The following is a 447,915-nucleotide window of genomic DNA, read 5'->3' as shown; positions in this document are numbered from 1 at the left end:
TGCCGGAGATCGGCTGCCGCCCGCGCGGTTTCCCGCCGCCAATGCCGACCATCGCGACGCATGGATGCTGGAGACCCGGCCCGGCCTGACCCTGCTGATCCCGGAACGCGCCACCTGGAACGAAACCGAACCTCTCACCGCCATCCGCGTTGCCTGCCGCCTGCGCATGACAGGCACGAACCGACGGCCTAGGCGCTTTGCAGATCGACGTCTTCCGGGCTCATCAGCACCGCGCGATCCGTCTGGCCCAGAAGTTGCGACGTGACCATGCCCGCCGTCATCGCGCCGCTGACATTCAGCGCCGTGCGGCCCATGTCGATCAGCGGCTCGACCGAGATCAGCAGCGCGACCAGCTCGATCGGCAGGCCCATCGCGGGCAGCACGATCAGCGCGGCCAGCGTGGCCCCGCCTCCGACGCCGGCAACGCCTGCGGAACTGATGGTGACGATGGCGATCAGCGTCGCGATCCAGCCCGGATCCAGCGGATTGATCCCCACCGTCGGCGCCACCATCACCGCCAGCATCGCCGGATAGAGACCCGCGCAACCGTTCTGGCCGATGGTCGCCCCAAAGGATGCCGAGAATGACGCGATGGTCGCGGGCACGCCCAGACGGCGGGTCTGGGTCTCGACATTCAGCGGGATCGACGCCGCGCTGGAACGGCTGGAGAAGGCAAAGCTCAGCACGGGCAGCGACTTTTTGAAGAATACCAGCGGATTGGTCCCGGTCAGCGTCAGGAAACCCGCATGAACCCCGAACATGATCGCCAGCCCGATATAGGAGGCGATGACGAATTTCCCCAGATTGAGGATATCCGCCGCGTTCGAGGTCGCCGCCATCTTCGTCATCAGCGCCATGACGCCATAAGGTGTCAGCGCGATGACCAGCCGCACAAGCTGCATGATCCAGCCTTGCAGCATGTCGATCAGCGACAGCAGGTTTTCGCCCTGTTCGGGCTTGCGCCGCATCAGCCGGATGGCCGCGATGCCAAGGAAGACGGCAAAGATCACCACCGAGATGATCGAGGTCGGATTGGCCCCGGTCAGATCGGCAAAGGGGTTGCGCGGGATGAAGGACAGGATCAGCTGCGGCACCGACAGATCGGCCACGCGCGGGGCATAGGTCGTCTCGATCGCGCTCATCCGGGCGGTTTCGGCGCTGCCCTGGATCAGCCCCTCGGCGGTCAGGCCAAAGGACAGCGCCATGACCACGCCGACCAGCCCCGCAATGGCGGTCAGCAGCAGCAGTGTTCCCAGCGTCAGCACCGATATGCGGCCAAGCGACGAGGCATCATGCAGTTTCGACACCGCCGCAAGGATCGCCACGAAGACCAGCGGCATGACGATCATCTGCAACAGCCGGACATAGCCCGAGCCGACGATGTCCAGCCAGTTCACCGTTGTCTGGACGGTTTCCGATCCGGTGCCATAGACCAGTTGCAGCCCGATGCCGAAAAGGGTGCCGAGGATCAGGCCGATGAACACCCGCACCGACAGCGAAAGAGAGCCGCTCTGAAGCCTGAACAATGCGAACAGAAGCGCCACGAATATGACAAGATTGACGATCACCGGTGTCATTGCGCGTCTCCTTCAAGGGTAACGGCGGGCCGGTTCACGCCACGCCGCCTGACGAATTGATATCAGGCGCAGACTGATCCTTTCACAGGCGAATGTCACGGCAAAGTGACGGGCATGCGCCAATCGTCGCGCAGGAATCATCCCCCGGTCCGTCCTGTTTCGCCGAACCCGCTTGTCGTCACGGCCCGGACAGGTGAAGGTTCCGCAATATGGGCATAACGGATCGGAGCCGGTCATGGATCTCGTGGCGCAACTCACTGCCGTCGTCGGCGGGACGATAGCCGCGCTGCGGCGCCTGACGGTGCCCCGGGTGCAGGCGGTGGGCGCGACGCCAGAGATCCCCGCGGCAAGGAGGCAGGGGATCATGACCCTGAAAATGCCCTCGGCTGTGGGCTGGCGCGTTGGGCAGCGTCCCGAAACCGCGCCGGGGCTGGCGGTCAATGCTCTTGCCTCCGGCCTCGATCATCCGCGCTGGATCGAGGTTCTGCCCAATGGCGATGTGCTGGTCGCCGAGGCGAAAGAGCAGCCATCCCGACCCAAGACCCTGCTGGATCGGGCCACGCAGGCCACGATGCGCCGCGCCCATGCCATCGGCGACAGCGCCAATCGCATCACCCTGTGGCGCGATGCCGACCGTGATGGCGTGGCCGAGATCCGCGAGGTGTTTCTGGACGGGCAGAACCAGCCCTTCGGCATGGCGCTGGTGGACGGCACCTTCTATGTCGGCAATACCGATGGCATCAGTGCGTTCGCTTATCAGGACGGTGCGACGCGGCTGACCGGGCCGGGCCGCAAGCTGGTCGATTTCTAGCCGGGCGGGCACTGGACCCGCAGCCTGATCGTCTCGCCCGACCGGTCCAGATCTGCGCCGGTGGTCGGTCTCGCTCAGCAATATCGGCGATCACGGAATGGAGGCCGAAGAGGGCCGGGCCGCGATCTGGGAGCTGGACCTTGCCAGCGGCGCGGCGCGCGTCTTTGCCTCGGGCCTGCGCAACCCCGTCGGCATGGCGTGGCAGCCGGAGACGGGCAGCCTGTGGACGGTGGTCAACGAACGCGATGGGCTGGGTGATGAGACGCCGCCGGATTACCTGACCTCGGTCAGCGAGGGCGGGTTTTACGGCTGGCCCTATTGCTATTGGGACCGGATCGTCGATGATCGCGTCCCTCGGGATCCCGGGATGGTGGCACGGGCGATCACGCCGGATTACGCGCTTGGCGGTCACACGGCGTCACTGGGATTGTGCTGGATGCCGCAGGGCACATTGCCCGGATTTCCCGACGGCATGGTGATCGGGCAGCACGGTTCATGGAACCGCTCGATCCTCAGCGGATACAGGCTGACCTTCGTGCCTTTCGAAAACGGCCGCCCGGCCGGCCCGCCACGCGATATCCTGTGGGGTTTCCTGTCCGATGACGAGCGGTTCGCCTTTGGCCGACCCGTTGGTGTCACCATCGGTCCCGACAAGGCGTCGCTGCTGATGGCGGATGATGTCGGAAACACCATCTGGCGGATAACCGGCGCGTAAGACGAGCCTGAGCCTTGCGTCACAAGCGCCCCTTCATGCACGAGGGGGCAGTCATGCATGATGCAAGCCCGCATGACCCGGCGCTGGCTGCCGCGACGTTCCGGTGCGTGGAGAGATTGTCCAGGATGACACCAGTGCCGGGGATCGGTTCCAGCGCCAGAACCTTTTCGACGCGGGCGGTGAAAGCAGGTCCGTCCATCGCCCCATGATGATCCGGCGGTCCGGATATCACGCCCGAAGTCGGATCGACGCAAGGATGCCCTCGCAGGTTCTCTTGAACCGGTGGCGTTCACCTGCTCGACCTCAAGGCCTTCGGCGAACGCATCGCATCACACGATCCGGACCGTCAAACAGCCGAAGCCCAGATCCGCATCGCGATTATGAAACGCTTCAATGCACTCGACCCCGCCGGGATCGAGGGCGTAGCCTGCACCAAAAGGGGAAAGGGGCACGCATGGCGCCGCGCTCTAGCATGGCCTTGTTCGCATCGTAGTCGGATCGGCGGCGCTCCATGATCAACGCATCTGCTTCTTCCGGCGTGCCCGGCAGATCGCGAAAACGGCCGTCGGGGTCATTGACCTTCAGCGCGCCGATTTTGTGCGACATGCACGGACTGAAGATAGGCGGTGCCGTCCATGACACCATCTGACGTCCCTCCGCGCATGTGATAGGCATAGAGCGCGTCGGCAGCCTCGATGACCATTTTCAACAACCCGCTTCCCGAAATCGTCATCTTTCGGAAACAGCGCCTGCCCGTGATCCTCTATTTTCCTACACACTTTTATTGACGCGCTGAATTAAGGTGTGTGTGCAGTTCCCATGGAACTGGACTGGGACGAACAGAAGCGCGAACGCACCCTGCAAGAGCGGGGCATGGACCTTGCCAGCGTAGCAGAGGCCGATTGGGACGAAGCTCTGACGGTCGAGGACAGCCGCACCGACTATGGCGAAGCGCGCTTTGTCGGTCTGGTTCCGATCAATGAGCGGCTTTGCGTCGTGGCGTGGTGCGTTCGGGGCGACAAGCTCCGGGTCATCAGCCTGCGCAAGGCCAATGACGGGAAAGGAAGCGCTATGACGAAAGCTAAGCCCTGCATCGGTGAAGATGGCGAGGTCGGGGAACTGGAGGATCATTTCTTTGACCATGCCCGCCGGGGTCGCCCGCCGATGCCGAGCGGCACGAAGAAAATCCGCCAGAACTTCATGATCGAGCCGGATATTGCGGCGCAGTTGGAAGGCATCGAGAACAAGAGCGCCTTTGTCAACGAGGCGCTGCGCAAGGCCCTGGGCGCGGCCTGACCGTCACCCCCTTAGCCGCAGCACGTGCCCGTTCGAGACTGTCCGATATTTTGTGTTCTGACGCTATTTGTCAGGCCATTGGGCAACGTTCTTCGAAGATGTTGGCGATCTGGCTTCTGACAGCATGCCATTCGCGCACCGATCTCTTCCACTCGGTCGATGTCGCATTGGGCGCCAGCCAGATCAATTTCGCCGCTGCGTCGTCGCTTGGGAAGCGGCCCCGGGCTCTGACGGCGCGGCGGATTTTCAAGTTCAAGGCCTCAATGGAATTCGTGGTGCAGATCACCGGTCCGAACTGATGGCTGAGGCTCCTGCGTCTCGCGCGGGTAGGCCCGGACAAACAGCATCCGGCTGTGGCAGAGGCGCGAAGATCAGCGGCACATAGGCGACGGCCGAAGCCTCCTGTTCCTCCTTGGACCACGAGGCCGCGTAGCGCCGGACAGCATCGTGGCCACCGTCATGGCCGAGGGACCGGAGTTCCTCGAAGATCCTGATCAGGGTCAGGCGCTCGCGCTTCGGTTTCCGGGCGTTTGCCGCCAGCATCTCGTCGAGCTTGTTTTTCCAGGGGCCGATCTTCGGCAACGGCTGGATTGTCCGTTCATAGGTCAGTTCCGTTACACCGGATCGGATCACCTTCCGCACCGTGTTCCGAGAAACCCGCAACTCCCCGCAGATCTGCTTGATCGTCTTCTGCTCCTGGAAATACGCCCGACGGATCTTCGCAATCGTCTCCACAACCAGCATTCCGCACCGCGCCTCCAATGACCTCAGGGGCATCATGAACATCAGTGTAAGGGGGGCAGTTTTGGAAGTCGATCACCCCGTTACAGGGTCAGTTGTCCATGCCGGTTCACAGCGTGGACAGCAACTTGCCGAGGCGTCGCGCCAATTCGCTTTTGCCAATGCCGGGCGGGCCGGTGAGCTGGAGTGGCGGGATCGTGAGACCCGGATCCCCTCGCGCCACGAGCGGCGCATGGCGTGCCAAACCACCTCGGTGGCGGGGGCCATCCAGGGCATGTCCCCGTGCAAGGCCGCGGCCAGTTCGTCGGCATGATGCTCATTCCGGATGGAGATCAGCCGCGCACCACCCTTCAGCACCTCAAGCCGCTCACGGTCATCGCGCTTGAGATGTTCAAGGCCGGAGGCCGCCTTGCGACATTCCAGGATCCGCTTGACCCGACGCTTGATGCGGGCCTCGTCGTCATCGCTGAACCTGATGATACCCATCAGATCCGCGTCCGAGATTTCGCCTGGCGCATCGACCTCGTCCGGCGAGGCCGGAAGGTCCGGGCGGGTCCTCCTTCTGCGCAACCTGTGCAGATGCCGCGCGAGGCGGGCTTCGAGTTCGAGACGGCCCTCAATGAAGGGGATGGTGGACATGGGAATACTCCGGGCATGAGGGGGCTATCGGCCGGAGAAGATCAGGCCGCGCAGCAGCAGTTCGGCCTCACCGTCCTCGGGCACCTCGTCGGGATAGCCGAGCGAGACGTTGATGACCGGCGCGCCGCGGATGCGTGCCGAGAGCGGCCGGTGGGTATGGCCGAAGAACCAGCAGTCGGGCCGGTGCGCCTCGATCCAGCCCTCCAGATCGGACGCGAAGGCCGGGCTGAGCTGGGACAAGGGGCCGGAGACCGCTGCGCTCGGAGCGTGATGGGTGACGATCACGGTTTGGCCGGGCCAAGGCCGGGCAATTTCCCGCGTCAGCCAGTCGAGGTGATCGCGGTGGATCTCGACGGTATCCTCGGGACTGATCAGGTCACCGCCCGCCCGGAAGATCCGGTCGTAATCCGGCATTGCCAATGCCGCCCGTTCCATCGCAATGGCCGGATCCCCAAGCAGGGCGAAATCCGTCCAGAGCGTGCAGCACAGCAGTCGGCATCTGCCGAAGGTCAGAACCAGCTTCTGGGCAAGGCTCACCCCGGCGGCTTTGGCAAGCTCATCGAGCGGTCCATCATCGAGCGTGGCGCCATAATAATCATGGTTACCCGGGATCACCCAGACCCGGGCGGGTGAGACCAGCCGCACGATCCGGGTCAGCGCCCAGGGCCAGTTCCGCTGCGGATCATTCGCCAGGTCGCCCGCGATGATCAGCGCATCAAGGTCGCGCAACACCGGCAGGGTGCCTGCGAACGGATCGCGCCCGGCATGCGCCCAGAGGTCGAGATGCAGGTCGGCTGTGATCAGGATGGTCATTGGATGTGCTCCTCTGCGGCGGGAGTGAGTTCGATCCGGCCCTCGTTGGGATCGAAGAGGCGGGTCTCGAAAAATGGGACACGGGACATGAGGGGTTCCTTTTGGCAAAGCGGCGCCAGCAGCCGGAAACCGGCCGGGCCGTTACAACGGAGGTGGGACGGGGCAGGGGCCGTCGTTCGCCTCAGCGGGGATGGGCGGGCATCCGGGCCGGGCAGGGCGATGATTGCGCCCGGGCGTCTTGCACCGGATATTCGCTCTTTGCGGCGCCGGCATCGCCCCGGTTGGTTTCATATCGCGACATCGTGTCGACCTTTGAGGCATGGCTCCGCCGTTCGGAAAGGCGGCGCTTTCCGGCGGAAAGGTGGTGGTCAGGAGGTTCCGGAGATCTGGCGACGCTCAGGCCGTTCCATCGCTCCGGATCGGATTGAGGCGACCTTGCCGGGCCGCATCCCGACGGTCAACGGGTCAGGCTCAAAGCCCGATGACGGAGCACGGGCTCGGACGTCATCCGGAGAGATTCCATCAACTGATTGAAATCAAAGAGTTTCAATCATGGACAACTACGGCAATGGCCAGCAATTGGTTGTATAATGGTCAAAAAGGGGCCCGAATGGCCATTATTTCGGTTGTTCGACACTTTCAACCGCGAGGCATAAAACATGCCGATAATCCGTATTATGTAAATTTAATATCGTCTTTCGTAGCCGGACATTCGTCCCGAAATATCAGCCACGCGCCGCGATGGAAATCGCCTCAGCTTGGCTACAGGTGCAACGATCAGGAAGCGATATCAGCCCGGACGGGTAAGCGTTGAAGGTCGTGATGCTTATCTGCATAATCCCGACCAGATGCGGAGCAATGTTTCGCTGCCGGGACAAGGAGAAATCATGGCCGTCACACCCCCTGTCTGCGATTTTGGTGCAGAAGCGCCTGATTTTTCCCTGCCGGATCCCGACGGCCGCATTCACCATCTGAATGACATAAAGGGAAAGAACGGTACTCTGGTGATGTTCATCTGCAATCACTGTCCCTATGTTCAGGCCGTGATCGACCGTATTCTGCGCGACGCTCAGGACATGGCAAAGGCCGGGATCGGGGTGGTTGCGATTTCGTCCAACGATGTCGCGGAACATCCGCAAGACGGCCCCGAACAGATGCGCGAGGAAGCGCGGAAACACGGCTTCACCTTTCCTTATCTTTATGATGAAAGCCAGTCTGTGGCAAAGGCTTACGGCGCGGAATGCACACCGGATTTCTTTGGCTACAATGCCGATGGCAAGCTGCAATATCGCGGCCGGCTGGATGCCTCGGGCCGCCAGCCCGGTCCGCCCGATGCACGCCGTGAATTGTTCGAGGCGATGCTGATGATCGCCGAAACCGGGCAAGGCCCGCAAGATCAGGTGCCCTCGATGGGCTGTTCAATCAAATGGAAACGCCAGTGACTGTCTGCTACGCCCCCTGCCCGATTGTTTTCGACCTTGACGGCACGCTGATCGACAGCGCGCCCGATATACAGGATTGCGTGAACAAAACCCTTGCGACCCAATCGGTTGAGCCGCTTTCCCTGCAAACCGTGCGCAGTTTCGTCGGCGGTGGCGTCGATGTGCTGTGGCAGAAAATCATCGCGGCGACCGGGCTGCCGCCGGCGCGCCACGCCGATCTGGTTGGCGATTTCATGAGATCTTATCATACGGCGACCTCGCTGACCGTGATGCTTCCGGGCGTGGCCGAGGCGCTTGAGGTGCTGGCCGCGCGGGGTCACCCTCTGGCGATCTGCACGAACAAGCCGCTTGGCCCGACCAGGGCGGTCATCGAACACCTTGGACTTTCAGGATATTTCCAGTTCATCATCGGCGGCGATCTGATGGCCGAGAAAAAGCCCGATCCCGCGCCGCTGCGCGCGGCCTTTACCGGGATTGGCGCCGATCCGCAAAAGCCCGTGGGCATCTACGTCGGCGACAGCGAATATGACGCGACCTGTGCGGCGCGCGTTCCGGTGCCCTTTCTGCTTTATACGCAGGGCTATCGGCAAGCGGGGCTAGAGCAGTTGCCGCATCTGGCGGCCTTTGACAACTGGGCCGATCTGCCGGGTCTGGTGGCGGCATCCGTGGAATGACCGGCGGCCTGCGATTTCTTGATCGGGTCGCCTGCATCGACCCTTGACAGCGGCATCACAAGCGCCGACCAGTATCGGCCAGTCAACAGAGGGAACCCAGATGGATCTGCGCCAGCTTACCCCCGATATCGCCGTATCCGCCCAGATCACAGCCGAGGATGTTGAGGCCCTTGCCAAGGCCGGTTTCAAGGTGCTGATCAACAACCGCCCCGACGCCGAGGTCGAGCCGGGGCTGGACAGCAGATCCATCGGCATGCTGGCCCAGGACGCCGGTCTGGAATACCGCTATATCCCTTTACCCCCGGCGAAATCACCCCGCAGATGATTTCGGCCTTTACCGAGGCGATGAGCCTGCCCGGCCCCAAGGCGGCCTATTGCCGTTCGGGCAACCGCTCGACCGTGCTCTGGGCGCTGTCGCAGGCCCATCTGCGCCCCGCCGATGAGCTGAGCGAAACCGCCGCGCGGGCCGGATATGATCTTTCGGGGGTTCGTCCCCTGCTGGAATCGCTGGCACGCTGAACCGCCACATGGCCCCACGCCACGGAACCTGAAACGGATATCCGGCGTTCTGTGATCATGGCGGAACCCAAGCGGTTTCCGTGCCTTAACGACAGGGGGAATATATGCATTCGATCATCTACATCGTCGGCTTGGTTGTCGTCGTCCTGTTCATTCTGGGACTGCTTGGCCTGCGCTAGCGAACGGCCGGTTCGTTTCTGCTGGTCATTCCGGCGTCTCTGGGTTACGGGGGCGCCAAGATCTGAAAGGCCAGAAACTGATGGACATTCGCAATATCGCGATCATCGCGCACGTCGACCACGGCAAGACGACCATGGTCGACCAGCTACTGAAACAATCCGGCTCGTTTCGCGAGAACCAGGCCGTGGCCGAGCGGGTCATGGACAGCAACGATATCGAGCGGGAACGCGGTATCACCATCCTTGCCAAGGCGACCTCGGTCGAGTGGAAAGGCACCCGTATCAATATCGTCGACACGCCCGGCCACGCCGATTTCGGCGGTGAGGTCGAACGCATCCTGTCGATGGTCGACGGCGTCTGCCTGCTAGTCGATGCCGCCGAAGGGCCAATGCCGCAGACGAAATTCGTGACCTCGAAGGCGCTGGCGCTCGGGCTGCGCCCGATCGTCGTGCTGAACAAGGTCGACAAGCCCGCAGCCGACCCCGATCGCGCGCTGGACGAGGTGTTCGATCTGTTCGCAAATCTTGGCGCAAGTGACGAACAGCTTGATTTTCCGCATCTTTATGCCTCTGGCATCGGTGGCTGGGCGGATGAGGCGCTGGACGGCCCGCGTCAGGATCTGTCGGCCATGTTCGACCTGATCACCCGCCACGTTCCCGCCCCGAAACAGCTTGAACGCATCGACCAGCCCTTTCAGATGCTGGCGACGACGCTTGGCGCCGATCCCTTTATCGGTCGCATCCTGACTGGCCGCGTCGAAGCGGGCCGGGCCAAGGCAGGCGACACGATCAAGGCGCTGTCGCGTAATGGCGAACGGATCGAGCAGTTCCGGATTTCCAAGGTTCTGGCCTTCCGCGGCCTGACCCAACAGCCCATTGATGAGGCCGTGGCCGGTGATATCGTCACCATCGCGGGCATGGCCAAGGCGACCGTGGCCGACACCCTGGCCGCGCTGGAGGTCGAAACCGCCCTGCCCGCCCAGCCCATCGACCCGCCGACCATCAGCGTCACCTTTGGCATCAACGACAGCCCGCTGGCCGGCCGCGATGGCAACAAGGTCCAGTCGCGCGTCATCCGCGAACGCCTGATGCGTGAAGCCGAGGTCAATGTCGCGATCAAGGTCGAGGATACGCCGGGCGGCGACGCCTTTGTCGTTTCCGGCCGGGGCGAATTGCAGATGGGCGTGCTGATCGAAAACATGCGCCGCGAAGGCTTTGAACTGTCGATTTCGCGTCCCCGCGTGATTTTCCAGGACATCGACGGCGTGCGCCACGAACCCATCGAGGAAGCCATCATCGACGTCGATGACGAATATACCGGCGCGGTGATCGACAAGCTGACCGGCGCGCGCAAGGGCGATCTGGTCGAGATGAAGCCCGCAGGCCATGGCAAGACCCGCATCGTCGCGCATGTGCCGTCCCGTGGCCTGATCGGCTATCAGGGCGAATTCATGACCGACACGCGCGGCAATGGCGTTCTGAACCGCATCTTTCATAGCTGGGCCCCCTATAAGGGGCCGATACAGGGCCGCCGTCAGGGCGTGTTGATTTCTATGGAGGATGGCGTTTCCGTCGCCTATGCGCTGTGGAACCTGGAAGAGCGTGGCAAGATGTTCATCGGCGCGCAGGAACAGGTCTATCAGGGCATGATCATCGGCGAACATTCCCGCGACAACGATCTAGAAGTGAACCCGCTGAAAGGCAAAAAGCTGACCAACGTCCGTGCCTCGGGCACGGATGAGGCGGTGCGCCTGACGCCCCCGGTCCGCATGTCGCTGGAAGAGGCCATCGCCTATATCGACGACGACGAACTGGTCGAGGTCACGCCCAAGAACATCCGCCTGCGCAAGCGCTATCTGGACCCGCACGAACGCAAGCGGCAATCGCGCGAAGCTTCGTGACAAATCCCCTTTACGCCACGTCAAAACGGACTTTTGTTGGCCCGCAAACCTGTTAAGGTTGAAACACCAACAGGGATTCCTACGATGTCGGGTAAGGGAAACAATTACCAGCAGATCATTCTGATCGCGGTGCAACTGCTCGAAAAAACCGGAGAGTTTCCGACATCCCTCGGCGCGCTCTCCGGTGAGATATCTGGCCTGTCGGCGAAAGAAGTGGCCGGCGATTTCCAAAACATCGAGGCCCTGCATACCGCGGTCCTGGATCACGCCACCGTCCTGCTGGCCGATGCAATGGGACATGCCATGGCCACGGCGGATGCCGATGATCCCCGCGCCCAGCTTCTGGCACTGGGCACGGCGTTTTTCGATTGGGGCTTTGCCAATCGGACCCTGTTTTCGCTGCTGGCCAAGGCGCTTTTCGACCCGCGCGCTTCTGAAGGCGAAGTGCTGGCGAGGCATCGCCATGCCATCCGCGATCTGGTGGAACGCAAACTGCACGAAAGCCAGACGCGCGGGCTGATCAGCGATGAATTGCCGGTGCCGATCCTGCTGACCAATACGCAAAGCCTCATTCTGGGCATCAGTTCGATGCTGGTGCAGGACCGCCTTGATCCCTGGTATAAGGGCGACAAGATCGATCTGCACACGCTGTGCCACAGGATGGTAGAGTTGCAGATCGACCTGATGTTTCACAACCGCGACTGACACCGCGCTGTAGCACGACAATCCCTGCCCGCATCGCGGGCAAGGCCATTCCGGTGGTGGCCTGTCAGATATGGGCCTGTCAGATCTGGCGTTCAGGCAGGTTCACCACCAGACCGTCCAGTTCCTCGGTGACCTTGAGCTGGCAGGTCAGGCGCGACAGCACGGGATCGGGCTGCCAGGCGAAATCCAGCATGTCTTCTTCCATCGGGTCCTTGGCGGGCAGGCGGTCAACCCATTCTGCCGCGACATAGACATGGCAGGTCGAACAGGCGCAGGCGCCGCCGCAATCCGCCTCGATCCCGGGGATGCCATTGTCGCGCGCGCCCTCCATCACGGTCATGCCGGGCTGGACGTCGACTTCATGTGCGGTGCCGTTGTGCTCGATATAGGTAATCTTCGCCATGGGTGCCTTCCTTCGCTATCCTTGGGCAGATAGGCCAAGACGGAGGCCAAGGAAAGACCCGCCCCCATCCGCGCCCGTCAGGCCCGGCGGCTCAGACCTTGCGCAGGGCCAGAACCGCGTTCAGCCCGCCAAAGGCAAAGGCATTCGACAGGACCGCATCGACCTGCGCGTCACGCGCGACATTCGGCACCACGTCCAGCGCGCATTCGGGGTCGGGTTCCTCATAGCCGATGGTGGGCGCGATCACGCCCTCGCGCAGCGCCATGAGACAGGCCAGCAGTTCCACCGCGCCGGTGCCCCCGATCAGATGGCCATGCATGGATTTGGTCGACGAAATCATCAGCCGGTCGGCATGGTGGCCGAAGGCATGGGCGACGGCGGCGCATTCGGTCTTGTCATTGGCGGCCGTGCCGGTGCCATGGGCGTTGATATAGCCGACTTCTTCAGGACGCATGCCGGCATCCAGCATCGCCCCGCTGATCGCCCGTTGCGCCCCGATGGCCGAAGGCATGACGATATCCTGCGCGTCCGAGGACATGGAAAAGCCCACGACCTCGGCCAGAATATCGGCGCCGCGCGCCACCGCATGATCCCAATCCTCGAAAACGAAGATCCCGGCGCCCTCGCCCTGAACCATGCCGTTGCGGGTTGCCGAAAACGGGCGGCAGGCGTCCTTGGACATGACCCGCAGACCTTCCCATGCCTTGACCCCGCCAAAGCACAGCATCGATTCCGAACCGCCGGTCAGAACGACCTTGGCCGAACCCGAGCGGATCATGTTGAAGGCCAGCCCCATCGCATGGTTCGAACTGGCGCAGGCCGTCGCCACCGTGAAACTGGGGCCAAGCAGGCCATATTCCATGCTGACATGGCTGGCTGCGGCATTGTTCATCAGCTTCGGGACGACAAAGGGGTGGACGCGGTTTTTCCCTTCTTCGTAGACCGTGCGGTAGTTTTCATCCCAGGTGTTGACCCCGCCCGCGGCGGTTCCAAGGATCACCCCCGACATCAGCCCCAGATCGCCGTCAAAGATCAGGCCGGACTGTTCCACCGCCTCGCGCGCGGCCAGCAGGGTGAACTGGGTGAACTTGTCATACAGGACGATCTGCTGGCGGTTGAAATGGTCTTCGGCCTTCCAGCCCTGAACCTGCCCGCCGATCCGGATGGTCAGCCGTTCGACATCGCGGAAATCCAGCTGACCGATGCCGCAGCGCCCCTCGCGCATCGCCTCATAGGTCTGGGCGGTGTTCAGGCCAAGCGCGTTGACCGTCCCTGCCCCGGTGATCGCGACCCGGGACAGGCCAGAGTTGGCCTTGCCCATGATCGCGCGGCCGATCATCACACGCGCGAACTTGGTGGCTTTCTTGACCTTGCCCGGCTTGCGCTGCTTTGCGACCTTGATCTTCTTGGCGTTCATGCTTTGTCGGCCACCAGCTTTTCGACGGCCGCGATGATCGAGCCCATGGTCGAAATGTCGAAATCCGACTTTTCCGGCTCATTGGCGTTGAAGGGAACCGAGATGTCGAATTCCTCCTCGATGGCAAAGATCGATCTGACCAGCCCCAGACTGTCGATGCCGACATCCTCGGGCGTCATGTCCAGCTTGACCTGTTCGGGTTCCAGCATCGCCTGATCGGCAATGATACGGATGATGCGCGCGCGCACGTTGTCTGTCATCTCGGCCTCCAATCAACCCCGGCGCCTTGTCCTGCCGGGTCGGCCCTTATCGAGCATCTTCTTAACAGTTTCCTGAAGCTGCGCCACCTGCGCATAGAGTCGCGGCAGACGGCGGATCCCCTTCTGGATTTCGACATGGGTTTCCATCTTGACCGCCGGGCTGCCCAGAATGACGCGGCCTGCGGGGACGTTGGTATAGATTTCCGTGCCGCCGCCCGCGATCACATCGTCGCCGACAAAGATATTGTCGGACACGCCGACCTTGCCGCCCAAAACGACGCGATTGCCGATCCGGGTCGAGCCCGCGACCCCGGCCTGCCCGCAAAGCATGCAATCCTCGCCCAGGATGACGTTGTGGCCGATCTGGACCTGATTGTCGATCTTGGTGCCGCGGCCGATCCGGGTGGCACGAATCGTGCCCCGGTCGATGCCCGCCAGCGCGCCGACCTCGACATCGTCACCGATCTCGACCCCGCCAAGCGAATGGATGCGGGTCCAGTGCTGGGCCTTGATATCGCCGCGCAGGCCAAGGCTCTGCGCGGATTTCCTCGACCCCCGAAGGTTCGGGCGTGACAAAGGAAAACCCGTCCGCCTGATCGAGGCATTGGGATGCAGGATGAAACGGTCGCCGATGATCACATCATGGGCGATGCGCGCGCCCGCATGGATCAGCGCATCATCCCCGATCACGCTGCGGTCGCCGATGCTGACATGGGATGCGATGCGCGCACGCGCGCCGATCCGAACCCTCGCGCCGATGGTGACAAAGGGGCCAATGGCCGCGCCCTCGCCGATCACGGCACTGTCGTCGATGACCGTCATCGGATGGATGCCCGGCGCAGGCTCTGGCGCGGGGTCCAGCCTGCGGGTCAGCCCCGCCAGCGCCAGCCGGGGCCGCTTGAGCAGGATGGCCGCCAGCAGGCCGTGGGTTTCCGGGTTCATCCCCTCGGCCAGCAGGGCGATGCCGCCGGGGCGCAGCTTTTCGGCGTATTTCGCGGCCGTCGCGATGGCGATGTGATCCGCTCCCGCCTCGTCCGGCTCTGCCGCGCCGGCCACGACCAGCGACCCGTCGCCCCAAAGCGTGCCGCCAAGCGCCTTGGCCAGTTCCGCCACGGTGAATGTCATGGTCATCCCCTTTGCCATTCCTTGCCCCTGGCTGAGGACTTACTCTGCCGGGGCGATTTTTGCCAGTGCCGCGCGCTCGAATGCCGCAAGCAGCAAGGGGTCACGGTCATAGATGTCGGGATAGCGCCGGATCGTGCCGCTGTCGTCGGGAAAGGCCGTGAAATAGACCAGATGCACCGGCACCGGTTTTTTCAGGTTCAGATAGGTTTCCCGACCGCTGTCGATGGCGCGTTGGAATGCCGCCTCGGGGTTGTCGAAATTGCCGCGCATCAGCTCATGCGCCAGATCAAAGGGGCGCGCGATGCGGATGCAGCCGTTCGAGGCCGCCCGCGCGCTGTTGTTGAACAGCCCCTTGCTGGGCGTGTCGTGCAGATAGATATTCCAGGGGTTCGGGAACATGAATTTCACCAGCCCCAGGGCATTGTCGTCACTGGGTTTCTGGCGCAACCGGAAGGGGAAATTGCGGGCGTTGTAATTGTTGAAATTGATCCTGTCGCGCGACACGACATTGCCGTTGCCGTCCACCACATCCAGATGCGACACCGCATGGCGGTTGGCCTGCAGCTAGGGCAGGTAGTCGCGCACGGTCATCGAGCGCGGCACGTTCCAGCGCGGATTGGCGACCAGATATTCGATCTCGTCGGAAAATTCGGGTGTGCGGTAATCCGCCCCCGGCTTGCCGACGACGACGCGGGTGTCAAATACCTCGGCGCCGTTGTCGCGGATCTGGGCGGTGTAGCTGGTCAGGTTCACCCAGACATGGCGGGCGTTCAGGTCATGCCCCGCCAGCCAGCGCATCCGTTCCAGCGATATCGCGATATCGGGATTGCCGCTGTCGCTGAGACGGTTGATCATCGCCACCGTGCGCGGCCCGGCCACGCCATCCGCGCCCAGACCGGCCCGTTGCTGATAATCGCGCACCGCATCGGTCAGCGCCGTGTCATAGACCAGCGTAGCCGGGCCGGTGTCGATGCCGATGGCCGACAGCCGGGCGCGCAGGGCCAGCACATGCGGCCCCTCGGTCCCGGGTTTCCACAGCCCTTCCGGGACCAGCGGCAGGGTCGCAGGGGCGATCAGTTCGGATCTGGCGCCAAGCGCGCGCTGAAGCACCTTGTAACGCGGATCCTGCGGCTCGACTGCGGCCAGAACCGCGGCGGGGTCGTCGTCGGTGACGAAGTCCCGCAGGATATCGGCCGCGGGGCGGCGCAGCACCTCGCGCTTGATCGTCGGCTCGACCTTGCGCGGGTCGACCAGACCGCCGCCGACATCATGGGTCCAGCGCGCAAAGACGCGGGCAAAGGCCAGTTCGTCACGCGGAGGATCCAACCCGCGCGCATCCAGACTGCGCAGCCGGTCGATGTCATAGCGATGCGGCGGCAGGCCATGTTCCCCCGCCCGCCCGACGGCAGCGATCAGGGCCTGACGCAGGGGCGCGGCCTCGGGGCCGGAAAACACCGTCTGCAGCCCGTTGCTGCCGTAGAAATCCGCCAGCTCGGGCGAATTCGCCACCGCGCGGGCCAGGGCCATTTCTGCCTCGCTGAAGGTCAGGCGTGGCGCGGGGGCCGCAACCATCGGGCCCGTGCCCAACCCCTGCCCCATCGTTCCGACGGGCCAGATCGCGATGGGCCAGATCGCGGTCGAGGATACAACCAATACACGAATCAACCTGTTCAACATTTTTCGCTGCAGCCTCGATTTCTTTTCAATCGACTATACCGCAAACCGGGGAAAACTTGCCACGGCGCCCGGTTTCACCCCAATGAACAGGGGCATTTTTGCAAAAAGCATGGTGCAAATTCGCCACGCACGACCAACAATCAATAGGTTGCGCAAGGGTTGAACCGGGGGTTCGGCAGAAATTCGCCGAAAATTTCCGCATAACAACGCAAATGGAACTATATGGTTCCGCGCGACGCGGCGTGGTGACATATTGTTAGCAAGTTCGGGGTATAGCCGGACTGCCACCGTCGATGAGTGGCAATCGCAAAACGAAGCAGGACAGGCGATCAACATGACGTTTGACAGCATTTCCCGGCGCGGAATTCTGGGTGTTTTCGCGGCGACGACCGTTGTTGCCGCCCCGGTGATGGCCAATGCGTTTGGCATTCTGCGCGGAGCTGGCGACATTCGCCGGATCCGCATGTATTCCGGCCGAACGGGCGAAAGCATCGACACGGTCTATTGGGTCGAAGGCAAATATATCCGCGACGCCCTGAACGAAATCAACGTGTTCATGCGTGACTGGCGCACCGGACAGGCCATCGGCATCGATCCCCGCACGATCGACATCGCCGCCGCCTCGCACCGCCTGCTGCAGACGGATGAACCTTACATGATGTTGTCGGGCTACCGCTCGCCCCAGACCAACGCCATGTTGCGGTCGCGGTCGTCGGGCGTTGCGCGCAACTCGCTGCACATGACCGGCAAGGCCGCCGATCTGCGGCTGAAATCGCGTTCGGTCAGCCAGGTGTCGCGCGCGGCGATTTCCTGCCGTGCGGGCGGTGTCGGTCGCTATTCGCGTTCGAACTTTGTCCATATGGATTGCGGCCCGATCCGCAACTGGGGCGCCTGATCTGATCCACCGGGCGCGTGCTGGGTTTTCCTGGCCCGGCCCCGCCTGACAGGCAGATGCTTTAGATGACCGGAATGACTTGAGGGCGCGCTATGCGCCTTTTTGTCGTTCGGGCCCTGCCTGTCCTGTTACCCTGACGGCGCCCGGTCCGCATTCGCCCGGATCGGCAAACCGGCACGGACAGCCATCAAGGTGCAGATCATCCCCGAAAGCCATGTCTGAAAGCCATGAAGAAGCGCGCCGCAACGGGCGCGCTGATTGCCTATAGGACCCTGCCGCCGCGACATGCGTCACGGCAGCAGAGGCGTTGCAGCTCAGCTTACCTTGACTTGCTGAACCGCTTCGTTCAGGCGACGACCGCGCAGTTCCTCGGCCACAAGGAAGGCCAGCTCCAGCGACTGGCTGGCATTCAGGCGCGGGTCGCAGGCGGTGTGGTAGCGCGAGGACAGATCCTCATCCGTCACGGCGCGGACGCCGCCGGTGCATTCGGTCACGTCCTGGCCCGTCATCTCGAAATGCACGCCACCTGGGATCGTCCCTTCGGCCGCGTGAACGTCAAAGAATTCGCGGACCTCGCGCAGCACGGAATCGAAGGGCCGGGTCTTGTAGCCCGAGGCCGCCTTGATCGTGTTGCCATGCATCGGGTCGCAGGACCAGACGACGCTGGCGCCCTCTTCCTGCACGGCCTTGATCAGGCGCGGCAGGTGGTCGCCGACGGTGCCCGCGCCGAAACGCGCGATCAGGGTCAGGCGGCCCGGCTCATTTTCCGGGTTCAGCCGCGACATCAGCAGCTTGAGATCGTCGGCCGTGGTCGAGGGGCCGCATTTCAACCCGATCGGGTTCTGGACGCCGCGACAGAATTCGACATGCGCGCCATCGGGCTGGCGGGTGCGGTCGCCGATCCAGATCATGTGACCCGACCTCGCGACCGGCAGGCCGGTGGTCGAATCGATGCGCGACAGCGCCTCTTCATATTCCAGAAGCAGGGCCTCGTGGCTGGTATAGAATTCGACCTGCGCCAGCTCATGCGCGGTTTCGCCGGTGACGCCCGCCGCCGCCATGAAGGCCATGGCATCGCTGATGCGGTCGGCGATATCGCGGTAGCGCGCCGCTTCCTCGCCGCCGGTGAAATCGGAAATCCAGCTTTGCACGCGATGGATATCGGCATAGCCGCCGGTCGAAAAGGCGCGCAGCAGGTTCAGCGAGGCGGCAGCCTGCGTATAGGCGGCCAGCATGCGCTGCGGATCGGGCACGCGCGCCTCGGCGGTGAAGTCGAAGCCGTTGATGATATCGCCGCGATAGCTGGGCAGTTCGACGCCGCCGACGACCTCGGTCGCGGCGCTGCGTGGCTTGGCGAATTGACCGGCCATGCGGCCGACCTTGACGACCGGCAGTTGCGCGCCCCAGGTCAGGACGACCGCCATCTGCAGCATCACCTTGAAGGTGTCGCGGATGTTGTCGGCGGAAAACTCGCTGAAGCTTTCGGCGCAATCGCCACCCTGCAGCAGGAACGCTCGGCCCTGCGCGACATCGGCCAGATGGGCGCGCAACCGGCGTGCCTCGCCGGCAAAGACCAGCGGCGGATATTTCGCAAGCTGCGCCTCGACCGCCGCCGCGGACGCGGCATCGGGATAGTCGGGCATCTGCACACGCGGCCGGTCGCGCCAGCCACGCTTGTCCCATGCCTGCGTTGCGGCTGCGGGGGTGCGGGGGGTCTGTGCCATGATCGGGTCCTTAGCTCTTTCCGCGCCTGATATAGTGACCAAACCGCAAAAGGGAAAGCCTTGCGCGACAGGCGAATGACTGCTGTGGTGAAACATAGTCAAACGCGCGAACGCCATGTCACACACAGCACCCCTCGCCCCGCTCGGCGCCGAGCGACCACGGCGCTACATCTTTCTGCTTCTGGACCGGTTCACGATGGTCGCCTTCGCTGCCGCCATCGAGCCTCTGCGTCTGGCCAATCAGATCTCGGGAAAACAACTATATAGCTGGGTTCTGGTGGGCGAAAACGGCCGCGAGGCGGTCTGTTCCAACGGCGCCCGGCTGGTCCTGAATGCCGGTCTGGACGAATTCCGCCGCGACGACACGATCCTGATTTGCGGCGGGGTCGAGATCGCGCGGACCGCGACTCGGCCGGTTCTGGGATGGTTGCGACGCGAGGCGCGACGCGGTGCGCGGCTTGGTGCGCTGTGCACCGGGGCCTGGGTGCTGGCTGAAACCGGTCTTCTGGATGGAAGACGTGCGACAATTCACTGGGAATACCAAGACGGCTTTGCCGAGGATTTCCCCGAGGTCGAACTGATCCGCAGCGTCTTTGTCGAGGATGGGCCCTTTCTGACCGCGGCGGGCGGGACGGCGGCCATTGACCTGATCCTGCGCCAGATCGCCCGCGATCAGGGGCCGGAACTGACCGCCAGGGTTGCCGATCAGATGATCCACACCGCGATCCGCAACGAAGACGACCAGCAGCGCCTGTCGATCCCGACCCGGATCGGCGTGCGCCACCCGCGTCTCGCCTCGATCGTCGCCCGGATGGAGGCGAATCTCGAAGACCTGGTCAGCCCCGCCCGGCTGGCCGCCGATGCGGGCATGTCGCCGCGCCAGCTGGAGCGGCTGTTCGCGCGCTATCTGGGGCGCTCGCCGAAACGCTACTATATGGAAATCCGGCTGGAGCGGGCGCGCAACCTGCTGATGCAGACCGATATGAGCGTCATGGAAATCGCGCTGGCCTGCGGCTTTGCCAGCGCGGCGCATTTTTCGAAATGCTACCGCAGCGCCTATGACACGACCCCCTATCGCCAGCGCGGCACCCGTTCGGCCGATGCGGTCGGGGCGGTTTTCCCGGACGAATTCGCCCCGGAACCAGGTGCGGATCCGGGCATGGATCCGGGCCTGGATCTGGGCGACGAACAGCCCTTTGACGACCCGTCCGGCACGGCCGGCACGGCCGGCACGGACGCCCTGCCCCGGTGGCGTCACGGCTGAGCCGAAATGCCTTAACGTTCCGGCCCCGATCACCCGCGACGGGGCCGGATGCGGCGCCTAGACGCTTTTCTTTTAATCAAACCGCTTATAGCCTTGAGTGCAGGACAACGATCCACTCAGGGGGAAAAGATGAAGAAGTTCCTTATGGCTACGGCCGCCAGCGCAATTCTGGCCGGTGCCGCCTCGGCCGAGGACATCAAGCTGGGCATTTCGATGGGCTTTACCGGCCCGCTGGAATCCATGTCGCCGAATATGGCAGCATCGGTCGAGCTTGCCGTGAAGGAAGCCAACGACAGCGGCAAGCTGCTTGACGGTTCGACCGTCAGCACCGTGCGCGCCGACAATACCTGCACCGACGCTGCCGCCGCCGTCGCTGCGGTCGAACGCATCGTCACCGGCGACCGCATCAACGGTCTGGTCGGCGGCATGTGTTCGGGGGAAACCATCGCCACGCTGGAACGCGTCGGCATTCCGAACGGGCTGGTCATGATCTCGCCCTCGGCGACCTCGCCCGCGCTGACCGATATCGAGGATCAGGGCCTGTTCTTCCGCACCTCGCCCTCGGACGCGCGTCAGGGCGAAGTCATGGCCGATCTCACCCTGGAAAAGGGCGTCCAGTCGGTCGCCGTGACCTATACCAACAACGATTACGGCAAGGGTCTGGCCGACAGTTTCGCCCAGTTCTACAAGGAAAAAGGCGGCACCGTGACCGTCGTTTCCGCCCATGACGACGGCAAGGCCGATTATTCGGCCGAGGTCGCCGCACTGGCCGCGGCGGGCGGCGATGCGCTGGTCGTGGCGGGCTATGTCGATCAGGGCGGTTCGGGCATCGTGCGCGGCGCGCTGGATTCGGGCGCGTTTTCGACCTTTGTCTTTCCGGACGGGATGATCGGTCAGGCGCTGGTCGACCGGTTCGGCGCTGAACTGGAAACCTCCTTCGGGCAGAACCCCTCGTCCGAGGGCGAAGGCCGTGACAAGTTCAACGCGCTGACCGAAGCCGCCGGTTTCGATGGCAACTCGGCCTTTGCGGGGGAATCCTATGATGCCGCCGCGCTGCTGATGCTGGCGATGGCCGCGGCCAATTCCTCTGACCCCAAGGTCTATAAGGACAAGGTCATGGATGTCGCCAACGAACCGGGCGAAAAAATCTATCCGGGCGAACTGGCCAAGGGGATCGAGCTGCTCTCGCAGGGTCAGGACGTGGACTATGTCGGCGCCACCTCGGTCGAGCTGATCGGACCGGGTGAATCGGCCGGCGTCTATCGCGTGCTGGACTTCGCCGGCGGCACGATGAATGTCATCGGCTTTCGCTGAGATCAAACTGGAAAGGACCCGGTCACTCGGGTCCTTTCCGTATAATCAATAAGTTAACAAGATAACTTCGCGCAAAAGCGAAGACTGGGGAGAGACATGATTCAGGTCCATGACCTGCATATGCACTTCGGCGGCTTTCGTGCTGTCGATGGTGCAAGTCTGACGATCGAAACGGGTTCGATCACCGGGCTGATCGGCCCGAATGGCGCAGGAAAGTCAACGCTTTTCAATGTGATCGCCGGAGTTCTTGAACCGACTTCGGGCCGCGTCACGATGGCGGGCGAAGATATCACCGGACTGCCGCCGCATGAGTTGTTTCACAAGGGCCTGTTGCGCACCTTTCAGCTTGCCCATGAGTTTTCCTCGATGACGGTGCGCGAAAACCTGATGATGGTTCCCGCAGGGCAAACCGGTGAAACGCTGGTCAGCACATGGCTGCACCGCGCCCGCATCCGGGACGAAGAACGCGCGCTTCGCCAGAAGGCCGATGAGGTGCTTGATTTCCTGACGATTTCCCATGTCGCCGATGAAAAGGCGGGCAACCTGTCGGGTGGTCAGAAAAAGCTGCTGGAACTGGGCCGCACGATGATGGTCGATGCAAAGATCGTCTTTCTGGACGAGGTCGGGGCCGGCGTGAACCGCACCCTTCTGGGCACCATCGGCGATGCGATTGTCCGGCTGAACAGGGAACGCGGCTATACCTTCTGCGTCATCGAACATGACATGGATTTCATCGGCCGCCTGTGCGACCCGGTGATCGTCATGGCGGCGGGCAAGGTGCTGGCGCAGGGTTCGGCCGATCACATCATGCAAAATGAATCCGTGATCGAGGCCTATTTGGGCACCGGCCTGAAAAACAAGGTGCTTCAGGAACAGGGGGCCGGCGCATGACCCAGCCCTATCTTTCCGCGACCCATATGCGCGGCGGCTATGGCAAGGCCGATATCCTGAACGATTGCACGATCACCGTCGATCGCGGCCAGATCGCCGTCATCGTCGGCCCCAATGGCGCCGGAAAATCCACCGCGATGAAGGCGGTTTTCGGGATGCTGAACCTGCGCGAAGGCACCGTCCTGCTGAACGGCGAGGACATCACCCGCCTGACCCCGCAGGAACGCGTCCACAAGGGCATGGGCTTTGTCCCCCAGACCCATAACATTTTCCCCACCATGACGGTCGAGGAAAACCTTGAAATGGGCGCCTTCACCCGGGGCGAGGATTTCAGCGACACGCTGGCGCAGGTCTATGACCTGTTCCCCGCCGTCGCGATGAAGCGGCGCCAGCGCGCGGGCGAATTGTCGGGCGGCCAGCGCCAGCAGGTCGCGGTGGGGCGCGCGCTGATGACGAAACCCTCGCTCTTGATGCTGGACGAACCCACGGCGGGCGTCAGTCCCATCGTCATGGATGAGCTGTTCGACCGCATCATCGAAATCGCCCGCACAGGCATTTCGATCCTGATGGTGGAACAGAATGCCCGGCAAGCTCTTGAAATCGCGGATATCGGCTATGTCCTTGTCCAGGGCGCGAACCGTTTCACCGACAGCGGCAAGGCCCTGATGGCCGACCCCGAGGTCCGCCGCACCTTCCTGGGGGGTTAGGGCATGGATATCCTGAACGCCCTTGTGGCAATCCTGAATTTCGTCGTCATCCCTGCCGCCGCCTATGGCGCGCAACTGGCGCTTGGCGCGCTTGGCGTGACGCTGATCTATGGCATCCTGCGTTTTTCGAACTTCGCGCATGGCGACACCATGGCCTTTGGCGCGGCGGCCTGCATCATCGTATTCTGGGGGCTGCAGGCGCTTGGCATCAGCTTGCATCCGCTGCCCACTGCCCTGCTGGCGCTGCCGGTCGCGATTGCCGTCACCGCGCTGTTGATGATCGCAACCGACCGTGTCGTCTACCGCTATTACCGCGCGAAACGGGTCGATCCGATCATCATGGTCATGGCCTCGGTGGGGGTGATGTTCGTGATGAACGGGCTGACCCGTATCATCATCGGCGTCGATGAAATCCGCTTTGACGACGGCGCGCGCTTTGTCATCAATGTCGCCGATTTCCGCGCCTGGACGGGGCTGTCCGAAGGTCTGGCCCTGCGTCAAAGCCAGGTGGTCACGCTGGTCGTCACCGCGCTGGCCTGCTGGGCGCTGTTCTGGTTCCTGAATCGCACCCGTTCGGGCAAGGCGATGCGCGCCTATTCCGACAACGAGGATCTGGCGCTGCTGTCGGGCATCGACCCCGACCGTATCGTGCGCATGACCTGGATCATCGCGGCGGCGCTGGCGACGACGGCGGGGGTGCTGTATGGTCTGGACAAAAGCTTCAAGGCTTTCAACTATTTCCAGATCCTTCTGCCGATTTTCGCGGCGGCCATCGTCGGCGGTCTGGGCAATCCGGTCGGCGCGGTGGCGGGCGGGTTCATCGTCGCCTTTTCCGAGGTCGCGATCACCTATCCCTGGCGCAAGGTCGCGGGCTATCTGTTCCCCGGCTGGCAACCCGAAGGCCTGCTGCAACTGCTGTCGACCGAATATAAGTTCGCCGTCAGCTTCGTCATCCTGATCGTCGTCCTGCTGTTCCGGCCCACCGGCCTGTTCCGCGGAAAATCCGTCTGAGAAAGGGGCAGATCATGTCAAACACACGTCAACATGACGCCTCATCCGCCTGGCGCGCGCCGGTTCTGATCGTCGTCCTGATCGCGCTTTTCGTGCTGGAGGGCACGACCCGGAACGCCATGTTTTCAGGCAGTTGGAACACATCCCTTGCAATCCTGAACATGGGGCTGATTTCAGCCGTCATGGCGCTTGGGGTGAATATGCAATGGGGCTATGCGGGGCTGTTCAACGCGGGCGTCGTGGGCTTTGTCGCGATTGGCGGGCTGGCGCCGGTGCTGATTTCGACTGGGCCGGTCGCCGGGGCGTGGGGTGCGGGCGGGCCGCGCCTGCTGCTGGCGCTGGCCGTCGGGCTGGGCGCGATTGCCCTTGCCGCCGTGCTGTGGCGGCGGCTGATGCGCCCGCTGAACGGGGTCGCCGTTCTGGTCGTGATCATCGCCGGTTTCGTCATTTACCGCGCGCTGTTCGACGTTGCCGTGACGGGGATCGAGGCGAATAATTCCGCCGCCGCCGGCAATATCGGCGGGCTTGGCCTGCCGGTCCTGCTGAGCTGGCCGGTCGGCGCGCTGTTCGCCGCCGGTGCCGCGTGGTGCATCGGCAAGGTCGCGCTTGGGCTGCGCTCCGACTATCTGGCCATCGCGACGCTTGGCATCGGTGAAATCATCGTCGCCGTCCTGCGCAACGAGGAATGGCTGGCGCGCGGCGTCAAGAACGTCACCGGCATCCCCCGCCCCGTGCCCTATGAAATCGACCTGCAACGCGATGCCGGTTTCGTCGCAAAGGCCGCCGATTTCGGGCTGGACCCGGCGACGGCATCCGGCATCTGGGTCAAGCTGTGCTATGCGGGCCTGTTCACGCTGGTTCTGGTCGCGCTGCTGGTTCTGGCGCAGCTTGCGCTGAATTCGCCCTGGGGCCGGATGATGCGCGCGATCCGCGACAATGAAACCGCAGCCGAGGCGATGGGCAAGAATGTCACCCGCCGCCATTTGCAGATCTTCGTCATCGGCTCGGCCGTGATCGGGCTGGGCGGCGCGATGATGATCACCATGGACGGGCTGATGTCACCGAACAGCTACAACCCGTTGCGCTATACCTTCGTGATCTGGGTGATGGTGATCGTCGGCGGATCCGGCAACAATCTGGGTTCGATCCTTGGCGCAATCCTGATCTGGTTCATCTGGATCAAGGCAGAGGTCTGGGGCCCGGAATTCATGGGCTTTGTCACCTCCTTCATGTCGGATGGCGCGCTGAAAAGCCATCTGATCGGATCGGCACCGCATATGCGCTTTGTCGCGATGGGGCTGGTTTTGCTGCTGGTCCTGCGCTTTTCGCCACGGGGCTTGCTGCCCGAGAAATAGCAAAAGGGGCCAGCCGGCCCCTTTTTCATTCCGCGATCAGAACGGGCGTCCGGTCGCCCGACGCAAAGCGGCGCAGCACCTGCGGATACAGGCGATGTTCCTGCACCAGCACCCGCGCGGCCAACCTGTCGGCATCATCGCCCGGCAGGACCGGCACCCGCGCCTGCCCCAGAATCGGCCCGGCATCCAGTTCCGGCGTGACCAGATGGACCGTCGCCCCGGCCTGCGCGTCGCCTGCATCCAGCGCGCGCTGATGCGTGTGCAGCCCCGGATATTTCGGCAAAAGCGAGGGGTGGATATTCAGCATCCGGTCCTGAAAGCGGCTGACGAATTCCGGCGTCAGGATGCGCATGAACCCGGCAAGGCACAGGATGTCAGGCTCGGCCCGGTCCAGATGCTCCAGCAGCGCGGATTCGAACGCGGGGCGGTCGCCCCTGTAGGCGCGGTGATCGACGGCAAAGGTCGCGACCCCGGCGGCTTCGGCCTTGGCCAGCCCGGCGGCAGCGGGATCGTTCGAGCCGACCAGAACCGCCCGCGCGGGATGGTCGTCCGTCATCGATTCCAGCAGGCGGACCATATTCGACCCGCCCCCCGAAATCAGAATGGCGACGCGTTTCACCGCAGGCTGCCGCTGTAGCGCACGCCCGCACCCGGCACGACATGGCCAAGGCGCAGGACGGTTTCGCCCGATTGCGCCAGCAGCGCGGCGAGTTCCTCGGCCCGGTCGGCTGCTACGGCCAAAATCATGCCCACGCCCGAGTTGAAGGTTTTCAGCATTTCGGATCCCGCGATCCCGCCCGCTTCGGCCAGCCAGTCAAAGACCGGGGGCAGCGTCCAGGCGTTCAGATCGACCTCGGCCCCCAGCCCTTTGGGCAGGACGCGCGGCAGGTTTTCGGTGATGCCGCCGCCGGTGATATGGGCCGCCGCATGGACGCCCCCCGCGCGGATCGCCTGCAGGACCGGGCGCACATAGAGCCGCGTCGGCACCAGCAATTCCTGCCCAAGCGTGCGCGTGGCAAAGGGCGCCGCGTCATTCCAGCCCAGCCCGGCATGTTCGGCAACCCGGCGCACCAGCGAAAAGCCGTTGGAATGCACCCCGTCCGAGCTCAGGCCCAGCAAGACATCGCCATCCGCAACATCGCGCGGAAGTGCGGTTCCGCGCTGCATGGCACCCACGGCAAAGCCCGCAAGGTCGAAGTCGCCGCCATGATACATGCCCGGCATTTCAGCGGTTTCGCCGCCGATCAGGGCGCATCCGGCGCGGTGGCAGCCCTCGGCGATACCTGCGATGACGCGCGCGGCCTCATCGACGGACAGCTTGCCGGTCGCGAAATAGTCCAGGAAAAACAGCGGCTCGGCACCCTGACAGACCAGATCGTTGACGCACATGGCGACCAGGTCGATGCCGACCTCATCGACATGGCCGGTATCGATGGCGATGCGCAGCTTGGTGCCGACACCATCGGTCGCCGCGACCAGAACCGGGTCGTCATAGCCCGCCGCCCTGGGGTCGAACAGCGCGCCAAAGCCGCCAAGCGCATCCATCACGCCCGAGCGCGCAGTCCGCGCCGCCGCAGGTTTGATCCGGTCGACCAGCGCATTGCCCGCGTCGATATCGACCCCTGCCTCGGCATAGGACAGGCCATTCTTGCGCTCGGTCATCTTTTCAAAACCCCTTTGCTGGACTGCTTTACTGGATTGCGCCTGCGATAGCGCAACCCATCCCGACAGGCAATCGGGTCATGGCTCAGCCGGGCCCGACGCGCTGCTTTTCCTTGAGCTTGGCCGCCTGTGTCACGCCCATGCCAGGGCCGGGACGGCAGGTCAGCAGGAAAAGCAGCCCCATGCCACGCCGGGGGCCGCCAGAATCATCCCTCGATCAGGACCACACGGACCAGCACGACCGGCCAGAAAACCCGCCTGTCGGCCGCCCCCTTCAGCCGGTATTCGCAGTTTGCCCCGTCTTGCAAGCCCGGGCACCCTGCTGCAGGCTTGACCTGATCCGCGCGGCTGACTAGTCAAAGCATGACCTTGCGGCGGGCCTGTAGCTCAATGGTCAGAGCAGGGCGCTCATAACGCCTTGGTTGGGGGTTCGAGTCCCTCCGGGCCTACCAATATCCTAATTTTATCCATCAATATCAACACGCTGAACGCAAAGTGCCCCCAGACCAGACGGCATTGGGGGCACTTGCCGTTTTCACACACCCGGATTGCCCCCAAGAAACGAAAAAAGGCGCCCCCGACCGGGGCGACCGGGCGGGGGCATTGCGCAATTCTGCCGATTCGGCCAGAATCACGATATGATCAAGCGACACATCTGCATCGCCCTGCTGTTCGCGGGCCTGACGGCACCGGCCACGGCGCAACAGTTCCGCACCGGCAATGACCTCTGGCCGCAGTGCATCGGGGATCGCGCCGCCGTGAACCGCTATGCCGCGGGCGCGTTCGATGCGATCATCTTCGCCCAGACCAATTTAGGCGAAGGTCAGAAATCCCGCCTGTGCGTTCCCAACGGGATCGTCGTCACGCAGGTTTCAGACATGCTCTGCAACCACCTTCGCGACACCCCAGAGGAACGGCACTATTCGGCGGCCGCGACGCTCTGGGTTGTGATGCGCGATGAGTGGGAGTGCCCGGCCGAATAGCCGGGCATCTGGTCATTCCCCGATCAGGCTTTCCAGCGCCTCGATGGTGGCGTCATAGGCCCCCATCGCCTTCGGAAACTTCTCGCGCTGACCGCGATACCATTCCAGCATGGCGGGTAGATCCGCCATCGGGAACGTCCCTGACCAATACCGCCCCCGCAGGGTGAACGTGTCGCCGTCGCGCTCTGCCTTCATCGCGCGCTTTTTTCGGATCGGTATCGATTCTGCAACCCGGTGGGGCGCCGTCATGGCGCCCCCTCGAACGGCGTGCCGTCCAGCCTGTTGACCTGATCCCCGTCGAACAGGACGTGGAACGACGGCAGGGACCGCCACAGCGTCCGGTCGGGATAGAACCGGCTGGCCCGCGTTTCGCTCGGAAACAGCGTGGTGCGATGTGCGGACTGGTTATAGGTCAGCCCGCCCGATGGCACGCCATAGGCCAGCACGTCTTGCCGCTGCATGGCGAACCGGAACCACGTTGCCGATGCGCTGGCCAGCGTGACGACGACCGTGTTGCCGTCCAGATCGGGGACCGCCGACACGATGCCGCCGTCCGCCTCGAACCCGAAGTTCGGGGCCGTGACGGCCGCCCCGCCGTGATCGTCGTAAAAATCCGACCGGTTGACCAGCGTTTCGCCGGGCCGCAGGTCGAACGATACGGTCACGGTCGCGCCGGACTTGGTGATGCTGGCCCAAGGGGTCCATTTGCGCGCTGCGTCCCGCTCCTCGCGGCACCAGTCAATGACCTCGCCAATCATCACCGACACATCAATGTCGGTGTGGATATTGTTGTCGTTGATGGTCCAAATCCGCTGGCTGGTCGCAATCTCGCCGCCGCGGTCGCGGACAGCATCATACTGCGCCATGGTCACGTCGTAGGGATCGGGCGCGGTGTTGCAGTCGCCGCCCGTCTGGCCCGCGATGATGCCGGGGCGCTGGCCCCATGTCGTCTCGCACCAATCCTGCTGCTGATCCCAAACCAGATTGATATTGCCGAGCGCGACGGCATAGGATTCGCTTTTGCTCGACGTGCCGATGTAATGGATGATCTCGCCACAGGTGACGTCAAGGTCTTGATCGACCGCCAGCCGTGCGACCTCACCCAACATGTAATAGTAATTATCTCCCTGCAACTGGCCGATCAGCATCTTGTCGAGATTCAGACCGCCGACCCCGGCATCCATCACCAGCGCGCCCTGATCCGGGTTGGCGCCAATCGTGCGGTGCAGGTAGCAGGACTGCGCCGACAGCAGGATGCCGCCTCGACCGCCAAGCGCTGGGGCGATATCGGTGATGCCGGTCGCCGGGATCGCCATATTCAGCGGCTGGTCGCCCGGCCCCCACGGCGCGACGACAGCCCCGCCCTCGGTGCGCAGGCCCGCCAGATAGGTCATCTGCCCCGCCAGCCCGTCGATCATCGCCGTTCCCATCCCGGTCCGCGCTCCACCCTCGGACTGCCGATTGTGGAGGGAAATGCGCAGGCCGGTCAGGGAAAAGGGGGCGTGATCCCCGCGCCGTATTCGTTCAGCGCATCCTCGAACGACACGGGCCATGCCGCCCCGCTACCGCACGTGATGACGTTGGCGCGCGTGACGGCGCCGGTCAGGCTGTTGCCGATGTCGATCTGCCCGAAAGACAAGCCCGTCAAGGTCTGGCCTGTGACGGTGACGATTTTTTCGCCATCCCAATACCGGACCGTCTCCGCAACCGGATCCACCTCGATTGCCGCGATGGGCAGCGCCGGGGCCGTGACGCCGTTCCAGTTTACGTTTCCGCTGCCGAAATTGCAGTTGTATTGCAGGCGGTTCGCGCTGCCGTCCCACCTCATATTGAGGGTGATGCCAGTTGCCAGCGCCAGCGGGGTGTCTGTTGCGGACGCCTCATCAACCTCAAACTCGACCAGCGCGATAAACCCGTCCGCGATGCTGGCCGTGTTGCCGGTGTTTCGGGCGTATTTGCCCGATGCAAACAGCGGCCCGCGCGCCGGATCCATCCCGACCTCCGCGCCGGTCCCGACGATGGTAAACGCACGCGCGCCAGTGCCCTCTGCCGTAAACCCGGTGATCGCCGCCGACGTGCCGGTGAAGGGCAGCGCGCCGTCCAGATGCAGGTAGCTGACGGCTTCCAGATCGACACCGGGCGTCGGCGCATCCTCGACCTCGATCACGGCAGGCGTTGCAACCGTGCTGTCATGCGCATTGCTCCACGACACCGCCAGCGTCAGGGTGCCCGCCGCCGTGGTCTCATAGGCCAGCGGATCGCCAATCGCCTGCGCGGTCACGTCAGTCGATCCAAGCATCAGCGTCCACGTCGGCGGTCCATCTGCGCCCGTCGCCGCGCCCAGGTTGATCGTCACGCTGTCCCCCACCGTCGCGCTGGCCGGGCTGATGCTGGGCTGCTGCGTAATGATGGGGGCTGTGCCGGGAACTGGGGCCGATACCGGGACGGTGATCGCGATAACGCCGGTCGCCGGGTCGTAGCTGCCCCCCGGTTCAGACCCGATCTGCACCTGCACGCTCAAGCCATTGATTTTGGTCAGCGCCTGTCCCGCCGCCGTCTCGGCCGCGCTGGACGCAAGGGCCGCCTCTTGTGATTGGGCGCGGGCGGCAGCGACCGACGTCGCCATGCTCGTGACCTCGCGGCGCAGGTTGCCAGATTCGACGTTGAAATCCGCCACGACAATCCGGAAGGCAAGCAGTTCGGACGCCAGAGCGGCCAGTTGCTCGGGCGAAACGGGTTGGCGGGATGCCTGATCGATCGACCGGATGATCCTATACATCTGGACCAAGGCCGCAATGATATCGGCACTGATCCCCGCGGCGCGAAGCCCTTGGGCCTGCGCCTCAAACGTGGTGACGTCCATATTTACGGACCCCCTAGAGAATGAAAAAGGGGGCCGATGGCCCCCTGCTTGCTTGGTGATTAAGTCGGCACGCTCTCGGCCATCACGGCCCTGATGCTGGCGCGCTCTGCCGGGGTCGGGATGCGGTCATAGACCACGAGTTCCGCGACGTCAGTCGCCACCGGATCGCCCGCACCGATGACGGGATGCAGCCATAGCGTTGTGGTCTCTGCCAGTGTTGCGCCCACGGCGTATGGGGCGGCTGTATCGCCGTAGTCGGTGTTGTCGTGGATCACGCGGACAGTCGTGCCGACCGCATCCCAGAAGAACTCGACAACATGCCAGTCACCTTGGACATAGCTTCCCTCGGGCGCTCGGTTGACGGTCGGTGCCGGACCTGACTGGAAGTAGTTGGCCTCGAAACGTGACCCTTGGTTCGGGCTGGATGCAGCGGTCTTGTTCGGGTTGTCGGTCCAAGGATCATTTGTGCGGTTGTTGGCGGTCATCAGATCCGTGTTGCCGGTCCCGGTCGGGCGAACAGCCATGCAGAGATACATCTCCGTGGCCGTCAGAGCCACTCGCGGAGCGTCATCGACAGCGGCGTAGCGGGCAAACCGCAGCACCCCATCAACAGCGGTCGGAGCGGTGCCGGTCAGCGCCGGGCCGTCATGATCCGTCGCTGTCATATGCAGGACGTGATCCGAGGGTAGCGCCGCAACCGTGTCGTCGACAACAGGATCGGTGGGCAGCGAGTGCACCGTGGTGGGGCCGACGCTGTTGGTCGCGGTCGCCGAATAGCGCAACACCAGCCCCACATGCTCCAGCAGCAGGGTGATCGTGGTGCCGGTCTCGGTGGTCGGCGTCCATGTCACGCCGTCCGGTGACGTGGACCACAGGCCGGATGTGGACGTCGGCGCGGGATATCCGAGCCAGTTCGGCGGGGTTGCGGTCAGCGTCTCGCCCAGCAACGTATCACCGGAGATAACCGGCAGGCCGTCAGCCTCTGGCGCGCCGGTGACGACATCGGTGCCGTCGAAGGTCCAGTCCGGCAACCAGTCGGGGGTGATGAGCGGGTCATATTCGATCTCGCCGCCCTCGGTGCCGCCCCATCCGGCAGGCTCATACTCCTGTGCGACCCGCAGGGCCAGCGCCCAGTAATATTCGGCCTGTTGCCTGGTCATGCCCGCAGGGATGCGGACGCCCCCGTGCAGCGCGTCATAGGCGGCGATATCGAGTTGATACAGGCAGGTCAGGACAAAGCAATGCAGGCCGTATTCGGATGCTGGCGTGGGATGGATGCCATCGGTAAATGCGTCGGCAATCGTCGTGTATCCCGGCGCGATCTCGGCGGCGATATCGTCATACAGGTGCCGCATCCACAGGTGACCGGGGATGATCCAGATCCGCCAGTCCTCGGGCAGTCCCGGATAAAGCTGGCGCATTTTCCAAGCCGCATAGTCGGTCATGTGCCGGAAAATCTCGCCGTATTTGACCAGCGCATCGCGGAAATTGGGGTAGTTCGTGCGCCACCAGTTGTAGTCCGACGATGGGTCACTGGCCCAGACCTGCGCATCCGGCCAGATCGACCAGAATACGACCTCCGTACCGAAATCAGGCTTGCCGTTTTCGATGGCATTGGCCGAAAATCGGCACAGGTAGTCGAGTTGCCGCAGCCAGATATCGCGCGAGGCGGTGTTTTCGATGGGCACTGGCGGCCCGGCCTCGGTGATCATCAGGGTATCAAACCCATAGATGTCGGTGCGACCATTTCCGAAATATCCACCCTCTGGCCACGTCACGTCGAAACCGTGCCCCCACCGCGCTGCCATGGACGATCCCGGCATGGTCGCAATCGCGAATTTTGCACCGTGCGGATCGGTGATGCCGAGCGTCTGCATGGTGTCGCGGACAGACGTGTGCCACGCCGCATAGGCGTCGGTCAGGCTGTGGCCCGAGTTGATCGTGGTCGAGGCATCGGTGGAGGCCGCGCGCAGTTGGCCCGGCAGGCCCAGCACCTCGACCGGCCCCGACATGGCGGTATTGAGCACATGCCATGTGCCCGCCGCCGTGCCGCTGATGGTCTGCGGCAGGGCCGTGCGCTGGACAAAGCGGATGGTGTCTCCGGTCAGGTCGGCGTCGGTGACGATGATGCGATTTGCCATGTCATTCCTCGATTGTGATTTCGCCCTCGCCGCCCGTGCCGATCAGGGCAGGCACGGCGGGCATGGCTGTGATGATGATTTCGCCCGCGCCGCCGGTCAGGGTCCATTCGGCGGGCGGCTCGGGCGCGTCTGCGATGATGGTTCCTTCCAGTGTCACAGCCGCAGGGTCTCCGACGCCGTTGGCCCAGGTGACCGTAACCGTCCAGGCGGTGTCGGCGCTGACCTCGGGCCAGACGATCAGCCCGCCCCCTGTGCCGGTCTGATCCGGCCAGCCGTCGATCTGTGCCACCCATGTGGCTTCCGGGGCCGGGCTGCCGGTCGCCGCGCCAATGTCCAGCGTGGATGTGCCGCCGGTCGCTGGCGCAGGGCTGATCGCAGGATCATCGGTGACGACCGGGCTGGTGAGCGCGGCTGTGATCGTCGCGCTGGCCGTGCTGACCGCCGGGGCCCCGTAGCCGTTTGACGCCGTCCAGGTCACCACCAATTCGCCCGGCCCGGTCCCGACGAAGCTGTCTCCGACGAGAGCGACGGGCTGGCCGTCAAATGTGGCGCTGCGGGTCACGGTCGGGGTGGGCGTGCCCGAAAAAACCGGGGCCGTCAGGTCAAAGACGGTCCCGAACGGGCCGGTCACCGGGCTGATCACACCGGCCGTCACCAGCGACGGCGCCACGCCCGGCTGCGGCGTCTCGCCACCCTCCAGCGCCTCGATCCGCGCCAGCGCCGCTGCCAGCGCGGTTTCCAGATCGGCGATCCGGGCCAGCGTTTCGGGGGCAACGGGACCGCTGCCGGTCGATCCGGCGACTGCGACGCGCAGGCGATGAACTTCGGCAGAAATCCGGGCAAGATCCTCCATCGTCGCAGGCTTGAGTGTGTTGCGCAGCGCGGAAAATGCAGCGTTGACCGCATCGAATGCGGCAATGACCGTCGGGTCGACCCCGGCTGCGGCCATATCGTCAGTTGGAATCGTCATCGGCCAGCACCATCCAGATACGCGAAAAGGGCCGCCCCCGTTTTGCTCGGGGGCGGCCTATTGTGTTCGGTGAGTTAAGCCCCTGCCCGTTTCAGGGCTTCGGTCAGCTTATCGACGGCCCCACCGGCCAGATCGCGCGCCTTCTCGGTCACGGCCTGTTCAAGGTTCGCCTTAGCAAGATCGACCAGCACATCGGGGTCAGGATTCAGGTTGTTGATGGCATCGGGCACGGACTGGCGCACATAGTGCAGGATGATGTCCAGCGCCTTCTGGCCGGTCAGCTCATGGGCCAGCGCCAACCGCGCGCCGGTCATCAGCGCCGATTGCAGCGCCTGGCGGTGCCGGGCCTCGATGTCGATGCCCCATTTCTCGCGGGCCTTGGCCGAAGCCCATGCAATGATGCCGGTCAGCAGGACGCCGAGGATTTCGACAAGGCCGGGGGTGATCGCGGTCACGATGTCGCGCATTTCTCTATCCTTTCAGGAGGGCGGCCCATGTGGCCGCGTTGATGATGCCGGTCGCGGGGATGCCACGCGCGGTTTGGAAGCTGATGACGGCGGTGCGGGTGCGCGCGCCGAAATTGCCATCGACGCCCTTGGGGTCGTGGCCCTTGGCAAGCAGCAGCGCCTGCGCCTTGCTGACCAACGTGCTGATATCGCCGCGTTGCAGGGTCGGATGCTCGGCGGTGCGGATGGTATCCGCCGACCCCATTGCGGCGGCGATGCGTTCGCGCAGCATGTCACCCACCATCACCGGATCTCCGGGGCCGCCCATGCCGGGCAACCACGCGATGTCCCATTTTCCGCGCTGAGCGATGCCCAGCGAGGGCTGAACTTCGGCATGGGAAAGGACGGTCTTGCGCGTGACCGGGATCCCGTAGCGGCGGCACAGATCGGCGCAAAGCCGGACCAGCGCGGAAACCTGCGCCTCGGTGATCGGCGCGCGGCCGGGTGAAAATGGACGCTCGACGGCGCCCGCCATAGCGGCCAGCGCAACCCCGATGCTGTCGGTATTGGCGTTCAGGGTGTGCGCGGCATATGCGCCGGATCGCAGAAACCCAGTATTTGCTTCGGGCCGGTGCGCGCCTTCGTGGACCGCCCCGCCACCGTCGATGATGAAATGGTAATGCTGACGGTCCAGCGCGGACACGGCATGGCCGCCCGCAGACCAGTGCAGGATGATGCGTTTCATGATTTTCCCATGGGAAAGCCCGCGCGCGGGTGGTGCCCGCGGCGGGCGTGAATCGGTGTTTCAGCCAGCTATTGCCGGGTGAAAGGGTGGTGTCAGAGGTGGTGGAAATCGGTCAGGGCAATATCAAAGAAATTGATATTGCTCAGCGCCAAGGCAGCAGCCTGATCCGCGTCGGATGCAGCCAAGCCCGCCAGACCGGCCAGTAAGGCCGCTCAATTTCGGGAATCATCATCTGGCGGCATTTCAGGGCGCAGTAGAACGCGGCCATCTTCATCAAACTGAAAACGATGTTGATGTAGCGGCCGATGTTCTCGGTTTGCCATGCAGCCGCACCGGGGAGCCACATCCGCATCAAAGGCATACCGACATCCCAATACAGCCCCCGGAAGATGATCGCCCCCGCCAGTACGGCGAATCCGACCGCAAACCACCAGGTTGCGGTGCTGAACTCGCGGAAAGATCCGCGAAAGGCCCAGATCACGGCCAGATATCCGGCGGCATTGACCAAGGCCATGAGTGCGATAGTCAGTGCCATGCTGTCGTATCCTTTCCAATTTCAGCGACAAGGCGCTCCAACACGAGCCGTTGCGCCTTGACCTCTTTCTCGCCCTTTTTCAGATCCTGACGCAGGCACTCGGCCAGCCGGTCGCCTTCCGCCTCGCGGCGGCTTTTCCCGATGATTTGCCGGATGATGCTGATCATTTACGCGCCCTCATCTCTCGGACAGCCTCGCGAAGAGGTTCCGCAAGGGTGCCCATGGCCAGATTGGTCTGTTCAAGAAGGGCGCGGGTCTCTCTGCCCATCTCGCGCACTTCCTCGATCCGCTTTTCCTGGACCGAAACAAGGCGTCGGAACAGAACCGCGATCACTATGCCCATCGCCACAATCACCACGGCGGCAAGACCGCCGCCAATCTCTCGGATAATGTTCTCGGGGTTCATGTCGCGGCCTCCGTAGTTTCCTGCGGCACGTCCGGGTTCTCAATATGCAGGCTGGTAATGAATCCTTCGCGGGACAGCGAATGCGTCACGGTCTTGATCCGGTAAGTCCCGTCGACGCCCTGACGCAGACCGGACAGGACGCAGGCCCCGCCGGGGATCGCGTCAGGCTCGCCCTCGATCACGACGATACCCCCACCGGCGCTGGCCTTGATGGCCGCCGCGCGCGCATCTGCCTGCCGCTGCGCATCGTCCTTGTCACTGCCGGGCGGCGTGACTTTGAAAACCGCATCGCTGGTCAGGCCGGTCGAAACCTCGACCTTGTCCCATTTTCCGCCCTTCTGGTCGTAGAACTCGCACACGACCTTACCGAAGATTCCCCGACCGAGGATCGGGGCCACGTCCTAGGACTGCACATTGCGGCCCCATGCGGCGGTGATCGAGGGCGCGTAGGCCGCCCCCTTGCGCGACATGACGGCGGCATCACCCTGAATCGCGAATTGGCCGCCGATCCGCTGTGCGAGGCGCTGGCCCATCGCCAGAAAACTGTCGTCGGTCATCGCCCAATATTTCAGGGTGATCTTCGCCAGTTCGGGATCGACCTTGACGGTGGCAATCTTCGCATCGCCGCCAGCGTCCTGCAGGATGGTCTGGACGGTCGCGTTGTCCCAATGGCGGCGCTTGCCTGATTTTGCCCCGCCCCGGCTGTCAAAGCCCCTGGCGCTGACGTTGAGCATCATGCCGCTATGGCGGCTGCAGCTGGACCGCACGTCGTCAATCGTGCCTTTGAAAACGTCCCGCATTCCGCGATCTGCCCACCCCAACGAAACGGTCATCACCTCGCCGACACTCGGGAACGCGATCTGCGCGTTCGTGTCGTCCAGAGATATCGACACGGTGTCGCCCTCGTCACCCGCGTTCAGCGTGACGCTCAGGTTCTGCAGGATGCTATTGAGGCGGGTGGTGACGTCGCGGTCGCCGACCGTGATCTTGAAAATGGATCGCTTCGACATTCTTGCATCACCACAGTTCGATTTTCGATGCCGGCGCGGCGTCCTCGACGGCGGCGGGGATCGGCATGTTGACCACCGTCCCGACCGGCAGGAACATCCCGAGGTCTGCAAGGCCGGGATTTGCCGCCCAGACCCGCTCTGCAAGACCGGGCATGTGCTCGCGGAACCGACGCCAGATCAGCAGCGGGACGGTGATCCCGTCACCTGCCACCCGGATCTGTTCGATATGCTCAGACATTGAACAGCCCCCCGACCGCGCCGCCCATCGCTTGGAAATAGCCGGTTGCCGATGGGCGACCGCTGCGTTTCAAGCCGATCTCGACGTCGATCATGCGACCGACGCCGGCGCCGTTAAGATATGAGCTGCTTTCGGTCACCGCCTCGACCACAACCCAGCCCATCAGCAGGCCGTCGCCCCGCATCATATATTGCGGGGCGCCAGCGAGGCGCATCAGGTTCAGGATGGTCAGGCTCGACATGCCCCCGAATTTCTCCGGGAACAGCTTCGCGCTGATCGACCACGCCTGACCGCCGTCGCCAACAAATTCGAGCGGAGGCCGCGCCCCGAGAACGGCCTTTTCCGCAAAACCCGCCGTTGCCGTGCTGGTGATGGCGGTTGCGTTGAAAGGCGCGACCTCGAATTTCAGCGGGCCGATAAGCATAAGCATGAGGGTGATCCCTTCTCAGATATCGGCCAGCGCGGCGCGCATGGACGCGCCAAGTTCGCGGTCAAGGATTGCCTTCACGCGGCGGGCCAAGGATTCTGCGCTCTCGCCCGGCACCGCGTTGATGGTGATCGGGGCGCTGACGGTGATCGGCGCCCCGCCCGGCCCCTTGCCGGTGGGGTGGACGTAGCCGGACCGGGTGGGGGTGATGATCTCGGGGCCATCCTCACCAACCTGATAGGTGCCGCCCGCCGAAACCGGGCCGCCGGAACGGCGGGCGCCGTCAACGCGCGGATCGCGCATCGTCGGGTTGCTGTTCATGTAGGAGGATGCGGCTTCATCCTGCGTCGTGAACACGATGTCCCCAACCGCATCCTTGATGCGGCCCGGAATGGCGCGAACCCACTCCATCAGATCCTCGAACTTCTGGACCATGCCGTCCCAGAGCTTCTGGATGATTTCGAGACCGGCGTTGAACATCTCGGCGCCCGCCGCGATGATCCCAGCGGGGATGGCCTTGATCCGGTCGATGACGCGCTTCGCAACATCGCGGGCGCGTTCCTCAAGTTCCGCGGATTCCTCGGGCGTCAGGACCTCGCGCGAGAACAGGCCGGAAAGGCCGCCCATGACGAAATCCACCACGCTTTGCATGGCGTCCTTGACCCGATCCCACGCCGCGCTGAAACCGTCGAGGATCGGCGTGAGAGGCGACAGCCATTCCCCGACCGCCTCGATTGCAGGCCGCAAAGCCTCGCCAACCGCGCGGGCAACACCCCGAACAATCGCGCTGATCCGATCCCAGTATTTCCACGCCGCGCCGACCGCGACGATGGCCGCCGCGATCCCGGCCCAGACAGGCGCGCTGATCGCGCCCAGGGCGGCGGTGACCGCCCCGATCGCAGGCCCGACCAGGCGCAGGCCCGGCGTCGCCCCGATGATGCCCCGCAGGCCAGCACCGATCTTGGCGAGGTTGCCAAGGCGAACGCCCGACATCGCGGCCAGGGCGGTCTGCAACGCCATGGACGCCCGCGCCGCGCCGACAAGGCGGGCGGCGGTGCCGCCGATGCCGTGCAAGCCCATCGCGGCAAGGTTCAGCACGCCAGACTTGCCCAGCAGGCCCGCGAACCGCAGGGCGGCGATGGCGCCCCGGAAAGCGATAACCCCGGCCGTCGCCATCAGCAGCCCCCGGATCAGTTCGGGATCTGCGCGGGCGAAATCCGTGATCGCCGCCACGACCGGCGTCAGCCGCTCGATCAGTTCGTTGATGGCCGGAATCAGCGCCTCCCCTATCACGACCTTGAGCGCGTGCATCCGGTTGTTGAAGGTGATGACCGCGTTGTCGAAGGTCGCGGCGCGCACCTCGAATTCCTTGAACGCCGATCCGGCATATTCGGATTCCTTGGCCACAAGTCCGACGCTTTCACGGATCAGGTTCAGGTTCGTCAGCAGCGGGCCAAGCGCCCGCGCCTCGTCACCGAACAGATCGGACGACACAGAGGCCCGCATTTCGGCGGGAAGCTGGCTCATGCGCTCCATCACGTCGATGGTCGTGCCGACCGCATCCTCCTGCATCCGGCGTGCAACGTCCTCGGCATCGAGGCCGAGTTTCTGGAATGCCGCGCTTTGGCGCTTGGTCGCGCTGGCGCCGCGCGTCAGGGCGCGGCCCATGTTCATGAAGCTGGTCGCGGCCACCTCGGTCTGCGCGCCCGACGCGACCATGGCCGAACCGAAGGCGGCGGTTTCCTCAGCGGTAAAACCGTATTGCTTGCCCATCGCGCCGACGCGACGGACGATGTCCAGAACCTCGGCCGCCGTCGCCGCCTGGTTGTTCGACAGGTGGTTCATGGCGTCTGAAAGGCGGATCACCTCGTCCAGTGTCAGGCCCAGGCCGGTCTGCAGTTTGGCCATCGCCAGACCGGCATCACCCGCCGAGATATCGAATGCCACCCCGATCTTGGCCGCCGCCTCGGTGAAGGCGACCAGATCCTCGGCGGCAACGCCGTTCTGACCAGCCGCCGCCGCAATCTCGGCCAGACCGTTGACGGTGACCGGGATGCGGGTCGAAAGCTCCATCAGGTCTTTCTGGAACTGCTGCAGCCCGTCGGGCGTCGGGAAATCGACGACCTTCTTGACGTCGGCCATCGCGCTTTCGAACTCGCGCGCGGCCTGCACAGGGCCGCCGATGGCGCCCTTGAGCATATACCACGACCCGACCGCATCCACGATGCCCCCACGGGCGCGGGAAAGCGCCTCGTCGGTGCGGGCGATGGACGCATCGAGGCGGCGGGATGCCTCGGGAAATCCGCCGCCCCATGCGCGCTGGTTTAGCCCCTCAAGCGATCGGGCGACCGCACGCGCCGGTGCCGTAACCCGATCAACCAGAGAGACGATCAGGCTGCTGGTTTGCGTTGCCATGATGATGACCTCAGCGGTTCATGGCCCGCGACAAGCTGACGGCCTCGTTGTGGTATTCGACCAGATCGACCCAATCCATCGCCTCAAGGGCGGGGATCGGGGTGCGCAAAATGGCCGCCACGGTGGCGATCATTCGGCGGGCTGATCCGGCGATTTGCCCTTGGGAAAAAAATCGACGGCCTGCTCCGAAATCTCGATCAGATCCTCGGCGTCCATGTCCGACGCCTCATCGAAGGTCAGGCCGGTGACCGCCGCGACGGTCGCAACGACCATCGCGAACCCGGCATCTGCGCCGCTCTCGCCCCGGTGCTTGTCAAAGATCAGCATGTCGCGCCCCTTGGGGCGACGCAGGCGAACCTCTTGCAGGCTGACCTTCGCGCCATCGACATTGACCTCGACCGGCTCGCGCAGGGCGATGGTGTTCTCTTTTGCCACGTGCGATCCCCCGTCAGATCAGGCGCAGAATGCGCTTTTCCTGTGCATTTTCGTCACGACCGTTGATGCGATAGTCGGACGAGAAGAAATCCCAATAGAACTTCTCCCGGCCCTGCCAATACAGTTCGTAATGCAGGATTCCGTTGATGGCGTAGTCGTGCGACTGGAACTCGCCACGAGTGAACGCCTCGCCCTCGATCTTGCCGAGACGACCGGCCATCACCGCCTTGACCTCGATCAAGCCGCCGGTGCGCTTGTTGCGCACAACGCCGTAGCTGGTGAAGTTCTTCGTGCCGACACGGCCAAGACCAAACTCGTTGAGCATATCGGGGTCCCATCCGCCCAGCTTGAAGGTGCTGGACAGCTTGGAAACACCGACGTTGACCTCGATCCCGACCAGCGATCCGCCGGGGTGGTGGTCTTGGTAGTTTTCTTCCAGCACCGGCAGCGCGATTTCGGTCAGCGTCAGGTGCTTGGATTTGCTCGGATCGTCATCGCCGCAAAACAAGTTGGCGGCTTCCATGACAAAAATTCGCGGCCATATCGAAACCTCATGCGCTCGCGTGAATGTGGATGCCGCGCGCCGTCAGGGGCGCGCGGTCGCGGTTCGATCAGCCGGCGGCGGATGCCAGTTCCTCGATCATGCCCTCAAGGGCCGAACGATAGCGGCCCGATTTGATGTTGATCCGGCGCAGGACCGGCGCCTCCTCCGCCAAGAACGAAACGGTCAGGTGGCCGTTGCGCAGATCCTCGGGGCTGTTTTCGTCGGGGAAGAAATCGACCTTGAAGTCGATGATGTCTCCCGCCGCCTTGAGTTCGTTCAGGGCGCTGCGCAGCGTATTCAGGATCGCCTGAATCGTCTGACCCGTGATGTTGAACCGGCCCAGATAGGTCCGCAGGGTCTTGAGGCACATCAGATGGATGTAATCCCGCCCTCGCGTCACATTGTAGAAGCGCCACAGGTCATCGCTGCCCGCCGTGTCGGTGCCGATGAAGACGAACCCGCCATCTGCGATGCCGCCATCGACGCCAAGCTCCCCCCGCGTGAGGATGCCGACATTCGCCGCCAGCAGCATCTGGCCCTCGGTCGTGTCGTCGGTCATCGAGAACTTGACCGGGCGCGACGGGCCGACGATGCCCTGAACCGCCTGGTTTGCCCATGAATGGAACGGGCGCCCCTCGAACTCTGCGTCACGGCGAACCGCGATCCCCAGAACAGCGGGCGAGAGCGGAGCGGTGTAAGGCTCGCCGTCCGCGTCGATCAGGCGAACGCCGGGTTCAACCGGGATGATGCGCTGGCTGCTGATGGCTTCTCGCCACGCCTGCGCGGCGGCAAAGGTGGTGCCGGGGCCATCGACCACGGCATGGGCCAGCAGGCGCGGGCAGATGCCCGCCAGAGCGCCGACCACGGCGTTGCCTCCGCCGCCCTCGGCCAGTTGCGAGGTAAAGCCCGGCGCGGCCAGCAGGCGCGGCGTGTAGCCCAATTCCTCGGGCGCGCGCAGGAAGGCCGAAACGCCGGTCAGGGCGCCGTCGCCGACAATGTTGGCGATGGTGGCCGCCGTGTCGACGCCAGCGGCAACCCGGACGACGACGGCCAGCGCCGAAGCCTTGAGTTCCCCAGCTGCGAGTTGACCATCTTGACCGCATCGGCCAGCGTGCCGGCCGCACCAAGGGCGGTGATCATGGCCGCGTCAGAGGTGCGGACCAAGACGGGTTCGTCATAGGGAAAAACGTCGGGATCGGCATCCGGCGCCACGCCGATGATGCCGAGAATCGAAAGGTCACCCCAGGTAGCGGGGCGCGGTTCGCCGTCGATCATGCTGATCGTAAGGCCGAAAGTGGGCATGACTGCCTCCTTTATGTGAGGTTTTAGCGGAAGATGATTCCGGAGCCGGAGACGCTGTTGGTTGCTTGAGATGCGCCGCCAATCGCGCCCGAGGCAAAGACAATGCCCCCCTCTGCAACAACGATGTCGGTCGCGGAGGGCGAAGTGCCGGCCTGGGTGTTGGCGGAAATGGCGCTGACCTGCGCCCCGCGCGTGGCGCGGATGCCGCCTTGGACAGATCCCGCACAGTTAGCCAAGACGGCGTTGACCACCGCGCCGTGCGTTGCAAACAGCCCCCTGTCAGCAGCCCCGGACAGATCGGCACCGTGCACGGTGCCCGACACACCACCCGCAAAGTGCGCGCCGTGACTGCCTGCGCCAGAGAAAATGGAATTCATGGCAAAAATTTCGCCGGAATGGGTCACCAGAATTCCCTCTGCTCCGGCGTTCTTCACCCCGGCCCCCGCCGAAACGCTCGCGAAGCCACCACCCCAAACCATAACCCCGGCCCGATTGGCGGCAGCACCCGTTGCCATCATGGAAAAAAGCGCGGAAATTCGGGGAAGCACACCACCCATCATTGCGGCGAATGCGGGGTATCGCTCACCAGCCATTTCCGTCAGATAGGCCCGGTCAATCAGAACTTCCGGTTCATCGGAAACGATCTCAATCCAACCGAGACTGACCCCGGAAACTATGACCTGCTCACGCATTACATACCCCGACAGAAGGCGGATCGTTGCGGTGAACCCACCCGAGCGGAATGCGGGGCGGCGGCGCGACAATTCGGCCAGCGCCTCGTTGATCGACGCATACTGACCACCGGCCCCGACCGTCACCTCGACGTCAGCGACCTGACGCAGGTCATCGACGGCGGCTTTCAGGTAGGATGTGCGGTTGGCGAGTTCTTGAATCGGCCAGTTCAACAGGCCCTCATCCGCGGCCGGATTTACCGGGCCACCGGACGGAATCCACCCGTTTTGAAGCGCGGGAATGGTGGGTGCCCACACACCGGTCTCGGCAATGGGCGGAACGCTAGGAACATCGACCATGGTCCTTAATCCTCTTCGTAGATGTAGATATTGCCGATGGCGACATCGTCGCCGATCAGCCAAAGGCCATCGCCGATGGTGTAGAACTCACCAGCTAGGGTGATCGTCCGCAGGCGGCATCGCGCGGGGGCGACCTCGCGCAGGCGCTCGCGCAGGCGAGTGGCGGACCAGCGCGGAACTGGCTGCATCAGATCAATCCAGTAATCCGCCCAACCATAGCCATCGGGGCCGATAACCCACGATCCGGACGGAATCCGGGCGCCGCCCACGAGGATATCGCTGTCACCGATCTTTGGGACCGACCCCATCTCGGTAATAACCGCATCGCCGTAGCCCTCAAACCGCAGCATCTCGCGGACCGCCCAGACGGTGCCCTTCCGGGCATGCCGCAGGACAGACTGCGCGATGGCCTCGCGTTTCTTCGGGACCAGCCAATCGGGGTTCCACTCATCGACCGACAGGTGCCATGCCAGCCACGGCAGCACGGCGGCCGGGGCGGTGGACGCCGACATCAGGTGGCGGATCGGGATGTCGATATCGAACGCCCTGATCACGCCCTCGGCCAATGCGATTTCCGCCCGCCCGCTGTGGGGCGGCAGGATATCCTCTGCACGATCCATCGGGCGCTACCTCTCAAACCGCAGCGTCAGGCCGGACGCCACCGGGAACCGGATCGGCGTGGTCTGGAAATCCTCGGTCGGGCGGATCAGGTCGACTCGACTGACCCCGTGGCGATGTAGCGCGGCCATCAGCGCGGACAGCGCAACCCGCGCGCCCGGCTGTCGGACCTGCGCGAAATACGCATCCAGCGCGGCCCGCGCTTCCGCCTCAACCACGTCGGCATCAGGCCCCTTCTCGATGTGGACCGTAGCCTCGACATGGACGCCCTGCGCGGACGATCCGAACACCGTCACATTGTCGCACAAGGGGCGCACCTCGTCGGCGTTCAGCGCGGCGGTGACCGCGTCCAGCACCTCGGACGGCGGCGCATCGTTACCCTCGCGGGCCATCACATAGACCCAGACGTTGCCGCTCGGCACGCCCAGACCGGGCGTGTCCGGGCCCCCCACAAAGACGCCGCCGATATCCTCGTGCGCGGACAGCGCGTGAAACTCATATGCGCCGCGCGACCCCGCGCTGGTGTATCCCTCGGGCGCAAGCTGGACCCGGCGCCGAAACTCGTCATCGCCTTCATAGGTCATAACGCCGGTGGCCAGATCCAGCGCGATGACGCGCCGCTCGATGCCAAACAGCGCGCCAAGGTGATCAAGATCGGTGCCGGTCGCATAGGCCAACATCACCGATTTCGCGGCGTCGTTGACCCGCGCCCGCGTCAGCAGCACATAGGCGGCGCAGGTTTCGAGGATCTTGACCGCCGTCTCGCTCGACCGATAGCACGGGCGCGAGTTCGGGCATGTTCAGCGCGACGACCTCTTTCATCTCAGCGAGGATCGCCTCGAAACTCAATTCCTCGATCACCTTCGGCGCGGGCAGACCCGACAGATCGACTTGGGTGTAGGCCATGCAGGGTCACCTCACAGTAAGATTTTCATCGGCCCCAAGGCTGATGGACAGATCGCGGCGCGACCGCACGCTGACATCGCCAAGCAGGGCGCGGGGCCGATAATGGCCCCTGATGATCAGGGACAGTTCGCCGGACCCGGAATCGCCGCCGTCAATCGCCACCTCGATCACCTCAAAGCGCGGCTCCCAAAGGTCGATGGCTGATGTGATCGACGCAAAGACCGGCAGCATCTCGCCCCGCGTGATGTTGCGCCCCAGCGCGTCCGGCAGGAACGTCCCATACCATTCCCGCATGAGGCGCGCGCCGAAACGGGTCATCAGCATGTCTCGGATGCAGCTGCAAACATGCTCCCATCCGGTCAGGGCGCGGCCGGTGTGCGGGTCGATGCCAAAGCTAGGATCTTGCGCCATGGGTCGCGCCCCTCAGGTTATCGGGTGGTCAGTCGTTCGACGCCGGTTTTTCGGCGGCGGGCTTGCGCGCGGGCTGTTTGGCCTGCTTGTCGGCCTCGGGTTCGACGGCGGCGGGCGCAACGGTCGACTGCCCCTCGGGCACGATGGCCCCGTCACGCAGAGGCTGCTCGGCCTGCTTGTCGGTCAGGGTCAGGACCGACCCCGCGCCGGGGTTTTTGCGGCCAGCAACATGCGTTCCGGCCTTGATGGTGATCTTGTAGCGTTTCGCCATGAGACGATCTCCTGTGTTTGAAGGGTTATTCAGGCGGGTCGGTGGCGCTGGATCCTCGATCCACCCCGCCGTGGCGGTGCGTATCACCGATATCGGTGCCGTTATGGGTGACCCGGCCGCCCGTGATCGCGACGCCGGATCCGGAAATGACCATGGTCACGCCGCCGACGGTGATCGTGGCGGCATCGGATGAAAGGTCGATCCTGACCGCGCCGAAGGTGATGGTGTTGGAATCGCCCGCCGATGACGGCGCAGCGTTCCCGCCGCCGAAAGATGTCGGGATCGCAAGGCCCTGTTCCATCTCGCCGCTCGGCGCGGTCAGCGTCATAAGCTGGCCGGCCGTCGGCGGGGTATGGACCTTGAGCGCCCCCGCGAACTGCGCATATGGGATGGCGGGTGACAGCATCCCGTCACCCAGATCAAGCCGCACCAGTGCCGGCGGCGGCGTCAACCTCGGCCACAACGCCCCGCCGCGACGAAGCCGCGTTCTGGCGTTCGACCTCGGCAAGGCGGGCCGCAAGGTCACGGACCGTCTGGATCAGGCCATTCGCCAATTTCGACTCCCTCCCCACCAACCAGCGGCACAGGATCAGGCGCGGTCCCGCGCGGGCCGATCCCGATCCCGTCTGCTACGTCAAGGTTGATGCCCAAGCGGGCCGCCTCTCGGCGCCAGTCGGTCAGGGCGTCACCCTCGATCACCGCGCGGATGGCTGACATGATGCGCTCTGCACCAGTGGTTGGCGCGCTCGATATTGACCTCGTGCCAAAGCATCAAGAGCCCTCGCCCACGCTGTGCCATCCTCGAGCGGCGCGCCGGGCGGCGGATCAATCAGCAGTTCACAGGTCAGGACAAGCTGACGTGCGGCATAGCGCGTTGTCTGGTCCTCGGACGCGCCGCGCCGGGACGAAACAGCAACGATGCGCGGCACGAACGCTTTCCAGAGCGCAGGAAACTCGTCGTGCGAGGCTGTCAGCCGCCGGATGACCTGCGCCTCGATCAGATCTAGGGTCAGTTCCAGACCGGCGTCTGTTTCGGGCGTGACAACCGTCTCGCCGTCGCCATCTGGCATGGCAACTAGGCCAGCCGCCGATATCTCGATCACCAACTCCTGGGTGCCTTCCTCGAGCGCGTCTCCGCGCCCGGTCGGCTGACCCGCCCTGTCGTCGGTGTAAACGACGATCACCGGCGCGCTGTCGGTCGTGACCCTGTGGTCGAGCGCGGTCAGCGAGGAGTCCTCGACCATCGTCCCGGCCGGGCGGTGCCCGCGCAGCGCCTCGACGGTGACCATGCGCAGCAAGGCGCGCGTGATGCTCATAGTTTTGTCTCCGTCAGGACGAGTTCAAGGTCGCCCAGGTCGGTCGGCTGAACCCGCGCCACCCGATAGGCGTTCGGCGTCGCGGCGAACGGGAAGGAAACCCGGTCGCCAACCGCAACCGCGAACGGTGCGTCGTGGACGTCGATCGCTTTGATCCAGAGGGTCGAAACCTGCCCCTGAACCTCGGTCGCGCCGCCGAAATCGCTGCCGCGCGCCTTGCCTTGCAGCGCCGCCTTGCTAGGGCCGGAGGAATGGACGCCGCGGATATCCCACGGCGCAACGTCGGGGTCCGGGGCGGGGTTGGCCAGACCGGAGCGCGCGGGGGCCATCTTCTGGATGCGCGCGACAACGGCAAAACCACGGTTGACCGCATCGCTGACGATCCGGTCCAGACGGTCGAAGGGATTGGAAAGGTCCATGACCATGGCGGCCCCTGAACGCAAAAAACGATGCCCGGCCCATTGCGGGGCCGGGCGTTGATCAGGCGAATTCGCCGCGACGCAGGGCACCGGGGCGCGAGCAATACCGCAGCGCGTTCATCTGCACCTCGAACTCGCGGCGCTTGCCGTTCGCAGAATCCCACTGCTTGTTGTAGAGGCGCTGGCCCAGCGTGTTGACCGTCTCGATGTAATCAGCGGGCGCGTAGACCGTGCGGAAAAGACCCGGCACGCCGACCGGGAAGAACGCAGCTTCCTGATCGGGGATGCCGAAGTCGGTGCCGGTCAGACCGCGATAGTTTTCCCAGACGATCCCGCCGAATTCGAATACGCCCCGAGTCCCGCCGCCGGGGTTGTGCAGCACGCGCTGAGCGCGCAGCCACTCGGCCTGCGACGTGTTCTTGTAGCTTTCCCGGACCTCAGGCGATTTCAGAAGGTTGTCGAAGAACTCATCCCCGACGAAGGCGTGGATGTGGTCGTATCCGATCCCGCCCAAGCTGTCACCGATCGCGCGGGTCAGAGTGCTGCACGACTGGATCAGATCGCCGTCTTCGGCCGCCGAGGTGAAATCCCACTCGACCGCCGCAGGCTCGGTGATCCCGAAGGTCTGGAACAGGTCCAGCGGGGCCTGCGCCTCGTTGCCGTCGTCGTCATCCGCATAGACAACCAGACCGCGAACCGCGCCCAGACGGGCATATTCTTCGGTCAGGGCCATGCTTTGCGCGTGCTGGCGCTGACGCTGCGCAACGCGATTGATGACGGTTTCAAGGGTGGACTCGGTGCCGAAGGCGCGCACGCCCTGAACTTCGTCGGCGTTGATCGCGTCGTTGATTTCGAAGTGCGGGACGATCAGCGGCACCAGATCGCGCTTGCCCTTCTCAACCGTCCGGCCGGGGCCGCCGCGCGGGGTCGGGGCCACGATCTTGAGCATATCGCCTTGGCGCTCGACCGCGACGATGGTGGTATCGACCCGATCCGCTTCAAACAGGCCCATCTGTTCGATGCGGCCCGGACGGTATTCGATGTTGTTGATCGCCTGCGTGAGGCGGAACACCGAGAACGCGTCATTGTCAAAAATATTCAGCATGTGCTGTCTCCCATCCCGGTGTCCGGGTGTTTCAGAGGCGCGCCATCAGCGCGCGATGATGCCTTGCGTCGCCAGCTTGGCGATCAGGCCGGTGCGCACCTCGGCGGTGACGGCGGTCGCAAAAACCAGCGTGTGGACGTTGACCTCGGCATCGCGGACCAGCGCGGCGATGCGAACATCCTCATCGGTCGCATCGGCGGCATAGAGCGCGATAGCCAAGGTGGTGTTGGCCCCTGCGGCTGCGGCGGCAGGGGCATAGCCGCCCTCACCCGACACCAGCACCGTATTGGGGGCCACGATGCCGCTTTCCTCGGCCACGACGATGTTTTCGCGCGACCGCTTGCCGCTGGCCTCGCTCAGGATGCAGGCCGTCGCGCGGCCGCCTTCTTCAAGAATGGCCATGGAGGCCTCCTGTTCTCATTGAGTTTCGTTCTGGCGGGCCGGATCAGGCCTTGCCGCTGACCTTGGCCAGTGCCTTGCCCCAAGCCGCATCAACCTGCGCGGACTCAGCGGCGGCGGCATCAGCGCCGGGCTGCGGCGCCCCGTTGTCGGCCCCGAAGCCGTTGGCCGCATTCAGGGCCGCGCGCTGGTCGAAGGATTGCGACGCCGTGGCCTCTGCGGGCAGCGATGCGAGGAAGGTGGCGGCGGCCTCGGCCGTCATGTCCGTTGTCAGGGCAACCTGACGCGCCGCGACCGGGCGGGCCTTCGCTTCCGCGCCGTCCATGATGGAGGCGATGCGGGTCCGTTCGGCTTTGGCACCCTCGGCACGGGCCGCGCTGACGGCGGCGGCGTGGGCTTCCGGGGTAATTTCGGTATTGGTTTCCACGCTCATGCGAGGGTTCCTTCTGTTTGCGCCGGGCGCGGAACGGCCCGGCTGTTGCACTTCGGCAAGCACGCTTTCGAACGTGCCGATCCGGTCGGCCAGACCGGCATCAATCGCCGCCTGCCCCCTGAAGACGCGCGCCTCGGTGGCGCGCGCCGAATCTGCTGAAAGCCGATTGCCCCGCCCGGCAGCGACCGCCGTGACGAACTGGCCGTAAAGCGCGTCGACCGACGCCTGAATGTCGGCGCGGACATCGGACGGCAGCGGCCCGAGGCTGTGACCATCGACCTTATGCGCCCCGGCATGGATGAACGTCGCATCCAGCCCCTTTTGTTGGAGTTCGCCCGCGCGGTTGACGTGCAGGACCAGCACGCCGATGGACCCCACGATGCTGGTTTCCGAGACGACGATTTCGCTTGCCTGACTGGCCATCCAGTAGCCGCCAGACGCAGCCGTGTCGTTGACCAGCGCGATCACGCGCTTGGTCTTGGACAGTTCGCGGATCGCATTACCAACGCTCGTGATGCCGCCCGCCTCGCCGCCCGCCGTGTCCAGATCGAGGATCACGGTATGGACGGACTGATCGGCCGCCGCATCCTTGAGCTGGGCGCCGATGCCCTCATAGCTGACCAGACCAGAGTTCGCCCCGATCCAGCCGCCGCGATTGACCAGTGTCCCGGCGATGGTGATCACCGCAACCCCGCCCCCGGCCTTGACCAAAGACGTGCTGCCGTCATCGCGCCGATGCGAACCCCAGAACCGATTGGCCTCGGGCTTGAGCGCGGACAGATCCGGGGCTGAAACCTTGATCCGACCGGCCAGCACATCAAGGATGATTGAGGCCTTGTCCGGGTGGATGATCAGGGGCCGATTCAGCGCCCGATCCGCAATTTGAAAAAGCGACGGGCCAGCCGTCACTTGTGGTTCTTCTGTCATTTTCCCTGATCCCTACCAGATGCCGCCGGTGGCAAGACCGAACCGTCGCGCCCGGCGCCCGCCGTTCATGGCGTCGCAAAGGCCCTGATAATGGTCGATCAGCTTCTGCAGCCGGGACGCATCGCCCTTGGCGAAGCTGACGCGGCGCTCGACCCCGTTCGGCCCGGCGCGAAACATGATTTCGCCCTCTTGGGTGCCCGCAACCATGTTCGCATAGGCCTGCCGAAGATCAGCCGCAGCTTGGCAAGGGTTGGCTTCGTCAATCGTTATCATCACGCCCTTCATCGTCAGCGTCGTCTTGATCTTCTGGTGACAGGGCCGCGCCCTGCCCGCCCGCGTTGCCGTGGACCGGCTCGGGCAGGCTGTATTGCTTGCGCAGGTCCTGCTCTTGCTGGCGCGCGGAATAAACGTCCTCGATGTCGTAACCGAACGCCTCGCTGATATGCGCGGCGGGCACGACGCCCAGCTTGTCCAAGACCTCGAAGGCCTTGGCCGATTTCAGGATGTCAGCCAGCGGTTTCGGATCACCGATCCAGACCGATCGGGCCGCCGCCGCGCGGTTGGCGACGAAACCGTCGTGACCGCCGGGGAACGGCACAAGCCCCGACCAGATGGCTTCCTCAAGCCACAGTTCGTAGACCCAGGCGCACCAAGGGGACAGCATGTTCGCCCGGCGCCGCTTGGTGATGTTGTAGATTTCCGCCGAGCCATACCCGAGCGAGTAATAGGTCGCGCCCTTGTAATCGCCCGTCAGGCTTTCATAGGCCACACCCAGCGCCCGCGCGATTTCACGTTTCAAATCTGCCGCATAGGCCTCGTAATCGGATCCGGGTGACTGCACGCCCGCAAGGTTCAGCTTGTCGCCCGGCATCAGATGACCGATCCGGCCGTTCAGGTTCAGGTCAAGGCGCGCCCCCTCGTAATACCCGGCAGACATGTCCATCAGATATTCGAGGCCGGACGGCGGCGCCCCACCGCGCCGGGCGGCAGGCTTTTTCCTCTGCCGTGACCAGCCCCTGCCAGGACATCCATCGTCGGCATTTCGCTTTCGATGGTGGCCGCCCGAAGCGTCTTGACGATCTGTCCGGCAAGCGTGGCGTCCGAAAGCTGGTCGAACTGCCAAAGCACCTGCAGGACCGGCACCAATGGGCCGATCCCGCGCACCGCCCCAAGCGGCCGTCGAAGAAATGACCCACAAGGCGCCGACCAAGTTGGTCGCGCGCCGCAACCGTGTGGTCGTGCTGGACGCCCATCCGATCCCGACGATAGGTCAGGTAACCGACCGGCAAGCCGTCGACGTCCTGAAAGACGCCGGTGTTCAGACCGCGCATCGGATCGCTGTCGCGCTGGAGCCGCATCGGCGGCAGGGCGCGGATCTTGGTGCGCTCCCTGATGCCGGGCCGGACGCGCCACGCCACCTCACTCAGCATTTCGCCCGTCGCAAGGCTGGACCGGAAAACTGCATCCTGCATCTGGCCGAAGCTGCGGCGGCCCTCGATGTCGAAGACGGCGGGGTTGCTGGCCCAGATGCCGAAATGCCGCTCGACCATCGTTCCCCATTCCTGCGCGGCCTTGTCCGACATGCCGAACAGGCTGTTTTCAGGAATCGCCTTGAGGCGCATACCGACGCCGACCGTGTTGGCCGCCGCCTGTTCGATGGCACCGGACAGCCAGCCCGAGTTGATGATCGCATCGGCAGACCGGGCGGCGGCGATTTCCCATGCCGCGGCAACCTGATCATCTGCCTCGGCCAGAGACGGACGCCAGCGGTTCGGCGCAATGCTGCGACCGCCCCGCATATAGCCCGATGTCTGCGCCGATCCGTTGGAACGATGCGCGCCGGCACGGGGCGCTGAGACACCCCGACGCCACCGAAAAGCCGTTTAGAAACGACATGGTCACCCCATTTTCTGGGTTTACCGGCCCTCAAAGGCCGGACCGGCGTCATAGGTTTCGGCGCATCGCGCGCTGCATCATCCGCTCCCGAACCGATGACCCCGACCGACCCCGACCCGCAGGCGCGGCAGGGCGCTCATGATCCGGCGCATCGTCGCGCTGACGAACCGCGACCGCGACGGGCCGCACCTCGTCGTCATCGGCATCATCGTCATGGCCGCCCATGCCCGGCAGATGCTGGACGTTCAGAGACCAAGCCATCGCCTCGCAGATCGCCTCGGCATCCAGATAGTGGTTGTCCTTGTATCGCTGGACCCACTTCGGCTTGCCATCGACCACCGTCCGCACCTCGGAAACGAGCTGCTTGCAGTAATCCTCGGGCGGGTTCTCGTGGACGTAGAACGCGCCATTCGCGCCTATCGGCGTCCGGATCTTCGAATAGACCAGAGACTTGAAGAAATCCGACGACAGCCAGGCAAGGCCGATCGAATATTTGACCTTCTGCCCGTCCGGCTTGACCTCGATCTTCGACACCCGGTACGGCGTCGGCGCCACATCCTTGCCCTTGCAGGGGATGCAAAGCCAGTCATACCGGCGACAGAACTCATAGACCTTGTGCTCATTGGCGCCGTCGACTTTGTTCGGGCGAAACCCTGAGTCGATGCCGACGCGCTGGATCATCATCCCGGCAATCGGGGTCAGGATGATATCCGACAGGTCGTCCCAGATCGCTTCCTGATCCGTCGATCCGTAAAGCTGCCCGGCCCGGACAAGCCAGCTTGTCCCGCGCGCGCCATAGGCCCGGATCGTGTAGAGCATCGAGAACTTCTGCACGTCCACGCCCATGATCAGGCGCACCGCCTCGGCCGGAACGTCACCGGCCTGATAGGGCAGCGCCCGCGCGCGGATGTCGGATTCGTCCGATTTCTCGCTGTCCTGAACGATCGAATAGCACTCGCCAAAGCGAGAGTTCAGGATCGTCTGGATCTTCGACGGGTCGCCCGTCGCCAGCGCGCCAAGATAATCTGCGGCCCGATCACCCCGAGTCTTGAACGGGCTGCACAGGCCAGATGACCAGCACGACCACGTTTCATTGTCAGGTTCATTGCGATCAGCCTTTGCATCCTCGATACTTTGGCCGGGCGCGACCCGGACGCCGGCGGCGACCATCGCCTTCTTGGTTTCCCCATTCGGCCCCTCATCAATCAGCACGCCGCAGGCCGGGCAGCACAGGCGGGCCTCGCGCCGGGCTTGCGCCGGCGTCGAGTCCTTCGGCCACCACAGATGTTTGAACATCGGCACGAAATACTCGCCGCAGTCAGGGCACGGCCATGCGAAATGGTGCCGCGTGCCCTGCTGCCAAAGCCGCCAGATCGGGCTTTGGATAACCTCCTGGTCACCCACCGCCCACATTTCGAGGCCGTTGACCTCGTCAATTTCGGTCTGGACCAGCCCCTGAGACGGCGTGGAAATGGCGGCCAGCACGAAATCGGCATAGGTTTCGCCGCGGGCCTCAAGCAGCCCGATCGGATCGCCCTGACCCCGGATGTTGGCCATGAGTTCGTCAACCTCGTCCGCGATCCCGATGGCCGCGCTGTCGGATTTCAGGCTCGAGGATGACGACGCCGACCCGAGCCGGATCTTCACGCCCGCCACCCACTTGACGGTTTTTTTCATCCGCGATCCCGGCGCGATCTTGGCGGCCAGCGTTTCGGACTGCTCGAACAGGTCGACCAAGCGCGGCTCGGACTGGTCGGACACGAAATCGAATGACGGGCCGACATAGATGATCGGCGCCGGACGCTGGTCGAGGCGCGATCCGATCACGTCAAGCAGGGTGTCCGTCTTGCCGGTCTGCGCACAGGTCACCGCGACCACGCGCTTGTGCGCGCGGGCGTGGATTTTCCGCCCGAACGGCACCATGAAATTCGTCAGGCAGGGGTTGCGCGGGCCGGGGATACCGGCCGTCTCGGGATACGCCCGGTTCCGCGCCGCCCATTCGTCAGGCGTCTCAACCGGCGCCGGGCGGATCAGTTCGACCCGTGCGCGCAGCATCGCCCGCTTTGCCGAGGGCGTCGGCAATCCGTGTTTTTGCGCCATCGCAAAGCTTCTCAGTGCGGCGGCGATCCGCCATGTCCCGCGTGAAGGCCGCAGGAAGGCCGTCCAACTCGCGGCGCACCGCCGCAATCAGGATGTCGTATTCTGCAATCGCATCATCGAGCGGGATCAACAGCCGCTCTCGCATCGCGATCCGCTGTTCGATTTCGCGTGTCCGCGCATCCGTGACACGGCTGGCCGCCGCGACCGAACTGCTCGCCTCACGGGATGCCTCGTAATGCCTGACCACCGCGACGCCGACGTCGCCAAGCCGATACCGGCCACGGCCAACGCGCTCGAGGTGGCCGTTCTTCACCAAATCAAGGACCCATTGCTTCGTTCGACCGAAAACCGAGGCAACCTCTGTGGGGCCAACGGTCTGGTCGGCCAAGGTGGGGGCGGCTTTTTCGCTAGACGACATCGAAATTTGCCTCTCGAAGGAAAGTAAAACCCGTTTTGAAATCGTCCAAAACCATGCAGATATCGGGGGCGGCGATGCCCGCGCTAGATCGGCCCCCTGATACGGTCCCTAGAGGGGAGGTGTTGCACATCAGCCACACCACCACCCGAGCGCCCGCCCTCACCCATAGGTCACCCCCTGCGCCCCGGCCTCGCCCACCCCTCGAGGATGACGCGGATCTCATGGGCGGCACGGTCGGCCAGCCCGTCGGTGCTGCGCATGAAGGTCTGCAGGCTCTCATCCTTCAGCATCTCCTCGGGGACCGATGGACCGAACAGCGGACGGATGGCGTTCTTTCGTCCTGACCTCGGGTTCAGTTCTCTGGTGTTGATGAAGACATTGCCGTCGAGCGACTTCACGATGAATGCGTGATTGAAACGCTGCGACCTGTTCCACGGTCGGGCACGCACGCCGTATTTGAACTGACGCGCGCCGAACTTCCTCAACCACTCTTTTCGCCCGGTTGCCCGGATTGTGGATTGAAGGCGGTTGGTGGTGGCCTGGCCATATTTGACGGCGTTGTTCACGTCATAGGCTTTTAGGCCTGTCTGCTTTCGAAGAACCCGCTTGATCGCCGTGAACGCTTTTCGGCCCTCATGGTTCAGGGCTCGAGAAAAGGCGCGCTTTGCATCGGCTTTACCGATGCGGGTAATTGCCGCCTCGTAATCGACTAAAAGGCTGTCACCGGCCTTTAATTCGATCATGCCGCGAACGGTTTTAAAGTCGCCCGCCTTACCGCGATCTCTTTTAGGCGCCATTGGTGCGGTCTTTCTCTTTTCGGCTCGGCACGATTGAGAAAGGGGAAGGCGTTTGATCGCCTTCCCCCTTGGGCAGTCTCGTTTCTGTGATTATGGGCGCGAATCCGCGAACCAGTCTCGATCACGCGTTTCGTGATCTGCTGGGTTCCTCTCTCTAGAGAACATTGCAATGTCTTAGGTAACGACGGTGCCGAGTGGGTAAAGGGGCTGGAGGATCGTCGTAAACGACGACCTCCCCCCTGCCCCCTCAGTCCTAGCGTCCGAGGCGCAATTCTGGCTGAGTGATTTTTCGTCGCCCGAGATTCGGCGCTTTGTCCATACACGTTTTCGTGTTCGCCCGATCACGAAGCTCGTGAGATTGCACAGAATACCCTTGTTTTGCTGGCGATACGCGTTTTTTATCGCCGCCATCACAAACACGTCATTGGAAATAACCACGGCACATGCTACGGCACATATCTGCCGAACAACTGTATGCGTTTTGTCGCGGAGACTATTCTTGCCCTCGAACGAACATAACCCCGAAAACGAAACCGAATACGCCTCTGAGATCAGTAGGTGCATTCGCAGAGCGAAATCTGAATCTCTCAGATTGATGCACAGACTTGCTGTTATCAACGGTTATGACACACATATGGGCACATACAAATATCTTGGCCCTGTGCAAAAAAGGATCATGAAGGGATTTTTGCAGTCCACCATCAACGAAATGTGTTTATGCATCTATAGGCTGCTCGACTACGACGATGCACGCCTACCCAAGGAGCCTCAATTAGGTGACCTTACCGCGGCTCGTGCTGCGAAGCTTTTTCTAAAGGCAACGGAATATTACCCGGACTTTCATGCAAATTATCTTGTGGCATTTAGAGCGGAGTGCACTGGCAAGTTCCCCATGATAGATGCTTGCCACAATATCATTTCGCTAACGGAAAGCGGTATTTACCGTGGGATTTGTTGTTATCGAAACGAATATGTCGCGCACAGTTCCGAGGTGTCACGGTATCGTTCGGCGCAAGCTAAACTTGGAAACACTGAAATACCCGATCTAACTGTAAGCCAAGTGGTTGACTACAGTTGCGTTTTAATAGACGCGGTGAAGGATCTCACTGAGGCTTGGAGTCCTTGCTAGGTACTAGGATCCCAAGCCGTAGCCGGGGCTTACGGTAGAGAGTTTGAAAAGTTTTGGGAAGAACAGAGGCTCGTTTGGGGTGACCTGCGCGTTACTCCTTAAGGCCAATGCGTCTCCTGCCCCAATTCACCCTCGTTCAAAAAATCCCGGATGCGGCTGGTTGACGCCATATGTGATGGTGCCCGCGCCGAAACGCTGATTTATGAAATCGGCGGCGCGGGCGGCGCGCTCGCCATTGGTGCGTTCGCCCGGCCTGACCGGCAATAAAAGATCGCCAGTCCTCGCGTCCAGAAGATCGACATCCCCCAAATGGATACCTATCCCGGCCAGCTTTGCGCGCCTTATCACCGGCCACGCGCTGCGCCAAAGCGCGCGGTTGATCCGCAAGAATTCAAGGGTGTCTTGCGTTGGGGCGCAGCGCATCGAGGCCGCCCATGTCGTGCGCCCCATGGGTGACAGTTGCAGGCCAAAGCTGGCGGCAACACGGCCGTCGCGGCGCAGGCGGGCAGCCGCCTTTTCGACCAGCCAGCGCGAGACCAGATAGGCCTCTGGCGGTGCCCGGAACGCGGGCGCCAGGACCTTGCTGTTGCCGTATCCGCCGCGTTTTGTCTTGACCAATGGGATGGCCTCGCCCTGCAAGGCGCGGACAAACCTTTCGCCCTCGACCGATCGCCAGATGGCGCGGGCGTGTCGTGGGTCGAGACGGCAAAGGGTGGGCACGTCATGGATGCCTGCGTTTTGGAGCCGGGCCGACATGGCGCGCGATATGCCGGGCAGATCGTCAAGCGCCAGATGGGCCAGCCGGTTGGGCATGTTGTCCGGGCCAAGGTGCTGGCAACCGTCGGGCTTTTCTAGCTTACCCGCAATCTTGGCCAGCAGATGGTTGGGGCCAATCCCGGCTGAAAACCGCAGGCACTCCCCGACCTCGGCCGTCAGAAGGGGGGCAAGATCCTCACCGGATCCGGCCCGATCCGCCGCGTCGATCAGCAGGTGGGCCATTTCACGGGCCTCATCCGGCGTCATCTCGCCCATCGCGTCGATGTTGTCGTCGTCGTCCGTCAAAAACAGGACAACGGCCCGGACCATCCCCATCGGTGAGCTAATCTCGAACGCATCCACGCTGACGCCGCTGGACGTCGAAATCACATCGTCCATCACACCAGCCCCCGCGCCTGATCGGCAGAAATCACGGGGCGAGGCAAACTCCCCTGCGGATTCGTGCGGGCCGACATGAACGAAACGCCGTCGCCACAAAGGATTTCGTGGTCATCGGTGTAGATTTCGACAAGGGTGATCCTGGACCAATCCACGGATCGGATGATCCCCCTGCTGCCCGCCGCATGGACGTCTCGGGCGCGGCAAAGCTGACCATCAGGACCGGTGGGCAGAAACAGCAGCGTATCGCCGTGCAGGAAGATGGATCCGCCATCCTCGGTTGCAAAAAGGAACGTCTCCATGTCGCGATTGGCCTTGATTGCCTCCGGCCCAAGGTCCAGCCGGACGATGCCGGTGATCGGCTTCGGGCCGTGATCCATGGTCAGCACCTCCTGACCGACAACCAGTTCCTCGACCGGGACCTTGTGCCCACCCGCGACGGTGATCCACGTCCCCGCCTCGACATACCCACGATTGTAATCACGCATTGCCTGCGTCCCTCTGCTTTCGATGGTCTCGGGATGGCCGCCCGTCAGGCGGGCGGCGCACCGGATGCCACCGTTTCAGGGCCAGCCGCATTTCCCCGGCCCGGTGCCACGATCCGCCTCAAACCAGCGCATGAAGCGACCGATCGGCGACAAGGTGACCTCTGCGGCAAAGGCGGCGACGATGAGGGCGACGGCGATCATCAGCGCACCCTGCGGGCGTTGGGGTATTTGACGGCGCAGGCAGCTTTCGCTTCCGGCGTTTTGGGTTCGACCTGCGCGTTCGCGCCGACCATGATGCAGGACGTGAAAGCGCCGGGGGTCACCGAAACCGTGACCTCGCGGGTGGCGGAAATCACTTGGCTGGGGCTGACCTGGACGGCCCGCAGGGTCGTGGTGACGGTGTAGGTCTGCGTCGAGCGCGATGGAGTCTTTATCAGGCCCGCGGCCAGCAGGGCGCGGTGCGCATTGGGGTCCATCGAAGCGAGATAGGCCAGCGCCGCCCGCTCGCCGCCGATGGCGTAGATCGCGCAGACATTGGACGCTTTCATGCTGCCCGCGCTGGCACCGAACAGCAGGCCCTGCATGGCTGCGCTGAACGAACCAGAGGGGTTGGTGTCGCCCCAGCAGTTGCCCGCGCCGTAACCGCCCAGACCGGGCGCGATGGCCGTGTTCGCGGACTGGCGAATGCGGGTGCTGGCGTCGATATTGTTGACGTTCGAGGCTTGGTTGCGGTTGCTGCTGTTGCCCGAGCCGCGCACCGTCGAATTGCCCGACCCCGTGACGCCAGACACCGACCGGCTGTTTCCCGATCCGGTGACGCTGGACTTGCTGCCCGACGTCACGCTACCGACGCTGGCCGTGCCGCCCGTCGCGTTGCCCCCGGTGGCGTTTCCGCCCTGCCCGCCTGCGCCCCCATGCCCGCCTGCACCGCCGAACCCGGTCGCAATCGAGGACCCGCCCTGACCGCCATGCGCCGTGGCGTTGCCGCCGGTCGCATTAGAGCGAGACCCGGAAATCGCGCCGGCAACAGCACCGGACGTCGAGGACGATCCGTTATCGACGTTGTAGACGGGCGCCGGTTGAGGATCGGGCTGCGGGGCGGGCTTGGCCTCGCATTTGGACCCGTTCCAGACGGTGTTCGGCGCGCAGTCATTCGCGGACGCGGCACCCGCGCCCAGAGAAAGCGCGGCAATGGCGCTGGCAGAAAGCAAAAATCTCTTGATTGCGATCTTCATGGCAGCATATTCCTTTTGATGATGATGAGAGTCGTCTGGGGCGGGGGCCAATCCCGCCCCTTTTCTTTTCGGAGCGTGTCCCGTTCAGGACCGACAGCGCGGAAATCTCGGGCGGATCAGAGGATCGACCATTCACGCGGGTTCACCCCGCCGAGGAAGGCGATCAGTTCGTCCTTGGTGAAAAAATGGGCCTCTTTGGTCACATGGCTGACGGCCAGATAGGTCTTGGCGTCGTCGGGCGCGGACTGGCGCGGGCGAAACGGGATGATATTGCCAGACATGAGCGTCAAAGCCCCACACGCTGAGCGAGGCTGTCCTCGAATGTCTGACAGGAGGTAGGCGCGACGACGCACCGTGCCGGGATATGGCTGGCCGTCGCCGTCCAGAACCACAGCATCAGGACAAAGATCACGCCGAGAAAAACGCCCGCGATGGAGAGATTCACAAGGGCGGATCCCTTGGCGGCACTGTCCGCAAGCCGCCGATGAATATCGGACTCGGTTGCGCGGAAATCATGCGCTTCCTCGAAGGTCACGCCCTGCCCCAGGATGGGGCGTAGCTGACGGGGTGCGCGACCGGCCGCAGACGACGCGACCAGCCACGCAAGGCGGCGCTGGCTCTCGGACGCGGCCCGGGCGGCATCGGGATCGCTGATGATCCGGCGCGCATCCGTCAAGGCGACGGGGGCCGCGACCGATCTTCTGGTTTTCTGGTTCATCTGAAAATTCCTTTCAGACATCGGGTTGGTGTGAGGTTGGGTGGCTTCTCGGACGCCCGACGCTCTGGGCCGCGTGCGCGGCGAGGTTTGAAGTTCCTTGGTCATGTCTGTCTTTCTGTTGGTCGCGGGTTGGTTTGTTTCGCGATAAGTTGGATATAATGCCACTACCCAACCAAATGCAACAGTTAAGTTGGCTTTAATCCAACATTACCCATGAACGCGACGTCATTTAATGACGACACCCAACAAAAAACCGCTTCCCTAACGTCCCCCCGCCCCTATCGTGAGACCCATAACCACATGGAAAAACGACAGGAATTCTCCCGTGGCGAAACGACGTATCAGGCTGAAAGAATGGGCTACGGGATCGCGGTGGTTCGGAAGGCATATCGCCCGCCATCTGGTGGGCTGACGGGCTGGCCTGTCTATTGTGCTGACAGCCGGGCGCTTTGCTCGACCGCGTGTCCGCCCCATTGCGCGGCGGCGGCTGCCATCATGCCGGGATAGGACCGGCTGCGCAGGCGCGCGCGTTCCGGGCCGGGCGACATCCGGTGGACGCGGTTCCAGCGTTTCCATTCATCCGATCCGCGCGCCGGCTCAGGCAGCGTGTCCGTCGCGACCAGCTGCGGCAGGCCGCGCAGATACCAGCCCGTAGCTTTGTATTCGGGGTGGCCAAACCAATAGGGCTGGACCATCTGCGGTGCGGGCAGATCGGCCGGCATGCGGTCGCGAGCAAGGTCGTTCATTTCGGGATTTTCGATGGCAACTAGATCAATGGGCGCCTGCCAGCAGGCCGTGAAGATCGACACGCCTTCCTCGAACTCGGCACGCATATCGGACCATGTGCGGCCCTTAGGCAGTTTCTTGGGTGGGGTCCATTTTCCTGGTCCGCTCATCCATTGGCGACCAGACCTGCACAGCCGGGTGCAGGGCGGGTGCATCACGGCCAGCAGGTCCCAACCGTCATGCAGGATGCCGTCGCGGATGTCGCAGCGGATATGGCGGTTTGATCCATCCTCTGCGGCCTCGGTATCGCATGACCAGACATCATGGCCGAGCGCGGCAAATGCCCGGCGCCCGATGCCAGAGGTTTCGCAGCCGATCAGGACGCGCATTTCTCGCCCCTCCGCAGAAAACGGATCACCGGATCGCCCTCGAAACCGTGCAGGAAAACGAACCACGCATAGTCCTTCGTCCCGCCACCTGGCTTTTCGCCCGATTGGATCATGTGGCCGGGGAGACATGAGGGGCGCGGGCTGACCAGATAGACGCGATACAGCGGCAGGGCGGCCAGCCAGTCCTGGCGGGCCGCGCCGTTCATCCACGACGCATGCAGGAAAACCGCCACCTTGCGCCGGGTGCGCTGCAACGCCAGTTCGACAAACTGTTCCTCAAGCCGGGGCCGTTCGCCCGGCTGGTCGTTGCGGCCATAGGGCGGATTGCTGATGATATTGTCGCAGGGCCACATGCCGGGAAGCTGGTGGGGCGCGAAGAAATCCCGCCCTGCAGCGACGGCGCGGTTGCCCCGGTCCCGAAGGTCATAGCCCTCGATCTGGACACCAGCAGCAGCGGCACCGATGACGGTGTGGCCCATGCCCGCGCAGGGATCGACCGTGCGGCCGGGGAACCCCTCAGCGCGACACAGCGCCGCCGTCACGTCGGCAGGCTCGACATACCAGTTATCAGCCTCGCGTGCGAAGGTGTGCGCGGCCTTGGTGCGTGGTTCGGTCATGCGGCCACCCTGATCGTCGCGACGGTCGTATTGATGTTGGTGCCGCTCTCGGTGAACGATCCGACCGGCAGGTCGTCCCAATGCGGGCGCAGATCATCCAATTCGCCATGGTCGTAACGGGCCGATGCGGGCAGGATCGCGGTGAGCGTCCCGCCGGGCTTGAGGAAGCGCAGCGCGTGGCGGACGTGCTTGGCATAGTGCCGCCCATAGAACGGCGGATTCATCACCACGCGGTCAAAGTCGGCGGTCGGAACTGTTTCTAGGAAGTTGGTGCGCATGACGCGGTGCCCCTTGGCCTCGCACATCGCCGCCCGGACAGGGTCAACCTCGATCCCGACCACATCGGCGCCAGCCGCCCGCATCGCGTCCAGGAACCGCCCGCAGCCGCAGGACGGCTCCAGCACTCGCTTGCCCTTGATGCCGTAAAGCATGTCAGCCAGCACGCGCTCGACCACCGCGACCGGCGTCGGGTAGTATTGCAGATCCTTGCTGACCGCCGTGCTGGCTCGCTGCTTGGTCGGACGATCCTCGGGGCAGTCCGGCAGCACATCGCCGTAGTATTCGGCCAGCGCCGCGTTGATGTCGCGCAGGGCGTCCGGACCGAAAAACAGGTGGCCGTTGCCGTTCTGAAACCGCTTGAGCCAGACATCGCGGTCGGCTTTCAGGGCCTCGCCGTCGTCCAAAATCGCGGACAGATCGGCATACTCGACCAGGCGCAGACCCTGATAGGATGCGAGCGCGTTGAGGATGTCGCGCAGCCGGTCCCGGCCATAGCTGCCATAACCTCCGACGCTCGACAGGACGACGCGCTTGGGCAGGCCCTTGACGCCGATCTTCATCTTCTCGTGCGACTTGAACGCCGGGTCCAGCTGGCAGAAAACCTCTGCCATGCCGCGAAGGATCGCGGCGCGCGGGTCGCGGTATTTCTCGAAAGCCTTCCACAGGTTCTCAGCCGTGAAAGCCGGAGGCGCGGCGAAAATCTGCCCGAAACGGCGCTTGTCGTCGGCGCTGGCGATCCTCTCGAACCCGCCGACCTCATAGACGTGCCGCCACGACGATTGCAGCAGCGCCTGTTCCAGCGTCGACTGATAGGGCGCGCGAGGGTCGATGGTGACATTGCCCTGTGTTCCGCGCAGTGTGGCGGCCGATTTGAGTGCGGTCGTCGCAGCATCGAATGCAGCCAGGGCATCGGGCAGCGCCGCGCGCTTGGCGTCATATTCCGACACCAGCTCAGCGACATTCAGGCTGGCGCGCTTCTGGGCGATTTCGGTGCCGGTGAAAATGTGCGCTGTCATGCCGCCGCCCCCGAAACCACGGTGACGCGCTCGGACGCTCTGGTCAGCGCGGTATAGAGCCAGCGCCGGGCATCATCGCGGAAGATGCCGCTCTCGTCGTAGATCACCACATCGGGCCACTGACTGCCTTGTGCCTTGTGGCAGGTCAGCGCATAGCCGAAATCGAATTGCTGCGTTCCCTTGAGTTCCTTCCAGTCCAGATCCTCGGGCGCAGGGCCGAACAGATCGCGGTGAACCTTGACCTTGATCGACGGGCGGCCGGGGAAATCGTCGGACGCGACCACCATGTCGAAGGTTTTGCCGCGACGGCCTTGGGCATCATCCATGGCCGTGAACAGACCGCCGTTGAAGATGCCTGCCTGATTGTCGTTGCGCAGGCAGACCAGACGGTCGTCACGCTCGGGCAGGCTGCTGTTGCGCCCCAGAAGGCGGCGGATCTTGGCGTTGAATCCGCGGCGGGTGGCGTTCTTGCCGACCAGCACCTGACTGGCGGAAAGGACTTCCTCATCCTCAAGCGTGCCACGCGAGACAACTCGGCTATCGCCATACGATCCGATGCCCAAAGCCTCGCCCTGACGGGCGGCGGTGGCGAGGCGGATAATGGGGTTTTCCTCGGCCTGACGGTGGATTTCGGTCAACATCACGTCGGGCTGGGCCTCGGTGAAGAACCCTGCCCCGCTCACGGGCGGTAGCTGCGCGGGATCGCCCAGAACAAGGATAGGGGCGCCGAAGGACATCAGGTCGCGGCCGATTTGCTCATCAACCATCGAACATTCGTCAATGACGATCAGGGCGGCGCCATTTGCCGCGCTGTCCGGGTCTTTCAGAAAGGTGACGCGCCCGTCCGGCAGTTCGACCACCTGATAGATCAGGCCGTGGATCGTGCTGGCGTCGTGGCATCCGTTGCGCGCCATCATCAGCGCCGCTTTGCCGGTAAAGGCGGCATAGCAGGTGTGACCGCTGATGCCCTCGGCAAAGGATCGGGCCAGCGTCGTGTTGTGCGTGACGATGAAGTCGTCGGTCAGGTAAAGTCTGTCGGACGAAGATACCTTTATGCATACCTGATCTTCTTCACCATCCGGTTCGATCGACCAGATACACCGCGAAGGCGGGTTCTTGCGCGACGCCGACCAACCGCTGGCCTTTTCTCGACAATGGAAAGGGCAAAACTCGGCAAGTTTTACATTGACACCCCACTCTGATGCGCCGCGTCGATCCTGCCTTGAAATTATTGCGGTTCCGCCCAGAGAGCGGGTGAGATACGCCACGGCCTCTGCCAACTTCTTCGATGACGAAGAAAAACCAATGCGGTTTCCGCGCGAGGTCCCGTCGGTGTCCATGAGCCCGCGCAGCAGATCGAGGCGCTGGTTAACAGATGCGTGCAGATAAACGTCTGGGACGAACCGGTCCGGCGATCGCACAAGCAGACCGAGGTCTCGGAGCGCTCGGCGAAGAGGATTGGGCGTTCCGCAACCACCGTGGCACAAGATAGCTTGGGGGCATGGCGGAGCGCTGTTGATGCTCGCACTGTATCCCGACCCAAGTTCGGCCATGACACGATCCAGGACATCTTCCTTGTGCTTCGGAACCGATAGCGCAACGATTGAGCCAGACAGGTAGCCGTCACCAATGAGCGCCCCCAAAACGTAGGGCGGAACAGGAAGGTCAGCTTCCGGGAACTCTACAGGTCGGCATAGGGGGATGCGGAACTTGTGAGGCCCCGATTCAAACCGAAGCCCTGAGGCAAGAATCTCCTTTGTAGACATGACACGATCTACACCTTTGTGCGTCGTGACTGACCATAAATGGTCCGGGCAACAGCGCGTCGTCGCCCCGTCGCGGAATGTAATCCGCCATACCGGTTTTACCCCTTGGGGGAACACGCCCTCGACCGTGCATGGCCTTCCGTCGCGCCCGAAAACCTGATCGCCGACCTTAAGGTCGCCAATCCTACGCGGTCCATGGGGCGTATAGACGATCTGACTGATCGGCTGGGCCTTGCCCGTCCCTGCATATCCGAAAACACGCATCACGGGGGCAGACAGTCTTTTTCCCGCCCGTCGCTCGGCCTCGCATTCCTTGTGCCATGCCGAAACCGTCTCCAGCGCGGCAACCTGCTGTGGTGACCATTTTACCATTTTCCCGGCCCTCCGTTGACCAGTTCCCTAAGGACAAAAAGTTGTGTTTTCCCAAGTCGGTAAGCGATATCGAGGACCGAAAACCCCGCCGCATACATGTTGATGATCGCGGTTCGGCAGCGGATGTTTGGGTCGATGACGGCGGCCTCGCGCCCCTTGCGGCTGGTGACCTTGCGCCGCACCATGCCGCCGCCGGAAATATAGAGTTGTTCCCGCATGCTCATTGGCCGGACCTCTGCTTTTTCTGCTTGGCGGATTCGGCCTTGACGAATTGGTCAGCCTTGAAGAGCGACATGACCCGCAGAGTTTTCGAGATTGTGGTCAGGTCATCTATGTGCTGCTGGCACAGCCAGACCATCGCATCGCCGGATCGGGCATCGCCCGCGCGCCGAATGATGTATTCGATCAGCTCGGCCTGATTGAGCAGCGTCATCGGCTTGGGCTTTGGCATCTCGGCCGAGGTGTTAACCCCGCTCATAGCGCACCCCGTCCTTGGTCAGGCCCTGGGCGATCAGCGACAAGCCACGGTCGCGCAACCGATAGGCATGCGTGCGGCTGACACCCGCGCGCTTGATCGCCGCGTTGAACCCGCCGTTGCCCCTCCCGCCGCTGTGGGCCATCCAGCGGCTGACCATCAGGCCAGAGCCGCGATGGTTGGCGTTGATCAGATAGACCGCGACCCAAGACAGCGACCGCATCAGGTAATCGGCGCGCTCGGGCGTGACCGGCAGTTCGATCTTGCGATCATCGTCCTCGTCATCGCCCGCGACCTCGGGCAGGCCCCATCCTTCTTCAAGGTGATCCTCAAGGGTCGGAATATAGGCGGGCATCGAGCCGCGAATACCGGACGGACCAACCGGGCCGGTGCTGCGCCGGACCCATTTCACGGCCTCGGCAAGGACCTCTTTGACGCGCTTCGGCGTCCAGACATCATCGGGTATCTCTCTCTGCATCATCCTATGAAATCCTCGGGGTCAAATGGCAGGCCCGTGGCCTGATCAATCATTGCGTCTTGCTGGACGTCGGGTGGTGGGGACGCTCTGGGGCCAGTTCCTGGCCCCGATCTTCGCCTTCGGGTCATCGCGGCATCGCCAAGCCCCGGAGCCTCCGGGAAGCCCTTCACAGGCTTGCCTGTCAGCCAGATCCACCTGTCACCGGCCTTGATGACGCCCTTCTCGAACAGGTAGCTGCGGGAGTGCTTCACGCGCTTGCGCACGTCCTCGATGCGTCTGGCGCGGGCATCTTCTTCGGTCTCGCCCTTTTTCAGGTCTATGGGGTCGCCGTGATCCACCATCACCGAAAGAGCACGCTCCCAAAGCACGTCGCGCGTCACGGCCATAGCGCCGCGCGAGAGGCCCAGAGACGACGGCGCCAGTTCGCCGTGCTCTTTCACCGCGTCATAGATCAGCCGCAGAACCGCGCCGTGGCCGCCGCCAATCGTGATCGCGCCGCGCTCCTGAATGCCGTCATCGTCGGCGCCAGTGTTGGGGGGCGCGACGGTGCATGATGTGATGGGATCGCCATCGGAATCCTGACCGATGATCAGGGACGGCAGGACGAATTTCGCCCCGATCCCGTCTTCGCCGTCCTTCTGTTTGGACAGCACCCATTCGCGGACCTGACGGTTATCGGCATCGGTCTTGTCGGGGATCTTGCGGACGGTGACGACGTTATCGACGTTCCCGAAAAGGCTGGTGTGGCCCCTCATCTTCGTGCCGTCGGCGTTCATGTGATGGACCAGCATCACATGCGCCCCGGTGGCGCGCCGGACGCGCTCGCAGCGCGCGAGAACCGACCCCATATCCTTGCCGTCGTTCTCGTTGGCGCCGGGCGTGGCCTTGTTAAAGGTGTCGATGATGATCAGTTCGAGGGGGTCGCGAAATTTCTTCTTCCAGTGCAGGCATTCCTCGATAAATGCGTCCACATCGTCGTCGCTGTTGTAAAAATCGACCGGGCGCTCAAGCAGCACGACGGACAGAGGATCAGCGCCGCAGTCGTATTTCTGGCGATATGCGGGAAAGCGGCGGCGTCTGACGCCCGCTGCGCTCTCACCCGCCTGATAGATCACCCCGCCCCTTCTAACCTTGTGGCCGAACCACTCGACCCCGCGCGCGACGGCCATGGCCATGTCGATCGCTATGAAGGATTTCCCCGACTGGCTGGCTCCGGCCAAAAACGACAGTTCGGACCGCGTCAGGACGCCCTTGATCAGGTATTCGTATTTTGGTCCGGGCGCGTCGAAGTTCTGCCATTCGACCGCGCCGAACCGGCTTTCAAATGGGGCTGCCTCGAACGTGCGCGCATCACTGTCGACCAGATCATAAAGCTGTTCGACATCACCGCCGGCGGGAAACCAATCATCGACGCCACCCTTCGGCGGCAGGCCGGGCAGGTCCAAGACGCGGATTCGCGATGCGACCCCGTCCAGCTTGCGGCCGATTAGATTGGCGTGGTCCCGGCCCGGGTCGTCATTGTCGGGCAGGATGATGACGTCGGCGCCCTTGAAGTGCGCGATCAGTTCCTCGGGAAACTTCCCTGCCCCGCCATGGTTGCAGGTTGCGGGCACGCCCTGGGCGCGCAGAAGATCGACCTTCTTCTCGCCCTCAACGATGAAAATGGGGCGACCATCGGCCAGATCCTCGATCAGTTCCGGCAGGCGATAAGGGACCGGCGTGATCCGGTCCTTGACCTTGTAGCTGAACCCGTCCCGCTTGCTGCTGTCTGGAACGCGCTGCGTGAATGTCTTGTCGTGGCCTTTGGGGTTGATGCTGGGGTCGACGTCCCAATCAAACCGCACGACCTGATAGGCCAGCTTGCCGCGCGCATCGAGATAATCATGGGTCGCGGTCAGGCGACCATTGTCCGGGACGCGCTGCGGCAACCAGTTGCCATTCGGATCAACCCGGCTGCCCACGCCCTGCGGTGCCGAGCCGCCATTCGCCGCGCGCTGCTGGGGCCTATGAAAGCCGTCGTCCTCGACATAATAGCCGTGGTCGCGCAGCCACTGGACCGCCTTGCCGCCCGCAACGGTCTGGCCGGTTTGCTTCTCGATAAACCACAGGACACCGCCGCCCTGGTTCTCGGAATGATCAAAAAACGCGCCCCGTTGCAGGTCAACGCTCACCGATCCCTGCTTGCCAAACCTCAATTCCCGGTTCGGCGTCGATAGCTGTTTGTTTTCCTCGCCCAGCAATTCGCGGGCGACCGCAGCGGCGTGCTGCGAAAACTTGTTCTGGTCAGACATGTTCGCCCGGATGGGGATGATTTGATGCGCGACGCGCGGGGCCGGGCCGCCTATCCGGCGGCCCTCGGCTCGATCATTTGCGGCGCGTGGCCGCTTTTCGGGGTTTTGTTGTATGGTCCGACAGCAGGGCGCTGGCGTAGAAATAGAGCGCCAGCGCGTCGGCCTCGTTGTCGTCAGCGGGATCAAAGCCGCGCGCCCGCATCTCGGCCATGACGGCGGCCTTGGGATTTTCGGGGCGACCCGTGCCAAGCACCTCCTTACGGATGGTCGCGGCGCTGGCTTGATAGACCGGAACATTGTGCAGGTAGCAAACGGCCTCGACCGCTTTGCACATGCCAACGAGGCGGGCCATCGTCTTGAAGTTGGTGCGGCCCGCCATGCCAGGGCCGACCGGGGCCTCGAAAACAACCATGCCGAAATCCGTGGACGTGATGTAATCGCCAAGCCACTGCATCAGCTTGCCGATCACCTCGCCATCATCGGCGCCGGTCTTGCCGAACCGAACCTTGTGGCTGACCGGGCGCTCGCCCGGAACACCGGATGCCCAGCCCGTCGTCGTGGCAAGGTCAAGGCACAGGATCGGGCGGGCGTTCATGCTGCGAACTCGCGCGGGTCGTGGATGGTGTTGCCGTCGCCGTCCAGCAGCACGCACATCAGCGGCGCGATCTGCAAAACAAGCTCGCGTGACAGCGCAACCTCGGCGCTCGACATGACGCGCCGGATAGCCGGTTCCTCGCCCGCCGCATAGGCCTCGGGCGCGGTCCAGTAGCGGCGGCCGAGGATGAAACCATCCTCGTGCATGGTCGCCATCAAATCGGCCAGATCATCGTCATCATGGGCAAAGGTGAAAATCGCCTCACCCTTTCGCCCGCCGGCATGGGTGCGTATCGTGATCTGGTAGAAGGTTCTCGACATCGGGATCCTGTCCTTCTGAAAATTTCGGGGGGTCTCATAAAAAGGGGGAGAGGCTGCCCACCTTCTCCCCTTGCGGACGCGATCACGAAGACCGGCGCCCTATCCGCCTGCGATCCACGCGCGCCGTCGGTGAAAGGAGGGCCGAAGGCGCGGGATCTAGCGGGCGAAATCAATGCGCGACTTCTGCGTGGTCCTCGATGGGCGCGGGTTTCAGGAATGTGCCCTTGCCGGGCTTGCCGTCATCGACGGCATCGACCACCTGACGCATGATCTTGATGTGATCGTCGAACAGGTCGGACTGGTCGAAGGCGCCCATCGCATAGGCGTAGAGCACGAAGGCACCGACGGTCGCGCGGACCTCGTCAGGATCCTTTTTCAGGACCGACGTGATCATGCCTGCGGCCTTCTTGTTCAGCCCGTGATCCTCGATCAGGGCCTTGACGGCGGCACCGGATCTGCCGGTCGCGGTCGAGGCTTTCTCGCGCGCCGCCATGATCTTCTCGATGGCGGCTTTGGTCTTCTTGGGGTCAAACCCATTGTCCAGCTTCGCGCTGGAAAGATTCTCAGCCATGTCTGGCCTCCGATCTGTTGCGGTGTTTTGCGAGGCGCTCGGCAACCGCTTCGAGGTCGCCGGCGTAGACGGATAGAGGCGCGGGCCGGGGGATATCCGACGGCCATGCGATGTCGTCAGGCCACATCCCGGACAGCTTCGCGGCCACCTTGTCGTAGGTCGCCACCGTGAAATTCCGGGTCCTGTAGTCGCGGGTCCACGCGGTATCGTTGCGCACGACGACGCTCACGAAAGTTCGCGATAGCCCATGCGTTTCAAGGACATGCAGAAGCCGGTCCATCCGCTCGACCATGGTGTCCTGGTAGGTTGGGGAGAAATCTGCGTTGCTCATGCAGTTGGTTTAAGTTGGATAGCGGCCAGTTGTCCAGCAGAATTTGAGCGGCGCCGCGCCTACTATCCAATCAAACGGTTGGATATGCACCAGCTTTGATGTTACATTCTGCGCACGAAGCCAGTAATTGCTGGCTCTTTCTCTGCACGAAGCGACAGCAAGAACGACACAGGATTTTTTTCTGATGAAACGACCGAAGAGCGCGGAGGCCGCCGCTCGCCTCGAAATGATGCGCGAACGCATCGCCAAACGCCTTGATCAGCTTGGTAAAGATCAGTTCGCAGCCGCCGAGGAAGCGGGCTTTGATCGCGGATATTTTTATGAGCTTTTATCGGGCCTTAAAGGCGCACCGCGCAAAAGCAATATGAGCCGCATCGCCACTGTCCTCGACTGCGATCCCAGGTATTTGCTGGGCCTGATCGACCAGCCCCGACCAGACGACGACGATGCGGACGCCCGGCAACCGGCCTCCCTGCCCCTTTCCGGGACGATCGAGGCAGCCGTGTGGTCGCCGCCGTCACGGGGCGGCGACATTGGCATCCAAGTGCCGGCCGACATCCGCCACCTGGGGCGCAACCAGACGGCGCGCATCGTCAGGGGCAACACCTGGCGTGACCTCGGCATCACCGACGGCATGATTGTGATCAGCACCGCCGATGTCCCAAGCCGCGACGGCGACCTCGTCGTCGCGCAACGACGCCGCGAGGGTGATTCGGGGACCGAAGTTGTGACGACGATTGCCGAGATCAAGCGCGGTGATCTGGTGTTTTTCGAGCCAGATCAGGCCCGAATCGCCGGAGTAAAATCCGACGTGATCGGGATCGTCGTCATGGTGGTGAAAGTTTTCTGACGCAGCATCATCTAGCGGATAGGTTGGTGCTAGGACGGTCGTAAGCGATGCCAGTGAAGTGGGGGCGGGTATGAACCCGCCCCCTTCTCACAACCTGCGCCAGCTTCATTTCGCGCCATATATAGAAATTATATATAACTTCCGCGCGCGGGATCATTATCACCGCGTGCGCGCGTAGTATTTCCGTGCGCGCGCAGGAAAGGTTTCGACCTTCTACGCAACCCGGGGCCGACCACAAACCAACTTGATCCAGATCAATTTTGGCGTTCGTTGGGTTTTATCCATTGCCAAGTTGGCTAGTGTTGGTTTATGACCAATCTATACCGGTGGGCGCGGCCCCCGGCAGAATGACTGAGGAACAGCCAGCATGACCGACTGCCCCGACAGAACCGCCGCCGATTTCACGCTTGCCGACAGACGGATTGCCGTCCGTGAAGCCCCCCACCATGTCCGTGAGGCGGTTCATGCCCTCCTTGTCGGCCAGATGGCCGGTGATCTGATCCTGCACCGCGCCGACCTCTCGAACACCGTCGATTGCCGTGACGTGCTGGTCGAGGCTGGTTACGGGACCGACAGCATCAACAACCTGCTGACGCGCGCCATCCAGGCGGCGCGATCAGCCTGACGGAATGCCGCCTTCGGGCGGCGGGTGGCGGGCCATCACAGAGGAGAGAACCGTCAGCTCCGAGCCCCCACCCAACAATCCCAATCCCCGAAAGGGGCAGCGGGGCGTGCCGTGTTCGCCTAGCAAACCGGAACCACGCAGCACCCCCGCAAATTTTCAACCGAAGGAATGACAGAATGACCCGTCTTGCAGTTTCACAGACCGACAGACAACTTGCGGTCCGCAGCCTTCACGAACTCGCCAAGGAGGCGCTTGACCGCGCCGGTGGCGACCTGAGAACGGCCACCGACAGCCTGAACGCCGCGCTGCGCGATGACGAACACCTGCGCCTCGCGCTGATCGAACCCGCGCTTGAGGAAATGGCCGCTGCCCGCGCCTACAAGTTGGTCAGGGCCAATCGGACGGACATTCTGGAGGCCTCGCGCAAACCCCTGCCCAACCGCGCCAAGGTTAGCCCTTTCGCCATCGTGCCGTCGATCCGCGCGACCCTTCTGGACTTCCCCATCGCAGGCGGCATGAAGCTGCGCGATGCCTGCCTCGAGGATGTGCAGAAACAGTCCTCGATTTACCTGACCCAAGGAACCGAAATGATGCGTCGCGGGCGCTGGATGGCGATGATCGCCGCCGCCCTGCCCGACGCCGATACGCCGGTCGGCGATGTGCTGGCCGCCGAGGATCTGGACCGTCTGGAAAAGGACGCGGCAGATGCTTGACCAACAGAATTTCACGGATGCGGCCTCGGCCGCGCGGGCGTGCCGGGTGACGATAGTAAACCGGAAAAGTACAGCACCCCGCAGATACCCCCCCCGCCGATCAGCCCGAGGATCTGCGCTTTGCCGATCCGCTGGTCGCGGAAATCGTCGCGATGCACCGCCAGCGCCGCCGCTGGATGAAAGCGAAGAACGCCCTTGTCCTGCAAGGCAAGGCCGCGTGCGCGCGATGACGGACGGTGACAAGGACGCAGCGAACAAGCTGTATGACAAGGCCGCCAAAGGCGAGATCGACTGGTGGCCCCGGAAATGGCCGTCCTGCTGCCGTTCCTCGCGACCGCCGAAATCTTCGGTAACCTCGTCACGTCGGCGAAGCGCATTGAAAAGCTGGCGAAACAGCTTCCCATCGCTCCGTGGGTCGCGTCCGTTCGCGGCTTGGGCTGGGGATCGGTTGCGGCCATCGTCGGGGAAGCGGGCGACCTGTCGCAATACCCGTCTGTCGCGGGCGTCTGGAAGCGCCTCGGGCTGGCCGTTTTCGACGGCAGCAGGCAGCGCAAATGCGCCGACGCCGAACTGGCCCTGATGCACGGCTACAACCCGGAACGCCGGTCGGTCGTGTGGAACATGGCCGACAGCCTCGCGCAAGCAGCAACGGACCTGGTGGGACGACAAAGACGCCGGGACGGTGAAGAAAGCCGCCGATCATTATGGCGAATATCTGGAAGCCGAGAAGGCCCGCCAGATCGAAAAAGGATGCACGCCGATGGCCGCCGAAAATCGCGCCAAGCGGCACATGAGCAAACGAATCCTCCGCGACATGACTGTCGAATGGAGGCGTGCGGTCAGCCAGATAGATGAAGAAGCCCACGGTATCTTAGCTGACCGCGCAACCTATATGATGGCGGCGGAATGACCATGCGCCCCGCAATCGGGTACCGTCACCCCCAGGACCGGCGCGCATGGTTGCGCGCCCGCCAGCAAGTTGTGACTGCCTCGGTTGTCGGGGCGCTGTTCGGCGTCCACTTCCTCACCGAGGCCGAGGTCACAGGGGCTGAAATCGGGTGTCCTGAAAGAGGACCCGACCCGAAGCCTTGAAGCGCGGGCGACTGCTCGAACCCGTCGCGGTCCAGCTGATCCGCGAACAAAACCCGGCGTGGGATGTGACCCACAACGCCGCCAACGAATACTGGCGCGATCCTGAGGCGCGCATCGGCGCGACGCCTGACACCATCGTCAGGTGCCCCGAGCGCGGCCTTGGGACCGTCCAGATCAAGAGCGTCGAACAGTCGGCCTATCGCCGCAACTGGCTCGATGCCGAAGGAAACCCCGAGCCGCCGCTCTGGATCCAGCATCAAGCGACCCTGGAGGCCCACATGATCGGCGCGCAATGGCCGCCGTCGCCCTTGTGGTGGGTCACGGTATAGAATGCCCCCTGCTGGGGGTGGACCTGATGCCCGAGGTTGTCACCGCGATCCGTGATCGCGTGGCGGCCTTCTGGAACAAGGTCGAAACCGGCGACATGCCGCTCGATTATGACCGCGACGGCGGCCTGATCGACCGGCTGCATGCCATCGGTGATCCGGGCGATGAGATCGACCTGTCGTCGGACAACCGGATCCCATTCCTGCTCTCCGAGGTAGCGGACTCACAGGCTGCAATGGCAGCGAGTCGCAGGCGAAGGACGCAGCAGAGGCCGAGATAAAGGCCAGGATGGGGTCGGCGGTTGTTGCCCATATCGGGCGCGGCAGGCGCATCACCTGGAAATCCCGAAGGCGCCCCGCAACCCAGATTCCGGCCACGTCCTACCGGGTTCTGACCCTCCCACCGCCCGAGAACTGATCGGGCAAGGAAATCCCCCTCAAAGGAGGCATCAAAAATTAACATGACCAGTAAACCGGACACCGCTGCGGCGGCCCGGGTGGGCGTTGTTGACCAAATTTTCGGCCACAACAAAGCCCCCCTGCCCGATGTTCTCGCGGCTGACTTCGCCGATCTGCGCGCCGAAATCGAGGCGCTGATCGAGGAAGGGCGCGGGCTCTACAAGCCCGTGACCAGCGATGATGCGCAGCTTGCACTTGGCCGCTGGATCGTCCGCGCCAGGGCCCTCGCCAAGAAAGCCGACGGCATCCGCACCGACGAAGGGCGACCGATCCTCGAGGCGCAGCGCGGCATCAACGGCTTTTTCAAGGATCTGCTCGAACCGCTCGGAAAGGCGGAATCCTCGCTCCAAAAGCTGGCCGACGACTTTGCCCGCCAGAAGGCGGCCGAGGAACGGGCGAAAGCCGAGGCCGAGGCGAAGGCCGCGCGCGAAAAGGCCGAGGCCGAACGGATCAAGGCCGAACAGATGAAAACGTCCGACGCCGCCGCGCGCGCCGAGGGGCGGGCCGAGTTGCTGGACGCCAAGGCCGACGCCGCCGAGGAACGCGCGCTTTCCAGCGATGCCGATCTGACGCGGATGCGGTCCGAGGGCGTGACCGCCAGCGCCCGCCAGTCCTGGGACTTCTCGATTGATGACGAGGATGCGCTTTACGCCAGCCTCGGCGCCCTCGGTCCCTTCATCGCCGCCGCCGATGTTCGCAAGGCCGTCGGCGCCATGGTTCGCGCCCACAAGGGCAGAACGCAACTGCCGGGTGTTCGGGTGTTCCCGAAGACGACGGCCAATTTCAGGGGGTAATCATGTCTTTTCTCATCATCGACACCGAAACCACCGGGATCTTCGATTTCAAGATCCCTGCCGACTCGCCCGGCCAGCCACGCATGGCGTCCTTCGCGGGTCTTGCCGTCAATGACCCCGACGACGAACCCGAAGTTTTCGAGCGGTATATCCGCCCGGACGGCTGGCAAATGGACCCCAAGGCGGGTGCGGTCAATGGCCTGACCGACGAGTTCCTTGAGGCAAATGGCGTCCCGGTTACTGAGGTGCTGGACGAATATGTCCGTCGCGTCGAGGCGGGCTATGTGATCGTAGCCTACAACGCGCAGTTCGACCTCAAGATGATGCGGGCGGAACTGCGCCGCGCCGGTCGTGATGACATGTTCGAGCGGACCCCGAACATCTGCGTCATGCGGCCCCTGACGAACGTGCTGCAACTGCCCGGCAGGTATGGGTTCAAGTGGCCGAATCTGGCCGAAGCCTGCGCCCATTACGGCATCACCAACGCCAAGGCCCACGATGCTGTCGGTGATGCACAGGCGGCGCTCGAGGTCATGCGCAACCTGCGGCGCGACGGGCTGCTGCCCGAGGCCAAGGTCCATTACTCGAAAGGGGGGAAAGCCTGATGGCACAGATTTCCATCTCCGCGCTACGCGACCTCAAGGATCGCCTTGGCGCTGGCTTCGACATCAACAGGTTTATCGACGTGGCCGAATGGGGCGCTCAGCTAGCGGCTGAGCCTATCGTCGCCCCGATGCCCTTCCACCCCGACCCGGACGATTTCCCTGATCCGGATCCTGATTTCGAGAACGATTTCGTGCTGGTCGATCCTGACACCATGGCCGAGGATCTGCACCGCGCGCTGGCGCCGATCGGTCGGGCCGGGCAGGCCTTGCGCCGGCAAAGCGGTTCCACGGCACCGACGACGATTTCGTGCGCGAGGCTGACGGTTCGGTCGATGTGGGTGAGGAGATCCCTGACCCCGCCCCGGTCGAAGCGGTTGCCCCGGAACCTGACCCCGAACCCGAGCCGGAACCGACGCAGCCCCCTGCGCCCGCCCCGGCGCCGAAACAGGCCACCCCGAGCGATCCGAGCGCGTGGACCGAGGATGAGGATCGCAAGATCCTCACGGGGCTGTTCCGCGATGGCCTGTCGCAACTGGCATGCGCGAAGCTGGTGAATCGCTCCGACAACGCCACAAAATTCAGGCTGCGTGTCCTGCAGGGTCTGGTCGATAAGCGGCAGGCGCCGCCCTATGCCGCCCAGATCATCGCGGAACTGACGGGCGGGGCGGCGCCGGCAAAGGCCCCCGATCCGAAGCCCGAACCGGCCAAGGTCGAACCTTCTGCCGCGCCAGCCCCGGCAGCGCCAAAGCCCTCAGAACCCGCATCGTGGACCAGCCTGACCCTCGCGCAGCGCGCGCTGGTCAAGCACCTCGAGCGGCTGAACGACGATTTTGCGCCGCAGGACGATCTGGACATCGCGACCGGCCTGTTCGACGGGCGCAAGGCCCCGACCATCGGGGCCGATCTTGGCGTCACCCCCGAGGAAGTCGTCGCCCGGTTCAAGCTGATGAAGCACCGCGACATCCTCGATCCGAAGGGTCACCTGACGATTGACGGGCAGCGCGATCTGATCGTGGCCTTGAGATACCGAGTTTCGGCCTATGAGGCCGCGCTGGCGGAGGTGGTGAAATGAGCATCACCGATGAACACCGCGAACAGCGCGCCCTGCTTTTCGATGCAATCGAGGAAACGCGGACCGCGATCAAAGCCATAAACGGGCCTTATTCGCTGACGATGGTTGCCCTGCGCGCCATCGATGAACTGAGCGAAATCGCGATCGACGCCGAGTTTCTGGGGCGGTGCCTCGACTGCAGCTCCCCGATTTGGGGTGACGACCAAGACGGCGCGGTTGCCACCAAGGACGGCGAACTCATTTGCGAAGATTGCGCCACCCTGCGCGCCGCGACCGGCGATCTTTACGCCGAAGATGACGACGGCGACCTCGATGACGAGGACGCCGACGAAAACCCCGAACCACAGGAGAACCCCGCATGAACAACCTTGTTCAGTCCCAGAACTATGACCCGATGACCGGCGAGGTTGGCGACGCGCTGAACCTCGACAGCGGCACAACGGTCGCGGTCCAGATGGCCCAGGCCGAATTGAACCAGGCCATCGTCACCGCCCGCGCCTATCCCCGCAATGTCCGGCGCGTGGTGCAAAACGTCGTCAACCTGACGATGCTGGACGAAGAAAGCGCCAGCGAATGCGTCTACGCCTTGCCCCGCGGCGGCAAGCCCATCAAGGGCCCGTCTGTCAGATTCGCGGAAATCGTGGCGTCGATGTATGGCAACTGCCATGTCGCCAGCCGCGTGGTGGCGGTGGACAAGATCGACAAGGTGGTGATCGCCGAGGGCGTTTTCATCGACTATGAAACCGGCCTGAAACGCACCGCGCAGGTTCGCCGCCGCATCACCGACAAGAACGGCCGCATGTTCAACGAGGATATGATCGTCGTCACCGGCAACGCGGCATCATCCATCGCCATGCGCGAAGCGGTCCTGAAAGGCATTCCGAAAGCGATCTGGCGCAAAGCCTATGAATCCGCGGAACAGGTCATTTCTGGCGATGTCAAGACGTTGGTCGAGCGGCGCGACGGCGCGGTCAAGGCCTTCGCGACCTTCGGCGTCACGCCGGAACTGATCTGTGCGGCGCTCGAAATCGAAAGTGTCGAGGAAATCGACCTCGACGGATCGGGACGCTGACGTCGATGTTCAAGGCCATCAAGTCTGAGCGGAAATGCCGGTCGAGGAATATTTCCCGACCATCGGCAAGAAGGACGCCACTCCGGTCGCAGGCAAGAAGCCGCAGAACCTGCAGCAGATTGCCGACGACAAGAAGGCAGAGGCGGCCCAGATCGAGGATAAGAAGCCCGACACCCCCGCAGAGGCCACCAGCGCCCCGCAGGAAGCCGCAGACGACGAACCGGACGCTCACACCGGGGAACCCGCCACTGACAGCCCTGACGCGGCACAGGGCGCCGCAGACGACGCCCCGGCCCCCGATGATGCCCAGATCGACGCCGCATACCAGCGCGGCAAACGCGCCGGCGCACGCGGCACGCGCGAGGATGCCATCCCGCCCGATGTGAAGGGCGTGCCGGTTCTGGCCGATGCGTGGCTGGACGGCTGGCGCGAAGGCGCGGCCAAGGCGGAATGATCGAAGGCCGGGCGGCCCGAACCGCCCGGCGCCACTGCATTGAAAGGCGAATAAAATGGCGCGTCCTAGATCGGTTTCAACGACTGACATTGCGCGAGTTCTTGACGCTCTTTCCAAGGCGGGCGTCCCGCTTTCCGGCATCGAAATCGTCATGGAACCGGGCAAGGTCACGATCTGGCCTAAAAACGATGTGGCCCCCGAAGTCACGTATGATACTCTCAAACCCAAAGAGTGGCCCCGTGAGTAATGAAATGAAGGTGACCTTTCCGGGTCTTTATTCCGAGAAGCGCGGTGCAAAAACGCGGTATGTCGTCCGAAAAGAGGGCGATAAAACCAAAAAGATCACCCTCGCCATTGATCCATCTCATCCGAAATTCGCCGAGCATTACCATGCAGCGCGTTCGGGTATCCGGCTGGACCCAGAGCCTGTCGCGGCGCAGATGGTTATCCGGGGCTCAATCGGCTGGTTGGTGGATCTATATATTGCTGAAATGGAGCGCGCCGTCGCCAGCGGCCAGATGCACAAGTCTACCTGCCAGCAACGATCGGTATTTCTGACTTGGATGCGCGCAGAGGTCGGGGAATACGGCGTTGGTATTCCCCAAACCCAACTTATTCTGTTGCGCGACATGAAGGCATCGACGCCTGGCGCGGCCGACAACTTCATCAAGGCGGTGCGGGCAATGTTTACTTGGGCCGTGGATCGGAATCTCGCCAAAGCCAACCCTGCGACCGGCATCAAGAAAATCAACGAGGGAACGGGCGCTCGGGCGTGGACAGTGGCTGACCTCGAAGCATACCGAAAGCGCCATCCCTTTGGCTCAATGGCGCACCTCGCCTTGACGCTATTCATGTTCACAGCCTGCCGGATCGGCGATGTGGTGACCCTCGGACGTCAGCACGAGGTCAAGCGCGCGAACGGCTCTGTTTGGCTTGGATGGCAGCCAGAAAAGCGCGGATCGAAAAAGGTTGTCATACCTATCTTGCCGCCCCTTCTGAAAGCCGTTCGCGCGCAATCAGTAATCGGCCGGACCTATCTGCTGCGGGAAGACGGCAAACCATTCGCGTCTAAAAACAGCTTCGGCAACAAGTTCTCGACATGGATGGATCAAGCCGGTCTTGTCGGTCTATCGGCTCACGGCATCCGCAAGGCGGCTGGTGAGCTTCTCGCGCTGCACGGTGCGAGCCAGTACCACATCATGGCCGTTCACGGTCACGCCAGCGCCAAGACCAGCGAGATTTATACCGAGGGCGCCGACCGGGCGCGCCTTGCCGAACAGGCAATGCAGATGCTTTCAGCCATGGATTGGTGATGGCTTTTTCTGGGGGCACAGAGAACATAACTGATTGATTCACAACCAGAGTGAATTCTGCCAATTGGTGGCACCCGCCGTTGAAAACAAACGAGAAAACGACTTTATTGGCGTCCCTCCGGGCCTACCAGACCCATCCCCTGACATCAGGATGTTGCTTCCGCTTGTGCCGGTTCGACGTCGGCAATGGGTCGGTTGATGGCGGGGCGGCGGGATATTGGAATGGGTCTTCAGACGAAGCGGGCGGAGATATCCCCGCCCGGTTGCCTTATGCCATGACGGCCCTGCGCCTGCACTCTCGTCGTTCGCCCATCAGACCCTTGACCAGCGCCCAGCAGGCGCCAAGCAGCACCAGCGTAAAGGGCAGACCCGTCGATACGGCCATCGCCTGCAGCGCGACCAGCCCGCCGCCCAGCAACAGGGCGATGGCGACCAGCCCCTCGAACAGGCACCAGAAGATGCGCTGCGGCACCGGCGCGTCGACCTTGCCCCCCGCGGCAATCGTGTCGATCACCAGCGAGCCGGAATCGGATGAGGTGATGAAGAAGATCGCCACAAGCAGGATCCCCAGCAGGCTGCTGATCGCGGTCAGCGGCAGTTGCGACAGCATCTGGAACAGTTGCAGTTCCAGCGCGGCGTCGCGGATACCGGAAAAGCCCGACAGCGTCGCCGTGATCGCCGTGCCGCCCATCGCGGTCATCCACAGCACCGAAATCAGCACCGGCACGACCAGCACCGCGATCAGGAATTGCCGCACCGTCCGCCCGCGTGACACCCGTGCGATGAACATGCCGACAAAGGGCGACCAGCTGATCCACCACGCCCAGTAGAACGCGGTCCAGCCCTGACGAAAGTTGTCATCGTCGCGGCCGATCGGGTTCGACAGCGGCAGAAGCTCTTTGGCATAGGCGCCGAGGTTCAGGAAAAAGCCCGACAGGATGGCCCAGGTCGGCCCGGCGATGATGACGAACAGCAGCAAAAGCATCGCCATCACCATATTGACTTCTGACAGGACCTTGACGCCCTTTTCGACCCCCAGCAGGACCGAGGTGGTCGCGACGGCGGTAATCGCCACGATCAGCACGACCTTGGACATGTTCGAGGCGGGCAGACCGAACAGGAAACTCATCCCCGCCGAGATCTGTTCGGCCCCCAGCCCAAGCGAGGTGGCCAGCCCGAACAGCGTCGCCAGCACCGCCAGAATGTCGATGACATGGCCCGGCCAGCCCCAGACACGTTCGCCGAAGATCGGGTAGAACACCGCCCTCAGGGTCAGGGGCAGCCCCTTGTTGAAGGAAAACAGCGCCAGCGACAGCGCGACCACCGCATAGATCGACCAGGGATGCAGCCCCCAGTGAAAGATCGTCGCGGCCATCGCCAGCCGTCTGGCCGCAGCCTCGTCGCCCGCGGCACCGTTCAGCGGCGCCCAGTCCGTGCGGATGCCGTTTTCCATGACCGGCCCGGCCAGCGCCGCGTCGAAATGGCCAAGCGGCTCGCTGACCCCGTAAAACATCAGGCCAATGCCCATCCCGGCGGCAAACAGCATCGCAAACCAGCCGGTCAGGGTGAAATCCGGCGTCGCCTTGGGGCCGCCGAGGCGGATCGACCCAAGCGGCGACAGGATCAGGCCGATGCACAGCAGCAGAAAGATATTGCCCGACAGCAGAAAAAACCAGTCGAGGTTCGTGATGATCGCCTGCCGCATTCCGGTAAAGACCGGCTCCAGCCGGGTCGGAAACAGCATGGTCACCAGCGTAAAGCCCGCGACGGCCGCCGCCGAAATGGCAAAGACCGGGTTGTGGATGTCAAAGGCAATGGGTTTGCGGCCTTCGACATTGTCCTGACCGATCTCGTAGCTGGTCTGGATGAGTTCGGTCACGCCTTCGGGGTTGCGCTGCGATTCCGCACCCGACGCGTCGTCGTCAGGATAGCGCCCGTCAAGCGCGTCGCGTTCCCGCCGGATGTCTCCGGGGTGGCCTTCGTGCGTGATGCCTTTGGGTCTGGTTGAGCGAGGATCTGACATGCGTCCCTTTCCAAGATGAATTGCGACGGGGCGTCCGGGCAGATGCTGCGACAACTCGCGGCAACCCGGACGGGCGGTTCTGGGATCTGGATGGTCACGTTTCTGTCAGAATGGCGGTCAAATCGTCGCAGGGGTACCCCTGTTGCGACAGATAACGTGCCTTTAGCGACCAAAACTGTCGCGACGGGGTATGAAAATGGCATAATCTGTCACAGCCCCTGGTCTGGGGCTGCGGCGATCCTGTCATGTGGATGGCTGTCGCCCCCCTGCCCTAGCCTGCCCCGGTTCGCCCCCGGCGGTCACTGCGCAGGTTGGAATACAGGACATGGTTGCGCCAGCGCCCGTTGATCTGCAGATAGCTTTGCGCGACGCCTTCGTATTTGAAGCCGCTTTTTTCCAGAACCCCGCGCGAGGCGGCGTTTTCGGGCAGGCAGGCAGCCTCGATCCGGCTGAGATCCAGCACCGCGAAGGCGTGATGAACCAGCGTCTGGATCGCTTCGCGCATATAGCCCTGACGGGCATAGGGTTCGCCGATCCAGTAGCCGATCGTCCCCGATTGCGCCGGGCCACGGCGGATATTGTCCAGCGTGATCGCCCCCACCAGCACACCGTCGCGGCGCAGCAGAAACAGCGGCAGCGCCGTGCCGTTGCGGCTGGCGCGCTGCGCCCAATAGACGCGGTTGGTGAAGCTTTTGCGCGACAGGTGATCGACCGCCCAGGACGGCTCCCACGGGGTCAGGAAGGCGCGGCTTTCGACACGCAGCGCCGTCCATGCGTTGTAATCCCCGTGCTGGGGCAGACGCAGCACCAGCCGCTCGGCCTCGAGGCGCAGAGGACGGCGGCGGATGAACATCAGGCGGCCAGCCTTTTGGCCAGCTCCTCGCGGTCGGGGGCCTTGCCCACCGGACCATAAAGCGCAAGCGCCGGGCGCGCGTCCGAGATCAGCCGTGCCGCGTGGTCGCGCACATCGCGCATGCTGACGGCGTCGATGCGCCCGGCCATTTCCGTGGCATCGGGAATGCGGCCCCAGATCGCCAGCGACCGCGCCATGCGTTCGGCCTGCCCCGAGGGGCTTTCCAGCCCCATCAGCAGCCCGGCCTTCATCTGGGCCTTGGCGCGCGACACCTCGGCCTCGGTCAGGGTGTCGATGCTGCGGCGGATTTCGTCGATGGTGATGGACGCCAGATCGCCGATCTGTTCGGACGAGGTGCCCGCGTAGATCGTGACCATGCCGGTGTCGTCATGAAACCCCGATTGCGCAAAGATCGTATAGCACAGCCCGCGTTCCTCGCGCACCTTCTGGAACAGCCGCGACGACATGCCCCCGCCAAGCGCCGAGGTCCAGATCTGGGTCGCGAAATAATCGGCGTCCTTGTAGCCCGGACCTTCCAGAGCCAGCGCGAAATGCGCCTGTTCCAGATCCTTGACGCGCCGCATTTCGGCACCGCGCCAGTGCGCGGGCTGGCGGTCCAGCTTGGCCAGCGGTTTCCTGTCGCCGAAAATCTCGGTCGCCTGCGCCACGATCAGGTCGTGATCGACCGCCCCCGCCGCCGCAACGATCATCTGGCCGGGACCGTAATGTTCGCTGACGAAACCCGACAGATCGCCCCGCCCGAAATGCGACACACGTTCGGACGGGCCCAAGATGGTGCGGCCCATCGGCTGGTCGGGATAGGCCGCCTCTTGCAGCCAGTCGAAAATCACATCGTCGGGCGTATCCAGCGACTGCCCGATTTCCTGCAGGATCACGCCGCGTTCGACCTCGATCTCGCGCGGGTCGAACACCGGGTTCAGCACGATGTCGGAAATCACGTCCAGCGCCAGCGTCACATCGCCCGCCAGCACCCGCGCGTAATAGGCCGTCACATCGCGCGAGGTATAGGCGTTGATATAGCCGCCGACATCCTCGATCGTTTCAGCGATCTGCAGGGCCGACCGCCGCGCCGTGCCCTTGAATGCCATATGTTCCAGAAAATGGGCGATGCCGTTCTGTTCCAGCCGTTCGTCGCGGCCGCCGGCATTCACCCAGACCCCGACCGTCGCGGAATGCAGCCCGTCCATGCGGTTGGTGACAATGCGCAGCCCGTTGGGCAGGGTCGTGATATTGATATCGCTCAAGCTGATCTCCGTTCAAGGATCAGGGACTTAATCGCTTCCGCGTCGTTTTCAACCTGTGTCACACGCTCGGGTCGGTCGAACAGATCGGCCATATGCGGCGGCAGGTCAGGGCGAATGCCAAGCGCGGCCTGAACCGCATCGGGGAATTTGGCGGGATGAGCGGTGGACAGCGACACCATCGGCACGCCGGGGCGCAGGTGTTGGCGCGCGACATGGATCGCGACGGCGGTATGGGGGCAGATCACCTCGCCCGTTTCGGCGCGGATGGTTTCGATCATCGCGCTGGTTGCGCCCTCGGACACCCGGCCCGAGGCATAGACCTCGCGCAGATGCTGCAAGGCACCCTGACTGATGGTAAAACCGCCCGATTTCAGCTCATCCATCAGCTGACGGATCGCGCCCGCATCACCCGCGTAAGCCAGATAGAGCGCGCGTTCAAAATTCGAACTGACCTGAATATCCATCGAGGGGCTGATCGAAGGTTCGACCGTGCCGACCCGGTATTCGCCCGTGGTCAGCGCACGGTGCAAAATGTCGTTCTGGTTCGTCGCGACAACCAGTTGCCCGATGGGCAGGCCCATGGCCTTGGCGATGGAACCGGCAAAGATATCGCCGAAATTGCCGGTCGGAACGGTAAAGTCGATCTGACGTGCAGGCGCACCAAGGCTGACGGCTGCGCTGAAATAATAGACGATCTGCGCCAGCACCCGCGCCCAGTTGATCGAATTGACCCCTGCCAGCCCGACGCCGTCGCGGAAATCATGGTCGTTGAACAGGTCCTTCAGCCGCGCCTGACAATCGTCGAAATGCCCGTCCAGCGCCAGCGCATGGACATTGCTTTCCGATGGCGTCGTCATCTGGCGGCGTTGCACCTCGGACACGCGGCCATGCGGGTAAAGGATGAACACATCGACATTGGCCAGACCGCGAAACGCCTCGATCGCCGCCGATCCGGTATCGCCAGAGGTCGCGCCGACGATGGTGATACGCTGCCCGCTGCGCGCCAGCGCGATCTGGAACAGCTGGCCGATCAGCTGCATCGCGAAATCCTTGAAGGCCAGCGTGGGGCCGTGGAACAGTTCCAGCAGGTGATGGCCGGGGGCAAGCTGGACCAACGGTGCGCGCGCGACATGGCCAAAGCCCGCATAGGCGGTGGCAATCGCCTGACGCAATTCGGTTTCGGAAAAGCTGTCGCCGGTAAAGGGCGAAATCACGCGCCAGGCCACTTCCTCATAGGACAGCCCTTCGAATGCGGCGATCTGTTCGGCGGTCAGGGTCGGAATGCTGTCCGGCAGATACAACCCGCCGTCGCGGGCAAGGCCGGTCATCATCGCCTGGTCGAAACTCAGGGCCGGGGCCTGACCCCGCGTCGATACATATTGCATGGCTTTTCCTAGAATTTGCGCTGCCTGATACGCCAGATCAGCGCCACTGTCATCCCCGCCCAGATCACCGCCAGCATGAACCATGTCGCGGCATATTCGAGATGCCGGTTCGGCACCCCCTGGATCGAGATCGGGATCGGCATCACCCCCTGATCGTCCCCCTGCACCTCGCGGGCGACGACCAGCATGTCCTCGGTTCCAAGCTGGCTGGCCATGCGCGGCACCTCGCGCGCGAACCAGATGCCTTCGGTCAGGTTCGGTTCTGGGGTCGAGCCGCTTTTTTCCTCGGGCCAGTGCAGGTTGCCGGTGATCCGCAGATCGGTCGCGGGACGCGGTTTGTGGCGGTCGTCCTGCTGGATGAAACCGCGATCCACCATGATCCGGCGGCCGTCATCGGTTTCAAACCCCGAAATCACCTGATAGCCGCCGCCCAGATCGCGGGTGCCGGACAGGACCAGAATTTCCTGTCCCGTGGTGCGGCCCGCAATCTCGACCGGCTGATATTTCATCTGGGGCTGATAGCTGGCGGGCAGCGTGATCGCAGCGCCGTCGATCCTGGCCTGAATTTCGGCCAGCATGTTTTCCTTCCAGCCAAGGCGCTGCACCTGCCAGACCCCCAGGCTCAGCAGAATGGCGCAGCCAAGAATGCCGGTGATGATGGGGAACAGATAGCGTTGCATGTGCGGGCTCGGTGAAAGGATCGGGATACGGGCAGACCCCGCCCCATCCCTATAGGCGGGATTGGCGCAGGGGCAAGCCCGACGCGCGGATTTCGCAATCGGGACGGATGGCAAAAGGCGCGCAAAGGCAGATCCCTTGCGCGCCTTGTTCGTGTCAGCCACGGGGCCGGTCAGCGACCTCGCTGTCTGCGCCCGCCCGATCAGCGGCCCCAGACATAGATCGAGACGAAGAGGAACAGCCAGACCACGTCGACGAAGTGCCAATACCAGGCGGCGGCTTCGAACCCGACATGAGCCTTGGGCGTCATCTGGCCCTTCATCAAGCGGAACATGCAGATGGCCAGAAAGATCGTGCCGATCAGAACGTGAAAGCCGTGGAAGCCGGTCGCCATGTAAAAGACGCCGCCGTAAACGGTATCGGCCAGACCGAATGCCGCGTGGCTGTATTCATAGGCCTGCAGGATGCTGAAGCAGATGCCCAGGAACACGCCGACGGCCAGGCCACGGATCGCCACCTTGCGGTCGCCTTCGTGGACAAAGGCGTGGTGCGCCCAGGTCACGGCAACGCCCGACAACAGCAGGATCAGCGTGTTGATCAGCGGCAGGTGCCAGGGGTCGAAGGTCACGATCCCCTCGGGCGGCCAGACGCCGTCCTTCAGCGGGCTGTCCGGCCCCATCGGATACATGGCGTTCTTGAAAAATGCCCAGAACCACGCGACGAAGAACATCACTTCGGAAATGATGAACAGGATATAGCCATATTGCAGGCCGATGCGCACGACCGGGGTATGGTCGCCCGCCTCGCCTTCGCGAATGACGTCGGCCCACCAGCCCCACATGACGTAAAGCACGCCGACAAGGCCGATCAGGAACATCCACGGACCTTCGACCGGAAGACCCAGGATCGTGATGCCCCTCATCCATGCCACGCCACCGACAAGCATGACGAAAGCGGCAATCGCGGCGATGAAAGGCCAGATTGACGGGGGCAGAATGTGGTAGTCGTGGTTCTTAGCGTGCGCCATTGTCTGATCCTGGCTATTGGTTCGTCTTGATTTGGCTCAGTTTACGTTCGTGTTCCGCCCTGCGTCCAGAGCAGCCTGCGCGGGGCGCGCAGGCTTGTCCGTCCTGTGAAAGGTATAGGACAGGGTGATGTCGCGGATGCGACCTGCATCACGGTCATTGACCAGTTCGGGGTCGACAAAGAAGCTGACCGGCATTTCGACACGTTCGCCCGGCTGCAGCGTCTGTTCGGTAAAGCAGAAACATTCGATCTTGCTGAAATAGTAACCGGCAAGATCGGGGGCGACATTATAGCTGGCCGTGCCGGTGATCGGCTCGTCGGTGTTGTTCACGGCCTCGTAGAAGGCCAGACCGTTTTCGCCGATGTTCAGCATGACCTCGCGCTGCATCGGACGGAAGGTCCAGCCCATGTCGGGATCGACATTGGCGTCGAAGCGCACGCGGATCTTTTCATCCAGCACGACATCGGGCGCGGTTTCGGCTGTCATGGTCGTGCCGCCATAGCCGGTGACCTTGCAAAACCACGAATAAAAGGGAACCGCAGCCCAGGACAGGGCCCCCATCACGACGACGACACCCAGAAGCTGCAGCAGCGTGCGGTTGTTGCGGTTCATTGATCCTCTCCGGTAATGGGCGTGGCCGGGGCGGTGGTGGCCGCATCGGTCGCGGGGGGCGCCGGGGTTTCCTCGCGCGGCAGGACAGAGGTGCGCGGCTGGTGGTCGAAACCTTCCATCATGTCGCCATTGCCGATCTTGGCGATGGTCAGGCCGAACACCAGCGCGGCAAAGGCGACCAGCACGGCCAGCAGGCCCATGTTGCGGCCACGGCGACGGTGGTGCAGCTCGTGTTCAGGACGCAGCGCCATCACCAGCCCCCCATCGCATGCTGGACCAGCAGCGCTAGGAAATGCAGGAAGGTGTAATACAGCGAAAAGCGGAAATAGCGTTTTTCGACGCGGTATCCGTCACCTTCGGCCGCCGTTTCATCCCGGCGCATGATCTGCCAGCCGCCCCAGATGAACATGGCGTTCAGCACCACCGACACCGCCAGATACAGCGGCCCGCCGACCGAGGTCACGCCCAGCCACAGCGCAAAGGGCGCCAGCACCAGCGTATAGGCAAAGATGTGACGCCGGGCCGAGCGGCGGCCATGGGTCACGGTCAGCATCGGCACGCCCGCCTTGGTGTAGTCGTTGTTCATGAACAGCGCCAATGCCCAGAAATGCGGCGGAGTCCAGAAAAACACCAGCGCGAACATCAGCAGCGATTCAAGGCTGATCGACCCGGTCGAACAGGCCCAGCCCACCATCGCCGGGAACGCGCCCGCCGCGCCGCCGATGACGATATTCTGCGGGGTCGAGCGTTTCAGCCAGATCGTATAGACGACGGCATAGAAGAAGATGGTAAAGGCCAGAAAACCGGCCGCGAACCAGTTCGCCGTCAGCCCCAGCATCATCACCGACAGGATCGACAGGGCGATGCCCAGGCCAAGCGCCTCTTGCGGGGTGACCCGGCCCGCGGGGACCGGGCGGCTTTGGGTGCGGCGCATCACCGCGTCGATATCGGCGTCATACCACATGTTCAGCGCGCCCGAGGCGCCGCCGCCGATGGCGATGAACAGGACCGAACAGAATGCGATGAAGGGATCGGGATGCCCCGGCGCGATCCACAGCCCGACAAAGGCCGTGAACACCACCAGCGACATCACCCGGGGCTTCAGCAGGGCGACGTAATCGCCGAACTGTGCCTCTTCCGGGCCGACATATGCGCGCGTTTCAACCACGTCGGAACCTTAGTTGGCCGAAGCGAACTGCAGGGGTTTCGCGGGCAGGTAGTCCGAGGCGTCGGCGGCGAATTCTTCCTTGGCGCCTTCCAGCCATGCGTCGTATTTCTCCTGGCTGACCGCCTTGACGACGATCGGCATATAGGCGTGGTTGATCCCGCACAGTTCCGAACACTGGCCGAAATACACGCCCTCTTCGTCGACCGAGAACCAGGCCTGCGCGATACGGCCGGGAACGGCGTCCTGCTTGATCGGCAAAGGCGGGGATCGGTCCAGCTGTGGATCACGTCGGACGCGGTGACCTGCATCAGCACGGTCTTGCCGACCGGCACGACCACGGCATTGTCGGTCGCCAGCAGGTATTCGGTTTCACTGTAGCCGGCGTCGGCCAGTTCGTCCTTTTGCAGCAGCAGCGCGTCGAAGGCGATGGCGTCGTTCGGGATATTCATAGGACCAGTACCACTGGTGGCCGATGGCCTTGATGACCAGGTCCGGGTCGTTCGGCATTTCCTGGCTGCGGAACAGCGATCGGCAGCGAAAAGGCGCCGATGGCCACCAGGATCAGCGACCGGGACCAGCGTCCAGATCACCTCGCAGCGGCGTGTTGTGGGTGAAGCGCGCCGGGACGGGGTTCACGCGGCTGTTGAAGCGGACGATGCAGATCAGCAGCAGCAGGCAGACCAACGATCGGTCACCGCGGCGATGATGATCAGAGCACGAAATGATCCAGCCACTGCTGGTCATGCGCCAGCGGCTCGACGCGGGCTGGAAGCCCATGCCGCCGTTGACGCGGCTTGCCGGATCACGGGCAGGTCGCCCAGCACGTCCTGCGCCATGCGCCGGCATCGGCCGTCAGCGCCTGCCAGACACCCAGTGCCGTCAGCCAGCCGTTGCCACTGTCGCCCCGCGCGCGCATCGTCAGCAATCGCCATCTTCCCATCCCGTTGCCTACAGTCATGCCAGCCCGGCCGCGAGCCATCACCCGGGCCGACTGGTATTCGGTGTCCTTCACAACCATATCTTACACTGACGGGCAAGCCATACCTATCGACTTACGACCAAAAAGCCCCTAGTCGAGGCTCACCTGCCAGAAGAGGATGACCATGCCGGACGCAGCCGTTTTCCCCGTTTGAAACCCATCTCGACCAGGATCACGCCGCTGCGTGTCCTGCAATCGGCACTGGCAGGCGGCGGACGACGGCAGAGCTGTATCTGGAACGCGCCCGCTCCGAGGCGTCTGGTCTTTGACGATGGCCGGCTGCGCAACGCGGGCTACAGCGCCGATCAGGGTTTCGGCCTGCGTGCGGTGCGCGGCGACGTGACCGGCTATGCCCATTCTTCGGAAATCAACGACCGCGCGCTTGGCGCTGCCGCCGAAACCGTGCGGCTGGCCGTCGGCAATGGCGGCGGCACGCTGGCGCCCGCACCGACCGGCGCGACGCCCGGGCTGTATGCGCCCATCGACCCGGCCGAACATGTCGGCTTCGGCCTGCGGGTCGAGACCCTGCGTGAAATCGACGCATATGCCCGCAGCCTTGACCCTCGGGTGGTTCAGGTCAGCGCCTCGATTTCCAGTTCCGTGCAGGAAATCGCCATTCTGCGCCCCGAGGGCGGGCTTTCGACCGATATCCGCCCCATGGCACGGATCAATGTCAGCGTCACGGTCAGACCGAACTCGCGCCGCAGATCGGGAAATGCCGGTGGCGGCGGGCGGATCGCGCTGGACGGTCTGGTCGCGCGCGAACACTGGCAGGGGCTTGCCGATGAGGCACTGCGGATCGCGCTGGTCAACCTGCGTTCGGTGCCTGCGCCTGCGGGCGTCATGGATGTCGTCCTTGGCCCCGGCTGGCCCGGCATCCTGCTGCACGAGGCCGTGGGCCACGGTCTGGAAGGCGATTTCAACCGCAAGGGTCATTCGGCCTTTTCCGGCCTGATGGGCCAGCGCGTCGCCGCCCCCGGCGTCACCGTGGTCGATGACGGCACGATCCCCGACCGGCGCGGCTCGATCACCGTCGATGACGAAGGCACGCCGCCCGCGCGCAATGTGCTGATCGAGGACGGCATTCTGACCGGCTATATGCAGGATCGCCAGAATGCGCGCCTGATGGGTGTGCCCGCGACCGGAAACGGCCGTCGACAGGGCTATGCCCATACGCCGATGCCGCGCATGACCAACACCTTCATGCTGGCCGGTGACAGCGACCCGGCGGCCATTCTGGCCGATCTGAAGGACGGCATCTATGCCGTCGGTTTCGGCGGCGGCCAGGTCGATATCACCAATGGAAAGTTCGTCTTTTCCTGCACCGAGGCTTATCGCGTGAAAAACGGCATCGTCGGCGATCCGATTCGGGGGGCGACGCTGATCGGCGACGGCGCGACCGCCTTGCAGCAGATCCGCGCCATCGGCAACGATCTGGCGCTGGATCCGGGTATCGGCAATTGCGGCAAACAGGGCCAATGGGTGCCGGTGGGCGTCGGTCTGCCGACGCTGATGATCGGCGGGCTGACGATCGGCGGCTCGTCTGTTCGACCCCGCCTGAAAACCGTGCCTGACAGAACCGTTTTGTCCGCAAAATGGTTTCGGCTGGTAACCTTATATTAACCAATGAGGTGCAAACCTGTCCCTGCGGATGAGGCGAGGACAGGGAATTGCATATCAGGTCGTTTTCCTTCGATCCCCACCACACACCACCACCGGAGACCGGCGACCCGTTCGATGTCCTGCGTCTCATCCGTTCCCGGCGCGTCGGGCCATCGACCTTTCATCGGCTGATCGCCGAACACGGCTCGGCGGCGGCGGCGCTGGTCGAACTGCCCGCGATTGCACGCGCGGCCGGTGTCAGCGATTAGGCGCCCTGCCCGACCGGCGTGATCTCGGCCGAGCTTGCCGCCGGTCGTCGCGCGGGTGCGCGGCTGGTGACATGGGGGGCGCCTGATTATCCCGCCGCTCCTGTATGATGTCGCGGATGCCCCGCCCGCGCTCTGGCTGCGCGGCAATCTGTCGGTGCTGGCGCAGCCGCCGGTCGCGGTGATCGGGGCACGCAACGCATCCTCGCTTGGCCTGCGCATGGCGCGCGGTCTGGCGCGTGGTCTGGGCGAGGCCGGGGTGGCCGTCGTCGCCGGGCTGGCGCGTGGCATTGATACGATGGCGCATGAACAGGCGCTGGAAACCGGCACGATTGCGGTCATGGCGGGGGGGATCGACGTGATCTACCCTTCTGAAAACGCGGCGCTGGCCGCCTCGATCTGCGAAACCGGGCTGCTTGTCACCGAACAGGCGCCCGGAATCGAACCCATCGCGCGCCATTTCCCGGCCCGCAACCGCATCATCTCGGGCCTCAGCCGTGGCGTCGTCGTGGTCGAGGCCGCGCATCGGTCCGGCAGCCTGATCACCGCCCGCAACGCACTGGATCAGGGGCGAGAGGTCATGGCCGTGCCCGGACATCCGATGGATGCACGGGCGGGCGGCTGCAATGCGCTGATCCGCGATGGCGCGACGCTGGTGCGCAATGCGGCCGATGTTTTGCAGCAGCTTGGCCTTGAGGTCGTGACCGGGGCCGGGGACGTGACGAAGGCCATGACCGGGACCGAAACCATCCCCGCGAAAACCGCGGCGCCCCGTCCCGTCGCGGCAATCGCGCCGGATCAGATCGCGCAGCGGATTCCGGCCTGCCTTGGCCCCTCGCCAATCGACGAAAACAGTCTGATCCGCGATCTGGGCGCCAGCCCTGCGGCGGTGGCGCCGGTCATTCTGGCGCTGGAACTGGATGGCAAGGTCCAGCGCGTTGCGGGTGGCGGTCTGGCACTGGCCTGAAACGCTCCGACCCGACCCGACCTGACCCGAACGGCGGTTTCGGTCGGCTTTCGCCTATCACGCAGCTGTCAGATGCGGTCGGGGAACCTTGGGTCCGGCCCATGGCTTACTGCCCCAGAGACTGACTGCTCCGAAACCGGGCCGTTTGCCTGAAAGGATATCATATGCGTCGCATATTCCATGCCACGACCGCAATTGTCGCAAGCCTGTCGCTGCTTGCCCCCGATCTTGTCGCCGCCCAACAGCCCGGCGGAAACGGTGAAGCCGAGGCAGGGGCCGAGGTCGCACCGAAAAAGCCGCGCAAACCCGGCGCTGCGAGATCAAGCTGCGGATCAAGGGGTCGCCCAACAGCAGGGGAATGGCAACGGCGGCGCAGCCAGCCGACAACGCCCTGCGCAACCCGAACCCGAAAACGCCGGGGCGGGCGACGCGGCGGAACAGCCCCGTGCCGAACGTCGCCAACGCGCCGAACCGGCGGCAGAGGATGCGGCCGCCGCCCCCCGCGCCCGCAACCGCGCGGCGGATGCCGAACCCGCGCCAACGCCCGAGGAATCGCGCCCCGCGACCGAACCTCAGGCTGCGGAACAGGACACCCCGGCGCCCAAACCCCGTGCCGTGCGCGAAGCCACGCCCGAACGCCCCGCGCCCGTGCAGCGTCAGGTTGACGACACCGCACCTGACGCCGCCCCCCGCGAGGGCCGTCAGGGCGTTCGCGCCCCTCAGGCCGCGCCCGATGCCGCGGCGCTGCGTGAACGGCTGCAGGAAGACAGCGATGGCGCCCCGGATCCGCAGGCCGGGAATACGCGGGCGGGTGGTGACGGTGCCGCGTCCGGGAATGCCGAACCCCAGGCAGAGACCCCTCGGCCACGCCCGCGCATGCGGAATGCCGATCAGCCCGCAGCCGACGGTCAGGCTCCAGATGCTCAGGCCGCAGACGGGCAGACGCCCCCTGCGCCGAACCGCGCCCGGCCCAATCGCGGGGCGGCACAGGATCAGGCTGGCAATGCCGATGACGCGCCGGTCGGCAATGACCCCGACGCCCTGCGCCGCGCGCTTGGCGATCAGGATCAGCGCCCCGAAAATCCGGGCCGGGCAAATCCGGGCCGGGCGGCGGATCGCCAGAACCCCAATCCGAACCGCGCCCGCCGTGCTGCGGATGACGCGCCCGAGGTGGGGGCCGTCGAAACCGATGCCGCCCGCGAAGCCGCAGATCCCAAGCCCCCTGCCCCGAGCGAGGCCTTGCGCGCCTTGACCGATGACGACGGTGATGCCGACACCCCGCGCGGTCAGGTCAGCGACTTCACCGTCGGCGCGGATGATGCCCGCCGCTCGGATCAGGATTTCGAAACCTCGGTCGGGCGCAGCTCGGACGAAGACCAGATCCGCGAATTGCGGGCAGAGGCGCAGCGCGACGATGACGACGACGACCGTGGCCGCGACATCGCCCGCCTCGCGCTGGCGGGTCTGGCAGGCTATGCGATGGGTTCGTGGATGTCGAACGACCGTCAGGTCGCGCTGAACACCGGCGACCGGGTCGTTGTCACCATGCCCGACGGCTCGCAGCAACTGATCAAGAATGACGACGCCCTGCTGTTCCAGCCGGGTTCCAACGTGCAGACCGAACGCTATGATGACGGTTCGTCCATCACCACGGTCCTGCGCGAGGATGGCAGCCGCGTCGTGACCATCCGCGATGCGAACATGAACATCCTGCGGCGTTCGGTCGTCTGGCCGGACGGGCGTTCGACCATGCTGATCGACGATACCGCCGATGTGACGCCGGTCCGCGTGGCCGAGCTGCCGCCGCCGGCGCGGCCTGTCGATTACACCGATCAGATGAGCGAAGAGGCGCTGCGCGATGCGCTGATGCGCGAAAGCAGCATCGACCGGCGCTTTACCCTGGGCCAGATCCGCAACATCGCGCAGGTCCGCGCGCTGGTCGCGCCGCTGGATATCCAGTCGATCACCTTTGACACGGGTTCCGCCGCGATCACGCCCAATCAGGCCGAACAGCTGAGCGCCCTTGGCCGCGTCATCGCCCAGAGCGTGCGCGACAACCCCGGCGAGCTTTACCTGATCGAGGGCTATACCGATGCGGTCGGTTCGGATGCGTCGAACTCGGCGCTGTCGGACCGGCGCGCGGAATCGGTGGCGCTGGCGCTGACGGAATATTTCGACGTGCCGCCGGAAAACATGGTCGTTCAGGGCTATGGCGAACAGTTCCTGCGCGTCCAGACGCAGGACGCCGAACGCACGAACCGCCGCGTCGCGGTGCGCCGGATCACCGATCTGATCGAACAGAACTGACCCGGTCCCCAAAGAAACAGAAAAAGCCGCGAGAGGTCGCCCTCTCGCGGTTCTTTCAGCCGGTGCCGGAAGGATCAGCCCAGGGCATAGCCTGCGCCGCGCACCGTGCGCACCGGATTGTCGCCGCCATTGATCATCAGCGCCTTGCGCAGGCGGCCGACATGAACGTCGATGGTGCGGGTGTCGACATAGACATCGCGGCCCCAGACCCGGTCCAGCAATTGTTCGCGCGTCCAGACCCGGCCGGGTTTTTCCATCAGCGTCGACAGCAGGCGGAATTCGGTCGGCCCCAGATGCAGCGACTGGCCCGCGCGAAAGACGCGATGTTCGGCGCTGTCCAGAATGATGTCCGAAAAGCTCATCCGTTCGCCCATCGAGGACGGGCGCGTGCGGCGCAGCTGCGTCCGCAGCCGGGCCATCAGCTCGACCACGGAATAGGGTTTCACCATGTAGTCATCGGCCCCGGTTTCCAGCCTCCGCACCCGGTCCACTTCCTCGGACCGGGCGGAAAGCATGATGATCGGGATCTGGCGCTTGCCGGGATCGGCCTTGATCCGGCGGCAGATTTCCAGACCGCTGACATTGGGCAGCATCCAGTCCAACAGGACCAGATCGGGCTGCTCTTCCTCGAACAACAACAGCGCCTCGTCACCGTTTTCGGCCAGCACCACGTCAAAGCCTTCGGCTTCGAGGTTATACTTCAGGACCTCGCGCTGCGCGCTTTCGTCCTCGACCACCAGAACACAGGGTTGATGCTGCGAAGCCATGGATCAGTCCTCGCCCTCGTTCAGGTTGACGCGGGTGACGCTTTCGCTTTTCGGGCGCGCGTCGTCGGGCAATTCGCCGGTGGTCAGGTAGATGACCTGTTCGGCGATGCCGGTGGCATGGTCGCCCATGCGCTCGATGTTCTTGGCGATGAAATGCAGATGCATGCAGGCCGTGATGTTGCGCGGGTCTTCCATCATATAGGTCAGGAATTCGCGAAACAGCGCGTTATACATCTGATCCACCTCGATGTCGCGCTGGCGGACATCGGCGGCAAGGGCGGCGTCGCGCTGGATATAGCTGTCCAGCGCGTCCGTTCATCATCGTCTCGACCGTGGCCGACATGCGGCGCAGCGCGATCCCCGCACCGGCAATCGCCGGCATATGGGTCACGGCATGGCTGCGCTTGGCGATGTTTTTCGCATAATCGCCGACGCGCTCCAGACTGGCCGAGATCTTGATCACGGTCAGCGCGGTGCGCAGGTCCGATGCGATGGGCGCGCGCAGCGCGATCAGCCGTGCGGCCTCTTCGTTGATCTGGGCTTCCAGCGCGTCGATGGCCTTGTCGCGCTGGCAGCGACCTCCATGGCCAGTTCCTCGTCGCGGGTTTCAAGCGCGCGGCTTGCGTCCTGGATCGCGCTTTCGACCATGCCGCCCATCTTGACGACCAGCGCCTGAACGGTTTCCAGATCGCGGTCAAACGCCGACGCGATGTGTTCTTCGGTATTCATGCTCATGTCTTTCCCCGATCAGCCGATCTTGCCCGAGATATAGCTTTCCGTGCGCAGATCCTGCGGCTTGGTAAAGATGTCGTCGGTGTCGTCCGTCCTCCACCAGGTTGCCGAGGTGGAACAAGGCGGTGCGCTGGCTGACGCGCGGGCCGCCTGCTGCATCGAGTGCGGTGACGATCACCGATCGAGAAATTGGAGCGCAGCTCGTCGATCAGTTCCTCGACCTTGGCTGGTCGCGATCGGGTCCAGCGCCGAGCAGGGCTCGTCCATCAGCATGACTTCCGGGCTGGACGGCGACCGGCGCGTGGCGATGCACAGGCGCTGCTGCTGGCCGCCGCGACAGGCCGGTCCCCGGCTTCGTGCAGGCGGTCCTTGACCTTCGTTCCACAGGCCGGCGCTGCTGCAGGCTCTGCTCGACAATCGGCGTCCATGTTCGGCCTTCGCCTGTGGCGAGGCCGTGGATGCGCGGACCATAGGCCACGTTCTCGTAGATCGACTTAGGAAACGGGTTCGGCTTCTGGAACACCATGCCGACGCTGGGCGCGCAGTTCCACCGACGTCGATGCGTCGGATCGTAGATATCGTCGCTGTCGAGCGTGATCTGGCCGGTCGACGCGGCAGATGTCGATCGTGTCGTTCATGCGGTTGATGCAGCGCAGGAATGTCGACTTGCCGCAGCCCGAAGGGCCGATGAAGCGCGGTGACGGTGTTTTCGCGGACGTTGAGATTCACGTCGTAGATGGGCGCGCTTCGTCGCCGTAATAGACCGGAAACGTCCTTGCCGATCATCTTGTAGGAAATGTCGTTCGTTTGTCCGTCCATGGCTTTCTCGACTGCTGCTTCGACATCATGTTCATATGACCGGTCCTTCCTACCAGCGTCGCTCGAAACGGCGGCGCAGGAGAATGGCACCGACATTCATGAGGATGAGGAAGACAAGCGAGCACGATGATGGCTCCAGACGGCGCGTTCCACGAAGGCGCGTTCGGCCTCGTTCGCTCCACATGTAGATCTGCACCGGAAGAGCCGTTGCCGGGATCCATCGGCGTTGCCGGGACGTCGGCGACGAAAGCGACCATGCCGATGAGGAGCAGCGGCGCGGTTTCGCCGAGCGCATGGGCAAGGCCGATGATCGTGCCGGTCAGGATGCCCGGCAGGGCCAGCGGCAGGACGTGGTGGAACACGGTCTGCATCCGCGACGCACCGACCCCAAGCGCCGCGTCGCGGATCGAGGGCGGAACCGCCTTGAGCGCCGCGCGGGTCGAGATGATGATCGTCGGCAGCGTCATCGGCGTCAGCACAAGGCCGCCGACGATGGGCGCCGATTGCGGCAATCCGGCAAAGTTGATGAAAGCGGCCAGGCTCGAGGATACCAAGAGACGATGGACGGCACGGCAGCGAGGTTCGATGATGTTCGACCTCGATGATATCGGTCCATTTGTTCTTGGGCGCGAATTCTTCGAGATAGATGGACGCGGCGACGCCGATCGGCACCGACAGCAGCAGCACGACCAGCATCATGTACAGCGAGCCGAGGATCGCGATGCCGACACCCGCCGCTTCGGGGCGCTGGTCGGATGCGTCGGGCTGGTCAGAAAGCTCCAGTTCCACAGGGTTTTCAGCTCGCCGCGTTCGCGCAGCGTATCGGCCAGCGTCGGCTGCGCGGGCGAGGTGTTCGAGATCCTGTGCGCGGCGCCGTCCAGCGTGACGCTGGCCCTTGTAATGGCCATCGACGCGGCCATTGGTCCAGGACAGGGCCTCGATGGTCTGGCCGAGCAATTCGGGATTGGCCAGCACCATGTTGCGGATCTGGGCCGGGGCCTCCTTGGAAATCAGGTCGTTGACGTCCTTGTCCGTCAGCCCGTCGATCTGGATGTTTTCATTCGCGATGACATCCGCCAGCGACTGGCTGAGCAGCCTGCCATAGGTCAGGTCAGCACCTTTCTGCATCGCTCTCGACATCGCCGGTCCCCGAGGGGTCAAGCTGTTCGGCATTCAGCGTGACCGGGATGGTCAGATATGGTCTGGCGAAAGGCGCCCGTGCCATTCGACAGGATGGTGGCCAGCAGGATCACCAGCGCGATGATCGCAGCGGCGATGGCCGCGATCCCATAGCTGGCGAAAGCGGCGCTCGGCGGCATTGCGTTTCTTGGTGCGCTGCCCGGGACATGCAGCGACCCGGCGCTGGGCGCGGCAGCAGCTGGCGCCCGATGCGGTAAGATCGGTCATTGCCTGACTGCTCCCGGTATTTGCGCACGACATACAGCGCGGTGACGTTGAGCCCCAGGGTGATGACGAACAGCGACAGGCCAAGGGCAAGGCGACCAGCGTTCCAGGGGCCGAAGAATCGGTGTCGCCGGTTAGCTGGCTGGCGATCTTGACGGTGATCGTCGTCATCGCCTCGAACGGGTTGAGGTCCATTCTGGCGGCGGCGCCGGCCTCCATGACCACGATCATGGTTTCCCCGATGGCGCGCGAGGCGGCCAGCAGCATCGCACCGACGATGCCCGGCAGCGCGGCCGGCAGCGACGACCTGTTTCACGGTTTCGGACCGGGTCGAACCCGAGACCAAGCGCACCGTCGCGCAGGGATTGGGGACCGCGTTGATGATGTCATCCGACAGCGAGCTGACGAAGGGGATCAGCATGATGCCCATGACCAGACCCGCGGTCATCACCGACGACCCCGAGGTGCCAAGGCCAAGCGGCTGCGCGAAATAGTCGCGCAGCATCGGGCCGACCGTGATCAGCGCGAACAGACCGTAGACGATGGTCGGGATCCCGGCCAGCACCTCGATCATCGGCTTGACGACCGAGCGCACTCGGCCAGAGGCATATTCCGACATGTAGATCGCGGCGAACAGACCGATCGGAACCGACACGATCAGCGCGATGAATGAAATATACAGCGTGCCCCACAGCAGCGGCATGATGCCAAGCTGCGATCCGCCACCAAAGCGCGGCGACCAGGTGCTGCCAAAGAAGAAATCGGTCCAAGGATACTGGCGGAAGAAGTTGCCGGTTTCAAAGACCATCGACAGGACGATGCCTGCGGTCGTCAGGATGGCGATGCTGGAACACAGGATCAGCACGCCCTTGACGAAGCTTTCGACCGTGTTGCGGGCGCGATAGTCCGGACCGGTCTGCTTCATCGCATAGGCAAAGCTGGCGGCGGCCAGCAGCAGCACGGCGATGGTCATGACCAGATTGCCGGTCGCGGCCTTCTGGCGGTAATCGGCGGCCAGCGCGAACATGTCGGCATTGGCGGTGCCGGGGGTGCGGATGCCCGCCCCGTCCAGCTTGGATTTCACGGTTTCCGACAGGGCGGCGGCGTCATTCGCCTCGGCGCGGGTCAGCACGCCCTGGGCGATGCCATCGCTCAGCGCATAAGAGGTGCGGCGCACGTCCTGCACCACGATCGAGGTGTTCACCCCCGACGAGGTCAGGCTTTCGGGCAGCGCGCTGGCTGCGGAATTGTTCAGCACAAGCGGTTGTGCGATCAGCCACAGGGCCATCAGGACCAGGGCGGGAACGGTCGAGAACAGTGCTACATACCAGCCGTAGTAGCCTGACCGGGAATGCGGGCGGCGGCTGTCGCCACCCGCCAGTGCCAGCGTGCGACGGGTGCCAAGCACATAGCCGGTGACGGCCGAGTGCAAGCAAGATCAGCACGATCCAGAGAACGGGCATGAGGGCCTCGGTTTTGCGGGGATTTCAGGGGAGATGAAAGGCAGGGATGGGCAAAGGACGCGGGCGGGACCTGGGTCCCGCCCGCATTTTCGAATTTATTGCATGGTCTCTTCGGCAGCCACGGCGGCCTGCACGGTGGCCAGTTCCGGGTCAGCCACCAGACCGTATTGGGCCAGCGGGCCGCCGGCACCGGCGATTTCGTCCGAAACGAAGAATTCGGCGAATTCCTTCAGGCCGGGGATCGTGCCGATATGGGCTTTCTTGACGTAGAAGAACAGCGGGCGCGACACCGGATATTCACGCGAAGCGATCGATTCGGTCGACGGAACGATGCCCGAGATGGTGCCGACCTTCAGCTTGTCGGTGTTGTTTTCGTAGAAGGCCAGGCCAAAGACGCCGATGCCGTTCTTGGCCGACTGGATGCGGGCCAGGGTCTCGGTATAGTCGCCGTCGATATCGACCGATTTGCCGTCGGTGCGCAGCGCCATGCAGGCGGCGTCGCCGTCGTCTTCGCCTTTTTCAGCGACCAGAACGGCATGAGCGCCCGATTCTTCGCAACCGGCATGGATGACTTTTTCCTCGAACACTTCGCGGGTGCCGTGCTTGGTGCCCGGAACGAAGGCCAGGATTTCCTGATCCGGCAGATCGGCGCGGATTTCATTCCATTTGTTATGAGGGTTCGCGACGACCTTGCCGTCGACGACGACCTCGGCGGCCAGCGCGTTGAACCAGTCGGCCGGGGTGAAGGCGAAATCATTGCCCGCGATGTCGCCTGGCAAAGACGATCCCGTCATAGCCGATGCGGACTTCCATGATGTCGGTCACGCCGGCGGCGCTGCAGGCTTCGCGTTCGCTGTCCTTGATCGGACGCGAGGAGTTCGCGATGTCGATGGTGTTCTCGCCCACGCCTTCGCAGAATTTCTTCAGGCCCGCCGAAGAGCCGCCCGATCTGACCACCGGGGTCGGGAAATCGGAATTTTCGCTGAAGGCTTCTGCCGCAATCGTCGAATAGGGCAGCACCGTCGACGAACCTGCAACCTGGATCTGGTCGCGCGCGCTGGCCATCGTGGCGGTTGCTGCGATGACGGCAAGAGCCGAAACGGTGTATTTGACGCAAGTCATGGATCACTCCTGAATGTCTTGAGGTCTTGATCGACCCTGTCAGTCACCTACGGGCCGGATGTGTCGCTAATCCGAAATTTTTGTGACAGTGACATGACAATCGCGGCCCGGATGGGGGAAGGGACAGGGGTGAACCTGTCAACGCATTGAAATTATGCTAAAATACCTCAGGTTGAAGAATACACGGCTGCTACCCCCTATCGGAAAGGACAGGCCGCCACGGTCGCAGGGAACGGGTTTTTGACGCGGGATCGGGGGATTCGCGCCGGGATTACTTCCGGGGAATGTCACATTGGATCGTGGCACGCGCGGCTGCATGCGGCGGCGCGCGGGACGACAATGGGCGCGGCCATCACCAGCCCGCGCCCCTTCGATCACTGCGGCGTCGGTTTGCGCCGATCAGCCGCCGATCCGTCCCCGGATGCCGCCGGTCTGGGCGCGATCCATCAGCAGATGGTCCAGCACCACGCAGGCGGCCATCGCCTCGGCGATGGGGACGGCGCGGATGCCGACGCAAGGATCGTGGCGGCCCTTGGTGATCAGTTCGATTTCCTCGCCCTGCGCATTGATCGAGCGGCGCGGCGTCAGGATCGAACTGGTCGGCTTGACGGCAAAGCGGACCAGAATGTCCTGCCCGGTCGAAATCCCGCCCAGAATGCCCCCGGCATGGTTCGACAGGAACACCGGCCCGTCATTGCCCATGCGGATCTCATCGGCGTTTTCGGTGCCGGTCAGGGCGGCGGCGGCCATGCCCTCGCCGATCTCGACGCCCTTGACGGCATTGATCGACATCATCGCGGCGGCCAGATCGGTGTCCAGCTTGGCATAGACCGGCGCGCCCAGACCCGGCGGGCAACCTTCGATCAGAACCTCGATGGCGGCGCCGACGCTGTCCTGCGCCTTGCGGATGCCTGACAGGTAATCCTCCCACGCGGGGACGGCCGAGGCGTCGGGCAGAAAGAACGGGTTTTGCAGGATCTGCTGGCTGTCGAAATTCGCGCGGTCCAGATGCAGGCTGCCCATCTGGACCATATAGCCGGTGATGCGCAGATCCGGCACCAGATCGCGCAGCACCGCCTGCGCGACACCGCCCGCCGCGACCCGCGCCGCCGTTTCGCGCGCGCTGGACCGCCCGCCGCCGCGATAATCGCGGATTCCGTATTTCATCTGATAGGCGATATCGGCATGGCCGGGGCGATAGGCCTGCGCGATGTCGCCGTAATCCTTGGACCGCTGATCGGTGTTTTCGATCATCAGCTGGATCGGCGTGCCGGTGGTTTGCCCCTCGAACACGCCCGAGAGGATGCGCACCGCGTCCGCTTCCTGCCGCTGCGTCGTGTGTTTCGAAGTGCCGGGGCGGCGGCGGTCCAGAAACTGCTGGATAAAGGCCTCGTCCAGCGCGACCCCCGGCGGGCAGCCATCCACCGTCGCGCCAAGCGCAGGCCCATGGCTTTCCCCCAGGTGGTAAAGCGAAAGGCGCGGCCAAAGGTGTTGAAGCTCATGGATATGCCCTTATCTCTCGCGGATTTTCCCTGCGATAGCGGCAGGGGGCGGGCTTGACAATGCCTGCCTGCCCAATGCCCGCCCTGAAAGCCGCCCGCGCCTAGCGGGCGAAGCGGGCCGGGTCCAGCGCGCGCGCCAGATGCGGATCGACCCCGCGCCCGCCCAGCAGGTCGCCCAGAAACCGGGCCGAACCAAGCGAGGACTGAAAGCCATAGCCGCCCTGCCCCGCGAACCAGATGAAACCGGGCTGCGCCGCATCGCGGCCATAGAGCGGCACGCCATCGGGGGCAAAGCTGCGCAACCCCGCCCATGTCGCCAGCAGGCGCTGGACGGGCACGCGCACCATCGCCGCGTAGCGCGCCAGCCCCTCGGCGATGGTCATGTCTTCGGCCCGGGCATCATAGGGTTCGACCGGGTCGGCATCGGCGGGCGAGACGATCATCGCGCCGGCATCGGGCTTGGCATACCAGCTTTCGCCCAGACCCAGCATCATCGGCCAATGCCTCATGTCATGTTCGCCGGGAATCGCAATCCGCGCCATCGAACGGCGCCGCGCCACGATCCCCAAAGGCGCGATTCCGGCCATGGTCGCGATACGGTCGGCCCAGGGACCGGCGGCATTGACCAGGACCGGGGCCGCGATATCGCCTCTGGGCATCGTCACCTGCCACGCGCCCGCCACGCGACGGATCGCACTGGCCGGGGCACTGGTCAGGATATCGGCGCCCCGGCTGCGCGCGGCGCGAGCCAGCGACTGGATCAGCAGATCGGTGTCGATATCCTGCGCATGGCCGCCGAATGCCACGCGCCCAAGCGCCGCAGGCTCCAGGATCGGCACGGTCGCCACGGCCTGCCCGATGTCGATTTCCTGCAACCGCATCGATTCGGCTTCGGTGGCAAAGCCCCGATCCTCGCCCGCAGGGGCCAGCAGCATCACCCCGCGCGGCGACAGCACGCCCGCTTCCGCCAGCCCCGGCCCCGAGGCAAGGCTGAGTTCGACCACCGGCGCGGGTCCGTAAAAGGGTTCGCACAGCGCCGCCGACCGCCCCGAGGCGTGACAGGCCAGCGCGCTTTCCGCTTCGATCAACGTGACCTTGGCCTGATGCGACAGCTCGGCTGCGGCCGCGACCCCGGCGATGCCGCCGCCGATGATGATGATATCCGACATGTTCATGCGCGCCGTTCTGGCACGGCGGCTGGCCAAGGAAAAGACCGGGGCGAGGAAAGACGGGGAAAGGGTTAAAGACTGGGCGGGGCTGTCCGAACAATCCGGGCCAGATCGGGAAACCACGCCGGGCGATCCGTGGCCCCTTGATCGCCGCGCCGTCCATCCTTGACGGCTGCAAGCCCCTCTGCGCGGCCTGCGCGCTTGCCCCAGAGAGCGGACCGGCCTAGGCTTTCACCCAGAATTGCCGGGCGTGGCAGGGATGGATGCGCCGTCCCGCGCCCTTGGCACAGCGCCGCAACCCACCGGATGATCGCAACAGGATGACGCATTCCGCCCTTTCGCCCAATCCGGCCGCCCGCAAGCGGCCCGCCGTGGCCGTCGATGTCGATGCGGCGGCGAGGCGAGGCCTGCGCCGGATCTGGCCGGGCCGGATCTCGCTCGGGGCGCTGGCCCTGATCGGGTCGTCGCTGACCGGGCTGGTGATCGGCGCCATCGTGGCCTGCATTCTGGTCCTGCACGCCCGCAATGCCGTGCGCGAGGAAACCGACAGCGCCTTTCATCTGGCCAGCGCCATCGCCACGGTCCGCCTGCCCACCGCCTTCATGCGCGAGGACATGCTGTATCGTGCCACCGAACTTGCCAATGAAATCGACGGGTTGCGCCATGTTTCAGCACGGCTGGTCGATGCGCGCGGGCAGGTCCTTGCGGGCAGCGACGGGCAAAGGCGCGGGGCAAACCGCGCACCGGAATTCCTGTATCACCTGCTGACGCCCACGCCGCGCAGCTTCATCTTTCCGATCCGGCAATATCCGAATGTCGTCGGCCTGCTGTATCTGGAAACCGACCCTCCGATGAAATCGCCAAGACCTCGGCGCAATCTTCCGGGTCATCCTGCCGCTGCTGGCGCTGGCCGTCGCGGCGATGATCGCGGTGTCGGTGTCGGTCGCGCTGGTCGTCCAGCGCCGCCTGCGCACCTTTGGCCGCGTGCTCGAACGCATGCATGGCCAGGACCTGACGCAGCGCGCGCCCGACAGCAGCCTGACGGAACTGTCCGCGCTTGGCGGCGGCGTCAACGCGCTGGCCGCCCATCTGGATCACGAACGCGCCGAGAACCGCCGGTTGCAGGGCCGCATCGTCACCCTGACCGAAAACGAACGCGCCCGCATCGCCAGCGACCTGCGTGACGACATGGGCCCCCAGCTCTTCGCGCTGCGTGCCGCCGTCGAACAGGCCCGCGCCGCCGGCGGGCGCGAGGACGAGGCCCAGCATGGCCAGATGCAGGACGCGCTGGACGCCATCGGCCGCCACGCCGCCGAGATCCAGAAATCCGCCCGCTCGGCCATCGAAAGCCTGCGCCCGATCGGCATGGACGACGCCAGCCTTGGCGATCTGCTGCATGAACTGGCGGTCGAGTTTTCCGAAATCGCGCCGGGGACCGAAATCCGGCTCAGCGCCGATCCGGCGGCGGCGGCCAGCGATGCGGCGGAAATCTCGATCTACCGTTTCGTGCGCGAAAGCGTGCTGAATGCCATGCGCCACGCCGCACCCGGCCTGATCCTGATCGAATTGCGCCGCGAACCCGGCGGGTTGCGCGCGCGGGTGACGGACAATGGCAGCGGGGCGGGGCTGGACCGCCCGCCCGGCACTGGGGCAAAGCGGCATCACCGAACGCGCCGCCGCCGTCGGCGCCACCTATCTGCCGCCCCGGCGCGACGGAACATCGACGATCACCGAGCTTTGGACACCGACATGAACGCCGCCTCTCCCAGCACGCAAACGGATATGGAACCGGCCACCGTCGCGGCAAAGCCTTTGCCCCGCGTCCTGATCCTGGACGACCATCCCGTCGTGGCCGAAGGCTGGAACCGCATCATCCGCGACACCATGCCCTGCGATGTGGTGATCGCCACAACCCCGTCGCAGGCATGGAAGATCTGGCGCGAGACCCAGCCCGATGTGATGGTCGTGGACCTGACCATCGGCGATTCCAAGCTGGCGGGCGTGCGGCTGGTCACGCGGCTGCGCCGCGCCGGGGCCGGTCTGCCCATCCCGGCCTTTACCATGCACCGCAGCCCGCTGATCGCGCGCCGCGCGCTGCAGGCGGGATGCAATGGCATCATCAACAAGGATTCACCCGCCGCGGAAATCTGCCATGCCTTTGTCGAGGTTGCTGCGGGGCGGGGCTATGTCTCGCCCGACATGGCGCGCAAGATCGCGCTGATGAACCAGCCCGGCATGGACCCCTCAGGTCCCCGCCTGACCCCTCGGGAAGAAGACATCCTGCGCGGCATCGCCGAAGGCCTGTCCTATCGCGAAATCGCCGAACGCGCGCAGATCAGCTACAAGACGGTGACCAATGTCAGCATGACGCTGAAGGACAAGATGCGCGCCACCGGCTTTGCCGATCTGGTCGCCAAGGCGATCCGGCATTTCGACATCAGCTAGCGGGCGCGGCCGGCCATCCGGCAAATCGCCCCGCATCCTGCGGCCACACCGCCGGAACCGGCAGCGGTGCGGTCAGGTTTCAGACCGTTCAGGCCCGCACACCGCCATCGGCGCGCATCCTCACCGCTTCCAGCCGGTCGATCGCGGCCTGTTCCCCGCGCGAGGTGTAGCCGGCCTTGAGCAGGCGGACCAGTTGCGCGACGAACAGCGGCGAGATCTGATTCAGCTCGGCCAGCTGGCTGTCCGATTTCAACTGCACATATTCCAGCGCGACATCGTCGCTGTCGGTCCAATGCGCCTTTTCCAGCCGGTCGAAGATGCGGCCAAGACGGTCGGTGTTGTTGCCAAGCTGGTGGCAGAACTGGGCCAGTCCCTTTTCGTCCATATTGACGGTGACGCCCCAGCCCCCGGTGCGGAACTTGTTGACGATGAATTCCGCGTCATAATCCTTGTAGAGTTCAAAGCGGTGGACCAGCGGGTTCAGGCCATGCGCGAATTTATAGCCCACTTTCGAACTGCTGAAATCCATCGTCCCGTCCAGAAAGGACACGCCGTCAAAGGTAAAGGCGTTGTTGGTGCGGCGCAGCCCGGCGGGCCAGCCCTGCGCGGGCGAACCGTAGCTGACCACCTCCAGCCCGGCAATCGCACCCAGACCACGGGCCAGCGCCACCCCGGTCAGCGCGTTCGAGGTGATCAGGTTGCCCTGGCTATGGGCATGGATCGGCAGTCCCAGCAATCCGCCGGGCTGCGCCAGCAGCAGCGCATAAAGCGATTTGGTCGCCGGATTGCTGCCCAGCAGGGTATAGACGTAATCATCCTTGGACAGGGCCGGCGCCTTGGCCTTTTCCGCCTGATAGGCCAGTTCGACAAAGCCGGCCCAGGTCTGGAAATCGCCGCCGAATTTCGGGATCCTTGCGATGACGGTCTGGTCGGCCGCTTGCCCCGATGCGAATTTGAACTTGTCGGTGATGCATTGCCACAGGTCGGTCAGCCCGCCGCGCGTCGCGTTGTAGACGCCATAGACCCTGGATCCCAGCATCTCGGACAGGAACAGCGCGCCGCCGCGATGGCCGTCGCCGTCGTTCAGCATGCCGTTGACAAAGATCACGGGGCGCGCGGGATTATACCGGGGTTTGCCGATGATCGCCTCTGCGACATAGCAGGAAACCGTTCCGTCCACCTGTGGGACGCCGTCTGTCCTGATCTGGGGCAACTGCATCACAAATCTCCGATCCTGTGCGATTGTCTGGGCGCATTAAGCATCCGAAGCGGAGGGATGCCAACCTCTATTCGTCTGCGATTTCGAGAACGCCGGGGATGGCACGCAACGCTTGTCGCGTCGGGGTTGTCAGCGGGGCATCGCCCGCAATCTCGACGTCGACCAGATCGTCACCGTCACGAAAACGTAACAGAATCGGGCCTCTGGCGCGCGGGGGTGCCTTGACCTCGGCGCGGATACGCTCCAGCGCGGAGGCGATTTCGGGGATGGGCTGGGGCCCGGTGATATGGACCGCCAGCCGGTCGGCACCTGCGTCCAGAACATAATCCTCCAGCCGGGTGACGCCGCGTGCCAGCAGCTTGACCTGATCGCCCGATGGTTCGACCTGCACCTGCAAGACGACGTTTTCGCCCGGTTCCAGATGCTGACGATGGGCATCCAGCGTGTCGGAAAACACCGTCACCTCGTACAGGCCGGTCGGGTCAGACAGGCTGACAAAAGCATAGCGCGTGCCCTTGGCCGATTTCTTTTCCTGACGCGACGACACCGTGCCCGCAAGCGAGGCGACCATCGCCCCGTCCATCGCGGCCAGCGTGATTTCGGCCAGCGTGCTGACATTCTTGCGCCGCAGCGCGGGCTGGTAATCGTCCAGGGGATGGCCCGACAGGTAAAAGCCGATGGCGGCATGTTCCTGCGCCAGCTTTTCGGTGGGCAGCCACAGGGGCGCGGTGACCGGGCGCGGCGGCGGCAGATCCTCGCCCCCGCCGAACAGGGACGACTGGTTCGACCCGGCGGCCTCTTGCACCGCAGCCGACCACGCGACCAGCCCGTCCAGCGATTTCAGCACGCGCGAACGGTTGGGTTCCAGCAGGTCAAAGGCCCCTGCCCGCGCCAGCATTTCCAGCGGGCGCTTGCCGACCCGGCGCATGTCAACGCGGCGGGCAAAGTCGGTCATGTCGCGAAACGGCTGGTCGCCGCGCGCGCCGACGATCAGCCGCATCGCCTCGACCCCCACGCCCTTCAGCGCGCCAAGCGCATAGACGACACGGCCCTGATCGACGGTGAATGTCGCGTCCGAGCGGTTGACGCAGGGCGGCACGACCTCGATGCCCATGCGGTCGACCTCGCGCTTATAGACCGCCAGCTTTTCCGTCAGGTGGATATCGCAGTTCATCACGGCGGCCATGAATTCCACCGGGTGATTCGCCTTCAGCCATGCGGTCTGGTAGCTGACCACGGCATAGGCCGCCGCGTGGGATTTGTTGAAACCGTAATTCGCGAATTTTTCCAGCAGGTCGAACACCTCGCCCGCCTTTTTCGCGTCGATCCCCTGCGCCTTGCAGCCATCGACGAATTTCGGCCGTTCCTTGGCCATTTCCTCGGCGATCTTTTTACCCATGGCGCGGCGCAACAGGTCGGCGCCGCCAAGCGAATAGCCCGCCATGACCTGCGCGATCTGCATCACCTGTTCCTGATAGACGATGATGCCCTGGGTTTCGGCCAGAATCGGGTCGATGGTCGGATGCAGCGATTCCAGCGGCCTTTCGCCGTTCTTGACCTCGCAATAGGTCGGGATGTTTTCCATCGGGCCGGGGCGATACAGCGCGACCAGCGCGACGATATCCTCGATGCAGGTCGGTTTCATGCGCCGCAGCGCATCCATCATCCCCGAGCTTTCGACCTCGAACACGGCAACCGTGCGGGCGCTGGAAAACAGGTCATAGGTCGGGCCGTCATCCAATGGGATGGCGTTGATTTCATCGACCGCGCCCTGCGGCGGGGTGTAAAGCTGGCGGCCGTCGGGGCCGATATGCAGATGCCGCCCGCCGCCCCGGATCAGGTCCACGGCGTTCTGGATGACGGTCAGGGTCTTCAACCCCAGAAAGTCGAATTTGACCAGCCCGGCCTGTTCGACCCATTTCATGTTATACTGCGTCGCGGGCATGTCGGAGGCCGGATCGCGATAGATCGGCACCAGACGGTCCAGCGGCTCGGGCGAGATCACCACCCCCGCCGCATGGGTCGAGGCGTTGCGATAAAGCCCTTCCAGCTTGGCGGCGTAATCCAGCAGGCGCTTGACCACCTCCTCCTTGGCGGCTTCGCGCAGGCGCGGCTCATCTGCCAGGGCCTTGGTGACGCTGACGGGTTTCACGCCTTCGACCGGGATCATCTTGGACAGCCGGTCCACCTGACCGAATGGCAGTTGCAGCACCCGGCCCACGTCGCGCACGGCGGCCTTGGACAGCAGCGCGCCAAAGGTGATGATCTGCCCCACCTTGTCGCGGCCATATTTGCCCTGCACATAATGGATCACCTCCTCGCGGCGATCCATGCAAAAGTCGATGTCAAAGTCCGGCATCGACACCCGTTCGAGGTTCAGGAACCGTTCGAACAGCAGGCTGTAGCGCAGGGGATCAAGGTCGGTGATGGTCAGCGCATAGGCGACCAGCGACCCCGCGCCCGAGCCCCGGCCCGGCCCGACCGGAATACCGTGATCCTTGGCCCATTTGATGAAATCGGCAACGATCAGGAAGTAGCCGGGAAAGCCCATCTGTTCGATGATGCCCAGTTCGAAATCCAGCCGATCATTATATTCCTGAACCGTGACGGCATGGGGTATGACCTTCAACCGCGCCTCAAGACCCTCGCGGGCCTGACGGCGCAGTTCGACCACCTCGTCATCGGCGAAACGTGGCAGGATCGGCGCGTGGCGGGCGACGGCAAAGGCGCAGCGGCGGGCGATTTCGACGGTGTTCTCGATCGCCTCGGGCAGGTCGGCGAACAGCGCGGCCATTTCCTCGGGCGATTTGAAATAATGCGCGGGGGTCAGGCGGCGGCGGGGCTGGGACTGGTCGACATAGGCGCGTTCCGCGATGCAGATCAGCGCATCATGCGCGGCATACAGGTCTGGTTTCGGGAAATAGACGTCATTCGTCGCGACCAGCGGCAGGTCCAGCGCATAGGCAAGGTCGATCATGCCGCCTTCGGATGCCGCCTCGGCGACCATCAGCGCGCCGGATTCGTCGTGGTGGCGCTGCAATTCGACATAAAGCCGGTCGGGCCATATCCGGGCCATGCGTTCCAGCAGCAGCCGGGCATCCGCCGCCTGACCATTGGCGACCAACTGGCCAAGCGGGCCGGTCGCGCCGCCGGTCAGGCAGATCAGCCCCTCGGCACGTTCGGCCAGTTCGTCCAGCAGCACATGGGGCAAGGCGCCGCCTTCGCGCAGATAGAGGCAGGAAGACAGGCTCATCAGGTTCAGCCAGCCCGCCTTGTTCTGGGCCAGCAGAACGATGGGGCCACTGGCCTTTTCGGTGGTCAGGGCGATCTGGCAGCCGATGATGGGCTGCACGCCTTCGCCCTGCGCCTTGACCGAAAATTCCAGCCCCGCGAACAGCGCATTGGTGTCGGTCAGCGCGACCGCAGGCATACCCATGGCCGCCGCCAGCTTGGGCAGCTTGGCCGCGTGGATCGCACCTTCCAGCAGCGAATGTTCGGAATGGGTGCGCAGGTGGATGAATCGGGGGGAAGCATTGGCCATGGCGGCAATCCAGGCGCTGCCCCCCGCAGCCTCAACGGGGTTTATTCCAGATGGCTTTCGACGAACCACAGATCCTTGTCCAGATCGCGCGAGACGCCGGTAAAGATATCGGCGGTATCGGCGTCGCCCGCATCATCGGTCACGTCGATGGCATTGCGGATCTTTTCGCCATGCGCGCGCAACAGCCCGGCGATTTCGCGCAGGTGGTCGGCGGATTTGGTCAGGTCGGTCGGATAGGCCGGCAGGGAACTGGCCTTGGCGATTTCATCCGCCGTGCCGATGGCCACGCCGTCCAGCTGCTGCACACGCTCGGCCATCGTGTCGTTCTGAAGATCGACACGGGCGCGGATCTGGTCGAACAGCTCGTGAACCGCGATGAAGTTCGGCCCCTTGACGTTCCAATGGGCCTGTTTGATCGCCAGCGCCAATGCGATGCCGTCGGCCAGCCTTGCGTTCAATTCCTCGACCGAGGCCTTGCGCGCATTGTCCTTGATCCCCTTGAGCGAGACACCCATGACATGTTCCTTCCGTGTTCAGGTTCGTGATAAAACGTTCGAAACCTGCCGAAGGTTGCGCAAAGCCGCTTTGCCGCCGGTGCAACCCGAAAGGTGGGCAAAAGAAAAGCGGCGCCTGCCCTGCTTGGGGAAAGCGCCGCCGGATCGTCCAGTAGAACGGGTCGTCTCAGACCGCGCCCTGGATGAAGTTCACGGCATCGCCGAAGGTCTGGATGGTTTCGGCTGCGTCATCGGGGATTTCGATGCCGAATTCTTCTTCGAAGGCCATGACCAGTTCGACGGTGTCCAGCGAATCCGCACCCAGATCATCGATGAAGGAAGCGGCTTCCGTCACTTTGTCTTCGTCCACACCAAGGTGCTCGACAACGATCTTCTTCACGCGATCAGCGATATCGCTCATATCAATTCCTCATTTTCGCGGGCATCCGCCCCTGAATTTGCCAGCGGTTGCCAGCGACAGCCGAGGGCGGTTCCCCCTGCAGCTTGTTCGCGGGATATAGCACGGGATCGTGATCTTGCAACCGCATAAACCACAATCACACCATCGCCATGCCGCCATTCACATGCAGCGTCGTGCCGGTCACATAGCCCGACTCGGAGCTGGACAGATACAGGGCGGCAGCGGCGATTTCATCGGCGGTCCCCATGCGGCCCGCCGGGATCTGGGTCAGGATGCGGCCCTTCTGTTCGTCGTTCAGCTTGTCCGTCATCGCGGTTTCGATAAAGCCCGGCGCGATGCAGTTCACCGTGATGCCACGGCTAGCGACTTCATATGCAAGGCTTTTCGACATGCCGACCAGCCCCGCCTTGGCGGCGGCATAATTGCCCTGACCGGGGTTGCCCGTCGTCCCCACGACCGAGGTGATGTTGACGATCCGGCCCCAACGCGCCTTCATCATGCCGCGCAGGACAGCCCGGCACAGCCGGAAGCTGGACGTCAGGTTGACGTCGATGACCTGCGTCCATTCTTCGTCCGACATGCGCATGAACAGGTTGTCACGGGTGATGCCCGCGTTGTTCACAAGAATATCAAGACCGCCCATCGCCTCGGCGGCGGTCTTGGGCAGGGCCTCGACCGCGGCGGAATCAGCCAGATTCGCGGTCGCGACATGGGCGCGTTCGCCCAGTTCGGCGGCCAGCGCAGCCAGCGGTTCCGCGCGCGTGCCCGAAAGCGTGACGGTGGCGCCCGCCGCGTGCAGCGCGCGCGCGATGCCGCCGCCGATGCCGCCGGATGCGCCGGTGATCAGCGCCTTTTTTCCTGTCAGATCAAACATGTCTTTTCCAATCCCTATGGGCTTCAGCCCTTCAGCGCGGCGATATCGGCAGGGGTGCCGATGTTGCGGGTGGTGGCGTCCTTGTCGATGCGCTTGATCATGCCCGACAGCGCCTTGCCCGCACCGATTTCCCAATATTCCGCGACGCCCGCGCCCGACAGCATCTGAATCGATCTGCGCCAGCGCACCGCGCCGGTGACCTGTTCGACCAGCAAACGCCGGATCGCGCCGGATTCCAGCACGGGTTCGGCACGGACATTGGCGACCAGCGGCACCTCGGGGTTCTGGATGTCGACACCGGCCAGCGCCTCGGCCATCGCGGCGGCGGCGGGCTGCATCAGCGCCGAATGGAAAGGCGCCGAGACCGGCAGCATCAGCGCGCGTTTCGCGCCGCGTTCCTTGGCGATGACGGCGGCGCGTTCGACCGCGTCCTTGTGACCCGAGATCACGACCTGCGCCGGGTCATTGTCATTGGCGGCCTGACAGACCTCTCCATCCGCGGCATCGCGCGCGATCTGATCGACGGTCGCGAAATCAAGGCCAGGGATCGCGGCCATCGCCCCCTGCCCGACCGGCACGGCTTCCTGCATGGCCTGACCGCGCAGGCGCAGCAGCCGCGCCGTATCGGCCAGCGTCAGCGCGCCCGCAGCACATAGCGCCGAATATTCGCCAAGCGAATGGCCCGCGACGAAATCGGCGTCCTTGATGCCGAAGCCCTCGGCCTCCAGCGCGCGGAACGCCGCCAGCGAGGTCGCCATCAGCGCGGGTTGCGCATTCTGGGTCAGCGTCAGGGTTTCGATGTCACCGTTCCAGATCAGATCCGACAGCTTTTCGCCAAGCGCCTCGTCGACCTCGTCAAACACGGCCTGCGCGGCCGGATAGGCCAGGGCCAGTTCGCGCCCCATGCCGATGACCTGAGCGCCCTGCCCTGGAAAAACGAATGCCCGCATCCGGGTCCCCTTCCCTTTTACCGTTTCTTTCCTGTTCGTTCCGGCTTATCGCGCCGCGCAGATCGCCGCAACCGCGCGATGCGCCTAGCGCGGCAGCACGATTTCGGCGCGCAGGCCCCCTAGCCTGCTGCCTTCGGTCAGGCGCAACTGCCCGCCATGGGCGCGGGTGATATCGACGGCGATCGACAGGCCCAGCCCCACCCCTTCGCCCATGTTCTGATTGCGCGCGGCATCCAGCCGGGTAAAGGGCCGCAGCGCCTCGTCCCGGCGCTCGGGGGCGATGCCCGGTCCGTCATCCTCGACCGAGATGCGGAAATAGCCGGGACCAAGCGCGGCATCTACCTCGGCCTTTGTCCCGTAATGCACGGCATTGCCGATCAGGTTTTCGACGGCGCGGCGCAATGTGTCGGCGCGGATCGTGACCAGCGCGTTTTCGTCGCCCTCGACCCGATGCAGGGTCACGTCCTGCCCGCCGCGACGGGCGTCGGCAACGATGCCCGTGACAAAATCCAGCGCCCGCAGCCGCGTCGGCGGCGCGTCCTGCGCCATGCTGCGGGCATGGGCCAGAAAGGCATCGACCATGCGGCTCATGGCATCGACATCGCTGACCAGCCCGTCGACCTCCTCACGCTCGGGCGGGAAATCGGGACCCAGCATCGACAGGCCAAGCCGCAGCCGCGTCAAAGGGGTGCGCAGGTCGTGGCTGATCGCAGACAGCATCAGCCCGCGCTGTTCATTCTGGCGTTCCAGCCGGTTGCGCATGTCCAGAAAGGCCTGCCCCGCCTGCCGCACCTCAGTCGCGCCAGAGGGGCGATAGGGCAACACCTGACCGCGCCCGTAAGCCTCGGCCACCTTGGCCAGCCTGCGAATCGGGCGCATCTGGTTGCGCAGGAAAACCGTCGCGATCGCGGTCATCAGCAGCGATGTCCCGATCAGCAAGACCAGCAGTTGGTGCGGATTGGCGGCCGACACCAGCCTGCGCGAAAACTCCAGCCGATAGGGGCCGTGGCGGCTGTCCATGACCAGAATCACGTCGCGCAGATTGCCCAGATCGACGGCATCGACCTCGGGGACCAGATCCTGCAGCGTGGTGATGACGATACGGCCGGACAGGTCGTAAAAGACCCGCCGATCCTCTGCCCGCCGTGCGGCGGGCATGGTCAGCACCATGTCCAGCTCGCCGGCGATGTCACCGGCACTCAGCCGCGCCCCGTCCAGATCCGGGGCATCGTCGATGCGGTCGGCGATCAGCGCGATCTCTCGCGACAGGGCGGTGGTCATCTGCCGCGTCACATCCTCGAAATGGCGCTGGACGAAAACCACGGTGACGACGATGGTGACGACGGCAACCGGCAGGAAAAGGATCAGCGCCGCCCGCGCATACAGCCCGCGCGGCATCACCTGTTTCAGCCATTCGAAATTCATGGAAAACCCCTGCCCGATGGGGGTAGCTTAACCGGATGACCAAGACCGAGAAAACCCCAAGGGTCATTCTGGCCCCGAACCCCTCGCCCCTGACCGGGCCCGGCACGAATACCTTTCTGCTCGGCGAAAGAGAGATCGCCGTCATCGACCCCGGCCCCGACATCGCCGGGCATCTGTCGGCGATCATGGCGGCGGCGGGCAAGGGCCGGATCACCCATATCTTCGTGACCCATGCCCATCTGGACCATTCCGCCGGCGCCCGCGCCCTGGCCGATGCGGTCGGTGCCCCGATCCTGGCCTATGGTCCGGCGGCGACCGCGGGCCGTTCGCCCGTCATGCAGCGGCTGGCCGATCAGGGCTATCTGGGCGGCGGCGAAGGGCTGGATGCCGGTTTCACCCCCGATATCGCCCTGCGCGACGGCGATGAGGTCGCGTGCGATGAATGGAGCCTGCGCGCCCTGCACACCCCCGGCCATTTCGGCGGTCACCTGGCCTTTGCCCAGGGGGATGCCGTCTATTGCGGCGATCTGGTGATGGGCTGGTCCTCGACCCTGATCTCGCCCCCCGACGGCGACCTGACCGATTACATGCGGTCGCTGGCGCGGCTTGATGCGCTGTCGGCGGCGCGTCTGCTGCCCGCCCATGGCGATGCCATCGACGCCCCCGCCGCGCGCCTGGCCGAGCTTGCCACCCATCGCAGGCAACGCACCGCCCAGATCATGACCGCCCTGTCCGAAGGTCCCGCCGATGCCGAAACCCTCGCCCGCCGAATCTATGACGTGGCCCCCCGGCTGATGCCCGCCGCAACCCGCAACGTCCTGGCCCATCTGATCGCCCTTTCCGAAACCGGAGCGGTCTCCGCACCGCCCCGGATCACCGCAGATGCCGTATTTTCAGGGGTTTGAGGGTCATGCGAAAAAAATGCGACAACCCTCTGGACGCCCCCGAAAGCCGCAGCTATATACCCCTCGTGTTCCGGCGTAGCTCAGCGGTAGAGCAGTTGACTGTTAATCAATTGGTCGTAGGTTCGATCCCTACCGCCGGAGCCAAAAATCCCTGAAAATCCAGAGATTTATGAGCAAGCCCCTACAAGGGGCTTTTCTCGTTTCCGCTCGGGGTAACATCTGGGGTAACATTCGGCACACCAGATCTTGTGCCCATGTCCGCCTTGGTCAGGCGTTCATGCGCTGGCGCAGCGCGTCAAGGATTGAGAAAGGGCGCGGCCAAGACCGCGCCCCTTGATGCTGCGTTGGAATGGTTCAGCGCGCCCGCGCCGCCTCGATGGCGCGCGTCAGCAGGTTGTTGATGCTGTCGGTTCCGTAACCGACCCCGACCAGCACGTCGCGGCAGGCGGCTTCGTCGGCCGAGTCGGCGCGGTCCTGGATCAGCGATGCAGCCATCTGGCCGACGATGATTGTCTTGACGGCATCGGCGACATGGGGCGGCGCTTTGCGAAAGATGACGCCGTTACGCACCACGTCGGAAGGGTCGGCGGCGGGTTTGGTTTTGCTGCGGATCGCCATTATGCTGCCATCCCGAGGGCATGGCGCGTCTCGGCCCAGAGATCATGATTCTTTGCGAGATCCGCATCGTCGGCATTGACCCCAAAGGCGGCAAGGGCGGCCCATTTCGCCACCACATCGCGCGGGCAGGTCACAGGCATGCCGACGATCTGGTCGGCAAGCCCCTTCATGGTCAGCCAGACGTCAAGCGCGGCCTCGGGGGGCAGCGCAGCGCGGTCGATCCGTTCAAGGGCAAGCCACGCCCGCATGATGATCATGACCGGGCCGCCGGCATCGTCGTCGGCCATCAGCTCCGCGCGGGCCTCGGCGAAAAGCTGATCCGTGTCGATTGTATTGTAGCGGTTCCCGAACGGATCGTCCCCGTTGCTGGTGGTAAGGACAATCTTCGCCAGACCGTCGAGGGGACCGGACGCGGGCAGCAAGCCGATTTCGTTCTCGATGCGCCACATCTCGTCTGCGGTGATATCATTCACTTCATTCGAGATGCCGTGAATCGGCGATTCATGCAGGTAAAACCATGCGGCGAACAGGGTCTGGATGTCGTGGTCGGGGGTGGTCGCATTGGACGGCGCGCAGCCGGGCATGCTAGGGTCTGGACTCATTGAGTTTCAAAGCCAGTAGATGACGAGGGCAGCAAGTGCGATTGCTGACAAGAATACCTTGGGGCAACGGTCGTACCGGGTCGCCACACGCCTCCAATCCTTGAGCCTGCCGAACATGATCTCGATCCGGTTGCGCCGTTTGTACCGGCGCTTGTCGTACTTGACGGTTTTCTTCCGCTGCTTCCGGCCTGGGATGCAGGCGCGTATCCCTTTGTCTTTCAACGCTTCTCTGAACCAGTCGGCGTCATAGCCGCGATCCCCGAGCAGCCAATCGACATCCGGCAGGCTGCTCAGCAATGCCCGCGCGCCGATGTAATCGCTGACCTGTCCGGCAGTGACGAACAGGTTGAGGGGGCGCCCTGGCTGTCGCAGATGGCGTGCAACTTGGTGTTCATGCCGCCCTTGGTGCGACCAATCAGGCGCCCACGCCCCCTTTTCACGCCCATGCTGGTCGCGGTGCGGTGGGCCTTCAGGTAAGTGGCGTCGATCATCACGGTCTTCTTCTTCGCCGTGCCCGGCCGCCAGACCCGCCATCATTTGGGCAAAGATGCCCTTGTCGCTCCACCGCTTCCAACGGTTGTATAGTGTCTTGTGCGGGCCATAGGCTGCCGGGGCATCGCGCCACCGTAAGCCATTGCGATTGATGAAGATAATCCCGCTTAACACGCGTCGATCATCGACGCGAGGCTTGCCGTGGGACTTGGGGAAGAAAGGCTCAAGACGCGCCATCTGCGCGTCCGTCAACCAAAAAAGATCAGACATGGTCACCGCTCGCTTTTCGAACCGTGAATCACGCCGCCAGTCGGAAATCAATGGGTCCTGAGCCTAGTTTGTTTGCAAAGCTTTTTTCGTCTGTCAGATCAGATTCAAGCACCTTCTTGATGAACGCCTTGTTGCGGATATCATTCTCAAGGCCGAATGCTGTTAGTGCAACCTTCAACATGCGATAGTCCGAGATCAAATCATCTGCCGAGTTCACATTTTCCGCGCCTGCAGTGAAATAATCGCGTGAAATCTGCATCTGAGGCTCGTTAGTGAGGGCCTGGCGCTGCGCATCAGCGGTGCGCTCAAGAAGCTTCCAACCCGCATATCCACCATTGCCTACCATCACCGCATAGGTCATGCTACCGTCCTTCCCAACAGGCGTGCTTCGAGCTCCAACAAACGGCGCAAGCGCCGAAGACCAGGATAGGCACGATCGGCGACAAACTCTGCGCGTGCCTCGATAAGCGCATCTTGGCTCTCTGCATTGCGGAAAACATCGCTCAGCTGATCCAATCCTATCAGGATTTGTTCGCGCGCTTCAGTTGGATCGGCATCGCCGGACAGGATCAGTTGGGCTATATAACAGATCCGGGCGACCGGAGTGGTTGCGTCCTCCGGATGGATCGCATCCTTCAGCCGCAGTATGTTGGCATTGGCTGTGCGAATGGTGATCCGACTGCGGCGATCGCCGTTTTCAATGACCGCGCCATTCACGAGAACCCGTTCAAAAGGTGCCAGTTTGAGGACGAGCCCAGTCATAGGATCACATCCCCTCGCAACCCCTTCATGATCCGCTGGTTGATATCAATCAACGGATCGACCTCAGCTTCTCCGATCAGGACACGATGTCCATGCCGCAATGAAAAAATCGCCAAAGAAAGCAGTCCGGCACGCAGTTCATCAGGCATACGGTTCCCGGACAGAGCCAGATCATTGGCGAGAATGGTCCAAAGCTGGTTGTTTCGATCAACAGCCAGGATTTCAGCCTGCCGCCCCTCGGCTGCCTGTGCCTGGTGAAGCATATGCGTGACGCGCGAAAATGCTTCATATTCATTGTCGCGATCGGTGCGAACAATATCAGAGCCAAATCCGGCGATTGTCGTTCTGAACGGTGCGGGATTCAATATGATAACCTGTCAAAGTTGTTTGAATGGGCGCGCGGGGCGCCCAATGGACGCCCCGCTCAGGATATTAGCGGAACAGCGACAGGATCGACGACGGAGCCTGGTTCGCGATGGACAGCGACTGGATGCCCAGTTGCTGCTGCGTCTGCAGCGCCTGCAGGCGGGCGGACGCCTCCTCCATATCGGCATCGACAAGCGCGCCGACGCCGACTTTCAGCGAGTCGGACAGTTTGCCGACAAAGGTCGACTGGTCGCTGATACGCTTGGCGGTCGCGCCGAGCGTCGCTGCGCCGGTCAATACCGCATCCAGTGCAGTATCAACAAGTGCGAGCGAAGCTGCTGCAGTCGCGGTGTCCGTGATGGTCAGCGCGATCGCCGGTGCGAGAGTGCCGGTCAGATCAATACCCGTGATCGAGATATAGTGATCGGCGGCGACAGCAACGCCAGCGTTGGCAGAGGCAAGGAATTGACGCGCTGTGTTGTTGCTCAGCAAGTTCACGCCGTTCATCTGGGTCGTATTGACGATCGACGTCATCTGTTCAAACTTGCGAGTGATTTCCGCCTGAGTTTTGGTGCGCGCGGGCGCATCCATCAGGTCGCTGGTCGCACCGGCAACCAACTCCTTTACCTCTTTCAGCAGTTCGGCGACACTTTCCGCACCGGCCTGACCGGTCGCGACGACCGAGCCGGCAGCGTTCAGGTTGCTCTGGATGGTTTTGAAGGTCGTCTGTTCGCCTTCCATCACCTTGGAGATCGCCCAGATTGCGGCATTGTCCTTGGCCGTAGCGATGGATTTGCCGGTCGAGATCTCGTCCTGGGTCTTTGCCAGGTTGTTGTTGATGCTTTTCAGCGTTTGCAAGGCAACGATGGCGCTGTTGTTGGTCAGAATGCTGGACATATAGTCCTCCTGTCAAATGGCTTTAGCCATGTTTCTGAAATATTGGCCTTCTGACCAGCGGAAGATGTTTGAACTTCCGTGCTTCCTGCATTCGCCCGGTTTCGGGCTGATATCTTGAAATCATGGAACTGGCGCAATCTCAAGAAAATACCAGATCAATTTTTATTCAATACTTCCACACCAGTTCACCCCCGACCTCAGGGCTGATTTTTTCTCCCAGCTTGTCGTAGACATCAATTCGACCAGCTTCCGAAATTATTTTTTTCATCTGCTTGCGCGCCGCACCGATGCCGTCATGTGTCGATTGCGCGAGCGCCAGAATATCATCAAGCGCCCGCTGAATCTCAGAGTGGTCGGATTTGTCGATTTCACCATCTCTCAACTCACTTTCAAGTTGGTCGAACAGATATATCGCTCGATTCAGATCCAGATCGGAAATGGCAGTCCGGATTTCGGAAATATGTTCCATCAAATTCATCTGTGATTCCTTCAGATAGTTACCAGATCTATTTTCCTTGCTACGACCTCCGCGTAAGCGTCAATCAGAAAGCTGGCGAACTGCTCCTCTGCGTTGCCGCCCGAGAAACTTCCGCCTGATGTAAGCGGCCCCATCAATTTTAACGATTCGGAAAGGAATAGCTTATTCATGCCGGCCGCCGCATCGGATTTTTGCATTTGGACCCGTGTTTCCGTCACTGTCCTCAGGTCGATCATCTTAACTCCCTGTCAAGGATTGGCTCATTCCTTCTCATAACCGGAAGCAGTAAATATTTGGTAACCTTCGCCTGATAATCATCACTCAGAATTTGGAGCATCGCATGCAAATGGACCGCACCCTCGCCCTCCCCGCTGCCCAACCTCTCCATGAGCGAAGGCTGCCTTCAGAAAGCCGTCAAGAGTCTGTATCGGCAGAGGAATTTTCCACCGCTTTGTCCCGGAATTCGACGAATGACGTCGCCAAGTCTGCAAGCAGATCTACTTCGATCAATGAAGAAGAGAGGACAACCGGCAAGCGCGAAGATCATGTGACCGATGATCAGGATCGAGACGATTCCGTCGAGGAGGAAACCTGTCCACCAGAACAGATGCTTGAACAGAATCGACATGTCATTTCTTCGCCGCAACCAGCGAACCCTGCAGGTTCGGAAAGCATGGTTCGCGCGAACGGAAGCTCTGCCGAAGATGAATCTGATGCAGATGTTGTGCCGCTCCCCAGCCTTTCAACAGTCGCCGTCGGCGGACAAAGCAATAAAGACCTAACGTCGCATCAGCCTGCAGATCGTGATGGTGAGATCATCTCGCGATCGGGTGTTGATGAAATCAGGGCATCTCGAAGTGATTCGATCACGGCTGTCGGCTCTGATGCCAATGGTCATATTCTGGAATATTCTGCCGCCGAGGACCTCACGAAAGGTTTCAGCAATCAGAACGGCGAAGGCGATCAACAAAGCCTGGCCGATGACGGCGCGACACAGGGCGGAGGTCATCAGGATTTCGACGTCCTGATGACGGTTGAAACAGCGCAAAGGTCCTCGATGCCCTTCGCCGACATGTCTGCGACGGCCGCAAGCAGGTTCAGAAACCTTGCCAATCGAATCATCGTTCAGGTCGGAAAATCTGAAAACGGGGATCTGGATGTCCACATGTCACCAGACGAACTTGGCGCCTTGCGGATATCCTTTTCAAATGGCGACAGAACCACGTTGGTCATCTATGCAGAGCGCCCCGAGACGCTGGATCTGCTGCGCAGAAACGCTGACAGCCTTCACAGAGAACTGAGGGATGCAGGATTGTCCGATTTCAATCTGGATTTTCGCTGGAACGACAGTCAGCCGGGTCAGAACGATCAACGTCCGGCAATTCTTTTAAACAGTATCAGGCATGAAAGCCACGACGAGATCGATGCTGCCGGACCTCGGCATATAGCACTCTTTTACCCACTCCAAGGCGGCACCGCCAATTCTGAAAATATCGACATAAGGCTTTGACATGACTAGCATCAGCCAGGTTAACAACTTGCAGAATCAACAACGAACCAATTCGACCGCGACCGGCAGCGTTCTGTCCAATGGTGATTTCCAGACGTTTCTGACCATGCTGACGGCGCAGATCAAGAATCAGGATCCCCTCAATCCAATGGAAGGGACCGATTTTGCCGTGCAGCTTGCGACATTTTCGGGGGTAGAGCAGCAGGTTAAAACCAATACATTGCTGACAGCGCTGGCTGAAAGCTCGATTCTTGGTGATCTGTCGAAATACAGTGACTGGATCGGCCGCGAAGTCGCATCCAGCGCCCCGGCAAGCTTTGACGGCACGCCTCTGGCCATCAGCGTGGCGCCGCCCGCCTCGGCGGATACCAGCTTTCTTGTGGTCAAGAATACCTCTGGCATTGAAGTGGCCCGGCTGCCGGCCTCGACGACAGCCACCGAAATCACATGGTCCGGCGAGACGGCCTCTGGCGGCACGCTTGAACCCGGCACCTACAGTTTCACGGTCGAATCCTTCAAGGACGGCAGCCTTGCCTCGACGTCCCAAGGTTACACCACGGCTCAAGTCACGGGTGCCGAACTCAAATCGGATGGCGTCGTTCTGACGTTGGCAGGCGGCTCATATGCCTATGCGCACGAGATCATTTCGATTCGATAGGGCGTCCGATGGAACGCGCGCGACAACCATATTTGTCAGTGGCTTTTTGTCAGGCGGCAGGCAACCAGATGGTGAACGTGCTTCCCTGCCCCGGCGCGCTCTCGGCGCGGATCTGACCTTCATGGCGGTTGACCAGCGTCTGGCAGATGGACAGCCCGAGCTCGGTGCCCCGGCGGCCTCTGGTGGTGTAGAATGGATCGAATATCTGCGCGACGGTTTCGGGCGCCATCCCCTCTCCATTATCGCGCAGGGTCAGGGCGATGCCCGGGCGCTCGCCGAGGGTTTGATCCTTGCAGCCCAGGATCAGCGTCCCGCCATTCGGCATCGCCTGAATCGCATTCGTGGCAAGATTGACCAGAATCTGCTGCAGCTCATGAACATTCATGGCAATCAACCCGGTCGAGTGCAGATCCGTCCGATAGTCGATCCCGCTCAGGAGATGCTGGATCAGCGGGCGCAGATCGGCCGCGACCTGCGACGGATCGTTCAGAACCGTTGCGCCGGCGAATTCTTCGGGGCGGGCGAATTGCAGAAGCTGACTGACCAGCGCGCCGATCCGGTGAACCTGCTCATCAATCAGCGCAAGCTCGGCCGGCGTCTCGCAGCCCTGTTCGTCAAGGATCAGGCGCAGCACGTCGACATTGCCCTGAATCACCGCAAGCGGGTTGTTGATTTCATGCGCGACGCCCGCCGTAACCTCGCCGATGGTGGCGAGTTTTTCCGACAGGACCAACTGCCGCGTCGCCTCGGCCAGGGCCCGATTGGCCTGTGTCAATTCGGCAGTGCGTTCCTCGACCCTTTGGTTCAGTCCCGCGTTCAGCGCGCGCAGATCGTGATCGCGCTGCTGCACAAGATCCAGCAAACGGTCCAGATGTCGGGCGAGACGCAGGATTTCATCCGCCCCCCTGCGCTGTTCCACCACCGCGCCGGATATGGTGCGCGCCCCCATATCGCCGTTTTCGACCCGCGAAATCGTGCGCCCCATCGCTTCGAGCGGGCGGAATATGCCCCGCGCCCAGGACAGGAACAGCGGCAGAAACAGCAGCAAGGCGATGAGAAAGGCGCCACTGCTGATCGCCCAGGTCACCCGCCGCGCATCGCGATAGGGCGCCTTGGGGATCCCCGCGTAAAGCATCCCGACCCTTGCGCCGGAAACATCCGTCAAAGCCTCATAGGCCGAGATATAGGGCGCGTTCACGACCATCGCCGTGTCGTGCCAGCTGCCGCCCTGATCCAGCACCCGCGCGCTGACCGGCGCCGACGCACGGGTGCCCAGGGCGCGCGCGCCGCCTTCGGGTCGCAGCGTCGTTGCGATGCGGATATCGTCCAGAAACAGCGTGGTGACACCCAGATCGAAGCCGCGCGCGATATCGCCTCGTGCCCCATTCGCCGATGCCGGATAGACCAGTTCGTTGATCCGGTCGACAAAACCGGTGTTGTTGTTCAGCAAGATCCCCCCGACCAGCCGCAGGCGTTGCCCATCCGGCAGGATGACGGGGGCCGAGGCGTGGATGACCATGCCGCGCGCCTCGGTCCGGGCTGGCTGCCGGGGATCGGCCAGCAGAACCAATGCGCGGCGCGGAAGATCGGGGGAAAGTTGGCTCAGGGTCTGGGCTTCCAGCACGACAATGCCGGTTTCTTCGGGCAGCGCCGGGGTTCCGTTGCGGTGTCGGGGCTGGTAGGCATCAGCCAGCAACAGCAGGTAATCCAGCCCCAGCCTGTCCCGGTTTTCGGCCAGAAACCCGGCAAGGTCGCTTTCGATCCGCTCACGAAACGCCACCGAACCCGCCAGCGCAGCAAGCTGGTCATCGGTGCTGGCGATCAGATGCATCAGATATTGCTGGGCCACGGTGAGGTCGCTGGCCACCCGCGCGGCAAGGATCTGGTCCGTGCGCCAGATCCAGCGCTGCATGGTGATGCCGATCAGCAGCGGCATCAGGATCAGCATGGGCAGCAGGGCAATCATCAGCAGCCGCGCCCGAACCGAACGGCGGGGCGTGGATTCAGTCCCGGTCAAGCGGAGGCTCTGCGGGGGGCGGGATTTCGGGCAGGATTTCGGGCGGGAAGCGGCCAAGGATCAGGGCGCGTTCGATCAGATTGCGCAATTCGCGGACATTGCCGGGCCAGGTCATGGCCTGCAGCGCGGATTGGACCTCGGGCGGGATCGGGATCTGCGGCAGGCCCAGATCGCGCGACTGGCGCTGCATGAAAAGCCGGGCCAGTTCGATCACGTCACCGCCACGCTCGCGCAACGGCGGCATCCGCAGTTGCACGATATTGATGCGGTAATACAGATCAGCGCGGAAACGCCCTTGCGCCACCCGCGCCTCCAGGTCGGTGTTGGTGGCAAAGACCAGCCGCAGATCGGTCGGCAATTCGCGTTCCGCGCCTAGGGGACGGATCCTGCGATCCTCGATCACGCGCAGCAGCTTGGCCTGCGTGGCCAGCGGCAATTCGGCGATTTCGTCCAGAAACAAGGTGCCGCCCTGCGCATGCAGAAACAGCCCCTCGCGATGGGTGGTGGCGCCGGGAAAGGCGCCCTGAAGATGGCCGAACAGTTCGGAATCGACCATTTCCTCGGGCATGGTTGCGCAGTTCACGGGGATAAAGGGACGCTCGCGGCGGGGGGACAGATCATGGATCAGCCGGGCAACGACCTCTTTGCCGGTGCCCGACTCTCCGGTCAGCAACACGCTGGAGGGCAAGGGGGCGACGCGGTCCACGGTGGCGCGGATCTCCTCGATCGCGGGCGAGGTGCCGATCAGGCGGTCAAGGCGCAGGCTGGCATCGGCACCGCGCCGCAATTCCTGTCGCAGGGCCTGATTTTCGGAACGCAGCCAGCTTTGTTCGACCAGACGCGCCACCGCCGACAAAAGCTGGTTCGACCGAAAGGGCTTGAGGATCAGATCCGCCGCCCCCGCCTGCATCGCCTGAATGGCGGTTTCCAGATCGGCAAAGGCCGAAATCAGCACGACCGGCGGCACGAAACCCTTCTCGCGCTGCAGCCGCAGCCAGTCCAGCCCGCGATCATTGCCCAGAATATTGTCGAGAACGATCACGTCGAAATGTTCGACGGCCAGCCAGTCGGCCGCCTCGCCGACGGTGGCGGCAAGCTCGATCCGGCGGCATTGCGGGCCAAGGATCCGGGCCATGAAATTGCGCATGCCGGGTTCGTCGTCGACAACCAGCACAGAGGCCTGCGCCAACTGCCTGCCAAATGCGGCATTGGCCCTTGGGGCGGCCGTGATCGTGCTGGCAGCGGACATCATCCCTCCTGTCCCCGAAACGGGCATCTGGGGCAAAGCCCGTATAGGCCGCATTTTGCCCTCTGAGGGCCAAGGGGGTCAAGGCGTCCCCTGCCCCGCAACGCCATCCCCAAGCGCGGCAATGCAATCGGCCAGCGCATTGACCATCGGCGACGGCGGGTCGCGCTGCGGCAGCAGGACGGCATGGGCCAGTCGCAAGCCGCCGCCCGCGATTTCGCGCAGGATGATGTCATCGTCCGGGGCCAGCAGCGCCGCGAAACATTCGGGCACCAGCGCGCACCATTGACCCAAACGCAGATGCGCCAGCACACCGTCCAGCGTCGCGCAGGCAATGGATGCGGCGACCTGCCTTGCGTCGAGATGCGCGGCAATCGCGCCGTCGACGCTGCACAGGGGCTGGGTGATCGCCTCGCGCCAGGTGATCGTCGGATCATCGGCAAAGGGGTGACCCGACGGGCAGGCGAAAATCAGTTTCTGCGGTCCAAGCGGCAGGGCGCGCAAGCCCGGCACGGGACGGCCATCGGTTTCGCTGACTGCGCCGTCAATGTCGAAACGGCCGATCGCCCCGGCAATCTCCGGGGCGGGCAGCAGGCTGATCGCGATCCGGGCCAGCGGGTTGCGTGTTTCGAACAGGGCCGAGATCTGCGGCACCAGCGGCATGGCGGAAGCCACAACCCCAAGCCGCAGCCGCCCGGTCAGGCCGCCCTTGCGCCGCCCCATCAGATCATCGCGCAGATGCCCGTAATCCGCCAGGATCTGGCGTCCCCATTGCAGGACCTTCTGCCCTTCGGCCGTCAGCCCCATGAAACGCTGGCCGCGCAGGATCAGGGTCGTGCCCAGATCCTCCTCGAGCTTGCGGATCGCCAGCGACAGCGCGGGCTGGCTGACACCGCACAGGGCCGCCGCGCGACCGAAATGCTGCTCATCGGCCAATGTGACAAAGAAATCCAGATGGCGGATCAGCATGATGCGCTGCCGTTCTGACAGGCTAGGCGGAGGCTTTCGTTATGTATATATAAACATAACGAACAGGGGGCGAATCGCCCTGCCCGTCTGGTTCCCAAGGCTGGTAACGCCATCGCCGCGCGCCCTTTTGCTGTCGTGGGGCCGGTCAGCGGCCTTCACAGTTTCATGATATGCGTTGCATATTGCACGATAATTTCAGTTAATCAAAAAATAAACTCGTTGCACCGCAATGGATTGCCAATTCATTGTAAAATGGTCGGATTTTCTGTGGCGGCGCTGTGCTGCCATTTGTCGCTGCACTGCAACAAAACCGTCCAAACCCCGTCTTGCCCGAAGCATCGGCCTGCGACTACTGCCGGAATGGCGCGGTGTGCGATGGCACACAATTGCCGCGCGTCAGACGTCCGACACAGGGAGGCAGGCACCATGAATGGCACCGGAATGAAAATGGGCAGGCGGCGGTTTTTGCAGATCCTTGGGGTCGGCGCGGCCTCGCTGTCGGCGACGGCCATGGGCCTGTCCACCGCCGAGGCGCAGGTTTCGGCAGGCGTGCGCCCGTTCAAGCTGCTGCGCGCCAAGGAAATCCGCAACAACTGCACCTATTGTTCGGTCGGTTGCGGCATTCTGATGTATTCGATGGGCGACGGGTCGAAAAACGCCGGGCCCCGCATCTTCCATATCGAGGGCGACCCCGATCACCCGGTCAGCCGTGGATCACTGTGCCCCAAGGGTGCGGGGCTGATCGACATGATCCATTCCAAGGGCCGCCTGACGCAGCCGGAATATCGCGCGCCCGGCTCCAGCGAATGGGTGCAGATCAGTTGGGATGACGCGACCAAACGCATCGCCCGCCTGCTGAAGGACGACCGCGACGCCAATTTCATCGCCCGCAACGAACAGGGGCAGTTGGTGAACCGCTGGCTGACTTCGGGGATGCTGGCCTCGTCGGCCGCCTCGAATGAAACCGGCGTGCTGGATTTCAAATTCGCCCGCGCGCTTGGCATGCTGGGTCTGGATTGTCAGGCGCGGCTGTGCCACGCGCCCACCGTTTCCGCGCTGGCCCCCAGCTTTGGGCGCGGCGCGATGACCAACCACTGGGTCGATATCAAGAACGCCAATGTCGTCATCGTCATGGGCGGCAACCCCGCCGAGGCCCATCCGGTCGGCTTCAAATGGGTGATCGAAGCCAAGACCAAGAACAAGGCCAAGGTCATCGTCGTCGATCCGCGTTTCAACCGCACGGCGGCGGTCGCCGATATCTTTTCGCCGATCCGGGCGGGGTCGGATGCGGCCTTCCTGATGGGCGTCGTGCGTTATCTGCTGGAGACAGACCAGATCCAGCACGACTATGTCCGCGACTACACCAATGCCGCGCTGATCGTGCGCGACGATTTCAGCTTTCACGACGGCGTCTTTTCCGGTTTCGACGCGGAAACCAACAGCTACGACAAATCAAGCTGGACCTATGAACGCGGTGCCGACGGGATGGCCCTGCGCGATCCCTCGATGACGCATCCGCGTTCGGTGCTGCAACTGCTGAAACGGCATGTCGACCGCTACACCCCCGAAATGGTCGAGGAAATCACCGGCGTCAAACAGGCCGATTTCCTGCAGATCGCGGATATCATCGGTTCCTGTTCGGCGCGCGACAAGACCATGACCTGGCTTTACGCGCTTGGCTGGACCCATCATACCGGCGGCGCCCAGATTATTCGCGGCGCGGCCATGATCCAGTTGTTGCTGGGCAATATCGGCATGGCGGGCGGCGGCGTGAACGCGTTGCGCGGCCATTCCAACATTCAGGGCTATACCGATCTTGGCCTGCTGTCGCTGCGCGTTCCGGGCTATATGAATCTGCCGTCCGACAGGCAGCAAAGCCTTGCGCAATATCTGGACGAGGTGACGCCCAAAGACATCCTGCCCGGTCAGGTCAACTACTGGAAGAACACGCCGAAATTCTTCATTTCGATGCTGAAGAACCTTTATGGCAAACATGCCACGGCGGCGAATGACTTTGCCTTCGACCTGCTGCCGAAATGGGATCGCAGCTATGACATGCTGGCCTATTTCGACATGATGTATGACGGTCAGGTCAACGGCTATATCGCACAGGGGTTCAACCCGCTGGCGGCGATGCCGGACAAGAACAAGACATCCAAGGCGCTGGCCAACCTGAAATTTCTGGTCGTGATCGACCCCTTGGTCACCGAAACATCGAATTTCTGGCGCAATGAGGGGCGGTTCAACGATGTCCCCACCAGCGAGATCATGACCGAGGTCTTCCGCCTGCCCTCGAACTGCTTTGCCGAGGAAGACGGGGCCATCGTCAATTCGGGCCGCTGGCTGCAATGGCACTTTGCCGGTCAGCAGCCCCCCGGTCAGGCCCGTCACGACCCCGAAATTCTGGGCCGCATCATGATGGAGCTGCGCCACCTTTACGAAACAGAAGGCGGCGCCTGCCCCGAACAGGTCCTGCACATGACCTGGGACCATGACACCTATCACGACCCCTATTTCCCCCACCCCGAGGAAATGGCCAAGGAAGCCAATGGCTACGCGGTCGAGGATGTCTTTGACGAAAACGGCGTCCAGATCCTGCGTAAGGGCCAGTTGCTGGACAGCTTTGCCCAGTTGCGCGACGACGGCACGACACAAAGCTTCTGCTGGGTCTTTACCGGGTCCTGGACGGAACGCGGCAACCAGATGAACAACCGCGACAATACCGATGTGGGTCTGGGCAATACGCCGGGCTGGGCCTTTTCCTGGCCCGCGAACCGCCGCATCCTGTATAACCGCGCCAGCATGGATATGGACGGCAACCCCTGGGACCCGAACCGCCAGATCCTGCATTGGGATGGCGAAAAATGGACCGGCGCCGATATCCCCGATTTCCCCGCGACCACGCCGCCGGGCAGCCCTGCGGCGCCCTTCATGATGCTGCCCGAAGGGATGGCGCGGCTGTTTTCGGCGCAGGGCATGAACGACGGCCCCTTTCCCGAACATTACGAGCCGGTGGAAAGCCCGATCGCGAAAAACCCGCTGCATGAAAAGGTCACCCACAACCCGACCGCGCGGATTTTCCAGAACGATGCCGAACGCATGGGCAACCGCCACGACTATCCCTATGTCGCGACGACCTATTCGGTGACGGAACTGTTCCGCCACTGGACCAAGCACAGCCATATGAACGCCATGCTGCAACCCGAGCAATTCATCGAGATCGGCGAAAAGCTGGCCGGGGACAAGGGCATCGCCCATGGCGACACGGTCAAGGTCACGACCAAACGCGGCTATATCACCGCCAAGGCCGTGGTGACGAAACGCATGCGCACCCTGAATGTCGCGGGCCAGGAGGTCGAACAGATCGGCATCCCCTGTCACTGGGGTTTCGAAGGCGCGACGAAAAAAGGCTATCTGGCCAATACCTTGGCGCCCGGCGTCGGTGACGCGAATTCGCAGACGCCGGAATTCAAGGCCTTTCTGGTCAATGTCGAAAAAGCCGAAGGAGCGTTGGCATGAATTCGCAAAACATCGTCCGCAGTTCGGCCACCAGCACCGCCACCCCTGCCCCTCGCATCCGCGATCACCAGATCGAGGTCGCCAAGCTGATCGACGTCACCACCTGCATCGGCTGCAAGGCCTGTCAGGTCGCCTGCAACGAATGGAACGATCTGCGCGGCGAGGTCGAAACCAATGTCGGCGTCTATGACAACCCGCGCGACCTGTCCCCCGACAGTTGGACGCTGATGCGCTTCACCGAACACGAGGATGAATCGGGCAGGCTGGAATGGCTGATCCGCAAGGACGGCTGCATGCATTGCGAGGATCCCGGCTGCCTGAAGGCCTGCCCGATCCCCGGCGCCATCGTGCAATATGCGAATGGCATCGTCGATTTCCAGTCCGACCTGTGCGTCGGCTGCGGCTATTGCGTGGCGGGCTGTCCCTTCAACGTGCCGCGGATTTCGAAACAGGACAACAAGGCCTATAAATGCACGCTCTGTTCGGACCGTCTGGCGGTCGGACAGGCGCCCGCCTGCGCCAAGACCTGCCCTACCGGGGCGATTTCTTTCGGCTCGAAACAGGAAATGCAGGATCTGGCCGCGACCCGCGTCGCCGAACTGAACGAACGCGGTTTCGATCAGGCGGGGCTTTATGACCCGGCGGGGGTCGGGGGCACCCATGTCATGTATGTGCTGCAACATGCCGATGACCCGGAACGCTATGCCGGCCTGCCCAAGGATCCGCAGATCAGCCCGCTGGTGTCCGGCTGGAAAGACGTGCTGAAACCTGCGGCCGCCGTCGCGGGCGCCGTGGCCGTCGCAGGCATGGCCGCGCATTTCATCGGCGTCGGCCCGAATGTCACCGATGAAGACGACCATCCCGAAGGCGCGCAGGCACCGCGCCCCGCCCAACGACCCGATGCCGGGCCTGACGACCGCGCGCCCGAGCCGCAGCGCCACGCAGCCGAATGAACGGAGCCTTGAAATGAGCCGCAAATCCGACCAGATCCTGCGCACGAAATTCGCCGAACGGCTGTGCCACTGGATGATTGTCCTGTGTTTCTTTCTGGCCGCGACCTCGGGGCTGTCGTGGTTCTTTCCGACATTTTCCTGGCTGTCGGCCTTTCTGGGCACGCCGCAGATGGCCCGGCTGCTGCACCCCTTTCTGGGGATCGCGGTCTTTGTCGGGCTGTGCTTCATGTTCGTGCGTTTCGTGAAATACAACCTGCCCGCGCGCAGCGACTTGATCTGGTTTCGCAATATCCGCGGCGTCCTGATGAACCGCCACGACCAGCCCTTGCAAATCGGAAAATACAACGCGGGCCAAAAGATCCTGTTCTGGGCGATCATGGGGGCGATTCTGGTGCTGCTGGTGTCGGGGCTGATCATGTGGCGCGCCTATTTCGCGGAATTCTTTTCGATCCCGGTGCTGCGCATGGCGATTCTGGCCCATTCCGTCGCGGGTATCGGGCTGATCCTGCTGATTGTCGGCCATATCTATCTGGCGATCTGGGTGCGCGGCTCGATCAGCGGCATGGTCACGGGCTATGTGTCCAGGGCCTGGGCACGCCAGCATCACGACCGTTGGGCGGCCGAGATCGAGGCCCGCGAAACAACGCAGGGGGTGCGCAAATGACCGCTCCGGACCTGCGCCCCTCTGTCCCGCCCGAAACCGCCTCGCGCCATTTCGACCCGGTGCTGCGCCCCGATCTGGCCGCGCTTTACGCCACCCGCGCCGCGCGCCTGCGCAGGCTGGCGCCGGGGCATGAGCTGTCGGCCTATCTGTCGCTGGTTGCTGATATCACCGACGGTCAGGCCGCCTGCCTGCGGGACGGGGGCCGCGTCGATCCCGACCCGCAGGCGATGGCCACGGATGGCGACTGGCCGCAGATGCTGGATCATCTGATCGCGCATCTGGACCGCGACGCCCCCGGACAGGTCGCAGAGCTTTTGGCCGAATTGCGTGCCATGCCCGACACCGCGCGTCGTCAGGCCGCGCTGGCTTTGGTGCAGGGGCGTTTCGATGCTGTCGCGCCCGGCATCGCGCCCTTTGTCTGGGCGGCGCTGTCGGTTGCCGTGGCACAGGCCGCGCGGCTTGCGCCCCTGCCCGCCCCGGCGACCCGGGAACCGACCGCCTGCCCGGTCTGCGGCACAGCGCCGGTCGCCAGTCTGATCCACACCGGACAGCGTCAGGGGCTGCGCTATCTGCATTGCGCGCTCTGTGAATGCGAATGGCATATGGTGCGGGCGAAATGTTCGGATTGCGGTGATAATGCGCGTCTGGATTATCTCAGCTTTGACACGCCCGAGGCTGCGATCCGCGCCGAATCCTGCGGCGCTTGCGGCGGCTATCTGAAAACCGTCAGCCATGAATCCGACCCCGAGGTCGAGGTCGTCGCCGACGATCTGGCCAGCTTGGTCCTGGACGATGCCGCGAGCGCCGAAGGCTATGGCCGCAGCGGCTTCAACCCCTTTGCCCTTCCGGCGGGCTGATCGGGTTACAGCAGCGCGTCATGCTGCCGGACCGCCCGGCAGGCACTGGCTTTGCCATCCTTGCAGGCGGCACAGATCTCTCCCAGAGATTTCCCGCCGGTCGAACCAGAGGAACAGGCGGAAACGAACAGGGCCAAGGCCAGGGCGATCATGCGATACATGCCCCATCATGGCCCCAAAGCCCGCGTTTTCGCAATGCCTTACGTCAGGTCAATGCGGCGGCTCGGCCGGAACGGCCCAAGCCGCATTTCACATGATTTCCGGATTGAACTGGTAGGGGTGGTCGGACTCGAACCGACACTTCTTGCGAAAACGGATTTTGAATCCGTCGCGTCTACCATTCCGCCACACCCCCGACATCGGATCTGAATCCGCTGCGATGTTCGGGCCGTCAGGCCACGCAGAACAAGCATTGATCGTCAGATAAACGTCCCGCCTGCCATGAGCAAGCGGGAATGTTTCACGGCTCAGGCCCGGCCCAGCTTTTTCAGGCGCGCATCGCGCAGCTGCGCGAAATCGTCGCCCGCGTGATAGCTGGAACGGGTCAGCGGGGTTGCCGAAACCATCAGGAACCCCTTGCCATAGGCGGCGCGCTGATAACCCTCGAATTCCTCGGGGGTGACGAAGCGGTCGACGCGGTGATGTTTCGGCGTCGGCTGCAGATACTGGCCGATGGTCATGAAGTCGATATCGGCGGCGCGCATGTCGTCCATGACCTGCAAGACGCCCTGACGATCCTCGCCCAGACCGACCATGATGCCCGATTTGGTGAACATCGCGGGGTCCAGTTCCTTGACCCGCTGCAGCAGGCGCAGGCTGTGGAAATAGCGCGCGCCGGGCCGCACCGTCGGGTAAAGCCCCGGCACGGTTTCCAGGTTGTGGTTGAAGACATCGGGCCGCGCCTCGACCACGGTTTCAAGGCTGCCGGGCTTCGATTTCAGGAAATCCGGGGTCAGCACCTCGATCGTGGAACCGGGCGAGCGGTGGCGGATCGCGCGGATGGTCTGGGCGAAATGATCCGCGCCGCCATCGTCCAGATCGTCGCGGTCGACCGAGGTCAGCACGACATGGTTCAGCCCCAGCTTCTGGACGGCATGGGCCACCCTGCCCGGTTCGAACACGTCAAGCGCATTGGGCTTGCCGGTCTGGACGTTGCAAAAGGAACAGCCGCGGGTGCAGATCTCGCCCATGATCATCATGGTGGCGTGGCCCCGGCTCCAGCATTCGCCGACATTGGGGCAACCCGCTTCCTCGCAGACGGTGGACAGGCGATTTTCACGCAGGATGTCGCGGGTCTGCTTATAGCCTTCGCTGGTCGGGGCCTTGACCCGGATCCAGGACGGCTTCTTCGGCTGCGACTGGTCCGGGCGATGCGCCTTTTCCGGGTGTCGCAACTGCGGTGGCTGGTCGGCCATGGCTGGTCCTTCGCGTGAGTTGTCGCCGCCAATCTAGGACCTTCGGAGGGGATGTTCAACGACTGTCATCGGCCCGTCGCCGCGCAGCTTTGTCAACGTCACATGAAAAGCGCGGCCTTCCGCCGGGAATGGCGCGATGCAGAGGAGGCCCGGGCCCGCTGTCCCGGCGGAAAGGCGCGTGAGGTCGGGCCCGGCCTAGCCGATCAGCGGCGCGCCCTTGCCATAGGTTTCGGCGTAATGGCGTTCCAGCCGCATCAGCGCCAGCCGCAGCACGATCTTGCCCGAGCGCGCGGACCAGCCAAGGCGGCGTTCCGTGATCTCGATCCCTTCCAGAAAGCAGCAGACGCGCAGGCACAGATCGCCCATGCCCGGCCCCAGCTCGCGCAGCGCGGCACCGACGCGGTTGCGCGCCCCTTCGGAGCCGCCGCCATAGCCCGCGCCAAAGCCCCCCGCATCAATGCCCGAGGTCAGGAAACGGTCCCAGATCTGGGTCACGCGCGGGCCGATCTGCGACAGTTCGAAATCCTCGCGCAGCCGTTCGCCCGCCGCCACCATCCCGGGCGTCAGAAAGGGGCGACCATCGGCTTCGCGGCGGCGGGCCAGGATCTGCAGCGGGCTTTCGGCGATATTGACGCGGGTGCGGCGACGGGTGCCATCCTCGGGGTCGGTGATCTCGCGCTCAGCCCAGATGCGGTGCCGGTCGCCGTGGTGATAGGGCGCGGCATCCTCGGCCATGCCGGTGGCCGCCTCTGGCACGTCGATCACCGGCAAGGCGGTGATGAAATCGGCCTGACGCGGCAAGACCCCGCCACGCCGGGCCGCGATCATCTTTTTCAGCGCATCGCGCCCGGCCCCCGACAGCACATAGCGCACGACCCGCCCGCTGGACCGCATCGAAACCCAGCCATGCAGCGCGATCTTTTCCGCAATGCGGCGTTCCAGAATCGCGGTGCGGATATCGTTGCGAACGACGATGGCCTTTTCCATGCCTTCGGCCAGAACCATTTCCGCACCGGATTCGGCCAGCCTGCGCAGGATGCGACGGAACTGTTCGGTCTCGCTGCGGGTGAAATGCGGGGTGCCTTCGTCAGCCGCGCGTTCCAGCGCCTGATCGACCAGCGGATCGTCGCGGCGTGCCTCGATCCGGCGGATACGGCGCAGGATGGTCGAGGCATGGCACCCCGCTTCCCGCGCCAGGGCGCGGATGCTTTCGCCCCCTTCGACATGGCGCAGATACAGCTGGTGGTCGTCGCACTCGCGCGCCTCCGGCGTTTCGGGTTCGGTCTGACTTGCCGGAATGCGGGAGCTTGCGGCTGGCAGGCAGGCCACCGGGGCATTCAGGTCAAAGTCACCCGTCATAGCAGTCATGGCAATTCCCTTTTGATCCTGTGGACGAGCGGGCAGATACTCATCCTTGGGTTGTTTCAATTCCGGCAGGAAAAGACCGGCCGGAATTTACGAATTGCGTAAGAATTGCTAACAAAAGATAAAGAATCCTTGCTGCTGCGAACGCTTTATCAGGCGATCACGCAACACACCCATAGGTTGCGTTTTTCTGGCCGGGTCTCAGCCAGAGGATTCACCCATGACCATGCACAGCAACATCATCGCCTTTCAGCCGGTCCTGCGGCCCGAGGCGATCCGGCGCCCGATGACACTGATCCGGGCGGCGCGGGCCGGCCAGCAGGGCTGGCGGCGCAAGCGCGATCTGCGCGCGCTGTTGCGCAGCGACACCCTGCCCGATCCGCAGCGCGCCCTGCCCCTGCTGCGCGATCTTGAGAACCGCCAGAACAAGGCACGGCTGGAGGGCGCGGCAGATTACGACCTGCGCCGCCATGTCATGCTGCTGATCGCGATCCTGGCCGAAACCCGTGCCCTGCGCGCCGCGCCTATTTCCCGCGAAACAGGGAGCCAAGCACGCCCCTGACCAGCGCCTGCCCGGTCCGGGTGCCCAGTTGACGCGCAAGGCTTTTGCCAAAGGTCGTGGCGATGGAATCGCTTTGCCGCGCTGCGGTTGTCCGAGTTTTTGCGGTCTTCGTCGTGGTCTGGCGCGCCGTGCCCGCGCCGCTGTCCATGCGCGGATCATAGCGCCGGGCGCGTTTGTATTCGCGGTCGTCCATCTGCCACAGATCGTCATCCGCACCCTTGGCGCCCGCGGCGGCGCTGGCCTGCGCTGCGGCCTCGGCGCGTTTGGCCAGCAGCTCATGGGCAGATTCGCGGTCCACGGTCTTGCCGTATTTCAGCGCCATCGGTGATGCCGAAATGATCGCCTGACGCTCGCCTTCCGGGATCGGGCCAAGGCTGGCAAAGGGCGGGCGGATCAGACACCGCTGGACCATCCCCGGCACGCCCTTGTTTTCCAGAAGCGAGGTCACCGCCTCGCCCGTGCCGACATGCTGGATCGCATCCGCCGTGTCGAAATCGAGATTGGCGCGATAGTTTTCAGCGGCCTGCCGCAGCGCCTTTTGATCCTTTGCGGTAAAGGCGCGCAGGGCGTGCTGGATGCGGTTGCCCAACTGGCCCAGCACGCTGTCAGGCACATCGGCGGGGTTCTGGGTGATGAACCACAGGCTGACGCCCTTGGACCGGATCAGCCGCGCGACCTGTTCGATCTTGGCGACCAGCGCGGGCGGCGCGTCGTTGAACAGCAGATGCGCCTCGTCAAAGAAAAAGGCGACCTTGGGCTTGTCGGGGTCGCCGACCTCGGGCAGTTGCTCGAACAACTCGCCCATCAGCCACAGCAGGAAGGTTGCGTAAAGGCGCGGCGAATTCATCAGCCTTTCGGCCGAAAGGATGTTGATCATCCCCTTGCCCGAGGCATCCAGCCGGATCAGATCGGACAGTTCCAGCGCCGGTTCACCGAACAGGAAATCCCCGCCCTCGGTTTCCAGAACCAGCAAGGCGCGCTGGATCGCCCCCACCGAAGCGGTTGAAATATTGCCGTATTTCAGCGAAAGATCCTTGGCGTTCTGCCCGACCCAGACCAGCATCGACTGCAGGTCCTTCAGATCCAGCAGCAACAGGCCTTCTTCGTCGGCGACGCGAAAGGCGATGTTCAGCACGCCTTCCTGCACATCGGTCAGCCCCAGCAGGCGCGACAGCAGCAGCGGCCCCATTTCAGCCGGGGTGGTGCGGACGGGATGGCCCTTTTCGCCCCAGATGTCCCAGAAGGTCACCGGAAAGGCCTGATAATCCATCTGGATGCCGATCTGTTCGGCCCGCGCACGAAAGGCCGTGTCCAGTTTCGCATCCGCCCCGCCGGCTTTCGCGATGCCCGCCAGATCGCCCTTGATATCGGCCATGAAGACGGGGACCCCCGCCAGCGACAACGATTCGGCCAGGGTCTGCAGGGTCACGGTCTTGCCCGTCCCGGTCGCCCCGGCGATCAGCCCGTGGCGATTCGCGTATTTGAACAGCAGGTTTTGCGGCGTGGCGTAGCCTTCGCCACCACCCCCGACAAAGGCGATTCCCGCCCCCAGATCGACGATTCCAGTCATCCAACCTCCGCCGTATCGGCAAAAAAGCGCAAATAGCAACTTATGTACAATACAAGTGCGGACAGTTTGTGCCAGTCTTTGAGGGTCGCCCGCAATTTTATATCGCGGGGGATTCTTCCTCCCTGTTGGACTGTCGCGCCTTCGGGCGCGACTTTTTTCTGTCGCGAATAGTTTTCCAACCTGACGTTTCGGATAGTTGACGTTGCCGTGAGGCGATTCTAGCCTTCGTCGCAATATGACCGGCGAGTCCGGCAGGGATGGTAAACATGGGTCCGGCAGTTCTTGCCGGACCTTTCCGTTTTCGCGCGACGCCCCGCGTAGCGCCCCCGGCCGAAAGCGGCATCGCCATCGGGCCATTCCAGCAGGTCCCGCCATTCCAGCAGATCCCGGTGAAACCTGCATGACGGTTCATTCGCGCAGGCAGGCGCGACAGGGTGCGACACAGGGAAAATTCCCCGCCCATTGGCGGCACCATGCCTGAAAATCCGGTTTTCAGGCCGCGTGACCGGCAGATTATTACCATTACGCCATCTTATTGCGTTGCATGTCACATCTGTGATGCTCCACCTTCCGATCCGCACTGACAGCCAGGAATCGGCATGATACGACCATGCCCGACACCATTGACCAAAGGATAAGGACCATGGTTGACAAAACCTCCACTGCGCTGATCGCAGCCCTGTTCTCTGTCGCGGCTGGCGCAGGCATGGCATTCGCCCAGGAGGCCGCCACCACGACGGAAGCCCCCGCAGCCGAAGCCGCCGCCCCCGCTGAAGAAGCCCCGGCCGCGCAAACCCCCGCGGCAGAAGCCCCGGCAGCAGAAGCTCCGGCCGCGGAAACCCCGGCTGGCGAAACTGCCGAAGCGCCCGCAGCCGAAGCGCCTGCCGAAGGCAGTGGCGACCCGCAACCCGGTCAAAGCTATATCCGCAGATCCTTTGGCGACTGGTCGATGCGCTGCATCAAGACCCCGGACGACAAAGACCCCTGCGAACTGTATCAACTGCTGCGCGACGCAGATGGTGGCGCCGTTGCCGAGGCCTCGGTCGTCCCGGTCGAGGGCGAGATCAAGGCCATCGTGACCTTTGTCGCGCCGCTGGAAACCGATCTGCAGCAGGGTCTGCGCATGCAGATCGACCAGAATGCGGTCGTCGGCTACCCGTTCATGGTCTGCGCGCAGATCGGCTGCATCTCGCGCGTCGGGCTGAATGAATCGGAACTCGGCGCCTACAAGCGCGGCAATGCGGGCAATATCACGCTGCAACCCTTTGGCGTGTCGCCCGACCGCGCGGTCAAGCTGGGCGTGTCGCTGAAAGGCTTCACCGCCGGTCTGGACGCCGTGACCAAGGCGCTGGCAGAGCTTGGCCCCGCGCCGACCACCGAACCCGCACCGGCCGGCGAACCGGCAGCCCCGGCCGCAGCGGCGGAATAAGCAACCGACACCGAACAAGAAAGGGCGCCCGACGGCGCCCTTTTCACATGCCCAGGCGGTCCGGATCATTCGTCCTGCGCGATCGGCAGGGCCAGGAAACGCGGCTCTCCGGCGCGGCGGACCAGCACAAGGATCGACTTGCGACCGGCATCGCGCGCGGCCTGAACCTGATCCTGCAGTTCCGCCAGCGAGGTGACGGGCTGCTGCCCGGCCTCGGTGATGACATCGCCCGCAGCCAGCCCCTTGTCGGCGGCGGGGCCGTCGGGATCGACCGGTTGCACCACCAGCCCGGCCATGTCGCGCGACACGCCCAGTTCAGCGGCGATTTCCGGGGTCAGCGGCGCCACGGTCATGCCCAGCATGTCGGTCGCGCTTTCGGTGGCGGAATTCACCTCGGCATTGGCGGTGCCTTCAGCCAGTTCACGACGGCCAAGCGTCACCTTCAGATCGACATTCTCGCCATCGCGCAAGACGACCAGCGCCACCTCTTCGCCGACCGGCGCATCGGCCACGCGGCGCACCAGTTCGCGCACATCCTTGACGCTGCCGCCGTCGAACGACACGATCACATCGCCCGCCTTCATCCCCGCATCCAGCGCGGGACCGGCGGGCACATCGGTGACCATCGCGCCATCGGTCGAGGTCAGGCCAAGCAGATCGGCGATATCGGGCGACAGGTCCTGAATCTTGACGCCCAGCCAGCCGCGCCGGGTTTCACCGAATTCCTGCAACTGGTCGACGACCTTTGACACGACATTCGACGCCATCGAAAAGCCGATCCCGATCGAGCCGCCATTCGGCGACAGGATCGCGGTGTTCACCCCGATCACCTCGCCCTGCATGTTGAACAAGGGCCCGCCCGAGTTGCCCCGGTTGATCGCGGCATCGGTCTGGATGAAATCGTCATAGGTCCCGGTCAGCGCGCGATTGCGGGCCGAAACGATCCCGGTCGAGGCCGAAAAGCCCTGGCCAAGCGGGTTGCCGAGCGCCAGCACCCAGTCACCGACGCGGGCCTGGTCGCTGTTGCCGAACTGGACAAAGGGCAGCTTTTCATCGCTTTCGACCTTCAGCACGGCAATGTCGGTATTGCTGTCCTTGCCGATCACCGTCGCGGGCAGGCGCTTGCCGGAATAGAATTCGACCTCGATTTCATCGGCGCCGTCGATGACATGGTTGTTGGTGACGATCAGCCCCTCGGCCGAGATCACGAAACCCGAACCAAGCGCGTTGGAACGCTGCTCGGCGCGGGGGCCGCGCGGATTGCCGAACGGCCCGCCATCGGGAAAGCCGAAATCGCGGAACAGATCGCCAAAGGGGCTGCCTTCGGGAAAGTTCGGCCCGCCACGGGTCGGTGCGGCGACGGTCGCGGTCGTGGTGATGTTCACCACGGCGGAGCTGACCTGTTCGACCAGATCCGCAAAGCTGGGCATGATCGGCGCCTGAACGACGTCGCCAAGCGGCTTGTTGTCATTGGCGGCGGCGACCGCCTGATCTTCGGCGGCGGTCGCCACATCCGTGCGCGCCGCATCCTGTGCGAGGGCCGGGCTAAGGGCCAGCGTCAGCGCCAGGCCCGAAGCCGTCAGCAGATAACGCGGAGAGTATTTCTTCATAAGGATCAGCTCCCTCAACAGGTCGGACATCCGGTCCGATGAAGCACCGGCACCGGACGCTGTGCAACAGATGAAAAGCAATTGGGGATGAGTTGCAAATAAATCACCCTCTCGGACAGTGAACAGATTGTGACTTGCGCTGACGGGCCGGCAGCATCCGCAGCGATGAAAAAGGGCGGACCGCGCCTTGCGGACCGCCCCCTGACTGGTCTGTGCAAGCCCTTAATCCGCGGGGACCGCGGGTTCCTGCTGCGGCGGCACGGCCAGCGATTCCGGCATGGGCGACAGGGTGACGCCCGCGTTCTCGCCAAGCGGCGTGCCATCGCTGGAGGTGGCGACCGGCGCCTGAGGTTCTTCGGCGCGCGATGCGGCATCAGATGCGCCCGCATCCGATGAACTGGTCGTGGCCGGCGCGGGCGCCGGATTGGCGCGTTCGGCCCCGTCGCTGCGCAGATAGTCAAAGAACTCGCCTTCCGGGCTGATGACCAGCGAACTGTTTTCGCCACGCAGGGCGCGTTCATAGGACGTCATCGACCGGGTAAAGGCAAAGAATTCTGGATCGCGGCCAAAGGCTTCGGCATAGATCGCGTTGCGGCGGGCATCGGCTTCACCGCGCACGACTTCGGCCTTGCGGCGCGCGTCCGAGGTCAGCTCGACCACGGTGCGGTCGGCAGCGGCGCGGACACGCTGCGCGGCCTCGCCACCACGGGCGATTTCGTCGGCGGCCTCGCGTTCGCGTTCGGCCCGCATCCGCGCATAGGTCGCGGCAAGGTTCTGTTCGGGCAGGTCGGTGCGGGTCAGGCGCACGTCGATGATCCGCACGCCAAGCGATTCCGCCTCGGCGCGCGCACCGTCGCGGATGCGGTTCATCAGGGGCGTCCGGTCATCCGACAGCACGGCGGTCGAGGGAACCGAGCCCAGAACGCGGCGGATCGCATCGTTGATGATGCCGTCCAGACGTTCCTGCGCCAGGGAAAGGCCAACGCCCCGCGTCGCCTCATACAGGCGCTGCGCGTCCTGCACCTGCCAGCGGGCAAAAGCGTCGACGACCAGACGGCGGTCGTCCAGCGGCGTGACCTCCATCGCATTGGTGGGCAGGCCCAGAATACGGGCGTCATAGCGCACGACGCGGTCGATGAACGGGACTTTCAGCCCCAGGCCGGGCTCCTCGCGGACCTCGACCACCTCGCCGAAGCGCATGACCAGCGCCTTTTCGCGGACATCGACGATATAGACCGCGCCCATCACGACCACGGCAATGACCACCAGCAGCGGCAACAGGAAATATGAAAGCGCCTTTTGCATCAGTTCGCCCCCCCGTTCTGAGTGGCGTTCCGCGCAGCGTTCTGCGCGCCGCCCGTGCCGCTGCGCAACTGGTCAAGCGGCAGGTAGGGCACCACGCCCCCCTGTCCCTGCGCCGAACCGTCGATCAGCACCTTATTCGCATTGCCAAGAACTTTTTCCATCGTTTCCAGATACATGCGGCGACGGGTCACGTCCGGCGCCTTGACATATTCATCATAGACCGAATTGAAGCGCGCGGCCTCGCCCTCGGCGCTGTTGACGGCCTGTGCGCGGTAACCTTCGGCTTCCTCGATCAGGCGGGCGGCGTCACCGCGCGCGCCGGCCAGAACGCGGTTGGCATATGCGTCAGCCTCTTTTTCCAGCCGGTCGCGTTCCTGTTGCGCGGCCTGGACCTCGCGGAAACTGTCGATGACCTCGCGCGGAGGGTCGGCCCGGGCAAGGTTCACACGCTCGATATTGATGCCGGATTCATAGCTGTTCAGCGTTTCCTGCACGGCGCGTTCCAGTTCCGAACGGATCTGTTCGCGGTCACGGTTCAGGATCGGCGCCATTTCCGAACGCGCTACGATGTCGCGCATCGCCGGTTCGGCAACGGCGCGGATCGTGTCGTCCGGATCGGCAAGGTTGAACAGGAACTGTTCGGGGTTCGAGACGTTCCAGACCACCTGATACTGCATGTCCACGATGTTCTGGTCGCGCGTCAGCATCAGGCCGCTGTCCATCGGACCCGCCTGCCCCGTGCCGATTTCGGTCACCCGTTCACCCGAGGCGTTGACGATCTGCTTGGTCACCACCGGCCAGGGGGCAAAGTTAAGACCCGCGCCGGACACCGAATAGGGTTTGCCGAACAAAAGCTCGACCGACTGCTCGCCTTCGTTGACGGTATAGAAACTCATCGCCGCCCAACCGACCACGGCCACGGCGGCTGCGATGCCGATCGTGCCACGGTTGATGGAAAGGCCCGGCCCGTCGCGCCGTGGGCCCTGCGGGCCACGTCCGCCGCCCTGATTGCCGCCGCCGCCGCGACCGCCCATCAGGACGCGCAGACGGTCCTGGCCCTTGCGGACCAGATCCTCGATTTCAGGGATATTGTCGCCCTTGCGCGGACCGCCGGGTTGATTCCGGTTGTCATCGCCCGGATTGCCCGAGGGGCGCCCCGGCCCCGTTTGAGGAGGGCGCTTGTCGCCGCCCTGCCCGTTGTCTCCGCCGCTGCCCCAGGGGCCATTTCCCGCCATACGCCTCTTGCCTCGTCAGTTCTGTCGTTCGTCTATGGTGAAACTGGGGGCAAACCCCCGAATGTCAAGCAATTGCGCCTTGGCGCGATGCGGCCCCCGTTTCGTCCCCGGTCGCGTCCACGGCGCGTCGGGTCGGCTTGCGCATGGTCACGAGTTCCTCGGCCAGTGTCGGATGGACCGCGATGGTGCGGTCGAAATCGGCCTTGGTCGCGCCCATGCCGATGGCAATGGCGACCAGCTGGATCATCTCTCCGCCTCGGGGGCGAAGATATGGCAGCCCAGCACCCTGTCGGTTTCGGCATCCACGATCAGCTTCATCGCCGAGCGCGCCTCGGACCCGGCAAACAGCGTCCGCATCGCCCGGAAAGAGGTTTCGTAGATATCGACCGGGCCGCGCGCGCGCGCCTGTTCTTCGGTCAGGCCGATGGTGCCGATTTCGTGCGGGCGCATATAGACGGCGCTGGCGACCTGGCTCAGGTCGTTCGGCCGGGGTTTGCCGCCGAAAACGGTATCGGCGAAATTATGGCCCATGCGGATCGCGACCGGGGTCAGGTTGACCTGATCGGTGACATCGCCCACCGCATAGATCGAGGGAACCGAGGTCTGCGACCATTCGTCCACCCGGATCGCGCCGTTCCGTTCCAGCACGACACCCAGCCCGGCCAGCCCCAGATCCTGCGTATAGGGCGCGCGGCCGGTGGCAAAGATGACCTGATCCACGACTTCGACGCCCTTGCCATCGGCAAGCACCATGCGCAGCCCCTGCCCGTCACGCCCCTGCCCGTCACGCTCCAGCCGTTCGGGGCTGGTGCCAAGGCGCAGGTCGATGCCGCTGGCAAGAAGCTGTTCGGTCGCGCGCCGCCGCATGTCGCCGTCAAAGCCGCGCAGCACCTGATCCGCCCGGCAGATCTGCACGACCTGCGATCCAAGCCCGTTCAGGATGCTGGCGAATTCGCAGGCGATGAAGCCGCTGCCGACGATCAGCACCCGGCCGGGCAGTTCCGGCAGGGTGAAGATATCGTCCGACACGATGCCCAGTTCGGCGCCGGGGATCGGCGGCAGCGCGGGACGCCCGCCGACCGCGATCAGGATATGGCGCGCCGTGAACCGCGCACCGCTGGCAAGCTGGACGGTATGGGCATCGACCAGCACCGCGCGTTCGTGGTGGATTTCGACATTCGCGCTGACAAGGCCAGAGGTATAGGCCCCTTCCAGCCGGTCCAGTTCGCGGTCCAGCTTGCCGCGAAACGCCTGCCAGTCGAACCTCCCGTGATCCGCGCCTTGCCAAGCGTAGCCGCGCGCCAGCGCCGCCGCCTCGGGCATTTCGGATGCGAAGACCATCAGCTTTTTCGGCACGCAGCCGCGGATGACGCAGGTGCCGCCCATGCGCGATTCCTCGGCAATCGCGACGCGGGCGCCATATTCCCCCGCCGCGATCCGCGCCGCCCGGACCCCGCCCGAGCCGCCGCCGATCACGAACAGGTCAAGATCGAATGTCATAGGTTCTCCTCGGTGACCAGTTCGGCCGAGGTCCCGTCCTCGCGCCCGATGATCGCAAGGTGGCAGATATTCAGGAAAAGCCCGTGTTCAACCACCCCCGGAATATCCGCAAAGATCGCGGCCAGTTCGTAGGCGTTCGGAATCGCCTCCAGCGCGAGGTCGAGGATCAGGTTGCCTTCATCCGTCATGAAGACGCGGTCCTCGCGTTTGCGCAGGGTGATCGGGCGTTCGGTCAGGCCCAGATCATCCAGCCCGCGACGGATCTGCGCCTCGGTCGAGCGCCAGCCGAAGGGGATCACCTCGACCGGCAGATGAAAGCGGCCCAGTTGTTCGACGACCTTGCCGGGATCGGCGATCACCACCATCCGGTCAGAGGCCCGCGCCACGATCTTTTCGCGCAGATGCGCGCCGCCGCCGCCCTTGATCAGGTTCAGGTCGGGATCGACCTCATCGGCGCCGTCGATGGTCAGGTCCAGCCAGCCCAGTTCGTCCAGCGATTCGACACGCAGCCCAAGCGATTGCGCGAGTTCCGCGGTCGCTTTCGAGGTCGCGGCGCAGCGCAGTTCGAACGGGTCCTCCTGCATCCGTTCGGCCAGCCGATGGACAAAGACATTGGCGGTCGAGCCGGTGCCAAGACCCAGCTTCATGCCGGGTTTCACCAGCTTGACGGCGGCCTGCGCCGCTGCGTCCTTTGCAGGGTCAGATCTGGGCGTGTCGGTCATGTCCTTGCTCCGGCTGAAATGGCACCTGCCTTGTCCGCAATCCTTATAGGACGATGTTGCGCCCCGCACCACCATTCGCGCCACCATCCGCCCCCGCCGGCCGGGGCGATTGCCTTGGAGGGGCGGCTCGCCTAATCAGGGGCCATGACAGAACAGCCGCACCCCGCATTTTCCGCGCCCCCGCAGGTGGATGGCGATATCGCCGTGATCATCACCGCCGCCGGGCGCGGGACGCGCGCGGGCGAAGGCCAGCCGAAACAATGGCGCGATCTGTGCGGCGACAGCGTGCTGGCCCATGCGATCCGCGCTTTCGCGGGGTTTTCGCGCATTGTCGTGACCCTGCATCCCGATGACATGGCGCGCGGCATCGCCGATTTCGGCGGCCGCGTCACGCTGGTCGCGGGCGGCCGGACGCGGTCGGAAAGCGTGCTGGCCGGGCTGGAGACGCTGGAGGGCAGCGGCATCCGCCATGTGCTGATCCACGACGGTGCGCGGCCTTGTGTCGCACCCCGGGTCCTCGCTGGCGTCGTCGATGCCTTGCGCGGGGGCGCCCCTGCCGCTGCACCGGCGCTGGCCGTCACGGACGCTCTGTGGCGGGTGGAGGACCGCTTCGTCACCGGGACGCAGGACCGGGCGGGCCTGTTTCGCGCCCAGACCCCGCAGGGCTTTGCGCTGGACGCGATCCTTGCCGCCCATCGCGCCCACCCGCAGGGCGCCCCCGACGATGTCGAACTGGCCCGGCTTGCCGGCCTGCCCGTCACCGTCACGCCGGGGGACGAGGACAATCTGAAGATCACCTGGCCACAGGATTTCGCGCGCGCCGCCCTGATCCTGTCGCGCAGCCGGAAAGAGGAACCGATGGCATTAACCGATATCCGACTTGGCAACGGCTTCGACGTCCATGCGCTTGGGCCGGGCGATCATGTCTGGCTGTGCGGCATCCGCATTCCCCATGACCACGGGCTGATCGGCCATTCCGATGCCGATGTCGGCATGCATGCGCTGACCGATGCGATCTATGGCGCGCTGGCGATGGGCGATATCGGGCGGCATTTCCCGCCCTCGGACCCGCAATGGAAGGGCGCGGCCAGCCATATCTTTCTGAAACATGCCATTGATCTGGCCCGTGAAAACGGGTTCGATCTGGGCAATGCCGATGTCACGCTGATCTGCGAGCAGCCCAAGATCGGCCCCCATGCCCAGGCCATGCAGATGCGTCTGGCCGGGATCATGGGGGCCGATGCGACCCGGATCAGCGTCAAGGCGACGACCTCGGAACGGCTTGGCTTTACCGGTCGCGGCGAAGGCATCGCCGCCATCGCCACCGCAACCCTCGTAAAAGGTTAACGCGCATGGAACGTCAGATCGCAACGGTGTTCGGACTTGGCAACCTGCGCCCCGCGCCCGGCACCTGGGCCTCGGCTGCGGCGATCCTGCTGGGCGTGGCCCTGCACCGCATCGGCCATTTCCCCCTGCTGGCGCTGGCAACGGTTGTCGTCACCATCATCGGTTTCTGGGCGATCCGCCGGTTGTTCGCCGGGCTGGACAACAAGGACCCGTCGGAATTCGTCATCGACGAGGTCGCCGGGCAGTGGCTGGCGCTGTGCTTCCCCTCGGCCGGGTTCTGGCTGATGGGCCTGTCATCGGACAGATTCCCCTATCCGGGCTGGCTGGCCGCATTCATCTTTTTCCGGCTGTTCGACATCTGGAAACCGTGGAAGGTGGGCCATGCCGACCGGCGCGGCGATGCGGACGGGATCATGCTGGACGATCTGTGGGCGGGCATGTTCGCGGGCGTCGCGACGATGATCGCGGCAGGCGCGGCGCATGGGCTGTTCATGTAGGGCGATTTCCGGGCCGGTCATGCAAAATCGGTCGTTCATCCCGATCCCCAGGGGGCGGATGCCGTTTTCACGATGAAACGGTTCTGGCCCAATCTTGGCTGCGCGTTTCCCTGACCTTGGGGAACGGTAAGTTTTTGAATTTGGATCCATCGCCCGGTTTTCGTGGCGGCGATATCTGGAAGCATCCCTTGCCCACCATCCAAGCTCAGCGGTGAACTTGTAAAAGTCACGCCTGTTTTTGATGTTTTGACGCAGGCTTTCATGCCTGATATCCAGCAATATATCTATGTGACCAAAGAAATGCTTGGTTACCTTGGCAACCAGCCCACGAACCCGTCCGGAATCAATCAGGGCGAGGAAGGCTTTGGCCTTTATGCGCCGGATGTGGTCGATCTCGGCACGGCCCAGGGCCTCGGCTCTGATTACTATCGCCTGGGGGGCTGGCAACTTGGAGACAGCGAGCAGTTCGGCAATGGCCAGTGGTGGCAGCTTGAGGCCTATATCGGCACCGGCGACCCGCGCGAGGATGACGATCCGGCGAACTGGCAGATGGTCTACAGCCAGTTGACCCCGAAGAACGATCTTGTCAGCAACCTTGGCATGGGGGACGATTACATCGTGTTTGAACAGGGCGGCCAGCATATCATTCTTGATCTGGCAGCCCCCTTCAGTTCCGAGCCGACGACCAGGACCTATGGCCCCGAGACCGATGTCAACAATCAGGGCGTGCCGACATTTCAAGAGGCCGATGATGCCTTTGATCAGGCATTCTGCTTTGTCCGGGGCACGCTGATCGCCACGCCCCAGGGCATGGTTGCCATCGAAGACCTGCGTCAGGGCGATCTGGTGCTGACCAAGGACCACGGTCCGCAGCCGGTGCGCTGGATCGGCAGGACGCGTCTGGATGCGACCCGCCTTGCGCGTCAGGCCCATCTGCGGCCGATCCGCATCAAGGCGGGCGCCTTGGGCGATCAACTGCCCGGGACCGACCTTCTGGTGTCGCCGCAGCACCGGATTCTGGTGCGCTCGCGGATTGCGCAAAAGATGTTCGGCACCGACGAGGTTCTGGTCGCCGCCAAACATCTCTTGCAGCTTGATGGCGTGGATGTGGCGGCCGATATGGACGCGGTCGAATATTTCCACATCCTGTTCGACCAGCACGAAGTCGTCTTTTCGAATGGCGCCGAAACCGAGTCGCTCTATGTCGGTGCCGAGGTGCGGAGGTCCCTGCCGGCGGCGGCGGTCGAGGAAATCCTTGCCCTTTTTCCCGGCCTGCTAGCGCGTGATGACGTGCCCGATCCGGCACGGCTGCTGATTTCGGGCCGTCACGCCCGCAAACTGGCCATCCGCCATCAGCAAAACGAAAAGCCGCTGGTTGCGGCCTGACGATTGGTGAGCAGACGACGGGGGCCGGGCGAAAGGTTGCGCCCGGCCCTTTCATTTTGCCGCACCCGCCCTTGAAAAACGCCCCGCTATTTCCGCAGCCGCGCGATCAGCGACGAGGTGTCCCAACGGCCGCCGCCCATCTGCTGCACCTCCTTGTAGAACTGGTCGATCAGTGCCGTGACCGGCAGGCTTGCGCCGTTTTCATCGGCGGCGGACAGGCAGATCGCCAGATCCTTGCGCATCCAGTCGACGGCAAAGCCAAAGTCAAAGCGGTTTTCGGCCATGGTCTGATAGCGGTTCTGCATCTGCCAGCTGCCCGCCGCGCCCTGGCTGATGACCTCGACCACATCGGCGATCGACAGCCCCGCCTTTTCGGCGAAATTCAGCGATTCCGACAGGCCCTGAACCAGCCCGGCAATGGCGATCTGGTTGCACATCTTGGTCAGTTGCCCGGCGCCGACCGGCCCCATCAGGCGGCAGATCCGGGCATAGGCGGCGATCACCAGCTCGGCCCGGGCGAAATCCCCGGCCGCGCCGCCGCACATCACCGACAGGGCGCCGTTTTCGGCCCCCGCCTGCCCGCCCGATACCGGCGCATCGACCAGAGCGATCCCGGATTTCGACGCGATGTCAGCCAGTTCCCGCGTGACCTGAGCGGAAACCGTGGTGTGATCGACATGCACCGCCCCCGCAGCCATCCCGGCATAGGCGCCCTGCGGAGCCGGGCAGACCTGCCGCAGATCGTCGTCATTGCCGACGCAGGTCATGACGAATTCCGCGCCCTCGGCCGCCTCGCGCGCGGTGGCGGCGGCACGGCCGCCATGCTGCGCGGCCCAGGCCTCGGCCTTGGCGGGGGTGCGGTTCCAGACGGTGACCTCATGTCCCGCCGCCACCAGATGCCCCGCCATCGGAAAGCCCATGACCCCCAGTCCCAGAAATGCCACGCGTGCCATGAAGCCTCCCTCTCGTGATGCGGCGATACGTTGATCTGCGCCGCGTGCTGTCCTATCACGCCGATGAATTCCATTCCGGGGCGATGCGGTCAACCGTGATCGCGCCCCGGTCACCGCGACGGGGACAGATGCTGACTTTCTTTCGCTGGCTGGTGCGCCTGACCGTCGGTCTGATCCTTGCCTGTCTGGCGATCGTGCTGCTGGCACGGTATTTCGCCATCCGCTCGGTTCCCGATTACGGCGACAGCTACAGCGTCAGCGGCATCACGGCCCCGGTCGAGATCGTGCGCACCACCGAAGGCGTGCCCCATGTCTTTGGCCAAAGCGATGCGGACGTGTTTTTCGCCCTTGGCCTTGTCCATGCGCAGGACCGGCTGTTCCAGATGACGGTCCTGCGCCGCGCGGCGCAGGGGCGGCTGTCGGAAATCTATGGCGTGGGGGCCTTTGCCTCGGATGATCTGGCGCGCAGGCTGGGACTGTATCGCAATGCCGCCGCCTCGGTTCAGGCGCAAAGCCCCGAAACGCTGACCGCGCTGGAGGCTTATGCGGCGGGGGTGAATGCCTGGATCGAACAGGTCAATCTGGGCGCGCGCGGTCGCGGGGCACCCGAATTCTTTCTGTATCCCGACAATATCGCCTATTGGGAGCCTGCGGATTCGCTGGCCATCCTGAAGCTGCTGGCCGCGTCATCCACGGTGCAGCTTCGGCGCGAGATCCTGCGCGCCCGCCTGTCGCTGGCCGCGCCGACGCGCGGGCAGGAAATCATGGCGACGGTGCCCGAACCCGCCATGCCCACCTATGCCGCGCTGTTTCCCGGCGCGCGGTTCATGCCGCCCGAACGCAATGCGCGGGCGCCGGATTGGGCGGCGGGGATCGCGGGCTATCTGGCCCCTGCGGTGGGTGCCAGCGCCAATAGCTGGGCCGCTTCGGGCAGCCGGACGGCGACGGGGCGCGCGCTTTTGGCCAATGATCCGCAATTCGCGCTGACCGCGCCAGGCATCTGGTATCTGGCGCGGCTGGAACTGCAGACCGGCGGCGTCATCGGCGGCAGCATTCCCGGCATTCCGGCGATCCTGTCGGGGCGCAATACGAAAATGGCCTGGGGGATCACCCCGGCCCAGATCGACGATCAGGATCTTTTCATCGAAGAGGTTCAGCCCGGCGATATCAACCGCTATCGCGGCCCCGACGGCTGGACCGAGTTCGCCACCCGCCGCGAAGTCATCCGCATCAAGGACGCCGATCCGCAAACCATCACCCTGCGCGACACGATCAACGGCCCCGCCATTCCCGCGGGTCACCTGGATCTTGCCTCGATCCTGCCCGAGGGCCATATCGCCACCCTGTCCTGGACCGGCGGGCGCAATCAGGATCGCAGCATGACCGCGCTGGTCGCGCTGATGTCCGCAGGCACCCGCCGCGATGCCGTCGAGGCTCTGCGCGACGTGACCGCGCCTGCGATGATCTATACCCTGGCCGACGAGGATGGCGTGGCCGAAACGCTGGCGGGGGCCATTCCCGATCGCCCGGCAGGCCATCAGACCGGCGGCCGGATGCCCGTGCCGGGCTGGATGCGCGACAACATCTGGCAGGGCATCACCCCCGCCCCCGCCACCCTGACCGCGCTGGATCCGGCCGATGGCATGGTCTCTGCCACCGGCGGCCGTGCGCTGGCGGCCGAGGGGCGCGCGCTTGGGCATGACTGGTCGGACGATCATCGCCAGACCCGGCTGGATTTCCTGATCTCCAGCCGCGAGGTCCATTCGCGCGACAGCTTCATCGCCGCGCAGAACGATATCGTCAGCCCGGTCGCCCGCCAGCTTTTGCCGCTGGTCGCCGCCGATCTGTGGTTTACCGGCGAACCCGCCGCACGCGGCACGCCCGAACGCCAGCGTCAGGATGCGCTGGCGCTGCTGGCCGATTGGGATGGCGCGATGAGCGAGCATATGCCCGAACCGCTGATCTATGCCGCCTGGATGCGTATCCTGCAGGAACGCATCATCCGCGACGAGTTGGGGCCGCTGGCCGATGAACTCACCCGGCTGTATCCCGATTTCATCGAACGCGTCTTTCGCAATATCAGCGGCGCCGCCGAATGGTGCGACATCCGCCAGTCCAGCCCGGTCGAAACCTGCGCCGAAATCGCCCGCCAGTCGCTGGATGCCGCGATCCTGGAACTGACCGCGCGTTTCGGCCCCGATGTGACAAGCTGGCGGTGGGGCGATGTCCATCTGGCCCGCCATGTCCACCCCGGTCTGGGCGATATCCGCGGCCTGTCCTATGTCGTGAACCTGATGCAGCCGACCTCGGGCGCCGATTCGACGGTGGCGCTGGCCGGGACGCAGGGCACCGGCTGGAACCCCTGGCTGAACGTCACCGGCGCGACCTATCGCGGCGTCTACGATCTGGCCGATCCGGACAGTTCGGTCTTTGTCGTCTCGACCGGGCAGTCGGGCCATCCGCTGTCGCGCCATTATGACGACATGGCAGAGTTGTGGCGGCGCGGCGAATATGTCGTGATGTCGCTGGACCCCCAGCTTGCCCGCGCGGCGGCGGCCGGGATCACCCAGCTTGAACCCGCAGGAGAGTAAGCGGCGCATAAAGGATAAGCATGGCACGCAAGATCATCATCGACACCGATCCCGGTCAGGACGACGCCGTGGCCATCCTGCTGGCGCTTGGCAGCCCGGAACTGGATCTGCTGGGGCTGACCGTTGTCGCGGGCAATGTGCCGCTGGCCCGCACCGCCGGGAATGCGCGCAAGGTGCTGGAACTGGCGGGCCGCCGCGATATCCCGGTTTTCGCGGGCTGCGACCGGCCGATCCGGCGCCGGCTGGTCACGGCGGAACATGTCCACGGCGCATCCGGTCTGGACGGGATCGAGCTGCCGGAGCCGACCATGCCGCTGCAATCCGCCCATGCCGTCGATTTCATCATCGACACCCTGCGCAGCCATGATCCGGGCACCGTCTCGCTGGTCCCGATCGGGCCCCTGACGAATATCGCCACCGCCTTTCAGCGCGCGCCCGACATCATCGCCCGCGTGCAGGAAATCAGCCTGATGGGCGGCGCCTATTTCGAGGTGGGCAACATCACCCCCGCCGCCGAATTCAACATCCATGTCGACCCCGAGGCCGCCGCGCAGGTCTTTGCCTCAGGGGCCGAGATCACCGTCCTGCCGCTGGATGTCACCCACAAGGCCCTGACCAGCCGGGCATGGGTCGAACGGATGCGCCGCCTTGGCCGCATCGGCGAAGCGGTGGCAAGCTGGACCGATTTCTTTGAACGCTATGACAGGGAAAAATACGGCAGTCTTGGCGCCCCGCTGCATGATCCCTGCGCCGTGGCCTGGCTGATCCGCCCCGACCTGTTCGCGGGCCGCTTCATTAATGTCGAGATCGAGACAGAGGGCACCTATACCACCGGCATGACCGTCGCCGACTGGTGGGGCGTCAGCGGACGCGCCCCGAATGCGACCTTCATCCGCGATGTCGATGCCGGGGGGTTGTTCGACCTGCTCAGCGAAAGGATCGCGCGGCTTTGACCTAATCGCCGGGGTTTGCGGGCGTTTCCGCCGGTGCCCCATCCTGTGCGGCCCCATCCTGTGCAGCAGGGGGGCTGGTCAGGCCCGGCCCTTCGCCCAGTTCGGCATCGACACGCGCGATCAATTCATCCGTCATATCAATGGATTGCGCCTGTATCAGCACCAGCCGCTGATCCAGAACCACGACCGCCTGACGTTCCTGCATCAGCTTTGCCAGAATCGGCATGATCTGCGCATAAAACGTCTCGCGTTCCTTTTGCGGCAGCTGCTGCAGTTCCTGCCGTGCCGTGTCGCGCTCGTGCCGGATCTCGACCACCTTGCGGTCGAATTCATCGGCGCGGATGCGGAATTCATCCGGCGGCAAGGTGTCGCGCAGCCGGGTCAGCTCTTCTTCCTCGCGCGAGAACTGCTGAAGCAACCGCTCGTTTTCTTCGGAAAGATCATTGCCCTGACGCGCCAGTTCGGCCTGAACACGCCGCCCCCAGGCCGTTCCCGCGAACAGCCGGTCCTGATCTATCGTCATGATCGGCAGTTCTTCAAGGCTGCCATCCGAAGGCACGACCAGCGCGCCGATGGTCGGGCTGTCGCCGCCTTGCGTGTCATCCCCGGCCCCCGTCTCGCCTTCGCTTTCGATGCGCACCGGGTCGGCGGGTGCGGCGACGGATGGCTCGGGGACAGATGGTTGCGGGACAGGCGCAGCAGGCGGGTCGTCCTGCGCCAGCGCCTGACCTGTCAGAAGACAGGTCAGACAAGCCGCGATCAGCGCCCGTTCCCGCATCAGAAGCTGGTCGAAATCGTCAGGTCGAAGGGCTGCTCTTCGTCGTAATCTTCTTTCTGAAGCGCCTTCGAGAAGTTGAAGCGCAACGGGCCGATGGGCGTCGTCCAGAACAGCGAAGCGCCGATTGCCGCGCGGACATGCATGGAATCATCGACTTCGATATTGTTGGCGCCGTTGCGGTCGTCCAGCCCCCAGACCGACCCGACATCGGCGAACAGCCCGCCCATGATCCCGTATTCCTCGGGCAGGCCAAGCGGGAATTGCGCCTCGGTGCGCAGCGCCCAGTAATAGTTCCCGCCAAGCGCATCTTCGTTCGGGGCGTTCAGATCGCGCGGGCCGATGCCGTTGTATTCAAAGCCGCGGATCTTGTTATTGCCCGAAAACCGGTCAAAGCGGCGGCTGTTTGCGTCGTCCAGCATATGCAGCGCGCCCAGTTCTAGTTCGGCGCGCAGCGTGACCTCTTCGCGCCAGGCATTGCTTTCGACACCCGCATAGACATTGGTGGTGATCATGTCGATGTCACCGCCCAGACCGGCGTAATCCTGACCGAAGGTAAAGCGATAGCGGGTCAGCGGGTCCAGCCCGGTGATGCGGCTGTCATAGGTATAGGTGTAGCCGATGGCCGAAGAATAAAACCCGCCCTGATCGCGATAGAGGATCGGCGACGACCCCGCCAGCTCCCCCGATTCCGGATCGACATGGATCGGCAGAACGCTTGACAGCGTGTCCTTGCTCAGCTTGTAGCGGATTTCCAGACGGCCGTTTTCGGAAATCGGCGCCTCGATCCCGGTCAGGAAACCGACGCTGCGCGTGTCATAGTCCGAATTATAGCTTTCGGTCGTGTTATACCAGATCTGGAAGCGGCCTTTCAGATCGCGCCCGAACAGATAGGGTTCGACAAAGGTCAGCCCCGACGAACGCGTCCCCGACCCGGTCGCAAAGCTCAGGCTGACGGCCTGACCACGGCCCATGAAATTCTGCTCGCTCAGCGAGAAGTTGAGGCCGACCCCGGAATTGACGCCGTAGCTGACGCCAAAGTTCAGGCTGCCGGTCGGCTGTTCCTCGACGTTGACATCGACGATGACCTGCTCGGGCGAGGTGCCCTCGCGGCTTTCGACCTGCGCATCGGCGAAATAGCCAAGCGCGCGGATGCGTTCGGCGGCATTGCGGATTTCGCGCGGGTTGAAGGGGTCGCCCTCGACCGTGGTGAACTGGCGGCGGATGACCTCGTCCAGAGTGGTGGTGTTGCCCTCGATGTCGATACGCTCGACAAAGACGCGCGGGCCGCGGGTCAGGGCAAAGGTCAGATCCAGCGTCTGGTCGCGCATGTTGCGGGTGATGCGCGGCTCGATATTGACGAAATCCAGACCCTTTTGCAGGGCGATCGCCTCCATCCGGCGGATGGTGTTGTCGATGACGGCGGGGTTATAGACCTCGCCCGGGCGGACGCGGTTCTGGGCGCGGAAATCGGTATCATCGACGCCCGGAATTTCGCTGACCGTCCGGACATTGCCAAAGGTGTAGCGCGGACCTTCCTGAATGTTGAAGGTGATGTAGAAGGCATCGCGTTCGCGCGCCACCTCGGGCGAGATCGCCTGAACCCGGAAATCGGCATAGCCGCGCGAGCGGTAGAAATCGGTCAGAAGCTGTTCATCGACCGCCGTGCGTTCGGGCGCGAAGGTGTCGCGGCGGATGAACTGACGCAGGATGCCCGCCTGTTTCGTCTGCAACACGTTGCGCAAGCGGCGGTCGGAAAGGCGCGGTTGCCGACGAAGCCGATGCGTTCGATTTCGGTGACATCGCCCTCGCGGATTTCAAAGACCAGATCGACGCGGTTGCCCGGACGGCGGATGATGCGCGGCTCGATCCGTGCGGCCAGACGCCCCTGAGAGGCATAGACCTGCGAAAGCACCTCGGCATCGGATTCGGCGGTCGAAGGGGAATAGACGCGCCGTGCCTGGCTTTTGATCACCGAACTCAGCTGTTCATCCTTGACCCGGCGGTTGCCTTCAAAGCTGATGACATTGATCATCGGATATTCGCGCACCGAAATGACCAGCGTGCCGCCCTGCGGCGTCACCTCGACCGTTTCGAACAGGCCCGACTGCTGCAGCCTTTGCATCGCGGCATTCAGGTCGCCGGCCGAAACGTTCTGGCCCCGCGGGATGTTCGCATAGGACAGGATCGTCGCGCTTTCGATACGCTCTGCGCCGTCGATCCGGACGCTGTTGAACACATAGGCCGAGGCCGGGGTGGCCATGAAGCTGGCGGGCACCGTGACGGCCAGCGCCGAAATCAGCGCAATGGCGCCCTTGCCAAGTTTCCTGTCAGTCATTGCTGCCCTCTACCCAAGCCTTGCCGATTTCATCGGTCCGATTGGCGTTGTGGATACATCCAACTTGGGCAGAGGTCAAAACAGAAGCGGCGTCACGGGCAGAAAAGATCGTTCGAGAGGCCGAAAACCATCAATGTCAGCACCAGCGCCAGCCCGACAACCGTCAACGCATTGACCACACGGTCGGATGCGGGCCGTCCGGTGATGCCCTCATAGGCGAAAAACATCAGATGCCCGCCGTCCAGAACCGGGATCGGCAGCAGGTTCAGAAACCCGATCGCCGCCGACAGGACGCCGATCCACCAGATGAAATTCATGCCCCCCGCCGATGCCGCCTCACTGGTGGTTTCGGCGATGGAAATCGCCCCGCCCAGATTGCAGGTCCCGATCTGTCCGGTGATCATCGCCCACAGGCCCTGAATCGAGCTTGCGATGATGAACCAGGTTCGTTCGACCCCGGCGACAAGCGCCTCGACCGGGGTTGCGCCGCGGGTGGCGGGCTCGAACAACTGGCCCGCATTGATGCCGACCAGCCAGCGCCGTTCATAGCCGCCATCGGCGGTGGGCAGATCGCGTTCGGCGGCGGCAAGGGCATAATCCGCCTCTCCCTCGCCATCGCGCCAGACGCGGAAGACGACGGGGCGCCCCTCGGCGGCGGTGACCGCCGCGCCGATCTGGGCAAAGCGTTCGACCGGCTGGCCATCGACCGACAGGATCACATCCCCGGCCCGCAGCCCCGCAGCCGAGGCCGCGCTGCGCGGTGCGACCCCGCCGATGACCGGGGGCAGCAGGTCGGGCGCGCGGACGACCAGTTCCGTCCCGTCGCGCCGCACCGTCCAGTCCAGCCCGTCCGCAGGGGTTTCATTCAGCGCAAGTTCCCCAGATCGCGCCAGGTCGCGACCGGCTGGCCGCCGACGGCAATCACCTCGTCACCGGCGCGCAAACCGTTCTGCATCGCGGGCGGCAAGGCGGTGACACGGCCGATCTCGACCCGCTCGACCGGGACACCCTGCCACAGCAGCATGCCGCCAAAGATCAGGATCGACAGGGCAAAGTTGAAGAACGGCCCGGCCGCAACCGTCGCGAAACGCGCCCAGAGCGGCGCACCCGTCAGGCTTTGGCGGCGCAAGGCCGGATCGACCTCGGTGCCGGTGCCCGCGCTGGCCGCATTGGCATCGCCCAGAAAACGGACATAGCCGCCCAGAGGCACCGCCGCGACCTGCCACAGCGTTCCACGGCGGTCGCGGCGCGATATCAGTCGCGGCCCGAACCCGAGGGAAAACACCTCGGCCCGGATGCCCGACCAGCGGGCAACGATGTAATGGCCATATTCATGGACCGCGACGATGATCGACAGCGCGATCACAAAGGCCAGAATGGTCCATAACAAACCGCCGATTTCACCGATCAAAGCCATTATGCCGTCACCTTCCACGCGCCTGCCGCAACTCTTGCCATGTCATCCCAGTAAAGCACGGTTTCAAGATCCCCCGGGCTTTTGGCAAAATCGCTGGCCCGCGCCACCTGTTCCAGCGCGTGTTCGACGGCCGGGGCCATGTCGGTAAAGCGGATCCGGCCCGCGATGAAATCGTCCAGCGCCTGTTCCTTGGCCGCGTTCAGAACCGCACCGGCGGCGCCACCAGCCTGCATGACCTCGCGCGCCAGACGCAGCGCGGGCCAGCGCCTTTCGTCGGGCGCCGAGAAATCGAGCCGGCCGACCTGCGCCAGATCCAGCGCCGCAATCGGCAGCGCGTGGCGTTCAGGCCAGTTCAGGGCATAGCCGATGGCATGGCGCATATCGGGCAGGCCCAGATGCGCGGTGGAACTGCCGTCGCGGAAGCTGACCATCGCATGGACGATCGACTGCGGATGCAGCAAGACCCGGATCCGTTCCGGAGGGATGTTGAAAAACTCATGTGCTTCAATCAGTTCCAGCGCTTTGTTGAACATGCTGGCGCTGTCGATGGTGATGCGCTGCCCCATGTTCCAGTTCGGGTGACACGAAGCCTCTGCCACCGTCGCATGGGGCAGCCGCTCCAGCGGCCAGTCGCGAAAGGCCCCGCCCGATGCGGTGATGGAAATATGTTCGACACATTCTGCCTTTTCCTGTCCAAGCAACTGAAAAATAGCGGAATGTTCGGAATCGACCGGCAGGATGCGGGCCCTGGTTTGCGCGGCGCGGTCCATGACCAGACGCCCTGCGGCCACCAGCGTTTCCTTGTTCGCCAACGCCAGAACGCCGCCGCGTTCGATCACCTGCAGGCCGGGCGCAAGCCCCGCCGCGCCGACAATGGCCGACAGGGTCCAGTCCGCCGGACGGGCCGCCGCTTCGGCCACGGCCGCCGCACCCGCCGCAGATTCGATCCCCGTGCCGGTCAGGGCGGCCCGCAGATCCGGCAACAGCTCCGGCCATGCGGTCACGGCGATTTCGGCACCAAGCGCCTGCGCCATTTCCGCAAGCCGGGCGATATTGTGCCCGCCGGTCAAGGCGACCGTGCGGATCGGCTGTTCCGCACTGGCACGCCGGATCAGGTCGAAGGCGCTTTCCCCGACCGAGCCGGTGGCGCCAAGAATCGTCACGCTTCGCATGGTTCAGCCTCCGATCACCGGCAGGATACCCATGAAGATGAACAGAAGCGCGGCCAGAAAGGCGCCCGACATCGCGTCGAACCGGTCCATCAACCCGCCGTGGCCGGGGATCAGGTTGGAACTGTCCTTGACCCCGACGCGCCGTTTCAGCCAGCTTTCGGCGATATCGCCCGCCTGGCCGAACATAGCAAGGACAGGGCCAAGCAGGATGACCGGCCAATGCGCGGCACCGCTGGCGATCAGGATCAGCGCCAGACCCACCGCGCCGACCCATCCCGCGACCGTCCCGCTCCAGGTCTTGTTGGGGCTGACGGCGGGCCACAGCTTGGGGCCGCCGAAATGGCGCCCGGCGAAATAGCCCGAGATGTCGGACAGCACCACGGTCGCGACGATCCACAGGGCGGTGGGCAGGCCCATCGCCTCGCGCACATAAAACAGCGCATAGCCGGCAAACAGGATGGCGATGGTCGTCGCGGCATAGGTCGGGCGTTCATGCGCATGGGTGCCGCCCCAGCCCAGAACGATGGGCAGGACGACCAGAAGCAGCGCCCAGTTTCCGGGGATCATCAGCATCGCAAACAGCGTCAGCCCACCGGCGATGCCGATCAGCACCGGATGGCGCGGCCCCTGAAACTCCGGGTGGCGCCAGGCGGTCAGCCGCGCGAGTTCCCACATCATGCCGCCGGACAGCAGCGACAGCCCGGTGGCAAGCCAGATGCCCGAGGACAGGATCAGGATCGCGCCCAGAACGATCAGCACAACGCCCGAGATCACGCGCGGCCCTAGGTCGGACCATCGCTTGCGGGCGGATTTCTTTTCGCCCGCGCCCGTCATGCGCCGCCAAATCTGCGGTCACGCATGCCGAAACGGTCCAGAATTTCCGCCAGCCGGTCGGGCGTGAAATCGGGCCAGAGCGTTTCCGTGAATTCATATTCCGAATAGGTCGCCTGAAAGGGCAGGAAATTCGAGGTCCGGGTTTCGCCCGAGGTGCGGATCACCAGATCCGGGTCGGGATGGCCGGCGGTGTCCAGACAATCGGCCAGATCGGCTTCGGTCGCATGGCTGATCTCGCCGCGCGCCAGACGCGCCGCCAGACGCGTCGCCGCGCGGGTCAGTTCGTCCCGGCCGCCGTAATTGATCGCGACCGTCAGGTTCAGGCGGCTGTTGCCGGCGGTCCGCGCCTCGATCCCGGCCATGAGGTCCTGCAGCTTCTTGTCCAGCCGTTCGCGCGCCCCGATAAAGCGCAGGCGCACGCCTTCGGCAGCCATGCCATCGGCCTCGCGTTCAATATAGCGCGCGAAAATCCCCATCAGGCCCAGAACCTCTTCGGTCGAGCGCTTCCAGTTTTCGGTCGAAAAGGCATAGACGGTCAGCCAGTTCACCCCAAGGGACGGACAGGCCCGGACGATTTCCTTGACCCTTTCCGCGCCCCGCCGATGGCCGACCAGCCGCGGCCAGCCCCGGTTCTTGGCCCAACGGCCATTGCCGTCCATGATGATGGCGACGTGCCGGGGACGCACTTCGCCATCCGCGCCGGAAACGACATTGGCTGCTGTCTTGGCCACCCGTTCAGACCTGCATGATTTCGGCTTGTTTCGTTTCCAGCGCCTTGTCCACCGTGGCGATGGATTTGTCGGTCAGTTCCTGAACCGAGCTTTCCCAGAATTTCTGATCGTCCTCGGACATGCCGGCGGATTTGGCTTTCTTGATCTGATCCATCCCGTCGCGGCGCACGTTGCGGATCGCGACACGGGCGCTTTCGGCATATTGGGCGGCGACCTTGGTCAGTTCGCGGCGCCGTTCTTCGTTCAGCTCGGGGATCGGCAGCATGATGATCGTGCCGTTCAGCTGCGGATTGATGCCCAGACCCGATTCGCGGATCGCCTTTTCCGCCTTGCCGACCAGCGCCTTGTCCCAGACATTGATGGTGACCATGCGCGGTTCCGGGACGTTGACGGTGCCGATCTGGTTCAGCGGTGTCGGAGAACCATAGGCATCGACCATGATCGGCTCGACCATGCTGGCCGAAGCCCGCCCGGTGCGCAGCGATGCGAATTCGTGACGCAGGGATTCCATCGCACCTTTCATGCGACGCTCCAGATCGTCGGTGTCTATCTCGATGTCCTCGGCCATGTTGGACTGCCCCTGAATGAAATTTTCTGTGCTTTTAACCGCAATGCCCATGCTTGGCAAAGGCTTTGCCCTGACAGCCGCGTGACAGGCGGGCCTTGCAACCCGGCTGCGCGGCAAACCGCCCGGTTCGCCCCAGGATCACCCCTGCCTGATTCCTGTCTCCTATCCTGACCTGGGTCCTGGATAGCAGCGCGGGGTTGAGACAAGGTTAACACCATCGGGCCGCCCGGACAGGATCGCCCCCGGACTAGCCCTGAACCCGCGTATAGGTGCCCTTGCCCGCCAGAATGCCGCGGAAACCGCCCGGCTCGTCCAGCGAAAAGACGATGATCGGCAGATCGTTGTCGCGCGCCAGCGCAATCGCCGAAGCATCCATCACGCCCAGATGCTTTTGCAGCACCTCGTCATAGCTGACGCTGTCGTAACGCTTGGCGTCGGCGTGTTTTTTCGGATCCTTGTCATAGACGCCATCGACCTTGGTGCCCTTGAAAATCGCCTCGCAGTTCATTTCATTGGCGCGCAGGGTCGCGGCGGTATCGGTGGTGAAATAGGGATTGCCCGTGCCTGCGGCGAAAATGATCACGCGCTTCTTTTCCAGATGGCGGACGGCGCGGCGGCGGATATAGGGCTCGGCCACCTCGTCCATGCGGATCGCGCTGATCACGCGGCAATGGATGCCAAGCGATTCCAGCGCCGCCTGCATGCCAAGCGCGTTCATCACCGTGGCCAGCATCCCCATGTAATCGGCCGTCGCCCGCTCCATCCCCTGCGCGCTGCCCTGCAACCCGCGAAAGATATTGCCGCCGCCGATGACCATGCAGATCTCGACACCCATGTCATGGACGGATTTCACCTCTTGCGCGATGCGCGCGACGGTGGGCGGGTGCAGGCCATAGCCCTGATCGCCCATCAGCGCCTCGCCCGAGATCTTCAGCAGCACGCGCGAATAGCTTTTGGTCGTCTCGGTTCGTTCATCGGTCATCGCGCGCACCCACTGGCTGTTTCATTGCCGTGCAAAATGTCGCAAAGACTGCACATGTTCAACCGCCAGAAATTGCCCAGATGACCAGTTCCCGCCCGGACCTGCCCGCAGATATCGCCGCCGACCGCCATGTCGTCATCGCGGGGCCGACGGCCAGCGGCAAATCGGCGCTGGCCCTGCGCATCGCCCGGGAACAGGGCGGCACCGTCGTCAATGCCGATGCCTTGCAGATCTGGGACTGCTGGCGGGTCCTGACAGCCCGCCCCTCGGTCCACGACGAGGCGCGCGCGCCCCATGCGCTATACGGCCATGTCGCACCGGGGCGCAGCTATTCGGTGGGCGACTGGCTGGCCGATGTCGCGCGCCTGCCGGGGCGGCTGATCGTCGTGGGCGGCACCGGTCTTTATCTGAACGCGCTGACCCGCGGGCTGGCGGTGATTCCGCCGGTTCCCGCGGATATCCGCGCGCAGGCCGATGCGATTCTGGCGGCGGGCGATCTGGCTGGCATGATCGACCAGCTTGATCCGCGCAGCCGCGCCGCCATCGACATCCGCAACCCCGCCCGCGTCCAGCGCGCGTGGGAGGTTCTGCGCGCCACGGGCCGGGGCATCACCGATTGGCAGGACGACACCCCTGCCCCGTTGATCGGTCCCGAAAGCGGTCAGTTCCTGCTGCTGCAGGCCGACCGCGACTGGCTGGCCGACCGCATTGCCCGGCGTTTCGACCAGATGCTGGATCAGGGCGCCGCCGAAGAGGTGCGCGCCATGCTGCCCGTCTGGGATCCCCGCCAGCAATGGACCAAGGCCATCGGCGCCCCCGAGCTCGCCCGTTGGCTGGGCGGCAAGATCGACCTTGCGACGGCGCGGGAGCTGTCGGTGATCGCGACCCGGCAATATGCCAAAAGCCAGCGCATCTGGTTTCGCGGCAGAATGCGCGACTGGCGGAAAATTGACGCTGCGGCTCTTAATTGAAATTTAAGAATTTTGCGCAAACCTGTCTTTATTAAATCACATTTGTCGGAGCAAAGTGGACCGGCACAGAATCGCCGACACCGATCAGAATGGACGACGTCGTTTTAACGAATAACTCGTTACCCCAATGGATTTTACGCGAACGAATTGCGTCCCGCGACGATCCCATGATGCAACGCCTGCGCCGCGCGCGCATCGCCGAAGGGCAGATCCTGCGCCCCGGTCAACGCGACCCGCGCGCCGCTGACAGCGGATCTGCGCCTCTGGCTCTGGTGGCGAACAGCCTTGTCCCGCCCCATCGCGATCCACCGTTTTCGATCCGCCCGGACCGGCACCACGGCAGGCTGGCCCATTTCCCGCTGGCGGGTTTCACCTGGGGCGGCGCGATCCGGGGCACCGGGCGCGGGATCGGGCGGGCCAGCGCGCCAAGGGTCTGGCCCGACCACCTGCTGATTCATGTCACCTCGGGCAGCCTGCGGTTGGAACAGCCGCGCCTTGACCGGCTGTTGCAGGCCGATACGCTGACCTTCATTCCGCTTGGCACCGCCTTTTCGCTGCTGCACCTGTCAGAGGTGCGGGGCGATGTGCTGGCGGTTCCGGCGGCACTGGTGCGCAAGCTGGGCACGATCCTGCCCGATGGCATCGTCAGCGGCCGCCCCTCGGATGAGGATGGGGCAAGGATCGGCCATGCGATCGCCCGGCTTTCGACCATGGGCATGCTGCGCGACAGCGCCCTGCTGGGCCTTGCCGGGCAGCAGTTGAACCAGCTTTCCCTGACCCTGTCGCGGCTGCAGGAGGCGCCGCAGCCCGATGCCCGGTCCCCGGCCCATTCCCGCAACGCCCGTCCCCTGACCGACAGATTCATGCGGCTGGTGCAGCGCGAAATGGAAAACGCCCCGACGCTTGGCGATCTCGCGCAGGAACTGGGCGTCACCATCGGGATGCTGGACCGCGCCTGCCGTGCAGCGCGGGGCCGTTCGGCGCTGGATCTGATGTATGACCTGCGGCTGGAACGCGCCGTCACCCTGCTGAAAGAGCGCCGTGCCAGCCCCGCCGAAATCGCGGTCAGGCTGGGCTATGTCGGCCTGTCCCATATGAAACGCGCCTTCATCGCCGCGACCGGACGGGGACCAGAGGATTTCGTGCTGATGAACGCCCCGCGCCGGTCGCCAGAGAGTGCGCCGGACTGGTTCTGACCCCACGTCCGGCCCGTCAGAGTCATTTTGCCCCGTCGGTGTCATTGATGACGGCCCACCCGTCGGGACCGGAATCTCTGTCGAAAGGCGCGTATCCCGCCAGCCATCGCACATCATGAAACCGGTGTTTTCCGAATGTCTGCGCTTTTACATGGCGAAATGCGGCATGGATTTTCCGGATTTGCGGCGAACGGGACGGCGTGCCGACAGCCCGCCGCCGCTATTCCTCTGTTTCTTCGGTCATCTCATCCGTGACACGGCCGCGGAACCCCTGCGCGACCACGAATTTCTCGGACAGATCGGAACGGCTGGCCGGCGGTTTCACATTGGCGACCTTGCGGAAATTGCGCTTCAGCATGGCCTGCATTTCGTTTTCCGCGCCCCCCGCCAGAACCTTGGCGACAAAGGTGCCGCCCGGCTCCAGCACGTCAAAGGCGAATTGGGCCGCCGCCTCGACCAGGGCCACGATGCGCAGGTGGTCCGTCCCCTTGTGGCCGGACGACGCGGCAGCCATGTCCGACATCACCACATCCGCCGTGCCGCCCAGCCATTCCTTGACCCTGGCATCGGCATCATCGGACAGGAAATCCAGCTGATGGATTTCCGCCCCGGCGATCGGTTCGACCTCTTGCAGATCGACGCCCAGCACCCGGCCGACCTTTTTGCCGGATTTTTCGCCAAGCGCATTGACGCGGCCCACGGCCACCTGACACCAGCCCCCCGGCGCACAACCCAGGTCGACGACCCGCGCACCGGGCACGAGGAAACGGTATTTGTCGTCCAGTTCCAGAATCTTGTAGGCCGCACGACCGCGATAACCCTCGCGCCGGGCGCGGGCGACATAGGGGTCGTTCAACTGCCGTTCCAGCCAGAGCGTACTGGACAGCTTGCGCCCCTTGGCGGTCTTGACCCGCACCCGCAGGTCGCGCTGACCGCGCCCCGAACTTCCCTTGCCGGTGCGGCTGCCGCCCGGCTTGTCATTATTGGCCATCAGGCAACCCCGTTCAGACTGTCAGGGACAAGCACGCCGTCCCTGACCATTTGCGAATATAGAATACCCTCGCGCAGACCGCGATCCGCAACCGACAGTTTCGAGGTCGGCCAGACCCGCATCAGGGTCTGCAGGATCGCGACCCCGGACATGATCAGCGCATGGCGTTCGCGCCCGATGCGCGGGTCGTTGCGCCGCCCCTCGGGGCCAAGCAGCAGATAATCGCGGATCACCCGGTCAATCTGGGCGGTGGTCATGGTCAGCCCGTCGACCTTGGTGCGGTCATAGCGACGCAGCCCCAGATGGCTGGCCGCGACGGTCGTGACCGTGCCCGATGTGCCGATGATCTGGAAACCGTCATCCGGCGCGCCCGCGTTCACATAGGGCGCGAAATTCTGCAGCATTTCCTCGAAATGCCAGGACATCAGGGCGAAACGGCCCTGATCGTCCTCGACATCCTCGAACTGGTCGCGCAGCGTCGCGACGCCCAGAGGCACGCTGATCCAGTCCACGACCCGCGCGCCGCCGGGCTGGGGTTTGTCGAAACCATCGGCCAGGCGCATGATCGCGCGGGACCGTTCGGCCAGCGGCGCGTCCTCGAGGTCGATCCAGACCAGTTCGGTCGAGCCGCCGCCGATATCGACGACCAAAAGCTGTTCGGTCTGCCGGCTGACCAGCGGCGCGCAGGAGATGACGGCCAGCCGCGCCTCTTCTTCGGCGCCGATGACCTCGATCGGCAGCCCGGTTTCGCGCCGGATCATCCGCATGAAATCGCGGCTGTTGCGCGCGCGACGGCAGGCCTCGGTCGCGACAAGCCGCATGTGGCGGACCTTATGCGCTTCGAGCTTGCGCTTGCAGACCTGCAAGGCATGGACCGTGCGCGACATCGACGACCGCGACAAACGGCCAGACGCTTCCAGACCGTGCCCCAGCTGGACCGGCTTGGAAAAACTGTCGACGACCTGAAACTGACTGCCCTTCGGACGGGCAATCAGCATCCGGCAACTGTTGGTGCCGAGATCGAGCGCGGCATAAAGCTCGCCCTCCTCGGTTGGGCGGGTGACGAAAGGCTCAACCGTTGGATTCGGGAACGCGTCCGCACCCGCAGGACGCTTGGGCGTCATGGACACGCCCTCCGATTTGAAGTTGCAACCAAGGTAGCGCCCCTGTCCCTGCCGTTCAAGTGGCGCCGTCACGGTCATGCGACAAAACCGCAGCGCGGCAATCGGGCGCGCAAACGCCCCGCAATCCGGCCTTTTCCCCGCGCGGGCGATGGGGTAACCCAAGGGCATGATTATCATCGCGACCCTTGTTCTTGGTGGCCTTTACGGCTTTGTCCGCGCCCGCAGGCTGAACGGCAACCGCGCCGATCAGGTGCAATATGCGCTGGCCTTTGCGCTGGCCTTTGCCATCATCGGCCTGCTGCTGACCGTCTTCATCGACCGGATGGTCTGATGTTCCGCCCCTTCCTGTCCAGCCTGCGCCGCCACGGAGTTCCGGCCAGTCTGCGGGAATATCTGGACCTGCTGGCCGGGATGCAGGCGGGCCTGTCGGATTGGTCGGTCGATGATTTCTACCACCTTGCCCGCGCCACGCTGGTAAAGGACAGATCCCATATCGACCGTTTCGATCGTGCCTTTGCCGAAAGTTTCGCGGGCATCGAACAGGTTCCGATCGAATCCCTGCTGGAAGAACGCGAGATCCCCCGCGACTGGCTGGAAAAACTGGCCGAGAAATTCCTGACGCCCGAAGAACGCGCCGAAATCCAAGGCGCGGGCAGTTTCGACGAATTGATGAAGCGCCTGCGCGAGCGGCTGGCCGAACAGCAGGGCCGCCATCAGGGCGGCAACAAATGGATCGGCACGGCCGGGACCTCGCCCTTTGGCGCCTATGGCTACAACCCCGAAGGCGTGCGCATCGGCCAACACGAAAGCCGCCATCGCCGCGCCGTCAAGGTCTGGGACAAGCGCGAATTCCGCGACTTCGACGACCGGGTCGAACTGGGCACGCGCAATATCAAGGTGGCGCTGAAACGCCTGCGCCAATGGGCCCGCCACGGCGCGGCCGAGGAACTGGACCTGCCCGGCACCATCCGTTCCAGCGCCGAACATGGCTATATCGACGTGAAAACCCGGCCCGAACGCCACAATGCCGTCAAGGTGCTGCTGTTTCTGGATGTCGGCGGATCAATGGACGATCACACAAGGCTGCTGGACGAATTGTTTTCCGCAGCCCGCGCCGAATTCAAGCATCTGGAGCATTTCTATTTCCACAACTGCCTTTACGAAGCCGTGTGGAAGGACAACCGCCGCCGCTGGAACGAAACCATCCCGACATGGGATGTGCTGAACCGTTTTGGCAGGGATTACAAGGCGATATTCGTCGGCGACGCATCCATGTCGCCCTATGAGATCGTGGCGCCCGGCGGCGCCAACGAACATTGGAACCCCGAACCCGGCGAACTGTGGCTGCGCCGCGCCCGGGAGACATGGCCCGACAATGTCTGGCTGAACCCGGTGCCACGGCAATATTGGGACCAGACCCGCTCGATCCAGATGATCGGTCAGGTCTTTGACGGGCGGATGGCGCCCCTGACGCTGCAGGGGCTGACGCAGGCGATGAAACTTCTGGGCTAGGCGGTTGACGCGCCCCGGCCCCGTCCCGATATTCAGGATATGATGCGCTTTTTGCCGATCATCCTGCTGGTCCTGTATCTGGCCGCCATGTGGTTCTTTTCCTCGTGGCGGTTGCGGCAGGAACTGGCGACGAAATCGACGCCGCTGACCCATCCCCGGCTGGTGCCGATGCTGAACCGGCTTGGCGCCGCGATGGATCTGAAAACCATCAGCGCCCATGTCTACGAAGTCGCGCCGGTCAACGGTCTTGCCGCGCCGGATGGGCGGATTTTCCTGACGCGCGGCTTTATCGACAAGCTGGACGAGGGCAAGGTCACCGAGGCGGAACTGGCATCGGTCATCGCGCATGAGCTGGGCCACGTCGCCCACGGCCATGCGCGGCGCCGGATGATCGACTTTGCGGGCCAGAATGCGATCCGTGTCGCGCTTGGGACATTCCTGCGTTTCGTGCCGTTTTTCGGCCCATGGGTCGCCAATCTGGTCGCCACCGCCATCGCCGCCCGCCTGTCGCGTCAGGACGAATACGAGGCGGACGCCTTCGCCAGCGCCCTGATGATCAAGGCCGGTCTGGGGACCGGGCCGCAGAAAAGCCTGTTTCGCAAACTGCCCGGCCTGACCGGGGGCGGTTCGGCCGGTCCGGTCTGGTTTCTGTCCCATCCCCCGGCCGAGGCCCGCATCGCCGCCATCGAAAAGCTGGAAAGCCGCTGGCGAAGCCGTTGATCCGGCATATATATTCAGCGCAGCCTTGCCCGCCCCGCCGATATGATTATGCTGGCGCAAAGAATGGCCGGACTGGCTTGCATGGCGCCCCCTTTTCGACGCAGAATCCTGTATATTCCGGGCTATGACCCGATCCCGCCCCGCCGCTACCGCGAGCTTTACAAGCGCGAGGGCGCGGCGCAGGCGGGTATTTCCGGCTATCGGCTGGACTTCGGCGCAAGACAGGACCGCAGCGGCTTTGGCTGGGGCGTCACGGGCGATTTCGGCGATGGCGCTCAGGCGCAGTCGGAATTCGAGGTGCTGATCTGGGCCGATATCGTGCAGGATTCGATGGGGCATTCGATTGCCGCGACCTATGGCCAGCTGGTCCGCACGGCATGGGCCTATCTTGGCTCGGGGGCGCTGTTGCGGCTGATGCGCCTGCGGCGCGGCCCGGTGATTGCGGCGCTTTACCCGGTGGTGGTGTTGGGGCTGCAACTGCTGCTGGCGCTCAGCCTCGGGGCGCTGGCCGGGGTGGCTGCCGGCTGGATCGGCGCGCATGTCGCGCCTTGGGGCTGGTGGCTGGCGCTGCCGGTGTTTCTGGCCGTGACATGGGCCACGCTGCGGCTGTGGCAGCGGCTGGATGGCCGGTTCTTTGCCTATTACCTGATGCATGATTATGCCTTTACCGCGCAGAACGGCGGTGCCTATCCCCCCGCGCTGGAGACCCGGATCAACCGCTTCACCGACCGCATCGCGCAGGTTCTGCAAGACGGTTGGGATGAGGTTCTGGTCGTCGGCCATTCCTCGGGCGCCTATCTGGCGGTGTCGGTTCTGGCCGATCTGCAACGCGCGGGCCGCATTCCCGCCGGCGCCAACCTGTCGCTGCTGACGCTTGGCCATGTCGTGCCGATGGCCAGCTTTCTGCCCCGCGCCGACCGGCTGCGGCGCGACCTGCGCGATCTGTCGGTCAGCGACCGCATCACCTGGGTCGATGTCACCGCGCCGGGCGACGCCTGTTCCTTTGGCCTGTGCGATCCGGTCGCCGTGTCGGGCGTCGCGCCAGAGGGCCAGTGCTGGCCGCTGGTCATCTCGGCGGCCTTTACCCTGTCGCTCAGCCCGGCGCGGCTGAAAAGCCTGAAATGGCGCTGGTTCCGGCTGCATTTCCAATATCTTTGCGCCTTCGACCGGGTGCGGGACTACGATTATTTCGCGATCACCGCCGGGCCGCTGACGCTGGCGCAGCGTTACGCGGACCGCCCCCATTCGCCGGGGCGCATCACCACGCCCGCGAACCGCCATGTGACGGTGGCGCCATGATTCCGCCGAAACCCGCGGCGCGGACCGGCAAGGCCTCGGTCCGCAGGTTCGTCCGCGATTTTCGCAGCGACATCCTGTCGGCCCAATCGGCGCGGCTGTATCGCGCATGGATGGCGGAATTCCGTGGGCCGTTCATCCACAGCTTTACCTGCAACGACCCGAAACTGGTCGATCTGATCCTGCGCCGGCGCCCGATGGATTTCCCGAAATCACCCCGCATGGCCGCCGGTCTGACGCCGCTATTGGGCAATTCCAGCTTTATTTCCAATGGCGAGACATGGCGCCACCAGCGCCGCATCATCGACCCCGCATTCGAACGTGGCCGCCTGCGTCAAAGCTTTGCCGCCATGCTGGCCGCGTCGGATGCGGGCGCCGCACGCCTGCTGGCGCTGGCCGATGGTCAAGACATCGACATCGAGCCGCAGACCAGCCATCTGGCCGCCGATGTGATCTTTCGCACGCTGTTTTCGATCCCGATCCAGGACCGGATCGCGGCGCAGGTCTTTGCCGCCTTTCGCGACCATCAGGACAGTCAGCCGATGGTGAACGCGGGCGGGCTGCTGACGCTGCCGCGCTGGCTGCATTTCCATTCGCGCCGCACGAAACGCAGCGCGGCGCGGATCCGCGACCTGATCGGCCAGTTGGTTGCGGCGCGGCAGGAACGCATTTCGTCGGGCGATGCTCCCCCCGATCTGGCGACCAAGATCATGACGACGCCCGACCCCGAAACCGGCGAGACCTTTACCCGCGCCGAAATGATCGACGAGGTCGCGACATTTTTCCTTGCGGGTCATGAAACGGCCGCCTCGGCGCTGGCATGGGCCTTGTTCCTGCTGGCCGAACATCCCGAATGGCAGGACCGCATTCTGGCCGAAGGCACGGCGCGCGATTTTGCCGACATGCGCAATCTGAACGCCGCCCGCGCCGTCTTTCGAGAGGCCCTGCGGCTGTATCCCCCCGTCGCGATGACGGTGCGCGAATGCGCCCATGCCGAAACCCTGCGCGACCGCCCCGCGCCCAAGGGGGCGCAACTGGTGATTTCGCCCTTTCACCTGCATCGCCATGAACGGCTTTGGGACAATCCCGACGGTTTCGACCCGGATCGTTGGGACAGCGAAAACGGCAAGACCTGCCAGCGAAAGGCCTTTATCCCCTTTTCCTCGGGCCCGCGCGTCTGTCCGGGCGCCGGTTTCGCGATGATCGAGGGGCCATTGCTGCTGTCGGCGATCATCGCCGCCTGCCGGATCGCGCCGGGCGACAGCCGCCCCGTCCCGGTCATGCGGCTGACCCTGCGCGGAAAAGACGGGATCAGGCTGCGCCTGACCTCCCGTTCCGGCTAAAGCCGGTAGATGTCGCGGAATTTGGTTTCCAGATAATCCAGCAGCGGCGCTTCGGAAATCGCCGCGCCGGTCGCGCCTTCGATCAGGGCGCGCGGTTCGTAAAGCGCGCCGTGGCGTTGCAGGTTTTCGCGCAGCCATTCGACGCCCGGACCCGCATCGCCCTGCGCCAGCGCCGCGTCCAGATCGGGCACGGCCTCGCGCAGCGCCACATTCAGGCAGCCCGCATAGACATTGCCAAGCGCATAGGTCGGGAAATAGCCGAACAGGCCCACCGCCCAATGGACATCTTGCAGGACGCCATTCGCCGGACGGTCCACCGCCACGCCGAAATCGCGCTGAAAGCGGGTGTTCCACGCCTCTTCCAGGTCGTTGACGTCCAGACGGCCCGAAACCAGATCACGTTCCAGATCAAAGCGCATCATGATGTGCAGGTTATATTGGACCTCGTCCGATTCGGTGCGGATAAAGCCCGGCGTGACCCGGTTCACCGTCGCATAGAAGGCTTCGGCATCGGCAATGTCGATCCCGTCAAAGGCATCGGACATGCGCTGGAACAGCCAGCCGGTAAAGGCGCGGCCCCGGCCCATCTGGTTTTCATAGATGCGGCTCTGGCTTTCATGGACGCCCATCGACACCCCGGCGCCAAGCGGCGTAAAGGCGTAATCCTCGTCGATCCCAAGCTCGTAGCTGGAATGGCCGACCTCGTGGATGGTCGAATACAGGCAGTTGAACGGGTCGGTTTCGACAACGCGGGTGGTGATGCGGCTGTCCTGCCAACGCCCCGAACTGAAGGGGTGGACGGCCAGATCCATCCGGCCGCGCCTCCAGTCATAACCGAATGCCGTGGCGCAGGTCCGGGCCAGACGCAACTGGGTTTTCTGCGGGAAATCGCCCGACAGAGGCACGGGCTGGTAATCGGCACCCAGAATATCATCGCGCAATTCGACCAGACGCGGGCGCATGGCGTCGAACAGCGTGGCGATCTGCGCCTGTGTCGCGCCCGGTTCGTAATCGTCCAGCAACGCATCATACAGATCGCCGCCATCGGCCAGACAGGCCGCTTCTTCGCGCCTCAGGGCCAGCACGTCATGCAGCGTCGGCAGGAACTCGGCCGGGGCCTCCTTGGCGCGGGCATCGGCCCAGATCCCTTGCGACAGCGATGTGACGCGGGCAATTTCGGTCGCCAGTCGCGCGGGAATGCGGGTCGCGCGGCGGAAATCGCGGGTGATCAGGGCGGTGATGCGTTCCTCGACTTCGGTGCGGGGTTCGGCGGCATCCAGCCATTCGCCGATGCGCGGATCGGTGCGGCGTTCGTGCAGCACCGATTCCATCGCGGCCATTTCCTCGGCCCGCTGTTCGGTCGCGCCGCGCGGCATGACCGTTTCCTGATCCCAACCCAAACGCCCCGCGACCGAGGCCAGCGCCTCTGTCTGGCGCTGGAAGGCAAGCAGATCGTCGAAAGCGCTCATCGGATGGTCCCCCTGACCGAGGTTTCATAAGGATAGCACGCATTGAAGCGGGCGCGAATGATCAGCGTGAACAGGGCCACCGCCCCGACCTGATGGGTCAGCGCCAGATGCAGGGGCGAGGCATGGACGACATTCATGATCCCCAGCACCACCTGCAACGCGACCATCGCCAGCATCAGGCTGTAGGCGCCGCGCGTCACCGCATGGGGCGAGCGCCGCGCGCGCAGCCAGACGACCACGGCGAAAATCGCGACCAGATAGCCGATCATGCGGTGGATGAACTGCACAAGCCCCGCGTTTTCAAAGAAATTATGCCAGATAGGTGTCAGGTCAAAAGCAGTCGCAGGGAACCATTCTCCGCCCATCTGCGGCCAGCCGGTGAACTGCCGCCCGGCGTCGATCCCGGCGACCAGCGCGCCATACAGGATCTGGACGAATGCCAGATGCATCAGCCCGGTGGTCATGCGAAACAGCTTACCCTCGCCCGCGCGGCGGGCACGCAGAAGCTGCGCCTCGGTCCAGCCAAGCAGCAGCGCATACCAGGCGATCAGCCCCAGAATGGCGAATGCCAGCCCCAGATGGATCGCCAGCCGATAGGAGGCCACCCGGATCATGTCATTGCCAAGCCCCGAACTGACCATCCACCAGCCGATCGCGCCCTGCGCCCCGCCCAACAGGCCCAGCCCCAGCAGGCGCGGCGTCCAGCCGGTCGGAATACGGCGCGTCGCGGCAAAACCCACGAAGCCCACCGCCCAGACCAGCCCGATCAGGCGGCCCAGCAGGCGATGCGACCATTCCCAGTAATAGATCCATTTGAACTCATCGACGGTCATCGTCGGGTTCACTTCGCTGAACTGCGGGATCTGCTGGTATTTCGCGAATTCCGCATCCCATGCCGCCGGATCCATCGGCGGAATCGCCCCGGTGACGGGTTTCCATTCGGTGATCGACAGGCCCGACCCGGTCAGCCGCGTCGCCCCGCCAAGCGCGATCATCGCCACGACCAGCACGAACAGCACGATCAGCCAGACCCGGATCGCGCCGCGCGCGCCCACGGGTCCGCTGTCGATCATTCCGGCGGTTGCTGCGGGTTGGGGGGTCGCGTCCGAGACCTCTTGAAAGACGGGTCGCTTGGCCATGATCTGTCCTTGCTGAATAACGCGCGGAACTTGGCCGTTTCGGGGGGAAAGGTCAATCTTGGGGTTTTAATCGGCCTTGCGGATCAACTGGCGCAGCATGCCGTGAAAGATCCGGGTGTCGGCGCGGGTCAACGGCAGGCGCGACCACAGGTTGCGCAGCGTCAGCTTCATCGCCGGGGCCTTTTCGGCGGGAAAGAAGAAACCGGCGGCGTCCAGACGTTCCTCCCAGTGATCGGCCAGCTTTTCGATCTCGATCCGCGTGGCGGTGGCCTCGCCATCCGGGCGGCGGCCGTGGGGGGCGGGTTCGGGCGGCAGCGCGTCGCGCGACCATTCGTAACCGACCAGCAGCACCGCCTGCGCCAGATTCAGTGACGGGAAATCCGGGTTCACCGGGACGGTGATGATCGCATTCGCCCGCGCCACATCGTCATTTTCCAGCCCCGCGCGTTCGGGGCCGAATATCAGCGCGATCCGCCCGCCCGCCGCCGTGCGCGCCCGCCCGTCCTGCATCGCCTGCGCGGGCGTCAGCACGGGTTTCGTCAACTCGCGCCCCCGCGCGGTCGTGGCATAGGCGTAATCGACATCGAACATCGCCTCTGCCAGCGTCGGAAAGACCCGCGCGTGATCCAGCACCTTGCCCGCCGCGCCCGATGCCATGGCAATGGCGCGCGGATTGGGCCAGCCGTCGCGGGGATCGACCAGACGCATTTCGGTCAGGCCGAAGTTCAGCATGGCGCGCGCGGCGGCGCCGATGTTTTCGCCCATCTGCGGGCGCACGAGAATGACGACAGGTTCCATGCCGCGCGCATATCCCCTGCCACGCCCACTGGCAAGCCGCGCGCGCCTGCGCTATCTGCCTGTAAAGAAGTGATGACAGCGAACGAACCGGGGTAAACAGCATGACCGATCAGACCAACGCGCCGCAGCTTTACCTGATCACGCCGGTCGGTGCCTCTGCCTCGGCGCTTGGCCCCATGCTGGCCGAGGTGCTGGACCGCCTGCCCGTCGCCTGCCTGCGCATCCCCGGTGCCGGATCCGAGGCCGATCTGGGCCGCATCGCCGATCTGGCCCGCGAGATCGCCCATGCCCGCGACGTTGCCGTGGTGATCGAGGATCACGTGCAGCTTGCCCTGCGCCACGGTCTGGATGGCGTCCACCTGACCCATAACCTGCGGGAATTGCGCAATATCCGCAAAGAGTTGGGGGCGGATGCGATCATCGGCGCCTATGCGGGCCAGTCGCGCCATGACGGGCTGAACGCGGGCGAGGCGGGCGCCGATTACGTCTGTTTCGGCCCTTGCGGCCAGTCGGCGCTTGGTCATGGCGACATCGCCGATCACGAGCTGTTCGCCTGGTGGTCCGAGATGATCGAGGTCCCCGTCGTCGCCGAAGGTGCCCTGACCCCTGCCCTGATCGCCGACCTGGCCCCGGTCACCGATTTCATCGCGCTTGGCCCTGAAATCTGGTCCGCCGAAGACCCGCTGACCGTCCTGACCGAACTTTGGCGCTAAGGCGACGGATTGGCGCTCTTGCTATAGGACGCGGCGGGACGTAAAGCCGGGGCATGACCCAGCATCAGCGCCTTCTTATCATTGATTTCGGCTCTCAGGTGACGCAGCTGATCGCGCGCCGCCTGCGCGAGCTGAACGTCTATTGCGAAATCCACCCGTTCAACGCCGTGGATGCGCATTTCCTTGAAAAATTCGCGCCCCGGGCGGTGATCCTGTCGGGCGGCCCGGCCTCTGTCACGGCGGAAGGCTCGCCCCGCGTGCCGCAATCGCTGTTTTCCATGGGCGTGCCGCTGTTCGGCATCTGCTATGGCCAGCAGGTGATGATGGAACAGTTGGGCGGCCGCGTCGAATCGGGCCATCACGCCGAATATGGCCGCGCCTTCATCGCCCCCGCCCCCGGCCATACCGGAGACGGGATTTTCGCGGGCCTGTTCGGTGATGGCCGCGAAGAAGTCTGGATGAGCCACGGCGACCGCGTCACCAAGCTGGCACCGGGCTTCGAGGTCATCGGGACCTCGCCCAACGCGCCCTATGCGATGATCGCCAATGAGGCCAAAGGTTTCTACGCCGTCCAGTTCCACCCCGAGGTGCATCACACGCCCCACGGCCGGATCATGCTGGAAAACTTTGTCCGCATGGCGGGTTTCACCGGCGACTGGACCATGGCCAGCTATCGTTCCGAAGCGATCCGCAAGATCCGCGAACAGGTCGGCGACAGGCGGGTGATCTGTGGTCTGTCGGGCGGCGTCGACAGTTCGGTCGCGGCGGTCCTGATCCACGAGGCGATCGGCGACCAGTTGACCTGCGTTTTCGTCGATCACGGCCTGTTGCGCCAGAACGAGGCGGAAGAGGTCGTGACCATGTTCCGCGACAATTACAACATCCCGCTGATCCACGCCGACAGATCCGACCTGTTTCTGGATGCGCTGGATGGCGTCACCGACCCCGAGGTCAAGCGCAAGACCATCGGTCGCCTGTTCATCGAGGTGTTCCAGAAATACGCCAATGACATCGACGGCGCTGAATTCCTGGCACAGGGCACGCTTTACCCCGATGTCATCGAATCGGTCAGCTTTTCGGGCGGCCCTTCGGTCACGATCAAAAGCCACCACAATGTCGGCGGCCTGCCCGAAAAGATGGGCCTGAAACTGGTCGAGCCGCTGCGCGAGCTGTTCAAGGATGAGGTCCGCGCCCTTGGCCGCGAACTGGGCCTGCCCGACAAGTTCATCGGCCGCCACCCCTTCCCCGGCCCCGGTCTGGCGATCCGCTGCCCCGGCGAGGTCACCCGCGAAAAGCTGGATATCCTGCGTCAGGCCGATGCCGTCTTCATCGACCAGATCCGCAAACACGGGCTGTATGACGATATCTGGCAAGCCTTCGTCGCCATCCTGCCGGTCCGCACGGTGGGCGTGATGGGCGACGGCCGCACCTATGATTACGCCTGCGCCCTGCGCGCCGTCACCTCGGTCGATGGGATGACTGCGGATTATTACCCCTTTACCCATGATTTCCTTGGCGAAACCGCCACACGGATCATCAATGAGGTCAAGGGAATCAACCGCTGCACCTATGACATCACCTCGAAACCGCCGGGAACGATCGAGTGGGAATGATCCCGTCTGCGGCAATCGCCACCAACGGCGCGCGATAGCCCCCCGGACGGGTGCGCTAAAGCGCCAGCATCCGGGAATAGAGGTGGTCCAGAAACCGCTCTGCCTCGGCAAAGGGGTCGCGGGTCTGGCCCAGAACGGCGCGGACCTGAACCTCGAAATCGGCATAATGCTGGGTCAGCGCCCAGATCGAGATGATCAGGTGATGCGGATCAACCGCCGCGATCCGCCCCTGCGCGATCCAATCCGCGATGATCGCGGCCTTTTCAGCGACCAGATCATGCAGCCCGCCCGCCATGATCCGTTCCAGATGCGGGGCGCCCTGCAGGACCTCATTGGCGAAAAGCCGGCTTTCCTGCGGATAGTTGCGCGACATGTCCAGCTTGCGCCGCATATAGCCCATGATCTGCTCGCGCGGCTCGCCCGTGGCCGAAAGCGCGCGCAGCGGGTCCAGCCACAGGTCCAGATGCGTTTCCAGAAGTTGCAGGTGAATCGCCTCTTTCGAGGGGAAATAATACAGCACATTCGGCTTTGACAGGCTGGCGGTTTCGGCAATCCGGTCGATTGTCGTGCCGTTGAATCCGCGCGTCGAAAATTCGCTCAGCGCCGCCTGCAGGATCACACGGCGGTTCTTTTGCTGGATGCGGCTGCCTTGCCGGGGTGCCGCAGTCATGCCCAAAACCGATGCAGTTGCCGTCCCTTTCCATGTGCCGCGCATGCGGCGCTCGACTGACTTTCGCCCCGTGCTAGCCTGATCCTGACCATTTGGTCAACAATTCAGGACATGAGTGATGGCACGCGCCCGCAAACCCGCCCTGCCCGCCCCGGCCCCCGCCACTGGCCGCCCCCGCGCCGTGGCGCGTGGCAGTGCGGGCAGCAGACCGGGCCGCGCAACAGGTGTCGCACCACGGCCATGACCTGAACCGGACCCATTCAGCCGACCGCCCGACAGAAGGCGGCGGTCAGACAGGAAGGACGACAGATGACGGGCGAAAACGGCTCTTTGGCGGGCGAGACGGTTGCCAATTTCCGCGTGGATGGCGCGCGGCTGTGGGACAGTCTGATGGAGATGGCGCGGATCGGGCCGGGCATCGCGGGCGGCAACAACCGCCAGACCCTGACCGATGCCGATGCCCAGGGCCGCGCCCTGTTTCAGACATGGTGCGAGGCTGCGGGCCTGACCATGGGCGTCGATCAGATGGGCACGATGTTCGCCACCCGGCCGGGCGAAGACCCCGACGCCCTGCCCGTCTACATCGGCAGCCATCTGGATACCCAGCCCACGGGCGGCAAATATGACGGCGTGCTGGGCGTTCTGGGGAGGCTGGAGGTCATCCGCTCGTTGAACGATCTGGGCATCCGCACGAAACATCCCATCGTCCTGACCAACTGGACGAATGAGGAAGGGGCGCGTTTTGCCCCCGCGATGCTGGCCTCGGGCGTCTTTGCCGGGGTGCTGGATCTGGATTATGCCTATGCGCGTCAGGACCTTGAGGGGCTGACCTTCGGCGACGAACTGGCCCGCATCGGCTGGCGGGGCGACGAACCCGTCGGTGCGCGCAAGATGCACGCCTGCTACGAATTGCACATCGAGCAAGGCCCGATTCTGGAGGCCGAGGGTCGCGATATCGGCGTCGTCACCCATGGTCAGGGCTTGTGGTGGCTGGAATTCACCCTGACCGGGCGCGAGGCACATACGGGGTCAACCCCGATGGACATGCGCGTGAATGCGGGCCTTGCCATGGCGCGCATTCTGGAAATGGTGCAAGAGGTGGCAATCGCCCATCAGCCCGGCGCGGTGGGCGGGGTCGGCCAGATGAAGTTTTCACCCAACAGCCGCAATGTCCTGCCCGGCAAGGTGATCTTTACCGTCGATATCCGCAGTCCCGAACAGGCGAAACTGGACGCGATGCGCGCCGCCATCGAAACCCGCGCGCCGGGCATCTGTGCCGAGCTGGGCGTCGATTGCGACATCGAGGCGGTCGGCCATTTCGACCCGGTGACCTTCACCCCCGAACTGGTCGAAAACGTCCGGCAGGCCGCCGGGGAACTGGGCTACAGCCATATGGATATCATCTCGGGCGCGGGACACGACGCCTGCTGGACCGCCCGCGTCGCGCCCACGACGATGATCTTCTGCCCCTGCAAGGACGGTCTGTCCCATAACGAGGCCGAAGACATCACCCCCGAATGGGCACGCGCCGGGGCCGATGTGCTGATGCATGCCGTGCTGAAATCCGCCGTCGTTCTGTGACCCGAACAAGGCCGCGACACAGCGGCCGGAAACCAACAGGGAAACCAAGATGTCCACCACCGTCATCCGCAATGGAACCATCGTCACCGCCGATCTGACCTATAAGGCGGATATCCTGATCGAAAGCGGGCGTATCGCCGCGATTGGCGAAAACCTGTCCGGCGACAACGAACTGGACGCGACCGGCTGCTATGTCATGCCGGGTGGGATCGACCCGCATACCCATCTGGAAATGCCCTTCATGGGCACCTATTCCGCCGATGATTTCGAATCCGGCACCCGCGCGGCGCTGGCCGGGGGGACGACGATGGTCGTGGATTTCGCGCTGCCCTCGCCCGGTCAGGGGCTGATGGATGCGCTGAAGATGTGGGACAACAAGGTGTCCCGCGCGCATTGCGACTACAGCTATCACATGGCGGTGACCTGGTGGGGCGAACAGGTTTTCAACGAGATGGAAACCGTGGTGAAGCGCGGCATCACCAGTTTCAAGCATTTCATGGCCTATAAGGGCGCCTTGATGGTCAATGACGACGAGCTGTTTTCCAGCTTTCGCCGCGTCGGCGACTTGGGCGGGCTGGCGATGGTCCATGCCGAAAACGGCGATGTCGTGGCCGAACTGTCCGCCCGCCTGCTGGCCGAGGGCAATACCGGCCCCGAGGCGCATGCCTGGTCGCGCCCCCCTCAGGTCGAGGGCGAGGCGACGAACCGCGCCATCATGATCGCCGATATGGCGGGCGTGCCGCTGTATGTGGTCCATACCTCTTGCGAGGACAGCCACGAGGCGATCCGCCGTGCCCGCCAGCAGGGCAAAGGGTCTGGGGGGAGCCGCTGATCCAGCATCTGACGCTGGACGAAAGCGAATATTTCAACCCCGATTGGGACCATGCGGCGCGGCGCGTCATGTCGCCGCCGTTTCGCGACAAGGCACATCAGAACAGCCTGTGGGCCGGGTTGCAGGCGGGCAGCCTGTCCTGCGTCGCGACCGATCACTGTGCCTTTACGACCGCGCAGAAGCGCACCAGGATCGGCGATTTCACCAAGATTCCGAATGGCACGGGCGGGTTGCAGGACCGCATGCCGATGCTGTGGACACAAGGGGTGGGCACGGGGCGGCTGACGCCGAATGAATTCGTCGCCGTCACCTCGACCAATATCGCCAAGATCCTGAACATGTATCCGAAAAAGGGCGCGGTGCTGATCGGATCGGATGCCGATCTGGTCATCTGGGACCCCGAGGCGGAAAAGACCATCAGCGCCAGCGACCAACAAAGCGCCATTGATTACAATGTGTTCGAGGGGAAACATGTGCGCGGCCTGCCCCGCTACACCCTGTCGCGCGGCGTGGTTGGCTGGGGCGATGGCAAGATCCGTGCCGCCGAAGGCCATGGCGAATTCGTCGCCCGCGAACCCCGCCCCGCCGTCAACCGCGCGCTGTCAGCGTGGAAAGAACTGACCTCGCCCCGCCCGATCGAACGCGCGGGCATTCCGGCAAGCGGGGTGTGACATGCCGATATGCGAATGCGGATGCGGCGAACCGACCAAAGGCGGCGATTTTCGTCCCGAACATGACCAGGCATTGAGAAGCGCCTTGGAAAAGGCGGTCGGCGGCCTGCTGAACCTGCGCGATCTTGTCGAAAAGGAAACCGGTGGGCAGGTCATCTGCCAGGGCAAGGTGCAGTCCAGAGATGCCTGAACCCGTTATCTCTGCACAGGGCATCGACCTGACATTCCAGACCGCCGATGGCCCGGTCCATGCACTGAAGGACGTCAACCTGACCATTGACCGGGGCGATTTCGTCAGTTTCATCGGGCCTTCGGGCTGCGGCAAGACGACATTCCTGCGCACGATTGCCGCCCTGGAAACGCCCACCGGGGGCAGGATCAGCATCAATGGGCAGGCCCCGGACGAGGCGCGCCGCGCGCGGGCCTATGGTTATGTCTTTCAGGCGCCGGGGTTGTATCCGTGGCGCACGATTTCGGGGAATATCGCGCTTCCCCTGGAAATCATGGGGTTTTCCAGAGCGGAACGGGCGGAGCGTGTCGCCCGGGTGCTGGATCTGGTCGAACTGTCGGGTTTCGGCGGGAAATATCCCTGGCAGCTTTCGGGGGGGATGCAGCAGCGGGCCAGCATCGCGCGGGCCCTGTCCTTTGACGCGGATATCCTGCTGATGGACGAGCCTTTCGGCGCGCTGGATGAAATCGTCCGCGACCGGCTGAACCGGGCGCTGCTGGGACTGTGGGCCAAGACCCGGAAGACCATCGCTTTCGTCACCCATTCCATCCCCGAGGCGGTCTATCTGTCGACGAAGATCGTCGTCATGTCGCCCCGTCCCGGCCGCATCACCCGGGTCATCGACAGCCCTTTACCGCGTCACCGGCCGCTGGAAATCCGCGACACGCCCGAGTTCATCGACATTGCCCAGCAGGTCCGCGAAGGTCTGCGTCTGGGGCATTCCTACGACTGATGCGGCGGCGCAAACAAGCGGTGGGGTGAACCCCACCCTACGGACCGCGCTGCCGATTCTGATGGTGCTGCTGGCGATCATGGTGATCTGGTATCTGGCCGCCGTCTGGATGAATGCGCCATGGGTGCGCGATCAGGCCGCGCGGGCCGATACGGTTCTGACCACGGGCGATCTGATCCGCCAGACGCCGAGCCTTGACCGCCCGGTTCTGCCCGCGCCGCATCAGGTCGCGATGGGGCTGTGGGACGGGATCGCGGGGCAGAAGGTCACCACGAAACGCAGTCTGGTCTGGCACGCCTGGGTCACGCTGTCGGCCACGCTGGCGGGCTTTGCCATCGGCAGTCTGGCGGGCATCCTGCTGGCCGTGGGCATCACCCATAACCGGGCCATGGACCTGTCGGTCATGCCCTGGGCCGTGGCCAGCCAGACCGTGCCGATCCTGGCGATTGCGCCCATGGTCATCGTCGTCTTTGCCAGCATGGGCGTGACCGGGCTGATGCCCAAGGCGGTGATCGCGGCCTGGCTGTCGCTTTTCCCGGTGCTGGTCGGCATGGTCAAGGGGCTGCGCACGCCCGACGCCATGCAGCTTGACCCGATGCGATCATGGAGCGCCAGCGCGGCACAGGTGTTCTGGCGGCTGCGGCTGCCCTCGGCCATGCCCTATCTGTTCGCCAGCCTCAAGGTCGCGGTCGCGGCGGCGCTGGTCGGCACCATCGTCGGCGAATTGCCCGCAGGGGCGACGGCGGGTCTGGGCGCGCGGCTGCTGTCGGGCAGCTATTACGGCCAGACCATCCAGATCTGGTCGGCACTGTTCATGGCCGCCGGGCTGGCCGCGGTGCTGGTCGTCGTCATCACCGCGGTCGAGCGCGTCACCCTGCGCCGCATGGGGTTGGCACGATGATCGCGGCGCTGCCCCTGATTGCGGTCTGGCTGGCGGCACTGGGCGTGAATGCGTGGCTGTCCCGACTGCATGCCCCCTGGATCGGGCCGCTGGTCGCGGCGATCTTTGGCGCGACGATCCTGCTGCTTTGGGAAATGGCGGTGCGGATCTATGCCGTGCCCGCCGTCATCCTGCCACCGCCAAGCCGGATCTGGGCGGCATTCACCGGCAACATCCCCCTGCTTTGGGGCGATTTCGTCCAGACGATCATCAAGGGCGCGCTGACCGGCTGGATCATCGGCGCGCTGGCGGCGATCGCCACCGCCATCGCCATCGACCGCTCGGCCTTTTTGCAGCGCGGGCTGCTGCCGATCGGGAATTTCGTGGCCGCCCTGCCCATCGTCGGCATCGCCCCGATCCTGGTGATGTGGTTCGGTTTCGACTGGCAGTCCAAGGCCGCCGTGGTCGTCGTCATGGTGTTCTTTCCGATTCTGGTGAACATGGTCGCCGGGCTGGCCGCCACCGATCCGCTGCAACGCGACCTGATGGCGACATGGAGCGCGGGCTATTGGCACGCGCTGGTGCATGTGCGCCTGCCCGCCGCTTTGCCCTTTTTGTTCAACGGGTTGAAGATCACCACGACATTGGCCCTGATCGGCGCCATCGTCGCCGAGTTCTTTGGCAGCCCGACGCGCGGCATGGGCTTTCGCATCTCGACCGCGGTGGGGCAGCTGAATATCGCGCTGGTCTGGGCCGAGATCCTTGTCGCGGCCCTTGCCGGAACCGCCTTCTATGGCATTGTGGCATTCATCGAACGCCGCGTGACATTCTGGCACCCGTCGCAACGCAGACAACAGGACAGATAACAAGGCGCCACCAAACGCGCCCCAACAGGAGAGAGAGTATGAAGACACTGGCAACCACTGTGGCCACGCTGGCACTGCTGGGCGGCGCGGCCTGGGCCGAAGATCCCCTGCCCCTGACCCTGCAACTGAAATGGGTGACGCAGGCCCAGTTCGACGGCTATTACGTCGCCAAGGACAAGGGCTTTTACGAAGAGGAAGGTCTGGATGTCACGATCAAGCCGGGCGGTCCCGATATCGCCCCGGTGCAGGTTCTGGCAGGCGGTGGCGCCGATGTCGTGGTCGAATGGATGCCCGCCGCGCTGGCCGCGCGCGAAAAGGGCTTGCCCATCGTCAATATCGCCCAGCCCTTCAAAAGCTCGGGGATGATGCTGACCTGCCTGAAGGAAACCGGCATCACCGACCCGAAAACCGATTTCAGGGGCAAGACCCTGGGCGTCTGGTTTTCCGGCAATGAATATCCCTTTCTGTCATGGATGAACCATCTGGGCCTGTCGACCGATGGCGGGCCGGAAGGCGTCACGGTGCTGAAACAGGGCTTCAACGTCGATCCGCTGCTGCAAAAACAGGCGGCCTGCATTTCGACCATGACCTATAACGAATTCGGTCAGGTGCTGGATGCGGGGATTTCGGCCGATGATCTGGTGACCTTCAAATACGAGGATCAGGGCGTCGCCACGCTGGAAGACGGGCTGTATGTTCTGGAATCCACCCTGCAGGACAAGCCCAAGGTCACCGCGCTGGTCCGTTTCGTGCGCGCGACCATGAAAGGCTTTGAATATGCCGCGGCCAACCCCGAGGAGGCCGCCGAAATCGTTCTGGAAAACGACGAAACCGGCGCGCAGACGCTGGAACATCAGATCCGCATGGCACAGGAAATAGCCAAGCTGACCGAAGGCTCGACCGGGGTTCTGGACGTGGCCGATTACCAGCGCACCGTCGATACGCTGATGTCGGGCGGCTCGGACCCGGTCATCACCAAGGCGCCCGAAGGGGCCTATGTGACGACCATCACCGACCGCGCCTTTGACTGATCGGGGATAACCCTGGCCGGGCCGGAAATTCCGGGCCGGCCCCCTTGCGGTCGCAGCGGGGCCGCGCCAGAAACCGGTCATGGCAAAAGACAGCGCCCATCCCGAATTCCACAGCCTGATCGACGATGCGCAGGGGCTGGCCTTTGGCAGCTTCATGGCGGCCGTGGGGGTCCTGATCCTGACACATCTGGGCTTTGTCACCGGCCAGACGGCGGGGCTGGCGATCCTGATTTCCTATTCGACGGGATGGGATTTCGCGCCGATTTTTTTCGCGGTGAACCTGCCCTTTTACTGGCTGGGCTATCGCCGTTTCGGGCTGGGTTTCACGATCAAGTCCTTTATCGCCGTCAGCGCCCTGTCGCTGATCGTCACGGTCCTGCCGCAGGGATTGCAGTTCGCGCATCTGGCGCCGGGCGTCGGCGCCTTGCTGTTCGGCTTTGTCACCGGGGCGGGGCTGCTGGCGCTGTTTCGCCACGGCGCCTCGCTTGGCGGGATCGGCATTCTGGGGCTGTATCTGCAGGACCGCACCGGCTTTCGCGCGGGCTGGACGCAGATGATCTTTGACGCCTGCCTGTTTGCCTGGGCCTTTGCCATCCGCGACTGGCGGATCGTGGCCTGGTCGCTGATGGGCGCGGTGGTGGTCAATCTGGTCATCGCGATCAACCACCGCCGCGACCGCTATGTCGTCTAGGCAGGCAGGCCAAGCGCGCGTTTGACATTGGCGGTCCAGCCCAGCAGGCGCAGATCGCCCGCCGCAATTGCCGGACGCTTGACCAGCGACGATTTCGCCAGCAGCATCTGAACCGGGGGCTGGGCGCGTTCATCCTCGGACATGCCGCGCCATGTCAGGCTGGCGCGATTGACCAGCTTTTCGCCGAATTGGGCCAGCAGGTCGTCCCATTCCTCGCCGGACAGGGGCTGTTTCTTGACATCGCGGAAATCGACACTCCAGCCCGCTTCTTCCAGCGCGGCCTGCGCCTTCTGGCAGGTCGAGCAATAATCCAGCCCATACATCCGCAGCAGTTTCGACATGACATCCCCTTTCGTTTCCGTCGGGATCGTCATGCCAAGCACGCCGCGACCTGTCTAGTGGTGGTCGTCCCCATCCTGATGCAGCCGCGCCTTGATCCGGCGCATCGCCAGCCAGACCCCCAGAATGACCAAGGGCGTCAGAAGGGCGATCATCACGCCCTTGTCCACGCCCAGCTCATGCGCAATCGGCGCGATCGCATAGCCCGCCAGCCCAAGCGCGTAATAGCTGATGGCGACGACCGACAGGCCTTCGACCGTGTGTTGCAGACGCAGTTGCAGATCGGCGCGGCGGTCCATGCGTTTCATGATCAATTGGTTCTGTTCGCTGCGCTGAACATCGACGCTGGTGCGCAGCAATTCGCCCGCGCGCTCGGATCGGTCCAGCATGACATTCAGCCGCTTTTCCGCCGATTTCACGGTCCGCATCGCAGGCGCATAGCGGCGGGCCATGAATTCCGTCAGCATCTGGCGCCCGGCAAAGCGGGTCTCGCGCAGGACGCGGATACGGTCCATGACGATGGCCTCATAGGCGGCCGTCGCGCCAAAGCGGAAATCATGTTCCGCCGCCGCCGCCTCCAGCTTGCCCGACACCGAGAGCAGGCTGTTCAGCGTCGTTTCGGGGCTGCGGTTTTCCCCGCCCATGCCCTGCACGATCTCGTTCAGTTCGGGGTCCAGCGCGTTCAGCTGCGCGGTCAACTGCCGCGCGCGGCCCAGCCCCAGCATCGACATGGCGCGGTAGGTTTCCAGTTCCAGGATGCGCTGGACGATGCGGCCGACGCGCCCCGGCCCGACATCGCGGCGCACGAACAGCGCAAAGCGCATCCAGCCTGCCGGATCAATGCGGAAATCGCCCGCCACGATGGCGGCCTCATCGACGACCCAGACCGCCGTGGTGCTGTCGCGCACGAACCACTCGGCCAGTTTCGGCTGGATGTCGGCAGGGTCGTCGGGCAGGAAATCGACCTGGACCATGACGGCGGCAATGCGCCTGCCCGGTGCCGATTGCTGCCAGTCATCGGGAAAGACCGCCGCCACCGCCGGGTCAAAGGGGCGCTGCGGCAGCCCTTCGGTAAAGGCGGCATAGGTCACGAATTCGGTATGGCTTTCCCATCGCAGCTCATAGCGGCCAAGCCGCGTCATATGATGCCCGGCGGAAATATCGGGCATCGGCGCCCCATGCCGGCGGCTGAGATCGGTCAGATGCGCCGCATCGCGCGCGCGGTCGCGGTTCGCGGCATCGCGCGGTTCCTTGAAGGCCAGATAGACGACCGTCGTCGGCGCCGTCAGCCGGGGCGACGGGCGCGCGTGCAATTCGTTGACCAAAGCGTAGCGAAGCGGGTGTTCTGCCGAAGTATCCATGCGCTGCATTATCCAGCAGCCCCGCCCAAACAAAAGCGAAATTCGCAGCGCGGGCACGGGCGGTCGGGCGGTTGCGGTATTTTATGTCACAGATGGGCGGGAAGGTTGCGCGGCTTCCGGCTTTGGGGTGGCGAAGCCCTGCGGCAGATCAGGAATTCGTGATCTTCGCATCATTGCAGCAGCAGCCCGCAACGGGCAAATTGGAACAAAACAAGGGACAGGCGGATATCACCATGATCACGACGCGCAGGACTTTGCTGGCGGGGGGCGTATTGGCCGCGCTGACCGCCTGCTCGCCCACGCCAAGCAGGTTCAAGACCTATAACGGCCCCCCCGTGACCTCGGTTCTGGTGAACAAGGGGCAGCGCAGGATGTATCTGCTGAACGGCAATCGCGCACTCAAGGTCTATGATGTCGGCCTTGGCTTCGCGCCCGCCGGGCACAAGAATTTCGAAGGCGACGGCCGCACGCCCGAAGGCGTCTATTACATCGACCGCCGCAACCCCAACAGCCGCTACCACCTGTCGATCGGCGTGTCCTATCCGAACGAACAGGACACCATCCGCGCCCTGACACTGGGCCGCAACGCCGGCAGCGATATCTTCATCCACGGTCTGGGCCCCGAAGGGCGCGTGCTGGCAAAGCAAAGACGCGACTGGACCGCAGGCTGCATCGCCGTCACCGACGAAGAGGTCGAAGACATCTATGCGATGGTTCAGGACGGCACGCCGATCATCATCACCCCCTGATCTGAACCCCCGTCAGGTCGCGGGACGCAACGAAAGGGTGGGCGCAAGCCCGCCCTTTCCATATCCGCACCACCTGCCCGAACCGCCACGCGGATCGAAACCGCGCCGCTTTCCCCCGACGAATCCCGCTGCGGAACGCTGAGGCGTCTCACAGGGTTTGATGCGCAGAACCCCAGCCGGGCTGTTTTCTCGCAAATCGACGGGCGACACATCATTAAAAATCAATGGATTATTGTCAAGAGTTCGGGCTGTTTCGTCCACGCCCCACAGCTTGTTCTTCAGAAATTTTTCCGAGTTCCGAGAGGTTTTCGCACAATGGCGACAGCTTCGGCCAAATTCAAATGGCGTGGCAAGGCTAAGGGTCAGCCCGGTGTGAAGCCGTTGGGCGTCTGCTACCATCTTGGGATCGATCTGACATTTGCGATACCGAAGAACGCGCGGGCGAAGATCGCGGAGCGGACCTTCGCCACCCTGTCGCGGGTGATCGACGACCGGCCGGATTTCAAGGGTGCCCATGCTGGCCATGTGCCCCGCCACGATGTGGCCCCGGTGCCGTTTTCTATCTTGGAAAACGTGGTTCGGCGCGAGATCGACCGCCACAACCGCGAAGGGCAAGGCGCGGGCGGGCGATCCTATGAACAGGTTTTCCAGTCCGGTCTTGCAGATCGCATTCTCCGCCGTCCAACTGCGACATGACCTTATTATACCGGGCTGATCTATATGCCCGCCTCGGTGGGCCGTTGGGGGCGTGTTCAGATCGACCATTGGACTTATGGCGGGCCGGAAACTTAACAGGACATGATGGCATGGCACGGCAAAGGCCAGATCCTGATTGGTCGCGATCCTGACAACTTCGACGCGCCCGCTGTCGCCTTCGATGATCGCGGGCATCTGATCTGCAAGGATATCATGCCGGTTAAAGCGGGTGTTTACGGCAGCGTAAACGGCGCAGGGGATGCGGCGAAGTATCGAAAAGCTGCGCGTGTTGCAGTTTCACAGGCGGAGGTCGCCAACGGCCATCTCGCCGACGCCGAAATGCGGGCCGCAGGGACTATCCTGAATTTTGTGCGCTGACGTGGTAACTGCTCTGAGAGGAGACCCACATATGAGCATCGACAAAGACCTGCTGGACCTGCTGATGGAAGGTCGCTCGCCTGGCGCTCTGTTTGGCAAGGCCGGCATCCTGGCGGAACTGACGAAGGCGCTGGCGGAACCTGCGTTGAACACAGAGATGGCATCCATCTCGATGAAGAGCAGGCAGAAGAAGCGCCTGAGGGCCAGACCCAGCCTCTCAACCGCCGCAATGGGCGCAGCCGGAAGACGGTGACCACCGACAGTGGCAAGGTGGTCCTGGACATTCCCCGCGACCGCAACGGCAGTTTCGATCCGCTGCTGATCGCCAAATATCAGCGCCGCTTTCCCGGGTTCGACCGCAAGATCGTCAGCATGTATGCCCGGGGGATGACGACCCGCGAGATCCAGGGTTACATAGAAGAAATCTACGGCATCGAGGCGTCGCCGGGCTTGATTTCGGCGATCACCGACGCGGTCATGGAGAAGGTCAGCAGCTGGCAGAACCGCCCGCTGGAGCCCTGCTGTCCGATCGTCTTCATGGACGCGATCGGGGTCAATATCCGGACCGACGGGGCCGTGTCGAACAAGGCGGTCTTCGTGGCTCTGGCAGTTTTGCCGGACGGCACGCGGGACGTTCTGGGCCTGTGGTTCCAGGCCAATGAGGGCGCGAAGTTCTGGGCCAGGGTTCTCGGCGACCTGCGCAACAGAGCTGTCCAGGACATTCTCATCGCCGTCGGGACGGGCTGAAGGGCTTCCCTCGGGCTATCCGGGGCGGCCTTTCCCCGGACGCGGATTCAGACCTGTATTGTTCACCTCCTGCGCCAGTCCATGAACTTCGCCAGTGACAAGGACCGCAAGGCCGTCGCCGCCGCACTCAAAGCGATCTGCACCACGAATTCCATTGAGGCCTTGAACTCGAAAATCCGCCGCGCCGTCAGAGCCCGCGGCCACTTCCCAGGCGACGACGCAGCGGCGAAATTGATCTGGCTGGCGCTCAATGCGACATCGACCGAGTGGAAGATATCGGTGCGCGAATGGCACGCTGTCAGAAGCCAGATCGCCATCATCTTCGAAGAACGCTGCCCAATGGCCTGACAAATAGCGTCAGAACACAAAATATCGGACAGTCTCGTCAGTTCGGGGATGAGGATCGCGGCATCCCCGCCCGCCCATCCCTTGGCCCGCCCGTTCCTTGGCCTGTCGGATGACGACAGGGGGCGAATCGAGGATCTGGTTATCGGTGATCTATCGGAGTTGCTCGCATGAGTAAGTTTGATCCCCTTACCTCCATCGACATGGCCCTGACCGAAATCAGCATCGCCTGTGCATCGCTCGACCGTCTCGCCCATGCCATGACCGAACTGCGACAATCGCATCTGGAAAGCCGCCTGCCGGATCTGCGGCCCTGCGACATGCCTGTGACCGAGCATCGCCGCCAACACCGATCCGGCGTCCCGTCGATCATCGACAGCAATCAGGCGCTACAAGACTTTATCCTCACCCGAATCGACCGCCTGACCTAACACCAGATTGCCGCCAAGATCGCCGCTCACTTCCCGCCCGCGCACCGCGTCCACCCCGCAACGGTCCACCGTTGGGCGCAGCGCCATCGCGCTTCCGCAACAACCCGCGACCGTCTCCGACAACCGCGAGACTTCCCGGCTCTTCGCGTATCAAACCATCTGAAACGCCGGTATCAAACCCAATGAAATATAACCGACGCAACGAAAAAGGCGGGCCGCAGGGCCCGCCTTTTCCTTTTCCCTGCAACCGGCGATCAGTCGATCATCGGCAGCAGCGCATCGATGGATTTCTTGGCATCGCCATAGAACATGCGCGTGTTTTCCTTGTAGAACAGCGGGTTCTCGATGCCCGAATAGCCGGTGCCCTGACCGCGTTTCGACACGAAGACCTGCTTGGCCTTCCACACTTCCAGAACCGGCATCCCCGCGATGGGCGAATTCGGGTCCTCTTGTGCGGCCGGGTTCACGATGTCGTTCGAGCCGATGACGATCACCACATCGGTCGAGGGGAAATCCTCGTTGATCTCATCCATCTCCAGCACGATGTCATAAGGCACCTTGGCCTCGGCCAGCAGCACGTTCATGTGGCCCGGCAGACGGCCCGCGACCGGGTGGATCGCAAAGCGGACGTTCTTGCCCTTGGCGCGCAGCTTGCGGGTCAGTTCGCTGACCGATTGCTGTGCCTGCGCCACCGCCATGCCGTAACCCGGAACGATGATGACCTCATCGGCATCGTTCAGCGCGGCGGCGACGCCATCGGCGTCGATGGCCACCTGTTCGCCCTCGATCTCCATCGCGGGGCCGGTTTCACCGCCAAAGCCGCCCAGGATCACACTGATGAAATTGCGGTTCATCGCCTTGCACATGATATAGGACAGGATCGCACCCGAGGAGCCGACCAGCGCGCCGACGACGATCAGCAGGTCATTGCCAAGCGTAAAGCCGATGGCCGCAGCCGCCCAACCGGAATAGCTGTTCAGCATCGACACGACGACCGGCATGTCGGCGCCGCCGATGCCCATGATCAGGTGATAGCCGATAAAGAAGGCCAGCAGCGTCACGATCACCAGCCACAGCACGGGCGAGCCGATATCGGCGCAGTAAAGCACGCCGAAGACCACCGACAGGATCGCCGCACCGGCGTTCAGCGCATGGCCGCCCGGCAGTTTGCGCGGCTTGCCGTCGATCTTGCCCGCGAGCTTGCCAAAGGCGACGATCGAACCGGTAAAGGTCACCGCACCGATGAAGATGCCCAGGAAAACCTCGACCTTCAGCATGGCGATTTCGGCGGCGGTCTTGTGGGCCAGAACGGCGGTGAAGCCGGTCAGCTCCTCAAGCCGTCTGGTCAGACGCTCGATCGCCGCCGGATCGGTCGCCGCGGCATTCATCAGCGCATCCGGCGACAGTTGCGCGCGCAGCGCGTCGATCCAGCCCAGTTCGAACTGGGCATTGAAGCCGATCAGAACGGCCGCCAGACCGACAAGGCTGTGCATCGCGGCAACCAGTTGCGGCATTTCCGTCATCTGGACGCGCTTGGCCACGACCCAGCCAAAGGAGCCGCCGATCAGCAGCATGACCACGGTCACCAGCCAGTTGCCCGAACCCGGCCCGATCAGCGTGGCGACAACCGCCAGCGCCATGGCGGCGATGCCATACCAGACCGCGCGTTTCGCGCTTTCCTGTCCCGAAAGCCCCCCAAGCGAGAGGATGAACAGGACGGCCGCGACCACATAAGCGGCGGTGGAAAATCCGTATTCCATCAACCTCTCCTTACGACTTCTGGAACATGGCAAGCATCCGGCGCGTGACCAGGAAGCCGCCAAAGATGTTGACGCCCGCCATCAGCACCGATGCGGCGGCCAGCACCACGACCAGCCAGGACCCTGAGCCGATCTGCAGGATCGCGCCGACGATGATGATCGACGAAATCGCATTGGTGATCGCCATCAGCGGCGTGTGCAGCGAATGGCTGACGTTCCAGATCACCTGGAAGCCGACGAAGCAGGCCAGCACGAACACGATGAAATGCGACAGGAAGGACGCGGGCGCATAGATGCCGACCAGCAGCATCAGCGCGGCGCCGACCGCCAGCAGGGTCACCTGCGATTTGGTCTGCGCCCTGAAGGCGGCGATTTCCTTGGCGCGTTTTTCCTCGGGGGTCAGTTCCTTGACCTTTTCCTCGGGCTTTTGCGCGGCAATCGCGGCCACTTTCGGCGGCGGGGGCGGCTGCGGTCACATCGCCGTCATGGGCCACGGTCGAACCGCGGATGACGTCGTCTTCCATGTTCTGGACAACCTGCCCGTCCTTGCCGGGCGTCAGGTCGGCCATCATGTGGCGGATGTTGTTGCCGTAAAGTTCCGACGACTGCGCCGCCATGCGCGACGGAAAATCGGTATAGCCGATGATCACCACGCCATTGTCGGTCACGAAACGCTCGTCCGGGACGGTCAGTTCGCAGTTGCCGCCGCGTTCGGCGGCAAGGTCGACGATGACGGAACCCGTCTTCATCGCCTCGACCATGTCGCGGGTCCACAGGACCGGCGCATCGCGGCCCGGGATCAGCGCGGTCGAGATGACAATGTCCATCTCGGGCGCCAGTTCGCGGAATTTCTTCAGCTGCGCTTCACGGAACTCCGGGCTGGAGGGCGCCGCATAGCCGCCCGTCGCCGCGCCATCGGTCTGCTGTTCGGCGAAATCCAGATAGACGAATTCCGCGCCCATGGATTCGATCTGCTCGGCCACTTCGGGACGAACGTCAAAGGCATAGACCTGCGCGCCAAGGCTGGTCGCGGCGCCGATCGCCGCCAGACCGGCCACACCCGCGCCGATCACTAGAACCTTGGCCGGCGGCACCTTGCCCGCCGCCGTCACCTGACCGGTGAAGAAACGGCCGAAATTGTTCGCGGCCTCGATCACGGCGCGATAGCCCGCGATATTGGCCATGGACGACAGCGCGTCCATTTTCTGCGCGCGGCTGATGCGCGGGACCATGTCCATGGCGATCGCCGTGATGCCCTGCTTGCGCGCGGCTTCCAGCAGATCGGCATTCTGCGCCGGCAGGAAATAGGAAATCAGCGTCTGGCCGGCACGCATATTGCCGATTTCCGCCTCGCTTGGCGGGCGAACCTTGACGACGACGTCGACATCGCCAACCAGCTCTGCGGGCGTCCGGTCGACAGTGACACCGGCATCCTCATAGGCCTTGTCGCTGAAACCCGCACGCGCACCCGCGCCGCTTTCGACGAAAACCTCATACCCCAGTTTCTTCAGATGGGCCGCAGAGGATGGCGTGATCGCGACACGATTCTCGCCGTCCTGCAGTTCCCTAAGTGCACCGATTTTCATCGCGCCCCCCTTTTGTCCGCAGTCCGGCAAGCTGTAGCACCGCCTGTAGCGCCATCACAAGGCCGCGACTGACGTGACGGCAGTCAAAACGGCCCGATTTTGCGGGAAAACCCCTGTCAAATAGTCCTAATCCCAAAGTTTGCGAAAGAGTCGATTACCACAAAAATTTAATATCATTCAGATACTTGCACAACGATTATAATGCAAATTACCAGATACATGGTGCAAACCGGGCCATGCGCGCGCAGCCAGCGCCCGAGCGCGCTGCTGCAGATCGCCGCATGAATATCCGCCGATAAGCCGAAAGCGACGCAGAATCTGCCATAGACGACAGCAATGACGTTTCAGATCCAGCGCCGGACCCGCGCCGCATAGGCGTCATAGGCGCTGCCGAAGGCCTGCCGGGCTGTCGCCTCTTCCTGCAGGATAAAGCGCTGCGTCAGGAAAATCACGAACATCGGCAGCAGGATCAGGCCCCCCGCCGCGTCGAAGATCAGCAGAAAGCCCCCCAGAACCAGCAGATCGCCCAGATAGATCGGGTTGCGCGAAAAGCTGAACGGTCCCCATGTCACCAGCCGCGACGGCACCTGTCCCGGCATGAATGTCGTCCCGGCCCAGGCCATCGTGGCGGTGGCCCAAACCATCAGGGCGATGCCGGTCACAAAGACCGGCCAGCCCGGATATTGCGCCCATAGCGGCAGGCGCAGGTCCACCGACCAGCCGATCAGCAGGCTGGTCAGGCCGAAAACGGCCAGCCAGAGCTGCGGCAGCGCGGCAAGCCGGCCGATCACGCGCGCGTCTCGGCCTTGGCCTGCAGGCGGCGGGCATGCAGGACCGGTTCGGTATAGCCCGAGGGCTGGACGCGGCCCAGAAACACCAGATCGCAGGCCGCCTGAAAGGCCACGCCGTCATAGCCCGGCGCCATCGGGCGATACAGCGGATCGCCTGCGTTCTGGCGGTCCACGATCACGGCCATCTTGCGCAGCCCGTCCATCACCTGACCTTCGCTGACCACGCCATGCAGCAGCCAGTTCGCCAGTTGCTGGCTGGAGATGCGCAGCGTGGCGCGGTCCTCCATCAGGGCGACATCATGGATATCGGGCACCTTGGAACAGCCGATGCCCTGATCGACCCAACGCACGACATAGCCCAGAATGCTCTGGCAGTTGTTTTCGATTTCAGCGGTGATTTCGGCCTCGCTGTAATTGCGGCCGGCGGTCAGCGGGATGTGCAGCAATTCATCCAGTTGCGGGCCGCGCGGGTTGGCGGCCAGTTCGCGCTGGATCGCAAAGACATCGGCCTGATGGTAATGCGTCGCATGCAGCACTGCCGCCGTCGGGCTGGGCACCCATGCGGTATTCGCCCCGGCCCTGGGCTGGGCGATCTTCTGCTCCAGCATGGCGGCCATCAGGTCGGGCGCGGCCCACATGCCCTTGCCGATCTGCGCGCGGCCCGACAGGCCGCAGGCCAGACCGATATCGACATTGCGGTTTTCATAGGCGGTGATCCATGGCTGCCCCTGCATCTCGCCCTTGGCCAGCATCGGCCCGGCCTCGATCGAGCTGTGGTATTCGTCGCCCGTCCGGTCAAGGAAACCGGTGTTGATAAAGGCGATGCGATCCTTGGCCGCGCGGATACATTCGCCAAGGTTGGCGCTGGTGCGGCGTTCTTCGTCCATGATGCCCAGCTTGACGGTGTTGCGCGGCAGGCCCAGCAGATCCTCGACCCGGTCGAATATCTCGACGGCAAAGGCGACCTCTTCGGGGCCGTGCATCTTGGGCTTCACGACATAGACCGACCCGGTGGCGCTGTTATGGGTGCCGCTGTCGCGTTTCAGGTCATGCAGCGCGCAAAGCGTGGTGACGGCGGCATCCAGCAGCCCCTCGAACACCTCATCGCCGTTGCGGTCCAGCACGGCGGGCGTGGTCATCAGATGGCCGACATTGCGCACCAGCATGACGACGCGGCCCCGGAAGGTCACGGGCTGGCCGTCAGGGCCGGTCGCGGTGACATCATCGGCCAGCCTGCGGGTAAAGGTCTTGCCATTCTTTTCAACGGCTTCGGACAGGGTGCCCTGCATCAGGCCCAGCCAGTTGCCATAGGCCAGCGCCTTGTCCTCGCCATCGACGCAGGCCACGCTGTCCTCGCAATCCATGATCGCGGACAGGGCGGCTTCGATGACCAGATCGGAAATCCCGGCCTTGTCCTGCTGGCCGACCGGGGTCGTCGCGTCAAAGCGGATGCGGATCAGCAGCCCGTTGTTGCGCAGGAACACATCCGAAGGATTCGCCGCATCACCGATATGGCCCGCGAATTTCGCCGGATCGCGCAGCGCCGGTTCCAGCGCCCCGTTCGCGACCGAAAGCCCCGCGACATCCGCCCAGGAGCCGCTGGCCAAGGGCGCGGCCTTGTCCAGAAAATCGCGACCCCAGGCGATCACGCGGGCGCCGCGTCCGGCGTCATAGCCCCTGCCCTCAGGCAGATCGCCAAGCGCATCGGTGCCGTAAAGCGCATCATACAGGCTGCCCCAACGCGCATTGGCCGCGTTCAGCGCATAGCGCGCATTGGTGATCGGCACGACCAGTTGCGGGCCGGCGATGCTGGCGAATTCCGGATCGGTTTCAGGGGTGTCGATGGTGAAATCCGCGCCCTGCGGCACCAGATAGCCGATGCTTTCCAGAAAGGCGCGATAGGCGGCAGGGTCGATGTCCCGACCGCGATGTTCGACATGCCAGGCGTCAAGCTGCGCCTGCAGGGTTTCGCGCCGGTCCAGCAGCGCGCGGTTTTTCGGGCCAAGATCATGCAACAGGGCCGACAGGCCCTCCCAGAAATGGCGGGGGTCGATGCCGCTGCCCGGCAGGGCGCGGTCGGTGATGAAATCCGCCAGCACCTTTTCGACACGCAGACCGGCCTTTTCGACGCGTTCCATGGCTTTGCCTCCAAACGAATTGACGCCGCCTTGCTAGGACAATCGGGTCAGGCTTGCAACAGAACGGTATACGATTGTGAACAATTCGCTGCGCCCTGCGAAAGGCCGGGCAAAGCCGTGATCAAAACAAAGGCACCGCGCCGGTTTCCCGGCACGGCGCAAAGCGTTCAACTGTGCCCCGGGGCCTAGTTGCCCGGCGCCGGAGTCGTGGTGGTCGAGGTCGCATCATCGACGGCATCGGCCGCGTTTTCGACGGCGGTCTGTGCCGCATCAGCGGCATCATCGGCGGCCTGACCGGCAGCATCCGCCGCTTCGCCCGCAGCCTGCGCCGCATCGCTTGCCGCATCTTCGACGGCGGTGCCCATGGTCTCGGCCGCGTCCTCGGCCGCCTCGACGGCGGTCTGGGCGGCGGCTTCGGCATCGGCTGCGGCCTCTTCTGCGGCGCTGGCGGCGGCATCGGCCGCCTGACCCGCAGCCTCGGTGCCTTCGGTCACGGCCGTTTCGGCGGCATCGGCGGCACTTTCGGCAGCGGCGGCTGCGTCATCCGCAGCCTCGGAAGCCTGTTCGGCGGCGGGTGCGGGATCCACGGCCGGGGCCTCTGCCGCCGGGGTTTCGGCAGGCGTTTCTGCGGGCGTTTCCGGTGCGGTCACGGCGGCAGGCTCATCGGTCGTGACAACGGCATCCTTGTTCAGGAAATACTGCAGCACGAAATAGGCCACGGCCAGCGCCAGCAGAATGCCGATGATCAGCGGCAGAGGAGAGGAACGGGTTTCCACCGGCTCGACATAGGTTTCGGTCGCGGGCGGCGTGCGGTCACTGGGATCGACAGGCCGATGGGGCTCATTCGGATCGGTATGAGTCATCTTCTTCCTCTTGTGTTTTCAACAGGTCAGCTACCGTGCTGCCCGAACAAGCGGCACAAGGCAACAGAAAAGCTGCACCCTTTCGACGTCTTGCGAGCCTTCCTGCCTGGGGGTAACAGTCTGGCAGGGCGCAGGTTCCCGACCCGCGTGACATAAATTGGCAATCCCCGGCGGAGATCCGACATGGCCGAAACCCATTATCTGGCAGATTGGCAACCCTATCCCTTCCGGATCACCGAAACCCGTCTGGAGTTTGACCTTGCGCCACGGGGCACGCGGGTGCGGTCGGGCATCGGGTTTCACCGCGAATTGCCGGGCGATCTGGTTCTGGACGGCGTCGGGCTGAACTCTCAGGTCATCGCGATCAACGGGCTGCCGCTGACCGAATCGCAATTCCGCATTCAGGACGAACAACTGATCATCGCCTCCGACGCGCTGCCGGGGGATGATTTCACCTTCATGGCCGAGGTGCTGATCGACCCCGAAACCAATACCGCGCTGGAAGGGCTGTATCTGTCGGGCGGCATGTTCTGCACCCAATGCGAGGCGCAGGGGTTTCGCAAGATCACCTGGTATCCCGACCGCCCCGATGTGATGGCGCCCTTCCGCGTCACGATCCGCTCGGACCTGCCGGTGCTGCTGTCGAATGGCAACCCGGTCAGCCAGCAGGATGGCGTCGCCACCTGGCACGACCCATGGCCCAAACCCGCCTATCTGTTCGCGCTGGTCGCGGGCGATCTGGTCGCGGTTTCGGACAGCTTCACCACCGCATCGGGCCGCCATGTCGACCTGCATGTCCGCACCCGTCCGGGCGATCAGGAATATGCCGGTTTCGCGATGGAATCGCTGAAAAAGTCGATGAAATGGGACGAAGAGGTCTATGGCCGCGAATATGACCTGGATGTCTTCAACCTTGTCGCCGTCGATGATTTCAACATGGGCGCCATGGAAAACAAGGGGTTGAACATCTTCAACTCGAAACTGGTTCTGGCCAGCGCGGAAACCGCGACCGATCTGGATTACGAACGGATCGAGGGCGTGATCGGGCACGAATATTTCCACAACTGGACCGGCAACCGCATCACCTGCCGCGACTGGTTCCAGCTCTGCCTGAAGGAAGGGCTGACGGTGTTTCGCGACCAGCAATTCACCAGCGACATGCGCAGCGCGGCGGTCAAGCGCATCGGCGATGTGCAACTGCTGCGCGGCCGCCAGTTCCGCGAGGACGCGGGCCCGCTGGCCCATCCACCGCGCCCCGATCACTATCAGGAAATCAACAACTTCTATACCGCGACTGTCTATGAAAAGGGTGCTGAGGTCATCGGCATGCTGAAACGGCTGGTCGGCGATGACGGTTACAGATCCGCGCTGGACCTGTATTTCGACCGCCACGACGGTCAGGCCTGCACGATCGAGGATTGGCTGGCGGTCTTTCAGGACGCGACCGGCCGCGATCTGTCGCAGTTCAAGCACTGGTATACCGACGCCGGCACCCCGCGCCTGACGATGGTTGAGGACTGGCAGGACGGTCGCCTGACCCTGCGGTTCGCGCAGCATACCGCGCCGACGCCCGGCCAGCCCGACAAGCCCGCCCGCGTCATCCCCATCGCGCTTGGCCTGATCGGCCCGAATGGCGATGAGGTCCTGCCGACCACGGTTCTGGAAATGACCGAAGCGCAGCAGGAATTCAGCTTTGACGGGTTGGGCGCGCGTCCGGTGGTGTCGCTGCTGCGCGGCTTTTCGGCGCCGGTGACGGTCAGCCGCCAGATATCCGCCGATCAGCAGGCGCTGTTGCTGGCCCATGACACCGATCCCTTTACCCGGTGGGAGGCGGGCCATGATCTGGCGCTGGACAGCCTGATCGCGCGGATTTCAGGCGCGGCGGCGGAGCGTCATATCGAGGCGACGACGCAGGTTCTGGCCGATGCCCTGACCGATCCGGCCTTTGCCGCGCTGTGCCTTGGCCTGCCCGGCGAGGATGAGATCGCCACCGCCATCGCCGCGCGCGGCGACACCCCCGACCCTGCCGCGATCCATGTCGCGCGCGAAACCTATCTGCGCGATCTGGCCAGCCGCCACGGCGCCGCGCTGTCGGCGCTGTATGATGCCACGATCGAGGAAGAGCCCTATCGCCCCGATGCCGCCGGTGCGGCGCGGCGCAGCCTGCGGCTGGCCTGCCTGTCGCTGCTGTCGCGCATCGACGGGGGCGAGCGGGCCTTTGTCCTGTTCGGCACCGCCAGCAGTATGACCGAACGCTTTGGCGCGCTTGGCCAGCTGGTCGCCTGCGGCAATGACCGCGAGGCGCTGGAACTGCTCCGCCACGAATTTTCCGACAACCGGCTGGTCATGGACAAGTGGTTCATGGTCCAGCCCCTGCGCGCCAACCCCGAAACGGCGGTCGAGCGCGCCCGCGATCTGGCCGCGCGCCCGGATTTCGACTGGAAGAACCCCAACCGTTTCCGTGCCCTGCTGGGCGGCCTGTCGGCGAATCATGCGGCTTTTCACCGGGCAGACGGGGCGGGTTATGATTTCTATGCCGACTGGCTGATCCGTCTGGATCCGGTCAATCCGCAAACCGCCGCCCGCATGTCGACGGCCTTTGAAACCTGGACGCGGCATGACGACAACCTGCGCGCCCGGGCCCGCGCCGCCTTGCAGCGCATCGCCGATGTGCCCGGCCTGTCGCGCAACACGTCGGAAATGGTTACGCGTATCCTTGCCGCCGGGGCGTGACATGACCCGGATCGCTCTTGCGACTGTCACAATGCAACGGCAATAGTGGTGACATGAAAGCCCAGGACGAGATGCGCGCCCGGATCGAACCGCTTATCCACGAGCGGGCGCCCTGGCTGTTTTCCGGAAAATGGCACCATGGCGTGGCCCGCCATGTGCTGATGCGCCTGTTGCGCTATCCCCGCACGCTGAAGCTGGCCGAGGAATATCGCGACCTGCCCACGCAGGAGTTGATGCGCCGCGTCGCCATGCTGATCGCCCATGACATGCGGGTTTCGGGGCTGGAAAACATCCCGGCCTCGGGTCCGGCGCTGATCGTGTCGAACCATCCTACGGGCATCGCCGACGGGGTGATCCTGAATCACATCATTTCTGCGCTGCGCGACGATCTGTTCATCTATGCCAATCAGGACATCCTGCGCGTGCTGCCGCAGATGGCCGATCTGATCGCGCCGGTCGAATGGCGGCTGGAAAAGCGCAGCCATGCCAAGACCCGCGCCACCATGGATTACACCCGCGACGCGCTGGAGCGGGGGCGGATCGGGCTGATCTTCCCCTCGGGTCGTCTGGCCAAGCGCGAGGGGTTCGAGCTGCAGGAACGTCCCTGGATGGCCAGCGCGGCGATGATCGCCCGAAAATTCGCTGTCCCGGTCATTCCCCTGCGCATACGCGCCCGCAATTCGCTGCTGTTCTATCTGCTGGATGCCATCCACCCGACCGTGCGCGACGTCACCCTGTTCAACGAATTGCTGAACAAGGCCGGTCAGACCTATCGCGTGACTGTCGGCGCCGCAATCGACCCGGCGACGATCCCGCTGCGCAGCGAGGAGGGGATCGAGTTCCTGCGCCAGCGGGTCCTGTCCCTGCCCGAACCCGGCCCCGAGGCAGTGCATCTGTCCCAGTTGCGGCGTCTGGAACGGCATCGCCGTTCGGCAGTCACCCTGGCCTGAGGGCGTTTCCGGCGGATCTGCCGGACCGGGGCGCTGCCCCGGACCCCGGGGTATTTTGGTGATGAAGAAAGCCGGGGTCAGATGACCATGTCGTCGCGGTGGATCAGCGCGGCGCGGCCGGGATAGCCGAGGATCGTGGTGATTTCGTCGCTGCGGTGGCCTGCGATCTCGCTGGCCTCGGTCGAGGAATAGCGCATCAGGCCGCAGCCGATATGGTTGCCGCGCAGATCGAGGATGGCGACGGGTTCGCCACGTCCGAAATCGCCGCTGACCGCGGTAACGCCTGCGGGCAGGGGCGATTTGCCGCGATTCAGGGCGGCGGCGGCGCCGTCGTCGACGCGGACCTCTCCCCTTGGTTTCATGGCGGCGATCCAGCGTTTGCGGGCGGCCCGGGGGTCGGTGTCGGGCAGGAACCAGGTGACGCGGGCGCCTGCGGTGACGGCGGCCAGCGGATTGGCGACCGAGCCTTCGGCGATGGCCATGGCGCAGCCCCCGGCGACGGCGGTGCGGGCGGCCAGCAGTTTGGTTTTCATTCCGCCTTTCGAGATGCCCGAGACGGGATCGCCGCCCATCGCCTCGATCTCCGGGGTGATGTGGTCGATCACGGGCAGGTGGCGGGCGGTCGGGTCGGTTTTCGGGTTGGCGGTATAGAGCCCGTCGACATCCGAGAGCAGCAGCAACTGGTCCGCCCCGCAGGTCACGGCGATCTGGGCGGCCAGCCGGTCATTGTCGCCATAGCGGATTTCGTCGGTCGCGACCGTGTCGTTTTCATTGACGATGGGCACGACGCCAAGGCCCAGCAGGGTTTGCATGGTGGCACGGCTGTTCAGGTAGCGGCGGCGGTCGGTGGTGTCGTCCAGCGTCAGCAAAAGCTGGGCGGTCTTGACGCCATGCGGGGCCAGTGCTTCCTCGTAGGCGCGGGCAAGGCGGATCTGGCCGACGGCGGCGGCGGCCTGCGATTGTTCAACGCTGAGCGCGCCCGCGGGCAGGCCCAGCACCTTGCGGCCAAGCGCGATGGCGCCGGACGAGACCAGCACGACATCGGTGCCGCGCTGGCGGGCATCGGCGACGTCGTCGCACAGTGCCTGAAGCCATGCACCGTTCAGCCCGTCCGGCCCGACCAGCAGGGCGGAGCCGATCTTGACGACGAGGCGGCGGGCGCGGGACAGATCCGGGGTCAGGGCTGCCATTTCTGCGGCTCCCGGGATCCGGCGGTCTTGTGCCGGGTCGGCTCGATCCGGGTCCAGAGGGCGCGCAGCACCTCGGTCACGCCGACCTCGGAGACGCCCGACATCATCAGGACGGGGGCGCCGGTTTCGCTTTCCAGCGCCGCGCGGGCCGCATCGCGGGTGTCATCGTCCAGCGCGTCGATTTTATTCAGCACCGTGATGCGCGGTTTCGCGGCCAGCACCGGGGAATAGGCCGCAAGCTCGGTCAGGATGGTGCGGGCGTCGGCCGCGACATCGTCCGATGTGCCGTCGACCAGATGCAGCAGCACGCGCGAGCGTTCGACATGGCCCAGAAACTGGTCGCCAAGGCCCCTGCCCTCGGACGCGCCTTCGATCAGGCCGGGGATATCGGCCATGACGAATTCATGGGCATCGACGCCGACCACGCCGAGGTTCGGGTGCAGCGTCGTAAAGGGATAATCCGCGATCTTGGGCCGGGCGTTCGAGACGGCGGCCAGAAAGGTCGATTTCCCGGCATTGGGCAGGCCGACCAGCCCGGCATCCGCGATCAGTTTCAGCCGCAGCCACAGCGTGCGTTCCACCCCCGGCAGGCCCGGATTGGCATTGCGCGGCGCCCGGTTGGTCGAGCTTTTGAAATGCAGGTTGCCGAAGCCGCCATTCCCGCCCTTGGCCAGCAGCACGCGCTGGCCGGGTTCGGTCAGATCGGCGAGGACGGTTTCCTGATCCTCGTCCAGGATTTCGGTGCCGACCGGGACCTTCAGCACGATATCGTCGCCCGAGGCCCTGGTGCGCTGCGCGCCCATGCCGTGCTGGCCCGATTTCGCAAAGAAATGCTGCTGGTAGCGGAAATCGATCAGGGTATTCAGCCCCTCGACCGTTTCGGCCCAGACATCGCCGCCGCGCCCGCCGTCGCCGCCATCGGGACCGCCGTATTCGATGAATTTCTCGCGGCGGAAGGACACGCAACCCGCGCCGCCCCCGCCCGAACGGATATAGACCTTGGCCAGATCAAGGAATTTCATGGTGCTGTCGCCCGTCAGATAGCTTGTCGGGCCAAGGGCCGCGACCGTTGCAACCTGCGATACGCGCTGATGGCCCTGTCTTCAAGGCCCCTGTCTGCTGTCTTCGAGGCACCTGTCGTCAAGGGCCGGGGCGGGTGTTGCGGCCCCGGTCTGGCTGACCGCCCGCCGATCTGCGGAATTGTTTTTCGCGCCGCACCCTCTACATAGAAGGCAAGAGGATTGCCATGATCGCCTTTGACAACAGTTATGCCCGCCTGCCCGCAGGTTTTTTTACCCGGACCGCGCCGACGCCGGTGGCCGATCCGCAACTGGTCGCGCTGAACCGGCCGCTGGCCGAAAGGTTGGGGCTGGATCCCGACTGGCTGGCCGGGCCCGAGGGGCTGGCGATGCTGTCTGGCAACAGCCTGCCGGATGGGTCCGCACCGATAGCGCAGGCCTATGCCGGCCATCAGTTCGGCGGCTTCGTGCCGCAACTGGGTGACGGGCGCGCGGTCTTGCTGGGCGAGGTCGTGGCCCCGGACGGCGGGCGCTTTGACATCCAGTTGAAGGGTGCCGGGCTGACGCCGTTTTCGCGGCGCGGCGACGGGCGGGCCTGGCTTGGGCCGGTGCTGCGCGAATATCTGGTCAGCGAATTCATGGCCGCGGCCGGCATTCCTACGACGCGCGCGCTGGCCGCCATCACCACGGGCGAAAGGGTGATCCGCGAAACCGTGCTGCCGGGCGCGATCCTGACCCGCGTCGCCGCCAGCCATATCCGCATCGGGACATTCGAATTCTTTGCCGTGCGCGGCGATGTCGAACGCCTGCGGCTGCTGACCGACCATGTCATCGCCCGCCATTATCCGCAGGCCGATGGCGCGCTTGGACTGTTGCAGGCGGTCGTGGCCGCGCAGGCCGCGACGATTGCGGGCTGGATGGGGCTGGGCTTTGTTCACGGGGTCATGAACACCGACAATATGTCGCTGTCGGGCGAAACCATCGACTATGGTCCCTGCGCCTTTATCGACGCCTTCGACCCGCGCGCGGTCTTTTCCTCGATCGACACGGGCGGGCGCTATGCCTGGATCGAGCAGCCGAATATCGCGGTCTGGAATCTGGCGCAGCTGGCGTCCTGTCTGGTGCCCTTGATGGGGGCGGATCAGGATCAGGCCGTCGAACAGGCGACCCGCGCCGTCCATGCCTTTCCCGCGATTTACGAGGCGGAATGGCTGAAGCGTTTTGGCGCGAAACTGGGGATCGCCGCGCCGACGGCCACCGACGGGGCGCTGGCCGAACGGCTGCTGACCCTGATGGCGGCAAGCCGCGCCGATTTCACCCGAACCTTTGCCGGGCTGTCGGATGGCACGGCGCGCGCGGAATTCGCCGATCCGGCGGCATTCGATCCGTGGCACGCCGACTGGCAGGCGCGCATCGCGACCGAAACCGATCCGCAGGCCCTGATGGCCGCCGCGAACCCGCGCCGCATTCCGCGCAACCACCAGATCGAGGCGGTCATCAGGACCGCGCGCGACGATGACGATTTCGCCCCCTTTCACCGGCTGGACGCGGCCCTGCATGAGCCATTGCAGGATCGCCCGGAATGGGACGAATATGCGCTGGCACCGACCGCTGACCAGATCGTGCGCCGGACCTTTTGCGGAACCTGATCGAAAAAGCCCACAGAAAGCCTGATGACCCCGACCCAAAGCCTTCGCATCGCCAGCTACAACCTGCACAAATGCCGTGGCGTGACCGGCCCCCATGCGCCGGAACGCAATCTGGAGGTCATCGCCGGACTGGACGCCGATATCGTCGCCCTGCAAGAGGTGGACTATCGTTACGGCGCCCGCCCCGAGGCGCTGCCGCGCAAGCTGATCCATGAAACCACCGGGCTTCTGCCCGTGCCCTTTCTGGGGACCGGGGAAAACTCGCTTGGCTGGCATGGGCAGACGATCCTTGTGCGCCCCGAACTGGCCGATGGCGCGGTGATCCGCCGCCTGCCCCTGCCCGGCGTCGAACCCCGTGGCGCGCTGGCCCTGCGGCTGAAGGCCATGACCGTCATCGCGGTCCATCTGGGGCTGATGCGATCCTCGCGCCGCGCACAGCTTTCGCGGATCATCGGGCAGGCCGAACGGATCGGAAACCGCGAGCTGGTCGTCGTCGGCGATTTCAACGAATGGCACGATAGCCGCGGACTGGAAGCCCTGTCGCCGCTGCGCCCGGTCACGCTTGGCCCAAGCTGGCCCGCACCCTTTCCCCGGCTGCGCTATGACAAGATCATCGTGTCGCCCGGCATCGAGGTCGGCGAAAGCGGCGTGCTGAATTCGCCGGTCGCCCGCATCGCATCCGATCACCTGCCGGTCTGGGCGGATCTGTCCCTGCGCCACTGACGCAACGTCACAGGTATCTGTTAGCGCAACCAGTCCCAATGGCCGATGCGGGCAGAAAACGGCTTTCAAGACGTTACATTCCCCGGTAAACCTTCGCCGACCGCTTCAAACCAAGGGGAGAAGGCAGAGATGACTGCCATTATCGACATTTTCGCGCGCGAGATTCTGGACAGCCGTGGCAATCCGACCGTCGAGGTCGACGTGACCCTGGAAGACGGCACCATGGGCCGCGCGGCCGTGCCCTCGGGTGCCTCGACCGGCGCGCATGAGGCGGTCGAAAAGCGCGACGGCGATCAGGCGCGCTACAAGGGCAAGGGCGTGCTGGAAGCCGTCGCCGCCGTCAATGGCGAGATCGCCGAAAACCTGATCGGCGAGGACGCGACCGAACAGCTGGGGATCGACCGGCTGATGTGTGATCTGGACGGCATCCCGAACAAGGGCCGCCTTGGCGCCAATGCCATTCTGGGCGTGTCGCTGGCCGTGGCCAAGGCCGCGGCCGAAGCCTGTTCGCAGCCGCTGTATCGCTATGTCGGCGGCACCGGCGCGCATGTCCTGCCGGTGCCGATGATGAACATCATCAACGGCGGCGAACATGCCGACAACCCCATCGACATCCAGGAATTCATGATCATGCCGGTCGCTGCGGAAAACATCCGCGACGCCGTGCGCATGGGCTCGGAAGTGTTCCACACCCTGAAAAAGGAACTGTCTTCGGCGGGCCTCTCGACCGGGATCGGCGACGAGGGCGGCTTCGCCCCGAACCTCAGCAGCGCCCGCGACGCGCTGGATTTCATCCTGAAGGCCATCGAAAAGGCCGGCTATGCGCCCGGCGACGACATCATGCTGGCCTTGGACTGCGCGTCCACGGAATATTTCAAGGGCGGCAAATACGAGATGAAGGGCGAAGGCAAATCGCTGACCCCCGCCGAAAACGTCGCCTATCTTGAGGCGCTGGTGAACGACTATCCGATCCTGTCGATCGAAGACGGCTGTTCGGAAGATGACTGGGACGGCTGGAAGCTCTTGACCGACACGCTTGGCGGCCGCGTCCAACTGGTCGGCGACGACCTGTTCGTGACCAACCCGGCGCGTCTGGCCGAAGGCATCGCGCGCGGCTGCGGCAACAGCCTGCTGGTCAAGGTCAACCAGATCGGCACCCTGACCGAGACGCTGGACGCGGTGCGCATGGCCGACCGCGCCCGCTATACCAGCGTAATGTCGCACCGCTCGGGCGAGACCGAGGATGCCACCATCGCCGACCTCGCCGTCGCGACGAACTGCGGCCAGATCAAGACCGGCAGCACTGGCGCGCTCAGACCGGCTCGCGAAATACAACCAGTTGATCCGGATCGAGGAAATGCTCGGCGCCAGCGCCGTCTACGCCGGCCGCTCGATCCTGCGCGGCTGATCGTTTCCACCGACAGACGACTACAGGCGCGCCACCCGGCGGGCCCTTTTCATATCCACCAGCGCATGCGTCAGCGCAAACCGCGTCAGGGCGAACCAGCCGCTCGTGGAACTCGGATGCGGCAATGCGCGGCGAGCCAGCGCTGATCCCTGCGGCGTCGCCGCCAGCACCGCCTTCACCGACCAGAACCGCGAAACAGCACCGGCGCGGCAACGACGCGCGGCACTGCGCGCCGCGCCGGCGCGCGCTCGGTCCAGCCGCCGCCCGCGCCATGGCGGCGATCAGCCCCAGCACCTCCGGCGCCGCATCGCGCAGACCGCAGCCGCAACCCTGCAAGCTGCCAGCGTCATCCAGCCATTGCACCAGCCCGACCCTCCAGCCAGTGCGGCAAGACCGCCGCCGACCGCACTTCGATCGCCGAATACCCCGCGGGCTGTCGGGGCGTGCAGCCCCGGCGACATCGCCCGCCACGGCCTCGGCCGCAAACAGGGCCAAAGGCACCGCTGTCGCCGCGCACATAGACCCGCGACCGCATCCGGCGCCCTCGATAAGGCACCCGCTCGGCAATCGCGGCGCCGCGCCTCGGCCAGCATCCGCGAGAGCCGCCGCGTCCGCGCCCCATGCCTGCGGCCAGCGGCGTCAGAAGATCCGTGCGTCCGCTTCGCCCTGTCCTGCCGCGACCCTCGCCAGCTGCTCGACCCACCATTGCAGCCGCATCTCCGGCGATCAGCGGCTCGTTCGCGGCTGCAAGGGCGCCCGCGCCAGTTCGTGTTCAGCGCATACAGCGTCCAGCAGCTTCGGCCGCGCGTCGGGCCGGGCCAGCAGGCAGATGCCGAAGCGGTCGGGGTCAGTGCTGCGCGCAGCGCCTCGGCGATCAGGTCCAGGGCATCATCGCCGTTGCAGCGACCTCGTCGCGGGTCAGCTTCCAGCGTGATCGCATCGACCAGCGCCTCGAAACTGGCATCGACGATATTCGGGCGACACCCCCACCGTCGACCAGCGGTTGCCGCGCCCGTCGGTGCTGTCGATGATGACGCGGGTGGTGGCCTCGGTGCCGCCGCCGGTGATGCGGACCCGGAAATCGACCAGATGCATGTCATCGACCTGCGTCCTGATAGGGGCCCAGTGTCCTTGGCCAGCGCCCGCCACAGCGCGTTCACCGGGCCACGGTCATGGCCGTCCTCGTCCACGGCTTTCGCTGACCGACAGCATGCGGGTGCCGCCGATCTGCACCACCACCACCGCCTCGGACGCCGAGATGCGCCGCCCCAGCGCATTGCGCCGCCGCTCGACGGTGACGCGGTAGCGCTCGATGTCGAAAAACGATTGCGCCCGGCCCAGTTCCGCCAGCGCCAGCAGCTCGAAACTGGCCTGCGCGCCGTCATAGGCATAGCCCTGATCCTCGCGCAGCTTGACCAGGTCAAGGATACGCGCCAGCGCCGGGTCGTCGCGCCCGACCGCGATCCCCGCCCCCGCCAGCCGGGCGCGCAGGTTCGACTGCCCGGCCTGGTTGGACATCGGGATCACCCGCTCATTGCCGACCATGGCCGGGTCGACATGCTCGTAGGTCGCCGGGTTCTTCAGGATGGCGCTGGCATGCAGCCCGGCCTTATGGGCAAAGGCCGAGGCCCCGACATAGGGCAGCCGCGCGCTGCGGAATGCCGGTTCCAGGATCTCGTCCAGCCGGCGCGAAATCCGCATCATCCCGGCCAGCGCGTCGCGCGCGACCCCGGTTTCCAGCGTCGAGGCGTAGGGCTCCTTCAGCAGCAGCGTCGGGATCATCGAGGTCAGGCTGGCGTTGCCGCAGCGCTCGCCCAGACCGTTCAGCGTGCCCTGCACCTGCCGGGCGCCGGCGTCGATGGCGGCCAGCGTGCAGGCTACCGCGTTGCCGGTGTCGTCATGGGTAATGGATGCCCAGGTGCTGGCCGGGAATACCCGCCGCGATCACCTCGGCCGTCATGCGGCCGACCTCGTGCGGGCAGGGTGCCGCCATTGGTGTCGCACAGAACCAGCCAACGCGCCCCCGCATCCAGCGCCGCGCGCAGACAGGCCAGCGCGTAATCCGGCATCCGTCGCCGTAGCCGTCAAAGAAATGCTCGGCATCCAGCATCGCCTCGCGCCCCTGCCCCACGACATGGGCGATCGAGGCGCGGATATTGTCGATATTTTCGGCGTCAGAGATGCCCAGGCGCCTCGCGGACGTGGAACGGATGGGCCTTGCCGACGATGACAGACGCGGGCGGTGCCGGCGTCCAGAACCGCCGCCAGCACATCGTCATTATCCGCCGAGCGCCCGGCCCGCTTGGTCATGCCAAAGGCGGTCATCGTCGCCCGCGTGGCCGGGGCCGCCGCAAAGAAATCGCTGTCGGTCGGATTGGCGCCCGGCCAGCCGCCTTCGATATGATCGACGCCAAGCGCGTCCAGCATCCGCGCAATCTCGGTCTTTTCGGCGGCGGAAAACTGCACGCCCTGGGTCTGCTGCCCATCGCGCAGCGTGGTGTCGTATAGGTAAAGGCGCTGGCGCGTCATCGGGATTGCCCCTTTGTGCTGGCGGATCGGTGTTCAGTCTGGCAGGCGGTTCGCGTCGAAATCGGGGCCGGGAACCAGTTCGACACCGTCTTTCGGCATGCGCACCTCGACCCCGGCCGCGATCAGTGCGCTCTTGAAGGCATCGACCTGCGAAAAGTCCTTGGCCGCCTTGGCCTCTGCCCGCAGGCTGTCCATCCGCGCGGCCAAAGCCGACAGATCCGGCCCGTCCACGATCCAGCCGTCCAGTTCAGGGGTCAACAGCCCGATCAGCCGCGCGCTGGCCAGCAGCAGGGCCGCATCCCCACGCCCGGCAATCTCGTGCAAGGCCGCGATTGCACCCGCGGTATTGAGGTCATCGGCAAGCGCGGCGGTGACTGCGGGTGCCGGGCTTGGCGCGGGGTCAATCCCGCGACAAGGCCGCGCCACCGACGCAGCACAGCCTCGGCCTCTTGCGCCTTCTTCTCGGTCCAGTCCATCGGCTTGCGGTAATGCGTCGACAGAAAGACAAAGCGGATCACCTCGCCCGGCACGCCCTGATCCAGCAGGTCGCGGACGGTAAAGAAATTGCCAAGCGACTTGGACATCTTCCTGCCCTCGACCTGCAACATCTCGTTATGCAGCCAGATATTGGCGAAATGTCCCTGCGGATGGGCGCAGCAGCTTTGCGCGATCTCGTTTTCATGATGCGGGAATTGCAGGTCGATGCCGCCGCCATGAATGTCGAAACTCTGCCCCAGCAGCTTTTCCGACATGGCCGAACATTCGATATGCCACCCCGGACGCCCGCGCCCCCAGGGGCTGTCCCAGCCCGGCAGATCGTCGGTCGAGGGCTTCCACAAGACGAAATCCATCGGATCGCGCTTGAAGGGCGCGATCTCGACCCGCGCGCCCGCGATCATGTCATCGACCGACCGGCCCGAAAGCCGGCCGTAATCCGCATAGGATCGCACCTCGAACAACACATGCCCTTCGGCCGCATAGGCATGGCCGCGCGCGATCAGGGTCTCGATCATCGCGATCATTTCCGCGATATATTCGGTGGCGCGCGGCTCGAAATCCGGGCGCGCGGCGCCCAAGGCATCCATATCGGCATGATACCAGCCGATGGTTTCCTCGGTCCGCTGTCGGATTAGCTGTTCCAGCGTGCCCGGCGCCCCGGCCTGCTGGCGTGCCAGCGCGGTCGCGTTGATCTTGTCATCGACATCGGTGAAATTGCGCACATATGTCACCGCATCCGCGCCATAGACATGGCGCAGCAGACGATCCAGCACGTCAAAGACGATGACCGGCCGGGCATTGCCCAGATGCGCGCGGTCATAGACCGTCGGGCCGCACAGATACATGCGGACATGCCCCGCGTCGATCGGGGTGAAATCTTCCTTGCGGCGGGTCTTGCTGTTTGTCAGACGAATCTGAACCATGACGTTCCCTGTCGACCTTTCCCTGTCGCGGGCGTCATCTGGTCACGCTGATACGCCCGCCTGAATGCTCAGCCGATAATGCAGCAGATGGTGGCGGTGCTTGCGCTCATGAAAAGCCGCTTAACGCATCGGCTTGCCAGTGCCAAGCCATCCTGCAAATATTCCTGCATGAGCCGCGATCTGGTCAATGAAATCTGTGCCGCGCAACCGGGGGCCGAATGGTCGGATCCCTGGGGCGATGGTCATGATTGCTGGAAGATCGGGGGAAAGATCTTTGCCGTGATCGGCACATCGGGCGACAGCGTGTCCGTCAAGACCCGCAGCCCGGCAGAGGCCGCCATGCTGATCGAAACCGGACTTGCCGAACGCGCCCGCTATCTGCATCGCAGCTGGATCGCCCTGCCGCTGGACAGCGCCCCTGACGAACTGGGCCATCGCATCCGCGTGTCCTATATGGTGATCCGGTCGGGCCTGACGCGCAAGATGCGCGCCGAACTGCCGCCCGCCTGAACAGCGGACGAAAAACGGGCGCGCCACCTGACCGGCAGCGCGCCCTGAATATCGGTTGCTAACGGCGATCAGCCCGGCAGTTGCGCGCCCAGTTGCTGGATCATCGCATCCATCTGCTTGCACAGCGCCTCGACCGTCGAACCCTGCTGGGTCGCGGCATCGGCCAGCGACATTTCGTTGCCCATCGCGGAAACCGTGCCTGCCGCGCCTTTTTCTTCGGCGGCATCGCCCTTGGCGGTGTCGCCTTCGGGGATCATGGTCATCAGCTTTTCCTGGATCTCGACGGCCGTGGCGTCGATGTGACCCTCGGCCTGACAATATTTCAGGACGCCCAGTTGATTGCGGGCGCTTTCATAGGCCAGGCCTGCATCCATCTGCGCCTCTGCCGCCGGGGCTTCGGTCGTCGCTGCCTCGGGGGTCGCGCTGTCTTGCGCGAAAGCGACGCCAGCGGTCAGGGCAATGGCGGGCAGGATGCTAAGAGCTCGGAACATTTCAATCTCCGTGGTTGAAGTGGCCAGAGCGTGGCACGGCGTTCAGACAGGCGCAACCCGGGCAGGCGGGATTTCGCCCCAACCGCCCAAGGCGCGGTGCAACTACCTGAAAAGAAACAGACTTCCCGGAGACCAGCTGATCCTTGTGCGGGTGCCGACATCCTGCACCTCGCGGCCAAAGACATTGCGCATCGAAATGCGCACCGGCCGCGCCAGCCCGTCGAACCCGGCCGATCCGTCCAGCCGGACATCGTAATAGGTCATGTCCCCGTAATAGACGACCTCGTCGATGACGCCGGGGGTGACATTGGCCGTGGCGGGCTGGCTGGCGGTCAGCAGCGTCACCGCCTCGGGGCGGAAACCGATCATCGGACCCTTGTCGCCTTCGTCGGAACGGCTGATGTTGCGGGCGGGAATTTCGACCACGCCGAAACCCGGCGCCTCGACCCGGACACCATTGGGCGTATCTTCGATGACATGGGCGGGCAGGAAGTTCATCACGCCGATGAAATCGGCAACCCGGCGGCTGGCGGGGCGGGCATATAGCGCCTCGGGGCCGTCAAGCTGGGCGATCTGGCCGTCGAACATGACGGCGATGCGGTCGGACATGACCAGCGCCTCTTCCTGATCATGGGTGACCAGAACGAAGGTGATGCCGACCTGCCGTTGCAGCTTGATCAGTTCGACCTGCATCTGTTCGCGCATCTTGCGGTCCAGCGCCGACAGCGGTTCATCCAGCAACAGCACCTTGGGCTTCAGGATCAGGGCACGGGCCAGGGCAACGCGCTGGCGCTGGCCGCCCGACAGGGCATGCGCCGCGCGTGCGCCATAGCCTTTCAGCCCGACCATCGCCAGCGCCTCGTCAACCGCCTGCGCCTTTTCCGCCGCGGAACGCGGATCGCGGCGCAGACCGAAACCGACATTTTCCGCGACCGTCAGATGCGGAAAGATCGCATAGGACTGAAACACCATATTGGTCGGGCGCCGGTTCGCGGGCACATCGGCCATGTCCTGACCGTCGATCAGCACCACGCCGCTGGAGATATCCTCGAACCCCGCGATGGTGCGCAGCAATGTCGTCTTGCCGCAGCCCGAAGGGCCGAGCAGCGAAAAGAACTCGCCCGCGCGGATGGTCAGGTCGATGCCACGCAGCGCGTGGTAATCGCCATAATATTTCTGAACCTGCCGGCATTCGATCATCGGTTTGCGGTCGGCGGTGTCGGTTGAACTCACAGGAAGCCTCCGCTGTCTTTTGCGCCTGTCCGGGCAACGCCGCGGCGGCGGTAGTATTCGGCCAATGTCAGCAGGATGATCGAAAACAGCACCAGCACCGTGCCAAGCGCCATGATCATCGGGATGGATTTCGGGAAACGCAGCTGGCTGAAGATATAGGTCGGCAGCGTCGGCTCGTTCCCGGCAAGGAAAAAGGCGATGATGAATTCGTCCAGGCTGATCGTGAAGCTCATCAGCAGGGATGACACGATGCCCGGCATGACCAGCGGCAGGATCACCAGCCGAAAGGCCGAAACCTTGCTTTCGCCCAGATCATAGGCCGCTTCTTCCAGCGAGCGGTCCAGCGAGTTGAAGGCCGTGGTCAGGATCACCGTCGCATAGGGCATGCAGATCAGCGTATGGCCCAGAATGACGGTAAAGACCGTCAGCTTGATCCCGATCGCCAGAAGCACGACCAGCAGCGACATCGACACGATGATTTCCGGCAGGACCAGCGGCAGCATGATCAGGCTGGTGATCGCCCCCTTGCCCGGATAGCGGAACCGCGTCGTCGCGCGCGCCGCGAAAATCCCCAGACAGGTCGCCAGAATGGACGAGCTGACCGCGATGATCAGCGAATTGGTCAGCGCCCGGCGCAGCGTCGCATTGCCATACATCTGCGCGAACCAGTCGGTTGTGAACCCTTTCAGCGGAAAGGCGATCACCGTGCCGGAATTGAAGGCAAAGAGCGGCAGCAGCAGGATCGGCGCATACAGAAACAGCAGGTAAAAGACGGCATAGGCCCGCAGGCCGCCACCCTTCGCGAATGGGCCCTTCATTTCTGCCCCCTCAGGAAACGTCGGTTCAGGAACAGGAAGATCAGGCTGAGAACCGCGACGATCAGCATGGAGGTCACCGCCAGCGCCGAACCAAGCGGCCGGTTGTCCAGCGCCAGCATCTGCGCCTGAATCAGGTTCGCGATCATCGGAATCTTGCCCCCGCCGATCAGCTCGGGCGTGACATAATCGCCGATGGTCGGGATGAACACGATCAGCGAAGCCGCGATCACCCCCGGCATGGCCAAGGGCAGCGTCACCCGCCAGAAGGTCATGATCCGGTTTTCGCCCAGATCCCGCCCCGCTTCCAGCAGCGAACGGTCGATCTTTTCCAGCGCGATGAAGATCGGCAGGATGGCAAAGGGTGCATAGGCATGGGCCAGCGTGATGACCATCGAATTGACGTTATACAGGATGAAGGTCAGCGGCTGTTCGATCAGCCCAAGCGATTTCAGCCCGGAATTGACCACCCCGTTATAGCCCAGGATCACCTTCCACAGGAAAACCCGGATCAGGTAGCTGGTCCAGAACGGGATGGTGATCAGAAACAGCCACAGCGCCTTGCGTTCGGGCGGCACCACGAAGGACAGGAAATAGGCCACCGGAAAGGCCAGCGCAACCGTGACCAGCGTCACCAGCCCCGCAACCAGCAGCGAACGCAGCATGATCCTGTGAAAGATCGGATCGTTCCAGACCGCGATGTAGTTTTCCAGGGTGAATTCGCGAATGACCGTCAGATAGCCGTCTTTCAGGAAGGAATAGGCCACGATCGTCGCCAGCGGCGCCGCCAGAATCAGCAGCGCATAAACCAGCGGAGGAGAGATCAGCGCAAGTCCTTGCGCAGTTTCGGATCGGTTCCCTGCCGCCATCGTATCATCCCTGCGGGGCTGTCATGCTTTTCATGGACGTTCCCACAAAGCGTTGGGAAGGAAAAGGGGTTTGGTGAACCTGCGCCCGGCAAAACGATCCTGCCCCCGGATCAGGCAGGTCGGGACTGCCCCATGCCGTCGGGAACCCTCACCGGAAAAGGAAACAGGCAGGCGCCACATTTGCACACCTGCCCGGTCGTCATCCAAAAGCTCTGCATCTATGGGCGCAGTCTGCCCCGGATTTGTAAAGAAAACATTGCAGCAGATCATTTTTCCGCGTTTTCACGGAAATTTCCGGGCCAGATCAGAAATCCCAATCAGAAATCCCAGTCTTCGTCCTCGGTCGCCACGGCCTTGCCGATGACATAGGACGACCCCGACCCCGAAAAGAAGTCGTGATTTTCGCTGTCGGGCGACAGCGCGGCCAGAATCGCCGGGTTCACCTCGGACACCTGCGGCGGGAACAGCGCCTCATAGCCCAGATTCATCAGCGCCTTGTTGGCGTTGTAATGCAGGAATTTCTTGACGTCTTCGGTCAGGCCGATGCCGTCATACAGTTCCTCGGTATATTTCGCCTCGATATCGTAAAGGTCGAACATCAGCGAAAAGGCGAAATCCTTCAGCGCGTCCTGTTCGGCTTGCGGCAGGCGCTCGACGGCGCGCTGGTATTTGTAGCCGATGTAATAGCCATGCACCGCCTCGTCGCGGATGATCAGGCGGATGAGGTCGGCGGTATTGGTCAGCTTGGCGCGCGAAGACCAGTACATCGGCAGGTAGAACCCTGAATAGAAAAGGAAACTTTCCAGGAATACGGATGCGATCTTGCGCTTGTTCGGATCCTCGCCCGCGCGGTATTTGTCGACGATGGTCTGGGCCTTGGCCTGCAGATGGGGGTTTTCCTCGGACCAGCGGAAGGCCGCGTCCACCTCGGGCGTGGAACACAGCGTCGAAAAGATCGAGGAATAGGACCGCGCATGGACCGCTTCCATGAACGAGATATTCGACAGCACGGCTTCCTCATGCGGGGTCTGTGCGTCGGGCATCAGCGACGGCGCGCCAACGGTGTTCTGGATCGTGTCCAGCAGCGTCAGCCCGGTAAAGACCCGGATCGTCAATTCGCGTTCGGCGGGCGTCAGCGTCGCCCAGCTTTGCACGTCATTCGACAGCGGCACCTTTTCCGGCAGCCAGAAGTTCACGGTCAGGCGGTTCCAGACCTCAAGGTCCTTGTCATCCTGGATGCGGTTCCAGTTGATCGCCTTGAGGACGGTTTTCGGGGTCATGTCTTTCATTTTCCGTCCTTACAGCGAGCAGGAAACGCAGCCCTGCACCTCGGTCCCTTCAAGGGCCATCTGGCGCAGGCGGATGTAATAGATCGTCTTGATGCCTTTTTTCCAGGCGTAGATCTGGGCGCGGTTGATGTCGCGCGTCGTCGCCTCGGCCGGGAAGAACAGGGTCAGGGACAGGCCCTGATCGACATGTTCGGTCGCCGCCGCATAGGTGTCGATGATCGGCTCGGGACCGATTTCATAGGCGTCGCGGTAATAGTCCAGATTGTCGTTCGACATGAAGGCGGCGGGGTAATAGACCCGGCCGATCTTGCCCTCTTTGCGAATTTCGATTTTGGAAACAATCGGATGGATCGAAGATGTCGAATTGTTGATATAGCTGATCGAGCCGGTCGGAGGCACCGCCTGCAGGTTGCGGTTATACAACCCGTCGCGCATGACCGCCTCGCGCAGCGCGGCCCAATCCTCGCGGGTGGGCAGGGTCACGCCGTCGAACACCGCCTTGACGGTATCGGATTCCGGCAGCCAGTCGCGGCTGACATATTTGTCGAAGAAACTGCCATCGGCATATTTCGAATCCGCGAACCCCTTGAAGCTGGAACCGCGTTCGCGGGCGATCAGGTTCGAGGCGCGGATCGCGTGATAGGCGATCGCCGCGAAATAGACGCTGGTGAATTCGACGCCTTCGGGGCTGCCGTAATGGATGCGTTCGCGCGCCAGAAAACCGTGCAGGTTCATCTGGCCCAGACCGATCGCATGGCTTTCGTCATTGCCGCGCCGGATCGAAGGCACCGCGTCGATGGCCGACATGTCCGATACAGCCGTCAGCGCCCGCACCGCGGTTTCGACGGTCTGGCCGAAGTCCGGCCCGTCCATCGTTGCGGCAATGTTCAAGCTGCCGAGGTTGCAGGAAATATCGGTGCCCAGATGGTCGTAATTCAGATCCTCGTGATAGGTCGAGGCCTCGTTGACCTGCAGGATCTCGCTGCACAGGTTCGACATGGTGATGCGGCCCGCGACGGGGTTCATCCGGTTCACCGTGTCCTCGAACATGATATAGGGGTAGCCCGATTCAAACTGGATTTCGGCCAGCGTCTGGAAAAAGGCGCGGGCATTGATCTTGCGTTTGCGGATGCGCTTGTCGTCGACCATTTCCTCGTATTTCTCGGTGACCGAGATTTCCGAGAAGGGCACGCCGTAAACCTTTTGCACGTCATGCGGGGAAAACAGGTACATGTCCTTGTTTTCCTTGGCGAGTTCAAAGGTGATGTCGGGAATGACCACACCTAGGCTCAGCGTCTTGATGCGGATCTTTTCATCGGCATTTTCGCGTTTGGTATCCAGGAAACGCAGGATATCGGGGTGGTGGGCGTTCAGATAGACCGCCCCTGCCCCTTGCCGCGCGCCAAGCTGGTTGGCGTAGCTGAAGCTGTCTTCCAGCAGTTTCATCACCGGAATGACGCCCGATGACTGGTTTTCGATGCCCTTGATCGGGGCGCCGGCCTCGCGGATGTTGGTCAGCATCAGGGCGACGCCGCCGCCGCGTTTCGACAGTTGCAGCGACGAATTGATCGCGCGGCCGATGGATTCCATATTGTCTTCGATGCGCAGCAGGAAGCAGGAAATCAGCTCGCCGCGCGACATCTTGCCTGCGTTCAGGAAGGTGGGCGTCGCGGGCTGGAAACGGCCCGCGATGATTTCCTCCATCAGCCGCATGGCCAGTTCTTCGCTGCCCTGCGCCAGCGCCAGCGCGACCATGACGACGCGATCCTCGTAGCGTTCAAGGTAACGCTGGCCGTCGCGGGTCTTCAGCGTGTAGCTGGTGTAATATTTGAACGCGCCCAGGAATGTCGGGAACCGGAACTTGCGGCGATAGGCCTCGTCCCAGATCTTGCGCTGGAAGTTTTTCGAATACTGGTCAAGGACTTGCGGCTCGTAATAGCCTTCCTCGACCAGATAGCCCAGTTTTTCGTCCAGGCTGTGAAAGAAAACCGTGTTCTGGTTGACGTGCTGCAGGAAATACTGACGCGCTGCCAGCCGATCCGCGTCAAAGCGGATATTGCCGTTTTCGTCATACAGGTTCAGCATCGCGTTCAGGGCGTGATAATCCAGCCCCTGCGCATCCTTGGCTACGCCATTGTCAAGCATTCGGTCCCCCAGAAAACAGCAAGACCCGCGCGGGTGCGGGCAAGATCGGTGTCGGTTCCGGCCAGTTCCAGTCGATACAGGACCGGCACGCCGCATTTTTCGGATATGACGCGCCCCGCCAGCGCGAATGTCGCGCCGAAATTGCGGTTGCCCGTCGCGATGACGCCGCGCAGATGCGCGCGACGTTCAGGATCGTTCAGAAAGCGGATCACGGGTTTCGGGACGGCGCTCCGCCCCTGCCCATCCGCAAAGGTCGGGCAGATCAGGACAAAGGGGCCGGTCGGCCGGGGCATCTCATCGCCGCGCATGGGAATGCGGGCGGCAGGCAGACCAAGCCGCGCGACAAAGCGCGCGGTATTGCCCGATGCGGATGAGAAATAGAACAGCCCCGACACGTCACGTTTCCCCGAAAAGCCTTTCCCGCGCCGAATATTCCTGCGCCGGTGATGGCCCGCCCCCGTGAACCGGGTCCGGGCCGCATGACATCAGGACAAGCTGCCGATCAGATCGGGACGGAATCCGGCCCAATGCGCCTCGCCCGCGATGACGACGGGGGCCTGACGATAACCAAGCTGGGTGACCAGTTCCATCGCCGAGTCGTCCTGGGTCAGGTCGATGAGTTCGTAATTCAGGCCACGCGCCTCAAGTGCGCGGGTCGTGGCGGTGCATTGAACGCAGGCGGGTTTGGAATAGACGGTGATGGTCATGGCTCGGCCTCGGTCCCCTTGGTTTTATGTCGTCCGTCGGGAACGGGGCGCGCAGGAAACGGCGGCCAAGCGGGGCCACCTGAAACAGACACGCACCCGGACCCTCCGTCCGTGTGGTTTTCAAGCAGCCTTGGCAGGTTTCCTGACTTGTGGCTCAGGCACCCCGGTCAACCTTCCCGGCGCCGAAACGCCAGTGGCAGAAAAGACAAGGGCTCACCACTTACAGTTGCGGGGGCAGTGAGGGCATTTCACCCTGCTTCCCATTTTTCCACTTATGAGTCGGCGGCACCAAAGCTACGACATATAGATGCCACATCTTAAAATTCTGTCAATATGTGGTGTGTCCGAATTCTTCGGATAAGCCTGTGGATAAGCCTGTGGTCACTTTTCTGCCCAGCATCCGGGCAACCCCCGCCCCTATCCCGAGGCGACCTGACCAAGCGACAACTCTCCCGCCGCGCGAGCAACCTCTGCCCCGATCAGGGCCAGCCGCTCATCCGTCATGCGATGCGACGGCCCCGAAACCGACAGCCCCGCCACCGCGTCGCCCATATGGTCAAAGACGGCGGCGGCGATGCAGCGCATGCCCGGCGCGCGTTCCTCGTCATCGACGGAATAGCCGCGCTGCCGCGTCAGGGCCAGATCCTGCTGCAGATCGGCCGGGTCGGTCAGGGTGCGCGGGGTGAAACGCTGCAACGCGACCTCGCGCAGGAAACGCGTCAGCGCATCGGGCTTGGCATGGGCCAGCAGCGCCTTGCCGATCCCCGACGAATGCATGGGCGACCGCGTGCCGGGGGGAAAGAAGGCGCAGATCGTCTCATGCGTCTCGACCTGCCCGATGAACAGCACCGCGTCGCCATTGGCGATGCCCAGGTTGGCGGTTTCGCCGGTCACCTCCATCAGGCGGCGCAGCAGCGGCCGGGAGCGGTCGATCAGCCCCGACCGCCGCATGAAGGCCGAGCCGTGACGAAAGGCCGTCGGCCCGATATACCAGCTTTGCGTCACCGGATCGCTTTCGATCACCCCCCGCGCCGCCAGCGCCATCAGCAGCCGATGCACGGTCGAGGGCGCCATCTGCATCTCGGTGCCGATTGCGCTGAGCGTCAGCCCCTGCGACCGCGCCAGCAGGTCCATGATGTCAAAGGCGCGATCCAGCGCCTTGACGCCCCCGCGATCATCCAGCGCCCGGTTCGTCGCCACGCCGGAACCGCGCGGACGGCCCCTTTTCCGGGGAATCACCTCATTTTTAGATTTCATTAATACAGCACCACCAAATCATTGAAAATCTGCATGACCCATCCGGAAAATGTCATCACTCTGATATACATACGGAATTTAGTATTTTTCCGCAATGAGGAAATATTTTTCAGAAAAATTGCCCGTTGCCCGGACCAGGTCTAACCTGTCACTCAAGCAGGAGGATATGCCATGCACAGTCAGAACCCGATCTTCATTCCCGGTCCCACCAACATGCCCGAAGACCTGCGGCGCGCGGTCGATATTCCGACGATCGACCACCGCAGCCCGGAATTCGGCAAGATCCTTCATCCCGCGCTGGATGGGGTGAAACAGGTGCTGAAATCGCGCGATGCGCAGATTTTCCTGTTCCCCTCGACGGGAACGGGCGGATGGGAAACCGCCATCACCAACACGCTGTCGCCCGGCGACAAGGTGCTGGCCGCGCGCAACGGCATGTTCAGCCATCGCTGGATCGACATGTGCCAGCGCCACAACCTGGACGTCACCATCATCGAAACCCCCTGGGGCGAAGGCATCCCCGCCGCCCGCATGGAAGAAATCCTGACGGCCGACAAGGGTCATGAAATCCGCGTGGTTCTGGCCACGCATAACGAAACCGCGACCGGCGTGAAATCCGACATCGCCGCCGTCCGCCGCGCGCTGGACGCCGCAGGCCACCCGGCGTTGCTGTTTGTCGATGGGGTCAGCTCGATCGGGTCGATGGATTTCCGCATGGACGAATGGGGCGTCGATATCGCCGTGACCGGCAGCCAGAAGGGCTTCATGCTGCCGCCGGGTCTGGCCATCGTCGGCTTTTCGCCGAAAGCCATGGCGGCGATTGAATCGGCCCGCCTGCCCCGCACCTTCTTTGACATCCGCGACATGGCCACGGGCTATGCGCGCAACGGCTATCCCTATACCCCGCCGGTCGGGCTGATCAACGGGCTGTATCACAGCACGCAGCGCCTGCTGGCCGAAGGCATCGAGAATGTCTTTGCCCGCCATCACCGCATCGCCTCGGGCGTGCGTGCGGCGGTCGATGCCTGGGGGATGCAGCTTTGCGCCCTGCGCCCGGAACTTTATTCCGACAGCGTCAGCGCGATCCGCGTGCCCGAAGGTTTCGACGCCAATCAATTCGTGTCCATCGCGCTGGAAAAATACGGCATCGCTTTCGGCACCGGCCTGGGCGAGGTCGCGGGCAAGGTCTGGCGCATCGGCCATCTGGGCAGCCTGACCGACGCCATGGCGCTGTCGGGCCTGTCGGTCGCGGAAATGGTCATGGCCGATATGGGCATGGCGGTCAAACCGGGCTCGGGCGTCGCCGCCGCGCAGGAGGTCTACCGCCAAAGCGCCGCCACCCTGGCGCAGAAAGCCGCCTGAGGATGAAGGACGCCATGTATATCCCTTCCTATCAGGACATGCTGGATGCGCATGACCGCATCCGGGCGCATATTCGCCGGACGCCGATCCGGACCTCGGATTATCTGGATCAGCTGACGGGCGCGCGGCTGTTTTTCAAATGCGAGAACTTTCAGGAGCCGGGGGCGTTCAAGGTCCGGGGCGCGAGCAATGCCGTCTTTGGGCTGTCGGACGAACAGGCGGCGCGGGGGGTGGCGACGCATTCCAGCGGCAATCATGCGTCCTGCCTCAGCTATGCGGCGATGTTGCGGGGGATTCCGTGCCATGTCGTGATGCCGCGCACCGCGCCTCAGGCGAAAAAGGACACGGTGCGGCGCTATGGCGGGGTGATCACGGAATGCGAACCCTCGACCAGCAGCCGCGAGGAAACATTCGCCCGCGTTCAGGCCGAAACCGGGGGCGATTTCGTCCATCCCTATAACGACCCGCGGGTGATCGCCGGTCAGGGGACCTGCGCGCGCGAACTGGTCGAGCAGGTCGCCGAACTGGATGGCGGCGCGCTGGACGCGGTCGTGGCGCCCATCGGCGGCGGCGGGATGATTTCCGGCACCTGCCTGACCCTGTCGACGCTGGCGCCGAACACCCGCGTCATCGCCGCCGAACCCGAACAGGCGGACGATGCCTATCGCAGCTTCCAGGCCGGTCGCATCATCGCCGACGATGCGCCGAAAACCATCGCCGACGGGCTGCTGGTGCCGCTCAAGGACCTGACCTGGCATTTCGTCAGGAACCATGTGTCCGAGATCTACACCGCATCCGACCCCGAAATCGTCGATGCGATGAAACTGATCTGGAAACACCTGCGCATCGTCATGGAGCCGTCCAGCGCGGTGCCCTCGGCGACGATCCTGAAAAACCCTGAAGCCTTCGCCGGCCAGCGTGTCGGCATCATCATCACCGGCGGCAATGTCAATCTTGACCGCCTGCCCTGGATCTGAGGATACCCACATGAACGCGAAAGCAGATTTTGCCCAGACCGACCTGTCCGCCTATGAGGTCGGCTTTGACATCCCCGCGCTGCCCGGCATGGACGAGGCCGATATCCAGACGCCCTGCCTGATCCTTGATCTGGACGCGCTGGAACGCAACATCAGGAAAATGGGCGATTACGCCAAGGCCCACGGCATGCGCCACCGCAGCCATGGCAAGATGCACAAATCCGTCGATGTCCAGAAACTGCAGCAATCGCTTGGCGGCGCCGTCGGCGTGTGCTGCCAGAAGGTGTCCGAGGCCGAAGTGTTCGCCCGGGGCGGGATCACCGACATTCTGGTCAGCAATCAGGTCCGCGACGCGGCCAAGATCGACCGCCTGGCGCGGATGCCGAAACTGGGCGCGACCGTGACGGTCTGTGTCGATGACGTTGCCAATGTGGCGGATCTGTCGGCAGCTGCGCAAAAACACGGCACCGAACTGGGCGTCTTTGTCGAAATCGACTGTGGCGCCGGTCGCTGCGGCGTCAAGACCACCCCCGAGGTGCTGGAAATCGCCCGCGCGGTGGCTGCGGCCCCCGGCCTGACCTTCAAGGGCATCCAGGCCTATCAGGGCGCGATGCAGCATATGGACAGCTTTGACGACCGCAAAGCGAAACTCGACGCCGCCATCGCGCAGGTCAAAGACGCCGTTGACGCGCTGGAGGCAGAGGGCCTGAAACCCGAATTCGTGTCCGGCGGCGGCACCGGATCCTATTACTTTGAAAGCAACTCGGGCGTTTACAACGAATTGCAATGCGGCTCCTATGCTTTCATGGATGCCGATTATGGCCGCATCCACGATCAGGAGGGTAAGCGCATCGACGCCGGCGAATGGGAAAATGCCCTGTTCATCCTGACCAGCGTGATGAGCCACGCCAAGCCGACGCTGGCCGTGGTCGATGCCGGACTCAAGGCGCAATCGGTCGATAGCGGGTTGCCCTTCATCTACGGTCGCGACGATGTGAAATACATCAAATGCAGCGATGAGCATGGCGTCGTGCAGGACGATGCCGGCGTGCTGCAGGTGAATGACAAGCTGCGGCTGGTGCCCGGCCATTGCGATCCGACCTGCAACGTCCATGACTGGTATGTCGGTGTCCGGAACGGCAAGGTCGAATGCGTCTGGCCGGTCTCGGCACGCGGAAAGGCCTATTGATGCTGGTCGTTGCAGAGAAAGACATCGCCAGCCTGATGACGCCCGAGGCGGCATTCGAAGCGATTGAATCGGTGTTCGCGGCAATGTCCGCGGGCAAGGCGCGCAACTTTCCGGTCGTGCGCGAGGCGATCGGGCACGAGGATGCGCTTTATGGCTTCAAGGGCGGCTTTGATGCCGCCGGCTTGACCCTTGGGTTGAAGGCCGGGGGATATTGGCCGAACAACGGCAAACACGATCTGATCAACCACCAGTCGACGGTCTTTCTTTTCGACCCCGATACGGGCCGGGTCGCGGCGGCGGTGGGCGGCAACCTGCTGACCGCGCTGCGCACGGCGGCGGCATCGGCGGTGTCGATCAAATATCTGGCCCCGAAAGGGGCCAGGGTGCTGGGCATGATCGGGGCGGGCCATCAGTCGGCCTTCCAGATGCGCGCTGCGGCCCGCGTCCACGCCTTTGAAAAGGTTATCGGCTGGAACCCCCATCCCGAGATGCTGACCCGCCTGGCCGAGACTGCGGCCGAGCTGGGCCTGCCCTTCGAGGCGGTGGAACTGGACCGTTTGGGCTCTGATGCCGATGTGATCATCTCGATCACCTCGTCCTTCGGGCCGCTGCTGATGAACGATCACGTCAAGGGCCCGACCCATATCGCGGCCATGGGCACGGATACCAAGGGCAAACAGGAACTCGACCCCGCGCTGGTCGCCCGCGCCCGCGTCTATACCGACGAGATCGCCCAATCGACCACCATCGGCGAGGCCCAGCACGCCATCGCCGCAGGGTTGATCCGCGCCGAAGACATCCACGAACTCGGCGCCGCCGTCAACGGAACGGACCCCGGACGCGGCACCACCGAAGTCACCATTTTCGACGGAACAGGCGTCGGACTGCAAGACCTCGCCGTCGCAAAGGCCGTGGTCGAAATCGCTAAAAACAAAGGGCTGGCACAACAGGTCGATATCTGAACGCCAAGCTCGAGTCCTGACAAGGGAGGATAAGGACCGATGCAAGAGACTGTCGCCAGCCGGGGGTTCGACCCGGTCGAGGAGATGCTGCCAGCCCCGCGCCTCGTGGCCCTGGGCTTCCAGCATGTGCTGGTGATGTATGCGGGCGCGATTGCCGTGCCCCTGATCGTCGGGCGGGCGCTGCAGCTTGCGCCGCAGGATGTCGCCTTTCTGATTTCCGCCGATCTTTTCGTCTGCGGGATCGTCACCATCATCCAGTCATTCGGCCTGACCCAGTATTTCGGGATCAAGCTGCCGGTGATGATGGGCGTAACCTTTGCCGCCGTCGGGCCGATGGTCGCCATTGCCTCGTCCAATCCGGGCAACGAAGGCGCGCGGATGATGTTCGGCGCGATCATGGCTGCGGGTCTGCTGTCGATCTTTATCGCGCCGGTGATCGGGCGGTTGCTGCGGTTTTTCCCAAGCGTCGTGACCGGCACCGTCATTCTGGTCATCGGCGTCAGCCTGCTGCCCGTCGGCATCAACTGGCTGTTCGGCCTGCCCGTCGGCCCAACCGCGCCGAAACTGGTCGATCCCGCCGCCACCGCATGGCTGGAAACCGCGCGGGCTGCGGGTTCCGTGCCTGACAGCGTCGTGTTGCAGGCGACCGTGCCGAACCCGGAATATGCCTCGCTGGCGCGTATCCTGATCGGTGTCGTCGTGCTGGGCTCGATCCTGCTGATCGCGAAATTCGGCCGTGGCTTTGTCGCCAATATCGCCGTTCTGCTGGGCATCGTCATCGGCGGCATTCTGGCCGCGATGATGGGGATGATGAATTTCCACGGCGTCGGCGAGGCGAAATGGTTCGCGATGATCACGCCCCTGCATTTCGGCATGCCGATTTTCGACCCGATCATGATCCTGACCATGCTGGTCGTGATGTTCGTGACGATGATCGAATCGACCGGCATGTTCCTCGCCCTGTCCGATATCTGCGGCCGCAAGATGACGCCCAAGGCGCTGACCGCGGGCCTGCGCGTCGATGGTCTGGGCACGGCGATCGGCGGTTTCTTCAACACCTTTCCCTATACGTCCTTCAGCCAGAACGTCGGGCTGGTCGGCGTGACCGGCGTGCGTTCGCGCTTTGTCTGCGTCGCGGCGGGGGGGATTCTGGTGGTGCTGGGCCTGACGCCCAAGATGGGCACCCTGGTCGAGGCGCTGCCGACGACCGTTCTGGGCGGCGCCGGTCTGGTCATGTTCGGCATGGTCGCCGCAACCGGCATCCGCATCCTTGCCAATGTCGATTTCAAGGGCAACAAGCACAACCTGTTCATCGTCGCCGTATCCCTTGGGTTGGGCATGATTCCGATGATCGCCCCTGACTTCAACCAGTGGCTGCCGCATTCGCTGCATACGCTGATCCACTCGGGCATCCTGCTGGCCGCGATTGCCGCCGTGCTGCTGAACTGGTTCTTCAACGGCGCCCCGCAGATCAGCGAAGAAGACGCCGCCGAAGCCGCCAAAGCCGCCGAGGCCCACTGATGACCGGACGTCTGCTGATACGAAACGCGGATTGCGTCGTCACCATGGACGGCCAGCGGCGCGAGATCGCAGGTGGCGACATTCTGACCGACGGCGGGGTGATCTCTGCCGTCGGTACGGGCCTTGTCGCCGAGGGCGCCGATATCGTCGATGCGCGCGGCTGCGTGGTGACGCCGGGCCTGATCAACACCCATCACCACCTTTACCAGACGCTGACCCGCGCCGTTCCTGCCGCGCAGGATGCGGCGCTGTTTGGCTGGCTGCGCACGCTTTATCCGATCTGGGGCCGGATGACGCCGGGCGATATCCGGCTGTCGACGCAACTGGGTCTGGCGGAACTGGCGCTGTCGGGCTGCACCTGTTCGTCGGATCACCTGTATCTGTTCCCGAACGGTGCGCGGCTGGATGACAGCATCGAGGCGGCATCCGACATCGGCATCCGTTTCCACGCCACGCGCGGCGCCATGTCCATCGGCGAAAGCAAGGGCGGCCTGCCCCCCGATGCGCTGGTCGAGGATGAAGCCGCGATCCTGCGCGACAGCGCGCGCCTGGTCGATGCCTTCCACGACCCGAACCCCGGCGCGATGGTGCAGGTCGGTCTGGCGCCCTGTTCGCCCTTTTCCGTCAGCCGCGAACTGATGCGCGATGCCGCCATCCTTGCCCGCGACAAGGGCGTGCGCCTGCACACCCATCTGGCCGAGAACGACGAAGATATCGCCTATTCGCTGGAAAATTTCGGCATGCTGCCCGGCGATTACGCCGAAAGCCTGGGCTGGACCGGGGATGATGTCTGGCATGCCCATTGCGTGAAACTGTCACCGGGTGAAATCGACCTCTTTGCCCGCACCGGCACGGGCGTCGCGCATTGCCCCTGTTCCAACGCGCGGCTGGCATCCGGCATCGCGCCGGTCCGGGCGATGCGGGATGCGGGCGTGCCGGTCGGTCTGGGCGTCGATGGTTCGGCCAGCAATGATTGCAGCCATCTGGGGCTGGAGGCGCGGCAGGCCATGCTGGTCGCCCGGCTGCGCGACGGGCCGTCCGCGCTTGGTGCCCGCGAGGCGCTGGAGATCGCGACCCTTGGCGGTGCCCGCGTGCTGGGCCGCAGCGATCTGGGGTCGCTGGAACCCGGCAAGCGCGCCGATCTGGTGCTGTGGGATGTCAGCGAATTGCCGGGCGGCGGGTCATGGGATCCGGTGGCGACACTGATTTTCTGCGCGCCGGTCCGTCCCCGCGCCGTCTATGTCGAAGGCCGCGCGGTGGTCGACGACTTCCACCTGCAAACCGCCGATCCCGCCGACCTTGCGCGTCAGGCGCAGGTCGCCGTCGCGCGGCTGGCCAATGGCTGATATCTTGAAATCACATCAGAAACAGGAAAACCAATGTCGGGCTATCTGACCACCCATGTTCTTGACACCGCGACCGGACGCCCGGCGCAGGGCCTGCGGATCGAACTGTTCCGTCTGGACGGCGACAGCCGCAACCTGCTGGCCGAAACCGATACCAATGCCGATGGCCGCACCGATGCCCATATCCTGCCCGCCGAAAAATTCGCCCCCGGCGAATATGAGCTGGTCTTTCACGTCGGCGACTGGCTGGACGCGCAAGGCACGCCGGGCGAAAGCCCGCGTTTCCTGAACGTCGTGCCGCTGCGGTTCGGCATGGCGCAGGCCGATCACTACCATGTGCCGCTGTTGATTTCGCCCTATGGCTATTCGACCTATCGCGGCAGCTGAGCGCCGCCGCGCGGGCGCCCTTACGCGTTAAAGGCGCCGCGCATTTCCCGCGCGGCAAAATCCGCGAACAGCCGCAATTTCGGGTCCTGCAACCGCCGGTGCGGCGTCAGCATCCCGAATTGCGCGGGCAAGGGCGGGGTGTCAGCCAGCACCTCGACCAGCCGGCCTGAATCGACATGTTCGGCGATTTCGTAACGGGGCCGGTTCGCGATCCCCTGCCCCGACAAGGCCCATTCCGTCAGCACATCGCCGTCATCGGCATCGAAACGCCCGTGCACCATCAACTTGCGCGGGCCTTCGGGCGTTTGCAGCATCCAGAAGAATTCCGGGCTGCGCGGATAACGCAGCAACAGGCAGTTGTGCCGCGCCAGATCCATCGGGTCCTGCGGCGCGCCGTGGCGTTCGACATATTCGGGCGAGGCGACCAGCATCCGCCGACATTCCGCGATGCGCCGCCATTTCAGGGCGGAATCGCTGGGTTCGCCCAGAAAGAACGCCAGATCAATGCCATCGGCGACGATATCGACATTGCGGTCCGACAGCCGCAGGCGCACCTCGACACCCGGATATTCGTCGCAGGATCGCGGCACCAGCGGCGCGATGATCCGCCGCCCCAGACCAAGCGGCGCGGTCACGCAGATCGTGCCATGGGGCGTTCCGGAAAAGCCCGACACCACGGCCTCGGCCTCGTCCAGGGTTTCGATGACGCGGCGCGCGCTGTCATAAAATGCCCGGCCGATTTCCGTGGGCACCAGCTTGCGCGTCGTGCGGTTCAGCAGGCGCACGCCAAAGCGCGACTCCAGGTCCTTGATCCGATTGGAGGCAACCGCTGGCGACAGTCGCAGATCCCGCCCGCCCGAGGTGATCGAACCCAGCTCGACCACCCGGACAAAGACCCGCAGACTTTCAAGATATGACATTGGATCCCCCCAGACTTTCAACGCTTCGTGAAAAGTCTTATGCTCATTCGGGAATTCCGCAAAAGAAAAATCACGCTAAGCTTCATCCTACCCAGCCCGAGGACGCGAGGACGGAATGGCATCCGAACTGAAATTTCTGCTGAACGACACTGAAATCCGCCTGACCGAGGTCGGCGCCTCGGACACGCTGCTGGATTTCATCCGCCTGAATCGCCGGATGCATGGCACCAAGGAAGGCTGCGCCGAAGGCGACTGCGGCGCCTGCACCGTTCTGGTCGGCCGCCTGCATGACGGCGCGCTGCGCTATGAACCGATCAACGCCTGCATCCGCTTTCTGGCGACCTGCCACGGCTGCCATGTCGTCACCGTCGAACATCTGCGCGGCACGAATGGCGGGCTGCACCCGGTCCAGCAGGCGATGATCGAACAGCACGGCAGCCAATGCGGTTTCTGCACGCCGGGCTTTGTCATGTCGCTTTATGGGCTGTGGATGCAGAACGCGCGCCCTTCGGTGGTCGAAATCGAAACCGCGCTGCAGGGCAACCTGTGCCGCTGCACGGGCTATGAGCCGATCGTCAAGGCGGCGCTGGCCGCGGCCGAGGCGGGCGGTCAGGCAATGGATGCGCTGGCCCGCGAACGCGACAGCGTGACGGCCTTTCTGACCGCGATCCCGCGCGAGCGTGTCGAAACCGCGCGCGGCGACGAACGCGCGATCCTGCCCGCCGATGCCGCCGATCTGGCGGCTGTGCTGGCCGAAAACCCGAAAGCCACGATCATCGCGGGCGCGACCGACGTCGGGCTGTGGGTGACCAAGATGATGCGCAAGATCTCGCCCGCCGTGTTCATCGGCCATCTGGCGGATCTGAAAGGGATCACCCGCGACGCCGACGGGTATACCATCGGCGCGGGCGTCACCTATTCGGAATTCGAACCCCATATTGCCGCCGATTTCCCGCAGGTGCTGGATTATTGGCAGCGCATCGCGGGTTGGCAGGTCAGGAATGCGGGCACCATCGGCGGCAATGTCGCCAATGGCTCGCCCATCGGGGAAACGCCGCCCCTGCTGATCGCGCTTGGCGGCACGGTGACGTTGCGCAGCACGGCGGGGCGCCGCGATGTCGCCTTGCAGGATTATTTCATCGAATATGGCAAGCAGGACCGGAACCCCGGCGAATTCGTCGAATCGATCCGCATCCCGCTGCCGCAAACCGATCTGATCGCGGCCTATAAGGTCAGCAAACGCGCCCATTCCGACATCACCGCCACCGCAGCGGCATTCCGCATCCGCGTCGATGGCGGCGTGATCCGGGATGCGCGGCTGGCCTATGGCGGCATGGCGGGGACGCCCAAGCGCGCCTCGGGCGCCGAGGCCGCGCTGATCGGCCAGCCCTTCACCCGTGCCACGTTCGAGGCCGCAGCCATCGCCGCCGAAAGCGACTTTCAACCCCTGTCCGACTGGCGGGCCAGCGCCGATTATCGCCGCAGGCTGGCCGGAAACCTGATCCGCCGCTTCTGGCTGGAACAGGCCGGCGGCACCCATCGCCTCGATCGCGCCGTATAAGGATCACCGACATGAAACAGGATGTGGAAATCAGGGGCGCGGCACATAGCCCGATCCAGCATGATTCAGCGATCAAGCATGTGACCGGCCGCGCCGAATATACCGACGACCTGCTGGAACCCGTGGGCACCCTGCATGGCGCGCTTGGCCTGTCGCAATGCGCCCATGGCAAGATCACACGGATGGATCTGGACCCGGTGCGCAACGCCCCCGGCGTCGTCATGGTGATGACGGCGGATGACATTCCCGGCGCAAACGACGTCAGCCCGACGGGCCTGCATGACGATCCGATTTTTGCGCCCGGTCTGGTCCAGTTCTGGGGCCAGCCGATGTTCGCCGTCATCGCCGAAACCCGCGATCAGGCCCGCCGCGCGGCGGCGCTGGCCGATATCGAATACGAACCCCTGCCCCATGCGCTGGACCCGATTGCCGCGCGCGATGCGGGCATGGGCTATGTCACCGCGCCCCTGACCCTGAAACGCGGCGATGTCGCACCCGCCATGGCCACAGCCCCCCGCGTGATCGAGGGCCGCTTTCACGTCGGCGGGCAGGATCACTTCTACCTCGAAGGCCAGATCGCCATGGCCATTCCGGGCGAAGACGACGAGGTCATCATCAATGTCTCGACCCAGCACCCGACCGAGGTGCAGCATATGGTCGCCCATGCGCTGAACGCGCCTTCCAGCGCGGTCGTCGTGAACGTGCGCCGCATGGGCGGCGGCTTCGGCGGCAAGGAAACGCAGATGAACCTGTTCGCCTGCTGCGCCGCCATCGCCGCCAAGAAACTGCACCGCGCCGTGAAATTCCGCCCCGACCGCGACGACGACATGGAAGCGACCGGCAAGCGCCATGATTTCGTCATCGACTACAAGGTGGGCTTTGACGACAACGGCCGGATTCTGGCCGTCGAAGGCGACTGGTATGCCCGCTGCGGCTTTTCGGCGGATCTGTCCGGCCCGGTGACCGACCGCGCGCTGTTCCATGCCGACAACGCCTGTTACTACCCCGATGTCGAGTTGCGCAGCCATCCGATGAAGACGAATACGGTATCGAACACCGCATTCCGCGGCTTTGGCGGCCCGCAGGGCATCATCGCCGCCGAACGCATGGTTGAGGAAATCGGCTATGCGCTTGGCCGCGACCCCCTGGAAATCCGGAAACTGAACCTTTACGAAAACGGCCAGCTCACCCCTTATCATCAAGAGGTCGAGGATCAGATCCTGCCCCGGATCTTTGATGAACTGGAGGCCAGTTCCGACTATCACGCCCGCCGTCAGGCCGTGCTGGACTGGAACGCCAAAGGCGGCACGATCCGCAAGGGCATCGCGATTACCCCGGTCAAATTCGGCATCAGCTTTACCGCGACATGGTATAATCAGGCGGGCGCGCTGATCCATATCTACAGCGACGGCTCGATCCACCTGAACCACGGCGGCACCGAAATGGGTCAGGGCCTGAACACCAAGGTCGCCCAGGTCGTGGCCGAAGCGATGCGGGTCCCGATCGACCGCATCAAGATCACCAAGACGACCACCGAAAAGGTGCCGAACACCTCGGCCACGGCGGCGTCCTCGGGGACGGACCTGAACGGGATGGCGGCGCTGAACGCCTGCGAACAACTGCTGGCGCGGCTGACCGCCTTTGCCGCCGAAAGCCATGGCGTCACCCCCGATCAGGTCACCATCGGCGAAATCACCCGCATCGGCGACACGGAAATGACCTTCGCCGAATTCATCAAATCGGCCTATATGGCCCGCATCCAGCTGTCGGCCGCAGGCTTTTACAAGACCCCGAAAATCCACTGGGACCGCACCACCGGACGCGGCAGGCCGTTCTATTACTTTGCCTATGGCGCCGCCTGTTCCGAGGTTTCGGTCGATACGCTGACCGGCGAATATGTCATCGAACGCGCCGATGTGCTGCATGACGTGGGCCGCAGCCTGAACCCGATCCTCGACAAGGGCCAGGTCGAAGGCGCCTTTGTCCAGGGCACCGGCTGGCTGACCTGCGAAGAACTGTGGTGGGATGCCAAGGGCCGGTTGCGCACCAATGCGCCCTCGACCTACAAGATCCCGCTGGCCTCCGACCGGCCCAAGATCTTCAACGTCAATCTGGCCGACTGGTCGGTGAACCGCGAAAATTCAATCAAACGGTCCAAGGCCGTGGGCGAGCCGCCCTTTGTCCTTGGCATCTCGGTTTTCGAGGCTCTGGGCATGGCGGTCGCCTCTTTCGACGACTACCGCACCTGCCCGCGCCTTGATGCCCCCGCCACGCCCGAACGCGTGCTGATGGCCATCGAAAGGCTGCGCGGATGATTCTGGTCACGGTGTCCTCGGCAAGGGGTTCGGCACCCCGCGACGCGGGAGCCTGGATGGTGGTGACGGAACACGGCACGCGCGGCACCATCGGCGGCGGCCAACTGGAATACATGGCCATCGACCGCGCCCGCACCATGATCAGCAAGGGCGAAACCCGCGCCGAAATGGATGTGCCGCTTGGCCCCGAAATCGGCCAATGCTGCGGCGGAAGGGTGCGGCTTGAACTGTCGGATGTCGAGGCGACCCCACCCGAACCGGAAAGGCCCCATGTCCTGATCTTCGGCGCGGGCCATGTCGGCCGTGCGCTGGCCCGCGCCCTGTCCCTGCTGCCGGTGCAACCGATCCTGATCGACCAGCGCGCGGATGAACTGGCCCAGGCCCCTAATCTCGCGACCACGAACCTCGCGACCCGCCTGACCCCCCTGCCGGAAGCAGAAATCCGCACCGCCCCCCAGGGCAGCGCCTATGTCATCCTGACCCATGACCACGCGCTGGATTTCCTGCTGGGCGTCGAGGCCCTGAAACGCCCCGACGCCCCCTATATCGGCATGATCGGCAGCATGACCAAACGCGCCAAATTCATTCGCTTCGCCCGTGAAAACGGCATCGACCCGGGCCGCCTGACCTGCCCCATCGGCGCAGGTCCCGACCGTGCCAAACCCTGCCTCGACAAGCGCCCCGAAATCATCGCGGCCCTGACCGCCGCCGAGCTGATCACAAGGCTCACGACCCCGGTTTCTTCATCACAGAAATACCCATGAAACAGCTCATCCGCGGACGCCTTCTGACCTTTCACGCAGACCCGGCCACCACCGACGACAACCACCGCTATATCGAAGACGGGGCGCTGATCACCGAAAACGGCAAGATCACCGCCATCGGGGATTATGCCGATCTGGCCGATCCCGCGATCCCGGAAACCGATCATCGCCCGCATCTGATCCTGCCGGGCTTCATCGACACGCATATCCATTTCCCGCAGGTGCAGGTCGTGGCCAGCTGGGGCGCGCAGCTTCTGGACTGGCTGAACACCTATACCTTCCCCGAGGAATCGCGTTTCGCCCAACAAGGCCATGCGCCCCAGATGGCGAACCACTTCCTGAACCTGCTGCTGGCCCATGGCACGACCACGGCGGTCGCCTTCTGCTCCAGCCACCCGCAATCCGCCGAGGCGCTGTTTGCCGCGGCCGAATCGCGCAATATGGCGATGATCGCGGGCAAGGTGATGATGGACCGCAACGCCCCCGAAGCGGTGCTGGACACGCCCCGATCGGCCTATGACGACAGCCGCGCGCTCATCGAAAAATGGCACGGCCGCGGCCGCCAGCGCTATGCGATCACGCCGCGCTTCGCGATCACCTCGACTCCCGAACAGATGCAGATGGCCGGCCAGCTTGTCCGCGAATATCCGGATTGCCACATCCAGACCCATCTGTCCGAAAACCGCGACGAAATCGCCTATACGCTGGAACTCTATCCGCAGGCCCGCGACTATCTGGATATCTACGAAACCTACGGGCTTTTGTCCGACAAGCTGCTGCTCGGCCATTCCATCCATCTGGAACCGCGCGAAATCGCCCGCATGGCCGAAACCGGCAGCCGCGCGGTCTTCTGCCCGACCTCGAACCTGTTTCTGGGATCAGGCCTGTTCGACGAGGCGGGGTTGCGCGCGGCGGGCGTCACCTGCGGCATCGCAACCGATATCGGCGGCGGCACCAGCTATTCGATGCTGCAAACCCTGAACGAGGGCTACAAGATCCTGCAATTGCGCGGCCAGAAACTGCACCCGCTGACCGCCTTCCACTGGGCGACGCGCGGCAATGCCCTGGCACTTGGCATGGCCGACCGCATCGGCACGCTGGACCCCGGCACCGATGCCGATTTCATCGTCCTGAACGCAGGCTCGACCCCGGCCATGTCGCTGCGCATGGAACGCGCCGAGACCCTGGCAGAGGAACTCTTCATCCTGCAGATCATGGGCGACGACCGCGCCATCGTGCAAACCTATGTCGCGGGCCAGGCGATGCTGCCCATATCGTCATAATAGCCAGAATGCCAAAAAAGGGGAAACATGCGCAAACGCAAGCAATAGCATGCGCAAAGGCGTCAAGCGAAATCCGCGCAGGGCGCTGATTTAAATGAGCAGATCGGCGATGTCAGCGCGGGAATAGATCTTCGCGCTGCCGCCCGTCGGGCGTATTCCGCCGGCGTCCAGCCGTGCTCGAAGCTCGCTCCACCCCAGGCGTGCTGCAACGCCCAGAGGGCGAAAACTGATGAACCGAGCGTAGAATGCCTCACGGTCGGCGGCGCTCATCCGCAGCTGCGCCCCGCCTCGCGGCCCGCGCACCTGCTGGCACGACAGGTCATTTCGGCGAACAAAGGTCAGGAGCTCGCTCGGCCGTAACCCTTGGAAATAGGCAAAGGCATCCAACGAAGTCGTCTCGCGTTCCTGTCCGACATGCCCGAGATTCACCAAGACCGCAGCAAAACCCGACCGTTGGAGATATTTTCCTACCCGCACCATACGTCCTGATCGAATATCTTCAACGAGGTCGGGAAAGGTCGTTCGCAACCGAACAGCAGCCTCGGACAAGCTGCACCAATCATGCATGGCGACGTAGATCGGCTCGGCACCGAGTAGCAAATCATCGACAAGGTCCTGTGCGGCCCAAGCGCTCCAGCGCAGGTTATCAGTGCGCTCGAACAGCCCCGCATCCCGCGCCTGTGCAAACTGGTCCGCCCTCAACGACATGGCCTGCAGGAAATCGGATTCGTTCAGCCCCTGCGGGAACGCTGCCCGCGCCTCAGCGCGATCAATCAGCGTCCATCCCGATGAAGATCGATCACCAACTTTCAGTGCCGCGCGAACCTCAACCTCAGGCACTTGCAACAGGTGCGGTAATAATGTCCGTGGGGATAGTTCCCGTCGCAGTCACATCCAAAAGCATCCAAGGACACAGATCTCGCCCGGCTCGTTGAGCTACTCCCCGGAAATCGGACAGTGACGGAAGCTACGATCTGACGTTTGCTGGTCTCCAATGACGAGGAGATCAGGGATGCGGAAACGCAGGAACCATGACGCGGGCTTCAAGGCTCGGGTGCCCATGGCGGGTTGCCCCCCGCCGTGGTCTACTTCAACAGGATCGAAACCGACCGGCAGACACAGGCAGTAGCTTAAATATCCCCGAAATCTGTCCAAGGAGCGGGGAGTAGCTCTGTCCGTTTTCGAAGCCGTGAACCACGCAGAAAAAACGGAAATCAATGCATCCTGACGCTAGTGCGGCGATCCGAATGATCCCTGACGCTGATGCGCCGGGCGCACCGCCAGCCCCAATGGGATCTGCGAGCAGAAGGACACCTGCAACCAGGTGCCCCTGCTTATCTCAGAGAATAAAGCTGTTGGCATTAAGTTTTAGGCTGTCGTCCAACAAGATCGCCAGATCCGTTATGCGATCGCCATTCACATCGGCCACGATAAGGGTGCCCCCCGCAACACTACGATATGCCAACTCACCGGCATTTCCAGTAAAGCCGCCGGTGCCGATAAAGCTGAACGCCTGATTTCCAGCAACGGTGGTGCGGGCGTCCAATGCGCTCAGGTCAATACGGTCGCCTTGGGCGAAATTGAAGTCCGTGATGACATCCCGGCCGGATACGGCTGTAGTCGAGTCCGCAAGCGTTTGGAACACAAACATATCTGCGCCCGCTGAGCCGGTCATGCGATCTGCGCCATGCCCGCCGATAATACGATCCGCGCCGGCACCGCCGATCAGGATGTCATTTCCCAGTCCGCCATGCAGCGTGTCATTGCCCGCACCGCCCTGAACATTATCATTTCCCAATCCTGCGTAGATCAGGTTGCTCCCGGCATTGCCAACGATCTGGTTGGCCAGCGCATTCCCAGTGCCATTGAGATGAGCCATGCCAGTCAGCGTCAGATTCTCGACATTCGCTCCCAAAGTGAAGCTGACCGAGGATTGCACGCGGTCGACGCCCGCATTAAGCCCCTCAAGCACACGGTCACCAATATTGTCCACGATATAGGTGTCGTTGCCGGCGCCACCCTGCATGATATCGGCACCCAGCCCGCCATTCAGGATGTTGTTTCCGGCATTCCCCGATATTTGGTTGGCCAACGAATTTCCAGTGCCATTCAGGTTCGCAGTGCCGGTCAAGGTCAGGTTTTCGACATGTGCGCCCAATGTATAGTTGATCGCCGACAGAACGCGGTCAGTTCCTGCATTCCCGCCCTCGATCACAACATCGCCAAAATTCTCCACAACGTAGGTATCGTTCCCTGAACCACCCCGCATAGTGTCGGCACCAATCCCGCCGTTCAGGACATTGTTTCCGGTGTTGCCGACAAGCAGGTTAGCTAAGATATTGCCGCTGCCGTTGATATGACCCGAACCAGTCAGGGTCAGGTTTTCCACGTTGGCCTCGATCGCGCGGTTAAACGAGCTATGAACCGTATCGATGCCACCATCAGCGGTCTCGAATACCAAATCTCCCGGCGTGACATGGTAGATATCATCGCCCGCACCGCCGGTCAGCGTATCCACCCCACTTGTGCCGTAAAGCACGTCGCGACCTGCGCCGCCAGTGATACGGTTGTCATCGGTTACCCGGATCTCGACGACCTGCATGGTGCCACCGTCCGGGAAGGTCATGTTGCCGCTAAGTTCAATCACCAGATAGGCGGTTTCTGTCGCCTCCATCACCCCGTCGCGTGTCGCCGAGATGGTGAAGCTTTGCTGGCGCGTCGTCGGCATGGTCGAGGCGACGCTAAGATAGCCATTGCCCGACGTCGCCCCGATGTCGCCCGCACCTGCCGTGCCGCCCGAGGTGGTGGTGTAGTAGCTATAGTTGACCCAGTGGTTGGTCATGCCGACAAAGTTCAGCGCCAGATTGGCCGTCTGCCCTTCGCGCAGCGTAATCGTGTCGGGCAGTGCCGCGACATAGGTCGTTGGTGTGGGAGCTCGAGTGCCGACCAACTCAAACGAGGTGTCAAAGCCCAGTTCGCGCAGTTGGTCATTCGTATAGACCCGCCGATTGCCATATTCGTCGGTGATCCAGATCTGCTCGACATCGACGGTGCCAGAGTGGTTTGCGGCGATGATTTCCCGAAATGCACTGCCATTCACTTCGCCGGGGGAAAAGGTCACGTTATTAAAGCTGTAGCTGCCGACGGTGCCGTAACGAACCGTAATATCTCGGTCGAATATGATTGCGATATCGCTCACCTGATTTGTATCGCTGCCAACGGCCACAAACTCAGCCATGACATTGCCATCTCGCAGATCCACGCGATCGGGCAGGTGCAATGAGGTCAACTCGGGGGCCGTGGTGTCGGGATCAATGCTGCGAACAATGATCGAGGTATCAACGCCCATATCCCGCAAGGTTTCGCCCGAAATCGTGGTGCGATTGCCAAGATTGTCGCTGACTTCGACGTGGGTAATGTTCAGCGTGCCGCCGATATTATGCGGCAGGATCTGAGCCGTGTAACTGTGGCTGCCATCTTCCCAATCACCGCCCCAGCCATGAATGATCTGGAACGCATAGGCCCCGGTTTCCGTGGCCAAGGGGCGGTCGAAATAAACCGTGACCTGCTGGACGCCATCGGGGTCGCTGACGCTGGCTGCAAAGAGCGCCTGGATTTGCCCTGCACGGAGATCAAGCACCGAGGGCGCATCAAATGAAAGTAGGCGGGAAGGGCCGGTATCGGGCATAATTGCTCCAAGCAGATCGTTACTGTAAAATGGGAAAAGTTCGCAGATCGGTTTTGTTGACGTAGCCGTGGCACAATTCGCCGGGCAAGTTGTTCTTTCAGTCAGGTGATCGGGTGCGCGCGTCCTACTTGGCCAGCCAGCACGATGCGACTGGCAGCTCATTGTCAGAACAAATCGGCGACATGCCATGTGACAAGCGCTTAGGCCTGCCGATGCGTTGCCCCGATTTTTTGGCCAACGGCAACTTTGATCGACCCTATGGTGCAAGCGCTGCTGAGCTGCCCAATGTCAGCTATGGGGCTTTCGCGACTACGGCGGTAGGGTCAACATTGCTGCCCGTAACACATCCTCCAAGTCCTTGCGTGCATATAGCTGGCCGAAGTCCCTTCCGTCGACCTGAACCCGGGGCACCCGCTTGACCTTCAGCAGATGGCTAACCCCCTGCCACGCTCGGCCAAGCTCGGCAGAGAGGGTCAACAGTGTCGCATATCGCTGATGGAAAGCACGAAGGTCCGCCGGCGTGATGTATCGCTGCATCGCCCCCGAAGCCGGGTTTCGCAACTCCGTCGACGGGGTCAGCCCTAACATGACCAGCCGACGGGCTGCTGGCCAGCGCAGTCCAATGGCTTTCGCAAAGGTTTCCATATTCAGAAGATCGTCTGTGCCTGTGCGCGCGTCAATCAGGTCGTTCGTATTCACCATAAGGCTTCTATACCCGGCTGCCCCCCTTAGCTGGCCGAGGCGCGCGAGACGTCCATCGAGGCGCATCTGAAGGATTTCGCCAGGCGGCACACGAAGCCGCAATCCTGCAGCACTCACCTGCTCCCATTCCGGATCGCCGTTCGATACCTGAATCGCATCATGCAGAAAGCCAGACAAAAACGCCTGTGCCTCGTCCGGATCCCAAAGCGGGGCCAAGCCCTCGCCCTCGAAACTGGGCTTCAGGAACCCCGCCGCGCGCAGGGTATCGACCTGAGACTTGGACATGTTCAAGAGCACCAAGATATCCTTTAGCGTGACCGCCTTTGCAGCACTTGTCAGGAAGTCCTTAGCTTTGTCCGCGTCGAACAACTCCCAAGCCGCAAAGGTGCCCTGGCCGCGCGGCGTCACATACCCATTCGTTGCCAGCATCGCACGCAATCTGTCGCGAGGCACTCCCGTCTCCTTGGATGCAGTCACCACCGAATGCAGGCGCCGCGCCGGTAGGATTTCCCCAAGGACGGCTTCGGGAACCATCTGCCAGTCCGAAAAGATCAGCGTCTTTGTCAATCTGGACCCGCCCGCGAGATAGGGCAACGCAGGAGGCAGCCAGAGGCGGCGGTGCAGATCCGTCTGGCCCAGAACCTCGTCCATCAAGGCGCGCATCCGGCCATTGCCCGCCGGGATCGCCTCGAAACGGCGCCGCTTGTCGTCCGGCACCATCGCTCCCTTGCCGAGCCTGGCGAAACTCGCGCGATCAGGATGCGCCCTCAGCCTCCGGGTCAGGTCGTATTCGTTCATGAAACTGAACAGATAGGGCGCGGACTTCCAGTAATCGGCCCGATCATTGCCACCGATCCTGCTCGCAACGTCATGCACGGCGCGCGCCTGACGAAGATCGTTTTCCTCGACAGGGACCGGCAGGACACGGCGCCGGATGCCCGCGTCGCCGGTATCGGTCGATACCCGCTCGGTCCGGCTCATCACGCGGCGCAGTCGATCCTCGACCGCGCGTTTCGCCGGGCCCGCCGCCGGATCCAGCCCAACCCCGAATGCGCGAAGGTGGCTGCGGAAGTGGCGCATCTCCTCCCGCAGACCGGTGACGACGTTGCGCCCTTCTGCGCCATAGAGGACCGCGATGGTCTCGAGGAAGTCGGCGTGATGATCGCCGGCCTCCGTATCCTCTCGTGACAGGGTGAGCATTTTGTAGGGGGTCGCTGAGAGGAACAGGACATGGGCGCCGTCCGCTTCGGCCTGAAGGAAGCGGCGCATCAGGGCCTGAGCCTCGCTGTCGCCTTCGGTGAAAAGGTTACGGAAGCGCTGGAACTCGTCGAAGATCACCAGCTTCGGCCGCAGTGAGGTCAGTGCATGGCGACCAAGCCGTAGCAGCAACTCACGCACGATTGGATTGCGCTGCCAGCTGTCTTCCAGATCCGCGGTCCGAACGCGTTCCTCCATGCCGTCGGCCAGCAGGATGTCGGCGACGGCATCGCCAGGCGCTCTTCGACAGGGGCGAAGGTCAGCTCTGGCTGCGCCGCGGAGATCGCATGACGCGCATCGCGCACCGCGCGGTCGAAATCGCGGGCAGCCTTCTCCTCGCTCTGCAGCTCACGCGGCGTCCAATCATGCAGAAGAGGGCCAAGGCCATCCTCGCCGAGGATGCCAGGGTTCCCGTCATCCCCGATACCGCCAACAGTCGCCGTCTCGCCCCGAAGTGTCACGAAGATTTCGACATTCCGGGGGCCATTCGCCCCGAGGCCGGCGGCCGTCGCATTGCCGGACCCCAGCGTGATCCGAGTCTGGTCGCCCTCTTCGACGATGAACAGCTTGGCATGGAGGCCCGCGCGATCCTCGGGCGTCGCCACGGCTTCGGGGTCGGGTTGGTGCGACGAAACTCCAGCCAGTCGACCAGCCCGACCAGCGGCGCATTCACCTGCTGCCGTTTGCCCTGTTCCTCTCCCTCAAGCCGCAATGCCACGCCCCAGGATCGGTCGCGGGTCAGATTGCGCGACATGATGATCAGGCGCTGGCGCATGACAAACTTCGAGTTTCCTGAGTATCTCCTAGTCACGAGGCACAAGCCGCATGACACGGCGGACCTCTCCTTGCTGAGGGTGGAGGCACAGCTTGACGGCCGGATGGGCAAGGTTCCGCCACGCTTTATCGACCAGGCGGCGCTGATCTGCCTGATGGCACACTGCTCCGGATGCCCACAGCAAGGATGTCGTTCGACGAACATCTATTCGCGGTGCAGTCGATCTCGATCGATCTCGCCTCTTGCAAGGTGAAGCTGGCGGCTGCCGCCTGTGACGGCACCGATGTCTGACGGCATTCGATCTAATTAACCTTGCGACGCGGCTACCGCACCCGTGTGGGTACGCCCCCATTCCCAGCATTCGTTTTGACGAGCACGATGGAAGTTATGTTCGTCATGCACTGCCATACCGAGTCTGCGAGCGCCGTCAGCGAAACCAGAAAGTGAGGTGGGGTCGAGATGGGCGTTGTTGCGCAACTATCGCTTGAGGCGTGACTGCCCCTTCCCCCACTCAACTCAGGCTACGCGGACGATGTCGGCTGTGCCGAGGGCGTTGAAGCGGTTCATGAGTGCGACGCGGATGTGGACTTCGGCGGTCTGGCGATCCGGGTCTCTCGCCATGATGCGTTCGCCGAAGGATTTCAGGCAGCGCATCCTCGCCTCGATCCGGCTGCGGGCGTGGTATCCAGTCCAACGTTTCCAGAAAGCCCGACCGTAATGTCGGGTGGCGCGCAGGGTGTCGTTTCGGGCGCGTGCTGCCGGGCAATCTTCCTTCCACAGCCGCCCGTTCTTGCGGATCGGAATGATCGGGGTGGCCTCACGCGCGAGGATAGGCTTGAGTTCGATTTCAGTTCCACTTCGCGAATGCCACCGGCATCGAAGTGTTCAGCCCGTTTTCCAAGAAAATCATCTCATTTCAGACGCCTAGGGTCTGGACTCATTGAGTTTCAAAGCCAGTAGATGACGAGGGCAGCAAGTGCGATTGCTGACAAGAATACCTTGGGGCAACGGTCGTACCGGGTCGCCACACGCCTCCAATCCTTGAGCCTGCCGAACATGATCTCGATCCGGTTGCGCCGTTTGTACCGGCGCTTGTCGTACTTGACGGTTTTCTTCCGCTGCTTCCGGCCTGGGATGCAGGCGCGTATCCCTTTGTCTTTCAACGCTTCTCTGAACCAGTCGGCGTCATAGCCGCGATCCCCGAGCAGCCAATCGACATCCGGCAGGCTGCTCAGCAATGCCCGCGCGCCGATGTAATCGCTGACCTGTCCGGCAGTGACGAACAGGTTGAGGGGGCGCCCCTGGCTGTCGCAGATGGCGTGCAACTTGGTGTTCATGCCGCCCTTGGTGCGACCAATCAGGCGCCCACGCCCCCTTTTTCACGCCCATGCTGGTCGCGGTGCGGTGGGCCTTCAGGTAAGTGGCGTCGATCATCACGGTCTTCTCTTCGCCGTGCCCGGCCGCCAGACCCGCCATCATTTGGGCAAAGATGCCCTTGTCGCTCCACCGCTTCCAACGGTTGTATAGTGTCTTGTGCGGGCCATAGGCTGCCGGGGCATCGCGCCACCGTAAGCCATTGCGATTGATGAAGATAATCCCGCTTAACACGCGTCGATCATCGACGCGAGGCTTGCCGTGGGACTTGGGGAAGAAAGGCTCAAGACGCGCCATCTGCGCGTCCGTCAACCAAAAAAGATCAGACATGGTCACCGCTCGCTTTTCGAACCGTGAATCACGCCGCCAGTCGGAAATCAATGGGTCCTGAGCCTAGAGGCTAAGCACCAAATCGGCGCAGTCATGAGGTCCGGAGAATATCGGCCCTGAGAGACCGCTTTCGGGCCACCTGGCGGCAGCGGCAGTGCTCAGCCCCTCCCGCATAACCCTCGAAAACAACGGAAAAATCCGGCCGCAGCCGGATCGGGAGAACGCTTTCGCGAGGGCAAGTGGCGGAGACGAAGGGATTCGAACCCTCGATACCGTTCCCGGTATACTCCCTTAGCAGGGGAGCGCCTTCGACCACTCGGCCACATCTCCGCTGACCCGTATATGGATCAGGACAAGGAGAGACAAGAGCTTTCTGACGCCCCTTTTGCCGCGACGCTCGTGCGCCGTGACGCTGACGTCCAATGATTTGAAAAACAAGGTTCCGGGCCGTCTCCGGCGCTTGTCTGGCCGGTCTCATCACCGGATCGGCGCGCCGTCGATGGGGTGTCGTCGGCCGACGTCAGGGAATATTTTGCATGGCATAAAAGAGCTGTCAGCCTGTCGGGAGCGCCCATCGCTGACGGTTCTTGCACAAAGCGTTCGTGATCGAAACGAGCGTTCCGGCAACGATCCTGCAGCTTTTTGCAAGGCATCACAGGCGCAGGTTGCGACGAGTAGCAACCAATTCAGGGACTTGCTGATCTGGAGTAAACTTTAATAATATCAAAGCATTACGCAATATATCTTGGAATTTTATAGAAAAACCCCGTCACACACAGCAGAGGCTGCTGGCAGGGACGTAGTTCTGAAGGCCGGGCGATCACATGCCCGCTTTTCTTCATGCCAGCGGTCCCGACGGCCCGGCTGTCGCGCCCGCACTGAAGGACCGCAGGTTCAGCGACTGGTGCCGTAAAGTGCCTTGGCCCGGTCTTCGAAGGCGCGGACGATGCGCGACATGGCTTCGCCGAAGACGACGCCGATGACCTTGCCGCAGATGGCGTTGCGGAATTCGAAATCGACGAAGAAATCGACCCGGCAACCCGGTCCTGCGGGATCCTCGGGTCCAAGGTCGGTGAAATGCCAGCCGCTGCGCAGGTAGCTGAAGGGGCCGTCCAGATATTCGGTGTCGATGCGGTTTTCCGCAGGCCACAGCGTCACGCGGCTGCCGAATTTCTCGCGAAAGACCTTGAAGCTGATGACCAGATCCGCCTCGATCACCTCGGAGCCGTTGTCCTGGGGGCGGCGCGTGCGGATACGGGCCGCGCTGTTCCACGGCAGGAATTTCGGATAGCTTTCAACATCGGCTACCAGATCATACATCTGGGATGCGCCATAGGGCACGATGCGGCTGTCGCTGTGATGGGGCAAGGTGTGGTCCGTGACTCGACAGATTCATGGCGGAAACTAGCAGGAGAAGGGCTTGATGAACAACCTGGGATGGCTGATCCGCGCGTCGAGATGGGCGCGCAATCCGCCCAGTGCGAAAATGGTCGTGATGGTGCTGGCGATCATCGCCTTCGGGCTGCTGTTGCTGGGGCTGGAACATTTCGGGCTTTGGCCGGAATGGGCCACCGTCGAACGCCAGCCGCGAATCCGGTTGCAGAACTAGGCTCAGGACCCATTGATTTCCGACTGGCGGCGTGATTCACGGTCCGAAAAGCGAGCGGTGACCATGTCTGATCTTTTTTGGTTGACGGACGCGCAGATGGCGCGTCTTGAGCCTTTCTTCCCCAAGTCCCACGGCAAGCCTCGCGTCGATGATCGACGCGTGTTAAGCGGGATTATCTTCATCAATCGCAATGGCTTACGGTGGCGCGATGCCCCGGCAGCCTATGGCCCGCACAAGACACTATACAACCGTTGGAAGCGGTGGAGCGACAAGGGCATCTTTGCCCAAATGATGGCGGGTCTGGCGGCCGGGCACGGCGAAGAGAAGACCGTGATGATCGACGCCACTTACCTGAAGGCCCACCGCACCGCGACCAGCATGGGCGTGAAAAAGGGGGCGTGGGCGCCTGATTGGTCGCACCAAGGGCGGCATGAACACCAAGTTGCACGCCATCTGCGACAGCCAGGGCGCCCCCTCAACCTGTTCGTCACTGCCGGACAGGTCAGCGATTACATCGGCGCGCGGGCATTGCTGAGCAGCCTGCCGGATGTCGATTGGCTGCTCGGGGATCGCGGCTATGACGCCGACTGGTTCAGAGAAGCGTTGAAAGACAAAGGATACGCGCCTGCATCCCGGGCCGGAAGCAGCGGAAGAAAACCGTCAAGTACGACAAGCGCCGGTACAAACGGCGCAACCGGATCGAGATCATGTTCGGCAGGCTCAAGGATTGGAGGCGTGTGGCGACCCGGTACGACCGTTGCCCCAAGGTATTCTTGTCAGCAATCGCACTTGCTGCCCTCGTCATCTACTGGCTTTGAAACTCAATGAGTCCAGACCCTAGGCCCGCCTGCCCGCGCGTCGCGGCGCGGCGGGAATGTGCCGCTGGCCGGTGCCTCGCGGGCCGGAAGGCGGATCGCCGCCGGCGATCTGGTCCTGCGCGCCGATGCGGCCGACGCCATTCCGGGACCGTCACCGGCGCAATCCCCGCCGACATATGCGGCACGATCCGCTGCGGTGAAAACATGCGATTCCGGGCCATGTCCACCTGAACCGGGTCGCCCCGCCCCTGTGCGCCCGCAGATGATGGCCCCGCCCCCGGCCCCCCGCCAGCGCGACAGCGGCTTTCTTCTCCGCGCGCCGGGCGCGACAGCCGGTTTGCGCCATTTCGCCATGGTTTTTTGGAATGGCCCCAAGGGCCGGGTTGCCTGTAAATATCCCTATCAATCTGATCGTCTTTTCACGATGCATGAGCCCTGCCCCGCAAATCCCCCCGTGCGGCGGTCGGCTATCCCGAACAACCAAAGGGCGATGCCCTTTCAATGCCAAGGTGCGACCCGATGACAGGCCAAGCGACTCCGGAAACCGAAAAAAGCGCATTATCCTCAATGCTTTCGACATGACCTGCGTTGGCCATCAGGCGGCTGGCACCTGGCGTCACCCCGCAAGTCAGGCCGCGCGCTACAACGATCTGGAATACTGGACCAACCTGGCCACCGAGCTTGAGCGCGGGGCCTTCGATACCCTGTTCATCGCCGATGTGGTCGGCGTCTACGACATCTATCGCGGTTCTGCCGAGGCGGCCTTGCAGGATGCGGCGCAGGTGCCGGTGAACGACCCGCTTGGCGCGATCTCGGCCATGGCGGCGGTGACCCGCCACCTCGGCTTCGGGATCACCGCCGCGGTGACCTTCGAACACCCCTATCTGCTGGCCCGCCGCCTTTCGACGCTGGACCACCTGACAAAGGGCCGGGTCGCGTGGAACGTGGTGTCATCCTATCTGGACAGCGCCGCGCGCAATATCGGCATGGAACGCCAGATCGCCCATGATGCCCGCTACGATCTGGCCGATGAATATATGGAGGTCACCTACAAGCTGTGGGAAGGTTCGTGGGAAGATGGCGCCGTCCTGCGCGACAAGGAAAAGGGCATCTTCACCGATGCCGCCAAGGTCCATCCGATCCGGCACGAGGGCGAATATTTCAAGGTTCCGGGCTTTCACCTGTGCGAACCCTCGCCGCAGCGCACGCCGGTGATCTTTCAGGCCGGGGCATCGTCGCGCGGCCGCGAATTCGCCGCGCGTCACGCCGAGGCGATGTTCATTCTGGCCACCAGCCCCGAAACCGCGAAAAAGCTGACCGATGCCATCCGCAACGACGTCAGACAGGCCGGGCGCGACGCCGACAGCCTCAGGATCTTTGCCCTGCTGACCGTCATCACCGGCCCGACCGATGATGCGGCGCAACGCAAATATGACGAATATCTTGATTATGCCAGCCTCGAGGGCGTGCTGGCGCTGTATGGCGGCTGGACCGGGCTGGATTTTTCGACGCTGGATCCCGATCAGCCCCTGACCGCCGTGGAAAACGACAGCCTGCGCACGACACTGGAATCGCTTGCCGCCGATGGCGAGACCTGGACCGTGCGCGATGTGATCCGCAAACGCGCGATCGGCGGGCTTGGGCCTGTTCTGGTCGGCGGGCCGCAGAAGATCGCGGACGAGCTTGAAAAATGGGTCGATGAGGGCGGTGTCGACGGCTTCAACCTTGCCTATGCGATCACGCCGGCCTCGACCACGGATTTCATCGACTTCGTCGTGCCGGAACTGCGCAAGCGCGGCCGGGCGCAGACGGAATACGCGCCGGGCACGCTGCGCGAGAAACTGTTGGGCGACAGGGGCGGTCGGGTGCGCGACAGCCATCCCGCCGCGACATGGCGCAGCCATTACATCGGCCGCGAAAGCGTGGCCGACAGCTCGCGCCCGTCCCGGTTCGAAGGGATCAGCGCCCGCTATACCGAGGCGGCGGAATAGGATCCGGCAGCGGATCCCCCGCGCGCGCCCCGGCGGGCGATCCCGGTCGCCGCAAACCGCAGGGCATCCGATGTCAGGCCGCGACGCCTTCGGGCACCCGCGCGCCGGTCATATAGGCGACCGCATCCGACATCGTATGTTCCCGCGGGTTGATGACGCACAGCCGCCGCCCCAACCGGTGGATGTGGATCCGGTCGGCCACCTCGAAGACATGCGGCATATTGTGCGAAATCAGCACGATCGGAATGCCGCGCGAACGCACGTCAAGGATCAGGTCCAGCACCCGGCGGCTTTCCTTGACCCCCAATGCGGCGGTCGGCTCGTCCAGAATGATGACCCGGCTGCCGAAGGTCGCGGCGCGGGCCACCGCGACGCCCTGCCGCTGGCCGCCTGACAGGGTTTCGACCCGCTGGTCGATGTTCTGGATCGTCATCAGCCCCAGTTCCGTCAGTTTCTCGCGCGAGAAGCGATCCATCGCGGGCTTGTCCAGCATCCGGAACCAACGGCCCAGAACACCGGGGCGGCGGATCTCGCGGCCCATGAACATATTGTCCGAAATCGACAGCGCGGGCGACAGGGCCAGTGTCTGATAGACCGTTTCGATGCCCGCGCGGCGCGCCTCCAGCGGGCTGGCGAAACCGACCGGCTGGCCGTCCAGCCGGATTTCACCCTCATCGGGTTGTATGGCGCCGGATATCGCCTTGATCAAGCTGGATTTCCCGGCGCCGTTATCGCCGATCACGGCCAGGATCTCGCCGGGATAAAGGTCGAAATCGGCGCGGTTCAGGGCGGTCACGCGGCCATAGCGCTTGACCAGGTTGCGGGCGGAAAGCAGCGGTTCGGTCATGACGAAATCTTCCTGATCCATTGGTCGATGGCGACGGCGACGATGATCAGCCAGCCGGTCGCGAAAAGCTGCCACAGCACGTCCACACCGGCCAGCCGCAGCCCCGAATTGAAGACGCCGACGATCAGCGCCCCGATCAGCGGCCCGAGGATCGAGCCGCGCCCGCCGAACAGCGAAATCCCCCCGATCACCACGGCGGTGATGGATTCCAGATTGGCCTCGAAGAACGAGGTCGGGCTGACCGATCCCACGCGCCCGATTGATGACCACGCGGCCAGCCCGCAGATCACGCCCGCGACGATATAGACCGACATCAGCACCTGTCTGGTCTGGATGCCGGCCAGCGCCGCGGCCTCGGGGTCGTCGCCCACCGCATAGACGCGCCGCCCCCAGGCCGTCTTGTTCAGCGCATACCACAGCACCGCAAAGACGATCAGCATCAGCACGACGCCCCAGGTCAGCACCGCCCCCCACAGGTTGAAGCGTTCGCCGAACAGTTTCAGCAGCGGCGCCTCGGCGTCCAGGGTCTGGCTGCGGATGGTTTCGCGCCCCGACAGATAATAATTCAACGCAAGGAAGATATTCCATGTCCCAAGCGTGGTGATGAAGGGCGGCAGCTTCAGCCGCGTCACCAGAATCCCGTTCAGCATGCCGGTCATGCCACCACAGGCCAGCCCGATCAGGATCGCAATCGGGACCGGAATGCCGAAATCGACCGACAGCTTGCCCATGATGACCGAGATCATCACCATCACCGCCCCCACCGACAGGTCGATCCCGGCGGTCAGGATGACCAGCGATTGCGCGGCGGCCAGCGTGCCGACCACCGCGACCTGCTGCATCACCAGCGACAGGTTGAAGGCCGAAAAGAAATTGGGCGAGATCATCCCGAAGACGACCAGCGACAGGACCAGCACGATGACCGGGACCATGGTCGGATAGCGATGCAGGAAATGCTGCAGCCGTTGCACGGGGCCGTGGGCGTGGTGGTCGAACCGGGCCACCTCGTCGGCCGGGTTGCGTTCGACCACGGGGTCGGGACTGTCGGACATCAAAACACTCCTGAGGGCAAGGCGGCGCGGCGGGGTGCCCCGCCGCCGCGCCGGGTCTGTCAGGCGGGCAACGGGCCGGGGCGCGTCAGCCCCAGCACTGCGCGGTGCCGTCCTCGACGCTGATCGAAGGCACCCCGTCCACGGCTTCGCCCGTCACCAGATTGACGCCAGTATTGACGAAATCCAGCCCCTCGGAGGTTTCGGGCCTGGTGCCGTCCTTGGCGAAAGCCGCAATCGCCTCGATCCTGTGCGAGGCCATCAGCAGCGGATATTGCTGCGAGGTCGCGCCGATGATGCCCGCCGCGACATTTTCGACGCCGGGGCAGCCGCCATCGACGGAAACGATCAGCACATCCTGTTCCTTTCCAAATGATTTCAAGGCCTCATAGGCACCCGCCGCGGCCGGTTCATTGATCGTATAGACGACGTTGATATTGGGGTCGCGCTGCATCAGCGCCTCCATCGCGCCACGCCCACCCTCTTCGTTGCCCGAGGTGATCTCGTGGCCGACGATGCGCGCGTCGTCTTCATCGCCGATGACGTTTTCGTCTTTCACATCGACGCCAAAGCCTTCCAGAAAGCCCTGATCGCGCAGCACATCGACCGTCGCGCCCGCCGCCGACAGGTCCAGCATGGCGATCTTCGCATCCGCCGCCGCATCGCCCAACCTGCCCGCAGCCCAGTCCTCGATCAGGCGCCCGGCCTCACGGTTGTCGGTCGCGAAGGTCGCATCCGCCGCGTCGATCGGCTCCAGCGGGGTGTCCAGCGCGATGACCAGAATGCCCGCATCACGCGCCTGAGTGACGGATTCCACGATCGCCTTGGTATCCGATGCGGTGATCAGAATACCCTTGGCCCTCGCCGCAATGCAGCTTTCCACCGCCTGTTGCTGGGTTTCGTGATCGCCGTCGATCTTGCCGGCGAAGGTCATCAGCTCGATCCCCAGCTCCTGCGCCTTGGCCGTTGCGCCTTCCTTCATCTTGACGAAGAAGGGGTTGATGTCGGTCTTGGTGATCAGGCAGGCCTTGACCGGCGCCTGCGCCTGTGCCGCACCGGCAGCCAGAGCCAGTGCGGAAGCGGCCAGCGACAGGCGAAATACGGTCTTGATGGTCATGGCTGAATTCTCCTCCCAGATCTGCGGATCCCCTCGTCCGCTTCGATCCACAGAAAGCCCGATGAAAAGACGCTTGTCAATAAATCAATCATGTTGATTAATATGCGGAAGGAGGGCCACCACATGGCGAATGACAGCCCGGCACGCGATCTCAGCCGGAACGAACGGCTGATCCTGTCGCTGATCCGGCGGCATGGTCCGCTGGCGCGGACGGCACTGGCACAGCGCACGGGACTGTCGGCCCGGGCCATCACCAACCTGACCAGAAAACTGATTTCCGACGGTTTTCTGGATCCGGGCAAGGTGGTGCGCGGCAAGGTCGGCCAGCCATCGACCCCGCTGGCGCTGGCGCCGGACGGGGCGTGGTTTCTGGGGCTAAAGCTGGGGCGGCGCCTGATCGAACTGGCGCTGGTCGATTTCACCGGCGCGGTGCGGATGCACCGGCAGGAGGTCTGCCCCTTTGCCCACCCCGACCGGGTCATCAGCTTCGCGCGGCAGGGCATCGGCACCCTGACCGCCAGCCTGCCCGCCGAATCGCAGGGGCGCATCACCGGGCTGGGCATCGCCGCGCCGTTCCGGCTGTGGGATTGGGGCGACGAAATGGCGCCCTGGCGCGGCCGCGACCTGCGGGCGGAACTGGCGCGCGACCTGCCCTTTCCGGTCTTTCTGGAAAACGACGCCTCGACCGCCTGCGCGGCGGAACTGGTCTTTGGCCGCACCCCGCTGCCAGCGGATTTCCTGCATCTGTATATCGCGCATTTCGCGGGCGGCGGCGTCGTTCTGGACGGGCGGCTGCGGTTGGGTCCGCGGCGCAACGCCGGCGCACTCGGGTCGCTGCCGATGCCCGACGGGCGGCAGTTGCTGGAGCTTGCTTCGGTCGCGACGCTGGAAACACGGCTGGGCCATGCCCTGCCCCCCGACGATGCCGGTTGGAACGTCCCGCAGGCCATCGAGGCGGAATGGGTGGCAGAGGCCGGGCGCGCGCTGGCCTTCGCCGCGATGTCCGCGACGGCGCTTCTGGACCTGTCGCTGGTGGTGCTGGACGGCGCCGTGCCCGCCGCCACGCGCCTGCGCCTGACCGAGGCCACGCAGCACGCGCTGACCGAGATGCCCGCCGCCGGGATAGACCGCCCGCGCATCGTCGAGGGCAGCCTGGGCCGCAGCGCGCGGATGCTTGGCGCGGCCGCCCTGCCCCTGTCGCATTTCTTCCAGCCCGACGGCAAGCTGGGCTGATACCCCAAAGGCCTGCATTCGATGACGATCTGTGCCACGGGCGCCCTGCCCAGACCAGCATCCTGCGGGTATGGAGGACGCAACTGTCCGATACAGGCACTGATCGTCATGGCGGTGCGGGCGATCCGGAACCTGTTGCATCCGGCAAGGCCTACGGCGGGCGGCTGATCCGTGGGGTGGCCGGAGCGGGACAACAGGCGGATGGCTGGCTTGCCGCGCATATGAGGGCCGCGACCACCTGTGCCGGGCGCAGTCACCGGTCGAGGCCGATCATCGGGCGCTCAACCCGCGCCATCCGCGAACTACGGCGGTCGGGGTCCTGGGCGCCAACGTCATATCCGCGCCCTATATATCCGGCAGGTCCTGATATATACAGGCCCGCGATCAGTGATCCATACGCATGGAGTTCGCAATAGAACTCAGCACATCTCTCCCGCGACTGAGATCTCTGAACCGAGATGTACGATTTTCATGCAATCCGCTGCAATTCCCTTTACATATCATTGATTTTCTTTTGAATGGGCGTTGTTGCAGCAGTCAGGGTGTTGGCGCCGGTGCCCCTTTCCCCGTTTGTTTCATGCCACGCGTTCGATCTCGGCGGAGCCGAGGGCATTGGATCGGTTCATCAGAGCGACGCGGATATGGATCTCGGCGGTTTGGCGGTCCGGGTCTCTGGATGCGATGCGTTCACCGAATGCCTTGAGACACCGCATCCTGGCTTCGATCCTGCTTCGGGCGTGATACCCGACCAGCGCCTCCATATGGTCCTGCCCGGGCGTTGGGTTGCCCGGAGGATCTCGTTGCGGACAGCGGCGGCAGGGCAGTCCTGCCGCCATCGTCGTCCGTTCTTGCGTATGGGTATGACCGCCGTGCCACCGCGTTCGAGGATCGCAGTGTGGCAGCGTCTTGTGTCGAAGGCGCCGTCCCCGGTCACGGTGCCAATCTGCTCATCAGGTGGGATCTGGTCGAGCAGGTGAGGCAGAATGGGGCTATCGCCCTTGTCGCTGGAGGTGAATTCCACCGCCCGGATGTCACCGGTGACAGGGGCCATCGCCAGATGGACCTTGCGATACTGGCGTCGGCGGCGGGTGCCATGCTTGCGCGCCAGCCATTCCCCGTCGCCGGGGAACCTGATCCCCGTGCTGTCCACCAGCAGGTTCAGCGGCCCCGGTGCACGGCGGCTCGATATCTGCACTTCGATGCTCCTCTGCCTGCAGCTCAGGGTCGAAAAATCCGGAACCGGCCAGTCGAGCCCGGCCATCGACAGGATGCTCGCCACCATCCCGGTTGTTTGCCGAAGCGGAAGCCCGAACAGGACCTTCACCATCAGGCAGAACTGGATCGCGGCATCGGAGAACACCGGCGGCCGACCATTACGACCAGCCCTGGGCGCCAGCCACACCATGTCCTTGTCCAGCCAGATCAGCAACGACCCCCGACGCCTCAAGGCATCCTTGCAGGATGTCCAGTTCGTCCTGCGGTAGCGGCTGCGCTCAGGATTACTCATCCCAGGGGCGTAGCCCACTGGATTCACGATGGGAACCCCTCAGGGAAGAGAGTTCTGCAACAACGCCCAATGGCTGCCTCAACAACCTTTACGAATGGCGCGCGGGAATTTTCACCCCCATCGGAAAATTTATTTTCCCGCGCCCTCAAAGCGCGGTGACGACCGTCACCCAGTTCGAGACGCGGCGCAGTTTCGCGCCATGCGGGCTGACGGCGGCCAGCAGGGCGTCATCGGGGCGCGCCATGTCAAAGACCCCGCTGACCAGCCTGTCCCCCAGCCCCGGATCGGCGATCACCACGCGGCCGGGCATCCAGCGCGCAATGCGGGCAACCACCATGGACAGCGGTTCGGCATCGACCGTGACGATCCCCTCGCGCCAGGCCGAGGCGTCGGCCGGGGTCAGGCCGACCCTGCGGATGATGCGCCCGCCCCGATCCAGTTCCAGCCAGTCGCCCGCCGTCAGCGTGACCTCCTGACCGGCATGGCCGCCGATTGTCGCCGCGCCCCGGTCCAGCGCCACGGAAATCACGCCACCTTCCCGCGACAGGGCCAGTTCGGCGGCATGGCTGTCGATCCGCATATCCCCGCAACTCAGCCGGAAATCACCCGCGCCCGGGGCGATGCGGCACCAGATCATGCCCGAAAGCAGCGTCACGCCCCGCCGTTGCGCGGCAAAATCCAGCGCAATCGCACTGTCGGGGCCAAGGCTGATCCGGCTGCCGTCGGGCAGCGCGATATCGCGCAGTTCCGCGGTCGCGGTGACATGATCCGCCCGCGCGGTCAGGACCATGCCCGGCGCAAGCAGCCCGGCCCCGCCCGCCAGACCAAGGCCCAGCACCCCCAGCCCTGCCCCCACCCCCAGCACCTTGCGGCGGCTGGTGCCGCGATCCGGCGGCACAGGGGCCAGCAGGGCGCCGGTCATGCCGTGGATCTCGGCGATTTCCGACCATGCGCTGTCATGGGCGGGGCTGCGGGCGCGCCATGCGGCCAGCGCCTGCAGGGCGGCGGGGCTGTCGGGGTTGGCCTGCAGCCGGACGGCATGTGTCACAGCCTCTTCGAACAGGCTGTCATCGGGGGGCGTGGCCATGGCTCAGCCCTCGTGCAGGGTGTGGCGGATACGGCGGTATGCGTCATGGATCAGGGCCCAGCCCCGGCTGGTCGATATGCCAAGCTCTGCCGAAACCTCGGCGATGGTGCGCCCCTCGATCCGGTGCAGTTCAAAGGCGCGGCGGGTGCGTTCGGGCAGATCGGCCAGGGCCTTCGCCGTCAGTTCCAGCCGCTGGCGGTCATGGATGCGCTGTTCCGTCAGGGGCTGCGGGTCGGCGATCAGGTCAAGGTCGCGGGGCAGCATCGCGATCTGCGGCAACACCTTTTCGCGCCGCCACTGGTCGATCATCAGATTGCGCGCGATCCGCAAAAGCAGCGGCGAGGGATCGCGTCCGCCCTGCGGATCGGGCAGGCGCCGGTCGGTGTCCAGCAGGCGCAGAAAGACATCCTGCGTCAGATCCTCGGCCACATCCATCGCCACACCACGGCGGGTCAGCGACCGGGTGACGCGGGCTGCATGGCTGCGGAACAATGTCTGAATATCCCAGGTCACACGCCGATGTCCGTATCCCGATGAATGCGCCGCGCGCAGAATGCGTCATGTGCGGGCCGCACGCAACCGGGGCCCCGCGACGACCTGCGCGAAAGGACAGGTATGGCCGTGGCCATTTCTGGCAAGCTGCCCCGCGCGCATGCCCGGCAAAGGGGCAGCAACCGGCGCCCTGCCGGTTTGCCGCGACGACCCGCGCCGCTGCGCAAGCGATGACGGCGACGCCTTTCGTCAAGGACCCGGCCCGCGCCTGCGCCAGCCGGGTCACGGATATTTGCCGCCACCTGAACGGTGGCAGCTTTCGCGTTGGTTCACGAGGTTACGCGCGATGTCAGAAGGACATTTTCGCGCCAAGCGTCACCGTCCGGCCGGGGGCGTAAAGCGGATCGATGATCCGGCTGCCGGCGACGCGCTGCACATAGCTGGAACGCTCGTAATAGGTTTCATCGAACAGGTTATCCACGCCCAGGCGGATGACGACATTTTCGTGGTTCTGCGGCTGCCATTCGCCATAGACATTCACGACCGTATAGGACGAATGATCCTCGAAACCGTTATCGGTCAGGTAGTCGCCCGCAAGCTTGCCGGCCCATTCGATGGTGCCGCCGACCTTCAGGCCGTATTGCGGAATTTCCTGGTCGATGAACAGCGTGGCCAGCTTGCCGACCGGCATGACGGTGCCGCCATCGGGGATCTTGTCCTCGCCGTTCTGGGTCACATCCGCCTTGGTAAAGCTGGCGCCGACGCGGCCGCTGCCCCAGCTGTAGCTGCCCTGCAGGGTAAAGCCTTTGCTGCGGTATTCATCGGCATTGACCAAAGCGTAAACCTCGCTGGAGGTGTCGTATTCCCCCAGATCCTTCAGCCTCGTGTCAAAGAAGGTAAGGTTTCCGGTCCAGTTGCCCTGATTGGCGTTCAGGCCCAGCTTGATATTGGTCGCTTCCGCCGCCTCGAAACCGTCCGCCACGGCAAAATCCGAGGTGCGGGCGTGCAACAGCCCGTATTCGCCGAAATTATAGCCCAGCCAGGTGCGCGAACCGCCGGCAAAGACCTCGAAACCTTCGGCGAATTCATAGGCAACCGTGCCGTTCACGCTGGCGCCGGTGTCGCTGTGGCGATCCCCGTTCCAGTCGGTGAAACGGTGATGATCCAGACGCATGCCGGTCGACAGGTCGATGCCGTTGTCGAATTCAAAGCGGCCCTGAACGAAGGCGCCGACCTGCATCGTTTCCATCGACCAGTAACGGCGATCCGTGTCACCGTAATTGTCGATGTCATAATCGTTATAGGCCCAGTCCACCCCGGCGGTAATCTTGCCCTGACCCAGGGTATAGGTGTTTTGCAGCTTGCCGCCGATGGTCTGGGATTCCAGATCCATGTCGCCGTTGGTCCGGTCCTCGGCGTAATCGTTGCGCCAGTATTCGTTGCGGCTGACATAGAACATCGCCTCGGGGTCCCAGGCATCGGTCGGCGCGGTCGAACTGTATTTCAGCGACAAGGTGTTGCGCGTCACCTTCAGCGGATAGACGCTGTCATCCGCGTTCAGGTCCATGTTCATCTTGATGACACGGTCGGCATCATCCTTGCTGTATTCATAGGCCAGTTCAAGGCGGTGATCCTCGAATTCATAGCCCAGCTTGGTCAGCAGGCCTTGCGTCGCGGGTTCGGTGCCCGGCATCTCGCGACCGTTCGCGGCCTCGTAATTGTCGCCATTGGCGGCATGGACCATCATGAACCAGTCAAAGCCGCCATAGACCCCGTAACCGGCCAGAGACCCGGAAAAGCCGCGCCCGTTGCTGCCATAGGACAGGCCGACCCGGCCGCCCATGCTCTGACCATCGGCCAGCAGATCCTTGGCGCCGACAGTTTCATAACGCACCGCACCGGCGGCCGCGCCGAAACCGGAATCGGCGGCGGCGGCGCCCGCCTCGACCTCGACCGATTTCAGAAAAGCCGGGTCGATCACGTTCGAGCCGGTATGGTGCCAGCTTGTCACGCCCTGCGGCACCCCGTCCACGGTCACGGCAAGGTTCGACTGTTCCATGCCAAAGACGTGGATACGCTTGGACGGGCCCGCCCCGCCCGAAACGGTGATCGCGGAATCGCGGGCGAAAAGCTCGGAGACATCGGCGGGCGCCATGGCCTCGATATCCTCGGCGGAAACCGAAACGCCGCCGGTCGCCTCGACGTTTTCCTCGCCTCCGGCGATCAGGGTGATCGTGTCCAGCACAATGACCCCTTCGGTGCCGGTGTAAGTCTCTTGAGCCTGAAGAGATGCCGCCATCGCAAGCGCCGAGCATCCCCCCAGCGATAGAATCGCGGTGAGTTTCATATATGACTCCAAAAGTCGTGTGTTCGGGCTTGCTGATGGCTGGCGGCCATCGGATTACGAATCTTTCGCGGCGGCTGACATCGGTTTTTTGTGACGAAATGTGTCTGTGTTGAATTTGCCACAGGGCATTTGCGGCAACAGGATCGGCACCTGCTGCCGGACGCGCCCTGCCCGCGCTGAAAACAGCGGGAAAGGGCCGGACCCCACCCAGAAAACGGTCAGATATCGGCGCGCGGGTCGGAAATCGCGCGTCGGCCGGGCCGGGTCAATTCGCGAAGGCGTTCGAGTTCTTCCAGGGCGTGAATTGAAATTTCGCGGCCGGTTGTCGCCGGGCCCAGCAACAGCATTTCAAGGCAGGCCAGCGTGGGAACATGCGATGCGACGCGCCCGCTTCGCCCTCGGGGTATCTCAAGCACAACGGTCGATGCCCGCGCGGTCTTTTCTTCGGGCAGGTCCGTCACCAGAACGATGGGGAGGTTCTGCCGGCGCGCCTCGAAGATGGTTGCTTCGGCTTCGCGATAGGATCTGCCGAAGGACAGCATCACGACCGCGTCACCTGCCGACAGGTCCAGCAACTGATCCGCAAGCCCCGCCCCCATCTGATCCAGCACCAGGCTGCTGCGCCCCTTGCGACGCAATCTTGCGGCGAAATGCGCCGCGACATGCGCGGTCGGACCAACGCCGAAAACGGCGATCCGGTCCGCGAGATGCAGCACCCTGAGCGCGTCCATCATCGCATCGCGCATCGCGCCGCCGGCATCCAGTGCCGCCTGCGCATCGGCAAGGGATGCGATCACCTCATCCATCGCCGCCTCGGCGTTTTCGCCCAGTTCTGCCCATGTCCGGGTCAGATTGTCGGCGGGCGTGTCCCGCCCGGTCAGGCAGGCGGACAGTTCGGCCCTCAGATCATGCAGGCCATGAAAACCCAGGGCCTGAACCGCCCGGATCACGGTCGCATCCGACGTCCCGGCGGCCCGCCCCAGTTCAATCGCCGAAAAGGTCAGGACATCGACGCGATTGGCGTCGATGAATTCCGCAACCCTTCTGAACGATGGGGACAGGCGCTGACGATACCGCGCGAAACGCTCTGCGAAAACATCCCTCGTTCCCGAGTTCCTGCGGCGCGGATTTGGCGAGGGTGTTGGCGACATGGCGGGCTTGTATATCCTCGGCGACAGCGGTAGCGTTCACTACCATAACACCAGAGATCAGCATATGCTACCCTCTCCCCGAAGAATGCAGTCAGGCTCTGTGTCCGCGGCGCCGGATCCGACGGAAGCCCTGCACATCGCCAATGTGTCGAAAGGCGCGGGTTTTCCCGCCCTGACGCTGACCATCCCCGCGGGTGAATGTGTCGTTCTGTCCGGGCCGTCCGGCGTGGGGAAAAGCACGCTTTTGCGGCTGATCGTCGATCTGGATCCCGGCATTGGATCGGCCCGGATCGGGAACCGCATCCGCGAGGAAATCCCCGCCTATGAATGGCGGAAGATGGTGGCCTATGTCCCGGCCGATTCAGGCTGGTGGGCGCCCCGCGTGTCCGACCACATGTCCGACGAAAGCCGCGCCAGAAGCCTGCTGGCCCCTCTGGGGCTGCCGGAAAGACTGATGGCATCCTCGCCCGACGACCTGTCCAGCGGAGAGCGCCAGCGGCTGGCCCTGATCCGGGCGATGATCCGGCAGCCGCGCTTCATGCTGCTGGATGAGCCGACGGCTTCGCTGGATCCCGCGACGGCCCGGCTCGTCGAAAACGAAATGATCAGGGCCACGAAAAACGGTCTTGGCCTGCTGGTGGTGTCGCATGATCCGGACCAGATCGCCCGGCTGTCCGACCGCCATTATGTGCTTTCCGCCACGGGCGTCGCAGGGCCGCTGCCATGACTCCGGTCGAGCTTTCGTTTTCAGATTTCCTGATCGCGGCAAGCAGCCTGCTGATCGCCTCGGCGCTGTCCGTGCGGCTGTCGCTCAGGATGCATGCGCCGCTTGTGGTGGCGGCGCTCAGAATGATCGCGCAGCTGGTGCTGGTCGGGATCGCGCTGCGCTATGTTATCGCCGCGTCCAGGGCGCCGGTCACCCTTTCGGTCGCCGCCCTGATGATCGCCGCCGCAGTCCGCGAGGTCCATTCCAGACAGAAGCATCATTTTTCCGGCTGGCGCCGCTACGGTCTGGGCGGGCTGCCCGTCGCCGTTTCGGCGGTTTTCATCACCGGGCTGGCCCTGACCACGGCGCTTCGGCAGGATGAATGGCTTGCGCCTCAGCACGCCATTCCCCTGATCGGCATCATTCTGGGGACGGTCCTGAACAGCACGAGCCTGGCGCTGAACACGATGCTGGATAAAATCCACCGCGAAAGACGCGCGATCGAAGCGCAACTGTTGCTAGGCGCGGATCGCAGAACGGCCCTGCGCGAGATCAGTTCAGCCGCAGCGCATAACGGGCTTATTCCCGTGATCAACCAGATGGCGGGCGCAGGTATCATCACCATGCCGGGGATCATGACGGGGCAGATCCTGGCGGGGATGGATCCGCTGGCCGCTGCCCGCTACCAGATATTGCTGATGCTGCTGCTTGCCGGGGCGGGGGCCTTGTCGGTGGTGATCGCAACGCGGCTTTGCATCGCGTCCGTCACGGATCACCGGCACCGTCTTCGCTTGGGGCGGGTCGCGCAGGACTGAACATCCCCAACGCCCTCATTCTACATCAGCATCGCCAAGATCAGCACCCAGACCGAGATGACGCAGCCCATCACCACCGCGTAAGGCCCGTTCCAGCGCATGCCCGCCTGCCGGGCCGAGACCTTGCCATAGCTGCCCACCAGCAGGACCGAGGCCGTGAAGGGCGAGGTCACGCCGCTCAGCGCCCAGCCCCCCGTGATCGCCGCGACCAGGACCGCCGGATGAACCCCCATCGCGGCGGGCGATGGCAGCAGCGGCACGATCAGCGACACGGAAAGAATGGGATTCATCCCCAACTGACCGCTCAACGGCACCAGCCAGACCAGCGCGACCAGAATCGCCCAGGCCGGGACAGCCGAGAAATCCAGCCCCAGACGGCCCATCAACGGCACCAGCAGAAAGGCACCCAGACTGCCGATGAAGGCCGCCATGAACAGCAGCACCATCTGATTGCCATAGGCCGGCAGGTCCCGCCCGACGAATTCGGCGATGCGACGGCCGACATGGGCCGGACGTCCGCCGGGCATCCCCGCGCCCTGCTGCCAGATCCAGATGATGGCGACCAGCGGCACGAATGACATGACGCCGCCGATCACATCCACCCCCGTTGCCATGCTCAACAGGACGACGCCGACGATCACCGCCCCAAGCAGCAACAGCAGCGGCCGCAGATGGGTCAGCCAGCCCCCCGCCACCACCGGGGAAACGGGGGCGGGCCGGGCCAGGCGCGGCTTGAAGACCGTGTCCATGCCCCAGCCCACCAGGATCATCATGGCCGCGTTCAGCAGGCAGGGCAGCGCCACCAACCCCCATTCGGTGCCCGGCACCAGCGACAGCGTGATCGCCATGGAAAAGCCCAGTGGCGACCAGCACAGCGTCGAGGCAAAGCCCCGGTTGATGGCAACCAGCATCCGCCGCAGCCGGTGGCGGCGCAGTTCCGCATCGGTTTCCCGCGCGGTGCTTTCGGCGGCCAGCGACCCCAGCAGCGCGATCGAGCCGTAAAGCAGGATCAGCCCGAACAGATGGCCGCCGATGGTCAGCGCGATATAGCGCAGGCCGGGCCTTTGCCCGGCAAGGAAGCGGCCGCATTCCAGAATTTCGGCGGAGCCCGAGGCGGCGGCGCGGATCGCCATCAGCGCCGTATACAGCGCAATGACAAAGCTGCCGCGCTCGACCGCGGTCCGAGTCCCGGCGAACCAGTCGGGCCGGGTGCCTATCGCGACCCCCGCCATGACCATGCCGACCAGCACGAAGACGACCGGAGCCGTCCGGTCGACAAGGCTGAAGGCGACGATGCCGGCCAGCGCCGACAGGCCTGCGACCGACGCCGCAGCCGGGCTGGCGCTGTATTCCCACAGGATGGTGGCAAGCATCGCGCCGACGGGAAACAGCCCGGAACATGACAGGATCCGGGCGCGCAGATCCGTGTTCATCTGGTGTCGTATCCCGTGGCCGGTCCGGAAATCCGGGCTTCCGCAATGAAATCCTGTCCTGCGATCCGCATCTGCCCTGTTTCCCCGGATTTCACATCCCGCATCTGTGCCCGGCAACAACACGATCCGCCCGTGGTTCTCAAGCCTCTGCGCCCCTGTCTTGCAGGAATCATGTCTTGCCCCGGCCGCACTGTCGCGCGATGGCGACAGGATCATCGGTGCCTGCCCCTCTCATACAGGCCAATGCCGGGATGGGCCATCGGCCCCGATCCGCCTCATGGCACCCAGGATCCGGCAATCTCGGCAACGCCGCCGACCAGCGCGGCAATCATGTCGTCGCCGGTCGGGGCAACAAGGCTCGTCCCGGTCAGCGGGGGGGCGGCGGCATGGATCCGTCCCCGGGGCATTGCGCACCCCGTCCCTCCGGCAGCGCGAAAAGACGGGCATGCCCCGCCGCCGCCTGCGAGACCAGCCGATGCCGCCTACCCTGAATTTCATCCGCAACGATCACGAAGCCACGCCCCTGCCGCCAGTTACCGGGCGGCAATGGCGACAGCTACCTTTCCGGGGAAAGTTTCCGGGGAATGGGCCGCCCAAATCTCGGGGCAACCCGGCAGGCAAAGCGTCACAGCTTAACGCGGGCGGATTTCGGATCGTAAAGCGGGGCCAGGCTGACCTCGGCGGGCACGATCCGGCCCGCGACGTCGATGGCATAGCCCGATTCCAGCATTTCCACCGGGGTCTCATCGCTGCGGCAGGGCACATAGCCCAGCCCGATCGCGGCCCCGAGCGCATGGCCGTAATTGCCCGAGGTCAGATGTCCCACGATTTTCCCGTCGCGCAGGATCGGTTCATTGTGGAACAGCAGCGGCTCGGGGTCGCGCAGGCGGAATTGCATCAGGCGGCGAGTCAGCCCGGTTTCGCGTTTGCGCAAGACCGCATCGCGGCCGATGAAATCGCCCCTGGCCGTTTTCACCGCAAAACCCAGGCCCGCCTCCAGCACATGATCCTCGTCGGTGATGTCATGGCCGAAATGGCGATAGGCCTTTTCGATGCGGCAACTGTCCATCGCATGCAGCCCGCAAAGCTTCAGGCCGACCTGTTCGCCCGCGTCCAGCAGAGTTTCAAAGACATGGGCGGCCTGATCGGTCGGGATATACAGCTCCCACCCCAATTCGCCGACATAGGTCACGCGATGGGCGCGGGCCAACCCCATGCCGATCTCGATTTCCCGCGCGGTGCCAAAAGGATGCGCAGCGTTCGAGAAATCATCGGGCGACACCAGCGCCAGCAGTTCACGCGCGCCCGGCCCCATCAGCGGCAGCACGGATTCGGCGGCGGTGATGTCGGTAATCGTGACGAATTCATCGCCCAGATGGCGGCGCAGCCAGGCCAGATCGCGCTGCAAGGTGGCACCCGGCACGACCAGCAGAAAACCGGTTTCCGACAGCCGCGTCACGGTCAGGTCGGATTCGATGCCGCCGCGCGTGTTCAGCATCTGCGTATAGGTGATCCGCCCCACCGCCACGTTCATCTCATTCGCGCAAAGCCACTGCAAAAAGGCCAAGGCATCGCGCCCCTCGACCCGGATCTTGCCGAAGCTGGTCATGTCCAAGAGGCCGACGCCCTCGCGCAGCGCCATATGTTCGGCGCGCTGGTTGTCGAACCAGTTCTGGCGACCCCAAGAATAGCGGTATTCGCGCGGCTGGCCGGGATCCGCGAACCAGTTGGCGCGTTCCCAGCCCGCGACCTCACCAAAGACCGCGCCGCGCGCTTTCAGATGTTCATGCAGGGGCGAACGGCGGATGCCGCGCGACGTCGTCATCTGGCGATAGGGGAAATGGTCGGCATAAAGCAGGCCAAGGGTTTCGCTGACCCGTTCGCGCAGATAGTGGCGGTTGCGCTGAAAGGGTTGGGCGCGGCGGATATCGACCTCCCACAGGTCAAAGGGCGGCTCGCCGTCATGCATCCATTGCGCCAGCGCCATGCCTGCCCCGCCCGAGGACACGATGCCGATGGAATTATAGCCCGCCGCGACCCAATAGCCGCACAGTTCCGGCGCCTCGCCCAGATAATAGCGGTCATCGGGGGTGAAACTTTCCGGGCCGTTGAAGAAGGTGTGAATCCCCGCAGTCGCCAGCAGCGGCATCCGGGCCACGGCACTCGCAAGGATCGGCTCGAAATGGTCGAAATCCTCGGGCAATTGGTCGAAGCAGAAATCATCGGGGATGCCGGACATGCCCCAGGGCTTGGCCTTGGGCTCGAACGCGCCAAGCAGGATCTTGCCCGCGTCCTCCTTGTAATAGGCGCATTCGTCGGGCACGCGCAGCACCGGCAATTGCGCCAGTTCAGGGATGTTTTCGGTGACGATATAGAAATGTTCGCAGGCATGCAGCGGCAGGGTGACGCCGTTACGCGCGGCCAGATCGCGGCCCCACATGCCACCGCAATTCACCACGTTTTCAGTGGCGATATGACCCTGTTCGCCGCCCGCTTCCCAGTCCACGCCGGTCACGCGGCCATTCGCCGTGACAACGCGCGTGACCTTGACCTGTTCGACGATCCTTGCGCCCATCTGACGCGCGCCCTTGGCCAGCGCCAGCGCGATATTGCCCGGATCGGCCTGACCGTCGCCGGGCAGATGCACGCCCGCAACCACATCGGAGATTTCCAGATGGGGATAAAGGTCCAGCACCTCGCGCGGGGAAAGCTCGTTCACGTCCACGCCAAAGGCGCGGGCCAGCGCGGCCTGACGCAGGATTTCCTCGCGCCGCTCATCGGTCAGGGCGACGGTGATGGATCCGCATTGCCGCAACCCGGTCGCCAGCCCGGTTTCGGCCTCCAGCCGCGTGTAAAGATCGGCGGAATATTTCGCCAGCCGCGTCATGTTCTGGCTGGCGCGCAACTGTCCGATCAGCCCTGCCGCATGCCATGTCGTGCCGGAGGTCAACTGCTTGCGTTCCAGCAGCACGATATCGGTCCAGCCGAGTTTCGCGAGGTGCCAGGCGACAGAGCAGCCCGAAATACCGCCACCGATGATGACGACACGGGCCCGGGTGGGGAGATCGACCATTTTCCTTACTTCCTGTTGGGGGCCGCCATCCTTGGACGGGGCGCCATCATTGTTCTTGTCCGCCCCCCGGCATCGGGGGACGCAGATCAGGCCTTGATGCGGGTGTTTTCCGGATCCCAAAGCGCGCCATCGCCCGCAATCTTCGCGGAATAGCGGCGGTCGAAAATCTCGACCTCGACCGCTGTGCCGGGGGTGTTCAGCGCGTTTTCGATCATGCCAAGCCCGATACAGGCCCCGACGCGGTGGCCCCAGGCGGATGAGGTCAGTTCGCCCACGATGCGCCCCCGGTGCCAGATCGAGGCCATATAGGGCGCATCATAGGCATCGCAACCGATCACCAGCGCGGCAAAACTGGTCGGGCGCGGGTTGTCGCGTTCGGCCAGCAGGGCGGCGCGGCCCCGGAAATCGGGCTTGTCCCAATCGACAAAGCGCCCAAGCCCCGATTGCAGCACCGTGTAATCGGTGGAAAGATCGCCCTTCCACGCGCGATAGCCTTTTTCGATGCGCAAACAATCCAGCGCGAACATGCCAAAGGCGCGCAGCCCAAGCGGCTGGCCCGCCGACCAGACCGCATCCCAGACCGCCGCCGTATCGGCATTGCGCGTGTGCAATTCCCAGCCCAGTTCCCCGGCAAAGCTGACGCGGGCAAGCCAGACCTCGCGCCCCGCGATGCGGCCCCAGTGATGGGTCAGCCAGCCCTTGGCCAGATCGGCATCCGCCCCGGCAGCCAGCAGGATATCGCGCGACAGCGGGCCGGTCAGCATCTGGGTTGACCAATCGGCGGATTCATCGCTCAGGGTCAGGCCGGGGTCCAGATGCTGGCGCAACCATTCGCTGTCATGGGACTGGGCGGCGGCGGCAGTGATCAGCAGGATTTCATCATCATCCAGCCGTGCCAGCGACATTTCCGTCACCACCCGGCCCGCGTCATCGGCGAAATAGCCCAGCCCCAGCCGCCCGACCGCAGGCACCCGCCCGGTGATCTGGCGCGACAGCCAACCGGCGGCCCCTGCCCCGCTCAGCCGGAAACGCGAAAACCCCGGCAGGTCAAGGATCCCTGCCGCATCGCGCACCGCCGCGCATTCCCCGGCCACGGCATCGAACCACGGACCTGCGCGGCGCCATGTCCGTTGCGCCGCTTCGCTGGTGTCATCGCCGGGACGGGCGAACCACAGGGCGCGTTCCCACCCGTTAGCGGGGCCGAATTGCGCGCCAAGCGCCGCCACGCGGTCATGGAGGGGCGACAGCTTCCGCATCCGCCCCTCGGGCCAGGTATGATGCGGGAAATGCATCGCATATTCATTGGCATAGATTTCCTTGCCCTTGGCGATGGCATAGTCGCGATCCTCGAATCCGGTAAAACGGCGGGGGTCGCAGGACCACATGTCCCATTCGGTCGCCCCTTCGGTGATCCATTCGGCCAGCACCTTGCCCGCGCCGCCGCCCTGACAGATGCCAAAGGTAAAGACGCAGGCCTCAAAGGCGTTGGACACGCCGGGCATCGGGCCGATCAGCGGGTTGCCGTCGGGCGTGTAGGGGATCGGGCCGTTGATGACGCTGCTCAGCGCGCCTTTTTCCAGCAGCGGCACCCGTGCCATGGCATCCGTCATGTGCCATTCGAGCCGGTCCAGATCGTCGGGATAAAGCTGGAAGCTGAAGTCTTCCGGGAACGGATCGTCCGGGGTGATCCAATGGGCGCGGCAGTCACGCTCATAGGGGCCAAGGTTGAAGCCGAATTTTTCCTGCCGCAGGTAATAGCTGCTGTCCACGTCGCGCAGCAGCGGCAGCTTGTGGCCGGTCTCGCGGGTCCAGGCCTCGATTTCGGGGATGGTGTCGAACAGCAGATATTGATGGCTCATCACCACCATGGGCAATTCGCGCCCGAACCAGCGGGCGACCTGACCGGCGTAGTAACCCGCCGCGTTCACGACATATTCGCAGCGGATTTCGCCCTTGGCGGTTTCGATGACCCATTCGTCACCTTCGCGCCGGGCGCCGGTCGCGGGGCAGAAACGCTCGATCCGGGCGCCCATCTGCCGCGCGCCCTTGGCCAGCGCCTGCGTCAGCTGCGCCGGGTCGATATCGCCGTCATGGGGGTCGTAAAGTGCGCCGGTCAGGTCATGGGTCGAGACAAAGGGATATTTGCCGCGCAATTCGTCCGGGGTCAGGATTTCCAGCCCCATATCCCGCCGCCGTCCCATGCCCACGACGCGGCGGAATTCGTCCAGCCGTTCGGCGCTGTGGCCAAGGCGGACAGATCCCGTGACGTGATAGTTCATCGGATAATCGACCTCATCCGCCAGCCGACGATAGAGATCGGCAGAATATCTCTGCATGTTCATGATCGACCAGCTTGCCGAAAAGGTCGGCACATTGCCCGCCGCGTGCCAGGTCGAACCGGCGGTCAGTTCGTTCTTTTCCAGCAGGATGCAATCGCGCCACCCCGCCCTGGCAAGGTGATACAGCGCCGAGACGCCGACCACGCCGCCCCCTATGATGACGACACGGGCCGAGGCTGGAAGTGATGACATGCGGGCTGTCTCCGTGGTCTGTGCGATGCGCTGCGGGGCGTGAATAAAATCATGCTCTGAAACTCTATAATGAAAATCAAGACAAAAATTTCATTTTTGCAGAATATCGAAAGGCTACCATCATGAAACTGATGGAAGCCGCCTGATGAACCTTGTCATTCGCGGATCGACAGGTGATGCTGCGCCCCGCTTCTCATCGGTTAGGACCGCTGCCTTTGATCTTGAACAGTCTTGTCGGGAACGACATCAGGGCGCTGCGAAAGTCGCGTGGCCTGACCATCAAGGAATTGTCGGCCGTGCTGGGCAGGTCCGTGGGCTGGCTCAGCCAGGTCGAAAGGGGGCAGGCGATCCCGTCCATTCAGGATCTGTCGAGCATCGCCACGCATTTCGGCGTGAACATCAGCTTTTTCTTTCGCTCGGCGAATCAGAGACCAGAGGAAAGGGGGCTGATCCTGCGTTCGGCCGACCGCACCTCGATCGGTTCCAGCGGATCCGGTCTGGTCGAGGAACTGCTGTCGCCCACCCTTGGCGGCAGCTTCGAGATGATCAAATCCACCTTCGCCCCGAAATCCAGCAGCGGCGGGCTGAAAGCGTCCCGGAAAACCGAGGACGGCGGCGTGCTGATTTCCGGCGAACTGACCCTGTGGATCGGCACGCTGGAGGTGCAGCTCAAACCCGGCGACAGCTTTCAGTTCGTCGAACAAAAGTACGGCTGGCGCAATGACGGGGCGGAGCCTGCCGTGGTGATCTGGGTCATTTCACCGCCGATCTACTGACGAAACGCGATTTTCAACGCGCTGGCCGGGCAGCTTTGGACACCCGGCCCGAGACCCCGGCCACAGAGTTCATAAAGAATTTACAGAACGGCCATGCGCCTGTCACGCCGCCGCTGCATCAGTCGCGCCGGAATGACAGGAAAGGGACAGCGCGGCATGACGGGTTTGCGGCTGTCGAACATCGGCAAGAGCTATGGCGAGACCAGGGTTCTGGCGAATATCGACCTTGATATCGCGGCGGGTGAATTCGTGGCCGTGCTTGGCCCCTCGGGCTGCGGCAAGACCACGCTGCTGCGGCTGATCGCGGGCTTTGACAAACCCGATGAAGGCACGATCACCCTGGGCGACCGGCAGGTGGCCGGTGGCAAGGTCATGGTGCCGCCGGAAGCGCGCGGCATCGGCATCGTGTTTCAAAGCTATGCGCTGTGGCCGCATATGTCGGTGGCCGAGAATGTGGGCTATGCGCTGAAGGTCGCGCGCCTGCCCCGGACCGAACGCGAAACGCGGGTCGCCCGCGCGCTGGACATGGTCAACCTGACGCCCTTTGCAACCCGCCGCCCGGCGGATCTGTCGGGCGGGCAGCGTCAGCGGGTGGCGCTGGCGCGCTGCCTTGCCGCCGGATCGGATCTGGTGCTGCTGGATGAGCCGCTGGCCAATCTGGACGTGCATCTGCGCGCCGCGATGGAGGAGGAATTCCACCGCTTTCACCGCGAAAGCGGCGCAACGCTGGTCTATATCACGCATGACCAGTCCGAAGCGATGGCGCTGGCCGACCGTATCGCCGTGATGGACAAGGGCCGGCTGCTGCAATGCGCCAGCCCCCGCGATCTTTACCGCGAACCCGCCGATGCCACGGTGGCGGGTTTCATCGGCGGCGGGCTGGTGCTGCCGGTCGACGACCTGCGGCCTCTGGGCCACGGAATCGCCACGGCCGACCTGCTGGGCAGGCGCCTGCGGCTGCGCTGCCATGCCGGGGAAACGGCGCGGAGCCTTGCCATGGCCTCGACCCATCCCGCCGATATCCACATCGCCGCCCCGGACGAAACCGGCATTCCCGCGCGTGTCATCGCCCGCACCTATCGCGGCGGCAGCTGGTCCTATGAGCTGCGCCCCGAGGCCGACCCGACATTGAAGCTGCCGATGTCCCTGCCCGACACCGCCACCCCGCCCGAACCGGGCGCGTTGCTTGAACTGGCGTTCCGCGATCTCTGGGCCATTCCGCTGGCCGATGCTTCCCGATCCCACGGGGCGCCACCCTCTTCTTTCCCCTCCCCGCATCTTACGGAGCAATTCCAATGCGCCTGACCGCCACCGCCCTTGTCCTGACGCTGTCCGCCGCCGCGGCCTCGGCGCAGACGACGCTGACGCTTTACACCTCGCAATCGCCGGAAATCGCGCAGCAGACCGCCGATGCCTTCATGGCCAAGCATCCCGAGATCACCGTGGAATGGATGCGCAACGGCACCTCTCAACTGATGAACATCCTTGCCGCCGAACAGCAGGCCGGCGACATCAAGGCCGACGTGCTGCTGGTCGCCGACAGCATCAACTTGGGAACGCTGAAACAGCAGGGCCTGCTGATGGCATGGCCGGATGCGCCGCTGGATGGCATCGACCCGCTGACCTATGACGCCGACAAGACCTTTTTCGGGACCAAGATTTCCTCGACCGGGATCGTCTACAACACCACGATCGCCGAGCCGGTCACGGGCTGGGCCGATCTGTTCAGCGACGCCAATGCGGGCCAGATCGTCGCCCCCAGCCCGCTATATTCCGGCGCGGCGCTGGTCCATATGCATTCCCTGCTGCAGGATCCGGCGCAGGGCTGGGCCTATTACGAACGCCTGAACGAGCTGGGCGTGGTCCCCGAAGGCGGCAACGGCCCGGTGCTGAAGGCCGTGGCCGGGGGGCAGGTCAAATATGGCGTCAACATCGACGCCGATGTGCTGCGCGCCCAAAAGGCCGGATCGCCGGTTGAATTCATCTATCCGACCGAAGGCGCGACCTTTTTCACCGAACCCGCCGCGATCCTCGCCAATACCGATCAGGTCGAGGCGGCCAGGGCCTTCGTCGCCTTCGTGCTGTCCGAGGATGGCCAGAAACTGGCCGCCGAACAGGGCTATATCCCGGTGAACCCCAAGGTCGCCTCGCCCGAAGGCATGCCCGCCCTGTCCGAAATCAAGCTGCTGCCGCTGGATGCCGACCGCGCCGTGGCCGAGGACGGCGATGCCCGCGCCAGATTCACCGAGATCTTCGGCGGCTGAACCGGATGACCCTGACCCTGCACAGCAAGGGGGCGCCGCGCGCGCCCCTTTTCCGGCTGTCCGCCGAAACCATCGTTCTGGCGCTGCTGGCCCTGCTGATCCTGTCGGTTTCCGTGGCGCCGATGCTGCGGCTGGCGCAGGCGGCGCTGTTCGATGACGGCGGGCTGGCGGTCGAGCGGCTGGCCAGACTGTTCGCCCGCCCGCAAACCACGGCCGCGATCTGGAACACCATCCAGATCGCGCTGGCCTCGACGCTGGTGTCGCTGCTGGTCGGCACGGTTTTCGCGGTGATCGTGGTGCAGACCGACCTGCCCGGCAAATCGGCGCTGGTCTTTGCCTTCGTGCTGCCGCTGATGATCCCGCCGCAGGTGACCGCCATGGCATGGATTCAGGCCTTTTCGCCGTCCAGCCCGGTGCTGGGCGCGCTTGGCCTGTCGATGGAGGCGGGCACGCGCCATCCCCTGTATTCCAAGGCCGGGATCATCCTGCTTCTGGGCATCTATAACGCGCCGCTGGTCTATCTGGCGATGCAGGCCAGCCTGCGCCGCATCCCGCTGGATCTGGCCGAGGCGGCACGCGCGGCGGGTGCCGGTCCGGTCCGGGTCCTGCTGACGGTGATCCTGCCGCTGGCGCGGGGCGGCATGGTGGCGGCGGCCAGCCTTGCCTTCGTTTCGGCCATCGGCAATTTCGGCATCCAGGCCATGCTGGGCATTCCCGCCCGCGTGCCGACGCTGATTACCCAGATCTACCAGCAGATCAACGGGTTGGGACCATCCGCCCTGCCGAATATGGCCGCCCTGTCCATGGTGCTGACCGCGCTGACCGTCGCAGGCGTGCTGCTGGCCGCCCGCGCGGGCGAGCGCAACGACACCCGCGTCGATCTGGGCAGCCGCGCCCTCGTGCTGTCGCCGGGACGCGGCGGCCCGGTGATTCTGGCGCTGCTCTGGGGCTATCTTGTGCTTTCGCTGCTGCTGCCGCTGTCGGCGCTGCTGCAAAGCTCGCTGGTTCCGGCCTATGGCCTGCCGCTGACGGCGGAAACGGTCACGCTGAAAAACTACGCCGCGGCGCTGTTCCGGCAGGTCTCGCTGCGCGATGCCTTTCTGACCTCACTGTGGCTGACGCTGGTCACGGTGGGCTTTCTGATGCTCGCCTCGGTCTTTCTGGGCTATTTCCTGACATGGCGGCGCGGCCCGCTGGTGCGGCTGCTGCATTTCGGATCCGAGGCCGCCTATACCCTGCCCGGCATCACCCTGGGCGTCGCGATGATCCTGCTGTTCCTGCGGCCCCTGCCGGGGATCGGTGTCTCGCTTTACGGCACGCCCTGGATCATCCTTGCGGCCTATGTCGCGGGTTTCCTTGCGCTGGCGCTGCGCCCGGTGCTGTCGGGCTATGCCCAGATCGACCGCACGCTGGAAGAAGCCGCGCAGGTCGCAGGCGCGGGATTCCTGCGGCGGATGCGCGATGTGATCTGGCCGCTGATCGCCCCCACGGCCATCGCCGCCGGCGTCATCGTCTTCATGACCGCGATCAACGAAATCCAGACTTCGATCCTGCTGATCTCCTCGGGCACGCGCACCATCGGACCGATGATCATCTTTCTGGAGGAAGGCGGGGCATCGACCCTTGCCGCCGCCGTCGGCTGCCTGATGATCTTCGGCATTCTGCTGCTGATGCTGCTGTCGGTGGCGCTGTCGCGGTTCCTGCCGAAAGGCGTGCTGCCATGGCAGTTCTGACCGCCTTCAGCGGGCTCGGCGGCAAATCCCCGGCGGCCTTTCTACTGCAGATCGCCGGCCGGCGCATCCTGCTGGATCTGGGCGAAGGTCCGACGCCGGGACAACGGCCGGACCTGACCGGAATCGGCCGGGTCGATGCGATCTTTCTGTCCCATGCCCATATCGACCATGTCGGCGCCATCGACCTGTGGCCGGATCTGGGCCGCCCGCCGGTCTTTGCCAGCCGCGCCACCTTTGACGCCCTGCCGCTGCTGGACCTGCACCTGCCGCCCCACGCCCAACACGAACTGCCCCTGCAAGGGCCTGCGGCGCTGCTGGACCTGCCGGTCTCGACCGGCCGCAACGGTCACGCCGCAGGCGGCATCTGGCTGCATCTGCAGCCCGAAGGCGGCGCGCTTTACATGGGCGACTGGAGCCGGAGATCCGGCCTTTTGCCCTTTGACCTGCCGCCGCCCGCCGATCTGGTGATCACCGATCTGTCCTATGGCGACCGCGACCAGACGCTTGTGTCGCAGGTGCTGGAACTGGCCGCGCGGATCACGCCGGGCACCGTGCTGCCGGTGCCGATTCTGGGGCGCGGCGCGGATATGGCGCAGCGGCTGGCTGCCCTTGGCCTGACGCCGGTACTGTGCCCGCAGATCCGGGCCGAGATGCAGGGCGCCCTGCCCGGCCTGCGCTGCATCGCCACCCCGGCCGAAGCACGCGCCAGCGACGTGATCATCGCCGCCGATACCGAGCGGCCGGGCGATCTGGTGGCGCGGCTGATCGACGCCCCGCAGAGCTGGCGTTTCATCTTTACCGGCCATGTCGCGCCGGGCAGCACGGCAGCGGCGCTGATCGCCGCCGGGCGCGGCAGCCGCCAGCCCCGGAACGTGCATCCCCGCGCCCGCGACCAGATCTGGCTGGCCGAAACCACCGGCGCCAGACACCTGATCCCCGCATTCGGCGCGCTGGACGCGGCACCCGGCCTGACCCGAAGCCTCGCCGCCATCTGGCACAGCGACCGCACCTGCCCCTGAAGGAAACACCCATGCCGGTCAAGGAAACCGCCCGCGAACGGGCCGAAAACAACACCCCCATTCTGGTTCCCGTCCATGATCTGATCCTGCCCGAAGGCCGGACCTGCCGCCTGCATGTCGGCAATCTGGCCGGCGCCAGCGATGGCGCGGCCCTGCTGGCGGCAGGCATCACCTCGTCGCTGAATGTGTCGCTGAACATCGACGTTGCGCCGCTGCAACTGCCCGACGGCACGCATATGCGCCGCGCCAAGGTCGGGCTGATCGACGGCCCGGGCAATAGGCCCGCCCATCTCGCCGCCGCCGTGCTGGCGTTGGAGGGGCTGGTGACGCAGGCCAGCCCCGGCAAGCCGACCTATCCCGCCCATCGCGCCGGGCATGTGCTGGTAAGCTGCCGTGGCGGGCGGTCACGCTCTGTCATCGTGCTGGCGCTGTATCTGCATCTGAGGGCGCACCAGAACTTTCCGACGCTGGACAGCGCGGTCCGCCACATCCGCGAGGCGCGCGGCAATTCACCGACCTATCCGCTGCCCCCGATGCTGGAACTGGCACGCGCCGTTCTGGCCAGCGGCGGCCTGATGGCGCTGCTGCAGTCCTAGACCCGTCACAATGCGCGACCGGCGCCTTGGACATCCACGGGAATGGGGGACGATGTCCAAGGCACATGAAAAAGGCGCCAAGCGGCTGTTTTGCCTGCCTTGGCGCCTTTTGAAAACATGGTGGGCGATAACGGATTTGAACCGCTGACATCTTCGATGTGAACAAACGGACTATCCGCTAACCACCTGCAACTATGTGAAATGAACGCTTTTTACGATGCCGTGAATAGCCGTTTGCCGCACCTGTTGCCGTCCTTCGCAGTTCTCCGAACCAAGGAGCGCTTCGTATGACCGACACCCCCACCCGAGACGCCGGGCCTGCGACCGAGCACATGACGCCAGGTGATGCGCCTGCGTTCCCCATCACCGCAGGAGAGAGAGTATGAAGAAAGCAATGAGCAAGTTTTTCGCGGACGGCGGTGGTGCGCAGCATTTCAGCCTGTCCTACTATTCGCCGGACGTAGATGCGCGCTGGACCATCGACATTGAGGCCGATGACAGCCTGCAAGTGATCTACCAGCGCAAGGATTTGCCGCAGACCTACGATCCCGAAACCAAGGGGCCGAAGGACAATCCCGACGAAAATTTCTGGCTTTACCTGTCCCCGCATGACGCCGCCGTGATCGGTGCGGCGCTTTGCGCATGGGCAGCGGCGCATGGAGAAAAGACATGACCGCCGACACCACGACCGCGCCGGAGCTGCACCGCTTCACCAAGAAGCCCGTCACCATCGAGGCGTTCCAGATGACCAAGGAGCGCCGCATGGACAATTCTGACTGGCCTGCTTGGCTCAATGAAGCTTGGCAAAACGGCACCCTGCATCGCTTAGATATGGATGCGGAACTTCCTGATAGGCTGGTGACTAAAACCCTTGAGGGACAGCATATTGTTGCGTGGGATGACTGGATCATCCGTGGCGTGAAAGGTGAGCTTTACCCATGCAAGCCTGACATCTTCGCTGCGACGTATGAGCGCGCCGACCTCTGCCGCGCCCCCGAGGCGCAGGACGCTGATCCGGTGGCAACCACCCCCGCCCCACAGCCGAGCGATGAAGCCGCCACCCTGTGCGCACAACTGGCAGAGGCGAAGACCGCGCTGAAATCCCTCGGCCACCATGCGGATCTCCTGTGTGACTCTATCGTCGAGGCTACCGACCCTGATTTTATCTGGGGCGCGCTGGACAATGTGCATGACGCCGAAACCACGCTGGACGAATACGCCAGCGCGGTGTCACGCGCCATCAGGGCGGCTGTCGAAGCAAGGAGGGCATCCCAATGACCCACGACAACGATCTGGTGAGCCGGGCGGAGGTGCTGGAACTGGTCAAGGCGATGGGCAAAGACTGGGCCGAAAACGGTCAGCCAGTCGCACGCCTGTTCGCCAGAGACCTTGCTGACAGTATCGACGCCATCCGCAGCGCCCTGACCACAGAGGCCGGGGACGTGATGACCCACCCGCATCGCGACGACAAGCTGCGTGAGGCGATGGAGGCGCTGGAGCAGATTGCGGATCGTCCAGATTATCGCCTGCCATCGCCGCAAGACATCGCCCGCGCCACCCTCCGCAAGCTGAAAGGGGAAGAATGATGACTGACGACGCGACGAGAGCGGCCCACTGGAAACGCTGGTATGACATCGAAAATGCTGTTTGCAAAAAGCAGCAGGCGCAACTTGACGCCAAAGACGCCGAAATCGCCCGCCTGACCCGCGAGCGTGACGAGGCGCTGGCTAAGGTGGCTACGCTTGTCGGGGCGATAAAGGCGAAGCGCCCTAGGTTGAATAGTTCCCATGATTATTCTCGCGGCTGGAATGCAGCATTGTTTGCGATCGGTAATACTGACCCAGACGCCACCGCAGCCCTGAACCGCGTCCGGGCGGGGGAACGGGCTGCATTGGGTCGCGAAGTCCTGGAACGCCTACGCCATGAAATAGCGATCAAGCCGACGCTGACCTATGCGGACGCTATCGAATGGGTCGAGACCATCCTCGCGCGGGCCGATGCGGTCGAGAGGGGCGAGTGATGGGTGACAGCATCACCGTCGAGGGGTTTGTCATCGTCCCGCCGCTGTCACCATGGGACGAAAAGCACCGCGACGAAATTTGGTCACATATGGGGCCGCCGATGTTTGGAACGTCCGAAGCGGAAGCGTGGCGGCGGCACCATTTTAAGGGCGGCGATGCGCAGGCGTTCAGTCAGCATGTGCAATATTGGTTTGGGCGCGGCTACCGGGTCAAGAAAGCGCGGATCGAGATTGACCCCTAGGCAATACTACCTATGACGAAACCGCCAACTATGCCCGTCGCGCGGGAGTTGCTAAACTGGCGGGGTAACGAGTGACGCTGATGATTGTGATGCTGAGCCAGCGGGCCGGGTCTTGTGCAGATCGGCCCGCTTTGCTTTTTGACGTGGAACCAATCCATGACAGTCCGGTTGAGTTTCTGCCGGATCATGGAACCATTCGGGCAGCCCGCCTGCAACAATGCCACCACACATTCGCAGGCGGGTTTCAATCGTCATCCACCAATATAAGCGCGTCATCCGGCAGCGGCCTCTGCAGCTCGGTTGCGCTGACCCCGTCCAGCCACGCCTGCCATTCATCCTCTGCCGTCAGGATCACCGGCATGGCCTTTGGATGGATCTTCGCCACCTCTGCATTCGGCGGGCAGGTGAGAAAGGCATAGAGGTCATCGGTGGTTTCGCCGTCCTTGACCTTGCGGACGCTTTTCCAGTCCCGGATCTCGATCCCTGCGAAAAACATCACCGCGTCAGGATCCGCCGCCGCGAACCACTGGTTTCCTTTCCCCTTCCCGCGCGGCTCGGCAAAGCTGGTCAGGGGCACAAGGCAGCGATGCTCCTTCCCCAACCACCGGCGCCAGTGCGGCGATCCGAGATTGCGGATGTTTGTTACGCCGGGGTCGCGGGCGGTCTTGAGGACCGAGGGCGGGGACGGCAGGCCCCACCGTGACATCGCCAGTTCGAGGCCGTCATCGCCATGCCGAATGATCGGGGCCAGTTGGTCGGGATAGACCCGGCCGGGTTCGAGGTTCCCGACGAGGTCGGTCAGCGGAAACAGGCGCCTGATGGCCTCTTGCGTGGTGGTGTTGCTGTAGAGGTTGCACATCGCCGCCGCCCTTTGTCAGATCATCCGCCCGATGATGACCTGATCCGCGCGCCAATGCCAGCGCGCAGCGCACCCGCGATCCTGCGCAACTCGGCCGACCGCAGCCCGGCGTTGGTCAGGCCCAAAGCCTTGCCCCAGGCATGCGCCAGCATGTCGCCCTTGGGGTGCCATTCGCAGGCGAAGGCCAGCGCCTGCCTGACCTCATCAAAACCGCGCAGATCCTCGTAAAGCGTGTCCTTGACCGCCTTGTCCAGCCGGTCCAGCGCGGCGGCCAGCGCCTCATCGCCCGCGATCTGCTCGGACCACGCGCCGCCAAAGGCGACGTTCCCCAACTGCTTTTCCCTGTCCATTTCGCCCCCTTGCCGGATGAGAACGATTGTAGAACATTTGAGGCCGAAATCTATCCGCAGGATCTGGGCGATGGGGCCATACCGCACACTATACCTCGACATGAACAGCTTTTTCGCCAGCGTCGAGCAGCAGATCGACCCGTCGATTCGCGGGCGTCCGGTTGCGATCACGGCCATGGAGAATGAAAAGGGCTGCTGCGTCGCGGCCAGCTATGAGGCCAAGGCATACGGCATCAAGACCGGCACCAGCGTTGCCGACGCGCGCCGCATGTGCCGCAACATCGTGTTTCTGCCATCACGGCACCGGCTCTATGTGCGGTTCAATCTGCGGGTTGCTGCGGTGCTGGACCGCTATGCCGAGCTGGAGCGCATCCGCAGCGTCGATGAGTTTCAGCTTGGCTTGTCGGGGTCCGCAACCACGCTGGACGGCGCCCGCGAGCTGGTCACGCGCCTCAAGGCGGCGGTGGCGGCCGAGGTCGGGGAATGCCTGCGGTTTTCGGCAGGGATCGGCCCCAACCACCTGCTGGCCAAGATTGCGGGCAAGCTGGAAAAACCGGACGGCTGCCAGCACCTTGGCCCGGACAACATGCCCCACCGGCTGGCCCATCTGGCGCTGGATGATCTGCCCGGCATATCGCGCGCCATGTCGTCCCGACTGCACAGCGCCGGCATCCATGACGTGCCCGCCCTTTGCCGCCTCGATCCGCGTCACGCGCGCGCCATCTGGCGTTCGGTCGAGGGGAGCGGTTTGTCCGCGCCTTGCAGGGCGAGGCCATCCCATTGGTCAAGACCAAGCGCGAGGGCTACGGCAACAGCAAGGTCTTGGCGCCAGCCTTCCGGGCACCGCCGGAGGGCTATCTGGTCTCGCGCTGGCTTGTCGAAAAGGCCGCTGCCCGCCTGCGCCGAGACGGTCGGGTTGCCGCCAGCTTTGGCCTGCAACTATCCCCGATAGGGCGCACAACTTGGGCGGCGTCGATGCGATGCGCCCAGACACAAGACACCCTCGAATTTCTGCGGATCAACCGGGCGCTTTGGCGCAGCGCGTGGCCGGTGATAAGGCGCGCAAAGCTGGCCGGCATCGGCGTCCAGCTAAGCGATGTCGACCTGCTTGACGCAAGGACCGGCGATCTGCTGTTGCCGGTCAAGCCGGGCGAACGCACCAACGGCGAACGAGCGGCCCGCGCCGCCGATTTCATCAATCAGCGGTTTGGTGCGGGCACGATCACATACGGCATCAACCAACCGCATCCGGGGTTTTTCGAGAGGGGATGACAGCATCAATCCGGCCTATGCCAGCCCCCTTTCAGGATCAGCAGGACCACAACGAAGGCGACGACGGCGAAGCAGATCATCGGGCCGTGGCGTCCTTGAGGATGTCTAAGGCCCCTTGGCAGACCTGTTGACCGACCTCTGCATTGCCGGATCGTGTGCGCTAACTTCGGCGAAGATTTTCCAAGTTCTTGCACAATTCGCACCAGCCCGATGCCGGAAACGAAAAGACCCTCGGCAGGCGATCCACCGAGGGTCTAAAATCTATTTTGGCGCGGGCCGCGTCGCGCAAATCCGCCTCACAAGCAAAAGATGGGGCGTCCTCACGGTAACATGCCAATATTTCAGGCGTTACCCAGTGCGTTAAAATGGCCGTTCCAAGTGTGGTCGCTTTCTCTTGGGCGGGCCAACCTTGCAGGCAAACACTCGGTTACATCAAGTGCATCAACTGCGCGGTCGAACAGGGCTTCAACCAGTTCGTCGGCGTTCGGAAGAATCTAAGGCGCCAACTGCAGACCTCAATCTGTCGCCCTCGCTTCGGAAGTTTTTCGGGAAGTGGACCATGTTCTGGTCCTCCATATCACCGCGTCCAGAATCGGTGCGGATGTTCATGTGTAGCACAGGCCGACCACATTAGCTTGACTAATCGTGCGCGGGTTCTCGGCCCGCCTCAATCCGGCCTCTGCCAGCCCCCTTTGAGGACCAGCAGGACCAGAACCGCAGCGACGAGTGCGAACCAGATCACGACGCGCCCGCCCGTTTCAGCGCATCGGTCAGCTTGTCCACGGCACCGCCCGTCAGATCGCGCGCCTTTTCCGTCACGGCCTGTTCTAGCTTCGCCTTGGCCAGATCCATCAAGACGTCCGCATCAGGATTCAGTTTGCCGATGGCATCGGGCACGGACTGGCGCACATAGTTGAGGATCAGGTTGATTGCGTCCTTGCCGGTCAGCTCATTGGCCAGCGCCAACCGCGCGCCGGTCATCAGCGCCGATTGCAGCGCGTCACGGTGCCGGGCCTCGATGTCGATGCCCCATTTCTCGCGCGCCTTGCTGGCCGCCCATGCGATGATGCCGGTCAGCAGCACGCCGAGGATTTCGACAAGGCCGGGGGTGATCGCGGCGATGATGTCGCGCATCTCTTATCCTTTCAGGAATTCGGTGCAGGCGGCGTTGATGCCCGCAGCCAGTTGGTGGAAATGGCGGTCAGCAGCGGCGCAATCGCCCGCGTTACTGCCGAAATACGGCTCGATCAGGACGGCGGGCGCCCGGCCCGCCCACAGGCTCTCACCGCCGCGCGCCTTGCGATCGCGGACGATCAGGCCCCGGTCGCGCAGACCCGGGGCCTCGACCATCGCGGCCTGGACCAGTGCGGCCAGGCGGCGGCTGCCCTTGGTGCCGCTGGTCAGGGTTTCGGTGCCGGTGGCCGATGCCGACGCGACCGAGTTGAAATGCAGTTCGATGGACCCGGCCGCGCCCCATGCGTCCACCTCGGCATAGACCTGCGCGATTTCACGGGTGTAGCCGACGCCAGCCGGTCGCCGGAACACCCGGTAGCGGCCCGGATTGGCGGCGAGGATCTGGGCGGCAAGGTCACCCATCCAGTCATATTCAGAGCGGCCATCCGTCACGCGGACAGCCCCCTGTGACCGGGCATTGTGCCCGACCACCAAGGCGATCTTGGTCATGTCGATTTCCCATGAAAAAGCCCGCGCGAGGCGGGCGGTTTAGTTTCGTGCGTTAACCGTATGTTGCGAGATAGTTGGCGGCTTGCCGATGTAATCGGTCCGCCGCATAGCCACTTTATGATTATCCGGTTGGTATTCCCTCGCCGGATCTATGGAGGTCCCGACATGGGCACCGATCAAAACAAAGACAAAGCGAACGAACAGACTCCCCCGAAGGACGAAGGGGGTCAGGGTCAACGGCATCAACCGCCGCAGGGCCAGCCCGATCAGGGCGAGAAGGCCGATGAAGGCAGCGAGAAAAAGGGCCGCCTTCCTGGTTGACGTGACCAACAAGAAGGCATTCGTTTGCTGAGGAATTGGGCTGGGGAAACCTCGCCCTTTTTTCATTGCATGAAGTGATCGGATTCCGAACGGCCTCAGCGCGGCGGCAGGGTCCGGTCGGTGTGGTGCACCACCGTCGGCTTGCCATCGACAATCCACCCTTCAATCCGATCCACGCTGCGCTTGATTTCCGCAGTCTGTTCCCGATCTTCCTCACGCTGCTTTTCCCGCGCCCGCAGATCGGCTTTCAGCAGTTCGATTTCCTGCTGATTGGTAAAAACTCTGCGGATCAGAAAGATGATCCCGCCCAAGGCAGATGCCACAAGCCATGTCAGCGCGTTGTCTATGGCGTTGTTTAGCTTATCGTTCATGCGCCCACGCCGTAATTGAGGTCAAGGAGCGCAGTAGCAGCCAAAGCACCGCGAGCCCGTTGCGTTGCTTGGTCATAGTGCAGGTTGTCTGCAATGAATGTAGCCCCTTCCGGGCGGGGGATGTATCGGCACAGAGGCATGGACAGGGGATCGCCGCTATTGCTGTCCAGCTTGGCTTGGCTGGCAACCATATTTGCAACATCGGCGCGTTCCCTATCAGACCAGCCGATTTCATTGATGACGATGGGGAAATTTCCATAACGCCCCCGAAGAAGCTCGAAATCGCCACGGATCATCTGTGTATGCTGGTCCCCGGTAATGTCAGCCAAATCGGCTTCACCTTGGCAGAACAGGCACCCGGCCACGGTCGAACCTTCCGGCGCGCGGGCAACCATGGCATCCACCTGCTTGAGCGGATTGACCCACGCCTCGCCGTCTGGCCCATCACCGTCATGATACCAGACATCGCCCGGCTGACTGCGGCCGCCACCAGAATATCCGGCTGCGACATAGATCAGCACCTCATCCTCGCGCAGGCCGTCGCAGAATGTCCGGGCGAACGCACCGGCTGGACCGCCGCCCACGTTGCCGGACAGGTGCCAGACCGGATCGCACATGAGAATCGGAACACCGATACCATCGCCATCAAGGCTGTATCCGTAGACGTTGTTCGCAGATGACGGGATGGTAATCGCGCGCGCTTCGGGCGGATCGTTTTCGACCCAATCGGATGCGTTTCCAGATCCAACCCAATTCGATTGAGAATAGACAAAAACAATGCGCCATTTCTTTTGTAGAATGGTCGTCAGATCGTAAACGCGGAGGTAATCAATATCCAAGATCGACCCTGCCGCCACAGACATCCGTGCAGTCGTGTAGGCGCCTGTAGCGGTCAATTGCCGCGACCAATTACCAACTCCCTGCACCCCCGCGCCAACCGTGTTGGTGGCGGGAGACTGCGCGCCCGGAAAGACCGATCCGGCTGATCGGCTGGCAACAGACAACAGGAACCCATACTGGTTTCCGGTAATCGCAACCTGTTCAATAGGGATCGTCATGTTGCTTGTGGCGGCGCTCGATCCGTCCCACCGCGCCAACCCGGCCTCTGTGTCGATTGTCAGCCCGGCCAGAGAGTTCCAGCCGACCGCAGATCCAAATTCGCCAGCCGGTTGCGGAATGAGATTGGGCGGCAAAGATTGCGGCGTCTCCGGATAGGTATCACCCGAAAGCCTTGAAACCGTGCCGGGCGTGGGGCCGCCCCCGTCAAGAATCGACTCGCCCAGATAGTCCAGAACATCGCCCTGCGTCGCAACGCCCGCAGCGTCGGTCACATAGACGGCAGAGATATGGGTGCTGATATAATCGCGCATGATTACCCCCGGATCAGATAGACGGTGTTGGGGTCTTTGGGCGTCAGAGCGTCGTATTGCGCCTGCGTCAGGATGCGCAGAGCGTTCGGCTTGACCGCGCCGCGTGCCTGATTTTCAAAGACCACATCCTCGAGCGTGACCGGCGTGTCCGAGTGCGACACGACCAGCGCTTTCGGCATCGTCATGGTCGAGCCGTCCGAGAACCGGAACGAAACCGCGTAGCTGGTGCCGCCGGTCATCCCCCGGTCGTTGGGCCAGAGAGTGACCGTGAAATCGCCGTCCTCGGTCACGACCGCAGCCGTCACCGTGTTGGCGGTGATCCCCTCACCGCCCTCGAAATCCGACCCGGACAGCTTGAATGTCGCATCGGTCAGTTGCGCGTCGGCGTTGACGGGCGTCTTGAACGACCCCGTGATGGTGGTTTGAGAGATGGGCATGGCTGTCTCCAATTAAAAAAGCCCGCCAGAGGCGGGTTGGGGTGGTCATGTTGGCCCGCGCGCGGCGGGGGTTAGCCGACGCGAATGTCGAGGATGTTGAAAACGCCAGCGCCAGATGACGACGCTGCGCCGATCCAGACGCCCGGCGCGATGTATTCGGTATCGGCTGGCAGGGTCACATCGGCTGTGGCCGAGGATCCGTTACGTTTGAATGTGCGGCTGACCCGCAGCCGCCCGGCGCCGGGCGTGGCCGGGCTGGATCCCGGCGCTGCGATTGACGAAGTTGTAAACACGCGGCCATTGTCATAACACCAGCAGAATGCGCGGTGCAGGACGCCGGTAGCATCCAGCGCCATCACCTCATAATCGACCCTGACCACGCCATCGACGGGCAGTCGCACCAGATGGCGATGACCCATGAGGAATGCCGTATTGGCCTCAACACGATAGGCCCATCCCAGCGTGCCGTTATTGACTTCCGAGACGACGGGCGACTCAAGGCCGACAGTTTTGCGGGCGTCATAGTCGGCGACCCCCGAATAGACGAGACTGGTAGCCCATCGCAGCGATCCATCGACAGAATAATCTGTGGCGTTGACAGTCAGGATCTCATCGGGCTGCGTGGCAAACACTGCATCGGCGTATCGCTGGCCGAGTGAGACAAGGCTGGCGCCGGTAAAATGCACATCACCCGACGTCACCACGTCCAGTCCCTGTGACGTCGCGATTTTGCACTGTTTCCACCGGTCGAATCCCCATGCCTCCTTGAAGCGTCGGATCGCATTGCGGTGCCGAGTCCAGTTGGTCGCCGTCGCGCCCGCCGCAATCTCACCCAGAACGACGGGCGTGCTTTCGCGGTTGATGTAGCCCGCCGTTTCAAGGCCCAGCAGGACTGCCTTCATTTTGCGGGCGTAAAGTTCGGGGCCGTCGGCGGCGCTGGCCTCGCCCTGATGAACCATTACCGCATCCACCATGGTCGGCGAGCCGGGCACCAGCGGCAGGGCGGTGGACAGCGCCAGAACGGCCTGCGTGTAAAGATCCTGATTGCTGCCCCGCGGCCAGCCGTTGGCGGCCAGCGTTGCGTCCGACATGAACGCTTCCAGCTGCTGACTACCCCGCGAAATCATGATGACATAGACCGGTCGCCCGGTGCGGGCGCGGATCTCCTTGGCCGCGTGCAGCAGGAGGTTGTTGGCATAGGCACCAGCTGTAGCGTTCCAGTTATCCAGCGGAGGCGTCCCGAATGCAGCGGGCAACCACTGCGTCCCCGGCGAGACCGGGACACCATTTGGGGCGTTCCAGAAATATACCCCGTCGCCCGTATCATGGCTGCCGGTGACAGAAGTCTGAAACCCCCGCATGTTTGACTGCCCGAACCCGAATATAACGAAGGGGGCACTAATGGCCGCGTTCAACTCGTCCAGCCGCTCCTGCAATTCGTCAAGGAGCGCCTCCTGTTCGGGTGGCCCCATCTGCGCCAGCACCGCCGCGTCCCAAATCCGCGACAGGACGCGGTTGACCTCAGCGTCGAGTCCCGACTTGGTGGCGACTCGCCGTTCTGAACTGCCCAGCAGGGGCAGGGAAAACACCGGTTTTGTCGGCATTGGTATCTCCAAATTATGCAGTGGTGGCGCTGATCGAGGCGCTGAATGGCGATGGCTGGCCGTGCCGGTCGATGGACCGCGCGAAATAATACCGGGTGGCGCCAGACCCGAGACCGGTGTGGGTTTGCGTCACGGTCGCGTTCGGAGCGCCGTAGATCGGGCCGAACAGTAAAACCGCAGATCCGGGATCATCGCTGAGCGCGCGCCATATCTCCATGGCGCGGTAATTGGCATTGTTCGGGGCGCGGAAGGTCACGGCGATCTGGCCAGCCCCACCAATCGCGCTGACCGGTGTCGGCGCCGGGGCAAGGGCCGCACCCGCGCTGCCGGTGATCGTTGGACTCTCAACCCATTCGGACGCGCTGCCCCCCGTCACCGCGCGAACACGAATGCGGTAATCCTGCCTTGCCACGACCGGGACCAGATATCCGAAAACATCACCACCATCGTCCAGCACATCGGTGTCGATGGCGCCGCCCTGCTGCCACGCCCGCCAGACCAAAAACGGGCCGCCAGCCTCGTGGTCGCGCTCGCTATACTGCCACTCGTATCCAACGACCGTCTTGGACAGCGACGGGGCGAACTCAAACCTGATGCGCAGGACGCTGGTATCGCCCGACACAAGTGTCGTGGTGGCATCGCTGACGCCGGTGACGGCGCCAGGAGGGCGCACCCGGAAATCTCGGCCTCGAAATCTTCGACCGCAACATCCTGTTCATCGGTCGCCGGGTTCCACGCATAGATCACGGGCCGGTATTCGCGCAGGGTCAGGGCGCAGCGCAGCGCCACACCATCCAGCCCCAGCACGTCCGCGCCGGGGTTGGCTTCCTCGACCACATAGGTTCCATTGCGCCCGGTGTAGGGCGCGGGCAGATCCAGCGTGACCACCGAACCGCCGACCAGATTGAAGGCCTCGGGCGGGAAAACCCCGGTCACGGATTTCTGCATCCGGGTCTTGAGGCCCATGATCTTGGCCACGCGCTGCCCCTGCCGATGGTCGGTGACAAAGCGCAGGTCATATTGTCCAAGTTTCACGACCCCGCCGTCCTCGATCTGCGCATTGGCGATGCGATAGACGGGTGTCGTCGCATCTTCATAGGCACGATCCGGCGACACATAGGTGGCCGAAACCGCCGTCACCAATTCCGTTGACGGGCGATATCGCCGGAACTGCAAAGGCGCATCGTCCAGCACGTTCGACAGGGTCATGACCGGCGCGCGATAGATCCCTGGCACCAATCCAAGACGCCCGCCGACGCGGGTGAACTCCGCTGCACCGGCATTGGCCAGAGGGATAACCTGATCCTCGATCTCGGACCCCTCGGACCAGACCAGCACCCCGTTAACCTCATAGCGCGGGATCGTGCCCCCGGCTTTGACCTCGACCCGCTCGTCAGCGACTTGAGCCGCCCATGCAAAGGTTTCCGTCCACAGATGCGCATCGCCATAGGGCCGCAGCGGGTTGGTGCGCAGCGCGTCCAGCGTGCAAAGCGCCTGATTGGCTGACCACTGCCATGTGCTGGCATCGGTCGGCGATTGCGCCGGGTCTCGCGGGTCCCAGACCCGTGACCAATAGCCGTCCACCATCACCTCGGGCGGGGAAGACGGCCAGCGCTCATTCATATCGTCACTGGACCCAGCCCGAAACTTGACCCACAGGACAGTCAGTCCCTGCCATCCATCAGTCGCGCGATATAGTTCAGGCGCTTCGTCCAGAAACATTTGCGGCGGGGCACTCCGGTCGCCTCGACTGATCCAATACCACAGGTGCGGACCACCAGACCCCGGACCGAATTTTCCATTCGTTCCGGTCGCACCACCCCCGGAAAAATCATAGGGATCGCCGGTATATTCCACGCGCCGCTTATCAAGATACAGCGTAAACGGCCCCTCCGACGGGCGGCTGTTGAGGATATAGCAGGCATAGATGATATCGTCCTTGACCCGCACCGGCGCGGGCGAACCCGGCGCCCAGCACTTGCCATAGACATAGCGATAGGGCGGCAGACTGGTTGGCATGGTCAGCTCGCGCATCATGTCGCCCTGCTTGGGCTTGCCCATCAGCGCCTGCGCCGCGACGGACAGCAGGACCGATCCGCCTATGTTCATGATCGCGCCCGCAGCCGTCGCGCCAAAGGTGGTGGTCAGCCATGCGCCTGCCGCCTTGATCACCCCAACAACAGGTGCCATTCACACGTCTTTCCGATTAAACACGCCAGCACCTCTCGGCATTCGGCAGGATGACAAAGCCGTCCACGGCCTTACCGGCCCATGCCCCCGGCTGGATACAGATCAACAGCGCCCGCCCCTCTGGCCCCTCAGCAAAGCCCGGTGCGGAAAGGCCAATATCGCCGGTTGCGCCATCGGATGCGGACAGGTCGGACGCCGCCGCCAGTCCTTCGGCCATGGCCACCATGCCGCCCCATGACTGGATCAACCGCACCGCACCCATGGCCGTATTATAGCTGCCCCGGACGGCCTGCATCGGGTCGATGCCATGCAGACGCGCGAACACATCGCAGGCCGACGCACAGCAATCCGTCGCGCCCCACACCCAAGGTTCGGACATGACATCGTCGACCACCGCCATCACTGCATCCGGAGTCAATTCGCGGGCCATTGCAGCTTTTGCGCCTTGGCATAAGCAAGGATCACATGCCGCCCCGCCGTGTCGGTCAAGTATTTCGACCGCTGATCCTCATCATTGTGGGTCAGGCTGGCCCGCGTCCGGGCGCTCGGGCCGGTGATTGCGGTCACGCGCGCCTCGTGCCGGACCTCGCCATCATCCGCCGACGCATCAAGGTCAAGGATATCCATCAGCCCGGAAAACATCTCGACCGGCGCCCCGACCAGCACATTGCCGGGGCCAGAGGTCGCCATGCCATCCGCGCCGCCCGGACGCCCCTGCACCACGCCCAGATGCAAGGTTACCGCGCGCCCCCGGATCTGATCATCGGCAAATCCGTCAAGATCAGCCGGGACGCCGATCAGGGACAGGATCGCCTCGGAGGCCACCACACTGCCCATCGACTCGGTAGGTATCTCGACATTGCCAAGCGGCCCGACGCCCGTCCATGTATGCCCGCCCCATGCGATCGGCCCGAAGCCGGTATGGGCGCGGACGGGCGCATCCGGCCAGTCGATATGCGCAAACAGCAGCGGGAAGAACGGACGCTGGATCGCCGCCAGCATTGGCGCGGAAAGGCCTCGGATCAGGTCCATGGGTCAACCTCGACGAACCCGTCCGTTTCGTCCTCGAAGACCTCGCGAAACGAGAGGCTGTAATTGTCCGTCCCTCCCAACCGGCGCATTGCCTGCGGCCAATCGGATTGTAGCCGAAAGACCCCGGTATCGCGCGTCCCGATGGAAATGAGCGCGCCGCTGGTGGTGGGCTGAGACACCAGCCGAATCCTTACGATTCCCGCCGCGTTGCTGCGCGCTGGCGCCGCAATCATATGCGTTTCTCCGGGCTGATTTGCGCTGCTCCCGTAGATCGTGACGAATTCTCCGGGGATCGCGACAAGAGCGTTCGGGGGAAGGCCGGGCACAGTGACGATGGCCCCGCCGGTGGATACGCTGGTTAGCGTAAAGGTAAGCTCCGCCCCATCGAACCACTCAAACGTTGCATAGTCTCGCCACGGGAACCCCTCAGGCGGAACGGTCCAGCGGAATAGATCACCACGACGCTGATCGGGGCGAACATCAACTTTGCCCCAAGGCACCCGGCAGGAGTTAAGGCGAACAAGATGGACGCCGCCGTCCATGAGCCGCCATAGCGCCTCCATGTAGCCGGACCCATAATCGCGCCGCCCGCGCACGTCCAGAGTCGCAATCCTGCGCCGTCGCTGTGCCGCGCTGACATATTCGCGCCCGTCTATCATGCTGCGCGAACGGCCGGTTGGCTGCTCCATCGTCCAGGATCGACCGACAACGCTAACCGGGGGCCATGCGATGACATTGACCATTACCTCCGCCCCCCGAAAGCCTTGGTGCTGCTCATGGCGCGACCCGATGCCTGAACCGACTGCCCGACGATGGAAGGCGCCGAGCGGCTAACCTCATCGGACGCCACCTTGCGGAATCGCGCGACCATCTGCCCGTCGTCGCTGGCCGACAGATCGGCGACATATGGCTGCGGGACATAGACCACGCGCGGCTCCTGCTGGCGCGCCATCGACGGGATGACTGGCGCACCAACATAGCCCCCGCTGGCATAGCCTTTCAGGCCCCGGCGCAGCGCGTCGAACGCCGCAGGACCGCCAGCGCGGCGAACTGTATCCGCATCCATGACATACTCGCCCCGGTGGACTACTCCCGCCGGTTCCAGCTTGCCGCCCGCGCCGGTATAGCCGCCCTTGTCGAACGCCCCGGCGAGCCGCAGCGCACCGGTCAGTTTGTCGCCGCCGCCCAAGAACGACTGGAACAGCCCCGTTCCGCCGAACACGCTCATCAGCGACTGGCGAATGCCCGAGGTCAGGATATCCGCCGCGATCTGCTTGAACACATTGGCCAGCCCATCCCGCAGGCTCTCGCCCGCGATCAGCGCCCCGGCGAATGCGTCGGCGATGCCGTCCACGGCTTCCTCGAAACGCTGCTGGCCGATTTCGGCGCGCCTCAAGCTGCTCGGTCAACTCGCCGACCTGCGCGGCTTGCTGCTGGATCTTGGCGTTCAGCGCGTCATTGACGGGAATCCCCCGCTGCTTCGCCTCATCCAGCATCGCCCACTGCGCGCGCAGCTTGGCGACCTCTGCCGTTGACATACCGACCAGACGAATTTCGCGCTCAAGGTTCAGGAGTTCGCGCTCTGCATCCTCGAACAGGCTTGGCTCTTCTTTCTGGGCCGAACCCTTGCCACCACCGCCAGACTTTCCTTTAGAGCCTCCGCGCCCCTCAGCCGCGCGACGCGCATCTGCGGCCATATTAGCCTCCGCAAATGCGCGGATCTGATCGTCCGAAAACCTGGCGCCGAGTTCGGCTGCACGCTTGCGCACATCCGCCATTTCCCGATCCAGCTTCAATGCCGCAGCGGTCGCACTATTCCGCGCATCCTCGGACGCCGTGAAATCCTTGTTCGCCTTCGTCTGAGCCTCTAGCGCATCAAGGCTGCGCTGCTCAGCCTCCATTTTCTTGTCAGCCGCCGCTGCACGACCGCCAGAACCCCCGACGCCTGCGATAGCTGCGGCCGCCGCCGATGCTTCAGAGCGAAGCACGCCAAGAACCCCGATAACGCCCATGATGCGGCTAATCACCCCCGAGAAATTCGGGTTTGCGTCACCTATCGCCTGAATAGCCTCCCGCGTTTCATCAGCCGACTTTTCGCCATCTTCAAAAGCGTCGATGACCTCATTGATTGCGCGGGTGATCTCTGCGTCGAACTGGCCCGCCTCTGTCATCCGATTAAGAGTTTCCAGCATCGCCTCAAGCTCAGCATTGGCTTGCTCAAGTTCAGCAGACCCACCAGCCGCCGTAAGGGCTGTATCCAGCGCCCCGGTATACCCAATGAGGTCAATGAGCTTGTCGCGAAGCTCTTCCGCTGGCGTGGACAGGTCCATTGCTTCCAGGGGCCGCAATGCATCTGCCGCCTGTTGAGCGGTGATTTCAGCATCCCGAAGCTTGGCCGCGATATCCTCAATGACTGCCAGCGCAGGGGCGTCCGTTTCCAGAAACTCTGTAAACAGACCCCGGCGCCAGCCCTGACCGCGACGTGCCGTCGCTTCGATGCCTACCAGATCATCAGACCCACCAAAGGCTGCTGCCATCGAATCGCCATTGCTGATCTTTTCTAGTTCGGCACGGATTTTTGCGATCCGTTCGATCCGCTTCGCGTCCGTCAGATTGTCGAGAGACTGGGTCACCTCATCAACCGCCGCTGCCGCGCGAGGTGTATAAAGCCCGAGTTCCTCCATTTCCTTTCTAAGCTCAGCCGTGCGCTCTTCGGCTTTCCGGCTGGAATCGGCATAAAGAACCATGGCGGTAGCCGCCGTTGCGCCAAGCAGCAAGCCAATCGGACCCGCCGCCGCCGACAGCCCGGACATGGCCGTCGCAAGACCTGTGATCGTGGTTGCCGCGCGCGCCGCTGCTGTGAACCGGATGATCGCGCCCGTCGCCAGACCCAGCTTGGCAATCATACCGGCGATGGATCGCCCCACCAATGCCGCCGCTATCACCGATGCCACCCGCAGCGTGACGTCGGCGACGTTGTCAAAGTTATCCGCCAAAGCGGAGAGGCCCGCGACGAGCCGCTGCGACGCAGAAAGACTGGCGTCGGTTTCGCCGACGTAACGCAGGAAAGCGTTGTTTACCTTGGTCATGCCTTGGTCGATGGTCGTGACGGCGCCCTCTGCCATCTTCGCGATTTGCGGCATCCCTCTAAGGTAAGCGCGAAAAAACTCCTGCCCGCTGACTTTTCCCTCATTCACAAGCTGTTTCAGCTTCGACACCGAACCGCCCGCTTCGTCCATGCCGTGCGCAACTGCCATCAAGATTGGCCGGGCGCCCTCATTGATCGAATTGAATTCCTCAGCCTGAACACGGGCGCTGCCAAGCAACTGACCCAACTGCGTCAGGGCACCGGATGCCTGTGTCGCCGACACCCCCGCGACCCGAAGCGAAACAGCAATCCCTTCGGAAAACCGGATCAAATCTTCTTGCGACGCACCAAGGTTGTCGTTTGCCTGCGCTGCCTTGCCGTAAAGGTCGATAAGGGCAGTGACCGGAGCGCCGTTAGCCTGCGCAGCTTCATAGAGCGAATCCATCACCTGCTTTTGCTGTCTGCCTGTTACCCCCGCCACAGCCAGCGCGTTCGTCGCCTGTGTCCATGCATCAGCGTATCGCATGACCTCGCGCACCGACAGCGCGGCACCGATACCAGCCAGGGGTGCGACCAATGACCGCGCAGCGCCGCGCCCGATGCCATCCAGATTGCGCTGCATCTGACGAAATCGGTTCTCGACGTCACGCGCCTGCCGGTTGGTAACGCCAACAGCCTTGCGCATTTCGCGTTCATAGCCCTTGATATCGGCAGATAGCTGGACAACCAGCTTTTCAAGATCAGTTGCCATTTTTACCGGAGGCCCTCTTGGAGGAAAGACAGAAGAGCGCAGCAAAATTCGCTGCGGCTGTAGTTGTTGTTGGCGCGATGGCGTTCTGGTGGACGCAATCCAGTCCCATAAGATCGAGCGAAAAATCATCCTATGGAAAAGAATGCGAGCAATGGATCGCGAAAAGATTCGCTGATGGCGAGCGAACTCGCATTACCGACTCATGGCGCAAGCGGGGATCGCCAGTATTTGAAATCGCGGTCTATGATGCTGACAAGAGCTACTACTCGACCTATCTCTGCGTCGTAGACAAGAAAAAAGGCACTATGAAAAAGCCAAGTGTATTTGATCAATCATGGAAAAAGTAGTCACATCCGCTCCATGACTCCCTGCCACAGATCGTCTGCTTCATCCTCGGTGACGCCCTGATCATCGCCGCTGCTATTTGCGGAAATCCATCCGCAAACGGCGGCACTGAACTCCCACCACGAACACGCCTTGACGTCAGCCGGGCTTAGTCCGGCTGCGCATCCGACGCCAAAGACTTCCGCGAACCTGATTTTCCCGCGCGGGAGCGGCTCGCGGCCTTCTTTTGTCCCGCCTCGGACTTTTCCGGCTCATCCTCAGGAACGCCCTGCAATGCCGCGCTGAGCACAGCGAAGGCCGGGGCCATGTTCTCATAAAGCTGCCCGGGGCCTGCGTAGGCGCGGACTTTTTTCATGGCCTCGACCGCTGGCATGCCCCCGCCAATGAGACCCAGCCTAAGCGGCTCGGTGACATAAGGGTGGATCAGGTCTTTGGGTGGGGCCGACCCGATGGCCCGTGACATAACCGCAGATTCAAGCGCCCATTGGATATACCACGGGCCTGCATCGCACTTTTCCTGCAATTCGGTCAGTTGCTCGATTTTCAGGGCGAACGGGTAAGTCCCATCCGCCCAATCCAGCGTCACCTGTGCGGATCTGGTCATTATTCAGTCCGCGCGTGGATGATTTCGCCGTCCGACTGCATGCTGACCGAGACCTGAACCCGCTCACCGATGGCGGCGTTGATCTCGAAGCTTTCCAGATGAAAGCGGCCGGTATAGACGTCCGTCACCCCATCAGGAAATTCGATTTCGACCTCGCACTCAACGCTGTCCGTGCTTGCCAAAGCAGCTTCCCAAGTAGGAACGGATGCCTGCGCAAGAACACCGGACCCGCTGATCGTGGCCGACATGCTCTGCACGTCACGCTCTTGCCATGCGGCGGCATCCGGATCGTCGCAATCCGGGACCGTGACCTCGTTCAGCGACTTGTTGCGCGTGAACGACTTCGACGTAAACCCGCAGGGGGCGATGAACTCTGCCGGGGTTCCGCCATCCGAGAGGCGAACGAAGAACTTTCCGAACTTCGCAGTGATGGGCTTTGCCATTGTATTTTCTCCATGAGAAATTGCCCGCCATGGGCAGGTGAACGGCACGAAGCCGGATTAAGGGTTAGGGTTTATCTTCCCGCCGCGACCTGTCTGGCAGAGTCACGGACAGCCTTTCGGACCTTGTTGCGCGCCTTGCGGCGATTTGCCCGCCACGACACATAGAAAAACGGTTGCGCTGACATTTTTGACGTCCCGAACTCAACCCATCGCGCATAAAAGGCATCATCCACGCCCTGCGATTTGTCGCGCGATCCGGCATAAAGCGTGATGGTCAGGTCGCCACCAGCGCCTGCGCCTTTCATCGTCGCGATGACCATTGATCCTTTCGGCGCCTGCCCCCAGGTCCAAGCGATACTGTCCCGCAAAGCACCGGCCCGGCGCCTTTCGTCCGGGGTTTTCAGCACCGGAACGAGGCTTTTCATCATTGCGACGATTTCGTCAGCAGCCTCGGCCATCTTCTCGCGGATATGGTCTTTTGCGATTTTCGGCAGCCGGTCCAGCTTCTTTTGAAGCTTGGCCAGACCGATGATCGTGGCCGATTTAGCCATTATCGCGGCCTTTCGGGTTTTCGATCCGCACCGCCGCGCCTTTTGCTAGTGCAGCCGCCGCACAACGACGGGTGACGCGCAACCTCATGCCGGGTTCGTAGCGGATTGAGACGCTCGATTTCGGGCGCCAGCGAAAGACGGCAGTGAACTCAAGCCACATTTTCGACTCCACGAATCAGCCCACATGCGCCACCGTCATCGAAACGGGGGATTGAAATGGGTTGGCTTTCTCGACTTTTCGGCGGCGAACCATCGCCACAACCTAATCGCTCCATGCACCTTGAGGGTGATGGATCATTCGAATTCGATATCGTTGGCGAAAGCCACTATCAGGATGCTTTGGCGCGAATTGTCGGCGGCAGATCCGACGAAAGCGCCGAATTTGACTGTATCGCCGCCATCATTTGCGAAGACGACAACCCCCATGATGAAAACGCGGTTGCAATTTACATCAACGGACAGAAGGTCGGCCATCTGGCCCGTCCAGTTGCGGCAGGATATCGCGACATGCTGAAAAAGCATGGTTGGGTTGGATGGTCCATCACCGCAGACGCAATGATCGTAGGGGGATGGGATCGCGGGGCGCGAGGAAGGGGTGACTTCGGAGTTAAGTTGGACATTTGAAAGGCCCCACCGAAGCGGGGCCAGTTGGCAGTGATTTCAGTTAGTTCAGGCGGCGACCAGCGCGCGGGCTTCGGCCCAGAGCGCCCGATCCTGCCCCTCGTCTGGCAACCCATTCTCGCCAAAGACGGTGTAGGCCGTGACCTTCATCGCAAAGTCTCGGGCGCTTCGCGACGGCAGTTCCATCATCCGATAGGCGATATCGCTGACACGCCCGCAGATGGCCTCCTGTTCATCCTCGGTCGCGTCGTCCCATCGGTCGCTGATCAAGTCAGCGTGGGCTATCTCCCATTCGCGGAACAGTGCCTCGACCGGGGTTTCGCTGACAGGCGGCAGGACTTCCCCCGACAGCGCGGCAGCCGGGACGACAGCAAGCGCAGGGGCCAGTTTCAGAAGGGCGCGGCGGTTGAATTGTGCGGACACGCCGCTATCTTTGGTCAAAGCCATGACTTGATCCTCTGATGATCAGGTTTGGGTTAGGCCTCCGATGCGGCTGCTACCGCGCCGGGGGCCGTTTGGATTCAGATAGACGGATGCGTGGCCGTTAAGCCGCTGACGAACTCATCCTCACTGTAGTAAGTGGCCTCGTTGGCAATGCGGTCCAAAACATCACCCAGATTACGTGAGTGATGAAGGCCACCTGCTTTTTCGATCAGCGCCGACCACGCCATCAGCACATCGCTGCCCGACATGCCCGGCTTTACCTCGAAAGCAGCCTCAGCTTTCGCTGCCGTTTCAGACAGTGCGACCATGATCTCTGCCATGATGGGTATGAACGCAACCTTAACAGACCATATCTGCGCCTCACGAACCTGATCCGCAGTTGCGACAGGCAATAGCTTAAACCCGAAGCGCGCGAACTGGTCAGTGACCCGGGAGTCAGCCCCTTCTGCAAACCCGTCAATCTGGTTCACTTCAATAGGCGCTTTCATCGCCGCTATTGCTTGAGGCAGGAACCACTCCCCCTCCAAGCGGATTGACGAGAACCGGGCGTGGAGATCCATCTCTGCGCGACGGGCGTCATAAGCCTGTTCGGCCATCAAGATGAAGGCTCTTTCCAGCATCCGCCCCGATGTAGTTGAGAGTGAGCGGAGCCGCTCCTTTGGGTTGATGGATATGCCGATCTTTACTGCATCGGCAAAAACCCCAAGATAGACAACGCTCTCACCCTTACGTGTTTCCGTATCTGGGGTCAGTGGGAGCCAATTAGCTTTCATGCCCGGCCCTCCACAAGCCGGAGGCGACCTTGCCCCCACTTTTCCGAGCAATAGACCTTCGCCTTGTGGTGAAGGCCATTCTTCATGCATGCCGCAGCTTTATCCGGGTCATAGATGCGGATGGCCTTGTTGCCGCATTCGGCCTTCATCACGCCGCAGCCCATCTCGTCGAGACGATTGCCGAGCCAGAGCGTTGTTCCCCGCATCTTCTCGGGTAGCCCGTGGCTGTCCCAGATCTGTTTTGCCGTCTGACCGCGCCGATACAGCAGGTTTTCATCGGCCATCTTCGCAGCGACGGCGGCGGCAGTCATGGCCTCCAACATCACTGGCAAGGAGTGTTCGATCTGCGTCACCTTGTGCGCCAGCATCTTAACGATGCCGAGGCTGCGCTCAATGGCGTCGGCCACCTCGGGCGACAAACCGACATGCGCAGCACGGCCTTCCATCTTCTCGCGGATGGCTTGGTTGCCCCACATGTGGAAGTCGTGGCTCAGGTATTTCGCATAGGCGATGCCTATCTGCCAGTGGCCGAAGGTGCCGCCGTTCTTGCCGCGCTTGGATGCCATAACCTGACTGGTGGGCAGGTTATGGGCTAGGGCCACAGCATCGATGAACGCCGACCCCTCTTTGCGTGACCAGTTGAACGGCTCGCGATTCTTCCGGCGAACCCGCCGCCTTCCACATGTCCGTCAGCGACAGCATGTCGCCTTTGTCCCGGATCAATGTCCCATTGTAGACGAGACCCTTGCCCGAAGGCTCCATGAGAGTCATATGATTGTCCAGCATGCTGATCCTTTCAAATCTGTCAGCGTGTTGAGGTTTTGCCGCGTTACCGCGCGGCGGCTTCACTTCCGGCAGCGGGGGCTTGGTCGCCAAACGAACCCCCCGCTGCCGCTCGCAGGATCATCGCCACGTGGGTGTTCAACGAACGACCCTGACGACGAGCCTCGATTTTCAATTCATCCCGCAGCGACACAGGAACACGGAGCGCGATTTGCGCGATGCCCTCTGTCGTGTGCGAAGGGATGATTGCTTGCATGTTCAACCTCCGTTCTTAAAGCATGAAGCTATAAAGCATCAAGCTACGTATTGCGTCAAGCCAAAAAAATAAAGCATGTAGCTAGCCAAAGGAGAATCCCATGGCGCGCCCACCAGCTTCCGAACAGGTTCAGGTCAATTTTCGTATGCCTGCCGACCTCAAGGCGAGGATCGAGGCAGCGGCAGAGGCCAACAGCCGAACAACCACAGCGGAGTTGGTCGCCACGCTGGAGGAGAAGTATCCGGCACCGGAGATAGATGAGTTGCAAGTCGCCCATGACGCGTTGCAGCGGTTCTTGTCAGCAATCCGAAGCGGAGAAGATCCAGACAAACCGACGCCTCAAATTGATCAGCCTGGTCGATGAGTTCGTGAGGGCGATGAACAATGTTGACGTTGTGGCAGAACCCGGCGACCCCGGAATGGTGAACATCGCATTCAAGCGGAAGCCTCGCCCCACCGACGACTAACCCCCGTTCTCCTTTGTTCCCCTAGGCGATCAATCTTCCACCATCGCCTCGACCATAATCACCGCATGGACGGTCTTGCCGTCAGGATCGTCCATCACGCGCGGCGTCTGCACTGACAGCGGGTGCATGGTGACCTGATCGGTATCGGACCAGCCTTTCAGCGCGCGCCGCACCTTGCCAGCCAGTTCGGCCATGCTCAGCTTGTTCCAGTCCGGGATCTGGCCCCAGATATCCAACTGGACGGTCCATTCGTCGGCCTCGATGCATTCCACATCACCCTCGACGCCGTAGATCGGGCCAAGGGTGCAGTAAGGGAAGGCCAGCCCCAAGGTCGCGCGTTCCTGCACCCTACCCCCGAGTTCCGGCACCTCTGCCGCCACGCGGTCAAGGATGATCTGCCCGAGGCGGCGAATGTCGGTCATTTCCCCTCCACCAGCACCTCGAAGAACGCCCGGTCATCGCTCTCGCGCGGGTGTTCTTTCACATCGAAATCGCGCCCGTCGATACGCATCCGCCATTCGCTCGTCACGCGTCGGGACAGGCTGGACGCGCGCACCGTCACGATGGCGGGGCTTTTCGCCCTCATGCGCGCCTGCATCACGCTTTCGCCCCCACGCAGCCAGCGGACGTTGCACCAGACGGTGCCCTGATCGTCATATCGCTGGATCGGCTGGCGATCCTCGTCCAGATACTCGACCGGCATCAGCAGCGTGGCCCGCTTGGTCAACTGGCCTGCGGTCAGGGGCTTATATGACCTAAGCAAGGGCGGGGTCTCGCAGCGGATAGAGCATAGCCGTGACCGGCATGGGCAGGTATCCGCGATCAAAGGCTCGTTCGGTGTCGTTGTCCGGGTTCCGCATCAGCACGCCGATCAGATAGATCGTGGCGATCTGCACCTCATGCGGCGCGGTGCTTGGGCTGATGATGCTTTCGCCAGAGGATTTCAGGTAATTCAGGATCGCACCGGACGCCGCAGGGATCAGCAGATCCAGGGCGATATCATCTTCATTGCCGTCCAATTTCAGCGCGGCCTTGACCTGATCCTTGGTGACCAATTCGACCATCACGCACCCCTCCCGTCGCGGCCCTTCTTGACCGCAAGTCGCCAGCCATCGCCGCCATCCGGCTTTGCGCTGGTGCCCGCCTGCGCGATCCACAGCGAGCCGCCATAGCTGACCGCATCGCCTTTCTCGTAAGCCTCGCCAGCCTTGAACGGCCCGCGATCAACGATGCCCGGCAGGCGCACCGATTTGACCAGATCGCCGCGCTGGAACCTGGCAGTCACCCGGCCATGATCGTCAGTGACGAAATCCAGATCCTCGAACCCGAGGCCGTCAGAACCGTCCTTACCATCTTGACCCGGCGCACCATCGGCCCCGTCAGAACCGACAAAGACGCCCAGATCCTTGGTCGTACCGTCGCTCATCACCGCGACCAACCTGCCGCCATCGGCGCGAAACAGGTCTTTGACGTCCAGACCATCGCGCCCAGGCTCTCCCGCGGCTCCGGGGGCGCCATCCTTGCCCGGCGCGCCATCTGCCCCATCACGCCCGTCCTTCCCGTCCTGCGGCACTGGCGTGGCGTCCAGATACGCTTTCACCTGTTCTTGTAGTGCGGGCAATACATCCACGACCGTTACGCTTGCACCCGGCTCACCATACTTCGCGACAGGCAGCGCCTTCACAGCCTCATCGACCGCGACCTCGATCAACGCGGGGATATCTGGCAATTCCGGCTGTTCGAGGATCAGCCCCTTGATCGCGTCCAGATCGGCCTTGACCTCGGCCCGGACCAGCGCGGCGATTGCAGCTGCATCGGCATCCTTGCCGTCGCGCGGGACCGGCAGGGCCTCTATGCGCCGCTCCATGGCCTCGATCCGCGACAGGATCGGAGCTGTCGCCGCCTTCACGATCCCGGCCAGTTCTGCGCCGAATTTCTGCGGGTCAATCATGCCGCCTCCATATTCTTGCGCAGCGACAGCAACGTTTCTGCCATGAAGGCGCGTTCTTCAGCCTGTTCTTGTGCCGATGTGTCGGGGGCGGGCAACGCAATCGGCGCCGGGTTGTTGGCCTGCTCGATCAGAACCTTGTCGCGCGCCGCAATCGCCTCGATGCTGTGATCCTGCTGTTGCAGATAGACCGTCGCACCGCCTGTGATCGGGGCCGCGTCCAGCTTCTTGCGGCGCTCGTCCAGCGTCAGGACCGACTTTGATTTCTCCAGCACGTCCATTTGCGTCAAGCTATCCAGCCGCCACAGGCTGTCTGTGTCGAACTCGACGCCGACCGTAACCCCATCCAAGCCAAGGCCCTCATCCAGACAGGATTCCGCATCCTCCATCGGCCCATGCAGGGCGTCGATGTAATATCGGATGTTGCTGGTCTGGACCGTTTCCCCGGACGGGATCGCGGCCAGCCCAAGTTTCGACAGCGGGATTCCGTAGGTCGCAACGATGGTTTCCGCCGTCCATTTCAGTTGCTCGACAAGCTGGCTGTCATTGGCTGTCACCGTCAACTGGCTGAACGTCAGCCCATCGCCGACCACAGCGATCCGGCCCGCGTTCTCGCCAGAATAGCCCTGTTCAAACGCCTGTTTCAGCTGCGCCGCCGTCTCGTCCGAAATCGCTCCCGGCGCCGTCAGGATGCCGCCGGGCCGCGATTGGTTCGCGAAGAAACTGGCCGCGCTCTCGCTGATCTTCTGCGCCTGCGTGGCGTTCAGGGCGTTGGCCCACAGCGGCGGAATACCGACCAGTGGGTGAAACAGGCAGTTCCAACGGTCATGGATGATTTCACGCGCCGGGACCGTCAGAGCATCGGGCAGCCGCGCCAGGTTGTCACTCGACAGGCGGTAGAAAACCTCGCCGCTCTCGCTGATCAGAGGCTGAACGCGCATCGGGTCCAGAACATACAGCGCCACGACGACTCCGCGCTGGTCACGCTGTTTCAGAACATAGGTGTTGCCGCGAGACAGCTTCGACAGAAAATAGCTTTCCCAGAACTGATTTCGCGTTTGGAAATGGTTCGGCTTGCGAATGACGGGCGAAAAGGCCGGGATACTGACCTCGGACCAGATGCCCGCGTCTTGCTTCACCAGCTTCACCCGCAGCTTGGCAATGTCGCGCGCGATCATCGACTGGCAGCGAAAAATATACGGGTTCGACAGCACAGATTCGCGATCCACGACCACATTTCTCTGCCACGCGCCCGTGAAGCTCTCAAGCACGCGCCATCCGCCGCCGTTCGGCGCGGGCGACAGCGCCTTTTCTTTGCGACGGAAAGGCCACATGCGATTATTCCCCGCCCGCTGCCGCTGATGCGATCTTCTCGCGCAGTTCGTCAGCGCCCCAGCCCATATACGGGCGCTTGCCGATCAGCGCCTCGTATTCCTTGCGCAGTTCGGCCAGATCGTCGGGCTGCGAGGCTTCAGCAACCATGTCACGGCGCTCATAGCCCAGCTTGCCCAGAACGCGGGCAAAGCGAGGATCGCGGGACTTCATGGCCCGGTCCATATAGGTCGATTTCTTCATGTCAGCCTCCGCAGGAGTGGAAAGGGGCGACCTGTGCCGCCCCTGCCATCATCAACCCTCGTCGGGCTCACCGCCCCAATCGACGCCGGACAGAACCTGAACCGACGACGCGCGACGACGCGCCCAGCTGATCGTGCGCTCAGCGAGGAAGCCGACCAGATTGCGCTGCCACAGCGAAACCAGAACGGTCGTCGCGGTCGTCGGGTTGTCCGGGGAATCGTCCATCTGAACCGACGCTTCGCGCGAGAAGTCCACCGAAAAGCCGCCTTCATCGCCCAGATAGATATCCGAGGTGTTGACCAGCGCCACGGTTCCCGACGGGACGTGTTCCGAAACGATCACCGGCAGGCCAAACAGAGTGCCGCCGTTCATCCCGATCCCAGGAAACTCCGGTTGCCCCAAGCGGGTTGAGCATCAGGGACAACGACAGCGCCTGAGTCGCGGCCATGATCCAGACACCCGAGGTCGGCGCGTTGTTTGCTGCGATGAACGCCGCGAAAATCGCGCGGATATCGGCGCGAACCGCATCCGCATCAACGCCCGACGAGGGGATGGCCGTGATGCCATTCGTGATCGACGCGGGCGAGACACCGGAAACCGCCGATTTGGTGGGGTCGATGAAGTCGATATCCAGACGTTCGCGCAGGGCCGCAACAAGGCTGTCGCGAATGATGCCATCAGCCGAAGGGTTGGAATATTCCAGAACCTCTTTCGACGCGATGGCGATGTTCGCAACTTTGAGCGGTTCCAGCGTGGTGCGGCTGAAATCGAACTTGGTCAGAGGCTTTGCCTGACCTTCGCCGACCCAGTAGCCCGAGCCGCCCGTGGTCTGGCCGATCAGGGGCGTGCGGAAACCGACATTCCGAAGGGACGGGATACCGTTGTTGCCAAAGCGGCCCAGAATGGTCTGCGGGCGCAGATACTCGATAAAGTCGGCATAGACAGAGCCTTCATCGCCAACCAGATTCCCCGCCCAACTTGGCGTGGTCGTGAGAGCCGGAGCAACCGCCGCCTTGGCAAAAACACCATAGGTCGAGGAGTTTTCACCGTAGAGGGTGGCAGCCGCTTCGCGCTGTGTCATGCCTTTGACCGCCGCGACAGCCTTTGCACGGGCAATCCGCGCAACAGCGATGCCAGGATCCAGCTTCTCAGCGGCCTTCACCTGAGCCGGAACGCGAGGATCGCGCGAATCCGACGCCGCCTTCGCAGACGACCCGTCAACCGGCTTGGCGGTCGCGCCCACCATTGCCTCGATCTCTTTCAGATCGGCAATCTGCTGGTTCAGCGATTTGACTTCGCCTTTCAGCGTGTCAACCTCCTCGCGCGCCTCGGCGTCGAAGGTCTCGCCCTTTTCGGTAGCCGCATCTGCCAGCGCCTTCAAGCGCGTGACACGCGTTTCCAGTGCCGCCTCGAAGGCAGCGATTTGTTCGGCATATGGTGCCATGATATTCACCATTTTGTTGATGTGCCCTGCCCTCGGGCGTCAATACAGGCGGGCCGTTCAGGTGTGGATCTTCCGCACCACAAACGGTTGTGCCCGGACGCGGGCTGGGTCGTTCAGCTTCACCACAGGCAGACACTTCTTGCCGGACGCGGCAGGTTGCTGGGCAGGCGGAACGATTGCAGCAGCCGCCAGAGGCTTCGCTGCAAATTCTTTGACCATGGCGATGGACGCCTCGGCATTGGCGGGGATTGTGACGGCCGACAGTTCAAGCCATTCCCACTCTCGGAACTCGACGCCCCAAGACCCCTCGATCTGGGCCACTTTCAGGCCCCGAAAACCGATAGACAGGCCCCGGACAAGCCCGGCTTTCATCAGCTTCCAATAGCGGTCGATTTCGTCCGCGACGCCCAAGGCGACCTTTGCGACGACCTCGATCCCCTTCTCGGTCACCTTCGCCTCGACCACTTCACCAATCGGGTCGGAATGGTTGTGCTGCCAAAGCAAAGGGAGCGGCAGGCGATACTTGGCACCCTCGGGCAGAACGATATCGTCCATGCGATCCGGCGACGGCGTGCTGGCGATGCCGGTAATCGTCCCGGTGTCATCGTCCAGCGCCTTGATTTCCAGCGTCGAAAAGGCGCGATCCATAGCCGCCTCCTAGATAATGTGAATTTGGTATTGCGGTTCCGCAGCCGCTTCTCGACCGATGAACCAACCGAGCGCCATGATCAGCGCAATCGCGCCGTCGATCTTGTTCGCGGGCATTTCCTTGCGCGGATAGACGTTTTCCTTGGCGTCGTAGTGCCCAACCACGTTGCCGATCATCCAGTTCAGCACCGCGTTGCCGGGATGATGAATCCGCCCCTCACGCATCAGGGCGTCCAGCGTCTTTGTCGCCTCGGACATATTCGCGACCGTCTGCCGGTATTCCTCGGCTGGCATCCCGTCCTTTTTCAGCGACTGGATCATCTGTTGCGCCTGCCATGGGTCGGTCGCGACGGCCAGCAAATCCATGCCCGGCCCGTCCGCTTTGATCTCGTCCTCGATGATGCCGAAATCCGTCGTCTCGCCCGGCGTGGCGTAGATATCGCCCTGCATTTCCCAGCCCCGATACATCGGGTGTCGATCATCTTCGATTGCCGAGCGCGGCAGGTAAAAGCGCGGGAACGCGTAGTAATGTGCCTTGCCGTCAATCATCCTGCGATACAGGTTCACGCGGGCCGCGATGTCGATCTTGCTGGCCAGATCCAGCCCCATCACGCACTCGTCGCCCGCGAAATCGGCCTCATCAAGCGCGCGGTCCTCGCACTTGCGCCACCATTCGGTGTCATAAAGCGCGGAGTTCGCATCCACCCACACGTTCAGGTGCTTGGTGAGATAGTTCACCCGATCCTTGACCACCTGCCGGGCTTTCGCCGCCGTTTGCATGACGATTTTCGGGTCAACCGAAACGCCCCAGTTCGGATTGGCCTTCCTCAGCGTTTCCTCTGAATAAGGGTCGTCCCCCTCGTCCACCGTGTAGACAATTCCAAACGTCGAATCTGCCGCTTCGCCGGTCACATCGCCCGACAGCACCTTGAGCGCAAAATCCCGCGTTTGGTAACAGATCCCGTGCTTGTTGAACCCCGCCGTCGTGATCGCCCAGATCATCGACTGAGGCCGTTTGCCCAACCCGGTTTCCAGAACCTCATAGACCGCCGGTGTCTTGTGCGCGTGAAGCTCGTCCACGATGGCTAGGTGGATGTTCAGGCCGTCCAGCGTGTGCCCCTCGGCCGAAAGCGCCTTGAAGCTACTGGACGACTTCAACTGAACGATGGCCTGCGCCGTGACTTCGATGCCGAACTTTTTGCACAAGGCAGGCATCTTGCGTGCCATTGCCTGCGCGTCCCGGAACACGATCCGGGCCTGATCCCTCGTCGTGGCGGCTGAATAGACCTCTGAACCCGCCTCGCCGTCGAATGCCAGCATGAACAGACCGACCGGCGACGACAGAGCGCTTTTCCCGTTCCCGCGCGGCACCTCGATATAGACCCGGCGAAACCGCCGATTACCGTCGGCATCGACCCACCCGAACGCGGTAGACAGGATGAAGACCTGCCACGGTTCCAACCGCAGCAACTCGCCCCTGCTGGCCTTCTCACCCTTGATATGAGGGGCCAGTTCCACAAACCGGCATACCTTATCAGCATGGGCCTCGCTGAACCGATAGCCGGATGGCGGGCTTTCCAGATCATCCAACTGCCGCTGGCACGCCTGCTGGACGTATTTGCACGCCGGGATCAGGCCCGAGACGACGCCACGGGCATAATCATGCGCAACATTCGCGAAACTCATTGCGTCGGCGCGTCCAGAAAACCGAACGGATCGTCGTCATCGTCCTGCGGCGGCTGGTAAACCTTGGTCCGGTCAACCGGCGTTGCGCCGAGCGATGAAAGCGCCATCCGGTAAGTGCTGTAAAAGCTGGCGGGCGTTTCAGGCGGCAGGCCCGCCATGATCTGCGCCCGCATCAGGCTTACAATCTCGACTGCGCCACGGTCCTCGTAGGTCAGCCATGGGATTTCATCAGCAAACACCGACCAAGCCTTCTTCGCCATGGCTGGTAAATAGGCGGGCGGCTTACCTAGTTCGCGCTTAGACGCCTTCGGCTCACTCCGGGCGCGGTATCGCTGCGGGTCGTGCTTGTCGGCCCCGGTCAATGCCGCCTTGGCCATTGGCGTGCGGGGTCGTGCCATCAAATTGCCTTTTCCTGAATTGCGGATGCGTGCGGAAACCGGGGCCGCGGGTCCTGAGGCTCGTCCCCTCTGGCTTTCCGACCACCCCCCCCTGTCAGACTGGATACCCATCCAGCCCCACCTGCCGGGGGCGCTTCCACCCCTCGTCTGATGCGGTCTTGTCGCGGTGGCAGTCGCGGCATATCGCTTGCAGGTTGCCGAGGTCGTCCGTCCCGCCTTGCGCCTTGGGCGTGATGTGATCGACCTCGTTGGCCTCTGTGACGTGTCCGCGCTTTAGGCAGGGCTGGCACAGGTAGCTATCACGCTTGAGGGCGTGCAGCCTGATGCGGTCCCAACTGGCGCCATATCCTCTGGCGTGGCGGCTTGGCTTGTCCGCCCATCGTTTGCGGGTCATCCGCGCTTGGGTGGCATTGGCGGCTTTGCTGACCGCGCGCTGGCCATCTGCGGACCAGCCTTGCGGATCATATCATCGATGTCGTTGACAAGCCGCAGTTTCTCAACCACGCGCTGCAACTCGTTACGCTCGCGGCTGACCTTGAGGTAGGCAGCGGCTAACTGTTCCGGGGCATAGCGGCGCAGCAGTTCGGCAATCTTGGCGTCATCTGTCATGGCTCACCTTCCCGGCGGCGGTATCGACGGCGTGCGCAAACGCAACATCGGCGGCACGCCGAGCTGTCTCGTCTCTGGCTCTGACCGCCATGGGCCGCAACGCCCGCATATGCACTCCATCCGCCAGCGCGGGGCAAGGATGCCTGACCTGCGCCACGTCATTATGTCGCCGCACTCGCAAGGCGACTTGGTTGGGACAAACGCGGGCGCAACCATGCATCACCTCATGAAATCGCAGGCCCTGCACTCACTCGCTTGCTTGCTTGCTGGCCACTGCTCGTAGATCCGCTGCTAGACGCCAGTGACGACGGCGACAGCAACGGCTACCGCCACCATGACAGCATGGGCCAGCTTGATAAGCTGCGCACGCCTGCGGGATCGTCGCTCCTGAACGATTGCAGCCACCGCGTCCTGTCTTTGCCGGTTGATCGGCTCATACACGCCCATGCGCTGCGGGTGGTCGCAGTCGGAGACGAGCGCCTGATCGGGCCATTGGCCTGATGCTTGGGTCATGGCCAATGATACCCTGATGCGGACACCCTATCAATGCGAACGCCCCGCTATGCGTGATGCACGGCGGGGCGGTGATCCCGTCTGTTTCCGGGCTGTCACTTGGGCCAGTCAGCTTTGCGGGGTTGCCAAGATTATCGCACCGCAGCCGTGTTGTGCCGTCTCTCCGGCTGTCACCAGTTGACCGTAGGTCGCGGGCCGATGGCCTTCCCGTGGCCCATGCACGGACTCGAACCGTGGGCTTTCGGCTTGCGTTGAGCGTGACCCGTTATCGCAGCGTCCGGGCCGGTCCATTGCGGGGCTTGCGCTACCGCTCTGCGTGTGACCGCGCTCAGGTGGATCATCTGGCGCTCCAGGCGCTCGACCGGGGGGAGCATTCCATCAACGTCCCGGTAGATGATCCGCCAAAGAGCGGTTGAGCGCGACCATTACCCGAAGGTGTGCAGCCGCATTGCGTCGCTCGGCTTGGCCTATTGGTTTGCTATGCTGGCTGTATGGCCGTCCAGCCTGTGACCACTTGCCGCGCTCATCTGGGTTGACTGCACGCAATCATCCCAGAAAAGCCCGGAATCAGAAAAGCGCCAAGGTCCCCCAAGGCGCAATTCTTCGATGATCTATTCCTAGCAGGTCCTCGATTTCCGCGCAAGCCCTTCGATTCGTTCGGAGAGTCGATCCAGCGCAATTTTCAGGTGCGCCTTTCCATCCTCGTGCTTGCGGCCCCGGTATTCGCGCAGGGCGCCGATTGCATTGCCGTCGCAGCACACGCAACTGACGATCCTCTCATCCTCGACAGGGACCATGCGGCTGACCTTGAGCAACGCAGACACCCGGTCGATCTGGATCGCCACAGCCGCGTCGGGCTTGGGGCTGCTGTCCACCCGCTCACGCAGCCACGGGGGGCAGGTGCCGACCGACACCTTGAGCCACGCCATGCGCAGCAGACAGCCCGCGTTGTAACCTGCCGTGCTGATCCAGCCGCGCTTGTGGTAGATTTCTAGCATGTCATAGCGCCGCACGCCTGTCACGCAGTTGGGGTTTTGAATCTTGCCAGTCTTGGGGTCCACCTCGCCGCGCTCCTCGATCACCAGCCCGTGCCGGTTGGCCTGCCCCATGGCGCCGTGATCCCACGGGGATGCTGCGATAGTAGGGGCGATGTTGCGCTTGCGGCCTGCGCGGCGGCGCTGTGCTTTGCTGGTCATACTTTGCCCCATTGTGCTGTTTTCCAGTCATTCGCGGAAACCGACGCGACCAGTATGCGCGGGGGCGGATGTCGAACATCTCTATCCCGCGTCACATAGGCGTTGAGGTCTCCGGTCTCTCCGACCTCCCACCAATGGCACTCAATCAGCATGGTGCCGGGTTCTCGCTCGACGACAAGGGTGCGCAGGGGCGGCGCCTTCACCGGGACGCGGCTCATCGCGATAGCTAGTAGCCCTCCCATGAGGAGAACGACCATTAATCCAAAAACAACCCATGCCGCTGCATCAATGCTCATTCCTGCCCCTTTCGGATCATCTGCGCGTCCTTCTGTTTCTGCGTTCTGCGGTTGGATCGGATGGCCTTGCGGGCCATGTCTCGGATCTGGGCCAATAGGCGGCGCTTCTTGCGGCCAGGGTGATCGGGCCTCATGCAGCGCCCTCCATCGCCAACCCCGCCCATTGCGCCATTGCCCGGCCAATGCCGGGGTATGTCTGACTGCGCGCCAGCCATCTGTCTGCGGATGGCGTCACGCGGTTCTGGCCGCTATCGGTCTGGTTGGCCCACCGCTCGACCATTTTCCCGCGCCACTGAACCACGCGGCCAGGGCGTCGATCTGCAATACGGATGACCAACGGCGGCAGGCGGTCCAGCCACAGGCCCGTGGCCTTGCTGGCGTCATCGCCAAATTCGTAGGGCTGGATCACCTGATCGGGGCGTCGAATGGCCGCGCTGATGAAGCTGGTCGCGGGATTTTCGATAGCCTTGGGATAGGGTAGCGCCATGATGCGACGAACATCGGCCAAGGCGCTGGCCCTAGCCTCGCGCCGCTCCACCCCTGTCAGCGTGCCGGGCTTGATCCGCTGGTGATACCCGACACCAGGGTAGCGCGTGAAATCCGGGTCACAGAAAGCCCATGCCGCGCTGCACGTCAGGTAGGTGCACATGGGGTGGAAAATACCCCAATCCCACGCCTGCCCTGCGACGTCCCAGATATCGCCCTGAATATGCCAAGGATGATCGGCGGCGCGCAAATCGCAGGTCCACGCCTCCACCCCGCGCTGACGAAGCAGCGTGACAGTGATCGGGCAGCGAGAAAATCCAATGAGAACCTTCATGCCCCTGCCCTCGCCTCTGCGGCGCGGACGCCGTGCATGACCGTGGTGTGGTCGCGGTCCCAGAACCAGCCGATCACGGGATAGCTGAAACCCGCCTCGCGCTGACGGCGCATCGCCTCTTGCCGGGGCTGTGCGATGAACTGGCGACGTGATGGCGACGTGATTTCATCAAACGTCATGCCGTGTTCCGCTGCCGTTTCCTCGGCTATGCGGCGAAGGGCGGCGCGGCTCTTGAGGATTGTCATGCCTGCGCCCTCCCTGACTCTGCACGCATCATCGCTGCCATCAGCATGTCGCGCATTGCGGCGCTGGCGTTTGGATGGATCCAGCGTTTCAGTTGGCTGACGCTGATCCCAAGGTGTTTTGCAGCTGCAACCCGCGACGGAAACTCGCGACCGAAAATCACGGTGGCCTTTGAAGCGTTCTGGCATCCGGGGCGCGCCTTTCCGCGTCCGAGACGGGACAGATCGCCGTAGGTATCGAGATGATAGGCCACGGTTCTGCGGCTGACGCCATGGGCGCGGGCGGCTGCGCGGATCGAGGGGTGCACGGTGTTGGTGGTGTCGATGGTGCGGACGTAGAGCGGATGTGTCATGCGTTCACCTCTGCCCGGATCGCGGCAATCACCGCGTCGATGCGGCTGGCCTCGGGCGTGACGCGGACCAGCGAAAAGCGCGGCGTCGTCTCGTGGCGCGGATCATGGCCCGTCTCGACCTCCCACGGGGCGCGGTGCAGGCTGATGCCACGCGGGGCAGCCACGGGCGCAGGGGGCGCGACCTCAGGCTTGGACAGCAGGCCCTCACGGCGGGCGCGGCGCATCAGGTCTTTCAGGGTCTGGACGCGGATATCCAGCGCGGCAGCGATTGCCTCGGTCGAGTGACCAGCGGCCAAGGATTGCTCGATCCATGCCAGACGGTCATGCGCGCGCTGGACGACGTGGGGGGCGCTGCCGCCGGGCATGTAGCCGGTGATGTGCTTGGGGGCGGTGAGGGTCATTCTGCGGCCTCCGAACGTGGCATTTTATTGACGGCGAACGGGTCGCGCAGGCCGATTTCCGCCATGATCGCGCGGCGGGCTTCGTCACTGACCCGCTCTTTCGGGGCCTCGACCGGAGCAGCCAGCGCGGCAGCAACGACCGGCGCATTGCGCTTGCCCCACGCCTCTTTCAGCAGGGCAACGATGTGGCCGGGGTTCGGCTTGCGGTTCGGGTTTTCGCGGCGGTGCTTGCGCAGCGCGGCCTTGATGCTTTCGACCGGCCAATCTTCCAACTCGTCGCACCAGTCCGCCAGAACATCGGCGCGAAGAGCGGCGGGCATGTCGTCGCGCCAGTAGCCGGTAAGAACCACCTCAACCGAACTCAATATTTGCGCCCGATGGCGCGCGATTTCGGATTGCGGCCTCGTAGATCCGGCGTTGGGCGTCAGAGGCGGCAGCTTGGCGATTTTGCTGGGGAGATTGGCGGTCATGGGCAGATCCGTTGATGACTGTGAAGTTCGGTTGCGGCTGTATTTCATCCTTCCAGCCCTGCTGGTTCAGCCATGTCGTTGGGTCTCGGGCATACCCGTCCCTGACCCGCTGATCGGTATGGGCGCGTCCAGCCCCATCGATAATTTCCTGCTGAGAAGCACCAGCTTTGATCGCGGCGCGATACTTGTCTTCGGCGCCCGACCTGTTGCGCTTGGTCCCACCACGGTGGGGGTATGCGTCCCAGAACTCTTGGAATCGCGAAACATCGGGGGAAGGCGCTGTCGAACGCGCGGATGCGTTAGCATCCTTCTTACCTTCTTCCCTTATTTCACCCTTATTCTCGTTTGTATCGCCGCTGTATCGCCGCTGTATCGACGCTGTATCGGATGCTTTACCCGATGGCTGATATTCATCATAATTACAGATCGTTATGATGGTCACACCTGTATCGGCATCAGATCGGATCATTTCCATCTTTTCGAGGCGTTTTAGGTATCGCTGGACCTTCGGCGCCGTCCATTTCCACGCCGAAGCAAGGAACCGGACCGATGCCGCAAGTTGACCGCGCTCGGTCGCAGCAACCACGTTCCCAACCCGCTTGACTCGGGACTTCCACGAGGCTTCCATGATGAGCCAGATCCACGCCTCACGCTCTGTCTTCGCCTCATCGGCAAATACGGCATGGTCAAAAATGGATCTGGCGATACTGACTGATCCGCTCATTTGCACGCCTTCTCAGCTATGAGAACGACATCTCCGACCGGACGGAAAAACCAATCTCCTTGATCTCGGCAGTAATCCAGCTGATCACATATTGCCTGCTCTGCATCGAATGCGGCAAACTCGCATGACAGCAGCTTCTTCCAGTGCACGACCAGATCGCGGCGCGTCTTTTTACGATGTTGCGCTAATCTTTTAGATGCGCTTACCGATATGCCGACCTTTACAGACCCCGTTCCGTCACGGTTGCCAACGACATAGACAAAGGTGGGCTGGCACTTTCCCTGATCGCATAGGGTGCATTCTTTGCTCATGTCGCCTCCGATACTGTGATGATGACGGCGCCGCCCTTGACGACAGGGCCGCGTGACAGGGCCAGCGTCCACCGGCTGTCGTCTATGCCGGTCGCGTCGGACAGGCCGTCCAGCAGGCTCTTGCAGCGGGCTACGGCATTGTCCAAATCGTGGCGGCGCGCGCTGGCGGGCTGGAATTCGATAGCGACGTGCATCCGGTCCCACGGCAGGGCGCGGACGCCTGCGCCTTGGCACAGATAGCAGGCGTCCTTGCGCACCTTGGCGGCGATGCGGGCCTTGGCTGCCCAATGGACGCGCGCGTTGGGCGACAGGCTGGACGGGGGCCACGGCAGGGTGACGGATTTCATGCCACGACCCCCACATAGCGAAAGCCCGGCAGGTCGTCGCGGATCATCAGGCGCCCGGCCTTGAAGCCCTCTGCCCAGACCTGCAACACGCGATCGAATGGGACGCCGGATGCCTCGGCAATCTCTCCGAACATCATCTGATTGCGCTGCACCACGTTCCAGACGGCGCGTTTCTCGTCGGCAGTCGCGGGCTTCATTTCTGCCCCCGGATTTCCGCCTGCATCAGATCCAGCGTGACGCGGCGCAGGCGCTCGGTCAGGACGGTGTGATTGCGGCTGTTGGGCTGGCACAGGGCCAGACGGGCGATGATGCTGTCGCGGTCAGCGCGCAGGCGTTCGATCTTGGTCATGCCGCCCTCGCCTGCCGGATGATGGATTTCAGCACGCCGGTGCGGCGCAGTCGCTCGACCAGCGCGCGAACGTCAGCGACGGGGAAGCCGCCGCGAACGGCGATGTCCTCGACGCCAAGCCCGGCCAGAAGGCCGCGCGCCGTCTCGATGTTGATGCGCGGTGGCTGTGTCATCGCTGCACCACCCGCGACCGCTTGACGCTTGCAATGCCAGCCAATTGTTCGGCAAACTGGGACAGTAGACATTGCCCGGAGAGCAGAACTTGGACTTCACGCCAGAGAACTTTCAGGCCGCGATACAAGGGGCCGGAACCCTCGCTGACGGCCTCGGGAAGGTTGCCGACCTGAGTGCCAAGCTTAAGGGACTGTTCGGAAAGTCTCAGGGCGGTGCTGACCCTGATGTCATAGCCACCCTCGACAAGCTTGACGCGGAGGTAAGATATACGAAGATCGCGTGCGACCTTCTGCAAATGCAGGTTGCCCTCATGCAGCGCGATCTGGCAGCGGCGAATGCTGTAGACGCCAAACTTGCGGATTACGAACTTCACCGGACGGAATCCGATAACTGGGTATATGCGCACAAGGACCCCTTGGCACATCATCAGAACGAGCATTTCCTTTGCCCGAACTGCGTTGAGGAGCGGAAATTTTCGATCCTTCAGGGGCTGCGGTTCATGAAGAAGTGCAATGCGTGCAAGGCGACGTTCGATTTTGACAGGAACGACGACCCCCTGCATCGGGGATTGGACTTCGCGTGACATTAGCGCACCGCCTTCCTGCCAATTTCGGCAGGTGCAGGTTGTTGCGTGGGGGTCGCGGGCACATATCCTCTTGAGCGGATACGACTACGCTCCGACAACATGAAGGATATCGCCTTTGCCTCAGTCTCCGGCCAGACCCGGCGATTTTGCCGCAGCCGGGAAACCAATTCCGAGTTTCCGACAGATTTCTTGCCGAAATAGCTTTCGCCCATCCCTGTTTCTGACAGGAACGCCTCGATCTTCTGTAGGAGCGTGGGGGATTTTTTTGCCATGACCCGCATTATATCCTCTTTCGAGGACACAGCAAGCATCTTCTATCGAGGACGTGCATTAGTATCCGCTTTGGCGGATACTGTGCGCATGGCAAATGACGACTGGAAAAGCAGGCTCCGCGCCGCGATTAACGCGGCAGGTATGAGCGACCGACGCGCTTCCTTAAAGGCGAATGTCGGTCCTGGCTACGTCCATTCAATTCTTGTCGAAGGCAAAGACCCCACCATCGGCAAGCTGATGGCCCTATGCGAAGCCATAGGCGCAAGCCCCACATTCATTCTCTATGGCGTGGATGTAAGCCCAGAGGACGCCGAAATTCTTCGCTTGATGAAGGCAAGCCCACGGAAGCGGGACGCGGTTCTTGAGCTTCTTGGTTCACGGGGTGAAGGGACGCCACGCGACGAATGACTTCGATCTTCTCGCCGCTCGTCATGTCTGACAGCACCCCCAAGAATTCTGATAACCTCATCCCGCCCCCGATTCATAAGAACAATCCAAGAACACCTTAGGCAAGAGTCCGCCGCCGTGTCTACTGACGGGAAAGATAGTTGACAGGGGCGATTTCGGGTCTGCGCGGGTAGCGTCTAGGGGCTGCGGTTGACCGCGATATAATGGCGGGCGAATCGAGGCGGATTGTTGGCTGAAAGGACAATGGGATGACCTACGATCCATCAATGGACGATGCGACTGCCCTGCGCAAATTCCTGCTGGAATTGCTGATCGAGGTTCCGGCCGAATTGCTGAACACGCCCGAGGGGCGGGCGCAAGCCATGGCAACCTATGAGGCGCAGGCCCAACGCGCCCATCCGGCGGTTGCGGCGGTGCTGAGAGAGGCTGCGGGCGTGGTGCGCCGGGGCGATGGATGAGTGGGCGGAGAGGGTCGAGGGGATGGGGAAGGGGTGAAGTCGCAACCTTGACCTGAGCGTTCAGGCTTGCGATATATAGGCTAATCGCGGCAGAATTTGGTGAAGCTATGACGGTTTCTGTGAACGCTGCTGCACAGTTCATTTGCCAAAGGTCCGGCTGGACTGTCACGCAGCTAAAACTTCAGAAAATACTCTACCTTGCCCACATGGTCCACTTGGGCCGAGGCAATGGTCCGCTAGTCCCCGGCGCATTCGAGGCTTGGGACTATGGCCCTGTTCACCCTCAGTTGTACCAGAAGGTGAAGGCGTTCGGATCAAAGCCGATACCCAACGTGTTCTGGTCCTCCGAGAACCTCGGGCCATCTGCCTTTGATGTGCTATCCGAGGCCTGCGACAACCTTCTTCACCTGACGCCCGGACAGCTAGTCCAGAATACACACTGGAACAACGGGGCTTGGGCCAAAAACTACACAAAAGGCATTCGCAATACGGTAATTCCAGAGGAAGATATTGTCAGAGAATACCAAGCCCGAGTGGCTCCCGCCGCAGCTTGACGGGGGTCGCGACGGCTTGGCTCCAACGGCTCTTGACCGAAGTGCAGCCCAGCTTGAAGCCGATCTTCAAAACGAGAGAGACGCGCGGAAAGAGGAGAGGTTCTACTGGATTCTCGCGCTTGTGATTGTGGGGAATGTGCCCCTACTCAACAGCATTGAATCGTCTTGGGCGCTGGTCCCGCTCTTCCTCTTGGAACTGGTTTTGCTGATCGGGATAGCTGACTGGCTAGGCGTGGACAGGGTTAAGGTCTTGCTTGAAAAAGTGTTCGCGAGGTACTCAAAAGACGAATAACCCAAGCCCCGCTCCGGCGGGGCTTCTTCATGCGCCGGGACTCGACTCCTGCGCGAATGGTGCGGCACAATCCTCACCCGCCTATGAAACCCGCGACTCGGGCACGTCGGATGCGGTCAGGGGGTGGCTCCCCTATGTGGCCCCGCTCGGGCTGCTAAGGCAGAACGTAACGAAAGGGCCTCATAAGCCTCGTTCTGTCGCCCGGCTGTCGGTGAGCGCTCACCTAGGCCAAGCCGCCGCGTCGGGCGGGATATAAATACTGGGTATGGCTTCAACCATGCCCGACCGGTCGAGCACCGCACCAACGGAGAAATCCATGCGGCACCGTTCGACGGCGGCTTTGATGGCTGATCTGATCACCATTCTGGCCGGGCTTATCGTCATAGCTGAAAAGCTGTTCTGAAAGCCAGGGGGAGGTTAGCGCCTCCCCTTCCACACTCCGAATCACACCCCCAAATTCACGCCGTTCATCGAGTCCCGGCCCCAGCAGCATAGCACGGGGGAGGCGGGTGGGAAAGAAAACATCCTCTATCGGGGATATTTGTCTTGACTATCCGCTATTGAGGATACAATATCATCCCATACCCGACGACGACCCCTGACCGCCTGACGGCAACGAGGGTGAGGCTCGGGACAACAAAGGGATGAAACAGATGAACATCAGCATGAAGGAAGCCGCACGGGTCGCCAACGAGGCGCTGTATTTCGCCGCCCGCGCCGCCCGCAAATCGGGCGATCCCTCCGCCGCCGCGTGGATCAAGCTGGCGCTGGAATCCGACGCCATCATTGACGGAGTCGCGAAATGATCGGCGTCCACCACAGCCCCACGACGACAGCTTGGGACAGGCTGAACGAGGGTCAGGCGCTTGAGGTGTTCGGCATCTTCGCCAGCGCCCCGACCACGCCCGCAGCCCCTTGGTCCAGCCGGATCGACGGCATCGAAATCGACCCCGTTATCGCAGACATGATGATGAACGGGGGTGTGAAATGATCACCGCTGACGAACTGCAAGCCATGCTTGATGCGGCAACGCCGGGACCATGGAGCGCGGCGCGCAATAGCGCTTACTGGGAGGTCGCGCCAAAACGTGAACCACTGGACTGCACCATTCCGCTTGTCTTGGCTGACGTCTGCGCATCTGACCCAGATCACCCAGATGGCGGGCTTCAAGAGGCCAACGCCCGCCTGATCGCCCTTGCCCCCGACCTCGCCCGCAAGGTGATCGCAGCCGAGAAGCTGGTGGAGATTGTCCGCCTCGTTCACGGCAGCTTTGGCGGTGGCCTGACCATGACATTCGACGAAAGGGATCCGGGAATCTTTGCCGAAGCCATCGCAGCATGGGAGGCCGCCCAATGACCCTCACCCTCGACACCGCCCGCGCCATCGTGCGCCAGCCCGGCCTGCACCTGTCCTCTGTCGCGGACGACGCCATTGACCGCATGATGCGCAGCCCCGACTGGGCCGACCAGAACGAGGCCACAGCCCTGCAACGCGCGATCCGCCGCGAAGGGCGCCCGGTCAGCCACGAAGAAGCGCATGACTTCCGCAACGGCAATATGGATGCGCTGCACTGGCCGTCCGTTCTGGTGTGGGGTTCTATGGCTGCCCTGACCGTCTCGGCATGGGTCTACGGCCTGCCGCTGGTCCTGCACGGCCTGCGCGCCGTCGCCCGCTTTGTCTGGGGGTTGTGATGGCCGATTACAACGACGGCGGCGCTGCGTTCCCCGGATGCGTCAGGGAGAATCGTAATAAGCTGACCCGCAACCCCGGCATGTCCCTGCGTGACTATGCGGCAATCGAGTTCATGGCCTCACTCCTTTCTAGCCAAGAAAGCCTGTCCAATATCAGCAAGCTATCGAGGCAAGAGGGGGTCACGGCTTCGCGATATCTGGCTCTTGCCGGATATGAGTATGCCGACGCGCTGATCGCCGCCCGCTCGGAGGCATCGCAATGACCACCGCCATGCGCATCGCCCTCTCGGACCTGCTCGCCCAGACCGACGACGCGCTGGATATCGCCAAGAACGAGGGGGCCAGTCAGGACATCCGCGTCACGCTGAAAACCTACGCCCACAATCTCGCCCTGCTGCTGGAGGGGAAATGATGGACTACCACCGTGGAAGCCTGACCATCGACACCGATGACGTGCTGATTGACGGCGTGGACGCGGAATACGCTGTCGATGCTGTCTGGTCGCGGCGCAACTCGCGCAACCTGCGCTCGGTCGATCACGTCCACAGCGTGACGCTGATGTGGTGGGGCAAGTCCCGCTATTCACGCGCCGTGGCGGTCAGCATCGCAGGCGAAACCGCCATCGAGGCCGAGGAACAGCGGGCCTACGAGGAGTGGATCGCCACCGCCGTCATGGATGATGCCAACGCCTATGCGGATTACCGCATGGACATGGCCGCCGAATGAGACACCGCGCCGGGCGGCCCCCGGCATCCCCGGCGCTTGATGCGCGCAAGGAGACCCCAAATGACCGACATGAACAAATCCGCCCTGATCGAAGCTGTCGCGGGCAAGACCGCGCTGACCAAGGCGCAGGCGCGCGAGGCGCTGGACGGCATCATCGCCGCCATCAACGCCACGACGCGCAACGGCGGCGCGGTGAAGCTTCCCGGCTTCGGGCTGTTCCGCGAGAAAACCCGCCCGGCCCGCACCGCCCGCAACCCTCAGACGGGCGAGGATGTGCAGGTGCCAGAGCGGCAGGCGCTGCACTTCCGCCCCGCGAAACTGAAATCCTGATACCGCGCGCCAATCCCTCGCGCGGGAAGCCTGCCGGGCGCCCTCCCACGTTCGGCCCGGCAGGCACAGACACCGAAAGGAAGCACCATGCAGACCTATGACCCGAAATACGACGTGGCGCTGCCGATCCATGAGGTCCGCGCGCTGCTGCGTATCGCCACGATGCCGCACGACCCGCGTCTTATCAACGATGTGTGGATCCGGAACATGGCTGCGAAATGCGGCCTCGATCTGGACGACCCGGAAGGGGCGAACGCGCGGAGGGCGGCGGCGTGACCGATTACATTTACCTCGACATCGAGACGCTACCGGCTCAATCCGACAAGACGATTGATTACCTGACCCGCTCGGCAAAAGCCCCGGCGAACATCAAAGACCCGTCGAAGATCGAGGCCGCAAAGGCAGAGGCGGCGACCAAGGCGGTAGCGTCCAGCAGCTTCGACGGCTGGCTTGGGTCCATCTGCTGCATCGGCTTCGCGGTCAATGACAGCGACCCGATCACGTTGACGGCGGTGGACTGGACCGAAGCCGAAATCCTGCGCACGTTCTTCAAGCGGTTCAGCAATTACGACCGACCCGTGATCGTCGGGCATCATGCTGCCGGTTTCGACGTGCCGTTCCTGACCCGGCGCGCAATCGCGCTTGGCGTTGCCCTTCCGCCCGCTGTTGCATGGCCCCGTGACCCGAAGCCTTGGAGCGACAAAATCGCCGACACAATGGTTATGGCCGCAGGCAGCCGCGACACGATCAGCCTGGACAAGCTGTGCTTTGCGCTCGGCATCCCCGGCAAGGCGGGGTTCGACGGCTCGATGGTGGCGGAGGCGTGGAAGCGCGGCGACCATCACATCGTGGCGGAATACTGCGCCGACGATGTGCGCAGGGTTCGCGAAATTCACAAACGCTTTCTGAATGTGGGGTGGTGACATGACCGCGAAGAACATCCACCAGCGCCTCGCCGCCGTCATGGCGGAAGTGACCTATATCCGCAAAGAGAAAAAGACGGGCATGAACTACACCATCGTGTCGCACGACGCGGTGACCGCCAAAGTCCGGCCCGCCCTGCTGAAACACGGCATCGTCTATTACCCGGTGCGGTGCGATCACCACCACAACGGCAACCGGGCCGAATGCAGCCTGACCGTGCGCTTTGTGAACGTGGACGATCCGGCCGATTTTTTGACGTTCCTACCTTCGGATACGGCATCGACGGGCAGGACAAAGGGCCGGGCAAAGCCATGTCCTATGCGGTCAAATATGCGCTTCTCAAGGCTCTCGGCTTGGAGACCGGCGACGACCCGGATCAGGACAGCGTGGATCACAGCCCGGTCGATGTTGCCGGAGGTGCTGCTGATGACGCCAAGGCGAAACTGATGGGGTGCACCAAAATCGACCAACTTGCCGCCGTTTGGAAAGCCCTGCCCCCCGAACTTCGCGGCATGCCCGAAATCGAAGCGGCGAAAGACGTCCGCAAGGCTCAACTCACTGAAAGCAAGGAAGCCGCATGAAGAACATCACCATTGCAGGCCGCATCACGCGCGATGCTGTCACCCGCACCACACAGCAAGGCGACAAGGTGACCGGCTTCTCGGTCGCGGTCGATGATGGCTACGGCCAGAACAAGCGGACGCTGTATTTCGATTGCAGCCTCTGGGGCAAGCGCGGCGACAGTCTGTCGCAATACCTGACGAAAGGCGCATCTGTCACCGTCGCGGGCGATCTGTCCACGCGCGAACACGAGGGCAAGACCTACCTGACGATCCGGGTTTCGGAAATCACCCTGCAAGGCGGCAAGTCGGGCGGATCGCGCGACGACGACCAGCGCAGCGGCGGCTATGCCGGGGGCACCACGGGCGGCGTCGATGATTTTGACGACACAATTCCATTCTAGATCAATGGGTTACAAAATGACCATCCGCCACGGAAACGCCATTGTCGATGCGATCCACCAGACGCTTGTCGAGTATCCGAAATCCGACGACCAGACGATCATCACCGAGACGGCAGACCGGACGGGCTTTCCGCTGGCCAGCGTGCTTGCCGTGTTTGACGCCCGGTTTCGGATCGTGGACGCCTGACGATGAGCGAGGCCGTCACCCGCCCCATTAAGCACGAGGCCGACGCCGTGTCTGTCTGCGCGCTGATCGGCAACAGGACGCCGCCGTTCACGGTGACGATCAGTGATGGCCTGCCCCGGTCGAATGACCAGAACCATCTGCAACGCCTGTGGTGCAAAGAGGTCGCCGCGCAAATGGGTGACAGGACTGCCGAGGAAGTGCGCGGGCATTGCAAGCTGCATTTCGGCGTCCCGATCATGCGCCGCGATCACGAGGGGTTTGCGGAGAAATACGACCGGATCATCAAACCCCTGCCCTACGAAACGAAGCTGGAAATGATGATGGAGCCACTGGATTTCCCGGTCACGCGGCTGATGAGCCGGAAGCAAAAGACGGAATATCTGGACGCTTTCCACGCCTACTGGTCGCAGCAGGGATGCGTTTTGACCATGCCGAAAGAGAAGGGCCGGAAATGACGCTGAACATTCAGGGATGCGCCGGGAAGGTCGCCTATCGGACGCCACAGGGGGCGTGGGACAAGCTGATCCGGTCCGAGAAGAAACCGATCCGCCGCCTGCGCAAAGTCTGGGTCAAGCCGGAACACCGCGAGGTCTACCGGTGCGAGGTTTGCGGGCTTTACCACCTTGGGAGGCCCGCATGACCGTCCGCATCGGCGACTCTATCCGGGCGCGGTCCGCTCGGGCTGAAACAGGACCGGCCCGCAACACGCAAGCGCAAGCCGGTCGGCCAGTGTGACGCGATCCGCCAGAGCGCACGGGGCGAACCCTGCACCCTGCGCCTCATCGGCACCTGCAACGGCGATTGGACGACGACCGTGTTTTGCCACCTGCGCATGTTTGGCGCGGCTGGCATGGGCCAGAAACCCGCCGACTACGCCGGGGTCTATGGTTGCAGCGCTTGCCACGACGCGCTGGACCGCCGCGATACATCGGGCCTGTGGGGCTATGAGGATGTGCTGCGCGCACTGATGGAGACACACCGCAGGCTGGCCGCAAAGGGCCTGCTGCATATGGGCAAGATCGAATGACGAACCCGCCGCCATCTTTTCACTGTTTCGGGGCGGCGCAACTGGCCCCGGTGGTCTAGGCCATCGGGGCGCCTTTGGAGGATGATGGAATGAGCGTTTACTCTCCGGAGACGCTTGCGGAAAGATGGGGCGTCAGCGCAAACGCCGTTCGCAAGAGGTGCGCATCAGGTGAGTTGCGGCACTTTCGCTTTGGGAAGCTCTATCGAATTCCGGCAGACGTAGTAGAGGAAATGGAAAAATGCCCGATTTCAGCATCGGCAGATTGCGCGGCGGATACTGCGTCTACTGGACCGGCCCCGACGGCAAGCGAACTCGGTATCAGCTTTCGGCACGCACCAGAACGGCGGCGGAAGCAGAAGCAATAGACGTTTACCGGCGCCAGCACTTCACCGTGACCCAAGCCGGAATGACGGTTGCCGGGATCTGGGCTGAGTATGTCAGAGACCTTGGAGACCGGCCTACCGCGAAAACCATGGGCTACACCGGGAAAGCCGTTCTCGCGCATTTCGGCCATTTCCGCCCCGATCAGATCACGACCGAATTGTGCCGGGCCTACACCCGCGCGCGAACGGATGCCGGGATTTCTCAGGGCGCGATCCATACAGAACTGGGCCACCTGCGCAGCGCCATGACCTTTGCCGAGCGGTCGCGGATCATCGACGCGGCCCCGCACATCGAGCGCCCGGCCAAGCCCATGCCAAAAGAACGGTTCCTGTCGAAGGATGAGGTTGCCCTTCTGATCGAAAGCGCGGACGCCCCGCATATCGCCCTGGCGATTCACGTCCTGTTCGGGACCGCAGCCCGCGTTGGCGCTGTGCTGGACCTGACATGGGATCGGGTAGACCTTGATCGCAGCGTGCTCAACTTGCGGCTGGACGATGCAAAGACACGCAAAGGCCGGGCCATTGTCCCGATCAATCGCGGACTGCGCGCGGCCCTGCAAACGGCGAAGGATGCAGCCCTGTCGGATTACGTCATCGAATGGGGCGGGAACAGGGTTGCCAGCATCCGCAAGGGGTTCGAGGGCGCGGTGAGGCGGTCTGGCCTGAAAGAGGTCACGCTGCACACCATCCGTCACAGCGCCGCCGTGGCGATGGTATCAGGGGGCATCCCTATCGTTCAGGTGGCCCAGTATCTCGGTCACAGCAACACGACGATCACTTATTCGACCTATGGCCGATTCTTCTCCGGCCACCTCACAGAGGCAGCGGAAGTGCTGGATTTTGTGAAACTGAAAGCGCGGTCTTAGGTTCGTGGAACCCGAGAACGCTTTGTATTTCCTGCCCAAATGGGCTATAACCAACTGGAATTGCGGAAGGAAATGGTGGGCGATAACGGATTTGAACCGCTGACATCTTCGATGTGAACGAAGCGCTCTACCGCTGAGCTAATCGCCCGGTTCGCGGTAGATAGCCGGGCCGGGCTGGTTGCGCAAGGGTTTCCCGACGCAAAAATCAGCGTGGCTGGCGAAAAAGCGCATGGAAAAAGCGCGCGGGGTCAACCCGCGCGTTTTCCGGTAACCTAATGGGCGACGGCCGGGCCGCTGCCGCCTTTTTCGCGGGCGGCTGCGATGCGGCTGGCTTCGGCGGCCTCTTCGGCGGCCTCGTCCCATTCAACCGCCTCGGGCATGCGGACCAGCGCCTGTTTCAAGACCTCGCGGACGTTCGAGACGGGGATGATCTTCAGCCCCTCCTTCACATTCGCAGGAATCTCGGCCAGGTCCTTTTCGTTGTCGGCCGGGATCAGCACGGTCTTGATGCCGCCGCGCAGCGCCGCAAGAAGCTTTTCCTTGAGACCACCGATCGCCAGCACATTGCCGCGCAGGGTCACCTCGCCGGTCATGGCGACATCCTTGCGGACCGGGATGCCGGTCATCACCGACACGACCGAGGTCACCATGGCGATCCCCGCCGAAGGGCCGTCCTTGGGCGTGGCGCCTTCGGGGACGTGAACGTGGATATCCACGGATTCGAATTTCGGCGGCTTGACCCCGATTTCGGGGCTGATCGAGCGCACGAAGCTGGAGGCCGCCTCGATCGATTCCTTCATCACGTCACCAAGCTTGCCGGTGGTCTTCATCCGCCCCTTGCCGGGCAGTTTCAGCGCCTCGATCTGCAGGAGATCGCCGCCGACCTGCGTCCAGGCAAGCCCCGTCACCACGCCGACCTGATCGTCCTTTTCGGCCAGACCATAGCGGAAGCGGCGCACGCCCAGATATTCCTCGGCCTTGTCGGCGGTCACTTCGACCGTCTTGACCTTGCCCTTGAGGATTTCGGTCACGGCTTTGCGGGCCAGCTTGGCAATTTCGCGTTCCAGCGACCGCACGCCCGCCTCACGGGTGTAGTAGCGGATCACATGGGTCAGCGCCTCGTCCGTCACCGAGAACTCGCCTTTGCGCAGACCGTTCGCCGTGACCTGCTTGGGCAGCAGATGCTGGCGCGCAATCTCGCGCTTTTCGTCCTCGGTGTAGCCGGCCAGAGAAATGATCTCCATCCGGTCAAGCAGCGGCCCCGGCATGTTGTAGCTGTTGGCCGTGGTCACGAACATGACGTTCGACAGATCATATTCCACTTCCAGATAGTGGTCCACGAAAGTCGAGTTCTGTTCCGGGTCCAGCACCTCAAGCATGGCCGAAGCCGGGTCGCCACGGAAATCCTGCCCCATCTTGTCGATTTCATCGAGCAGGATCAGCGGGTTCGTGGTCTTTGCCTTTTTCAGCGCCTGAATGATCTTGCCCGGCATCGAGCCGATATAGGTCCGGCGGTGGCCACGGATTTCGGATTCATCGCGCACGCCGCCCAGGCTGATGCGGATGAATTCGCGTCCCGTCGCCTTGGCGACCGAGCGGCCAAGCGAGGTCTTACCGACGCCCGGAGGGCCGACGAGGCAGAGGATCGGACCTTTCAGCTTGGCCGAGCGGTTCTGCACGGCCAGATATTCAACGATCCGTTCCTTGACCTTTTCCAGCCCGTAGTGATCGGCGTCCAGCACCTGTTCGGCCTTGGTCAGATCCTTGCGGGTGCGCGATTTCACACCCCAGGGCAGGGCAAGCAACCAGTCCAGATAATTGCGCGACACCGTCGCCTCGGCCGACATCGGGGACATCGACTTCAGCTTTTTCAGCTCTGCTTCGGCCTTTTCACGGGCCTCCTTGCTGAATTTGGTGGCGGCGATCTTTTCTTCGAGTTCGGTGATTTCGTTCCCGCCCTCATCGCCTTCGCCCAATTCCTTCTGAATGGCCTTCATCTGTTCATTCAGGTAGTATTCGCGCTGCGTCTTTTCCATCTGGTTCTTGACGCGCGACTTGATCTTTTTCTCGACCTGCAGGACCGACATTTCGCCCTGCATCAGGCCATAGACCTTTTCCAGACGTTCGGCGACGTTCAGGGTTTCCAGCAGATCCTGTTTCTTGGCGACCTCGATCCCCAGATGGCCGCTGACCAGATCGGCAAGACGGGCGGGTTCGCGCGCCTCGCCCACGGCATGGACGACTTCCTCGGGGATGTTCTTGCGGACCTTCACATAACGCTCGAACTCTTCGGCGACGGTGCGGGTCAGGGCGGTCAGGCTGTCGTCATCCCCCGGAATTTCGGCCGAGGATTCGGCCGTCGCCTCGAAATAATTGTCATTCGGCACGAATTGCGTGATGCGCACGCGTTCGCGCCCTTCGACCAGAACCTTGACGGTTCCGTCGGGCAGTTTCAGAAGCTGCAGGACATTCGCCAGCACGCCGGTGGTAAAGATGCCATCGACGGCGGGCTCATCCACGGATGCGTCCTTCTGGGCCGCCAGAAGGATCGGGCGATCCTGTTCCATCACGGCTTCCAGAGCGCGCACCGATTTTTCGCGCCCGACAAAGAGCGGGACGATCATGTGCGGAAACACCACGATATCCCGCAACGGCAGGACCGGATGGCTGGTGTGTGCGAGGTCGTTCATACAATCAGTCCTTTCTCGCCAAGGAATGCGGCCCCATGATCGGCAACGCGCAATCCCTGCTGACTGCTTAGATAGGAAACAGGTCTTTCCGGTTCAATGGCCTGACGTTCGCCTGATGTTCCAGTCAGAATGGGCTGTCCTTTCATGTCGCTACCCGGCTTTGGGTGGTTGATCGCGGGCGAAAAGCCGGAATCGCCGGATTATCGGGGATCATAGCAACCTTGCGCGGATCAGCCAGTGCGAAGTGTCATCGCGGTAAAAGCTTTATTACAGCCCAGAAGGGCCGGCCCCTGCCCTGCCGGCGCCCGCCTCGTCAGCCGCGTCCGGGCCCCTGTCCGCGCGCGATTTCCTGCGCCACAAGCTGCTGCAGATCCCAGATATATTCGTCGTGGATGCCCGCCTCATCCAGCCCCAGAACTGTGCGCAGCAGGTATTCGGCCCCCGAACCGGCCGGGCCTGCCGCACGGGCAAGGCGGCGGGCCTGTTCCTCGATCGACAATTCGACCAGCGCGGTCCCGACCGGATCGGCGTAAAAGGTCAGCGCCTCCTGCCGCCCCTGCGCGGTTTCGACCTCGATCCAGCAGGCATTGCTGGCCAATTCATGCGCGACCAGTTCCCGGCGCAGAATGGCGCGCAGCGAGTCACGCTCGGTCCCTTCCGCGATTTCCAGGATCAGCCCGTCGCACCGCCCGCCCGATGCCAGCGCCAGCATCAGGCCCGGACGGTCGGGCGTGCCGCGAAAATGGTCCAGATGGATCGAAAAATTGCGATGCCAGCCAAGCGCCGTCGCGCGTCGCCGCGCCTGCACCGCAAAGCCCGGATTCCAGATCAGCGAGCCATAGGCAAAGATCGGGATCGGACGCGGCCGCCCGCCGGTCAGGCGATTCGCGATCTCGTCCAGATCGGCGTCTTCCAGAAAGCTCCAGTCAGGGCCGTGCAGGGGGCCTTCGGCTGCGGCCTCGATACAGGCGAGGTGATCGTGGGTCAGCAGGATGGAACAGCGGTCGGACATCTCGGCTTCGTGGCTTTCGGCAAAGGTTCGGGCGACAATCGTGGCAAATGCAGGGTTTCCGCTGGACAGCCGCAGGTCAAGACCGGGCGGGTCGATTGCACGGCATCGTCATGATGTCGCCCGAAAGCCCCAGGATTGCGGCCCGCAAGACAGGCAATCCGCCCAAACTGCACCCAAACCGCCGGTGCGATCCTTGCCGTTGTCGCGGGTTCATCTGCCAGATTGATCTGCGTCGGATTTTGCTGTAGGGTCGTCTCGCTACGTTATTTCTTGCTGCATCCTGTCTCCTTCCCGGCTTCAGTCTTGCCCGACGAACTGACCAAGCCGAGCCATCGCATCCCGCGGATGGCACCTTACAGGAGAATTCACAATGGCCAAGGGCACTGTGAAATGGTTCAACGCAACCAAGGGTTTCGGTTTTATCGAGCCTGAAAGCGGCGGCAAGGACGTTTTCGTCCATATCTCGGCGGTCGAACGCGCTGGCATCCGTCAGCTGAACGACGGTCAGGCCGTGACCTTCGAAATCGAATCGGGTCGTGACGGTCGTCAGTCGGCTCGCGATCTGGCGCTGGCCTGATTTCGGTTTTCGACAACAGGGCCTGAATACGGGTCCTGTTGCCCGTATGCGCATCAAGGGGCCGTCCGGCCCCTTTTTCATTGCCTGCACCCATTGCCTGCACCTTGTCAGGCGCCTTGCCGGGCGGTCAGGCCATTCCGGCCCTGATGGCGCTGTCATAGGCGTCGATCAGCGCGCGGGCCTTGTCGCGGACCTGCGCGGCGCTGTCGCCGGGGCGATAGACATTGGTGCCAAGGCCAAAGGTCGTGATGCCGACCGCGACGTAATCCGCCATGTTCTGCGGCCCGACGCCGCCGACCGCGCCCGCCACCGTCCCCCTGGGCAGGACCGCCAGCAGCGCCGCCAGCCCCTGCGGGCCAAGCAGCGATGCCGGAAAGAACTTCAACCCCGAAGCGCCCGCATCCAGCGCATCAAAGGCCTCGGTCGGGGACAGGACGCCGGGCATCGTGACCATGCCAAGCGCAGCCGCATGGGCGATCACGGCGGGGCGCATGTTCGGGCTGACCATCAGGCGGCCGCCGACCCCGGCCACGTCATCGACATCGGCCACCGTCAGCATCGTGCCACCCCCGATCAGCGCCCGGTCGCCATGGCGGCGGACCAGACGCGCAATCGACTGCAGCGCATCGGGCGAATTCAGCGGCACTTCCAGCACCTCGAATCCCGCCTCGATCAGGGCGTCGGAAACCCCGTCCACCTCGGGCGGGGTGATGCCGCGCAGGATCGCGACCAGATTGCGGCGCATCCTGGGCCGTGGAATGTGAACGGTCATCGGAAGCTCCAGATTTCAAGGGCGGCGGCCAGCAGCCCGCAGCGGCTGGCAGTTTCGGCATCGACATGGTTCACCCGCGCGCCTGCCCGCGCCAGCGCGGCGGCGTAAAGCGGGCCGGGACCGGGCTGGCCGATCAGCGTGACCCTGCCCCGTGACGCGGCATCGCCGCGCAGCGCCAGCCCGACATCGGCGCCGATCAGCAGCCCCGACAGATGGGCGCGGCTGTCCGACGGATCGGCAAAGCCCAGCAGATGGCCCGCGCGGATCCCGAACAGCCCGGCCACAGCCTGCGCGGGATCCGGCAGGGCCCGGTCCAGCGCCCGCAGAAAGGCCGGGCTGCCGGGGTCGACGGAACCGCCCTTGTCCGGCATGGTATGGCGCAGGATGCTGTGGCGCGCCAGCAGGTCGAAAAGCTCTCCGGTCATGGCGCTGTGGAATGACATAACCGCGCCACCCTGCAGCACCGCCCATTTGCAATGGGTGCCGGGCATGCAGACCAGCCCCTGATGCCCCGGACCGGCCAGCCCCAGAAGCTGCGTTTCCTCGCCCCGCATCACATCGGGATGGGCGGGATCGCGGCGGGCAAGGCCGGGCAGGATGCGGATATCGCGATGACCGCCCAGCCCCTGCACCAGTTCCGGCGGCAGGCGCAGGGCACGACACGCCAGCGCGGAAACCGGGGCGGGCAGATCGGCATAGGGGGCCTCGGCCCAGCCCTGCCGCGCGCCCGCCATGCCGCAGATCAGGATCGGCAGGTCATCGGGCGCCTGAACCTGCGCCAGATGCCGGGCCAGCACCGGGGCAAAGCCGGTTTCGGCGCAATGGGCCATGCCCTCGGGGCCGTGGCTTTCGCCCAGAACCGCGCCGTCACGACGCATGACCCACAGCCGAAAGCTGGAGGTGCCCCAATCGACCCCGACAAACCCGCCCCTCATGTCGCGGCCTGCGCGAAACAATAGCGGGTGATGGCGCGCCAGTCGTCGCCGGGGCGCAGCACGGCATCCGGAAAGCCGGGCCGGTTCGGGGCATCCGGCCAGTTCTGGGTTTCCAGCGCGACCCCGGCATGGGGGCCATAGCGCCGCCCCTCCAGCCCCGATATGCCGTCGAAATGACGCCCGTCGTAAAGCTGCAGGCCGGGTTCGGTCGTTTCGACGGTCATCGACAGACCGCTTTGGCCTTGCAGCCGGGCGACGGGGCGCAGGGCGGCGCGCATATCGGACAGGCAGAAATTATGATCATAGGGATGATCGCCGATCGGGCGCATGGCGCGGAAATCAAAGCCCGTGCCCGCGACCGGGGCGATCCTGCCCGTCGGGATCAGTGCAGCATCGACGGGCAGGTAACGCCCGGCATGGATCATCAGCCGATGCCGCCGGATATCGCCCGCATCATCCAGCGTGAAATAGCCGTGATGGGCCAGATTGCACAGGGTCGGCGCATCGGTTCGCGCGCTCAGGTCAAAGCCAAGCGCGTCATCCGTGACCGAAATCACCGCGCGGATATCCAGCTTGCCGGGAAAGCCCATGTGACCGTCGGGCAGGCTCAGGAACAGTTCGACCTGATCGAGGGCCAGTTCGCCGATGGTCCACAGATGCAGGTCGATGCCGTCCGGGCCGCCATGCAGCAGATTCGCGCCTTCGTTCGGCGTGACGTCATGGCGCCGCCCGTCCAGATCAAAGCGCGCACCGCCGATGCGGTTGGCGTAGCGCCCGACCAGCGCCCCGACATAGCGCCCCGGCGCCGACAGATAGGGGGCCACCCGGTCAAACCCCAGAACCAGCGGATGGGCGACCCCGTTGAGCCGCAGGTCCTGAACGATGGCGCCAAGGGTCAGGACGCGCGCCGTCAGCCGGGCGCCCTGCAGGGTGATCGCCTGCACCTCGCGGCCATCGGGCAGCCTGTCGGGTTGGGAAATCCGAACACTCACAAAATCACCCTTGGTTCCGGCAATCCGCGAAAGCCGGGGTTGAGCAGATAGGGCAGGCCCTGCGCGGCATCGGGCGCCGCGATCCCTTCGCGCGCGGTGGTGACCAGCATCACATCCATCGCCGCCCCGCCAAAGGCCGGGCAAGAGGCATGGCGCCCGCCCACCGTCAGGACATGGCTGCGCCGGCCGTCCGGGGCGTAGCGCATCACCGCGCCCTCGCCCCATTTCGCGCACCAGAAACCGCCTTCGGCGTCGATCACGGCGCCATCGGGGCTCAGCCCCTCGGCCCGCAGATCCAGAAAGACGCGGCGCGGGCCCGTGGGCCAGCCCTGCGCATCCAGCGCCTGCGCCCAGACAATCCCCTGCGCGGTATCGGCGAAATGCGCCAGCCGCCCGTCGGGGCTGAAACAGATCGCATTGGGGATCGAGATGCCGTTGAACAGCCGCGTCACCTGACCGCGATAATAGCGATAGATCGCCCCTGCCCCGTCCTGCGCCTGCTTGCCCATCGTGCCGAACCAGAACCCGCCCTGACGATCCGCGCGCCCGTCGTTGGAACGGGTTTCCGGCCGGTCCGCCTCGACATCGGCCAGCGGGTCCAGCGCGCCGCTGTCCAGATCCAGCACCGCAAGCCCGGTTTCCGTGGCGATCAGCAAACGGTCGCGGTCGATCCAGCCCGCAGCCGAAGCCATGCGGTCGAAATGCCATTCGCCCCCGCCTTCGGCCAGCAGGCGCCGGCCCAGAATGTCGAACCACAGGAAATGCCCGCGTTCGGGGTGCCACAGCGCGCCCTCGCCCAGTTCGCAGATACGGGTGTCGAAGATCTCGCTCATGGCTCACCTGCATTGAGACGCGCCTGCGACAGCCGGACCAGCCCCTTTTGCAGCAGGATAAAGGCCAGGATCAGGATGCCGATGACGATTTTCGTCCACCATGACGACAGGCTGCCGTCAAAGACGATATAGGTCTGGATCAGCCCCATGGTCAGGACGCCGACCAGCGTGCCGAACATATAGCCCGCGCCCCCGCTGAGCAACGTCCCCCCGATCACCACGCAGGCGATGGCGGTCAGTTCGGTCCCGACCGTGCCAAGCGAATAGCCCGAGCCGGTATAGATCGAAAAGACGATCCCCGACAGACCCGCCGTCAGCCCCGAAAAGGCATAGACCAGCACTGTCGTGCGGCCCTGTCGTACGCCCATCAGCCGCGCCGTCGCCTCGCCCCCGCCAAGGGCAAAGACGCTGGTGCCGAAACGGGTCTTGTGCGCGATCACGATGCCGGCGGCGACAACGGCCAGCATCAGCACGCCGATCAGGGTCAGCCGCCCGCGCCCCGGCATCAGCCAATAGGCGCCCTGCAGCATCCTGTAGAAATCATGCTGGATCGGCACGCTGTCCACCGACAGCAGATAGGCCGCGCCGCGCGCCAGAAACATCCCCGCAAGCGTCACGATGAAGGCGGGCATCGCCAGCCAGTAGACCAGCCAGCCCATCGCCGCGCCGAATGCCGTGGTCAGCGCCAGCAGCAGGGCAAAGACCAGCAGCGGATGCAGCCCGCTGTCGCGCAGCATCACCGCGATGAAGACACCGGAAAAGGCGATGACCGATCCGACCGACAGGTCGATGCCGCCCGACAGGATCACCAGCGTCATGCCCACCGCGACGATCCCCAGATAGGCATTGTCGGTCAGCAGGTTCCCGACGACCCGCGTCGACAGGATATTCGGATATTGCAGCCAGCAGATCAGATAGCCGACCAGAAAGATCGCGATGGTGACGTAAAGCGGCAGGGTGCGCGTGTTCATCGCCCGGCTCCTTTCAACTGCGCCTCGCGCTTGCGGCGGGCTTCCTGCCGCCAGAATGCGTATTCGCTGGCGATGCGCGGCGATTGCAGGACAAGGATGACAAGAACCAGAACCGCCTTGATGACCAGATTGTATTCGGACGGAAAACCTGCCAGCCGGATGCCGATGGTGATGGTCTGGATGATCAGCGCCCCGATGACCGCGGCCGCGATGGAAAACCGCCCGCCCAGCAGGGAATTGCCGCCGATGACCACGGCCAGGATCGCGTCAAGCTCCAGCCACAGGCCCGCGTTGTTGGCGTCGGCGCCGCGGATGTCGGCGGTGATGATCAGCCCGGCCAGCGCCGCGCACAGCCCCATCGCCATATAGACCGCGACCAGCAGCACGGTCGCGTTGACGCCCGCAACGGCCGAGGCCTTGCGGTTGATTCCCACCGCCTCGATCAGCATCCCTAGCGCGGTGCGGCGCAGCAGGGCCACGGCCAGCACGGCTGCCCCCAGCCAGATCCAGACCGGCACCGGCAGGCCAAGCGCCGTGCCCGAGCCGATAAAGGCAAAGGCCGGATCGGTAAAGGTCAGGATCCGCCCTTCGGTGATCAGTTGCGCGATGCCGCGCCCCATGGTCATCAGGATCAGCGTCGCGACAAAGGGCTGGACGCCGATCACCGCGACCAGCACCCCGTTCCACAGCCCCGCAGCCAGCCCCGCGACCAGTGCCAGCGCCAGCGCCAGCGGCAGCCCGTAGCCCGAGGCGATCATATAGGCCGCGACCGCCCCGCAGATCGCCACGATTGCGCCGACCGACAGGTCGATGCCGCGCGTGGCGATGACCAGCGTCATGCCGATGGCCAGCAGCGCCACCGGCGCGCTGCGTTTCAGCACGTCGATCATCGGCCCGACCAGCCGCCCGTCGCTATAGGAAATCGACAGAAAGCCCGGATAGAACAGCGTCACCAGCCCCATCAGCACAACCAGCGCGATCAGTTGCGGCGCAAGGCGCGTCAGAACCTGCGGCATCATTCGCCCCCCTTTTCGACAGGCACATCTTCGACGGGCATATCCTTGACGGGCGCATCTTCAACCGGCGCAGTTCCGACAGGTGCCGCTTCGACAGGCGCATCCTCGACGCACCCCTTTTCGACAGCCCCCTTTTCGACGGGCGCATCGACCCCCGCGATGGCGCGCATGATCGTCGGCCCCGACACCTCATCCCCGGCAAGCGCGGCGATATGGCGGCGGTCGCGCAACACGATGATGCGGTTCGACACGGCCATCAGCTCGTCCAGTTCCGATGAAATGACCAGCAGGGACATGCCCTGTTCGACCAGTTGATGGATCAGGTGCAGGATTTCGGCATGGGCGCCGACGTCGATGCCGCGCGTCGGTTCGTCCAGAATCAGGAAACGCGGGTTCATCGCCAGCCAGCGCGCCAGCACGACCTTTTGCTGGTTGCCGCCGGACAATTCGCCAATGCGCTTTTCCGGGCCGGAGGTGCGGATATCCAGCCGCCTGATATAGTCAACCGCAATGCGGGCCTGTTCGGCGCGGGCAATGGGCCGGGCCCAGCCCCGGCGGGCCTGCAGGGCCAGAATGATATTCTCGCGGATCGACAGATCGGCGACGATGCCATCGGTCTTGCGATCCTCGGGGGCGAAGCCGAAACCCGCCGCGATCGCCTTGCGCGGGGATGACAGGTCCAGCACCCCGGATCTGTCGCGCGCCTCGCCCGTCTGGGCGGGTTGCAGGCCGAATATCGCCTCGGCGCTTTCGGTGCGGCCCGATCCCAGCAGACCGGCCAGACCCACGACCTCACCGGCACCGATGTCCAGATCGAAGGGCTCGATCCGGCCCTTGCGGCCAAAGCCGGTAAAGCGCAGCAGTTCGGGGCGCGGGCCACGGTCGGGCGGGCGCGAATGCAGCACCTCGTCCTGCAAGGACCGGCCCAGCATATGTTCGATCAGACGCACCCGGTCCAGCGTCGCGGTTTCTTCGGTGACGATATGGCGGCCATTGCGCAGGACCGTCAGGCGGTCGGTCAGATCAAAGACCTGATCCAGAAAATGCGACACGAAAACGATCCCCAGGCCCCGGTCACGCAGGTTGCGGACGACGCCAAAGACCATTTCGATCTCGCGCGCGTCAAGGCTGGCGGTGGGTTCGTCCAGGATCAGCACCTTGCCCGACAGCGACACGGCGCGGGCAATCGCGATGATCTGCTGGATCGCGACGGAACAGGTCGCCAGATCGCGGTCGACGTTCAGATCCAGCCCGTATTCGGCCAGCATCGCACGGGCGCGCAGACGCATGGCGCGGCTGTCGATCAGGCCCATGCGGCGCGGTTCATGGCCGAACAGCAGGTTCTGCGCCACGGTCAGATTGGGCAGCAGGTTGACCTCTTGATAGACGGTGCCGATGCCCAGATCCTGCGCCTCGACGGTGGAACGCGGCGCGATCTCGCGGCCCTCCAGCGTGACGGTGCCCGCGTCGCGCTGATAGGCGCCGGTCAGGCATTTGATCAGCGTCGATTTGCCCGCGCCGTTTTCGCCAAGCAGGGCATGGATCTCGCCCGCGCGCAGGTCGAAATCGACGCTGTCCAGCGCCTTGGTGCCGGGAAATTCCTTGGTCAGCGACCGGATAGACAGCAGCATCGTCCGGGTATCCTCATGCGAAGAAAGACGGTCCGGGCAACTTCGACGCCGCCCGGACCGCGTCATTTGTCAGTAGCCCAGACCCTTGCGCGCCTCATACTGCCCGGCCGGATCGTCGGACTGCGTGAACAGCCTGGATTCGGTCTGCAGGAACTTGGCGGGTTCGCTGCCATCGGCCCACCAGGCTTCCAGCGCGTCAAAGGCGGGGCCGGCCATGTTCGGCGTCAGCTCGACCGTGGCATTCGCCTCGCCATCGGCCATCGCCTTGAAGATATCGGGCACCCCGTCGATCGAGACGACCAGGATATCCGTGCCCGGCTTCAGCCCGGCTTCCTTGATCGCCTGAATCGCGCCGACCGCCATATCGTCGTTATGGGCGTAAAGCGCGCAGATATCCTTGCCGCCGTTTTCGGCCTGAATGAAGCTTTCCATCACCTCCTTGCCAAGGCTGCGGGTGAAATCGCCGGTCTGGCTTTGCACGATCTGCAGGTTGTCATGGCCCGCGATGCCCTGCTCAAAGCCCTTCTTGCGGTCGATGGCCGGGGATGAGCCCGTGGTGCCCTGCAATTCGACGATGCGGCAATCCCTGTCGCCGACCGTCTCGGCCAGCCATTTGCCCGCAACCTCGCCTTCGTGAACAAGGTTCGAGCCGACCGCCGTCAGATACAGCGACGGGTCGCTGTCCACCATCCGGTCCAGCAGGACGACCGGGATTTCCGCCTCTTTCGCCTCTTGCAGCACGGAATCCCAACCCGTCGCCACGACCGGCGCGATCAGGATCGCATCGACGCCCTGCGCGACAAAGGACCGGATCGCGGCGATCTGGTTTTCCTGACGCTGCTGCGCATCCGAGAACTGCAACTGATAGCCGCGTTCCTCGGCCTGCTGGCGGGTCAGCGTGGTTTCCGCCGCGCGCCAGCCCGATTCCGAACCGATCTGCGAAAAGCCCACGACCTTTTCGGCCATCGCCGAAGTTGCGCCCAAAGCGACCAGCGCCGCCGTCGAAAGCAGTGTTTTCATGTTCATATGTCGTCCTCCCTCTTGGTTCATCCGCCGGGTCCCTGGCCCGGTGATTTCAGGTCACTGACCCTCATCGGTCAGATCATCCGGCAGCAGATCGGTCGGGATGTTCTGATAGCAGACCGGGCGCAGAAAGCGCCGGATCGCCATCGTCCCGACCGAAGTCGCGCCGAAATTCGTGCTGGCCGGGAACGGGCCGCCATGCACCATCGCATCGCAGACCTCGACCCCGGTGGGCCAGCCATTGGCCAGAATGCGGCCGGCCTTGCGTTCCAGCACCGGCATCAGCCGCCGGGCCAGATCGCTGTCGCCGCCGTCCATGTGCAGCGTCGCGGTCAACTGGCCTTCCATGGCGCGGGCCAGCGCCAGCATGTCGTCATCGCCATCGACCGTCACCACCAGACCAAGCGGGCCAAAGACCTCGGCCTGCAGGGCGTGGCGCGACAGGAAATCCGCCGCCGTGCTGCGCAGCAGCATGGGGCTGGCCTGACGGTGTTCCGCGCCGCCCGCCAGCACCACCTGCGCCTGATCCGCCATGGCCTGCGCGCCCTGCGCATAAGCTGCGGCGATGCCATCGGTCAGCATGGTCTGGGCCGCGACCCCGGCCAGCGCCTGATGCGCGGCGGCGACAAAAGCCTCGGCAGCCGCCCCCGCAGCCAGCACCACGACGCCGGGATTGGTGCAGAACTGCCCCGCCCCCATGGTCAGGCTGGCGGCCCAGCCTTTGGCCAGCGCATCGCCTCGCGCGGCCAGCGCATGGGGCAGGACGAAGCACGGGTTGACCGCGCCCAGTTCACCGAAAAACGGGATCGGCTCGGGCCGCGCGGCGCACAGGTCGAACAGCGCCTTGCCGCCCGCCGTGCTGCCGGTGAAACCGACCGCGCGGATCAGCGGATGCCGGACCAGCGCCGCCCCGACCTCATGTCCGTCACCGTGGATCATCGAGAACACGCCCGCAGGCAGGCCGCAACGGGTGATCGCGGCATGGACGGCTTCGGCCACGATTTCCGAGGTGCCGGGATGGGCCGGGTGGCCCTTGACCACGACCGGACAACCCGCCGCCAGCGCCGATGCCGTGTCGCCGCCCGCCACCGAAAAGGCCAGGGGAAAGTTCGAGGCGCCAAAGACCGCCACCGGCCCGACCGGACGCTGGATCAGCCGCAGATCGGGGCGCGGCATGGGCTGGCGATCGGGCAGCGCGGCGTCATGGCGGCGGTCCAGATAGTCACCCTGCCGGATATGGGCCGCGAACAGGCGCAATTGCCCCGTGGTGCGACCGCGTTCGCCCTGAATGCGGGCCTCGGGCAATCCGGTTTCCTGCGTCGCTATCTGGGTGATCGCCTCGGCCCGAGCCTCGATTTCATCCGCGATGGCGTCCAGAAAATCGGCACGGCCTGCGCGCGTGGTCCAGCCATAGGTTTCAAACGCCTGTTCGGCGGCACGGGCGGCGCGGTCGATCAGATCGGCATTGCCCGCGCTGAACACCTGCCCCGTCCCCATCGCCGGGGCCGAGGTGAATGTCGCATCCGCGTCCAGCCATTCGCCGGCGACCAGATGCTTGCCATGGGGAACGAAGGTCATCACAATCCTCAGAATTCAAAGGGTTCGACAATGGCACGGCGGCCAAGGGTAAAGGCGTCGGCGACCAGCACCATCGGGCGCAGATCGACATCGGATGCACCTTGCCGGACCAGTTCGGCCATGCGCGCATAGAGCGCCGGATATTCACCCATGATCGAGTTTTCGCCGCCCGCAGGCTGGCCGTCGATCTCCAGCAGATTGCCGCCCATGCGCAGCGCCAGATGGCCGCCGTCAGTGTCGAATTCCATGTCCCAGGTCTGCGGGCCTTCCTGACGGAAATCGAAATCGGCGGTGATGGCTTGGGCAAATTGCAGCCGCGCGGCAATCGGCGCCTGACGGTTTTCGGGAAAGTCCAGTTCGGCCCCGGTCAAATGAACGGGCATGGGCAGGATCCCGGTCAGGATCGACAGGGCATTGATGCCGGGGTCAAAGACGCCCATGCCGCCCGCCTCGAAAATCCAGTCCTGACCGGGATGCCATTTGCGCACATCCTCGCGCCAGATGATGCGGCCGCTGCGCACCACCCGCCCCGCCAGCCAGCGCCGCGCCGCCTGAACCGCCGCCGCCTCGCGCGAATGCCAGGTGGTGAACAGCGTGACGCCCCGGGTCGCCGCCAGATCGGCCAGGGCATGGACCTCGGCTAGGGTCGCCCCCGGCGGCTTTTCCAACATCAGGTGACGGCCCGCGTTCAGGACAGCCTGGGCTGCGGCAAAGCGTGGCACCGGCGGCAGCGCCAGCGAAACCGCCCCGATTTCCGGTCTTGCGGACAGCATGTCCGCAATCGCCGGAAATCCCTCGACCCCATCGACACGGCCCGCGCGCGACACCGTCGCGGCCAGCCGCCAGTCCGGGCTGGCCTCCAGCGCGGGGACATGCTGGTCGATGGCGATCTTGCCGATGCCTGCAAGTGCGATATCCATCAGTGACTGTCCTTGCCCACGTCGCGGCCCCGGCAGCCGCGCAGGAAATCCAGATCGGCGCCGGTATCGGCCCCTTCGACATGGGCCTGATGCAACCATGCGTAACCCGAGGCCGGCGGATCGGGCAGCGGGACCCATGCGGCCAGACGCGCGGCCAGTTCAGCATCGCTGATTTCCAGTGTCAGGCTGCGCCCCGGCACGTCAAGGCTGATCATGTCGCCATTCCGCACAACCGCCAGCGGCCCACCCGCCGCCGCCTCGGGCGAGGTATGCAGAACCACTGTTCCATAGGCCGTCCCCGACATCCGCGCGTCCGATATGCGCACCATATCGGTGATGCCCTTGCGCAGGATCTTGGGCGGCAGGCCCATGTTGCCGACCTCGGCCATGCCGGGATAGCCCTTTGGCCCGCAGTTCTTCATGACCATGATGCAGGTCTCGTCGATATCCAGATCCTCGTCGTTGATCCGGGCCTTGTAGTCGTCGATATCCTCGAACACGACGGCGCGCCCGCGATGGGTCAGCAGATGCGGGCTGGCAGCGGATGGTTTCAGCACCGCCCCCCTGGGCGCCAGATTGCCGCGCAGCACCGCGATGCCGCCCTGTTCGGTCAGCGGCTTGTCGGCGGGCAGGATGACATCCTCGTTCCAGTTGCGCACATCCCTGACCTCATCCCAGATCGTCGCGCCGGATACGGTCAGCGCACCCTTATGCAGCTTGCCCGCCTCGGCCAGACGCTTCAGCACGACGGGCAGGCCACCGGCATAGAAGAATTCCTCCATCAGATACTTGCCCGAGGGCATCAGGTTCACGATGGTCGCGACATCGCGGCCGCAGCGGTCCCAGTCATCCAGCGTCAGATCGACGCCGACCCGGCCCGCGATCGCCAGCAGATGAACCACCGCATTCGTCGACCCGCCAATCGCGCCATTGCAGCGGATCGCGTTTTCAAAGGCGTCCTTGGTCATGATGTCCGAGGGCTTCAGATCGTCCTTGACCATCTGCACGATGCGCCGTCCCGACAGTTGCGCGATGACGCGGCGGCGGCTGTCAACGGCCGGGATCGCGGCATTGCCGGACAGTGCCATCCCCAAAGCCTCGGCCATGCTTGCCATGGTGCTGGCGGTGCCCATCGTGTTGCAGGTCCCGGTCGAGCGGCTCATGGACTGCTCGGCCTCCAGAAAATCCTCCTGCGTCATCTCGCCCGCCTTCACGGCTTCGGAAAATTTCCACAGATGGGTGCCGGAACCGACGCGCTCGCCCCGGAAATAGCCGTTGAGCATCGGCCCGCCGGTCACGACAATCGACGGAATATCGGTCGAGGCCGCCCCCATCAGCAGCGAGGGCGTCGTCTTGTCGCAGCCGACCATCAGCACCGCGCCGTCGATGGGCTGGCCGCGCATCTGTTCCTCGACCGCCATGGCGGCGATGTTGCGATACATCATCGCGGTCGGGCGAAAGGTGTTTTCGCTGGCCGAGAATACCGGCACCTCGACGGGAAAGCCGCCGGCCTCCCAGATACCGGCCTTCACCTTTTCGGCCAGTTCGCGCAGATGGCCGTTGCAGGGCGTCAGGTCGGACCAAGTATTCATGATCCCGATGACCGGGCGGCCATCGAACAGGTCATGCGGATAGCCCTGATTTTTCAGCCAACCGCGATGATAGATCGTGTCGCGGGAATTGCCGCCATACCAATGCTGCGAACGCAGTTGGCGGGGCCAGGGTGCGGGTTTGAACGTCATGGCGCCCCCTTACAGACGGTGGATGGTGACCGGCGCAGCCTGTTCGGGCGCCTGATCAAGCGGGTTCGACAAGGGCAGGCCAAGCGCCGGGCAGGTGATGCGAAAGACATCGCCCTGCTGCACCCTGACCCCGTCGGCAAAGCTGAGCGTGGCCGTGCCGAAGAAATGCACATGGACATCGCCCGGCTGGCGGAACAGCGCATATTTGAAATGGTGGTGTTCCAGATTGGCGAGGCTGTGGGACATGTTGTCCTCGCCCGACAGGAACGGTTTTTCCCAGATCACCTGACCGCCGCGCAGGATCGCGCTGCTGCCCTGAACATGAGCGGGCAGATCGCCGACCAGCATTTCCGGGCCATAACTGGCCGGGCGCAGCTTGGAATGGGCCAGCCACAGGTAATTGCCGCGTTCAGTGACATGGTCCGAAAACTCGTTGGCCTGCGCGAATCCAAGGCGGTAAGGCGTGCCATCATCCGCGACCAGATACAGGCCCGCGACCTCGGGCTCCTCGCCCGCGTCCAGCGCGAAACCGGGCGATTGCAGGGCGGCGCCGGGGGCTGCGGCATTGGCGCCATTGCCTTTCCAGAACCATTCGGGCTGAACCCCGATGCTGCCCTGCGCGGGCTTGCCGCCCTCGATCCCCATGCGAAACATCTTCATGCTGTCGGTCATCGCCTCGGGGTCGGCCTTGGCGTGCATGGAGTTGCGGGTCGCGGCGGAACCCAGATGCGTCAGCCCGGTGCCGGTCAGATGCAGATGCGCGGGATCGGGATGGTCCAGCGGCAACAGCACGCGCCCCTCGGCCAGTGCGGCGGCCAGATCGACGGTCTCGCCCTGTCCGCGCGCGGCGATTTCGGCGGCCAGCCCATGGCCCGCCGCAATCGCGGCCAGCGCCAGTTCGCGGGTCGTGGTCGCGCCGGGAACGATGCGGGCGGTGTCGCCTTCGCGCCAGACGGTCGCGCGCTGCCCCCGGGGCGTCAGGATTTGGGACAGGAACATGTCAGCCCTCTTTGCGTTTGTTGTAGACGTCGAAGAATACGGCGGCGAGCAGCACCAGCCCCTTGATGACCTGTTGGTAGTCAATGCCGATGCCAAGGATCGACATGCCGTTGTTCATCACGCCCATGATAAAGGCGCCGACCACCGCGCCGATCACCTTGCCGGACCCGCCAGACATGGACGCGCCCCCGATGAACACCGCCGCGATCACGTCCAGCTCGACCCCGAAACCGGCCTTGGGCGTCGCGGTGTTCAGCCGCGCGGCAAAGACCAGCCCGGCCAGCGCCGCCAGCAGCCCCATGTTGACGAAAGCCAGAAAGGTCAGCCGTTCGGTGCGGATGCCCGACAGTTTCGCGGCCTTTTCATTGCCGCCGACGGCATAGATGCGGCGGCCGATGGTGGTGCGTTCGGTCAGAAAGACATAGATCACCGTCAGGATCACCATGGAAATCAGCACGTTCGGCAGGCCACGGAACCACGCCAGTTTCCATGTCACAAACAACAGCGCCGCCGCCACGATCAGGTTGCGCAGCCAGAACAGGCCCGAGGGTTCATCCTCGATCCCGTAGCGGGCATTGCTGGCGCGGGCGCGCAGCCCCGTCCAGATCATCACGGCCGAGGCGATGACGCCCGCCGCCAGCGCAACCGCATTCGGTTTGCCGATGCCGAAGATATCGGGCACAAAACCGGTGGACAGCAGTTGGAAACTGCGCGGGAAAGGCCCGACCGACTGCCCTTCCAGCAGCCACAGCGACAAGCCGCGAAAGACCAGCATCCCCGCCAGCGTGACGATGAATGACGGGATTTTCCAATAGGCGATGAAATAGCCCTGAACCGCGCCGATGGCCATGCCCGCGATCAGGCACAGCGGCACGGCCACCGCGACGGGCAGCCCCCATGTCACGATCAGCACGGCGGCAAAGGCGCCGATGAAGCCCATGACGGAACCCACCGACAGGTCGATATGGCCGCTGACGATGACCATCAGCATGCCAAGCGCCATGATGATGATATAGCTGTTTTGCAAGAACAGGTTGGTGATGTTCACGGGCCGCAGCAGCGTGCCGTCGGTGACGATCTGGAAAAACACCATGATCGCGATCAGCGCCAGCAACAGGCCATAGTCGCGCATGTGTTTCGTCAGATAGCCGCCGATGCCGGGCGCGGCCTGCGGGGTTGTGGTCGTCTGGCTCATTCCTGCCCCCTATTCCTGCACGATCAGCGACATGATGCGTTCCTGCGTCGCCTCGGCCGCCGGGAATTCGCCGACGAATGTGCCCTCGTTCATCACGCAGATGCGGTCGCACATGCCCAGAAGTTCGGGCATTTCCGACGAGATCATCAGGATCGCCTTGCCCGCCGCGCTGAGTTCGTTGATGATGTTGTAGATTTCATATTTCGCGCCGACGTCGATGCCGCGCGTCGGTTCGTCCAGGATCAGGACCTCGGGGCTGGTGAACAGCCATTTGGCCAGAACGACCTTTTGCTGGTTGCCGCCCGACAGGTTGACGACACGCTGATGCACCGATGGCGTGCGGATGCGCAACGATTTGCGATAGCGTTCGGCCACCTCGGTTTCGCGGGCATTGTCAATGATGCCGCCGACGGAAATGCCGGGCAGATGCGCCAGCGTCGTGTTGCGGGCAATCACATCGTCAAGGATCAGGCCCAGGGATTTGCGGTCCTCGGTCACATAGGCCAGCCCCGCGTCGATCGCGGCGGGCACGCTGGACAGATCGGCGGGCTTGCCATGGATCAGCACCTCACCCGAGATCCCCCGTCCCCATGACCGGCCGAACAGGCTCATCGCCAGTTCGGTGCGGCCCGCGCCCATCAGCCCGGCGATGCCCAGCACCTCGCCCGCGCGGATGTGAAAGGACAGGTCGCGGATGGTCTGACGGTCGCGGTGTTCGGGGTGAAAGACGTTCCAGCCCCTGACCTCGATCACGGTTTCGCCCGCGCGGCGGGTCCGGTCGGGGTAGCGGCTGGCCATGTCGCGGCCGACCATGTCGCGGACGATGCGGTCCTCGGTGATCGGTTCGGCATGGGCGTCGATGGTGGAAATGGTCGAGCCGTCGCGGATCACGGTCACGCGGTCGGCGACGCGGCGGACCTCGTTCAGCTTGTGGCTGATGATGATCGAGGTGACGCCCTGCGATTTCAGTTCCAGCAGCAGCGTCAGCAGCGCCTGGCTGTCGGATTCCGACAGCGCCGCCGTCGGTTCGTCCAGGATCAGCAGGCGGACGTTTTTCGACAGCGCCTTGGCGATTTCGACCAGTTGCTGCTTGCCGATGCCCAGGGATTCGACGGGGGTGCCCGGCGCCTCGCGCAAGCCCACCTTGGCCAGCAGGCTTTCGGTCTGGCGGAAGGTTTCGGGCCAGTCGATGACGCCCCGCGCGGCGCGTTCATTGCCCAGAAAGATGTTTTCGGCAATCGACAGCAGCGGCACCAGCGCCAGTTCCTGATGGATGATGATGATGCCCAGATCCTCGCTGTCGCGGATCGAGCGGAATTGCGCGGTCTGACCGTCAAAGACGATATCGCCGTCATAGCTGCCATGGGGATAGACCCCCGACAGCACCTTCATCAGGGTCGATTTTCCGGCGCCGTTTTCGCCGCAGATCGCGTGGATTTCGCCGCTCTGCACGACCAGATTGACCTGATCCAGTGCCTTGACGCCGGGAAAGCTTTTACCGATCCGGCGCATTTCCAGAAGCGCAGTCATCTGGGGTTTTCCTTTTGGAACCTGGGATGCGTCCTTGCGCATTTGCGCGCGGAGCGGCCGAACCGCCCCGCGCAAGGCGATCATTTCACCTGATCGGCGGTGTAATAGCCCAAATCGATCAGCACGCTTTCCCAGTTCGACGCATCGACCGTGACAGGCTCCAGCAGGTAGGACGGCACGACCTTGACGCCGTTGTCATAGGTTTCGGTGTCGTTGATTTCCGGCTCGCTGCCTTTCAGCAGGGCATCGACCATGCCGACGGTGACGCGGGCCAGTTCGCGGGTATCCTTGAAGATCGTGGAATATTGTTCCTCCGCGAGGATCGACTTGACCGAAGGCACCTCGGCGTCCTGACCGGTCACAATCGGCATCGCCAGATCGCCAGAGCCATAGCCCACGCCCTTCAGCGACGACAGGATGCCGATCGACAGCCCGTCATAGGGCGACAGCACGCCCTGCACCTGCTTGTCGGTGTAATTCGCCGACAGCAGGTTATCCATCCGCGACTGCGCCACCGCGCCATCCCAACGCAGGGTGCCGACCTTGTCCATGCCGGTCTGGCCCGAGCCGATCACGATGGAACCGTCGTCGATCAGCGGCTGCAGGACCGACATCGCCCCATCATAGAAGAAATAGGCGTTGTTGTCGTCGGGCGAGCCGCCGAACAGTTCGACATTCCACGGTTTCACATCGGGAAAGCGCGCTTTCAGACCATCGACAAGGCTGGTCGCCTGCAGGACGCCGACCTTGAAATTGTCAAAGGTCGCGTAATAGTCGACATTGCCGCTGTCGCGGATCAGCCGGTCATAGGCCACGACCCTGATATCCGCCGCCGCCGCGTTTTCCAGCGCATTCGACAGGGTGGTGCCGTCGATGGCCGCGATGACCAGCACGTCGACGCCCTTGGTGATCATGTTTTCGATCTGGGCCAGCTGGTTCGGGATATCGTCCTCGGCATATTGCAGGTCGGTGTCATAGCCTGCGGCCTTGAACTGTTCGACCATCGAATTCCCGTCCGAGATCCAGCGGGCCGATGATTTCGTCGGCATGGCGATCCCGATGGTTTCGGCCATGGCGCCAAAACCCATGAACGACGCGCCAATGGCCAGCGCCGCGGTAGCGAGCTTGAGTTTCATCCTATCCTCCCCTGGAAACGCGCCTCTCTGGGGCTGTTCCCGATCCTGTTGCCGCCTCTCCGGCCCGAAAGTGATAGCTTTGGAACAACATCATGGTAAAATGATAAATATGCCAATCTGCATAGCGAAATTGATATGTCGAAACCTGCCGCCCGCCTGATGCTCAAGCCCGCCTGGCTGGCGCTGGTGCGGGAAATCGCCGATCAGGGACAGTTGCAATCGGCTGCGGTGACGCTTGGCATGACGCAGCCCGCCGCCTCGCGCATGCTGGGCGAGATCGAGCGTCAGGTCGGCGGGCCGCTGTTCCTGCGCCAGCCCAAGGGGATGGAACCGACCGAGACCTGCCGGACCGTCCTGCGCCGCGCCCGCGTCATCCTGCGCGAGATGACCAGCATGGCGACCGATCTGCAGAACCTGCACAGCGGTTTCGCGGGTTCGGTCCGCGTCGGCGCCGTCACCGGCCCCGCCGTGCGCCTGCTGGTCCGCGCGGTGCGCGACATCAAGCAACAGGCGCCGGACGCGGATATCACCATCGACGCCATGCCCTCGCGCGATCTGCTGACCCTGCTGACGGCGGGGGAACTGGATCTGGCGATTGGCCGCATCCTGCCGGAATTCGATGTTCAGGCCTTCAACATCCTGCCGATGAGCGATGAAAAGGTCAGCCTGCTGGTGCGCGGCCAGCACCCGCTGGCGCGGTCGCCCAGTGTCACGCTGACGGAATTGCACGGCTATGAATGGATCATCCAGCAGCGCGGCGCGCCGATCCGCGAAGCGACGCTGTCGGCCTTCGCCGGCCTTGGCCTGACGGAACCCGCGAATGTCATCAACAGCCCCTCGGTCCTGCTGACGCTCGCCTATATCGCGGGCAGCGATGCGGTGGCGCCCCTGTCGGACGAGGTCGCGCAACTGCTGATCCGCCCGCCGATCGGCGCGGGTTTCGTGATCCTGCGCATCCCCCACGACATCCGCGTGCCGCCCTATTACCTGCTGGACCTGCGCCGCCGCCCGCTGACGCCGCTGGCCCTGCGCCTGCGCGAAAGGCTGATCGCGCTTTCCAGGGCCTGAACGGCCGGCCCGCCGCGCAGGATCCGGCCCATGTCGCCATGCCCGATTGCCGCCACCCTGCCCCGGATGATATCCTGCCCCCAAGAAACAAGAACCCGCGATCAGCGGGGAAAGGGCAGTGATGGCTAATCCCAGGGTGAAATTGCGCATCGCCGCGATCTGCGCCACGGCGCTTTTCGTGCTGAGCGGCTGCGGCATCGGGCGACATTCCGAACAGGATTGCATGGAACGCGCGATGTATTTCGAATCCAACCGCTCCAGCCGCGACGGCATGGTGGCGGTCGGCAGCGTCGTGATGAATCGCGTGCAATCGGGTCAATATCCGCGTTCCGTCTGCGGCGTCGTCGGCCAGCGCGGGCAATTCGCGCCGGGCATCATGTCGAAAAAGATGAACGACCGATCCGTGCCGATGGTCCGCGAGGCGGCACGCTCGGTCCTGCGCGGCGAACGCCACCCCTATATCCAGAATGCGATGTTCTTTCACACCGCCGGGCACCGCTTTCGCTATGACAATATGCACTATGTCCTGGTGACGGGCGGCAATGCCTTTTACGAGCGCCGCAAAAGCCATCTGGTCACGCAACCCGTCCCGCCCCGCCCGATCGAAGGCGTGACCGGCCGCCGCTGGTAGGCTGCGGCGGTATCGCCGCCGCCCCGCCCCCCCCTCTCTCATTCCGACCAATCCCGGCACCCTTGCGGCGCCGGGCGCGCAGCCATGCGCGATGCGATCCGGCATGTCGCAAATTTATGTCGACAAACAAAATGCAACAAGTATTATTTCGGACAACACGACCGCCATCTCATGAGGATCCGATGCAATCCGATATCTTTTCCGGCACCATCCCGGCGCTGATGACCCCCTGCACCGCCGACCGCCGCCCCGATTTCGACGCGCTGGTGCGCATGGGCAAGAAGCTGATCGCCGATGGCATGTCGGCGGTCGTCTATTGCGGCTCGATGGGGGACTGGCCGCTGCTGACCGATGCCGAGCGGATGGAGGGCGTCGCGCGTCTGGTCGACGCCGGCGTGCCGGTCATCGTCGGCACCGGCGCGGTCAACACCCGCATCGCGGTCGAACATGCCGCCCATGCCCGAAAGGCCGGCGCCCATGGGCTGATGGTCATCCCGCGCGTCCTGTCGCGCGGCAGCGTCATCGCCGCGCAGCGCGAACATTTCAAGGCGATCCTGTCCGGCGCCCCCGACCTGCCCGCCGTGATCTACAACAGCCCCTATTACGGCTTTGCGACGCGGGCGGATCTGTTCTTCGCCCTGCGCGCCGAACATCCGAACCTGGTCGGCTTCAAGGAATTCGGCGGCAATGCCGACCTGTCGCTACGCCGCCGAGACATATCACCAGCAAGCGATGACGGCGTAACGCTGATGATCGGCGTCGATACCGCCGTCGTACCACGGCTTCGTCAACTGCGGCGCCAAGGGCGCGATCACCGGCATCGGCTGCGTCCTGCCGCGCGAGGTCTTGCTGCTGAGCGCGCTCAGCCGTGCAGCGGCTAAGGGCGATGCGACCGCGCGCCGGCTGGCCAGGGAACTGGACGATGCGCTGCAGGTTCTGGCGACGGTCGATGCCGGGCCGGATCTGGTCCTGTTCTTCAAACATATGATGGTGTTGAAGGGCCACGCCGAATATGCGCTGCATTTCAACGCAACCGATGCGCTGTCCCCCAGTCAGCAGGGGTTCATCGAGGCGCAGCTTGCCCTGTTTGACGCATGGTTCGCCGATTGGTCGAAGCAGGACTGCCTGCGCCCCTATCTGAACTGATCGCGGCGGGCAGAGCGGTTTGCGGCACCGCGACCGCTCTGGCCGCAACCGCTTTGGCCGCGACCGCTCTGTCCGCAACCGCTCTGGCCCACGACATCAGCGGCCGAACCACAACCCCTGTTTCTTCAGCTCTTGCCGGATCGCCTTTTCCTTGCTGGGCAAAGGCTTGCCCGCGAAAATCGGGCGGATCAGGCCCCGCCCGCGCCCTCGCGGACCAGCTTGTCATAGCCTGCATCCTGCTGCACCAGCGGGCGCAGTTCGGGCAGGTCCAGCACGCGTTCCATCGCGGCGACGGCCCTGTCGGATCTGCGGGCGTAAAGCAGCGAAAGATTGCGGTAATGGCAGGTCACGCCATTGTCGAAACCATCCAGTTCCGGCCCCGGACGCCCGCCGCCAAGCGCGTGGACGACCAGCGGCAGGATCGCCTGATCCAGCCAGGGATCAAGGCTCTGGCTGGCCAGCACCTCGCCCGGTTCGTTGCGCAGGGCCAGCGACCAGTCCAGAAAACGCCTGCCGAATTCGGCCGGATCATCGCCCAGAAACCAGCCTGCGTTGAAATACAGATAGCGTTCCCAATGTTCGTCGGGCTGGTCGGGGTCCAGCGAGCTTTCGAAATCCAGCCCGAACCGGTCATAGAGCGAACGCCAGATATCGCTGTAGCCCGGCCCGTGAAGCGGCGGCTCGGGCCAACTGCCCCTGCGCCGCATCGAGGCGGTCGGGCGGCTGAAATCGATCGCGCAACGGCCAAGCGGGCCGGTGATGATCGTGTCCGAATCGAAAAAGACAAAGGGCTCGCCCGCGGGCAGAAGCGACAGGGCCTCGATCTTGTTGCCATAGGGGTAGCCGCGCCCGAAATGCACGGCGGTAAAGGGCAGGATTTCCGCACCGAACCCCGTCAGCAGATCGCGTTCGACCGCGCCCATCCGCGTCGATGCGCCGCTCCGTGCACCTTCGCCGGGGTTCGGCGACGATCAGGCGGCCGCGCCATTTGGGTGAAAACATCCGAAGGCTGGCCGCAAAGATCACCGCCTGCCGGGCCAGCGCACCGGCCTGACCAATCAGCAGGATATTGAAGGGCGCGCTTTCGACATCATCCAGAGGCGCCGCGACAACCGGGACGGGGTCGGCATCGGCCACCGGCACAAAGGGCACAAAGCCGCGCGCGCCCGGTTTGTCGGCCCGGTCCTTCTTGCCCCGGACGGCTTGCTTGTCGCCGATCCGGTTCTGGCCGTTCCGGTTCTTGCCGGGCTTTTCGCGCCCCCGGCATCGGCCGCCCTTGCCGCGCCATCCGGCCGGTCGCGTTTCTTGTCCGCAGGCTTTGCGCCGTCGTCGGCGCTGCCCGCTTTCCGGTCGGCCCGTTCCTGCTTGCGCTGCGCCCGTTCGGCCTGACGTTCGACGCGGGCGGCGGCGCGGGCCGACTGGTTCAGGGCGCGGCGCGCGGCGCGGGCCTGTTCCTTGCTTTCGGCAGTCTTGGCGGGCGCGGTTTCGGCATCGCCAGCCTGCGCGCCGGCCTGATCCTGTTTGCGGATGCGATTCTGGTCGCGCTGCTGGCCCCGATTCTGGCCCCGGTTTCTGTCGGCAGCCTGACCACGCCCCTTGTTCTGGCCGTCCTTGTGCTTGCCTGCGGCTTTGCCGTTCCCCTTGCCTGCGCGCTCTTGCGCGGGCTTATCGTCCCGATCGGTCACCAAAATGCACTCCACCAAGAAATTCCAGACAATTCTGCCCCATGCTTAGCCTGCGGCATGCCCAAGGTGAACTGCCCACCGGATCAATTTTGCACCCTGGGCGGGACCGCACCTGTCCGCCCCCTCCCCCGCGATGGAAAAAGGCGGCCGTGGCGGGCCGCCCTGTCGGGGATGCTGTCTGCGCCCTCAATCGCTGCCGCGATAGGGTTCGACATATTGCAGCGCCATGTCCCAGGGAAAAAAGATCCAGGTGTCCTGACTGACCTCGGTCACATAATCCTGCACCATCGGGCGCCCCTTGGGCTTGGCATAGACGGTGGCGAAATGCGCCTTGGGATACATATTGCGCACCAGTTCCAGCGTGCGCCCGGAATCGACCAGATCGTCCACGACCAGAATACCGTCGCCATCCTCCATCAGCGCGGGATCGGGGGATTTCAGAACCTCCAGCCCGCCCTGTTCCTGCTTGTTGTAGGATTTGACGGAAATCGTGTCGATGGTGCGGATGTCCAGCTCGCGCGCGACGATCATCGCAGGCACCAGCCCGCCGCGCGTGATCGCGACGATGGCACGCCAGTCCCGACCGTCAAGCCGCCACGCCAGCGCCCGCGCATCCCGGTGAAGCTGGTCCCAGCTGACATGGAAGCCCCTTTCATGTGGCAGGCGGTCGGTCATTTACGGTCCTTTCAAGGTTTCCAGAATCAACAACAGGCCAAGGCTCGCCATCGCGACGGATGCCGCGCGGTCGATCCAGGTCTTGGCCGAAAAATAACGCGCCCTTGCCCCCGCTGTCGACATGGCGATTGCGACGACCGCATACCAGAACAGTTCCGTCCCCAGACAGACGGCAAAGATCACCGATTGCTGGCCAAGGCTCAGCGCGCCGGGAAAGACCGACAGAATCAGGGTGGCGTAGAACAGGGCGGGCTTGGGGTTCGACAGGTTCAGCGCGATGCCGCCCATGAAGCCCCGGCTGGCGCCGCCCGCAGCCTTGGGCAGGTCCTGCATCGAGGCACGCCACAACCCCCAGGCAAACCAGAACAGATACAGCCCGCCAAAGATTTTCAGCGCGGAAAACAGCGCCGGATGCAGCCGGAACACCGCCGCAAGCCCGGCCAGCGCGAACAGGCACCACAGCGCCGCCCCCGCCCCCAACCCCAGGGCATAGGGCAAGGCCCTGCCGCGCCCGTGATTGAACGCGGCCTGAATGGTGGCGATGATGGCGGGTCCGGGGCTGAGAATGGCCAGCGACAGGGCCGTGATCAGCGCCGCGAATTGATCGATATTCATCTGGGGCGCATGTCCCGGTGTAATGCCGGCCCCGATACCGGGGCCGCGCGTCAGGTTCAGTCTTTCCTCGCCGCGTCGATATCGGGCGCATCGACGGCCTTCATGCCGACGATATGATAGCCCGCATCGACGTGATGCGTTTCGCCGGTCACGCCGCTGCCAAGATCCGACAGCAGATACAGCGCGGACCGCCCGACATCGTCCTGATTGACGTTGCGACGCAGGGGCGAGTTCAGCTCGTTCCATTTCAGGATATAGCGGAAATCGCCGATCCCCGAGGCGGCCAGCGTCTTGATCGGCCCGGCCGAGATTGCGTTGACGCGGATGCCATCCTTGCCCAGATCCTCGGCCAGATAGCGCACCGACGCCTCCAGCGCGGCCTTGGCGATGCCCATGACGTTGTAATGCGGCATGACGCGTTCGGCGCCGTAATAGGTCAGCGTCAGCATCGCGCCGCCATCCGGCATCATCGCTGCGGCATGGCGCGCGACCGCGGTAAAGGAATAAACGGAAATATCCATCGTCATCAGGAAGTTGTCGCGCGTCGTGTCGGCATAGCGGCCGCGCAGTTGTTCCTTGTCGGAAAAGCCGATCGCATGAACGACGAAATCAATGCTGTCCCAACGCCCGCGCAGCGCGTCAAAAAGTCCCACGATCGACGACTCATCGGAAACATCGCATTCAACGACGAAATCCGAACCAAGCTGCGCCGCCAGCGGCTCGACCCGACGCTTCAGCGCATCCCCTTGATAGGAAAAGGCAATTTCTGCGCCAGCATCCGCCAGGGCCTTGGCGATTCCCCAGGCGATCGACTTGTCATTCGCAAGGCCCATGATCAGCCCGCGTTTGCCCTTCATCAATTCCAACCCGCCATTGCTTGACATTTCTCAGTCCCTCGCGGTTTCTTCAACTCCGCAGGATTAGGACAACTGCGTCGGGGCATCAAGGGCAGGAGTATTTCCACAATGAGCGACCGTGACGGCATTTTCGCGGGCGACGACCCCTTTCAGATCGCCCGGGCCTGGCTGGCAGAGGCAGAGAAAACCGAGCCGAACGACCCCAATGCGATGGCGCTGGCGACGGTCGACGCCTCTGGCCTGCCCGATGTCCGCATCGTGCTGCTCAAGGAAATCGAGGGCCAGGGCGATTCTGGTGCCTTCGTGTTCTACACCAATTACGAAAGCGCCAAGGCCACCCAGATCGCGGAAACCGGCGTCGCGGCCGTGGTCCTGCACTGGAAAAGCCTGCGCCGGCAGATTCGTTTGCGCGGCGATGTCAGCCGCGTCGACGGCGCCCTGTCCGACGCATATTATCAATCCAGACCGCTGGAATCGCGGATCGGGGCCTGGGCATCGGCACAAAGCCGCCCATTGCAGAGCCGCGATGCGCTGGCCGCCGAGGTCGAGCGCCAGAAAAGCAACCTTGGGTTGAATCCCCCACGTCCGCCGCATTGGGGGGGCTACCGGATCACCCCCAGAGAGATCGAATTCTGGAGTGACGGAGCGTTCCGGCTGCATGATCGCTTTCGTTGGGTGAACAATAAATATATCAGCGAAACCAGCAATTTGGGCGCGGATCCGGAAAATACTACAGGAAGTTCGTGGCAGATATCGCGTCTTAGCCCTTGATTCCTGCCCTTAATGAACTCATGGTAAGGAAAACCTGACCATGCGCTCTATCGTATCCGCGCTATCGTCGCGTCGGCGGCACCGAGTGTCCGGGCAATGGTTGCGGCCGGGATCTCTGCCGGTCATTTAAGGGTAACATGGGGAAATGAGCGAATTAGAAGGTCAGAAACGCCAATTAGCGGGCGTCATAAAATGGTTCGATGCAGCACGGGCTTTGGCTTTCTTCGGCTGACGAAAGCGAATGCGACGTGCTTTTGCACGCCAACGTCCTGCGCAACTTCGGACAAAGCTCGGTTGCCGACGGCTCCGCGGTCGAGGTGATCGCCCAGCAGACCGCGCGCGGCATGCAGGCGGTCGAGGTTCTGTCGATCGAGCCTCCTGCCGGCGGGCAGATGCCCCCGATTGCCGATCTCAGCGGCGCTGCCCCCGAAGAGGTCGAGCGGCTGCCCCTGCTGCCGGCCCGCGTCAAATGGTTCGACAAGGCCAAGGGTTTCGGCTTTGCCAATATCTTCGGTCAAAAAGGCGATGTCTTTTTGCATATCGAGGTTCTGCGTCATTGCGGCTTTGCCGATCTGACCGTGGGCGAAGCGATTGCGCTGCGCGTGGTCGATGGCCGCCGTGGCCTGATGGCCGCGCAGGTGCTGAGCTGGGATCGCGTGGGCGAAGACAGCCGCCCTTCGGCCGCCGCCGCATCGCTGCTGCTGAAACCCCGTCTGGTTGCCGGCGCGCTCTGACCGCCGCTGTTCAGAATCACAATTCCATGGCGCCGCACGACTCTGTGCGGCATATGGTCGTTCAGCATGGGCCTGACCGCGCGACCGGATCAAAGGCCCGATCAGAGGCCCGATCAGAGGCCCGATCAGAGGAAGGATTGGCATGACCTCGCTTGCCGCGATCTTTGCCTTGCTGTTTTCAGCGGCGCCTGCCGCGCAGGATGCCGTCGCCTGCAGGCCCGATCAGGTCACATTCACGGATGGCCAGCGGCAGGTCAGCGTTCGGGTCGAGATCGCGGACGATCCCCGAGAACGTGCCCGCGGCCTGATGTTTCGCGAACACCTGCCCCGGGGCAGCGGCATGCTGTTCATCTACGAAACGCCTGCTCCGGTCAGCTTCTGGATGCGCAACACGCTGATTTCGCTGGATATGATCTTTCTGGATCAGCATGGCGTGGTGCGTCACATCCATCCGGACGCCCGCCCCCATGACGAAACCTCGATCCCCGGCCACCTGCCCGGAGACAGCGCGCCCGACCGCCTGATGGTGCTTGAAGTGCCCGGCGGCGACGCCGCGCGGATGGGGCATCGCGCATCGGCATGGCGCATGGCCCACCCCGATCTGCCGCAAAGCACGGCCCGCGCGCCCTGCGACTGTAGCGCGCGTTTTCGCTTTCAACCGCAGCGCGGTGCGGCTATGACAGCCGGGTTCGGGGCGTAGCGCAGCCTGGTAGCGCGACGGTTTTGGGTACCGTAGGCCGGAGGTTCGAATCCTCTCGCCCCGACCATGTTTCACGCGAAATGAACAACTAGCCGCCGCGCAACTCCCGCACCAGCCCCGCCAGCCGATTGGTCGAAGGATCGTGGCCGGGCACATCCTTGCCTTCCAGCAGGGGCGCGACCTGCAAGGCCAGTTCCTTGCCCAGTTCGACCCCCCATTGATCAAAGCTGTTGATGCCCAGAATGACCCCCTCGGCAAAGACGCGGTGTTCATACAGCGCGACGATCTGCCCAAGCGTGCGCGGCGTCAGTTCCGATATCAGCAAGGTGGTCGAGGGGCGGTTGCCCGGAAAGACCCGGTGCCGCGCCTGGCGTTCCAGCTCATCCCCGGTCAGGCCCTTTTCCGCCATCAGCGCGCGCGCCTGATCAAGGCTGCGGCCGCGCATCAGCGCCTCGGACTGGGCAAGGCAGTTGGCGACCAGCAGCAGATGATGATGCGCCAGATGCGGCTCGTGCCCCTTGGCGGCAAGGATGAATTCGCAAGGCACGACCGCCGTGCCCTGATGGATCAGTTGGTAAAAGGCATGCTGGCCGTTCGTCCCCGGCTCGCCCCAGACCACCGGTCCCGAAGGGCGGGTCAGATCGCTGCCATCCATCGCAACGCGCTTGCCGTTCGATTCCATCTCAAGCTGCTGCAGATAGGCCGGAAGCCTTGCCAGACGGTTGTCATAGGGCAGAACCGCGCGGGTCGCATAGCCGCAGATCTGATGATGCCAGATCCCGATCAGCGCCAACAGGACGGGCAGGTTTTCCGCAACGGGCGCGGATTGGAAATGCGCGTCCATCGCGGCACCTCCGGCCAGAAACTCGTCGAAACGATCGGCGCCGATGGCGATCATCAGCGACAGGCCGATCGGTCCCCAGACCGAATAGCGCCCGCCGACCCAATCCTCGAACCCGAAAACGCGATCGGCGTCGATGCCCCATTGCGCCGTCCGCCCCTGCGCCGACGAAAGCGCCGCGAATTGCGCTGCGGGCGTCCTGACCTTTTCCGCCATCCAGCGCCGCGCGGTAACGGCATTGGTCATCGTCTCGATGGTGGTAAAGGTCTTTGACGCGACGATGACCAGCGTCGTTTCCGGGTCCAGAGGTTTCAACACATCGGCGATATCGGCGCCGTCGACATTCGACACGAAATGCACGCGCGGCCCGTCATGCCGGGGCGCCAGGGCCCGCACGGCCATCGCAGGCCCCAGATCCGAACCCCCGATGCCGATATTCACGACATCGGTGATCCTGCCGCCCTGCCCCGTGAACCTGCCATCACGCAGGCGGGTCGCGAAATCACGCATATGGGCCAGCGTGTCGCGCACACCCGCCATGATATCGCGCCCGTCCACCTCGACCCTGCCGTCGGGGCTGCGCAACGCGGTATGCAGGACGGCCCGTCCTTCGGTTTCATTGATCCTTTCACCCGCAAACATCGCCGCACGGCGCGCAGCAACCGGGGCGGCCAGTTGCAGCAGCAGGTCACGCGCCCCGGCGTCGATGGTGGTCTTGGACCAGTCCAGCACCATCCCCAGTGCCGAGGTCGCAAAGCCCTGCGCCCGCGCCGGATCCTGCGCAAACAGCGTCTCGATCCGCGTATCGCCCTGCCCCTCGCGGTGCCGGATCAACTGGTTCCAAATGTCGTTCTGGTCTGTCATCTGCCTCACTCGGCCCAATGTACCGTCAAACCGTTCAGAAAGGTCTTGATCGGGGCCTCCAGCGGCGAAAGCTGCCGCGCCCGTTCCAGCGCCTGGCGTTTTTCGGGGCCGGTGATCATCAGATGCAGGCTGATCGCCTGTTTCAGCGCGGGCGCGGTCAGGGTGATGCGCGGCTCATCACCCGCATCCCGAACCGCCATGACCGCAGGCGCGTCGGACTGCAAGGCCGCCTCGGTCGCGGGCAGGTTCGGAAACAGGCTGGCGGTGTGCATGTCATTGCCCATCCCCAAAAGCAGAACCGTGATCGGCAAATGATCCGCGATCCGGTCGCTCAGGCCCGGCGCCGCATCCTCGGGCCCGGCATCGCCGGTATAGAGATCCAGATATTGCGCCCCCGCCGCACGGTCGCGCAGCAGATGCCGCCGCAAAAGCCGCGAGTTGGAACGGTTATGCCCGCCATCCACCCACCGCTCGTCATTCAGGAAAACGGTGACCCGCGACCAGTCGATATCACTGCCCGACAAGGTATCGAAAAGCGGCGCGGGCGTGGTGCCGCCCGGCACGCACAGGCTGGCGCGGTCATTCATCCGCAGATGCTGGGCCAGTTGTCCCGCAATCCTGTTGGCCAGCGACAGGGCCAGCATCTCGCGGTCGGGATATTCGATGAATTCCATGGTCATGCCCGGATCTCCCGCCAGCGGCGATTGTCGCGATGCAGCAGGCGCAGCGCCTCCTCCGGACCGCTGGAGCCCGGATCATATGGTTCGGGACGCGCCGGTCCGGCCTCCCACTCCTGAATGATCGGGTCGGTCCATGCCCATGCCGCCTCGACCTCGTCGCCGCGCATGAACAGGGTCTGGTTGCCCCGGATCACATCCATGATCAGGCGTTCATAGGCATCGGGCATTTCGGCGCCATCCTTGCCAAGCGCATCGGCAAAACTCATGTCCAAAGGCACCTGCACCAAACGCATGCCACCCGGCCCCGGTTCCTTGATCATCACGGTCAGATGCATGCCTTCATTCGGTTGCAGCTTGATGACAAGCTGGTTGGGACGCGGCACGGCCTCGTCGAAAATCGAATGCGGCGGCTCCTTGAAGGTGACGACGATCTCGCTGGTCCGCGCCCGCAGACGCTTGCCGGTGCGCAGGTAAAAGGGCGTCCCGGTCCAGCGCCAATTGGCGACATTCACCTTCAGCGCAACGAAACTTTCGGTGCGCAGATCCTGGTTTTCTGCATCATCCAAATACCCCGGCCCATCCGGTCCCGCAGCATACTGACCGCGCACGATATCACCGGCGCCAAGCGGCTCCAGCGCCCGGATCACCTTCAGCTTTTCGTCGCGCACGGCATCGGGGTCGAAATGATAGGGCGGCTCCATCGCGATCAGACACAGAAGCTGCATCATGTGGTTCTGCACCATGTCGCGGATCGCGCCCGAGTGATCGTAATATTCGCCGCGCCCGCCGACGCCCACCGTTTCGGCCACGGTGATCTGGACGTGATCGACATATTGCGCGTTCCACAGCGGCTCGAACAGAATATTGGCGAAACGCACGGCCATCAGGTTCTGGACGGTTTCCTTGCCCAGATAATGGTCGATCCGGTAGATCTGGCTTTCGTGGAAATAGCGCGCCAGCGTCGCATTCAGCGCGCGCGCCGTGGCCAGATCGCGGCCAAAGGGCTTTTCGACGACGACCCGGCTGTCATCATCGGCAATCTTGTGACTGACCAGCCGTTCCGCGATATCGCCGAACAACGCCGGCGCGACCGAGAAATAGAACGCATGGACCAGCCCCGGCCGCATCTTGTCCGCCAGTTCGGGCCAGCCATCCGCGCCCCGCGCGTCGACCGCGACATAGCACAGATGGTCCAGAAATTCGGCCAGCCGCGCCTTGTCGACGGGGGCGCCCATGAATTCATGGATCGCGGCAGCGGTCTCGGTGCGGAATTCGGCATCGCTCTGGCGCGTGCGCGCGGCACCAATGATGCGTGCATCAGCGGGGATCTGTTCGGCCAGATAGCGCCGGAACAGGCCCGGCAAAATCTTGCGCCGCGCCAGATCACCGGTCGCGCCAAAGATCACGAGGTCGAAATCATCGACCGGAATGACTCGTGAAACCATCGCTGCCTCCTCATCGCTTGCCTGCCGACTACCGGATGTTAGCGTTAACATCAAGTCTTGCAACCTTATCCCCATTCACTGCGCATCATCTTCGCCCGTGGCCAAAGCCTTGGCCAGCCGCGGCAGGCGGGCGCGCTTGAACAATGCCTTGCTCGTCACCCCGGCGCCAGCCGCTTGTGCCCGAGCGAACACGCGATGGGCCGCCTGCGCAACCTCTGTCGCGTTCTGCGACCACAAAAGCACGGCGAATTCATCGGGCGAGATGGCGCGCAGACTCAAAGCAGCCATGACGGCGCGCGGAAAATCCTTGCGGTTCGCAGTCACGATCATATCCGCGCCGCCGCGAATGGCAGATATGATGACATGCCTGTCCGACGCGTCCGGCAAGGCGATGGATTGCAGGATCTTCAGGCGCTCCCCGGTCGGGGGCTGCGCCATGCTTTCAGCCACGGTCGCATTTGGAAACCGGGCCCGCATCGTTTCGATCTCGACGCTCGCGATCGCGGCGGCGTCTTCGCCCAGTTTGGTCAGAACGGAATAATACCATTCATCCAGGATCCTGTCCGACCAAAGCGGCGTGTAAAGCTGTCCGGTTTCCAGAAAGAACTCGCGCTGGACCGTCGGGAACAGCACGCAGGCATCCAGAATTACCCTCATCCGTCCAGCCGGAAGAACAGGGATTTCAGATAGCCGGTTTCCGCCAGTTGCGGCAGCGTCGGATGGTCCGGCCCGGCCTGACCGCTGTAGAGCAGTTGCATCCGCCGCCCGCCCCGCCCGATCCCGCGCGCCGAGGCGTTGCGGAACGCCGTCAGATCGGCGGCATGGCTGCATGAACACAGGCCCAGATATCCGCCCGGCGCGACCAGCGGCGCGGCCGTGCGCGCAATGCGTTCATAGGCACGCAGGCCCGCCTCCAGCGCCTGTTTCGACGGCGCAAAGGCGGGCGGGTCGCAGATCACCACCTCGAAACGCGCGCCTTCTTGGGCCAGCGCCTCAAGGGCGGCAAAGGCATCGCCCTGCCGGGTTTCGAAACGGTCGGCGACGCCCATGCGTTCCGCCCCGCCCCGCGCCAGTTCCAGCGCGGCGGCCGAACCATCGACGGCCAGCGCCTGCGCCGCACCCCCGGCCAGCGCGGCCAGGGAAAAACCGCCGACATGGGAAAACACATCCAGCACCCGCGCGCCTTTCGACAGGCGCTGCGCAAAGGCGTGGTTCGGGCGCTGGTCATAGAACAGGCCGGTTTTCTGGCCATGTTCCAGATCGGCCATATAGATCGCGCCATTCATCGGCACGGGGATCGGGCCGGACAGGCTGCCCGCCAGAATCTCGCTGCGTTCGCCCAGACCTTCCAGCCCGCGCGCCCGGCCCTGCCCGTTCAGAACGACCGTGGCGACGCCCGTGACCTCGCGCAGCGCATCGGCGATATCGCCCGCCATCCGGTCCGCCCATGCCGCATTCGGCTGAATCACGGCCGCATCGCCGAACCGGTCGATGATGGTGCCGGGCAACCCGTCGGCCTCTGCGTGAACCAGCCGGTAAAAGGGCGCGTCGAACAGGTCTTCGCGCAGGGCCAGCGCACGGCTGATGCGCGCCTTCAGCCAATCGGCGTCAACCCGCGCCTGAGGATCCGCATCCATCATCCGCGCGATGATCTTGGAATTCGGGTTCACGGTCACGACGCCAAGCGGGCGGCGCTCACCATCCTCCAGCGCGGCAAAGCTGCCCGGCGCGATGGCGCGGGTGCGCCGGTCGGTCACCACCTCATCGACGAAAATCCAGGGAAAGCCGTGGCGGATGGCACGGGCATTGGCCTTGGGGCGAAGTCGGATCACGGGAAGCTCGGCGGTCATCTTTACCTCGAAATTGCCTGTGAGCTTTGCCACGGGCTGCATCTTGGAACAAGGGGCGCGGGCTTGCACTGTTACCGCTAACAGGCTATATCGTCAAGAGACGGAGGAAGCCTCATGACATTGCACGCCACCATCCAACGCGTCACCGACCGCATCCGCGAAAGATCGCACCAGACCCGCAGCGCCTATCTGACCCGGCTGGCCCACGCCGCCGAGGAAGGCCCAAGGCGCGCGCATCTGTCCTGCGGCAATCAGGCCCATGCCTATGCCGCCATGCCCGACAAGCAGGATCTGGCCGGAAACCCGCAAACCGAATATCGGCATCGTCACCGCCTATAATGACATGCTGTCGGCCCATCAGCCCTATGAAGCCTATCCCGACAAGATCCGCCGCGCCGCCCATGCCGCCGGGGCGACGGCGCAGGTCGCGGGCGGCGTGCCCTCGATGTGCGACGGGGTCACGCAGGGCCGTCCGGGGATGGAACTGTCGCTGTTTTCGCGCGACGTGATCGCCTTGGCGACCGGCGTCGCGCTGAGCCATGACACATTCGACGCGGCCATGTATCTGGGGATCTGCGACAAGATCGTGCCGGGGCTGATCATCGGGGCGGCGACCTTCGGCCATCTGCCTGCGGTCTTCGTGCCTTCGGGGCCGATGCCCTCGGGGATCAGCAATGACGAAAAATCCAAGGTCCGCCAGCAATTCGCCGCCGGTGAAATCGGCCGCGACCGGCTGATGCAGGCCGAAATGGCCAGCTATCACGCGCCGGGCACCTGCACATTCTACGGCACCGCGAACACCAACCAGATGCTGATGGAATTCATGGGCCTGCACCTGCCGGGCGCCAGTTTCGTGCAGCCCGGCACCCCCCTGCGCGAGGCGCTGACCGATGCGGCGACGGCGCGGGCCGCCGCGATCACCCGGCTGGGCAACGACTATATCCCGATCGGCGAAATTCTGGACGAACGCGCCTTTGTCAACGGTATCGTCGGGCTGATGGCGACGGGTGGCTCGACCAATCTGGTCATCCACCTGCCCGCCATGGCCAAGGCTGCCGGGATCGTGCTGGATGTCAGCGATTTCAACGACCTGTCGGAAATCGTGCCGCTGATGGCGCGGGTCTATCCGAACGGTCTGGCCGATGTGAACCATTTCCACGCGGCGGGCGGGCTGGGCTATATGATCGCCCATCTGCTGGAGGCGGGCCTGCTGCATGACGATGTGCAGACGATCATGGGCACCGGCCTGTCGCAATATACCCGCGAACCCAAGCTGCGCGACGGCCGCATTGACTGGGTCGATGGCCCGCGCGAATCGCTGAACGGCAAGATCCTGCGCCCGGCCTCCGATCCCTTTGCCCCGACCGGGGGCCTGCGCGAGTTGTCGGGCAATCTGGGCCGCGGCGTCATCAAGGTGTCCGCCGTCGCGCCGGAACGCCATGTCATCGAGGCCCCCGCCCGCGTCTTTTCCGATCAGGAGGAGGTCAAGGCCGCCTTCAAACGCGGCGAATTCACCGGCGATACCGTGGTCGTCGTGCGTTTTCAGGGGCCGCATGCGAACGGGATGCCGGAACTGCATTCGCTGACCCCGGTTCTGGCGGTCCTGCAGGATCGCGGGCTAAGGGTCGCGCTGGTCACCGACGGGCGGATGTCGGGTGCCTCGGGCAAGGTGCCGGCGGCGATCCATGTCTCGCCCGAGGCGGCCCGGGGCGGGCCGCTGGCGCGGCTGCGCGACGGCGATATCGTGCGGCTGGACGCGGTGGCGGGACGCATCGACTGTCTGGCGGATGATCTGGATCAGCGCGAACCGGCCAGCTACGACCCTGACAGAAACGCCCATGGCATGGGTCGAGAGCTGTTTTCGATGTTCCGCGCCCATGCCGGTGCGGCGACCGAAGGGGCATCCGTCGTGGTCTGACGGGTGATCCGTCAGGCCGCCTGTTCCAGCGCGGCGGGCAGCGGCATCGCCTTGACAGGATGTCCGGTGTCGCGCCCGATGATGACGACGCCCGAAAGCCCGGCTTTGCCGTTCAGGGGCAGCAAGACGGCGGCAAGATTGCGGACATCTCCGGCAAATCCGCGAAAAGCCAGATCGACATGCGCCAACTGACCGCGCTGCAGCAAGGACAGGGCATGCAAACGAGCCTGCCCGCCGTCCATCTCTTGCAACACCGCAATCGGCTGTCCGATCAGGTCCTTGCGGGCATATCCCGCCATCCCCAGAAACCGGCGATTGGCGTCGATGATCCGCCCGTCCAGATCATGGGCCAGAATGGCGCGATCCGGCATGTCCTGATCCAAATAAACGCGCGGGCGGGCGCGGCCGGGTTGCGGGATATGATCGGCGGGCATCTGAAATCTCCGGTCCTGAATGGGCGGGAGATACGCGCGAATTACGAATAATTTGTTACGAAAACTGCGGCGGCCCTCATGCCCCGGTCAGAAAGGCGTTCCGGGGCTGTTCGACGCGGGGCGGGCCGAAACGGTCAAGCATGCGGTCGCGGATCTGGTCGCGGGTGGCGCGATAGGCGGCCAGCTTGGCCTCGCGCCCCTCGGCCAGACCGGTCGGGTCCATGATCGGCCAATATTCGACGTCCAGATGAAAGACGCGGGTCAGTTCCAGCGCCTGTCGCTGGCTGGCGGGGGACAGGGCCACGATCAGGTCGAACCCGCCCAGATCATCGCCCCAGGCCTGCATTTCCTCGAAGGATCGCGAACGGTGCTGGGACAGTTCGATCCCGACCTCCTGGCAGACGGCGATGGCGAAACCGTCGATCTCCATATCATTCTTGACGCCCGCCGACTGCACATAGGCGGCGCGTCCGTAGAATTGTTTCATCATCCCCTCGGCCATCGGAGACCGGATCGCATTATGGTCGCAGCAGAACAGGATCGAATGCGGGATGCTGTGCGACACTTATTTCCCCGGGACCAATACGCAGATCAGGGTAAACAGGCGCCGCGCCGTGTCGATGTCGATCACGGCCTTTCCGTCCAGCCGTTCCTGCAGGGTCCGGGCGCCTTCGTTGTGGATGCCGCGCCGGGCCATGTCGATCGCCTCGATCTGGGCGGGAGGCAGCTTTTTCACGGCATCGAAATAGCTGGTGCAGATCTGGAAGTAATCCTTGACCGTCTGGCGAAAGGGGCCAAGCGACAGGTGGAATTCGCCGACCTTGTCACCGGATTCGGTAGTCAGGTCAAAGACCAGCCGCCCTTCGCGCAGGGCCAGGACCAGCGCATAGGGACCTTCGGGGACCTGCTGGCCGTCGCGGCCGGGCAGGACGAAGCTGTTGTCCTCGATCAGGTCAAAGATCGCAACGCGGCGTTCCTGTTCCATTTCCGGGGTCGGCGCGGGCAGGCCGCTGTCATCGACCTCGATCCGGGTCAGCCTGCCGGCGCTGGTCACTTGCGTCATTTCAGCCCGCCTTTCGATCCTGTTCCCTGCGACTGCTCATTCAGGCTCGCCAGCCGAGCCGAAACCGAAAGCCCGTGCGCGTCAAGCCCCTCGGCACCCGCCAGCCGCACCGCAGCGGGACCGATGGCGGCCAGCGCGCCGGGGGTCAGCCGCGACAGGGTGGTGCGTTTCAGGAAATCCATCACCGACAGCCCCGACGAAAACCGGGCCGAGCGCGCGGTCGGCAGGACGTGGTTCGGGCCGGAAACGTAATCGCCCACCGCCTCGGGCGTCCAGCCGCCCATGAAGATCGCGCCCGCATGGCGGATCTGGTCGCACAGCGTTTCCGGGTCGCTGACGCAAAGCTCCAGATGTTCGGGGGCGACGCGGTCGGACAGCGCCGCCGCCTCGGCCAGATCGCGGGTGATGATGATCGTGCCGTAATCGCGCCAGCTTGCGCCCGCGATTTCGGCGCGGGGCAGCACCGGCAGCAGGCGGTCGACCTCGGCCATGACGGCGCGGGCCAGATCCTGATCGGGGGTGACAAGGATCGACTGCGCATCGGCGTCATGTTCGGCCTGCGCCAGCAGATCCAGCGCCAGCCATTCGGGGTTCTGTTCGCCTTCGGCGATGATCAGCACCTCGGACGGGCCCGCGATCATGTCGATGCCGACGCGGCCAAAGACATGGCGCTTGGCCGCCGCGACATAGGCATTGCCGGGGCCGGTGATCTTGTCCACGGGCCGGATCGTGGCCGTGCCATGGGCCAGCGCGGCAATCGCCTGCGCCCCGCCGATGCGGTAGATTTCATCCACCCCGGCAAGCTGGCAGGCCAGAATGACCAGCGGGTTGACCACGCCGCCCGGCGTCGGGACGCAGACGACCAGCCGCCCGACCCCCGCGACCCGCGCGGGAATCGCATTCATCAGGACCGAGGACGGATAGCTCGCCTGCCCGCCCGGCACATACAGCCCCGCCGCCGAAACTGCGGACCAGCGCCAGCCAAGCGTCGCACCCTCGGGGTCGGTCCACAGCATGTTTTCGGGCATCTGGCGGGCGTGATAGGCACGGATGCGGTCGGCGGCCAGGGTCAGCGCGGCGCGATCCTCGGGCTGGACCAGCGCGACCTGCGCCGCGATTTCATCGGGGGTAAAGGCCAGCGTCGTCGGGGTGATGTCCAGCCGGTCGAAACGCGCGGTATATTCGGCCACCGCCGCATCGCCGCGCGCGCGCACATCGGCGATGATCGCGGCGACCGCGTCATTCACGTCGCTGGCATCCTCGCGCTTGGCCGACAGCATGTCGAGGAAACGCGCTTCGAAATCGGGTTGGGCCGTGGTCAGATAGGTGGGCATGGCTTGCTCTCAAAGGTTGCCCCTTGTTAGCGGCTGGTTCGGCCATGCTCAAGCGACCGTGATGACGGGTTTCATTGAATTTGATACCGGCGGGTTTTTCGACACAATAAAATCAATGGCTTACAGGGGAAAAATCTCACAGGGTTTGATACCAAAGGACTGAAAGTGGCCGATTTGCCAGAATCCGCCAATTTCGCGACCATAAAAATCAATGAGTTACAGTCGAGGGTGTGGGCTGTTTTGCCCACACCCCACAGCTCATTTCTCTGAAAGCTTCCCAAGGTCAGATAGAACTTTTCGGACATCAGCGACTGCTTCGGCGTCGTTTTGTAACTCCGCATGCATTAGGAGAGCGAAGGCCGAGCGAACCTCTTTGCTTCCATCGTCCATCTGGCCCACAAGATCACGGCGTGCTTTGGTCATAACATCCCAGAAGTATGCCCAGGCTCCGCCAAATGCCTGCATAGTCGAGCGAAATTCGCCGGTCGCTGTTTCGGGAAGCAGCGCCCGCGCCATACGAAACATTGCTAGATCAAATGCTGCGCGCTCATGCTCATCCCATCGCGCGGGAGGGGTCATTATGCTTTGAGGATCGCCCACCTGCGCGATGCTCTGATACCTAGCTGGGACCGCACCTCGGGCACGCCACGCGGATACGGTGCGCTTGTCGATCATCAGCTGCTTAGCCAGATCAACGTCTTTTTCAACTCCAAAGTGCGCCTTTAGTTGCTCCATCTGCACGTCAATATCGCTCATCATACCCCCTTGACCGTTTTAGGCGGTCTGCATAAAGTCCACATGCAGACAAAGAGGACTGCATGAGCGTTCCGCATCAACATACACCGCCGGATGACCTGTTCAAAGCCGTTAGGCTTCCTGATTCTGCGCGGCCTATCCTTCGCTGGCTACTGCCGGGTCAAGGGGCTGACACGCCAAAATGCCGCCTCGGCTATTCGCGGTCTTTGGCGCGGCAAGAAGGCGTCGGCATTAGTGAACGAGATCTTGGCCGATCTGGGGATGATCGAATGATGGTCCCTATCAAAGCTCTTTGCGGCGTCGGCATCGTCCCAAGCGACCGCACGGCCGCCGCACAATGGCTTCGGCGCGCTTGCATTCCGCTCCATATCGGAACCGGAAATGGCGGGCGATTTGAGTTTGTCCATTCCCAAGACCTGCCCATCGACATACGCCGCGCTTACGAGTTGCGCGAGATCGAGGCGGTAGGCTTCCGCCGGTGATTGCGATGAGGCGGCGCATGACCGCTTTGCTGAAGCCACTCCAGCCATGCAAGCCGTCGCTCTGCGAAAGGCCGAGATTGCTCGGTTTCTGGTGAAAGGCGGGGCCAGCAGCAAGAGCTTGCCCGGACCGCTATGCGACACCACGCGCGCAAAGTTCGGTGCGGACGGCACCGACAAGATGACCCTGCGGCGTATTCTGCGCGCAGTTGATGGCGTCGATCCCATCAACTTCGCTCCGGCTCTGGTTCCCGGCTACGCCCGCAAGGGCGCGGGCGCAGTGGAGATTTCGGAAAAGGCATGGGCGTTTTTCATGACCACGATCCGCGATGCCGGGCCGCAATTCCCACTCGAGTAGCGTTTGGCGCGATGTGCGCGATGTGGCGCGCAGGCACGGCTGGCAGTGGGCAACCTATCAGACGGTTTGGCGGCGCTGGGATGCGCTGCTCGAGGCCCGGAACTGGTTGCACGCTTCGGGCGCGAAGAAGTCGTCAACCGGCTGGCGATGCCGATCAAGCGGGACAAAACCACGCTTAAACCCTTGGAAGTCGTGTCGCTGGACGGACGCACACAAGACTTTTGGGTGGATTTTGGAGACGGCGAGCCGGTGCGGCCGGTCATGCTGGCGCTGGTCGATACGGCTTCTAATTTTGTCTTGGGCTATGAGATTGCCTGCTCTGAAAATGCGGTGGCAACGGCGCGCCTGATCCGCAAGGTTTGCCAGAAGCATGACATCTTCGACCGGCTCTATACCGACAACGGCTCGGCTTTTGCCGGGCATCTGGTCGCGGGCGGCACCAAATTCAAATGGCGCGGCAAGGGCAAGGGTCAGCCCGGCGTGAAACCGCTCGGCGTCTGCTACCATCTTGGGGTTGACCTGACATTTGCGATTCCGAAGAACGCGCGGGCGAAGATCGCGGAGCGGACCTTCGCCACCCTGTCGCGGGTGATCGACGACCGGCCCGAGTTCAAGGGTGCCCATGCTGGCCACGCACCTGGCGCTGCCCCCGGCCGCGATGTGGTCCCGGTGCCGTTCTCGGTCATGCATTGCGAAACATTGAGCATGTTCTGTCTCTTGCCCTTGATTTCGCTGGTGGTTCGATCATTACCGGGCACCATGTGCGCGCGCGGCGATTGTTGATCTGAAACTGACGACGCGATTGATGGGGGGCAAGTGATGTCCTGCGCCTATATTCTCAAACGCCCGGAATTTTCCAATGTCGGTGAACAGTTCGCCTGGGAAATCGAACACCGTCAGACGCTGTATGAACTCCCGATTGTTCTGCCGGAAGCGGCATGGGATGCATTGCCGGATGCGATATCCGAGTTGAGCCACGTGGTGCGGTGCGCACAATCAGCACTCGATCATCTGTCAGGGGTCATGTCGCAGAGCTTGAGTAGCGATCCCGGCATGATCGCCATGGTCGATCTGGCCAGCCGGGGGCTTCAGCATGTCTCCGAACATGAAGCTGCCTTGCTTGACGATGTTGAAATGGTCCCGCGCGCAGCTGTTGGCCGGATGGTGCAGGAGCGGGCGGACAATGAAGCGAAGGGAAAAACGGCATGACGATCAGCAAGCCGCAGAAGGCGATCCTGCATGTCGCCAAGGGCAAGCTTGGTCTGGACGATGATCTTTACCGGCAAGCGCTGGTGCGCATCGCGGGTGTGACCAGCTCGACCGAACTGGATCAAGCCGGGTTCGAGGCGATGATGGGGTTTTTCGAGTATTGCGGGTTCCGCCCCCTCGGGAAAGGGGCCCCGCGCTATGGCAACCGGCCCGGCATGGCCACCTTTGCCCAGCTTGAACTGATCCGCGAGCTTTGGCGGGAGGTGCATGACGCCCGCGAATGCGACGATGCCGCGCTTTTGGGCTGGCTGCACAAGTTCTTCAAGGTGGACAGTATGCGTTTCCTGACGATGGATGCCGCGCGCAAGGCAATCACAGCTTTGAAAGCGTGGAAAGCGCGGGCGCGCAACGGCACCGCAGCGTGATCCGGACTGCAAGAGCGGCGCTGCAAGGTGCCGCCTTTTTCATGCGCCCCAAATTTTTGCGCCGTGAGTGGCCTTTCTTGCCTTTCGGCTACCTGCACCCTCTGAAAGCTCGCACCCCGTTTAAAGACGCCGGAAACCCGTTTAATTATTCGATTGCGGTCCTGACCCTCGCCCGCATGTCGAAAGGGACTTGATCCGACGCCGATCCGGGCGCATTTCTGACCGCGCGACCCGAGCCATGGCTTACCGGTCTTGAACCGCGAGGTGTGCCGACCTCCGGGCGCATCCCCCGAATATCTTCAAGGCCGAACGCCTTTCAGGGTTGACGGATATTCGCTGCATGACCAGCGATCCCTATCCTCTTCTGATGTCTCCCACCTGTGCGGAATGCGCGGGTATCGGGTTGTCCAAAATGCCGCCCATGCTTTGGGACATGGAAGATGATTGCGGTCATGACGTGCTGCGGGCCTTTCTGCTGGCCCATGGCGGGCGGCAGGTTTCCGTTGCATCCAAACCGATCGGGGAAGTGCCTGGCGATCTGGTGAATACGGCGCTGCGCTGGCTGCAAACCCATATCGGCCATGGCCGGATCACGGTTCCCTCTGGCCTGATGGCATATCATGCCCGTCTGGCCTGGACGATCTATCATCGGCTGATGCGGGGACAGTCGCTTGCCGAAATCTCGGCGGCGCTTCACGTCCACAGCCGCACCGTCAGCAACCACCGCGCCCGGCTGATCAACATCGGCGTCGTTCCGCAGGATATCGGCGCGGCCCGCCCCCAAACCCCCAACACAAAGGACCCGCGATGATCATCAACGCGGAAACCATTGCCCTTGCCTTCAAGGGCTTCAAGTCGATCTTTGGCGATGCCTATGGACAGGCCCCGGTCTACTGGGACAAGATCGCCATGAAGGTGGAAAGCAGCAGTCGCGACGAAACCTATGGCTGGCTTGGCCAGTTTCCGCAAATGCGCGAATGGCTGTCGGGCGAACGCGAGGTGAAATCGCTGGAAGCGTTCAGCTTCAGCATCACCAACCGCAAGTTCGAAAGCACCGTTGGCATCAGCCGCGACGATATTTCGGATGGCAAGCTCGGGCTGTTCAAGCCGATGATCGCGGAAATGGGACATACTGCACGTCAGCACCCTGATACGATCATCTTCCCACTGTTGGCGGCTGGCTTCGCATCGCCCTGCTACGATGGTCAATATTTCTTCGACGCTGAGCATCCGGTGCCGGATGAGGACGGCGAAACCGTCAACAACGGGCGGAACTACACGCTGGTCAGCAACCTGCAAGACCCGGAAGACGTAACGGACCGAACAGAAGCGTGGTATCTGCTGGATACGACGCGTTCGATCCGCCCCCTGATCTGGCAGGAACGCGAAGGCTACTGAATTCACTCCAGATCACACGCCACGACGACGAGCGCGCGTTTCTGACAGATAACTATCTGTATGGTGTCCGGGCGCGGGCGAATGCCGGTTACGGGCTGTGGCAGCTGGCTCATGCCTCTCGTGTGCCGCTGACCCAAGAATCCTATGCTGCGGCCCGCGCCACGATGATGAAGCGCAAAGGCGACAAGGGCCGCATCCTCGGCGTGAACCCAAACCTTCTGGTGGTTCCTGCCTCTCTTGAGGCGACTGCCCGCAAGGTGTTGAAGGCAACCGAGGTGGACGGATCGTCCAACGTCTGGGCCGGATCGGCGGAGCTGATCGTTTCGCCCTATCTGGAGGGTTGATCATGGATCTGGTTTCCTCCTGGTGCGCCGAATCCGAACTGCCAGCCGCATCCGCTGCCGGACAATGGGTGCATCTGTTGCCTGCGGGGCGGTTTCAAGGTCGCGATGGGCGCAGCTTTGTCCTGAACAATCCGCAGGGTGTGATTGCCGAAAGTCTTAATCGTGGTGACCTTCCGGTGGACTATAACCACCAGATTGATGATCCAGAGGTTCGGCCCGCCTCCGGTGACGTGCGGGCGGCTGGCTGGATCAAGCAGGTCGAGGCGCGCGAGAGCGGCATCTGGGGGCTTGGTCGAGTGGGACCGAAACGGCGCGCAATGCGATCATGGCCCGCGAATATCGCTCATCAGCCCGGTGATGAACCACTCCCGGATGGAAGGATTGTCCGGATCATAGGTGCCGGTCTGGTTCATCGTCCGATATCTGATGCTCAAGGCCCTTCCAGCGAACAGCCCGGCGCCGGGCCGTCGCAGGTGGCCGCCGCGCTCGGCCTGCCTGCCGAGGCCGATACGGCGGCGATCCTGACAGCGGTCAACGCGCTCAGGACGTCAGACCCCGCGTAACACGTTCCCGTTGCCGTTGCCGATCTGCTGAAGGATCGGCACCAGCATGTGGCGCTGATGAGCACGCGCGAAGCAGATGCCAAGGTCGAGACCGCGCTGAATGGCGGTTACATCACCCCGGCGATGGTCCCATGGGCGACCGCGCTTTGCAGGCAGAACCCCGAGGCTTTCGACGGCTTCATGCAGTCCAGCGCCCCGGCATGGGCGCATCTGTTCCACCGACGCGCGTTCAGCAATCTGCCGCAAACAGCTTCGCGCGAAAGGGCGGATGCCGCCGCCGAGATTGCCGCCCAACTGGGACCCTCGCCCGACGCGCTGGACTGATCATCGCATATCGCGGCTCCGGTGGGGTGCCGCGATCCGGCCCTGAGACGGTCGGCAAGGGGCCGTCTCGGGCGCTGTGGAAAAGGAGGAGTGCCATGACGGTTTCCGCTCAAATTGCCTTGGATGTCGCAAGCGCCGGATGGAGGCGAAGGCTCGACAAGCTCGATGATTACCAGCTTGCAGCGCTGGCAGATGCGATTGGCGCCTTGATCACGGACAGCACGGTCAATCGCCTCGTAAACAGCAAGCAAGGCCCCGAAGGCGAAACATGGCCTGCTTGGTCGGATGAGTATGCCCGGACCCGCCATGCAGGCAATTCGCTGCTGATCGGCGAAGGCCATATGCGCGACAGCATCCAACACGAGGTCTTCGGCAATCGCAGCGCCCCGGCGGTCGGCGTGGGTGCTTGCGTGCTGCAAGGTGCGACGCATCAGTTCGGGGATGAGGATCGCGGCATCCCCGCCCGCCCTTTCCTTGGCCTGTCGGATGATGACAGGGTGCGAATCGAGGACCTGGTTATCGGTGATCTATCGGAGTTGCTCGCATGAGCAAGTTTGATCCCCTTACCTCCATCGACATGGCCCTGACCGAAATCAGAGTCATGCAAGCCGCGTTCAAACGGCTTGAAACCACCCTTGAAACGGTGCGTGAAAGGGCTGTTCAGGGTCGGACAACCATCCTGCCGCCCTGCGACGTGCCGGTGACCGAACATCGCCGCGAACACCGATCCGGCGTCCCGTCGATCATCGACAGCAACCCCGCGCTGCAAGCCTTCATCCTTGCCCGAATCGACCGAATGACATTCAAGCAGGTCGCGGACGAGATCGCGCAGCACTTCCCGCCCGGCCTGCACATCCATCAATCGACCATCCACAGATGGTTCCAGAAGCGCCGCCGACCCGCCCGCAACAACCCGCGACCATCTCCGATAGCCTCAAGACCTCTGTGGGTCTTCGCGTATCAAACCCTCTGTTACGCTGGTATCAAACTCAATGAAAGCGGGCACGTGAAGCCGGGGGAGGAAGGGAGGGGGGCGATCAGGCGCCGGTCAGGTGGCGCAACAGGATCGTGGTGCCAAGGGCGATCAGCGCAAGCCCGCCCAAAGCCTCGATCACGCGGCCGAATTTGCGCCCCAGCAAACCGCCCGCGGCCAGCCCCACCATGCTCATCACCATGGTCGCCGTGCCGATGGCGCCCGCGATGACCAGAATGTTCACATCAAGAAAAGCCAGCGACACGCCGATCGCCATCGCGTCGATCGAAGTGCCGACAGCCGTCGCAACCAGCGCCCAGAAGGTCACGGGCCGGGCACAGCTTTCGGCATCCGCCGACAGCGCCTGCAGCAGCATATGCGTGCCGACGGCGGCCAAGAGGCCAAAGGCGATCCAATGGTCAAAGACCTGAACATATTGGCTGGCCGCGACGCCAAGCGCCCAACCGATCAGCGGGGTCAGCATCTCGACCACGCCAAAGATCGCACCGGTGCCGATGACGCGGCGCAGGTTTGGCCGCTCGCCCCCCGCGCCCCGCGCAAGGCTGGCGATAAAGGCGTCGACGGACATGCTGAGTGCAAGAATACCGATGGCGATCGGGTTCATGGCAATTTCCTTTTGGGCTGACCGGGCGAAGGACGGACCCCGCCCGCAGGATCCGGTCGCCACGGTCTCGCGAGGCCCGATGGGCTGGCACGCCACGCAGAAAGAGCCTGCGAGAATGTTGACGCGCCCCTGCCCCTGATTGGGCGGTCGCTACTCCCGACAGGGCACCCATCGCCCGCAGGACATAAAATGTCAATCAAAACAATAAGATAATAATGAAACTCATGTGCAACTAGGATAGCGGGCTGATTTCATTGCGGTTCCGCGCCACGCAGCCGCGAGTCCAGTGGCAGATGCATCACCGTCTCTGCCGCGCTGTCCGGCGCTGGTCGCGGCGCAGGGCCGACGGCGCGGAATCCGATCTGATCATAGAGCGCGCGGGCATGGTGATTGTCGTCGCGCACATGCAGCCCAAGCGAACGCATGCCCGATTGCGCGGCATCGCAAGCGATCTGGTGCAGCACCGCCTGCGCATAGCCCCTGCCCCGGGCCAGCGGGCGCGCATAGACGGACATCACCCATCCCCGGCGCGGGTCGGACGGGTCCATTCCGGCCTCCCAGCAGGCGATGGCCAGCGGCGTGCCCATGGCCTCGCCGGCTGCGAAATGTCGCATCTGTTCCAGACGGTTTGCGAAATCGGACAGCGGACGGTCGCACCAATCGGCGTGATGCGCGCCAAAGCGCGTCACCGTCCAGCAGCAGCGCCTCCAGCCGGATCTCGCGCCATTCGGCAGCCCGATCCGGCCCAAGGGGCCAAAGCATCATTCGGGATGATGCGGCGCCCGACCCGAGGGCGCGATAGAGGGACGCGTCACGTCGCGCAGATCGATGTTCAGGCATTCGACATCGACGGCCAGCGTGCCGTCACCCGCAAATTCCAGCATGATGCAGCCAGTGCCATCCTCGCCCGGCTGCCAGCGGATAGTCAGCAATTCCAGCACCAGATCGCTGTCCGCGCGGTCGATCCCGTCCGAACGTACCCGGACCACATCCGACACCACCATCAGCGCGCGCACCCGTTCATAGGGGCGGCTTTCGCGGCGGGCGAGTTCGGCATCCTCCCACCGGAAGCGGTTGAGCAGCAGCGCCAGATAACGCTGATGCGCGTCATAGGAGATTTCCGACAGGGGCAGGACCGCATCCTGCACCAGCGTCGCCAACACCTGCAGGTCTTCGGCATCCTCGGCGCGCAGGGCCAGCGGCCCCGGATCGACGTCGTTGAAACTGGCGTCACTCATCTGAAGTCACCTCCTTGATGCGTTCGATCCGGGCACCGACCCCGCGCAGCTTGCGCACGACTTTCTCATAGCCGCGATCCAGATGGTAGACGCGGCCGACGATGGTTTCGCCCTCGGCCGCCAGACCGGCCAGAATCAGGCCGACGCTGGCGCGCAGATCGGTCGCCATGACCGGCGCACCGCGCAGTTTTTCGACGCCGTGGACGGTGGCATGACCGCCGTGAACCTCGATCCGGGCGCCCATGCGGGTCAGTTCGGGGGCGTGCATGAAGCGGTTTTCAACGATGCGTTCCTCCAGAACCGAGGTGCCATCGGCGGTGCACATCAGCGCCATCATCTGGGCCTGCAGGTCAGTGGGGAAACCCGGGAAAGGCTCGGTCACGACATCGACCGCGCGGATGCGGCCATTCTTGCGGCTGACCTTCAGCCCGCGTTCGGTTTCGACGACATCGACCCCGGCCTCGTCCAGCTTTTCGCAGAAGGTGGCAACCAGGTCGATGCGCCCGCCCAGACATTCGACCTCGCCGCCGCAGATCGCGGGGGCCAGCATATAGGTGCCCAGCTCGATGCGGTCGGTGACGACGGGATGGGTGGCGCCGTTCAACTGGGTCACCCCCTCGATGGTCATGGTCGATGTGCCCTCGCCCTCGATCCGCGCGCCCATGCGGCGCAGGCACTGGGCCAGATCGACGATCTCTGGCTCGCGCGCGACATTTTTCAGAACCGTCGTGCCCTGGGCCAGCGCCGCCGCCATCAGCGCGTTTTCCGTCGCCCCGACCGAGACGATGGGGAATCCATGAGCGGCCCCGCGCAACCCGCCGGCCGGAGCCTTGGCGAAAACATAGCCGTCGCGCAGATCCAGCTCTGCCCCCATCGCCTCCAGCGATTTCAGATGCAGATCGACGGGACGGGCGCCAATCGCGCAGCCCCCCGGCAGCGACACCACCGCATGGCCATAACGCGCCAGCAGCGGACCCAGCACCAGGATCGAGGCACGCATCTTGCGGACGATGTCGTAATCGGCCTTTTGGCTGGTCAGGTCGTGGCTGGACATGGCCAGCACCTGACCGTCCTGCAGGCTGACGACCTCGGACCCAAGCGATTGCAGCAGGCTGGTCATCGTGCGGATGTCCGACAGCCGCGGCGCATTGGTCAGCGTCAGCGGCTGGTCGGTCAGCAAGGTCAGCGGCATCAGCGTCAGGCAGGCGTTCTTGGCTCCCGCAATCGGAATCTCTCCGTGCAGCGCGCCGCCGCCCCGGACGATGATCTGGTCCATTCGTTTACTCCTGCCTCGGTTCGGCTGCTGGTCCGGCGGTCGATCTGCCGCCTTGGTCACCATTTTGCGCCCCGGCGTTGTCGTCCGGATCATCAATGGCCCGCGCCCTGCCCTGCGCCTTGCGGCGGGCAAGATTGGCGCGAAGCGCGGCGCGAAGCCGATCCTCGCGGCTGGCGGCATCGGTGCTGGATGTGGGGCGTTTGCTCATGGCCCCTGTTAACCCGATCGTCGCAATCCGTCCAGAAGTCCACTGCACGGGACGCCGGAACGTCAGCAGCGGCCATCGCGCGAATTGCACCCCCAGGACGGTTTTTTCGCCTTTCCCTCTTGCGTGCTGCGCAAGACCGGTCTAAATCGCCCTCCACACGGCGCTGCAGTAGCTCAGTGGTAGAGCACTCCCTTGGTAAGGGAGAGGTCGAGAGTTCAATCCTCTCTTGCAGCACCATCTCACTTTTTGCCCTGAAATTCCCGCTAAAGCCTTGAAAGGGAATGATAATTCAGGAGTTCGATAACCTTCATTTCGCTGGTATCGCAGAGGCTCCGCGAAGGCCAACCGCAGCACCGTCTGGCGCAGTTGGCGTTGTTGCGCAACTATCGCTTGAGGCGTGACTGCCCCTTCCCCCACTCAACTCAGGCTACGCGGACGATGTCGGCTGTGCCGAGGGCGTTGAAGCGGTTCATGAGTGCGACGCGGATGTGGACTTCGGCGGTCTGGCGATCCGGGTCCCTCGCCATGATGCGTTCGCCGAAGGATTTCAGGCAGCGCATCCTCGCCTCGATCCGGCTGCGGGCGTGGTATCCAGTCCAACGTTTCCAGAAAGCCCGACCGTAATGTCGGGTGGCGCGCAGGGTGTCGTTTCGGGCGCGTGCTGCCGGGCAATCTTCCTTCCACAGCCGCCCGTTCTTGCGGATCGGAATGATCGGGGTGGCCTCACGCGCGAGGATAGCGGTGTGGCAGCGGCGCGTGTCATAGGCGCCGTCGGCGGTGACCGTGCCGATCTTCTCGTCCGCCGGGATCTGGCCGAGTAGGTCGGGCAGAACAGGGCTGTCGCCGTCGCGGCTAGGGGTGAATTCCACCGCGCGGATGTCGGACGTGGCCGGGTCCATCGCCAAATGCACCTTGCGCCATTGGCGCCGCCCCTGCACCCCGTGCTTGCGCGCCCGCCATTCGCCGTCGCCGAGGAACTTGATGCCCGTGCTGTCGACCAGCAGGTTGAGCAGCCCGTCGGCGCGGCGATAGGGGATCTGCACGGCCAGGGTCTTCTGTCGGCGGCACAGCGTGGAAAAGTCAGGCACCGGCCAGTCCAGCCCCGCCAGCTTCAGCAGGCTCGCCACCATCCCGCCTCGCCAAGGTTCCTCGAACCAGTGGCGGAACCTGGCTCGATCTGGCGAAGCGGCAGCTTGAACAGGACCTTGATCGACAGGCAGAACTGTATCGCCGCATCGGAAAACACCGCTGGCCTCCCAGGCCTCCCATCACGCGGCGCAAGCCAGGTCATGTCCGTGTCCACCCAGATCAGCAGCGACCCCCGCTTGCGCAGCGATGCGTTGTAGATGGACCAGTTCGTCGTGCGATAGCGGGCGGGTGATGGCTTGCTCATGCAGCGCGTCTAACGGCATGGATTCGCAAAGTGAATCACTTGTCGTCAGGCTTGTGCAACAACGCCCGTCCTGATTCATGAACACGGCGCGACCGTGTGAATCGCGGGCTGCGCGTTCGTCTATCTGCGCGATGGCTTTCGTGTCCGCTTCCCAAAGGCGGCGGGCATCCTCGTTGATCTGGTCAAGTTCGGTTGACACCTGCCGCAAAGTCTTCACGGCATTTTCGTGCAGCGCCGCATATTCAGGATCGCGCATCATCATTTGCAGGCGCGTCAGCATTTGCTGCTGGTGTTCGGCCTTGCGCTTTTCAGCGGCTTCGGGATTACGCACATCGTCAGGCAGGAAGCGGGCAAGCCGCCCAACGTCTACCCCGGCCACCTCGCGTTGCAGATCGTCAAAGTCTTGCTGCCGCGCACTCGCCGCGCGTTCCCACTTCTCCGAAAGGCTGTCATCGAAATTCATATGTCATAATCTATATGAATTTGGTTAATTTGACGTTAAGATTTACCCTCCCAAATGGCGAGCGGGGTCCATGGCCTGGTGAAGAATGCGCAGGATAAGAATCGCGCCGTCCACGCGCCGATAATATACGGCATGGCTTCCTTGATTTACGCGGAATGCGCCGGGATAAATGTCGCTGTAGTCGCGGCCAAGGTCTGGTATCTTGGCTATCGTATCAAAGCGTGTAAACATTTCGGCGAAATATTTCTCCGCCTGCGCCAACCCAAAATGCTCTAGAGTAAATAGATAGATGTCGATCACATCGCGTTCGGCATCTTCCGTCAGCTTGTAGCTATTCGTCACGCAGCAATCCATTCTGCCGCGCTTCAGTGCGGGCTGCGCTAAGCAGTTCATTCATCGAACGGTTCCCGATCCCGCTGGCCTCGGCTTTGGCCAGAAGCGATCTCAACTCACCTATCGCGGCGGTGCGGCGTTCCTGATCGCGGCGAACGAGATCACGGAAAAACTCGCTCACATTCCCGTAGCGCCCTTCGGAAATCTGAGCCTCGACATAGGCGGTCATCTGTTCGGGCATTGATATGGTCAGTCTGGTCATGGCGACTCCTTTCATAACCAATCATACCAGTTATGATGACGCCGTGCAAATTTTACCACGGCACGTCATCATCGCCCTGCGGCGCGGGTGGTGCCGTTCGGGCGGCCTCGCACTCGGCAAGATGAAACTGGATGCCGTTCCACTCGTGATGAACGGCCAGATAGATCGCATCTTCCCAAGATGCGCCATAGTAACCGGCCACTGCCGCCAGCTTGGCGCGTATGCTGGCGTTCAGTTCAAGGGTGAATGGCTTCGTTCCGCGTCGTTTACTCATCATTCTCTCCTTACTCGTTAAAGGTCAAAATCCGGCGCATCGCCCCGCCACGCCCCGCGTTCCCGTTCGCGCCCGTCCTTGCGGGTTCTGGCGCGTTTCGGCTCTTTGGCGGGGGACGGAACGGACGGCGCATCCCGCCCCAGCCGGACATAGTGCGCAACGTCGCGGGTCAGTTCCTGCATGGCCTCATTCTGCTGCGCCCGCGCGGCCTTCACACGCCCTTGCAACTGGCGGCGTTCGGCAAGTTGTTTCTGGATCATGGATTCGCGCTCTGTCCGGTCGCGTTCCTGCGCCCGCTGCGCGTCCAGTTCGTTCTGAATCTTGATCTTGCGGTTCTGGCCTGTGACCCAACCCCACACCCCCCTGACGCCTTTCGGCACACGCGCCGCTCTTCGGCGCTGTTCGGCCTCTTGCCGCTGCGCCTGCACCATATCCTGTTCGCGCCGCAGCGCCCGCTGGCGCTGCACCATCTGTTCGCGCTGGAATTTCACGGCGAGCGCCTGTTTCTCATGGCGGGCGGCCTCATCCCGCGCCCAGCCTGCCAGCTTGCCCGCCATCCGCTGCGCCAGCCAGCGCTGGCGTTCGGCGACGGACGGCAGATGCGCGGCATCGCCCATCCGCACCGCGACATCCTTGGCCTTCACCCCGCAATAGCGCGAAAGCGCATAGGCTTCGCCGCGCCAATCCAACGCCACCACGCCGCGCCGATCACCACGGGCGAGGAAGTATCCCTTTTCTTCCAAGGCCGCTTGCAGGGCATCGGCATTGTCCGAACGCTTCCAGCAGTCCTGAAAACCCGCCTTGAGCAAGCGCGGGTCGATCTGCGCCCGTTTGGCCTGTTGCCATTCTTCGCGCGAGAAGTTCAGCGGATTGCGCAAAGCGCGATCCAGCAGCCCGCGCGGCATCTCCCAACCGTGTTCAAGGTAAAGCTCGCGCGAAAGTTCTGTTAGCCTCTGCTTGTAGAAGGGCAGATTGCGGGCGGTCATCGTCTCCGCGTCGATCCGCGACCACACCGCATGGGCATGGCGGCGGCCTTCCTTCTCATGAAAGACGATGGCGCGGGGCTGGCCGTCCAGCCCAAGGCGCTGCTCCGCCATCTCCACGGCGACCTCGAATACCTCAAGGGATACGGATTCCTTCTCTGGCGGATTCAGACTGAGCGAAAACAGGAAGTTCTTGCAGCGCGTTCCCTGCGAGATCGCATCGGCCTCCATCAACGCCCCGGCCAGATCACCCGACAGAAAACCGCGAATCTCATGCAGGGTTACATGGTCATTGTCGCGGGTGTTCATCAAATGCCGCGCCAGTTCGGCGGCATTGCCACGTTCCGAAGCCTTGAGGATCATGGCGCACCTCCCGGCGTCTTGCCGAGCGCCCGCAGCAACTCATCGCGCAGTTCTGCCACCGCGCGGCAAGCATCCCGCAATTCCGAGTCGGTTTCGGGCGTGACGGGCAGAGCGCCGATGTTCACGGCGCGGGCAAGCTGGTTGAGGTTCTGCGAGAGCCGCGAGGCACCCAGCGCCGCCAGCACCTTCGCCAACGCCGCCTGATCCTTGACCGGAAACTTGCCCCGCGTCCGGCGCGGCGGCACATCATCCCCAAACAGCCTTGAGCGGATGTAAGCGCCCAGCGACATCCCCGCCGCATCCCGTTCCAGCCGCGCCCGTTCCACGAAGGTCAGGCGCAGCGAGAACGGCGGGGGATATTTCGGCGCTTTGACCTTGGCAACCTCGTTGAAATCATGGTGCGGGCTGGTCATCGTCGCACCTCAGATCGGCTAGATCATACTGTGCGAGATGGCGTTCCCAATCCTCGAAAACCTCGAAAAGAGCGTTCAAATCAGCTCCTTCTAGGCGCACCATTAATCATGACAATATCAATATAATACAATCTATTAGCAGGCATCCGGTCGGAACAGTCCACCCTTTAGCCCACCTTCCAGCGCTTGCTTGCCCGCTCCTATTGCGCCCGGCTGCGATGCAGATCCGCCACGCGCTGGGCGCTTTCATTTCACGCTGAGCGTCCCGATGCGCTCCAAGGTCGTGACCACAGGACGACCGGAAAGGAAAGAACCTTGACCGCATCCACGCCAGATCTGGTGCTGACCATCGACGGCAATCGGTTTCGCGACATTCCGGGCTTCTATGCCGAGATGAACAGGGTGTTCATGAGCGCCGAGGATTGGTAGCTTGGCGAAAGTCTGGATGCGCTGGACGACATGCTTTATGGCGGCTATGGCGCGCTAAATGAAGCTGGCGCCGTGCAGGTGCGCTGGCAGGCGATGGACAAGAGCACCGCCGATCTGGGGATTGCTGAAACGCGGCGCTGGCTGAATGACAAGCTGCGCCATCCCGATAGGTTCAACATCGACGCGATCCGCCGACAGTTGGGCGCGCTGGAATCGGGCACCGGTCAGGATTTCTTTCAGATCGTGATGGAAATATTTGAGGCCCACCCCGAAATTGAGTTGCTGCCAGCATAGTTGGGACAGGTTAGCCTGATAGCAGTCCGACCATGCTCTTGGGGGCGCCCCTCTGAGAATGTGCGCGAACTTGGGAAATTTATTGCCAAAGCTCAGCCCGCCGCGCGAACGCCAAAATATTGCCTGCGGCTCGACTGACGAGAAACGTCAAGATCTTGCCATCCCTCGTCATGGTCGCGCGGTTGCCAAAGCTACGGTAGTGCCCAGCTTTCGACCCTCAGCGGACGTTGACAATAGCAGTCAACTGCCGTGCTCTTAAATCCGGATCAAGTGGAGCGAACGCGTGACAGGTGAAAACCACATTATGTGCATCCGCTGCATCCACGTTTTCAGACGTGAACGACCGGTCTTGTATATTTGTCGGGCTAATGATGAAGGCGACAACATCGCCGAGTACATGTGCGGTCAAGAAGATCATTTCAGTGTGGCCGATGGAAAAATTGTAGGTTTTTCCCACCTGAAAGATGCGGACCCCTCAATACTTGATCCATGGCTTGTTCCTTCTGGCGCCGCCTTTGCAAGGTCTGCTGATAAAGATAGCTGGCACGCGGCGGATTTAGACTGAAAAAGGCAATATCGTGACGACTGCGGTGTGCCACACAGCAACTTGCCCTCGACCGAAGCCGGGGGCGCTGTGGTCAGGCAACCATCGCCCGCATTTCAGCCCAGATCCGGCTGGCCTGCTCGGTGCCGTGCAGATCGGGATGGTCGCCGTTGATGCTGTAGTCCATGATTTTGCGCAGCATGTCGTCGGCATTCCGCGCGGGAATATCCACGATGGCATTGCCCATCTCTACCGTTGCCATGTTGAAGGCGTCGAACGCTTCCTCAGACAGGCCGTGGTTCCCTTCCAGAACGGCATGTCTACGCACGATTTCGCGGTGCATCGCAGCGATGGGCGTCTCGGGCGCTACCTGCGCGCTATATTCGGCATCGTGCAGTTCTTGCGCTTTCGTGACGCGCTCCGCGATGACCTGAATCGTGTTGAGAACGCCCGAGGCTATGGGGTTGTTGTCTTTCGTCAGATAGTTGAAACCCGCTTCTTCCAGAACGCATAGCAGCGCGCCGATGGTGTGCAGTTCTGCCTCGGTCTTGGTGTGGTCGTTGAAATAGCTCATTTCAGCGCCCATTTCGGCAGGTTCACGCTGTCCAAGGCAGCGTTCAGGTCACGGCTGATCCACATGGCCAGTTCGCTAAGATCGGTCACCAGCACTCTGGTAAAATCATCATCGCGGGTGGAAATGGCGCGCAGGCAGCGGGCTATTGCCTCAAGGGCGGCTGCGGCGTCCTGCTGTTCTTGCAGGTGATTTTCGAGCGCGTTCATGATTGAGCGCCGCTTGCAGGACGCCCAATTCGCGACGGACCGTCGAAGGACCGGCCGAAAGCTCGCGCGTCATCTGCCTGCCGGTCTTGGTCGTGGTCGTGACAGCCCGAGGCTTCGCCCGCTCCTTCTGGTATAGACGGCAGGTCGAGCCTTTCACCGCGTCACAGGTCAGATCGCCCCAGAACGGGGCCAGCGCCTGAATGGCATACACCAGCGTCCCCACGGATTGGATTGCGCCGTTCTTGTCATCGGCATACCGGGCCAGCACCTCCCCTACGGTCAGCTCCCCGGATGTGCCGGGCCTCTGCGGTCGGGCGGTTTTCGCGCCGAGAGGTATTCAGCGAGTGCCGTTTCAGCCTCTCGGCGCTGGCCATGGCTAAATCCTGTCCGCCGCTGGGTGCCGCCGTCACGAATGACCCATTGGCGTTCGTCGGCGCGGAAATAGAGGCGGGCGGGCTTTCGGTGTCGGGGCATTCCAGAAACTCCAGGACGGCATGCCAAGTGGTGAAGTATCGCTTGCCGAGCTTCTTCGCCCACAACTTGCCTGCAATACGGGCGCGGCGAAGAGCCGAAGCCGAGACCGCGCCATGCAGCCGCCCCGCCGCTTCCTCGAAGGTCAGCAAGGCGGGATCCGTGTCGCTGGAATAGAGCGGTCGGGTCATGTCAAAACCCCTTGCTGTTGGTGAAGCGGACCATTGCGGGCCGGGGGGCGGAAGCGCGGGCAATGCGCGCTTCCAGATCGTTGATGGCGTCGGACATTTCGGCATCGGTCTTGTATTCGATCAGCTCCGATCCGACGCGCAGGGATTTCACGCCCTTTGCGCGCGCCCGCAGCAGGGCATCGCGCATCTGGGCAAGGTCTTCGACCGGGACGGCCATATCAGTTCACCCGATGCCAACCGCGATAGTCGATCCAGCCGCCGCCGAAATCCAGACGGACCTTGAACAGGATGCCATCAACCTCGAAACCAACCTTGGTTTCATGCTGCGGGCCGGGCGCGCCTTCCAGATAGGCATATTCAAGGCCGTCCACGCTTGCCGGATCGGCTACGACATAGAACTGTTCGTCATCGGTCAGGCGCGGTTCGACCAGCAGCGTAAGATTTCCAAACGGGTTCACATCTTCCGTTTTGGTGGCTGCAATCTGCGCAAGAACCTGTTCCGCGACCGTTTCCATTTCCGGCGAAACCAGAACAAAGCGCGGGGTCGCGGCGATCAGCATTCCGCCGGGGGCGGTCTGGCGGCGCATGGCGAGGCGCGCGGCGGACAGGGACGACATGTCCAGCGGCAGAATGGCGGCGGATTGCCCTGCTGTCAGGTTGCCGTGGCTGGCGTGGAAAACCGCGACATTGTCCGACATGGCCGGGTTGCTGGTGATCATCTTGACGATGAAATCATCCTCGAACGCGCGGGCGGCGATGCCCTGCTTGCGGGGAACATCGGTGAACGCGCCCAGATCGTCATTGATCAGGGCTTGACGGGACGCGCCCCAGATTTTCCCGAAAGTGTCAATGCGGTAGCTTTCCCGACCTTCGTCAATGGTGCCATGTTTGAACTCACCGGCTTCATTGACCTTTTCCAGCTTTGGGGCATCGCCAAGGGTTAGCTTGTGCTTGGCCCGGAAATCGCGGTTGGTGGTCTGTCTGGCCAACTGGCGCGCGCCGGACGGCGCGGATTCATAGGCGCGGCGCATTTCCCGATGCGCGGAATCGCCCAGGATCAGCGGGAAATCCGATGTCGTATGCAGTCCGCCCAGGGTGCGGGCGATGATCGTGTCAGGTGACAGGCCGGACACGCTGGCACCGCTGCGGCGCAGGCTGTCGCGGGCATGGTCCACAAGCGACATATGCGCATATTGACGGGCCGGGGCGCTCAACTCGTGGTCAGGGTGCGCGCGGGCAAAGATCGCTTCGCCGGCGCGTTCTGCGATCACGGCAGGGTCGTTGTGATCCATGGTGATCGTGGCGCGCGTGGTGCGGGGCGCGGTCTGGGCGCTGCGGGCCTGCATGGCGGTGAATGCGGCCTCGCGCGCGGCGTCCGGGGTCGCTTCGCTGTCGATCTGGGCATCAATCCAACCCTGATCCAGCCCGGCGGTCGCCGCAATGCTGCGGATCTCCGCGTTGATGGTGGCGCGGTTCAGCGCCTCGTTACCGGTTTCCGGCATGTCAGTTTCTCCGTTGCGAAAACGTGCCCCGGGGTCAGCCGGGATCGGAACAAGGGAAACCTCAAGGGCTTCCCATTTGGTGGCGGTGCGGATGCGGCGGTCGCCCTCGCGGCTGTCCTTCCACTCGGTCACGCGGTAGCCGATGGAAAGGCCGCGCAGAATGCCGTCGGCAATGTCGGTCAGGATGGCGCGGGCCGCATCGGTGCTGCGAAATTTGATGCGGACCTTCAACCCTTCGGCGGTCAGTTCGGCGGTGTCGATGATGCCCAACTGGTCGCGGGTCGAGCCGCTGCGGTGGCCGTCCAGCACCGGCGCGCCGATCAGGCGGGCGGGGTCCATGCCACCGGGGTTCAGGCGCTCGATAAAGCCCGCGCGCTGCACGTCCGCGAAGGTCGAGGCGATGGCCTCGACCGTGCGGGCGTCATGGTCCACGGTGGAAACGCGCGGGGCGATGCCGCGCAGGTGAATGGTCATTCCTGATCCTTTCAATGAACCGCCGCCGATGCGAGGCGGACGCAATACGGTGGATAGGTATCGCCCGGATAGCGGCGGGCCATTTCCAGCAGCAGCGCGTCCAGAAAATGGCGCTCGGCCTTTGTGCGCGGCTCGCCATAGTTCAAGAGGGTCATCGCTCGGGCGGCATTGGTGCGGCCTTTCTTGACGAACCCGTGCGCCTCGCAGAAACCGATGATCCACGGGCCGATGGTGGCGGCCATCTCTTGGGCGTGTTCGCCGGACATGGCGATGCTCGCGGGGATGTAGTTTGTCATTTCTGATCCTTTCTGTCTGCGCGGGCCGCATCGCGGGCGCGTTCAGCGTCCAGTTCGTCAATGTCGCGGCCACGTCCGGCAACGACTTCCTCGCGGGATTTCAGCCCGGCGGCGATTGCCGCAACATCGGCCTCAACCTCGTTTCTCGGGTCAACCCACTGCCACCCCGGCGGCACGAAGCGGACGGGAAAGGAGGAAACGCCTGCCTCGCCCGCCGGGGTCATTCCTGCCATTTCCCGAACGGCCAACCAGCGAAGCCATAGCGGGCGCAGGAACTGCATTTCTATCAGGTTGATTTGCAGCATTTCGGCGCGGCGGCGAAAATCCAGCAAGCCGACGCGGGCGCTGGAATAATTCGCCTCGCCCAGATCGCCGGTCAGTTGTTCAAAGGTCATGCCGACGCCAGCGGCGATTTCGCGGTCCTGGGCGCGCAGGAATTCGATGGCCTGCGTCAGCCCCTGCCCCGGCTGCGAAAAGGTCACATCCGTTCCGCCAGGCAGGATGCGCATGGCACCGGGTTCCAGCGCCACATTCAGGGCGTTGCCGGAAACGTCGCCAGCGTAACCGTCTGTGCTTCCGTCCATTGTCTTGATGAAGCCGGTCAGCAGCGATGCCGTTTTCAGCTGCATCAGCAGGGCGTCGGACGCTTCGTCACGGTCGCGCAGTTTCAGCAGCACGGGGGCCAGCCATGACAACCCGCGCACCTGCCCCGGAAACAGCCGGTCATAGATATGCAGCATGTCCACGGCAGGGATGCGCAGGGTGTCGCCATAGCTGGCGAAAGCCGCGCCGGGGGCCTCGCGCAGGATGTGATAGGCGGTCACCTCATCGTCGGCGTCGAACTCGATCCCGGCGATGATGCGCGCGCCGTTGCCCAGATCGCGGGTCAGGCTGGCGTCGATCTGGTCAGCCGGGATCAGCTTGGGGCACAGATCGCCAACGGCACCGATCCGCAGATGAACGAAAACCTCGCCGTCGCGGATCAGGGCGCGGGCAAGGGTCATCATCAGCGGGCGGGTCAGGGCCTCGAACGCATCGGCCAGATCGTGGCGGATGGCGGCGTCGGGATGCTGCGGGCGACACTGCCAACCCTTGCCGATCAGGGCGGCAACCCATGATCCAACGATGCGGTTGCCCTGCGGGGTGTTGAGATAGGCGGCTGCGGCGCGTTGCTGTGCCGCAGCGCGGGCGGCAAGGGTCGATTGCTGCGGGGCGTGAAGGTGGCCCGCACCCTGCCAACGCGGCCTGCTCGCGCTCGCCTCGATCCGGCGCTTGTGCGGCACCGGATCAGGGCGGAAGAAGTTTGCGAGGATGCCGAAGGGGAAGGCCATATCTGAACCTTAGCGCGTTTCTTCGATCAGCCAGACGGGGCGGGCCTCGCCTTCGCGCAGAATGCCGAATTCGTCGGCACGATTGAGCACGAAGCGCGATGCACCAGAGGCATTGACCAGAACCACGCGCGGCGGGTCGGATGGATCGGACTTGTCACGGATCAGGGCCGGAATTTCGTCCAGGCAGCCAGCACAAAGGGCGCGGGGGGCAAAATCAAGTTCGCCAGGGCGGTTCTGTATGAACACAAGCCAAACGTCATGATCGCGGCCAACCCGCTCACTCGCAAGCGCCAGATGATGGAAGGCGTTTCCAGCCGAATACTGCGCTGCGTCGATGGCGACTCCGCCATGGTCCACGAACTCCATCATCAGGCGCAACAGGAATGCGTCTTGCAAACTATACTCGGCGCGGCGGCGCGTATGGGCGTCATCCTTTTCGCCGGACAGCGGCAGTTCCGGCACGAAGGGAAGTTGATTGCGGAAATAATAACCGTCGAACCGCTTTTCTTCGCAGTCGGCGGAATACAGGATGGCGCGGCGTTTCATGGTCTGTCCTCGATTTGACAATTCACTTCTGTTGCAGTGAATATACCGACCCCGCACCGCCCTGTCAATTTCACTTCTTTTGGGGTGAAAATTTCCGCACCGGCTCCCCCCGCCGCCATGCTGTCACGGGATCGAAAAGCCAGTTGAGATTCAGGCCAAGCCAGACCGCGACACGGGCGATGCGCCACATCAGGGGCGGTTTCATGACTTGCCCCAAACCGGCCTTTCTGCCTGATGGATCACCTGCATGAAAACCGCTTCGGCGGCCCTGTCGGGACGGTGATAATCGCCGTCTCGGTAAACGACGTCATGGGTGATCTTGCGCAAGTCGTAAAATGTCACAGGGCGGCGATATGCCCGCCACATGCGAAAACGTTGCCAGAGGGCGCGCGGGCTGCGTCCGGTGTAATAGAATTTTCCGCTCATGCCCGCACCTCGATCAGCTTGTTGACCTGGCGCAGGGCGCTGCGGACGTAGCTGCGGGCCTCGCGTTCGGGCTGACTGCAGCCGCTTGGGCGCTCGGTGGCGTCCAAGGCAAGGGTCAGGCAGTCGTGGATTTCGAAGAGGCGGGCCGCAGCCTGATCTCAATGACGCAAACCGAACTCGCCAAAGCGGCGGGCTTGGGGCAATCAACGGTTATAGATTTCGAGAAGGAAAGGCGCGTGGTTTCAGATCAAGCCATCGCGGCCATTCGCGGCGCCCTCGAATCCGCCGGGGTGATCTTCATCGACGAAAACGGCGAAGGGCCGGGCGTCAGGCTGCGGAAATGACCCTGATCTGCAACGAACGAACCAAACTGCTGGCGAACGCCCTTGATCGGGCATCAACAGCCTGTTTCACGGTCGGCATCGCCACGCCGGTTGCCGGGTATATATATAATATCAGCAGCTTGCGGGAAAGCCTGCCTGTCTGGACGATGATCACCGGCGGAATCGGTTGGATTTCGGCCTGTGTGCTCTTACATTTACTGGCAAGACGACCCCTTGGAGGGCTGACATGAGCGGCTTCATCCTTGCTTTCATCATTGCGCCCATCGCCGTTGTCGGCGTAGGGTATCTTGCCGTTCGTCTGAACGAACGCGCGGTAGAGCGTGACAAGGCTTCCCACGTCCCGGCGGAATGACGTTGTTCGACATCATCGTTCCGCTTGCCGCCCTGACCATTGCAGGCGTGGGCGTTCTCATCGTTCGCGCCACCGACAAGCCCCACAAAACCCGGCAGCATCCGGCGGAATAGCCCTCCCCAAATTCGGGGCGGCTATCGCCGCGCCATCCATTCCGATTGCAACACCGGCTTGGCTGCGACCTTGACCGGCTCGGCCTGGGCCAGATCGGCGCGGCGCACCTCGGGCACGATATTGACCAGGGCGCGGGCGGCGATGGCATAGGCCACGCAATCCAGCGCCTCGGCCCGCCTGCCGGGGATCCGCACGAACTGGCGCACCGGCTGGCCGCGCGCATAGCGGATGACGGCGCGTTCACTGGTCGCCTGTTCGAACCAGACGGCGGGCAGGCTGTCCGAGAACCGCGCCGATGAGGCACGGGCGAAACGGGCGAATATCTGGGTCTTGATCGTGTCAACGCCAACGATCCACAACCGCGCCCCGGTCTTGGTCCTGGACCCGGCGCGTTCGATCACCGGGCGGTTGCCTGCCGCGCCCTTGATTGCCACGATCTTGCGGCGGGTGCGGGCACGGCAGAAATCCGTAACGCGGTTCATGCTCGTGCCGTCGCCTGCGTCGATGGCGGTTGCATCAATGGCGATCCTGCCGCCCAGCTGGTGCGGGAAGCGTTCGGCAAGCATCGTGTCAAGCTCGGCCCATGTCTCGGCCGCGTCCCACGCGCCCCAGATCACCCGATGCGCAAGGATCAGCATGCAGCCCGTTTCCGTCCAGCCGATATAGGTCAGTTCCAGCCGGTCATGCTGGACGTCGCAACCCACGGTCAGGGCCAGCACCTCGGCAGGGACCATGTCCAGCCCGAACGGCTCGGCGCGGGCCTGCATGGCCGATTCGTCCAGTTCTTCGCCATCCGCGCGCCAGCCTTGGCCCAGAATGGTGTTGACGAAGGTTTGCAGCGTCGTGGGATCGTCCTTCGCGCCGATGAACTCGGCCGCCAGATTGGCCCATGAGGCGTTCGCGTGAAGGCTGACAAGGGCATTCATGCGGAAACCCGCATGGCCCGCCACATCGGGGCGCAGCGCCCGCCAGCGGCCATCCGCGACCATGGCGGGCTTGTGGCGCTCCTCGATCTCGGCGGCGCAATGCGGGCAGCGCCAGCGGGCCGTTTCCGGCGCGCCTTCGTCCCATGTGATCGCGTCCCAGGTGATTTCCGCGAAGGTGCCGCATTCCGGGCAAGGCACCTCGAAAATGCGCTGATCTGACTGGGCATAGGCGCGCAGAACGTGGCTGGTATCCTCATGCACCGGGGTGCTGCCCAGAACGATCTTGCGATCCGGGAAGGACAGGGTGCGGCGCTCGGCCAGCAGGATCGGGGACCCCTCGGCGGTGGCCTCCATGCCGTCCGCTTCGTCGATGAACAACAGGCACCAGACCATTCAACGCGGGCGATGCCCGCATCCTGAACGGAGGTTAGAATCGCAGAAGTGGTTCAGTTTTCCAAGGCGGGCGCGCAAAGGCCCGAACCGGGAACATTCGTGGTGACGGAGGTCGCGCGGGATATCCTGCGGTCCCTGCACCTGATCTATGAGGGCGATGGTGCGCGCTTTACCATGATCGCGGGCCTGCCCGGTTGCGGTAAAGCCATGTCGCTCAAGCGGTTCGCCGCCGCCGAAAGTGAGGCCATTACATCACCTTCAAGAGCGGTGAAGATAAACCCAGCGACGTTTCCGAGGTTCTGTTTCGTCATTTTCTGCCTTGGGAGAACCCGAACGGCAAGTCCATCCCTCTGCGTCGGGAAATGCTGATGGGGCAGATTGAAACCAGCGAATGGCGGCGTAAGCACACCTTGCTGGCTGACGAAGCACAGCATCTGTCGGAGGACGGCATCGAATGGTTGCGGGGGTTGCAGACGCTGTCCCGTCGCCAGGTTTCTGTTCGATCCATCAGATGCGATGCGGCCCGCCGATGGCGGGCCGTTGTCGGTGACGGGTTGCGTCGCGATCAGAAGTGGACGGACTGGCTGTCCAGCGGTTTTTGCACCGGCGGGGCGAATTTGGTCAGGTCGATACCTTTGACCGCGGCCTTGTATTCGTCCAGCGTCGGCGTCCGGCCCAGAACGGCGGACAGGACGACAACCGGGGTCGAGGCCAGCAGCGATTCACCTTTCTTCGTCTCGCTGTCAGCGACCACGCGGCCCTGGAACAGACGGGTCGAGGTTGCCAGAACCGTGTCGCCCTTTTCGGCCTTTTCCTGGTTGCCCATGCACAGGTTGCAGCCGGGGCGTTCCAGATACAGGATGTTTTCGTATTCGGTCCGCGCCTTGGCCTTGGGCATCATGTCGTCGAATTCAAAGCCCGAATATTTCGCCAGAACGTCCCAGTCACCTTCGGCCTTCAGCTCGTCGATGATGTTATAGGTCGGCGCGGCGACAACCAGCGGGGCCTTGAATTCGACCTTGCCGGCGGTTTCCTCGATGTTTTTCAGCATCTGCGCGACGATCTTGATATCGCCCTTGTGGACCATGCAGGACCCGACAAAGCCCAGATCGACCTTCTTTTCCGCGCCATAATAGGAAATCGGGCGGATCGTGTCATGGGTATAGCGCTTGGACACATCGGCGTTGTTCACGTCGGGGTCGGCGATCATCGGCTCGTCGATCAGGTCCAGATCGACGACGACCTCGGCAAAGTATCTGGCGTTGTCATCGGGTTTCAGCGCCGGCTTTTCGCCCGAGCGGATCTGCGCGATGCGGGTATCGGCCAGAGCGATCAGCCGGGCCAGCATGCCGCTGCGCTGTTCCATCCCCTTGTCGATCATGATCTGGATGCGCGACTTGGCCAGTTCCAGCGACTGGATCATCGTCTCGTCTTCGGAAATGCAGATCGCCGCCTTGGCCTTCATCTCGGCGGTCCAGTCGGTGAAGGTGAATGCCTGATCGGCCAGCAGCGTGCCGATATGGACCTCGATGATGCGGCCCTGAAAGACGTTGTCGCCGCATTGCTTCAGCATCTGCGCCTGCGTCGCATGGACCACATCGCGGAAATCCATATGGGGGGCCATCTGGCCCTTGAAGGTCACCTTGACGGATTCCGGGATCGGCATTTCCGCCTCGGCGGTGGCCAGCGCCAGTGCGACAGTGCCCAGATCCGCGCCAAAGGCCACGCCCTTGGACATGCGGGTGTGGCTGTCGCCGCCGATGATGATCGCCCAATCGTCCACGGTGATGTCGTTCAGCACCTTGTGGATCACGTCGGTCATCGGGTGATAGACGCCTTCGGGATCGCGGGCGGTGACAAGGCCAAAGCTGTTCATGAAAGACATCAGCCTGGGGATATTGTCCTGCGCCTTCTTGTCCCAGACGGAAGCCGTGTGGCACCCCGACTGGTAGGCGCCGTCGACCAGCGGCGAAATGACGGTGGCGGCCATCGCCTCCAGTTCCTGCGCGGTCATCGGGCCGGTAGTGTCCTGGCTGCCGACGATGTTCACGCGCACCCGCACGTCGGACCCGGCGTGCAGCACCTTGCCGGGGGCGACGCCGCGGGCATTGGCGTTGAAGATCTTTTCGACGGCGGTCAGGCCACGGCCTTCGATGCTGATTTCCTTCGAGGGGGCAAAGACGACCGGCGGCTCGATCCCCAGAATTTCCGCCGCGACGGTTTGCAGCTTCTTGCCGAAGACGATGGCATAGGACCCGCCCGCCTTCATGAATTCGACCTTTTGCGGGGTAAAGGACGACGACAGATCGGCCAGTTCCTCGCCGCTTTCGCTCAGCAGCTTCTTTTTCTTGGTGTCGATGCGCAGAACCGTGCCCGTCTCGACCGAGAATTTCTGTTCCAGCACCGGGTTGCCGTCATTGTTCAGGATCGGCTTGCCATCGGCATCGGTTTTCCTGACCCAGTTTTTCAGGTTCACGCCAATGCCGCCGGTGACGTCAACCGTGGTCGCAAAGATCGGCGAAATGCCGTTGGTCCCCGCGACGACAGGCGCGATATTGACGAAAGGCGCATAGGGCGAGGCCTGCTTGCCCGTCCACAGCGCGACGTTGTTGACGCCCGACATCCGCGACGAGCCGACGCCCATCGTGCCCTTTTCCGCGATCATCATGATGCGCTTGCCGGGGTGCTGCAGCTTCAGTTCCTGAATATGTTTCTGCGCGGCCTCGTCGCACATGCACAGCCCGTGCAGTTCGCGGTCGGCGCGCGAATGGGCCTGATTGCCGGGCGACAGCAGGTCGGTCGAAATATCGCCCTCGGCGGCGATAAAGGTCACGACCTCGACCTCATCCTCGATATCGGGCAGGTTGGTATAGAATTCGGCGCGGGCATAGCTGTGCAGGATGTCGGTCGCGACCGGGTTGCCGGCGGCATGCGCCGCTTTCAGGCGGTCGGTGTCGGCATCATACAGGAAAACCTGGGTTTTCAGCACCTCGCCCGCCTGTTCGGCAATGGCGCGGTCCCGCTTCAATGCCAGATCCAGCAGCACCCGCACCGACGGCCCGCCCTTCATATGCGACAGCAGTTCCAGCGCAAAGGTCGGGGTGATTTCCGGCACCACCGCCTGACCCTGCACGATTTCCTTGAGGAATTCGGCCTTGACGCCTGCCGCGCTGGTCGTGCCGGGCAGCGTGTTATAGATGAAATATTGCAGGGAATCGGCACGATGCGGATGCGAGGCATCGCGGATCTGCGCGACGATTTCCGCCACCAGCGCGCCGTCGTCGATCGGCTTAGGGCTTAGTCCCTGCGCTTTGCGGGTGGAAATCTCATCGAGATAGCGGGCATAGAGACTCATCTGCGTTCCCTTTGGCTGACTGACATCATGGCTGCCGGTTTTGGGCCGGGCCGGGCTTGGTATACTTCTGTATACATTCCTGCCGGAAGGTCAAGTGTCGGTGCAGACGATATGCGGATTTGGTGGCATCATAATCGCAATCCGGATGCGACGAAACGGCGGCTCTGAATTGCCCCGATCCGGAACCGGCCATGCCCTGCACCGGCGCGATTTGCATCCCGGCGCTGCGGGTAAGCGCAGATCTGCCGCGCATGACGGTCGCGCCGATACTTGAAAAAACACATGCTGGCGGCGCAGAATGAACAGGCGCCCTGACGCAGAGATGGAGAGTTTCGATGAATGCGGCGGAACTGCTTGAACTTGCAAGACAACACGGGGCGATGATCGCCACGGCGGAAAGCTGCACCGGCGGGTTGATCGCCGCCGGCCTGACCGAGATCGCGGGTTCGTCCGATGTCGTCGATTGCGGTTTCGTCACCTATTCGAACGCCGCCAAGACCGCGATGCTGGGCGTTCGCCCCGAAACGCTGGCCCGTCACGGCGCGGTCAGCCGGGAAACCGCCGCCGAAATGGCCAGCGGCGCGCTGGCGCGGTCGCAGGCCAGTGTTGCGGTTTCCGTTACCGGCATCGCGGGGCCGGGCGGGGGATCGGCGGAAAAGCCGGTGGGCAGGGTCTGTTTCGGCCTTGCGACAGCGGCGGGCACGCGGACGGAAAGCGTGGATTTCGGCGATATCGGGCGTGCGGGGATCCGCGCGGCGACCGTCTTACATGCCTTTGAGCTGATCGCCCGCGCTTTGCGTCAGGATATCCAGTAACGCCTGAACATCCTGCGGCTGCGTCTCCCAACCGCAGACCAGCCGCACCGGTAAGGGCCCCTGCCCGTCGTCGATGTGATCGCCGGGCCAAAGGTGGAACTGCGCGCCCGCAGCACGGGCGGCGCCGACCATCGGGCGCGGCAGGGTCGCGAAAACGCTGTTGGTCTGCACCGGCGCCAGCAGGCGCGCGCGGGCAACGCCTTGCATCCCCTGCCCCAGCATTGCCGCCATGCAGGTGTCGCATGGGCGGCGATTTCCAGCCACAGCCCGTCTTCCAGCCATGCAAGGATCTGCGCGGACAGGAAACGGTGCTTGGACAGCAGATGCCCGCCGCGCTTGCGGCGATATTCGAATTCCTCGGCGCGGGCGGGATCAAAGATCAGGACCGCCTCGACGCCCATGCAGCCATTCTTGGTCCCGCCAAGCGTCAGCACATCGACCCCGGCACGCCAACTGAGATCGGCGGGGCTGACATCCTGCGCAGCCAGCGCATTGGCGAAACGCGCACCGTCCATATGCGCGGCCATGCCCGCGCGATAGGCCGCATCGGCCAGGGTCGCGACCTGATCGGGGTCATAGACCGTGCCCCATTCGGTGGCATTGGTCAGGCTGATCGCCGCATTCCGCCCCGCGTGAACCGAGGACCGCCCGAATTCGTGCAACGCCCCGGCCAGCGCATCGGGATCGATCCGGCCATGCGCCCCGGCGACCGGCACCAGCTTGGCGCCCGAGGTGTAAAATTCCGGCGCGCCGCTTTCGCTGGTCTGGATATGGCCGCTCTGGTGACAGAACACCCGCCCCCAGGGCGGGGTCAGCAGCGACAGGGCCAGCGCATTCGCCGCCGTGCCGGTTGCGACGAAATGGACCGCCGCCTCGGGCGCATCAAAGATCCGGCGCAGCGCATTCTGCGCCGCCCCGGTGATCCCGTCGGCGCCGTAAGAGGGCAGGTTCCCCGCATTCGCCGCCGCAATCGCCTGCATGATCCGGGGATGGACCCCGCCGGTATTGTCGGATGCGAAATTCACGACAGATCCTCTATCAGGTGATCTTCCCAGTCTTCTTCGGCCACGGACAATTCGCTGACCGTCCAGCCGCGCACCGACATGCCCGCGCGATGGATGCTGTCGCGATCGCCCGAGATCAGGTAATGCCAATCGAACAGGGGCTTGCCTTCGGAGCGCAGGCGATAGGCGCAGGTGCGCGGCAGCCACCACGCGATTTCGCGCAGCTTTTTCGGGGTCAGGACGACGCAATCGGGGACATATCGGTGGCGGTTGGCGTAGTTCGAACATTGACAGCTTTCGCCATCCAGCAGCCGGCAGGCAACGCGGGTAAAGGCGATTTCACCGGTGTCTTCGAATTCGATCTTGTTCAGGCAGCATTTGCCGCAGCCGTCACATAATGCTTCCCATTCCTCGCGGTCGAGGTTTTTCAGCGGCAGTTTCCAGAATTCGGCCCGCATCAGTGATCGGCCAGAATGGCGCGGGCCTGTTCGCTGTCCCGCCCCATCTGGGCGACCAGCGCATCAAGATCCGTGAATTTCAGTTCCGGGCGCAGATAGTCGACCAGCGCCACCGACAGATGTTCACCATATAACGACCCCGAGAAATCAAAGATGTAGCTTTCCAGATTGGGGTTATTGACGCCGAAGGTCGGGCGCACGCCCAGACTGGCCACGCCCTTGTAGCTGCCCTTGTTCGGGCCGGTCAGCACATCGACCAGCACGGCATAGATGCCGAAGGCCGGGCGGTGCAGACGGTCCAGCGCCATATTCGCGGTGGGAAAGCCAAGGTCGCGGCCGCGCTTGTCGCCGTGCAGCACCTCGCCGTCGATGCGGTGCCAATGGCCCAGCATCCGCGCCGCGTCACGCACCCGCCCTCGGCCAAGGCCAGGCGGATGGCCGAGGAACTGTAATGCGCCCCCTCGCCCAGCAGAGGCACGATGGTCGTGCCAAAGCCCAGTTCCTGCCCCAGATCGCGCAGGGTTCCGGCATTGCCCGCCCGGCCCTTGCCGAACTGGAAATCCTGCCCGACGGTGACATGGCGGATGCCAAGCCCATCGACCAGAACCTCGCGCGCGAAGACCTCGGGCGCAAGGCCTGCCAGAACCGCGCCGAAAGGCATCTGGAACAGATGCCGGACCCCAAGCCTTTCCAGACGGTTGGCCCGCGATTCCGCATTCATCAGGCGAAAGGGCGGTGCATCGGGGGCAAAATATTCACGCGGATGGGGTTCAAACAGGATGACGCCAAGCGGGGCGTCGCAGGCCGCGCGGGCGGCGTCGATGACCGCGCGATGTCCCAGATGGACCCCGTCGAAATTGCCCATGGCAACGGTCGCGCCACGGGCATCAGCGGGAAGGCCTGTCCAGTCGTGATGGATGTGCAAGTTCGGTCCCCGGCATCGGGACCGCCTGTGGCCCCGTCAGTCTGTCTTGCGGCTTGGCGCCAGAACGGTCGCCTCGCCCTTGAGGACGACCGTATCGCCCACGCGGCAACTGGTTGCAAGTATCACCCTGCGCTTGGCCATGTCCACATCCGTCACCGTCACCTCGGTCACGACGACATCGCCGGGGCGCACGGGGGCCATGAATTTCAGCGACTGGCCCAGATAGACGGTGCCGTGGCCCGGCAGTTGTTCCCCGATCACCGCCGAGATCAGGCCGGCGGTCAGCATGCCATGCGCGATGCAGCCCTTGAACATGGTTCCCGCCGCGTAACCATCATCCAGATGCACCGGATTGCGGTCGGTCGAAACCTCGGCGAACAGTTCGATATCCTTGCGCGTGACCTCCTTGGTCAGCGAGCGGGTCATGCCGATTTCCAGATCCTCGACATAAATGGTCCCGCGCTGCACCTGATCCAGCATCATCCCGCCCTCCATTGCGAATTTCCGCTGCGTAGCAGCGCGAAATCCTGAAAGCAAGAAAATAACAACAGGTGACCCAAAAGTGTTAGATAATTACCAAGCCATCACCGCAGCCGCCCGATCGCATAGGAGGGGTTGCGCACCCGCTCGGCCAGCCAATGGTCCAGAGCGGCCTGTTCAGGAGCCTCGACATCGGGGCCGAACTGGTCATGGGCCAGACCGCCGGTGACGAACAGGCAATCAATCCCCTCGGCCTCGGCGCCCAGAACATCGGTGTCGATGCCGTCGCCGATGGCGAGGATGCGGCTGTCGGAGCGCAGGTTCAGCTTGCGCCGGGCAAGGTCGTAGATCGGGGGATGGGGCTTGCCGAAATACAGCGCCTCGCCATCCATCGCCTGATAATATTCGGCTAGGGCACCCGCGCAGATGATGCGGCGGTCACCCATGTCGACGACGATATCGGGATTGGCGCAGAGCATTTTCAGCCCGCGCGCCTTGGCCAGCAGGAATTCGGCGCGGTAATCCTGTGGCTTGTCATTGTCTTCGTCAAAGGGGCCTGTGACGACGATGCCCTCGGCCTCGTCCAGAGGCACGCGGGTGATCTGCGCGCGGCCCTGCCATTCAGCGGGAATATCGGTGAAAAAGCCGTCATCCTTTTCGGGGGCGATGGCCCAGACCTTGTGACCGACGGCGCCGGCGAACATCGCATCCTGTGCCGCATCGCCGGAACTGACGATCATGTCCCAGGCATCGCGCGGGACGTTCAGGCGTTCCAGCTGCCCGGCCACGAAAGGCGCGGGACGCGGGGCATTGGTCAGCAGGACGACCTGCCCGCCACCCGCGCGAAAACGCTGCAACGCCGCGACCGCCGCCGGATAGGCGCGCTGGCCATTGTGCAGACACCCCCAGAGATCGCAGAACAGCACGTCATAAAGCGTGCCAATGTCATCGAGCGTCTGGATGATGCGGGTCATCGGGATTGCCTTTCAATATGGAAAAGGGCGGCCCGCTGGCCGCCCGTATCGGGTCAGGGCGCAGGATCAGTCCGCAAGGGCCGGGATGATCTGTTTCTTGCGCGACATGATGCCGGGCAAGACGACGCTGTCGCCGGTGACGACGGCGCCAAAGCTTTTCTCGGCGATCTGCTTGACGAAGTCGTTGGGGATCAGCAGCGTCGCCTCTTCCTTCAGGATATCGATGACGAACAGCAGGACCTCGTCGGCGCCATCGGCGGCGGCAACGCCCGGCATCGCGGCCATCAGCGCGGCCTTGCGGTCCAGCAGGATCTGCGGCGCGGTGGTTTCCAGAACCGAAATGCGCAGCTGCTTGCCGCCCAGCTCGTATTCCTTGCTGTCCATGCGCAGCAGGTCGGCATCAGCGAAAGCCGAGACATCGGATTTCGCCGCAAACATTTCCGCCGCATATTCCGGGATCGAAACGCCCAGATCCTTCGCCAGCTTTTCAGCGACGAAACGGTCATGCGGCGTCGTGGTCGGGCTGCGGAATTCCAGCGTGTCAGAGAGGATGCAGGTCAGCATCGCGCCCTTGATCGCGGCAGGGGCGCGGTTCAGGTCCTCGTCGCCGATCAGGTCATGCATGATCGTCGCGGTGCAGGCCAGCGGGCGGATGGTGATGTTGATCGGCGTGCGGGTCTTGATACCGCCCGCCAGCAGGTGGTGGTCGATGATTTCCAGCACCTCGGCCTCGTTGATCGAGGCGGGCAGTTCGGCCGGGTTGTTGGTGTCGACGATGACGCATTTGTCGCCCGCCGCCACATCCGCGATGATCTCGGGCTTGTCCAGACCCCATTTCTGCAACAGCCATGCCGCTTCTGTATTGGGTTCGCCCTGCAGGACGGCCCCGGCGGGCGTCTTGCGCACTTCGGAAAGATACCAGGCCCAGATGATGGGAGAGCCGGTCGAATCGGTGTCTGGGGCCTTGTGGCCGAAAACCTTGATCATGGGATACCTGCGAAATGCTTTGAAGGTCGCGGGCGTTATAGGTGCAGCGGCTGCGGATGTCTATTGATCCCGCGGCGGGCGCGACTCGCTTAACCAAGATGCCTGGTTCGCATTGCATCGCCCGCGCGGACACAGCAATTACGAAATCGTGACCTTCTCGACCTCAACTCGTGAACAATGGGATAACGGACAATGGCTGTTCTTGCACGCGGCAACGGTTTTACAATCTCAAGCAACTTTGGCCGGACCGTCGTGGAAGGTTCGGTTACTTCCGGGTCACAAGGCGGCGGAAATTTCCTGAATTTTACCTTCGATCAGGCCCCGGTCCAGTATCGAAACGTATATGTGCAAATTGTGCCGATGACCGGCCAGACAGGTGATTTCTGGGATGATTTCTGGTCCAATCTGGTGAACGGCGAGCCAGCGGATCAATTTGCTCTGTCCAGCTTCGTTTCCGTTGAATCTCGGGGGGCGTTCACGGTCAGACTGAATGCTGATACCTTTCAGGAGCGCGACGAAAGGTTCGAAATCAGAGTCTATGAAAGTGTTACGGACTCCGCTTTAGGTCGTCCCGCACTGCTGTCGGCTAGCTTTACCGTCCAGGATGACGACATCAACGGAACCGCAAGGGCCGACAATCTGGTCGGCCGTCTCCGGGCCGATCACCTCGGAGGGTATGGTGGCAACGACACGCTGAACGGCGGAGCCGGGGCCGACACCTTGAACGGTGGCGCGGGCGCGGACAGGATGCTGGGAGGCTTGGGCAATGACATCTATATCGTCGACAATGCGGGCGACCGGGTGATCGAACTGGCGGGTCAGGGCACCGACACCGTCCGTTCGACCGTGAATTTCACGCTTGGGGCGAATGTCGAAAATCTGGTGCTGTTGGGCAATGGCGATCTGGCGGGCACCGGCAACGCGCTGAGCAACAGCATCACCGGCAATGCCGGGGACAATATTCTGCGGGGTGGTCTGGGGGCCGATATCCTGAATGGCGGCGCGGGCGACGACCGGCTGACCGGCGGGCTGGGCGCGGACCGTCTGACCGGCGGGGCGGGGGCGGATGTCTTTGTTTTTGAGCATCTGCTTGAATCCCGGCCGATGGCTGCGGCGCGCGATGTGATCGTCGATTTCAACCGCGCACAAGGCGACCGCATCGACCTGAGCGTGATCGACGCGAACACCACCCGCGCCGGGGATCAGGCCTTTTCCTATATCGGCAGCGCCGCATTTTCCGAAACGGCCGGAGAGTTGCGGGCGGTGCGGCTGAATGGCGCGCTGTTCGTCAACGGCGATGTCAATGGCGACGGCAAGGCGGATTTCTCGGTGCAGGTGAATATGGCCGGCCCGCTGCTTGGGACAGATTTCATTCTGTAAGAACCATCAGCCCCGTGCGCCAGCGCGGGGCTGACGTTTGCAGGCCGGTCTTGCAGGGACTGGCGGCATTCGTCGCCAGTCCCTGCATGGCCCGATATCAGCCAGTTCATCCGCAGATCCATGGCAAAGAGCGCATCAGCGCCCGGTCGATGGGCGCAAGCCCGTAGCAGGCCAGCCCGACCGCCATCCCCATCGCAAATGTCGCCAGAAAGATCGCGTGACGGCGCAGCTCGGGCAGCATGTCAGCCGCCGTTCGGGGTCAATTCGCGCGGTCGGGCAAATTCAGGTTCAGCCGCGTCAGGGTCCAGCCATCCTGCTGCAACAGGTTCAGCACGCCCTTTTCGCCGGGCAGATGCAGCGCGCCGAAGGCCGCGATGACATGCCCCCCCACCCGCTTGTCCGCCGCCTGCTTGTCCGCCGCCTGCCTCTCCGCCGCCTGACGCGCGGCATCGGTCAGGGGCGCGATCCAGCTTTCGTTGCGTTCGTCCATCATCTTGGTCTGGGCCAGCACGAATTGCTGGTCGATCCGGTCGCGCGGCAACCCGCTGTTTTCATAGGCGTCAATGCGTCCGAATTCCCAGATGCGCCAGACATCCTGCTGGAAATAGGCGTTGACCAGCGTGGTGCCGTAATCATCGGCATGTTCGGCGGCGGGCAAGGCGGCGACGATCATCTCGATTTCCTCGTCCGGGGTCAGGCCCTGAAACAGCGAAAACAGCGTGTCCCAGGGTTCCAGCGCGGCAATGGGCGTGTCGCTGATTTCGGCCCGATCCATCAGCAACTGATCCAGCCCGCCGGTCTTTCCGGTTTCCGCCACCTGCTGCAACATGCAGGGCGACAGGCCCATCATCATCGACACATACCAGGGCCGCATCTTGGACACGACAAAGGCGGGAATGCCGCGCGCGCCCATGGTCTGCGACACCGAATCCCATTCCCCCGGCGCAAGGCGTTCCGGCAGGGTCGGGCCATCCTGATCCATCAGCAGATTCGGGTCGTCGATCATCGCCTGCTGAAGCCGCGCCATTTCCTGCGGCCCCGCCTCGACCAGCAGGCGGTCGGCCTCGTCGATCATCGGGCCGAAACGGTCCAGCACGGCATCATGACGGGGATCGCCGAAATGATAGGTGCCGATCAGGGTCAGGCGCATGTCATCCTTGCGCGCCTCCCAGAACAGGCCGTGACGAAAGGGCACGCCCTCGACCGCCGCATCCAGCGCGGCGCGCTGGTCCGGGTCCATCCGGGCGATCAGGTCCTGCCCCACGCATTCGGCGGCGGAAACCGGCGCGGCAAGGGCAAAAACGGACGCGAAAACGGAAAGGGCGGCGGCGGTCAGGCGAAGGCGCAGGGCAGCAAGGCGCATGGCGGCGATAGGCTCCGGTGATTGGGCACGGGTCGCGGCAGGATGGCACGCCCCCGCGCCAAGTGCCAGCGCAGGCGGGGTTTGCCGGCGATTTTCGGAAAGCCACGGGCGGACGGGGAAAATTAGCGGTTGCAGGCTGTTGACAGCCCCTGACGCCAAACCTAGATAGCTCGTCATTGGCACTCGCATCAGGTGAGTGCCAACAGCAACACTGAAACCTGAAACACCGGAGTGTTCACATGGCATTCAAACCGCTGCACGACCGCGTTCTGGTCCGCCGCGTCCAGTCGGACGAAAGAACCAAGGGCGGCCTGATCATCCCCGACAGCGCCAAGGAAAAACCCGCCGAGGGCGAAATCGTCTCGGTCGGCGAAGGCGCGCGCAAGGATTCGGGCGAGCTGATCGCGCCGAGCGTGAAAGCTGGCGACCGCATCCTGTTCGGCAAATGGTCGGGCACCGAGGTCACCGTCGACGGCGAAGAACTGCTGATCATGAAGGAAAGCGACATCCTCGGCATCATCAGCTGAGCGAACGTCCATCCTTTCAACGAAACGAATTCAGGGAATTGAAAAATGGCTGCTAAGGAAGTCAAGTTCGGCACCGACGCCCGCGACCGCATGCTGAAAGGCGTGAACATCCTCGCGGATGCCGTCAAGGTCACTCTCGGCCCGAAAGGCCGCAACGTCGTCATCGACAAGTCGTTCGGCGCACCGCGCATCACCAAGGACGGCGTTTCGGTCGCCAAGGAAATCGAACTGTCCGACAAGTTCGAAAACATGGGCGCCCAGATGGTCCGCGAAGTCGCGTCGCGCACCAATGACGAAGCCGGCGACGGCACCACCACCGCGACCGTGCTGGCCCAGGCCATCATCAAGGAAGGTCTGAAATCGGTTGCAGCCGGTCTGAACCCGATGGACCTGAAGCGCGGCATCGATCTGGCGACCTCGAAAGTCGTCGAAGCGATCAAAGGCGCATCGCGCCCGGTCAGTGACAGCGACGAAGTCGCGCAGGTCGGCACCATTTCGGCCAACGGCGAGGCCCAGATCGGCCGCTTCATCGCTGACGCCATGCAGAAAGTCGGCAACGAGGGTGTCATCACCGTCGAAGAAAACAAAGGCATGGAAACCGAGGTCGAAGTCGTCGAAGGCATGCAGTTCGACCGCGGCTACCTGTCGCCCTACTTCGTCACCAACCCCGACAAGATGGTCGCGGATCTGGAAGACGCCTTCATCCTGCTGCACGAGAAAAAGCTCTCGTCGCTGCAGCCGATGGTTCCGCTGCTGGAAGCCGTCATCCAGTCGGGCAAGCCCCTGCTGATCATCGCCGAAGACGTCGAAGGCGAGGCTCTGGCCACGCTGGTCGTCAACAAGCTGCGCGGCGGTCTGAAAATCGCTGCCGTCAAGGCTCCGGGCTTCGGCGATCGCCGCAAGGCCATGCTGCAGGACATCGCGATCCTGACCGGCGGTCAGGTCATCAGCGAAGATCTGGGCATGAAGCTGGAAAACGTCACCATCGACATGCTGGGCCGCGCGAAAAAAGTTTCGATCAACAAGGACAACACCACCATCGTCGATGGTTCGGGTGAAAAAGCCGAGATCGAAGCCCGCGTCAGCCAGATCCGCCAGCAGATCGAGGAAACCACCTCGGACTACGACAAGGAAAAACTGCAAGAGCGCGTGGCCAAACTGGCTGGCGGCGTTGCCGTGATCCGCGTCGGCGGCATGACCGAAGTCGAAGTGAAAGAGCGCAAGGACCGCGTCGATGACGCGCTGAACGCGACCCGCGCCGCCGTTCAAGAGGGCGTAGTCGTCGGTGGTGGCGTTGCTCTGGTTCAGGGCGGCAAGGTGCTGGAAGGCCTGAAGGGCGAAAACCCCGATCAGGAAGCCGGCGTCGCCATCGTGCGCCGCGCGCTGGAGGCTCCGATGCGCCAGATCGCTGAAAACGCTGGCGTCGACGGCGCTGTCGTGGCCGGCAAGGTCCGCGAATCGAGCGACAAGGCATTCGGCTTCAACGCGCAGACCGAAGAATATGGCGACATGTTCAAATTCGGCGTCATCGACCCGGCCAAGGTCGTGCGCACCGCGCTGGAAGATGCGGCCTCGGTTGCTGGCCTGCTGATCACCACCGAAGCGATGATCTCTGAAAAGCCCGAGCCGAAACCGGCTGGCGGCGGCATGCCCGACATGGGCGGCATGGGCGGCATGATGTAATCATCCCCCTGCCTCTGGCAGATCGGGGCGCCCCATCGGGGCGCCCTTTTTCATGCGCGATGGCCCGCTTTCGCCTTGACCGCCGCAGGTCCATTCCGGAAGGCACCCAAATCCGCCCGCCCCTGCTGAAACAGCGCATCTTGTGCGACAACCCCGAACAATGGCTGGGCGCCCCGCGCCGCTGGCCCGTCGCTGGCGGGACTGGCGCTGGCGGGACTGGCGCTAGCGGGGCTGATGCAGGGCCCCCTGCGTGAAGGCACCCTGCCCGCAGGCTGGCGTGACCGAGACAGGATCGCCATGCCGCCCGCGCCGCTCTGCGACCTATTGTCCAAGCCTTGGGCAAAGCTTTGCCCTTTCATTTCCCGGCAGGATCTCTATCTTTGCCGCAGCACAGCAATGGACGCTGCAAAGGACGCTGCGATGTCGGACACATTCCCCTCGGAAACGCACCATGACCGCTCGGTCAAACAGGCGCTGCTGCGCGGTTTCATGTGCCGCTGTCCGGCTTGCGGCCAGGGCAGGATGTTCGACGGCTATCTGACCGTGAAATCCGAATGCCCGAATTGCGGCGAGGATCTGCACCACCAGCGCGCCGATGACGGCCCCGCCTATCTGACCATCCTGATCGTCTCGCATCTGGGTGCGCCCCTGCTGCTGGCGATCTATCTGGCCTATCGCCCCTCGGCGATGTCGATGCTGATCGGCTTTTCGATTGGCGCCGTCGTGCTGTCGCTGGCCCTGCTGCCGCGCTTCAAGGGCGGTTTCGTCGGCTTTCAATGGGCGCGCCGGATGCACGGCTTTGGCGGCCATGCCGATTAAGGCCGGATACGCGTGACCGACCATCCCAACCCCAACCCGGTTCCGATCCGCGACGCCGCAACCATCGTCGTGCTGGACCGCGATGCGGCGGGGGGGCCTGCGGTCCTGATGGGCCAACGCGGCAAGAAGGCGGCCTTCATGCCGTCGAAATACGTCTTTCCGGGGGGCGCGCTGGATGCCGATGATCTGGGCATCAGCTTTTCGTCGCCCCTGACGCCGTCATCCCTGCAACGCCTGCTGGCCGAACAGCGCGACGCCTCTGTCGCCACGCCCGAGGGGCTGGCCGCCGCCGCCCTGCGCGAACTGGCCGAGGAAACCGGGCTGCTCTGCGGCGCGGCGGGTGCGGCGCCCGCGACATGGCCGGGCTATGTTTCGGGCGGCATCAGCCCGGATCCGTCGGGGCTGATCTATTTCTTCCGCGCGATCACGCCCCCGCATCAGCCCCGGCGTTTCGACACACGCTTCTTTCTGCTGGATACCGCGATGATCCACGGCGATCCGCACGATTTTTCCCGCGCCAGCGACGAGCTGTCGAACATCCATTGGGTCCCCCTGGCCGAGGCGCGCCGGCTGGACCTGCCCTTCATCACCGAAATCGTTCTGGCCGAAGTGGGCGCGCTGCTGCGCCGCACCATCGGCACCCCACAGGACGACCCCGAGGGCGTGCCCTTTTTCGACAATCGCGGCACCAGCCCGCGCTTCATCCGCATCGCCTGATTACGGCTGACGCGCGGGCCGGATGGCTCAGGCGCCGGTTGTGTCAGGCGCCTGATATGTCAGGCACCGGTGAATTGCGCCGCGCGCTTTTGCAAAAAGGCGCTGACGCCTTCGGTGAAATCGGCGCTTTGGCCCAATTCGCCCTGCAGACGCGCCTCGACCTGCAACTGACGGGCAAAATCATTCGCGGCGGATGCGGCCAGCGCCTCGCGCACGGCCAGATAGGCGCGGGTCGGCCCCTTGGCCAGCGCAAGCGCACGCGCCGCCACGACAGCGGCGAATTCCTCATCCGCGACGGCTTCCCAGATCATGCCCCAATCGGCGGCCTGATCGGCGGTGATGCTGTCGGCAAACAGCATCGCCCCCATGGCGCGCGCCTGCCCGACCAGACGCGGCAGGACATGGGTGCCACCCGCATCGGGCATCAGGCCAATGCGGGTAAAGGCCTGCACGAAACTCGCCGAACGCGCCGCGATCACGACATCGGCGACCAGCGCCAGATTGGCCCCCGCCCCCGCCGCAACCCCGTTCACGGCGGCAATCACCGGCACCGGCGCATTGCGCAGGGCGTGGATCATCGGTTCATATTCGTCGCGCAGCGTGCCTTCCAGATCGGCGGCGGCACGGGCATCGCCCAGATCCTGCCCCGAACAAAAGGCCCGCCCGGCGCCGGTCAGGACCAGACAGCGCGTGCCCGCAGGCAGCGCCGTCGCCGCATGGGTGATTTCGGCGCGCATGGTCGAACTCAGCGCATTCATCACCTCGGGGCGGTTCATCGTCACCGTGGCGACACCGTCCTGCATGGCAAAAAGAATTGTCTGGTAATCCATCCGCTTGCTCCCCCGCGTGATCTTGCGCGAGGGGCAGTTTTTCAGTCGCGCATGAGACTGTCGAGCCTTTTGCGCTCTTCGGCGGAAAGGACGTCGGGTGCCTTTTCCTCACGCGCGCGCGAAGCCATGAATCGCCATGCGATCAGCAGCGCCAGCACCGCCATGATCGGCCCCGCCAGATAAAGCAGCCAGTTCAGCCCGCGCCGGGGCGGCTCGAACAAAACGATTTCGCCAAAGCGTTCGGTGATCGCGTCGATGGCCTGCTGGTCGGTGTCACCCGCGACCAGACGGTCACGCACGAACAGGCGCAGGTCGCGGCTGATCGGCGCATTGGAATCGTCGATGTTTTCGCCCGCGCAGACCGGACAGCGCAACACGCGCGAGATGTCGCGCGCCCGCGCCTCCAGCACCGGATCGTCCAGAATCTCATCGGGCTGCACAGCCAGCGCAGGCAGCGCGATCAGCAGGGACAGGCACAGGATCAGGGCGCGCATGGGCTTTGGGGTCCGTCGGTCAGTCATTATCATTCGGCGGGCATCGTCATTCGGCGGGTGTCGTCATTCGGCGGGTGTCGTCATTCGGCGGGTGTAGGGCGCGGCGCGGCAGGACCGGCGCGGCGGGCACCGGCTGCGACACGATAGCGACGGTCCGACAGCGACACCAGCGCACCAAACGCCATCAGCGCCGAACCCAGCCAGATCCATGCGGCAAAGGGTTTGACATAGCTGCGCACCGCCCAGCCCCCGCCCTGCTGCGGATCGCCGATCACCAGATAGATGTCGCGGAAAAACCCGCTGCGGATCGCGGCTTCGGTCGTCGGCATCGCCTGCACCGGATAGATGCGTTTTTCGGGATAAAGCGTGCCGATGGCGCGACCGTTCCGCGCCACGCTCATGGTCGCGACGGTGGCGTTGTAATTCGGGCCGGGATGGTCCTCGACCGCGTCCAGCGTGACCTGATAGCGGCCGACCGGGAAGGTCTGGCCGACCTGCGCCACGCGGATATCCTCGACCTGCCAGGCCATCAGCAGGCTGACCCCGATGAAGGTGACGCCAGGGCTCGCATGGGCAATCGCCTTGCCCCAATCGGCGCGCGGCAGGCGCAGCAAGCGCGCCGCGCCGGAATTGCCGGTGCGCTGCCACAGGTCAACCGCAGCCCCGGCGATCAACCAGCTGCCAAGCGCGGAACCGATCACCGCCAGCCCCGAATTCCCGGTCGAGACCGCGTAAACCAGCGCCGCCACGGCCAGCGCGAAAAGCAGCGCCCCACGCAAGGGCCTGGCGGTCCGTTTCAGGTTGCCACGCTTCCACGGCAGGATGGCGCCTGCTGGCAGGATCACGGCCAGCGCGATCATGAAGGGGGTGAAGGCCTTGTTGAAAAATGGCTCGCCCACCGACAGTTTCGCGCCCCAGCCCATTTCCGCGACCAGCGGCCAGACCGTGCCGACAAACACGACCAGCGCCGAAACCGCCAGCAGTATGTTGTTCATCACCAGCGCACCTTCACGCGATACCGGCGCGAACAGGCCCCGGCCTGCATCGCGCTGGCCCGCATCGCGAACAGCACCAGCGCGCCGCCGACGAAAAACGCCAGGATCGCCAGAATGAACACGCCGCGTTCCGGGTCATGGGCAAAGCTGTGGACCGATGTGATCACGCCCGAGCGCACAATGAACGTGCCGATCAGCGAAAAGCCAAAGGCCATGATCGCCAGCAGGATCGTCCAGCTTTTCAGCACCTCGCGCTTTTCGACGACGATGGCGGAATGCAGCAGGGCGGCGGCCAGCAGCCAGGGCATGAAGCTGGCGTTTTCGACCGGGTCCCAGAACCAGAAGCCGCCCCAGCCCAGCTCGTAATAGGCCCACCACGATCAAGCGCGATGCCGATGGTCAGGAACATCCGAGGCGCTGAGGGTCCAGGGCCGCACCCAACGCGCCCATGCCGCATCGACGCGCCCCTCGATCAGGGCGGCCAGCGCAAAGCTGAAGGCCATCGAAAGGCCGACATAGCCCAGATAGAGAAACGGCGGGTGGAAGGCCAGGCCAGGGTCTTGCAGCAGCGGGTTCAGGTCGCGCCCATTGAAGGGCGGGTTGACCAGCCGCAGGAAGGGGTTCGAGGTGAACAGGATGAACGCATAGAAGGCCGCGCCGATCGCGCCCTGAACCGCCAATGCGCGGGCGCGCAGCTTGGGCGGCAGGTTCGGGTCGAAGCTGGCGGCCGCCGCGCCGAACAGCGCCAGGATCAGCACCCACAGCAGCATCGAGCCCTCGTGGTTCCCCCAGACCCCGGAAATCTTGTAGATCATCGGCTTGGCGGTATGCGAATTCTCATAGACGAGCTTGACCGAGAAATCCGAGGTCACAAAGGCAATCGTCAGCGCAACAAAGGACACCAGCACCAGCCCGAACTGCATCAGGGCGGCGGGCCGCGCGGATTCGATCCAACCGGTCCAGCCCTTATGCGCCCCGATCAGCGGCACGAATGTCTGAAACAACGACACCGCAAAGGCGATGATAAGGGCAAAATGGCCGATCTCTGCGATCATCTGGCTACTCCCGTCTGATCGGCGAAGAATAGCCGCGCGCGCGGTCCCGGACCAGCCCCACCATTGGGTCAGATGGTCACAGCCGCGTGGCCCCCGGGACCGGCGGAATGCCGCACCGCCGCAATTTTTGTCGGAACCTTCGCAAAGCCGGGGGGTTTTTTCCGCATACTGCTCTGAAACAGGAGAAAGCCATGAATTGGGATATCATCAAAGGCAAGTGGACGCAGCTTACCGGCTCGGTCAAGGAAAAATGGGGCGAGCTGACCGATGACGACCTGACCCAGATCGAAGGGGAACAGGACAAGCTGGCCGGCAAGTTGCAGGAAAAATACGGCTGGACCAAGGAAGAAGCGAACGATCAGATCAACAACTTCTTCCGCGACAAAAGCTGACCTGCCCGATATGGCAAAGCCCCCGACGCTGGTCGGGGGCTTTTTTTATGGTGGCGGCAATGGTCGCGGCTAAAGAGTGGCCGCCCAATCGCGCAGCGCGGCATTATCGGCGAAATCGTCATTGACCGGCACGCGCGACGCCAGCGCCTTCGGGCTGGCCGGCGATCGGGTTGTCTCCGGCCTGTTCCTGGCGACGGTCCGGTTGAAGCCGCGGACGCGGTAATAATGCGCCTCTCGCGCGCCGAAATAAAAGCTGATGATCGCCCCCAGAAGCCACCACAGGGGTTCCGGCACAAGGTTCAGGTTTTCCATGCGCAGCCCGAAACCTTCGGGTTCGGTCATCGCATAGACGAACAGCCCAAGCGTCCCCATCGTCAGGACCGGGCGCGGCAAGCGGTTCAGGCCATTGACGAAACTGTCGAACCAGCCGCCGCGATGGGACTGGAACTCAACGCCCATCTGGGTGATGGCGCGGGCATAGGCTTCCTCGTCCAGCTCCATCCGGCGGGTCTGGTTGACGTTGAAGATTTCCGCGATATTCGTGGCCGCCGTCCCCACCGCCGCCGCCGTGCCGCCAATGCCGGTAATGCGTTCCATCATGCCCATTTCGCGATCCTCATCCGGTGTTCGGCCGCGCTGAGGTGATAGCGGTCCGCGATGAACTCCTCGGCGCGGGTGATCCAGCCCCCCTTGCCGCCGGTCGTGGTGCGGGCGTATTTGCGGCTGGCCGGGCGGCTGTCGGCCAGGGCGTAGTAATAGTTGCGCCGCGCGACGCCATAGGCATCGGCGATATGGTCGGGCGCGGCAGCGGCGGCGGCATTGACGGCGGCCAGCGTTTTCGGCCCGATGATGCCGTCATCCTTGGCTGCAAAGCCCATGCGCGTCGCCAGCCGCTGCAGGATCCGGATCGCATTGGCGCCCGCATTGACATACATGTCAAAGACCGAAGCCTGCAGGCCGGCAGGCAGTTCGGCCAGCCCCGGCTTGCGAAAGTAATGTTCGACATAGACGTCGCGCGCCTGTTCGCGGGTCAGCGCCCCGACATCATTGACATCGACGCGCCCGTCGCGGTTCAGGTCCAGCCCAAGCCGCTGCATCGTGCCGATGGTGACGCCGTATTTCGTCGCCCCGCCCGGATCGTCGGGATCGTTGACGTAGCCCCCTTCGCGCGCGATGATTTCGGTCGCGATCTGTTCGACGGTTTTCATTTTTGCCCCCGGTTTTACCAAGGGCAACAGGGTCGGCGGGGACCGTTAACTCTTCGTTAACACTGAGTGCGTTGCGTCAGGCGTTCGGATCAACGTAAACGCCGGTTGCCTTCAGTGTATCAATGACCTCTTTGGGCATGTAGCTTTCATCATGTTTCGCAAGCAGGTTATCCGCCTCGAACATCCCGGCGCGGTAATAGCCTTTGACGATGGTTCCGTCACCTTCTGCAAAAAGGTCGGGCTGGGGATCGCGCCCGACATACCGCACAGGAACCTCGGTCACCCCATCCGTGATGACGAAATCGAACTCTACGCCCTCTCGTTCGACAATCGAGCCATCCAGAACCAGCCCACCCAACTGAAAATATTCGTCGGGATCAGGCGTTGCAGCAGCCAGTTCACTGGGCGAACGATACAGGTTGATCCCGTCGCGGAACCCGTAACCCACCAGCGCCGTGGCCAGAACCAGCGCCAGGGCAGAAGCGCCGATGATCTGCTTGCGGCGGGTCTTTTTCAGGTTCTTCATCTGTTGCCTTGCCTTTTCAAGCTTGGTCGAAACTGATCCCGTGACGCAGGAATTGCGTGGCCTTGCCGGAAACCCGCACCGGGTCGCCCGTGGTCAGAAACCGCGACCGCGTGCCGCTGCCCAGCATTTCGGGCCTGCGTTTCAGATAATCCTCCAGGCTTTCCGCGACAAGGTTCGCCTGCGAATAGACCGTGACATCGGGGCCAAGCGCCTTTTGGAACGCGGCCTGCATCAGCGGGTAATGTGTGCAGCCCAGGATCGCCGCCTCGGGGTGGGGCATGCGGCGTTTCAGGGCCTCGACATGGCTGGTGACCAGCGCCTCGGCCAGCAGTTCGTCGCCCTGTTCGATGGCATCGACCACCCCGCCGCAAGGTTGAGCTTCGACGTCTACCCCTATGGCGCGAAAGGCCAATTCGCGCTGAAAGGCGCGGCTGGCGACGGTCGCCGGGGTGGCGAACAGCGCGACATGTTTCACCTGCACCTCGCGCGGGGGGCTGTTGTCGCCCCAACGCCGTTCGGTCAGCGCCTCGATCATCGGGACAAAGACGCCCAGCACCCGCTTGCCTTCGGGCAGCCAGCTTTCCTGCATGCGACGAAGCGCCGCGGCGGATGCGGTGTTGCAGGCCAGGATCACCAGATCGCAGCCTTCTTCCCACAGGCGTTCGACGCCCCGGCAGGTCAGATCATAGATGTCATCGGCATCGCGCACGCCGTAAGGCGTATGGGCATTGTCGCCCAGATAGACCAGCGGCAGATCGGGCATGCGTGCGGCGATGGCCTGGTTGACCGTCAGCCCGCCCAGGCCCGAATCGAAAACGCCTACCGCCATGTGATCCTCCGTCATCCCCGTGCCGTTGTGGTTGTTTAGGGCGGCGGCGGGAAAATTGGAACGGCTTTGTCACTCGGCAGCCCGAAGGTAGGGGGTGCCGCCGGCGTGGATCAGCGCCAGCAATTCATCGCGCCGGGTCGCGGCGGCTGCGGCAGCGGGGGTGCGCACCGGGCCGTAACCGCGCACCGACAGGGGCAGTTCGGCCAGTTCGCGGATCGCGGCCAGCGTGTCGGGCGCAATATCCGGGGCGATCAAGGGCAGAACCGCGCGCATGTCGGTTTCATATCGCGCGATATCGGCGCGTTCCTGACGACGCTCGGCGGCGTAGCCGAACGGGTCCAGCATGGTGCCGCGCAACCGCTTCATCCGCGCCAGAATGCGAAACAGCGGCACGACCCAGCCCCCGAATTCGCGTTTCAGCGGGCGGCCATCGGGATCGCGTCCGGGCAGCATCGGCGGGGCAAGGTGAAAGGACAGTTTCGCGCCATCCTCGAACTGTTCCGCGACGCCTTGGGCGGTTTGCAGATGCAGCCGCGCGACCTCGTATTCATCCTTATAGGCCAAGATCTTGTAATATCCCGCCGCGACGCTGTCGCGCAGATCGGCGGGGGCCAGCGCGACCAGATCGCGAAAGCGTTGCGCCAGCGCCTGATCCTGATAATCGACCAGCCGCGCCGCGCGGTATTCGACCGGATCGGGACGCGCGGCATCGGCGCCCGGCGCGGCACAGGCGGCTTCGGCATCGGCGGCATGGGTGATCGCCCAACGCCCGATCCGAAAGGCGCGCTGGTTTTCCGCGACCTTGGCACCGTTCAGCGCAATCGCCTGCAAAATCGCCTGTTCGGACAGCGGCACCAGCCCGCGCTGCCATGCCGCGCCCAGCATCAGCATGTTCGAATAGATCGAATCGCCCAGCAACCGCAGCGCCAGCGTCGAGGCATCGAAAAACGCCACATTGCCGCCAAGACGCGCCTCCAGCGACAGGCGCAAGCGGTCGGCGGGGATCTGGAAATCACGCTTGCGGGTGAATTCGCCGGTCACGATTTCGTGGCTGTTGACCACCGCGCCGCTGCGACCCTTGGTCATCAGGCCAAGCGTCCTGGCCCCCGCCGTCACCACCAGATCCCCGCCGATCACGCCATCCGCCTCGCCCACGGCGACGCGGATCGCGCTGATATCCTCGGGGCGGTTGGCCAGACGCAGGTGGATATGAACCGCGCCGCCTTTCTGGGCCAGCCCCGCCATTTCCATCATGCCCGCGCCCTTGCCGTCGATATGGGCGGCCTGCGCCAGCACCGCGCCGATGGTCACGACCCCGGTGCCGCCGACCCCCGTGACGACCAGATTATGCGTGCCGCGAATCTCGGGCAGATCGGGCGCAGGCAGGTCGGGCAGATCCAGCGCCGCGGCCCTGGGACGGCGCAACCCGGCCCCGCGAACCGAAACGAAGCTGGGGCAAAAGCCTTTGACGCAGGAATAATCCTTGTTGCAACTGGACTGGTCGATGGCACGCTTGCGGCCCAGTTCGGTGTCCAGCGGCACGATCGAGACGCAATTCGACTGCACCCCGCAATCGCCGCAGCCTTCGCAGACCTCGGGGTTGATCCAGATGCGGCGGTCGGGATCGGGAAAGGCGCCCTTTTTGCGGCGGCGGCGTTTTTCGGCGGCGCAGGTCTGGATATAGACGATGGCGCTGACGCCCGGCACGGTTTCCAACTCCTTTTGCACGGCCAGCATGCTGGCGCGTTCTTCGAACCGCAGGCCGTTCGGGAATTGCGCGCGGTCGATATCTTCCTTTTCGTCGACAACGGCGATGACCGGGCTGACGCCCATCGCCTGCAATTCGCGCACGATCTGTTGCGCGGTCAGCCCGCCTTCGTTCGGCTGGCCGCCGGTCATGGCCACGGCGTCGTTGAACAGGATCTTGTAGGTGATATTGGTCCCGGCGGCCAAGGCCGCGCGGATCGCCAAAGAGCCGGAATGATTATAGGTTCCATCGCCAAGATTCTGAAAGACATGATTTCTTTTTGAAAACGGTGCCTCTCCGACCCAGTTGACGCCTTCGCCGCCCATATGGGTGAAGCCATTGGTGTCGCGGTCCATCCACTGCACCATATAGTGACAGCCGATCCCCGCATAAGCCCGCGCGCCTTCCGGCAGGCGGGTCGAAGTATTATGCGGACAACCCGAACAAAACCAAGGCGTTCTGGTGACAATCTCGGGTGAATTATCACTGCGGCGAACCTCGGTCAGCCGGTCGATGGCGACCTTGATCGCTTCGGTGCCGCGCCCTTCCTCGATCAGGATGCCGCCGATCCTTTGGGCGATCATCACCGGATCCAGCGCGTAGCGGGTCGGGAACAGTTCTGCACCGCTGCGGTCATGGTGCCAGCCCAGCACCCGGCGCCCGTGACGGTTGTCAAAGATCGCCTCTTTGACCTGCACCTCGATCAGTTTGCGCTTTTCCTCGACCACGACGATCAATTCAAGTTTTTCAGACCATTCCTGAAAGGACTTCATGTCCATCGGAAAGGTCTGGCCGATCTTGTAGGTGGTCAGGCCAAGCCGGTCGGCTTCGTGTTCGTCGATGCCCAGCAGGCTCAGCGCATGGACCAGATCCAGCCAGTTCTTGCCCGCCGCGGCAAAACCGATCCGCGCGCCGGGCTTGCCCCAGACCTTGCGGTCGATGCGGTTGGCGCGGGCAAAGGCCTCGGCAGCAAAGCGTTTGTAGTCGATCATCCGCGCTTCCTGCGCGACGGGGGTATCGCCTAGGCGGATGTTCAGCCCACCGTCCGGCATCGCGAAATCGGGCAGGACAAAGCGCATCCGCGCCGGATCGCCATCGACGATGCTGGTCGCCTCGACCGTGTCCTTCATGGTTTTCAGCCCGGTCCAGACGCCCGCGAAACGCGACAGCGCGAAACCGTAAAGCCCGTAGTCCAGGATTTCCTGCACCCCGGCAGGCGACAGCACCGGGATATAGGCATCGACCATCGCCCAATCCGACTGATGCAGCACGGTCGAGCTTTCGCCCGTATGGTCATCGCCCATCGCCATGACGACGCCGCCATGACGCGACGATCCGGCCATATTGCCGTGGCGCATCACATCGCCCGAACGGTCGACCCCCGGCCCCTTTCCATACCACAGCGCGAAGACACCGTCATATCTGCCCTCGCCCCGCAGTTCGGCCTGCTGGCTGCCCCAGATCGCGGTGGCGGCCAGATCCTCGTTCAGGCCGGGCTGGAACAGCACGCGCGCGGCCTCCAGCGCCTTGTGCGACTTCATCATCTGCAGATCGACCCCGCCAAGCGGAGAGCCGCGATAGCCGGTGACCAACCCTGCCGTGTTCAGCCCGGCAGCATGATCGCGCTGAGCTTGCATCAGCATCAGCCGGACCAGCGCCTGCGTGCCGTTCAACAGAACGTGACGCTGCGACAGATCGTAGCGGTCTGACAAGGAAAACTGCCGGGCACCCATGTGGCTTTCCTCCATAGCTGATGGATAAGCCATTATAGGTCAACCTTGCTGACCGACAAAGGGGTTTCTTGGGCGATCTCCGCTATATTGTGCTGCACCCGCATTATGGTAAGGGTTGCAAGTCATGCATGGCAGATAAGACAAGAAAGCAACCAGATGGACTGGGACAAGCTCAGAATATTTCACGCGGTCGCCGATGCGGGCAGCCTGACCCATGCCGGCGAGACGCTGCACCTGTCGCAATCCGCCGTCAGCCGGCAGATCCGCGCGCTGGAAGATCTGCTTGGCACGACGCTTTTCCACCGCCATGCACGCGGGCTGATTCTGACCGAACAGGGTGAATTGCTGTTCGATGCGACCTCGTCGATGGTGCGCAAGCTGGACACGACCGCCGCGCGCATCCGCGACAGCGAAGAACATGTATATGGCGAACTCAAGCTGACGACGACCACCGGCTTTGGCACGCTGTGGCTGGTGCCGCGTCTGGCCAAGCTTTACGAACGCTATCCGGACCTGAAGATCGACCTGATTCTGGAAGAGCGCGTGCTTGACCTGCCCATGCGCGAGGCGGATGTCGCCATCCGCATGAAGGAACCCAACCAGCAGGACCTGATCCGCCGCCGGTTGATGAGTGTGCGGATGCAGCTTTACGCGACGCAGACCTATCTGGAAAAAGCCGGCACCCCCACCAGGGTCGAGGATCTGGCCAACCACCGCATCATCTGCCAGAATCCGACGACGCCACAGGTCGCATCCGGCGCGGTGCTGTCCAAGATGATCCTCAGCCAGAACACGCCGTCCACCCTGCTGGTCAACAGCTATTTCGGGGTCCTGCAGGCGGTGATCAGCAATGTCGGCATCGGCATCCTGCCCGATTACGTCGCCCCCGACGTGCCCGAACTGGTGCGCGTGCTGCCCGATCTGGAATCGACCGATGTGCCGGTCTTTCTGGCCTTTCCCGAAGAGCTGCGGGCCTCGCGCCGCGTCTCGGCCTTCCGCGACTTCGTGCTGGAGGAAATTCAGGAAATGCGGCGCGGCCAGCAGGGCGGCCTGCCGGTCGCCGAGACCGCCTGATCGCTGCCATGCTGCAACTGCATAGCGGCCATGCCCATGAAATCGCAGTTCCTTCTTGAACGGTTCTCAAACTGCCCATATCTCAGGCTGCGAAGGGGATGATCTGAGGAAACTCTCATCAACTTCAACCTCCCTGTTGGACTTGAGCCGGGCCTTGTGCCCGGCTCTTTTTTACCCAAATGCCGCGCTTTCGCCATGGACGGGCCCGCGCCCCCTTTCCTAAAGCCCGCGCGCCGCATAAAAGGCCGGGGAATGCGAAGGCCCGCAGTTTTTCCGGCAGAAAGGCAGCCCATGACGCCCATCAACGACCCCGAGATCACCCCCGATCTGATCGCCGCGCATGGGCTGAAACCCGATGAATACCAGCGCATTCTGGACATCATCGGCCGTCAGCCGACATTTACCGAACTGGGCATCTTTTCGGCGATGTGGAACGAACATTGTTCCTATAAATCGTCCAAGAAATGGCTGCGCACCCTGCCGACGACCGGGCCGCAGGTGATTTGCGGGCCGGGGGAAAACGCGGGCGTTGTCGATATCGGTGACGGTCAGGCCGTGGTCTTCAAGATGGAAAGCCACAACCACCCCAGCTATATCGAACCCCATCAGGGTGCCGCGACCGGCGTCGGGGGCATCCTGCGCGACGTCTTTACCATGGGCGCGCGGCCCATCGCCGCGATGGATGCGCTGTCATTCGGCCGCCCCGACCATCCGAAAACCGCGCATCTGGTCAAGGGCGTCGTCGAAGGCATCGGCGCCTATGGCAATGCCTTCGGCGTCCCGAACGTCGGCGGCGAGGTGCGTTTCCACCACAGCTATGACGGCAACTGCCTGGTCAACGCCTTTGCCGCCGGTCTGGCCGATGCGGACAGGATTTTCTATTCGGCGGCCTCGGGCGTCGGCATGCCGGTCGTCTATCTGGGCGCGAAAACCGGCCGCGACGGCGTCGGCGGTGCGACCATGGCATCGGCCGAATTCGACGACACCATCGAGGAAAAGCGCCCCACCGTTCAGGTCGGCGACCCGTTCACCGAAAAATGCCTGCTGGAAGCCTGTCTGGAACTGATGCAGACCGACAGCGTGATTTCCATTCAGGACATGGGGGCCGCGGGTCTAACCTGTTCGGCGGTCGAAATGGGCGACAAGGGCGGTCTGGGGATCAGGCTGGTGCTGGATGCGGTGCCGCAGCGCGAAACCGATATGACAGCCTATGAAATGATGCTGTCGGAATCCCAGGAACGGATGCTGATGGTGCTCAAGCCCGAAAAAGAGGCAGAGGCCCGCGCGATCTTTGAAAAATGGGATCTGGACTTCGCCATCGTCGGCGAAACCATCGCCGAGGACCGTTTCCTGATCCTGCATGGCAATGAGGTCAAGGCCGACCTGCCGCTGTCGAAACTGTCGTCTTCGGCGCCGGAATATGACCGCCCCTGGATCGAAACGCCTGCGGCGGCGGCTATGCCCGCCCTGCCCGCGATCACCCCGATTGCCGCGTTGCGCGCGCTGATCGGCAGCCCGTCCCATGCGCATAAGGGCTGGGTCTGGGAACAATATGACACGCAGGTCGGCGCCGATACGATCCGCCGTCCGGGCATCGGCGCGGGCGTGGTCCGCGTCCACGGCAGCGACAAGGCGCTGGCCTTCACCAGCGATGTGACGCCGCGCTATGTCCGCGCCAACCCGTTCGAGGGCGGCAAGCAGGCCGTGGCCGAGGCGTGGCGCAATCTGGTGGCCGCCGGCGCGCGTCCGCTGGCCGCGACCGACAACCTGAATTTCGGCAATCCCGAAAAGCCCGAGATCATGGGCCAGTTCGTCGGCGCGATCAAAGGCATCGGCGAGGCTTGCGCCGCGCTGGATTTCCCGATCGTGTCGGGCAACGTGTCGCTTTACAACGAAACCGACGGCACCGGCATCCTGCCCACTCCGACGATTGGCGGGGTCGGTCTGATCGACCGTCTGGATCAGATCATCTCCGGCCTGCCTTCGGCTGGCGATGTGGCGGTCGTGATCGGCGAGACGCGCGGCCATCTGGGCCAATCGGCCCTGGCGGCCGAGGCCTTCGGGATCGAGGCGGGCGACGCCCCGCATGTCGATCTGGCGGCTGAACGCCTGCATGGCGAATTCATCCTGGCCGAGCGCAAGCGTTTTTCGGCGGCGGTCGATCTGTCGGATGGCGGGCTGGCGCTGGCGGGTTTTGAACTGGCCGAGGCGGCAGGTATGGGCGTCACGCTGGAAAGCGCCGAGATCGCGACCCTGTTCGGCGAGGATCAGGCGCGCTATCTGCTCGCCTGCCCGGCTGACGGGCTGGACGGGCTGCTGGCCGCGGCGGCGGCCGCAGGCGTGCCTGCGGCGGCGGTCGGGCGCTTTGGCGGCGAGCAGGTGGCGCTTGGCGGCGATGCCGCGCCGCTGGCGGAACTGTCCGAATTGTTCCGCACGGCTTTCGTCCGCGCAATCGGGTTGGAGCCGGCCTGACCCCAATGGCAGCGCCGCGCCGGTTGCCGGGGCGGTGTTTCGGGTATTTGGATGATGAAGAAAGCGCAAGGCGTCGCGGGAATGATCCTGCGGCGCCTTTGCCTTTGCCTGGGGTCCGTCAGATCGAGGCGGGAACAGCGTGGTTGCTGATGACGATGTTCAGCGCATCGCGTTCGACCTGTTCCCCGTTGATATCAAAGAAGGTTTCGCCATCGTCGCGCGTGAAGCCCAAGGTCATGCCGGGGTTTTCGGGCAGGATCACGGTCTGCTGGCCGTCGATGAAGAGGATGCTGGCGCCGTTCACCTCGGCCAGTCCGATGCGGGCGGCGAAGGCGGCGGCATTGGCGCTGTTGTCCTGAATGCTGATCCAGAGGCTGTCTTCGCCCGCGTTGAAATCGGTCAGCCGCGCGGCGTCACCGGGGTCGAGTTCGGCGCGCAGGTCGTCGGCGCCTTCGCCGCCCGTCACGATATCGCGGTTCGAGAAATAGATCAGGTCGCCGCCCGCGCCGCCGTCCAGCGTATCGACCGCATCATCCATGAAATTGCCAAAGCGGTCTTGCCGGTTTTCGGCAAAGGCGTCGTTTTGGACCCCGCCGTAAAGGACATCGTTGCCCGGACCGCCGATCAGATGGGCCGCGCCGCTGTCGCTGTCGCTGTCGCTGTCGCTGTCGCTGATCAGGGTGTCGTCGCCCAGTCCCCCGCGCAAGGTGGCGCCATCGCCAAGGGCGGTCGCCGTTTCATCCGCCGTGCCGCCCCGGAATTCGCCGCGGCCATCGACAAAGGCCTGAATATCGACATCATCGCCCTGCTGATTCGAGCCGGTGACGATATCGCCGCGACCCGCGAAAACCGTGGCCAGACGGGCGCCCGACAGATCGACCCGGTCGTTGCCGTCGCCCGTGTCGATATGGGCCGCGCCGGAATCGACCGTGATCGTGTCATTGCCCGCACCGCCGTTCACCACCGTCAACCCGCGCGGGAAGTTCGGCGCGTTGCCCGGATAGCTGCTGCCCGGCTGGTTGTCGTTGGTCCACTGGACCTGATCAATGCCGGTGCGGTCCAGATCCAGCCCGTCGCGGACCGGGCCGGTATCGACCGTGATCGTATCATTGCCGCGACCGCCGTTGATCGTGCCGGTGAATCCGGTATCGGCGGCGATGTCGTCATTGCCTTCGGTGCCGTTCACGACATGGGCCTGATCGCCGCCATTGTCGTCGTCGTCATCGTGATCGCTGCTGCCGCCGCTGAACAGCATGACGAGCAGAAGCACGCCCCCAAGGGCCAATGCCGGAAATGTCGACGGGTCGATCGCATTCGGATCGAATTGCATGCTGCCTACCTCGGGTCTTGTTTGTGTTTTGCGGGCAGAATCGCCGATCCGGGCAGGGATGACAAGCGCGCATCGCGCCTGTCGGGGTGCGTCAGCCGTCGTCGCGGGCGGCGAGGTCCAGCCATTCTTCTTCGGCGGCGGCAAGGGCTGCCTGACGTTCGGACAGGCCTTCGCTGGCCTTGGCGAATTTCGCGGGGGCCGAGGTGAACAGATCGGGATCGGACAGGAATTCGCCCAGTCTGGCGATTTCCGCCTCAAGCCGTTCCATGACCGCCGGCAGGGCGTCCAGCCGCTTTTTTCGGTAAAGCTGAGACCGGTCGGTTTGGCGGCAGGTTTCGCCGCGGATGCGGCCAATCCGGCGTTGGGGCGTGCGGCGTTAGGGCGCGCAGCGGGTTCCGCCGCCGCACTTTCGGGGCGTTGGGCGCGATAATCGGACCAGCCGCCGGGATAGGCGGTGGCAAGGCCGTCGCCTTCCATCGCGATGGTCGTCGTGGCGACGCGGTCGATGAAATCGCGGTCGTGGCTGACCAGCAGAACCGTGCCGTCGTAATCGCCCAGCAGGTCCTGCAGCAGGTCCAGCGTTTCCACGTCCAGATCGTTGGTCGGTTCGTCCAGCACCAGCAGGTTCGAGGGTTTCGCCATGATCCGCGCCAGCAAGAGCCGCGCCTTTTCGCCGCCCGACAGGCTGCCGACCGGCGCGCGGGCCTGCGCGTCGTCGAACAGGAAATCCTTCAGATAGGCGACGACATGGCGGGGATTGCCGCGCACCATGACCTGATCGGCGCGGCCCGACACGCGCATGTCGCTGTCATTGGTCAGCGCGTCCCACAGCGTTGCATTGGGGTCGAGCGCACTGCGGGTCTGGTCGAAGACCGCGATCTCCAGATTGGTGCCCAGCTTGACCTGCCCGCTGTCGGGGGCCAGTTCGCCGGTCAGCATCTTCAGCAGCGTGGTTTTCCCCGCGCCATTCGGCCCGACAAAGGCCACGCGGTCGCCGCGCAGCACGCGCAGGTCGAAGGGGCGCAGGATGACGCGGTCGCCAAAGGATTTCGCGATCCCCTGCGCGTCGATCACCCGGCGGCCCGATTGCTGGCCTGCGTCCAGCTCCATCGCGGCCGTTCCCTGACGGCGGATCTGGCCGGCGCGTTCCTCGCGCAGGGCGGCCAGCGCGCGGACGCGGCCCTGATTGCGCTTGCGCCGGGCGCTGATGCCTTCGACAGCCCAACGCGCCTCTGCCTTGATCTTGCGGTCCAGCTTGTGGCGGGCCTCATCCTCGGCGGCCCAGGTGGTTTCGCGCCAGTCCTCGAACGCCTCGAAACCGCGTTCCTGACGGCGGACCTCGCCCCGGTCGATCCACAGGGTGGCGCGGGTCAGGGCGCGCAGAAAGGCGCGGTCGTGGCTGATCAGGACAAAGGCCGCGCGGGTCGTGGAAAGCTGGTCTTCGAGCCAGGCGATGGCTTCGATGTCCAGATGGTTGGTCGGCTCGTCCAGCAGCATCAGATCGGGCGCCTGCGCCATCAGCCGGGCCAGCGCGGCGCGGCGGCGTTCACCGCCCGATGCGGTAGCGACGGTGCGGGCGGGGTCGAATTTCAGCCCTTCGGCCGCCATGTCGATGCGGTAGCTTTCGGCCTCGGGCAGGCCCGCGCGGGCGAAATCGCCAAGCGTGTCGAAACCCGACAGATCGGGGTCCTGCTCCATATAGCCGACCGAGGTGCCTGCGGGGGTCACGACCAGCCCGCTGTCGGCCTCGACCAGACCGGCCAGGACCTTCATCAGGGTCGATTTGCCCGAACCATTGCGCCCGACCAGCGCGACACGGTCGCCCTGCTGGACGGTCAGGGACAGGTCCTGAAATACGGGATTTCCGCCGAAGGTCAGCGAAATGTCGGTCAGTTGTAACAAGGGTGCGCGTGCCATGCGGGCCGGGTATCCTGCGCCACGGGTGCCGTCAATCGCTTACAGCGCGGCAACCAGCCGTTCCGCCAGCGCATGCAGCCGGTTGCGATAGCCCGTCGCCCCCGATGGCTGGTCGGAGTCCGAGGTCATGGCAATCGCCAGCGGCGGCCGCGAGCCTGTCGCAGGCGCGACATAGATCATCTGGCCGCCGTAGCCCCAGCCATAATTGACCGCCCTGCCCGCCATGCGGGCCAGAAACCAGCCGTAGCCATAGCCCGCGCCGGTAAAGGCCGATTGCGTCCGGCGCCGCCAGCTTTGCCCGATCCAGCCTTCGGGGATGATCAGCCGCCCCCCGGCCATGCCGCCGCTGGCATAGGTCGCGCCAAAGGCCATCAGCGCGCGTGTGGACATCGCCATTTCATTGCCGCCCAGATAGATGCCCTGCGGGTCGCGTTCCCATCCCGCGATCTGAAAACCGGGGATGCGCAGCCAGTCCCGCGCCAGATCCAGCGTCGTCCGCCCCGAGGCCCGCGTCAGCGCCGCCGACACCAGATGCGTCGAGGCCGTCGAATAGAGCATCGGCCCACCCGGATCGCCCACGAAAGGCGCGGCCAGCGCGCTGCGCACCCAATTCGCGCTGTTCACCCATTGGCCGTAATTGGCACCGGATTTCCGCTCCATCCCGGTTTGCATCGACAGCAGGTTGCCGATGGTGACGCGCGCCAGCCGAGGGTCGGGGTCGTCGGGCAGATCGCCCCTCAGGATCGTCGCAACCGGTTGATCCGCGCCACTGAACAGCCCCCGCGCAATCGCGATCCCCGCCAGCGCCGAGATCACCGATTTCGAGGCGGATTTGATATTCGTCGGCCGGTCGGGCGTCCAGCGGCCATAGCCCCGCGCGGCCAGTTCCTGACCGCCCGACCAGATCGCAATGGCGCGCAACTGCGACAGATGGGCGGCATCGTCCAGGATCACCGCCGCCTGCCCCGGAACCGCATCCTGCCCCCTCACGCGGCTGGCGATCAGGATGGCGGGGGCGGCAAGGATCAGGCGGCGGGATGGTCCGGATGTCATGCGCGCAATCTAGCACCGCGTCAGGACCCGCGACAGCAGGCCGCAGATCACTTCGCTGTCAGGGGGCAAAATTCATTGACAAAAAAGATCGGAAAATCCAGAAGATTCAGAAGCCCTTAAACCTGACAAAAGGACTGAACCATGCGCAAGCTTCTTGTGACGACCCTTCTTGGCGCCGTGGCCATGCCCGCCTTCGCCGAAGAGGTGAATGTCTACTCACACCGTCAGCCCCAGCTGATTCAGCCCCTGATCGATGCCTTCACCGCGGAAACCGGCATTCCGGTGAACATCGCCTTTGTCGACAAGGGCATGGTCGAACGTCTGCAGGCCGAAGGCGACCGTTCGCCCGCCGACCTGATCCTGACCGTCGACGTCGCCCGCTTGGGCGAGGTCAAGGACGCAGGCGTCACCCAGGAATTCCGCAACGAGGCGCTGGATGCCGCCGTTCCGGCCGAGTTGCGCGATGCCGACGGCCAGTGGTATGGCCTGACCACCCGCGCCCGCATCATCTATGCCAACAAGGAACGCGTGGCCGATGGCGAGGTCACCACCTATGAGGATCTGGCCGATCCGAAATGGAAGGGCCGCATCTGCACCCGTTCCTTTACCAATGATTACAACGTCGCGCTGACCGCCGCCTATCTGGCCCATCACGGCGCCGAGGCAACCAGGACATGGCTGGAAGGCGTCAAGGCCAACCTTGCCAAGAAACCCGAAGGCGGCGACCGCGATCAGGTCAAGTCGATCTGGGCGGGCGAATGCGACATCTCGCTTGGCAATACCTATTACATGGGCCAGATGGTCGCCGACCCGGAACAGCAGCCCTGGGCCGAATCCGTCCGCATCGTCTTTCCGACCTTTGAAGGTGGCGGCACGCATGTAAACGTGTCCGGGATCGCGATGACGAAATCCGCCCCGAACAAGGACGCCGCGATCAAGCTGGCCGAATTCCTGGCCGGTGACGAGGCGCAAAAGATCTATGCCGAAACCAACCACGAATTCCCGGTCAAGGCAGGCGTGGCGCGTTCGGAACTGGTGCAGGGCTGGGGCGAATTCACCCCCGATGCGCTGGCGCTGTCGGAAATTTCCAAGCTGCGCCCCGATGCCATCAAGCTGATCGAAGAAGTCGATTTCGACAACTGATCATGGCACAATCGCACAGCATTGTTCCGACCGAAAACGCCAGCCGCTACCTTCAGCAGTTGGCAAAACACTGGGCGCATAAATTCGCGGTCGATTTCACGCCCGAGGCGGGCAGGATCGACGCGGGCGAAGGCCGGGTTGTCGACATGGCCGCCCTGCCCGATGCGCTGCAGGTGACGGTCAGCGGGCCGGACCAGCAGGTCATGCAGGGCTGGCGTCAGGTCGTGCAGGACCACCTGACCCGCTTCGCATTCCGCGAGGAACTGGTCTTTGACTGGCAGGACGGCTGAAGACCGCCACCAGCCGGTTGCCGATACCCGCCCGCGCCGCTAATGTGGCGCGGGTTTTCCATTCAGGCGGGGACATGACCGGGAGCGGACAGAATTATCAGGTGCTCGCGCGGAAATACCGCCCGGAAACCTTCGCCGATCTGGTCGGTCAGGACGCCATGGTGCGCACGCTGAAAAACGCCTTTGCGGCGGACCGGATCGCGCAGGCATTCATCATGACGGGAATTCGCGGGACCGGCAAAACCACCACCGCCCGGATCATCGCCAAGGGGCTGAACTGCATCGGCCCGGATGGTCAGGGGGGACCGACGACCGAACCCTGCGGCACATGCGAACATTGCGTGGCGATTTCCGAAGGCCGCCATGTCGATGTGATCGAAATGGACGCCGCATCCCATACCGGCGTCGGCGATATCCGTGACAGCGTGCTGGACAGCGTCCATTACGCACCATCCAGCGCGCGCTACAAGGTCTTTATCATCGACGAAGTCCACATGCTGTCGAACAGCGCTTTTAACGCGCTGCTGAAAACGCTGGAGGAACCTCCGGCGCATGTGAAATTCATCTTTGCCACCACCGAAATCCGCAAGGTCCCGGTGACGGTCCTGTCGCGCTGCCAGCGGTTCGACCTGCGCCGGATCGAACCCGAGGTGATGATCGCCCTGCTGCGCAGGATCGCGGGCGGCGAAGGCGCGCAGATCGCCGATGATGCGCTGGCGCTGATCACCCGCGCCGCCGAAGGCTCGGCCCGCGATGCGACCAGCCTGCTGGATCAGGCGATCAGCCACGGCGCGGGCGAAACCACCGCCGTGCAGGTCCGCGCCATGCTGGGTCTGGCGGATCGTGGCCGGGTGCTGGACCTGTTCGACATGATCCTGCGCGGTGCCGCGGCCGAGGCTTTGGCCGAATTGCAGGCGCAATATGCCGATGGCGCCGATCCCCTGTCGGTGCTGCGCGATCTGGCGGAAATCACCCATTGGATTTCCATCCTGAAAATCACCCCCGAGGCGATCGAGGACCCGACCGTCGGCCCCGATGAAGCGACGCGCGGCAAGGATTTCGCCGAAAACCTGCCGATGCGCGTGCTGACCCGGCTGTGGCAGATGCTGCTGAAATCCATCGAGGAGGTCTCTGCCGCGCCGAATGCCATGATGGCCGCGGAAATGGCGATCATCCGCCTGACCCATGTCGCCGACCTGCCCGACCCGGATGCGCTGATCCGCAAGGTTCAGGCCTCGATCAAGGCAGGCGAGTTCGCGCCGCCCATGGCAGGCACCCCGGCATCCGGTCAGGGCGCGCCGCGCGCCGCGATCCCCGCGCCCGCGCGTGGCGGCATCCGGCAGGACGGCGCGGCGCTGGCGCTGGCGGTATCGCCCGATGCCTTTGCCGCCTATCCCGATTTTCAGGCTGTCATCGAACTGATCCGGCGGATGCGCGACATGCGCCTGCTGCTGGAGGTCGAGGATCACCTGCGCCTTGTCCGCTACCAGCCCGGCCGGATCGAGTTCCAGCCGACGCCTCAGGCCCCCGTGGATCTGGCGCAGCGCCTTGGCGAAAGGCTGCGCGGCTGGACCGGCGGCCAGCGTTGGGCGGTCAGCGTCGTGAACGAAGGCGGCCAGCCCACCATCGCCGAGGCCCGCGCCGCCGAACAGGCCGCGACCCGCGAACGCGCCATGCTGAACCCGGTGGCGCTGGCGATCTTTGCCGCCTTTCCCGGCGCGAAGATCACCGAAATCCGCAAGGCGCCAGTCGCGGCGGCGGTTGAAATGCCGGTCGGCGAGGATACATCACCCCATGACCTGACCGATGGCCCCGTCGCCGAGGTCGAGGAATGGGACCCGTTCGAGGATGAGGAATAGACGATGATGAAGGGACTTGAGGGCCTTGGCGACCTGTCCGGCATGATGAAGGCCGCGCAGGACATGCAGGAAAAGATGGCCGAGATGCAGGCAGATCTGGACCGCCTGATCGTCACCGGCGAAGCGGGTGGCGGGCTGGTCAAGGCCCGCGCCACCGCCAAGGGCGAATTGACCGGGCTGGACATCGACCCGTCGATCTTTCGGTCCGACGACAAGGAAATCGTCGAGGATCTGATTCTGGCCGCGATCAAGGATGCGCAGAAACGCGCCTCGGACAAGGCGCAAGAGGAAATGGCCAAGCTGACCGGCCAGTTCGGGCTGCCGGCCGACATGAAATTCCCCTTCTGACCGAATGGCCGAGGGCAAGGGCGATATCGAGGCGCTGATCGGCCAGATCGCGCGGCTGCCGGGGCTTGGCCCCCGCTCGGCCCGGCGTATCGTCCTGTATCTGATCCGCAAGCGTGCGGGGCAGATGGCGCAGCTTGCCAGCCTGATGGGCGCGGTCGCGGAAAATTCGCGCGAATGTCTGGTCTGCGGCAATATCACCGAAAGCGATATCTGCGCGATCTGCCACGACCCCACCCGCGCCACGGGCGAAATCTGCGTGGTGACGGATGTCGCGGATCTGTGGGCGCTGGAACGCGGTCGCGCCTTTCGCGGGCGCTATCATGTGCTGGGTGGCAGCCTGTCGGCGCTGGACGAAATCGGCCCCGAGGATCTGCATATCCCGCAACTGATCCAGCGGATTGCGGATGAACGGATTTCCGAGGTGATTCTGGCGCTGGCGGCAACGGTCGAGGGCCAGACCACCGCCCATTACATCGCCGAGGCGCTGGCGGGCAGCGATGTCGCCGTGACCGGGCTGGCCCAGGGCGTTCCCATCGGCGGAGAACTGGATTATCTGGACGACGGCACCATCACCGCGGCCCTGCGCGCCCGACGCAAGCTGCAATGAAAAAGGCGCGGGAATCCGCCCCGCGCCACTCGCAACCTTAACCATGCGGCGTGCGGGCTTGGCCCGCACATTGCTTTGAAGTGGCCGGATTATCCGGCCACGGCGGTTGCACCCTGACGTCAGGCGTCCAGCTTTTCGACAGGTTTCGCGGGTTTCGCGATTTCGATCCGGCGGGGCTTCAGCGCCTCGGGGATTTCACGGACGAGGTCGATATTCAGCATGCCGTCGACATGGCTGGCGCCCTCGACCCGGACGTGATCGGCCAGGGTAAAACGGCGTTCAAAGGCGCGGGTCGCGATCCCGCGATGCAGAAAGCTGCGGTTGTCATCATCGGCGGCCTTGCGTCCCGTGACGATCACGGCGCCGTCGCGCATCTCGACCGAGAGGTCGCTCACCGAAAAGCCCGCGACTGCGATCGAGATGCGATAGCTCGTCTCTCCGGTTTTTTCGATATTGTAGGGGGGATAGCTGTGCTGGGGCAGATCGGTTGCCAGCGCGCGGTCCAGCACATCCGCCACACGGTCAAAGCCCACCGAGGCACGATACAGGGGGCTGAGGTCAAAATTACGCATTTTCGCATCCTTTTCAAAGCGATACAAATCCTGCCCCCAAACTGGCGGGCAGCGTTCCGGCGCCCGTCATGGGCCATCCGGTCCTGTTCAGATGGGGGTGAGGCGAAGCGGTTTCAACCATCGTCGGCTTCAGGCGGCATCGGTTTCAGGCATCATTGGGGGCGATTGCTTCCATCGGTTGCAACGCGATCAATCCCCCCAGCTACCCCCAACCGGCTAGCCCAGAAAATGCAGCCCCGCGACGATGACGGCCCCCAGAAAGACCGTTTCAGCCACGATCAGGGCGATGGCGCTGCCGCCGACCCCCAGCATCTTTTTCAGCGAGGTCCTGATCCCCACCGCCGCGATCGAGGTCAGGAGCGCCCAACGTGACAACTGCCCCGCCAGATCCGACAGCGCCGCAGGGATCACGCCAAGGCTGTTCAGCACCGCCAGCGCCAGAAACCCCAGCACGAAGCCCGGCAACAGCGGCGGCGCGCTGCCGCTGTCCGGACGCGCCCGTCCCCCTGTGCGGATCGCCAGCGAAATCACCAGCACCACCGGCGCCAGCATCGACACGCGGATCAGCTTGACCAGTGTCGCGGTCTCTCCGGTTTCGGGGCTGATCGAGAAACCCGCGCCGACGACCTGCGCGACATCATGGATGGTCCCGCCCAGAAAGATGGCGGAATCGCGTTCGGTGAAGCCGAACAGCGCCGCCAGCATCGGGTAAAGCACCATGGCGACGGTGGACAGGACGGTCACCGACAGGACGGTAAAGACCAGATCACGTTCCGATTTCTCATGCTTTGGCAGAACGGCGGCAATCGCCATCGCGGCCGAGGCCCCGCAGATCGCCACCGCGCCGCCCGTCAGCAGGCCAAAGCGCCAGCCCCGCCCCACCATCCGCGCCATCGCCAGCCCGCACAGGATGGTCAGGACGACACCCGCGACCACCAGCAGGATCGACCGCGCGCCAAGCGCGGTCAGCATATCGACCGAAATCCGCGCGCCAAGCAGCGTCACCCCCAATCGCAGAACGGTGCGGGTGGTGAAATCGACCCCGGCCGCAGTGCGCGTGCCGTCCTCTGCCAGAAAGTTCAGCGCCAGCCCCAGAAGCAGCGCCAGCAACATCGCGGGCGCGCCATAATGTTCCGACAGGAACTGCGCCGTCGCCGCGACCAGCATCGACACGGCAAGGCCCGGAAAGATCGTTTCCACGCCCCGGCGAGAGGGGATCAAAGACAGCATCGACGTCACCAAGGGCAGACAGGCACAGGCATCATGGCGGGACCGCAGGGTTTGCGAAATCCCCCGAGGGCAGTTTTTCGGGGCTTTTTCTTGGGGGTGGTTTTCAGCGTGGTTTTTCAGGGCGCCCCTTGCTTGCTCCGACAGGGCGATGGCGCGATCCTTTTCGCGAAGAATGGCAAGCCATTTCGGACAGGTTCGCCCTGCAGGCGCCACGGGGTTCGGGGCGTCAGGGCAGAACGGCGAGGCCACCACTCAGCGACCATCGTTCAGCCTTGCTGCCATCCGGCCCGCCATTTCCGCATGTCCCGAGGCACGCAGCCCGTCTACAGCACCCAGATAGTCACGCGCTTCCCTGTTCTGGCTCAGTTTCGACTTGGCCAGAACCTTGGTCACGGCAATGTTGAAAGCGACGATGCCGCCCAGCATCTGCGCCATGTAATCGCGCGGCGCATCCGCCATCCGCCACGCATCCGCCCCATTGAGCCGACGCTCGTGGTGGCGTGTCAAAAGCCCGACAGCCGCCCGCTTTGCATGCTCGTCATGCTGGAAGGTGATATTGCCGTAAGCATGGACGACCTCGTAATTCCAGGTCGGCACATGCCGATGGTGGTCTTGCTTGGTCGGGTAGAAGTTCGGGGAAATATAGGCATCGGCGCGCCGGAAAATCGCCAGGACCTGCTGACCGTCCGCGATCAGCCGATGCATATCGTTTGCGAGCGCGACATGACCGATGAAATCGCCTTTCGGCGTTTGCAGCAGGGGCAAGTGGTTCGCGATCAGCCCGTTGTCGGTTTGCGCCACAAGGCAGGCCAGCGGCGCATCCTCGAGGATTTCGGCAATCGTCCCGGGATTGATCTCCTGAAAGTGAGGGGGCGTATACATGTGCGGGCCTGCCTTGCTCCTGCGATCCAAAGACTATGGCGCGGCCATGCCCTGGGTTCAACATGCGTCCGTTACCGTATCGCGGCACTTGGGTGGAAGCCGATGGCTGCGATTCTTTCCGCGACGCCACAACGAAAACGAAACGCGAATGCGGGAAATCGTTTCATCGCGCTGGATGCCCGAACGGCAGGTGTGGTCTGACATATAAACGCCAACTTGACCGGAATCCAAGTCGTTATATATCAACAAGTTAAGTTTTCACCCGACATCCTGGATACCAATCTGCCGACACCCCAAAAGCAACTTCCGACATCCCAAAACGAACCTGTGTTTCAACGATCCTGGCGCCTGGCCATGAACAAGCCGCCCAAAAGGGCGGCCATCTGATCGACGAGGCCTTAAAAGAAGGAGCTATTTCCGTCGCTTCGACGCAGGTCGCCCCTTCTTTTCATCCATATATCTTTGCATCGCCAAGGTGGTGTCATGGGATGGTTCAGTTGGAGGCTGGTGACAGCATCATGCTCGATTACGAGGCCGCAATTACCCGCATCGGTAAATCCGATGCAAAGCGCGCCTTTTCCCGCGCTCTGAACCATGAAGGCCGTAAAACCTTCACTGCGATGAAGCGTGCTGTCCGCAGGCAGACCGGTCTGAAAGCCTATGACGTGAACAACGCCGTCAAATATGGCCAAGCGACGAAAAACCGCCTGAAAACCACAGTCCGGGCGACCGGACAACGGGAGTGGTTGAGGAAGTTTGGGCCGCGCCAGTTCAAGTATGGCGTGCGCGCCCGGCCATGGAACAGGTCGCAGCGATTCAATCACGCGTTCATCGTCAAGTCGCTCGACGGCAACGTGTTCATCAATACGCAGAAGTTCGATCCAAAGTCGGGAAGGAAGAACGCCATCCGTCCGCTGTTCGGCCCCTCCATCCCTGAAGAAATCATGAAGGACGAAAGCCTCAAGGAGTTTATGCGCAGCACCGACGGGCTGGCCGACCGCGCCGCCCACGAGATCCGCGTCATCCTCGAAGGGTGGGCGAGGCCGGGGCGCAGGGGGTGAGAGATGCTGCCCGGATTTTTGGTGTTTCACGGGCAGACGCCGGGTGGTTCCTTCCCCCGGCACAGCGGCGGCGCGGGTGGTGTCCGGCCCGCGTCGTCGCGCCCTTCGGGCGGTGTGGCCTTCGTGCAACACCACCCCCTCTAGGGACCGTGTCAGGGGGCCGATCTAGCGCGGGTCTTGCCACCCCCGATGTTTGCGTCTCTTCCAGCGTTTTTAAAACGCATTTCCATTTCATTTTCTCTGGGAATTACCCATTGAAAATAAACATAAAAAATTGACCCATGGTCGATGTGCCTAGGGTCTGGACTCATTGAGTTTCAAAGCCAGTAGATGACGAGGGCAGCAAGTGCGATTGCTGACAAGAATACCTTGGGGCAACGGTCGTACCGGGTCGCCACACGCCTCCAATCCTTGAGCCTGCCGAACATGATCTCGATCCGGTTGCGCCGTTTGTACCGGCGCTTGTCGTACTTGACGGTTTTCTTCCGCTGCTTCCGGCCTGGGATGCAGGCGCGTATCCCTTTGTCTTTCAACGCTTCTCTGAACCAGTCGGCGTCATAGCCGCGATCCCCGAGCAGCCAATCGACATCCGGCAGGCTGCTCAGCAATGCCCGCGCGCCGATGTAATCGCTGACCTGTCCGGCAGTGACGAACAGGTTGAGGGGGCGCCCCTGGCTGTCGCAGATGGCGTGCAACTTGGTGTTCATGCCGCCCTTGGTGCGACCAATCAGGCGCCCACGCCCCCTTTTTCACGCCCATGCTGGTCGCGGTGCGGTGGGCCTTCAGGTAAGTGGCGTCGATCATCACGGTCTTCTCTTCGCCGTGCCCGGCCGCCAGACCCGCCATCATTTGGGCAAAGATGCCCTTGTCGCTCCACCGCTTCCAACGGTTGTATAGTGTCTTGTGCGGGCCATAGGCTGCCGGGGCATCGCGCCACCGTAAGCCATTGCGATTGATGAAGATAATCCCGCTTAACACGCGTCGATCATCGACGCGAGGCTTGCCGTGGGACTTGGGGAAGAAAGGCTCAAGACGCGCCATCTGCGCGTCCGTCAACCAAAAAAGATCAGACATGGTCACCGCTCGCTTTTCGAACCGTGAATCACGCCGCCAGTCGGAAATCAATGGGTCCTGAGCCTAGCGTCCCGAACATCGCGGAAAGCGCGATCTGGGAAGAAAACATTCCTGAACTTCAAAACGGCTTCCAGATCACGGGGGCCCACCCGATCCAGCCGCCGACGAGGGCCTTGCGAACTGGCCGATTCAGAAGCTGGCCAACCGCACATCCTACCTGAAAGCCGCCGTCGATGACCTGCGTCAGGTCGCTGACGTCGAGGTGACGGTCGGGGCCGGTGGTCAGTATGCGTCGATCAACGAGGCGCTGGCCGAACTGTCGCGCCGCCGCCCCGCATTCCGCTCGGGTGGGTTCACTGCGGTGATCCGCCTTCTGGCGGGCTTCATCATGTCCGAACAGGTCGTGGTCTCGGGCATCAATCTGGGCTGGGTCCAGATCACGGGCGTCGATGCACTGACGATCATCCGTCGCAATGCGCTGACCGGTGTGGTTTCGGATCGTTACCCGGCATTTTCAGCAGTCAACGGCGGGGTGATGCCCACGATTTCGCAGGTGTTCCAGATGGATACCACGGGCGTCGCGACGAATCGCGACGGTATCCTGGTGAACGGTCCCGACGCGGGTGTCAGGGTCGGCGGCGGCGGCGTCCGCAACGCGGGCGAGGACGGCCTGCATGTGCGATCTGGCGGTGTTGCCTCAGTGGGTCTCGGCGATTTCCGAAACGCAGGCGGGCGCGGTCTTTATGCGCTGTCCGCCTCGGTTTCGGCGCAGGGTGTCAACCTTTCCGGCGCGATGAAGGGCGGGCTTTACGCCCAACACACGGCGATGGTCTAGGCCAGGCGGCGAATATCTCGGGCTGCACCGAGTCCGGGGTGCAGGCCACGCACGGAGCCACGGTGTCCGCGCAGGGCGCCAACTGCCGCATGGGCGGGACGGATGGCCCGGCGGATATCATCGTCGCGGGCGGTGGGATCGTTGCGACGATCAACGCCACGGGCGGCACCTCGCAAACCATCAACACCATCACCGGGGCGGGGATCATTTTCCGCTGATCGAGAGGATTGCACCATGGCGAAACGCTACATGATCACCGCGAAGGGCGCGGAACCGCAGGTCGCAGGTCGGCACTGCCCGAAGGCGCGACCGTCACCTTGACCGACGCGCGGGCCGCGCAGCTGGTCGATGCCGGGCTGATCGAGGTCGCACCCAAAAACTATACGCCGGTCACGGTCCGCGTTCGCGGCACCGATGCGGCGCCGGGATCGGAGGGCTGACATGGCCGCCCTGCTGGCTGATCGCGTTCTGAACCGTCCGCTTCTGCTGGATCCGTCGAAAGCGGCCGTGATCCTCGACGTTCTGGCGGGCCGAATCGGGGTTGCCGGTCCCGACCTTTCCGCGCTTCCCGCCGAGGCATCCCGTTTCCGGGGATCGTCGCGCGGTGCTGATGGCGCAGCGCGGCCCTACAACACCGCGGGCGGCGTTGCGATCATCAGCATCGTCGGATCGCTGGTGAACCGCGGTGCGTGGATCGGGGCGCATTCCGGCCTTGTCTCCTATGAGAGCATCGCGGCCCAACTGCGGGCCGCCGGCGCCGCCCCTGATGTGAAGGCCATCGTCCTTGATATCGACAGCGGCGGCGGCGAAGCGGGCGGCATCGCCGGGCTGGCCGCGATGGTTCGAGAGGTCGGCGCGCGTAAGAAGGTGGTGGCCGTCGTCAACGATACCGCGTGCAGCGCCGCCTACTGGATCGCAAGTCAGGCCGGTTCTGTCGTTGTGTCGGAAACCAGCATGGTCGGATCGATCGGCGTCCTGCTGCTGCACATGAACCGCGCCGAGGAAATGAAGAAGAAGGCGATGGAGCTTGACCTACTGGAGGCGATGCGCGGCGAGGTTCAGAGGGCGCTGGATGAGGGGCTGCCGTTCGACGCGTTTCAGAAAAACTGGAAATCGAATCCGAATCTGGCCGAGTGGTGGGGCAAGCGCGAAATGGTCGATCCGGTGACCGGCGAGACCGAGCTGGTGCAGCTGGGCAGTCCGCGCCGCCTGCGCACCATATATAATGCCAACATCCGCAGCGCCCGGGCGGCAGGCCAGTGGGAGCGGATCCAGCGCACCAAGCGCGCCTTTCCTTATCTGGAATACCGCACGGGTCCGAGCGAAAACCACCGGCCGCACCATCTGGCAAAAGCCGGGACGATTCTGCCGGTGGACAGCCCGTTCTGGGACGAATGGTTTCCGCCGAACGGCTGGGGCTGCAAATGCTGGGTCCGTCAGGTGACAAGGGCCGAGGCCGCGCGGCGCGGGGTGTCCGTCGAACCCGAGGTGGCGGACACCGTTGTCGAAAACCAACGCACCGGCGAGGTGCGGATCGTCCCGCAGGGCATTGATCCGGGCTGGCAGCGCAATCCCGGTCAGCTGCGGCTGGATGGTATGGAAAGTTTCCTGGCCGAGAAGCTGGATGAGCTGCCCGAGGCGGCACGTCAGGCCGCATTGCGAGACATCGCGACCAGCTGGCGGGTTCGGCGGATCATGGATGGTGCCCCCGGTCGGGCGCCGGTCGGTCAGTTGCCCGCGCAGATCGCGGCCGAGGCCGGCCCGGATGACCGTATGATCTGGGTCAACCACGACACGTTCGGGCATGTCGTCATGGATCACGATCCGAAGGACGCGGAATTCCGCAAGGCGCTGATGTCGCTGGTGGCGAATATCGACGGCGCCACGCTGGCGGCCGTGGAAGAGCGCGGTGATGGATTGAAGACATTGCGTGTCCTGATCCCGTTCAACCGATATTTTCATGTTGCTGAAAGCGCGCGTCCGGGAAAGGCCGAACGGCCGACCGCTCTGATCGTGTGGTTCGATGACGCGATGCGGGTGCGTTCGATCATGCCCAGCACAGAAAGGGGCTTTCGCAAGCGCGCTTCCGAGCAGGGCAATAAGATTATAGATCTGGATAAATCGTGACCCGGAGGGACGGCCCTCCCTCGCATCCCGAAGATGGCAAGCCGTTGGCTCGGGTCACACTATATATATGCGCTTGTTTAATGCGGTTTTCAACCCGGCCTTAAACCCCTCGACAGGCACCCTTCCATCTGGATAGGGTTGTCGCACGGGCGCGGCCCGCCATCCCCCGAAATGTTTCAAGGTCTATCCGGCAGCGGGCAACTGCGATGGTGCCCGCATGTCGAAACGATCCGTCTTTCAATCCATGCCGCTGGCGCTCTGCTCCGAAGAGGGGGCCGTGCCCGATTGGGTCCAGCTGACCCCGCAAGGGCCGCATCTGCCGTCTCGCGATGGTCGGTCGTGGTCCTTGCCCGACCCTGATGCCGTGGTGCAGGCCTATGCCGAGCGTGCCGCCTCGGGCATGGAGGCCCCCGTCGATTTCGAACACGCGACCCATGTCAAGGGTGACAAGGGCGAACGCGCTGACGCCATTGGCTGGGTCAAGGAGCTTGCCAATCGTGATGGCGCGCTGTGGGGCCGGATCGACTGGACCGAAACCGGCCGTGCCGCGATCGCATCGCGCGGCTATCGCTATCTCAGCCCGGGCTTTTTCTTTGCGGGGCCGCAGCGCGTCGTGTCGCGCCCGGCATCCGTGGGTCTGACAAACCTGCCGAATTTCGACCTTCCCGCCCTCAACCGCGAAACCTCTGAAACGGAGAATGACCCTATGGACCCCGCCGTCCTGGAGGCCCTTGGCCTGACCCCGACCGCCACCGCAGCCGAAGCCGTGCTGGCGATCAATGGCCTGAAATCGGCCGAGCAGCTGGCGCTGAACCGGATCACCGAATGCGAAACGGCCGAGAAAGGCCGCGCCGAACAAGCCGCAACCGATGCGGTGGATGCGGCGGTTGCCGAGGGCAAGATCGCCCCGGCCAGCCGCGACTATCACCTTGCGACCTGCCGCGCCGAAGGCGGTCTGGACCGCTTCCGCGCCTTTGTCGCGGCGCAGCCGGTGATCGCGCCCCTGACCGACCTCGGCAAGAAAGACCCGGGGGCAAAGCCCGGCCAGCTGAATGCCGAGGAACTGGCCGTGTGCCGCCAACTCAACATGAGCGCCGAAGATTTCGCCGCCGCCCGCGCGGCTGAAGGCAAGGAGTAGCCCTTATGGCCATCGTTGACCGCGCCAGCCGAATCGCGTGGCCAGAAGAAGACGCCCGGATCGAAATTGCCCTGGGCTTTCAGGGCCAGCCCCTGCACATCTTGGGCATCTTTTCCGTTGACGGCCTGTCAGGCACCGGCCCGGCGCTGACCTTGCGTGTCACCGCGACAGCCGCCGACATGAAGGGCGAAATCCGCGCCCCGAAAACCCGGTCCTGGGAAAACGTCACGCTGGCCCAGATCGTGCGCGATATCGCGGCTGCGGTCGATCTGCGGCCTGTCGTTGGCGCCAGCATAGCCGCCACCCGCTGGCCATGGCTGGCCCAGACCGCCGAAAGCGATCTGCATTTCCTGTCGCGCATCGCCGCCACGCTGGACGCCACGGCCAGGCCAGCGGGCGGCGCGCTCCTCGTCCAGAAACGCGGTGAGGGCCAGACGGCGGCGGGCGCGCCTGTCGGACTGGTCCTGGGCGGTCGATGGCCGCACCGTCTATCGCGCGGCCGAGGCCGAATGGACGGACACCGCGACGGGCATCACCCATAAGGTCAAGGCCGGATCCGGCACGCCCTTGAAGAAGATCCGCCACCCGTATCCGACCGAGGCCGAGGCGACCCGCGCTGCCGAATCGGCCCTGACCGGTGCAGAACGCGCGGCGATGACGCTGGACGCCACGATTGCCGGTCTCGAACCGCGCCTGTTCGGCGGTGGCCTCGTCCAGTTGGCGGGGCTGCGGGCGGAACTGGACGGCGAATGGCACCTCAAGAATGTCACGCATGAGCTGTCCAGCGCCGGGCTGATCACCAGCATTCAGGCCACCAAAGGCCGTCCTGACGCAACCTGACCCAAGGAGACACCAATGCCCCGCCACATCATCCGCGCCATTCTGTCCGACCCAATTGCCTTGCAGGCGGGCGATGTTCTGCAAAATCAGGGTGCCGTGCCCGTCGATATCTATCCGCAGGATCCGGCGAGCGACGATGCCGCCCTGCGCCTGCCCGGCGACGGCGGGGCCTTTCAGGTCGAAACCGCTGTATCGGTGCGCGCCAGCACGTCCAGCGGCAGCACCACGCTGGCCGTGATCCGGGGCTTCTGATGCGGCTACATCTGGACCGATTTTGGCCGCCCATGCGCATCCGCTCTGGTGGCGGCGGCGAGCCGGTCGATCCTCTTGCAGCCAATCATGGCACCGGCCTTGGTCAAATCCCGCTGCATCTGTCACCCGACGATGCTGCGGTGGACGGCAGCGGCTTGGTCACCAGCGTGCCAAACCGGGGCGGCGCGGGGCGGCGTTCGATGCGACGGCGGTGTCCGGGCTCAATCAGAATGGCGCATCGACAACGCAGCTGACCGCCCGTGGCTTTGTCAATTCCGGGTCGCATGGCGGTCTTCTGCTTGCCAATCCCGCCGATTTCAGAGGCACCCGCATCTTCGTCGTCGCGCAGATGGACACCGAGAACACAGCCAACAACTTCGCCGGTTACGCCGCGCAAGATACGAATGCGGCGGGCGGGCGCAATAACCTGATGTGGTATTCAGTGCCGAGGCGCTGGGACACCCTGCGCTGGAACGGCACCGGAAACGATACAGAGACCGTCGTCAGGGGGCGCTCCTCGGCACTGGAACGTGGCGCCTGTTCGCATTCGTGCTAACCAATACCAGCGGGTTCAAGGTCTGGGAGAACGGCGTGCTGTTTGCCGGCGACGGGACCGCAGCCTATCCCGATTTCTATCTCCAGCGCATCCTGTGGGGCTATCTGAGCACCTCCTTCGTCGGGGCGGCAAAGGACATCATTTCGATGGTCACGGACGGGTCTGCCGCAATGGATGCAACCGTCACGGCGATCCGGGCCTATCTGGCCAACAAGCACGGGCTGGCGGTGACATGATCCGCGCCATTTGGGCCTATCTGCGCCAGCCCGACGCCTATCCGGATGACTGGTATCGCTGGATGGGCGGTCAGGCGGGGCACGCTGCCATCATCGGCGGGCCGCTGGCACTGATCGGGGTCGCGGCCGGCATCTGGGTCGGGATCGTCGGCACCCTGGTCGGGCTGGCCTATTGGCTGGGCTGGGAGGTCCTGATCCAACGCGGCGCCGACTGGCGCGATAGCCTGGACGATGCGACCCATGTCACCCTGGGCGCGTCGATCACCAGCCTGCCCTTTGCCTTCGTCCCGCCCGCCGACCACAAGGCAGCCGCAGCAGCGATGGGCGCGGTCTGGTTGATCTGGCTGGCGGTGTTGGCAAGCGGCATTCGGAAACGGCTGAAAGGGGACGATGATGGCCCCATTTAAAAGCGGCGTTCACGGCCCCTGAAATCAAAATCCAATTGCTGCAAATATTCGTGTCACACCCTGCAAGACTTCGTGTCACGCTACAGCAGGCGCAAGATCTGGTGTGCCGAATGTTACCCCAGCGTTCCCCAGGATGGAAACGAGAAAAGCCCCCTTGTGAAGCCTTGCTCATAAATATCTGTAATTTCGTGGTTTTATTGGTGCCGGCTACAGGAATCGAACCCGTGACCTTCTGATTACAAATCAGCTGCTCTACCTGCTGAGCTAAGCCGGCACGTCGCTTTCTGCGATAGCCCGAGCGCGCGCATTGTGCAAGCCAAGGTTCGACCGCGCCAGCAACAGAACCGCGACCATGCTGACCGCCATGACCAGAAGCGCGGCGGGCGCGGCATTGCCCAGATCCTCGAGGCTGGCGCGTTGGTGGACGCGGGTCGCCAGGGTTTCGTAGTTGAAGGGGCGCAGCAGCATGGTGGCGGGCAGTTCCTTGGCGCAATCGACAAAGACCAGCAGCAGCGCCGACCCCAGGGAACCCTTCATCAGCGGCAGATAGATCCCGGTCAGCACCTGTGCCCGGTTGCGCCCCAGCAACCGCGCCGCCATCGGCAGCGAAGGCGAGACGCGGGTAAAGGCCGAATCGACCGTGTTCTGGGCAATCGCGAAAAAGCGCACGACATAGGCCAGCACGATGGCGAAACCCGACCCGGTCAGGATCAGCCCCGGATCGCTGCCGGTGATCGCCGTCACCGCATCGGCCAGACGGTGATCCAGCGCGGCCAGCGGGAACAGGATGCCGACGGCCAGCACGGCGCCCGGCGCGGCATAGCCGACCATCGTCACCGGCAGCAGCATCGACGGCAGGCGGCTGCGCGACAGGCGCACGCCGTAAACCATCAGCAGCGCCAGAACCAGCGTGATCGCCGCGGCCAGCCCGCCAAGCGTGACCGTATGGGTCAGCGCGCGCAAAAGCCCCGGCCCGAACCAGCCCTGCGGATAGGCCAGCGCATATTTCAGGATCACCGCGACGGGCAGGACAAAGCCCAGCAGGAACGGAAACAGGCAGGCCGCCGTCGCCAGTGCCGCACACGCACCCGTCAGGCGCTGGCGGATCAGCGGACGGTTCTGCCGCGCGCCCCGGTGGAAACGCGCCCTGCCCCGGCTGATACGCTCGAGGCCGGTCAGAAGGACGACGATCACCAGAATGACCATGGCCAGTTGGGCGGCGCCGCCTGCATTGCGCCCTTCGAGCCAGGTGGTGAAAATGCCGGTGTTCAGGGTCTGGACGCCGAAATAGGCGACCGTGCCGTAATCGGCGACGCTTTCCATCATCACGATGGTCGCGCCAGCAACGATGGCCGGGCGCGCCAGCGGCAGGCCGACGCGGCCAAACAACCGCCAGCCGCCGATGCCCAGGGCGCGCGCGACCTCGTAGATGCCGCCCGATTGCTCGCGAAAGGCGGCGCGCGACAACAGGTAGACATAAGGAAAGGCCGAGGCCGCGATCACCACCACGGCCGAGGGCAGCGACCTGATGCGCGGAAACCAGTAATCGCGCGCCGAGGTCCAGCCAAAGGTCTCGCGCAGCGCGATCTGGACGGGGCCGGAATAGTCCAGGAAATCCGCCAGCGCATAGGCGCCGACATAGGCCGGGACGGCCAGCGGCAGCACCAGCAGCCATTCCAGCCAGCGGCGGCCGGGGAATTCATACATGCTGACCAGCCAGGCGGTCCCCGCCCCCATGATCGCGGCCAGAATCCCGGTGCCGACCGCCAGCTTGACCGTATTGCCGAAATAGCGCGGCAGCGTCGTCGCCATCAGATGCGGCCAGATGTTTTCGGTCGGGAAAAGAGCGATCCAGCCCACCGACAGGATCGGCGCCAGCACCAGCGCCGCGACCGCGATGGCGACCAGCGACCAGATGCGCCCTTCGCCGATACGGCGGCGCTGCGGCGGGGCTTTCGGCGGTTCCTGGGACATGGTCCGTGACCTAGCACGAGGGCGGTTTCCCTGTCCACGAATGACGTCTAAGGTGCGCCCGTCTTGGATGGAGTCTTGCCCGATGCAGATCGTTTTTCACTGTGGCGTTCATGGGACGGATCACGACGGGCTGCTGAAAACATTGCTGCAAAACCGCGAATGGCTTTTGCAGAACGGGGTCGAGGTGGTCTCGCGCAACCGCCATCGCGGCGTCTTTGAAAGCGCGCTGAATTCGCTGCGCGGCGGCCCCGCCACCCCCGACATGGAAGAGATGATGCTGGACGCGATCCTCGACAATGACGGGACGCAGCGGGTGATCTGCAGCCAGCCGGGCTTTCTGGGCGTGCCGGACCGCGCCATCACGCCCGAAGGGCTGATGCGGCTGTCCGCCGAACGCATGGCCGCGCTGGCCAACCTGTTCCCCAGTGCCGAGGTCGAATTCTTCATCGGGCTGAAAAACCCCGCCACCCTGATCCCCTATTGCATCAGCCGGATCGAGGACCGCTCTTATCAGGATATCATGGCGGGCGTGCAGTTGCAGGACATGCGTTGGGCGCCGACGGTGCGCGACATGGTCAGCGCCGCGCGGGGCCGCAGGCTGGTGATCTGGTCGCACGAAGATACGCCCCTGATCTGGCCCGAGGTCGTGCGCGCCATCGCCACCATGCCGGGCGACGTGCCGCTGAAGGCCGGCCTGCTGGTTCTGGGCGAGATCCTGCAACCCGACGGCATCCGCTTTATCCGCGACGAAATGGCCGCGCAGGAACGGGTCACCATCGCCGGGCGCCGCGATATCTTTGCCCGCGCGCTGGAACAATATGTCCGCCCCGAGATGATCGAGACCACCGTCACCCTTCCCGGCTGGACGCAGGACACCATCGACGAGCTGACCGCGATCTATGACCGCGACCTTGCGGAAATCGCGGGCCTGCCCGGCGTCGAATTCATCGTTCCCTAGGTCGCTCCCTGCCCGGCTTTCCTACCGGGATGGCTCAGTTTTCGCGGATGCTGCGCATCAGCAGGACGGCCAGCGCCGAACAGATCAGGGTGGCGACGACCATCGGCCCCAGGCTGCCGTCATAAAGCTGGCCGATGGGGGCGGCGATCGCGACCGCGCCAAAGGTCGACAGCCCCGACACCACCGATGCCGTCGTCCCCGCGATATGGCCCATATGTTGCAGGGCCAGCGCGTTCAGGTTGCCAAACGTCACCCCCGCCATGGCAAAGACGCTGACGGCCCAAAAGACGAACAGCGGAAAGGCCAGCACCTCGGGGATCAGATCGCCATAGACCAGAACGACCATCACGCCGGAAATCACCGTCTGCATGACATAGGCCGCCCGCGCGATATGATGCATGCCAAGCCGCACCACCAGCCGCGCATTCAGCAGGTTGGCGCAACCCGCCAGCAGGGCCATGACGGCGAACCAATAGGGAAAGGTCGCGGCCCGGCCATAGGTCTCGCTGAACAATTGCTGCGCGGTGTTCAGCAAGATGAACATCTGGCCGAAACCAAGCGCCAGGACCAGCGTGATCAGGCGGACCTGCCCATTGGCGACGACCTCGGCCATGCCGGTGCCGACCGAACGCAGGTTGAACGGGCGGCGCAGCGCGGGGGGCAGGGTTTCCGCCTGCCGCAGGTTCAGCCATCCCGCGCCGATCAGCGCCATCAGCACGAACGACCCGAAAACGCCATGCCAGCCAAAGACCGCGATGACCTGCGCCCCCAGCATCGGCGCAATCGCCGGGATCAGGATAAAGACCATGCCGACAAAACTGGTGATCCGCGCCATCTCGCGCCCCTGATACAGGTCGCGCACCAGCGCCATCGTCGCGATCCGGGGCGCGGCGGCACCCAGCCCCATGACGAAACGCAGCATCAGCAGCACATCCAGCGAACCGGCAAAGATCGCCGCAAAGGCCGCCAGCGCATAAAGCGCGAAACCGATGGTCACCAGCCGCTTGCGGCCAAGCGCATCCGACAGCGGCCCGGCAAAGAAGGTCCCGCAGCCCATGCCCAGCATGAAGGCGCTCAGCACCAACTGGGCGCGGTTCGGGTTTTCGGGGATCAGATCCGCGGCAATATCACCCAATGCGGGCAGCATCGAATCGATGGAAAAGGCCACGATGGCCGAAATCATCGCCATCAGCGCAATGAATTCGGGCAGCGGCAGCCGGCGGATCTGGGAACTGGTGGTCATCTGGGCTTCCTGTTGCTGCCCCTGCGGTAGTCCCGCCGCGCGACAGGCGCAAGGCCTGCCCCCTGTTCCCGCCCGTCCCCCGGGGCTATATCGGTGTCATGACCACGACCCTGAACATGATGAAGCTTTGCGTCGGTTGCGACAGCCCCGCCGAACTGGAGGCATGGCAGGCGCAGCGCTGGCAGGGCGCCGCACCGCGCCATGTCACCCGCATGTGGCCCAAGCGCGACAGCGAGCTGCTGAATGGCGGCTCGATCTACTGGGTTTTCAAGGGGATGATGATGGCCCGTCAGGAATTGGCGGGCTTCGAGGAGGTCATGGGCGAAGACGGCATCCGCCGCTGCGCGATCATCATGCGCCCCGCGCTGATCCGCGTCGCCGCCACCCCGCGCCGCCCCTTTCAGGGCTGGCGCTACCTGCAACCCGGCGATCTGCCCCCCGACCTGCCTGCGGGCCGTGACAGCGAACCGACCCTTCCCTCTGACATCGCGCAGGCCCTGTCCGAGATGGGGTTGCGCTGAAGCCGCCTGATAAACCCATCGCAATTCATTGATATAAATCACATTATATCAGAATTATCCCGTTTGATCGGCGCGGTTGCGGTGGGCGGCAAACTCGGCTAACCCATAATGGTTATATAATAACATAACGAATCATATTCCCGACCAGACAAGGGCCCGACTCATGCAAAGAATCACTTTCTGGAACATCCCGGCACTGGCGCTGGCCTCTGCCCTGCTGGCAAGCGCCCCGGTGATGGCCGATGATACCGCCAAGGCCGATGATCACGGCCATGACCACAGCCATGATCATGCGCACGATCATGATCACACCCATGCCGAGGGGCAGGACGACAAAAGCCGGATCTATCGCGGTTACTTCGACGACGCGCAGGTCGCGCCGCGCCCCCTGACCGACTGGGAAGGTGACTGGCAATCGGTTTACCCCTATCTGCAGGACGGCACGCTGGACCCGGTCATGGCCCACAAGGCCGAATCCGGTGACAAGAGCGCCGCCGATTACCGCGCCTATTACGACACCGGCTACCAGACCGACATGGACCGCATCACCATCGCGGGCGATCAGATCACCTTCCATCGCGGCACGGCGCAGGCGGTCGCGACCTATGCCCCGGACGGGTTCGAGGTGCTGACCTATGAAAAGGGCAATCGCGGCGTGCGCTTTGTTTTCAGGAAAGTGCAGGGCGACGATGCCGCGCCCGGCTTCATCCAGTTCAGCGACCACAAGATCGCGCCCGAGGCTGCCGATCACTATCACCTTTACGCCGGTGACGACCGCGCGGCCCTGCTGACCGAGATGACCAACTGGCCCACCTATTACCCCGCCACGCTGGACGGCGCCGCGATCGTCGCGGAAATGCTGGCGCATTAGGCCGCAGCACCCCTGCGCCGGGCCGGTTTGTCCCTGCCCGGCGCAATCCCCCGCTTGACGCTGGCGCGCGCACAAGTTAGGCGAACAGCATGCGGGTGTAGCTCAATGGTAGAGCAGCAGCTTCCCAAGCTGAATACGAGGGTTCGATTCCCTTCACCCGCTCCACCCACCATTCCCATAAGAGTCTGATTAATCGGGTTGATTACCGATTTTCCGACATTGCGACGATCAAAGTCGGACCGGAACGAACCGACAACAATGGACAGATTTCGCCAGAATCTCCCATTGAGTCCCGAATTAATCCCCGAACAATGTTCTCGATCTCTCCCCTCATTCTTCCGGGGAGAATACGCATGACCGACCCCCACCCCACCCGAGACGCCGGGCCTGCAAAGACGGACGATGAATGGCAGCCCATCGGCACGATGCCGGAAGGCGTCCGCGTCGATGTTCGCCGCGACGACTGCCCGGGTTACGACACGACTGCTGTCCGCAACGGATCGCGGATCGACTGCGCCTCTTGGTTTGTGCGCTCCGACATGGTGATGATCATGCGTCCGACACCCTGGCGCCCCTTGCCCGCCCCTCCCGCGACAGAGGGGGAAGCGTGATGGCCTATCCCCATGTGTGCTATGTGTGCGGCAACGACCTTGGCGGCTCATACTCGTTGGATTGGGGCCGTTATTGCCATATCGAGTGTCACCCTGACACTATCGCGCGCGCTGCGGAAGCGGAACGCCATTACAACCGTGGTAAGGCGGACTCCCAAGCCGAAATCGCCCGCCTGACCCGCGAGCGTGACGAGGCGCTGGCTAAGGTGGCGGCGGCGTATGAGGTCGCAGAACCCATCCGCTCGCTTATCGAGTTAATCGAGGCAGGCGAAATCACAGGTTTGCATTGCTCAGACGAGTTCGGGCTTTACCTGCTGGGCGATGATCGGGAGCCGGTCTATTGCGCCGTAACCATGACGCTTGAGCAGCTTGGCAAGATCGGAAGCACTAACCCTTCCGCCGACGCCACCGCAGCCCTGAACCGCGTCCGGGCGGGGGCGATGAGAGAGGCGGCGGGGATCAACGTATCGCGCACCGGTCGGGACTGGGTAGCAGACAGCCTCTGGGACCGCATAGCGCAGGACCATCGTGACGCCATCCTCGCGCGGGCCGATGCGGTCGAGAGGGGCGAGTGATGGGAATCAGCCTATCACAGCCCCGTCTGGCGGCTCAATATTGTCCCATCTCTCGGCAATCGTTGCGCAGGCGGCCTCCATATTTTGGAATCGTCTGGTCGCGTCCGATGGCGCCGGGATGAACCTCCCGCTTGCGCAGTCCAGTGTGACACACAGCTTTGCCTCCGGCGCATCATCATCATGGACATCCATCATCTTGCGAAATCCGAAAAGCATGGAGGACTGATAGGAGCCAGCCTCTACATCCAAGGGCTTGTTCTTGGCATATCGGATAGTGCCAAGCCCGGTGCGAAGCCGGTTTGTTCGGGTTACCCGCACCAGCCCAAACCTTATGTCGGGCCTCACGTCGACCCCATTTATAGACGCGCGGAATGAAGTATCTGCATCAACTATCTCGCAAGTCGACGGAAGCGTTTCCATGCTAAACACCTCTGCGTAGGCAAGCAGAAAATCACCATTGTTATCAATTTTCTCACGCTCAAAATCCGTGTCCGCCATCATATTCAACATCCGGTCACCTTCCTCACGCAAGGACATCGAGCTTAGCTCCCCCGACCTCAACGCATTGGTGATGAACGATTTTGCCAAATCATGCTGCATAACCCGAGCAATCCTAGGGAACTTGCAGTCGCGGATTATCGTCCGCCTTGCACGTTCCGAGGCCACCATGTAGTCGCTCAGGTAGCGACTATTGATTTTAGGCGTCTTGACCAGCTTGTGGGTCGGTGATTCACTCATTCCAAAACCTCAGAGGCGAACATGGCACATCTCTACCTTACCGGGACAGCGCCAGATGGGAAGCGCCTAGTGATTGCGCCCATCACTTCAAGGCGTCTGGCTCGATGTCCGGAACCCCCGGAAGATACAAGCGGATACTTCCTCATGGAGGACGAAGGCGATGGACCTTGCGAGGCACTAACAATTCTCGCGCGCATCGCGGATGCCGATTCTGCCTTCAGGATCGGGCGCATGTTTTGCATGACATAGCCTTTGACTCGTCACACCCCCAAAGCCCGTCCCATAGGCAACTCTACCTATGACGAAACAGCCAACTTTTCCCCTCGCGCGCGGGTTGCTAAACAGGCGCGGTAACGAGTGATGTCGTGAAGCCAGCGGGCCGGGTCTTGTGCAGATCGGCCCGCTTTATTTTCCGCAGTGGAACCAATGAGCTAACGTTATGGTTGTGTGGATGCCCGGTGTTGGAACCATGCGGGTAGCCCGCCTGCGGACGTTTACGCCACACAGATGCAGGCGGGTTCTATTCGTCATCCAGCAGGACTAGCGCATCGTCCGGCAGCGGCCGCTGCAACTCAGTCGCGTTGATACCGTCAAGCCATGCCTGCCATTCATCTTCTTTTGTCAGGATCACCGGCATGGCCTTCGGATGGACTGCCGCCACCTCTGCATTCGGCGGGCAGGTCAGGAAGGCAAACAGATCATCGGTGGTTTCGCCGTCCTTGACCTTGCGGACGCTTTTCCAATCCCGAATCTCGATCCCGGCAAAGAACATCACCGCGTCAGGATCCGCCGCCGCGAACCACTGGTTTCCTTTCCCCTTCCCGCGCGGCTCGGCAAAGCTGGTCAGCGGGACAAGGCAGCGATGCTCTTTCCCAAGCCACCGGCGCCAGTGCGGCGATCCGAGATTGCGGATGTTGGTCACGCCGGGATCGCGGGCGGTCTTGAGGACCGAGGGCGGAGACGGCAGACCCCACCGTGACATCGCCAGTTCGAGGCCGTCATCACCGTGACGCAGGATCGGGGCCAGCTGGTCGGGATAGACCCGGCCCGGCTCCACGTTACCCGCGCGGTCGGTCAGCGGAAACAGCCGCCTGATTGCCTCTTGCGTGGTGGTGTTGCTGTAGAGGTTGCACATCGCCGCCGCCCTTTGTCAGATCATCCGCCCGATGATGACCTGATCCGCGCGCCAATGCCAGCGCGCAGCGCACCCGCGATCCTGCGCAACTCGGCCGACCGCAGCCCGGCGTTGGTCAGGCCCAAGGCTTTGCCCTAGGCATGCGCCAGCATGTCACCTTTAGGGTGCCATTCGCAGGCAACGGCCAGCGCCTGCCTGACCTCATCAAAGCCGCGCAGATCCTCGTAAAGCGTGTCCTTGACCGCCTTGTCCAGCCGGTCCAGCGCGGCGGCCAGCGCCTCATCGCCCGCGATCTGTTCGGACCACGCGCCGCCAAAGGCGACGTTCCCCAACTGTCTTTTCCTGTCCATTTCGCCCTCTTGCCGGATGAGAACGATTGTAGAACATTTGAGGGCGAAATCTATCCGCAGGATCTTGGGCGATGGGGCCATACCGCACACTATACCTCGACATGAACAGCTTTTTCGCCAGCGTCGAGCAGCAGATCGACCCGTCGATCTGCGGGCGTCCGGTTGCGATCACGGCCATGGAGAATGAAAAGGGCTGCTGCGTCGCGGCCAGCTATGAGGCCAAGGCATACGGCATCAAGACCGGCACCAGCGTTGCCGACGCGCGCCGCATGTGCCGCGACATCGTGTTTCTGCCGTCGCGCCACCGGCTTTATGTGCGCTACAACCTGCGGGTTGCTGCGGTGCTGGACCGCTATGCCGAGCTGGAGCGCATCCGCAGCGTCGATGAATTTCAGCTTGGCCTGTCTGGCCACGCAACCAAGCTGGAGGGCGCCCGCGATCTGGTCACGCGGCTCAAGGCGGCGGTGGCGGCCGAGGTTGGGGAGTGCCTGCGGTTTTCGGCAGGGATCGGCCCCAACCACCTGCTGGCCAAGATTGCGGGCAAGCTGGAAAAGCCCGACGGTTGCCAGCACCTTGGCCCGGACAACATGCCCCACCGGCTGGCCCATCTGGCGCTGGATGATCTGCCCGGCATATCGCGCGCCATGTCGGCGCGGCTGCAAAATGCTGGCATTCACGACGTGCCAGCCCTTTGCCGCCTCGATCCGCGTCACGCGCGCGCCATCTGGCGTTCGGTCGAGGGGGAGCGGTTTGTCCGCGCCTTGCAGGGCGAGGCCATCCCATTGGTCAAGACCAAGCGCGGGGGCTACGGCAACAGCAAGGTTTTGGCGCCAGCCTTCCGGGCACCGCCGGAGGCCTATCTGGTCTCGCGCTGGCTTGTCGAAAAGGCCGCTGCCCGCCTGCGCCGAGACGGTCGGGTTGCCGCCAGCTTTGGCCTGCAACTATCCCCGATGGGGCGCACAACTTGGGCGGCGTCGATGCGATGCGCCCAGACACAAGACACCCTCGAATTTCTGCGGATCAACCGGGCGCTTTGGCGCACCGCATGGCCGGTGATAAGGCGCGCAAAGCTGGCCGGGATCGGTATCCATCTGGGGGATGTCGATTTGCTGGACGCAAGGACCGGCGACCTTTTATTGCCGGTCAGGCCGGGCGAACGCACCAATGGCGAGCGCGCCGCCCGCGCCGCCGATTTTATCAATCAGCGTTTCGGCGCGGGCACGATTACCTATGGCATTAACCAACCTCATCCGGGTTTTTCGAGCGCGGATGACAGCATCAATCCGGCCTATGCCAGCCCCCTTTCAGGATCAGCAGGACCACAACGAAGGCGACGACGGCGAAGCAGATCATCGGGCCGTGGCGTCCTTGAGGATGTCTAAGGCCCCTTGGCAGACCTGTTGACCGACCTCTGCATTGCCGGATCGTGTGCGCTAACTTCGGCGAAGATTTTCCAAGTTCTTGCACAATTCGCACCAGCCCGATGCCGGAAACGAAAAGACCCTCGGCAGGCGATCCACCGAGGGTCTAAAATCTATTTTGGCGCGGGCCGCGTCGCGCAAATCCGCCTCACAAGCAAAAGATGGGGCGTCCTCACGGTAACATGCCAATATTTCAGGCGTTACCCAGTGCGTTAAAATGGCCGTTCCAAGTGTGGTCGCTTTCTCTTGGGCGGGCCAACTTTACAGGCAAACACTCGGTTACATCAAGTGCATCAACTGCGCGGTCGAACAGGGCTTCAACCAGTTCGTCGGCGTTCGGAGAATCTAAGGCGCCAACTGCAGACCTCAATCTGTCGCCCTCGCTTCGGAAGTTTTTCGGGAAGTGGACCATGTTCTGGTCCTCCATATCACCGCGTCCAGAATCGGTGCGGATGTTCATGTGTAGCACAGGCCGACCACATTAGCTTGACTAATCGTGCGCGGGTTCTCGGCCCGCCTCAATCCGGCCTCTGCCAGCCCCCTTTGAGGACCAGCAGGACCACGACGGCGGCGATGATGCGCGCCCTGATCATCGGCCGTAACGAAAGCGGAATCCGATAGATTCTTGGAACATTCTTCTGCCTTGATGGTTGATTGGCACAGCCCAACAGCACTCAGGAGGATAAGAATGTCAGTATCTCTGAAAATTCTGGTCACCAGTCTGGCCCTTGGTTTCGCGGGCAATGCTTATGCGGACTGTGCAGATGAGTTGGCGCGGCTCGAAGGGGTAACGTCCAGCCCCGCAACGGACATTTCAACAACGGACGGCGCGGCGGCACCTGCCGATGACAACAAGATCGCCAAGGACGGAACGACTGCGCCGCTCGAAACGGAGCCAGGCTCCAGCGCAGATACAGCAATGTCGGGCCAGGATGTCCAAGCCCAGCAGGAAGGCGCCCCGACCGCTGCCGAGGAGGCAGCCATGCCGGCGTCTGATCGCGACTCCGCCATTCAAGATGCCCGTGCCGCCCTCGAAAGCGGCGATGAGGCTGCCTGCCTTGAGGCAATAGGTAGAGCATCCTGATTGCAGTCCCTCGCATGCCATAGGCCCGGTGATTGCCGGGCCTATTTCATTTCAAAGATCACGTCGCGCCTGCCTGTTTCAGCGCCTCGGTCAGCTTGTCCACGGCACCGCCCGTCAGATCGCGCGCCTTTTCGGTGACGGCCTGTTCCAGCTTGGACTTGGCCAGATCTATCAGCACGTCGGGATCGGGGTTCAGTGTGCCGATAGCGTCGGGCACGGACTGGCGAACATAATTCAGGATCAGGTTGATTGCGGCCTTGCCGGTCAGTTCATTGGCCAGCGCCAACCGCGCGCCGGTCATCAGCGCCGATTGCAGCGCCTCGCGGTGCCGGGCCTCGATGTCAATGCCCCATTTTTCGCGGGCCTTGGACGCGGCCCATGCGATGATGCCGGTCAGCAATACACCGAGGATTTCGACAAGCCCGGGGGTGATCGCGGTGATGATGTCGCGCATGTCAGTTCCTTTCCTGTTTGGTGGCAGCCTTCACGGCCCACATGGCGGCGCTTTCGATTTCCGTCTGCGCAACCGCCTTGAGGCGCCCGGCCTCGTTGCCGCGTTCGCTTTCCCGGTCGGACGGAATGCTTTCGATCAGGTCGATCAAATCAGCGGCCTTGCGCTTGATTTCATCGACGATGCCGGACGCGCTCGGATTGAACGTGATACCGACGCGGTATTCACCTTTGGTTTGCATGGTTTATCCTTTCAAGAACTCGGTGCAGGCGGCGTTGATGCCCGCAGCCAGTTGGTGGAAATGGCGGTCAGCAGCGGCGCAATCGCCCGCGTTACTGCCGAAATACGGCTCGATCAGGACGGCGGGTGCCCTGCCCGCCCACAGGCTCTCACCGCCGCGCGCCTTGCGGTCGCGGACCAGCAAGCCCCGATCACGCAGGCCGAGCACCCCGACCATCGCGGACTGGATCAGCGTGGCCAGACGGCGGCTGCCCTTGGTGCCACTGGTCAGGGTTTCGGTGCCGGTGGCGGTCGATGCCGCCGCTGCATTGAAATGCAGCTCGATGGACCCGGACGCGCCCCACGCATCGACCTCGGCATAGGTCTGCGAGATTTCGCGCGTGTAGACGACGCCAGCCGGTCGCCGGAACACCCGGTAGCGGCCCGGATTGGCGGCGAGGATCTGGGCGGAAAGGTCACCCATCCAATCGTATTCAGAGCGGCCATCCGTCACGCGGACAGCCCCCTGTGACCGGGCGTTGTGCCCGACCACCAAGGCGATCTTGGTCATGTCGATTTCCCATGAAAAAGCCCGCGCTAGGCGGGCGGTTTAGTTTCGTGCGTTAACCGTGTGTTGCGAGATAGTTGGCGGCTTGCTGATGTAATTGGTCCGCCGCATAGCCACTTTATGATTATCCGGTTGGTATTCCCTCGCCGGATCTATGGAGGTCCCGACATGGGCACCGATCAAAACAAAGACAAAGCGAACGAACAGACTCCCCCGAAGGACGAAGGGGGTCAGGGTCAACGGCATCAACCGCCGCAGGGCCAGCCCGATCAGGGCGAGAAGGCCGATGAAGGCAGCGAGAAAAAGGGCCGCCTTCCTGGTTGACGTGACCAACGAGAAGGCATTCGTTTGCCGAGGGAATTGGGCTGGGGAAACCCCGCCCTTTTTTCATTGCATGAAGTGATCGGATTCCGAACGGCCTCAGCGCGGCGGTAGGGTCCGGTC

At 63.6% G+C, this 447,915-nt stretch carries 474 protein-coding genes, 9 tRNA genes, 30 pseudogenes and 1 riboswitch (1 of these 514 running past the window's edge); of the genes and pseudogenes, 195 read left to right on the top strand and 318 right to left on the bottom strand.

What is annotated here, in order from left to right; all coding sequences use genetic code 11:
- Positions 1–188: 188 nt before the first annotated feature.
- Positions 189–1,577 (bottom strand): L-cystine transporter, encoded by a 1,389-nt coding sequence (locus PE067_RS10925; protein WP_276189409.1) that lies wholly within the window; start codon positions 1,575–1,577, stop codon positions 189–191.
- A gap of 235 nt (positions 1,578–1,812) precedes the next feature.
- Here PE067_RS10925 and PE067_RS10920 point away from each other — a divergent pair.
- Both PE067_RS10920 and PE067_RS10915 read left to right on the top strand, forming a co-directional pair.
- Positions 1,813–3,103, top strand: a pseudogene (locus tag PE067_RS10920) (sorbosone dehydrogenase family protein).
- 214 nt (positions 3,104–3,317) lie between these two features.
- A pseudogene (locus PE067_RS10915) lies at positions 3,318–3,504 on the top strand (hypothetical protein); the annotation flags it as partial.
- Positions 3,505–3,674: 170 nt separating this feature from the next.
- Here the strand turns inward: PE067_RS10915 and PE067_RS10910 are convergent.
- Entirely contained in the window at positions 3,675–3,836 is a 162-nt protein-coding gene (locus tag PE067_RS10910) for a hypothetical protein (protein WP_276189408.1), read from the bottom strand.
- Positions 3,837–3,922: 86 nt separating this feature from the next.
- Between PE067_RS10910 and PE067_RS10905 the strand changes: the two genes are divergently transcribed.
- On the top strand, positions 3,923–4,399 hold the full coding sequence (locus PE067_RS10905) for a BrnT family toxin (RefSeq protein WP_276189407.1): 477 nt from the start codon (positions 3,923–3,925) through the stop codon (positions 4,397–4,399).
- 70 nt (positions 4,400–4,469) lie between these two features.
- On the opposite strand, the pseudogene PE067_RS10900 reads toward PE067_RS10905, so the two are convergent.
- From PE067_RS10900 to PE067_RS10885, 4 genes and pseudogenes are all read right to left on the bottom strand, one after another.
- Positions 4,470–4,685, bottom strand: a pseudogene (locus PE067_RS10900) (transposase); the annotation flags it as partial.
- Positions 4,686–4,707: 22 nt separating this feature from the next.
- Positions 4,708–5,143, bottom strand: a pseudogene (locus tag PE067_RS10895) (IS21 family transposase); the annotation flags it as partial.
- A 72-nt stretch (positions 5,144–5,215) separates the two neighbouring features.
- Positions 5,216–5,779 (bottom strand): hypothetical protein, encoded by a 564-nt coding sequence (locus PE067_RS10890; protein ID WP_276189406.1) that lies wholly within the window; start codon positions 5,777–5,779, stop codon positions 5,216–5,218.
- A gap of 24 nt (positions 5,780–5,803) precedes the next feature.
- Positions 5,804–6,592, bottom strand: a complete 789-nt coding sequence (locus PE067_RS10885) for a metallophosphoesterase (protein WP_276189405.1) — start codon at positions 6,590–6,592, stop codon at positions 5,804–5,806.
- 887 nt (positions 6,593–7,479) lie between these two features.
- Here PE067_RS10885 and PE067_RS10880 point away from each other — a divergent pair.
- From PE067_RS10880 to PE067_RS10855, 6 genes are all read left to right on the top strand, one after another.
- Positions 7,480–8,034 carry a thioredoxin family protein gene (locus PE067_RS10880; protein ID WP_276189404.1) on the top strand — a complete coding sequence of 185 codons (555 nt, stop codon included), beginning with the start codon at positions 7,480–7,482 and terminating at the stop codon, positions 8,032–8,034.
- Positions 8,031–8,708, top strand: a complete 678-nt coding sequence (gene gph, locus PE067_RS10875) for a phosphoglycolate phosphatase (RefSeq protein WP_276189403.1) — start codon at positions 8,031–8,033, stop codon at positions 8,706–8,708. The genes PE067_RS10880 and gph overlap by 4 nt, the downstream gene beginning before the upstream one ends.
- 100 nt (positions 8,709–8,808) lie before the next feature.
- Positions 8,809–9,033, top strand: coding sequence for a sulfur transferase domain-containing protein (locus tag PE067_RS10870; RefSeq protein WP_276189402.1), 225 nt, complete (start codon positions 8,809–8,811; stop codon positions 9,031–9,033).
- Positions 9,030–9,227, top strand: coding sequence for a hypothetical protein (locus PE067_RS10865; protein WP_276189401.1), 198 nt, complete (start codon positions 9,030–9,032; stop codon positions 9,225–9,227). Before PE067_RS10870 ends, PE067_RS10865 begins: the two co-directional genes overlap by 4 nt.
- A 259-nt stretch (positions 9,228–9,486) precedes the next feature.
- Complete coding sequence (gene typA, locus PE067_RS10860; protein ID WP_276189400.1) at positions 9,487–11,307, top strand: translational GTPase TypA; 1,821 nt, start codon at positions 9,487–9,489, stop codon at positions 11,305–11,307.
- An 84-nt stretch (positions 11,308–11,391) separates the two neighbouring features.
- Positions 11,392–12,012 carry a hypothetical protein gene (locus PE067_RS10855; protein ID WP_276189399.1) on the top strand — a complete coding sequence of 207 codons (621 nt, stop codon included), beginning with the start codon at positions 11,392–11,394 and terminating at the stop codon, positions 12,010–12,012.
- Positions 12,013–12,091: 79 nt separating this feature from the next.
- On the opposite strand, the gene PE067_RS10850 is transcribed toward PE067_RS10855, so the two are convergent.
- The 5 genes and pseudogenes from PE067_RS10850 to PE067_RS10830 form a co-directional block, all read right to left on the bottom strand.
- Complete coding sequence (locus tag PE067_RS10850; RefSeq protein ID WP_276189398.1) at positions 12,092–12,415, bottom strand: 2Fe-2S iron-sulfur cluster-binding protein; 324 nt, start codon at positions 12,413–12,415, stop codon at positions 12,092–12,094.
- A 91-nt stretch (positions 12,416–12,506) separates the two neighbouring features.
- Entirely contained in the window at positions 12,507–13,715 is a 1,209-nt protein-coding gene (locus PE067_RS10845) for a beta-ketoacyl-[acyl-carrier-protein] synthase family protein (RefSeq protein ID WP_276189521.1), read from the bottom strand.
- Positions 13,716–13,828: 113 nt separating this feature from the next.
- Positions 13,829–14,092 carry an acyl carrier protein gene (locus PE067_RS10840; protein ID WP_276189397.1) on the bottom strand — a complete coding sequence of 88 codons (264 nt, stop codon included), beginning with the start codon at positions 14,090–14,092 and terminating at the stop codon, positions 13,829–13,831.
- A gap of 12 nt (positions 14,093–14,104) precedes the next feature.
- Positions 14,105–15,217, bottom strand: coding sequence for a UDP-3-O-(3-hydroxymyristoyl)glucosamine N-acyltransferase (gene lpxD / locus PE067_RS10835; protein WP_276189396.1), 1,113 nt, complete (start codon positions 15,215–15,217; stop codon positions 14,105–14,107).
- Positions 15,218–15,256: 39 nt separating this feature from the next.
- Positions 15,257–16,744 (bottom strand): annotated as a pseudogene (locus PE067_RS10830) (L,D-transpeptidase family protein).
- Between the two features lie 484 nt (positions 16,745–17,228).
- On the opposite strand from PE067_RS10830, the gene PE067_RS10825 reads away from it, so the two are divergent.
- Positions 17,229–17,789, top strand: a complete 561-nt coding sequence (locus PE067_RS10825) for a DUF882 domain-containing protein (protein ID WP_276189395.1) — start codon at positions 17,229–17,231, stop codon at positions 17,787–17,789.
- 314 nt (positions 17,790–18,103) lie between these two features.
- On the opposite strand, the gene PE067_RS10820 is transcribed toward PE067_RS10825, so the two are convergent.
- Positions 18,104–19,513, bottom strand: a complete 1,410-nt coding sequence (locus PE067_RS10820; RefSeq protein ID WP_276189394.1) for a 3-deoxy-7-phosphoheptulonate synthase class II — start codon at positions 19,511–19,513, stop codon at positions 18,104–18,106.
- Between the two features lie 115 nt (positions 19,514–19,628).
- On the opposite strand from PE067_RS10820, the gene PE067_RS10815 reads away from it, so the two are divergent.
- From PE067_RS10815 to PE067_RS10790, 6 genes are all read left to right on the top strand, one after another.
- Positions 19,629–20,777 carry a GlxA family transcriptional regulator gene (locus PE067_RS10815; RefSeq protein WP_276189393.1) on the top strand — a complete coding sequence of 383 codons (1,149 nt, stop codon included), beginning with the start codon at positions 19,629–19,631 and terminating at the stop codon, positions 20,775–20,777.
- Between the two features lie 129 nt (positions 20,778–20,906).
- On the top strand, positions 20,907–22,091 hold the full coding sequence (locus tag PE067_RS10810) for an ABC transporter substrate-binding protein (RefSeq protein ID WP_276189392.1): 1,185 nt from the start codon (positions 20,907–20,909) through the stop codon (positions 22,089–22,091).
- A gap of 96 nt (positions 22,092–22,187) precedes the next feature.
- Entirely contained in the window at positions 22,188–22,982 is a 795-nt protein-coding gene (locus PE067_RS10805) for an ABC transporter ATP-binding protein (RefSeq protein ID WP_276189391.1), read from the top strand.
- Positions 22,979–23,689, top strand: coding sequence for an ABC transporter ATP-binding protein (locus PE067_RS10800; RefSeq protein ID WP_276189390.1), 711 nt, complete (start codon positions 22,979–22,981; stop codon positions 23,687–23,689). Before PE067_RS10805 ends, PE067_RS10800 begins: the two co-directional genes overlap by 4 nt.
- Before the next feature lie 3 nt (positions 23,690–23,692).
- Positions 23,693–24,700, top strand: coding sequence for a branched-chain amino acid ABC transporter permease (locus tag PE067_RS10795; protein ID WP_276189389.1), 1,008 nt, complete (start codon positions 23,693–23,695; stop codon positions 24,698–24,700).
- A gap of 14 nt (positions 24,701–24,714) precedes the next feature.
- Positions 24,715–26,055 (top strand): branched-chain amino acid ABC transporter permease, encoded by a 1,341-nt coding sequence (locus PE067_RS10790; protein WP_276189388.1) that lies wholly within the window; start codon positions 24,715–24,717, stop codon positions 26,053–26,055.
- Positions 26,056–26,080: 25 nt separating this feature from the next.
- Here the strand turns inward: PE067_RS10790 and purN are convergent, their stop codons facing one another.
- On the bottom strand, positions 26,081–26,674 hold the full coding sequence (gene purN / locus PE067_RS10785; RefSeq protein WP_276189387.1) for a phosphoribosylglycinamide formyltransferase: 594 nt from the start codon (positions 26,672–26,674) through the stop codon (positions 26,081–26,083).
- Entirely contained in the window at positions 26,671–27,717 is a 1,047-nt protein-coding gene (purM, locus tag PE067_RS10780; RefSeq protein WP_276189386.1) for a phosphoribosylformylglycinamidine cyclo-ligase, read from the bottom strand. The genes purN and purM overlap by 4 nt, the downstream gene beginning before the upstream one ends.
- Before the next feature lie 376 nt (positions 27,718–28,093).
- Here purM and PE067_RS10775 point away from each other — a divergent pair.
- Positions 28,094–28,169, top strand: a tRNA-Ile gene (locus tag PE067_RS10775).
- Positions 28,170–28,355: 186 nt separating this feature from the next.
- Positions 28,356–28,700, top strand: coding sequence for a Rap1a/Tai family immunity protein (locus tag PE067_RS10770; protein WP_276189385.1), 345 nt, complete (start codon positions 28,356–28,358; stop codon positions 28,698–28,700).
- Positions 28,701–28,945: 245 nt separating this feature from the next.
- Here PE067_RS10770 and PE067_RS10765 read toward each other — a convergent pair whose 3' ends face one another.
- The 55 genes from PE067_RS10765 to PE067_RS10495 form a co-directional block, all read right to left on the bottom strand.
- Positions 28,946–30,130: a hypothetical protein gene (locus PE067_RS10765; RefSeq protein ID WP_276189384.1), complete on the bottom strand. Its 1,185-nt coding sequence runs from the start codon at positions 30,128–30,130 to the stop codon at positions 28,946–28,948.
- A 56-nt stretch (positions 30,131–30,186) separates the two neighbouring features.
- Complete coding sequence (locus PE067_RS10760) at positions 30,187–31,563, bottom strand: hypothetical protein (RefSeq protein WP_276189383.1); 1,377 nt, start codon at positions 31,561–31,563, stop codon at positions 30,187–30,189.
- Between the two features lie 59 nt (positions 31,564–31,622).
- Positions 31,623–33,704 carry a hypothetical protein gene (locus PE067_RS10755; protein ID WP_276189382.1) on the bottom strand — a complete coding sequence of 694 codons (2,082 nt, stop codon included), beginning with the start codon at positions 33,702–33,704 and terminating at the stop codon, positions 31,623–31,625.
- 1 nt (position 33,705) lies between these two features.
- The gene (locus PE067_RS10750; protein ID WP_276189381.1) at positions 33,706–34,674 is read right to left on the bottom strand and encodes a hypothetical protein; all 969 of its coding nucleotides are present in this window, start codon (positions 34,672–34,674) and stop codon (positions 33,706–33,708) included.
- A 74-nt stretch (positions 34,675–34,748) separates the two neighbouring features.
- Positions 34,749–35,141, bottom strand: a complete 393-nt coding sequence (locus tag PE067_RS10745) for a hypothetical protein (RefSeq protein WP_276189380.1) — start codon at positions 35,139–35,141, stop codon at positions 34,749–34,751.
- A 4-nt stretch (positions 35,142–35,145) separates the two neighbouring features.
- Positions 35,146–35,865 carry an N-acetylmuramoyl-L-alanine amidase gene (locus tag PE067_RS10740; protein ID WP_276189379.1) on the bottom strand — a complete coding sequence of 240 codons (720 nt, stop codon included), beginning with the start codon at positions 35,863–35,865 and terminating at the stop codon, positions 35,146–35,148.
- A gap of 142 nt (positions 35,866–36,007) precedes the next feature.
- Positions 36,008–36,400, bottom strand: a complete 393-nt coding sequence (locus PE067_RS10735) for a hypothetical protein (protein ID WP_276189378.1) — start codon at positions 36,398–36,400, stop codon at positions 36,008–36,010.
- The gene (locus PE067_RS10730; protein WP_276189377.1) at positions 36,391–36,567 is read right to left on the bottom strand and encodes a hypothetical protein; all 177 of its coding nucleotides are present in this window, start codon (positions 36,565–36,567) and stop codon (positions 36,391–36,393) included. Before PE067_RS10730 ends, PE067_RS10735 begins: the two co-directional genes overlap by 10 nt.
- A complete protein-coding gene (locus tag PE067_RS10725) occupies positions 36,564–36,806 on the bottom strand; it encodes a hypothetical protein (RefSeq protein ID WP_276189376.1) in 243 nt (80 codons plus the stop codon). The genes PE067_RS10730 and PE067_RS10725 overlap by 4 nt, the downstream gene beginning before the upstream one ends.
- Positions 36,803–37,204 carry a hypothetical protein gene (locus PE067_RS10720; protein ID WP_276189375.1) on the bottom strand — a complete coding sequence of 134 codons (402 nt, stop codon included), beginning with the start codon at positions 37,202–37,204 and terminating at the stop codon, positions 36,803–36,805. Before PE067_RS10720 ends, PE067_RS10725 begins: the two co-directional genes overlap by 4 nt.
- A 3-nt stretch (positions 37,205–37,207) precedes the next feature.
- Complete coding sequence (locus tag PE067_RS10715; protein WP_276189374.1) at positions 37,208–37,816, bottom strand: hypothetical protein; 609 nt, start codon at positions 37,814–37,816, stop codon at positions 37,208–37,210.
- Positions 37,817–37,823: 7 nt separating this feature from the next.
- On the bottom strand, positions 37,824–38,054 hold the full coding sequence (locus PE067_RS10710; protein WP_276189373.1) for a tail protein X: 231 nt from the start codon (positions 38,052–38,054) through the stop codon (positions 37,824–37,826).
- Positions 38,047–38,484 carry a phage tail protein gene (locus PE067_RS10705; RefSeq protein ID WP_276189372.1) on the bottom strand — a complete coding sequence of 146 codons (438 nt, stop codon included), beginning with the start codon at positions 38,482–38,484 and terminating at the stop codon, positions 38,047–38,049. The genes PE067_RS10710 and PE067_RS10705 overlap by 8 nt, the downstream gene beginning before the upstream one ends.
- Before the next feature lie 15 nt (positions 38,485–38,499).
- On the bottom strand, positions 38,500–40,896 hold the full coding sequence (locus PE067_RS10700; protein WP_276189371.1) for a phage tail tape measure protein: 2,397 nt from the start codon (positions 40,894–40,896) through the stop codon (positions 38,500–38,502).
- Positions 40,897–41,025: 129 nt separating this feature from the next.
- Complete coding sequence (locus PE067_RS10695; RefSeq protein ID WP_276189370.1) at positions 41,026–41,331, bottom strand: phage tail assembly protein; 306 nt, start codon at positions 41,329–41,331, stop codon at positions 41,026–41,028.
- A 13-nt stretch (positions 41,332–41,344) separates the two neighbouring features.
- Positions 41,345–41,854: a phage major tail tube protein gene (locus PE067_RS10690; protein ID WP_276189369.1), complete on the bottom strand. Its 510-nt coding sequence runs from the start codon at positions 41,852–41,854 to the stop codon at positions 41,345–41,347.
- A gap of 88 nt (positions 41,855–41,942) precedes the next feature.
- The gene (locus PE067_RS10685; RefSeq protein ID WP_276189368.1) at positions 41,943–42,815 is read right to left on the bottom strand and encodes a phage tail sheath C-terminal domain-containing protein; all 873 of its coding nucleotides are present in this window, start codon (positions 42,813–42,815) and stop codon (positions 41,943–41,945) included.
- A gap of 35 nt (positions 42,816–42,850) precedes the next feature.
- Positions 42,851–43,177 (bottom strand): hypothetical protein, encoded by a 327-nt coding sequence (locus tag PE067_RS10680; protein ID WP_276189367.1) that lies wholly within the window; start codon positions 43,175–43,177, stop codon positions 42,851–42,853.
- A gap of 23 nt (positions 43,178–43,200) precedes the next feature.
- Positions 43,201–44,208, bottom strand: a complete 1,008-nt coding sequence (locus PE067_RS10675; RefSeq protein ID WP_276189366.1) for a hypothetical protein — start codon at positions 44,206–44,208, stop codon at positions 43,201–43,203.
- Positions 44,209–44,213: 5 nt separating this feature from the next.
- Positions 44,214–44,828 (bottom strand): phage tail protein I, encoded by a 615-nt coding sequence (locus PE067_RS10670; protein ID WP_276189365.1) that lies wholly within the window; start codon positions 44,826–44,828, stop codon positions 44,214–44,216.
- Between the two features lie 6 nt (positions 44,829–44,834).
- Entirely contained in the window at positions 44,835–45,506 is a 672-nt protein-coding gene (locus tag PE067_RS10665) for a baseplate J/gp47 family protein (RefSeq protein ID WP_276189364.1), read from the bottom strand.
- Positions 45,475–45,732 carry a hypothetical protein gene (locus PE067_RS10660; RefSeq protein ID WP_276189363.1) on the bottom strand — a complete coding sequence of 86 codons (258 nt, stop codon included), beginning with the start codon at positions 45,730–45,732 and terminating at the stop codon, positions 45,475–45,477. The genes PE067_RS10665 and PE067_RS10660 overlap by 32 nt, the downstream gene beginning before the upstream one ends.
- Before the next feature lie 6 nt (positions 45,733–45,738).
- A complete protein-coding gene (locus PE067_RS10655; RefSeq protein ID WP_276189362.1) occupies positions 45,739–46,143 on the bottom strand; it encodes a GPW/gp25 family protein in 405 nt (134 codons plus the stop codon).
- Between the two features lie 28 nt (positions 46,144–46,171).
- Entirely contained in the window at positions 46,172–46,414 is a 243-nt protein-coding gene (locus tag PE067_RS10650) for a hypothetical protein (protein WP_276189361.1), read from the bottom strand.
- Positions 46,415–46,439: 25 nt separating this feature from the next.
- Positions 46,440–46,820: a hypothetical protein gene (locus tag PE067_RS10645; protein WP_276189360.1), complete on the bottom strand. Its 381-nt coding sequence runs from the start codon at positions 46,818–46,820 to the stop codon at positions 46,440–46,442.
- Between the two features lie 13 nt (positions 46,821–46,833).
- Positions 46,834–46,968, bottom strand: coding sequence for a hypothetical protein (locus tag PE067_RS10640; protein ID WP_276189359.1), 135 nt, complete (start codon positions 46,966–46,968; stop codon positions 46,834–46,836).
- A 141-nt stretch (positions 46,969–47,109) separates the two neighbouring features.
- Positions 47,110–47,730, bottom strand: coding sequence for a hypothetical protein (locus PE067_RS10635; protein ID WP_276189358.1), 621 nt, complete (start codon positions 47,728–47,730; stop codon positions 47,110–47,112).
- A complete protein-coding gene (locus PE067_RS10630; protein WP_276189357.1) occupies positions 47,727–48,155 on the bottom strand; it encodes a hypothetical protein in 429 nt (142 codons plus the stop codon). Before PE067_RS10630 ends, PE067_RS10635 begins: the two co-directional genes overlap by 4 nt.
- Positions 48,156–48,210: 55 nt before the next feature.
- Positions 48,211–49,254, bottom strand: a complete 1,044-nt coding sequence (locus tag PE067_RS10625) for a major capsid protein (RefSeq protein WP_276189356.1) — start codon at positions 49,252–49,254, stop codon at positions 48,211–48,213.
- A gap of 45 nt (positions 49,255–49,299) precedes the next feature.
- The gene (locus tag PE067_RS10620; RefSeq protein WP_276189355.1) at positions 49,300–49,656 is read right to left on the bottom strand and encodes a head decoration protein; all 357 of its coding nucleotides are present in this window, start codon (positions 49,654–49,656) and stop codon (positions 49,300–49,302) included.
- A 43-nt stretch (positions 49,657–49,699) separates the two neighbouring features.
- A complete protein-coding gene (locus tag PE067_RS10615; RefSeq protein WP_276189354.1) occupies positions 49,700–51,013 on the bottom strand; it encodes a S49 family peptidase in 1,314 nt (437 codons plus the stop codon).
- A 12-nt stretch (positions 51,014–51,025) separates the two neighbouring features.
- Positions 51,026–51,286, bottom strand: coding sequence for a hypothetical protein (locus PE067_RS10610; RefSeq protein ID WP_276189353.1), 261 nt, complete (start codon positions 51,284–51,286; stop codon positions 51,026–51,028).
- A complete protein-coding gene (locus PE067_RS10605; protein WP_276189352.1) occupies positions 51,273–51,950 on the bottom strand; it encodes a phage portal protein in 678 nt (225 codons plus the stop codon). The genes PE067_RS10610 and PE067_RS10605 overlap by 14 nt, the downstream gene beginning before the upstream one ends.
- Positions 51,916–52,812: a phage portal protein gene (locus tag PE067_RS10600; protein ID WP_276189351.1), complete on the bottom strand. Its 897-nt coding sequence runs from the start codon at positions 52,810–52,812 to the stop codon at positions 51,916–51,918. The genes PE067_RS10605 and PE067_RS10600 overlap by 35 nt, the downstream gene beginning before the upstream one ends.
- Before the next feature lie 145 nt (positions 52,813–52,957).
- Positions 52,958–54,964 carry a terminase gpA endonuclease subunit gene (locus PE067_RS10595; RefSeq protein ID WP_276189350.1) on the bottom strand — a complete coding sequence of 669 codons (2,007 nt, stop codon included), beginning with the start codon at positions 54,962–54,964 and terminating at the stop codon, positions 52,958–52,960.
- Complete coding sequence (locus tag PE067_RS10590) at positions 54,921–55,427, bottom strand: hypothetical protein (RefSeq protein ID WP_276189349.1); 507 nt, start codon at positions 55,425–55,427, stop codon at positions 54,921–54,923. Before PE067_RS10590 ends, PE067_RS10595 begins: the two co-directional genes overlap by 44 nt.
- A gap of 170 nt (positions 55,428–55,597) precedes the next feature.
- Positions 55,598–56,224 carry a hypothetical protein gene (locus PE067_RS10585; protein ID WP_276189348.1) on the bottom strand — a complete coding sequence of 209 codons (627 nt, stop codon included), beginning with the start codon at positions 56,222–56,224 and terminating at the stop codon, positions 55,598–55,600.
- A 1,255-nt stretch (positions 56,225–57,479) separates the two neighbouring features.
- Positions 57,480–58,439 (bottom strand): hypothetical protein, encoded by a 960-nt coding sequence (locus PE067_RS10580; RefSeq protein WP_276189347.1) that lies wholly within the window; start codon positions 58,437–58,439, stop codon positions 57,480–57,482.
- A gap of 68 nt (positions 58,440–58,507) precedes the next feature.
- Positions 58,508–58,996 carry a Hint domain-containing protein gene (locus PE067_RS10575; RefSeq protein WP_276189346.1) on the bottom strand — a complete coding sequence of 163 codons (489 nt, stop codon included), beginning with the start codon at positions 58,994–58,996 and terminating at the stop codon, positions 58,508–58,510.
- Between the two features lie 75 nt (positions 58,997–59,071).
- The gene (locus tag PE067_RS10570; RefSeq protein ID WP_276189345.1) at positions 59,072–59,197 is read right to left on the bottom strand and encodes a hypothetical protein; all 126 of its coding nucleotides are present in this window, start codon (positions 59,195–59,197) and stop codon (positions 59,072–59,074) included.
- A complete protein-coding gene (locus tag PE067_RS10565) occupies positions 59,197–60,231 on the bottom strand; it encodes a hypothetical protein (RefSeq protein WP_276189344.1) in 1,035 nt (344 codons plus the stop codon). The genes PE067_RS10570 and PE067_RS10565 overlap by 1 nt, the downstream gene beginning before the upstream one ends.
- 116 nt (positions 60,232–60,347) lie before the next feature.
- Positions 60,348–60,512: a hypothetical protein gene (locus PE067_RS10560; RefSeq protein ID WP_276189343.1), complete on the bottom strand. Its 165-nt coding sequence runs from the start codon at positions 60,510–60,512 to the stop codon at positions 60,348–60,350.
- Positions 60,513–60,517: 5 nt separating this feature from the next.
- Positions 60,518–60,949 (bottom strand): hypothetical protein, encoded by a 432-nt coding sequence (locus PE067_RS10555; RefSeq protein WP_276189342.1) that lies wholly within the window; start codon positions 60,947–60,949, stop codon positions 60,518–60,520.
- 425 nt (positions 60,950–61,374) lie between these two features.
- On the bottom strand, positions 61,375–62,064 hold the full coding sequence (locus tag PE067_RS10550) for a hypothetical protein (protein WP_276189341.1): 690 nt from the start codon (positions 62,062–62,064) through the stop codon (positions 61,375–61,377).
- Positions 62,052–62,681: a hypothetical protein gene (locus PE067_RS10545; protein ID WP_276189340.1), complete on the bottom strand. Its 630-nt coding sequence runs from the start codon at positions 62,679–62,681 to the stop codon at positions 62,052–62,054. The genes PE067_RS10550 and PE067_RS10545 overlap by 13 nt, the downstream gene beginning before the upstream one ends.
- Complete coding sequence (locus tag PE067_RS10540) at positions 62,678–63,976, bottom strand: DUF4942 domain-containing protein (RefSeq protein ID WP_276189339.1); 1,299 nt, start codon at positions 63,974–63,976, stop codon at positions 62,678–62,680. Before PE067_RS10540 ends, PE067_RS10545 begins: the two co-directional genes overlap by 4 nt.
- Complete coding sequence (locus PE067_RS10535) at positions 63,973–66,114, bottom strand: ATP-binding domain-containing protein (RefSeq protein WP_276189338.1); 2,142 nt, start codon at positions 66,112–66,114, stop codon at positions 63,973–63,975. The genes PE067_RS10540 and PE067_RS10535 overlap by 4 nt, the downstream gene beginning before the upstream one ends.
- Positions 66,108–66,338 carry a hypothetical protein gene (locus tag PE067_RS10530; protein ID WP_276189337.1) on the bottom strand — a complete coding sequence of 77 codons (231 nt, stop codon included), beginning with the start codon at positions 66,336–66,338 and terminating at the stop codon, positions 66,108–66,110. The genes PE067_RS10535 and PE067_RS10530 overlap by 7 nt, the downstream gene beginning before the upstream one ends.
- Positions 66,335–66,592 (bottom strand): hypothetical protein, encoded by a 258-nt coding sequence (locus PE067_RS10525; RefSeq protein ID WP_276189336.1) that lies wholly within the window; start codon positions 66,590–66,592, stop codon positions 66,335–66,337. Before PE067_RS10525 ends, PE067_RS10530 begins: the two co-directional genes overlap by 4 nt.
- Entirely contained in the window at positions 66,579–67,070 is a 492-nt protein-coding gene (locus tag PE067_RS10520; RefSeq protein WP_276189335.1) for a hypothetical protein, read from the bottom strand. The genes PE067_RS10525 and PE067_RS10520 overlap by 14 nt, the downstream gene beginning before the upstream one ends.
- Positions 67,067–69,358, bottom strand: coding sequence for an AAA family ATPase (locus tag PE067_RS10515; protein WP_276189334.1), 2,292 nt, complete (start codon positions 69,356–69,358; stop codon positions 67,067–67,069). Before PE067_RS10515 ends, PE067_RS10520 begins: the two co-directional genes overlap by 4 nt.
- Before the next feature lie 73 nt (positions 69,359–69,431).
- Positions 69,432–69,953 carry a hypothetical protein gene (locus tag PE067_RS10510; RefSeq protein WP_276189333.1) on the bottom strand — a complete coding sequence of 174 codons (522 nt, stop codon included), beginning with the start codon at positions 69,951–69,953 and terminating at the stop codon, positions 69,432–69,434.
- A complete protein-coding gene (locus PE067_RS10505) occupies positions 69,950–70,273 on the bottom strand; it encodes a hypothetical protein (protein ID WP_276189332.1) in 324 nt (107 codons plus the stop codon). Before PE067_RS10505 ends, PE067_RS10510 begins: the two co-directional genes overlap by 4 nt.
- A 169-nt stretch (positions 70,274–70,442) precedes the next feature.
- Positions 70,443–70,844 carry a hypothetical protein gene (locus PE067_RS10500; protein ID WP_276189331.1) on the bottom strand — a complete coding sequence of 134 codons (402 nt, stop codon included), beginning with the start codon at positions 70,842–70,844 and terminating at the stop codon, positions 70,443–70,445.
- Positions 70,837–71,175, bottom strand: a complete 339-nt coding sequence (locus PE067_RS10495; protein WP_276189330.1) for a hypothetical protein — start codon at positions 71,173–71,175, stop codon at positions 70,837–70,839. The genes PE067_RS10500 and PE067_RS10495 overlap by 8 nt, the downstream gene beginning before the upstream one ends.
- A gap of 184 nt (positions 71,176–71,359) precedes the next feature.
- Between PE067_RS10495 and PE067_RS10490 the strand changes: the two genes are divergently transcribed.
- The 3 genes from PE067_RS10490 to PE067_RS10480 all read left to right on the top strand — a co-directional run bounded on the left by PE067_RS10490 (position 71,360) and on the right by PE067_RS10480 (position 73,363).
- Positions 71,360–72,025 carry a helix-turn-helix transcriptional regulator gene (locus PE067_RS10490; RefSeq protein ID WP_276189329.1) on the top strand — a complete coding sequence of 222 codons (666 nt, stop codon included), beginning with the start codon at positions 71,360–71,362 and terminating at the stop codon, positions 72,023–72,025.
- A 367-nt stretch (positions 72,026–72,392) separates the two neighbouring features.
- Positions 72,393–72,650, top strand: a complete 258-nt coding sequence (locus PE067_RS10485) for a hypothetical protein (protein WP_276189328.1) — start codon at positions 72,393–72,395, stop codon at positions 72,648–72,650.
- Between the two features lie 176 nt (positions 72,651–72,826).
- The gene (locus tag PE067_RS10480) at positions 72,827–73,363 is read left to right on the top strand and encodes a hypothetical protein (protein ID WP_276189327.1); all 537 of its coding nucleotides are present in this window, start codon (positions 72,827–72,829) and stop codon (positions 73,361–73,363) included.
- A gap of 11 nt (positions 73,364–73,374) precedes the next feature.
- On the opposite strand, the gene PE067_RS10475 is transcribed toward PE067_RS10480, so the two are convergent.
- Positions 73,375–73,569 carry a hypothetical protein gene (locus PE067_RS10475; protein ID WP_276189326.1) on the bottom strand — a complete coding sequence of 65 codons (195 nt, stop codon included), beginning with the start codon at positions 73,567–73,569 and terminating at the stop codon, positions 73,375–73,377.
- A gap of 100 nt (positions 73,570–73,669) precedes the next feature.
- On the opposite strand from PE067_RS10475, the gene PE067_RS10470 reads away from it, so the two are divergent.
- The 10 genes from PE067_RS10470 to PE067_RS10425 all read left to right on the top strand — a co-directional run bounded on the left by PE067_RS10470 (position 73,670) and on the right by PE067_RS10425 (position 80,550).
- A complete protein-coding gene (locus tag PE067_RS10470; RefSeq protein ID WP_276189325.1) occupies positions 73,670–74,218 on the top strand; it encodes a hypothetical protein in 549 nt (182 codons plus the stop codon).
- 233 nt (positions 74,219–74,451) lie between these two features.
- The gene (locus tag PE067_RS10465) at positions 74,452–74,784 is read left to right on the top strand and encodes a hypothetical protein (RefSeq protein ID WP_276189324.1); all 333 of its coding nucleotides are present in this window, start codon (positions 74,452–74,454) and stop codon (positions 74,782–74,784) included.
- 26 nt (positions 74,785–74,810) lie between these two features.
- Positions 74,811–75,062 carry a hypothetical protein gene (locus PE067_RS10460; protein ID WP_276189323.1) on the top strand — a complete coding sequence of 84 codons (252 nt, stop codon included), beginning with the start codon at positions 74,811–74,813 and terminating at the stop codon, positions 75,060–75,062.
- 180 nt (positions 75,063–75,242) lie between these two features.
- Positions 75,243–76,034: a hypothetical protein gene (locus PE067_RS10455; protein ID WP_276189322.1), complete on the top strand. Its 792-nt coding sequence runs from the start codon at positions 75,243–75,245 to the stop codon at positions 76,032–76,034.
- A 2-nt stretch (positions 76,035–76,036) separates the two neighbouring features.
- Positions 76,037–76,639 carry a 3'-5' exonuclease gene (locus PE067_RS10450; protein ID WP_276189321.1) on the top strand — a complete coding sequence of 201 codons (603 nt, stop codon included), beginning with the start codon at positions 76,037–76,039 and terminating at the stop codon, positions 76,637–76,639.
- Positions 76,640–76,946: 307 nt separating this feature from the next.
- The gene (locus PE067_RS10445) at positions 76,947–77,711 is read left to right on the top strand and encodes a hypothetical protein (protein ID WP_276189320.1); all 765 of its coding nucleotides are present in this window, start codon (positions 76,947–76,949) and stop codon (positions 77,709–77,711) included.
- Positions 77,708–78,073, top strand: a complete 366-nt coding sequence (locus tag PE067_RS10440) for a hypothetical protein (protein ID WP_276189319.1) — start codon at positions 77,708–77,710, stop codon at positions 78,071–78,073. Before PE067_RS10445 ends, PE067_RS10440 begins: the two co-directional genes overlap by 4 nt.
- A complete protein-coding gene (locus PE067_RS10435; RefSeq protein ID WP_276189318.1) occupies positions 78,070–78,783 on the top strand; it encodes a hypothetical protein in 714 nt (237 codons plus the stop codon). Before PE067_RS10440 ends, PE067_RS10435 begins: the two co-directional genes overlap by 4 nt.
- A gap of 34 nt (positions 78,784–78,817) precedes the next feature.
- Positions 78,818–79,237: a hypothetical protein gene (locus PE067_RS10430; RefSeq protein ID WP_276189317.1), complete on the top strand. Its 420-nt coding sequence runs from the start codon at positions 78,818–78,820 to the stop codon at positions 79,235–79,237.
- Between the two features lie 239 nt (positions 79,238–79,476).
- A complete protein-coding gene (locus tag PE067_RS10425; protein WP_276189316.1) occupies positions 79,477–80,550 on the top strand; it encodes a tyrosine-type recombinase/integrase in 1,074 nt (357 codons plus the stop codon).
- A gap of 268 nt (positions 80,551–80,818) precedes the next feature.
- On the opposite strand, the gene PE067_RS10420 is transcribed toward PE067_RS10425, so the two are convergent.
- The 10 genes and pseudogenes from PE067_RS10420 to coxB all read right to left on the bottom strand — a co-directional run.
- The gene (locus PE067_RS10420; protein ID WP_276189315.1) at positions 80,819–82,573 is read right to left on the bottom strand and encodes a BCCT family transporter; all 1,755 of its coding nucleotides are present in this window, start codon (positions 82,571–82,573) and stop codon (positions 80,819–80,821) included.
- A gap of 271 nt (positions 82,574–82,844) precedes the next feature.
- Positions 82,845–83,426 (bottom strand): GNAT family protein, encoded by a 582-nt coding sequence (locus PE067_RS10415; protein WP_276189314.1) that lies wholly within the window; start codon positions 83,424–83,426, stop codon positions 82,845–82,847.
- Positions 83,426–84,634 (bottom strand): pitrilysin family protein, encoded by a 1,209-nt coding sequence (locus PE067_RS10410; RefSeq protein WP_276189520.1) that lies wholly within the window; start codon positions 84,632–84,634, stop codon positions 83,426–83,428. Before PE067_RS10410 ends, PE067_RS10415 begins: the two co-directional genes overlap by 1 nt.
- A 53-nt stretch (positions 84,635–84,687) precedes the next feature.
- On the bottom strand, positions 84,688–86,076 hold the full coding sequence (gene thrC / locus PE067_RS10405) for a threonine synthase (RefSeq protein ID WP_276189313.1): 1,389 nt from the start codon (positions 86,074–86,076) through the stop codon (positions 84,688–84,690).
- Positions 86,077–86,084: 8 nt separating this feature from the next.
- A complete protein-coding gene (locus PE067_RS10400) occupies positions 86,085–86,756 on the bottom strand; it encodes an SURF1 family protein (protein ID WP_276189312.1) in 672 nt (223 codons plus the stop codon).
- A gap of 200 nt (positions 86,757–86,956) precedes the next feature.
- Positions 86,957–87,781, bottom strand: coding sequence for a cytochrome c oxidase subunit 3 (locus PE067_RS10395; protein ID WP_276189311.1), 825 nt, complete (start codon positions 87,779–87,781; stop codon positions 86,957–86,959).
- Positions 87,782–87,817: 36 nt separating this feature from the next.
- Complete coding sequence (locus PE067_RS10390; protein WP_276189310.1) at positions 87,818–88,393, bottom strand: cytochrome c oxidase assembly protein; 576 nt, start codon at positions 88,391–88,393, stop codon at positions 87,818–87,820.
- Entirely contained in the window at positions 88,390–88,644 is a 255-nt protein-coding gene (locus tag PE067_RS10385) for a hypothetical protein (RefSeq protein WP_276189309.1), read from the bottom strand. The genes PE067_RS10390 and PE067_RS10385 overlap by 4 nt, the downstream gene beginning before the upstream one ends.
- The gene (gene cyoE / locus PE067_RS10380; RefSeq protein WP_276189308.1) at positions 88,644–89,561 is read right to left on the bottom strand and encodes a heme o synthase; all 918 of its coding nucleotides are present in this window, start codon (positions 89,559–89,561) and stop codon (positions 88,644–88,646) included. The genes PE067_RS10385 and cyoE overlap by 1 nt, the downstream gene beginning before the upstream one ends.
- Positions 89,562–89,570: 9 nt before the next feature.
- A pseudogene (gene coxB, locus PE067_RS10375) lies at positions 89,571–90,233 on the bottom strand (cytochrome c oxidase subunit II); the annotation flags it as partial.
- Positions 90,234–90,764: 531 nt separating this feature from the next.
- On the opposite strand from coxB, the pseudogene tldD reads away from it, so the two are divergent.
- The 3 genes and pseudogenes from tldD to PE067_RS10360 form a co-directional block, all read left to right on the top strand.
- Positions 90,765–92,085: pseudogene (tldD, locus tag PE067_RS10370) on the top strand (metalloprotease TldD); the annotation flags it as partial.
- A 206-nt stretch (positions 92,086–92,291) separates the two neighbouring features.
- Positions 92,292–93,375: pseudogene (dprA, locus tag PE067_RS10365) on the top strand (DNA-processing protein DprA).
- A gap of 258 nt (positions 93,376–93,633) precedes the next feature.
- A complete protein-coding gene (locus PE067_RS10360; protein ID WP_276189307.1) occupies positions 93,634–95,682 on the top strand; it encodes an OmpA family protein in 2,049 nt (682 codons plus the stop codon).
- Between the two features lie 74 nt (positions 95,683–95,756).
- Here PE067_RS10360 and phoB read toward each other — a convergent pair whose 3' ends face one another.
- The 8 genes and pseudogenes from phoB to PE067_RS10320 all read right to left on the bottom strand — a co-directional run bounded on the left by phoB (position 95,757) and on the right by PE067_RS10320 (position 104,660).
- Positions 95,757–96,449, bottom strand: coding sequence for a phosphate regulon transcriptional regulator PhoB (gene phoB / locus PE067_RS10355; protein ID WP_276189306.1), 693 nt, complete (start codon positions 96,447–96,449; stop codon positions 95,757–95,759).
- Between the two features lie 3 nt (positions 96,450–96,452).
- Positions 96,453–97,178: pseudogene (gene phoU / locus PE067_RS10350) on the bottom strand (phosphate signaling complex protein PhoU).
- A gap of 18 nt (positions 97,179–97,196) precedes the next feature.
- A pseudogene (locus PE067_RS10345) lies at positions 97,197–97,891 on the bottom strand (phosphate ABC transporter ATP-binding protein); the annotation flags it as partial.
- Positions 97,892–98,049: 158 nt separating this feature from the next.
- Positions 98,050–99,407: pseudogene (locus PE067_RS10340) on the bottom strand (PstA family ABC transporter permease).
- Between the two features lie 7 nt (positions 99,408–99,414).
- Positions 99,415–100,867, bottom strand: a pseudogene (gene pstC / locus PE067_RS10335) (phosphate ABC transporter permease subunit PstC); the annotation flags it as partial.
- Between the two features lie 95 nt (positions 100,868–100,962).
- A pseudogene (locus PE067_RS10330) lies at positions 100,963–101,989 on the bottom strand (substrate-binding domain-containing protein).
- 399 nt (positions 101,990–102,388) lie between these two features.
- Positions 102,389–103,491: pseudogene (aroC, locus tag PE067_RS10325) on the bottom strand (chorismate synthase).
- Between the two features lie 101 nt (positions 103,492–103,592).
- The gene (locus PE067_RS10320; RefSeq protein WP_276189519.1) at positions 103,593–104,660 is read right to left on the bottom strand and encodes an FAD-binding oxidoreductase; all 1,068 of its coding nucleotides are present in this window, start codon (positions 104,658–104,660) and stop codon (positions 103,593–103,595) included.
- On the opposite strand from PE067_RS10320, the gene PE067_RS10315 reads away from it, so the two are divergent.
- From PE067_RS10315 to PE067_RS10305, 3 genes are all read left to right on the top strand, one after another.
- Positions 104,659–104,829: a hypothetical protein gene (locus PE067_RS10315; protein WP_276189305.1), complete on the top strand. Its 171-nt coding sequence runs from the start codon at positions 104,659–104,661 to the stop codon at positions 104,827–104,829. The two genes, PE067_RS10320 and PE067_RS10315, sit on opposite strands and share 2 nt — an antisense overlap.
- Positions 104,830–104,980: 151 nt before the next feature.
- Positions 104,981–105,844, top strand: a complete 864-nt coding sequence (locus tag PE067_RS10310) for a LapD/MoxY N-terminal periplasmic domain-containing protein (protein WP_276189304.1) — start codon at positions 104,981–104,983, stop codon at positions 105,842–105,844.
- A 4-nt stretch (positions 105,845–105,848) separates the two neighbouring features.
- A complete protein-coding gene (locus tag PE067_RS10305; RefSeq protein WP_276189518.1) occupies positions 105,849–107,105 on the top strand; it encodes a response regulator transcription factor family protein in 1,257 nt (418 codons plus the stop codon).
- A gap of 88 nt (positions 107,106–107,193) precedes the next feature.
- Here the strand turns inward: PE067_RS10305 and PE067_RS10300 are convergent, their stop codons facing one another.
- The 7 genes from PE067_RS10300 to PE067_RS10270 all read right to left on the bottom strand — a co-directional run bounded on the left by PE067_RS10300 (position 107,194) and on the right by PE067_RS10270 (position 116,029).
- Positions 107,194–108,324, bottom strand: a complete 1,131-nt coding sequence (locus PE067_RS10300) for a hypothetical protein (RefSeq protein WP_276189303.1) — start codon at positions 108,322–108,324, stop codon at positions 107,194–107,196.
- Positions 108,325–108,391: 67 nt separating this feature from the next.
- Positions 108,392–111,865, bottom strand: coding sequence for a DNA polymerase III subunit alpha (gene dnaE, locus PE067_RS10295; RefSeq protein ID WP_276189302.1), 3,474 nt, complete (start codon positions 111,863–111,865; stop codon positions 108,392–108,394).
- 41 nt (positions 111,866–111,906) lie between these two features.
- Positions 111,907–112,380, bottom strand: coding sequence for a DNA starvation/stationary phase protection protein Dps (gene dps / locus PE067_RS10290; protein ID WP_276189301.1), 474 nt, complete (start codon positions 112,378–112,380; stop codon positions 111,907–111,909).
- 166 nt (positions 112,381–112,546) lie between these two features.
- Positions 112,547–112,780: an acyl carrier protein gene (locus tag PE067_RS10285; RefSeq protein WP_276189300.1), complete on the bottom strand. Its 234-nt coding sequence runs from the start codon at positions 112,778–112,780 to the stop codon at positions 112,547–112,549.
- Between the two features lie 136 nt (positions 112,781–112,916).
- Positions 112,917–113,654: a 3-oxoacyl-ACP reductase FabG gene (gene fabG / locus PE067_RS10280; RefSeq protein ID WP_276189299.1), complete on the bottom strand. Its 738-nt coding sequence runs from the start codon at positions 113,652–113,654 to the stop codon at positions 112,917–112,919.
- Between the two features lie 23 nt (positions 113,655–113,677).
- A complete protein-coding gene (fabD, locus tag PE067_RS10275; RefSeq protein WP_276189298.1) occupies positions 113,678–114,604 on the bottom strand; it encodes an ACP S-malonyltransferase in 927 nt (308 codons plus the stop codon).
- Between the two features lie 84 nt (positions 114,605–114,688).
- Positions 114,689–116,029, bottom strand: a complete 1,341-nt coding sequence (locus PE067_RS10270; protein ID WP_276189297.1) for an ATP-binding protein — start codon at positions 116,027–116,029, stop codon at positions 114,689–114,691.
- Positions 116,030–116,064: 35 nt separating this feature from the next.
- Between PE067_RS10270 and PE067_RS10265 the strand changes: the two genes are divergently transcribed.
- Entirely contained in the window at positions 116,065–116,934 is an 870-nt protein-coding gene (locus PE067_RS10265; protein ID WP_276189296.1) for an MBL fold metallo-hydrolase, read from the top strand.
- Between the two features lie 69 nt (positions 116,935–117,003).
- Positions 117,004–117,078 (top strand) — tRNA-Asn (locus PE067_RS10260).
- Between the two features lie 210 nt (positions 117,079–117,288).
- On the opposite strand, the gene PE067_RS10255 is transcribed toward PE067_RS10260, so the two are convergent.
- From PE067_RS10255 to PE067_RS10215, 9 genes are all read right to left on the bottom strand, one after another.
- Positions 117,289–117,552 carry a hypothetical protein gene (locus PE067_RS10255; protein ID WP_276189295.1) on the bottom strand — a complete coding sequence of 88 codons (264 nt, stop codon included), beginning with the start codon at positions 117,550–117,552 and terminating at the stop codon, positions 117,289–117,291.
- On the bottom strand, positions 117,552–118,136 hold the full coding sequence (locus tag PE067_RS10250; protein ID WP_276189294.1) for a hypothetical protein: 585 nt from the start codon (positions 118,134–118,136) through the stop codon (positions 117,552–117,554). Before PE067_RS10250 ends, PE067_RS10255 begins: the two co-directional genes overlap by 1 nt.
- Positions 118,137–118,160: 24 nt before the next feature.
- Positions 118,161–118,916 (bottom strand): IS5 family transposase, encoded by a 756-nt coding sequence (locus PE067_RS10245; protein ID WP_276189293.1) that lies wholly within the window; start codon positions 118,914–118,916, stop codon positions 118,161–118,163.
- Positions 118,917–118,944: 28 nt separating this feature from the next.
- The gene (locus tag PE067_RS10240; protein WP_276189292.1) at positions 118,945–119,277 is read right to left on the bottom strand and encodes a DUF1217 domain-containing protein; all 333 of its coding nucleotides are present in this window, start codon (positions 119,275–119,277) and stop codon (positions 118,945–118,947) included.
- Positions 119,274–119,678 carry a flagellar biosynthesis repressor FlbT gene (flbT, locus tag PE067_RS10235; protein ID WP_276189291.1) on the bottom strand — a complete coding sequence of 135 codons (405 nt, stop codon included), beginning with the start codon at positions 119,676–119,678 and terminating at the stop codon, positions 119,274–119,276. The genes PE067_RS10240 and flbT overlap by 4 nt, the downstream gene beginning before the upstream one ends.
- The gene (gene flaF / locus PE067_RS10230) at positions 119,675–120,043 is read right to left on the bottom strand and encodes a flagellar biosynthesis regulator FlaF (RefSeq protein WP_276189290.1); all 369 of its coding nucleotides are present in this window, start codon (positions 120,041–120,043) and stop codon (positions 119,675–119,677) included. The genes flbT and flaF overlap by 4 nt, the downstream gene beginning before the upstream one ends.
- A gap of 67 nt (positions 120,044–120,110) precedes the next feature.
- A complete protein-coding gene (locus PE067_RS10225) occupies positions 120,111–120,941 on the bottom strand; it encodes a flagellin (protein ID WP_276189289.1) in 831 nt (276 codons plus the stop codon).
- Positions 120,942–121,107: 166 nt separating this feature from the next.
- Positions 121,108–121,419, bottom strand: coding sequence for a hypothetical protein (locus tag PE067_RS10220; protein WP_276189288.1), 312 nt, complete (start codon positions 121,417–121,419; stop codon positions 121,108–121,110).
- Positions 121,420–121,430: 11 nt separating this feature from the next.
- Complete coding sequence (locus tag PE067_RS10215; protein WP_276189287.1) at positions 121,431–121,655, bottom strand: hypothetical protein; 225 nt, start codon at positions 121,653–121,655, stop codon at positions 121,431–121,433.
- Positions 121,656–121,759: 104 nt separating this feature from the next.
- On the opposite strand from PE067_RS10215, the gene PE067_RS10210 reads away from it, so the two are divergent.
- The gene (locus tag PE067_RS10210; protein ID WP_276189286.1) at positions 121,760–122,929 is read left to right on the top strand and encodes a flagellar hook-length control protein FliK; all 1,170 of its coding nucleotides are present in this window, start codon (positions 121,760–121,762) and stop codon (positions 122,927–122,929) included.
- A gap of 1 nt (position 122,930) precedes the next feature.
- Positions 122,931–123,587 carry a flagellar hook capping FlgD N-terminal domain-containing protein gene (locus tag PE067_RS10205; RefSeq protein WP_276189285.1) on the top strand — a complete coding sequence of 219 codons (657 nt, stop codon included), beginning with the start codon at positions 122,931–122,933 and terminating at the stop codon, positions 123,585–123,587.
- A gap of 49 nt (positions 123,588–123,636) precedes the next feature.
- Here PE067_RS10205 and PE067_RS10200 read toward each other — a convergent pair whose 3' ends face one another.
- The 3 genes from PE067_RS10200 to PE067_RS10190 form a co-directional block, all read right to left on the bottom strand.
- Positions 123,637–125,604 carry a cache domain-containing protein gene (locus PE067_RS10200; protein WP_276189284.1) on the bottom strand — a complete coding sequence of 656 codons (1,968 nt, stop codon included), beginning with the start codon at positions 125,602–125,604 and terminating at the stop codon, positions 123,637–123,639.
- Positions 125,591–126,853 carry a sigma-54 dependent transcriptional regulator gene (locus PE067_RS10195; RefSeq protein ID WP_276189283.1) on the bottom strand — a complete coding sequence of 421 codons (1,263 nt, stop codon included), beginning with the start codon at positions 126,851–126,853 and terminating at the stop codon, positions 125,591–125,593. The genes PE067_RS10200 and PE067_RS10195 overlap by 14 nt, the downstream gene beginning before the upstream one ends.
- A 78-nt stretch (positions 126,854–126,931) precedes the next feature.
- Positions 126,932–127,819 (bottom strand): LysR family transcriptional regulator, encoded by an 888-nt coding sequence (locus tag PE067_RS10190; RefSeq protein WP_276189282.1) that lies wholly within the window; start codon positions 127,817–127,819, stop codon positions 126,932–126,934.
- 441 nt (positions 127,820–128,260) lie between these two features.
- Here PE067_RS10190 and fdnG point away from each other — a divergent pair, with 441 nt between their 5' ends.
- From fdnG to fdhE, 4 genes are read left to right on the top strand one after another with little or no spacing between them, the layout of a single operon-like run.
- Complete coding sequence (fdnG, locus tag PE067_RS10185; RefSeq protein WP_276189517.1) at positions 128,261–131,338, top strand: formate dehydrogenase-N subunit alpha; 3,078 nt, start codon at positions 128,261–128,263, stop codon at positions 131,336–131,338.
- Positions 131,335–132,291, top strand: coding sequence for a formate dehydrogenase subunit beta (gene fdxH / locus PE067_RS10180; protein ID WP_276189281.1), 957 nt, complete (start codon positions 131,335–131,337; stop codon positions 132,289–132,291). Before fdnG ends, fdxH begins: the two co-directional genes overlap by 4 nt.
- Positions 132,292–132,304: 13 nt before the next feature.
- Complete coding sequence (locus PE067_RS10175; RefSeq protein ID WP_276189280.1) at positions 132,305–132,955, top strand: formate dehydrogenase subunit gamma; 651 nt, start codon at positions 132,305–132,307, stop codon at positions 132,953–132,955.
- Positions 132,952–133,812, top strand: coding sequence for a formate dehydrogenase accessory protein FdhE (gene fdhE, locus PE067_RS10170; RefSeq protein ID WP_276189279.1), 861 nt, complete (start codon positions 132,952–132,954; stop codon positions 133,810–133,812). The genes PE067_RS10175 and fdhE overlap by 4 nt, the downstream gene beginning before the upstream one ends.
- Before the next feature lie 271 nt (positions 133,813–134,083).
- Here the strand turns inward: fdhE and PE067_RS10165 are convergent.
- The 3 genes from PE067_RS10165 to PE067_RS10155 form a co-directional block, all read right to left on the bottom strand.
- Positions 134,084–134,167 (bottom strand) — tRNA-Leu (locus tag PE067_RS10165).
- A 112-nt stretch (positions 134,168–134,279) separates the two neighbouring features.
- Positions 134,280–135,227 carry a lipoyl synthase gene (lipA, locus tag PE067_RS10160; RefSeq protein ID WP_276189278.1) on the bottom strand — a complete coding sequence of 316 codons (948 nt, stop codon included), beginning with the start codon at positions 135,225–135,227 and terminating at the stop codon, positions 134,280–134,282.
- A 195-nt stretch (positions 135,228–135,422) separates the two neighbouring features.
- Positions 135,423–136,601: a DUF6456 domain-containing protein gene (locus PE067_RS10155; RefSeq protein ID WP_276189516.1), complete on the bottom strand. Its 1,179-nt coding sequence runs from the start codon at positions 136,599–136,601 to the stop codon at positions 135,423–135,425.
- Between the two features lie 211 nt (positions 136,602–136,812).
- On the opposite strand from PE067_RS10155, the gene PE067_RS10150 reads away from it, so the two are divergent.
- Entirely contained in the window at positions 136,813–137,154 is a 342-nt protein-coding gene (locus tag PE067_RS10150; protein ID WP_276189277.1) for a DUF6477 family protein, read from the top strand.
- Here PE067_RS10150 and PE067_RS10145 read toward each other — a convergent pair.
- Positions 137,117–138,724 (bottom strand): helicase HerA-like domain-containing protein, encoded by a 1,608-nt coding sequence (locus PE067_RS10145; RefSeq protein WP_276189276.1) that lies wholly within the window; start codon positions 138,722–138,724, stop codon positions 137,117–137,119. The two genes, PE067_RS10150 and PE067_RS10145, sit on opposite strands and share 38 nt — an antisense overlap.
- 643 nt (positions 138,725–139,367) lie before the next feature.
- Here PE067_RS10145 and PE067_RS10140 point away from each other — a divergent pair.
- Positions 139,368–140,153, top strand: a complete 786-nt coding sequence (locus PE067_RS10140) for an invasion associated locus B family protein (protein ID WP_276189275.1) — start codon at positions 139,368–139,370, stop codon at positions 140,151–140,153.
- 65 nt (positions 140,154–140,218) lie between these two features.
- Here PE067_RS10140 and PE067_RS10135 read toward each other — a convergent pair whose 3' ends face one another.
- From PE067_RS10135 to rpiA, 5 genes and pseudogenes are all read right to left on the bottom strand, one after another.
- Entirely contained in the window at positions 140,219–141,583 is a 1,365-nt protein-coding gene (locus PE067_RS10135) for a Do family serine endopeptidase (protein WP_276189515.1), read from the bottom strand.
- Between the two features lie 402 nt (positions 141,584–141,985).
- On the bottom strand, positions 141,986–143,068 hold the full coding sequence (locus tag PE067_RS10130; RefSeq protein WP_276189274.1) for a protease modulator HflC: 1,083 nt from the start codon (positions 143,066–143,068) through the stop codon (positions 141,986–141,988).
- The gene (gene hflK, locus PE067_RS10125) at positions 143,068–144,303 is read right to left on the bottom strand and encodes an FtsH protease activity modulator HflK (protein ID WP_276189273.1); all 1,236 of its coding nucleotides are present in this window, start codon (positions 144,301–144,303) and stop codon (positions 143,068–143,070) included. The genes PE067_RS10130 and hflK overlap by 1 nt, the downstream gene beginning before the upstream one ends.
- Positions 144,304–144,367: 64 nt before the next feature.
- A pseudogene (gorA, locus tag PE067_RS10120) lies at positions 144,368–145,803 on the bottom strand (glutathione-disulfide reductase).
- Positions 145,800–146,525, bottom strand: a complete 726-nt coding sequence (gene rpiA, locus PE067_RS10115; RefSeq protein ID WP_276189272.1) for a ribose-5-phosphate isomerase RpiA — start codon at positions 146,523–146,525, stop codon at positions 145,800–145,802. The pseudogene gorA and the gene rpiA overlap by 4 nt, the downstream one beginning before the upstream one ends.
- A gap of 144 nt (positions 146,526–146,669) precedes the next feature.
- Here rpiA and PE067_RS10110 point away from each other — a divergent pair, with 144 nt between their 5' ends.
- Positions 146,670–147,872, top strand: a complete 1,203-nt coding sequence (locus PE067_RS10110) for a bifunctional 2-C-methyl-D-erythritol 4-phosphate cytidylyltransferase/2-C-methyl-D-erythritol 2,4-cyclodiphosphate synthase (RefSeq protein ID WP_276189271.1) — start codon at positions 146,670–146,672, stop codon at positions 147,870–147,872.
- Positions 147,873–147,877: 5 nt separating this feature from the next.
- Entirely contained in the window at positions 147,878–148,369 is a 492-nt protein-coding gene (locus tag PE067_RS10105; protein ID WP_276189270.1) for a phosphatidylglycerophosphatase A, read from the top strand.
- A 35-nt stretch (positions 148,370–148,404) separates the two neighbouring features.
- Here PE067_RS10105 and PE067_RS10100 read toward each other — a convergent pair whose 3' ends face one another.
- A complete protein-coding gene (locus PE067_RS10100; protein ID WP_276189269.1) occupies positions 148,405–148,632 on the bottom strand; it encodes a hypothetical protein in 228 nt (75 codons plus the stop codon).
- On the opposite strand from PE067_RS10100, the gene PE067_RS10095 reads away from it, so the two are divergent.
- Positions 148,631–149,755, top strand: a complete 1,125-nt coding sequence (locus PE067_RS10095) for a Hint domain-containing protein (RefSeq protein ID WP_276189268.1) — start codon at positions 148,631–148,633, stop codon at positions 149,753–149,755. The two genes, PE067_RS10100 and PE067_RS10095, sit on opposite strands and share 2 nt — an antisense overlap.
- Positions 149,756–149,841: 86 nt before the next feature.
- On the opposite strand, the gene PE067_RS10090 is transcribed toward PE067_RS10095, so the two are convergent.
- Entirely contained in the window at positions 149,842–150,708 is an 867-nt protein-coding gene (locus PE067_RS10090; protein WP_276189267.1) for an NAD(P)-dependent oxidoreductase, read from the bottom strand.
- 128 nt (positions 150,709–150,836) lie between these two features.
- On the opposite strand from PE067_RS10090, the gene PE067_RS10085 reads away from it, so the two are divergent.
- Entirely contained in the window at positions 150,837–153,299 is a 2,463-nt protein-coding gene (locus PE067_RS10085; protein ID WP_276189514.1) for a penicillin acylase family protein, read from the top strand.
- A 20-nt stretch (positions 153,300–153,319) separates the two neighbouring features.
- Positions 153,320–154,252, top strand: a complete 933-nt coding sequence (locus PE067_RS10080; RefSeq protein WP_276189266.1) for a nucleoside hydrolase — start codon at positions 153,320–153,322, stop codon at positions 154,250–154,252.
- 1 nt (position 154,253) lies between these two features.
- Here the strand turns inward: PE067_RS10080 and PE067_RS10075 are convergent, their stop codons facing one another.
- The 10 genes from PE067_RS10075 to pyrH form a co-directional block, all read right to left on the bottom strand.
- Entirely contained in the window at positions 154,254–155,030 is a 777-nt protein-coding gene (locus tag PE067_RS10075; protein WP_276189265.1) for an OmpH family outer membrane protein, read from the bottom strand.
- The gene (gene bamA / locus PE067_RS10070) at positions 155,030–156,763 is read right to left on the bottom strand and encodes an outer membrane protein assembly factor BamA (protein ID WP_346429681.1); all 1,734 of its coding nucleotides are present in this window, start codon (positions 156,761–156,763) and stop codon (positions 155,030–155,032) included. The genes PE067_RS10075 and bamA overlap by 1 nt, the downstream gene beginning before the upstream one ends.
- Positions 156,670–157,365 (bottom strand): POTRA domain-containing protein, encoded by a 696-nt coding sequence (locus tag PE067_RS21855; RefSeq protein WP_346429680.1) that lies wholly within the window; start codon positions 157,363–157,365, stop codon positions 156,670–156,672. Before PE067_RS21855 ends, bamA begins: the two co-directional genes overlap by 94 nt.
- 92 nt (positions 157,366–157,457) lie before the next feature.
- Positions 157,458–158,198, bottom strand: coding sequence for a M50 family metallopeptidase (locus PE067_RS21850; protein WP_346429679.1), 741 nt, complete (start codon positions 158,196–158,198; stop codon positions 157,458–157,460).
- Between the two features lie 32 nt (positions 158,199–158,230).
- Positions 158,231–158,782: a site-2 protease family protein gene (locus PE067_RS21845; RefSeq protein ID WP_346429678.1), complete on the bottom strand. Its 552-nt coding sequence runs from the start codon at positions 158,780–158,782 to the stop codon at positions 158,231–158,233.
- Positions 158,782–159,954: a 1-deoxy-D-xylulose-5-phosphate reductoisomerase gene (gene dxr, locus PE067_RS10060; RefSeq protein ID WP_276189264.1), complete on the bottom strand. Its 1,173-nt coding sequence runs from the start codon at positions 159,952–159,954 to the stop codon at positions 158,782–158,784. The genes PE067_RS21845 and dxr overlap by 1 nt, the downstream gene beginning before the upstream one ends.
- 3 nt (positions 159,955–159,957) lie before the next feature.
- The gene (locus PE067_RS10055; protein ID WP_276189263.1) at positions 159,958–160,788 is read right to left on the bottom strand and encodes a phosphatidate cytidylyltransferase; all 831 of its coding nucleotides are present in this window, start codon (positions 160,786–160,788) and stop codon (positions 159,958–159,960) included.
- Positions 160,785–161,519, bottom strand: coding sequence for a polyprenyl diphosphate synthase (gene uppS, locus PE067_RS10050; RefSeq protein WP_276189262.1), 735 nt, complete (start codon positions 161,517–161,519; stop codon positions 160,785–160,787). The genes PE067_RS10055 and uppS overlap by 4 nt, the downstream gene beginning before the upstream one ends.
- 4 nt (positions 161,520–161,523) lie before the next feature.
- On the bottom strand, positions 161,524–162,087 hold the full coding sequence (gene frr, locus PE067_RS10045; protein WP_276189261.1) for a ribosome recycling factor: 564 nt from the start codon (positions 162,085–162,087) through the stop codon (positions 161,524–161,526).
- Positions 162,088–162,334: 247 nt separating this feature from the next.
- Positions 162,335–163,069 carry a UMP kinase gene (gene pyrH / locus PE067_RS10040; protein ID WP_276189260.1) on the bottom strand — a complete coding sequence of 245 codons (735 nt, stop codon included), beginning with the start codon at positions 163,067–163,069 and terminating at the stop codon, positions 162,335–162,337.
- A gap of 80 nt (positions 163,070–163,149) precedes the next feature.
- Between pyrH and miaA the strand changes: the two genes are divergently transcribed.
- Positions 163,150–164,040, top strand: coding sequence for a tRNA (adenosine(37)-N6)-dimethylallyltransferase MiaA (gene miaA, locus PE067_RS10035; RefSeq protein ID WP_276189259.1), 891 nt, complete (start codon positions 163,150–163,152; stop codon positions 164,038–164,040).
- Positions 164,041–164,210: 170 nt separating this feature from the next.
- Positions 164,211–165,236, top strand: coding sequence for an AraC family transcriptional regulator (locus tag PE067_RS10030; RefSeq protein ID WP_276189258.1), 1,026 nt, complete (start codon positions 164,211–164,213; stop codon positions 165,234–165,236).
- Between the two features lie 220 nt (positions 165,237–165,456).
- Here the strand turns inward: PE067_RS10030 and PE067_RS10025 are convergent, their stop codons facing one another.
- A complete protein-coding gene (locus tag PE067_RS10025) occupies positions 165,457–166,227 on the bottom strand; it encodes an RlmE family RNA methyltransferase (RefSeq protein WP_276189257.1) in 771 nt (256 codons plus the stop codon).
- Positions 166,227–167,351, bottom strand: a complete 1,125-nt coding sequence (locus PE067_RS10020; protein WP_276189256.1) for a Ppx/GppA phosphatase family protein — start codon at positions 167,349–167,351, stop codon at positions 166,227–166,229. The genes PE067_RS10025 and PE067_RS10020 overlap by 1 nt, the downstream gene beginning before the upstream one ends.
- A 166-nt stretch (positions 167,352–167,517) precedes the next feature.
- On the opposite strand from PE067_RS10020, the gene PE067_RS10015 reads away from it, so the two are divergent.
- The 5 genes from PE067_RS10015 to PE067_RS09995 all read left to right on the top strand — a co-directional run bounded on the left by PE067_RS10015 (position 167,518) and on the right by PE067_RS09995 (position 172,222).
- On the top strand, positions 167,518–167,682 hold the full coding sequence (locus tag PE067_RS10015; RefSeq protein ID WP_276189255.1) for a hypothetical protein: 165 nt from the start codon (positions 167,518–167,520) through the stop codon (positions 167,680–167,682).
- The gene (locus PE067_RS10010; protein ID WP_276189254.1) at positions 167,682–168,863 is read left to right on the top strand and encodes a VWA domain-containing protein; all 1,182 of its coding nucleotides are present in this window, start codon (positions 167,682–167,684) and stop codon (positions 168,861–168,863) included. The genes PE067_RS10015 and PE067_RS10010 overlap by 1 nt, the downstream gene beginning before the upstream one ends.
- A 39-nt stretch (positions 168,864–168,902) precedes the next feature.
- On the top strand, positions 168,903–169,583 hold the full coding sequence (locus tag PE067_RS10005) for a M48 family metallopeptidase (RefSeq protein ID WP_276189253.1): 681 nt from the start codon (positions 168,903–168,905) through the stop codon (positions 169,581–169,583).
- Between the two features lie 81 nt (positions 169,584–169,664).
- Positions 169,665–170,882, top strand: a complete 1,218-nt coding sequence (locus PE067_RS10000; RefSeq protein ID WP_276189252.1) for a hypothetical protein — start codon at positions 169,665–169,667, stop codon at positions 170,880–170,882.
- The gene (locus tag PE067_RS09995; protein WP_276189251.1) at positions 170,879–172,222 is read left to right on the top strand and encodes a cytochrome P450; all 1,344 of its coding nucleotides are present in this window, start codon (positions 170,879–170,881) and stop codon (positions 172,220–172,222) included. Before PE067_RS10000 ends, PE067_RS09995 begins: the two co-directional genes overlap by 4 nt.
- Here PE067_RS09995 and PE067_RS09990 read toward each other — a convergent pair.
- The 3 genes from PE067_RS09990 to PE067_RS09980 form a co-directional block, all read right to left on the bottom strand.
- Positions 172,219–173,691 (bottom strand): carboxypeptidase M32, encoded by a 1,473-nt coding sequence (locus PE067_RS09990; protein WP_276189250.1) that lies wholly within the window; start codon positions 173,689–173,691, stop codon positions 172,219–172,221. The two genes, PE067_RS09995 and PE067_RS09990, sit on opposite strands and share 4 nt — an antisense overlap.
- Positions 173,688–174,830, bottom strand: coding sequence for a heme A synthase (gene ctaA, locus PE067_RS09985; protein WP_276189249.1), 1,143 nt, complete (start codon positions 174,828–174,830; stop codon positions 173,688–173,690). Before ctaA ends, PE067_RS09990 begins: the two co-directional genes overlap by 4 nt.
- 66 nt (positions 174,831–174,896) lie before the next feature.
- Entirely contained in the window at positions 174,897–175,628 is a 732-nt protein-coding gene (locus PE067_RS09980; protein WP_276189248.1) for an RNA methyltransferase, read from the bottom strand.
- 101 nt (positions 175,629–175,729) lie between these two features.
- Between PE067_RS09980 and PE067_RS09975 the strand changes: the two genes are divergently transcribed.
- Together PE067_RS09975 and guaA are read left to right on the top strand one after the other, a co-directional pair.
- Positions 175,730–176,341: a thiamine phosphate synthase gene (locus PE067_RS09975; protein ID WP_276189247.1), complete on the top strand. Its 612-nt coding sequence runs from the start codon at positions 175,730–175,732 to the stop codon at positions 176,339–176,341.
- A 53-nt stretch (positions 176,342–176,394) separates the two neighbouring features.
- Entirely contained in the window at positions 176,395–177,954 is a 1,560-nt protein-coding gene (guaA, locus tag PE067_RS09970; protein WP_276189246.1) for a glutamine-hydrolyzing GMP synthase, read from the top strand.
- A gap of 55 nt (positions 177,955–178,009) precedes the next feature.
- Here the strand turns inward: guaA and PE067_RS09965 are convergent, their stop codons facing one another.
- On the bottom strand, positions 178,010–178,624 hold the full coding sequence (locus PE067_RS09965) for a TetR family transcriptional regulator C-terminal domain-containing protein (protein ID WP_276189245.1): 615 nt from the start codon (positions 178,622–178,624) through the stop codon (positions 178,010–178,012).
- Positions 178,625–178,933: 309 nt separating this feature from the next.
- Here PE067_RS09965 and PE067_RS09960 point away from each other — a divergent pair, with 309 nt between their 5' ends.
- The 7 genes and pseudogenes from PE067_RS09960 (at position 178,934) to PE067_RS09930 (ending at position 186,138) form a co-directional block, all read left to right on the top strand.
- Positions 178,934–180,205: a Zn-dependent hydrolase gene (locus PE067_RS09960; protein ID WP_276189244.1), complete on the top strand. Its 1,272-nt coding sequence runs from the start codon at positions 178,934–178,936 to the stop codon at positions 180,203–180,205.
- 49 nt (positions 180,206–180,254) lie between these two features.
- Positions 180,255–181,708: pseudogene (gene hydA, locus PE067_RS09955) on the top strand (dihydropyrimidinase).
- Positions 181,709–181,890: 182 nt separating this feature from the next.
- A complete protein-coding gene (locus PE067_RS09950; protein WP_276189243.1) occupies positions 181,891–182,670 on the top strand; it encodes an ABC transporter ATP-binding protein in 780 nt (259 codons plus the stop codon).
- Between the two features lie 61 nt (positions 182,671–182,731).
- Positions 182,732–183,571, top strand: a complete 840-nt coding sequence (locus tag PE067_RS09945) for an ABC transporter permease (RefSeq protein WP_276189513.1) — start codon at positions 182,732–182,734, stop codon at positions 183,569–183,571.
- The gene (locus PE067_RS09940) at positions 183,568–184,416 is read left to right on the top strand and encodes an ABC transporter permease (RefSeq protein ID WP_276189242.1); all 849 of its coding nucleotides are present in this window, start codon (positions 183,568–183,570) and stop codon (positions 184,414–184,416) included. The genes PE067_RS09945 and PE067_RS09940 overlap by 4 nt, the downstream gene beginning before the upstream one ends.
- A 38-nt stretch (positions 184,417–184,454) precedes the next feature.
- Entirely contained in the window at positions 184,455–185,447 is a 993-nt protein-coding gene (locus PE067_RS09935; protein WP_276189241.1) for an ABC transporter substrate-binding protein, read from the top strand.
- Between the two features lie 79 nt (positions 185,448–185,526).
- Positions 185,527–186,138 carry a YitT family protein gene (locus PE067_RS09930; protein WP_276189239.1) on the top strand — a complete coding sequence of 204 codons (612 nt, stop codon included), beginning with the start codon at positions 185,527–185,529 and terminating at the stop codon, positions 186,136–186,138.
- Here the strand turns inward: PE067_RS09930 and PE067_RS09925 are convergent.
- Positions 186,135–186,479: an ArsC/Spx/MgsR family protein gene (locus tag PE067_RS09925; RefSeq protein ID WP_276189237.1), complete on the bottom strand. Its 345-nt coding sequence runs from the start codon at positions 186,477–186,479 to the stop codon at positions 186,135–186,137. The genes PE067_RS09930 and PE067_RS09925 overlap by 4 nt on opposite strands.
- A gap of 54 nt (positions 186,480–186,533) precedes the next feature.
- Positions 186,534–187,838, bottom strand: a complete 1,305-nt coding sequence (locus PE067_RS09920; protein ID WP_276189235.1) for a DUF3422 domain-containing protein — start codon at positions 187,836–187,838, stop codon at positions 186,534–186,536.
- Positions 187,839–188,071: 233 nt separating this feature from the next.
- Between PE067_RS09920 and PE067_RS09915 the strand changes: the two genes are divergently transcribed.
- The 5 genes and pseudogenes from PE067_RS09915 to PE067_RS09895 all read left to right on the top strand — a co-directional run bounded on the left by PE067_RS09915 (position 188,072) and on the right by PE067_RS09895 (position 191,184).
- Positions 188,072–188,587, top strand: a complete 516-nt coding sequence (locus PE067_RS09915) for a L,D-transpeptidase family protein (protein ID WP_276189233.1) — start codon at positions 188,072–188,074, stop codon at positions 188,585–188,587.
- 315 nt (positions 188,588–188,902) lie between these two features.
- Positions 188,903–189,283, top strand: coding sequence for a hypothetical protein (locus tag PE067_RS09910; RefSeq protein WP_276189231.1), 381 nt, complete (start codon positions 188,903–188,905; stop codon positions 189,281–189,283).
- A 105-nt stretch (positions 189,284–189,388) separates the two neighbouring features.
- On the top strand, positions 189,389–189,661 hold the full coding sequence (locus tag PE067_RS09905) for a hypothetical protein (protein WP_276189229.1): 273 nt from the start codon (positions 189,389–189,391) through the stop codon (positions 189,659–189,661).
- Positions 189,662–189,692: 31 nt separating this feature from the next.
- A pseudogene (locus PE067_RS09900) lies at positions 189,693–190,756 on the top strand (IS256 family transposase).
- Positions 190,757–190,923: 167 nt separating this feature from the next.
- On the top strand, positions 190,924–191,184 hold the full coding sequence (locus PE067_RS09895) for a hypothetical protein (protein ID WP_276189227.1): 261 nt from the start codon (positions 190,924–190,926) through the stop codon (positions 191,182–191,184).
- A 254-nt stretch (positions 191,185–191,438) separates the two neighbouring features.
- On the opposite strand, the gene PE067_RS09890 is transcribed toward PE067_RS09895, so the two are convergent.
- The 5 genes and pseudogenes from PE067_RS09890 to PE067_RS09870 all read right to left on the bottom strand — a co-directional run bounded on the left by PE067_RS09890 (position 191,439) and on the right by PE067_RS09870 (position 198,322).
- Positions 191,439–192,944, bottom strand: a complete 1,506-nt coding sequence (locus PE067_RS09890; protein WP_276189225.1) for an NAD(P)(+) transhydrogenase (Re/Si-specific) subunit beta — start codon at positions 192,942–192,944, stop codon at positions 191,439–191,441.
- Positions 192,945–192,954: 10 nt separating this feature from the next.
- Positions 192,955–194,530: pseudogene (locus tag PE067_RS09885) on the bottom strand (Re/Si-specific NAD(P)(+) transhydrogenase subunit alpha).
- Positions 194,531–194,874: 344 nt separating this feature from the next.
- Entirely contained in the window at positions 194,875–195,321 is a 447-nt protein-coding gene (locus PE067_RS09880) for an isoprenylcysteine carboxylmethyltransferase family protein (protein ID WP_276189223.1), read from the bottom strand.
- Positions 195,318–197,459 (bottom strand): malate synthase G, encoded by a 2,142-nt coding sequence (locus PE067_RS09875; RefSeq protein WP_276189221.1) that lies wholly within the window; start codon positions 197,457–197,459, stop codon positions 195,318–195,320. The genes PE067_RS09880 and PE067_RS09875 overlap by 4 nt, the downstream gene beginning before the upstream one ends.
- A gap of 185 nt (positions 197,460–197,644) precedes the next feature.
- Positions 197,645–198,322, bottom strand: coding sequence for a hypothetical protein (locus PE067_RS09870; RefSeq protein ID WP_276189219.1), 678 nt, complete (start codon positions 198,320–198,322; stop codon positions 197,645–197,647).
- Positions 198,323–198,505: 183 nt separating this feature from the next.
- On the opposite strand from PE067_RS09870, the gene pepN reads away from it, so the two are divergent.
- Together pepN and PE067_RS09860 are read left to right on the top strand one after the other, a co-directional pair.
- Positions 198,506–201,055 carry an aminopeptidase N gene (gene pepN / locus PE067_RS09865; protein WP_276189217.1) on the top strand — a complete coding sequence of 850 codons (2,550 nt, stop codon included), beginning with the start codon at positions 198,506–198,508 and terminating at the stop codon, positions 201,053–201,055.
- A 53-nt stretch (positions 201,056–201,108) separates the two neighbouring features.
- Positions 201,109–202,005: a lysophospholipid acyltransferase family protein gene (locus tag PE067_RS09860; protein WP_276189215.1), complete on the top strand. Its 897-nt coding sequence runs from the start codon at positions 201,109–201,111 to the stop codon at positions 202,003–202,005.
- Between the two features lie 77 nt (positions 202,006–202,082).
- Here the strand turns inward: PE067_RS09860 and proB are convergent, their stop codons facing one another.
- Together proB and obgE are read right to left on the bottom strand one after the other, a co-directional pair.
- Positions 202,083–203,195 carry a glutamate 5-kinase gene (gene proB / locus PE067_RS09855; protein ID WP_276189213.1) on the bottom strand — a complete coding sequence of 371 codons (1,113 nt, stop codon included), beginning with the start codon at positions 203,193–203,195 and terminating at the stop codon, positions 202,083–202,085.
- Complete coding sequence (gene obgE, locus PE067_RS09850; RefSeq protein WP_276189211.1) at positions 203,183–204,217, bottom strand: GTPase ObgE; 1,035 nt, start codon at positions 204,215–204,217, stop codon at positions 203,183–203,185. The genes proB and obgE overlap by 13 nt, the downstream gene beginning before the upstream one ends.
- A 224-nt stretch (positions 204,218–204,441) precedes the next feature.
- Here obgE and PE067_RS09845 point away from each other — a divergent pair, with 224 nt between their 5' ends.
- From PE067_RS09845 to PE067_RS09830, 4 genes and pseudogenes are all read left to right on the top strand, one after another.
- Complete coding sequence (locus PE067_RS09845; RefSeq protein WP_276189209.1) at positions 204,442–205,863, top strand: protein adenylyltransferase SelO family protein; 1,422 nt, start codon at positions 204,442–204,444, stop codon at positions 205,861–205,863.
- Positions 205,864–205,887: 24 nt separating this feature from the next.
- Positions 205,888–206,586, top strand: coding sequence for an endonuclease/exonuclease/phosphatase family protein (locus tag PE067_RS09840; protein ID WP_276189207.1), 699 nt, complete (start codon positions 205,888–205,890; stop codon positions 206,584–206,586).
- 129 nt (positions 206,587–206,715) lie between these two features.
- Positions 206,716–207,994 (top strand): annotated as a pseudogene (gene eno, locus PE067_RS09835) (phosphopyruvate hydratase).
- A complete protein-coding gene (locus PE067_RS09830; RefSeq protein ID WP_276189512.1) occupies positions 207,916–208,140 on the top strand; it encodes a hypothetical protein in 225 nt (74 codons plus the stop codon). Before eno ends, PE067_RS09830 begins: the two are co-directional and overlap by 79 nt.
- Before the next feature lie 728 nt (positions 208,141–208,868).
- On the opposite strand, the pseudogene cimA reads toward PE067_RS09830, so the two are convergent.
- A pseudogene (cimA, locus tag PE067_RS09825) lies at positions 208,869–210,523 on the bottom strand (citramalate synthase).
- A 33-nt stretch (positions 210,524–210,556) separates the two neighbouring features.
- Positions 210,557–211,944 (bottom strand): annotated as a pseudogene (gene cysS, locus PE067_RS09820) (cysteine--tRNA ligase).
- A 168-nt stretch (positions 211,945–212,112) separates the two neighbouring features.
- Here cysS and PE067_RS09815 point away from each other — a divergent pair.
- Complete coding sequence (locus PE067_RS09815; protein WP_276189205.1) at positions 212,113–212,454, top strand: MmcQ/YjbR family DNA-binding protein; 342 nt, start codon at positions 212,113–212,115, stop codon at positions 212,452–212,454.
- Between the two features lie 68 nt (positions 212,455–212,522).
- Here the strand turns inward: PE067_RS09815 and PE067_RS09810 are convergent, their stop codons facing one another.
- The 9 genes from PE067_RS09810 to bhcR form a co-directional block, all read right to left on the bottom strand.
- The gene (locus PE067_RS09810; protein ID WP_276189203.1) at positions 212,523–212,945 is read right to left on the bottom strand and encodes a pore-forming ESAT-6 family protein; all 423 of its coding nucleotides are present in this window, start codon (positions 212,943–212,945) and stop codon (positions 212,523–212,525) included.
- Positions 212,946–213,047: 102 nt separating this feature from the next.
- A complete protein-coding gene (locus PE067_RS09805) occupies positions 213,048–214,145 on the bottom strand; it encodes an ABC transporter ATP-binding protein (protein WP_276189511.1) in 1,098 nt (365 codons plus the stop codon).
- A gap of 29 nt (positions 214,146–214,174) precedes the next feature.
- Positions 214,175–214,996 (bottom strand): ABC transporter permease, encoded by an 822-nt coding sequence (locus tag PE067_RS09800; protein ID WP_276189201.1) that lies wholly within the window; start codon positions 214,994–214,996, stop codon positions 214,175–214,177.
- Positions 214,993–215,862 (bottom strand): ABC transporter permease, encoded by an 870-nt coding sequence (locus tag PE067_RS09795; RefSeq protein ID WP_276189200.1) that lies wholly within the window; start codon positions 215,860–215,862, stop codon positions 214,993–214,995. Before PE067_RS09795 ends, PE067_RS09800 begins: the two co-directional genes overlap by 4 nt.
- A 317-nt stretch (positions 215,863–216,179) precedes the next feature.
- On the bottom strand, positions 216,180–217,151 hold the full coding sequence (gene nrdF / locus PE067_RS09790; protein WP_276189199.1) for a class 1b ribonucleoside-diphosphate reductase subunit beta: 972 nt from the start codon (positions 217,149–217,151) through the stop codon (positions 216,180–216,182).
- A gap of 9 nt (positions 217,152–217,160) precedes the next feature.
- Complete coding sequence (gene nrdE / locus PE067_RS09785) at positions 217,161–219,296, bottom strand: class 1b ribonucleoside-diphosphate reductase subunit alpha (protein ID WP_276189197.1); 2,136 nt, start codon at positions 219,294–219,296, stop codon at positions 217,161–217,163.
- Complete coding sequence (gene nrdI, locus PE067_RS09780) at positions 219,278–219,691, bottom strand: class Ib ribonucleoside-diphosphate reductase assembly flavoprotein NrdI (RefSeq protein ID WP_276189196.1); 414 nt, start codon at positions 219,689–219,691, stop codon at positions 219,278–219,280. Before nrdI ends, nrdE begins: the two co-directional genes overlap by 19 nt.
- Positions 219,692–219,781: 90 nt before the next feature.
- Positions 219,782–220,003 carry a glutaredoxin-like protein NrdH gene (nrdH, locus tag PE067_RS09775; RefSeq protein WP_276189195.1) on the bottom strand — a complete coding sequence of 74 codons (222 nt, stop codon included), beginning with the start codon at positions 220,001–220,003 and terminating at the stop codon, positions 219,782–219,784.
- A 114-nt stretch (positions 220,004–220,117) separates the two neighbouring features.
- Positions 220,118–220,311, bottom strand: a riboswitch (cobalamin riboswitch).
- Between the two features lie 109 nt (positions 220,312–220,420).
- Complete coding sequence (gene bhcR, locus PE067_RS09770; RefSeq protein ID WP_276189194.1) at positions 220,421–221,260, bottom strand: HTH-type transcriptional regulator BhcR; 840 nt, start codon at positions 221,258–221,260, stop codon at positions 220,421–220,423.
- Between the two features lie 171 nt (positions 221,261–221,431).
- Here bhcR and bhcA point away from each other — a divergent pair, with 171 nt between their 5' ends.
- Genes bhcA through uraH form a run of 7 tightly spaced genes read left to right on the top strand, consistent with a single transcriptional unit; the run spans position 221,432 to position 229,004 of the window.
- The gene (bhcA, locus tag PE067_RS09765) at positions 221,432–222,622 is read left to right on the top strand and encodes an L-aspartate--glyoxylate aminotransferase BhcA (RefSeq protein ID WP_276189193.1); all 1,191 of its coding nucleotides are present in this window, start codon (positions 221,432–221,434) and stop codon (positions 222,620–222,622) included.
- Between the two features lie 2 nt (positions 222,623–222,624).
- Positions 222,625–223,599 (top strand): beta-hydroxyaspartate dehydratase BhcB, encoded by a 975-nt coding sequence (gene bhcB, locus PE067_RS09760; RefSeq protein ID WP_276189192.1) that lies wholly within the window; start codon positions 222,625–222,627, stop codon positions 223,597–223,599.
- A gap of 10 nt (positions 223,600–223,609) precedes the next feature.
- A complete protein-coding gene (gene bhcC, locus PE067_RS09755) occupies positions 223,610–224,788 on the top strand; it encodes a 3-hydroxy-D-aspartate aldolase BhcC (protein WP_276189191.1) in 1,179 nt (392 codons plus the stop codon).
- The gene (bhcD, locus tag PE067_RS09750) at positions 224,788–225,750 is read left to right on the top strand and encodes an iminosuccinate reductase BhcD (RefSeq protein ID WP_276189190.1); all 963 of its coding nucleotides are present in this window, start codon (positions 224,788–224,790) and stop codon (positions 225,748–225,750) included. Before bhcC ends, bhcD begins: the two co-directional genes overlap by 1 nt.
- Before the next feature lie 39 nt (positions 225,751–225,789).
- The gene (locus PE067_RS09745) at positions 225,790–227,271 is read left to right on the top strand and encodes a nucleobase:cation symporter-2 family protein (protein WP_276189189.1); all 1,482 of its coding nucleotides are present in this window, start codon (positions 225,790–225,792) and stop codon (positions 227,269–227,271) included.
- On the top strand, positions 227,271–228,617 hold the full coding sequence (locus PE067_RS09740; RefSeq protein ID WP_276189188.1) for an 8-oxoguanine deaminase: 1,347 nt from the start codon (positions 227,271–227,273) through the stop codon (positions 228,615–228,617). Before PE067_RS09745 ends, PE067_RS09740 begins: the two co-directional genes overlap by 1 nt.
- 33 nt (positions 228,618–228,650) lie before the next feature.
- Positions 228,651–229,004, top strand: a complete 354-nt coding sequence (gene uraH / locus PE067_RS09735) for a hydroxyisourate hydrolase (RefSeq protein WP_276189187.1) — start codon at positions 228,651–228,653, stop codon at positions 229,002–229,004.
- Between the two features lie 20 nt (positions 229,005–229,024).
- Here the strand turns inward: uraH and PE067_RS09730 are convergent, their stop codons facing one another.
- Positions 229,025–229,924 carry a LysR family transcriptional regulator gene (locus PE067_RS09730; protein ID WP_276189186.1) on the bottom strand — a complete coding sequence of 300 codons (900 nt, stop codon included), beginning with the start codon at positions 229,922–229,924 and terminating at the stop codon, positions 229,025–229,027.
- Between the two features lie 115 nt (positions 229,925–230,039).
- Here PE067_RS09730 and xdhA point away from each other — a divergent pair, with 115 nt between their 5' ends.
- The 4 genes from xdhA to guaD are packed head-to-tail and all read left to right on the top strand — an operon-like array spanning position 230,040 to position 235,847.
- Entirely contained in the window at positions 230,040–231,485 is a 1,446-nt protein-coding gene (xdhA, locus tag PE067_RS09725; RefSeq protein ID WP_276189185.1) for a xanthine dehydrogenase small subunit, read from the top strand.
- Positions 231,486–231,496: 11 nt separating this feature from the next.
- Complete coding sequence (gene xdhB / locus PE067_RS09720) at positions 231,497–233,800, top strand: xanthine dehydrogenase molybdopterin binding subunit (RefSeq protein WP_276189184.1); 2,304 nt, start codon at positions 231,497–231,499, stop codon at positions 233,798–233,800.
- A complete protein-coding gene (gene xdhC, locus PE067_RS09715) occupies positions 233,797–234,564 on the top strand; it encodes a xanthine dehydrogenase accessory protein XdhC (protein ID WP_276189183.1) in 768 nt (255 codons plus the stop codon). The genes xdhB and xdhC overlap by 4 nt, the downstream gene beginning before the upstream one ends.
- Positions 234,561–235,847, top strand: coding sequence for a guanine deaminase (gene guaD, locus PE067_RS09710; protein WP_276189182.1), 1,287 nt, complete (start codon positions 234,561–234,563; stop codon positions 235,845–235,847). The genes xdhC and guaD overlap by 4 nt, the downstream gene beginning before the upstream one ends.
- A gap of 90 nt (positions 235,848–235,937) precedes the next feature.
- Here guaD and PE067_RS09705 read toward each other — a convergent pair whose 3' ends face one another.
- From PE067_RS09705 to PE067_RS09695, 3 genes are all read right to left on the bottom strand, one after another.
- Complete coding sequence (locus PE067_RS09705; protein WP_276189181.1) at positions 235,938–236,687, bottom strand: hypothetical protein; 750 nt, start codon at positions 236,685–236,687, stop codon at positions 235,938–235,940.
- Positions 236,688–237,186: 499 nt separating this feature from the next.
- Positions 237,187–239,535 (bottom strand): calcium-binding protein, encoded by a 2,349-nt coding sequence (locus tag PE067_RS09700; RefSeq protein WP_276189180.1) that lies wholly within the window; start codon positions 239,533–239,535, stop codon positions 237,187–237,189.
- Positions 239,536–239,844: 309 nt separating this feature from the next.
- Positions 239,845–241,692, bottom strand: coding sequence for a hypothetical protein (locus PE067_RS09695; protein ID WP_276189179.1), 1,848 nt, complete (start codon positions 241,690–241,692; stop codon positions 239,845–239,847).
- A gap of 89 nt (positions 241,693–241,781) precedes the next feature.
- Between PE067_RS09695 and PE067_RS09690 the strand changes: the two genes are divergently transcribed.
- Positions 241,782–242,522, top strand: a complete 741-nt coding sequence (locus tag PE067_RS09690) for a hypothetical protein (protein WP_276189178.1) — start codon at positions 241,782–241,784, stop codon at positions 242,520–242,522.
- Positions 242,523–242,785: 263 nt separating this feature from the next.
- Here the strand turns inward: PE067_RS09690 and PE067_RS09685 are convergent.
- The 4 genes and pseudogenes from PE067_RS09685 to PE067_RS09670 form a co-directional block, all read right to left on the bottom strand.
- Positions 242,786–243,100: pseudogene (locus PE067_RS09685) on the bottom strand (transposase); the annotation flags it as partial.
- Between the two features lie 116 nt (positions 243,101–243,216).
- A protein-coding gene (locus PE067_RS09680) for an IS5 family transposase (protein ID WP_276188865.1) occupies positions 243,217–243,973 on the bottom strand; the annotation gives its coding sequence in 2 pieces (ribosomal slippage) (positions 243,217–243,643 and positions 243,642–243,973; 759 coding nt in all).
- 240 nt (positions 243,974–244,213) lie between these two features.
- Positions 244,214–244,303, bottom strand: a tRNA-Ser gene (locus PE067_RS09675).
- A gap of 564 nt (positions 244,304–244,867) precedes the next feature.
- Positions 244,868–245,341, bottom strand: a complete 474-nt coding sequence (locus PE067_RS09670) for a type II toxin-antitoxin system RatA family toxin (protein ID WP_276189177.1) — start codon at positions 245,339–245,341, stop codon at positions 244,868–244,870.
- 55 nt (positions 245,342–245,396) lie between these two features.
- On the opposite strand from PE067_RS09670, the gene PE067_RS09665 reads away from it, so the two are divergent.
- The 4 genes and pseudogenes from PE067_RS09665 (at position 245,397) to PE067_RS09650 (ending at position 248,391) form a co-directional block, all read left to right on the top strand.
- On the top strand, positions 245,397–245,582 hold the full coding sequence (locus tag PE067_RS09665; RefSeq protein WP_276189176.1) for a hypothetical protein: 186 nt from the start codon (positions 245,397–245,399) through the stop codon (positions 245,580–245,582).
- Between the two features lie 63 nt (positions 245,583–245,645).
- Positions 245,646–246,176: pseudogene (locus PE067_RS09660) on the top strand (IS5 family transposase); the annotation flags it as partial.
- Positions 246,170–246,400, top strand: coding sequence for a transposase (locus tag PE067_RS09655; protein WP_346429687.1), 231 nt, complete (start codon positions 246,170–246,172; stop codon positions 246,398–246,400). The pseudogene PE067_RS09660 and the gene PE067_RS09655, both read left to right, overlap by 7 nt.
- Positions 246,401–246,909: 509 nt before the next feature.
- A complete protein-coding gene (locus PE067_RS09650) occupies positions 246,910–248,391 on the top strand; it encodes an LLM class flavin-dependent oxidoreductase (RefSeq protein ID WP_276189175.1) in 1,482 nt (493 codons plus the stop codon).
- Between the two features lie 73 nt (positions 248,392–248,464).
- Here PE067_RS09650 and PE067_RS09645 read toward each other — a convergent pair whose 3' ends face one another.
- The 3 genes from PE067_RS09645 to PE067_RS09635 all read right to left on the bottom strand — a co-directional run bounded on the left by PE067_RS09645 (position 248,465) and on the right by PE067_RS09635 (position 251,404).
- On the bottom strand, positions 248,465–249,238 hold the full coding sequence (locus tag PE067_RS09645) for an ATP-binding cassette domain-containing protein (protein ID WP_276189174.1): 774 nt from the start codon (positions 249,236–249,238) through the stop codon (positions 248,465–248,467).
- Positions 249,235–250,290 carry an ABC transporter permease gene (locus PE067_RS09640; RefSeq protein WP_276189173.1) on the bottom strand — a complete coding sequence of 352 codons (1,056 nt, stop codon included), beginning with the start codon at positions 250,288–250,290 and terminating at the stop codon, positions 249,235–249,237. Before PE067_RS09640 ends, PE067_RS09645 begins: the two co-directional genes overlap by 4 nt.
- An 85-nt stretch (positions 250,291–250,375) precedes the next feature.
- Entirely contained in the window at positions 250,376–251,404 is a 1,029-nt protein-coding gene (locus PE067_RS09635) for a sugar ABC transporter substrate-binding protein (RefSeq protein ID WP_276189171.1), read from the bottom strand.
- Positions 251,405–251,527: 123 nt separating this feature from the next.
- Here PE067_RS09635 and PE067_RS09630 point away from each other — a divergent pair, with 123 nt between their 5' ends.
- Positions 251,528–252,637 carry an ROK family transcriptional regulator gene (locus PE067_RS09630; protein WP_276189170.1) on the top strand — a complete coding sequence of 370 codons (1,110 nt, stop codon included), beginning with the start codon at positions 251,528–251,530 and terminating at the stop codon, positions 252,635–252,637.
- 575 nt (positions 252,638–253,212) lie between these two features.
- Here the strand turns inward: PE067_RS09630 and PE067_RS09625 are convergent.
- The 5 genes and pseudogenes from PE067_RS09625 to PE067_RS09605 form a co-directional block, all read right to left on the bottom strand.
- Positions 253,213–254,144, bottom strand: a pseudogene (locus PE067_RS09625) (IS5 family transposase).
- Positions 254,145–254,289: 145 nt separating this feature from the next.
- Positions 254,290–255,231, bottom strand: coding sequence for a FecR domain-containing protein (locus PE067_RS09620; RefSeq protein WP_276189169.1), 942 nt, complete (start codon positions 255,229–255,231; stop codon positions 254,290–254,292).
- A gap of 3 nt (positions 255,232–255,234) precedes the next feature.
- On the bottom strand, positions 255,235–255,744 hold the full coding sequence (locus tag PE067_RS09615) for an RNA polymerase sigma factor (protein WP_276189168.1): 510 nt from the start codon (positions 255,742–255,744) through the stop codon (positions 255,235–255,237).
- A 328-nt stretch (positions 255,745–256,072) separates the two neighbouring features.
- A complete protein-coding gene (locus PE067_RS09610) occupies positions 256,073–258,022 on the bottom strand; it encodes a TonB-dependent receptor (RefSeq protein ID WP_276189167.1) in 1,950 nt (649 codons plus the stop codon).
- A gap of 266 nt (positions 258,023–258,288) precedes the next feature.
- Positions 258,289–259,221 carry a MurR/RpiR family transcriptional regulator gene (locus PE067_RS09605; RefSeq protein WP_276189166.1) on the bottom strand — a complete coding sequence of 311 codons (933 nt, stop codon included), beginning with the start codon at positions 259,219–259,221 and terminating at the stop codon, positions 258,289–258,291.
- 100 nt (positions 259,222–259,321) lie between these two features.
- Here PE067_RS09605 and PE067_RS09600 point away from each other — a divergent pair, with 100 nt between their 5' ends.
- Positions 259,322–259,948 (top strand): ABC transporter ATP-binding protein, encoded by a 627-nt coding sequence (locus tag PE067_RS09600; protein ID WP_276189165.1) that lies wholly within the window; start codon positions 259,322–259,324, stop codon positions 259,946–259,948.
- A complete protein-coding gene (locus tag PE067_RS09595) occupies positions 259,945–260,742 on the top strand; it encodes an ABC transporter permease (protein WP_276189164.1) in 798 nt (265 codons plus the stop codon). Before PE067_RS09600 ends, PE067_RS09595 begins: the two co-directional genes overlap by 4 nt.
- Positions 260,743–260,762: 20 nt before the next feature.
- On the opposite strand, the gene PE067_RS09590 is transcribed toward PE067_RS09595, so the two are convergent.
- From PE067_RS09590 to PE067_RS09575, 4 genes are all read right to left on the bottom strand, one after another.
- Positions 260,763–262,175, bottom strand: a complete 1,413-nt coding sequence (locus PE067_RS09590) for a hypothetical protein (RefSeq protein ID WP_276189163.1) — start codon at positions 262,173–262,175, stop codon at positions 260,763–260,765.
- 275 nt (positions 262,176–262,450) lie between these two features.
- The gene (locus tag PE067_RS09585; protein WP_276189162.1) at positions 262,451–262,582 is read right to left on the bottom strand and encodes a hypothetical protein; all 132 of its coding nucleotides are present in this window, start codon (positions 262,580–262,582) and stop codon (positions 262,451–262,453) included.
- A 218-nt stretch (positions 262,583–262,800) separates the two neighbouring features.
- Positions 262,801–265,248 carry an FAD-dependent oxidoreductase gene (locus PE067_RS09580; protein WP_276189161.1) on the bottom strand — a complete coding sequence of 816 codons (2,448 nt, stop codon included), beginning with the start codon at positions 265,246–265,248 and terminating at the stop codon, positions 262,801–262,803.
- Positions 265,249–265,334: 86 nt separating this feature from the next.
- Complete coding sequence (locus tag PE067_RS09575; protein WP_276189160.1) at positions 265,335–267,779, bottom strand: FAD-dependent oxidoreductase; 2,445 nt, start codon at positions 267,777–267,779, stop codon at positions 265,335–265,337.
- A 176-nt stretch (positions 267,780–267,955) separates the two neighbouring features.
- Here PE067_RS09575 and PE067_RS09570 point away from each other — a divergent pair, with 176 nt between their 5' ends.
- From PE067_RS09570 to PE067_RS09520, 11 genes are all read left to right on the top strand, one after another.
- Entirely contained in the window at positions 267,956–268,555 is a 600-nt protein-coding gene (locus PE067_RS09570) for an XRE family transcriptional regulator (RefSeq protein WP_346429677.1), read from the top strand.
- 156 nt (positions 268,556–268,711) lie between these two features.
- Positions 268,712–269,860, top strand: coding sequence for an ABC transporter ATP-binding protein (locus PE067_RS09565; protein WP_276189158.1), 1,149 nt, complete (start codon positions 268,712–268,714; stop codon positions 269,858–269,860).
- Positions 269,851–270,819 carry an ABC transporter substrate-binding protein gene (locus PE067_RS09560; RefSeq protein WP_276189157.1) on the top strand — a complete coding sequence of 323 codons (969 nt, stop codon included), beginning with the start codon at positions 269,851–269,853 and terminating at the stop codon, positions 270,817–270,819. The genes PE067_RS09565 and PE067_RS09560 overlap by 10 nt, the downstream gene beginning before the upstream one ends.
- Positions 270,820–270,824: 5 nt before the next feature.
- Positions 270,825–272,552: an iron ABC transporter permease gene (locus tag PE067_RS09555; RefSeq protein ID WP_276189156.1), complete on the top strand. Its 1,728-nt coding sequence runs from the start codon at positions 270,825–270,827 to the stop codon at positions 272,550–272,552.
- On the top strand, positions 272,540–273,571 hold the full coding sequence (locus PE067_RS09550; protein ID WP_276189155.1) for an MBL fold metallo-hydrolase: 1,032 nt from the start codon (positions 272,540–272,542) through the stop codon (positions 273,569–273,571). The genes PE067_RS09555 and PE067_RS09550 overlap by 13 nt, the downstream gene beginning before the upstream one ends.
- Positions 273,572–273,582: 11 nt before the next feature.
- Positions 273,583–274,167 (top strand): protein phosphatase, encoded by a 585-nt coding sequence (locus PE067_RS09545; RefSeq protein ID WP_276189154.1) that lies wholly within the window; start codon positions 273,583–273,585, stop codon positions 274,165–274,167.
- A gap of 394 nt (positions 274,168–274,561) precedes the next feature.
- Positions 274,562–274,840: a hypothetical protein gene (locus tag PE067_RS09540; RefSeq protein ID WP_276189153.1), complete on the top strand. Its 279-nt coding sequence runs from the start codon at positions 274,562–274,564 to the stop codon at positions 274,838–274,840.
- Positions 274,837–275,445, top strand: coding sequence for a hypothetical protein (locus tag PE067_RS09535; RefSeq protein ID WP_276189152.1), 609 nt, complete (start codon positions 274,837–274,839; stop codon positions 275,443–275,445). The genes PE067_RS09540 and PE067_RS09535 overlap by 4 nt, the downstream gene beginning before the upstream one ends.
- Positions 275,442–275,753, top strand: coding sequence for a hypothetical protein (locus tag PE067_RS09530; RefSeq protein ID WP_276189151.1), 312 nt, complete (start codon positions 275,442–275,444; stop codon positions 275,751–275,753). The genes PE067_RS09535 and PE067_RS09530 overlap by 4 nt, the downstream gene beginning before the upstream one ends.
- Positions 275,753–276,187 (top strand): hypothetical protein, encoded by a 435-nt coding sequence (locus PE067_RS09525; RefSeq protein ID WP_276189150.1) that lies wholly within the window; start codon positions 275,753–275,755, stop codon positions 276,185–276,187. The genes PE067_RS09530 and PE067_RS09525 overlap by 1 nt, the downstream gene beginning before the upstream one ends.
- Entirely contained in the window at positions 276,187–276,429 is a 243-nt protein-coding gene (locus PE067_RS09520) for a hypothetical protein (protein ID WP_276189149.1), read from the top strand. Before PE067_RS09525 ends, PE067_RS09520 begins: the two co-directional genes overlap by 1 nt.
- A 244-nt stretch (positions 276,430–276,673) precedes the next feature.
- On the opposite strand, the gene PE067_RS09515 is transcribed toward PE067_RS09520, so the two are convergent.
- A complete protein-coding gene (locus PE067_RS09515) occupies positions 276,674–277,288 on the bottom strand; it encodes an SOS response-associated peptidase (RefSeq protein WP_276189147.1) in 615 nt (204 codons plus the stop codon).
- 20 nt (positions 277,289–277,308) lie between these two features.
- Positions 277,309–277,638: a hypothetical protein gene (locus PE067_RS09510; RefSeq protein WP_276189146.1), complete on the bottom strand. Its 330-nt coding sequence runs from the start codon at positions 277,636–277,638 to the stop codon at positions 277,309–277,311.
- Between the two features lie 70 nt (positions 277,639–277,708).
- On the opposite strand from PE067_RS09510, the gene PE067_RS09505 reads away from it, so the two are divergent.
- The gene (locus tag PE067_RS09505; protein ID WP_276189145.1) at positions 277,709–278,590 is read left to right on the top strand and encodes a hypothetical protein; all 882 of its coding nucleotides are present in this window, start codon (positions 277,709–277,711) and stop codon (positions 278,588–278,590) included.
- 137 nt (positions 278,591–278,727) lie between these two features.
- On the opposite strand, the gene PE067_RS09500 is transcribed toward PE067_RS09505, so the two are convergent.
- The 3 genes from PE067_RS09500 to PE067_RS09490 form a co-directional block, all read right to left on the bottom strand.
- Complete coding sequence (locus tag PE067_RS09500) at positions 278,728–278,916, bottom strand: hypothetical protein (RefSeq protein WP_276189144.1); 189 nt, start codon at positions 278,914–278,916, stop codon at positions 278,728–278,730.
- Positions 278,917–279,648: 732 nt separating this feature from the next.
- A complete protein-coding gene (locus tag PE067_RS09495; protein WP_276189143.1) occupies positions 279,649–280,044 on the bottom strand; it encodes a hypothetical protein in 396 nt (131 codons plus the stop codon).
- A 3-nt stretch (positions 280,045–280,047) separates the two neighbouring features.
- Entirely contained in the window at positions 280,048–280,593 is a 546-nt protein-coding gene (locus PE067_RS09490) for an N-acetylmuramoyl-L-alanine amidase (protein ID WP_276189142.1), read from the bottom strand.
- A 165-nt stretch (positions 280,594–280,758) separates the two neighbouring features.
- On the opposite strand from PE067_RS09490, the gene PE067_RS09485 reads away from it, so the two are divergent.
- A complete protein-coding gene (locus PE067_RS09485; protein ID WP_276188814.1) occupies positions 280,759–280,914 on the top strand; it encodes a hypothetical protein in 156 nt (51 codons plus the stop codon).
- Positions 280,915–281,009: 95 nt separating this feature from the next.
- Here PE067_RS09485 and PE067_RS09480 read toward each other — a convergent pair whose 3' ends face one another.
- The 10 genes from PE067_RS09480 to PE067_RS09435 form a co-directional block, all read right to left on the bottom strand.
- Positions 281,010–281,225: a hypothetical protein gene (locus PE067_RS09480; RefSeq protein WP_276189141.1), complete on the bottom strand. Its 216-nt coding sequence runs from the start codon at positions 281,223–281,225 to the stop codon at positions 281,010–281,012.
- Between the two features lie 56 nt (positions 281,226–281,281).
- On the bottom strand, positions 281,282–282,655 hold the full coding sequence (locus PE067_RS09475; protein ID WP_276189140.1) for a sialate O-acetylesterase: 1,374 nt from the start codon (positions 282,653–282,655) through the stop codon (positions 281,282–281,284).
- Positions 282,656–282,657: 2 nt separating this feature from the next.
- On the bottom strand, positions 282,658–283,092 hold the full coding sequence (locus tag PE067_RS09470) for a hypothetical protein (protein WP_276189139.1): 435 nt from the start codon (positions 283,090–283,092) through the stop codon (positions 282,658–282,660).
- A gap of 71 nt (positions 283,093–283,163) precedes the next feature.
- The gene (locus PE067_RS09465) at positions 283,164–284,696 is read right to left on the bottom strand and encodes a sialate O-acetylesterase (RefSeq protein WP_276189138.1); all 1,533 of its coding nucleotides are present in this window, start codon (positions 284,694–284,696) and stop codon (positions 283,164–283,166) included.
- A gap of 13 nt (positions 284,697–284,709) precedes the next feature.
- Entirely contained in the window at positions 284,710–285,072 is a 363-nt protein-coding gene (locus tag PE067_RS09460; protein ID WP_276189137.1) for a hypothetical protein, read from the bottom strand.
- On the bottom strand, positions 285,069–286,886 hold the full coding sequence (locus tag PE067_RS09455; RefSeq protein ID WP_276189136.1) for a phage tail protein: 1,818 nt from the start codon (positions 286,884–286,886) through the stop codon (positions 285,069–285,071). Before PE067_RS09455 ends, PE067_RS09460 begins: the two co-directional genes overlap by 4 nt.
- A gap of 16 nt (positions 286,887–286,902) precedes the next feature.
- Positions 286,903–287,286: a hypothetical protein gene (locus PE067_RS09450; RefSeq protein ID WP_276189135.1), complete on the bottom strand. Its 384-nt coding sequence runs from the start codon at positions 287,284–287,286 to the stop codon at positions 286,903–286,905.
- 14 nt (positions 287,287–287,300) lie between these two features.
- On the bottom strand, positions 287,301–287,918 hold the full coding sequence (locus PE067_RS09445) for a hypothetical protein (RefSeq protein WP_276189134.1): 618 nt from the start codon (positions 287,916–287,918) through the stop codon (positions 287,301–287,303).
- Positions 287,909–288,661, bottom strand: a complete 753-nt coding sequence (locus PE067_RS09440) for a hypothetical protein (RefSeq protein ID WP_276189133.1) — start codon at positions 288,659–288,661, stop codon at positions 287,909–287,911. Before PE067_RS09440 ends, PE067_RS09445 begins: the two co-directional genes overlap by 10 nt.
- Positions 288,662–288,754: 93 nt before the next feature.
- On the bottom strand, positions 288,755–291,757 hold the full coding sequence (locus PE067_RS09435) for a tape measure protein (protein WP_276189132.1): 3,003 nt from the start codon (positions 291,755–291,757) through the stop codon (positions 288,755–288,757).
- Between the two features lie 17 nt (positions 291,758–291,774).
- Between PE067_RS09435 and PE067_RS09430 the strand changes: the two genes are divergently transcribed.
- A complete protein-coding gene (locus tag PE067_RS09430; protein WP_276189131.1) occupies positions 291,775–292,104 on the top strand; it encodes a hypothetical protein in 330 nt (109 codons plus the stop codon).
- A 146-nt stretch (positions 292,105–292,250) separates the two neighbouring features.
- Here the strand turns inward: PE067_RS09430 and PE067_RS09425 are convergent, their stop codons facing one another.
- From PE067_RS09425 to PE067_RS09415, 3 genes are all read right to left on the bottom strand, one after another.
- The gene (locus PE067_RS09425) at positions 292,251–292,706 is read right to left on the bottom strand and encodes a gene transfer agent family protein (protein ID WP_276189130.1); all 456 of its coding nucleotides are present in this window, start codon (positions 292,704–292,706) and stop codon (positions 292,251–292,253) included.
- Positions 292,706–293,149: a phage tail protein gene (locus PE067_RS09420; RefSeq protein ID WP_276189129.1), complete on the bottom strand. Its 444-nt coding sequence runs from the start codon at positions 293,147–293,149 to the stop codon at positions 292,706–292,708. The genes PE067_RS09425 and PE067_RS09420 overlap by 1 nt, the downstream gene beginning before the upstream one ends.
- A gap of 71 nt (positions 293,150–293,220) precedes the next feature.
- Positions 293,221–293,700 (bottom strand): HK97-gp10 family putative phage morphogenesis protein, encoded by a 480-nt coding sequence (locus PE067_RS09415; RefSeq protein ID WP_276189128.1) that lies wholly within the window; start codon positions 293,698–293,700, stop codon positions 293,221–293,223.
- Positions 293,701–293,916: 216 nt separating this feature from the next.
- On the opposite strand from PE067_RS09415, the gene PE067_RS09410 reads away from it, so the two are divergent.
- A complete protein-coding gene (locus PE067_RS09410; protein WP_276189127.1) occupies positions 293,917–294,324 on the top strand; it encodes a hypothetical protein in 408 nt (135 codons plus the stop codon).
- 45 nt (positions 294,325–294,369) lie between these two features.
- On the opposite strand, the gene PE067_RS09405 is transcribed toward PE067_RS09410, so the two are convergent.
- The 5 genes from PE067_RS09405 to PE067_RS09385 all read right to left on the bottom strand — a co-directional run bounded on the left by PE067_RS09405 (position 294,370) and on the right by PE067_RS09385 (position 296,577).
- Positions 294,370–294,768 carry a hypothetical protein gene (locus tag PE067_RS09405; protein ID WP_276189126.1) on the bottom strand — a complete coding sequence of 133 codons (399 nt, stop codon included), beginning with the start codon at positions 294,766–294,768 and terminating at the stop codon, positions 294,370–294,372.
- 74 nt (positions 294,769–294,842) lie between these two features.
- Positions 294,843–295,538, bottom strand: a complete 696-nt coding sequence (locus tag PE067_RS09400; protein WP_276189125.1) for a GIY-YIG nuclease family protein — start codon at positions 295,536–295,538, stop codon at positions 294,843–294,845.
- Positions 295,535–296,104: a hypothetical protein gene (locus tag PE067_RS09395; RefSeq protein ID WP_346429676.1), complete on the bottom strand. Its 570-nt coding sequence runs from the start codon at positions 296,102–296,104 to the stop codon at positions 295,535–295,537. Before PE067_RS09395 ends, PE067_RS09400 begins: the two co-directional genes overlap by 4 nt.
- 19 nt (positions 296,105–296,123) lie before the next feature.
- Positions 296,124–296,324 carry a hypothetical protein gene (locus PE067_RS09390; protein WP_276189123.1) on the bottom strand — a complete coding sequence of 67 codons (201 nt, stop codon included), beginning with the start codon at positions 296,322–296,324 and terminating at the stop codon, positions 296,124–296,126.
- A 43-nt stretch (positions 296,325–296,367) separates the two neighbouring features.
- A complete protein-coding gene (locus PE067_RS09385; protein WP_276189122.1) occupies positions 296,368–296,577 on the bottom strand; it encodes an Arc family DNA-binding protein in 210 nt (69 codons plus the stop codon).
- A 100-nt stretch (positions 296,578–296,677) separates the two neighbouring features.
- Here PE067_RS09385 and PE067_RS09380 point away from each other — a divergent pair, with 100 nt between their 5' ends.
- Positions 296,678–296,941 carry an Arc family DNA-binding protein gene (locus PE067_RS09380; protein WP_276189121.1) on the top strand — a complete coding sequence of 88 codons (264 nt, stop codon included), beginning with the start codon at positions 296,678–296,680 and terminating at the stop codon, positions 296,939–296,941.
- Positions 296,942–297,073: 132 nt separating this feature from the next.
- Here the strand turns inward: PE067_RS09380 and PE067_RS09375 are convergent, their stop codons facing one another.
- From PE067_RS09375 to PE067_RS09235, 29 genes are all read right to left on the bottom strand, one after another.
- Complete coding sequence (locus PE067_RS09375; protein ID WP_276189120.1) at positions 297,074–297,466, bottom strand: DUF3168 domain-containing protein; 393 nt, start codon at positions 297,464–297,466, stop codon at positions 297,074–297,076.
- On the bottom strand, positions 297,463–297,771 hold the full coding sequence (locus tag PE067_RS09370; RefSeq protein WP_276189119.1) for a phage head closure protein: 309 nt from the start codon (positions 297,769–297,771) through the stop codon (positions 297,463–297,465). The genes PE067_RS09375 and PE067_RS09370 overlap by 4 nt, the downstream gene beginning before the upstream one ends.
- Before the next feature lie 28 nt (positions 297,772–297,799).
- Positions 297,800–298,108 carry a head-tail connector protein gene (locus PE067_RS09365; RefSeq protein ID WP_276189118.1) on the bottom strand — a complete coding sequence of 103 codons (309 nt, stop codon included), beginning with the start codon at positions 298,106–298,108 and terminating at the stop codon, positions 297,800–297,802.
- Positions 298,108–298,995, bottom strand: coding sequence for a hypothetical protein (locus PE067_RS09360; RefSeq protein WP_276189117.1), 888 nt, complete (start codon positions 298,993–298,995; stop codon positions 298,108–298,110). The genes PE067_RS09365 and PE067_RS09360 overlap by 1 nt, the downstream gene beginning before the upstream one ends.
- Positions 298,992–300,221, bottom strand: a complete 1,230-nt coding sequence (locus PE067_RS09355; protein WP_276189116.1) for a phage portal protein — start codon at positions 300,219–300,221, stop codon at positions 298,992–298,994. Before PE067_RS09355 ends, PE067_RS09360 begins: the two co-directional genes overlap by 4 nt.
- Positions 300,222–300,330: 109 nt before the next feature.
- The gene (locus tag PE067_RS09350) at positions 300,331–300,567 is read right to left on the bottom strand and encodes a hypothetical protein (protein WP_276189115.1); all 237 of its coding nucleotides are present in this window, start codon (positions 300,565–300,567) and stop codon (positions 300,331–300,333) included.
- 51 nt (positions 300,568–300,618) lie between these two features.
- Entirely contained in the window at positions 300,619–300,939 is a 321-nt protein-coding gene (locus PE067_RS09345; RefSeq protein WP_276189114.1) for a phage major capsid protein, read from the bottom strand.
- Positions 300,836–302,011 carry a phage major capsid protein gene (locus PE067_RS09340; protein WP_276189113.1) on the bottom strand — a complete coding sequence of 392 codons (1,176 nt, stop codon included), beginning with the start codon at positions 302,009–302,011 and terminating at the stop codon, positions 300,836–300,838. The genes PE067_RS09345 and PE067_RS09340 overlap by 104 nt, the downstream gene beginning before the upstream one ends.
- Before the next feature lie 57 nt (positions 302,012–302,068).
- A complete protein-coding gene (locus PE067_RS09335; RefSeq protein ID WP_276189112.1) occupies positions 302,069–302,659 on the bottom strand; it encodes an HK97 family phage prohead protease in 591 nt (196 codons plus the stop codon).
- 9 nt (positions 302,660–302,668) lie between these two features.
- Positions 302,669–304,249 (bottom strand): terminase TerL endonuclease subunit, encoded by a 1,581-nt coding sequence (locus PE067_RS09330; protein ID WP_276189111.1) that lies wholly within the window; start codon positions 304,247–304,249, stop codon positions 302,669–302,671.
- A 92-nt stretch (positions 304,250–304,341) separates the two neighbouring features.
- Positions 304,342–304,743 (bottom strand): hypothetical protein, encoded by a 402-nt coding sequence (locus tag PE067_RS09325; protein ID WP_276189110.1) that lies wholly within the window; start codon positions 304,741–304,743, stop codon positions 304,342–304,344.
- A gap of 94 nt (positions 304,744–304,837) precedes the next feature.
- On the bottom strand, positions 304,838–305,137 hold the full coding sequence (locus PE067_RS09320) for an HNH endonuclease signature motif containing protein (RefSeq protein ID WP_276189109.1): 300 nt from the start codon (positions 305,135–305,137) through the stop codon (positions 304,838–304,840).
- Positions 305,134–305,352: a hypothetical protein gene (locus PE067_RS09315; protein WP_276189108.1), complete on the bottom strand. Its 219-nt coding sequence runs from the start codon at positions 305,350–305,352 to the stop codon at positions 305,134–305,136. The genes PE067_RS09320 and PE067_RS09315 overlap by 4 nt, the downstream gene beginning before the upstream one ends.
- Before the next feature lie 291 nt (positions 305,353–305,643).
- Entirely contained in the window at positions 305,644–305,865 is a 222-nt protein-coding gene (locus tag PE067_RS09310) for a hypothetical protein (protein WP_276189107.1), read from the bottom strand.
- Between the two features lie 617 nt (positions 305,866–306,482).
- On the bottom strand, positions 306,483–307,061 hold the full coding sequence (locus PE067_RS09305) for a hypothetical protein (protein ID WP_276189106.1): 579 nt from the start codon (positions 307,059–307,061) through the stop codon (positions 306,483–306,485).
- Complete coding sequence (locus PE067_RS09300) at positions 307,058–307,357, bottom strand: hypothetical protein (RefSeq protein ID WP_276189105.1); 300 nt, start codon at positions 307,355–307,357, stop codon at positions 307,058–307,060. Before PE067_RS09300 ends, PE067_RS09305 begins: the two co-directional genes overlap by 4 nt.
- Positions 307,358–307,487: 130 nt before the next feature.
- Positions 307,488–308,177: a hypothetical protein gene (locus PE067_RS09295; protein ID WP_276189104.1), complete on the bottom strand. Its 690-nt coding sequence runs from the start codon at positions 308,175–308,177 to the stop codon at positions 307,488–307,490.
- The gene (locus PE067_RS09290) at positions 308,174–308,422 is read right to left on the bottom strand and encodes a helix-turn-helix domain-containing protein (RefSeq protein WP_276189102.1); all 249 of its coding nucleotides are present in this window, start codon (positions 308,420–308,422) and stop codon (positions 308,174–308,176) included. Before PE067_RS09290 ends, PE067_RS09295 begins: the two co-directional genes overlap by 4 nt.
- Positions 308,419–308,772, bottom strand: coding sequence for an NUMOD1 domain-containing DNA-binding protein (locus PE067_RS09285; protein ID WP_276189101.1), 354 nt, complete (start codon positions 308,770–308,772; stop codon positions 308,419–308,421). The genes PE067_RS09290 and PE067_RS09285 overlap by 4 nt, the downstream gene beginning before the upstream one ends.
- Complete coding sequence (locus tag PE067_RS09280) at positions 308,769–309,173, bottom strand: helix-turn-helix domain-containing protein (RefSeq protein ID WP_276189100.1); 405 nt, start codon at positions 309,171–309,173, stop codon at positions 308,769–308,771. The genes PE067_RS09285 and PE067_RS09280 overlap by 4 nt, the downstream gene beginning before the upstream one ends.
- Complete coding sequence (locus PE067_RS09275; protein WP_276189099.1) at positions 309,170–309,538, bottom strand: hypothetical protein; 369 nt, start codon at positions 309,536–309,538, stop codon at positions 309,170–309,172. The genes PE067_RS09280 and PE067_RS09275 overlap by 4 nt, the downstream gene beginning before the upstream one ends.
- Complete coding sequence (locus tag PE067_RS09270) at positions 309,525–310,367, bottom strand: hypothetical protein (protein ID WP_276189098.1); 843 nt, start codon at positions 310,365–310,367, stop codon at positions 309,525–309,527. The genes PE067_RS09275 and PE067_RS09270 overlap by 14 nt, the downstream gene beginning before the upstream one ends.
- Complete coding sequence (locus PE067_RS09265) at positions 310,364–310,678, bottom strand: GIY-YIG nuclease family protein (protein ID WP_276189097.1); 315 nt, start codon at positions 310,676–310,678, stop codon at positions 310,364–310,366. Before PE067_RS09265 ends, PE067_RS09270 begins: the two co-directional genes overlap by 4 nt.
- A complete protein-coding gene (locus PE067_RS09260) occupies positions 310,675–311,025 on the bottom strand; it encodes a hypothetical protein (protein WP_276189096.1) in 351 nt (116 codons plus the stop codon). The genes PE067_RS09265 and PE067_RS09260 overlap by 4 nt, the downstream gene beginning before the upstream one ends.
- The gene (locus PE067_RS09255) at positions 311,022–311,222 is read right to left on the bottom strand and encodes a hypothetical protein (protein WP_276189095.1); all 201 of its coding nucleotides are present in this window, start codon (positions 311,220–311,222) and stop codon (positions 311,022–311,024) included. The genes PE067_RS09260 and PE067_RS09255 overlap by 4 nt, the downstream gene beginning before the upstream one ends.
- Positions 311,219–311,374 carry a hypothetical protein gene (locus tag PE067_RS09250; RefSeq protein WP_276189094.1) on the bottom strand — a complete coding sequence of 52 codons (156 nt, stop codon included), beginning with the start codon at positions 311,372–311,374 and terminating at the stop codon, positions 311,219–311,221. The genes PE067_RS09255 and PE067_RS09250 overlap by 4 nt, the downstream gene beginning before the upstream one ends.
- Entirely contained in the window at positions 311,371–311,547 is a 177-nt protein-coding gene (locus tag PE067_RS09245) for a hypothetical protein (protein WP_276189093.1), read from the bottom strand. Before PE067_RS09245 ends, PE067_RS09250 begins: the two co-directional genes overlap by 4 nt.
- A complete protein-coding gene (locus PE067_RS09240; protein WP_276189092.1) occupies positions 311,544–312,134 on the bottom strand; it encodes a hypothetical protein in 591 nt (196 codons plus the stop codon). The genes PE067_RS09245 and PE067_RS09240 overlap by 4 nt, the downstream gene beginning before the upstream one ends.
- Positions 312,134–312,406 (bottom strand): hypothetical protein, encoded by a 273-nt coding sequence (locus PE067_RS09235; RefSeq protein WP_276189091.1) that lies wholly within the window; start codon positions 312,404–312,406, stop codon positions 312,134–312,136. Before PE067_RS09235 ends, PE067_RS09240 begins: the two co-directional genes overlap by 1 nt.
- A gap of 88 nt (positions 312,407–312,494) precedes the next feature.
- Here PE067_RS09235 and PE067_RS09230 point away from each other — a divergent pair, with 88 nt between their 5' ends.
- The 21 genes from PE067_RS09230 to PE067_RS09130 all read left to right on the top strand — a co-directional run bounded on the left by PE067_RS09230 (position 312,495) and on the right by PE067_RS09130 (position 321,217).
- On the top strand, positions 312,495–312,815 hold the full coding sequence (locus PE067_RS09230; RefSeq protein WP_276189090.1) for a helix-turn-helix transcriptional regulator: 321 nt from the start codon (positions 312,495–312,497) through the stop codon (positions 312,813–312,815).
- A 248-nt stretch (positions 312,816–313,063) separates the two neighbouring features.
- Positions 313,064–313,273 (top strand): hypothetical protein, encoded by a 210-nt coding sequence (locus tag PE067_RS09225; protein WP_276189089.1) that lies wholly within the window; start codon positions 313,064–313,066, stop codon positions 313,271–313,273.
- Positions 313,274–313,783: 510 nt separating this feature from the next.
- Positions 313,784–314,119: a hypothetical protein gene (locus PE067_RS09220; RefSeq protein WP_276189088.1), complete on the top strand. Its 336-nt coding sequence runs from the start codon at positions 313,784–313,786 to the stop codon at positions 314,117–314,119.
- A 277-nt stretch (positions 314,120–314,396) separates the two neighbouring features.
- Complete coding sequence (locus tag PE067_RS09215) at positions 314,397–314,522, top strand: hypothetical protein (RefSeq protein WP_276189087.1); 126 nt, start codon at positions 314,397–314,399, stop codon at positions 314,520–314,522.
- A 250-nt stretch (positions 314,523–314,772) separates the two neighbouring features.
- Positions 314,773–314,925, top strand: coding sequence for a hypothetical protein (locus tag PE067_RS09210; protein WP_276189086.1), 153 nt, complete (start codon positions 314,773–314,775; stop codon positions 314,923–314,925).
- Complete coding sequence (locus PE067_RS09205) at positions 314,922–315,110, top strand: hypothetical protein (RefSeq protein ID WP_276189085.1); 189 nt, start codon at positions 314,922–314,924, stop codon at positions 315,108–315,110. The genes PE067_RS09210 and PE067_RS09205 overlap by 4 nt, the downstream gene beginning before the upstream one ends.
- Positions 315,107–315,475 carry a hypothetical protein gene (locus PE067_RS09200; protein ID WP_276189084.1) on the top strand — a complete coding sequence of 123 codons (369 nt, stop codon included), beginning with the start codon at positions 315,107–315,109 and terminating at the stop codon, positions 315,473–315,475. The genes PE067_RS09205 and PE067_RS09200 overlap by 4 nt, the downstream gene beginning before the upstream one ends.
- Positions 315,472–315,810, top strand: a complete 339-nt coding sequence (locus PE067_RS09195; protein ID WP_276189083.1) for a hypothetical protein — start codon at positions 315,472–315,474, stop codon at positions 315,808–315,810. Before PE067_RS09200 ends, PE067_RS09195 begins: the two co-directional genes overlap by 4 nt.
- The gene (locus PE067_RS09190; RefSeq protein WP_276189082.1) at positions 315,810–316,073 is read left to right on the top strand and encodes a hypothetical protein; all 264 of its coding nucleotides are present in this window, start codon (positions 315,810–315,812) and stop codon (positions 316,071–316,073) included. Before PE067_RS09195 ends, PE067_RS09190 begins: the two co-directional genes overlap by 1 nt.
- Positions 316,070–316,222: a hypothetical protein gene (locus PE067_RS09185; protein ID WP_276189081.1), complete on the top strand. Its 153-nt coding sequence runs from the start codon at positions 316,070–316,072 to the stop codon at positions 316,220–316,222. The genes PE067_RS09190 and PE067_RS09185 overlap by 4 nt, the downstream gene beginning before the upstream one ends.
- Positions 316,222–316,536, top strand: a complete 315-nt coding sequence (locus PE067_RS09180) for a hypothetical protein (RefSeq protein WP_276189080.1) — start codon at positions 316,222–316,224, stop codon at positions 316,534–316,536. Before PE067_RS09185 ends, PE067_RS09180 begins: the two co-directional genes overlap by 1 nt.
- 60 nt (positions 316,537–316,596) lie before the next feature.
- Positions 316,597–316,866, top strand: a complete 270-nt coding sequence (locus PE067_RS09175; protein WP_276190698.1) for an HU family DNA-binding protein — start codon at positions 316,597–316,599, stop codon at positions 316,864–316,866.
- An 87-nt stretch (positions 316,867–316,953) separates the two neighbouring features.
- Entirely contained in the window at positions 316,954–317,142 is a 189-nt protein-coding gene (locus PE067_RS09170) for a hypothetical protein (RefSeq protein WP_276189078.1), read from the top strand.
- Positions 317,139–317,789: a ribonuclease H-like domain-containing protein gene (locus tag PE067_RS09165; protein WP_276189077.1), complete on the top strand. Its 651-nt coding sequence runs from the start codon at positions 317,139–317,141 to the stop codon at positions 317,787–317,789. Before PE067_RS09170 ends, PE067_RS09165 begins: the two co-directional genes overlap by 4 nt.
- Before the next feature lies 1 nt (position 317,790).
- A complete protein-coding gene (locus PE067_RS09160; protein ID WP_276189076.1) occupies positions 317,791–318,237 on the top strand; it encodes an ERF family protein in 447 nt (148 codons plus the stop codon).
- A gap of 130 nt (positions 318,238–318,367) precedes the next feature.
- Positions 318,368–318,754: a single-stranded DNA-binding protein gene (locus tag PE067_RS09155; protein WP_276189075.1), complete on the top strand. Its 387-nt coding sequence runs from the start codon at positions 318,368–318,370 to the stop codon at positions 318,752–318,754.
- A 16-nt stretch (positions 318,755–318,770) separates the two neighbouring features.
- Positions 318,771–318,941, top strand: a complete 171-nt coding sequence (locus tag PE067_RS09150) for a hypothetical protein (protein ID WP_276189074.1) — start codon at positions 318,771–318,773, stop codon at positions 318,939–318,941.
- Positions 318,942–318,943: 2 nt separating this feature from the next.
- Complete coding sequence (locus tag PE067_RS09145) at positions 318,944–319,396, top strand: hypothetical protein (RefSeq protein ID WP_276189073.1); 453 nt, start codon at positions 318,944–318,946, stop codon at positions 319,394–319,396.
- The gene (locus PE067_RS09140; protein ID WP_276189072.1) at positions 319,393–319,581 is read left to right on the top strand and encodes a hypothetical protein; all 189 of its coding nucleotides are present in this window, start codon (positions 319,393–319,395) and stop codon (positions 319,579–319,581) included. Before PE067_RS09145 ends, PE067_RS09140 begins: the two co-directional genes overlap by 4 nt.
- A 42-nt stretch (positions 319,582–319,623) precedes the next feature.
- Positions 319,624–319,968: a nuclease domain-containing protein gene (locus tag PE067_RS09135; protein ID WP_346429686.1), complete on the top strand. Its 345-nt coding sequence runs from the start codon at positions 319,624–319,626 to the stop codon at positions 319,966–319,968.
- A 238-nt stretch (positions 319,969–320,206) separates the two neighbouring features.
- The gene (locus PE067_RS09130) at positions 320,207–321,217 is read left to right on the top strand and encodes a site-specific integrase (RefSeq protein ID WP_276189071.1); all 1,011 of its coding nucleotides are present in this window, start codon (positions 320,207–320,209) and stop codon (positions 321,215–321,217) included.
- A gap of 73 nt (positions 321,218–321,290) precedes the next feature.
- On the opposite strand, the gene PE067_RS09125 is transcribed toward PE067_RS09130, so the two are convergent.
- The 3 genes from PE067_RS09125 to PE067_RS09115 all read right to left on the bottom strand — a co-directional run bounded on the left by PE067_RS09125 (position 321,291) and on the right by PE067_RS09115 (position 324,919).
- Positions 321,291–321,365: transfer RNA gene (locus PE067_RS09125), tRNA-Val, on the bottom strand.
- 124 nt (positions 321,366–321,489) lie between these two features.
- Positions 321,490–323,907, bottom strand: a complete 2,418-nt coding sequence (gene lon / locus PE067_RS09120) for an endopeptidase La (protein ID WP_276189069.1) — start codon at positions 323,905–323,907, stop codon at positions 321,490–321,492.
- Positions 323,908–324,220: 313 nt separating this feature from the next.
- Positions 324,221–324,919 (bottom strand): gamma-glutamylcyclotransferase, encoded by a 699-nt coding sequence (locus tag PE067_RS09115; protein ID WP_276189067.1) that lies wholly within the window; start codon positions 324,917–324,919, stop codon positions 324,221–324,223.
- Positions 324,920–325,289: 370 nt separating this feature from the next.
- On the opposite strand from PE067_RS09115, the gene PE067_RS09110 reads away from it, so the two are divergent.
- Positions 325,290–325,496: a cold-shock protein gene (locus tag PE067_RS09110; protein WP_276189065.1), complete on the top strand. Its 207-nt coding sequence runs from the start codon at positions 325,290–325,292 to the stop codon at positions 325,494–325,496.
- Between the two features lie 127 nt (positions 325,497–325,623).
- On the opposite strand, the gene PE067_RS09105 is transcribed toward PE067_RS09110, so the two are convergent.
- The 15 genes from PE067_RS09105 to chvE all read right to left on the bottom strand — a co-directional run bounded on the left by PE067_RS09105 (position 325,624) and on the right by chvE (position 342,769).
- A complete protein-coding gene (locus PE067_RS09105; RefSeq protein WP_276189064.1) occupies positions 325,624–326,268 on the bottom strand; it encodes a 2-dehydro-3-deoxy-6-phosphogalactonate aldolase in 645 nt (214 codons plus the stop codon).
- A complete protein-coding gene (locus tag PE067_RS09100; RefSeq protein WP_276189062.1) occupies positions 326,265–327,203 on the bottom strand; it encodes a 2-dehydro-3-deoxygalactonokinase in 939 nt (312 codons plus the stop codon). The genes PE067_RS09105 and PE067_RS09100 overlap by 4 nt, the downstream gene beginning before the upstream one ends.
- Positions 327,200–328,195, bottom strand: coding sequence for a galactose mutarotase (locus PE067_RS09095; RefSeq protein WP_276189060.1), 996 nt, complete (start codon positions 328,193–328,195; stop codon positions 327,200–327,202). The genes PE067_RS09100 and PE067_RS09095 overlap by 4 nt, the downstream gene beginning before the upstream one ends.
- A complete protein-coding gene (locus tag PE067_RS09090; protein WP_276189058.1) occupies positions 328,192–329,028 on the bottom strand; it encodes an SMP-30/gluconolactonase/LRE family protein in 837 nt (278 codons plus the stop codon). Before PE067_RS09090 ends, PE067_RS09095 begins: the two co-directional genes overlap by 4 nt.
- Entirely contained in the window at positions 329,025–329,999 is a 975-nt protein-coding gene (yjfF, locus tag PE067_RS09085) for a galactofuranose ABC transporter, permease protein YjfF (protein WP_276189056.1), read from the bottom strand. Before yjfF ends, PE067_RS09090 begins: the two co-directional genes overlap by 4 nt.
- Complete coding sequence (locus PE067_RS09080; protein ID WP_276189054.1) at positions 329,996–331,015, bottom strand: ABC transporter permease; 1,020 nt, start codon at positions 331,013–331,015, stop codon at positions 329,996–329,998. Before PE067_RS09080 ends, yjfF begins: the two co-directional genes overlap by 4 nt.
- Positions 331,015–332,646: a sugar ABC transporter ATP-binding protein gene (locus PE067_RS09075; RefSeq protein ID WP_276189052.1), complete on the bottom strand. Its 1,632-nt coding sequence runs from the start codon at positions 332,644–332,646 to the stop codon at positions 331,015–331,017. The genes PE067_RS09080 and PE067_RS09075 overlap by 1 nt, the downstream gene beginning before the upstream one ends.
- A 69-nt stretch (positions 332,647–332,715) precedes the next feature.
- Entirely contained in the window at positions 332,716–333,666 is a 951-nt protein-coding gene (gene ytfQ / locus PE067_RS09070) for a galactofuranose ABC transporter, galactofuranose-binding protein YtfQ (RefSeq protein ID WP_276189050.1), read from the bottom strand.
- Between the two features lie 60 nt (positions 333,667–333,726).
- A complete protein-coding gene (locus PE067_RS09065; protein ID WP_276189048.1) occupies positions 333,727–335,247 on the bottom strand; it encodes an aldehyde dehydrogenase (NADP(+)) in 1,521 nt (506 codons plus the stop codon).
- 8 nt (positions 335,248–335,255) lie between these two features.
- Positions 335,256–336,167, bottom strand: coding sequence for a Gfo/Idh/MocA family oxidoreductase (locus PE067_RS09060; RefSeq protein ID WP_276189045.1), 912 nt, complete (start codon positions 336,165–336,167; stop codon positions 335,256–335,258).
- Positions 336,167–337,909, bottom strand: a complete 1,743-nt coding sequence (gene araD, locus PE067_RS09055) for an L-arabinonate dehydratase (protein ID WP_276189043.1) — start codon at positions 337,907–337,909, stop codon at positions 336,167–336,169. The genes PE067_RS09060 and araD overlap by 1 nt, the downstream gene beginning before the upstream one ends.
- A gap of 9 nt (positions 337,910–337,918) precedes the next feature.
- Positions 337,919–338,908, bottom strand: a complete 990-nt coding sequence (gene araD1 / locus PE067_RS09050) for an AraD1 family protein (RefSeq protein WP_276189041.1) — start codon at positions 338,906–338,908, stop codon at positions 337,919–337,921.
- Between the two features lies 1 nt (position 338,909).
- A complete protein-coding gene (gene mmsB / locus PE067_RS09045) occupies positions 338,910–340,103 on the bottom strand; it encodes a multiple monosaccharide ABC transporter permease (RefSeq protein ID WP_276189039.1) in 1,194 nt (397 codons plus the stop codon).
- Positions 340,104–340,112: 9 nt separating this feature from the next.
- Positions 340,113–341,633, bottom strand: a complete 1,521-nt coding sequence (mmsA, locus tag PE067_RS09040) for a multiple monosaccharide ABC transporter ATP-binding protein (RefSeq protein ID WP_276189037.1) — start codon at positions 341,631–341,633, stop codon at positions 340,113–340,115.
- Between the two features lie 80 nt (positions 341,634–341,713).
- Positions 341,714–342,769: a multiple monosaccharide ABC transporter substrate-binding protein gene (chvE, locus tag PE067_RS09035; RefSeq protein WP_276189035.1), complete on the bottom strand. Its 1,056-nt coding sequence runs from the start codon at positions 342,767–342,769 to the stop codon at positions 341,714–341,716.
- Positions 342,770–342,904: 135 nt separating this feature from the next.
- Between chvE and PE067_RS09030 the strand changes: the two genes are divergently transcribed.
- From PE067_RS09030 to PE067_RS09020, 3 genes and pseudogenes are all read left to right on the top strand, one after another.
- Positions 342,905–343,837, top strand: coding sequence for a LysR family transcriptional regulator (locus tag PE067_RS09030; RefSeq protein WP_276189033.1), 933 nt, complete (start codon positions 342,905–342,907; stop codon positions 343,835–343,837).
- A 121-nt stretch (positions 343,838–343,958) separates the two neighbouring features.
- The gene (locus PE067_RS09025) at positions 343,959–344,468 is read left to right on the top strand and encodes a cell wall hydrolase (protein ID WP_276189031.1); all 510 of its coding nucleotides are present in this window, start codon (positions 343,959–343,961) and stop codon (positions 344,466–344,468) included.
- A 182-nt stretch (positions 344,469–344,650) separates the two neighbouring features.
- Positions 344,651–345,614 (top strand): annotated as a pseudogene (locus PE067_RS09020) (dihydrodipicolinate synthase family protein).
- A 188-nt stretch (positions 345,615–345,802) separates the two neighbouring features.
- Here the strand turns inward: PE067_RS09020 and PE067_RS09015 are convergent.
- From PE067_RS09015 to fabI, 5 genes are all read right to left on the bottom strand, one after another.
- On the bottom strand, positions 345,803–346,537 hold the full coding sequence (locus PE067_RS09015) for a hypothetical protein (RefSeq protein ID WP_346429675.1): 735 nt from the start codon (positions 346,535–346,537) through the stop codon (positions 345,803–345,805).
- Positions 346,538–346,672: 135 nt separating this feature from the next.
- Complete coding sequence (locus tag PE067_RS09010) at positions 346,673–347,299, bottom strand: hypothetical protein (RefSeq protein ID WP_276189029.1); 627 nt, start codon at positions 347,297–347,299, stop codon at positions 346,673–346,675.
- A 186-nt stretch (positions 347,300–347,485) separates the two neighbouring features.
- Positions 347,486–347,974: a xanthine phosphoribosyltransferase gene (gene gpt / locus PE067_RS09005; protein WP_276189027.1), complete on the bottom strand. Its 489-nt coding sequence runs from the start codon at positions 347,972–347,974 to the stop codon at positions 347,486–347,488.
- A complete protein-coding gene (locus PE067_RS09000; protein ID WP_276189025.1) occupies positions 347,975–348,589 on the bottom strand; it encodes a LysE family translocator in 615 nt (204 codons plus the stop codon). It abuts the gene before it with no gap.
- A gap of 56 nt (positions 348,590–348,645) precedes the next feature.
- Positions 348,646–349,473 (bottom strand): enoyl-ACP reductase FabI, encoded by an 828-nt coding sequence (gene fabI / locus PE067_RS08995; RefSeq protein ID WP_276189023.1) that lies wholly within the window; start codon positions 349,471–349,473, stop codon positions 348,646–348,648.
- 81 nt (positions 349,474–349,554) lie between these two features.
- Here fabI and pdxH point away from each other — a divergent pair, with 81 nt between their 5' ends.
- The 4 genes from pdxH to PE067_RS08975 all read left to right on the top strand — a co-directional run bounded on the left by pdxH (position 349,555) and on the right by PE067_RS08975 (position 351,718).
- Positions 349,555–350,217, top strand: coding sequence for a pyridoxamine 5'-phosphate oxidase (pdxH, locus tag PE067_RS08990; protein WP_276189020.1), 663 nt, complete (start codon positions 349,555–349,557; stop codon positions 350,215–350,217).
- A 200-nt stretch (positions 350,218–350,417) separates the two neighbouring features.
- Positions 350,418–350,951: a cold shock domain-containing protein gene (locus PE067_RS08985; RefSeq protein ID WP_346429674.1), complete on the top strand. Its 534-nt coding sequence runs from the start codon at positions 350,418–350,420 to the stop codon at positions 350,949–350,951.
- Between the two features lie 142 nt (positions 350,952–351,093).
- On the top strand, positions 351,094–351,651 hold the full coding sequence (locus PE067_RS08980; RefSeq protein WP_276189018.1) for a DUF192 domain-containing protein: 558 nt from the start codon (positions 351,094–351,096) through the stop codon (positions 351,649–351,651).
- A tRNA-Pro gene (locus PE067_RS08975) sits at positions 351,642–351,718 on the top strand. Before PE067_RS08980 ends, PE067_RS08975 begins: the two co-directional genes overlap by 10 nt.
- Before the next feature lie 21 nt (positions 351,719–351,739).
- Here PE067_RS08975 and pgi read toward each other — a convergent pair.
- From pgi to PE067_RS08950, 5 genes are all read right to left on the bottom strand, one after another.
- Complete coding sequence (gene pgi / locus PE067_RS08970; RefSeq protein ID WP_276189016.1) at positions 351,740–353,356, bottom strand: glucose-6-phosphate isomerase; 1,617 nt, start codon at positions 353,354–353,356, stop codon at positions 351,740–351,742.
- A gap of 5 nt (positions 353,357–353,361) precedes the next feature.
- On the bottom strand, positions 353,362–354,030 hold the full coding sequence (gene pgl / locus PE067_RS08965; protein WP_276189508.1) for a 6-phosphogluconolactonase: 669 nt from the start codon (positions 354,028–354,030) through the stop codon (positions 353,362–353,364).
- A 2-nt stretch (positions 354,031–354,032) separates the two neighbouring features.
- Positions 354,033–355,481, bottom strand: a complete 1,449-nt coding sequence (gene zwf / locus PE067_RS08960) for a glucose-6-phosphate dehydrogenase (protein ID WP_276189014.1) — start codon at positions 355,479–355,481, stop codon at positions 354,033–354,035.
- Positions 355,482–355,556: 75 nt separating this feature from the next.
- Positions 355,557–356,138 carry a PIN domain-containing protein gene (locus PE067_RS08955; RefSeq protein ID WP_276189013.1) on the bottom strand — a complete coding sequence of 194 codons (582 nt, stop codon included), beginning with the start codon at positions 356,136–356,138 and terminating at the stop codon, positions 355,557–355,559.
- Positions 356,135–357,331, bottom strand: a complete 1,197-nt coding sequence (locus PE067_RS08950; protein WP_276189507.1) for a class I SAM-dependent rRNA methyltransferase — start codon at positions 357,329–357,331, stop codon at positions 356,135–356,137. Before PE067_RS08950 ends, PE067_RS08955 begins: the two co-directional genes overlap by 4 nt.
- A gap of 114 nt (positions 357,332–357,445) precedes the next feature.
- Between PE067_RS08950 and edd the strand changes: the two are divergent.
- A pseudogene (gene edd, locus PE067_RS08945) lies at positions 357,446–359,249 on the top strand (phosphogluconate dehydratase).
- An 11-nt stretch (positions 359,250–359,260) separates the two neighbouring features.
- Here the strand turns inward: edd and PE067_RS08940 are convergent.
- From PE067_RS08940 to PE067_RS08915, 6 genes are all read right to left on the bottom strand, one after another.
- Positions 359,261–359,683, bottom strand: coding sequence for a PAS domain-containing protein (locus PE067_RS08940; RefSeq protein ID WP_276189011.1), 423 nt, complete (start codon positions 359,681–359,683; stop codon positions 359,261–359,263).
- A 76-nt stretch (positions 359,684–359,759) separates the two neighbouring features.
- Positions 359,760–360,248, bottom strand: a complete 489-nt coding sequence (locus PE067_RS08935; RefSeq protein ID WP_276189009.1) for a low molecular weight phosphatase family protein — start codon at positions 360,246–360,248, stop codon at positions 359,760–359,762.
- Positions 360,249–360,746, bottom strand: a complete 498-nt coding sequence (locus PE067_RS08930) for a UPF0262 family protein (RefSeq protein WP_276189007.1) — start codon at positions 360,744–360,746, stop codon at positions 360,249–360,251.
- Complete coding sequence (hisD, locus tag PE067_RS08925) at positions 360,743–362,080, bottom strand: histidinol dehydrogenase (RefSeq protein ID WP_276189006.1); 1,338 nt, start codon at positions 362,078–362,080, stop codon at positions 360,743–360,745. Before hisD ends, PE067_RS08930 begins: the two co-directional genes overlap by 4 nt.
- Positions 362,081–362,338: 258 nt before the next feature.
- A complete protein-coding gene (locus tag PE067_RS08920; RefSeq protein ID WP_276189004.1) occupies positions 362,339–362,836 on the bottom strand; it encodes a helix-turn-helix domain-containing protein in 498 nt (165 codons plus the stop codon).
- A 149-nt stretch (positions 362,837–362,985) separates the two neighbouring features.
- Positions 362,986–363,243: a hypothetical protein gene (locus tag PE067_RS08915; protein ID WP_276189002.1), complete on the bottom strand. Its 258-nt coding sequence runs from the start codon at positions 363,241–363,243 to the stop codon at positions 362,986–362,988.
- Between the two features lie 121 nt (positions 363,244–363,364).
- Between PE067_RS08915 and PE067_RS08910 the strand changes: the two genes are divergently transcribed.
- From PE067_RS08910 to PE067_RS08865, 10 genes are all read left to right on the top strand, one after another.
- Complete coding sequence (locus PE067_RS08910; protein ID WP_276189000.1) at positions 363,365–363,673, top strand: hypothetical protein; 309 nt, start codon at positions 363,365–363,367, stop codon at positions 363,671–363,673.
- Between the two features lie 45 nt (positions 363,674–363,718).
- Positions 363,719–364,456 carry a transposase domain-containing protein gene (locus PE067_RS08905; RefSeq protein ID WP_276188998.1) on the top strand — a complete coding sequence of 246 codons (738 nt, stop codon included), beginning with the start codon at positions 363,719–363,721 and terminating at the stop codon, positions 364,454–364,456.
- 36 nt (positions 364,457–364,492) lie between these two features.
- Positions 364,493–364,882, top strand: coding sequence for a hypothetical protein (locus tag PE067_RS08900; protein ID WP_276188996.1), 390 nt, complete (start codon positions 364,493–364,495; stop codon positions 364,880–364,882).
- Complete coding sequence (locus PE067_RS08895; protein ID WP_276188994.1) at positions 364,879–365,307, top strand: regulatory protein GemA; 429 nt, start codon at positions 364,879–364,881, stop codon at positions 365,305–365,307. The genes PE067_RS08900 and PE067_RS08895 overlap by 4 nt, the downstream gene beginning before the upstream one ends.
- A 421-nt stretch (positions 365,308–365,728) precedes the next feature.
- Complete coding sequence (locus tag PE067_RS08890) at positions 365,729–366,118, top strand: hypothetical protein (protein ID WP_276188992.1); 390 nt, start codon at positions 365,729–365,731, stop codon at positions 366,116–366,118.
- A complete protein-coding gene (locus PE067_RS08885; protein ID WP_276188990.1) occupies positions 366,115–366,705 on the top strand; it encodes a Mu-like prophage major head subunit gpT family protein in 591 nt (196 codons plus the stop codon). Before PE067_RS08890 ends, PE067_RS08885 begins: the two co-directional genes overlap by 4 nt.
- Positions 366,639–367,049, top strand: coding sequence for a Mu-like prophage major head subunit gpT family protein (locus tag PE067_RS08880; protein WP_276188989.1), 411 nt, complete (start codon positions 366,639–366,641; stop codon positions 367,047–367,049). Before PE067_RS08885 ends, PE067_RS08880 begins: the two co-directional genes overlap by 67 nt.
- A gap of 2 nt (positions 367,050–367,051) precedes the next feature.
- Positions 367,052–367,612 carry a phage protease gene (locus PE067_RS08875; RefSeq protein WP_276188987.1) on the top strand — a complete coding sequence of 187 codons (561 nt, stop codon included), beginning with the start codon at positions 367,052–367,054 and terminating at the stop codon, positions 367,610–367,612.
- 57 nt (positions 367,613–367,669) lie between these two features.
- Entirely contained in the window at positions 367,670–367,936 is a 267-nt protein-coding gene (locus tag PE067_RS08870; protein ID WP_276188985.1) for a phage protease, read from the top strand.
- Positions 367,937–368,031: 95 nt separating this feature from the next.
- The gene (locus PE067_RS08865; protein ID WP_276188983.1) at positions 368,032–368,484 is read left to right on the top strand and encodes a phage virion morphogenesis protein; all 453 of its coding nucleotides are present in this window, start codon (positions 368,032–368,034) and stop codon (positions 368,482–368,484) included.
- Positions 368,485–368,973: 489 nt separating this feature from the next.
- Here the strand turns inward: PE067_RS08865 and PE067_RS08860 are convergent, their stop codons facing one another.
- From PE067_RS08860 to PE067_RS08840, 5 genes are all read right to left on the bottom strand, one after another.
- Positions 368,974–369,534, bottom strand: a complete 561-nt coding sequence (locus PE067_RS08860) for a manganese efflux pump MntP family protein (protein WP_276188981.1) — start codon at positions 369,532–369,534, stop codon at positions 368,974–368,976.
- Between the two features lie 251 nt (positions 369,535–369,785).
- Complete coding sequence (locus PE067_RS08855) at positions 369,786–370,283, bottom strand: GNAT family N-acetyltransferase (RefSeq protein WP_276188979.1); 498 nt, start codon at positions 370,281–370,283, stop codon at positions 369,786–369,788.
- Between the two features lie 12 nt (positions 370,284–370,295).
- Entirely contained in the window at positions 370,296–370,772 is a 477-nt protein-coding gene (locus PE067_RS08850; RefSeq protein ID WP_276188977.1) for a DUF2948 family protein, read from the bottom strand.
- Entirely contained in the window at positions 370,765–372,048 is a 1,284-nt protein-coding gene (murA, locus tag PE067_RS08845) for a UDP-N-acetylglucosamine 1-carboxyvinyltransferase (protein ID WP_276188975.1), read from the bottom strand. The genes PE067_RS08850 and murA overlap by 8 nt, the downstream gene beginning before the upstream one ends.
- A 4-nt stretch (positions 372,049–372,052) precedes the next feature.
- Positions 372,053–372,256, bottom strand: a complete 204-nt coding sequence (locus PE067_RS08840) for a hypothetical protein (RefSeq protein WP_276188973.1) — start codon at positions 372,254–372,256, stop codon at positions 372,053–372,055.
- A gap of 162 nt (positions 372,257–372,418) precedes the next feature.
- Between PE067_RS08840 and PE067_RS08835 the strand changes: the two genes are divergently transcribed.
- Positions 372,419–372,493 (top strand) — tRNA-Thr (locus tag PE067_RS08835).
- Positions 372,494–372,678: 185 nt separating this feature from the next.
- On the opposite strand, the pseudogene PE067_RS08830 reads toward PE067_RS08835, so the two are convergent.
- The 7 genes and pseudogenes from PE067_RS08830 to PE067_RS08800 all read right to left on the bottom strand — a co-directional run bounded on the left by PE067_RS08830 (position 372,679) and on the right by PE067_RS08800 (position 376,740).
- Positions 372,679–373,589: pseudogene (locus PE067_RS08830) on the bottom strand (IS5 family transposase).
- Positions 373,525–374,112 (bottom strand): hypothetical protein, encoded by a 588-nt coding sequence (locus PE067_RS08825; protein WP_276188971.1) that lies wholly within the window; start codon positions 374,110–374,112, stop codon positions 373,525–373,527. The pseudogene PE067_RS08830 and the gene PE067_RS08825 overlap by 65 nt, the downstream one beginning before the upstream one ends.
- Before the next feature lie 42 nt (positions 374,113–374,154).
- Positions 374,155–374,454 carry a type II toxin-antitoxin system RelE/ParE family toxin gene (locus PE067_RS08820; RefSeq protein ID WP_276188969.1) on the bottom strand — a complete coding sequence of 100 codons (300 nt, stop codon included), beginning with the start codon at positions 374,452–374,454 and terminating at the stop codon, positions 374,155–374,157.
- Complete coding sequence (locus tag PE067_RS08815; RefSeq protein WP_276188967.1) at positions 374,444–374,707, bottom strand: type II toxin-antitoxin system ParD family antitoxin; 264 nt, start codon at positions 374,705–374,707, stop codon at positions 374,444–374,446. Before PE067_RS08815 ends, PE067_RS08820 begins: the two co-directional genes overlap by 11 nt.
- Positions 374,708–374,759: 52 nt before the next feature.
- Entirely contained in the window at positions 374,760–374,981 is a 222-nt protein-coding gene (locus PE067_RS08810; RefSeq protein WP_276188965.1) for a hypothetical protein, read from the bottom strand.
- 17 nt (positions 374,982–374,998) lie between these two features.
- Positions 374,999–376,327, bottom strand: a complete 1,329-nt coding sequence (locus PE067_RS08805; RefSeq protein ID WP_276188963.1) for a relaxase/mobilization nuclease domain-containing protein — start codon at positions 376,325–376,327, stop codon at positions 374,999–375,001.
- Positions 376,324–376,740, bottom strand: coding sequence for a hypothetical protein (locus PE067_RS08800; protein WP_276188962.1), 417 nt, complete (start codon positions 376,738–376,740; stop codon positions 376,324–376,326). The genes PE067_RS08805 and PE067_RS08800 overlap by 4 nt, the downstream gene beginning before the upstream one ends.
- A gap of 459 nt (positions 376,741–377,199) precedes the next feature.
- Here PE067_RS08800 and PE067_RS08795 point away from each other — a divergent pair, with 459 nt between their 5' ends.
- Both PE067_RS08795 and PE067_RS08790 read left to right on the top strand, forming a co-directional pair.
- Positions 377,200–377,463, top strand: a complete 264-nt coding sequence (locus PE067_RS08795) for a hypothetical protein (RefSeq protein WP_276188960.1) — start codon at positions 377,200–377,202, stop codon at positions 377,461–377,463.
- 283 nt (positions 377,464–377,746) lie between these two features.
- Complete coding sequence (locus tag PE067_RS08790) at positions 377,747–378,028, top strand: hypothetical protein (RefSeq protein ID WP_276188957.1); 282 nt, start codon at positions 377,747–377,749, stop codon at positions 378,026–378,028.
- A gap of 73 nt (positions 378,029–378,101) precedes the next feature.
- On the opposite strand, the gene PE067_RS08785 is transcribed toward PE067_RS08790, so the two are convergent.
- From PE067_RS08785 to PE067_RS08745, 9 genes are all read right to left on the bottom strand, one after another.
- Complete coding sequence (locus tag PE067_RS08785) at positions 378,102–378,581, bottom strand: hypothetical protein (protein WP_276188955.1); 480 nt, start codon at positions 378,579–378,581, stop codon at positions 378,102–378,104.
- Positions 378,578–378,787: a hypothetical protein gene (locus PE067_RS08780; RefSeq protein ID WP_276188953.1), complete on the bottom strand. Its 210-nt coding sequence runs from the start codon at positions 378,785–378,787 to the stop codon at positions 378,578–378,580. Before PE067_RS08780 ends, PE067_RS08785 begins: the two co-directional genes overlap by 4 nt.
- A 245-nt stretch (positions 378,788–379,032) precedes the next feature.
- Complete coding sequence (locus tag PE067_RS08775) at positions 379,033–379,449, bottom strand: hypothetical protein (protein WP_276188951.1); 417 nt, start codon at positions 379,447–379,449, stop codon at positions 379,033–379,035.
- A gap of 1 nt (position 379,450) precedes the next feature.
- Positions 379,451–379,666 (bottom strand): hypothetical protein, encoded by a 216-nt coding sequence (locus PE067_RS08770; protein ID WP_276188949.1) that lies wholly within the window; start codon positions 379,664–379,666, stop codon positions 379,451–379,453.
- A gap of 1 nt (position 379,667) precedes the next feature.
- Entirely contained in the window at positions 379,668–381,425 is a 1,758-nt protein-coding gene (locus PE067_RS08765; RefSeq protein ID WP_276188947.1) for a prohead protease/major capsid protein fusion protein, read from the bottom strand.
- Positions 381,426–381,436: 11 nt separating this feature from the next.
- A complete protein-coding gene (locus PE067_RS08760) occupies positions 381,437–381,721 on the bottom strand; it encodes a hypothetical protein (protein ID WP_276188945.1) in 285 nt (94 codons plus the stop codon).
- Positions 381,718–383,052 (bottom strand): phage portal protein, encoded by a 1,335-nt coding sequence (locus PE067_RS08755; RefSeq protein WP_276188943.1) that lies wholly within the window; start codon positions 383,050–383,052, stop codon positions 381,718–381,720. The genes PE067_RS08760 and PE067_RS08755 overlap by 4 nt, the downstream gene beginning before the upstream one ends.
- Before the next feature lie 9 nt (positions 383,053–383,061).
- Positions 383,062–383,598 carry a hypothetical protein gene (locus PE067_RS08750; RefSeq protein WP_276188941.1) on the bottom strand — a complete coding sequence of 179 codons (537 nt, stop codon included), beginning with the start codon at positions 383,596–383,598 and terminating at the stop codon, positions 383,062–383,064.
- Positions 383,599–383,799: 201 nt separating this feature from the next.
- Entirely contained in the window at positions 383,800–384,024 is a 225-nt protein-coding gene (locus PE067_RS08745; protein ID WP_276188940.1) for a hypothetical protein, read from the bottom strand.
- A 125-nt stretch (positions 384,025–384,149) separates the two neighbouring features.
- On the opposite strand from PE067_RS08745, the gene PE067_RS08740 reads away from it, so the two are divergent.
- The 3 genes from PE067_RS08740 to PE067_RS08730 are packed head-to-tail and all read left to right on the top strand — an operon-like array spanning position 384,150 to position 384,720.
- Positions 384,150–384,368: a helix-turn-helix transcriptional regulator gene (locus tag PE067_RS08740; protein ID WP_276188938.1), complete on the top strand. Its 219-nt coding sequence runs from the start codon at positions 384,150–384,152 to the stop codon at positions 384,366–384,368.
- A complete protein-coding gene (locus PE067_RS08735; protein WP_276188936.1) occupies positions 384,365–384,598 on the top strand; it encodes a hypothetical protein in 234 nt (77 codons plus the stop codon). Before PE067_RS08740 ends, PE067_RS08735 begins: the two co-directional genes overlap by 4 nt.
- The gene (locus PE067_RS08730) at positions 384,595–384,720 is read left to right on the top strand and encodes a hypothetical protein (protein WP_276188934.1); all 126 of its coding nucleotides are present in this window, start codon (positions 384,595–384,597) and stop codon (positions 384,718–384,720) included. Before PE067_RS08735 ends, PE067_RS08730 begins: the two co-directional genes overlap by 4 nt.
- 134 nt (positions 384,721–384,854) lie before the next feature.
- On the opposite strand, the gene PE067_RS08725 is transcribed toward PE067_RS08730, so the two are convergent.
- Both PE067_RS08725 and PE067_RS08720 read right to left on the bottom strand, forming a co-directional pair.
- Entirely contained in the window at positions 384,855–386,138 is a 1,284-nt protein-coding gene (locus PE067_RS08725) for a terminase gpA endonuclease subunit (protein ID WP_276188932.1), read from the bottom strand.
- A 580-nt stretch (positions 386,139–386,718) separates the two neighbouring features.
- Positions 386,719–389,508: a bifunctional aconitate hydratase 2/2-methylisocitrate dehydratase gene (locus PE067_RS08720; RefSeq protein WP_276188930.1), complete on the bottom strand. Its 2,790-nt coding sequence runs from the start codon at positions 389,506–389,508 to the stop codon at positions 386,719–386,721.
- A gap of 335 nt (positions 389,509–389,843) precedes the next feature.
- On the opposite strand from PE067_RS08720, the gene PE067_RS08715 reads away from it, so the two are divergent.
- A complete protein-coding gene (locus PE067_RS08715) occupies positions 389,844–390,323 on the top strand; it encodes a CinA family protein (protein WP_276188928.1) in 480 nt (159 codons plus the stop codon).
- Here the strand turns inward: PE067_RS08715 and PE067_RS08710 are convergent.
- The 7 genes and pseudogenes from PE067_RS08710 to PE067_RS08680 all read right to left on the bottom strand — a co-directional run bounded on the left by PE067_RS08710 (position 390,308) and on the right by PE067_RS08680 (position 395,583).
- Positions 390,308–391,348 carry a beta-eliminating lyase-related protein gene (locus tag PE067_RS08710; protein WP_276188925.1) on the bottom strand — a complete coding sequence of 347 codons (1,041 nt, stop codon included), beginning with the start codon at positions 391,346–391,348 and terminating at the stop codon, positions 390,308–390,310. The two genes, PE067_RS08715 and PE067_RS08710, sit on opposite strands and share 16 nt — an antisense overlap.
- The gene (locus PE067_RS08705; protein ID WP_276188923.1) at positions 391,345–391,785 is read right to left on the bottom strand and encodes a YcgN family cysteine cluster protein; all 441 of its coding nucleotides are present in this window, start codon (positions 391,783–391,785) and stop codon (positions 391,345–391,347) included. The genes PE067_RS08710 and PE067_RS08705 overlap by 4 nt, the downstream gene beginning before the upstream one ends.
- Positions 391,785–392,710 (bottom strand): annotated as a pseudogene (locus PE067_RS08700) (bifunctional riboflavin kinase/FAD synthetase). The gene PE067_RS08705 and the pseudogene PE067_RS08700 overlap by 1 nt, the downstream one beginning before the upstream one ends.
- 36 nt (positions 392,711–392,746) lie before the next feature.
- Positions 392,747–393,190, bottom strand: coding sequence for a MaoC family dehydratase (locus PE067_RS08695; RefSeq protein ID WP_276189506.1), 444 nt, complete (start codon positions 393,188–393,190; stop codon positions 392,747–392,749).
- A 104-nt stretch (positions 393,191–393,294) separates the two neighbouring features.
- Positions 393,295–394,164: a TIGR01459 family HAD-type hydrolase gene (locus tag PE067_RS08690; RefSeq protein WP_276188921.1), complete on the bottom strand. Its 870-nt coding sequence runs from the start codon at positions 394,162–394,164 to the stop codon at positions 393,295–393,297.
- 66 nt (positions 394,165–394,230) lie between these two features.
- Positions 394,231–395,151 (bottom strand): manganese-dependent inorganic pyrophosphatase, encoded by a 921-nt coding sequence (locus PE067_RS08685; protein ID WP_276188919.1) that lies wholly within the window; start codon positions 395,149–395,151, stop codon positions 394,231–394,233.
- A 276-nt stretch (positions 395,152–395,427) separates the two neighbouring features.
- Positions 395,428–395,583 (bottom strand): hypothetical protein, encoded by a 156-nt coding sequence (locus PE067_RS08680; protein ID WP_276189524.1) that lies wholly within the window; start codon positions 395,581–395,583, stop codon positions 395,428–395,430.
- Between PE067_RS08680 and PE067_RS08675 the strand changes: the two genes are divergently transcribed.
- Complete coding sequence (locus PE067_RS08675) at positions 395,512–396,531, top strand: hypothetical protein (protein ID WP_276188917.1); 1,020 nt, start codon at positions 395,512–395,514, stop codon at positions 396,529–396,531. The two genes, PE067_RS08680 and PE067_RS08675, sit on opposite strands and share 72 nt — an antisense overlap.
- A gap of 106 nt (positions 396,532–396,637) precedes the next feature.
- Here PE067_RS08675 and PE067_RS08670 read toward each other — a convergent pair whose 3' ends face one another.
- A complete protein-coding gene (locus PE067_RS08670) occupies positions 396,638–396,772 on the bottom strand; it encodes a hypothetical protein (protein WP_276188915.1) in 135 nt (44 codons plus the stop codon).
- A gap of 18 nt (positions 396,773–396,790) precedes the next feature.
- Positions 396,791–397,894 carry a TraB/GumN family protein gene (locus tag PE067_RS08665; protein WP_276188912.1) on the bottom strand — a complete coding sequence of 368 codons (1,104 nt, stop codon included), beginning with the start codon at positions 397,892–397,894 and terminating at the stop codon, positions 396,791–396,793.
- 239 nt (positions 397,895–398,133) lie between these two features.
- Between PE067_RS08665 and PE067_RS08660 the strand changes: the two genes are divergently transcribed.
- The 4 genes from PE067_RS08660 to PE067_RS08645 all read left to right on the top strand — a co-directional run bounded on the left by PE067_RS08660 (position 398,134) and on the right by PE067_RS08645 (position 401,640).
- Entirely contained in the window at positions 398,134–398,421 is a 288-nt protein-coding gene (locus tag PE067_RS08660) for a co-chaperone GroES (RefSeq protein WP_276188910.1), read from the top strand.
- Positions 398,422–398,466: 45 nt separating this feature from the next.
- Positions 398,467–400,104: a chaperonin GroEL gene (gene groL / locus PE067_RS08655; RefSeq protein ID WP_276188908.1), complete on the top strand. Its 1,638-nt coding sequence runs from the start codon at positions 398,467–398,469 to the stop codon at positions 400,102–400,104.
- 420 nt (positions 400,105–400,524) lie between these two features.
- Positions 400,525–400,923: a DUF983 domain-containing protein gene (locus tag PE067_RS08650; protein ID WP_276188906.1), complete on the top strand. Its 399-nt coding sequence runs from the start codon at positions 400,525–400,527 to the stop codon at positions 400,921–400,923.
- Positions 400,924–400,935: 12 nt separating this feature from the next.
- A complete protein-coding gene (locus PE067_RS08645) occupies positions 400,936–401,640 on the top strand; it encodes an NUDIX domain-containing protein (RefSeq protein WP_276188904.1) in 705 nt (234 codons plus the stop codon).
- A gap of 59 nt (positions 401,641–401,699) precedes the next feature.
- Here the strand turns inward: PE067_RS08645 and PE067_RS08640 are convergent, their stop codons facing one another.
- The 3 genes and pseudogenes from PE067_RS08640 to PE067_RS08630 all read right to left on the bottom strand — a co-directional run bounded on the left by PE067_RS08640 (position 401,700) and on the right by PE067_RS08630 (position 405,014).
- The gene (locus PE067_RS08640) at positions 401,700–402,470 is read right to left on the bottom strand and encodes an enoyl-CoA hydratase-related protein (protein WP_276188902.1); all 771 of its coding nucleotides are present in this window, start codon (positions 402,468–402,470) and stop codon (positions 401,700–401,702) included.
- Between the two features lie 41 nt (positions 402,471–402,511).
- Positions 402,512–402,964, bottom strand: coding sequence for a cytochrome c-type biogenesis protein CcmH (locus PE067_RS08635; protein ID WP_276188900.1), 453 nt, complete (start codon positions 402,962–402,964; stop codon positions 402,512–402,514).
- An 80-nt stretch (positions 402,965–403,044) separates the two neighbouring features.
- Positions 403,045–405,014 (bottom strand): annotated as a pseudogene (locus PE067_RS08630) (heme lyase CcmF/NrfE family subunit).
- A gap of 191 nt (positions 405,015–405,205) precedes the next feature.
- Here PE067_RS08630 and PE067_RS08625 point away from each other — a divergent pair.
- The gene (locus tag PE067_RS08625) at positions 405,206–405,406 is read left to right on the top strand and encodes a CsbD family protein (RefSeq protein ID WP_276188898.1); all 201 of its coding nucleotides are present in this window, start codon (positions 405,206–405,208) and stop codon (positions 405,404–405,406) included.
- Positions 405,407–405,475: 69 nt separating this feature from the next.
- Here the strand turns inward: PE067_RS08625 and PE067_RS08620 are convergent, their stop codons facing one another.
- The 5 genes from PE067_RS08620 to PE067_RS08600 form a co-directional block, all read right to left on the bottom strand.
- Positions 405,476–406,003 (bottom strand): holin family protein, encoded by a 528-nt coding sequence (locus PE067_RS08620; protein WP_276188896.1) that lies wholly within the window; start codon positions 406,001–406,003, stop codon positions 405,476–405,478.
- Entirely contained in the window at positions 406,003–406,614 is a 612-nt protein-coding gene (locus tag PE067_RS08615) for a holin-associated N-acetylmuramidase (protein WP_276188894.1), read from the bottom strand. Before PE067_RS08615 ends, PE067_RS08620 begins: the two co-directional genes overlap by 1 nt.
- Before the next feature lie 76 nt (positions 406,615–406,690).
- Positions 406,691–407,140, bottom strand: coding sequence for a cytochrome c maturation protein CcmE (gene ccmE / locus PE067_RS08610; protein WP_276188892.1), 450 nt, complete (start codon positions 407,138–407,140; stop codon positions 406,691–406,693).
- 16 nt (positions 407,141–407,156) lie between these two features.
- A complete protein-coding gene (locus tag PE067_RS08605; RefSeq protein WP_276188890.1) occupies positions 407,157–407,969 on the bottom strand; it encodes an aspartate/glutamate racemase family protein in 813 nt (270 codons plus the stop codon).
- A 69-nt stretch (positions 407,970–408,038) separates the two neighbouring features.
- On the bottom strand, positions 408,039–411,482 hold the full coding sequence (locus tag PE067_RS08600) for an indolepyruvate ferredoxin oxidoreductase family protein (protein ID WP_276188888.1): 3,444 nt from the start codon (positions 411,480–411,482) through the stop codon (positions 408,039–408,041).
- Positions 411,483–411,605: 123 nt separating this feature from the next.
- Here PE067_RS08600 and PE067_RS08595 point away from each other — a divergent pair, with 123 nt between their 5' ends.
- On the top strand, positions 411,606–412,523 hold the full coding sequence (locus tag PE067_RS08595; protein WP_276188885.1) for a LysR family transcriptional regulator: 918 nt from the start codon (positions 411,606–411,608) through the stop codon (positions 412,521–412,523).
- Between the two features lie 300 nt (positions 412,524–412,823).
- Positions 412,824–414,995: a phosphoribosylformylglycinamidine synthase subunit PurL gene (purL, locus tag PE067_RS08590; protein ID WP_276189505.1), complete on the top strand. Its 2,172-nt coding sequence runs from the start codon at positions 412,824–412,826 to the stop codon at positions 414,993–414,995.
- A gap of 118 nt (positions 414,996–415,113) precedes the next feature.
- Here purL and PE067_RS08585 read toward each other — a convergent pair whose 3' ends face one another.
- The 3 genes and pseudogenes from PE067_RS08585 to PE067_RS08575 form a co-directional block, all read right to left on the bottom strand.
- On the bottom strand, positions 415,114–416,325 hold the full coding sequence (locus PE067_RS08585) for a hypothetical protein (protein WP_276188884.1): 1,212 nt from the start codon (positions 416,323–416,325) through the stop codon (positions 415,114–415,116).
- 91 nt (positions 416,326–416,416) lie between these two features.
- Positions 416,417–418,242: pseudogene (locus PE067_RS08580) on the bottom strand (ABC-F family ATP-binding cassette domain-containing protein).
- Positions 418,243–418,281: 39 nt separating this feature from the next.
- Positions 418,282–419,295 carry a serine hydrolase gene (locus PE067_RS08575; RefSeq protein ID WP_276188882.1) on the bottom strand — a complete coding sequence of 338 codons (1,014 nt, stop codon included), beginning with the start codon at positions 419,293–419,295 and terminating at the stop codon, positions 418,282–418,284.
- 141 nt (positions 419,296–419,436) lie between these two features.
- On the opposite strand from PE067_RS08575, the gene PE067_RS08570 reads away from it, so the two are divergent.
- From PE067_RS08570 to recR, 5 genes are all read left to right on the top strand, one after another.
- On the top strand, positions 419,437–420,438 hold the full coding sequence (locus PE067_RS08570) for a Fe(3+) ABC transporter substrate-binding protein (protein WP_276188880.1): 1,002 nt from the start codon (positions 419,437–419,439) through the stop codon (positions 420,436–420,438).
- A gap of 2 nt (positions 420,439–420,440) precedes the next feature.
- The gene (locus PE067_RS08565; protein WP_276188878.1) at positions 420,441–420,728 is read left to right on the top strand and encodes a DUF2218 domain-containing protein; all 288 of its coding nucleotides are present in this window, start codon (positions 420,441–420,443) and stop codon (positions 420,726–420,728) included.
- Between the two features lie 74 nt (positions 420,729–420,802).
- Positions 420,803–422,587 (top strand): DNA polymerase III subunit gamma/tau, encoded by a 1,785-nt coding sequence (locus PE067_RS08560; protein ID WP_276188877.1) that lies wholly within the window; start codon positions 420,803–420,805, stop codon positions 422,585–422,587.
- 3 nt (positions 422,588–422,590) lie between these two features.
- Positions 422,591–422,935, top strand: coding sequence for a YbaB/EbfC family nucleoid-associated protein (locus tag PE067_RS08555; protein ID WP_276188875.1), 345 nt, complete (start codon positions 422,591–422,593; stop codon positions 422,933–422,935).
- A 4-nt stretch (positions 422,936–422,939) separates the two neighbouring features.
- Entirely contained in the window at positions 422,940–423,542 is a 603-nt protein-coding gene (gene recR, locus PE067_RS08550) for a recombination mediator RecR (RefSeq protein WP_276188873.1), read from the top strand.
- A gap of 119 nt (positions 423,543–423,661) precedes the next feature.
- Here the strand turns inward: recR and PE067_RS08545 are convergent, their stop codons facing one another.
- The 3 genes from PE067_RS08545 to PE067_RS08535 form a co-directional block, all read right to left on the bottom strand.
- Positions 423,662–424,114 carry an Hsp20 family protein gene (locus tag PE067_RS08545; protein ID WP_276188871.1) on the bottom strand — a complete coding sequence of 151 codons (453 nt, stop codon included), beginning with the start codon at positions 424,112–424,114 and terminating at the stop codon, positions 423,662–423,664.
- Between the two features lie 216 nt (positions 424,115–424,330).
- Positions 424,331–425,344, bottom strand: coding sequence for a putative sulfate exporter family transporter (locus PE067_RS08540; RefSeq protein WP_276188870.1), 1,014 nt, complete (start codon positions 425,342–425,344; stop codon positions 424,331–424,333).
- Positions 425,345–425,596: 252 nt separating this feature from the next.
- Positions 425,597–426,226 (bottom strand): FMN-binding negative transcriptional regulator, encoded by a 630-nt coding sequence (locus PE067_RS08535; protein WP_276188869.1) that lies wholly within the window; start codon positions 426,224–426,226, stop codon positions 425,597–425,599.
- Between the two features lie 488 nt (positions 426,227–426,714).
- Between PE067_RS08535 and PE067_RS08530 the strand changes: the two genes are divergently transcribed.
- Positions 426,715–427,287, top strand: a complete 573-nt coding sequence (locus tag PE067_RS08530; protein WP_276188867.1) for a hypothetical protein — start codon at positions 426,715–426,717, stop codon at positions 427,285–427,287.
- A 317-nt stretch (positions 427,288–427,604) separates the two neighbouring features.
- Here the strand turns inward: PE067_RS08530 and PE067_RS08525 are convergent.
- Positions 427,605–428,361, bottom strand: a protein-coding gene (locus tag PE067_RS08525; RefSeq protein ID WP_276188865.1) for an IS5 family transposase whose coding sequence is annotated in 2 segments (ribosomal slippage) — positions 427,605–428,031 and positions 428,030–428,361 — 759 coding nt in all. Because the reading frame shifts where the segments join, the coding sequence is not laid out codon by codon here.
- 262 nt (positions 428,362–428,623) lie between these two features.
- Here PE067_RS08525 and PE067_RS08520 point away from each other — a divergent pair.
- The 11 genes from PE067_RS08520 to PE067_RS08470 all read left to right on the top strand — a co-directional run bounded on the left by PE067_RS08520 (position 428,624) and on the right by PE067_RS08470 (position 434,752).
- On the top strand, positions 428,624–429,196 hold the full coding sequence (locus PE067_RS08520; RefSeq protein ID WP_276188863.1) for a hypothetical protein: 573 nt from the start codon (positions 428,624–428,626) through the stop codon (positions 429,194–429,196).
- 62 nt (positions 429,197–429,258) lie between these two features.
- Complete coding sequence (locus tag PE067_RS08515; protein ID WP_276188862.1) at positions 429,259–429,414, top strand: hypothetical protein; 156 nt, start codon at positions 429,259–429,261, stop codon at positions 429,412–429,414.
- 99 nt (positions 429,415–429,513) lie between these two features.
- Positions 429,514–429,636: a hypothetical protein gene (locus tag PE067_RS08510; protein ID WP_276188860.1), complete on the top strand. Its 123-nt coding sequence runs from the start codon at positions 429,514–429,516 to the stop codon at positions 429,634–429,636.
- A gap of 1 nt (position 429,637) precedes the next feature.
- The gene (locus PE067_RS08505; protein ID WP_276188858.1) at positions 429,638–431,323 is read left to right on the top strand and encodes a phage minor head protein; all 1,686 of its coding nucleotides are present in this window, start codon (positions 429,638–429,640) and stop codon (positions 431,321–431,323) included.
- A gap of 217 nt (positions 431,324–431,540) precedes the next feature.
- The gene (locus PE067_RS08500) at positions 431,541–432,461 is read left to right on the top strand and encodes a phage protease (protein WP_276188856.1); all 921 of its coding nucleotides are present in this window, start codon (positions 431,541–431,543) and stop codon (positions 432,459–432,461) included.
- Positions 432,462–432,466: 5 nt separating this feature from the next.
- Complete coding sequence (locus PE067_RS08495; protein WP_276188854.1) at positions 432,467–433,003, top strand: hypothetical protein; 537 nt, start codon at positions 432,467–432,469, stop codon at positions 433,001–433,003.
- Complete coding sequence (locus PE067_RS08490) at positions 432,885–433,301, top strand: phage tail protein (RefSeq protein WP_276188852.1); 417 nt, start codon at positions 432,885–432,887, stop codon at positions 433,299–433,301. Before PE067_RS08495 ends, PE067_RS08490 begins: the two co-directional genes overlap by 119 nt.
- Positions 433,302–433,316: 15 nt before the next feature.
- On the top strand, positions 433,317–433,553 hold the full coding sequence (locus PE067_RS08485) for a hypothetical protein (RefSeq protein WP_276188850.1): 237 nt from the start codon (positions 433,317–433,319) through the stop codon (positions 433,551–433,553).
- 211 nt (positions 433,554–433,764) lie between these two features.
- Complete coding sequence (locus PE067_RS08480) at positions 433,765–434,109, top strand: hypothetical protein (protein WP_276188848.1); 345 nt, start codon at positions 433,765–433,767, stop codon at positions 434,107–434,109.
- Positions 434,103–434,345, top strand: coding sequence for a hypothetical protein (locus tag PE067_RS08475; protein WP_276188846.1), 243 nt, complete (start codon positions 434,103–434,105; stop codon positions 434,343–434,345). Before PE067_RS08480 ends, PE067_RS08475 begins: the two co-directional genes overlap by 7 nt.
- Positions 434,342–434,752, top strand: coding sequence for a hypothetical protein (locus PE067_RS08470; protein WP_276188844.1), 411 nt, complete (start codon positions 434,342–434,344; stop codon positions 434,750–434,752). Before PE067_RS08475 ends, PE067_RS08470 begins: the two co-directional genes overlap by 4 nt.
- A 198-nt stretch (positions 434,753–434,950) precedes the next feature.
- On the opposite strand, the gene PE067_RS08465 is transcribed toward PE067_RS08470, so the two are convergent.
- Together PE067_RS08465 and PE067_RS08460 are read right to left on the bottom strand one after the other, a co-directional pair.
- Positions 434,951–435,026, bottom strand: a tRNA-Thr gene (locus PE067_RS08465).
- A complete protein-coding gene (locus PE067_RS08460) occupies positions 435,017–436,726 on the bottom strand; it encodes an iron ABC transporter permease (RefSeq protein WP_276188842.1) in 1,710 nt (569 codons plus the stop codon). The genes PE067_RS08465 and PE067_RS08460 overlap by 10 nt, the downstream gene beginning before the upstream one ends.
- An 82-nt stretch (positions 436,727–436,808) precedes the next feature.
- Between PE067_RS08460 and PE067_RS08455 the strand changes: the two genes are divergently transcribed.
- Positions 436,809–437,684, top strand: a complete 876-nt coding sequence (locus PE067_RS08455) for a hypothetical protein (protein ID WP_276188841.1) — start codon at positions 436,809–436,811, stop codon at positions 437,682–437,684.
- Between the two features lie 34 nt (positions 437,685–437,718).
- On the opposite strand, the gene PE067_RS08450 is transcribed toward PE067_RS08455, so the two are convergent.
- Positions 437,719–438,927 carry an MFS transporter gene (locus PE067_RS08450; RefSeq protein ID WP_276188839.1) on the bottom strand — a complete coding sequence of 403 codons (1,209 nt, stop codon included), beginning with the start codon at positions 438,925–438,927 and terminating at the stop codon, positions 437,719–437,721.
- 98 nt (positions 438,928–439,025) lie between these two features.
- On the opposite strand from PE067_RS08450, the gene PE067_RS08445 reads away from it, so the two are divergent.
- From PE067_RS08445 to PE067_RS08430, 4 genes are all read left to right on the top strand, one after another.
- Positions 439,026–439,448 carry a DUF1489 domain-containing protein gene (locus PE067_RS08445; protein WP_276188837.1) on the top strand — a complete coding sequence of 141 codons (423 nt, stop codon included), beginning with the start codon at positions 439,026–439,028 and terminating at the stop codon, positions 439,446–439,448.
- Between the two features lie 163 nt (positions 439,449–439,611).
- The gene (locus PE067_RS08440) at positions 439,612–440,319 is read left to right on the top strand and encodes a metal-binding protein ZinT (RefSeq protein WP_276188836.1); all 708 of its coding nucleotides are present in this window, start codon (positions 439,612–439,614) and stop codon (positions 440,317–440,319) included.
- Positions 440,320–440,410: 91 nt separating this feature from the next.
- Positions 440,411–440,484 (top strand) — tRNA-Gly (locus tag PE067_RS08435).
- 445 nt (positions 440,485–440,929) lie between these two features.
- Positions 440,930–441,505: a hypothetical protein gene (locus tag PE067_RS08430; protein ID WP_276188835.1), complete on the top strand. Its 576-nt coding sequence runs from the start codon at positions 440,930–440,932 to the stop codon at positions 441,503–441,505.
- 6 nt (positions 441,506–441,511) lie between these two features.
- Here PE067_RS08430 and PE067_RS08425 read toward each other — a convergent pair whose 3' ends face one another.
- From PE067_RS08425 to PE067_RS08415, 3 genes are all read right to left on the bottom strand, one after another.
- On the bottom strand, positions 441,512–442,243 hold the full coding sequence (locus PE067_RS08425; protein WP_276188833.1) for a hypothetical protein: 732 nt from the start codon (positions 442,241–442,243) through the stop codon (positions 441,512–441,514).
- Between the two features lie 520 nt (positions 442,244–442,763).
- The gene (locus PE067_RS08420) at positions 442,764–443,378 is read right to left on the bottom strand and encodes an SOS response-associated peptidase (protein WP_276188831.1); all 615 of its coding nucleotides are present in this window, start codon (positions 443,376–443,378) and stop codon (positions 442,764–442,766) included.
- Positions 443,379–443,512: 134 nt separating this feature from the next.
- Positions 443,513–443,728, bottom strand: coding sequence for a hypothetical protein (locus tag PE067_RS08415; RefSeq protein WP_276188829.1), 216 nt, complete (start codon positions 443,726–443,728; stop codon positions 443,513–443,515).
- 71 nt (positions 443,729–443,799) lie between these two features.
- On the opposite strand from PE067_RS08415, the gene PE067_RS08410 reads away from it, so the two are divergent.
- Entirely contained in the window at positions 443,800–445,110 is a 1,311-nt protein-coding gene (locus tag PE067_RS08410) for a UMUC-like DNA-repair protein (protein ID WP_276188827.1), read from the top strand.
- Positions 445,111–445,342: 232 nt separating this feature from the next.
- Here the strand turns inward: PE067_RS08410 and PE067_RS08405 are convergent, their stop codons facing one another.
- Positions 445,343–445,609 (bottom strand): hypothetical protein, encoded by a 267-nt coding sequence (locus tag PE067_RS08405; RefSeq protein WP_276188825.1) that lies wholly within the window; start codon positions 445,607–445,609, stop codon positions 445,343–445,345.
- A gap of 228 nt (positions 445,610–445,837) precedes the next feature.
- Here PE067_RS08405 and PE067_RS08400 point away from each other — a divergent pair, with 228 nt between their 5' ends.
- On the top strand, positions 445,838–446,233 hold the full coding sequence (locus PE067_RS08400) for a hypothetical protein (RefSeq protein ID WP_276188823.1): 396 nt from the start codon (positions 445,838–445,840) through the stop codon (positions 446,231–446,233).
- A gap of 58 nt (positions 446,234–446,291) precedes the next feature.
- Here PE067_RS08400 and PE067_RS08395 read toward each other — a convergent pair whose 3' ends face one another.
- From PE067_RS08395 to PE067_RS08385, 3 genes are read right to left on the bottom strand one after another with little or no spacing between them, the layout of a single operon-like run.
- Positions 446,292–446,687 (bottom strand): hypothetical protein, encoded by a 396-nt coding sequence (locus tag PE067_RS08395; RefSeq protein WP_276188821.1) that lies wholly within the window; start codon positions 446,685–446,687, stop codon positions 446,292–446,294.
- Between the two features lies 1 nt (position 446,688).
- Positions 446,689–446,925, bottom strand: coding sequence for a hypothetical protein (locus PE067_RS08390; protein WP_276188819.1), 237 nt, complete (start codon positions 446,923–446,925; stop codon positions 446,689–446,691).
- A gap of 3 nt (positions 446,926–446,928) precedes the next feature.
- Positions 446,929–447,474: an N-acetylmuramoyl-L-alanine amidase gene (locus PE067_RS08385; RefSeq protein WP_276188817.1), complete on the bottom strand. Its 546-nt coding sequence runs from the start codon at positions 447,472–447,474 to the stop codon at positions 446,929–446,931.
- 165 nt (positions 447,475–447,639) lie between these two features.
- Between PE067_RS08385 and PE067_RS08380 the strand changes: the two genes are divergently transcribed.
- Complete coding sequence (locus tag PE067_RS08380) at positions 447,640–447,795, top strand: hypothetical protein (RefSeq protein ID WP_276188814.1); 156 nt, start codon at positions 447,640–447,642, stop codon at positions 447,793–447,795.
- A 96-nt stretch (positions 447,796–447,891) separates the two neighbouring features.
- Here PE067_RS08380 and PE067_RS08375 read toward each other — a convergent pair whose 3' ends face one another.
- Positions 447,892–447,915, bottom strand: the final stretch of a protein-coding gene (locus PE067_RS08375) for a hypothetical protein (protein WP_276188812.1). It continues 252 nt past the right edge of the window; 24 of the gene's 276 nt are visible here — the last part of the coding sequence; its start codon lies off the right edge, out of view; it ends in the stop codon at positions 447,892–447,894.

Source organism: Paracoccus sp. DMF-8, assembly GCF_029309835.1.
Lineage (GTDB): Bacteria > Pseudomonadota > Alphaproteobacteria > Rhodobacterales > Rhodobacteraceae > Paracoccus.
Note: the sequence above shows the minus strand (reverse complement) of the source record. Positions and strands in the feature narration are given on the sequence as shown.

Coding starts and splice junctions, on each gene's coding strand:
- PE067_RS10925 (WP_276189409.1), bottom strand. CDS start 1,577: ATGACACCGGTGATCGTCAATCTTGTCATATTCGTGGCGCTTCTGTTC.
- PE067_RS10910 (WP_276189408.1), bottom strand. CDS start 3,836: ATGACGATTTCGGGAAGCGGGTTGTTGAAAATGGTCATCGAGGCTGCC.
- PE067_RS10905 (WP_276189407.1), top strand. CDS start 3,923: ATGGAACTGGACTGGGACGAACAGAAGCGCGAACGCACCCTGCAAGAG.
- PE067_RS10890 (WP_276189406.1), bottom strand. CDS start 5,779: ATGTCCACCATCCCCTTCATTGAGGGCCGTCTCGAACTCGAAGCCCGC.
- PE067_RS10885 (WP_276189405.1), bottom strand. CDS start 6,592: ATGACCATCCTGATCACAGCCGACCTGCATCTCGACCTCTGGGCGCAT.
- PE067_RS10880 (WP_276189404.1), top strand. CDS start 7,480: ATGGCCGTCACACCCCCTGTCTGCGATTTTGGTGCAGAAGCGCCTGAT.
- PE067_RS10870 (WP_276189402.1), top strand. CDS start 8,809: ATGGATCTGCGCCAGCTTACCCCCGATATCGCCGTATCCGCCCAGATC.
- PE067_RS10865 (WP_276189401.1), top strand. CDS start 9,030: ATGATTTCGGCCTTTACCGAGGCGATGAGCCTGCCCGGCCCCAAGGCG.
- typA (WP_276189400.1), top strand. CDS start 9,487: ATGGACATTCGCAATATCGCGATCATCGCGCACGTCGACCACGGCAAG.
- PE067_RS10855 (WP_276189399.1), top strand. CDS start 11,392: ATGTCGGGTAAGGGAAACAATTACCAGCAGATCATTCTGATCGCGGTG.
- PE067_RS10850 (WP_276189398.1), bottom strand. CDS start 12,415: ATGGCGAAGATTACCTATATCGAGCACAACGGCACCGCACATGAAGTC.
- PE067_RS10840 (WP_276189397.1), bottom strand. CDS start 14,092: ATGACAGACAACGTGCGCGCGCGCATCATCCGTATCATTGCCGATCAG.
- lpxD (WP_276189396.1), bottom strand. CDS start 15,217: ATGACATTCACCGTGGCGGAACTGGCCAAGGCGCTTGGCGGCACGCTT.
- PE067_RS10825 (WP_276189395.1), top strand. CDS start 17,229: ATGACGTTTGACAGCATTTCCCGGCGCGGAATTCTGGGTGTTTTCGCG.
- PE067_RS10820 (WP_276189394.1), bottom strand. CDS start 19,513: ATGGCACAGACCCCCCGCACCCCCGCAGCCGCAACGCAGGCATGGGAC.
- PE067_RS10815 (WP_276189393.1), top strand. CDS start 19,629: ATGTCACACACAGCACCCCTCGCCCCGCTCGGCGCCGAGCGACCACGG.
- PE067_RS10810 (WP_276189392.1), top strand. CDS start 20,907: ATGAAGAAGTTCCTTATGGCTACGGCCGCCAGCGCAATTCTGGCCGGT.
- PE067_RS10805 (WP_276189391.1), top strand. CDS start 22,188: ATGATTCAGGTCCATGACCTGCATATGCACTTCGGCGGCTTTCGTGCT.
- PE067_RS10800 (WP_276189390.1), top strand. CDS start 22,979: ATGACCCAGCCCTATCTTTCCGCGACCCATATGCGCGGCGGCTATGGC.
- PE067_RS10795 (WP_276189389.1), top strand. CDS start 23,693: ATGGATATCCTGAACGCCCTTGTGGCAATCCTGAATTTCGTCGTCATC.
- PE067_RS10790 (WP_276189388.1), top strand. CDS start 24,715: ATGTCAAACACACGTCAACATGACGCCTCATCCGCCTGGCGCGCGCCG.
- purM (WP_276189386.1), bottom strand. CDS start 27,717: ATGACCGAGCGCAAGAATGGCCTGTCCTATGCCGAGGCAGGGGTCGAT.
- PE067_RS10770 (WP_276189385.1), top strand. CDS start 28,356: ATGATCAAGCGACACATCTGCATCGCCCTGCTGTTCGCGGGCCTGACG.
- PE067_RS10765 (WP_276189384.1), bottom strand. CDS start 30,130: ATGGGAACGGCGATGATCGACGGGCTGGCGGGGCAGATGACCTATCTG.
- PE067_RS10760 (WP_276189383.1), bottom strand. CDS start 31,563: ATGGACGTCACCACGTTTGAGGCGCAGGCCCAAGGGCTTCGCGCCGCG.
- PE067_RS10755 (WP_276189382.1), bottom strand. CDS start 33,704: ATGGCAAATCGCATCATCGTCACCGACGCCGACCTGACCGGAGACACC.
- PE067_RS10750 (WP_276189381.1), bottom strand. CDS start 34,674: ATGACGATTCCAACTGACGATATGGCCGCAGCCGGGGTCGACCCGACG.
- PE067_RS10745 (WP_276189380.1), bottom strand. CDS start 35,141: ATGCGCGACATCGTGACCGCGATCACCCCCGGCCTTGTCGAAATCCTC.
- PE067_RS10740 (WP_276189379.1), bottom strand. CDS start 35,865: ATGAAACGCATCATCCTGCACTGGTCTGCGGGCGGCCATGCCGTGTCC.
- PE067_RS10735 (WP_276189378.1), bottom strand. CDS start 36,400: ATGGCACTGACTATCGCACTCATGGCCTTGGTCAATGCCGCCGGATAT.
- PE067_RS10730 (WP_276189377.1), bottom strand. CDS start 36,567: ATGATCAGCATCATCCGGCAAATCATCGGGAAAAGCCGCCGCGAGGCG.
- PE067_RS10725 (WP_276189376.1), bottom strand. CDS start 36,806: ATGAACCCCGAGAACATTATCCGAGAGATTGGCGGCGGTCTTGCCGCC.
- PE067_RS10715 (WP_276189374.1), bottom strand. CDS start 37,816: ATGTCGAAGCGATCCATTTTCAAGATCACGGTCGGCGACCGCGACGTC.
- PE067_RS10710 (WP_276189373.1), bottom strand. CDS start 38,054: ATGTCTGAGCATATCGAACAGATCCGGGTGGCAGGTGACGGGATCACC.
- PE067_RS10705 (WP_276189372.1), bottom strand. CDS start 38,484: ATGCTTATGCTTATCGGCCCGCTGAAATTCGAGGTCGCGCCTTTCAAC.
- PE067_RS10700 (WP_276189371.1), bottom strand. CDS start 40,896: ATGGCAACGCAAACCAGCAGCCTGATCGTCTCTCTGGTTGATCGGGTT.
- PE067_RS10690 (WP_276189369.1), bottom strand. CDS start 41,854: ATGGAAGCCGCCAACTTGTTTTGCGGCGATGACGATCCGAGCAAATCC.
- PE067_RS10680 (WP_276189367.1), bottom strand. CDS start 43,177: ATGCCCACTTTCGGCCTTACGATCAGCATGATCGACGGCGAACCGCGC.
- PE067_RS10675 (WP_276189366.1), bottom strand. CDS start 44,208: ATGGTCGATGTTCCTAGCGTTCCGCCCATTGCCGAGACCGGTGTGTGG.
- PE067_RS10670 (WP_276189365.1), bottom strand. CDS start 44,828: ATGGATCGTGCAGAGGATATCCTGCCGCCCCACAGCGGGCGGGCGGAA.
- PE067_RS10665 (WP_276189364.1), bottom strand. CDS start 45,506: ATGTTGGCCTATGCGACCGGCACCGATCTTGATCACCTTGGCGCGCTG.
- PE067_RS10660 (WP_276189363.1), bottom strand. CDS start 45,732: ATGGCCTACACCCAAGTCGATCTGTCGGGTCTGCCCGCGCCGAAGGTG.
- PE067_RS10655 (WP_276189362.1), bottom strand. CDS start 46,143: ATGGCGCAAGATCCTAGCTTTGGCATCGACCCGCACACCGGCCGCGCC.
- PE067_RS10650 (WP_276189361.1), bottom strand. CDS start 46,414: ATGGCGAAACGCTACAAGATCACCATCAAGGCCGGAACGCATGTTGCT.
- PE067_RS10645 (WP_276189360.1), bottom strand. CDS start 46,820: ATGCTGTCACCCGCCATCCCATATGCGCAGTTCGCGGGGGCGCTCAAG.
- PE067_RS10635 (WP_276189358.1), bottom strand. CDS start 47,730: ATGAGCATCACGCGCGCCTTGCTGCGCATGGTCACCGTCGAGGCGCTG.
- PE067_RS10630 (WP_276189357.1), bottom strand. CDS start 48,155: ATGGTCATGGACCTTTCCAATCCCTTCGACCGTCTGGACCGGATCGTC.
- PE067_RS10625 (WP_276189356.1), bottom strand. CDS start 49,254: ATGCTGAATATTTTTGACAATGACGCGTTCTCGGTGTTCCGCCTCACG.
- PE067_RS10620 (WP_276189355.1), bottom strand. CDS start 49,656: ATGGCCATTCTTGAAGAAGGCGGCCGCGCGACGGCCTGCATCCTGAGC.
- PE067_RS10615 (WP_276189354.1), bottom strand. CDS start 51,013: ATGACAGAAGAACCACAAGTGACGGCTGGCCCGTCGCTTTTTCAAATT.
- PE067_RS10610 (WP_276189353.1), bottom strand. CDS start 51,286: ATGATAACGATTGACGAAGCCAACCCTTGCCAAGCTGCGGCTGATCTT.
- PE067_RS10605 (WP_276189352.1), bottom strand. CDS start 51,950: ATGTCTGCCGGGTATTACGAGGGGGCGCGCCTTGACCTGAACCTGAAC.
- PE067_RS10600 (WP_276189351.1), bottom strand. CDS start 52,812: ATGCGGGGCGGTCGCAGCATTGCGCCGAACCGCTGGCGTCCGTCTCTG.
- PE067_RS10595 (WP_276189350.1), bottom strand. CDS start 54,964: ATGCTGCGCGCACGGGTCGAACTGATCCGCCCGGCGCCGGTTGAGACG.
- PE067_RS10590 (WP_276189349.1), bottom strand. CDS start 55,427: ATGTCGTCTAGCGAAAAAGCCGCCCCCACCTTGGCCGACCAGACCGTT.
- PE067_RS10585 (WP_276189348.1), bottom strand. CDS start 56,224: ATGGCGCCTAAAAGAGATCGCGGTAAGGCGGGCGACTTTAAAACCGTT.
- PE067_RS10580 (WP_276189347.1), bottom strand. CDS start 58,439: ATGGTCCGGGCCGTTGTCCTGTTTTTGACGGACGACGACGACAACATC.
- PE067_RS10575 (WP_276189346.1), bottom strand. CDS start 58,996: ATGCGTGATTACAATCGTGGGTATGTCGAGGCGGGGACGTGGATCACC.
- PE067_RS10570 (WP_276189345.1), bottom strand. CDS start 59,197: ATGATCGCCGTCGCCCTCATCGTCGCCGCCTTTGCCGCAGAGGTCACC.
- PE067_RS10565 (WP_276189344.1), bottom strand. CDS start 60,231: ATGAAGATCGCAATCAAGAGATTTTTGCTTTCTGCCAGCGCCATTGCC.
- PE067_RS10560 (WP_276189343.1), bottom strand. CDS start 60,512: ATGTCTGGCAATATCATCCCGTTTCGCCCGCGCCAGTCCGCGCCCGAC.
- PE067_RS10555 (WP_276189342.1), bottom strand. CDS start 60,949: ATGAACCAGAAAACCAGAAGATCGGTCGCGGCCCCCGTCGCCTTGACG.
- PE067_RS10550 (WP_276189341.1), bottom strand. CDS start 62,064: ATGCGCGTCCTGATCGGCTGCGAAACCTCTGGCATCGGGCGCCGGGCA.
- PE067_RS10545 (WP_276189340.1), bottom strand. CDS start 62,681: ATGACCGAACCACGCACCAAGGCCGCGCACACCTTCGCACGCGAGGCT.
- PE067_RS10540 (WP_276189339.1), bottom strand. CDS start 63,976: ATGACAGCGCACATTTTCACCGGCACCGAAATCGCCCAGAAGCGCGCC.
- PE067_RS10535 (WP_276189338.1), bottom strand. CDS start 66,114: ATGGTAAAATGGTCACCACAGCAGGTTGCCGCGCTGGAGACGGTTTCG.
- PE067_RS10530 (WP_276189337.1), bottom strand. CDS start 66,338: ATGAGCATGCGGGAACAACTCTATATTTCCGGCGGCGGCATGGTGCGG.
- PE067_RS10525 (WP_276189336.1), bottom strand. CDS start 66,592: ATGAGCGGGGTTAACACCTCGGCCGAGATGCCAAAGCCCAAGCCGATG.
- PE067_RS10520 (WP_276189335.1), bottom strand. CDS start 67,070: ATGATGCAGAGAGAGATACCCGATGATGTCTGGACGCCGAAGCGCGTC.
- PE067_RS10515 (WP_276189334.1), bottom strand. CDS start 69,358: ATGTCTGACCAGAACAAGTTTTCGCAGCACGCCGCTGCGGTCGCCCGC.
- PE067_RS10510 (WP_276189333.1), bottom strand. CDS start 69,953: ATGAACGCCCGCCCGATCCTGTGCCTTGACCTTGCCACGACGACGGGC.
- PE067_RS10505 (WP_276189332.1), bottom strand. CDS start 70,273: ATGTCGAGAACCTTCTACCAGATCACGATACGCACCCATGCCGGCGGG.
- PE067_RS10500 (WP_276189331.1), bottom strand. CDS start 70,844: ATGGCTGAGAATCTTTCCAGCGCGAAGCTGGACAATGGGTTTGACCCC.
- PE067_RS10495 (WP_276189330.1), bottom strand. CDS start 71,175: ATGAGCAACGCAGATTTCTCCCCAACCTACCAGGACACCATGGTCGAG.
- PE067_RS10490 (WP_276189329.1), top strand. CDS start 71,360: ATGAAACGACCGAAGAGCGCGGAGGCCGCCGCTCGCCTCGAAATGATG.
- PE067_RS10485 (WP_276189328.1), top strand. CDS start 72,393: ATGACCGACTGCCCCGACAGAACCGCCGCCGATTTCACGCTTGCCGAC.
- PE067_RS10480 (WP_276189327.1), top strand. CDS start 72,827: ATGACCCGTCTTGCAGTTTCACAGACCGACAGACAACTTGCGGTCCGC.
- PE067_RS10470 (WP_276189325.1), top strand. CDS start 73,670: ATGGCCGTCCTGCTGCCGTTCCTCGCGACCGCCGAAATCTTCGGTAAC.
- PE067_RS10460 (WP_276189323.1), top strand. CDS start 74,811: ATGCCCGAGGTTGTCACCGCGATCCGTGATCGCGTGGCGGCCTTCTGG.
- PE067_RS10455 (WP_276189322.1), top strand. CDS start 75,243: ATGACCAGTAAACCGGACACCGCTGCGGCGGCCCGGGTGGGCGTTGTT.
- PE067_RS10450 (WP_276189321.1), top strand. CDS start 76,037: ATGTCTTTTCTCATCATCGACACCGAAACCACCGGGATCTTCGATTTC.
- PE067_RS10440 (WP_276189319.1), top strand. CDS start 77,708: ATGAGCATCACCGATGAACACCGCGAACAGCGCGCCCTGCTTTTCGAT.
- PE067_RS10435 (WP_276189318.1), top strand. CDS start 78,070: ATGAACAACCTTGTTCAGTCCCAGAACTATGACCCGATGACCGGCGAG.
- PE067_RS10430 (WP_276189317.1), top strand. CDS start 78,818: ATGCCGGTCGAGGAATATTTCCCGACCATCGGCAAGAAGGACGCCACT.
- PE067_RS10420 (WP_276189315.1), bottom strand. CDS start 82,573: ATGTCAGATCCTCGCTCAACCAGACCCAAAGGCATCACGCACGAAGGC.
- PE067_RS10415 (WP_276189314.1), bottom strand. CDS start 83,426: ATGTTCATCCGCCGCCGTCCTCTGCGCCTCGAGGCCGAGCGGCTGGTG.
- PE067_RS10410 (WP_276189520.1), bottom strand. CDS start 84,634: ATGGACGGGCTGCATTCCGCGACGGTCGGGGTCTGGGTGAATGCCGGC.
- thrC (WP_276189313.1), bottom strand. CDS start 86,076: ATGCAATATGTATCGACGCGGGGTCAGGCCCCGGCCCTGAGTTTCGAC.
- PE067_RS10400 (WP_276189312.1), bottom strand. CDS start 86,756: ATGCAACGCTATCTGTTCCCCATCATCACCGGCATTCTTGGCTGCGCC.
- PE067_RS10395 (WP_276189311.1), bottom strand. CDS start 87,781: ATGGCGCACGCTAAGAACCACGACTACCACATTCTGCCCCCGTCAATC.
- PE067_RS10390 (WP_276189310.1), bottom strand. CDS start 88,393: ATGAACCGCAACAACCGCACGCTGCTGCAGCTTCTGGGTGTCGTCGTC.
- PE067_RS10385 (WP_276189309.1), bottom strand. CDS start 88,644: ATGGCGCTGCGTCCTGAACACGAGCTGCACCACCGTCGCCGTGGCCGC.
- phoB (WP_276189306.1), bottom strand. CDS start 96,449: ATGGCTTCGCAGCATCAACCCTGTGTTCTGGTGGTCGAGGACGAAAGC.
- PE067_RS10315 (WP_276189305.1), top strand. CDS start 104,659: ATGTTCATGCGCGCCGTTCTGGCACGGCGGCTGGCCAAGGAAAAGACC.
- PE067_RS10320 (WP_276189519.1), bottom strand. CDS start 104,660: ATGTCGGATATCATCATCATCGGCGGCGGCATCGCCGGGGTCGCGGCC.
- PE067_RS10310 (WP_276189304.1), top strand. CDS start 104,981: ATGACGCATTCCGCCCTTTCGCCCAATCCGGCCGCCCGCAAGCGGCCC.
- PE067_RS10305 (WP_276189518.1), top strand. CDS start 105,849: ATGGGCCCCCAGCTCTTCGCGCTGCGTGCCGCCGTCGAACAGGCCCGC.
- PE067_RS10300 (WP_276189303.1), bottom strand. CDS start 108,324: ATGCAGTTGCCCCAGATCAGGACAGACGGCGTCCCACAGGTGGACGGA.
- dnaE (WP_276189302.1), bottom strand. CDS start 111,865: ATGGCCAATGCTTCCCCCCGATTCATCCACCTGCGCACCCATTCCGAA.
- dps (WP_276189301.1), bottom strand. CDS start 112,380: ATGGGTGTCTCGCTCAAGGGGATCAAGGACAATGCGCGCAAGGCCTCG.
- PE067_RS10285 (WP_276189300.1), bottom strand. CDS start 112,780: ATGAGCGATATCGCTGATCGCGTGAAGAAGATCGTTGTCGAGCACCTT.
- fabG (WP_276189299.1), bottom strand. CDS start 113,654: ATGTTTGATCTGACAGGAAAAAAGGCGCTGATCACCGGCGCATCCGGC.
- fabD (WP_276189298.1), bottom strand. CDS start 114,604: ATGCGGGCATTCGTTTTTCCAGGGCAGGGCGCTCAGGTCATCGGCATG.
- PE067_RS10270 (WP_276189297.1), bottom strand. CDS start 116,029: ATGAATTTCGAATGGCTGAAACAGGTGATGCCGCGCGGGCTGTATGCG.
- PE067_RS10265 (WP_276189296.1), top strand. CDS start 116,065: ATGACCAAGACCGAGAAAACCCCAAGGGTCATTCTGGCCCCGAACCCC.
- PE067_RS10255 (WP_276189295.1), bottom strand. CDS start 117,552: ATGGCGATCCGCAGCAAAACCAAACCCGCCGCCGACCCTTCCGACGTG.
- PE067_RS10250 (WP_276189294.1), bottom strand. CDS start 118,136: ATGCCCGGCTGCGCGCCGTCCAATGCGACCACCCCCGACCACGACATC.
- PE067_RS10245 (WP_276189293.1), bottom strand. CDS start 118,916: ATGTCTGATCTTTTTTGGTTGACGGACGCGCAGATGGCGCGTCTTGAG.
- PE067_RS10240 (WP_276189292.1), bottom strand. CDS start 119,277: ATGACCTATGCGGTGATGGTAGGCAATGGTGGATATGCGGGTTGGAAG.
- flbT (WP_276189291.1), bottom strand. CDS start 119,678: ATGACTGGGCTCGTCCTCAAACTGGCACCTTTTGAACGGGTTCTCGTG.
- PE067_RS10225 (WP_276189289.1), bottom strand. CDS start 120,941: ATGTCCAGCATTCTGACCAACAACAGCGCCATCGTTGCCTTGCAAACG.
- PE067_RS10220 (WP_276189288.1), bottom strand. CDS start 121,419: ATGAATTTGATGGAACATATTTCCGAAATCCGGACTGCCATTTCCGAT.
- PE067_RS10215 (WP_276189287.1), bottom strand. CDS start 121,655: ATGATCGACCTGAGGACAGTGACGGAAACACGGGTCCAAATGCAAAAA.
- PE067_RS10210 (WP_276189286.1), top strand. CDS start 121,760: ATGCAAATGGACCGCACCCTCGCCCTCCCCGCTGCCCAACCTCTCCAT.
- PE067_RS10205 (WP_276189285.1), top strand. CDS start 122,931: ATGACTAGCATCAGCCAGGTTAACAACTTGCAGAATCAACAACGAACC.
- PE067_RS10195 (WP_276189283.1), bottom strand. CDS start 126,853: ATGTCCGCTGCCAGCACGATCACGGCCGCCCCAAGGGCCAATGCCGCA.
- PE067_RS10190 (WP_276189282.1), bottom strand. CDS start 127,819: ATGCTGATCCGCCATCTGGATTTCTTTGTCACATTGGCCGATGAGCAG.
- fdnG (WP_276189517.1), top strand. CDS start 128,261: ATGAAAATGGGCAGGCGGCGGTTTTTGCAGATCCTTGGGGTCGGCGCG.
- fdxH (WP_276189281.1), top strand. CDS start 131,335: ATGAATTCGCAAAACATCGTCCGCAGTTCGGCCACCAGCACCGCCACC.
- PE067_RS10175 (WP_276189280.1), top strand. CDS start 132,305: ATGAGCCGCAAATCCGACCAGATCCTGCGCACGAAATTCGCCGAACGG.
- fdhE (WP_276189279.1), top strand. CDS start 132,952: ATGACCGCTCCGGACCTGCGCCCCTCTGTCCCGCCCGAAACCGCCTCG.
- lipA (WP_276189278.1), bottom strand. CDS start 135,227: ATGGCCGACCAGCCACCGCAGTTGCGACACCCGGAAAAGGCGCATCGC.
- PE067_RS10150 (WP_276189277.1), top strand. CDS start 136,813: ATGACCATGCACAGCAACATCATCGCCTTTCAGCCGGTCCTGCGGCCC.
- PE067_RS10145 (WP_276189276.1), bottom strand. CDS start 138,724: ATGACTGGAATCGTCGATCTGGGGGCGGGAATCGCCTTTGTCGGGGGT.
- PE067_RS10140 (WP_276189275.1), top strand. CDS start 139,368: ATGGTTGACAAAACCTCCACTGCGCTGATCGCAGCCCTGTTCTCTGTC.
- PE067_RS10135 (WP_276189515.1), bottom strand. CDS start 141,583: ATGCCCAGCTTTGCGGATCTGGTCGAACAGGTCAGCTCCGCCGTGGTG.
- PE067_RS10130 (WP_276189274.1), bottom strand. CDS start 143,068: ATGCAAAAGGCGCTTTCATATTTCCTGTTGCCGCTGCTGGTGGTCATT.
- hflK (WP_276189273.1), bottom strand. CDS start 144,303: ATGGCGGGAAATGGCCCCTGGGGCAGCGGCGGAGACAACGGGCAGGGC.
- rpiA (WP_276189272.1), bottom strand. CDS start 146,525: ATGACCGACACGCCCAGATCTGACCCTGCAAAGGACGCAGCGGCGCAG.
- PE067_RS10110 (WP_276189271.1), top strand. CDS start 146,670: ATGACAGAACAGCCGCACCCCGCATTTTCCGCGCCCCCGCAGGTGGAT.
- PE067_RS10105 (WP_276189270.1), top strand. CDS start 147,878: ATGGAACGTCAGATCGCAACGGTGTTCGGACTTGGCAACCTGCGCCCC.
- PE067_RS10095 (WP_276189268.1), top strand. CDS start 148,631: ATGCCTGATATCCAGCAATATATCTATGTGACCAAAGAAATGCTTGGT.
- PE067_RS10100 (WP_276189269.1), bottom strand. CDS start 148,632: ATGAAAGCCTGCGTCAAAACATCAAAAACAGGCGTGACTTTTACAAGT.
- PE067_RS10090 (WP_276189267.1), bottom strand. CDS start 150,708: ATGGCACGCGTGGCATTTCTGGGACTGGGGGTCATGGGCTTTCCGATG.
- PE067_RS10085 (WP_276189514.1), top strand. CDS start 150,837: ATGCTGACTTTCTTTCGCTGGCTGGTGCGCCTGACCGTCGGTCTGATC.
- PE067_RS10080 (WP_276189266.1), top strand. CDS start 153,320: ATGGCACGCAAGATCATCATCGACACCGATCCCGGTCAGGACGACGCC.
- PE067_RS10075 (WP_276189265.1), bottom strand. CDS start 155,030: ATGCGGGAACGGGCGCTGATCGCGGCTTGTCTGACCTGTCTTCTGACA.
- PE067_RS21855 (WP_346429680.1), bottom strand. CDS start 157,365: ATGACTGACAGGAAACTTGGCAAGGGCGCCATTGCGCTGATTTCGGCG.
- PE067_RS21845 (WP_346429678.1), bottom strand. CDS start 158,782: ATGGCTTTGATCGGTGAAATCGGCGGTTTGTTATGGACCATTCTGGCC.
- dxr (WP_276189264.1), bottom strand. CDS start 159,954: ATGCGAAGCGTGACGATTCTTGGCGCCACCGGCTCGGTCGGGGAAAGC.
- PE067_RS10055 (WP_276189263.1), bottom strand. CDS start 160,788: ATGACGGGCGCGGGCGAAAAGAAATCCGCCCGCAAGCGATGGTCCGAC.
- frr (WP_276189261.1), bottom strand. CDS start 162,087: ATGGCCGAGGACATCGAGATAGACACCGACGATCTGGAGCGTCGCATG.
- pyrH (WP_276189260.1), bottom strand. CDS start 163,069: ATGACCGATGAACGAACCGAGACGACCAAAAGCTATTCGCGCGTGCTG.
- miaA (WP_276189259.1), top strand. CDS start 163,150: ATGACCAGTTCCCGCCCGGACCTGCCCGCAGATATCGCCGCCGACCGC.
- PE067_RS10030 (WP_276189258.1), top strand. CDS start 164,211: ATGCAACGCCTGCGCCGCGCGCGCATCGCCGAAGGGCAGATCCTGCGC.
- PE067_RS10025 (WP_276189257.1), bottom strand. CDS start 166,227: ATGGCCAATAATGACAAGCCGGGCGGCAGCCGCACCGGCAAGGGAAGT.
- PE067_RS10020 (WP_276189256.1), bottom strand. CDS start 167,351: ATGACGCCCAAGCGTCCTGCGGGTGCGGACGCGTTCCCGAATCCAACG.
- PE067_RS10015 (WP_276189255.1), top strand. CDS start 167,518: ATGATTATCATCGCGACCCTTGTTCTTGGTGGCCTTTACGGCTTTGTC.
- PE067_RS10010 (WP_276189254.1), top strand. CDS start 167,682: ATGTTCCGCCCCTTCCTGTCCAGCCTGCGCCGCCACGGAGTTCCGGCC.
- PE067_RS10005 (WP_276189253.1), top strand. CDS start 168,903: ATGATGCGCTTTTTGCCGATCATCCTGCTGGTCCTGTATCTGGCCGCC.
- PE067_RS10000 (WP_276189252.1), top strand. CDS start 169,665: ATGGCGCCCCCTTTTCGACGCAGAATCCTGTATATTCCGGGCTATGAC.
- PE067_RS09995 (WP_276189251.1), top strand. CDS start 170,879: ATGATTCCGCCGAAACCCGCGGCGCGGACCGGCAAGGCCTCGGTCCGC.
- PE067_RS09990 (WP_276189250.1), bottom strand. CDS start 173,691: ATGAGCGCTTTCGACGATCTGCTTGCCTTCCAGCGCCAGACAGAGGCG.
- ctaA (WP_276189249.1), bottom strand. CDS start 174,830: ATGGCCAAGCGACCCGTCTTTCAAGAGGTCTCGGACGCGACCCCCCAA.
- PE067_RS09980 (WP_276189248.1), bottom strand. CDS start 175,628: ATGGAACCTGTCGTCATTCTCGTGCGCCCGCAGATGGGCGAAAACATC.
- PE067_RS09975 (WP_276189247.1), top strand. CDS start 175,730: ATGACCGATCAGACCAACGCGCCGCAGCTTTACCTGATCACGCCGGTC.
- guaA (WP_276189246.1), top strand. CDS start 176,395: ATGACCCAGCATCAGCGCCTTCTTATCATTGATTTCGGCTCTCAGGTG.
- PE067_RS09965 (WP_276189245.1), bottom strand. CDS start 178,624: ATGACTGCGGCACCCCGGCAAGGCAGCCGCATCCAGCAAAAGAACCGC.
- PE067_RS09960 (WP_276189244.1), top strand. CDS start 178,934: ATGACGGGCGAAAACGGCTCTTTGGCGGGCGAGACGGTTGCCAATTTC.
- PE067_RS09950 (WP_276189243.1), top strand. CDS start 181,891: ATGCCTGAACCCGTTATCTCTGCACAGGGCATCGACCTGACATTCCAG.
- PE067_RS09945 (WP_276189513.1), top strand. CDS start 182,732: ATGGTGCTGCTGGCGATCATGGTGATCTGGTATCTGGCCGCCGTCTGG.
- PE067_RS09940 (WP_276189242.1), top strand. CDS start 183,568: ATGATCGCGGCGCTGCCCCTGATTGCGGTCTGGCTGGCGGCACTGGGC.
- PE067_RS09935 (WP_276189241.1), top strand. CDS start 184,455: ATGAAGACACTGGCAACCACTGTGGCCACGCTGGCACTGCTGGGCGGC.
- PE067_RS09930 (WP_276189239.1), top strand. CDS start 185,527: ATGGCAAAAGACAGCGCCCATCCCGAATTCCACAGCCTGATCGACGAT.
- PE067_RS09925 (WP_276189237.1), bottom strand. CDS start 186,479: ATGTCGAAACTGCTGCGGATGTATGGGCTGGATTATTGCTCGACCTGC.
- PE067_RS09920 (WP_276189235.1), bottom strand. CDS start 187,838: ATGGATACTTCGGCAGAACACCCGCTTCGCTACGCTTTGGTCAACGAA.
- PE067_RS09915 (WP_276189233.1), top strand. CDS start 188,072: ATGATCACGACGCGCAGGACTTTGCTGGCGGGGGGCGTATTGGCCGCG.
- PE067_RS09910 (WP_276189231.1), top strand. CDS start 188,903: ATGGCGACAGCTTCGGCCAAATTCAAATGGCGTGGCAAGGCTAAGGGT.
- PE067_RS09905 (WP_276189229.1), top strand. CDS start 189,389: ATGGCATGGCACGGCAAAGGCCAGATCCTGATTGGTCGCGATCCTGAC.
- PE067_RS09895 (WP_276189227.1), top strand. CDS start 190,924: ATGAGTAAGTTTGATCCCCTTACCTCCATCGACATGGCCCTGACCGAA.
- PE067_RS09890 (WP_276189225.1), bottom strand. CDS start 192,944: ATGGAATACGGATTTTCCACCGCCGCTTATGTGGTCGCGGCCGTCCTG.
- PE067_RS09875 (WP_276189221.1), bottom strand. CDS start 197,459: ATGGAACGCGTCGAAAAGGCCGGTCTGCGTGTCGAAAAGGTGCTGGCG.
- PE067_RS09870 (WP_276189219.1), bottom strand. CDS start 198,322: ATGACTCATACCGATCCGAATGAGCCCCATCGGCCTGTCGATCCCAGT.
- pepN (WP_276189217.1), top strand. CDS start 198,506: ATGGCCGAAACCCATTATCTGGCAGATTGGCAACCCTATCCCTTCCGG.
- PE067_RS09860 (WP_276189215.1), top strand. CDS start 201,109: ATGAAAGCCCAGGACGAGATGCGCGCCCGGATCGAACCGCTTATCCAC.
- proB (WP_276189213.1), bottom strand. CDS start 203,195: ATGGCAGCCCTGACCCCGGATCTGTCCCGCGCCCGCCGCCTCGTCGTC.
- obgE (WP_276189211.1), bottom strand. CDS start 204,217: ATGAAATTCCTTGATCTGGCCAAGGTCTATATCCGTTCGGGCGGGGGC.
- PE067_RS09845 (WP_276189209.1), top strand. CDS start 204,442: ATGATCGCCTTTGACAACAGTTATGCCCGCCTGCCCGCAGGTTTTTTT.
- PE067_RS09840 (WP_276189207.1), top strand. CDS start 205,888: ATGACCCCGACCCAAAGCCTTCGCATCGCCAGCTACAACCTGCACAAA.
- PE067_RS09815 (WP_276189205.1), top strand. CDS start 212,113: ATGAGCCGCGATCTGGTCAATGAAATCTGTGCCGCGCAACCGGGGGCC.
- PE067_RS09810 (WP_276189203.1), bottom strand. CDS start 212,945: ATGTTCCGAGCTCTTAGCATCCTGCCCGCCATTGCCCTGACCGCTGGC.
- PE067_RS09805 (WP_276189511.1), bottom strand. CDS start 214,145: ATGATCGAATGCCGGCAGGTTCAGAAATATTATGGCGATTACCACGCG.
- PE067_RS09800 (WP_276189201.1), bottom strand. CDS start 214,996: ATGAAGGGCCCATTCGCGAAGGGTGGCGGCCTGCGGGCCTATGCCGTC.
- PE067_RS09795 (WP_276189200.1), bottom strand. CDS start 215,862: ATGGCGGCAGGGAACCGATCCGAAACTGCGCAAGGACTTGCGCTGATC.
- nrdF (WP_276189199.1), bottom strand. CDS start 217,151: ATGAAAGACATGACCCCGAAAACCGTCCTCAAGGCGATCAACTGGAAC.
- nrdE (WP_276189197.1), bottom strand. CDS start 219,296: ATGCTTGACAATGGCGTAGCCAAGGATGCGCAGGGGCTGGATTATCAC.
- nrdH (WP_276189195.1), bottom strand. CDS start 220,003: ATGACCATCACCGTCTATTCCAAACCCGCCTGCGTTCAATGCACCGCC.
- bhcR (WP_276189194.1), bottom strand. CDS start 221,260: ATGAAATCTAAAAATGAGGTGATTCCCCGGAAAAGGGGCCGTCCGCGC.
- bhcA (WP_276189193.1), top strand. CDS start 221,432: ATGCACAGTCAGAACCCGATCTTCATTCCCGGTCCCACCAACATGCCC.
- bhcB (WP_276189192.1), top strand. CDS start 222,625: ATGAAGGACGCCATGTATATCCCTTCCTATCAGGACATGCTGGATGCG.
- bhcC (WP_276189191.1), top strand. CDS start 223,610: ATGAACGCGAAAGCAGATTTTGCCCAGACCGACCTGTCCGCCTATGAG.
- bhcD (WP_276189190.1), top strand. CDS start 224,788: ATGCTGGTCGTTGCAGAGAAAGACATCGCCAGCCTGATGACGCCCGAG.
- PE067_RS09745 (WP_276189189.1), top strand. CDS start 225,790: ATGCAAGAGACTGTCGCCAGCCGGGGGTTCGACCCGGTCGAGGAGATG.
- PE067_RS09740 (WP_276189188.1), top strand. CDS start 227,271: ATGACCGGACGTCTGCTGATACGAAACGCGGATTGCGTCGTCACCATG.
- uraH (WP_276189187.1), top strand. CDS start 228,651: ATGTCGGGCTATCTGACCACCCATGTTCTTGACACCGCGACCGGACGC.
- PE067_RS09730 (WP_276189186.1), bottom strand. CDS start 229,924: ATGTCATATCTTGAAAGTCTGCGGGTCTTTGTCCGGGTGGTCGAGCTG.
- xdhA (WP_276189185.1), top strand. CDS start 230,040: ATGGCATCCGAACTGAAATTTCTGCTGAACGACACTGAAATCCGCCTG.
- xdhB (WP_276189184.1), top strand. CDS start 231,497: ATGAAACAGGATGTGGAAATCAGGGGCGCGGCACATAGCCCGATCCAG.
- xdhC (WP_276189183.1), top strand. CDS start 233,797: ATGATTCTGGTCACGGTGTCCTCGGCAAGGGGTTCGGCACCCCGCGAC.
- guaD (WP_276189182.1), top strand. CDS start 234,561: ATGAAACAGCTCATCCGCGGACGCCTTCTGACCTTTCACGCAGACCCG.
- PE067_RS09700 (WP_276189180.1), bottom strand. CDS start 239,535: ATGCCCGATACCGGCCCTTCCCGCCTACTTTCATTTGATGCGCCCTCG.
- PE067_RS09695 (WP_276189179.1), bottom strand. CDS start 241,692: ATGGAGGAACGCGTTCGGACCGCGGATCTGGAAGACAGCTGGCAGCGC.
- PE067_RS09690 (WP_276189178.1), top strand. CDS start 241,782: ATGACGCGCATCGCGCACCGCGCGGTCGAAATCGCGGGCAGCCTTCTC.
- PE067_RS09665 (WP_276189176.1), top strand. CDS start 245,397: ATGAACAACCTGGGATGGCTGATCCGCGCGTCGAGATGGGCGCGCAAT.
- PE067_RS09645 (WP_276189174.1), bottom strand. CDS start 249,238: ATGACCGAACCGCTGCTTTCCGCCCGCAACCTGGTCAAGCGCTATGGC.
- PE067_RS09640 (WP_276189173.1), bottom strand. CDS start 250,290: ATGTCCGACAGTCCCGACCCCGTGGTCGAACGCAACCCGGCCGACGAG.
- PE067_RS09635 (WP_276189171.1), bottom strand. CDS start 251,404: ATGACCATCAAGACCGTATTTCGCCTGTCGCTGGCCGCTTCCGCACTG.
- PE067_RS09630 (WP_276189170.1), top strand. CDS start 251,528: ATGGCGAATGACAGCCCGGCACGCGATCTCAGCCGGAACGAACGGCTG.
- PE067_RS09620 (WP_276189169.1), bottom strand. CDS start 255,231: ATGGCCACGCCCCCCGATGACAGCCTGTTCGAAGAGGCTGTGACACAT.
- PE067_RS09610 (WP_276189167.1), bottom strand. CDS start 258,022: ATGGCGGCATCTCTTCAGGCTCAAGAGACTTACACCGGCACCGAAGGG.
- PE067_RS09605 (WP_276189166.1), bottom strand. CDS start 259,221: ATGTCGCCAACACCCTCGCCAAATCCGCGCCGCAGGAACTCGGGAACG.
- PE067_RS09595 (WP_276189164.1), top strand. CDS start 259,945: ATGACTCCGGTCGAGCTTTCGTTTTCAGATTTCCTGATCGCGGCAAGC.
- PE067_RS09590 (WP_276189163.1), bottom strand. CDS start 262,175: ATGAACACGGATCTGCGCGCCCGGATCCTGTCATGTTCCGGGCTGTTT.
- PE067_RS09585 (WP_276189162.1), bottom strand. CDS start 262,582: ATGCCCCGGGGACGGATCCATGCCGCCGCCCCCCCGCTGACCGGGACG.
- PE067_RS09580 (WP_276189161.1), bottom strand. CDS start 265,248: ATGGTCGATCTCCCCACCCGGGCCCGTGTCGTCATCATCGGTGGCGGT.
- PE067_RS09575 (WP_276189160.1), bottom strand. CDS start 267,779: ATGTCATCACTTCCAGCCTCGGCCCGTGTCGTCATCATAGGGGGCGGC.
- PE067_RS09570 (WP_346429677.1), top strand. CDS start 267,956: ATGCTGCGCCCCGCTTCTCATCGGTTAGGACCGCTGCCTTTGATCTTG.
- PE067_RS09565 (WP_276189158.1), top strand. CDS start 268,712: ATGACGGGTTTGCGGCTGTCGAACATCGGCAAGAGCTATGGCGAGACC.
- PE067_RS09560 (WP_276189157.1), top strand. CDS start 269,851: ATGCGCCTGACCGCCACCGCCCTTGTCCTGACGCTGTCCGCCGCCGCG.
- PE067_RS09555 (WP_276189156.1), top strand. CDS start 270,825: ATGACCCTGACCCTGCACAGCAAGGGGGCGCCGCGCGCGCCCCTTTTC.
- PE067_RS09550 (WP_276189155.1), top strand. CDS start 272,540: ATGGCAGTTCTGACCGCCTTCAGCGGGCTCGGCGGCAAATCCCCGGCG.
- PE067_RS09545 (WP_276189154.1), top strand. CDS start 273,583: ATGCCGGTCAAGGAAACCGCCCGCGAACGGGCCGAAAACAACACCCCC.
- PE067_RS09540 (WP_276189153.1), top strand. CDS start 274,562: ATGAGCAAGTTTTTCGCGGACGGCGGTGGTGCGCAGCATTTCAGCCTG.
- PE067_RS09535 (WP_276189152.1), top strand. CDS start 274,837: ATGACCGCCGACACCACGACCGCGCCGGAGCTGCACCGCTTCACCAAG.
- PE067_RS09530 (WP_276189151.1), top strand. CDS start 275,442: ATGACCCACGACAACGATCTGGTGAGCCGGGCGGAGGTGCTGGAACTG.
- PE067_RS09525 (WP_276189150.1), top strand. CDS start 275,753: ATGACTGACGACGCGACGAGAGCGGCCCACTGGAAACGCTGGTATGAC.
- PE067_RS09520 (WP_276189149.1), top strand. CDS start 276,187: ATGGGTGACAGCATCACCGTCGAGGGGTTTGTCATCGTCCCGCCGCTG.
- PE067_RS09515 (WP_276189147.1), bottom strand. CDS start 277,288: ATGTGCAACCTCTACAGCAACACCACCACGCAAGAGGCCATCAGGCGC.
- PE067_RS09510 (WP_276189146.1), bottom strand. CDS start 277,638: ATGGACAGGGAAAAGCAGTTGGGGAACGTCGCCTTTGGCGGCGCGTGG.
- PE067_RS09505 (WP_276189145.1), top strand. CDS start 277,709: ATGGGGCCATACCGCACACTATACCTCGACATGAACAGCTTTTTCGCC.
- PE067_RS09500 (WP_276189144.1), bottom strand. CDS start 278,916: ATGCTGTCATCCCCTCTCGAAAAACCCCGGATGCGGTTGGTTGATGCC.
- PE067_RS09495 (WP_276189143.1), bottom strand. CDS start 280,044: ATGCGCGACATCATCGCCGCGATCACCCCCGGCCTTGTCGAAATCCTC.
- PE067_RS09490 (WP_276189142.1), bottom strand. CDS start 280,593: ATGACCAAGATCGCCTTGGTGGTCGGGCACAATGCCCGGTCACAGGGG.
- PE067_RS09485 (WP_276188814.1), top strand. CDS start 280,759: ATGGGCACCGATCAAAACAAAGACAAAGCGAACGAACAGACTCCCCCG.
- PE067_RS09475 (WP_276189140.1), bottom strand. CDS start 282,655: ATGCGCGATTATATCAGCACCCATATCTCTGCCGTCTATGTGACCGAC.
- PE067_RS09470 (WP_276189139.1), bottom strand. CDS start 283,092: ATGCCCATCTCTCAAACCACCATCACGGGGTCGTTCAAGACGCCCGTC.
- PE067_RS09465 (WP_276189138.1), bottom strand. CDS start 284,696: ATGCCGACAAAACCGGTGTTTTCCCTGCCCCTGCTGGGCAGTTCAGAA.
- PE067_RS09455 (WP_276189136.1), bottom strand. CDS start 286,886: ATGGCACCTGTTGTTGGGGTGATCAAGGCGGCAGGCGCATGGCTGACC.
- PE067_RS09450 (WP_276189135.1), bottom strand. CDS start 287,286: ATGGCGGTGGTCGACGATGTCATGTCCGAACCTTGGGTGTGGGGCGCG.
- PE067_RS09445 (WP_276189134.1), bottom strand. CDS start 287,918: ATGGACCTGATCCGAGGCCTTTCCGCGCCAATGCTGGCGGCGATCCAG.
- PE067_RS09440 (WP_276189133.1), bottom strand. CDS start 288,661: ATGGTCAATGTCATCGCATGGCCCCCGGTTAGCGTTGTCGGTCGATCC.
- PE067_RS09435 (WP_276189132.1), bottom strand. CDS start 291,757: ATGGCAACTGATCTTGAAAAGCTGGTTGTCCAGCTATCTGCCGATATC.
- PE067_RS09425 (WP_276189130.1), bottom strand. CDS start 292,706: ATGACCAGATCCGCACAGGTGACGCTGGATTGGGCGGATGGGACTTAC.
- PE067_RS09420 (WP_276189129.1), bottom strand. CDS start 293,149: ATGGCAAAGCCCATCACTGCGAAGTTCGGAAAGTTCTTCGTTCGCCTC.
- PE067_RS09415 (WP_276189128.1), bottom strand. CDS start 293,700: ATGGCTAAATCGGCCACGATCATCGGTCTGGCCAAGCTTCAAAAGAAG.
- PE067_RS09410 (WP_276189127.1), top strand. CDS start 293,917: ATGGGTTGGCTTTCTCGACTTTTCGGCGGCGAACCATCGCCACAACCT.
- PE067_RS09405 (WP_276189126.1), bottom strand. CDS start 294,768: ATGGCTTTGACCAAAGATAGCGGCGTGTCCGCACAATTCAACCGCCGC.
- PE067_RS09400 (WP_276189125.1), bottom strand. CDS start 295,538: ATGAAAGCTAATTGGCTCCCACTGACCCCAGATACGGAAACACGTAAG.
- PE067_RS09395 (WP_346429676.1), bottom strand. CDS start 296,104: ATGGCATCCAAGCGCGGCAAGAACGGCGGCACCTTCGGCCACTGGCAG.
- PE067_RS09390 (WP_276189123.1), bottom strand. CDS start 296,324: ATGCTGGACAATCATATGACTCTCATGGAGCCTTCGGGCAAGGGTCTC.
- PE067_RS09385 (WP_276189122.1), bottom strand. CDS start 296,577: ATGCAAGCAATCATCCCTTCGCACACGACAGAGGGCATCGCGCAAATC.
- PE067_RS09380 (WP_276189121.1), top strand. CDS start 296,678: ATGGCGCGCCCACCAGCTTCCGAACAGGTTCAGGTCAATTTTCGTATG.
- PE067_RS09375 (WP_276189120.1), bottom strand. CDS start 297,466: ATGACCGACATTCGCCGCCTCGGGCAGATCATCCTTGACCGCGTGGCG.
- PE067_RS09365 (WP_276189118.1), bottom strand. CDS start 298,108: ATGGTCGAATTGGTCACCAAGGATCAGGTCAAGGCCGCGCTGAAATTG.
- PE067_RS09360 (WP_276189117.1), bottom strand. CDS start 298,995: ATGATTGACCCGCAGAAATTCGGCGCAGAACTGGCCGGGATCGTGAAG.
- PE067_RS09350 (WP_276189115.1), bottom strand. CDS start 300,567: ATGAAGAAATCGACCTATATGGACCGGGCCATGAAGTCCCGCGATCCT.
- PE067_RS09345 (WP_276189114.1), bottom strand. CDS start 300,939: ATGAACGGCGGCACTCTGTTTGGCCTGCCGGTGATCGTTTCGGAACAC.
- PE067_RS09340 (WP_276189113.1), bottom strand. CDS start 302,011: ATGGCACCATATGCCGAACAAATCGCTGCCTTCGAGGCGGCACTGGAA.
- PE067_RS09335 (WP_276189112.1), bottom strand. CDS start 302,659: ATGGATCGCGCCTTTTCGACGCTGGAAATCAAGGCGCTGGACGATGAC.
- PE067_RS09325 (WP_276189110.1), bottom strand. CDS start 304,743: ATGGCACGACCCCGCACGCCAATGGCCAAGGCGGCATTGACCGGGGCC.
- PE067_RS09320 (WP_276189109.1), bottom strand. CDS start 305,137: ATGACCCGCAAACGATGGGCGGACAAGCCAAGCCGCCACGCCAGAGGA.
- PE067_RS09315 (WP_276189108.1), bottom strand. CDS start 305,352: ATGACAGATGACGCCAAGATTGCCGAACTGCTGCGCCGCTATGCCCCG.
- PE067_RS09310 (WP_276189107.1), bottom strand. CDS start 305,865: ATGACCCAAGCATCAGGCCAATGGCCCGATCAGGCGCTCGTCTCCGAC.
- PE067_RS09305 (WP_276189106.1), bottom strand. CDS start 307,061: ATGACCAGCAAAGCACAGCGCCGCCGCGCAGGCCGCAAGCGCAACATC.
- PE067_RS09300 (WP_276189105.1), bottom strand. CDS start 307,357: ATGAGCATTGATGCAGCGGCATGGGTTGTTTTTGGATTAATGGTCGTT.
- PE067_RS09295 (WP_276189104.1), bottom strand. CDS start 308,177: ATGAAGGTTCTCATTGGATTTTCTCGCTGCCCGATCACTGTCACGCTG.
- PE067_RS09290 (WP_276189102.1), bottom strand. CDS start 308,422: ATGACAATCCTCAAGAGCCGCGCCGCCCTTCGCCGCATAGCCGAGGAA.
- PE067_RS09285 (WP_276189101.1), bottom strand. CDS start 308,772: ATGACACATCCGCTCTACGTCCGCACCATCGACACCACCAACACCGTG.
- PE067_RS09280 (WP_276189100.1), bottom strand. CDS start 309,173: ATGACCCTCACCGCCCCCAAGCACATCACCGGCTACATGCCCGGCGGC.
- PE067_RS09270 (WP_276189098.1), bottom strand. CDS start 310,367: ATGAGCGGATCAGTCAGTATCGCCAGATCCATTTTTGACCATGCCGTA.
- PE067_RS09265 (WP_276189097.1), bottom strand. CDS start 310,678: ATGAGCAAAGAATGCACCCTATGCGATCAGGGAAAGTGCCAGCCCACC.
- PE067_RS09260 (WP_276189096.1), bottom strand. CDS start 311,025: ATGAAATCCGTCACCCTGCCGTGGCCCCCGTCCAGCCTGTCGCCCAAC.
- PE067_RS09255 (WP_276189095.1), bottom strand. CDS start 311,222: ATGAAGCCCGCGACTGCCGACGAGAAACGCGCCGTCTGGAACGTGGTG.
- PE067_RS09250 (WP_276189094.1), bottom strand. CDS start 311,374: ATGACCAAGATCGAACGCCTGCGCGCTGACCGCGACAGCATCATCGCC.
- PE067_RS09245 (WP_276189093.1), bottom strand. CDS start 311,547: ATGACACAGCCACCGCGCATCAACATCGAGACGGCGCGCGGCCTTCTG.
- PE067_RS09240 (WP_276189092.1), bottom strand. CDS start 312,134: ATGTCACGCGAAGTCCAATCCCCGATGCAGGGGGTCGTCGTTCCTGTC.
- PE067_RS09235 (WP_276189091.1), bottom strand. CDS start 312,406: ATGGCAAAAAAATCCCCCACGCTCCTACAGAAGATCGAGGCGTTCCTG.
- PE067_RS09230 (WP_276189090.1), top strand. CDS start 312,495: ATGGCAAATGACGACTGGAAAAGCAGGCTCCGCGCCGCGATTAACGCG.
- PE067_RS09225 (WP_276189089.1), top strand. CDS start 313,064: ATGACCTACGATCCATCAATGGACGATGCGACTGCCCTGCGCAAATTC.
- PE067_RS09215 (WP_276189087.1), top strand. CDS start 314,397: ATGCCCGACCGGTCGAGCACCGCACCAACGGAGAAATCCATGCGGCAC.
- PE067_RS09210 (WP_276189086.1), top strand. CDS start 314,773: ATGAACATCAGCATGAAGGAAGCCGCACGGGTCGCCAACGAGGCGCTG.
- PE067_RS09205 (WP_276189085.1), top strand. CDS start 314,922: ATGATCGGCGTCCACCACAGCCCCACGACGACAGCTTGGGACAGGCTG.
- PE067_RS09200 (WP_276189084.1), top strand. CDS start 315,107: ATGATCACCGCTGACGAACTGCAAGCCATGCTTGATGCGGCAACGCCG.
- PE067_RS09195 (WP_276189083.1), top strand. CDS start 315,472: ATGACCCTCACCCTCGACACCGCCCGCGCCATCGTGCGCCAGCCCGGC.
- PE067_RS09190 (WP_276189082.1), top strand. CDS start 315,810: ATGGCCGATTACAACGACGGCGGCGCTGCGTTCCCCGGATGCGTCAGG.
- PE067_RS09185 (WP_276189081.1), top strand. CDS start 316,070: ATGACCACCGCCATGCGCATCGCCCTCTCGGACCTGCTCGCCCAGACC.
- PE067_RS09180 (WP_276189080.1), top strand. CDS start 316,222: ATGGACTACCACCGTGGAAGCCTGACCATCGACACCGATGACGTGCTG.
- PE067_RS09175 (WP_276190698.1), top strand. CDS start 316,597: ATGACCGACATGAACAAATCCGCCCTGATCGAAGCTGTCGCGGGCAAG.
- PE067_RS09170 (WP_276189078.1), top strand. CDS start 316,954: ATGCAGACCTATGACCCGAAATACGACGTGGCGCTGCCGATCCATGAG.
- PE067_RS09160 (WP_276189076.1), top strand. CDS start 317,791: ATGACCGCGAAGAACATCCACCAGCGCCTCGCCGCCGTCATGGCGGAA.
- PE067_RS09155 (WP_276189075.1), top strand. CDS start 318,368: ATGAAGAACATCACCATTGCAGGCCGCATCACGCGCGATGCTGTCACC.
- PE067_RS09150 (WP_276189074.1), top strand. CDS start 318,771: ATGACCATCCGCCACGGAAACGCCATTGTCGATGCGATCCACCAGACG.
- PE067_RS09145 (WP_276189073.1), top strand. CDS start 318,944: ATGAGCGAGGCCGTCACCCGCCCCATTAAGCACGAGGCCGACGCCGTG.
- PE067_RS09140 (WP_276189072.1), top strand. CDS start 319,393: ATGACGCTGAACATTCAGGGATGCGCCGGGAAGGTCGCCTATCGGACG.
- PE067_RS09130 (WP_276189071.1), top strand. CDS start 320,207: ATGCCCGATTTCAGCATCGGCAGATTGCGCGGCGGATACTGCGTCTAC.
- lon (WP_276189069.1), bottom strand. CDS start 323,907: ATGAACGACCTCGCACACACCAGCCATCCGGTCCTGCCGTTGCGGGAT.
- PE067_RS09115 (WP_276189067.1), bottom strand. CDS start 324,919: ATGTCCGACCGCTGTTCCATCCTGCTGACCCACGATCACCTCGCCTGT.
- PE067_RS09110 (WP_276189065.1), top strand. CDS start 325,290: ATGGCCAAGGGCACTGTGAAATGGTTCAACGCAACCAAGGGTTTCGGT.
- PE067_RS09105 (WP_276189064.1), bottom strand. CDS start 326,268: ATGACCGTTCACATTCCACGGCCCAGGATGCGCCGCAATCTGGTCGCG.
- PE067_RS09100 (WP_276189062.1), bottom strand. CDS start 327,203: ATGAGGGGCGGGTTTGTCGGGGTCGATTGGGGCACCTCCAGCTTTCGG.
- PE067_RS09090 (WP_276189058.1), bottom strand. CDS start 329,028: ATGAGCGAGATCTTCGACACCCGTATCTGCGAACTGGGCGAGGGCGCG.
- yjfF (WP_276189056.1), bottom strand. CDS start 329,999: ATGAACACGCGCACCCTGCCGCTTTACGTCACCATCGCGATCTTTCTG.
- PE067_RS09080 (WP_276189054.1), bottom strand. CDS start 331,015: ATGCCGCAGGTTCTGACGCGCCTTGCGCCGCAACTGATCGCGCTGGTT.
- PE067_RS09075 (WP_276189052.1), bottom strand. CDS start 332,646: ATGCTGCTGTCTATCCGGTCGCTGACCAAGGAATTTCCCGGCACCAAG.
- ytfQ (WP_276189050.1), bottom strand. CDS start 333,666: ATGAAAACACTGCTTTCGACGGCGGCGCTGGTCGCTTTGGGCGCAACT.
- PE067_RS09065 (WP_276189048.1), bottom strand. CDS start 335,247: ATGACCTTCGTTCCCCATGGCAAGCATCTGGTCGCCGGCGAATGGCTG.
- PE067_RS09060 (WP_276189045.1), bottom strand. CDS start 336,167: ATGGATATCGCACTTGCAGGCATCGGCAAGATCGCCATCGACCAGCAT.
- araD (WP_276189043.1), bottom strand. CDS start 337,909: ATGACGTTCAAACCCGCACCCTGGCCCCGCCAACTGCGTTCGCAGCAT.
- araD1 (WP_276189041.1), bottom strand. CDS start 338,908: ATGTTCCTGTCCCAAATCCTGACGCCCCGGGGGCAGCGCGCGACCGTC.
- mmsB (WP_276189039.1), bottom strand. CDS start 340,103: ATGAGCCAGACGACCACAACCCCGCAGGCCGCGCCCGGCATCGGCGGC.
- mmsA (WP_276189037.1), bottom strand. CDS start 341,633: ATGACTGCGCTTCTGGAAATGCGCCGGATCGGTAAAAGCTTTCCCGGC.
- chvE (WP_276189035.1), bottom strand. CDS start 342,769: ATGAAACTCAAGCTCGCTACCGCGGCGCTGGCCATTGGCGCGTCGTTC.
- PE067_RS09030 (WP_276189033.1), top strand. CDS start 342,905: ATGTCGAAACCTGCCGCCCGCCTGATGCTCAAGCCCGCCTGGCTGGCG.
- PE067_RS09025 (WP_276189031.1), top strand. CDS start 343,959: ATGGCTAATCCCAGGGTGAAATTGCGCATCGCCGCGATCTGCGCCACG.
- PE067_RS09015 (WP_346429675.1), bottom strand. CDS start 346,537: ATGGGCGCGGTCGAACGCGATCTGCTGACGGGGTTCGGTGCGGAAATC.
- gpt (WP_276189027.1), bottom strand. CDS start 347,974: ATGACCGACCGCCTGCCACATGAAAGGGGCTTCCATGTCAGCTGGGAC.
- PE067_RS09000 (WP_276189025.1), bottom strand. CDS start 348,589: ATGAATATCGATCAATTCGCGGCGCTGATCACGGCCCTGTCGCTGGCC.
- fabI (WP_276189023.1), bottom strand. CDS start 349,473: ATGTCAAGCAATGGCGGGTTGGAATTGATGAAGGGCAAACGCGGGCTG.
- pdxH (WP_276189020.1), top strand. CDS start 349,555: ATGAGCGACCGTGACGGCATTTTCGCGGGCGACGACCCCTTTCAGATC.
- PE067_RS08985 (WP_346429674.1), top strand. CDS start 350,418: ATGCAGCACGGGCTTTGGCTTTCTTCGGCTGACGAAAGCGAATGCGAC.
- PE067_RS08980 (WP_276189018.1), top strand. CDS start 351,094: ATGACCTCGCTTGCCGCGATCTTTGCCTTGCTGTTTTCAGCGGCGCCT.
- pgi (WP_276189016.1), bottom strand. CDS start 353,356: ATGACAGACCAGAACGACATTTGGAACCAGTTGATCCGGCACCGCGAG.
- pgl (WP_276189508.1), bottom strand. CDS start 354,030: ATGGAATTCATCGAATATCCCGACCGCGAGATGCTGGCCCTGTCGCTG.
- zwf (WP_276189014.1), bottom strand. CDS start 355,481: ATGGTTTCACGAGTCATTCCGGTCGATGATTTCGACCTCGTGATCTTT.
- PE067_RS08955 (WP_276189013.1), bottom strand. CDS start 356,138: ATGAGGGTAATTCTGGATGCCTGCGTGCTGTTCCCGACGGTCCAGCGC.
- PE067_RS08950 (WP_276189507.1), bottom strand. CDS start 357,331: ATGACCGCCGAGCTTCCCGTGATCCGACTTCGCCCCAAGGCCAATGCC.
- PE067_RS08940 (WP_276189011.1), bottom strand. CDS start 359,683: ATGCCCGCCGATCATATCCCGCAACCCGGCCGCGCCCGCCCGCGCGTT.
- PE067_RS08930 (WP_276189007.1), bottom strand. CDS start 360,746: ATGACGCAAGTGACCAGCGCCGGCAGGCTGACCCGGATCGAGGTCGAT.
- hisD (WP_276189006.1), bottom strand. CDS start 362,080: ATGCCCACCTATCTGACCACGGCCCAACCCGATTTCGAAGCGCGTTTC.
- PE067_RS08920 (WP_276189004.1), bottom strand. CDS start 362,836: ATGAGCGATATTGACGTGCAGATGGAGCAACTAAAGGCGCACTTTGGA.
- PE067_RS08915 (WP_276189002.1), bottom strand. CDS start 363,243: ATGGACAAACTCAAATCGCCCGCCATTTCCGGTTCCGATATGGAGCGG.
- PE067_RS08910 (WP_276189000.1), top strand. CDS start 363,365: ATGCAAGCCGTCGCTCTGCGAAAGGCCGAGATTGCTCGGTTTCTGGTG.
- PE067_RS08900 (WP_276188996.1), top strand. CDS start 364,493: ATGTCCTGCGCCTATATTCTCAAACGCCCGGAATTTTCCAATGTCGGT.
- PE067_RS08895 (WP_276188994.1), top strand. CDS start 364,879: ATGACGATCAGCAAGCCGCAGAAGGCGATCCTGCATGTCGCCAAGGGC.
- PE067_RS08890 (WP_276188992.1), top strand. CDS start 365,729: ATGCTTTGGGACATGGAAGATGATTGCGGTCATGACGTGCTGCGGGCC.
- PE067_RS08885 (WP_276188990.1), top strand. CDS start 366,115: ATGATCATCAACGCGGAAACCATTGCCCTTGCCTTCAAGGGCTTCAAG.
- PE067_RS08875 (WP_276188987.1), top strand. CDS start 367,052: ATGGATCTGGTTTCCTCCTGGTGCGCCGAATCCGAACTGCCAGCCGCA.
- PE067_RS08870 (WP_276188985.1), top strand. CDS start 367,670: ATGAGCACGCGCGAAGCAGATGCCAAGGTCGAGACCGCGCTGAATGGC.
- PE067_RS08865 (WP_276188983.1), top strand. CDS start 368,032: ATGACGGTTTCCGCTCAAATTGCCTTGGATGTCGCAAGCGCCGGATGG.
- PE067_RS08860 (WP_276188981.1), bottom strand. CDS start 369,534: ATGAACCCGATCGCCATCGGTATTCTTGCACTCAGCATGTCCGTCGAC.
- PE067_RS08850 (WP_276188977.1), bottom strand. CDS start 370,772: ATGAGTGACGCCAGTTTCAACGACGTCGATCCGGGGCCGCTGGCCCTG.
- murA (WP_276188975.1), bottom strand. CDS start 372,048: ATGGACCAGATCATCGTCCGGGGCGGCGGCGCGCTGCACGGAGAGATT.
- PE067_RS08840 (WP_276188973.1), bottom strand. CDS start 372,256: ATGAGCAAACGCCCCACATCCAGCACCGATGCCGCCAGCCGCGAGGAT.
- PE067_RS08825 (WP_276188971.1), bottom strand. CDS start 374,112: ATGAATTTCGATGACAGCCTTTCGGAGAAGTGGGAACGCGCGGCGAGT.
- PE067_RS08815 (WP_276188967.1), bottom strand. CDS start 374,707: ATGACCAGACTGACCATATCAATGCCCGAACAGATGACCGCCTATGTC.
- PE067_RS08810 (WP_276188965.1), bottom strand. CDS start 374,981: ATGAGTAAACGACGCGGAACGAAGCCATTCACCCTTGAACTGAACGCC.
- PE067_RS08805 (WP_276188963.1), bottom strand. CDS start 376,327: ATGATCCTCAAGGCTTCGGAACGTGGCAATGCCGCCGAACTGGCGCGG.
- PE067_RS08800 (WP_276188962.1), bottom strand. CDS start 376,740: ATGACCAGCCCGCACCATGATTTCAACGAGGTTGCCAAGGTCAAAGCG.
- PE067_RS08795 (WP_276188960.1), top strand. CDS start 377,200: ATGCTTTATGGCGGCTATGGCGCGCTAAATGAAGCTGGCGCCGTGCAG.
- PE067_RS08785 (WP_276188955.1), bottom strand. CDS start 378,581: ATGAGCTATTTCAACGACCACACCAAGACCGAGGCAGAACTGCACACC.
- PE067_RS08780 (WP_276188953.1), bottom strand. CDS start 378,787: ATGAACGCGCTCGAAAATCACCTGCAAGAACAGCAGGACGCCGCAGCC.
- PE067_RS08775 (WP_276188951.1), bottom strand. CDS start 379,449: ATGACCCGACCGCTCTATTCCAGCGACACGGATCCCGCCTTGCTGACC.
- PE067_RS08770 (WP_276188949.1), bottom strand. CDS start 379,666: ATGGCCGTCCCGGTCGAAGACCTTGCCCAGATGCGCGATGCCCTGCTG.
- PE067_RS08765 (WP_276188947.1), bottom strand. CDS start 381,425: ATGACCATTCACCTGCGCGGCATCGCCCCGCGCGTTTCCACCGTGGAC.
- PE067_RS08760 (WP_276188945.1), bottom strand. CDS start 381,721: ATGACAAACTACATCCCCGCGAGCATCGCCATGTCCGGCGAACACGCC.
- PE067_RS08755 (WP_276188943.1), bottom strand. CDS start 383,052: ATGGCCTTCCCCTTCGGCATCCTCGCAAACTTCTTCCGCCCTGATCCG.
- PE067_RS08750 (WP_276188941.1), bottom strand. CDS start 383,598: ATGAAACGCCGCGCCATCCTGTATTCCGCCGACTGCGAAGAAAAGCGG.
- PE067_RS08745 (WP_276188940.1), bottom strand. CDS start 384,024: ATGAGCGGAAAATTCTATTACACCGGACGCAGCCCGCGCGCCCTCTGG.
- PE067_RS08735 (WP_276188936.1), top strand. CDS start 384,365: ATGACCCTGATCTGCAACGAACGAACCAAACTGCTGGCGAACGCCCTT.
- PE067_RS08730 (WP_276188934.1), top strand. CDS start 384,595: ATGAGCGGCTTCATCCTTGCTTTCATCATTGCGCCCATCGCCGTTGTC.
- PE067_RS08720 (WP_276188930.1), bottom strand. CDS start 389,508: ATGAGTCTCTATGCCCGCTATCTCGATGAGATTTCCACCCGCAAAGCG.
- PE067_RS08715 (WP_276188928.1), top strand. CDS start 389,844: ATGAATGCGGCGGAACTGCTTGAACTTGCAAGACAACACGGGGCGATG.
- PE067_RS08705 (WP_276188923.1), bottom strand. CDS start 391,785: ATGCGGGCCGAATTCTGGAAACTGCCGCTGAAAAACCTCGACCGCGAG.
- PE067_RS08695 (WP_276189506.1), bottom strand. CDS start 393,190: ATGCTGGATCAGGTGCAGCGCGGGACCATTTATGTCGAGGATCTGGAA.
- PE067_RS08690 (WP_276188921.1), bottom strand. CDS start 394,164: ATGACCCGCATCATCCAGACGCTCGATGACATTGGCACGCTTTATGAC.
- PE067_RS08685 (WP_276188919.1), bottom strand. CDS start 395,151: ATGATCAAGGTTTTCGGCCACAAGGCCCCAGACACCGATTCGACCGGC.
- PE067_RS08675 (WP_276188917.1), top strand. CDS start 395,512: ATGACCGGCCAGACAGGTGATTTCTGGGATGATTTCTGGTCCAATCTG.
- PE067_RS08670 (WP_276188915.1), bottom strand. CDS start 396,772: ATGCTGCCCGAGCTGCGCCGTCACGCGATCTTTCTGGCGACATTTGCG.
- PE067_RS08665 (WP_276188912.1), bottom strand. CDS start 397,894: ATGCGCCTTGCTGCCCTGCGCCTTCGCCTGACCGCCGCCGCCCTTTCC.
- PE067_RS08660 (WP_276188910.1), top strand. CDS start 398,134: ATGGCATTCAAACCGCTGCACGACCGCGTTCTGGTCCGCCGCGTCCAG.
- groL (WP_276188908.1), top strand. CDS start 398,467: ATGGCTGCTAAGGAAGTCAAGTTCGGCACCGACGCCCGCGACCGCATG.
- PE067_RS08650 (WP_276188906.1), top strand. CDS start 400,525: ATGTCGGACACATTCCCCTCGGAAACGCACCATGACCGCTCGGTCAAA.
- PE067_RS08640 (WP_276188902.1), bottom strand. CDS start 402,470: ATGGATTACCAGACAATTCTTTTTGCCATGCAGGACGGTGTCGCCACG.
- PE067_RS08635 (WP_276188900.1), bottom strand. CDS start 402,964: ATGCGCGCCCTGATCCTGTGCCTGTCCCTGCTGATCGCGCTGCCTGCG.
- PE067_RS08625 (WP_276188898.1), top strand. CDS start 405,206: ATGAATTGGGATATCATCAAAGGCAAGTGGACGCAGCTTACCGGCTCG.
- PE067_RS08620 (WP_276188896.1), bottom strand. CDS start 406,003: ATGGAACGCATTACCGGCATTGGCGGCACGGCGGCGGCGGTGGGGACG.
- PE067_RS08615 (WP_276188894.1), bottom strand. CDS start 406,614: ATGAAAACCGTCGAACAGATCGCGACCGAAATCATCGCGCGCGAAGGG.
- ccmE (WP_276188892.1), bottom strand. CDS start 407,140: ATGAAGAACCTGAAAAAGACCCGCCGCAAGCAGATCATCGGCGCTTCT.
- PE067_RS08605 (WP_276188890.1), bottom strand. CDS start 407,969: ATGGCGGTAGGCGTTTTCGATTCGGGCCTGGGCGGGCTGACGGTCAAC.
- PE067_RS08600 (WP_276188888.1), bottom strand. CDS start 411,482: ATGGCTTATCCATCAGCTATGGAGGAAAGCCACATGGGTGCCCGGCAG.
- PE067_RS08595 (WP_276188885.1), top strand. CDS start 411,606: ATGGACTGGGACAAGCTCAGAATATTTCACGCGGTCGCCGATGCGGGC.
- PE067_RS08585 (WP_276188884.1), bottom strand. CDS start 416,325: ATGCAATTCGATCCGAATGCGATCGACCCGTCGACATTTCCGGCATTG.
- PE067_RS08575 (WP_276188882.1), bottom strand. CDS start 419,295: ATGACATCCGGACCATCCCGCCGCCTGATCCTTGCCGCCCCCGCCATC.
- PE067_RS08570 (WP_276188880.1), top strand. CDS start 419,437: ATGCGCAAGCTTCTTGTGACGACCCTTCTTGGCGCCGTGGCCATGCCC.
- PE067_RS08565 (WP_276188878.1), top strand. CDS start 420,441: ATGGCACAATCGCACAGCATTGTTCCGACCGAAAACGCCAGCCGCTAC.
- PE067_RS08560 (WP_276188877.1), top strand. CDS start 420,803: ATGACCGGGAGCGGACAGAATTATCAGGTGCTCGCGCGGAAATACCGC.
- PE067_RS08555 (WP_276188875.1), top strand. CDS start 422,591: ATGATGAAGGGACTTGAGGGCCTTGGCGACCTGTCCGGCATGATGAAG.
- recR (WP_276188873.1), top strand. CDS start 422,940: ATGGCCGAGGGCAAGGGCGATATCGAGGCGCTGATCGGCCAGATCGCG.
- PE067_RS08545 (WP_276188871.1), bottom strand. CDS start 424,114: ATGCGTAATTTTGACCTCAGCCCCCTGTATCGTGCCTCGGTGGGCTTT.
- PE067_RS08540 (WP_276188870.1), bottom strand. CDS start 425,344: ATGCTGTCTTTGATCCCCTCTCGCCGGGGCGTGGAAACGATCTTTCCG.
- PE067_RS08535 (WP_276188869.1), bottom strand. CDS start 426,226: ATGTATACGCCCCCTCACTTTCAGGAGATCAATCCCGGGACGATTGCC.
- PE067_RS08530 (WP_276188867.1), top strand. CDS start 426,715: ATGGTTCAGTTGGAGGCTGGTGACAGCATCATGCTCGATTACGAGGCC.
- PE067_RS08505 (WP_276188858.1), top strand. CDS start 429,638: ATGGCCGCCCTGCTGGCTGATCGCGTTCTGAACCGTCCGCTTCTGCTG.
- PE067_RS08500 (WP_276188856.1), top strand. CDS start 431,541: ATGTCGAAACGATCCGTCTTTCAATCCATGCCGCTGGCGCTCTGCTCC.
- PE067_RS08495 (WP_276188854.1), top strand. CDS start 432,467: ATGGCCATCGTTGACCGCGCCAGCCGAATCGCGTGGCCAGAAGAAGAC.
- PE067_RS08485 (WP_276188850.1), top strand. CDS start 433,317: ATGCCCCGCCACATCATCCGCGCCATTCTGTCCGACCCAATTGCCTTG.
- PE067_RS08470 (WP_276188844.1), top strand. CDS start 434,342: ATGATCCGCGCCATTTGGGCCTATCTGCGCCAGCCCGACGCCTATCCG.
- PE067_RS08460 (WP_276188842.1), bottom strand. CDS start 436,726: ATGTCCCAGGAACCGCCGAAAGCCCCGCCGCAGCGCCGCCGTATCGGC.
- PE067_RS08455 (WP_276188841.1), top strand. CDS start 436,809: ATGCAGATCGTTTTTCACTGTGGCGTTCATGGGACGGATCACGACGGG.
- PE067_RS08450 (WP_276188839.1), bottom strand. CDS start 438,927: ATGACCACCAGTTCCCAGATCCGCCGGCTGCCGCTGCCCGAATTCATT.
- PE067_RS08445 (WP_276188837.1), top strand. CDS start 439,026: ATGACCACGACCCTGAACATGATGAAGCTTTGCGTCGGTTGCGACAGC.
- PE067_RS08440 (WP_276188836.1), top strand. CDS start 439,612: ATGCAAAGAATCACTTTCTGGAACATCCCGGCACTGGCGCTGGCCTCT.
- PE067_RS08430 (WP_276188835.1), top strand. CDS start 440,930: ATGGCCTATCCCCATGTGTGCTATGTGTGCGGCAACGACCTTGGCGGC.
- PE067_RS08425 (WP_276188833.1), bottom strand. CDS start 442,243: ATGAGTGAATCACCGACCCACAAGCTGGTCAAGACGCCTAAAATCAAT.
- PE067_RS08420 (WP_276188831.1), bottom strand. CDS start 443,378: ATGTGCAACCTCTACAGCAACACCACCACGCAAGAGGCAATCAGGCGG.
- PE067_RS08415 (WP_276188829.1), bottom strand. CDS start 443,728: ATGGACAGGAAAAGACAGTTGGGGAACGTCGCCTTTGGCGGCGCGTGG.
- PE067_RS08410 (WP_276188827.1), top strand. CDS start 443,800: ATGGGGCCATACCGCACACTATACCTCGACATGAACAGCTTTTTCGCC.
- PE067_RS08405 (WP_276188825.1), bottom strand. CDS start 445,609: ATGAACATCCGCACCGATTCTGGACGCGGTGATATGGAGGACCAGAAC.
- PE067_RS08400 (WP_276188823.1), top strand. CDS start 445,838: ATGTCAGTATCTCTGAAAATTCTGGTCACCAGTCTGGCCCTTGGTTTC.
- PE067_RS08395 (WP_276188821.1), bottom strand. CDS start 446,687: ATGCGCGACATCATCACCGCGATCACCCCCGGGCTTGTCGAAATCCTC.
- PE067_RS08390 (WP_276188819.1), bottom strand. CDS start 446,925: ATGCAAACCAAAGGTGAATACCGCGTCGGTATCACGTTCAATCCGAGC.
- PE067_RS08385 (WP_276188817.1), bottom strand. CDS start 447,474: ATGACCAAGATCGCCTTGGTGGTCGGGCACAACGCCCGGTCACAGGGG.
- PE067_RS08380 (WP_276188814.1), top strand. CDS start 447,640: ATGGGCACCGATCAAAACAAAGACAAAGCGAACGAACAGACTCCCCCG.